Source organism: Adlercreutzia sp. St.1H8, assembly GCF_059728655.1.
Map to the genome: position 1 here is coordinate 1,556,396 of NZ_AP039376.1, position 461,373 is coordinate 2,017,768.

Annotated in this window: 380 protein-coding genes, 15 tRNA genes, 1 other RNA gene, 3 pseudogenes and 1 riboswitch (2 of these 400 only partly in view); of the genes and pseudogenes, 116 read left to right on the forward strand and 283 right to left on the reverse strand. The window is 68.1% G+C overall.

The features are described 5' to 3' along the window. The 3 genes in view from AC6I0Y_RS05970 to AC6I0Y_RS05980 are tightly spaced (at most 14 nt apart) and all read right to left on the reverse strand, a layout consistent with a single transcriptional unit that may run on beyond the window. Positions 1-437, reverse strand: partial view of a DmsC/YnfH family molybdoenzyme membrane anchor subunit gene (locus tag AC6I0Y_RS05970; RefSeq protein WP_160708386.1) — the 5' portion only. The gene continues 433 nt to the left of window position 1, outside the view; the window shows 437 of its 870 coding nt (coding positions 1-437); it begins with the start codon at positions 435-437; the stop codon falls past the left edge of the window. Further along, positions 437-1,057, reverse strand: coding sequence for a DMSO/selenate family reductase complex B subunit (locus AC6I0Y_RS05975; RefSeq protein ID WP_160708384.1), 621 nt, complete (start codon positions 1,055-1,057; stop codon positions 437-439). Before AC6I0Y_RS05975 ends, AC6I0Y_RS05970 begins: the two co-directional genes overlap by 1 nt. Before the next feature lie 14 nt (positions 1,058-1,071). Beyond that, positions 1,072-3,501: a DMSO/selenate family reductase complex A subunit gene (locus AC6I0Y_RS05980; RefSeq protein ID WP_201750927.1), complete on the reverse strand. Its 2,430-nt coding sequence runs from the start codon at positions 3,499-3,501 to the stop codon at positions 1,072-1,074. A 254-nt stretch (positions 3,502-3,755) separates the two neighbouring features. Here AC6I0Y_RS05980 and AC6I0Y_RS05985 point away from each other — a divergent pair, with 254 nt between their 5' ends. The 4 genes from AC6I0Y_RS05985 (at position 3,756) to AC6I0Y_RS06000 (ending at position 8,427) form a co-directional block, all read left to right on the forward strand. Then, positions 3,756-5,144, forward strand: coding sequence for a radical SAM protein (locus AC6I0Y_RS05985; protein ID WP_497730108.1), 1,389 nt, complete (start codon positions 3,756-3,758; stop codon positions 5,142-5,144). Then, a complete protein-coding gene (locus AC6I0Y_RS05990) occupies positions 5,138-6,001 on the forward strand; it encodes a dimethyl sulfoxide reductase anchor subunit family protein (protein ID WP_497730110.1) in 864 nt (287 codons plus the stop codon). The genes AC6I0Y_RS05985 and AC6I0Y_RS05990 overlap by 7 nt, the downstream gene beginning before the upstream one ends. A gap of 1 nt (position 6,002) precedes the next feature. Further along, entirely contained in the window at positions 6,003-7,520 is a 1,518-nt protein-coding gene (locus tag AC6I0Y_RS05995; RefSeq protein ID WP_497730112.1) for a LuxR C-terminal-related transcriptional regulator, read from the forward strand. Between the two features lie 496 nt (positions 7,521-8,016). Beyond that, positions 8,017-8,427, forward strand: coding sequence for a phosphatase PAP2 family protein (locus tag AC6I0Y_RS06000; protein ID WP_236643499.1), 411 nt, complete (start codon positions 8,017-8,019; stop codon positions 8,425-8,427). 90 nt (positions 8,428-8,517) lie between these two features. Here the strand turns inward: AC6I0Y_RS06000 and AC6I0Y_RS06005 are convergent, their stop codons facing one another. The 5 genes from AC6I0Y_RS06005 to rpoD all read right to left on the reverse strand — a co-directional run bounded on the left by AC6I0Y_RS06005 (position 8,518) and on the right by rpoD (position 14,833). Then, positions 8,518-8,967 (reverse strand): GNAT family N-acetyltransferase, encoded by a 450-nt coding sequence (locus AC6I0Y_RS06005; protein ID WP_160710275.1) that lies wholly within the window; start codon positions 8,965-8,967, stop codon positions 8,518-8,520. Positions 8,968-9,029: 62 nt separating this feature from the next. Then, a tRNA-Asn gene (locus AC6I0Y_RS06010) sits at positions 9,030-9,104 on the reverse strand. Positions 9,105-9,251: 147 nt separating this feature from the next. Next, on the reverse strand, positions 9,252-10,568 hold the full coding sequence (locus tag AC6I0Y_RS06015; protein ID WP_497730114.1) for an NCS2 family permease: 1,317 nt from the start codon (positions 10,566-10,568) through the stop codon (positions 9,252-9,254). Positions 10,569-10,677: 109 nt separating this feature from the next. After that, positions 10,678-13,455: a class I SAM-dependent methyltransferase gene (locus AC6I0Y_RS06020; protein WP_497730115.1), complete on the reverse strand. Its 2,778-nt coding sequence runs from the start codon at positions 13,453-13,455 to the stop codon at positions 10,678-10,680. A gap of 256 nt (positions 13,456-13,711) precedes the next feature. Further along, positions 13,712-14,833: an RNA polymerase sigma factor RpoD gene (gene rpoD / locus AC6I0Y_RS06025; protein ID WP_370520322.1), complete on the reverse strand. Its 1,122-nt coding sequence runs from the start codon at positions 14,831-14,833 to the stop codon at positions 13,712-13,714. A gap of 441 nt (positions 14,834-15,274) precedes the next feature. Here rpoD and AC6I0Y_RS06030 point away from each other — a divergent pair, with 441 nt between their 5' ends. Next, positions 15,275-17,182: a leucine-rich repeat domain-containing protein gene (locus AC6I0Y_RS06030; protein WP_497730116.1), complete on the forward strand. Its 1,908-nt coding sequence runs from the start codon at positions 15,275-15,277 to the stop codon at positions 17,180-17,182. A gap of 55 nt (positions 17,183-17,237) precedes the next feature. Here the strand turns inward: AC6I0Y_RS06030 and AC6I0Y_RS06035 are convergent, their stop codons facing one another. The 3 genes from AC6I0Y_RS06035 to priA form a co-directional block, all read right to left on the reverse strand. Beyond that, the gene (locus tag AC6I0Y_RS06035; protein ID WP_497730117.1) at positions 17,238-18,206 is read right to left on the reverse strand and encodes an FHA domain-containing protein; all 969 of its coding nucleotides are present in this window, start codon (positions 18,204-18,206) and stop codon (positions 17,238-17,240) included. 47 nt (positions 18,207-18,253) lie between these two features. After that, complete coding sequence (locus tag AC6I0Y_RS06040; protein WP_497730120.1) at positions 18,254-19,603, reverse strand: protein kinase domain-containing protein; 1,350 nt, start codon at positions 19,601-19,603, stop codon at positions 18,254-18,256. 240 nt (positions 19,604-19,843) lie between these two features. Continuing rightward, positions 19,844-22,699: a replication restart helicase PriA gene (priA, locus tag AC6I0Y_RS06045; RefSeq protein WP_497730121.1), complete on the reverse strand. Its 2,856-nt coding sequence runs from the start codon at positions 22,697-22,699 to the stop codon at positions 19,844-19,846. 821 nt (positions 22,700-23,520) lie between these two features. Here priA and AC6I0Y_RS06050 point away from each other — a divergent pair. Next, positions 23,521-24,480 (forward strand): putative endonuclease domain-containing protein, encoded by a 960-nt coding sequence (locus AC6I0Y_RS06050; RefSeq protein WP_497730123.1) that lies wholly within the window; start codon positions 23,521-23,523, stop codon positions 24,478-24,480. A gap of 1,628 nt (positions 24,481-26,108) precedes the next feature. Here the strand turns inward: AC6I0Y_RS06050 and metK are convergent. Together metK and AC6I0Y_RS06060 are read right to left on the reverse strand one after the other, a co-directional pair. Continuing rightward, complete coding sequence (metK, locus tag AC6I0Y_RS06055; protein WP_497730125.1) at positions 26,109-27,374, reverse strand: methionine adenosyltransferase; 1,266 nt, start codon at positions 27,372-27,374, stop codon at positions 26,109-26,111. Between the two features lie 9 nt (positions 27,375-27,383). Beyond that, a riboswitch (SAM riboswitch) is annotated at positions 27,384-27,473 on the reverse strand. A 379-nt stretch (positions 27,474-27,852) separates the two neighbouring features. Continuing rightward, complete coding sequence (locus AC6I0Y_RS06060) at positions 27,853-29,439, reverse strand: radical SAM/SPASM domain-containing protein (protein ID WP_497730126.1); 1,587 nt, start codon at positions 29,437-29,439, stop codon at positions 27,853-27,855. 350 nt (positions 29,440-29,789) lie between these two features. On the opposite strand from AC6I0Y_RS06060, the gene AC6I0Y_RS06065 reads away from it, so the two are divergent. From AC6I0Y_RS06065 to guaA, 7 genes are all read left to right on the forward strand, one after another. After that, the gene (locus AC6I0Y_RS06065) at positions 29,790-30,386 is read left to right on the forward strand and encodes a TetR/AcrR family transcriptional regulator (RefSeq protein WP_497730128.1); all 597 of its coding nucleotides are present in this window, start codon (positions 29,790-29,792) and stop codon (positions 30,384-30,386) included. A 168-nt stretch (positions 30,387-30,554) separates the two neighbouring features. Beyond that, entirely contained in the window at positions 30,555-31,931 is a 1,377-nt protein-coding gene (locus tag AC6I0Y_RS06070) for an ATP-grasp domain-containing protein (RefSeq protein WP_160710459.1), read from the forward strand. 181 nt (positions 31,932-32,112) lie between these two features. Further along, positions 32,113-32,910: a lipoprotein intramolecular transacylase Lit gene (locus AC6I0Y_RS06075; protein ID WP_497730130.1), complete on the forward strand. Its 798-nt coding sequence runs from the start codon at positions 32,113-32,115 to the stop codon at positions 32,908-32,910. Between the two features lie 13 nt (positions 32,911-32,923). Further along, complete coding sequence (gene gltX, locus AC6I0Y_RS06080; RefSeq protein ID WP_497730131.1) at positions 32,924-34,537, forward strand: glutamate--tRNA ligase; 1,614 nt, start codon at positions 32,924-32,926, stop codon at positions 34,535-34,537. Beyond that, entirely contained in the window at positions 34,538-35,611 is a 1,074-nt protein-coding gene (locus tag AC6I0Y_RS06085) for an ATP-binding protein (protein ID WP_497730133.1), read from the forward strand. A 16-nt stretch (positions 35,612-35,627) separates the two neighbouring features. Continuing rightward, the gene (locus AC6I0Y_RS06090; protein ID WP_497730134.1) at positions 35,628-36,056 is read left to right on the forward strand and encodes a PaaI family thioesterase; all 429 of its coding nucleotides are present in this window, start codon (positions 35,628-35,630) and stop codon (positions 36,054-36,056) included. A 158-nt stretch (positions 36,057-36,214) separates the two neighbouring features. Next, positions 36,215-37,195, forward strand: a complete 981-nt coding sequence (guaA, locus tag AC6I0Y_RS06095) for a glutamine-hydrolyzing GMP synthase (protein ID WP_497730136.1) — start codon at positions 36,215-36,217, stop codon at positions 37,193-37,195. An 899-nt stretch (positions 37,196-38,094) separates the two neighbouring features. Here the strand turns inward: guaA and AC6I0Y_RS06100 are convergent. From AC6I0Y_RS06100 to AC6I0Y_RS06110, 3 genes are all read right to left on the reverse strand, one after another. After that, positions 38,095-38,427, reverse strand: a complete 333-nt coding sequence (locus AC6I0Y_RS06100) for an oxidoreductase (protein WP_497730138.1) — start codon at positions 38,425-38,427, stop codon at positions 38,095-38,097. Positions 38,428-38,579: 152 nt separating this feature from the next. Beyond that, positions 38,580-40,757, reverse strand: coding sequence for a molybdopterin-dependent oxidoreductase (locus AC6I0Y_RS06105; protein ID WP_497730139.1), 2,178 nt, complete (start codon positions 40,755-40,757; stop codon positions 38,580-38,582). A 25-nt stretch (positions 40,758-40,782) separates the two neighbouring features. Further along, positions 40,783-41,082 (reverse strand): hypothetical protein, encoded by a 300-nt coding sequence (locus AC6I0Y_RS06110; protein ID WP_497730141.1) that lies wholly within the window; start codon positions 41,080-41,082, stop codon positions 40,783-40,785. 154 nt (positions 41,083-41,236) lie between these two features. Here AC6I0Y_RS06110 and AC6I0Y_RS06115 point away from each other — a divergent pair, with 154 nt between their 5' ends. Next, entirely contained in the window at positions 41,237-41,812 is a 576-nt protein-coding gene (locus tag AC6I0Y_RS06115; protein ID WP_497730143.1) for a TetR/AcrR family transcriptional regulator, read from the forward strand. A gap of 322 nt (positions 41,813-42,134) precedes the next feature. Here AC6I0Y_RS06115 and AC6I0Y_RS06120 read toward each other — a convergent pair whose 3' ends face one another. From AC6I0Y_RS06120 to AC6I0Y_RS06130, 3 genes are all read right to left on the reverse strand, one after another. Beyond that, positions 42,135-42,593, reverse strand: coding sequence for a SufE family protein (locus AC6I0Y_RS06120; RefSeq protein ID WP_497730145.1), 459 nt, complete (start codon positions 42,591-42,593; stop codon positions 42,135-42,137). 12 nt (positions 42,594-42,605) lie between these two features. Then, positions 42,606-44,168 carry a hypothetical protein gene (locus AC6I0Y_RS06125; protein ID WP_497730148.1) on the reverse strand — a complete coding sequence of 521 codons (1,563 nt, stop codon included), beginning with the start codon at positions 44,166-44,168 and terminating at the stop codon, positions 42,606-42,608. 72 nt (positions 44,169-44,240) lie between these two features. Next, positions 44,241-44,636, reverse strand: coding sequence for a hypothetical protein (locus AC6I0Y_RS06130; RefSeq protein WP_497730150.1), 396 nt, complete (start codon positions 44,634-44,636; stop codon positions 44,241-44,243). Between the two features lie 129 nt (positions 44,637-44,765). Here AC6I0Y_RS06130 and AC6I0Y_RS06135 point away from each other — a divergent pair, with 129 nt between their 5' ends. Then, positions 44,766-46,385, forward strand: a complete 1,620-nt coding sequence (locus AC6I0Y_RS06135; RefSeq protein WP_497730152.1) for a PucR family transcriptional regulator — start codon at positions 44,766-44,768, stop codon at positions 46,383-46,385. Next, a complete protein-coding gene (locus tag AC6I0Y_RS06140) occupies positions 46,375-47,625 on the forward strand; it encodes an aminotransferase class V-fold PLP-dependent enzyme (protein WP_497730154.1) in 1,251 nt (416 codons plus the stop codon). Before AC6I0Y_RS06135 ends, AC6I0Y_RS06140 begins: the two co-directional genes overlap by 11 nt. Positions 47,626-47,693: 68 nt before the next feature. Here the strand turns inward: AC6I0Y_RS06140 and AC6I0Y_RS06145 are convergent, their stop codons facing one another. Next, entirely contained in the window at positions 47,694-48,470 is a 777-nt protein-coding gene (locus AC6I0Y_RS06145; protein ID WP_497730156.1) for a nuclear transport factor 2 family protein, read from the reverse strand. Between the two features lie 172 nt (positions 48,471-48,642). On the opposite strand from AC6I0Y_RS06145, the gene AC6I0Y_RS06150 reads away from it, so the two are divergent. The 8 genes from AC6I0Y_RS06150 to AC6I0Y_RS06185 all read left to right on the forward strand — a co-directional run bounded on the left by AC6I0Y_RS06150 (position 48,643) and on the right by AC6I0Y_RS06185 (position 54,688). Continuing rightward, positions 48,643-48,981, forward strand: coding sequence for a winged helix-turn-helix transcriptional regulator (locus AC6I0Y_RS06150; RefSeq protein ID WP_497730157.1), 339 nt, complete (start codon positions 48,643-48,645; stop codon positions 48,979-48,981). Between the two features lie 36 nt (positions 48,982-49,017). Continuing rightward, complete coding sequence (locus AC6I0Y_RS06155; protein WP_497730158.1) at positions 49,018-49,707, forward strand: 4Fe-4S binding protein; 690 nt, start codon at positions 49,018-49,020, stop codon at positions 49,705-49,707. Positions 49,708-50,368: 661 nt separating this feature from the next. After that, entirely contained in the window at positions 50,369-50,854 is a 486-nt protein-coding gene (locus tag AC6I0Y_RS06160; protein ID WP_497730159.1) for a hypothetical protein, read from the forward strand. Positions 50,855-50,965: 111 nt separating this feature from the next. Then, the gene (locus tag AC6I0Y_RS06165; protein ID WP_497730160.1) at positions 50,966-51,265 is read left to right on the forward strand and encodes a type II toxin-antitoxin system RelE/ParE family toxin; all 300 of its coding nucleotides are present in this window, start codon (positions 50,966-50,968) and stop codon (positions 51,263-51,265) included. A gap of 9 nt (positions 51,266-51,274) precedes the next feature. Further along, the gene (locus tag AC6I0Y_RS06170) at positions 51,275-51,556 is read left to right on the forward strand and encodes an addiction module antidote protein (protein ID WP_497730162.1); all 282 of its coding nucleotides are present in this window, start codon (positions 51,275-51,277) and stop codon (positions 51,554-51,556) included. A gap of 88 nt (positions 51,557-51,644) precedes the next feature. Continuing rightward, positions 51,645-53,126 (forward strand): serine/threonine protein kinase, encoded by a 1,482-nt coding sequence (locus AC6I0Y_RS06175; RefSeq protein ID WP_497730163.1) that lies wholly within the window; start codon positions 51,645-51,647, stop codon positions 53,124-53,126. Positions 53,127-53,237: 111 nt separating this feature from the next. Continuing rightward, positions 53,238-54,326, forward strand: coding sequence for a site-specific integrase (locus AC6I0Y_RS06180; protein ID WP_497730165.1), 1,089 nt, complete (start codon positions 53,238-53,240; stop codon positions 54,324-54,326). A 146-nt stretch (positions 54,327-54,472) separates the two neighbouring features. After that, positions 54,473-54,688 (forward strand): hypothetical protein, encoded by a 216-nt coding sequence (locus tag AC6I0Y_RS06185; protein ID WP_497730167.1) that lies wholly within the window; start codon positions 54,473-54,475, stop codon positions 54,686-54,688. A gap of 1,412 nt (positions 54,689-56,100) precedes the next feature. On the opposite strand, the gene AC6I0Y_RS06190 is transcribed toward AC6I0Y_RS06185, so the two are convergent. From AC6I0Y_RS06190 to AC6I0Y_RS06205, 4 genes are all read right to left on the reverse strand, one after another. After that, positions 56,101-56,520, reverse strand: coding sequence for a YjdF family protein (locus AC6I0Y_RS06190; RefSeq protein WP_497730168.1), 420 nt, complete (start codon positions 56,518-56,520; stop codon positions 56,101-56,103). 179 nt (positions 56,521-56,699) lie between these two features. Then, entirely contained in the window at positions 56,700-57,068 is a 369-nt protein-coding gene (locus AC6I0Y_RS06195) for a site-specific integrase (RefSeq protein WP_497730169.1), read from the reverse strand. 65 nt (positions 57,069-57,133) lie between these two features. Then, positions 57,134-57,304: a GyrI-like domain-containing protein gene (locus AC6I0Y_RS06200; RefSeq protein WP_497730170.1), complete on the reverse strand. Its 171-nt coding sequence runs from the start codon at positions 57,302-57,304 to the stop codon at positions 57,134-57,136. A 461-nt stretch (positions 57,305-57,765) separates the two neighbouring features. Further along, a complete protein-coding gene (locus AC6I0Y_RS06205) occupies positions 57,766-58,443 on the reverse strand; it encodes a hypothetical protein (RefSeq protein WP_497730172.1) in 678 nt (225 codons plus the stop codon). A 115-nt stretch (positions 58,444-58,558) separates the two neighbouring features. On the opposite strand from AC6I0Y_RS06205, the gene AC6I0Y_RS06210 reads away from it, so the two are divergent. Continuing rightward, positions 58,559-59,302, forward strand: coding sequence for a TetR family transcriptional regulator C-terminal domain-containing protein (locus AC6I0Y_RS06210; RefSeq protein ID WP_497730174.1), 744 nt, complete (start codon positions 58,559-58,561; stop codon positions 59,300-59,302). Positions 59,303-59,581: 279 nt separating this feature from the next. Here AC6I0Y_RS06210 and AC6I0Y_RS06215 read toward each other — a convergent pair whose 3' ends face one another. Next, complete coding sequence (locus AC6I0Y_RS06215) at positions 59,582-60,217, reverse strand: GyrI-like domain-containing protein (protein ID WP_497730176.1); 636 nt, start codon at positions 60,215-60,217, stop codon at positions 59,582-59,584. Between the two features lie 69 nt (positions 60,218-60,286). Next, complete coding sequence (locus AC6I0Y_RS06220) at positions 60,287-61,144, reverse strand: AraC family transcriptional regulator (protein WP_497730178.1); 858 nt, start codon at positions 61,142-61,144, stop codon at positions 60,287-60,289. Between the two features lie 398 nt (positions 61,145-61,542). On the opposite strand from AC6I0Y_RS06220, the gene AC6I0Y_RS06225 reads away from it, so the two are divergent. From AC6I0Y_RS06225 to AC6I0Y_RS06235, 3 genes are all read left to right on the forward strand, one after another. Further along, complete coding sequence (locus AC6I0Y_RS06225) at positions 61,543-61,869, forward strand: hypothetical protein (RefSeq protein ID WP_497730180.1); 327 nt, start codon at positions 61,543-61,545, stop codon at positions 61,867-61,869. Continuing rightward, the gene (locus AC6I0Y_RS06230; protein WP_497730182.1) at positions 61,866-62,534 is read left to right on the forward strand and encodes a Fic family protein; all 669 of its coding nucleotides are present in this window, start codon (positions 61,866-61,868) and stop codon (positions 62,532-62,534) included. The genes AC6I0Y_RS06225 and AC6I0Y_RS06230 overlap by 4 nt, the downstream gene beginning before the upstream one ends. Positions 62,535-63,303: 769 nt before the next feature. After that, positions 63,304-63,912: an ANTAR domain-containing response regulator gene (locus tag AC6I0Y_RS06235; RefSeq protein WP_497730184.1), complete on the forward strand. Its 609-nt coding sequence runs from the start codon at positions 63,304-63,306 to the stop codon at positions 63,910-63,912. 63 nt (positions 63,913-63,975) lie between these two features. Here the strand turns inward: AC6I0Y_RS06235 and AC6I0Y_RS06240 are convergent, their stop codons facing one another. From AC6I0Y_RS06240 to eat, 4 genes are all read right to left on the reverse strand, one after another. After that, positions 63,976-64,317, reverse strand: coding sequence for a P-II family nitrogen regulator (locus AC6I0Y_RS06240; RefSeq protein WP_160707941.1), 342 nt, complete (start codon positions 64,315-64,317; stop codon positions 63,976-63,978). Positions 64,318-64,363: 46 nt separating this feature from the next. Further along, positions 64,364-65,362 (reverse strand): phosphotransferase enzyme family protein, encoded by a 999-nt coding sequence (locus tag AC6I0Y_RS06245; protein WP_497730186.1) that lies wholly within the window; start codon positions 65,360-65,362, stop codon positions 64,364-64,366. 104 nt (positions 65,363-65,466) lie between these two features. Then, positions 65,467-67,503, reverse strand: coding sequence for an aminotransferase class III-fold pyridoxal phosphate-dependent enzyme (locus tag AC6I0Y_RS06250; protein WP_497730187.1), 2,037 nt, complete (start codon positions 67,501-67,503; stop codon positions 65,467-65,469). Between the two features lie 3 nt (positions 67,504-67,506). Then, complete coding sequence (gene eat, locus AC6I0Y_RS06255) at positions 67,507-68,868, reverse strand: ethanolamine permease (protein ID WP_497730189.1); 1,362 nt, start codon at positions 68,866-68,868, stop codon at positions 67,507-67,509. A gap of 656 nt (positions 68,869-69,524) precedes the next feature. Here eat and AC6I0Y_RS06260 point away from each other — a divergent pair. The 4 genes from AC6I0Y_RS06260 (at position 69,525) to AC6I0Y_RS06275 (ending at position 74,720) form a co-directional block, all read left to right on the forward strand. Next, a complete protein-coding gene (locus AC6I0Y_RS06260; protein ID WP_497730191.1) occupies positions 69,525-70,220 on the forward strand; it encodes a response regulator transcription factor in 696 nt (231 codons plus the stop codon). Next, complete coding sequence (locus tag AC6I0Y_RS06265; RefSeq protein ID WP_497730193.1) at positions 70,220-71,398, forward strand: sensor histidine kinase; 1,179 nt, start codon at positions 70,220-70,222, stop codon at positions 71,396-71,398. The genes AC6I0Y_RS06260 and AC6I0Y_RS06265 overlap by 1 nt, the downstream gene beginning before the upstream one ends. 84 nt (positions 71,399-71,482) lie before the next feature. Continuing rightward, positions 71,483-72,262, forward strand: a complete 780-nt coding sequence (locus AC6I0Y_RS06270; RefSeq protein WP_497730195.1) for an ABC transporter ATP-binding protein — start codon at positions 71,483-71,485, stop codon at positions 72,260-72,262. Between the two features lie 10 nt (positions 72,263-72,272). Then, positions 72,273-74,720: an ABC transporter permease gene (locus AC6I0Y_RS06275; protein WP_497730196.1), complete on the forward strand. Its 2,448-nt coding sequence runs from the start codon at positions 72,273-72,275 to the stop codon at positions 74,718-74,720. A 75-nt stretch (positions 74,721-74,795) separates the two neighbouring features. Here AC6I0Y_RS06275 and AC6I0Y_RS06280 read toward each other — a convergent pair whose 3' ends face one another. Continuing rightward, positions 74,796-75,842, reverse strand: coding sequence for a DUF8462 domain-containing protein (locus tag AC6I0Y_RS06280; protein ID WP_497730197.1), 1,047 nt, complete (start codon positions 75,840-75,842; stop codon positions 74,796-74,798). A gap of 284 nt (positions 75,843-76,126) precedes the next feature. Between AC6I0Y_RS06280 and AC6I0Y_RS06285 the strand changes: the two genes are divergently transcribed. The 3 genes from AC6I0Y_RS06285 (at position 76,127) to AC6I0Y_RS06295 (ending at position 78,520) form a co-directional block, all read left to right on the forward strand. After that, positions 76,127-76,717: a uracil-DNA glycosylase family protein gene (locus AC6I0Y_RS06285; RefSeq protein WP_497730199.1), complete on the forward strand. Its 591-nt coding sequence runs from the start codon at positions 76,127-76,129 to the stop codon at positions 76,715-76,717. Positions 76,718-76,897: 180 nt separating this feature from the next. Then, positions 76,898-78,067, forward strand: a complete 1,170-nt coding sequence (locus AC6I0Y_RS06290; RefSeq protein ID WP_497730201.1) for an ATP-binding protein — start codon at positions 76,898-76,900, stop codon at positions 78,065-78,067. A 102-nt stretch (positions 78,068-78,169) separates the two neighbouring features. Beyond that, the gene (locus AC6I0Y_RS06295; protein WP_497730203.1) at positions 78,170-78,520 is read left to right on the forward strand and encodes a hypothetical protein; all 351 of its coding nucleotides are present in this window, start codon (positions 78,170-78,172) and stop codon (positions 78,518-78,520) included. 511 nt (positions 78,521-79,031) lie between these two features. On the opposite strand, the gene AC6I0Y_RS06300 is transcribed toward AC6I0Y_RS06295, so the two are convergent. Continuing rightward, positions 79,032-81,230 carry a hypothetical protein gene (locus AC6I0Y_RS06300; protein ID WP_497730205.1) on the reverse strand — a complete coding sequence of 733 codons (2,199 nt, stop codon included), beginning with the start codon at positions 81,228-81,230 and terminating at the stop codon, positions 79,032-79,034. A 567-nt stretch (positions 81,231-81,797) separates the two neighbouring features. Here AC6I0Y_RS06300 and AC6I0Y_RS06305 point away from each other — a divergent pair. Continuing rightward, positions 81,798-82,076 (forward strand): hypothetical protein, encoded by a 279-nt coding sequence (locus AC6I0Y_RS06305; RefSeq protein ID WP_497730207.1) that lies wholly within the window; start codon positions 81,798-81,800, stop codon positions 82,074-82,076. 105 nt (positions 82,077-82,181) lie between these two features. On the opposite strand, the gene AC6I0Y_RS06310 is transcribed toward AC6I0Y_RS06305, so the two are convergent. From AC6I0Y_RS06310 to AC6I0Y_RS06335, 6 genes are all read right to left on the reverse strand, one after another. After that, complete coding sequence (locus tag AC6I0Y_RS06310; protein WP_497730208.1) at positions 82,182-82,547, reverse strand: 3-hydroxyisobutyrate dehydrogenase; 366 nt, start codon at positions 82,545-82,547, stop codon at positions 82,182-82,184. A 96-nt stretch (positions 82,548-82,643) separates the two neighbouring features. After that, complete coding sequence (locus AC6I0Y_RS06315) at positions 82,644-83,441, reverse strand: DUF4118 domain-containing protein (protein ID WP_160707905.1); 798 nt, start codon at positions 83,439-83,441, stop codon at positions 82,644-82,646. Continuing rightward, entirely contained in the window at positions 83,431-84,966 is a 1,536-nt protein-coding gene (locus AC6I0Y_RS06320; protein WP_236643292.1) for a TrkH family potassium uptake protein, read from the reverse strand. Before AC6I0Y_RS06320 ends, AC6I0Y_RS06315 begins: the two co-directional genes overlap by 11 nt. 5 nt (positions 84,967-84,971) lie before the next feature. Then, positions 84,972-85,484 carry an NAD-binding protein gene (locus tag AC6I0Y_RS06325; protein WP_497730210.1) on the reverse strand — a complete coding sequence of 171 codons (513 nt, stop codon included), beginning with the start codon at positions 85,482-85,484 and terminating at the stop codon, positions 84,972-84,974. Next, the gene (locus AC6I0Y_RS06330) at positions 85,481-85,912 is read right to left on the reverse strand and encodes a potassium channel family protein (RefSeq protein ID WP_497730212.1); all 432 of its coding nucleotides are present in this window, start codon (positions 85,910-85,912) and stop codon (positions 85,481-85,483) included. The genes AC6I0Y_RS06325 and AC6I0Y_RS06330 overlap by 4 nt, the downstream gene beginning before the upstream one ends. Before the next feature lie 122 nt (positions 85,913-86,034). Further along, the gene (locus AC6I0Y_RS06335) at positions 86,035-86,970 is read right to left on the reverse strand and encodes a MarR family winged helix-turn-helix transcriptional regulator (protein WP_497730213.1); all 936 of its coding nucleotides are present in this window, start codon (positions 86,968-86,970) and stop codon (positions 86,035-86,037) included. 178 nt (positions 86,971-87,148) lie between these two features. Here AC6I0Y_RS06335 and AC6I0Y_RS06340 point away from each other — a divergent pair, with 178 nt between their 5' ends. From AC6I0Y_RS06340 to bsh, 3 genes are all read left to right on the forward strand, one after another. Further along, complete coding sequence (locus tag AC6I0Y_RS06340) at positions 87,149-89,572, forward strand: molybdopterin-containing oxidoreductase family protein (protein ID WP_497730214.1); 2,424 nt, start codon at positions 87,149-87,151, stop codon at positions 89,570-89,572. Positions 89,573-89,575: 3 nt separating this feature from the next. After that, a complete protein-coding gene (locus tag AC6I0Y_RS06345; RefSeq protein ID WP_242165049.1) occupies positions 89,576-89,992 on the forward strand; it encodes a 4Fe-4S dicluster domain-containing protein in 417 nt (138 codons plus the stop codon). Positions 89,993-90,234: 242 nt separating this feature from the next. Further along, positions 90,235-91,194, forward strand: coding sequence for a choloylglycine hydrolase (gene bsh, locus AC6I0Y_RS06350; protein WP_160707891.1), 960 nt, complete (start codon positions 90,235-90,237; stop codon positions 91,192-91,194). A 46-nt stretch (positions 91,195-91,240) separates the two neighbouring features. Here the strand turns inward: bsh and AC6I0Y_RS06355 are convergent, their stop codons facing one another. Further along, the gene (locus tag AC6I0Y_RS06355; protein ID WP_160707889.1) at positions 91,241-91,606 is read right to left on the reverse strand and encodes a 3-hydroxyisobutyrate dehydrogenase; all 366 of its coding nucleotides are present in this window, start codon (positions 91,604-91,606) and stop codon (positions 91,241-91,243) included. Between the two features lie 262 nt (positions 91,607-91,868). Here AC6I0Y_RS06355 and AC6I0Y_RS06360 point away from each other — a divergent pair, with 262 nt between their 5' ends. After that, positions 91,869-92,219, forward strand: coding sequence for a rhodanese-like domain-containing protein (locus tag AC6I0Y_RS06360; protein ID WP_160707887.1), 351 nt, complete (start codon positions 91,869-91,871; stop codon positions 92,217-92,219). 741 nt (positions 92,220-92,960) lie between these two features. On the opposite strand, the gene AC6I0Y_RS06365 is transcribed toward AC6I0Y_RS06360, so the two are convergent. Continuing rightward, positions 92,961-93,806 carry an ABC transporter ATP-binding protein gene (locus tag AC6I0Y_RS06365; RefSeq protein WP_497730217.1) on the reverse strand — a complete coding sequence of 282 codons (846 nt, stop codon included), beginning with the start codon at positions 93,804-93,806 and terminating at the stop codon, positions 92,961-92,963. Between the two features lie 120 nt (positions 93,807-93,926). Beyond that, on the reverse strand, positions 93,927-94,181 hold the full coding sequence (locus AC6I0Y_RS06370; RefSeq protein ID WP_160707883.1) for an ABC transporter permease subunit: 255 nt from the start codon (positions 94,179-94,181) through the stop codon (positions 93,927-93,929). A 64-nt stretch (positions 94,182-94,245) separates the two neighbouring features. Between AC6I0Y_RS06370 and AC6I0Y_RS06375 the strand changes: the two genes are divergently transcribed. The 7 genes and pseudogenes from AC6I0Y_RS06375 to AC6I0Y_RS06405 all read left to right on the forward strand — a co-directional run bounded on the left by AC6I0Y_RS06375 (position 94,246) and on the right by AC6I0Y_RS06405 (position 100,546). Further along, positions 94,246-94,545: a transposase gene (locus AC6I0Y_RS06375; RefSeq protein WP_160707881.1), complete on the forward strand. Its 300-nt coding sequence runs from the start codon at positions 94,246-94,248 to the stop codon at positions 94,543-94,545. Continuing rightward, positions 94,527-95,084 (forward strand): annotated as a pseudogene (locus AC6I0Y_RS06380) (IS3 family transposase); the annotation flags it as partial. The gene AC6I0Y_RS06375 and the pseudogene AC6I0Y_RS06380, both read left to right, overlap by 19 nt. 109 nt (positions 95,085-95,193) lie before the next feature. Beyond that, positions 95,194-95,961: a 4Fe-4S binding protein gene (locus AC6I0Y_RS06385; protein ID WP_160707879.1), complete on the forward strand. Its 768-nt coding sequence runs from the start codon at positions 95,194-95,196 to the stop codon at positions 95,959-95,961. Positions 95,962-96,222: 261 nt separating this feature from the next. Beyond that, the gene (locus AC6I0Y_RS06390; protein WP_160707877.1) at positions 96,223-96,840 is read left to right on the forward strand and encodes a TetR family transcriptional regulator; all 618 of its coding nucleotides are present in this window, start codon (positions 96,223-96,225) and stop codon (positions 96,838-96,840) included. 185 nt (positions 96,841-97,025) lie between these two features. Beyond that, positions 97,026-99,431, forward strand: coding sequence for a molybdopterin-dependent oxidoreductase (locus tag AC6I0Y_RS06395; protein ID WP_242165063.1), 2,406 nt, complete (start codon positions 97,026-97,028; stop codon positions 99,429-99,431). 14 nt (positions 99,432-99,445) lie between these two features. Next, on the forward strand, positions 99,446-99,781 hold the full coding sequence (locus AC6I0Y_RS06400; protein ID WP_497730222.1) for a 4Fe-4S dicluster domain-containing protein: 336 nt from the start codon (positions 99,446-99,448) through the stop codon (positions 99,779-99,781). 267 nt (positions 99,782-100,048) lie between these two features. After that, entirely contained in the window at positions 100,049-100,546 is a 498-nt protein-coding gene (locus tag AC6I0Y_RS06405) for a hypothetical protein (RefSeq protein WP_160707871.1), read from the forward strand. A 547-nt stretch (positions 100,547-101,093) separates the two neighbouring features. Here AC6I0Y_RS06405 and AC6I0Y_RS06410 read toward each other — a convergent pair. Both AC6I0Y_RS06410 and AC6I0Y_RS06415 read right to left on the reverse strand, forming a co-directional pair. Then, on the reverse strand, positions 101,094-101,657 hold the full coding sequence (locus AC6I0Y_RS06410) for a hypothetical protein (RefSeq protein ID WP_497730223.1): 564 nt from the start codon (positions 101,655-101,657) through the stop codon (positions 101,094-101,096). Between the two features lie 12 nt (positions 101,658-101,669). After that, positions 101,670-101,870 (reverse strand): helix-turn-helix transcriptional regulator, encoded by a 201-nt coding sequence (locus tag AC6I0Y_RS06415; RefSeq protein ID WP_497730225.1) that lies wholly within the window; start codon positions 101,868-101,870, stop codon positions 101,670-101,672. Positions 101,871-103,394: 1,524 nt separating this feature from the next. On the opposite strand from AC6I0Y_RS06415, the pseudogene AC6I0Y_RS06420 reads away from it, so the two are divergent. The 4 genes and pseudogenes from AC6I0Y_RS06420 to AC6I0Y_RS06435 all read left to right on the forward strand — a co-directional run. Beyond that, positions 103,395-103,844 (forward strand): annotated as a pseudogene (locus tag AC6I0Y_RS06420) (5-bromo-4-chloroindolyl phosphate hydrolysis family protein); the annotation flags it as partial. Between the two features lie 172 nt (positions 103,845-104,016). Beyond that, positions 104,017-105,174 carry a toxic anion resistance protein gene (locus AC6I0Y_RS06425; RefSeq protein WP_497730227.1) on the forward strand — a complete coding sequence of 386 codons (1,158 nt, stop codon included), beginning with the start codon at positions 104,017-104,019 and terminating at the stop codon, positions 105,172-105,174. A gap of 145 nt (positions 105,175-105,319) precedes the next feature. Continuing rightward, positions 105,320-105,610 carry a hypothetical protein gene (locus AC6I0Y_RS06430; protein WP_497730229.1) on the forward strand — a complete coding sequence of 97 codons (291 nt, stop codon included), beginning with the start codon at positions 105,320-105,322 and terminating at the stop codon, positions 105,608-105,610. Further along, positions 105,603-106,046, forward strand: coding sequence for a PIN domain-containing protein (locus AC6I0Y_RS06435; protein WP_497730230.1), 444 nt, complete (start codon positions 105,603-105,605; stop codon positions 106,044-106,046). The genes AC6I0Y_RS06430 and AC6I0Y_RS06435 overlap by 8 nt, the downstream gene beginning before the upstream one ends. Before the next feature lie 241 nt (positions 106,047-106,287). Here the strand turns inward: AC6I0Y_RS06435 and AC6I0Y_RS06440 are convergent, their stop codons facing one another. After that, a complete protein-coding gene (locus AC6I0Y_RS06440) occupies positions 106,288-106,815 on the reverse strand; it encodes a hypothetical protein (protein ID WP_160710442.1) in 528 nt (175 codons plus the stop codon). Positions 106,816-107,162: 347 nt separating this feature from the next. On the opposite strand from AC6I0Y_RS06440, the gene AC6I0Y_RS06445 reads away from it, so the two are divergent. After that, a complete protein-coding gene (locus tag AC6I0Y_RS06445; RefSeq protein WP_160710443.1) occupies positions 107,163-107,471 on the forward strand; it encodes a hypothetical protein in 309 nt (102 codons plus the stop codon). Further along, the gene (locus AC6I0Y_RS06450; protein ID WP_160710444.1) at positions 107,468-107,740 is read left to right on the forward strand and encodes a hypothetical protein; all 273 of its coding nucleotides are present in this window, start codon (positions 107,468-107,470) and stop codon (positions 107,738-107,740) included. The genes AC6I0Y_RS06445 and AC6I0Y_RS06450 overlap by 4 nt, the downstream gene beginning before the upstream one ends. 264 nt (positions 107,741-108,004) lie before the next feature. On the opposite strand, the gene AC6I0Y_RS06455 is transcribed toward AC6I0Y_RS06450, so the two are convergent. Continuing rightward, positions 108,005-108,967, reverse strand: a complete 963-nt coding sequence (locus tag AC6I0Y_RS06455; protein WP_160710092.1) for a DUF5692 family protein — start codon at positions 108,965-108,967, stop codon at positions 108,005-108,007. 200 nt (positions 108,968-109,167) lie between these two features. Between AC6I0Y_RS06455 and AC6I0Y_RS06460 the strand changes: the two genes are divergently transcribed. After that, the gene (locus AC6I0Y_RS06460; RefSeq protein WP_160710093.1) at positions 109,168-109,899 is read left to right on the forward strand and encodes a TetR/AcrR family transcriptional regulator; all 732 of its coding nucleotides are present in this window, start codon (positions 109,168-109,170) and stop codon (positions 109,897-109,899) included. Here the strand turns inward: AC6I0Y_RS06460 and AC6I0Y_RS06465 are convergent. From AC6I0Y_RS06465 to AC6I0Y_RS06475, 3 genes are all read right to left on the reverse strand, one after another. Beyond that, positions 109,896-111,848: a fructose-1,6-bisphosphatase gene (locus AC6I0Y_RS06465; RefSeq protein WP_160710094.1), complete on the reverse strand. Its 1,953-nt coding sequence runs from the start codon at positions 111,846-111,848 to the stop codon at positions 109,896-109,898. The two genes, AC6I0Y_RS06460 and AC6I0Y_RS06465, sit on opposite strands and share 4 nt — an antisense overlap. Positions 111,849-111,963: 115 nt before the next feature. After that, complete coding sequence (locus AC6I0Y_RS06470) at positions 111,964-112,260, reverse strand: hypothetical protein (RefSeq protein WP_160710095.1); 297 nt, start codon at positions 112,258-112,260, stop codon at positions 111,964-111,966. A gap of 2 nt (positions 112,261-112,262) precedes the next feature. Next, positions 112,263-112,985: a hypothetical protein gene (locus AC6I0Y_RS06475; protein ID WP_160710096.1), complete on the reverse strand. Its 723-nt coding sequence runs from the start codon at positions 112,983-112,985 to the stop codon at positions 112,263-112,265. A gap of 160 nt (positions 112,986-113,145) precedes the next feature. Between AC6I0Y_RS06475 and AC6I0Y_RS06480 the strand changes: the two genes are divergently transcribed. From AC6I0Y_RS06480 to AC6I0Y_RS06490, 3 genes are all read left to right on the forward strand, one after another. Further along, positions 113,146-113,520, forward strand: coding sequence for a VOC family protein (locus AC6I0Y_RS06480; protein ID WP_497730235.1), 375 nt, complete (start codon positions 113,146-113,148; stop codon positions 113,518-113,520). 16 nt (positions 113,521-113,536) lie between these two features. After that, positions 113,537-113,830: a hypothetical protein gene (locus AC6I0Y_RS06485; RefSeq protein ID WP_497730237.1), complete on the forward strand. Its 294-nt coding sequence runs from the start codon at positions 113,537-113,539 to the stop codon at positions 113,828-113,830. 112 nt (positions 113,831-113,942) lie between these two features. Next, positions 113,943-114,947: a virulence RhuM family protein/type II toxin-antitoxin system death-on-curing family toxin gene (locus tag AC6I0Y_RS06490; RefSeq protein WP_201751032.1), complete on the forward strand. Its 1,005-nt coding sequence runs from the start codon at positions 113,943-113,945 to the stop codon at positions 114,945-114,947. On the opposite strand, the gene AC6I0Y_RS06495 is transcribed toward AC6I0Y_RS06490, so the two are convergent. Continuing rightward, the gene (locus AC6I0Y_RS06495; RefSeq protein ID WP_497730238.1) at positions 114,944-115,582 is read right to left on the reverse strand and encodes a putative ABC transporter permease; all 639 of its coding nucleotides are present in this window, start codon (positions 115,580-115,582) and stop codon (positions 114,944-114,946) included. The two genes, AC6I0Y_RS06490 and AC6I0Y_RS06495, sit on opposite strands and share 4 nt — an antisense overlap. Positions 115,583-115,991: 409 nt before the next feature. On the opposite strand from AC6I0Y_RS06495, the gene AC6I0Y_RS06500 reads away from it, so the two are divergent. Then, positions 115,992-117,134, forward strand: coding sequence for a GNAT family N-acetyltransferase (locus AC6I0Y_RS06500; RefSeq protein WP_497730240.1), 1,143 nt, complete (start codon positions 115,992-115,994; stop codon positions 117,132-117,134). A gap of 493 nt (positions 117,135-117,627) precedes the next feature. On the opposite strand, the gene AC6I0Y_RS06505 is transcribed toward AC6I0Y_RS06500, so the two are convergent. Further along, positions 117,628-119,340 carry an MDR family MFS transporter gene (locus AC6I0Y_RS06505; protein WP_497730242.1) on the reverse strand — a complete coding sequence of 571 codons (1,713 nt, stop codon included), beginning with the start codon at positions 119,338-119,340 and terminating at the stop codon, positions 117,628-117,630. A 293-nt stretch (positions 119,341-119,633) separates the two neighbouring features. Here AC6I0Y_RS06505 and AC6I0Y_RS06510 point away from each other — a divergent pair, with 293 nt between their 5' ends. After that, positions 119,634-120,062, forward strand: a complete 429-nt coding sequence (locus tag AC6I0Y_RS06510) for an MOSC domain-containing protein (RefSeq protein ID WP_497730244.1) — start codon at positions 119,634-119,636, stop codon at positions 120,060-120,062. Between the two features lie 417 nt (positions 120,063-120,479). Here AC6I0Y_RS06510 and AC6I0Y_RS06515 read toward each other — a convergent pair whose 3' ends face one another. Next, positions 120,480-122,666 carry a YhgE/Pip domain-containing protein gene (locus AC6I0Y_RS06515; RefSeq protein WP_497730246.1) on the reverse strand — a complete coding sequence of 729 codons (2,187 nt, stop codon included), beginning with the start codon at positions 122,664-122,666 and terminating at the stop codon, positions 120,480-120,482. Then, positions 122,659-125,349 (reverse strand): YhgE/Pip domain-containing protein, encoded by a 2,691-nt coding sequence (locus AC6I0Y_RS06520; protein ID WP_497730248.1) that lies wholly within the window; start codon positions 125,347-125,349, stop codon positions 122,659-122,661. Before AC6I0Y_RS06520 ends, AC6I0Y_RS06515 begins: the two co-directional genes overlap by 8 nt. An 825-nt stretch (positions 125,350-126,174) precedes the next feature. On the opposite strand from AC6I0Y_RS06520, the gene AC6I0Y_RS06525 reads away from it, so the two are divergent. Further along, complete coding sequence (locus AC6I0Y_RS06525) at positions 126,175-127,260, forward strand: hypothetical protein (protein ID WP_497730249.1); 1,086 nt, start codon at positions 126,175-126,177, stop codon at positions 127,258-127,260. A 158-nt stretch (positions 127,261-127,418) separates the two neighbouring features. Here the strand turns inward: AC6I0Y_RS06525 and AC6I0Y_RS06530 are convergent, their stop codons facing one another. Both AC6I0Y_RS06530 and AC6I0Y_RS06535 read right to left on the reverse strand, forming a co-directional pair. After that, positions 127,419-128,435 (reverse strand): VanZ family protein, encoded by a 1,017-nt coding sequence (locus tag AC6I0Y_RS06530; protein WP_497730251.1) that lies wholly within the window; start codon positions 128,433-128,435, stop codon positions 127,419-127,421. 598 nt (positions 128,436-129,033) lie between these two features. Beyond that, complete coding sequence (locus tag AC6I0Y_RS06535) at positions 129,034-130,449, reverse strand: MFS transporter (protein ID WP_497730253.1); 1,416 nt, start codon at positions 130,447-130,449, stop codon at positions 129,034-129,036. Positions 130,450-130,687: 238 nt separating this feature from the next. Between AC6I0Y_RS06535 and AC6I0Y_RS06540 the strand changes: the two genes are divergently transcribed. Next, positions 130,688-132,040, forward strand: coding sequence for an FtsX-like permease family protein (locus AC6I0Y_RS06540; protein WP_497730255.1), 1,353 nt, complete (start codon positions 130,688-130,690; stop codon positions 132,038-132,040). Between the two features lie 75 nt (positions 132,041-132,115). Here the strand turns inward: AC6I0Y_RS06540 and AC6I0Y_RS06545 are convergent, their stop codons facing one another. Further along, the gene (locus tag AC6I0Y_RS06545) at positions 132,116-133,060 is read right to left on the reverse strand and encodes an EamA family transporter (protein WP_497730256.1); all 945 of its coding nucleotides are present in this window, start codon (positions 133,058-133,060) and stop codon (positions 132,116-132,118) included. Positions 133,061-133,655: 595 nt separating this feature from the next. Further along, positions 133,656-137,795, reverse strand: coding sequence for a transcription-repair coupling factor (gene mfd / locus AC6I0Y_RS06550; protein ID WP_497730258.1), 4,140 nt, complete (start codon positions 137,793-137,795; stop codon positions 133,656-133,658). Between the two features lie 289 nt (positions 137,796-138,084). Between mfd and nth the strand changes: the two genes are divergently transcribed. Continuing rightward, positions 138,085-138,744 carry an endonuclease III gene (gene nth / locus AC6I0Y_RS06555; RefSeq protein WP_497730260.1) on the forward strand — a complete coding sequence of 220 codons (660 nt, stop codon included), beginning with the start codon at positions 138,085-138,087 and terminating at the stop codon, positions 138,742-138,744. Positions 138,745-140,432: 1,688 nt separating this feature from the next. On the opposite strand, the gene AC6I0Y_RS06560 is transcribed toward nth, so the two are convergent. From AC6I0Y_RS06560 to AC6I0Y_RS06590, 7 genes are all read right to left on the reverse strand, one after another. Next, entirely contained in the window at positions 140,433-141,194 is a 762-nt protein-coding gene (locus tag AC6I0Y_RS06560) for a carboxymuconolactone decarboxylase family protein (protein WP_160708601.1), read from the reverse strand. Between the two features lie 592 nt (positions 141,195-141,786). Continuing rightward, complete coding sequence (locus AC6I0Y_RS06565) at positions 141,787-142,311, reverse strand: DUF488 family protein, N3 subclade (protein WP_497730261.1); 525 nt, start codon at positions 142,309-142,311, stop codon at positions 141,787-141,789. Between the two features lie 256 nt (positions 142,312-142,567). Next, complete coding sequence (locus AC6I0Y_RS06570; protein ID WP_497730262.1) at positions 142,568-143,287, reverse strand: hydrogenase maturation protease; 720 nt, start codon at positions 143,285-143,287, stop codon at positions 142,568-142,570. 20 nt (positions 143,288-143,307) lie between these two features. Further along, a complete protein-coding gene (locus tag AC6I0Y_RS06575; RefSeq protein WP_497730265.1) occupies positions 143,308-143,757 on the reverse strand; it encodes a viscotoxin-A3 in 450 nt (149 codons plus the stop codon). Positions 143,758-143,895: 138 nt separating this feature from the next. Continuing rightward, positions 143,896-144,582: a cytochrome b/b6 domain-containing protein gene (locus AC6I0Y_RS06580; RefSeq protein WP_497730267.1), complete on the reverse strand. Its 687-nt coding sequence runs from the start codon at positions 144,580-144,582 to the stop codon at positions 143,896-143,898. A gap of 1 nt (position 144,583) precedes the next feature. After that, complete coding sequence (locus AC6I0Y_RS06585; protein ID WP_497730269.1) at positions 144,584-146,257, reverse strand: nickel-dependent hydrogenase large subunit; 1,674 nt, start codon at positions 146,255-146,257, stop codon at positions 144,584-144,586. After that, complete coding sequence (locus tag AC6I0Y_RS06590; RefSeq protein WP_160708591.1) at positions 146,257-147,549, reverse strand: hydrogenase small subunit; 1,293 nt, start codon at positions 147,547-147,549, stop codon at positions 146,257-146,259. The genes AC6I0Y_RS06585 and AC6I0Y_RS06590 overlap by 1 nt, the downstream gene beginning before the upstream one ends. Before the next feature lie 305 nt (positions 147,550-147,854). Between AC6I0Y_RS06590 and pheA the strand changes: the two genes are divergently transcribed. After that, positions 147,855-148,706, forward strand: a complete 852-nt coding sequence (gene pheA / locus AC6I0Y_RS06595; RefSeq protein WP_497730270.1) for a prephenate dehydratase — start codon at positions 147,855-147,857, stop codon at positions 148,704-148,706. Positions 148,707-148,756: 50 nt separating this feature from the next. On the opposite strand, the gene AC6I0Y_RS06600 is transcribed toward pheA, so the two are convergent. From AC6I0Y_RS06600 to AC6I0Y_RS06630, 7 genes are all read right to left on the reverse strand, one after another. After that, the gene (locus AC6I0Y_RS06600; RefSeq protein ID WP_497730272.1) at positions 148,757-149,338 is read right to left on the reverse strand and encodes a manganese efflux pump MntP; all 582 of its coding nucleotides are present in this window, start codon (positions 149,336-149,338) and stop codon (positions 148,757-148,759) included. Further along, positions 149,338-150,270: an HhH-GPD family protein gene (locus AC6I0Y_RS06605; protein ID WP_497730273.1), complete on the reverse strand. Its 933-nt coding sequence runs from the start codon at positions 150,268-150,270 to the stop codon at positions 149,338-149,340. Before AC6I0Y_RS06605 ends, AC6I0Y_RS06600 begins: the two co-directional genes overlap by 1 nt. A gap of 4 nt (positions 150,271-150,274) precedes the next feature. Continuing rightward, positions 150,275-151,873, reverse strand: a complete 1,599-nt coding sequence (locus tag AC6I0Y_RS06610; protein ID WP_497730275.1) for a ribonucleotide reductase subunit alpha — start codon at positions 151,871-151,873, stop codon at positions 150,275-150,277. A gap of 192 nt (positions 151,874-152,065) precedes the next feature. Continuing rightward, complete coding sequence (locus tag AC6I0Y_RS06615; RefSeq protein WP_160708581.1) at positions 152,066-152,950, reverse strand: HAD family hydrolase; 885 nt, start codon at positions 152,948-152,950, stop codon at positions 152,066-152,068. An 11-nt stretch (positions 152,951-152,961) separates the two neighbouring features. Continuing rightward, positions 152,962-154,761 carry an ABC transporter ATP-binding protein gene (locus AC6I0Y_RS06620; protein WP_497733654.1) on the reverse strand — a complete coding sequence of 600 codons (1,800 nt, stop codon included), beginning with the start codon at positions 154,759-154,761 and terminating at the stop codon, positions 152,962-152,964. 137 nt (positions 154,762-154,898) lie between these two features. After that, complete coding sequence (locus AC6I0Y_RS06625; RefSeq protein ID WP_497730276.1) at positions 154,899-157,091, reverse strand: ABC transporter ATP-binding protein; 2,193 nt, start codon at positions 157,089-157,091, stop codon at positions 154,899-154,901. Continuing rightward, positions 157,079-157,663: a MarR family winged helix-turn-helix transcriptional regulator gene (locus AC6I0Y_RS06630; protein ID WP_497730278.1), complete on the reverse strand. Its 585-nt coding sequence runs from the start codon at positions 157,661-157,663 to the stop codon at positions 157,079-157,081. The genes AC6I0Y_RS06625 and AC6I0Y_RS06630 overlap by 13 nt, the downstream gene beginning before the upstream one ends. 1,445 nt (positions 157,664-159,108) lie before the next feature. On the opposite strand from AC6I0Y_RS06630, the gene AC6I0Y_RS06635 reads away from it, so the two are divergent. The 4 genes and pseudogenes from AC6I0Y_RS06635 to AC6I0Y_RS06650 all read left to right on the forward strand — a co-directional run bounded on the left by AC6I0Y_RS06635 (position 159,109) and on the right by AC6I0Y_RS06650 (position 162,404). Continuing rightward, a tRNA-Asp gene (locus tag AC6I0Y_RS06635) sits at positions 159,109-159,185 on the forward strand. A gap of 279 nt (positions 159,186-159,464) precedes the next feature. Further along, positions 159,465-159,530, forward strand: a pseudogene (locus AC6I0Y_RS06640) (zinc-ribbon domain-containing protein); the annotation flags it as partial. A 63-nt stretch (positions 159,531-159,593) separates the two neighbouring features. Beyond that, positions 159,594-160,580, forward strand: a complete 987-nt coding sequence (locus AC6I0Y_RS06645) for a hypothetical protein (RefSeq protein ID WP_236643343.1) — start codon at positions 159,594-159,596, stop codon at positions 160,578-160,580. Between the two features lie 867 nt (positions 160,581-161,447). Next, a complete protein-coding gene (locus AC6I0Y_RS06650; protein ID WP_497730280.1) occupies positions 161,448-162,404 on the forward strand; it encodes an AbaSI family restriction endonuclease in 957 nt (318 codons plus the stop codon). A gap of 26 nt (positions 162,405-162,430) precedes the next feature. On the opposite strand, the gene AC6I0Y_RS06655 is transcribed toward AC6I0Y_RS06650, so the two are convergent. Next, on the reverse strand, positions 162,431-162,892 hold the full coding sequence (locus tag AC6I0Y_RS06655; protein WP_497730282.1) for a helix-turn-helix transcriptional regulator: 462 nt from the start codon (positions 162,890-162,892) through the stop codon (positions 162,431-162,433). Between the two features lie 264 nt (positions 162,893-163,156). Between AC6I0Y_RS06655 and AC6I0Y_RS06660 the strand changes: the two genes are divergently transcribed. From AC6I0Y_RS06660 to AC6I0Y_RS06695, 8 genes are all read left to right on the forward strand, one after another. Further along, a complete protein-coding gene (locus AC6I0Y_RS06660; protein ID WP_497730284.1) occupies positions 163,157-163,624 on the forward strand; it encodes a hypothetical protein in 468 nt (155 codons plus the stop codon). A gap of 157 nt (positions 163,625-163,781) precedes the next feature. Further along, the gene (locus tag AC6I0Y_RS06665; protein WP_497730286.1) at positions 163,782-165,482 is read left to right on the forward strand and encodes a c-type heme family protein; all 1,701 of its coding nucleotides are present in this window, start codon (positions 163,782-163,784) and stop codon (positions 165,480-165,482) included. A 1-nt stretch (position 165,483) separates the two neighbouring features. After that, positions 165,484-166,191 (forward strand): response regulator transcription factor, encoded by a 708-nt coding sequence (locus tag AC6I0Y_RS06670; RefSeq protein WP_497730288.1) that lies wholly within the window; start codon positions 165,484-165,486, stop codon positions 166,189-166,191. Between the two features lie 233 nt (positions 166,192-166,424). Beyond that, positions 166,425-167,159, forward strand: coding sequence for a ferric reductase-like transmembrane domain-containing protein (locus AC6I0Y_RS06675; protein ID WP_497730290.1), 735 nt, complete (start codon positions 166,425-166,427; stop codon positions 167,157-167,159). Between the two features lie 43 nt (positions 167,160-167,202). Continuing rightward, a complete protein-coding gene (locus AC6I0Y_RS06680) occupies positions 167,203-167,955 on the forward strand; it encodes a DmsC/YnfH family molybdoenzyme membrane anchor subunit (RefSeq protein WP_497730292.1) in 753 nt (250 codons plus the stop codon). 45 nt (positions 167,956-168,000) lie between these two features. Continuing rightward, positions 168,001-168,666, forward strand: coding sequence for a 4Fe-4S dicluster domain-containing protein (locus tag AC6I0Y_RS06685; protein WP_497730294.1), 666 nt, complete (start codon positions 168,001-168,003; stop codon positions 168,664-168,666). A 43-nt stretch (positions 168,667-168,709) separates the two neighbouring features. Continuing rightward, positions 168,710-169,462 carry a molecular chaperone TorD family protein gene (locus AC6I0Y_RS06690; RefSeq protein WP_497730295.1) on the forward strand — a complete coding sequence of 251 codons (753 nt, stop codon included), beginning with the start codon at positions 168,710-168,712 and terminating at the stop codon, positions 169,460-169,462. A gap of 44 nt (positions 169,463-169,506) precedes the next feature. After that, positions 169,507-171,981 carry a molybdopterin-containing oxidoreductase family protein gene (locus AC6I0Y_RS06695; RefSeq protein WP_497730296.1) on the forward strand — a complete coding sequence of 825 codons (2,475 nt, stop codon included), beginning with the start codon at positions 169,507-169,509 and terminating at the stop codon, positions 171,979-171,981. A 300-nt stretch (positions 171,982-172,281) separates the two neighbouring features. Here AC6I0Y_RS06695 and AC6I0Y_RS06700 read toward each other — a convergent pair whose 3' ends face one another. From AC6I0Y_RS06700 to AC6I0Y_RS06780, 17 genes are all read right to left on the reverse strand, one after another. Next, a complete protein-coding gene (locus tag AC6I0Y_RS06700; RefSeq protein ID WP_497730297.1) occupies positions 172,282-172,740 on the reverse strand; it encodes a hypothetical protein in 459 nt (152 codons plus the stop codon). A gap of 1,027 nt (positions 172,741-173,767) precedes the next feature. Continuing rightward, on the reverse strand, positions 173,768-174,415 hold the full coding sequence (locus AC6I0Y_RS06705; protein ID WP_497730298.1) for a TIGR03936 family radical SAM-associated protein: 648 nt from the start codon (positions 174,413-174,415) through the stop codon (positions 173,768-173,770). Then, entirely contained in the window at positions 174,408-176,564 is a 2,157-nt protein-coding gene (locus tag AC6I0Y_RS06710) for a TIGR03960 family B12-binding radical SAM protein (RefSeq protein ID WP_497730299.1), read from the reverse strand. The genes AC6I0Y_RS06705 and AC6I0Y_RS06710 overlap by 8 nt, the downstream gene beginning before the upstream one ends. Before the next feature lie 2 nt (positions 176,565-176,566). Next, positions 176,567-177,619 carry a YcjF family protein gene (locus AC6I0Y_RS06715; protein WP_497730301.1) on the reverse strand — a complete coding sequence of 351 codons (1,053 nt, stop codon included), beginning with the start codon at positions 177,617-177,619 and terminating at the stop codon, positions 176,567-176,569. Next, complete coding sequence (rodA, locus tag AC6I0Y_RS06720; protein WP_497730302.1) at positions 177,603-178,838, reverse strand: rod shape-determining protein RodA; 1,236 nt, start codon at positions 178,836-178,838, stop codon at positions 177,603-177,605. The genes AC6I0Y_RS06715 and rodA overlap by 17 nt, the downstream gene beginning before the upstream one ends. Before the next feature lie 9 nt (positions 178,839-178,847). After that, positions 178,848-181,010 carry a penicillin-binding protein 2 gene (mrdA, locus tag AC6I0Y_RS06725; protein WP_497730304.1) on the reverse strand — a complete coding sequence of 721 codons (2,163 nt, stop codon included), beginning with the start codon at positions 181,008-181,010 and terminating at the stop codon, positions 178,848-178,850. Between the two features lie 12 nt (positions 181,011-181,022). Beyond that, entirely contained in the window at positions 181,023-181,547 is a 525-nt protein-coding gene (mreD, locus tag AC6I0Y_RS06730; RefSeq protein WP_497730305.1) for a rod shape-determining protein MreD, read from the reverse strand. A gap of 4 nt (positions 181,548-181,551) precedes the next feature. Continuing rightward, entirely contained in the window at positions 181,552-182,424 is an 873-nt protein-coding gene (gene mreC / locus AC6I0Y_RS06735; protein ID WP_497730307.1) for a rod shape-determining protein MreC, read from the reverse strand. A 13-nt stretch (positions 182,425-182,437) separates the two neighbouring features. Continuing rightward, positions 182,438-183,493 (reverse strand): rod shape-determining protein, encoded by a 1,056-nt coding sequence (locus tag AC6I0Y_RS06740; protein WP_160709828.1) that lies wholly within the window; start codon positions 183,491-183,493, stop codon positions 182,438-182,440. 188 nt (positions 183,494-183,681) lie between these two features. Beyond that, on the reverse strand, positions 183,682-184,971 hold the full coding sequence (locus AC6I0Y_RS06745; RefSeq protein WP_497730309.1) for a Ni/Fe hydrogenase subunit alpha: 1,290 nt from the start codon (positions 184,969-184,971) through the stop codon (positions 183,682-183,684). A gap of 3 nt (positions 184,972-184,974) precedes the next feature. Continuing rightward, positions 184,975-185,748 (reverse strand): NADH-quinone oxidoreductase subunit B family protein, encoded by a 774-nt coding sequence (locus AC6I0Y_RS06750; RefSeq protein WP_497730311.1) that lies wholly within the window; start codon positions 185,746-185,748, stop codon positions 184,975-184,977. 1 nt (position 185,749) lies between these two features. After that, a complete protein-coding gene (locus AC6I0Y_RS06755; RefSeq protein WP_497730313.1) occupies positions 185,750-186,661 on the reverse strand; it encodes an FAD/NAD(P)-binding protein in 912 nt (303 codons plus the stop codon). Continuing rightward, positions 186,651-187,688, reverse strand: coding sequence for a 4Fe-4S dicluster domain-containing protein (locus AC6I0Y_RS06760; protein ID WP_160709820.1), 1,038 nt, complete (start codon positions 187,686-187,688; stop codon positions 186,651-186,653). The genes AC6I0Y_RS06755 and AC6I0Y_RS06760 overlap by 11 nt, the downstream gene beginning before the upstream one ends. A 378-nt stretch (positions 187,689-188,066) precedes the next feature. Next, positions 188,067-188,471 carry a nucleoside-diphosphate kinase gene (ndk, locus tag AC6I0Y_RS06765; protein WP_497730316.1) on the reverse strand — a complete coding sequence of 135 codons (405 nt, stop codon included), beginning with the start codon at positions 188,469-188,471 and terminating at the stop codon, positions 188,067-188,069. Between the two features lie 92 nt (positions 188,472-188,563). Next, positions 188,564-190,024 carry a tetratricopeptide repeat protein gene (locus AC6I0Y_RS06770; protein ID WP_497730319.1) on the reverse strand — a complete coding sequence of 487 codons (1,461 nt, stop codon included), beginning with the start codon at positions 190,022-190,024 and terminating at the stop codon, positions 188,564-188,566. Positions 190,025-190,078: 54 nt separating this feature from the next. Then, on the reverse strand, positions 190,079-190,600 hold the full coding sequence (locus AC6I0Y_RS06775; RefSeq protein ID WP_160709814.1) for a peptidylprolyl isomerase: 522 nt from the start codon (positions 190,598-190,600) through the stop codon (positions 190,079-190,081). Between the two features lie 463 nt (positions 190,601-191,063). After that, the gene (locus AC6I0Y_RS06780) at positions 191,064-191,546 is read right to left on the reverse strand and encodes a GtrA family protein (RefSeq protein WP_497730321.1); all 483 of its coding nucleotides are present in this window, start codon (positions 191,544-191,546) and stop codon (positions 191,064-191,066) included. 196 nt (positions 191,547-191,742) lie between these two features. Here AC6I0Y_RS06780 and AC6I0Y_RS06785 point away from each other — a divergent pair. Next, a tRNA-Glu gene (locus AC6I0Y_RS06785) sits at positions 191,743-191,817 on the forward strand. Positions 191,818-191,955: 138 nt separating this feature from the next. On the opposite strand, the gene AC6I0Y_RS06790 is transcribed toward AC6I0Y_RS06785, so the two are convergent. Beyond that, positions 191,956-192,031, reverse strand: a tRNA-Arg gene (locus tag AC6I0Y_RS06790). A 65-nt stretch (positions 192,032-192,096) separates the two neighbouring features. On the opposite strand from AC6I0Y_RS06790, the gene rlmD reads away from it, so the two are divergent. Beyond that, positions 192,097-193,416 carry a 23S rRNA (uracil(1939)-C(5))-methyltransferase RlmD gene (rlmD, locus tag AC6I0Y_RS06795; RefSeq protein ID WP_497730324.1) on the forward strand — a complete coding sequence of 440 codons (1,320 nt, stop codon included), beginning with the start codon at positions 192,097-192,099 and terminating at the stop codon, positions 193,414-193,416. Here the strand turns inward: rlmD and AC6I0Y_RS06800 are convergent. Then, positions 193,413-194,405: a glycosyltransferase family 2 protein gene (locus AC6I0Y_RS06800; RefSeq protein WP_497730325.1), complete on the reverse strand. Its 993-nt coding sequence runs from the start codon at positions 194,403-194,405 to the stop codon at positions 193,413-193,415. The genes rlmD and AC6I0Y_RS06800 overlap by 4 nt on opposite strands. A gap of 141 nt (positions 194,406-194,546) precedes the next feature. Between AC6I0Y_RS06800 and AC6I0Y_RS06805 the strand changes: the two genes are divergently transcribed. From AC6I0Y_RS06805 to AC6I0Y_RS06815, 3 genes are all read left to right on the forward strand, one after another. Continuing rightward, a complete protein-coding gene (locus AC6I0Y_RS06805; protein ID WP_497730327.1) occupies positions 194,547-196,022 on the forward strand; it encodes an MGDG synthase family glycosyltransferase in 1,476 nt (491 codons plus the stop codon). Between the two features lie 68 nt (positions 196,023-196,090). Beyond that, a complete protein-coding gene (locus tag AC6I0Y_RS06810) occupies positions 196,091-197,674 on the forward strand; it encodes a DEAD/DEAH box helicase (protein WP_497730330.1) in 1,584 nt (527 codons plus the stop codon). A gap of 112 nt (positions 197,675-197,786) precedes the next feature. Then, the gene (locus AC6I0Y_RS06815; RefSeq protein WP_497730332.1) at positions 197,787-198,194 is read left to right on the forward strand and encodes a NifB/NifX family molybdenum-iron cluster-binding protein; all 408 of its coding nucleotides are present in this window, start codon (positions 197,787-197,789) and stop codon (positions 198,192-198,194) included. Between the two features lie 115 nt (positions 198,195-198,309). Here AC6I0Y_RS06815 and rplT read toward each other — a convergent pair whose 3' ends face one another. The 35 genes from rplT to AC6I0Y_RS06990 form a co-directional block, all read right to left on the reverse strand. After that, positions 198,310-198,666, reverse strand: coding sequence for a 50S ribosomal protein L20 (gene rplT, locus AC6I0Y_RS06820; RefSeq protein WP_497730335.1), 357 nt, complete (start codon positions 198,664-198,666; stop codon positions 198,310-198,312). 39 nt (positions 198,667-198,705) lie between these two features. Continuing rightward, entirely contained in the window at positions 198,706-198,903 is a 198-nt protein-coding gene (gene rpmI, locus AC6I0Y_RS06825) for a 50S ribosomal protein L35 (protein ID WP_160710541.1), read from the reverse strand. 1 nt (position 198,904) lies between these two features. Continuing rightward, a complete protein-coding gene (gene infC / locus AC6I0Y_RS06830) occupies positions 198,905-199,474 on the reverse strand; it encodes a translation initiation factor IF-3 (RefSeq protein WP_160710540.1) in 570 nt (189 codons plus the stop codon). A 981-nt stretch (positions 199,475-200,455) separates the two neighbouring features. After that, positions 200,456-201,061: an ABC transporter ATP-binding protein gene (locus AC6I0Y_RS06835; RefSeq protein ID WP_497730340.1), complete on the reverse strand. Its 606-nt coding sequence runs from the start codon at positions 201,059-201,061 to the stop codon at positions 200,456-200,458. Then, a complete protein-coding gene (locus tag AC6I0Y_RS06840; protein WP_497730343.1) occupies positions 201,055-202,254 on the reverse strand; it encodes an ATP-binding cassette domain-containing protein in 1,200 nt (399 codons plus the stop codon). The genes AC6I0Y_RS06835 and AC6I0Y_RS06840 overlap by 7 nt, the downstream gene beginning before the upstream one ends. A gap of 13 nt (positions 202,255-202,267) precedes the next feature. Then, on the reverse strand, positions 202,268-203,197 hold the full coding sequence (locus AC6I0Y_RS06845; protein ID WP_497730345.1) for an ABC transporter permease: 930 nt from the start codon (positions 203,195-203,197) through the stop codon (positions 202,268-202,270). Further along, the gene (locus AC6I0Y_RS06850; protein WP_497730348.1) at positions 203,190-204,212 is read right to left on the reverse strand and encodes an ABC transporter permease; all 1,023 of its coding nucleotides are present in this window, start codon (positions 204,210-204,212) and stop codon (positions 203,190-203,192) included. The genes AC6I0Y_RS06845 and AC6I0Y_RS06850 overlap by 8 nt, the downstream gene beginning before the upstream one ends. A 4-nt stretch (positions 204,213-204,216) precedes the next feature. Next, on the reverse strand, positions 204,217-205,893 hold the full coding sequence (locus AC6I0Y_RS06855) for an ABC transporter substrate-binding protein (RefSeq protein ID WP_497730350.1): 1,677 nt from the start codon (positions 205,891-205,893) through the stop codon (positions 204,217-204,219). A gap of 1,399 nt (positions 205,894-207,292) precedes the next feature. Next, positions 207,293-207,616: an AzlD domain-containing protein gene (locus tag AC6I0Y_RS06860; RefSeq protein WP_497733656.1), complete on the reverse strand. Its 324-nt coding sequence runs from the start codon at positions 207,614-207,616 to the stop codon at positions 207,293-207,295. Further along, the gene (locus AC6I0Y_RS06865; RefSeq protein WP_497730353.1) at positions 207,613-208,746 is read right to left on the reverse strand and encodes an AzlC family ABC transporter permease; all 1,134 of its coding nucleotides are present in this window, start codon (positions 208,744-208,746) and stop codon (positions 207,613-207,615) included. Before AC6I0Y_RS06865 ends, AC6I0Y_RS06860 begins: the two co-directional genes overlap by 4 nt. A gap of 748 nt (positions 208,747-209,494) precedes the next feature. Then, positions 209,495-210,538, reverse strand: coding sequence for a deoxyguanosinetriphosphate triphosphohydrolase (locus AC6I0Y_RS06870; protein WP_497730355.1), 1,044 nt, complete (start codon positions 210,536-210,538; stop codon positions 209,495-209,497). 27 nt (positions 210,539-210,565) lie between these two features. Beyond that, the gene (gene mtnA / locus AC6I0Y_RS06875; protein WP_497730358.1) at positions 210,566-211,825 is read right to left on the reverse strand and encodes an S-methyl-5-thioribose-1-phosphate isomerase; all 1,260 of its coding nucleotides are present in this window, start codon (positions 211,823-211,825) and stop codon (positions 210,566-210,568) included. Between the two features lie 337 nt (positions 211,826-212,162). Next, entirely contained in the window at positions 212,163-214,880 is a 2,718-nt protein-coding gene (gene ppdK, locus AC6I0Y_RS06880; protein WP_497730361.1) for a pyruvate, phosphate dikinase, read from the reverse strand. 105 nt (positions 214,881-214,985) lie between these two features. Further along, entirely contained in the window at positions 214,986-215,870 is an 885-nt protein-coding gene (locus AC6I0Y_RS06885) for a pyruvate, water dikinase regulatory protein (RefSeq protein WP_160709927.1), read from the reverse strand. 327 nt (positions 215,871-216,197) lie between these two features. After that, a complete protein-coding gene (gene glyS, locus AC6I0Y_RS06890; protein ID WP_497730365.1) occupies positions 216,198-218,282 on the reverse strand; it encodes a glycine--tRNA ligase subunit beta in 2,085 nt (694 codons plus the stop codon). Beyond that, positions 218,275-219,231 carry a glycine--tRNA ligase subunit alpha gene (locus AC6I0Y_RS06895; protein ID WP_160709929.1) on the reverse strand — a complete coding sequence of 319 codons (957 nt, stop codon included), beginning with the start codon at positions 219,229-219,231 and terminating at the stop codon, positions 218,275-218,277. The genes glyS and AC6I0Y_RS06895 overlap by 8 nt, the downstream gene beginning before the upstream one ends. 90 nt (positions 219,232-219,321) lie before the next feature. Next, positions 219,322-219,900, reverse strand: coding sequence for a signal peptidase I (gene lepB, locus AC6I0Y_RS06900; protein WP_497730367.1), 579 nt, complete (start codon positions 219,898-219,900; stop codon positions 219,322-219,324). Positions 219,901-220,034: 134 nt separating this feature from the next. Beyond that, a complete protein-coding gene (gene trmD / locus AC6I0Y_RS06905) occupies positions 220,035-221,006 on the reverse strand; it encodes a tRNA (guanine(37)-N(1))-methyltransferase (RefSeq protein ID WP_497730370.1) in 972 nt (323 codons plus the stop codon). A gap of 9 nt (positions 221,007-221,015) precedes the next feature. Next, positions 221,016-221,540: a ribosome maturation factor RimM gene (locus AC6I0Y_RS06910; protein ID WP_160709931.1), complete on the reverse strand. Its 525-nt coding sequence runs from the start codon at positions 221,538-221,540 to the stop codon at positions 221,016-221,018. Then, entirely contained in the window at positions 221,541-221,795 is a 255-nt protein-coding gene (locus AC6I0Y_RS06915) for a KH domain-containing protein (RefSeq protein WP_160709932.1), read from the reverse strand. It abuts the gene before it with no gap. Positions 221,796-221,801: 6 nt separating this feature from the next. Further along, a complete protein-coding gene (rpsP, locus tag AC6I0Y_RS06920) occupies positions 221,802-222,047 on the reverse strand; it encodes a 30S ribosomal protein S16 (RefSeq protein WP_160709933.1) in 246 nt (81 codons plus the stop codon). 129 nt (positions 222,048-222,176) lie between these two features. Next, positions 222,177-223,025 (reverse strand): hypothetical protein, encoded by an 849-nt coding sequence (locus AC6I0Y_RS06925; RefSeq protein WP_497730376.1) that lies wholly within the window; start codon positions 223,023-223,025, stop codon positions 222,177-222,179. Then, complete coding sequence (locus AC6I0Y_RS06930) at positions 223,019-223,945, reverse strand: ABC transporter ATP-binding protein (RefSeq protein ID WP_497730378.1); 927 nt, start codon at positions 223,943-223,945, stop codon at positions 223,019-223,021. Before AC6I0Y_RS06930 ends, AC6I0Y_RS06925 begins: the two co-directional genes overlap by 7 nt. A gap of 1 nt (position 223,946) precedes the next feature. Beyond that, a complete protein-coding gene (gene ffh, locus AC6I0Y_RS06935; RefSeq protein ID WP_160710577.1) occupies positions 223,947-225,353 on the reverse strand; it encodes a signal recognition particle protein in 1,407 nt (468 codons plus the stop codon). Between the two features lie 145 nt (positions 225,354-225,498). Further along, complete coding sequence (locus tag AC6I0Y_RS06940) at positions 225,499-226,608, reverse strand: ATP-binding protein (RefSeq protein ID WP_497730381.1); 1,110 nt, start codon at positions 226,606-226,608, stop codon at positions 225,499-225,501. Positions 226,609-226,720: 112 nt separating this feature from the next. Next, a complete protein-coding gene (locus tag AC6I0Y_RS06945; protein WP_497730384.1) occupies positions 226,721-227,236 on the reverse strand; it encodes a GNAT family N-acetyltransferase in 516 nt (171 codons plus the stop codon). Position 227,237: 1 nt separating this feature from the next. Continuing rightward, entirely contained in the window at positions 227,238-228,530 is a 1,293-nt protein-coding gene (gene ftsY / locus AC6I0Y_RS06950; RefSeq protein ID WP_497730386.1) for a signal recognition particle-docking protein FtsY, read from the reverse strand. A 33-nt stretch (positions 228,531-228,563) separates the two neighbouring features. Beyond that, entirely contained in the window at positions 228,564-232,136 is a 3,573-nt protein-coding gene (gene smc, locus AC6I0Y_RS06955) for a chromosome segregation protein SMC (protein ID WP_497730389.1), read from the reverse strand. 6 nt (positions 232,137-232,142) lie between these two features. Beyond that, entirely contained in the window at positions 232,143-232,994 is an 852-nt protein-coding gene (gene rnc / locus AC6I0Y_RS06960) for a ribonuclease III (protein ID WP_497730391.1), read from the reverse strand. Continuing rightward, complete coding sequence (gene plsX, locus AC6I0Y_RS06965; protein WP_497730394.1) at positions 232,991-234,010, reverse strand: phosphate acyltransferase PlsX; 1,020 nt, start codon at positions 234,008-234,010, stop codon at positions 232,991-232,993. Before plsX ends, rnc begins: the two co-directional genes overlap by 4 nt. 183 nt (positions 234,011-234,193) lie before the next feature. Continuing rightward, positions 234,194-234,373 (reverse strand): 50S ribosomal protein L32, encoded by a 180-nt coding sequence (gene rpmF / locus AC6I0Y_RS06970; RefSeq protein ID WP_160710465.1) that lies wholly within the window; start codon positions 234,371-234,373, stop codon positions 234,194-234,196. 224 nt (positions 234,374-234,597) lie between these two features. Then, on the reverse strand, positions 234,598-236,805 hold the full coding sequence (locus AC6I0Y_RS06975; protein WP_497730397.1) for an ABC transporter ATP-binding protein: 2,208 nt from the start codon (positions 236,803-236,805) through the stop codon (positions 234,598-234,600). A gap of 272 nt (positions 236,806-237,077) precedes the next feature. Beyond that, on the reverse strand, positions 237,078-238,544 hold the full coding sequence (locus AC6I0Y_RS06980; RefSeq protein WP_497730399.1) for a chloride channel protein: 1,467 nt from the start codon (positions 238,542-238,544) through the stop codon (positions 237,078-237,080). Between the two features lie 346 nt (positions 238,545-238,890). Then, positions 238,891-239,463 carry a YceD family protein gene (locus AC6I0Y_RS06985; RefSeq protein WP_497730401.1) on the reverse strand — a complete coding sequence of 191 codons (573 nt, stop codon included), beginning with the start codon at positions 239,461-239,463 and terminating at the stop codon, positions 238,891-238,893. Positions 239,464-239,561: 98 nt separating this feature from the next. Further along, a complete protein-coding gene (locus AC6I0Y_RS06990; protein WP_160709696.1) occupies positions 239,562-240,032 on the reverse strand; it encodes an ATP synthase subunit B family protein in 471 nt (156 codons plus the stop codon). A gap of 304 nt (positions 240,033-240,336) precedes the next feature. Between AC6I0Y_RS06990 and AC6I0Y_RS06995 the strand changes: the two genes are divergently transcribed. Continuing rightward, positions 240,337-241,011, forward strand: coding sequence for a DUF3800 domain-containing protein (locus AC6I0Y_RS06995; RefSeq protein WP_497730405.1), 675 nt, complete (start codon positions 240,337-240,339; stop codon positions 241,009-241,011). Positions 241,012-241,137: 126 nt separating this feature from the next. On the opposite strand, the gene AC6I0Y_RS07000 is transcribed toward AC6I0Y_RS06995, so the two are convergent. The 24 genes from AC6I0Y_RS07000 to AC6I0Y_RS07115 form a co-directional block, all read right to left on the reverse strand. Beyond that, complete coding sequence (locus AC6I0Y_RS07000; RefSeq protein ID WP_497730408.1) at positions 241,138-242,253, reverse strand: acyltransferase family protein; 1,116 nt, start codon at positions 242,251-242,253, stop codon at positions 241,138-241,140. 58 nt (positions 242,254-242,311) lie between these two features. Next, the gene (locus AC6I0Y_RS07005) at positions 242,312-243,121 is read right to left on the reverse strand and encodes an HD domain-containing protein (RefSeq protein ID WP_497730410.1); all 810 of its coding nucleotides are present in this window, start codon (positions 243,119-243,121) and stop codon (positions 242,312-242,314) included. Then, on the reverse strand, positions 243,108-244,322 hold the full coding sequence (locus AC6I0Y_RS07010) for an ATP-grasp domain-containing protein (protein ID WP_497730413.1): 1,215 nt from the start codon (positions 244,320-244,322) through the stop codon (positions 243,108-243,110). The genes AC6I0Y_RS07005 and AC6I0Y_RS07010 overlap by 14 nt, the downstream gene beginning before the upstream one ends. Further along, positions 244,319-245,368, reverse strand: coding sequence for a UDP-2,4-diacetamido-2,4,6-trideoxy-beta-L-altropyranose hydrolase (gene pseG / locus AC6I0Y_RS07015; protein WP_497730415.1), 1,050 nt, complete (start codon positions 245,366-245,368; stop codon positions 244,319-244,321). The genes AC6I0Y_RS07010 and pseG overlap by 4 nt, the downstream gene beginning before the upstream one ends. Next, positions 245,349-246,344, reverse strand: coding sequence for an NAD-dependent epimerase/dehydratase family protein (locus tag AC6I0Y_RS07020; RefSeq protein WP_497730417.1), 996 nt, complete (start codon positions 246,342-246,344; stop codon positions 245,349-245,351). Before AC6I0Y_RS07020 ends, pseG begins: the two co-directional genes overlap by 20 nt. A 1-nt stretch (position 246,345) precedes the next feature. After that, on the reverse strand, positions 246,346-247,449 hold the full coding sequence (locus tag AC6I0Y_RS07025) for an NAD-dependent epimerase/dehydratase family protein (RefSeq protein WP_497730420.1): 1,104 nt from the start codon (positions 247,447-247,449) through the stop codon (positions 246,346-246,348). Between the two features lie 53 nt (positions 247,450-247,502). Next, entirely contained in the window at positions 247,503-248,540 is a 1,038-nt protein-coding gene (pseI, locus tag AC6I0Y_RS07030; protein WP_497730422.1) for a pseudaminic acid synthase, read from the reverse strand. Then, positions 248,537-249,238, reverse strand: a complete 702-nt coding sequence (gene pseF / locus AC6I0Y_RS07035; protein WP_497730425.1) for a pseudaminic acid cytidylyltransferase — start codon at positions 249,236-249,238, stop codon at positions 248,537-248,539. The genes pseI and pseF overlap by 4 nt, the downstream gene beginning before the upstream one ends. Beyond that, the gene (locus tag AC6I0Y_RS07040) at positions 249,231-249,899 is read right to left on the reverse strand and encodes an LbetaH domain-containing protein (RefSeq protein ID WP_497730428.1); all 669 of its coding nucleotides are present in this window, start codon (positions 249,897-249,899) and stop codon (positions 249,231-249,233) included. The genes pseF and AC6I0Y_RS07040 overlap by 8 nt, the downstream gene beginning before the upstream one ends. After that, positions 249,893-251,104, reverse strand: coding sequence for a UDP-4-amino-4,6-dideoxy-N-acetyl-beta-L-altrosamine transaminase (gene pseC, locus AC6I0Y_RS07045; RefSeq protein ID WP_497730431.1), 1,212 nt, complete (start codon positions 251,102-251,104; stop codon positions 249,893-249,895). Before pseC ends, AC6I0Y_RS07040 begins: the two co-directional genes overlap by 7 nt. 12 nt (positions 251,105-251,116) lie before the next feature. Continuing rightward, a complete protein-coding gene (gene pseB / locus AC6I0Y_RS07050) occupies positions 251,117-252,139 on the reverse strand; it encodes a UDP-N-acetylglucosamine 4,6-dehydratase (inverting) (protein WP_497730434.1) in 1,023 nt (340 codons plus the stop codon). A gap of 56 nt (positions 252,140-252,195) precedes the next feature. Next, positions 252,196-253,665 carry a lipopolysaccharide biosynthesis protein gene (locus AC6I0Y_RS07055; protein WP_497730436.1) on the reverse strand — a complete coding sequence of 490 codons (1,470 nt, stop codon included), beginning with the start codon at positions 253,663-253,665 and terminating at the stop codon, positions 252,196-252,198. Positions 253,666-253,741: 76 nt separating this feature from the next. Continuing rightward, a complete protein-coding gene (locus tag AC6I0Y_RS07060) occupies positions 253,742-255,175 on the reverse strand; it encodes a DUF6418 domain-containing protein (protein ID WP_497730439.1) in 1,434 nt (477 codons plus the stop codon). Further along, on the reverse strand, positions 255,172-256,311 hold the full coding sequence (locus AC6I0Y_RS07065) for a hypothetical protein (RefSeq protein WP_497730441.1): 1,140 nt from the start codon (positions 256,309-256,311) through the stop codon (positions 255,172-255,174). Before AC6I0Y_RS07065 ends, AC6I0Y_RS07060 begins: the two co-directional genes overlap by 4 nt. Continuing rightward, positions 256,308-257,297 carry a glycosyltransferase family 2 protein gene (locus AC6I0Y_RS07070; protein ID WP_497730444.1) on the reverse strand — a complete coding sequence of 330 codons (990 nt, stop codon included), beginning with the start codon at positions 257,295-257,297 and terminating at the stop codon, positions 256,308-256,310. Before AC6I0Y_RS07070 ends, AC6I0Y_RS07065 begins: the two co-directional genes overlap by 4 nt. Then, positions 257,297-258,178, reverse strand: coding sequence for a glycosyltransferase family 2 protein (locus AC6I0Y_RS07075; protein WP_497730447.1), 882 nt, complete (start codon positions 258,176-258,178; stop codon positions 257,297-257,299). Before AC6I0Y_RS07075 ends, AC6I0Y_RS07070 begins: the two co-directional genes overlap by 1 nt. A 6-nt stretch (positions 258,179-258,184) precedes the next feature. Continuing rightward, positions 258,185-259,198 carry a sugar transferase gene (locus AC6I0Y_RS07080; RefSeq protein WP_497730448.1) on the reverse strand — a complete coding sequence of 338 codons (1,014 nt, stop codon included), beginning with the start codon at positions 259,196-259,198 and terminating at the stop codon, positions 258,185-258,187. A gap of 47 nt (positions 259,199-259,245) precedes the next feature. Continuing rightward, entirely contained in the window at positions 259,246-259,758 is a 513-nt protein-coding gene (gene loaP, locus AC6I0Y_RS07085; RefSeq protein WP_497730451.1) for an antiterminator LoaP, read from the reverse strand. A 520-nt stretch (positions 259,759-260,278) separates the two neighbouring features. Continuing rightward, positions 260,279-260,827 carry a hypothetical protein gene (locus AC6I0Y_RS07090; RefSeq protein ID WP_497730454.1) on the reverse strand — a complete coding sequence of 183 codons (549 nt, stop codon included), beginning with the start codon at positions 260,825-260,827 and terminating at the stop codon, positions 260,279-260,281. A 384-nt stretch (positions 260,828-261,211) separates the two neighbouring features. Continuing rightward, positions 261,212-261,691 (reverse strand): pantetheine-phosphate adenylyltransferase, encoded by a 480-nt coding sequence (gene coaD / locus AC6I0Y_RS07095; RefSeq protein WP_160710170.1) that lies wholly within the window; start codon positions 261,689-261,691, stop codon positions 261,212-261,214. A 35-nt stretch (positions 261,692-261,726) separates the two neighbouring features. Continuing rightward, positions 261,727-262,308, reverse strand: coding sequence for a 16S rRNA (guanine(966)-N(2))-methyltransferase RsmD (rsmD, locus tag AC6I0Y_RS07100; protein ID WP_497730457.1), 582 nt, complete (start codon positions 262,306-262,308; stop codon positions 261,727-261,729). 117 nt (positions 262,309-262,425) lie between these two features. Then, entirely contained in the window at positions 262,426-264,645 is a 2,220-nt protein-coding gene (locus AC6I0Y_RS07105) for an ATP-dependent DNA helicase RecG (RefSeq protein WP_497730460.1), read from the reverse strand. 5 nt (positions 264,646-264,650) lie between these two features. Then, positions 264,651-266,282 carry a DAK2 domain-containing protein gene (locus tag AC6I0Y_RS07110; protein ID WP_497730462.1) on the reverse strand — a complete coding sequence of 544 codons (1,632 nt, stop codon included), beginning with the start codon at positions 266,280-266,282 and terminating at the stop codon, positions 264,651-264,653. A gap of 80 nt (positions 266,283-266,362) precedes the next feature. Beyond that, on the reverse strand, positions 266,363-266,710 hold the full coding sequence (locus AC6I0Y_RS07115; RefSeq protein WP_160710174.1) for an Asp23/Gls24 family envelope stress response protein: 348 nt from the start codon (positions 266,708-266,710) through the stop codon (positions 266,363-266,365). A 234-nt stretch (positions 266,711-266,944) separates the two neighbouring features. On the opposite strand from AC6I0Y_RS07115, the gene rpmB reads away from it, so the two are divergent. Then, a complete protein-coding gene (rpmB, locus tag AC6I0Y_RS07120) occupies positions 266,945-267,136 on the forward strand; it encodes a 50S ribosomal protein L28 (protein WP_160710175.1) in 192 nt (63 codons plus the stop codon). Between the two features lie 129 nt (positions 267,137-267,265). On the opposite strand, the gene AC6I0Y_RS07125 is transcribed toward rpmB, so the two are convergent. From AC6I0Y_RS07125 to rpe, 5 genes are all read right to left on the reverse strand, one after another. Further along, a complete protein-coding gene (locus tag AC6I0Y_RS07125) occupies positions 267,266-267,985 on the reverse strand; it encodes a zinc ribbon domain-containing protein (protein WP_497730465.1) in 720 nt (239 codons plus the stop codon). A gap of 147 nt (positions 267,986-268,132) precedes the next feature. Further along, positions 268,133-269,071, reverse strand: coding sequence for a Nif3-like dinuclear metal center hexameric protein (locus tag AC6I0Y_RS07130; RefSeq protein ID WP_497730467.1), 939 nt, complete (start codon positions 269,069-269,071; stop codon positions 268,133-268,135). A gap of 101 nt (positions 269,072-269,172) precedes the next feature. Next, entirely contained in the window at positions 269,173-269,988 is an 816-nt protein-coding gene (locus AC6I0Y_RS07135; protein ID WP_497730470.1) for a histidinol-phosphatase HisJ family protein, read from the reverse strand. Positions 269,989-270,119: 131 nt separating this feature from the next. Further along, on the reverse strand, positions 270,120-271,325 hold the full coding sequence (locus AC6I0Y_RS07140) for a cysteine desulfurase family protein (RefSeq protein WP_497730473.1): 1,206 nt from the start codon (positions 271,323-271,325) through the stop codon (positions 270,120-270,122). 5 nt (positions 271,326-271,330) lie between these two features. Then, positions 271,331-272,035: a ribulose-phosphate 3-epimerase gene (gene rpe / locus AC6I0Y_RS07145; protein ID WP_497730475.1), complete on the reverse strand. Its 705-nt coding sequence runs from the start codon at positions 272,033-272,035 to the stop codon at positions 271,331-271,333. Between the two features lie 225 nt (positions 272,036-272,260). On the opposite strand from rpe, the gene AC6I0Y_RS07150 reads away from it, so the two are divergent. Further along, positions 272,261-272,743, forward strand: coding sequence for a methylated-DNA--[protein]-cysteine S-methyltransferase (locus AC6I0Y_RS07150; protein ID WP_497730477.1), 483 nt, complete (start codon positions 272,261-272,263; stop codon positions 272,741-272,743). Between the two features lie 1,019 nt (positions 272,744-273,762). On the opposite strand, the gene AC6I0Y_RS07155 is transcribed toward AC6I0Y_RS07150, so the two are convergent. The 7 genes from AC6I0Y_RS07155 to AC6I0Y_RS07185 form a co-directional block, all read right to left on the reverse strand. Further along, positions 273,763-274,767, reverse strand: a complete 1,005-nt coding sequence (locus AC6I0Y_RS07155; RefSeq protein WP_497730479.1) for an NAD(P)H-dependent glycerol-3-phosphate dehydrogenase — start codon at positions 274,765-274,767, stop codon at positions 273,763-273,765. A 107-nt stretch (positions 274,768-274,874) separates the two neighbouring features. Then, complete coding sequence (locus tag AC6I0Y_RS07160) at positions 274,875-275,639, reverse strand: glycerol-3-phosphate acyltransferase (protein ID WP_497730482.1); 765 nt, start codon at positions 275,637-275,639, stop codon at positions 274,875-274,877. Between the two features lie 42 nt (positions 275,640-275,681). Then, entirely contained in the window at positions 275,682-276,995 is a 1,314-nt protein-coding gene (gene der / locus AC6I0Y_RS07165; protein WP_497730485.1) for a ribosome biogenesis GTPase Der, read from the reverse strand. 42 nt (positions 276,996-277,037) lie between these two features. Next, positions 277,038-278,795, reverse strand: coding sequence for a DUF512 domain-containing protein (locus AC6I0Y_RS07170; protein WP_497730488.1), 1,758 nt, complete (start codon positions 278,793-278,795; stop codon positions 277,038-277,040). Between the two features lie 370 nt (positions 278,796-279,165). Next, the gene (gene nrfD, locus AC6I0Y_RS07175) at positions 279,166-280,422 is read right to left on the reverse strand and encodes an NrfD/PsrC family molybdoenzyme membrane anchor subunit (protein WP_497730490.1); all 1,257 of its coding nucleotides are present in this window, start codon (positions 280,420-280,422) and stop codon (positions 279,166-279,168) included. 14 nt (positions 280,423-280,436) lie between these two features. Next, complete coding sequence (locus AC6I0Y_RS07180) at positions 280,437-281,063, reverse strand: 4Fe-4S dicluster domain-containing protein (protein WP_497730493.1); 627 nt, start codon at positions 281,061-281,063, stop codon at positions 280,437-280,439. Beyond that, positions 281,063-283,555: a molybdopterin-containing oxidoreductase family protein gene (locus AC6I0Y_RS07185; protein ID WP_497730496.1), complete on the reverse strand. Its 2,493-nt coding sequence runs from the start codon at positions 283,553-283,555 to the stop codon at positions 281,063-281,065. The genes AC6I0Y_RS07180 and AC6I0Y_RS07185 overlap by 1 nt, the downstream gene beginning before the upstream one ends. Before the next feature lie 199 nt (positions 283,556-283,754). Here AC6I0Y_RS07185 and AC6I0Y_RS07190 point away from each other — a divergent pair, with 199 nt between their 5' ends. Beyond that, complete coding sequence (locus AC6I0Y_RS07190) at positions 283,755-284,399, forward strand: TetR/AcrR family transcriptional regulator (RefSeq protein ID WP_497730498.1); 645 nt, start codon at positions 283,755-283,757, stop codon at positions 284,397-284,399. On the opposite strand, the gene AC6I0Y_RS07195 is transcribed toward AC6I0Y_RS07190, so the two are convergent. The 20 genes from AC6I0Y_RS07195 to AC6I0Y_RS07290 form a co-directional block, all read right to left on the reverse strand. Then, positions 284,288-284,941 (reverse strand): GNAT family N-acetyltransferase, encoded by a 654-nt coding sequence (locus tag AC6I0Y_RS07195; RefSeq protein ID WP_497730501.1) that lies wholly within the window; start codon positions 284,939-284,941, stop codon positions 284,288-284,290. The genes AC6I0Y_RS07190 and AC6I0Y_RS07195 overlap by 112 nt on opposite strands. A gap of 138 nt (positions 284,942-285,079) precedes the next feature. Beyond that, positions 285,080-286,096 carry a 4-hydroxy-3-methylbut-2-enyl diphosphate reductase gene (ispH, locus tag AC6I0Y_RS07200; protein WP_497730504.1) on the reverse strand — a complete coding sequence of 339 codons (1,017 nt, stop codon included), beginning with the start codon at positions 286,094-286,096 and terminating at the stop codon, positions 285,080-285,082. A gap of 378 nt (positions 286,097-286,474) precedes the next feature. Next, positions 286,475-287,410, reverse strand: a complete 936-nt coding sequence (locus tag AC6I0Y_RS07205; protein ID WP_497730507.1) for a lysophospholipid acyltransferase family protein — start codon at positions 287,408-287,410, stop codon at positions 286,475-286,477. A gap of 27 nt (positions 287,411-287,437) precedes the next feature. Next, positions 287,438-288,112, reverse strand: coding sequence for a (d)CMP kinase (gene cmk / locus AC6I0Y_RS07210; protein ID WP_497730510.1), 675 nt, complete (start codon positions 288,110-288,112; stop codon positions 287,438-287,440). Beyond that, on the reverse strand, positions 288,113-289,468 hold the full coding sequence (aroA, locus tag AC6I0Y_RS07215; RefSeq protein WP_497730513.1) for a 3-phosphoshikimate 1-carboxyvinyltransferase: 1,356 nt from the start codon (positions 289,466-289,468) through the stop codon (positions 288,113-288,115). It lies immediately after the preceding gene. Continuing rightward, entirely contained in the window at positions 289,458-290,654 is a 1,197-nt protein-coding gene (locus tag AC6I0Y_RS07220; RefSeq protein WP_370520331.1) for a prephenate dehydrogenase/arogenate dehydrogenase family protein, read from the reverse strand. The genes aroA and AC6I0Y_RS07220 overlap by 11 nt, the downstream gene beginning before the upstream one ends. A gap of 147 nt (positions 290,655-290,801) precedes the next feature. Further along, a complete protein-coding gene (locus AC6I0Y_RS07225; protein WP_497730515.1) occupies positions 290,802-292,148 on the reverse strand; it encodes an ABC transporter substrate-binding protein in 1,347 nt (448 codons plus the stop codon). Beyond that, positions 292,145-294,334 (reverse strand): hybrid sensor histidine kinase/response regulator, encoded by a 2,190-nt coding sequence (locus tag AC6I0Y_RS07230; RefSeq protein WP_497730518.1) that lies wholly within the window; start codon positions 294,332-294,334, stop codon positions 292,145-292,147. The genes AC6I0Y_RS07225 and AC6I0Y_RS07230 overlap by 4 nt, the downstream gene beginning before the upstream one ends. A 161-nt stretch (positions 294,335-294,495) precedes the next feature. Next, positions 294,496-295,326 carry a pseudouridine synthase gene (locus AC6I0Y_RS07235; RefSeq protein WP_497730521.1) on the reverse strand — a complete coding sequence of 277 codons (831 nt, stop codon included), beginning with the start codon at positions 295,324-295,326 and terminating at the stop codon, positions 294,496-294,498. Further along, positions 295,316-296,200 (reverse strand): SMC-Scp complex subunit ScpB, encoded by an 885-nt coding sequence (gene scpB / locus AC6I0Y_RS07240; protein WP_497730524.1) that lies wholly within the window; start codon positions 296,198-296,200, stop codon positions 295,316-295,318. Before scpB ends, AC6I0Y_RS07235 begins: the two co-directional genes overlap by 11 nt. A 3-nt stretch (positions 296,201-296,203) precedes the next feature. Continuing rightward, entirely contained in the window at positions 296,204-296,998 is a 795-nt protein-coding gene (locus AC6I0Y_RS07245) for a segregation and condensation protein A (RefSeq protein ID WP_497730527.1), read from the reverse strand. A 9-nt stretch (positions 296,999-297,007) separates the two neighbouring features. After that, the gene (locus AC6I0Y_RS07250; protein ID WP_160710119.1) at positions 297,008-297,691 is read right to left on the reverse strand and encodes a site-2 protease family protein; all 684 of its coding nucleotides are present in this window, start codon (positions 297,689-297,691) and stop codon (positions 297,008-297,010) included. Between the two features lie 349 nt (positions 297,692-298,040). Beyond that, positions 298,041-299,915: a cation:proton antiporter gene (locus AC6I0Y_RS07255; RefSeq protein WP_497730530.1), complete on the reverse strand. Its 1,875-nt coding sequence runs from the start codon at positions 299,913-299,915 to the stop codon at positions 298,041-298,043. A gap of 113 nt (positions 299,916-300,028) precedes the next feature. After that, positions 300,029-302,098: an ABC-F family ATP-binding cassette domain-containing protein gene (locus AC6I0Y_RS07260; protein WP_160710117.1), complete on the reverse strand. Its 2,070-nt coding sequence runs from the start codon at positions 302,096-302,098 to the stop codon at positions 300,029-300,031. Between the two features lie 53 nt (positions 302,099-302,151). Further along, a complete protein-coding gene (locus AC6I0Y_RS07265; protein ID WP_497730532.1) occupies positions 302,152-303,243 on the reverse strand; it encodes a hypothetical protein in 1,092 nt (363 codons plus the stop codon). A 381-nt stretch (positions 303,244-303,624) separates the two neighbouring features. Beyond that, a tRNA-Val gene (locus tag AC6I0Y_RS07270) sits at positions 303,625-303,699 on the reverse strand. 131 nt (positions 303,700-303,830) lie between these two features. Further along, positions 303,831-303,905 (reverse strand) — tRNA-Ile (locus AC6I0Y_RS07275). A 106-nt stretch (positions 303,906-304,011) separates the two neighbouring features. Further along, entirely contained in the window at positions 304,012-305,058 is a 1,047-nt protein-coding gene (trpS, locus tag AC6I0Y_RS07280) for a tryptophan--tRNA ligase (RefSeq protein WP_160710115.1), read from the reverse strand. An 80-nt stretch (positions 305,059-305,138) separates the two neighbouring features. Continuing rightward, positions 305,139-305,214: transfer RNA gene (locus AC6I0Y_RS07285), tRNA-Lys, on the reverse strand. A 75-nt stretch (positions 305,215-305,289) separates the two neighbouring features. Further along, positions 305,290-305,366: transfer RNA gene (locus AC6I0Y_RS07290), tRNA-His, on the reverse strand. Positions 305,367-305,607: 241 nt separating this feature from the next. On the opposite strand from AC6I0Y_RS07290, the gene AC6I0Y_RS07295 reads away from it, so the two are divergent. Then, positions 305,608-307,269, forward strand: coding sequence for an NYN domain-containing protein (locus tag AC6I0Y_RS07295; RefSeq protein ID WP_497730536.1), 1,662 nt, complete (start codon positions 305,608-305,610; stop codon positions 307,267-307,269). Between the two features lie 114 nt (positions 307,270-307,383). Then, positions 307,384-309,429, forward strand: a complete 2,046-nt coding sequence (locus AC6I0Y_RS07300) for a cation:proton antiporter (protein WP_160709622.1) — start codon at positions 307,384-307,386, stop codon at positions 309,427-309,429. A 374-nt stretch (positions 309,430-309,803) separates the two neighbouring features. On the opposite strand, the gene argS is transcribed toward AC6I0Y_RS07300, so the two are convergent. The 5 genes from argS to arcA all read right to left on the reverse strand — a co-directional run bounded on the left by argS (position 309,804) and on the right by arcA (position 316,889). Beyond that, the gene (gene argS, locus AC6I0Y_RS07305) at positions 309,804-311,531 is read right to left on the reverse strand and encodes an arginine--tRNA ligase (RefSeq protein ID WP_497730538.1); all 1,728 of its coding nucleotides are present in this window, start codon (positions 311,529-311,531) and stop codon (positions 309,804-309,806) included. Positions 311,532-311,724: 193 nt separating this feature from the next. Next, entirely contained in the window at positions 311,725-313,326 is a 1,602-nt protein-coding gene (locus AC6I0Y_RS07310) for a YfcC family protein (RefSeq protein WP_497730541.1), read from the reverse strand. 147 nt (positions 313,327-313,473) lie between these two features. Then, positions 313,474-314,430 (reverse strand): carbamate kinase, encoded by a 957-nt coding sequence (arcC, locus tag AC6I0Y_RS07315; RefSeq protein ID WP_160709616.1) that lies wholly within the window; start codon positions 314,428-314,430, stop codon positions 313,474-313,476. Between the two features lie 129 nt (positions 314,431-314,559). After that, positions 314,560-315,555: an ornithine carbamoyltransferase gene (gene argF / locus AC6I0Y_RS07320; protein WP_160709614.1), complete on the reverse strand. Its 996-nt coding sequence runs from the start codon at positions 315,553-315,555 to the stop codon at positions 314,560-314,562. A 113-nt stretch (positions 315,556-315,668) separates the two neighbouring features. Continuing rightward, positions 315,669-316,889, reverse strand: coding sequence for an arginine deiminase (gene arcA, locus AC6I0Y_RS07325; protein WP_160709612.1), 1,221 nt, complete (start codon positions 316,887-316,889; stop codon positions 315,669-315,671). A gap of 414 nt (positions 316,890-317,303) precedes the next feature. Between arcA and AC6I0Y_RS07330 the strand changes: the two genes are divergently transcribed. From AC6I0Y_RS07330 to AC6I0Y_RS07340, 3 genes are all read left to right on the forward strand, one after another. Then, entirely contained in the window at positions 317,304-318,884 is a 1,581-nt protein-coding gene (locus tag AC6I0Y_RS07330) for a PucR family transcriptional regulator (protein WP_497730545.1), read from the forward strand. Positions 318,885-318,981: 97 nt separating this feature from the next. Further along, positions 318,982-319,057, forward strand: a tRNA-Arg gene (locus tag AC6I0Y_RS07335). Positions 319,058-319,205: 148 nt separating this feature from the next. Beyond that, on the forward strand, positions 319,206-319,454 hold the full coding sequence (locus AC6I0Y_RS07340; protein WP_160709608.1) for a glutaredoxin family protein: 249 nt from the start codon (positions 319,206-319,208) through the stop codon (positions 319,452-319,454). 68 nt (positions 319,455-319,522) lie between these two features. On the opposite strand, the gene AC6I0Y_RS07345 is transcribed toward AC6I0Y_RS07340, so the two are convergent. The 3 genes from AC6I0Y_RS07345 to AC6I0Y_RS07355 all read right to left on the reverse strand — a co-directional run bounded on the left by AC6I0Y_RS07345 (position 319,523) and on the right by AC6I0Y_RS07355 (position 320,649). Further along, positions 319,523-319,596: transfer RNA gene (locus tag AC6I0Y_RS07345), tRNA-Gly, on the reverse strand. Positions 319,597-319,947: 351 nt separating this feature from the next. Then, a complete protein-coding gene (locus tag AC6I0Y_RS07350; protein WP_497730548.1) occupies positions 319,948-320,322 on the reverse strand; it encodes a helix-turn-helix domain-containing protein in 375 nt (124 codons plus the stop codon). A 174-nt stretch (positions 320,323-320,496) separates the two neighbouring features. After that, positions 320,497-320,649 (reverse strand): DUF6219 family protein, encoded by a 153-nt coding sequence (locus AC6I0Y_RS07355; RefSeq protein ID WP_497730551.1) that lies wholly within the window; start codon positions 320,647-320,649, stop codon positions 320,497-320,499. Between the two features lie 153 nt (positions 320,650-320,802). Here AC6I0Y_RS07355 and AC6I0Y_RS07360 point away from each other — a divergent pair, with 153 nt between their 5' ends. From AC6I0Y_RS07360 to AC6I0Y_RS07375, 4 genes are all read left to right on the forward strand, one after another. Then, a complete protein-coding gene (locus AC6I0Y_RS07360; protein ID WP_497730554.1) occupies positions 320,803-321,114 on the forward strand; it encodes a DUF6110 family protein in 312 nt (103 codons plus the stop codon). Between the two features lie 25 nt (positions 321,115-321,139). After that, a complete protein-coding gene (locus tag AC6I0Y_RS07365; RefSeq protein WP_497730557.1) occupies positions 321,140-323,266 on the forward strand; it encodes a heavy metal translocating P-type ATPase in 2,127 nt (708 codons plus the stop codon). Between the two features lie 200 nt (positions 323,267-323,466). Then, complete coding sequence (locus AC6I0Y_RS07370) at positions 323,467-324,672, forward strand: aminotransferase-like domain-containing protein (RefSeq protein ID WP_497730559.1); 1,206 nt, start codon at positions 323,467-323,469, stop codon at positions 324,670-324,672. 78 nt (positions 324,673-324,750) lie between these two features. Continuing rightward, a complete protein-coding gene (locus AC6I0Y_RS07375; protein WP_497730561.1) occupies positions 324,751-325,221 on the forward strand; it encodes a YbaK/EbsC family protein in 471 nt (156 codons plus the stop codon). A gap of 40 nt (positions 325,222-325,261) precedes the next feature. On the opposite strand, the gene AC6I0Y_RS07380 is transcribed toward AC6I0Y_RS07375, so the two are convergent. From AC6I0Y_RS07380 to AC6I0Y_RS07390, 3 genes are all read right to left on the reverse strand, one after another. Continuing rightward, positions 325,262-325,789: a GNAT family N-acetyltransferase gene (locus tag AC6I0Y_RS07380; protein ID WP_497730562.1), complete on the reverse strand. Its 528-nt coding sequence runs from the start codon at positions 325,787-325,789 to the stop codon at positions 325,262-325,264. A gap of 44 nt (positions 325,790-325,833) precedes the next feature. Then, positions 325,834-326,199 carry an arsenate reductase family protein gene (locus tag AC6I0Y_RS07385; RefSeq protein WP_160709600.1) on the reverse strand — a complete coding sequence of 122 codons (366 nt, stop codon included), beginning with the start codon at positions 326,197-326,199 and terminating at the stop codon, positions 325,834-325,836. A 221-nt stretch (positions 326,200-326,420) separates the two neighbouring features. Continuing rightward, positions 326,421-328,097: an ATP-binding cassette domain-containing protein gene (locus AC6I0Y_RS07390; protein WP_497730565.1), complete on the reverse strand. Its 1,677-nt coding sequence runs from the start codon at positions 328,095-328,097 to the stop codon at positions 326,421-326,423. Between the two features lie 1,424 nt (positions 328,098-329,521). On the opposite strand from AC6I0Y_RS07390, the gene AC6I0Y_RS07395 reads away from it, so the two are divergent. Then, the gene (locus AC6I0Y_RS07395; protein ID WP_497730567.1) at positions 329,522-330,046 is read left to right on the forward strand and encodes a GNAT family N-acetyltransferase; all 525 of its coding nucleotides are present in this window, start codon (positions 329,522-329,524) and stop codon (positions 330,044-330,046) included. A 771-nt stretch (positions 330,047-330,817) separates the two neighbouring features. Here AC6I0Y_RS07395 and AC6I0Y_RS07400 read toward each other — a convergent pair. After that, entirely contained in the window at positions 330,818-331,372 is a 555-nt protein-coding gene (locus tag AC6I0Y_RS07400; RefSeq protein WP_497730569.1) for a zinc ribbon domain-containing protein, read from the reverse strand. 350 nt (positions 331,373-331,722) lie between these two features. On the opposite strand from AC6I0Y_RS07400, the gene AC6I0Y_RS07405 reads away from it, so the two are divergent. Further along, positions 331,723-332,319: a carbonic anhydrase gene (locus AC6I0Y_RS07405; RefSeq protein WP_497730572.1), complete on the forward strand. Its 597-nt coding sequence runs from the start codon at positions 331,723-331,725 to the stop codon at positions 332,317-332,319. On the opposite strand, the gene AC6I0Y_RS07410 is transcribed toward AC6I0Y_RS07405, so the two are convergent. From AC6I0Y_RS07410 to murI, 4 genes are all read right to left on the reverse strand, one after another. Further along, positions 332,316-333,047 carry an NADPH-dependent FMN reductase gene (locus AC6I0Y_RS07410; RefSeq protein WP_497730574.1) on the reverse strand — a complete coding sequence of 244 codons (732 nt, stop codon included), beginning with the start codon at positions 333,045-333,047 and terminating at the stop codon, positions 332,316-332,318. The two genes, AC6I0Y_RS07405 and AC6I0Y_RS07410, sit on opposite strands and share 4 nt — an antisense overlap. 838 nt (positions 333,048-333,885) lie before the next feature. Next, positions 333,886-333,962 (reverse strand) — tRNA-Pro (locus AC6I0Y_RS07415). A gap of 90 nt (positions 333,963-334,052) precedes the next feature. Further along, on the reverse strand, positions 334,053-334,661 hold the full coding sequence (rdgB, locus tag AC6I0Y_RS07420; protein WP_497730576.1) for an RdgB/HAM1 family non-canonical purine NTP pyrophosphatase: 609 nt from the start codon (positions 334,659-334,661) through the stop codon (positions 334,053-334,055). Between the two features lie 72 nt (positions 334,662-334,733). Then, positions 334,734-335,648 (reverse strand): glutamate racemase, encoded by a 915-nt coding sequence (murI, locus tag AC6I0Y_RS07425; RefSeq protein WP_497730579.1) that lies wholly within the window; start codon positions 335,646-335,648, stop codon positions 334,734-334,736. 186 nt (positions 335,649-335,834) lie between these two features. Between murI and AC6I0Y_RS07430 the strand changes: the two genes are divergently transcribed. Beyond that, positions 335,835-336,482, forward strand: coding sequence for a flavodoxin family protein (locus tag AC6I0Y_RS07430; protein ID WP_497730582.1), 648 nt, complete (start codon positions 335,835-335,837; stop codon positions 336,480-336,482). A gap of 6 nt (positions 336,483-336,488) precedes the next feature. Beyond that, on the forward strand, positions 336,489-336,974 hold the full coding sequence (gene ybaK / locus AC6I0Y_RS07435; RefSeq protein WP_497730585.1) for a Cys-tRNA(Pro) deacylase: 486 nt from the start codon (positions 336,489-336,491) through the stop codon (positions 336,972-336,974). Between the two features lie 307 nt (positions 336,975-337,281). Here ybaK and AC6I0Y_RS07440 read toward each other — a convergent pair whose 3' ends face one another. Next, on the reverse strand, positions 337,282-338,292 hold the full coding sequence (locus AC6I0Y_RS07440; protein WP_497730587.1) for a hypothetical protein: 1,011 nt from the start codon (positions 338,290-338,292) through the stop codon (positions 337,282-337,284). 830 nt (positions 338,293-339,122) lie between these two features. Continuing rightward, the gene (locus AC6I0Y_RS07445) at positions 339,123-340,835 is read right to left on the reverse strand and encodes a L,D-transpeptidase (RefSeq protein ID WP_497730589.1); all 1,713 of its coding nucleotides are present in this window, start codon (positions 340,833-340,835) and stop codon (positions 339,123-339,125) included. A 262-nt stretch (positions 340,836-341,097) separates the two neighbouring features. On the opposite strand from AC6I0Y_RS07445, the gene ssrA reads away from it, so the two are divergent. Further along, positions 341,098-341,476, forward strand: a transfer-messenger RNA (tmRNA) gene (gene ssrA, locus AC6I0Y_RS07450). A 459-nt stretch (positions 341,477-341,935) separates the two neighbouring features. Here the strand turns inward: ssrA and AC6I0Y_RS07455 are convergent. The 5 genes from AC6I0Y_RS07455 to AC6I0Y_RS07475 form a co-directional block, all read right to left on the reverse strand. Beyond that, positions 341,936-342,553, reverse strand: a complete 618-nt coding sequence (locus AC6I0Y_RS07455) for a hypothetical protein (RefSeq protein ID WP_497730591.1) — start codon at positions 342,551-342,553, stop codon at positions 341,936-341,938. A gap of 46 nt (positions 342,554-342,599) precedes the next feature. Continuing rightward, on the reverse strand, positions 342,600-343,064 hold the full coding sequence (gene smpB / locus AC6I0Y_RS07460; RefSeq protein ID WP_160709951.1) for an SsrA-binding protein SmpB: 465 nt from the start codon (positions 343,062-343,064) through the stop codon (positions 342,600-342,602). Between the two features lie 68 nt (positions 343,065-343,132). Beyond that, complete coding sequence (locus AC6I0Y_RS07465; protein ID WP_497730594.1) at positions 343,133-344,365, reverse strand: M20/M25/M40 family metallo-hydrolase; 1,233 nt, start codon at positions 344,363-344,365, stop codon at positions 343,133-343,135. A 97-nt stretch (positions 344,366-344,462) separates the two neighbouring features. After that, positions 344,463-344,744, reverse strand: a complete 282-nt coding sequence (locus tag AC6I0Y_RS07470; RefSeq protein WP_160709953.1) for a hypothetical protein — start codon at positions 344,742-344,744, stop codon at positions 344,463-344,465. Between the two features lie 402 nt (positions 344,745-345,146). After that, positions 345,147-345,809, reverse strand: a complete 663-nt coding sequence (locus tag AC6I0Y_RS07475) for a thermonuclease family protein (protein ID WP_497730597.1) — start codon at positions 345,807-345,809, stop codon at positions 345,147-345,149. A gap of 147 nt (positions 345,810-345,956) precedes the next feature. Here AC6I0Y_RS07475 and pyrE point away from each other — a divergent pair, with 147 nt between their 5' ends. Together pyrE and AC6I0Y_RS07485 are read left to right on the forward strand one after the other, a co-directional pair. Then, a complete protein-coding gene (gene pyrE / locus AC6I0Y_RS07480; RefSeq protein ID WP_497730600.1) occupies positions 345,957-346,640 on the forward strand; it encodes an orotate phosphoribosyltransferase in 684 nt (227 codons plus the stop codon). A 352-nt stretch (positions 346,641-346,992) separates the two neighbouring features. After that, a complete protein-coding gene (locus AC6I0Y_RS07485; RefSeq protein WP_497730603.1) occupies positions 346,993-347,679 on the forward strand; it encodes a pentapeptide repeat-containing protein in 687 nt (228 codons plus the stop codon). A gap of 361 nt (positions 347,680-348,040) precedes the next feature. On the opposite strand, the gene AC6I0Y_RS07490 is transcribed toward AC6I0Y_RS07485, so the two are convergent. Further along, a complete protein-coding gene (locus AC6I0Y_RS07490; protein ID WP_497730606.1) occupies positions 348,041-348,859 on the reverse strand; it encodes a hypothetical protein in 819 nt (272 codons plus the stop codon). A 557-nt stretch (positions 348,860-349,416) separates the two neighbouring features. On the opposite strand from AC6I0Y_RS07490, the gene AC6I0Y_RS07495 reads away from it, so the two are divergent. From AC6I0Y_RS07495 to AC6I0Y_RS07505, 3 genes are all read left to right on the forward strand, one after another. Next, positions 349,417-349,881, forward strand: a complete 465-nt coding sequence (locus AC6I0Y_RS07495; RefSeq protein WP_497730609.1) for a hypothetical protein — start codon at positions 349,417-349,419, stop codon at positions 349,879-349,881. Positions 349,882-349,958: 77 nt separating this feature from the next. Then, on the forward strand, positions 349,959-350,480 hold the full coding sequence (locus tag AC6I0Y_RS07500) for a helix-turn-helix domain-containing protein (RefSeq protein WP_217983490.1): 522 nt from the start codon (positions 349,959-349,961) through the stop codon (positions 350,478-350,480). After that, entirely contained in the window at positions 350,423-351,325 is a 903-nt protein-coding gene (locus tag AC6I0Y_RS07505) for an IS3 family transposase (protein WP_160214616.1), read from the forward strand. Before AC6I0Y_RS07500 ends, AC6I0Y_RS07505 begins: the two co-directional genes overlap by 58 nt. A gap of 464 nt (positions 351,326-351,789) precedes the next feature. Here AC6I0Y_RS07505 and AC6I0Y_RS07510 read toward each other — a convergent pair whose 3' ends face one another. The 3 genes from AC6I0Y_RS07510 to AC6I0Y_RS07520 are packed head-to-tail and all read right to left on the reverse strand — an operon-like array spanning position 351,790 to position 355,135. Further along, positions 351,790-353,016: an ABC transporter permease gene (locus AC6I0Y_RS07510; RefSeq protein ID WP_497730616.1), complete on the reverse strand. Its 1,227-nt coding sequence runs from the start codon at positions 353,014-353,016 to the stop codon at positions 351,790-351,792. Then, complete coding sequence (locus AC6I0Y_RS07515) at positions 353,003-354,190, reverse strand: ABC transporter permease (protein ID WP_497730619.1); 1,188 nt, start codon at positions 354,188-354,190, stop codon at positions 353,003-353,005. Before AC6I0Y_RS07515 ends, AC6I0Y_RS07510 begins: the two co-directional genes overlap by 14 nt. Before the next feature lie 9 nt (positions 354,191-354,199). Further along, the gene (locus AC6I0Y_RS07520; RefSeq protein WP_497730622.1) at positions 354,200-355,135 is read right to left on the reverse strand and encodes an ABC transporter ATP-binding protein; all 936 of its coding nucleotides are present in this window, start codon (positions 355,133-355,135) and stop codon (positions 354,200-354,202) included. A gap of 191 nt (positions 355,136-355,326) precedes the next feature. Here AC6I0Y_RS07520 and AC6I0Y_RS07525 point away from each other — a divergent pair, with 191 nt between their 5' ends. Beyond that, positions 355,327-356,478: a sensor histidine kinase gene (locus AC6I0Y_RS07525; protein ID WP_497730624.1), complete on the forward strand. Its 1,152-nt coding sequence runs from the start codon at positions 355,327-355,329 to the stop codon at positions 356,476-356,478. Further along, positions 356,478-357,269 carry a response regulator gene (locus AC6I0Y_RS07530; protein ID WP_497730627.1) on the forward strand — a complete coding sequence of 264 codons (792 nt, stop codon included), beginning with the start codon at positions 356,478-356,480 and terminating at the stop codon, positions 357,267-357,269. Before AC6I0Y_RS07525 ends, AC6I0Y_RS07530 begins: the two co-directional genes overlap by 1 nt. Positions 357,270-357,755: 486 nt before the next feature. Here AC6I0Y_RS07530 and AC6I0Y_RS07535 read toward each other — a convergent pair whose 3' ends face one another. From AC6I0Y_RS07535 to AC6I0Y_RS07615, 17 genes are all read right to left on the reverse strand, one after another. After that, positions 357,756-357,944 carry a hypothetical protein gene (locus AC6I0Y_RS07535; protein ID WP_497730629.1) on the reverse strand — a complete coding sequence of 63 codons (189 nt, stop codon included), beginning with the start codon at positions 357,942-357,944 and terminating at the stop codon, positions 357,756-357,758. 81 nt (positions 357,945-358,025) lie between these two features. Further along, entirely contained in the window at positions 358,026-359,432 is a 1,407-nt protein-coding gene (locus AC6I0Y_RS07540) for an SLC13 family permease (protein WP_497730632.1), read from the reverse strand. Positions 359,433-359,451: 19 nt separating this feature from the next. Further along, positions 359,452-360,687 (reverse strand): MFS transporter, encoded by a 1,236-nt coding sequence (locus AC6I0Y_RS07545; RefSeq protein WP_497730634.1) that lies wholly within the window; start codon positions 360,685-360,687, stop codon positions 359,452-359,454. A gap of 66 nt (positions 360,688-360,753) precedes the next feature. Beyond that, positions 360,754-361,062 carry a zinc-ribbon domain-containing protein gene (locus tag AC6I0Y_RS07550; RefSeq protein ID WP_497730637.1) on the reverse strand — a complete coding sequence of 103 codons (309 nt, stop codon included), beginning with the start codon at positions 361,060-361,062 and terminating at the stop codon, positions 360,754-360,756. Between the two features lie 198 nt (positions 361,063-361,260). After that, the gene (locus AC6I0Y_RS07555; RefSeq protein WP_497730640.1) at positions 361,261-361,602 is read right to left on the reverse strand and encodes an oxidoreductase; all 342 of its coding nucleotides are present in this window, start codon (positions 361,600-361,602) and stop codon (positions 361,261-361,263) included. Positions 361,603-361,615: 13 nt separating this feature from the next. Next, on the reverse strand, positions 361,616-364,126 hold the full coding sequence (locus AC6I0Y_RS07560; protein ID WP_497730643.1) for a molybdopterin-dependent oxidoreductase: 2,511 nt from the start codon (positions 364,124-364,126) through the stop codon (positions 361,616-361,618). A 465-nt stretch (positions 364,127-364,591) separates the two neighbouring features. Next, positions 364,592-365,050, reverse strand: a complete 459-nt coding sequence (locus tag AC6I0Y_RS07565) for a hypothetical protein (RefSeq protein WP_497730646.1) — start codon at positions 365,048-365,050, stop codon at positions 364,592-364,594. Between the two features lie 169 nt (positions 365,051-365,219). After that, positions 365,220-366,797: an MFS transporter gene (locus AC6I0Y_RS07570; protein WP_497730648.1), complete on the reverse strand. Its 1,578-nt coding sequence runs from the start codon at positions 366,795-366,797 to the stop codon at positions 365,220-365,222. A 13-nt stretch (positions 366,798-366,810) separates the two neighbouring features. Continuing rightward, on the reverse strand, positions 366,811-368,178 hold the full coding sequence (locus AC6I0Y_RS07575; protein ID WP_497730651.1) for an MmgE/PrpD family protein: 1,368 nt from the start codon (positions 368,176-368,178) through the stop codon (positions 366,811-366,813). A 223-nt stretch (positions 368,179-368,401) separates the two neighbouring features. Continuing rightward, positions 368,402-369,583 carry an MFS transporter gene (locus AC6I0Y_RS07580; protein ID WP_497730652.1) on the reverse strand — a complete coding sequence of 394 codons (1,182 nt, stop codon included), beginning with the start codon at positions 369,581-369,583 and terminating at the stop codon, positions 368,402-368,404. Between the two features lie 4 nt (positions 369,584-369,587). After that, positions 369,588-370,943 (reverse strand): MmgE/PrpD family protein, encoded by a 1,356-nt coding sequence (locus AC6I0Y_RS07585; protein WP_497730655.1) that lies wholly within the window; start codon positions 370,941-370,943, stop codon positions 369,588-369,590. A gap of 34 nt (positions 370,944-370,977) precedes the next feature. Continuing rightward, positions 370,978-372,279 (reverse strand): trigger factor, encoded by a 1,302-nt coding sequence (locus AC6I0Y_RS07590; RefSeq protein ID WP_497730657.1) that lies wholly within the window; start codon positions 372,277-372,279, stop codon positions 370,978-370,980. 36 nt (positions 372,280-372,315) lie between these two features. Further along, entirely contained in the window at positions 372,316-372,552 is a 237-nt protein-coding gene (locus tag AC6I0Y_RS07595; protein ID WP_497730659.1) for a hypothetical protein, read from the reverse strand. Positions 372,553-372,630: 78 nt separating this feature from the next. Continuing rightward, positions 372,631-372,870 (reverse strand): hypothetical protein, encoded by a 240-nt coding sequence (locus AC6I0Y_RS07600; protein ID WP_497730661.1) that lies wholly within the window; start codon positions 372,868-372,870, stop codon positions 372,631-372,633. A gap of 75 nt (positions 372,871-372,945) precedes the next feature. Beyond that, on the reverse strand, positions 372,946-373,176 hold the full coding sequence (locus AC6I0Y_RS07605; RefSeq protein WP_497730664.1) for a hypothetical protein: 231 nt from the start codon (positions 373,174-373,176) through the stop codon (positions 372,946-372,948). A gap of 16 nt (positions 373,177-373,192) precedes the next feature. Beyond that, positions 373,193-373,525 (reverse strand): oxidoreductase, encoded by a 333-nt coding sequence (locus tag AC6I0Y_RS07610; RefSeq protein ID WP_497730667.1) that lies wholly within the window; start codon positions 373,523-373,525, stop codon positions 373,193-373,195. Positions 373,526-373,543: 18 nt separating this feature from the next. Next, positions 373,544-375,868 (reverse strand): molybdopterin-dependent oxidoreductase, encoded by a 2,325-nt coding sequence (locus AC6I0Y_RS07615; protein WP_497730669.1) that lies wholly within the window; start codon positions 375,866-375,868, stop codon positions 373,544-373,546. Positions 375,869-376,216: 348 nt separating this feature from the next. On the opposite strand from AC6I0Y_RS07615, the gene AC6I0Y_RS07620 reads away from it, so the two are divergent. Beyond that, on the forward strand, positions 376,217-377,203 hold the full coding sequence (locus AC6I0Y_RS07620; RefSeq protein ID WP_497730672.1) for a LysR family transcriptional regulator: 987 nt from the start codon (positions 376,217-376,219) through the stop codon (positions 377,201-377,203). 314 nt (positions 377,204-377,517) lie between these two features. On the opposite strand, the gene AC6I0Y_RS07625 is transcribed toward AC6I0Y_RS07620, so the two are convergent. Then, positions 377,518-377,715: a hypothetical protein gene (locus AC6I0Y_RS07625; RefSeq protein ID WP_497730675.1), complete on the reverse strand. Its 198-nt coding sequence runs from the start codon at positions 377,713-377,715 to the stop codon at positions 377,518-377,520. A gap of 707 nt (positions 377,716-378,422) precedes the next feature. Between AC6I0Y_RS07625 and AC6I0Y_RS07630 the strand changes: the two genes are divergently transcribed. Both AC6I0Y_RS07630 and AC6I0Y_RS07635 read left to right on the forward strand, forming a co-directional pair. Beyond that, positions 378,423-379,466 (forward strand): AraC family transcriptional regulator, encoded by a 1,044-nt coding sequence (locus AC6I0Y_RS07630; protein ID WP_497730678.1) that lies wholly within the window; start codon positions 378,423-378,425, stop codon positions 379,464-379,466. After that, on the forward strand, positions 379,463-380,500 hold the full coding sequence (locus AC6I0Y_RS07635) for a DMT family transporter (RefSeq protein ID WP_497730680.1): 1,038 nt from the start codon (positions 379,463-379,465) through the stop codon (positions 380,498-380,500). The genes AC6I0Y_RS07630 and AC6I0Y_RS07635 overlap by 4 nt, the downstream gene beginning before the upstream one ends. A 1,220-nt stretch (positions 380,501-381,720) precedes the next feature. Here AC6I0Y_RS07635 and AC6I0Y_RS07640 read toward each other — a convergent pair. From AC6I0Y_RS07640 to AC6I0Y_RS07680, 9 genes are all read right to left on the reverse strand, one after another. Continuing rightward, a complete protein-coding gene (locus AC6I0Y_RS07640) occupies positions 381,721-382,434 on the reverse strand; it encodes an ABC-2 transporter permease (protein WP_497730683.1) in 714 nt (237 codons plus the stop codon). Next, positions 382,431-383,330 (reverse strand): ABC transporter ATP-binding protein, encoded by a 900-nt coding sequence (locus tag AC6I0Y_RS07645; RefSeq protein WP_160710206.1) that lies wholly within the window; start codon positions 383,328-383,330, stop codon positions 382,431-382,433. The genes AC6I0Y_RS07640 and AC6I0Y_RS07645 overlap by 4 nt, the downstream gene beginning before the upstream one ends. 53 nt (positions 383,331-383,383) lie before the next feature. After that, a complete protein-coding gene (locus AC6I0Y_RS07650; RefSeq protein WP_160710205.1) occupies positions 383,384-383,758 on the reverse strand; it encodes a GntR family transcriptional regulator in 375 nt (124 codons plus the stop codon). 583 nt (positions 383,759-384,341) lie between these two features. Further along, entirely contained in the window at positions 384,342-387,368 is a 3,027-nt protein-coding gene (locus tag AC6I0Y_RS07655) for an ABC transporter permease (protein ID WP_497730687.1), read from the reverse strand. An 8-nt stretch (positions 387,369-387,376) separates the two neighbouring features. Then, positions 387,377-388,060, reverse strand: coding sequence for an ABC transporter ATP-binding protein (locus tag AC6I0Y_RS07660; protein WP_497730690.1), 684 nt, complete (start codon positions 388,058-388,060; stop codon positions 387,377-387,379). Positions 388,061-388,261: 201 nt separating this feature from the next. Next, positions 388,262-389,299, reverse strand: a complete 1,038-nt coding sequence (locus tag AC6I0Y_RS07665; RefSeq protein ID WP_497730693.1) for a sensor histidine kinase — start codon at positions 389,297-389,299, stop codon at positions 388,262-388,264. Between the two features lies 1 nt (position 389,300). After that, a complete protein-coding gene (locus tag AC6I0Y_RS07670; RefSeq protein WP_497730695.1) occupies positions 389,301-389,972 on the reverse strand; it encodes a response regulator transcription factor in 672 nt (223 codons plus the stop codon). A gap of 528 nt (positions 389,973-390,500) precedes the next feature. Further along, positions 390,501-394,397 carry a UvrD-helicase domain-containing protein gene (locus AC6I0Y_RS07675; protein WP_497730698.1) on the reverse strand — a complete coding sequence of 1,299 codons (3,897 nt, stop codon included), beginning with the start codon at positions 394,395-394,397 and terminating at the stop codon, positions 390,501-390,503. Beyond that, positions 394,398-397,850 (reverse strand): PD-(D/E)XK nuclease family protein, encoded by a 3,453-nt coding sequence (locus AC6I0Y_RS07680; protein WP_497730700.1) that lies wholly within the window; start codon positions 397,848-397,850, stop codon positions 394,398-394,400. Between the two features lie 953 nt (positions 397,851-398,803). Here AC6I0Y_RS07680 and AC6I0Y_RS07685 point away from each other — a divergent pair. Together AC6I0Y_RS07685 and AC6I0Y_RS07690 are read left to right on the forward strand one after the other, a co-directional pair. Then, positions 398,804-401,509, forward strand: coding sequence for an excinuclease ABC subunit UvrA (locus AC6I0Y_RS07685; protein ID WP_497730703.1), 2,706 nt, complete (start codon positions 398,804-398,806; stop codon positions 401,507-401,509). A gap of 224 nt (positions 401,510-401,733) precedes the next feature. Further along, entirely contained in the window at positions 401,734-405,066 is a 3,333-nt protein-coding gene (locus tag AC6I0Y_RS07690) for an SNF2-related protein (protein WP_497730706.1), read from the forward strand. Positions 405,067-405,480: 414 nt separating this feature from the next. On the opposite strand, the gene AC6I0Y_RS07695 is transcribed toward AC6I0Y_RS07690, so the two are convergent. Together AC6I0Y_RS07695 and AC6I0Y_RS07700 are read right to left on the reverse strand one after the other, a co-directional pair. Next, the gene (locus tag AC6I0Y_RS07695; protein ID WP_160709321.1) at positions 405,481-405,924 is read right to left on the reverse strand and encodes a 2-thiouracil desulfurase family protein; all 444 of its coding nucleotides are present in this window, start codon (positions 405,922-405,924) and stop codon (positions 405,481-405,483) included. Further along, positions 405,921-406,373, reverse strand: coding sequence for a MarR family winged helix-turn-helix transcriptional regulator (locus AC6I0Y_RS07700; protein WP_160709319.1), 453 nt, complete (start codon positions 406,371-406,373; stop codon positions 405,921-405,923). Before AC6I0Y_RS07700 ends, AC6I0Y_RS07695 begins: the two co-directional genes overlap by 4 nt. Positions 406,374-406,652: 279 nt before the next feature. Here AC6I0Y_RS07700 and AC6I0Y_RS07705 point away from each other — a divergent pair, with 279 nt between their 5' ends. Next, positions 406,653-408,041 carry a sodium-dependent transporter gene (locus AC6I0Y_RS07705; RefSeq protein WP_497730710.1) on the forward strand — a complete coding sequence of 463 codons (1,389 nt, stop codon included), beginning with the start codon at positions 406,653-406,655 and terminating at the stop codon, positions 408,039-408,041. Positions 408,042-408,557: 516 nt separating this feature from the next. Here AC6I0Y_RS07705 and AC6I0Y_RS07710 read toward each other — a convergent pair. From AC6I0Y_RS07710 to AC6I0Y_RS07750, 9 genes are all read right to left on the reverse strand, one after another. After that, complete coding sequence (locus AC6I0Y_RS07710; RefSeq protein WP_497730713.1) at positions 408,558-410,795, reverse strand: ribonuclease R family protein; 2,238 nt, start codon at positions 410,793-410,795, stop codon at positions 408,558-408,560. 473 nt (positions 410,796-411,268) lie between these two features. Continuing rightward, a complete protein-coding gene (locus AC6I0Y_RS07715) occupies positions 411,269-412,564 on the reverse strand; it encodes a S41 family peptidase (protein WP_160709313.1) in 1,296 nt (431 codons plus the stop codon). Positions 412,565-412,579: 15 nt separating this feature from the next. Then, the gene (gene ftsX / locus AC6I0Y_RS07720) at positions 412,580-413,491 is read right to left on the reverse strand and encodes a permease-like cell division protein FtsX (RefSeq protein WP_160709311.1); all 912 of its coding nucleotides are present in this window, start codon (positions 413,489-413,491) and stop codon (positions 412,580-412,582) included. Continuing rightward, complete coding sequence (ftsE, locus tag AC6I0Y_RS07725; RefSeq protein WP_370520296.1) at positions 413,484-414,326, reverse strand: cell division ATP-binding protein FtsE; 843 nt, start codon at positions 414,324-414,326, stop codon at positions 413,484-413,486. Before ftsE ends, ftsX begins: the two co-directional genes overlap by 8 nt. A 58-nt stretch (positions 414,327-414,384) precedes the next feature. Beyond that, on the reverse strand, positions 414,385-415,350 hold the full coding sequence (locus AC6I0Y_RS07730; RefSeq protein WP_160709309.1) for a transketolase family protein: 966 nt from the start codon (positions 415,348-415,350) through the stop codon (positions 414,385-414,387). 12 nt (positions 415,351-415,362) lie between these two features. Next, on the reverse strand, positions 415,363-416,190 hold the full coding sequence (locus AC6I0Y_RS07735; RefSeq protein ID WP_370520295.1) for a transketolase: 828 nt from the start codon (positions 416,188-416,190) through the stop codon (positions 415,363-415,365). 109 nt (positions 416,191-416,299) lie between these two features. Further along, on the reverse strand, positions 416,300-417,397 hold the full coding sequence (gene prfB / locus AC6I0Y_RS07740) for a peptide chain release factor 2 (RefSeq protein WP_497730719.1): 1,098 nt from the start codon (positions 417,395-417,397) through the stop codon (positions 416,300-416,302). 40 nt (positions 417,398-417,437) lie between these two features. Further along, on the reverse strand, positions 417,438-420,230 hold the full coding sequence (secA, locus tag AC6I0Y_RS07745) for a preprotein translocase subunit SecA (protein ID WP_497730722.1): 2,793 nt from the start codon (positions 420,228-420,230) through the stop codon (positions 417,438-417,440). A gap of 255 nt (positions 420,231-420,485) precedes the next feature. Further along, positions 420,486-423,056, reverse strand: a complete 2,571-nt coding sequence (locus AC6I0Y_RS07750) for an AfsR/SARP family transcriptional regulator (RefSeq protein ID WP_497730724.1) — start codon at positions 423,054-423,056, stop codon at positions 420,486-420,488. A gap of 257 nt (positions 423,057-423,313) precedes the next feature. Between AC6I0Y_RS07750 and AC6I0Y_RS07755 the strand changes: the two genes are divergently transcribed. Continuing rightward, positions 423,314-424,294: a P1 family peptidase gene (locus AC6I0Y_RS07755; protein ID WP_497730726.1), complete on the forward strand. Its 981-nt coding sequence runs from the start codon at positions 423,314-423,316 to the stop codon at positions 424,292-424,294. Between the two features lie 122 nt (positions 424,295-424,416). Here the strand turns inward: AC6I0Y_RS07755 and rsfS are convergent, their stop codons facing one another. The 22 genes from rsfS to AC6I0Y_RS07865 all read right to left on the reverse strand — a co-directional run bounded on the left by rsfS (position 424,417) and on the right by AC6I0Y_RS07865 (position 445,421). Next, positions 424,417-424,857: a ribosome silencing factor gene (rsfS, locus tag AC6I0Y_RS07760; RefSeq protein ID WP_497730729.1), complete on the reverse strand. Its 441-nt coding sequence runs from the start codon at positions 424,855-424,857 to the stop codon at positions 424,417-424,419. After that, positions 424,844-425,491, reverse strand: coding sequence for a bis(5'-nucleosyl)-tetraphosphatase (symmetrical) YqeK (gene yqeK / locus AC6I0Y_RS07765; protein WP_497730731.1), 648 nt, complete (start codon positions 425,489-425,491; stop codon positions 424,844-424,846). Before yqeK ends, rsfS begins: the two co-directional genes overlap by 14 nt. 35 nt (positions 425,492-425,526) lie before the next feature. Next, entirely contained in the window at positions 425,527-426,318 is a 792-nt protein-coding gene (nadD, locus tag AC6I0Y_RS07770) for a nicotinate-nucleotide adenylyltransferase (protein WP_497730733.1), read from the reverse strand. After that, positions 426,318-427,586 carry a glutamate-5-semialdehyde dehydrogenase gene (locus AC6I0Y_RS07775; protein WP_497730736.1) on the reverse strand — a complete coding sequence of 423 codons (1,269 nt, stop codon included), beginning with the start codon at positions 427,584-427,586 and terminating at the stop codon, positions 426,318-426,320. Before AC6I0Y_RS07775 ends, nadD begins: the two co-directional genes overlap by 1 nt. A 12-nt stretch (positions 427,587-427,598) precedes the next feature. Further along, the gene (gene proB / locus AC6I0Y_RS07780) at positions 427,599-428,732 is read right to left on the reverse strand and encodes a glutamate 5-kinase (RefSeq protein WP_160709265.1); all 1,134 of its coding nucleotides are present in this window, start codon (positions 428,730-428,732) and stop codon (positions 427,599-427,601) included. After that, complete coding sequence (gene obgE / locus AC6I0Y_RS07785; RefSeq protein WP_497730738.1) at positions 428,729-430,120, reverse strand: GTPase ObgE; 1,392 nt, start codon at positions 430,118-430,120, stop codon at positions 428,729-428,731. Before obgE ends, proB begins: the two co-directional genes overlap by 4 nt. 97 nt (positions 430,121-430,217) lie before the next feature. Next, the gene (rpmA, locus tag AC6I0Y_RS07790) at positions 430,218-430,469 is read right to left on the reverse strand and encodes a 50S ribosomal protein L27 (RefSeq protein ID WP_160709269.1); all 252 of its coding nucleotides are present in this window, start codon (positions 430,467-430,469) and stop codon (positions 430,218-430,220) included. A 22-nt stretch (positions 430,470-430,491) separates the two neighbouring features. Further along, positions 430,492-430,812 (reverse strand): 50S ribosomal protein L21, encoded by a 321-nt coding sequence (rplU, locus tag AC6I0Y_RS07795; protein WP_160709271.1) that lies wholly within the window; start codon positions 430,810-430,812, stop codon positions 430,492-430,494. Positions 430,813-430,897: 85 nt separating this feature from the next. Beyond that, complete coding sequence (gene polA / locus AC6I0Y_RS07800; protein ID WP_497730741.1) at positions 430,898-433,525, reverse strand: DNA polymerase I; 2,628 nt, start codon at positions 433,523-433,525, stop codon at positions 430,898-430,900. A 119-nt stretch (positions 433,526-433,644) separates the two neighbouring features. Next, positions 433,645-434,319 (reverse strand): winged helix-turn-helix transcriptional regulator, encoded by a 675-nt coding sequence (locus tag AC6I0Y_RS07805; protein ID WP_160709275.1) that lies wholly within the window; start codon positions 434,317-434,319, stop codon positions 433,645-433,647. A 2-nt stretch (positions 434,320-434,321) separates the two neighbouring features. Continuing rightward, the gene (locus AC6I0Y_RS07810; RefSeq protein ID WP_160709277.1) at positions 434,322-435,665 is read right to left on the reverse strand and encodes a glutamine synthetase family protein; all 1,344 of its coding nucleotides are present in this window, start codon (positions 435,663-435,665) and stop codon (positions 434,322-434,324) included. A 170-nt stretch (positions 435,666-435,835) separates the two neighbouring features. Further along, positions 435,836-436,333 (reverse strand): 50S ribosomal protein L31, encoded by a 498-nt coding sequence (gene rpmE / locus AC6I0Y_RS07815; protein ID WP_160709279.1) that lies wholly within the window; start codon positions 436,331-436,333, stop codon positions 435,836-435,838. A gap of 205 nt (positions 436,334-436,538) precedes the next feature. After that, positions 436,539-436,919, reverse strand: a complete 381-nt coding sequence (locus AC6I0Y_RS07820) for a desulfoferrodoxin family protein (protein WP_160709281.1) — start codon at positions 436,917-436,919, stop codon at positions 436,539-436,541. A 585-nt stretch (positions 436,920-437,504) separates the two neighbouring features. Further along, complete coding sequence (lgt, locus tag AC6I0Y_RS07825; protein WP_160709283.1) at positions 437,505-438,359, reverse strand: prolipoprotein diacylglyceryl transferase; 855 nt, start codon at positions 438,357-438,359, stop codon at positions 437,505-437,507. 2 nt (positions 438,360-438,361) lie between these two features. Further along, positions 438,362-438,580 carry a CpXC domain-containing protein gene (locus tag AC6I0Y_RS07830; RefSeq protein ID WP_160709285.1) on the reverse strand — a complete coding sequence of 73 codons (219 nt, stop codon included), beginning with the start codon at positions 438,578-438,580 and terminating at the stop codon, positions 438,362-438,364. Positions 438,581-438,647: 67 nt separating this feature from the next. Continuing rightward, entirely contained in the window at positions 438,648-438,938 is a 291-nt protein-coding gene (locus AC6I0Y_RS07835; protein ID WP_160709287.1) for a hypothetical protein, read from the reverse strand. A 72-nt stretch (positions 438,939-439,010) separates the two neighbouring features. Next, complete coding sequence (locus AC6I0Y_RS07840) at positions 439,011-439,244, reverse strand: NifU family protein (protein WP_160709289.1); 234 nt, start codon at positions 439,242-439,244, stop codon at positions 439,011-439,013. A 154-nt stretch (positions 439,245-439,398) separates the two neighbouring features. Beyond that, entirely contained in the window at positions 439,399-440,907 is a 1,509-nt protein-coding gene (locus AC6I0Y_RS07845; protein WP_497730748.1) for an LCP family protein, read from the reverse strand. A gap of 12 nt (positions 440,908-440,919) precedes the next feature. Continuing rightward, on the reverse strand, positions 440,920-442,197 hold the full coding sequence (gene murA / locus AC6I0Y_RS07850; protein WP_497730750.1) for a UDP-N-acetylglucosamine 1-carboxyvinyltransferase: 1,278 nt from the start codon (positions 442,195-442,197) through the stop codon (positions 440,920-440,922). A 70-nt stretch (positions 442,198-442,267) separates the two neighbouring features. Continuing rightward, the gene (gene tsf, locus AC6I0Y_RS07855; protein WP_497730753.1) at positions 442,268-443,134 is read right to left on the reverse strand and encodes a translation elongation factor Ts; all 867 of its coding nucleotides are present in this window, start codon (positions 443,132-443,134) and stop codon (positions 442,268-442,270) included. Positions 443,135-443,202: 68 nt separating this feature from the next. Continuing rightward, entirely contained in the window at positions 443,203-444,051 is an 849-nt protein-coding gene (rpsB, locus tag AC6I0Y_RS07860; RefSeq protein ID WP_497730756.1) for a 30S ribosomal protein S2, read from the reverse strand. A gap of 389 nt (positions 444,052-444,440) precedes the next feature. Beyond that, positions 444,441-445,421: an NAD(+)/NADH kinase gene (locus AC6I0Y_RS07865; RefSeq protein WP_160709299.1), complete on the reverse strand. Its 981-nt coding sequence runs from the start codon at positions 445,419-445,421 to the stop codon at positions 444,441-444,443. Between the two features lie 64 nt (positions 445,422-445,485). Between AC6I0Y_RS07865 and murJ the strand changes: the two genes are divergently transcribed. Continuing rightward, positions 445,486-447,567, forward strand: coding sequence for a murein biosynthesis integral membrane protein MurJ (gene murJ, locus AC6I0Y_RS07870; RefSeq protein WP_497730759.1), 2,082 nt, complete (start codon positions 445,486-445,488; stop codon positions 447,565-447,567). Positions 447,568-447,912: 345 nt separating this feature from the next. Here murJ and map read toward each other — a convergent pair whose 3' ends face one another. From map to AC6I0Y_RS07925, 11 genes are all read right to left on the reverse strand, one after another. Then, positions 447,913-448,683 carry a type I methionyl aminopeptidase gene (gene map, locus AC6I0Y_RS07875; RefSeq protein ID WP_497730761.1) on the reverse strand — a complete coding sequence of 257 codons (771 nt, stop codon included), beginning with the start codon at positions 448,681-448,683 and terminating at the stop codon, positions 447,913-447,915. Positions 448,684-449,061: 378 nt separating this feature from the next. After that, a complete protein-coding gene (rplA, locus tag AC6I0Y_RS07880; RefSeq protein WP_160710258.1) occupies positions 449,062-449,772 on the reverse strand; it encodes a 50S ribosomal protein L1 in 711 nt (236 codons plus the stop codon). Between the two features lie 128 nt (positions 449,773-449,900). Continuing rightward, on the reverse strand, positions 449,901-450,401 hold the full coding sequence (rplK, locus tag AC6I0Y_RS07885) for a 50S ribosomal protein L11 (RefSeq protein WP_160710259.1): 501 nt from the start codon (positions 450,399-450,401) through the stop codon (positions 449,901-449,903). Between the two features lie 107 nt (positions 450,402-450,508). Next, complete coding sequence (nusG, locus tag AC6I0Y_RS07890) at positions 450,509-451,039, reverse strand: transcription termination/antitermination protein NusG (protein WP_160710260.1); 531 nt, start codon at positions 451,037-451,039, stop codon at positions 450,509-450,511. Positions 451,040-451,042: 3 nt separating this feature from the next. Beyond that, complete coding sequence (secE, locus tag AC6I0Y_RS07895; protein ID WP_160710261.1) at positions 451,043-451,444, reverse strand: preprotein translocase subunit SecE; 402 nt, start codon at positions 451,442-451,444, stop codon at positions 451,043-451,045. Positions 451,445-451,524: 80 nt separating this feature from the next. Next, positions 451,525-451,601 (reverse strand) — tRNA-Trp (locus AC6I0Y_RS07900). A gap of 24 nt (positions 451,602-451,625) precedes the next feature. Next, complete coding sequence (gene rpmG, locus AC6I0Y_RS07905) at positions 451,626-451,775, reverse strand: 50S ribosomal protein L33 (protein ID WP_160710262.1); 150 nt, start codon at positions 451,773-451,775, stop codon at positions 451,626-451,628. Between the two features lie 109 nt (positions 451,776-451,884). Next, entirely contained in the window at positions 451,885-453,087 is a 1,203-nt protein-coding gene (gene tuf / locus AC6I0Y_RS07910; RefSeq protein ID WP_160710263.1) for an elongation factor Tu, read from the reverse strand. Positions 453,088-453,166: 79 nt separating this feature from the next. Then, positions 453,167-453,243: transfer RNA gene (locus tag AC6I0Y_RS07915), tRNA-Met, on the reverse strand. A gap of 3 nt (positions 453,244-453,246) precedes the next feature. Continuing rightward, positions 453,247-453,322: transfer RNA gene (locus AC6I0Y_RS07920), tRNA-Thr, on the reverse strand. Between the two features lie 4 nt (positions 453,323-453,326). Then, positions 453,327-453,411 (reverse strand) — tRNA-Tyr (locus tag AC6I0Y_RS07925). A 312-nt stretch (positions 453,412-453,723) separates the two neighbouring features. Here AC6I0Y_RS07925 and AC6I0Y_RS07930 point away from each other — a divergent pair. Then, complete coding sequence (locus AC6I0Y_RS07930; RefSeq protein WP_497730769.1) at positions 453,724-454,938, forward strand: coiled-coil domain-containing protein; 1,215 nt, start codon at positions 453,724-453,726, stop codon at positions 454,936-454,938. A gap of 198 nt (positions 454,939-455,136) precedes the next feature. Next, the gene (locus AC6I0Y_RS07935; RefSeq protein ID WP_497730772.1) at positions 455,137-456,255 is read left to right on the forward strand and encodes a coiled-coil domain-containing protein; all 1,119 of its coding nucleotides are present in this window, start codon (positions 455,137-455,139) and stop codon (positions 456,253-456,255) included. 81 nt (positions 456,256-456,336) lie between these two features. Here AC6I0Y_RS07935 and AC6I0Y_RS07940 read toward each other — a convergent pair whose 3' ends face one another. The 4 genes from AC6I0Y_RS07940 to putP all read right to left on the reverse strand — a co-directional run bounded on the left by AC6I0Y_RS07940 (position 456,337) and on the right by putP (position 460,661). Further along, positions 456,337-457,533, reverse strand: coding sequence for an FprA family A-type flavoprotein (locus tag AC6I0Y_RS07940; RefSeq protein WP_497730774.1), 1,197 nt, complete (start codon positions 457,531-457,533; stop codon positions 456,337-456,339). A gap of 150 nt (positions 457,534-457,683) precedes the next feature. Then, entirely contained in the window at positions 457,684-457,986 is a 303-nt protein-coding gene (locus AC6I0Y_RS07945; protein WP_160709482.1) for a hypothetical protein, read from the reverse strand. A 31-nt stretch (positions 457,987-458,017) separates the two neighbouring features. Beyond that, on the reverse strand, positions 458,018-458,833 hold the full coding sequence (locus AC6I0Y_RS07950; RefSeq protein ID WP_160709484.1) for a hypothetical protein: 816 nt from the start codon (positions 458,831-458,833) through the stop codon (positions 458,018-458,020). Between the two features lie 265 nt (positions 458,834-459,098). Beyond that, on the reverse strand, positions 459,099-460,661 hold the full coding sequence (gene putP / locus AC6I0Y_RS07955) for a sodium/proline symporter PutP (protein ID WP_497730779.1): 1,563 nt from the start codon (positions 460,659-460,661) through the stop codon (positions 459,099-459,101). Between the two features lie 148 nt (positions 460,662-460,809). Here putP and AC6I0Y_RS07960 point away from each other — a divergent pair, with 148 nt between their 5' ends. After that, a protein-coding gene (locus tag AC6I0Y_RS07960; protein ID WP_497730781.1) for an aspartate aminotransferase type Ic crosses the window boundary here: on the forward strand, positions 460,810-461,373 show its 5' portion. Its footprint extends 726 nt past the window's final position; 564 of the gene's 1,290 nt are visible here — the first part of the coding sequence; it begins with the start codon at positions 460,810-460,812; its stop codon lies beyond the right edge, outside the window.

Genomic DNA, 461,373 nt, shown 5'->3' on the forward strand with positions numbered 1-461,373 from the left:
GGGATGGTGACGATCATGTAGGCGGTGCCGGTGAACACGGCCGTCAGCACGGCGAGCACCAGGAGCACCGCGCCGCAGGCGCGCTGGGCGCCGGCGCCGGGATGAGCGGCCACGCAGGCCACGCACCACACGACGGCCACGGCGATGGAGGCGCCGGCCACCGCGATCTCGTTGGAGAGCGGCGAGCGGCCCACGCCGGCCATCATGTCCAGCACGTGGGCCGGAGACCCCAGGTGCATGAACGAGGCCGCGAGGCCCACGAGCACGAGCACGCCGGGAACGAGGACCAGCATATCGGCGCGGCGCGCCGCGGCCTCGTCACCCGCCGGCAGGAAGCCGCGGGCACAGGCCATGAGCCCCAGGGCCGCCAGCCCCACGGGGACCAGCAGGGAGAAGACGAGCAGGGGCAGCTCGCCCAAGGCAGCGTCGAAGAACATTACCTGACCTCCTTCGGGTTCATGAGCGCGCCCTCGTAGGTGCCGCCCTTCTTGGTGGCGGGGCTGCCCTTCATGATGGTAGTGGGCTTGGTGTAGGACGGGTCGGGAAGCGGCGCGAGCCACTCGCCCTCGCCGTGCTTCTTGGCCATCTCGTCGGCCGGGCCGAAGTCGAGCGCGTAGAGCGGGCAGGCATCCACGCAGATGGGGTTCTCGCCCTTCGCGACGCGCTCGGTGCAGCCGTCGCACTTGCGCATCTGGCCCAGGTCCGCATCGAAGCTCGGCACGTTGTAGGGGCAGGCCAGCTGGCAGTACTTGCACCCCACGCAACGCTCGTGGTCCACGGAGACGAAGCCCTGCTCGTCGCGGTGCATGGCGCCGGTCGGGCACACCTGCATGCAGGCCGCCTCCTCGCAGTGGTTGCAGTTGACGGAGAGGTAGCTCGTCCACACGTGCGGCGTGACGCAGCCCCGCTCGTCGGTGTCGAAGCCGCCGCCGGCGTACTCGTACACCTTGCGGAACGACACCTTGGTGTCGAGGTTATGGTAGTCCTTGCATGCCAGCTGGCAGGTCTTGCAGCCCGTGCAGCGCGCGGCATCGAAGGAGAAAGCGTAGTCGGTCATTGCTCATTCCTCCCTTAGCTGATCTTCCGGACGCCCGCCACGTTGGAGTGCTGCGGGTTGCCCTTCGCCAGGGGCGAGGGGTGCATGTTGGTCAGGGTGTTGATGCAGCCGCCCTTGTCGATGCGGTCGCCGGACATGTCGGCGTCGCGCCAGGCGCCCTGCGAGATGGCCAGCGAGCCGGGGATGATGCGCGGCGTCACCTTGGCCAGGATGTGCACTTCGCCGTGGTCGTTGAACACGCTCACCATCTCGCCGTTCTCGATGCCCAGCTTCTCCGCGTCGGCGGTGTTGATCCACACCTCCTGCGGGCAGGCCTCCTTGACCAGCTCCACGCCGCCCCACGAGCTGTGGGTGCGCGACTTGTAGTGGAAGCCGATGAGGGTGAAGGGCAGCTCCTCGGTGCAGTCCTCGTAGCTATCGACGCCCGGGGTGTAGATGGGCACGGGGCACAGCACGTCACGCGGGTCGTCGAACTCCCAGGTCTCCACGAGCTTCTGGATCTTCTCGGAGAACACCTCGATCTTGCCCGAGGGGGTCTTGAGGGGGTTGGCCACCGGGTCGGCCACGAAGGTGGCGAGCGCCGGGGTGTAGCCCTTGGGGTTGCGGTAGTGGAACTCGCCGATCTCGTAGCCCTCCTCGTAGCTGGGCATGCGGGGGTCCTTGGCCGCGGCGGTCTCGTAGATCTCGCGCGTCCAGCCCTCCTGGTCCTTGCCGTCGAGGTACTCGTCGCGCACGCCCATGGCCTCGGCGATGTCGGCGCACACGTCGAAGGCGCTGCGACGCTCGAACTTCTCGCCGGTGGTGGCGGGGCTCGCGAAGGTGATGGAGGCCACGTCTCCCGACCAGCCGTCGTTGATGATGCCCTTCTGCTCGGCGCGCATGATGTCGGGCAGCAGGATGTCGGCGTACTTGGCGGCGTCGTTCATGACGGTCTCGAAGACGAGGATGAACTCGCACTTGGACTCGTCGACGAGGATGTCATGGGCCACGTTGGCGTCGCTGTGCTGGTTGGTGAAGCAGTTCCCGCCGTACTCCACGAGGAACTTGATGTCGGTGGAAAGCTTGTCGGCACCCACCACGCCGTCGTGGGTGGCGGTCATCTCATGGCCGTGGTCGATGGCGTCGGCCCAGGTGAAGATGGAGATCTGCGTCTTGCAGGGGTTCGTGCCGCCAATCCAGGGGATGCTGAAGGAGTACGACCCCACGTCAAGGCCGGTGGACGTGCCCGGCTTGCCGATGGCGCCCACCATGACGGGCAGAAGGCTCACGGCCAGCGAGGCGAGCTCGCCGTTGGAGTGACGCTGGATGCCGTAGTACTGGGCGACGAAGGGCGCCTCGGCCTCGGCCAGCTCGTGAGCCAGCTTGACGATGCGCTCCTCGGGGATGAGGGTGATCTCGGCGGCCCAGGCGGGCGTCTTCTCCACCTTGTCGTAGCCCGCTCCCATGACGTAGTCGCGGTAGGACATGTTCTTGCCCTGGTAGGCCTCGGGCAGGGTGTGCTCGTCGAAGCCGACGGTGTAGGTGTCGAGGAACGCCTGGTCGAGCAGGTTCTCCTCGATGAGCACGTGCGCGATGGCCGCCACGAGGGCCGCGTCGGTGCCGGGGCGGATGGGGATCCACTCGTCGCCGGAGTTGGCCAGCGTGTCGTTGTAGCGCGGGTCGATGTGGATGTACTTGGCATCCGGGTTCATGCGGTGCGCCCACTCGAAGCCGTGCTTGGACTCGCCGGTGGAGCCCATCATGGAGTCAGACGGCGACCAGCCCATGCAGATGACGAGGTCGGAGTCTTTGATGGCCGCCGGCGTGGAGGCCGTCTTGGCGCCCCACATGTAGGGAGCGGCCTTGGTGATCTGCGCGGCCGAGTAGGTGCCGTAGTAGCCCAGGTAGCCGCCGGTGCAGGCGAGCAGGCGGCCGATGGGGCGGCCGGTGAGGCTGTAGACGCCCGAGCCGAGCGTCCAGTAGACGGCCTCGGGGCCGTAGTTCTCGTAGGTGCGCTTGAGGTTATCGGCGATGGTCTGAATGGCCTCATCCCAGCTGATGCGCTCGAACTTGCCCTCGCCGCGCTTGCCCACGCGCTTCATGGGGTACTTGAGGCGGTCGGGGTCGTTGATCCAGCGACGCACGGAGCGCCCGCGCAGGCAGGCACGCTGGCGGCTCGTCTCGTCATCGTCCCACGGCTCGGTCTCGGACTGGATCCACTGGATCTCGTCGTCCTTGACGTGCATCCACAGCGGGCAGCGGCTCGCGCAGTTGCAGGAGCAGTGGCTCTGGACCACCTTCTCCTCGGCGCTCTGCTGGTTGGCCTCCGCGGCGAAGGCCGGCTCAGCCTTCTCGAACAGCGCGTCCACGAGGACGCCGCTCGCGGCCATGGTGGCGGTGGCGGCACCGGCTCCCTTGAAGAACGTCCTGCGGGACATCCCTCCGCTCGGCGCGTTTGCTTCCATAAAAGCTCCTTCCCTCTCTACCGGCGCCGACGAACCCTCCCGGCGGCGCCATGTAACGCGTTTGACGATAAAATGTTACCGGCAAAATAACATCACACGTTTTATGTGATGTTGAGAAAACCCAGGTCGCATAGACTTTTGGGTATCGAGTATGTGAGGCGGGCGCGCCAGGGTCGGAGAGGGGCCCATGCGCCCGGGCCGCGTCCGGGCCGTGCCTGGGCGCAGTTCGGATAACGCCTCGGAGGGACATCTGCATGAGACCAGCCACCCACAGCGACGCCGCCGCGCTGGCGGCACCCGCGCACCGCGCCTACGTCGGCCGCCTCGCCGAGGAGCGCGAGCGGCTCGGCGAGGCCATCGCCCGCTTCGGCGTGCCGCTTGACGACGACGCCGGGCGCGCCGCTCGCGTGGCGGCGTTGCGTGAGCGCGTCATCGCACTCGGGGCACATGAGCGCAACGGCGGGTGCGCGCTCACGGCCGGCGCGCTCTCCCCCGCCTGCGCGCGCTGCGCCACCGGGCACCGCAGCATCTCCACGTTCGCCACGCTCGCCTGCCCGCGCGGCTGCTGGTTCTGCTTCAACCCCAACCAGCACGACTGGGACCGCTACCGCGACGGCGCGAAGGACTGGCGCGGGGAGCTTTCGGCCTACGCCGAGGCGGCCGGGGGCATCGACTGCGCGGCGCTCACCGGCGGCGAGCCGCTGCTGCTGGCCGACGAGGCGCTCGCCTTCTGCGCGTGGACGCGCGAGCGCCATCCGCACGCCCATATAAGAATGTACACCTCGGGCCTCGGCGCCACGCCGGGCCTCTGGGCCCAGCTGGCCGCCGCCGGGCTTGACGAGGTGCGCCTGAGCGTGAAGATCGACGAGGGCGAGACGGCCGTCGCCGAGGCGCTCGGGCACGTGGCCGCCGCCGTGGAGGCGGTGCCGGCCGTCATCGTGGAGATGCCTGTGATCCCCGGCACGGGGCCTGCCATGGAGCGGCTGCTGTCCGACCTGGAGCGCCTTGGCGCCTTCGGCGTGAACCTGCTGGAGCTGTGCTTTCCGCTCCACAATGCCGCGGCCTTCCGCGAACGCGGGCTGCGCCTGGCGCGCGACCCCTTCCGCGTGCCCTACGACTACGGCTACGCCGGCGCGCTGCCCGTGGCCGGCAGCGAGGAGCTGGCCCTCGAGCTCATGGCCCGCGCGCTCGAGGGCGGCACGGCGCTCGGGCTGCACTGGTGCTCGCTCGAGAACAAGAACACCGCCCAGATCTGGGCCCAGAACGACGGCGGGGCGCTGGCCGTGCCGCCGTGGCGCTTCTCGAGCCGCACGTTCTTCTACGAGGCGGCGCGCGCCTTCGGCGAGGACGCCGCGCGGCTGGCCGCATGGCTGCGCGAGGACGGCGCCGATGACGAGGCGTGGTCGTGGGACGAGGAGGCCGGCGTGGTGCTGGCCGACCCGGCGGCGGCCGGCGCGGCGCTCATGCGGCGGGGCGGCGCAGGCGCGCTCGGGCGCCTGTTCGTGGCGAGCGCCCTCATCGAGCGCGACGAGGAGAACCGGCGCGTCTTCCGCGAGGTCGGCCTGCATGTGGCCGAGGAGGCCGACCTGACCCGCGCCCCGCTGGCAGGGCCGGCGGCCGAGGAGGGGGCAGACCGATGGTGACCGGCATCGACCAGGGCCTGGCCCAGCTCTCCCTCGTGGCGTTCACCACGCTCATGCCCTCGGGCGCGCTCGCCTTCGTGGCCATCGCGGCGCTGCTGCTCTCACGGCGGCTGGCCCCGGCCGAGGCGGCACGGCTCGCGCGCTTCCTCATCATCCCGCTGGCCGTGGCCATGCTCGGGCTCATCGCGTCCACCAACCACCTGGGCAAGCCGGGCAACACGCTCTACGTGCTCATGGGGGTGGGCCGCTCGCCGCTGTCCAACGAGGTGTTCGCGACCGGGCTCTTCGTCGCGTTCGCGTGGACGGCGTGGCTGCTAAGCTTCAGCGAGCGGCCGTGGGGACGCGTGAGGACGGTGCTCCTGGCCCTCTCGTGCGCATCGGCGCTCGCGGCCATCGCGTTCATCTCGTGCGCCTACTCCATCCGCACGGTGGTGACGTGGGACCTCCCCTTCACCAACGTCAACCTGGTGGCCGTGGCGCCCATGGGCGGCTCGGTGCTGGCCCTGGCCACGCTGCGGGCCGCCGGCGTGCGGCGCGGGCGGCTTGAGCGCGCGCTCCTCGCCCTCGGCGCGGCCGGCGTGCTGCTGGCGCTCGGGTCGCAGGCGGCGCAGTGCGCGACGCTCGGCTCGGTGCGCAGCGGCCTTGTGCGCGCAAGCGATCTGGTGGGCGGCTACCCGGCGGTGATCGCCGCCTCGGCCGTAGGCGCTACGGCGTCGCTCGCGCTCGCCGCGGTCGCGCGCCGCACGCCGGGACGCCGGGGCACCGCGCTCGCCTGGGGCGCCTGCGCGCTCATGGCGGCGGCCGTGGCGGCGGCGCGCTTCATGTTCTACGCGATGCACCTGACGGCGGGGCTCTAGCATGACGCCCCGCAGCCTGCCCGCGCTCTCCTGGCCCCGGCCCAACATCGCCGTCATCGGCTACGCGCTGTACCTGGCCATCAACGCCACGTCGCTGTGGGGCGGGGTGTTTCCCTTCTTCCCCGAGGAGTTCCACTCCCCCGACCTGCTGCTCCAGTTCGCGCTCGCCCAATCGCTCGCGTTCTCGGGCACCATGGCCGCCACGGTGTTCCTCAGCTACCTGCGGCCCGACCTCGTGCGCCGCGCGCTCATCTTCTCGAGCGGCGTGCCCCTGGCCGCGGGCGCCTGCCTGCTGGTGGCGGGGCTCTACCTGCCGGACGCCAAGCCGTGGCTCATCCCGACGGCCGGCGTGCTCGTGGGCATGGGCGGCGCCGGCTTCGCCCTGGCCTGGCAGCGCTACTTCTCCTCGAAGGCGCCTGACCGCGGCAACTTCCTGCTGCTGGCAGGCACCGCCTGCGCGCCGGCGGTCTACCTGACGTTCTACCTCATCCCCATCGCGGTGACGGTGTACCTCATCCCGCTCATCTTCGTGCCGCTGTGCGGGCTGTGCGCCATGCTGGCCACGCGCACCATCGACTTTCGCCAGCCCATCTTCGAGGACGTGCCGCGCGAGCACCCGCGCACCTACCTGCGCGTCATGGGCGACAGCTGGCGTGCGGCCGTGGCGGTGGGCTCGCTCGGATTCGCCTCGGGCATCATCCGCGCCACGGCACTGTCGAGCGTGGCCATGGGCGACGCGGTGAACATCGCGTCGATGGCCGGCGCGCTGGGAGCCTCGGCGGTGCTGCTGCTCGTGTGGCGCCACGGCTCGGTGGAGGTCAACCTCGAGGCTGTCTTTCTGGCGCTGTTCCCCCTGGCCGCGTGCTGCCTGGCGGCCTATCCGTTCTTCGGACCCACGCAGATGATGATCCTGGCCGGCGCCATCTACCTCGTGTTCAGCTTCGCCAACCTGGCCATGATGCTGCACTGCGCCCAGGCCTCGCGCGACCGCGGCGTCAACCCGGTGTTTCTGTTCTCGTTTTTCGGCACCATCGTCTACCTCGTGCAGGACGCGGGCTTCGTGTTCGGTTCCGCCGCCAACGTGACCGGGCAGTTCGGCTACCAGAACTTCTTCATCATCGCCATGGCGGGACTGATCGTGCTGGCGCTCGCGCTCTACCTGCTGCGCGGGGGACTGCCCATCCGCCTGTTCGCCCGCGGCGTAGAGGGGCCGGCCGAGGCCCCGCGGCCTGCGCCGCGCGCTGGCGCCTCGCCGCCGCGCGCCGCCAGCGCCGGCGACGAGATGACCCTGCGCTGCCGCCTGGCGCAAGACCGGTTCCGCCTGACCAGCCGCGAGTGCGAGATCATGGAGGCCATCGTGCGCGGCAACACCGTGGCGCGCACGGCTGAGATCTTCGTGCTGTCCGAGAACACGGTGCGCACCCACACTAAGCACATCTACACCAAGCTCGGCGTCCACCGCAAGCAGGAGATGATCGACGTCCTGAACGGCCTTGAGCTGGAGGGCGCCGGCGAGTAGGGCGCCTTGGCGGGCGCGGAGAACGGCCGACGGGGGGCTGGGGGCTCCCCAGATCGAGCGAGCGCCACGTTTTCCGGCGAGAATGGCACTGATCCGCTGTTTGGTACGGTCAGACGCTGCCAAGGTGCCTCGAACGCTCGGCTGTGGGCCCCTTTCTCCGACATTTGCCCAGGTCGCGGTTGAGCACCTGAGGCGCCTTTGCGCGCCAAGGGCCCGTCCGACCGTACCAAACAGCGGATCAGTGCCAATTTAGGCAAGAAAGCCGGCTGTCGCGCTCGGCGACACGTAATGCCCCCTAGCATCGCGGCCCGCATGTCGTGGCGCCGCGACGTCAGCGCCCGCCCGGTGCGCGGCGGACTTCGCCTCGGCTATACTGAGCGCCATGGAATCGAACGAGGAAAGACGTCAGGGAGGCTACGCCGCGCGTTATGCGCGGTGGACGGCGCCGCTCCGGGCGCGTGCCGGCGCACCGCGGGCGCTTGCGAGCGCGAACCGCATGCTCACGGCGCTCTTCTACGCCGCCTACCCGGTGCTGATCGTCTGGGCGGCGCTCGTCGAACCGGCGCAGGCGGCGGCCTACCTGGTGGCACCGGGCGTCGGGTTCGTCGCGGTCACGCTGTTCCGACACGCCTTCGACGCGCCGCGGCCCTACGAGCGCTGGGACATCGCGCCGCTCGTCGCACGCGACGGCGCCGGACGCTCCTTCCCGAGCCGCCACGTGTTCAGCGCCTTCGCCATCGCCTCGTGCTGGGCCTCATGGTACGCGCCCGCCGGAGCGGCGCTGCTCGCGCTCGCCACGGCGCTCGCCGCCTGCCGCGTGCTCGGCGGCGTCCACTACCCGCGCGACGTCGTGGCCGGCGCGCTCTGTGGCCTGCTCTGCGGCCTCATCGCCGCCCTCGTCGCCTGAGGCCGGGACGCAGCAGCCCGCCAGCACGGACAGGCCACCCGGCAACAGCCCTCTGATCGAGCAGCCGGGGGCAACGCAGACCTCGCCTCCCTAGAGCGCCTTCGCCATCCACTGGTGCTCGACGTGCTCGTCGAGCTCGACGGGGCCGTAGGCGGCGTACCCCGCCTTCGCGTAGAAGGGCTGGGCGCTGCACTGGGCATGCAGGTGCATCTCCGTGGCGCCGGCCTCGCGCGCGATGCGCTCGGACTCCGCCAGCAGAAGCGAGCCCAGCCCGCCCTTGCGCGCCTCGGGCAGCACGGCCAGCCGCCCAAAGACCCAACGCCCCGGCGCATCGTCGAGCGCCGGCTCGAGCGTGGCCGGAAACACCCGCGCGCAGCCGAGCAGCACCCCGTCGCCGTAGAGCGTCACGTGGATCATCTCCGACGCCTCGTCCTCGGGGCCGAACTCGTTTTTGAAGCCCTGCTCCTCCACGAACACGCGCGTCCGCACCGCCGCCGCGTCCTCAAACGCCTCCGCGCCTTGCCCGAACGTGATTTCCATGAGCGCCTCCCTTGGAATCGAAATGCAAAAAGGCCAGCTGAGAAGCTGGCCTTTCGAGTTTCTGGCTCCCCGGGTAGGATTCGAACCTACAACCCTTCGGTTAACAGCCGAATGCTCTGCCGTTGAGCTACCGAGGAATCTCATGCGACCTTCCGGCCCCATGCGCAAGATAGAATTATACCCAAACCCGCCCCGCGCGCAAGACCCAATTTTGCGTCTTGCGCGCGTTTTCGCTCGGCAGGCCGAACGCGCGGCGCCCTCCCCCGACGCCCGCGCGCCGCAGGCTACACGAAGATGAACATCGCCAGGAAGGCGAGGGCCGCCACCCACATGAGGGGCTTCACCTCGGCCACGCGGCCGCGCACCGCCATGAGGATGACGTAGGCGATGAAGCCCAGGCCGATGCCGTTGGTGATGGAGTAGGTGAACGGGATGCCCACGATGACGAGGAACGCCGGAAACGCCAGCTCAGGCTCCTTCCAGGCGATGGATCCCACATCGGTCATCATGAGGAAGCCCACCACCACGAGCGCGCCGCAGGTAGCCGGCCCGGACACCATGCCGAACAGCGGCGCGAGGAAGGCGCACACGAGGAACAGCGCGGCCGTCACCAGGTTAGCCAGGCCCGTGCGGGCGCCCTCGGCCACGCCGGAGGCGGACTCGACGAAGCAGGTGATGGAGCTCGCGCCGAAGAAGCCGCCGGCGATGGCCGCCGCGGAGTCGACGGTCAGGATGGGCTGGATGTCCTTCACGTCTCCGCGCTCGTCAGCGAAGTCGCCCTGCTTGCCGATGGCCACCACCGTGCCCATGGTGTCGAAGAAGTCGCTCATGAGCAGGCTGAACACGAACAGCAGCAGGGCCGGCTGCAGGAACACCTGCACGATGGCCATCTGGCCGTCCACCGTCTGGAACGGCGCCGCGAAGGTGGAGAAGTCGAGCCCGAGGCTCCAGGAGGTGGGCACCGCGGTCACGCCGAGCGGGATGCCCACGATGACGGCCACCACGATGGAGATGAGCAGGCCGCCGCGCACTCCGAGGATCTGGAAGATCACCGCGCACGCAAGCGAGACGAGGGCCACGATGCAGCCCGGCTCGGAAAGCTCGCCCAGGGCCACGAGCGTGGAGTCGTCGGCGATGACGAGCCCGGCGCCCTTGAGACCGATGAACGCGATGAACAGGCCGATGCCGATGCCGATGGCGTGGCGCAGGTCCACGGGGATGGCATCCATGACCGCCTTACGCAGGCCGCCGAGCACGAGCCCGAGGATGACGACGCCCTCGAGGAACACCACGGCCATGGCCACGCGCCAGTCGATGCCGAGTGAGCCGCACAGGCCGTAGGCGACGATGGCGTTGATGCCCATGCCCGAGGCCAGGGCGACGGGCCGGTTGGCGATGAGACCCATGGCGACGGTCATCACCGCCGCGCCGACGCAGGTGGCCGTGAGGCCCGCCTCGAACGGCACGCCGGCGTCCGAGAGGATGGCCGGGTTGACGGCCACGATGTAGGCCATGGCCAGAAACGTCGTAAGACCGCCGAGCACCTCCGTCGATACCGTCGACCCGCGCTCGCGAATCTTGAAGAACTGCTCCATGGACATTCCCCTTCCTTGGTCTGATGGCCGCGAAAAAACACCTGTCCGCCACTGTACCATGCTCCGGGCGCCAGGGAGCGAGAACGTCGGGTTTTCGTTCCCCCTGATGGGCGGGCTACTTCCTTCGCACGAGGTAACAGCGGTGGATCTTGGGGTTGCGCTCGAAGTCGTGCGGGATGGTGCGCTCGGTGATGTCCTCGATCGCCACGCCCAGGCGCGCGAGCTCGTCCACGTCCGGCTTGAAGCCGCGCAGGTTGCACGAGAACACGGCCACGCCGTCTTTGGCCAGAAGGCGGCTCACGCCCACGAGCAGCTCCACGTGATCGCGCTGCACGTCCCAGGTGCGCTTGCCCATGGCCTTGGAGTTGCTGAAGGTGGGCGGGTCCACGAAGACGAGGTCGAAGGAGCGCCGGGCGCGACGGGCGTCGCGGATCCAGTCCATGACGTCGGCGCGCTCCAGGTGGTGGACGGCCGGGTGAGCGTCCCGGGACGCGCCGGCGCCACGAGCGCCTCGGGAGCTGCGGGCTTCGCGCGGGCCGCGGGAGTCGCGGGCGCCCCCCGCCCCGGCGCCGTCGCAGGAAAAGCCGTTGGCCTCCAGGTTGCGGCGGGCCCAGTCGAGGTAGGTCTGGGAGAGGTCCACCGTGGTGGTCTCGACCGCGCCGCCCGCGGCCGCGTGGACCGAGGCCGTGCCCGTGTAGGCGAACAGGTTGAGGAACCGCTTGCCGCGGGCCATCCGGCCCACCATCTTCCGCGTGTCGCGATGGTCGAGGAAGATGCCCGTGTCCAGGTAGCCGGCCAGATCTACCTCGAAGGCGAGCCCGGCCTCGGCAGTGTGGGCCACGTAGCTGCGCCGCCCGGCGTCGCGGTACTGCGAGCCGCCCTTCGAGCGCGTGCGCACCTTGGAGAACACGTGGTCGGGCCGCACGCCCAGGGCCACCGGCACGATGGCCAGCACGTCCTCGAAGCGCCGCCGCGCCGTGGCCGGGTCGACCGAGCGCGGGGCCTGGTACTCGGCCACGTGGACGAATACCTTGCCCTCGGAGTCGCCCGCGCCCTGGTACAGGTCGATGGCGGCAGCGTACTCGGGCAGGTCAGCATCGTAGAGACGGTAGCAGGCCACGCCCTCGCGCCGCGCCCACTTGCGGCGCTCGCGCGCCACCTTGAACAGGCGGGCGGCGAACTGGGCGGCAGCCTCGTCGTGAACCTCCACCGCATGATCGGCACCGCCCTGGGGGTCGGGCACCGTGATGACGGCCCGGGCCGCAGGCGGCTGGTCGAACGCCTCGAGGCAGGCCTCAGCCCGGCCGCGGGAGATCGCGGCCTGGAAGGCAGGCGCGATGCCGAAGCGGCCGGCGACGCCCTCAGGCCCAGCCCAGGCGAAACGCGAGCCCGCGGGCGCCGCAGCGCAGGCGGCCATGAAGGCAGCGGTCTCGGCGATGGCGCGCGCATCCGACGGGTCGCGGTCAAGCGATGCCGCGTGCGCGACGAGCAGCGCCGGGACGGGAGCGGGAACAGCGGCGGCAGCCGGAGCCGGGACGTCCGCGGCCCCCGAGGCCGCGGCTGAGGCGCTCTCGGGACTCTCGGGAGCGACGGCTGCGGAGGGCGGCTCCCCGGTCGCGACGGCAGCCGCACGATCCGGGGCGACTGGGTTCGCGCCGGCTTCGAGCGAGGCGGCCGGCGAGTTCCTTTCGCTTTTCTGGCCATTTTCGCCACGGTTTACGCAAGCTTCGCGCTCCGATACCGCGATTCTGGCCATTTTCGCCACGGTTTCCGCGCTTCGAGCGACTTCGGCAGCGTAAACCGTGGTGTTTTTGGCCATCTTTTCGGAAATCTCCGCCAAAACCCCCGCGAGGCGCGCCTCGATGGCGGACGTGTCCTCGGGAGAGGCCGCCTCCACGCTTGCTACCCGCCGCAGGCCGGCGGCGCGCACATGGCCGCGTGCCCGGGCAACGGCTGGCGACGAGGCCGACACGCCCACGATGCGCACCCGCGCCAAGTCAGGTTCCGCACCCGTAGCCGCGGAGCCCGCCGCGCCCTCGGCCAGGCCTGCAACGCCCGCTGCGGTCGCGGTGTCGCCCGCCAGCGCTGCCAGACCGCGCTCGAAGCGCTCGTCGGCCTCGGCGAGCAGGTCAGCCCAGGCGCCCTCATCGTGGAGCGCCCAGCCGCAGAAGCCCCATCGCTCGCGCACGAGGCCCGGCGCCTGGTCAGCGGCGATGCCGGCCGCCTCGCATATCGTGAGGCCGTCGTCGCAAGCCGCGTCGAAGAGCCCCCAGCCCGCCACCGCGGCGCTCCCCCACCCGGCAGCCGCCAGGAGCGCCGCGGCCAGCGCGCAGGCCGCCGGCGCGTCGTCGCCGTCGCGGGCGTCCAGATAGGCGCGACGGTGGAGCGACTCGCCCGAGAGGTCGAGCGAGAGCGTGGCCCGCCCCTCGCGCACCCGTGCCTCGATGACCGCGTCGGCCCCCTTCGGCGCCACCTCCGGGCGCTCGCCCCGGCGTGCGAGCACGCGGTCGCACATGGCATCCTTCAGCTTGAGCTCGGTGAAGTGACTGTTGCGCAGCTCGGCGTTGGTGCCCCGGGCCCGCACGGCCAGCGACGCGCCCGGCGCGAGCACGTCCTCCCAGGGCACGGCGTAAGCGCCCGCGTAGAGCAGATCGGCGTCGCCGGCGTTCACCCGCGCCACCGTGAGCGTCACGCGGCCGGCCAGACGCGACCACAGGCACACGCGCTCGGCGTCGAGCGGCGCGCCGAAGAAGGTGACGCCGCCCTTGAGCGGCCGCACACGCCGCACGCCCAGGGCGCGCAACTCATCGGCCAGGAGAGCCTCAGCCCCCGGCAGGCATGTCGCGAAGAACTCGAGGGGCTCCTCGGCGCTCGGTCTAGGATTCTGGTTCATGGGAAAGCTCCTGATGGGCAGGGCGGTCAGAGGTCTCGGCAATGGTAGCACAGGCGGCCGGCAAAAGCCGATTCGAGCAGGCTGGCTCGCCTGCGGCGAGGGAGCCTGCTCGGACTCATGGCCGATCCACAACGCCGTTGTTGCGCAACGATCTTGCGCGAGTTGCCGGTAAAGTGGCAGGGAGACGGCGGGGCGAGGCCGCGTGCCGTCTTTTCCCCTCCCAAGAGAAGGGCCGGCGTGATGCCGGCCCTTCGTCTTAGTCTTCCAGGTAATCCTTCAGCTTGCTGGACCGCGACGGGTGCCGCAGCTTCGCGAGGGTCTTGGACTCGATCTGGCGGATGCGCTCGCGGGTGACGCCGAACTCGCGGCCCACCTCCTCGAGCGTGCGCGGGTGGCCGTCCTCCAGGCCGAAGCGCAGGCTGATGACCTTGCGCTCGCGCTCGGCCAGGCCGTCGAGCACCTTCTGGAGCTGTTCCTGGAGCATGGAGAAGCTGGCGGCATCGGGAGGCACCACGGCGGCGTCGTCCTCGATGAAGTCGCCGAGCTGGGAATCCTCCTCCTCGCCGATGGGCGTCTCGAGGCTCACCGGCTCCTGGCTGATCTTCTGGATCTCGCGGACGCGCTCGGCGGGCAGGCCCATCTCCTTGCCGATCTCCTCTGGAGTTGGCTCGCGGCCGAGTTCCTGAAGCAGCTGGCGCTGGATGCGCACGAGCTTGTTGATGGTCTCCACCATGTGCACGGGGATGCGGATGGTGCGGGCCTGGTCGGCGATGGCGCGGGTGATGGCCTGGCGGATCCACCAGGTGGCGTAGGTGGAGAACTTGAAGCCCTTGGTGTAGTCGAACTTCTCCACGGCGCGGATGAGGCCGAGGTTGCCCTCTTGGATGAGGTCGAGGAACAGCATGCCGCGGCCCACGTAGCGCTTGGCGATGGACACCACCAGGCGCAGGTTGGCCTCGATGAGCTGCTGTTTGGCGTCCAGACCCACCTGCTCGATGCGGCCAAGGCGGCGCTTCTCGCGACGGTCGAGCTCGACGCCGTCCTCCTCGGCGCGCTCCAGCTCCTCGGTGGCGGCCACGCCGGCCTCGATCTTCATGGCCAGGTCGATCTCCTCCGCAGCGGTGAGCAGGGGAACCTTGCCGATCTCCTTCAGGTACATGCGCACCGGGTCGCCGGTGAGCATGGTGACGTTGGCCTCGGCGTTGCGCTTGCGGGCCTTGGCCTTGGCAGCGCGGGCGGTGGTGCGGACCTTGGGCAGCGACACGTCCGAGGCGGCCTTGAGCTCGTCCTCGGGGATGCCCTCGAGCAGATCCTCGTCCTCGCCCTCGATGTCCGACTCGATCTTTTCCTCGGTGAGGGCCTCGCCCGAAGCCTCGATGGCGCCGGAGGCGGGCTCGGCGTCCAGGTCGTCGCCGTCGACGTCGTCGGCCTCCTCGACCACGACGACCTCCTCGACGACCGGCGCCTCCTCGGCGGCTTTCTGGGTTTTGGCGGATTTCTTCGTTGCAGCTTTAGCCACGCGGTTTCCTTCCTATAAGGCGTCACAAGGCATAGCTTCGCCATTATGGGCGCAAAGATACAGCGGGTTATTGTACCGCAACCCCCAGGTGCGGGCAAGGGAGGGGGCGGGGGAAGACTTGGCACGCGACCTCGAAGGGCGGGCTTTGGGCTGAATCCATGTCATTCACCGAACCCCCCCCCGTTGGCATTTGTTGCGCAACGGAGGGGCGGGAATCCGGAGTAATCACAAAGCGATCGCCTTCTCGAGGCAAGGCAGGATCCTCGGGAGTGACCATGCAGCATGAGAAAGGAGAAGGATATGTCCAGATCGATAGCGCGCGGGCTCGCCTCGGCGGCGCTCGCCGGCGCCCTGGCGCTCGGGGGCGCCGGCGCCCTCGCGGCGGCCCAGGCCTCGCTCGATGCCGGGGAGGCCCACGCCGCCCAGGCGGGCTCGTGGAGGGAGTCCTCGGGGAGGTGGTGGTACGCCTACGACAGGGGCGGCTACGCCAGGTCGTGCTGGGAGCGCGTCGGGGGCGCGTGGTACCTCTTCGACGACGCGGGCTGGATGCGCACCGGCTGGGCGAGTTCGGCCGGCGCGTGGTACTACCTGCGCGGCTCCGGCGCCATGGCCGAGGGCTGGGCGCTCGTGGACGGGGCGTGGTACTACCTGAGCCCCGGCAGCGGCGCCATGGCCACCGGCTGGGTGCAGCTGGGCGGGACGTGGTACTACCTGCGCGGCTCCGGCGCCATGGCCGAGGGCTGGGTGCTCGACCGGGGCACCTGGTACTACCTGAGCCCGGGAAGCGGTGCCATGGCCACCGGCTGGGCCCTCGTGGACGGGAAGTGGTACTGGATGGACGGCTCGGGCGCCATGGCCACCGGCTGGGTGCAGCTGGGCGGCGCGTGGTACTACCTCACGGGATCCGGCGCCATGGCCGAGGGCTGGGTGCTCGACCGGGGCACCTGGTACTACCTGGAGCCGGGGTCGGGCGCCATGGCGACCGGCTGGAAGATGGTGGACGGCAAGTGGTACCACCTGCAGCCCTCCGGCGCCATGACCGTCAACACCTGGGTGGGCCCCTACTACCTCAAGGCCGACGGCTCCATGGCCGTCAACGAGTGGGTGGGCTGCTTCGTGGGCCCCGACGGCAAGTGGATCCCGGGCTACCAGGGATCCTTCAGGCCCGGGGACGCGAACACGCCCGGCCAGCCGAGCCAGCCGAACCTGCCCGGCGACTCGAACAAGCCGAGCGAGCCCGGGGATTCGAACCAGCCGAACCTGCCCATTGAGCCGAGTGACTACGACAGGATGGACACTTTCAACCATCAGGACATGGGAGACGGCTTCATCTGCTCCGGCATAAGGTATTACAAGAATGACGTGCTCGTTGGTGGCGGCATTACGATCGACGCCTACCAAGGCTCCGGGCGGGAATTGACCATACCCAACACCATCGGGAGCCTTCCCGTTATGTCCGTCTACATGGAGACAAGTAATATCAGCCGGCCAAGCACCTCTCTAACCTCTATAAGCATTGAGTCATCAACTGAGCTTAAGGGTGTTGGCATACACGGTATGCAGGATCTTGAGACACTTGATATAGGAGAATGCCCCTCCCTGGAAGCGCTTTATATATATCAGGATGGGGCAGCATCTACACCGCTCGGTCGACTATCGGCACTCGACCTCTCCGGTTGCCCCAACCTCACAGAATTCTATCTAGGGTCTAACGCAGCGATCAGCTCTCTCGACCTCTCATGCTGCAAAAAGCTTGAGAAAGTAGACTGCAACTACAATAAGCTCGCATCGCTCTCCCTCAACGGGCTCTCATCGCTTAAGACTGTTGACTGCGAAGAAAATTCCCTCTCCTCCCTTGACGTGAGCGGCTGCACCTCGCTCGTCGATTTGAACTGCAGTGGCAATGACCTCGCCACGTTTAGCGCAGACGGTTGCGCCAATCTGCAGAAGCTCGACTGCAGCGCAAATGGGATGACCTCGCTCTCCCTCAAGGGATGCGACAGCCTTCGCTCAATTGACCTCACAGGCAATCAGCTCCAAACCTTCGATCCCTCTGCCCTGCCCGCACTGGAAGTGCTCTGGTGCTATAAGAAGGGCTTCGATGGCCCCTCGAGCATTCCCAACGTTGCCGACATGTCGAAGATCGAAGCTTGGGGAGTTCTTGCAGAAGGCTCAAGCAGCGAATGGATACGAAAAGACCTCGTCTAAGCTAATCATTCCCATCAACAGATAGAAGAAGGCCGGCGCGGGGCGTCGGCCTTCTCTACGCCTCCGGGTATCCCTCCAGCACGAGGAAGGCGGTCTCCTCGCCGAGGATGAGCTGGTCGCCGGGGTGGATCTCGATGGCGGCGGGAGCAGCCTCGGCGTCGCGGGCGGACTGGGGGAGCTCCACCGTCACGCGGCGGCCGTCCTGGCCGCCCACGAGCATGGTGCCGTTGCGCGAGCCAAGGCCCTCGGCCAGCCAGCGCCCGGCCTCGTCGCAGCGGATGCGCAGGTGGCGGGCGGACACCGTGGGGCCCACGTCGTTGAGCGCCCCCTCCTCGGTGGCGAGCGCGCCCACCACCGTCCCCTCCGGCCCCGGCGCCAGCCAGCGGGGCGCGCCGCTCGGCGAGCCGCCGACCAGGCGCAGCAGCCCCAAGACCGGCTTCCGGCCCTCGCCGGCGCCCGTCGCCGGCTCGCCCAGCCCCGGAGCGGGCGTCACCGCTCCCCCACCGTGGGCCGTGCGCATGAAGTCGAGCGCCGCCGCCGACGCCCGCCGCGCGTCCGCCGAGCAGCCAGCGGCCACGAACAGCACCATGGCCGCCTCGGCGTGCTCGTCCGCCGTGAGCCCCGGCGCCTCGGCCACGCGCCCCATCGCGTTGCGGTAGAGCGCCGCGCTCTGATGGCACGCGGCCAGCGAGCGCTCCATGGGGCGCTGGGCGTCTCCGCGCAGCATCGCCAGGATGTCCTCGCCCGTCATCGAGCCGCCCTTCTGGGACTTCAGCCGCGCGACGATGCGCAGGGCGCTCGTGGGAAAGTCGCAGAAGTAGCGGTCCGGGAGCGAACCGGCCGGCGCGTGCACCACCGAGCGCGACACCCAGGTGCGGTCGTCTACGCGGCTCACGGGGCTGCGCCCGTCGCTCAGGGGCTTGCCGGAGAGCACCATGGCGGCGGTGTCCTTGTAGCTGATGCCGCCGCGGGACTTGAGCACGTCGAACAGCGTGAAGCAGGGGGTGGTGTCGGTCGGGGTCATGGGGGCATCTCCTCTTGGGGGCCTAGGGTCGTTCGGGAGCGGCGACGTTACCGGGATGCGGGCGCCTCAGCGGGCCCGAGGAATCCGGGGAGGGCGCACCCCCCCCCCCCGTCGCAGGGTGCGCCGCCGGCGGGGGCGAGATCGGGGGTTCCCCCGCCCAGAGCGCGGCGCACCAAGTCCGCGTAGTCCCGGCACAGTGCCGCCAGTCCATCGCGGACAGTCACGGCTGACGGGCGCGCGGCCTGATCGACGGCGAGGCACGGCAGTATCACGGCCCCCAGCCGGGCATCCGCCGACGCGAGCGCCGCGCGCAGCAGCCCTTCGTCAGACGCAGACGCCGCCGCGGCGGCCACCTCCGGCTCGCGCCGCAGCACCGCGGCCAGATCGGGCGCGGCGTCGTGGGCCGTGCGCAGGGGCGCCGGGGCGTCCTCGGTCTTGCAGCGGTAGGGCGAGCGCACCTCGCCCTCCGCGCCCAGGTCGAAGGGCGGCCTCCCGCACGCGAGCCCGTAGACGACGCTCGCGGCGGCGTACACGTCCACTGCCGGCGACACGCGCGCGTGCGGGGCCTGGGGCACGTCGTCGGTGAGCATCTCCGGCGGCGCGTAGTCGGGCGTGGCCCCGCGCGGCGCGCCGAATCCCTCGGTGAGCGAGGTCTCGCGCCGCTGCGCCAGCGCCGATGATCCGAAGTCGACGATGCGCAGGTCGAAGGCGCCCGCCTCCGCCTGATCGGCCAGGGGCAGCTCCCTCGTGCGCACCATCACGTTGGCCGGCGACAGATCCCGATGGGCGAGGCCGCCCGCCTTCTGATCCATGCGCACAAGCAGCTCGAACAGGTCACGACCCAGCCGCGCCGCCGTCAGGGGCGACAGGCGCCCGTCATCATCCACCGCCAGGGCCCGGGCTGCGTGCTCAAGGGTCTCGCCCTCCACCCACTCCATGATGATGACCGGCTTCCCGTCCACCATCCCCCGGCCATAGAGCTGCGGGAACCCCTCGAGCCCGACGAGCCGGCGCTGGCTCTCGTATTCCTCGTCGAAGGCGCGGCGGACGATCTCCGCCCGACGCGCCGGGTCGCCAGGACCGTCGTCGGGCAGGACGAGGGCCTTCACGGCGAAGGACTCCCCCGTCGCGTTGACGGCGCGGGTCACGCGCCCCAGGCCGCCGCGCCGCGCGCAGGCGTCGTCCAAAAACAGCGCGGAGAGACGGCGCAGGCAGGCATCACGACCAGCCGCGTCCAGGGGATGGGGCAGCTCAAGGTCGGTCACGTACGCGAGGCGCCACGCTCCGCCGCCGGGCACGGATGCCGCCGCGTCGCCGACGAGCCCCTCCTCCGAGGCGCGGCGGCCATCGGCGCAGGCGCCCTCCCTCTCCCGCGCGCGTAGCTCCTCGCCGCTCACGGGCGGCCCTTCGGGCAAGGCCAGGCGCCGCGGGCGGGCGCGCCCGGCGGGGATGCGAGGGCGAGGAGAACCCGGCGGCCGCAGGCTGCGGAGGGCAGGCGGCGCCTGTGACGTGCAACCACGGCACCTCCTCTCGTTTTTCGCGGATAACCTGGGGTTTCTCACCGTTGTGCTTCAACGGTTTCGATTGTAACCCAGGGCGCGCCGAGGGAGTTGCGCAACAAATGGCGGCGCGCGGCGCTACAGCAGGTCCACCGGGTCCACGTCCACGGCCACGTTGACCTGAGGATCGGCCTTGCGAGCGCGGAACAGGCGCGTGAGGACGGCGGAGATGTCGGCGTCAGGCGGGGCCTTCACCACCACATGCCAACGGTAGGCGTTGCGCAGCTTGCCCAGGACGCAGGGGGTGGCGGGCAGCACGAGCCAGCCCTCGCCGCCGTGGTCGCGCACGAGGCGCTCGAGCTGGGCGCGCAGCTCCTCGGCGGCGCGGGCAACGGCCTGCTCGTCGGCGCCCCACACGAGCACGTTGGCCATGCGAACGTAGGGCGGGTAGCCGAGTGCGCGGCGCTTGGGCAGCTCGGCGCGCAGGAACAGCGCGCGGTCGTAGCGGGCGGCGGCGCGGATGGCCACAGCGTCGGCCTCGTAGGTCTGCACGAGCACGCGGCCGGGCAGCTCGGCGCGCCCGGCGCGGCCGGCCACCTGCTCGATGAGGTCGAAGGTGCGCTCGCCGGCCCGGTAGTCGGGCAGGTGGAGCTGTGTGTCGGCGTTGATGACGCCCACGAGGGTCACGTCGTCGAAGTCGAGGCCCTTGGCGATCATCTGCGTGCCCAGGAGCACCGCGGCGTCGGCGGCGGCGAACTGCTCGAGCAGCCGCTGGTGGGCGCCCTTGGCCCGAGTGGTGTCGGCGTCCATGCGGATGACGGGCACCTGCGGCCCCACGCCGAGCAGCCCGTCCAAAAGCGCCCGCAGCTCGGCCTCCACCCGCTGGGTGCCGGCGCCGAACTTCTTGAGGTAGGGGCTGCCGCACTCGGGGCAGGTGGGCGGCGCGGGCACGCGGTAGTCGCAATGGTGGCAGCGCAGCGTGCGGTCGGACTCGTGGTAGGCCAGCGACGTGGAGCACGACGGGCACTCCGGGACGAACCCGCAGTCGCGGCACAGCAGGAACTTCGCGAAGCCGCGCTGGTTGAGGAGCAGGACCGCCTTGCGCCCCTGCGCGAGCTCTTCGCCCAGGGCGCGGGTGAGCCGGCCCGAGAACATGGCCCGCGAGCCCCCCTTGAACTCGGCGGCCATGTCCACCACCTCCACCTGGGGAAGCGGCCGTCCGTTAGCGCGCTCGGGCAGGGCCACCTGCCGCCAGCCCTCGCGGGTGGCGGCGGCGTGGAGCGCCTCCACCGAAGGCGTGGCCGATCCGAGCACGAGCGCCCCGCCGGCCCGGCGCATCATCCATTCGGCCACGTCGCGAGCCTGGTAGCGCGGCGCCGAGTCCTGCTTGTAGGAGCCCTCGTGCTCCTCGTCGATGACGATGAGGCCCACGTTGGCGAGCGGCGTGAACAGGGCGCTGCGGGCGCCCACCACCACGCGCGCCGAACCCGAGCGGATGAAGTCCCACTGGTCGTAGCGCTCGCCCTGACTCATGCGCGAGTGCATGACAGCCACCGCGTCGCCGAAGCGACCCCGGAAGCGGCCCACCGTCTGGGGCGTGAGGGAGATCTCCGGCACGAGGACGATGGCGGTGCGGCCGGCGGCGAGCACGCGCTCGATGGCGCGCAGGTACACCTCGGTCTTGCCCGACCCGGTAACGCCGTCCACGAGGACCACCTGGCCCGACGCCGCCTCGCGCGCCTCGTCGATGGCCTCGAGCGCAGCGGCTTGGCCGGGAGTGAGGGCCGGGCGGTCCGCGGCTTCGCGCGGGTCCTCGCCGCTGGCCGGGGCGGGGACCGCGGACGCGGGGTCGCGCGAGTCGTCGGGCGTGGGGGCCGCAGGGGCGCCCGCGGGGACGAAGGCGATGCTGGGGATGGTCGCGCCGTCGAGCGCGACGTCCTCGGATTCCGATGCAGCGGCCATTCCGGCCGATGGCGCAAGCGCGGCGGGATGGGCCGCCTTCGGTGCGGACGCAGGCGCAGGGTCGGGCGCGAGGCCCCGGGTCGCAGCGCCTGAGCCCGCGGCGCAGGAGGCAGAGGGGCCGGCGGCCGCGGCGCCGAAGCCACGCATGCGCCGACGATGCTCGATGCGCACGACGCCCTTATCCGCCAGGGCCTTGAGCGTGGAGCCGACCGAGCCGAACTCCAAAGCCAGCTCAGCCACGCGCAAATCGCCGCGACGCAGGGCCTCGATGACGCCGATCTGCTTCACCGCGTTCTTACGCGGGGTGAAGTCGGCTGCGGCGGGCAGGAGCGTGGCCCAGCGGTCGTCCACCTCCCCCACCGCCGGCTCCTCCAGCCGCCAGCCGCCATGGGCGCCGCGCACCAGGCGCGGAACGCCGCCGGGGGGCGTGAACAGGCGCACGCAGGCCGACAGCGGCGCGACGTAGCGCTCGGCAAGGTAGCGGGCGCAGGCGGCGCCCTCCTCGTCGAAGTAGGGCTTGGAGAGCACGCGCTCGACGGGCTTGAGGCGCGCGAGGTCCATGCCGGCGACGGCCGCGCGCTCGCGTCGTGCCTCCGCCGCCGAGGCCTCGTACTGCGCCCCGAACCCGAAGTGGGCCTCCCCCGCGTCGACGGCCGCAGCGCGGGAGGCGCCTCGCGCGCCGGGCCCGCCAAGGCCGATCGGGTGCGCGAGCTCCGAGCCAGGGCCGTCCCCGAGGGCCGCGGGACGCCCGGCCGAGGCGTCGCCCGCGCCCCAGAGCGTCCCAGCCCACGGGTCGCCGGCCTCTTCCGGCTCCCCGCTCGCCGGCCCCTCATCCGCAGCCGGCACCTCGTCTTCCACATCATCCAGGCCGACGATGAAACCGACGGCCTTGCGATGGCCGAAGGGCACGAGCACAGCACAGCCCACCTCGACCGGACGCCCCTCAGCCCGCAGCGCATCGGGGACGAGGTAGGTGTAGGGCGCGTCAAGGGCCTGGGTGGGTATGTCGAGTATGACCGAGGCGATTTCCATGCCCGCCAGTATACCGCAGGCGTCCGCCACGCCAGCCCCGACCCGCCGGCGCGCGACAGGCGGTTGGCAGGGACAGATGGCGCCTCACGGCGGCCTTCGCGGCCAGCAAGGCGGAGGGGACGCCAGGGAAACCGGCCACGAGCGCGATGGGCCCCGGCCCCCGAGCCGATCGCGACCAGGCTGGGGCGCCGGATCGGACGGGCGGGTAACAGTGTGGCCGCCGGGTGGGCAGCAAGGCAGCGGTGCCGGAGCGGGCGGGTAGCGGACGCATCGGACAGCAGCGCCACGCCACGGCGGGGCCGAGTCCGAACCGATGCCGCTGTGGCGCGGCCGGCTCGCCCGCCCGACCGGCTAAGCGCCTGCCAGGCTGGGGGCGACGCCAAGCCGAAGGCCCCTTCCCCGGGATGCCGCACAGCCACCCACGCCACCAGACAGGTTTCTGGCCAATTTAGCCACGTTTTCCGCTGTCTCTTTCCTCCTTGACAGCAAGCAGGCTTCTGCGACCTGGGAAAACGCTGAAGCCATCCGCCTTCTCGCCTGTTTTCGCGGATGAAATAGCGTAAACCATGGCGAAATTGGCCAGAAATCCGAGAAGCGCCGCCGAGAACGGCTGCCAACGCCCCCACCCGGCGCCGACAGCCGGCAGCGGCATCGCCGTTCAGGCGGCTGACAGACCATGCGTCTTGCCGACGGCCGCTCGGCGAACGGCATTTCCAGGAGGCAGATCGCCTTCGACGAGGCACCGTTGAGAGAGAAAGCCCCTCGCCTTTGGCGGTGCCAGCTGCTATACTACCCGCCCGAACCAGAGGAGATGTAACGCCATGGTTCTGATTCTCTACGGATCTACCGCCTACGAGCATTGGCTCCAGGCCGCCAGCCGGCCCCTTCCTGCGCCGTGCGTCACGGACCTGCGCCGCGACAGCCGGCCAACGGCCTCGGCGCTCGACCACCTCGCTCGCACGCTGCCGCATCTCGCGCCCCCTTACCATCTTATGGTGGCGGCCAACCTCCATCCGAGTGAGCGACTCATCCCCCATCGCTGCGACCGCCGCCTCCCGCGCGGGGCCCTGCTGCCTGTCGCGCCTGGTATCTACGCCGCCTCGCCCGAGCTCTGCGCTGTCCAGATCGGACGACGCTGCCCCGAGGCGCAGCTCGCGAAGGCCATCATGGCACTCTGCGGGCTCTCCGCCGTCCAGCCGGCCGAGCACGGGCTGGAGCTGCGCCCACCGCTCACCACCTGTGCCTCCGTGCGCTCCTTCGTCACGCGCAACTCGGCGCTGCCCGGGTCACGCGCGACCCGTCGCGCCGTCGACCTGGCTGCCGACCGAGCGCGCTCGCCGGCGGAGGCCGACCTGTTCCTGCAGCTCTCGCTCCCCCACCGCCTCGGCGGGCTGGCGCTCAGTCGCCCGCGCCTCAACCACACGGTCGCGCTCACCGGCCGCGCGCGGCGGCTCGCGGGCCAGGCGACGGTCTGCGCCGACCTCGCCTGGCCCACCGTGAGGCTCGCCGTCGAGTACGACTCCAACTTGACCCATCTCACCATCGCCCAACACGCCCGCGACATCATGCGCCGGGAGGGAATGGGGGCCGACGGCTGGACGGTGGCCGTCGTCACCTCCGGGCACCTCTACGGACGACGCAGCCTGGACGAGCTCGCCTATCGGATAGCCCGCGCACTCGACGAGCGCATTCGCCCGCGCGTGGCAGACTTTCCCGCCCGCAGGCGCTCCCTGCAGGCGCTCCCCCGCGGCTACGGCCTGCCGCCGGAGCTCTTCGCCTGATAGGGCGGCGAAAGAGGAGGACAAGCCTGCGACCCTCACGCCCGGGAGGGAGAGTCATCGGGCCGGTCGCAGCGGTCGCGTGGGCCCCTCGCGCCTGGGTGGGAGGGGCCGGTATCGGGCGCCCAGGCGGCAAGGGGGCCGCAAGCCATCGCCGGGCAGACGCGGGGCCGACGAAGCCGCGGCAACCGCGGGGCCGCGCGGCGTCGGCACGATTCGCGGCCGTCCGGCGGTATCAGAGAAACCCGGCTGTTGGGCGTGGCGCAGATCACGGCTGCCCGTCGGCACGGACGCGGCTTGCCGCCTTCCGCGCGGCCCGCAGCCACCTCCGCTGCCGTACGCCCGACACCAACTCCCGCAACCAAGAGCGAGCAGAGCCGCAGCCACTCCCAACCGCAAGCACCCCGGCGCAGACTGAGATCGCCGGCACCGCCAACAGCAGAAGCGGAGCCGCGGCTGCGGAATAACGGGGCCTTCTCGCAGGCCCCACGACAGCAGGACGCACAACTCGCAGCCGACACCGTCATCGCATCACTCGCACAAAGGTCACGGCGAATCCCTCGATTCTGGCATTGTCGGCACGGCGCAAGCGCTTGAAGCAGCCAGCCACGGCAGCAGGTGGGAGACGCAAGCGCTTTCAGGGTTTCTGGCCACTTTCCCCATGGTTTACGCTAAATAAGGCGCCCCGATGGAGTAGTCTCCTCCGCTCCCCTTTTCCGACCTGGGGATACGCAAACCGAAGCCCAGCAGTCGCGCAGTAATTGGGGAGCAATCAGCGTAAGTCGTGGCAAAATTGGCCAGAAATCCCAAATCGCCCGCGCCTGGCGCCCTGCACCAGCGCGCCAAGGCCCGCGGCCGCGGGGTTGGCGCAGCCTCGCCAGCCCACGGCCGCCGCCGGCGCCCCGCACCAGCGCCCGTGCCCCGCGCCAACACGTCCGCCCGCACCCAACGCCCGCCGATCGCCTCGCCCGGCGCCAACACGCCAAGGCTCCGCAGCCGCGAGGGGGGCGCCGCGGCCTCGCCAGCCCCGCGGCCGCCGCCGGCGCCCCGCACCAGCGCCCGCGCCCGCATCCCCGGCGCCCCCCGCGCCCGCCAGCGCCCCGCGCCCAAGCGCCCTACGCCAGGCCACAGGCGGCGCGCTGCGTCAGCGCCTGGCAACCGCGAGCTACGCCCAACCGGCCGGGGGCGCACGGGGGGCGCCCCCGCCACGCGTCCGAGACGCATGACGCGCAAACAGCGGCCAGGCGACTTTCTGGCCACTTTCACCATGGTTTACGCAAGTCGCGCCCGCATTCGGCGCCCGCCATCACATGACAGATTGCCTATCCCCAGGTCACCGTAGGATAAAGAAGGGACCGCCCCTCTCAGGGGCGGCCCCTCCCGCGTAAACCGCAGCCAAATTGGCCAGAAATCCCAAATCGCCCGCGCCTGCCGCCTCGCACCAGCGCGTCAACGCGCGCCCGCCAGTCGGCACCTCGGCGCCAGCGCGCCACCGCGCCCGCATCCCCGGCGCCCCCCCGCGCCAGCGCCCAGCCGGCCGGCATCCCGCGCCTCACGTCACCGCCCCCGACGCCCCGCTCCAACGCGCGCCCAGCCGGCCCGCGCTCGCCGGAGCCCCGCGCCCAAGCGCCCTACGCCAGGCCGCAGGCGGCGCGCAGCGCGTCCACGCGATCGGTACGCTCCCAGGTGAACTCGGGCAGCTCGCGGCCGAAGTGGCCGTAGGCCGCCGTCTTGCGGTAGATGGGCCGGCGCAGGTCGAGCGCGTCGATGATGGCACCTGGACGCAGGTCGAACACCTCGTCCACGGCACGCTCGATATCGGCCTCGGGCACGTGCGCCGTGCCGAAGGTCTCCACCATCACGCTCACCGGCTTCGCCACGCCGATGGCGTAGGCCACCTGCACCTCGCAGCGATCGGCCAGCCCCGCGGCCACCACGTTCTTCGCCACCCAACGCGCCGCGTAGGCAGCCGAGCGATCCACCTTGGTGCAGTCCTTGCCGCTGAACGCGCCGCCGCCATGGCGGCCCATGCCGCCGTAGGTGTCCACGATGATCTTGCGGCCCGTGAGGCCCGCATCGCCCATGGGGCCGCCGATGACGAAGCGGCCGGTGGGGTTCACGTAGATCTCGCAGTCATCCGCCAGCGCCACGCCCTCAGCCTCGAACACGGGGCGCACCACCGTCTCCACGATGGCGTCGCGCAGGGCGGCCTGGTCAATGTCGTCGGAGTGCTGCGTGGACACGACCACCTTCTCCACCGCGGTGGGGCGGCCGTCCTCGTAGCGCACCGAAACCTGGGTCTTGCCGTCGGGGCGCAGGAAGTCGAGCGTGCCGTTCTTGCGCACCTCGGTGAGGCGCTCGGACAGGCGATGGGCCAGATAGATCGGCATCGGCATGAGCGTGGACGTCTCGTTGCACGCATAGCCGAACATCATCCCCTGGTCACCGGCGCCCACCGACTCGTAGGGGTCGGCCGCGGCCTCGCCGTGCTGGGCCTCCCAGGACTCGTCGACGCCCTGGGCGATGTCGGGCGACTGCTCGTGAATGGAGCTCATCACCGCGCAGGTGTCGGCGTCAAAGCCGAACTTGGCGCGATCGTAGCCGATCTCGCGCACCACCTCACGCACGATGGCGGGCACGTCCACGTAAGCCTGGGTGCGGATCTCACCGGTGACGAACACGGTGCCCGTGGTGGTGAGCGTCTCGCAGGCGCAGCGCACCTGGCTCACGTCGGCGGGCTGCCCGGACGGCGCCACGTAGCCCTCGCGCTCGAGCTCAGCCTCCTTGGCCAGGATGGCGTCGAGGATGGCGTCGGAAATCTGGTCGCACATCTTGTCCGGATGGCCCTCGGTGACGGACTCGGACGTGAACAGGTACGATGAGTGCTTCTCAGCCATGAAGTTCCTCCTTCATCGGTGTCGGCTGGACCACCTTGGCAGCGCCAGGTTGGTGCCGGGATCATAGAGCCAACTCTCTCCCCCGACTCTGGATAACGGATTCGCGCAAACACGCATCGCGCCATGGTAGCGTGAACGCCCGGCCCGCGCAAGGACGCGCGTCCCCCATGCAGCGCCCGCCCTCGGCAGGCGGACGCGAGAAGAGCAGGCAGGAGAAGGCGGCATCCCCGCACCCCGGCCCGCGGTGCGGCCGAGCCCGGCACGCGACCCGTCGACGCCCGACGGGCGCGCCCCGGCGCCCCGCGCGAAGCAGCCGCGTCCCGGCTCCGCCCGCCACCCCATGCGGCCGGCGCGCATCGCCGCCCCGGGCACCCCCGGACCCCGCAGGCCCAGGCACACTCGCGGCGCCCGTCCGCCGGCGCCACCGCCTCGCGCGCGGCGCCTCTCGGCACCCGCGCCCCCTCGGCGCCCGCGCGTCCTAGCTCGCCCGCTGCATCGGCGCGGGCGCTGCGACCGCGGGCGCCTCCAGCGCGGCGTCGGCCTCGGCCAGGGCCGCGCCTCCGTCCAGCGCGTCCGCCAGCTCCTCGCGCAGCTCGGGGTCGAGCGCGTACTCGTCCACCGCCCGCTCGGGGTCGAACGCGCCGCGCATCACGCGGCCCTGGCGCGCCAGGCGGTCGAGGTCGCTGTCGGCCAAGCCGCTGCAGGTGCGGTTGCGCAGCGCGGCGCGCTCGTCATCAGGGTCAGTCCACAGCCGCTCGGCCACGGGCGCCCAGGCGCGCGCCGCGGGACGGCACTTCTCGGCCAGCTCATGGGCGCTCTCCTGGGCCTGCAGGTCGGTGCAGTGGGCGCCGCTTCGCTCCACCATCTCCTCGAGGCAGTCCGGGTTCTCGAGCATGGGGCAGGGGCGCAGCAGGTTGTCGTTGAACGGCTGGCCCTCGTAGTAGGCCATGAAGAGGGGCGAGCGCAGGCAGTCGAGCAGCGACCTCTCGCGGATGTTGGCGTTGGAGTAGTGGATGAACACGCAGGGCTCAACATCGCCCGCGGCGTTGATGTGGAGGTAGCGTCGCCCGCCGGCGATGCAGCCGCCCACGAACTCGCCGTCATGCTGGAAGTCGAGCGTGAGGATGGGCTTGGTCGCGCGCACCTGGCGGTTGAAGCGGTAGAGCCGCTCGCGGTCGACGGGATCGGGCATGAGCGAGGTCGGCGCGTCCACCCCCACGGGCATGTAGGAGAAGATCCACGCGAACAGCGCCCCCTTCTCGATGAGCCAGTCGAAGTACGCCTCGCTGGCCACGGAGGCCGCGTTGTCGTGGGTGTAGCAGATGGACACGCCGAAGGGCAGGCCGTGGCTTCGGAGCAGGTCCATGGCCGCGTCCACCTTCTGGTAGACGCCCTCGCCGCGCCGTCCGTCGGTGGCGGCCTCGTCGCCTTCGGCTGAGATGGCCGGCACGAAGTTCTTCACGCGGATCATGTCCTGGCAGAACTCCTCGTCGATGAGGGTGGAGTTGGTGAAGCAGAGGAAGGCGCAGTCGGGATGGGCCTCGCACAGGCGGATGAGGTCGTGCTTGCGGACGAGCGGCTCGCCGCCGGTGTAGATATAGATGTGGACCCCGAGCTCCTTGCCCTGGCAGATGATGGAGTCGATCTCCTCGTAGGTGAGGTTGAGCTTGTGGCCGTACTCGGCGGCCCAGCAGCCGGTGCAGCGCAGGTTGCAGGCGCTCGTGGGGTCGAGCAGGATGGCCCAGGGGATGTTGCACTGGTACTTCTCGCGCATCTTCTCCTGCACGCCCCAGGCCACGAGGTTGGCGTCCACCAGGAAGGTCTTGAGCAGGTCGTTGCGCACCGCGGGGTTCAGGTTCATCAGGCGCATGATGAGCTGGTACATGTTGTTGTCCGGGTCGGCCACCACGTGGGTGAACGCCTCGCGCTGGGCCGGGAACAGGGATTCGGGGCACAGGGCGTTGATCTTGTCCATCACCTTGCCCATGTTGCGGGCGGGATCCTCGCACAGGTAGTCCACCAGCTTGTTGGCCGCCGTGCGCTTCGCAAAGTCCATCGGTCTCATGTGCGTTCGCCTCCATAGAAAGATAGCTCTCAGCAGTGCCCGTCCCTCACGGGCTCTCGTGATTCTTCCATGACTAAGAAGGTTCGCTTAAGCAGTCCCGCCGTTCGTCACGCGCCTGGCTGTCGGTTGTTACAAAACCGAAAACTCCAGGTCAAAAGCGAAATTTGAGCCGCACGAAGCCAAGGCGTTCCTCAGCCACGAAACAAGCTCATATATCATTTAATTCACGGGTGTTGCTTAAGTTATATTCGGGTAGTATAGGAAGCACCCCAACGGGAAACAATGGGCAGACCGGTCATCTTTGTTGACTACTCCCTCCCCTTCGCGGGAGTGGGGAGAAAGGAGGCGTCATGGCAGCCAGCGACGAGAACGCGCCCAAGCTCGACCGCCGTGTGGTGCGCACCCGGAAGGCCATCCAGGCCGCCTTCCGCAACCTGGTGGTGCGCCAGGGCGCCGACAAGATCACCGTGAGCGCGCTCGCCCGCGAGGCCGACATCGACCGCAAGACGTTCTACCTGCACTACGCCTCCCTCGACGAGCTGGCCGAGGAGCAGGGGCATCTCGTGGTGGATCGCATCACCCAGGTGCTCGTGGTGGGGCGCGAGCCTGACGGCATCACCGTGAACCTGCGCACCGTGGTCACCGAGCTGGCGGCCATGTTCCAGGAGGACCCGGAGTTCTACCGCCGCGTGGCCCGGGAGCTGTCGGTGGACTCCATGGTGGAGGCCCTCTGCGAGCCGGTGCGCCAGGCCATCGTGGAGAGCAACCCGCCCGCAGCCGAGCTGGACCAGCCCGGGCTCGACTACCTCATCCGCTTCTTCCTGGCCGGGACGCTCGCCGTGTTCGTCCACTGGTTCCTCAACGAGCCCGACACGCCCATCGGCGCCGTGGTGGACCACGTGCAGCGCACCACCGGCGACTCCCACCTGTTTCACCTGACGAGCTAGGGCCGCGCCCGCACGCCGGGGGTGCCGCCCGAACGCGCGGCGCCCCTCCCCGGCCGACGGGTCGCGCGCCCGACAACGGCCCGATGGCAGCGGCCGGTGCGGGGCGCCCGGGCACGGCGGGGCGTGCTAAGATGGCCCGGACGAATCCCCCTCCCGGAAAGAGGCCCCATGGACACCAACGCCGACTACACCCGCGCCTACCTCCAGATCATCGACGACCTGGACGGCGACATCCCCAGCCGCCGCGCCTCGCTGGCCTACATGCGCGCCTCCACCGCCATCGTGCACCACCGCGTGGTGGACTGCTCCTTCGTGCCGCGCCTGTTCAACCAGCGGACCTACGAGGTGATGCGCGACACCGCCGAGACGGCCCATCGCATCCTGTGCAAGGTCATCCAGCGCTACCTGGACGACCCGGCCTATCGCCGCTGCTTCGACTTCGACCCGCGCCTGGAGGAGCTCATCCTGCTGCCGCGCGGCTACGACTCGCTGCTGCCCTTCGCCCGCGTGGACACCTTCCTCGACGAGGACGACTATCGCATCCGCTTCTGCGAGTTCAACGGCGACGGCTCGTCGGGCATGAACGAGAACCGCGAGATCACCAACTCCATCGTGGCCTCCGAGGCCTTCCGCGTCTTCTCCGAGGGCCACGCCGTGCGCGGCTGCGACCTGTTCGAGCCGTGGGTGGACGCCTTCCTGGGCATCTACGCCACCTACGAGCACCGGGTGGAGAAGCCGCGCATCGCCATCTGCGACTACCTGGAGAACGGGGTGGTGGACGAGTTCCACCTGTTCGCGGACTTGTTCCGCGGCCGCGGCTACGAGTGCGCGGTGGCCGACGTGCGCGAGCTCTCCTTCGACGGCGAGGCGCTGCGCGACGCGAGCGGGGGGCGCGTGGACGCCATCTGGCGGCGCTGCGTGACCAACGACGTGATCGACCACTGGGACGAGTCTCAGGGGCTCATCGAGGCGGTGCGGGCCGAGAAGGTGGCGCTCATCGGCAGCTTCGCCGGGCACATCGTCCACGACAAGCAGATCTTCGAGGTGCTGTTCAAGCCGGAGACCTGCGACTTCCTCACCGCCGAGGAGATCAGCTTCGTGGAGGAGACGGTGCCCCTGACCGCCTTCCTCGACGACTCTGCCGTCAACCTGGCCCAGATCCGCGCCAACAAGGACGAGTGGATCATCAAGCCCTCTGACCACTACGGCGCCGACGACGTGTACGCCGGCTGCGCCCAGAGCGAGGAGCGGTGGGGCGAGCTCATCGACGCCTTCGCCAACGGCGCGGCGGGGCACCCCTTCATCGTGCAGCGCTACATCCGCCCGTTCAAGACCGAGACGCTGCCGCCCGACACCGGCATCGAGGACCTGCCCGACGGGGCCGTGACCACGGAGCCGGCCTGGTACAACAACCTCAACGGGCTCTACCTCTACGACGGGCGCTTCCAGGGCGTCTTCAGCCGCCTGGGGCCGCTGCCCACCATCTCGAAGGACATGCGCGGCATCACCGCGGCCACCATCTGGGTGGACTGCGATGGCGACTAGCGCCGGACAGGCGGGCGGGCGAGACGGCGCGACGGGCGCGGGAGCGCGCGGCGCGGGGGCCGGACGGGCGGGCGCGGGCGAGGCGCGCGGAGCGGGGGCTGGCGCCGACGCGACAGGCGGGCGCGGCAGCGCGCCCTCGGGCGCAGGGCCCAAGCGGCGCGGACCGGGAATCGGAGACCGCGTGCTGGCCGCGATGGCAGCCGTGGGCCTGGCCGTGGCCCTCGTGGCCGCGGGGTTCGGCGCCTGCGCGGCGCCGGTGACCACGGCGCTGCTGGCCGGGGCGGTCAGCACGGGCGAGGGGTCGCCCTATCCCGCCGACGAACTGGCGCGCCTGGCCCAGGCCACCCGCGCCTACACCGTGGACGGGCGGCCCGACGGAGACGACGCGGCCCGCGCGGCCCTGGCCGCCGAGGTGACCGACGCCGCCCGTCGCGCCGCCGCGGAGGGCGCGCCCACGGCCGGCGAGTGGTCGGCCCGGGCCCGCGAGGCCCTGGACGCCGACGCAGGCGCCATCGAGACGATGGAGGCCCTCGCGCGCCTGAGCGATCGTTATGCGCTCGACGCCGACGCGCTCTCGCACCTCGATGACTGCAACCGCCTCATCGGCGCGGCCGCTCCCCTCGCGCTCGCGGCCACCGCCGCCGGCGCCCTGGCCCTGGCGGCCCTCATGGTCCGCAGCCGGCGCGCGTTAGCCGGATGTGCCCTCATGGCGGCCCCGGCCGTGGTCATCGCCGCCTTCGCCGTGCTGGGGCTGTGGGGCGCGCTCGACTTCAACGGGCTGTTCGCCGCCTTCCACGCCGTGCTCTTCCCTCAGGGGAACTGGACGTTCTCATGGGACTCGCTGCTCATCAGCATGTACCCGCTCGCATTTTGGATGGGGATGGCCGCCACGTGGCTCGCCGTGACAGGCGGTATGTCTATACTGTCCCTCGTGGCCGGCCGCCGCCTCATGCGGCGCGGCCCCGACCGAAGATCGTAGAAGAAGGATGACCATGACTGCTACCACCGACACCCCCGTCCGCGTGCGCTTCGCACCCTCCCCCACCGGCAAGCTCCACGTGGGCGGCGCGCGCACCGCCATCTACAACTGGGCCTTCGCCCGCGCCATGGGCGGCACCTTCGTGCTGCGCATCGAGGACACCGACCCCGAGCGCTCCACGGCGGAGAACACCGGCATCATCCTGCGCGCCATGGAATGGCTGGGCCTTGATTGGGACGAGGGCCCGAGCGTGGGCGGCGCGTGCGGCCCCTACTTCCAGACCGAGCGCACCGACACCTATCAGGCGGCCCTCGACCAGCTCATCGCCGCCGGGGCGGCCTACCCGTGCTTCTGCACGAAGGAGGAGCTCGACGCCAAGCGCAAGAAGGCCGAGGCCGAGGAGGGCGGATACGGCGGCTACGACCGCACCTGCCGGGCGATCGCGCCCGAGGAGGCCGCCGCGCGCATCGCAGCTGGCGAGCCCCACGTCTGGCGCCTGGCGGTGCCGGAGGGACACGGCCCGGTGGAGTTCGAGGACGCCGTGTACGGGCACATGTCGTTCCCGCTTGACGTGATGGACGACATGATCCTCAAGCGCACCGACGGCACCTTCACCTACAACTTCGCCGTGGTGTGCGACGACGTCAACATGGCCATGACCCACGTCATCCGCGGCGACGACCACCTGTCCAACACGCCGCGCCAAGTGCTCGTCTACGAGGCGCTCGGCGCGAAGGTGCCGCTGTTCGCGCACCTGCCCATGATCCTGGGGCCGGACGGCCACAAGCTCTCCAAGCGCCATGGGGCCACGTCGGTGGAGCAGTTCCGCGACGAGGGCTACCTGCCCGACGCGCTCGTGAACTTCCTCGCGCTCATCGGCTGGTCGCTGGACGGCGAGACCACCATCGTGCCGCCTGAGGAGCTCTGCCGCGTGTTCTCGCTCGACCGTATCAGCAAGAAGCACGGCGTGATGGACCCCCAGAAGCTCGACTGGATGAACGGCGTGTACCTGCGCGAGATGGACGAGGATGCCTGGCTGGCCGCGGCTGCCCCGTGGATCGCCCGCGCCGAGGCCCAGGGCGCGTCGGTGGACGACGGCGCGGTGATCGTGCCCACGCCCGCGCCCGGAGAGGAGGCGCCCGTCCGCGACTTCGGCCCAGGCTGCGAGGGCTGGGACGAGGCCGTGGCGGCCGCTTTGGCCGACATCGAGGCCGACCCGAACGCCTACGCGCCGGTGTATCCGCTCGTCATCGAGCGCCTGAATCGCCTGGACGAGATCCCCGCGAAGCTGGAGTTCCTGTTCTGGGGCGCCGGGGTGCGCCTGGACGAGAAGAGCGTGAGGAAGGTGCTGCTCAAGGAGGGCGCTCGGGCCGAGGAGGCCCTGGCCGCCTGCCGCGAGGCGCTCGCCCGCGAGGACGTGCCCTGGGAGGCCACCGCGCTCGAGGAAGCGTGCCGCGCGCTCGCCGAGCCGCTCGACCTCAAGGTGAAGAACCTGCTCCAGCCTTTGCGCGTGGCCGTGTGCGGCAACATGGTGTCACCGCCGCTGTTCGAGTCCATCGAGCTCATGGAGCCCGCCGACGTGCTCGCGCGCATCGACGCCGTGGCCGCCGAGGTGTTCGGGGCCTAGGTGACGCGCGCCCGCGTCATAGCGGCTGACGAGCTGTGCCTGAACCCCCGGGGCGGCGCCTGCGCGCGGTGCGCGGAGGCGTGTCCCGCGGAGGCCATCGCGCTCGACGGGGCCGGGGCGCCGGTGGTGGACGACGACGCCTGCACCGGCTGCGGGGTGTGCGTGGGCGTCTGCGACGCCTTCTCCCCCACTCGCGTGACCCTCGCCGACTTGCACGAGCGCCTGGCGCGCATCGCCCGGGGCGGCGAGGAGTCCATAGTGGCCTGCGAGCTCTTGGCGGCAGACGCGGACGGCGACCCCGCACCCAGCGTGGCCGTGGTGCCCTGCCTGGCTACGCTGCCGGCCGAGTTCTGGGCCCAGGTGCTGGCCGAGGGCGTCGAGACGTGCGTGGCCTGCGACTTCGCCCGCTGCGATGGCTGCGAGCGGGCGGGCGAGGCAGCCGTGGCGCTTTTTGCCGAGGCCATCGAGCAGGCCCAGGAGTGGACGGGGCGCGAGGTGCGCGTGCGCTCGACCGTGCCCGCCGACGCCTCGCTCGTGGAGCGCCTGGTGTCGGCCGAGGAGGCCGACCGCCGCGGATACCTCGCCGGCGCCGTGCGCGGGGTAGCCGACATCGCCTCGGGCGACTACCGGCGCCGGCGTTCAGACGCCCTGCAGGACTTCTACGCCCGTCGCGAGCGCCTGCGGGCGAGCGCGCGCGTGCTGCGGCCGCCCGACGTGCCCCGCCCCAACCGCTTCTGCGCCGGCGGCCTCGAGCAGCGCCTGATGATGCCGCGCCGACAGATGCTGCTGAGCGCCCTGGAGGCCGACCCGTCGGTGGCCAGCCGTGTGGAGGTCACGCTGTCAGCCACCGACCGCGCCCGCTGCGACGACTGCCTGGCCTGCGCTGACGCCTGCCCCACCGGCGCACGGCTGCCTGACGCCGCCGACGGCGTGCTCGCCTACGACCCGCTCTACTGCGTGGGCTGCGGCCTGTGCGCCGCCGCCTGCCCCACCGGCGCGGCGCGCGTGGAGGCGACCGACGGCCGCGTGTTTCTCGGCATCGCCCCTGGCGCGGGAGACGCCGGCCCATCCTAGCGAGAAAGGCACGACCATGCTTCCCGAGAACCCCACCCGAGCCGAGCTCGAGGCCTTCTTCAACGCCGACCGCTTCGCCACCCAGGCGGCGGGCTGCCGCATCGTCGAGGGCCGGCGCGGCCACGGGGTAGCCGAGATGGAGCTTGCCGACATCCATCGCAACGCCCAGGGCAACGTCATGGGCGGCGCCATCTTCACGCTCGCCGACTTCGCGCTGGCCATCGCCTGCAACGTCGGCGAGGTGCCCACGGTGAGCGTGACCAGCTCCATCGAGTTTCTCTCCGCCACCCGTGGCGCCAAGCTCACCGCCACGGCCGACTGCGAGAAGGACGGACGCCACCTGGCCTTCTACGCGGTCAAGGTGACCGACGACACCGGCCGCCTCATCGCGCGCGTCTCCGCCACCGCCTACCGCCACCAGCCCGCGCCGGCCGCAGGCGCCTAGCTGCCGCGGCTCGCAACCTCGTTTCTTTTTGGCGCCCCCCCTGTTCGCCGCACAGCGCCCCTCTCCCGGCCCATTGGGCAGGCCGCATTCCGAGACGATGCCCGTTCGCTTATAATCAGCGGAGCATGAAAGCCGTCCGCTACCCTGAGGAGGTCTTGATGGATCAGAACGTCCGCCCCGATGACATGGAGCGCATCACCACGCCCGAGCTTGCCCAGACGTTCATTGACGAGCAGATTGCCGCCCTGCGCGAGCAGGTCGGCGACAAGAAGGTGCTGCTGGCGCTGTCCGGCGGCGTGGACTCCAGCGTGGTGGCGGCGCTGCTCATCAAGGCCATCGGGAAGAACCTCGTGTGCGTGCACGTGAACCACGGCCTTATGCGCAAGGGCGAGTCGGAGCAGGTCATCGACGTGTTCCAGAATCAGATGGACGCGAATCTGGTGTACGTGGACGCCACCGACCGCTTCCTGGATTTGCTGGCCGACGTGGACGAGCCGGAGACCAAGCGCAAGATCATCGGCGGCGAGTTCATCCGCGTGTTCGAGGAAGAGGCCCGCAAGGTGGGCGACGAGGTTGATTTCCTCGCCCAGGGCACCATCTATCCCGACATCCTGGAATCCCAGGACGGCGTGAAGGCCCACCACAACGTGGGCGGCCTGCCCGACGATTTGCAGTTCGACCTGGTGGAGCCCGTAAAGCTGCTGTTCAAGGACGAGGTGCGCGTGGTCGGCCGCGAGCTGGGGCTGCCCGAGTCCATGGTGGAGCGCCAGCCCTTCCCCGGCCCGGGACTGGGCGTGCGCTGCCTGGGCGCCATCACCCGCGACCGCCTGGAGGCCCTGCGCGAGGCCGATGCCATCGTGCGCGAGGAGATGGAGGCGGCGAACGTGGGTGCCTGGCAGTACTTCGCCGTGGTGCCCGACATGCGCGCCACCGGCGTGCGCGACGGCGTGCGCGCCTACGAGTGGCCCGTCATCATCCGCGCCATCAACACCGTGGATGTGATGACCGCCGAGGTGCCCGAGCTGGACTGGGCGCTGCTCAAGCGCATGACCGACCGCATCACCCACGAGGTTCCCGGCATCTGCCGCGTCTGCTACGACCTGACCCCCAAGCCCGTGGGCACGGTAGAGTGGGAATAGCGGAAAGAGGCATAGCGCTACCTGAACGCCCTGCTCAGAGCGCTGTAGCATCCATACGAATCTCCCGTTTCGCGTCATCAGAGTATCATCGCAAAGGGTGAAAATCCACAACTCGTCTAGACGTATGTTCGACATCAAGTAAACTTACTCAAGCAACTCCTTAACCTTTCAAGTTGTTGTTATACGAGCTTTGATATGCAGTTTAATAGCTAATCGAATAGGTCTCATCTCCTTGCGAATCGATTTTGATGAATAAATTGATATGAACTTTCCGAAAGCTGTTTTTCGAGAGCAGGCAATTGAGCTTCTCCAAGCTTCTACAAGAACGTTGTTTACGCGTAATTCATACCCGAGCTTGTGCTATGTCGATATTTTCAGATAAGATTTATTCCTTTTCATATTTCCAGGGAAGAAATTTTCAGGGCTTTATGGGTAAAAAAGAAACGCTGTTATCAGCGTTTTCATTCTCGCTTCATTCTCCCTGCTAAGACACAGGTTTTTGATCTTGGGAATTTATTCCCTTTGCTGCGGGAATAATTCATGTTCGGCTATTGCTCTGAACTGGTAACAACACCAGTTGGACACAGCGGCATTGCATATAATGAGATGGAAGTATTGGCACATATGAGAGGCCATTTCGGCTATACGCCACGGGAGTGGGAGTGAGTGTACTTCTGTGTACTTCTGTGTACTTCTGTGTACTTCTGTGTACTTCTGTGTACTTCTGCGTACTTCTGTCTATTTTTTTGGACTTCTGAATACTTTCCAGAACTTTTCTTGCACGGAACCTGCAAGCCACCAGCAAAACCTATAACTTTGCATACACGGGAAGCCTACACATAAGCAGTGGTCGGTCTGATGAACATACCAGACCGACCACTGACTCTAATGATCTTGGACTAGAGCGTCATGAAGAGAGTGTGGGGGTTCTCGGCTGCGATCTTAGCAGCCTCCTCTGCGTTCATGATCTGGATGCAGTTGGACTGACAGTGCTGTACACAGCTCGGGAGCTTCCCCTCGGCCTGTCGATCGGCGCACAGGTTACACTGTTTCGTGAGCACGGGGAAGTACGCGAACTCCCATTTGTCCGGCGCGTATTCCCATGGCCCTACCTCGTTGAGCTTGATTCCGTACTGATCGGGCGGAAGCTCGTTTTTCATCTGGCATGCGAGCTCGCATGAATGGCAGCTCGTGCACCATTTGTAATCCAGCAACAGCGCTTGTCTCGCCATGGTTACTCACCGTCCTCGACTGGGTAGATCTTGCAGAGGATGCATTTGTAGTTCGCGCCGACACCGGTATTGCCGCTGCTCCACGAGATGAGGTTGTTGATGTTGAGGTCCATGACATCGTAAAGTTTCTCGGGGTCGCCCTCGGGATGCCATCAGCCGTGGTCCGTGCTGGCCACGCGGGGATCGACGATAGGCGTGACTTCGGCGATGCGTTTGACACGAGCCGTACGCCCCGTGGTGCCGACCGGACCTTCGACCCATACCCATTGGCCGTCCTTCACGCCGAACTTCTCTGCAGCATCGGGGTGAATCTGGATAGTGGGCTCGGGATGGATGTGGCGCAGATGCGGCGCCTGCCTGTTCTCGGAATGGAACGTATTGTGACGACGCGCACCCGTTGTGAGCACGAGCGGATACTCCTCGTAAAGCTCGGGTTGCGAAAGTGGCGTCATCGTCGGCTCGACGTAGCGAGGCAACGGGTCGAATCCCAGGAACTCGCACATCTGGGAGGAGAACTCAAGCTTCATCGTCGGCGTCGGGAAGCCGGGGTCTCCCGTGAGTGTCATGAGCCCCTTCTCGTACTTCTTGTATTGGAAGGGTAGATAGCTCGGAGCGGTCTCGCGGACTTCCTCGAACGACATACCGGACGGCTCCAGGATGGTCGAGAACATTTCCTCCACGCTCTCCCAAGGCCACGCCTCGGGATTGAACCTGCGTCCGAGCTCAAGGTTTATCTCCATGTCGGAGCGCGTCTCGCCCGCAGGGGGCACTGCGGCGTTGATGGTCTCGCCTCTTTGCGTGCCATCGCCGCATCGGATGCCGTTGCGCTCTCCGTAGGTGCACACGGGAAGGAACAGGTCTCCCAGCCGCATCGCCATCGGCGTCATGAATAGATCGACGACCACGTTGAACCCGAGGTTGTCGAACGCCTCGATCGTGCGCTCGTTGTCGACGCTTCCGCAGGTAATGGTGTTCACGGTCTGAAGCCACGAGACCTTCAGCGGGTAGTCCTCCGGCTGCTCGATCATGTGATCGATCATCTTGTTGATGGACGCCACCTGCAACCCAACCTTGTAGAGAACGAGCTCATCGGTACCGATGCGCTTCTCCTCCGCATCGTAGGACAGGAGGTCTCGCCCCCAACCTGTGATGTACTTCAAGAGCTCGGGTCCGACCACCATGGAGCCAGGCTTTTCGATGTTGCCGGTGAGGGCGAATATGGAGAGGATCGCCCTCGAACCATCCGCGCAGTCCTCACGCTGATCGAGCGCGACGCCCCATTGAAGGAGCGCAGGACCGTTCTCGGCGATGAGCCTGGCTGCCGCCACCACCTTGTCGTCGGGAACCCAGGTGACCTCCTCAGCCCTCTCAGGGGTCCACTCGGCGCACATCTCTGCGAACTCGTCGAAGCCGTACACCCGCTGCTCGACGAACTCCTTGTCGTACCACTCGTTTTGGATGAGTGCATTGCAGATGCCAAGGCCGAGCGCGCCATCCGAACCGGGGCGCACTTGGAGCCAAAGGTCAGCCTGGGCGGCGAGCCAGGTGAGGCGTGGGTCGACCACGAGCAGCTTCGATCCGCGCTGGAGCACGTCGGTTACCCAATGACCGTAAGCGCCATCGGAGTTCGCAACGAGCGGGTTGTTGCCCCATATCACGGTGACGCCCGGGCACTGCCACTCCGGGTTCTCGTAGCGGTCTATGAACTGCTGGGAGTAGTCGCCGATCATGAAGGTTCCGGCGAGCATGGTCGATGCCAGGATGCGCGGGCCGAAGCATGCAACGTTGGAAAGGCTGAAGGTGTAGTTGGGGCTGCCGAAGGACCAAGCGAGTCGACTGATGTAGGCAGCAATGTCTCGACCCGTCCCCTGCAGGAACACGACGCTTTCCGCGCCGTACTTCTCCTTGTACTCGTTGAACCTACTCTCGACCATGTCGAGCGCCTCGTCCCACGAGATGGGAACCCATTTGTCCTTGCCACGATCCTCGCGTGCGCGCTTCATGGGTTGCGTGATGCGCGAGGGGTTGTTGAAAATGTCCGTGACGGCGACGCACCTTGGACACAGGCGTCCCTGGTTGTAGGGGTTCTCGGGGTCGCCCTCAACGCGGACGATCTCGCCGTCCTTGGAATAGACGAGAACACCGCAACCAAGGTGGCATCCCGGTGCCGACCATGCGCTGCCGCGCGTCACATCGAGGTCGCCCTCGCGGTAGCGCCAGTCCTTCTCCTTGTGCTCGAACGCCGACAGGTCATTGCCGACGGTCTTCAGATCCCCTGGCTCAACCGCGAGCCTCGGCTGAAGAGTGGGGCTTACTTCGATGCTTTTCATGAAGACTCCTCTCCGAATCCTCGGGCTACCAAAGCTCTGCCGATTTCATCGGAAGAACGCCGAGGCGGCATTTAGCGCAGCCGTCGATCTTGCCGTCGTAGATGCGCCCTTCGGCCACGCCCTCCATGGTTCCGAGAATCGTGGTGATCGTGCAATTGCACGAGTAGTTACCGTCATCGTCAATCTTGCCGTCAGTAACGGGCGCGGTGGAGTTGAGCACCGTGAACTCGCCGTCAAAGGTTCCGTCGCCATTGCGCGTGAGCGACAAAGTGCACGGCTTCTTTCCAATCGGGAGCTTGACGATCGCTTCGTAGGTCTCTTCCATGATTTTCTCCTTCGCCGTATGTTTAAAATGTGAGATTTGTCACCAATATCGTTATCATGGCATCTGAAAAGGGATTTTGTAAGGATTCAAGATACGCATTTAGACACATATGTGACACAAAACGCGAAGTGTCTCATTTTTGGAGGAACGATTCGTGGATATACGGATGACAAGAACCAGAGCGATGCTGCGGGATGCGCTGCAAGAGCTTCTGGACAAGAAGCCCTTCGAGGAGATCTCGGTGAGTGAGATCTGCGAGCTGTCGACGGTGCGCCGAGCCACCTTCTATCGCCATTTCAAGGACAAGAACGCCTTCTTCGAGTGGTATCTCCAGACCATAACCGAGCAGTTCCTCGCAGAGGCCGAGGATGCGAATGGCGTCGAAAGCCTGGAGAGCTATACGCGCTACATGCATCGCAAGCTCATCGAGTTCTCAGTCGAGAACTACGGGTGGCTGAGCCGAAACATAGGAAAAACCGCATTGACGGGATCCTTGGACATGGTGATGAATCAGGCTGCGGCAGGCATAGCGGAGAAGGTGAGCTCGGAGGCCAATCGACAAGGCATCGTCCTATCGGCGACGCCCGAGTTCATAAGCATGTTCTATGCCGGGGGCATGGTGCACACCCTTTGCTGGTGGCTGACAAACGAAATGCCCATATCTGCCGATGCGCTCGAAGAGGGAAGCACCGACTTCTTGCTACGGTTTCTTGGATTCGAGACGAAGTGATCCTCAATGCATTACCCAACATGCTACTCAGCGGCGCGTGGGAAGCCCATCTGAATGAAAAATACCAGTTCAGAGCTACGGTGCCAATTTGGCACCGTAAATTGTGGTACAGCCAAAATTGTTCTGCGGATCAGCGCGAGCGAATGTCAACGGAGGAAGTTCGCGAATGCGGGGAATCGGCAAAACTTACCCGCCGAGCGGCAGTGCGGAAATCACAAGGGCCCGCTCCGTTACGAAGAGCGGGCCCTAACGAGAATGGTTGTGAGCGCAGAGCGCGGCCGCTGCATAGCTGATTGCTGGCACCCAGTACGCTTCCGCCACGTTATTGCGCAGCGGCGAAGGCGCGAATATCCTCAATGATGCGGGAGATTCCGGCGCGGCGGGTAGCATCGAAGGTGTCCATGACGCCGGCTTCTTGCAGGAAGTCAACCGGCGCGGCAGCCACCGCCGCACATGACGCCCCGTTAAAGGCCTCGGTGAGCATCTCCAGGATACCACACACTACCAGCGTGTCGCTGTCGGCCTCCATCCGAAACGCACCGCCCGGTGCGGAAAGCTTCAGCCACGCTTGGCTTTGGCAGCCCTTCACTTTGCGCCCGTCGGTTTTCTCCGCCTCGAGAAGGCGCTCGAGGCGCCGCCCGGCATCAATGAGCAGCTCGTAGGTGAACAGGGGGTCGTCCATTTCCGTGAAGCGCACAACCATGCGCTGCTGCGCCTCGCGGATATCCTTCTCGTCTCGAAGGGTGGAACCACCCGGCTCCACCCCGCAATCTTCGGTCATGTGTGGGCGCCCTTACGCGCAGGTGAGGACTTCGAAGCCGTTCATCTCGCCGAAGCGCACGGCCTCGTCGAATACATCGCCGTACACCAGCGCCTGGTGGTTGCCCGTGGTGATGCTGCCCTTGTTGAACGAGTCAATGTCGTTCACCGCGTAGTACACGCCCTCGGAGCAGTTCTCGTCATAGTAGCCGGCACCGGAAACGATAGTGCCACGAGCCACGAACAGCTTGTTGCAGGTTGGGTCGAAGCGAGCCACGGTAACCACCTGACCGGCGTCTTTCGCGAAGTCGTGGCGAATGGTGGTGCCCCAACGGCCGTCCATGGCGAACGGGCGTAGCGCGTAGTCGTCCATTTCGCCGTCGATGCCGTTCATCTTGCGATTCGGGGTGGAATGGTAGGTGCACACAATGCCGCCCTTGCCCTCGATAACCTTCTTGAACTCGTTGAAGCCCTCCTCGTGCCTGGAAAGCGATTTCGGAGCCGACACGGTGGAATCGGCGTCATACTTGACGATCATGGTGTTGCCCATGTACGGAGCCGTGCGCGACAGGGCACTCAAAAGCTGCATGGAAACGAGCGCGCTCACATCGTACTCGCATGCCGAGCAGATGCCCTCTTCGTTGTTCAGGGAGTGGTTCAGGCACATGGTGAACTGCTCCTCGTTCAAGCGGCGCGTGGCGCACATATCGGGGCACGGTGCCGTGAACGCGTTGCAGCCCAAAGCCGAAAGCAGCTTGCGGGTGAGGTAGTGGGCGCGCATCGACTTGTACACGTTCTCGGTGGGCATATCCACCTCGAGGGCGCCTTCCACCAGCTCATCGGTCATCTTCTGAATTTCCGCGGCCTCTTCGGGCGTGATGTTGCGTTCGCGGCGGCCGGGCAGCGACGGGTTCGAGGTGGGATCGTCCTCGTGCGTCTGATCGACGAACTCGTGCAGGTTCATGTAGGTGAAGCGAATTCCCAGCTTGTCGGTAACGTCGCCATGATCAATAAACGAATCGGGGGCGCTGATGGAAGTGGTGGAGTTGTTGCGCACCAAAGCCAAAATGCGCAGGTTCTCCATGACCTTGCGGGCAAGCAGCGCCTTCACATCGATGCGCGCCTGATCCCAATTAACCCATCCGAGGCCCTCGCAACCGTGAGCGCGCAGCGTGGCCACCGTGGCCGAGCCCGTGGCCGAGCCCGTGAGCGTAACCGCGATAGGCTTGCCGGTCTTAAGGGCAAGCTGCAACGCGAAATCGATGCCGAAGGGATAATAGGTGACGACGTACAAATCGACGTCGTCCGAATCGGCGCACAAGTCATCAATGAGCTCATCGGTGATGGGGAAGGTTTCATCGCGCTTGCTGACGTAGGTATCCATGATGTTCACGTAGGGCAGCTCGCCGAGCTCCTTGTGGAGGGTTTCTTCCCAACCGGCGGCAATCTGCGCGGTACGGGCCTCGTCGAATTCGGTTGTCAGCTCGTCACCATGACCAAATCGGCAGGGGCCTTCGAACACGTACTCGTGAATGAGGCCGAACACTACCGGCTTGATGTTGAGCTTGATGTCCTGTGTCTTGTTCACCTGATCCATGTGTTTGCTCCTTTTCTCCTCTTGCTTGAACGGCAGTCCTTTTCCTGCCGGTTTCCCTTGGTTGTTGTTGCCCTACAGCTGCTCGAACAGGCGCTGGGCCACTTCGGTCAGGCTGCGGGCGGTGCCAATGTAGTCGGGCGCCAGCTGGACACCCAAATCTTTCCGAAGCTTCATAAGCAGCAGAATCTGCTTGGTTTCCGCAGAGGTGGCGCCAGCACAGTTAAGCGAAGTGTCCTGCAGAGCACTCGTGTTCTCGCCCACGGTATCTTGCTGATGCTTCATGCTGAAGGCGGAAAGTTCGCGCAGGTCGTCCGACCAAAAATCGGTGTCGTCAATCATGTAGCGCAGCTTCACATATTGAGTGAGCAGTTCCATGAACGTTTCGAAGCTGCCCGCGCTTTCGCGAAGGGGGGTCACCAATGCCTCGGCACACTGAAGATTGTCTTTAAGACGCTCGGCGTAATCCACGCTGCCCCCCCCCCTCAGCCCGAAGCATGAACAATGGGGCCATTTTACAATTGAAGAGTGAGCCTCGTATCGGGTAAAATTACCAAAAATAGAGGCAATTTTAGGAGAATTTGAAAGAAAGCAGGCAACGTGTTCACCTTTACCATGCTCATTGACGGATTCGACGATTGCGAGGTGTTTTCAGCACCGAAGCAACGGGGAAGGTTCGATGCCGTGATAGTGGGAACCGAACGCGATACGGACCTTGAAGAACAAGAGGCCGCAACGGCGGAGGCCCCCATTGTTCCCGCCTCCGAAGGCTCGCGTGTGCTGTTCGTGGGCACGCCCCATCAGGTGCAGTCTTATCTGGCCACACATCCACATGCAAGCGCTTGCGCGCTTTATGAGCAAGACTCCCCCGCCCGCGTACCCAAAGGATGCGCCTATCGCGTGCGCACGGGCGACACTGCTGCGCTCGTACTTCACATACAGGAACAGGCGGCGCGTTTCCAGCTGTGGCAAAGCCGCATGAAGCTCTCACTGCTGGAAAATGGCGGCTACCAACGCCTCGTCGATTGCAGCGAGCCCATTTTGGGGAACTTCATTTCCATCACCGATTTGAACTTCCGTCTTCTGGCATGCACCCACGGTATCCAGCCCGACGACGACGTATCCAAGCGTCTGGTGAAAAACGGCTATCACGATGCCGAAACTGTAGCTCTGTTCAGCCAGCACCATCTGTTCAAGGTGTGGGAACGCCAGCGCGGCCTGGTAATACACGAGCACCCGCTTACCGCCGACACCGAAAGCGCCTCCTATATCTTCCATATGCAGACCACCTATTTCGTGCACATTATCATGCGCTTCAACCGCCGCACCCGCACTCCGGCCCTTATGGACACCTTTGATATCTTCGTCGAGCACCTGGAAATGCTGGTGAAGCGTGAATGGCGCCAGCGGCGCGGCAGCGAATCGGCCTACGGGCGCACCCTTACCGGGCTGCTTTCGGGGACGCTTACCGATGCTACTGCCACCACCGACGAACTTGAGCTGGCAGGCATTGACCGCACTGGACACTTCACCGTGCTGGTCTTTTCGCCCGGAACCCACGTCGATGAGCCCACTACGAGCGAGCTGCACTACTTGGCGAGCCAGCTGGAGGGCGAGTTCCCCCAGGAGCAAGTGGTGGAATTCGGCAGCCACGTGGTTATCGTGCATGAGGCAGCCACTTCAACCGGCCAGCGCGAAAAGAGCGCGCCGCACCGGGAACTGCTTCCACGCGTAACCGCGTTTCTAAACGTTCACGGCGGCATCTGCGGTTGCTCGAACGAGGTGGATTCGCCCTTCGATGTGAGCTTCGCCTATCAGCAGGCGTGTTTCGCGCTCGCGCGGTTTACTGCGCCGCTTTTGGCCTCGGGCGAGAAACCCTCATCGTTTCTCATGCGCTTTAGTGAGTGCTACTTCGACTTTCTGTTGTTCGGACGCTCGGAGAATCGGCCGCTTGACTGGTTCTGCCGCACCCATGGCCTCGTGGAGCAGATTGCCCACGACGACGAACTCGCCGGCAGCAACAACTTAGACATCATCGTCACCTACCTTTCCCACGAGCGGCGCGCCACCAATGCGGCCAAAGCGCTGCTCATGCACAGAAACTCGCTTCTATACCGCCTTGAGGCGCTGCAGAAGCGCTACGATTTGGACTTCGATTCCTACGCCTTTCGCCAGGCGTTTCTATTGGAATACAACTTGAGGAGGCAGCATGTCGTCTAGGGAGTTCACCAATGAGCTGGGCGCCGTGGACTGGACGCGTGTGCGCGAGCGCTTCCCTATTCTTAATCAGCAGGTGAACAGACGCCCTCTTATTTATCTAGACAACGCGGCCACCACCCAAGTCTCCGAAGACGTGATTGGAGCCATAGCCGATCATTACCGCACCAACAACGCCAATGTGCACCGCGCCACTCACACGCTGAGCGCTCGTTCCACCCGCAGCCTGGAGGCGGCGCGCGAGAATGTGGCCCGGTTTGTGAACGCGCCCTCGTCCGACGAGATTGTGTTCACGGGCGGCACCACCGATGCCATCAACCTGGTGGCCGCTGGCTGGGCGGCTTTGAAAGGCGCCGACTTCTCGGCGGTAACCACGGCGCTGGAGCACCATTCCAACTTCGTGCCCTGGCAGCAGTGGGCAAAGCGCACGGGCGGCTCGTTTGCCGTGGCGCCTCTCACCCCTGCAGGCGACCTTGATGAGGCGGCCCTGCGCTCGCTGCTGGATACGCAGCCCCAAGGTATTTTGGCGTTCGCCCTGGTATCCAACGTGTTGGGAACGGTGACGCCAACCGCACGCCTAATAGAGATGGGCCACGAATACGGCTGGTTCGTGCTGGTTGACGCCGCCCAGGCCATTCGCCACGAAAGAGTGGACGTTCAGGCGCTCGACTGCGATTTCCTGGCGTTTTCGGGTCACAAGATGATGGGACCCACCGGTATCGGCGTGCTGTACGGCAAGCGAGCGCTACTGGACGAGCTGCCGCCCACGGGTTTTGGCGGGGAAATGGTAGAAGAGGTGCGCACCGACTGCTCTACCTTCGAGGCGGCGCCATTGCGCCTAGAACCCGGTACCCCAAATTACGTGGGCGCTATCGGACTTTCGGCGGCCATCGACTTTTTGGAGGCTGTGGGGCGTGACGACATTACGCAGCGTGAGCACGAGCTACTGGAACAGCTGGAAACGGGTCTGGCCGCTCTGCCGCGCGTACATATTGCGGGCGCACCCGCTCAGCGCGCCGGCGTGGTGTCGTTCACGGTGGAGGGTGCCCACCCTTTGGATATGGCCACGCTGCTGGACAAGATGGGCGTGGCCGCGCGATCGGGATCGCAGTGCGCCCAACCGCTTTTGGACGAGGCGCTTTCCCTGGGCAAGGTGTGCCGTTTATCACCTGCATTCTACAACACGTCAGCGGAAGTTGATGCGGCCGTAGCCTGCGTGGAACGGGCAATGAGCATCCTGTAAGCGCACCAGTCCTCGCCCCTCCACTCGACGCTCAGCGCCGTGGCTCTGGGCGTGGCCGCGTAGTACGACTAGAACTTGCCGTTTTCGTTCGCCCAGGTATCGGGATCCGCGATGGTCTCCATGACGTCCCAATGCTCTGCGATCTTGCCATCCTCGACGCGCCAAAGATCGTAGTAGCTGGTGGGCGCACCTCCGAAGGTACCTTCGCTCACGCCGAGCACCATGTTATCGTCGGCAAGCGCCATGTGCGTGGTGTCGTAGATCATCTCGATGCCCTGCTGGCCGAGAGCCTCAAGGGCTGCGCCGAGGCCGGAGAGACCGTCAGCGATGCCGGTGTTATGCTGGATATAGGCATCGCCGTCGAAGTACTCGGGCGTCTTCTTGGGATGCTTGCCCTGCATGACGTCCACTAGGAAGTCCTCGACCACCTTGCGGTTTGCCTCAGTCTTGTCCTTGTCAGAAGCCTCGACGGGTCCGTCGATCTGGGTGTGGCCTGAAGGGTTTGGGGCGGCCACGTCGGCCAGGTTGTCCCAATGCTCGACGATCTTGCCGTCGTCATCGAAGCGGAAGATGTCGAAGGCGACCTGATCGCCCGCGCCTGCGAAGTTGTAGACGGTCTGCAGGAACACCTTGTTCCCATCCTCGAATGCGCGGATGTTATCAACCGTGGTCTTCACGGGAGCGGATGCGAGGTATTCGACGCTTCCGATGAATGCGTCGCGTCCAGTGCCGTAAGCCAGGTTGTGTTGAATGTAGTTCTCGTTGAGGAGGCTCGCGGCCTTCTCGGTGTCGCCGGTGGCAAAGGTCTCGATGAGCTCAAGTGCTTTCTTCTTCTGGTCAGACATGACACCGTCCTTTCTATTGTTCGCGTCATTGCGCTTCTATTTTGTTGACGCTACTACTGTTCCAACATCAGTATGTAAATGTAAGTAGGCACAATTTAGTGCTATAGGTACCTATAGGTAACCATTGGCTTTATGCGGGTATAACGAGAGCCGATTGAAAGGTAACGAAAAGGTGACTAGAGAAATCAACAAGCTTCCGGCCTGTCCCGTGGAGACGACGCTGCTGTTCATCGGGAGCAAGTGGCAGGTGCTCATTCTGCGCGACCTGATCATGAACGGCACGCTGCGCTTCAAGGAGCTGCAGAGATCCATCGGCGGCATATCGCAGAAGGTCCTCACCTCGAACCTTCGCGCCATGGAGGAGGCGGGCGTCGTGCATAGAGAGGTTTATGCCGAGGTGCCACCACGGGTCGAGTACTCGCTGACGCCCCACGGAAAGTCATTGAAGCCCGTGCTCGACGCCATGTGGGCCTGGGGCGAGAGCTACAAGGCATCCGTCGAGGCGAACTAGGACGACCCGGTCATAAATGCTTAGAGAGAGGCTACCATGCTTGGTCCTGAACTGTTTGATACCATGCAAGGATGCGAGGGGCTCGACCTGCAGGCGATCCCGTCCGACGCAGAAGTGGACGCCGCATGGTGTCTGCGCTTCCTGCGCGCCATACGCGACCTATCATTTGCAACAGTTGACGAAGATGGGTTGCCGAGCGTGCGCATCATCGACGTTATGGCCGTCACGCCCAACCGGCTCTACTTCCTGGCTCCTAGGGGAAAGGCGTTTCATGCGGATGTGATGCGCGAGGGGTACGTGGCCATCGTCGGGCAGACTCCGGACTACCGCACATGTCGTTTGCGCGGGACCGTCGTGCGCCCACCTGACGACGAGCAACATGTGCTAGTGGACGCGCTATTCGAGCTGAATCCCGGCATGGAGATAATCTACCCGAGCGACAAGCGATACATCTGCGAAGTGTTCTATATAGCAGACGGTGAGGGAGAGTACTTCGACCTTGGTCAAAAGCCTATCTTCCGCAAGTCGTTCTCCATCGGCAAGGGCGGTCGCAAGCCGAAAACCTACCTGATCACAGATAGGTGCATAGAGTGTGGCGCGTGTCAGAAAGCGTGTCCGGAAGAGTGTATTGAAGTAGGTTCGCCCTATGTGATCGATCAGGCGCACTGTATCCGTTGCGGACTGTGCGTTGAAGCATGCCCGGCAGACGCCATCGTGAGCCAATAGTACGGAAACCCAGCAAACGTGTAGGATTGTCTAGTTCGGTTCAACGAGGGCAATCCTTCCTGTATTCGCTCTGCTGGCTTCTAATGCGTTTACTCCGCATGAGTAGTCGCGGGTGGCTTATATGGTTTGAGCGGGGAATTTGTCAATTTCTGTATTACTCCAAGTCGATCGCATCATGCGGTCTTTTTTGTTTTATGGGCGCCGTGGGTTCCATCTCGTGCTCCATCGTCCAAATCTTGCTTTCTAATATCAGTATCGTTTTGAACTCACTTCAAAGAATGCGAAAAAGACTTAATGTCTGGAATAAATCTTAAAAGTGAATCCTAGTTCTCTGAACTGGGATTTTATTATATCCGGGAATGTTTTGAGTTCAGGATTCCGAGTACATCGTCTCGAACCCTCGAAAATTTACGCGACGGGAATAGTTCAGGAATAAACACAACCCTTGGGAGTAAATCGCTGACCAGCAGAAATGTGAAACCCTGAGTTCAAAGTGAGTTCAAATTGAGTTCATAGAACGTGAGGGCAATTACGGGCAAGCCAGCCGCTGCTAGTCCTGTTGGCCTGAATGAGATAATTGAAGCCTGATGTCCCGAGTGGCTTCTCGCATCAGAAGCAAACGTCGGAGACGCCGAATACAGCTCCCGGAGGATCAAAAGACATGGACCATAGCAACGACCGCTACATCACGAACACATTGAGGCGTCGGGGGCGCGTTTGCAATGTTCTCCTCGGGTTGGCCTTTGCGCTTCAGCTATCGTCCATTTTCACGTCCCCCGCTGAGGTGCCGCTGTGGTGGGGAGCTGACGGTGATGTTGATGTTTACGGGTCTCCATGGCTGACGCTCATCGTATGGGCCGTCCTTGCCGCTGTTGTCGCTTTGTGCAGGCTCGTCGCGGCGAATGTTGACGTGCGGTATTGGAACAAGCCGTCTAAAGTACAACCATCTGAATTGGACGATTGGTATGCCCACAGCATGAGTGTTACGTACAACGTGTGCTTGATGATTTCCGTCATGGCCCTAGGAATGGCTTTGATCTATATGCTTCGCATCTATTGGCTAATGTTTCCCCTCATTGTCATAGCCGCTCTAGTTGTGATCGCTTGCAGCATATATGCAAACTTTAATTGGAGCAAAGACTCCTAGCTATCAGCAGGCCCTACGTGGACAAATTGTCCACGTAGGGCTGACCTGGTGTTTCTTCTGCAAAACTAAATTGATATTGACTAAGCGTATATCATAGTATACAATCTGTGTATGTTAGAGATTCTACAGACAGATGAATTCACCAAATGGATGAAGCGGCTTCGAGACGCCGATGCCAGAGCGCGCATCAACGTGCGAATCCGCAGGATTTCGCTCACGGGGAACTTCGGCGATACGAAGCCCGTCGGTGACGGAGTCTACGAGCTACGCATCGACTACGGACCCGGGTACCGCGTGTACTATTCCCAGCGCGGAAGCGAGGTTGTCCTGCTGCTCATCGGCGGGGACAAGTCCTCGCAGCAGAAGGACATCGACAAGGCCAAAAGACTCAATGCGGAATACGAAGGATAGAGGACGATCATGAAGACGGCTACGAAATGGGATGCCTCCGAATACTTGGAGACCGAAGAGGACATGGCGGCCTACCTGAACGCCGCGCTCGAGGATGGCGACACCTCCGTGGTTGCCGCCGCCCTCGGCGATATCGCACGAGCAAAGGGAATGACCCAACTCTCCAAGGAGACCGGTATCACGCGCGACGGTCTTTACAAGGCATTGTCTCCTACGGGAAACCCGTCATTCGACACCGTACAAAAGGTTGTGAAGGCCTTTGGACTCAAGCTGGATATTGCTACAGCATAACAAGAGATTTAGATATCTTATGTAAGAGGTAATTACAAAAATGGGATCAATTGGCAATCACTCCTTGGAATTAATTTCTAAGATAGTCGTGGGTGACGACAAAGAACTATTCCCGTACATTACTGGTCCTCAAATTGTAGCGTTCTTTAATGACCGCTTCGGATACCAAGACGTCTATCAATACGGAAATGCGCCTACAAGATGGCGTTACGCCGCTGAGAAAATAACAGACATGTTATCGAATGGAAGAATCAATGAATTCTTCTCTGCCATCCTAAGCCCTGAATATATGATGACTTCATGGGAATGCGACGAAATACCGGCTCGTGAAAAAGCTGAGAACGCTAGGCAGACATTTAACCGGATAATTCGCGGAGATGGCTTAGAACTAGTTGGGCTCACTGGCGATATTAGGCTTGTTGAGATTGATTCTGATTTAGTGTTGATTGGCGAAGGTGGTTTTGCTCGGGCTTATAGACAGATATCTACAGGCAGAGTTCTTAAGAAGTTAAAACCCGATATGGCGCTTGACGAGCGGAATAGGCATCGCTTCAAACGCGAATTCGAAATAATGAAAAGGCTTTGCGACGTTCCTGGCGTCTTACGGGTATACGAATACAATGGAGGTTCCTGCTCCTACACAATGGAAGCTGGAGAAAAAACCTTATCTGAGTTCATGTCCACGCCGCTATCTGAGCAAGTCAAACTTACGATTATCAAACAAGTGGTTGCAACTATGTCTGACATCCACAACAGAGGCTATATTCACAGAGACCTAAGCCCAACGAATATCTTTGTATTGCACGGGGCTTTGAAAATCGCTGATTTCGGACTTGGCAAGAATTTGGATACGCTATCTTCGTATCAAACTGCTGACACAAATAATTATGGGCAGCTTTTTTACTGCTCACCTGAACAACTTGTATACCTTCGAGACGGAGACAAGCGCAGTGACGTGTTTGCGCTCGGTCGCCTAATCAATTACATACTTACAGAGCACCCCACGCAATCCACTCATCGCTTGAGATCTATTGTCGAAAAAGCCACCGCGCACGATCCTAACCACCGATATCAAGACGCTACTGAACTCCTAGGCGCTATAAACAAAAAAGTAGCTCTTTTGGACGATGAGAGTCGGGAGAATGCAATACTCGACAAAATTCAGAAGAGAGACCTGGACGCAGAAGTGGTCGATTGGATTCTAGATCAGACAGGCGAACAGCTTTGCAAGATGATTCTATCGACTCCAGGGATCAAAGACGCTGTTATCAAAATTGCCGAAACGAATGAGGTTAATGCCGAGCATATTATTGATTCTATTGGCAAAAATATGGAACAAGTTTGCAAGACATGGGAAGACAATGACCCTTTCTCAGAAATTGCAAAGGCAGTAATTCTTAGCAAAGCGACTTTTGACGTAAAAGAGCGCGCATGCTGCATCCTTGCTTATACCGCGAGATACGTCAATCGATTCTCTGCGCAGCATCTCATTGACGAAGTTCTTGCCTATGGAATAGATCCGATGCTGGAAGATATCCTCAACACCTCACCAATCAAGCCCACACTGTAGCAACAACTTTTCGCAGACAACGATAACGGAACTTAGAAAACTTTATTGATCCTTCTTGATATGGCTCCATCATCCTTTCTTTGTCGTGAGGAATAGAGAAAGGAGATGTTCATGACAGCTTACAAAGACGAGAAGCGCGGGACTTGGTTCGCGAACTTCAGGTACAAGGACTGGAGAGGCGTACCGCAAAGGAAGTCAAAGCGGGGCCTTCGCACGAGACGCGAAGCGGAAGCCTGGGAACACGACTTCAAGAAGCGAGTGTCGAAGGCCGCGTCGATGGAATTCGGATTCGCTTGCGACCTCTATCTCCAAGGCACCGAGCCCAGAGTGCGCGAGACGACACTGGAGCAGAAGCGCTACTACATCGAGAGCGCTCTGAAACCGAATTTCCAGGGCACGCTCGTAGGAGACATCGACGCCAAGGCAGTCATCGATTGGGAGAACCACCTATTGGGGTGCCGCACCTCCAAGGGTAAGCCGTACTCGGCAACGTACCTGAACACGCTTTGCAGCCAGCTGTCCGCGATCATGAACCATCTCGTCCGCTTCTACGGGCTCGAGCGCAATCCCGTCCAGATCGCCGGAAAGGTCGGTTCCAAGGAAAGGCACGAGACGGACGTCTGGACCAAGGAGGAGTACCTGCGATTCTCCGACGCGATCGCCGACAAGCCCTATTCCCATCTGGCCTTTGAGATCCTGTTCTGGTGCGGGCTCCGCGTAGGGGAGATGCTTGCACTCACGCCTGCCGACATCGATTTCGAGGCATCGCAGATCAGGGTGAGCAAGTCGGTCGCGAGGGTTGGAGGCGAGAACATCCTCAATCCCCCGAAGACCCCTCAGTCGTACAGGACGGTCACCATGCCTGCTTTTCTCGCCGAGGAGCTCAACGAGTACCTGATGATGCACGCGACATCGAATCCGAACGCGAGGATATTCCCGAGCATGACCAAGCACCTCCTCCACCACGAAATGACGAGGGGCACTAAGGCGGTAAAGGTGAGGCGCATACGGATCCACGATCTGCGCCACAGCCACGCCTCCATGCTTGTGGCGATGGGCATGTCGGTACCCTCGATCGCCGCGCGCCTCGGACATGCGGGGGAGACGGTGACGCACCGTTATATCCACTTGATGCCTGGCGCTGAGAGGGCGATCGCGGGGAAGCTCGATGAGGCGATGGGCCATGTCCCGCAAGCGTAGGGCGAAGCGCCCGTGCAAGAGGACTCGCTCCGGCATCGTCGCATTCAGGATGGAAGAGGATGCGGCAAGACGGCTCGACGCACTCGTGTCGCTCTCAGGCCTCACCAAGCAGGACTACATAGAGCGCAGGCTTCTCGACGAGAGTCGTGACCGTCATCCCGAGCTCGCGCATCGCGAAATCACTCTCGCAATGGATGCAGGCGATCTACCGCGAGCTCATCCTTGCAAGGCAGGAAAAGCGGATGCTGGGAGAGGATCTCGTATGGATCGCCCGAGCCGTGGCGGAGGAGTACGGCGCGCCCTCGTCCGAGTCTGCCGTCAGAGACGCCAACGAGGCGATGAGGGGTATTCCGAGGCGCTAAGCCTGCACGCGATTTGTGCAGTTTCCTCCACAAGTTCGAGCACCCAGCGCACCCAGTTGATAGGGCTCGCTCGAGCCAACTGCCCCGGCTGTTCCCACGAGCAAGCTCCTCGAAGATATGCGAACATATGGGCCATCAACGGTTGATGCGCAGGTTTCGGAGAGGGCGGGTTCGACATCAAAACGGCATCACGCCCCTGAACTAGTAAAAGGTAGGTCATCAGAGCGAAGTGAAGGCGCAAACTGAACGGGTTCCACGCCGTTAGGAGCCATCCAGAAGGCATGGGATAGTAATGCGAATGCGGAACCATCCCAGTTCAGGGCGCACGTCGGAGCGGCAGTGGTGTCGGTGGCGACGACGTGATGATGCGATGATGCCGAACCCGTCCCAAAGAAAGCGGGAACAAGCGGATAGGAAAGACGGCAATCGAATAGTATCCCCAGTTCAGAACCCTAATCGAGGCAAGGATCTAGATAGTCGCGACTACTCCCACTCTATCGATGCTAGTAGTTTGGTCTCGTTTTGCGGACAAGGCGATATGTTGCAGCACTTAGAAACGCTTCGGGGACAAATATCGAAACTCAAATGCCTGAGTTTCAGTTGAGTTTCGATAATTGTCCCCCGTTTGTCTCCCATTGGCATGTTTTGGGTGGTTTTCGCTAACTGTGTGAAATACAGCAACTTTCTTGAACTGGAACCGTACATATTCGTACGGAGTGGGAGTAAACATTTGTTCTAATATCGAGGTATAAGGGAAGTTTATTCCAGTTCACAGAGGTTGTCAAATTTGATGGGCTCAACCAAAATCTGATAGCCAACAGTGAATCCTCTCACTTTTACAAGACCGTCGAGATTGCTCGTCGGTCTTTTCTTTTCCCAGTTAGAGGCCAAGAAATGCTGTGATTTCATCCAAAGTCCGTGCGCTTCCTTCATTCAGGTTCACGTCCAGTAATCGCTATCAACTGGGTGCGGAGCTTGCAAGCCGCCCGGAACCATTTCACTTTACAACGATGCGCTGCCAAAGATGCGCGTTAGTATCGTTTTGAACTCACCCGCTTTTGAGGGGCACACGATGGAAGAGTTCCCAGTTCAGACAATGGAGTAAAAATTCCGCCGATACTGATTTCGGATGTGGCAGATTTTGGCTTCTGACTAGTCGCTAGCAGTATCGGGGGATGAGATGCCACCTCTGTTACCGGTGAAAATCGGACCTTATAAGTATCTCAATACTATTGTTTCGATTTTTTTCAGGCGATACTACCAGGTGGTTATGTCTGTCTTGCCATATATACTGATCTTGCTTTACGCAGAGACTCGAGACTTCGCCAGCGCTGTACTTAATGAAGCGGGATTCACAGTATCGGTCGACATCCTATATACGGAGTAAATCTCTAGCCAGTCTGAATAATGCACTAATGCCCCCGGCGCTTCTGCTTACGCTTTTCCAGATTGCGCTCGAACTTGGCCTGCTTCTCGTCCTTGCGCTTCTGCTTCCGCGTGTGGGCGGAAGCCTCTTTCATGGCCTCGCGCTGCTCGGAGAGCGCCCTCTGGGCCTTGGTGCCGATTGCCGGTCTCTTGAGCGCCTTTGCCGCATCGCGCATACGCCGTTTGGGGTTCTTCGCGAGCTTTAGGGGGTTTGGTTCCTCGTCGCCAAAGAAAGAGAGCTTCTCCCACTTGCTTACTACAAACCGCAAGACCACCTCGTCGGAGGGCTCAGCACCGAAAACGATGCGCGCGGCTCCCAACCTTCCGTCTTCTACGTGCTCAACTACGCCCACCCAGAACTGACCATCGTGATATAGGGTCAGGGTGGACGACACGCTGATCTGCATGGTGATTCCTCCTTTATGTAGATAGACCATGCAGAGAAGGGACAACCAAGGAGGCAGGTTACTGATGCGGGACTTCCGCATGCCCACGACTACCCGACGGGGACTGTGTTTTTATCTCTGATCTAATTATTATATCTCGGAGCAGATACTCAGGCGAGTTTCTGCTATCGCACAAAAGACTATGCTCTGAATGATGCCTTCCATAGCTCGTACTCCGCCTCGGTCATCTTGCCGGACTCCACATCCTCCAGGGCGCGGCTCCAAGCCTTGAGAGCCTGCGTGAGCTTCTTCGCGCCGTGGATCATCTCGTGATGGAGCAGATGCTTCGTCATGGTTGGGAATATCCTCGCGTCGGGCCTCGCCTTCGCATGCAGCCTCAGGCACTCCTCGATCTCATCGGCGAGGAAGGCCGGCATCGTCACCACGCGGTTGGACTGCGGGGTCTTCGGAGGGTTTATGATATCCATGCCGCCAACGCGCCCGAAGGACTTCGTGATGTGGATCTGGGAAGCCTCGAAGTCGATGTCGGAAGGAGTCAGCGCGAGCATCTCGCCAACGCGAAGACCGCACCAGAGCAGTATCTCGAAGGTGATGTGCGAATACGGCTTGTCGGCTATGGCATCCGAGAAGCGAAGAAGACCGCGTAGGTGGCCGCCTCGATGACGCGCTCTTCCATGCCCTCGGGGCACGGCCGGCCTGTGGCCACGCAGGCCATGTAGCAGTCGAACTCGCCGTCGTCGCAGAACTGGACGCCCAGCAGGCCCGCAGGCTCGCTGCCGTCCATCAGGTCCAGCACCTTGTGGACGTCCGGCCCGACCTTCGCCCAGTACTCGGTGGCCTTCGCCCCGGCGCCTGACGTACTCCGAGAGCGTCACCCCTGCCAGGTAGGGGAACATCCGCCGGCCACTTGATCCTGCGTGAGACCGCAGCGACGGCGCTCGTGCGTGAGACGCTCGGCAAACTGAAGCTGCTCCATGGCATTCCTCTTTTCCTTGATGAAAGTGCGCCGCAACGGCTGGCCCCTTTTGCCAACCGCATCCCATGACACCTTATACTGTGGGAAGCATCCTCGGTTGACGCAAGCGACCAGCTGTTGACTTTCACGGTGTCGAAATCAACGGATGCACGCCGAACGCGCACACGGCAAAGGATGCAGCTCGCGTCACAAAAGACCCTCGGCCAACGCCACATTCGGGCCTTCGGCATTGCGAACCGCCTCATCGAAGCAGAAATCGCCCGACTCAGCTAGTCGTCAAGCAGCGGATTGTGCACCATGCGCAGCCCGCGGTCCAACCCGGCCACGATGCCCAGCACACTCAGCAGCGTATTCAGCCATTCCGGCAACGCGAGCACGGGCGCCGAGAACCCCACGGGAAATCCCAGCCAGGCAGCCCCATTCACCAGACTGTTCAGCAGGTTGGGAATCTGCGTGACTAGAGCCACCGCCAACACCGCCCAGGACACCGCGGCGATGACGCGGCTGACCACGGGATGATCGCGGTCGAAGGCGAGGCGCAGCGCCTCGGCCGTGCCGGGCAGTGGCAGCAGCGCACGGGCACGCCCACTATCCACCAGGTGAGCACGCTTCATGCCGTACAGCGCCATGGCAGCCTCGATGACGGCACCGTCATCCAGCACGAAACGGGCAGGTGACCTCTGCTCCCCCATCAGACAGCCGTCACAATACAACCGCACCTTCTCATCAAAGTCGAAGAAGTCCACTTCCGTCACATAGAGCGAGCCGCCGTAGCCCGCGCCGAACAGGCCGCGCCAGAACACATCGGTCGCCTTCGTGGGACGCAGACGATCAGCCTCCTCTTTCGCGGAGTATGCAGGGCCATCGTCGTTCGAGCGGCGAAAAGAACGCGCGACGGCCCCTTCCTTGCTGTCCTTCTGCCCATAGCTGCGCGCCGATAATTCCACGAGTGCCTCCTGCTCGCAGGTTATAATACGTTTGTATTATATTACATTTGTATTAAGATGAAAGGCCATTTATCGAAGTTGGCGAATTTTCGCCACCGCATCTAAGGACGCCACTATGCCCAAGATCATCGACGAGCGCGCTCGCCGCGAAACCATTGCCGAAGCCGTGTGGGCCATTACCAGCCGCGAGGGCCTCGATGGCGCCACCGTGCGCGCCGTAGCAGCGGAATGCGGGCTGTCCACCGGAGCCATCCAGCACTCCTTTCCTAGCCAGGCCGCCTTGCAGCAATTCGCCATGGAGCTGATCGTAGAGCGCGTTACCGAGCGCCTGACCGAAATGGGAACGGCTGACCCGCGCCCCGTGCCCTGCGCCGAAAACGCCACAGCCAGCAACAACGCCCCCGCGCCCGCCTTCGGCCGCGAGCATCTTGAGGTCACCCCTGCCGCCGAAGCTCACGCCGCACTGAACAAGATCGTCACCACGATGCTATTGCAGCTGTTGCCCCTCGATGAAGAACGGGAAACTGAGGCCCGCGTGTGGGCCGCCTTCTCCACCGCCGCCCTCACGGATCCCGACCTGACTCCCTACGCCCGCAAGATGGATACGCTCCTGGCGACCTTCTGTCGGTGCTGCGTTAATTCGCTCCTCAGCGGCGCATCCGACGACGATCCGGCGGCCAGCGACACCCGCTCCGCGAAATCCACCCCGGCCTCGCGCGCAAGCGATCCCGCCGCCCTCGCTGCTCACCTCCACGCGCTGCTCGACGGCCTCACCCTCCATCTCCTCATGAATCCCGCCGCCGCCCACCGCCACCAGGCCGCCGCCCTCATCCGCTCTTTCGTCACGGCGCTCGCCTAGCTCGCTTCCGCGCGACCGAGCCGCCCTCGACCACCGCTCGCCCTGGGCAGGCACACTAGCTCGGTTCATGTGTATGTTTGTGCTAGTACCGACGATTGGGAGCGAATGAAGCTTCGATACGGGGCGTCGGGCACAGATCGCCCAGCTGTACGATGGAATCGCAACAATGACCCAGCACCGTATCTGCCACCTGCGGCAGCACCAACGTAGCAAGGCCTGCCGACTTGTCTCAGCAGGCCTTCACTTCTGGCCAGATATGCGGCTCCCGGCACGTCTGCCCTACGCGGGCTTCACGGGAATGCGGATGACCGTTTTCAGGCGCTCGGGGGCAACGCGCCGCGGGTCTGAGAGATAGATCTCGTGGTGGAGGCGCTCCTCGCCCTGATCGAATCGCAGGCCCTCCGACTCGGCATAGCTTCTCAGCGCGTCGATCGTCGCGGGCTCGTCGTCGTAGGATCCGCCGTGCATGCACTGCACGCAGAGCCCCTCGTTCACCGTGACCATCTCCACCTTCGAGAAGTCGGCCTTCTTCTTGCGCGTGGCCTCCTGCACCGCCCAGTCGAACACCCCGGGCGTCACGAACTCGGGCAGCCTGATGCAGCTCATCCACTCGAGTTCGGCCTTGCGCTTCGGATCCAGCCGATCGATGGGCTCCGGAAAAGTCCAGAAGCCCTCGAGCGGCGGAACGACGTAGGGCGTATACCCCTCGATGTCGTAGCCCGACTTGGGCGACATCTTGATGGTGAAGGAGATGCCGTAGAGCGTCTGGAGGGCGCGCTGGTATTCGCCGTCTTCCTCGTTCGGATCCCCTTTGCCGCGCACCGCCACATAGTTGATCGGCGGCACCTCTATGAGAGCCGGCTTCTTCGACGGCTGGTAGATGTCCTTGTACTCTCTCTTGTAGTCGAACGGCATGGGGCTCCTCGCTCCTTACGTGATGGTTGCTCTGGTTATCGGCTCGCCGTCGGCGAACGCGGCCGGGCCTTAGGCCTTGACCACGGGAAGCCAGACCTCGCTCCTGCTGTCCGGCGCGGTCATGGCCGGCGTGAAGTACCTCTCGACGTCAGTGCCCGAGGCCCACTGGTACCCAGAGGCCGGCAGCCACTCGGCGAGAATGCGATGCCACAGCTCGTTCATGGCATCGGGCATCGGCCCGACGCACTCGAAGACCGCGTAGGTGGCCGCCTCGACGACGCGCTCCCCCATGCCCTCGGGGCACGGCTGGCCTGTGGCCACGCAGGCCATGTAGCAGTCGAACTCGCCGTCGTCGCAGAACTGGACGCCCAGCAGGCCCGCAGGCTCGCTGCCGTCCATCAGATCCAGCACCTTGTGGACGTCCGGCCCGATCTTCGCCCAATACTCGGTGGCCTTCGCCCCGGCGCCCTCGACGTCCCATGTCCCGTTGTCGGACGGTATCCCGACCACGCGGAAAGACGGCTGCTCGATGATCTTGTAGTCCATTGCCTCTTCTCCCTTCACGGATAGCGTGAACGCGAGGCGTGGGTGGAGCTTGAGCGTGGTGCCGGGCAGGCGCGCCTCACTCGGCGATGCGCCGTGCACGCTCCGAAACGCCCTGCTGAACGACGTCGGAGAGTCGTACCCGTACCTCAGGGCCACGTCTATCACCCTCGCATCGGTTGACGCGAGGTCGTATGCGGCGCTCGTCATCGCCCGGCGCCTGACGTACTCCGAAAGCGTCACACCCGCTAGGTAGGGGAACATCCGCTGGAGCTGGTACTGGGAGCATCCGGCGATGCGGGAGAGCTCCTTCAGGTCAAGCGTCCCGTCCAGGTGCTCCTCGACGTAGCCCATGGCTCGGTTCAAGTTCTCAAGCTGGCTCATCCACGCCTCCTTTCGCATCCAGGTTACCGGGCAGGAGAAGGCGCGTCCTCTCATATCCCGTGCGAGTATTGGCTGGGTGCGACCGTGAATCGCGCCCCAAAGGACCTATCCTTGCGCAATAAGTATACTTAAGGGAATCTAATCCGTTCGGACAGGGGGGAAATGAGCGTAGCCAGAAGCCAACGAGTAAGCCTGATCAGTAGCACGGGGGACAGTTCTGTGTGTTGACTCTTCAACACACAGAACTGTCCCCCGTGCTATTTGTTTTTTCCTGGCATGCGTGGGGAGGGCAAGTGGGTCATGTGCCGCAGCAGGCATCTCAACCCTTGACAAATAATATAGAGGGAAGAAAAATAGAATGCTGGATTTCTAGAAATCTTCCTTTGAAAGAGATTATTATGTCTAACGCCATCAAGCCAGCATCGTTCGAGGACTTCCTTGGAGCGCCCGCTCGCCTCTCGGAACGGAAGGTCTGCCGTACCAGTGACTCCAGCGGGGAGGCGCCGGCACCTGCAGGCAAGCCCTCTTCTGCGCCCAGCGCGAAATATCCCAAAGCCCCCTCCCATAAGGCGAAAGTCGGACTGACCATAGACGAAGACCTTATTGATGCCGTAGACGACTACATCTACCACGCGCGGAAGCAAGGGCGTCGGCTTAAAAAGAACGATGTGTACGAAGCCGCTCTGCGCCAATTCCTTGAGGCAGAAGGGGTCGATGTCCGATGACCGCGAACGGAAGGCTCTCCCTCGAGGACAATATCTTCCTTGCCAAGCGAAACTTGGTGGACAGCATTTGGAAAGAGGCGCGCCTTGAGGGCATCGCCGTCACGTATCCCCAAACCGCTGATGTGCTCGAAGGCCGTGTGGTGGCCGACCTGAGCCTTGAGCAGAACCTCGCCCTCAACAACCTGAAGCAAGCATGGCGCTACGTCCTCGATGAGCCCCACGCCATGGACTTCGATACGCTCCTGCGGCTCAACCTGCTTATTGGCCAAGGCGGAGTGGTTCGCTATGCGGGCGAACTGCGCGATGGACTTGTTCGCATTGGAGGCACCGATTTCGTGCCGGCCGTCCCCGACGAGAATCAAGCCCGCAGCGAATTCGCGCGAATTCGCTGCGTGGAAGAACCCGTCATGCGCGCTTTGCTGGCATTCGCGTGGACGTGTCGCTCGCAGCTGTTCCGCGACGGCAACAAGCGGACGGCGCAGCTTGTCGCCAACGACATCCTCGTCCATTCTGGCGAGGGCATTCTAGCCGTGCCCATTGACGCCCAAAACGAGTTCTTCGGACTACTGGTGGCGTTCTACGAGAGCAATGTCCCCGATGAGCTCATTTCGTTCCTGCGCGAGAGGTGCATCGAAAAGCCCGCGATTGGGAAAGCCAACGCTTAGCGGCGCACCCTCGCGTCATACCGACAGCGGGGACTGCGAGACTCACACAGGGGACAGTTCTATGTGTTCCACATCGGAGCACCCTCCCATTCCTCACATCATCAACAACGCAAGGGCATGCTGGCGTCACGAGCCGAAATCATGCCTGCGTAATCTGAGCTGTAGTTTTTGACTTTTGCAGGTGGCCATCTCGCCTCTTCAGCAAGTTACCCTCTTGGCAGCTCCTGAGTTTGACCTTGGTCTGGCAACTGGAGAGCTCATTCGTTCTGGCGGCGTCATACGCAATCAAGCAGGCGAGATCGTTGCGCGCCTTGAAGAGGCAGGCGTCTCACCTGGCGATGCTGTTAGCGAAGCTGCGAGCAAGGCAGCTGCGGTTGCCCGCGACAACAAGGGCAAGGCAATTACCGTATTTTCAGGCCATTCCCAATGGCGTCCTGGATGAGACTGCTGCCGATGAAGCTATTGCCGTCATCGATGCTGTTAATTCCACTTGCGCGGAAGGAGCAGCGAGATTTCTCTATCGCAAAGCGTCCTCAATTCTCTCTTCTCAGCAATAGAGAATTGAGGACGCCGCTAAAAGAGCGACGGCAACACACAGAACTGTCCCCTATGTTCCCCACGGTCAGATAAGAAGACGGTGTGAAGCAGGGGCTCACCATGTTCTGCTCATATCGTCTTTTCCGCTCGCACCCAGGGAAACGCAACAGAAACAACGACGTCCCACAATAGGCGGCGCAAAGTAAAGCATGGACACGGGACAGGGTAGCTGATGGAATCGGAGCGAAAGAGGGAAGGCATACGCCTGGTTGTCGCTGAGGATCGCCCCTTCATCCGTCCCCTCCTCACGGCGGGGGACCAGCCGGAGGAAGGCTACGTCGTCATAACGACCGCGCGCACGGGAGAAGGCGCGCTTGAGATCGCCCGCGAGCTCGCGCCTGACTGCCCGGTGATCGACGCCTCCCTGCCCGACACGGCCCGGGTGCTTCGCGTAGCAGAGAGGCAGCCGATCTGCGCCCTGGTCGTCGTGCGCTCCCCATCAGCCTCCTCCGCCGCTGGCAAACAGGGCTCGCTTGTGGAGCTCGCCCGCCAAGGAGCGATCGTCTACAGCAGCCCCGCGCCCGCCAGCCAAGACCTCATCTACGCCATCGAGGCTGCCTGCGGCTGCTTCAAACGCGAGCGCGCGCTCCACGAACGCATCCAGCAGCTGGAAGAACGCATGGAGACGCTTCGCCTCACCGACCGAGCGAAGTCGCTTCTCATGCAGCAGGGCCTCACCGAGGAGGAGGCCTTCTCCCTCCTCCAGAAGACTGCGATGAACACGCGCCGACCCCTGCGAGCCGTGGCGGAGGCCATCATCCTGACTCCGCCACGGCCGTAGGGCCGGCCACTGCCCGGCCCCTCTCCGGCCGCCCGTCCCCGCACGACCCTGCCGGGACGGGGTTTACAGAGCCTCGTCGCCCCGCTCGTTCGTGCGGATCCTCACCGCATCCTGAATGTTCTTGACGAACACCTTCCCATCCCCGAAGGTTGCGTTTCCCATATCGGCAACCGCCTCGTCGATGATCGCATCGACGAGCTCGTCGCGCACCACCGTGCGCACCGACACCTTCGGCAGCATATTCACCCCCCGGTCGTCATCGCGGGTGTACACCTGGCGAAACCCCTGCTGGTGCCCGTACCCGAAGCCCTGAGTCACGAAGATTCCACTTTTGGAGTGAGCCAGCAGTATCCGCTTGACTCGCTCCAGCTTATCGCCGTTCACGATGAACTCTATCTCCTTCATGGGCAGATCCTTTCCATTCTCGCGTTTGACCGAACGCCGTCCGACGCTACCCGAAGAGCTTGAGGTAGCGATCCACCAGCTCCATCGTGCCATCCATGTAGCCGTCCATGTAGCCCTGCACGGGCGTGGAGTCCTGATGACTGCCCATCCACGCCAGCATCTGGATGCGGCGTTGCAGGATGAACGTGTCGATCTCGGAGAAATCGGTGTCGGTGAACGGGAGTACCTTGCGATAGCCGTCAAGCCACGCGTTCACGAGATCGGGCACGTCTTCGCGCTCCTCGATGAAAGTGAGTGCCCCAGCCAAGTCGTGCAGATGCCAGCCGAAGCCGAAGTCGTCGAAGTCGATCACCTTGATCTGGTCTCCCTCGACGATGATGTTCGTGTCGCGCAGGTCCGCATGGATCACGCCGTAGTTCTGGTCGTTCTTGCCATACCGCTCAAGCCGTCGCTTGATGATGGCACAGCACTGGGCGATCTTCGCCTCCTGCTCGCTGGTCAGCTCAGGGTAGTCACGCCAGTTACCCCAGAGGCCCTCCTCCCCGATCATGTTCTCGTAATCCCAGTGGGCGCGCTTGATATCCTTCGTGCCGTTCCAGATCTCAGTCTGGCGGTGAAGGTAGGCCGTCGTCTCGCCCAGCGTGCGGAAATGGGCGGGGGCCGCCTCGGGGGAGTTGTCGTTCTCCAGCGTCGCGCCCGACAGGAACTCCGTGGCTATGCAATAGTACACAGCCCCATCGGCCTCAACCATCTGGATATACGACCCGTCGCTCGCTGCAAGGGGATTCGCCACCTTCAGCGGCGTATAGTCGTTGATCTGACGCAGCCAGTCGATCTCGCTCTGGTATTCCTCGAGGGTGTGGTAGCCGGGACGGCCCACGCGCAGCATGCACAGGCTCTCGCCGGTCTGCGGGTCGTAGATCAGGTAGGTCGCGTTTTCCGAGAAGGCCAGCAGCTTCGCCTCGGATCGCTCAAAGGGGTAGCGTTTCGCCGCCGTGCGCGCCACCTCTAGAAATAGTTCGGGATTCTCGAAGTTGTTTGCCATCGAGACCGACTCCTCTCTCTTCCTTATCGTGCTTTCAATGGATTGCCGATGCCACGGCGGGGCTGACCGCCTCCGACAGCCGCGAGCGACGGGCCGAGCGAGGATCAGCCCTCCTCGACGGCCGAGAGCGACGCGTCGAGCGCTTCGATGAAAAACCACAGGTCATCCTCGCCGAATACGAGCGGCGGCCGGATCTTCAGGATGTTGCCGTAGGCGCCGCACAGCGAGATGAGTACACGGTTCTCCCGCAGCACCTCGATGAGCTTCACGGCAGTCTCGCGGTCCGCCTCGGTGGTGCCGGGCCGCACGATGTCCACGCCCAGGAACAGCCCCGCGCCACGCACGTCACCCAGGCAGCGATGGTCGTCCGCCAGCTGCCGCACCGCGGCAAGCAGCCGGTCGCCCATGACGCGAACATGGTCGAGCATGGCAAAGTCCTCGATATAGCGGAGCACCGCCTGGGCTGCCGCCATGGCGACCGGGTTGCCGGCAAAGGTGTTGAAGTAGGGCGCGCTCTTCGCGAACGCATCGAGCACGTCTTCGCGAATGGCCATGGCAGAGCAGGCGATGCCGTTGGCCATGGGCTTTCCCATCGTGACGACATCAGGTGTGATACCGTGCCTACCGAAGCCCCAGAACGCCTCACCGGTCCGGCAGAAGCCCGGCTGCACCTCATCGGCGATGTAGAGGCCGCCCTCCTCGTGGACCAGGTCGACCACCGGCTGTAAGAAGCCCGGCTTGCCGGGAATCACGCCGTCGGAGGAGAAGATGCTGTCAAACAGCACACCCGCGAACTTGATGCCGTGGCGACGCATGTCGGCAATCTGCTCGCGAATGCGAGCACACATCCAATCGCCGATGTCCTCCGTGCCGAGGCGATACGTGTCGGGGGTGGGGATCATACGCATGGTGGGGCTCATCGCGACCTCATTGCCGATGGAAGGCGAGAGCCCGGAGATCAGCGCGGTGTTACCGTGGTACGCCTCAGCCGTCACGATAATGCCCTCGCCGCCCGTGTAGCTTTGGACGCAGCGCACCGCCAGGTCGTTTGCCTCCGAACCCGAGCACATGAACATGATGCGGTCGATCCCATCGGGCAGGGTCTTAAGCAGCCTCTCCGCGTAATCGAGTATGTTCTCGTGCACGTAGCGCGTATGGGTGTTGATGAGCTGCAGCTGATCGGTGACCGCCCTGGTCACGTAGGGGTTGCTGTGCCCCATGGAGGGGATGTTATTGTACATGTCGAGGTACTCGGTGCCATCCGCGTCAAAGAGGCGGCAGCCTTCCCCGCGCACCAGGTGCAAGGGCTTCTGGTAGAACAGTCGGTAACATGACCCCAACGCCTTTCGTCGCTTGACGAGGTCGCGCAGGGTACCGTCGAGCTCATCGACACGCCGCATGTCGAAGCTGTTCGACTCCAAGATGCCCACGTTGCTCTCGGCCGATTCCATGGATCTTCTCCTCACCTTCGTTTCTTTCACAGTGCGCAGCAACCCCTCGTAGGGCAGTTCTGCGAATTCGCGCACGGCACGGTGCGCCGCAAGCCTCAGTTCCTCGAACGTGCCCGCCTCGTCGGTGTCGTAGATGCCCACCGTGGAGTAGCCCGCCTCGTCCATCGCACGGATCGCGTAGACGGAGTCGTCGATGCCCCAGATGGCATCGGGGGAAGCCCCGAGTCGGTCTGCCAGCCGCAGGAAGAAGCGGGGGTCGCGCTTCGACGCCCCCTCGTCCTCAGCCGACACGACGAGATCGAACAGGTCGAGCATTCCCGCCCGCTCCAATCCTGCTTCCAGGAAAACCCGCGGGCTCGATGAGGCCACCGCGAGGAGGAGCCCCCGGCTGCGAAGCGCAAGGGCCAGGTCAGAGGCCCCTGCACGGGCCGCCACACGCTCACGATAGCCGGCCAGGAGAAACGCGAACGCGTCGGCGAACAACTCGTCGCGACTCTTCCCCACCCCATAGCGGTCGTGGAAGAAGGCGACCGTCTGCGAGAGCGTGTTGGCGTTCAGCTGCTCGACCTGCTGTGGGTCGAGGCAGATTCCAGCCTGCCGAGCGAGGCCGGACTCCATGGCATGCCATACGTCCATTGAGCGCAGGAGCGTCCCATCGCAGTCGAACACCACCGCCTTGGTCGCGCCCATGGCCTACTTCAGCTCCGACTCGGCCGCCTGGAGGGCGGCGAACTCCTCCTCGGGGGCGTTGCCCACTAGGTGCTTTCGGGAGTACAGGAAGAAGTACGCCATGAGCACCACCATGACAACCAGGGTGCAGCCCGCTGCGAAGCTGTCCACGACGAAGGTGGAGACGATGGCCACCAGCGAGAGAACGAAGGAAATGCCCGTCAGGACAACGCCGCCCGGAGCGACGAAGCCGCGTTCCATGTTCGGCTCCTTCTTGCGCAGGATGATATGAGAGAGGTTCATCATGGCGTAGGACACGCACGCCGCGAAGACGGCCATGTTCAACAGGATATCGCCATGGCCCACGAACGCCGCGAGGATAAAGCCGATGGAGCCGAGAACCAGAAGCGCGATGTAGGGGGTCTTGCGGGAGCCGGTGATGGAGAGGAACTTGGGCAGGTAGCCGGCCCGGGAGAGGGCGAACGCCTGGCGCGAGCCGCTGAACACGGTGGAAAAGAACGATGCCACCAGCCCCGCGAGGCCAACGTAGTTCACGAACACCGCTAGGGAGCCCTCGCCCACCTCGTTGAGGGCGTCTACGAGTGGCGCCCCAGCCTCTCCGGCGAAGAGCGCCCCGGCGCCCCCGGCGGTAAGGACGACGACGAGCGCACCGGTCAGCATGAGCACGCCGATGGCGCCCAGGATGCCGCGCGGCAGATCCCTCTTCGGGTTGGCCGACTCCTCAGCAGCGAGCGGAACGCCCTCGATGGCCAGGAATAGCCACACGCCAAACGGCAGCGCGGCGAGCACCCCCTCGAAACCGAAGGGAAGCCACACCGAGTTACCAGCGGTGGGGGCGATGTCGAAGAGGTTCGCTGCCTCGAAATGAGGCGCCATGCCCACAAAGAAAGCGACGAGCGCAACCATGGCGATGGCCGTGATGCCGAACACGATCTTCAGCGCCTCGCCAGCGCCAAGAAGGTGGATGCCCACGAACACGATAAAGAAGAAGGCGATGATGGCCTCAGCGGGGACGCCCGGCAGCAGGTTCAGCGCCTGCACGTAGGAGGCGATGAAAGTGGAGATCGCCGCAGGGCAGATGGTGTATTCGATCAGGATAGCGAAGCCCGTCAGCGCGCCGCCGACCCGGCCCATGGCACGACGGGCAAACCCGTAGCCGGCTCCCGCCGTGGGCATGGCCGAGGACATCTCAGCCAAGCCGAGCACCATGAACAGGTACATCGCGCCCATCACGACGAAGGCGATGACCATTCCGAGCCAGCCGCCATGGGCGATGCCGAAGTTCCAACCCGAGAAGTCGCCAGAGACGACGTAGGCAATGCCCAGGCTCATGAGCAAAACCCAGCTCACCGCGCCCTTTTTCAAGGAGCGCCTTTCGAAATATTCCCTCGATTCGGTTTTGACGCCGTTCAACACGGCGACATCAGATGGAGGCGTCATGAGATTCTCACTCTCTTTTCATCTTTCGGCTTGAGATTGCAGACCTACGGCCCCGAGGCCGCTCTGTCTGCGCCCTCCAGGGAAACAGTTCGCCTTTGAATCTGTTTGGAACGCCATCACCTGTCAGCACGGGCCCCATTGCCCCCTCGCAGGTAACGCCGATATGAAAAGGAAGCGCGCCATTGAGCCTCCGTAAGGCCATGATAGTAGCCCGCCGGAAAATGTCAGCACCACCTCGCGGGGTTTTACAAGCTGGCAATACAATAGAAAACGCCAGGAACGATTCCGGCGTTTCAGACGGCTCATCGGCCAGGCAGCGCTGCTACGACAACGGGCTGCGGCTGGTCAGCAACAGCCCTGGCCATCCTGCGCCCGCTCAGAAACACAGGGGATCGCCCCCCGCGTTGGGCCGGCGAAATCCGCTTTGAGCATGTACCGCAATTCCAGTCTGGCTCCTGCGCACCACACAGCGTGAAGAAGGAAATCCGTCGGCCGCGCAGGCGGCGGCCTTATCATGGGCGTAATAGCGTATTATCTTGCGAGCAGGAGACGGGCATGAGCGAAGGCACAGGAGCGGCATCATGAAAAGAGTGCTCATCGTCGAGGACGAGCGCGAGCTGGCGCAGCTCATGGGCCGCGCGTTCGAGGCGGACGGCATCGCGGCCGTTATCGCCGGCAGCGCCGAGGAGGCGTACGACCTTCTGACCAGCGCCGTATTCGACTGCCTGATGGTGGACGTGAACCTTCCGGGCGACGACGGCTACGCCCTCTGCCGCAACCTGCGCGAGCGCAGCGGGGTGCCCGTGGTGTTCGCCTCGGCGCGCATCGAGCCCGACGCGCGCATCCGCGCCCTGGAGGAAGGGGGCGACGCCTACCTCTCCAAACCGTTCAGCCTGCGGGAGATGCTCGCCCAGGCGAAGGCGCTCATGATGCGGCCCGAGCGGAAAACCGGCGCCGACGAGGCCGTGCTCTCCGCCGGCCCGTTTCAGCTTGACGGCAGGGCCAAGACCATCCGGAAGGACGGGCAGCTAATCGCCCTATCGCCCCGGGAATTCCAGCTAGCGTCGGCCCTCATGGGCAACGCCGGCCAGAGCCTCAGCCGCGACGCCCTTCTGGCGAAGGTCTGGGGCGCCTTTGCCGAGGTGGAGCCGCAGACGGTCTCCGTCCATATGAGCTGGCTTCGTGCCAAACTTGAGGACGACCCGGCTCACCCCGCTTACTTCAAGACCGTTCGCGGCGAGGGCTACCGCTTCGATCCTCCCGAGGGCAATCGCTGATGGCGAAGCAGGGAGAACGCCTGACGAAGCGGCTTGCCGCTGCGGCCCTCGCCTCCGCGCTTGCTGTCGTTATTGCAGCTGCCTCAGGCATCGCGGTTGTCGCCAACGGCGGCGAGGATGCGCTGCGAAGCCAAGTGGTCGAGCTCAACGACGCCCGGCAGGAAATCGCGGAAACCGCGCCCGACGGTCGCGACGGCTCCCTGCAGGTGGCCGATCAAGCGCTCGCAGGCGCCCAGGATGCGTTGCGGGATGCCGCCGAATCCCGCCACGACGCGGCGGCCGGCGCCGTGGCGCTCACCGCGCTCGTCTCCGTTGCGGCCCTCGCGTTTTTGGCCATCTACCTGCACCGTGCGGTGGCGCGGCCCTTCACGCGGCTGGAGGGCTTCGCCGAGGAAGTGGCATCCGGCAACCTGGATGCGCCGCTCGCCTATGAAAGGTCCAACCCCTTCGGCAAGTTCACCTGGGCGTTCGATCACCTTCGCAAGGAACTCGACCGCGCCCGGAAGGACGAGGAACGCGCGAGGGAAGACCACAAGGCCGCGCTCGCCTCGCTCTCCCACGACCTGCGCACCCCGCTCGCGTCCCTCAGGGCCTATGCGGAGGCCCTGGACATGGGGCTGGTGAACTCGGAGGAGGAGCGAGCGGAATACGAGCGCGCCATCATCCGAAAATGCGACGAGGCCTCGTCTCTGGTGGAGGACCTGTTCCAGCATGCGCTCTCGGACATGGATCGCATCGCGGTGGCCTGCAAGCCCGTGCAGGCGGCCCCCATCGTGAGGCGCTGCGCCAGCGACTCGTCCGGTCTGGCCCGGATTTCCTGCCTGCGCGTGGACGATGCCCGCGTGGAGGCCGACGAGGCGCGGCTCGCCCAGGCCATCGACAACCTCATCGGCAACGCCATCAAGTACGCGCGCGGTTCGGCCATCGACGTCCAGGCCACGGCCGAGAACGGGCTGTACACGATAGCGGTGCGCGATTGCGGGCCGGGCATGCCGCCTGAGGACCTGCCGTTTGCCATCGAGCGCTTCTATCGGGGCGCGAACGCGTCGGGCAAGCCGGGTTCGGGGCTGGGGCTCTACATCTCGTCCTATCTGGCAGAACGCATGGGCGGTCGCCTGCACCTGGTCAATGCCCACCCGGGGCTCAAGGCCACCATAGAGCTTCCCCTTTTGCCCTGAGCCGCAACCCCTGTGGCCTTAATGATTCCTTAAGGGCCGTCTTTCTATGATGGGGCCGACGGCGCACAAGGGAAAGGACCAACCATGCGCGAAACCATACTCTCGACGCGAAAACTGTCGAAGACCTACGTTGCGGACGGCGTGCAGGCCCACGTTCTGGGAAGCGTCGGCCTTGATCTTTACCAGGGTGATTTCACCTCGATTATGGGCCCTTCGGGCTCGGGAAAATCCACGCTGCTCTACTGCCTCTCGGGCATGGATGCCCCCACTTCAGGCGAGGTCATCTTCGAAGGCGAGGACATCGCCCGCCTTGGGCAGGGCCGGCTCTCCGAGCTGAGGGCGCAGCGTTTCGGGTTCGTCTTTCAGGCGGCAAACCTCGTGAGCAACCTCACCTTGTACGAGAACATCGCCGTGCCCGGTTATCTGAAGCGGGGGCGCAGCGCTTCCGAGACGAAGCGCGCCACCGACGAGCTGATCGCGCGCATGGGGCTGGCGCAAGTTGCCTCGCACCTGCCCAGCCAAGCTTCCGGCGGCCAGAAGCAGCGCTGCGCCGTGGCGCGGGCGGTGGTGAACGAGCCGGCAATCGTGTTCGCCGACGAGCCCACCGGCGCGCTCAACCGTGCGAACAGCCTGGAGGTGCTCGACCTTCTGGGCGAGCTCAACCGCGACGGCATCAGCATCCTCATGGTGACCCACGATGTGCGCAGCGCCGTTCGCGGCAACCGCCTGCTCTACTTCGAGGACGGCGATATTCGCGGCGAGCTGGAGCTGGCCCCCTGGGACCCGGCGCTCTCTGGCGACGAAGCCTACGTTCGCGAGCGCGAGGCCATGGCAAGCGCCTGGCTTGCGTCGCTGTCCTGGTAGGGGGTGCGCCATGGAACCGTTGCGCACGCTTGTGCTCGCAGGGTTGCGGAAGGACAAGGGAACGTTCGTCGGGCTTGCATTGCTTCTGTTTCTTACCTCCCTTGCGCTGACGTTGACCACCAGTCTTTTCGTCGATCTCTCCGCACGCGAGGAGGCCTTGCTCGACCAGATTGCAGCGGGGGATGTTGCCGCCAACGACCCGGTTTCAAATCTCACTGACGAGGACATTGATGAGATAGAAGCGTTGCCCGAAGTGCAGGAGGTGAAGGTGACGGAGGCCTTCACGGCTCCGACGCGCGTCGAAGACGCCCAAGGGAACGAGGTTGTGAAAACTGCTCCGCCATCGGCGAGCGCCTACGAAGCGTGGGGCTCGTCCCTCGATTTCAATGTCTTTGCCGACGACCTCTCATCGTATCGCGATGAGCAAAACGGGCCGGCGGACGGTGAGGCATACGTTCGCGTTGCGGAGCGCACCCTGTACAATGTAGAGATAGGCGACGTCCTCGTGCTTGACATCGGAGGGCGCGAGACCTCCTTGCGCGTTGCGGCGTTTTATGAAGATCCGCAGATGGGGACGCCTTTCATGGATACAAAGCGCTACCTGCTGTCTTCCGCCACCTTCGAGAAGCTGTTGGCGGAAGTTGAGGAGACGGGCACCTCCGGCACCGGTATCTCCAGCGGCGCCGTGACCATGGAGAAGGAGGCGTATCCCATCAGGGAGATCAACGTGATGTTGACGCCCGAGGCACGCTCCCAGGGCATCGACGGACACGATCTGACGCAGCTGATCGATGACGGGACTTCGTGGGGCGAATCCGCCCACACGCTCTTCTCTCGACAGACCCTTGCTGGCTACAGCCTTCTGGTCGTGCAGGTTATCACTGCGGTGCTTGCCGTGTTTTCGCTGATCCTGTTCGTGGTTGCCCTCATCCTGTGCCTGCATACGGCGTCCTCTAGCATACAGAGCGGCTATGCCGATTGGGGTGTTCTGAAGGGAGTGGGGCTTCCGCGCAACGCGCTGCGCAGGGTTCTTGTCATGCAATATGCGCTCGCCGCGCTCGTCGGCCTCGCTCTCGGCTTCATCGCGGGGTGCCTTCTTGAGCCGCTTTTCTGGCCGGCGTTCTTGCTCATCACGGGAATCCTCGTGGTCGAGGCGTCGTTTCCTTGGGCGGGCCTTGCCTGCTGCGCCGCTCTGTTGGCGGCCCTTATGGCATGCATTGCCCTGATGGCCCGCAAGATAGGACGCATCACGCCTTTGGCGGCGCTCCGGCAAGGCGACGGCGACATTCGCTTCTCACCGCGCGGGGCGAGCGCGATATCGGGCAATCACCTGAAGGCGTCACTGGTATGGCGGGCAATTGTGTCCGAAAAGGGGCGCTATGCGGGCATCAGCGTTTGTTCGCTGCTGTTGTGCGCATTCGTCGCGCTGTGCTTCGGAATCGGCGGCGCGGTTGCTGGAGACGACGCGGTGTACAAGGCTTTCGGCGTGTGGAAGAGCGACGGATCGTTTCGCTTCGACGGGCAGGAGGTGAGCCTTGACGAGGTACGCGAAACTATAGAGGGCGTCTCGCCCATAACGCGCGAGTGGGAAGAGGGCGCTGCGGTACTCAATCTGAACGGCGAGGCCTGCACTTTCGTCGGGCTCTCCGATACGGGCGTTATAGAGGAGGCATCCATCGTCTCGGGGCGCGCGCCAAAACATGCCAACGAGGCGCTCATAGGGTTGAACCTCGCTCGCGCCAAGGGGCTTTCGGTGGGCGATGAGCTGCAGGTGTCGAAAAGTGACGGCGAAGAGCGAACCTACATTGTGAGCGGCTTGCTGTCATCAGTGCTCAATGGCGGCAATGGCGTCGTCCTCACCTACGAGGGGTTTCAGGAGTTGGTGGAGTTGGGGTCGGATCCCGCTGACGTTTCGCGCCAGTACCAGTTGGCCGATCCCGACAAGGCCGATGAGGTGGTAGAGGCGCTTGCAAGCCGGTTCGGTGACAGCGTTGACACCGAGCTGACCGGATTGTTCGGGTCGAACACGAACATGCTTTTGCTCTGCAGGGACATGCTGACGGTCATGGGCTATGCCATGTCCGCATTTGCGATGGGCCTTGCCTGCGTTGCCGTGATGCTGATAAGCAGGCGAACGCTCCTCTCCGAGCGCCGCGATATGGGCGTCTATCGCGCCATGGGATTCACGGTGGCCTCATTGCGCGCCTCGTTCGCGCTGCGCTTTCTCGGCGTGTCGGCGGTAGGTGCCCTGGCGGGGTCGGCTCTTACGATGGCAGCTGGGGGCGCTCTGGTCAGCTCGCTGTTCGGCCTGTTCGGCGTCGGCGCGTTCAGCCTCGCGCTGCCTGTTTGGGAGGCGCTCGCCATCAGCGCGGTCTTCGCCCTCGCCTTCGCCCTTTCGGCCTTCGGAATGTCAGGGAGGATCAAGGACGTGAGCGTCCGCGAGCTGGTCGTGGAGTAACGTCCGCCGGCCGTGCGGGCGCGGAGGCTTCCCTGTGGTCACGGCCTCAAAGCTAATGCTCCTCGCCATAGGTCGCTAATCGAGATCGTAATGGGCCAGAACGTATTGGTCGAAGAACGGCAAGAGCAAGCGCACGTAGCCGCGTTCCTCCCCCGAGATGATGCCCTTGCGGATGAGGCGCTGGCGGTAAGGGTTGAACTCGTTGGTGCTCAAGCCCAGCAGTTCGCGTATCTCGCCGATGCGCCCGGACTTCACCTGGGCGATACCGTGAAGGACCTCGCGATCTTTGCGCGAAAGCTCGGACCACACCTTGTCGTAGGCATACTCGTCGAGATACTGACGCGCAAGCTGCTGAGCCACCCGGGCATCATCGGCGTTTTCCCAGGCGAAATAGCCGAGCACCTGAAACGCAAAGGAGTACCCCTTCGTCAGCTTCGCAAGAGCCATTCCCTCCTGTTCGTCCAGCCCAAGAACAGCCTGGTAGTCTTCGGCAATGGTTCCGATATTCAAGGGGCCGAGGTGGATTTTGGACGCACGATAGAGGAAGGTCAGGCTCTTCTCATCCTGAAGGGCGCTCACGTTCTCATACAGCCCCGTCATGAGAAGGTAGACGGGAAGATCCTGGCGGAGGAAAATCTGGAAGGCGGCAGCGAACGCCCTCATCTGAGGAGTGTTGGTAACCTCGTCAACGCTGATCAGCAGGCGCTTGCCCTTCTTTTTCAGGCTGAGCAGCATCTTCTGGAGGGCTGTCTCTATCTCGGTGATGGGGGCGGCACCCTTGACCTCCAGGCCAAACCCGAAGAACGAGAGGTTGATCTCGGCCGACTGAAAAAGGCGCGCAAGCTCGTTTTCGCTGGATAGCTTTGCGGCGAGGCTGGTCAGCAAGTCTCTCTCGGGGTTAAGCTCGACGCTTATCCAATCCTTCTGTGAGGTGATTTTTCGAGCGGTCTCGGTCATGAATACCGTCTTGCCCGACCCGCGGATGCCGGTGACCATGTACACTTGCTGCGTGCTTGGCTCACCGAGGAAGGCGTCGATGACCTGCTGCGACTGAGCTGCTCGCGCGATGAGCTGAGTGGGCTCCTTGCCGAATGTCAGGGTGTAAGGATTTTGCTTTCCCACAGCGCCTCCTCAAGTTTTACTGTTCTCTGAAGTTTTTACTGTCGTTTACTGTTTCTCGTATTCTTTACTGTCGTTTACTGTCTTGTCAAGAAGGAGGCGAGGCGGAGAGCCGGCGACGCATGCCAGACGCAGGCATTCTGGGGATGTCATTGAATCTTAGCCCGGAAGCGCTGTACAGTTACCGGAGGCCCACAGCTTCCACCAAGTTGCCGGGAGCTATCCCCCGATATCCTCTTCGATAGAGGAAAAGCGAGAGAGACGACGCCGAGCAAAGGAGCGACCCCATGAACGTGAAGAGCGAGCTTACGAGGCTGGTCGGCGACGGTGCCGATGTGCGGCTGAACGACGTGGACGTGAGGCCGGATGACGTCAAGGTCATCCTCATCAACGAGGTCGTGCCAGCCGACCCGGCGCAGGACTTCTACGGATCGCCAGATGCCGAGTACCTCAAGACGGCCCTTCCCCTGCTCCGCGAGGCCGGCGCGGACATCGGGAGCATCTACGACGCCCTGGACCGGGGGATCTACGTCACGAACGCCGTGAAGACGCCCAAGGTTGGCTACGCCGTGGAGAAGGGCGCCCTGGAGGACAGCCTGCCCTACCTCGAGGCGGAGCTCGCCCTCTTCCCCAACGTCAAGGTGGTCATGCTCATGGGAGACGTGGCGAAGAAGTCGTTCAACATGATCGTGAAGAAGGCGACCGGGAGAAACGCCGTGCCCGCGGGCTCGACGTACAAGCTGCGCGCGGGCGAGTTCTTCCACGAGGGAGCGAGGGTCATGCCCTCCTACATCATCACCGGCGGCAACCTCGCCATCGAGAAGTCGAAGTCGACGATGATCGTCGAAGACCTGGCCGCCATGCTCGCGCTCATCTAGCGCAGGGGGGAGTAGAGGGCGACCAGCACGACGGGGCACTCGGCGACCACCGGCCCGAGGGGCAATTCCCAGCGGCGCGAACCGCACGATGCGTAAGGACAGCGTTGCCGCCTTATGCACTCAATGGGTGCATATTTCGATATAATATGCACTCAAAGAGTGCATATTGAAAGGAAGCCGATGGATCGCCTCTACGAGACAATGCAACGACTGCTTGCCAACACCGTGAGCCCTTTTCACCGCTACACCTACGACCGCATAAACTGGGACAATCACATGCTCGGCCTTGTGGGGCCTCGCGGCGTCGGAAAGACCACGCTCTTCCTGCAGCATATCAAGGAGTCAGGACAGACCGACAAGGCGCTCTTCGCCTCGGCTGACAACCTGTACTTCGCCGAGCACACGCTGCTCGAAACAGCCGAGGAGTTCTATAAAAACGGGGGCATCTTTCTCTATCTCGACGAAGTGCATAAGTATAACGGATGGTCACGTGAGCTGAAGGCCATCTACGACTCGTTCCCCGACATGCATGTCTACTTTACCGGGTCTTCCATACTCGACATAGAGCGAGGGGAGTCAGATCTCAGCCGTCGGGCGCCGAAGTACACCATGCAGGGACTGTCGTTCCGTGAGTTTTTGGCCATGCGCTACGCCGTTGAACTCCCGCCCCTTTCCCTTGATGACATCCTCGCCCACAAAGCCTCTATTCCCGGAATCGATCACCCGCTTCCCTACTTCAAGGAGTACCTGACCTGCGGCTACTATCCCTTCGGACAAGACCCGGATTTCCCGCTCGAGCTGACACAGGTTGTCAATCGCACCCTCGAAGTGGATATCCCCCAGTACGCGAACATGAATGCGTCCACAGGACGTAGACTGCGCAAGCTCATGGCCCTTGTCAGCACCCTCGCCCCCTTCAAGCCAAGCATGGCAAAGCTCGCGAGCCAGGTTGGGGTCAGTCGCAACAATCTAGAGGATTACCTCCTCTTCATCGAGAAAGCCGGCATGATCGCACAGCTCAGGGAGTCGTCTTCGGGCCTCAACGCGCTTGGCAAGGTAGAGAAGGTCTACCTCGACAACACCAACCTCCTCTACAGCCTCAGCGACGAGGCCCCGAACAAGGGCACGGTACGGGAGACCTTCTTCTTCAACCAGATGCGCGTGAACCACCCCGTAGCCAGCTCGTCCTTCTCAGACTTCTCTATCGGCGCACGCACCTTCGAAGTCGGGGGAAGAAGCAAGGGAAAGACGCAGCTGCAAGGCGCCGCAGAGGGCTATGTCGTCAAGGACGACCTGGAATACGGCCACGGCAACGTCATCCCCCTGTGGGCCTTCGGGTTGAACTACTGATCGCCTGGCGCCCTCGCCGCTAGGCGATCTGCTTGAGGGGCCGCGCGGGGGTGCCGCCGATACTACCGTCCATCCCGTCACGTGCCGCAGCTGAGCGAGCGGGTGTTCGAGGGCATCGCCTGGCCCACCGGCGACTACTACACTGAGCTTGACGAGCGCTCCCTCGACGGCCTGGTGGAGGCCCAGGCCGTCCCCACCAACGAGTTCCGCACGAGCGAGGCGTGCCACGTCAACGACGACGGCACTGTGATGACCCGCGACGACCTGGTCGCCCTGACCGCCGACTACGAGCGCAACCCGCGCGTGGCCGAGCACCAGGAATACAACTGCGGCACCTACCACAAGGCGCACCGCGCCTCGGTGAGTGAGTGCTCCGCTGTCACGACGACGCCCCCCATCCCCGAGGGCTGGCTGTCGGTAAGCCAGGCGAAGAAGCTGGACATGCCGGCATAGGCTTGAGCTGACGCCAACGCAGCAGGGCCGACCGAGGGGCCCTGCTGTATGCTGTGTGCGGGGCGAGAGTGTTGCGAAACGAGAGATCACCCAACAGGCAATAGCAGCTTCCTCTATCTTACCGTCAATACTTGAAAAATGGATTTTCCTATCAAAAGCCACTGGTTTAATTACACGACCCGATAGACGCGAAAACCCGTACTCCATAAACTTTTGGTTATAGAAAGTATTTGTACAGCAACACGCATACAGATCCTTAAAGAGGAATTCCCGTGCTGTGCCCCTGTTGTCAATAGGTCACTTCCTGCTAATTATGCCGAATATTTTTTATACAGCAAGTCTTTGAAAAAGGTCGAAAGTAACCGTGCTGCACGCCTGAAAAAGCTATCTCCAACCTGAAGATGATCCTGATGTGATTTAAGATCATCCAGAAGAACTGCCCAAAAAGTCCATCGCAGAGAAAGTGAGCTCATGCGAAGCAATAACCCCCGAAGACATTCCCAGTAGCACCCTATTGAACCCTTCCCTGCCTACGTATCATTTTCCAACCAACAGCCGCAATACACAAGGAAGACAGAGCCACAGCCAACGCAACGACGGCTTTTTTTACAGAGAAGACATCCCCGGTTTGAGCCAGAATCGTTCCTTTAGTCACAACTTCTTTCTTTCCAGCATCTTCATCAGTCGAAACGATGCCACTTACATCTCCATCCGGTTTTGGGACATCTTGAATGAAGCTCGGGGGCTCACTGCCACCCTCATTGACAACGAAAGTCGCAACGCCATTGCCTCCATCTTCAAGCCAAACGGCAAGAGCATGACCTCCAGCAGACAATGTCTTCAGATACTCACTCTTAAGCGTAAGAGTCGCATCATCGAGTTTTAACGTGTAGCCACTAGCGGGAATAACTTCCCCATCGAGAGTCGCCATAACAAAACTTGCCAAGTCAGCATCGAAACGGAACGAAAGATCAGCCGCTGTCTCCTTATCGAACACAGCACTGTTGCCTTCGAGAATCATATAATAATTATCCTTGGCTACGTCTTTGACCAAAAACGAGATGTCCGGGACGGCCGCCGCGACGACATCGCCCCCGAACAGGCTGGCGTAGCTGGCGGCATGGCCGGGGTCGACGAGGCACGTCGCATGCCCGGCCCCGTCCACGACGCGGTACCCCACGACCCGGTAAACCCCCGGGCCGTCCGTCCCGTCCACCCGGTAGGAGCAGCCGGCATTCTGGAAGAAGAGCCCGTCTGGCTTGAGCAGGATGATGTCGACCCCCTCGACCCCATCGGCGTCGTACGCGTCCGGGGTGACCACGACGACCTCGGCAGCCGTGAACACGGACCCGTTGATGGAGGCGCCCCTGATGGCGGGAACGTCGGGGTCGCCTGAAACGCCAGCGTTCTTGACCTCGAACGAGATGTCCGGGACGGCCGCCGCGACGACATCGCCCCCGAACAGGCTGGCGTAGCTGGCGGCATGGCCGGGGTCGACGAGGCACGTCGCATGCCCGGCCCCGTCCACGACGCGGTACCCCACGACCCGGTAAACCCCCGGGCCGTCCGTCCCGTCCACCCGGTAGGAGCAGCCGGCATTCTGGAAGAAGAGCCCGTCTGGCTTGAGCAGGATGATGTCGACCCCCTCGACCCCATCGGCGTCGTACGCGTCCGGGGTGACCACGACGACCTCGGCAGCCGTGAACACGGACCCGTTGATGGAGGCGCCCCTGATGGCGGGAACGTCGGGGTCGCCTGAAACGCCAGCGTTCTTGACCTCGAACGAGATGTCCGGGACGGCCGCCGCGACGACATCGCCCCCGAACAGGCTGGCGTAGCTGGCGGCATGGCCGGGGTCGACGAGGCACGTCGCATGCCCGGCCCCGTCCACGACGCGGTACCCCACGACCCGGTAAACCCCCGGGCCGTCCGTCCCGTCCACCCGGTAGGAGCAGCCGGCATTCTGGAAGAAGAGCCCGTCTGGCTTGAGCAGGATGATGTCGACCCCCTCGACCCCATCGGCGTCGTACGCGTCCGGGGTGACCACGACGACCTCGGCAGCCGTGAACACGGACCCGTTGATGGAGGCGCCCCTGATGGCGGGAACGTCGGGGTCGCCTGAAACGCCAGCGTTCTTGACCTCGAACGAGATGTCCGGGACGGCCGCCGCGACGACATCGCCCCCGAACAGGCTGGCGTAGCTGGCGGCATGGCCGGGGTCGACGAGGCACGTCGCATGCCCGGCCCCGTCCACGACGCGGTACCCCACGACCCGGTAAACCCCCGGGCCGTCCGTCCCGTCCACCCGGTAGGAGCAGCCGGCATTCTGGAAGAAGAGCCCGTCTGGCTTGAGCAGGATGATGTCGACCCCCTCGACCCCATCGGCGTCGTACGCGTCCGGGGTGACCACGACGACCTCGGCAGCCGTGAACACGGACCCGTTGATGGAGGCGCCCCTGATGGCGGGAACGTCGGGGTCGCCCCCATAGCCAGAAGACTTCCCCTCTCCTTCACTTTGCGATATTGACGTAGAATTTTCTGCGCCAATCGTAGACTCAATCTTGGCATTATCGAGCACGCCATCTATGGGCAACTGCTCCTGCGAGCTGACCCTTATCTCATCCCCCGCCGATATAGCAAAAGCAGCAAAGGGAGCGCAGCTGAGAACAGCTATGAGAAAACACGAGATGAGGGCTAATCGCTTCTTCATATAATCCTCCTTTTCCTTTAACGCACTTTTATCACGGGGAAAACTGATCTGTTGTACAACAATGCCATGCGGCATTTCCCCCAAAAGAGCGCTCGTGAGCAGATGCAGTGGCTTTCCAGCCCAGCAGGCATAACATTTGACATGATGCGACGTTCCGCCAAGCATACCTGCTGGGTATCGCTCAGGATTTGCATACTTTACCCCCCCCCCGGAGAAAATCTGTTGCGCAACATTTCGGGAAGGCGGCGCGGGTCGCAGGGGCGCATTCGCGGGGCCGCGTGCAGAATCGGCGTGCAAGTTGGCCAAAAAAGACGACCTGACGACAGATTCGTCGCTCGAAACGCTCTCTTTGGGGCCCTTTGCGCGCGCCATCTGACCGTCTGGCTTCTGCGACCTGGGCTTTTACTGAGCGTAGGCCTTCGCGTCGCCGAGACTTCGTCGTCAGGTCGTCTTTTTTGGCCAATTTGACCGGGAGCACGCTCTCGCGAGTGCCCCCCTCCGCAATTCCGAGCGTTGCTGCGAACGTGGCATCATCATCACCGAGCAAGCCGCGACCGAGGAGGATCCGTGACCCCCGCTGCGACCGTCTTCTCCCTCGCCGAGCATCCCGAGGCTGCCAGCCAGGCGGCAACGTGGCTCTCCTCGAAATGGGGCATCCCCGCCGAGGCCTACCGCGAGAGCATCGAGGCGGCGCGCCACGGGCTGGATCGCCCCTACCTGATGACCGACCACGACCGCTTCTACGAGCACTGCGGCTGGGAGTACCTGGACGACGTCCGCGACGACGGCGGCGCGCCCCTCCGCCTCTACGGCGCCGGCACGCTGCCGCCCGCAGGCGAACGCTAGGGACATCACCCGCCCCACACGCACTAACCGCCTCGGAGGCGCCCCACACGCACGAGGGCCCCGCGCCGTCACGACGCGGGGCCCTCGTGCTGCGCTGGGCCGCGGCTACAGCTCGACGCGCCCGAACTTGGCGAGCACCTCGGTGGCGGCGGTGCAGGCGTCGCAGTCGCACCACTTGGCGCCCTGCTCCTTGCGCTGCCGCTGCGCCGCCAGGATCTGGGCGGCCGCCTCTTCGCCGAAGACCTCCTTCGCGGGGCCCTCGGCAAAGGCGATGACGCCGTCGATGGTGGTGGGACGCCCCTCTAGGACGTCGAGGAGCTGCTCGGTCGCCTCGTCGGCGACGGCCTCTCCTCCCTCCGCCACGGCCTGCTGCCACGCGAGCGCCGCGTCCTTGGTCACCTGCGTGCTCGCCCCCGACTCCGAAAGGATCGCGACGCGCTCCGCGACGTAGTCCATCGTCTCCTTCTCCATGGATGCCTCCTCAGACGGCTCGTGACTTACGCGAGCATCATAGGGCAACGCCAGCACGCCCGCAATGCACCGCAGCGGCACGGCACCAATAGGACGCTACGCCCCCGCCTCTTCCGGCCCCGCCACGCCGCGGTTGCGCTCTACGGCCAGCTGAGTCTGCGCCAGCACGAAGGAGATGAGCGAGAGGTCTGCCTGGTCCAGGTCGGCCCGGGAGCAGTCGATGGCCACCACGCCCAAGGAGCGCCCCCGCATGCCGAAGGGCAGGAACTTCTCCGTCCCGCCCCGATAGCCCAGCTCGCCGCAGCCCGTGGGGCAGTGCTGCTCGTAGCAGTCGAGGGCGGCCTCACCGCGCTCAGGATCGGGCGCGCCCAGGATTATCTCCACCGGGCGCCCCAGAGACGCCGCGAGGAACTCCTGGGCCGCCTGACACGCCTCCTCGGCGGTGACGCTGTCCACCAGCTCGGCCCCGAGCCGATTGACCCGGCGCAACGCGACGGCAGTCCGCTCGGCAGCGGACACCTGGTGCCTCATGCGATGGGTGACCACGCCCATGATGAGCGCCACCACCAGAAAGATGACGAGCGCCACGACATCGGTGTGGTTGAACACCTTCAGATGGTAGAGCGGCTCGGTGAACAGGTAGTCGTAGGACACCAGGTAGCCCAGCCCCAGCGCTGCGCCCCACACCCCGGAGTCGGATTCCAGGCTGGCGATGAGAATCCCCAGGACAAACACGGGAAACACCGCCAGGGGGCTGACGGCCATGAGGGAGAACCCCCACACCGCCGCCATCCCCGCACCGTAGAGCAGCACGATGATGCTGACGTCACGGACCAGAAGCCGACCCCGGCACCGCCAGCCCCGCCGCATCCGCAGCTGCGCGCTATCGCCCATGGCGAACACCTCCTAGGAGAAACGACAGCAGGGCGCCCGCCCCCATGAACAGGGGAATGATCTCCAAGCGCCCCAGCAGCATGCCCACCGCTCCGATGACGAGCGGCACGGGCCCCGACTCCGGCCCGAGAAACCCCGTCCCCACCCCCGTGTTGCCCAGGCAGGACGCGAAGTCGAACGCCGCCTCCTGCAACGTGGCGCCGCAGAGGATGAACGAGAACGTCCCCGCCATGAACACCAGCAGGTAGAGGGCCACGAAGGCCTGGGCTTCGGACACGTCCTCGGCAGTGAGCGCCGTTCGCTTGCCGAAGCGGTTGATCTTGACGCTGGTGATGTGGCGTCTGCTCCCATAGCGGCTGCGAAGCGTCTGCCCCAGCCCCAAGGCGGCAACGGCGACGCGGTAGATCTTGATGCCGCCCGAGGTGGACCGCGCCTCGGCGCCGCTGAACATCAGGAGCAGGAACAGAAACAGCAGCGCCGGCCCCATGGCGGCGAAGGAGGACACCGTCTGAAACCCCGTGGAGGTAAGCACCGACACCACCTGGAACAGCCCGTCTCGCAGGGCGTCGACCGGCCCGTCGCTGATGCCCCGAGCCCCGAACAGCGCGGCCACCGCCAGGGAGAACACAACGATGACGCCGAAGTACAACGGCGTCTCGATATGGGTGAGAAACGCCTTGACCTTACCCCTGATCAGCAGAAACAGCAGAAGGAAGTTCATGCCGCCAGCTAGCATGAGGACGATGGTGATAAGCTCGATGGCGGGACTCTGCCAGAAGGCGAGGCTCTCAGGATGGGTGGCGAACCCAGCCGTGGATACCGCGCACATGGAGATGTTGACGGCGTCGAAGGGCGCCATGCCCGCGACGACGTAGGCCACGGCGCCCACGGCGATGAGGCCGGTGTAGATGAGCAGGATGAGCCGGGCGGTCTTCGCCGAGCTCGGCAGGAGCCGGTCGGTGTGGCCCTCGGCGTTGTAGACGCCCAGACCGCCCGTCCGCGTGACCACGCAGGTGAGGACGAGCACCAGCCCGACGCCGCCGAGGTAGCAGATGAGGCTGCGGTGAAACAGGAACATGGCTGGGCACGTCGCCACGTCCACCACGCTCAGGCCGGTGGTGGTGAGCCCGCTCGTGGCCTCGAAAAGGGCCTGGACGGGGGTGAGCAGACCAGCCGCCACGAAGGGCGCGGCGTAGGCCACCACCGCGAGCGCCCAGATCAGCAGCGTGCAGACCGCTGCCTGACGCCGGGAGAGAGGAAGGGCGCGCCCCGGCAGGGAGCTGGCGAAGCGCAGGAGGTATCCCAGAGCCATGGCAGCGAGGCTCGGGAAGATGAAGCAGGGCGCCAGAGACGCCTCGTCGGGGTAAAGCCACAGGACGGCCAGAGGCGCGAAGCCGGCCAGGCCGATGAACAGCAAGGCCGTGCCGACGTAGCGAGCCACCGGCGAGAGGGCGCGCGACCCTCCGCCCGAGGGAAGGCCGAGGGGCAGAGACGCGGGATAATCAGCGGGAGTGCGAGCCGCCATGGCCGTCACGCCCGGTCTTTCCCAAGCAGATGCCACGAGCCGAGCAGCGCCCGGCCCTCGCCGAGGTCGGTGCGGGGCCCGCCGTCGCCGGAGATGCCGGGCGTGCCGTCGCCAGCCGCCTCGACCAGCGCGTCGCGGATGCCCTGGGCGAGCGTGGCGGTGCCGCTGATAGCGGCCGTCACGCCCAGCTGGCGGAACACCCGCACGTTCTCCGGATTCGCCACGATGCACAGCTGACGCCGGATTCCCAGGAACCGCCTGGCCACCTGGCAGATGGCCAGGTTGTCGGCGTCGCAGCTGGTAAGGGCCACCACCACGTCGAACCCCGCGACGCCGGCGTCCTCCAAGACCGACCGGCTCGTGCCATCGCCCCAGACCACCTCGTTGTCATGGCGGCTCGACAGGTACTCGCAGAAGCTGCGATCGCTGTTGATGGCCACGATCTCGTCGGTCAGGTCGGCCAGGGCGCCCATGAGGAAGTCGGCGCGGGAGCGCCCGCCGACAATGACGGCCCTCATCGCTCCTCCTCCGCCCGCGGCAGGCCGGTGATCCGGAAGAACTCCTCCTCGCAGAGGCGATGGGGGCAGATGGGGTCGATGCCCATCTGCTCGAGGATCTCCGCCAGGGAGCTGTCGTCCACGACGGGCAGCACCTGGCGCACCCCGAGCACCTCGCTGGCCAGCTCGGCCACGAGCAGGTTGACGGTATCGCGGTCCGTGGCCGCCACGAGGTGCGTGGCGCGCTCGGCGCCGCACTCTCGCAAGAGGAGCGCGCTGCCCCCGTCGCCGGTGACGGTCTCGCCGTCGAAGTCGTCGCCCAGCCGGTCGAAGGCGTCCTCGCGCATGTCCACCACGGTGACGTCGCAGCCGGCGGCGGACAGCGACCGGGCCACCGCCGCCCCGAAGGGGCTGCACCCCACTACTATGATTCGAGCTTTCCTAGCCATGACCTGCGTCTCCTTCAGCACAATCGCACTGAGGACAGACTAGTGGTTCGAGCGCGCGAGCCCGGCAACGGATACGCGACTGTTTCCTAGCGCGCCGGCCCCGCGCGGGACGGCCAGGGCGGCTAGGCGAAGACGGAGGCTCCGCGCTCGCGGGCCACCACCTCGCGGGCGGCCTGCAGGTGCAGCTGCACGGCGGCCTCGTCGCTGCGGCAGGTCTCCAAAAGCGCGTCATAGACGATGGGGGCCAGCTCCTCCACCAGCTCATAGCCCTGGTCAGTGAGGGCCAAAGCCTTGGTGCGGCGGTTTTCGGCGTTGCGCTCCTTCGAGACGAGGCCCCGCTCCTCGAGGGCCTTGAGGGGCGCGGTCACGTCGCTGCTCCTCAGGAACAGGTAGGACGCCACCTGGGACGCGGTGGCGCCGGGCCCGAGGATGCGCAGGGCGGCCAGCACGCGGAACTGCGAGGTCTTCAGGCCGTAACCGGCGAGCTTGGCCGCGGTGAGGGTACGCGAGATCATCACCGCGTCGAAGAAGGCGGTGTCCAACCGGAAGCTCCCGTTCTCGATGCGCGAGGCGTGGTGGAGCGCCGCCGCGTTCGCGGAGCTGTCGAGGGCCACCTTGAGCTGCTCGGGGGTGAGGTTGCGCCAGTAGCTGCGCAGAAACGCGGCCACGGGGCCGTCGGCCCGGCCTATCTCGTCTGCGCCGGCCGGGGTGAGCGCCAACGACACCACGCGCATGTCATCCGGATCCTCGACGCGCGCCACCAGGCGCTCCTCCACCAGCCGGGGCACCGCAGCCGATATGGTGCTCGCGCAGACGCGGAGGTTCTCGGCCAGGTCGGTGGTGCGCAGCACGCGGCCCTTCGCCCCCAGGAGGCGCAGCAGCATGCGGTACTGCAGCGTCGTGAGCGCGCACTGGTCGGCGAGCACCTGGCTGATGGAGCGGAACAGCAGGTTCATCACCGTCAGGTAGTCCGACTCCCCCTCCAGCGCGGCGAAGTGCCCCGGATCCGACCGATCCTCCAGCCGACGCCGGTGCGCATCTGGCCTCCTGGCTCCCATCGCTTCCCCCTCGCGATCCGTTCTCACCCAGTTATTTCAATCACAATATTATCAATTAGTCACATTGTCAACGAAGGATGCTTTACGGGGAAGGGGGCGCGACTATGCTAAAAGACGGTGCCCTCGGCGCCTGACGAGCCCGAGGACGCGGCAGCCTACCTATCGAGAGGAGTTGCACATGTCAGAGGAGTCGTTCGTCTACACGGCCTGCCCCGGATGGGGCGACCACGACTACTGCGCGCTCAAGACCATCGTGAAGGACGGGAAGATCGAGCGCATGGAGCGCATCGTCTACTCGGCCCCCGAGGAGCCCGACGGCCACATCTGCCAGAAGGGGTGCCTGGCCGGGCGCCAGCCCTACGACCCCAAGCGCCTGAAGGCCCCGCTCAAGCGCGTGGGCGAGCGCGGCAGCGGCACCTTCGAGGAGATTAGCTGGGACCAGGCCCTCGACGAGATCGGCGAGAAGCTCTGCTCGATCCGCGACCGCTACGGCGCCGACTCGGTGGTGCTGTGGAACCTGGGCGCCGGCGTCCCCGCGCAGTACAGCTTCGAGAACCTCATGCCCTTCCGCTTCGCCAACACCTTCGGCGTCACGGTGCCCCTGGGCTCCATCGGCCTCGACAACGGCCCCTTCTACGCCGAGTTCTACAACGCCGGCAGCGAGTTCCCCCGCACCGTCATCGACCCGCGCATCATGGTGGGGACCGACCTCATCTACGTGTGGGGCTGCAACCCCATCGAGAACCAGATGCGCTGCGCCCAGAACCTCGTGCGCGCCCGCGAGGCCGGCGCCCGCATCGTCGACCTGGGCCTCATCTTCGACGGCACCGCCGGGTTCGCCGACGAGTTCGTGGCCATGAAGCCCGCCTCCGACGGCTACCTGGCCATGGCCATGGTGAACTACCTCCTCGAAAACGACCTGCAGGACGACGCCTACCTGCTGGCCCGCACCATCGCCGCCTACCTGGTGGACGACGAGACCGGGCAGCTGGCCCGCAGCGAGGACGGCGGGTTCTTCTACGTGTGGGACGCGGCCGCGGGCGCCCCGGCCCCGGTGGCGGCCAAGCGCGGCGCCTACCCCGAGGGCGCCGACATCCCCCTGCTCGGCACCTACGAGTTCGCCGGCCACCGCTACTCCACCGCGCTCCAGAAGCTCAAGGACGGTGCCGCCGCCTACACCTTCGAGCTGGCCGCCGAGAAGTGCGGCATCAGCGCCGAGGACGCCGAGCGCCTCGCCCGCGACTGGGCGGAGGCCGACAGCGCCTTCATCCTCTCCGGCTACGGCCTGCGCTACCGTAACTCCAACGAGACCTACCGTCAGTTCCTGCTGCTGGGCGCCCTCACCGGTCGCCTCGGCAAGCCGGGCTCCGGCGTGTTCGAGGCGCTCCAGCTCCAGAGCTGGCCGCTCGTGTTCAACGACCTGCCCATCAGCTGCCCTGACGGCGTGGCCGGCGTGAAGTCGGTGCCCGTGCGCATGGCCGAGTGGTTCGCCCGGGCGGAGGCCGACGACAGCCCCTACAAGGCGCTCATCGTCTGCTCCGGCAACCCGGTGCACCAGCAGCCCGACCGCCAGCGCTGGCTCGACGTGGTCCGCGACATGGAGCTGGTGGTGGACTACGACGTGTGGCTCACCGACACCGGCGAGATCGCCGACTACGTGCTGCCCGACCTCATGTCCTTCGAGCGCGAGGATCTCATCACCGGCGCCTGCTACAACCACATCATCCTCCAGGAGCCGGCCATCGAGCCGCAGGTGGACGGCCATGAGCCGGTGTGGGTGTTCAGCGAGCTGGCCAAGCGGGTGGGCCTGGGCGACTACTTCACCCTGAGCATCCCCGAGTACATCGACATCCGCCTGCAAACCCAGTACCCGCTTGTGGCGGGCATCCAGCCTCCCGTGACCTATGAGCGCCTGAAGCAGGAGAAGATGATCCGCGCCGCCGCGCCGCCCGAGCCCAAGTACACCCCCTACCTCAACCCTGAGGAGGTCATGGACAACGAGACCGGCCGCATGGAGGTCATCTACGCCGAGAAGCTGGCCGACCTGGGCATGGCGGTGACCCGGGTGCTCGAGCCCAACAAGATCGGCAAGTCGGCCACCTACCCCTACCAGCTGTTCACGGGCCGTCAGCGCTTCTTCATGCAGTCCAGCTTCACCGACGACCCCATCACGGTGAAGCTCTCCGGCGGCACGCCCGCCACCCGCCTGAACCCGGCCCAGGCCGCACGCCTGGGGCTCGCCGACGGCGACACCGTGGAGGTCTTCAACGACCGCGGCCACGTCATCACGCGCCTGGTGCTCGACGAGAGCGTCCCCGACGGCACCGTGCACGTGTGGTTCGGCTGGCGCCGCCGTCAGTTCGAGGAGGGCACCTACGCCGAGATCACCCACCAGTGCGCCGGCCAGGACTCCCAGGGCCCGCTCGAGGACAAGTGGTTCGCCGACTGGCTGGCCGCCGGCCACCATCCCAACCCCTACGTGGAGTCGATGAGCTCGCTTACGGGCTCGACCGACTGCTACTGGGACTCGTGGTGCGACATCCGCAAGTTCGAGGGCGAGCTCACCCCCAACCCGCAACAGACCATCGTGAAGGAGGCTTAAGCCATGGCGTACAAGATGCTGGTCGACATCGACCGCTGCGTGGGATGCTGGACCTGCGCGATGGGCTGCAAGGTGGGCAACCACCTGGACGACGACGTGTACCGCGTGGAGGTGGAGACCCACGGCTCGGGCCAGGGCATCGACCGCCCCGCCGGCGTGTACCCCGACCTGCACATGTGGTGGCAGCCGGTCTACCTGCCCAGCTGCACCTTCTGCGCGCCGCGCGTGGCCGAGGGCCTGCCCCCGTTCTGCGCCATGGACTGCCCCACCCAGGCGCTCGCCTTCGGCGACGCCGATGATGGGCAGTCCGCCTACGCCCAGGCCCGGGCGCGCGTGGAGGCGCGGGGCGCCCGCATCTGGGAGCTCGACTCCGCCGGCGCCGAGACCCGCGCCAGCGTGGAGTACGCGACGGCCCGCTAGGCCACGCGGCGCCCATCACCTGATCGGGGGAGCGGCCGGGGCATCTCGCCTCCGGCCGCTCCCCTTCTTCTTTCCCGGCGCTAACCGGCAGGCCCAGGCGGCCCTACGCCTTGGCAACGAATCAGCCGGGGCGCGGGGCAGGGCCATGCTGGGACGTAGCTGCAACCCCGCCGCCTCGCGCGCCCGCTCCCGCCCTCGTTCGGGCCCGGGCCGAGAGGGGCCTGACCGAGAGAGGGGCCACCATGTGCACCGGCATCCGCTTCACCGACCCTGAGGGCAACCTGTACTTCGGACGCAACCTCGACTGGACCGTCGGCTACGGTCAGGAGGTGCTCGTCACCCAGCGCGGCTTCACCCACCCCGACTTCATGGAGGGCAAGGTGCCCACCCGCTACGCCGTCATCGGCATGGCCATCGCCCCCGAGGGCTGCCCGCTGTACCTGGACGTCATGAACGAGGAGGGCCTGGCCGTGGCCGGGCTCAACTTCCCCGGCTACGCCCAGTACGCCGACACACCGGAGGACGGCAAGGTCAACATGCCCGCCTACGCGTTCCCCTTCTACCTGGCCAGCCAGTGCAAGACCGTGGACGAGGCCGAGGAGGCGCTCAAGGACATCGTCATCCTCAACCAGGCCCCCAGCGACCAGTACGAGGTGGCCCTGCTCCACTGGCTCATCGGCGACAAGGAGCGCGCCATCGTGGTGGAGTACCAGGCCGACGGCATGCACGTCTACCACGACGACCTGGACGTGTTGGCCAACCAGCCCACCTTCGCCTACCACCGCGAGAACGTTCGCAGCTACCTGGCCTGCACGCCGGAGTTCCCCGCCGACGCCCACTGGCGCGAGGCGACGCTTTCCCCCTACGGGTCGGGCGCCGGCATGCGCGGCATCCCCGGCGACTACTACTCGCCGTCCCGCTTCGTCCGCGCGGCCTACCTCAACGCCAACTACCCGGCCCAGGAGGGCGAGGAGGCCAACGTCAGCCGCCTGTTCCACACCCTCGGCGGCGTGGCCATGGCCCTCGGCGCGGCCAAGGTGTCCGACGGCGACTACGAGTACACCCTCTACACCAGCTGCTACTCCGGCCGCACCCGCACCTACTACTACAACACCTACGAGGACCCGGCCATCCGCGCCTACCCCCTCGACTCCGTCCCGCTGGACGGCGGCGCGGTGGTAAAGGTGCCTGCTACCCTGTAGCGCCCCCCGCGTCCCAACGACGCGGGGCCCTCGTGCTGCGCTATGGCTACAACTCGACGCGGCCGAACCTGGCGAGGATCTCGGTGGCGGCGGTGCAGGCGTCGCAGTCGCACCACTTGGCGCCCTCGGCCTTGCGCTGCTGCTGCGTCGCGAGCATCTGGGCGGCCGCCTCCTCGCCAAACAGGGCCTTCGCCGGCCCCTCGGCGAAGGCGATGACGCCGTCGATGGTGGTGGGACGCCCCTCCAGGACGTCGAGGAGCCGCTCGGTGGCCGCGTCGGCGGCGGCCTCTCCCCCGGCCTCGACGGCGTCCCTCCACGCCAGCGCGGCGTCCTTGGTCACCTGCGTGCTCGCGCCCGACGTCGAGAGAACCTCGACGCGCTCGGCGATGTAGTCGATCAGATCCTTATCCATGGCATGCCTCCTCGAACGAACTCATGGGGTACGATGAGATCATAGGGCAACGTCGCGTCGCCCGCAATTCCGCGCAGCAGGCGAGCGCCAGCCCGCGCCCGGGCGCCCGACGGCCGCGGCAGGCAAACCGGCGGCCCACGCGCCCGGGCGCCCGACGACCACGGTTTTCCGGACGGTGCCAAGTTGATGGCACTTGGGCGAACAGGCTCGCGGGACTGGTAGCATGGCGCCGTCGCGCAGCCCCGATGAAGGGAGTCCCCCTATGTCCTACGAGATCGTCGACGCCGCATATGTCCTCGACAACCTGGGCGTCCTGCCCATCGTCGATGTCCGTCCCGGCTTCATGTACGCCGAGAGCCGCATCCCCGGCGCGCAGTCCATCGAGCTGATGGCAGCCAAGGAGGCGCCTGGCGACACGGCGGAATGCTTCGTCGGCAGGTTCGCCGAGGCGGGGCTCGGCCCCGACGACGAGTTCGTCGTCTACTGCCACAACGGCGGCCTGGCCCGCGAGGCATGCGACCTGCTCGAATCACGTGGCTACACGAGGCAGAAGTGCTATGAGGGAAGCTGGGTCGACTGGATAGCGGACGGCACGCGCCCGATCGAGTCCTAGGCAGCCGACGCGGGCGCGCCTACCGCATGCGAGCGCGACGCATGGCACGCCCTGCGCCGTGCGTCCCAGCCTTGCGCCTGCACGCCCGCACGCGTATCGTCGCGTCGCGCAGACCCAGCTCTGCGCGACGTGCCTGCGTGACGCGCCTGTGTGACGCACGCCCACGCGACGCGCCTGCGCCGTGAACCCCAACCCACGCACGTCGCGCCCAGCGCCACATGCCTGCATGCCCGCACGACGCGCCCGCACGCGCTCGCACTCCCACCCGCACGCCACCCCGCCCTGCGCGACCCACCAGGCAGCTTCCTGGCCCCGAAAGTCGATACTCGCGCAGAAACGACGGCCAAAATGGCCAGAACGGACGGCTTGACGACGCAAAAGGAGCGTTTCGCGTGTATTCGCGCGGCCTTGCCGTGGGTTGGATTTTCGCGACCTGGGGTTTTGCTGCGCGGGACTTGCGGGGACGGTGGTGCGGCGTCGTCAAGCCGTCCGTTCTGGCCATTTTGGCCGCGGATTTTGCGCGGCGGCCATCGCGGGGCCGGCATGACGTCCAATGCGGCGCCCGGCACGTCACGCCGGCCCGCTCTCGCAAGGCGGCCGCGCGCCTCGGGCGCCGGCGTGGGTGCGGCGCCCCCGTGGCCGCGAGAATCAAGCCGAGGAGGATCCGCAGGTGGAGTACTCCCTCACCGAGATAGGCGAGAGCCCGCGCCCGGCGATGGACGCCCTGCGGGCCCGGGCGCGCTAGGCCAGCGCGTGCACGAAGGGCACGCGGCCCGGGACGCGCACCAGGACGGCGGGACCGTCCGCCACGTCGGGCGCCGGCACGCGGAGCCTCCCGCACGCGAAGACCCCGTCCGCGACGTCGCCCTGGATGGCGGACGAGTCGTTGAAGCAGGTCCTGACCGCCTCGTGCGCCGGGCTCAGCAGCATCTCCCGCGGCGTGCCCGCCTGGATCAGGCGCCCGCCGCTCATGAACAGCACGAGGTCGCTCATCACCAACGCCTCGTCCGGGTCGTGCGTCACCATGACCGACGTGATGCCGAAGCGCTCGTGCAGCGCCGCCACGAGCCGGCGCATGTCGTCGCGCAGCTGCTCATCCAGGCCGCTGAACGGCTCGTCCAGCAGCAGCGCCTCGGGCCTCGCCGCCAGCGCGCGGGCCAGGGCCACGCGCTGCTGCTGGCCGCCCGAGAGCTCGAACGTGCGCCGCCGCGCGAATCCCTCCAGGCGCACGGCCTCGAGCATCTCGTCCGCGACCCTCTGCCGCTCCGCCTTCGGGACGCCGCGCATCCTCAGCGGGAACGCCACGTTGTCGGCGACGCTCATGTGGGGAAACAGGCGGATGTCCTGGAACACCATGGCCACGTCGCGCCGGTGCGTGGGCACGTCGTCCACGCACACGCCGTCGAAGGTCACGCGCCCCGCGTCCTGCGGCAGGATGCCCGTCACGACCTTGAGCGTGGTCGACTTGCCCGCGCCCGACTCGCCGAGGATCGACACGAACTGGCCGTCCTCCACCGTGAAGCTCACGTCGGAGAGGATCTCCTTCCCGCCGAGCGACAGGCCTATGTTCTCGAGCGCTAACCGCATGAGCCGCCCCCTCGTGCCTCGAAATCCCGCTGCGGCGCCCACGCGCCCGGCCGCATCCGCGTCCGCATGCCCGCGTCGGGCCGCGCGCCTGCGCGCCCCGACGCGACGCCGTTGCCCGCCCTACTCATACAAGCCGCCCCCCTCGCGCACGCCGAAGCGCTTGAGCATCACCTCGAACAGCAGGAACACCGCGAACGTGACCGCCAGGAACACGAGGCTGTACGCGCAGGCGATGGTGCGGTCGCCGCCCGTGAGGTACGGGAACAGCGTGAGCACGAAGGTCTGCACCTTTCCGCCGCCCACGAGCAGCGTGAGGAAGTACTGCGAGAACGACATGATGTAGCACATGGACAGCGACGACATGATGCCGGGCATGAGCTGGGGAATTGGAGTGGGTAAGATAATCTGGACACCAAGTTAAGGGCGGAAGGTGTTCGATATGACCCAAAGAAGAAAGCGATACGACAGGCAGTTCAAGATCTCGGCAGCGAAGGTGGTTCTTTCGGGCGAGATGACAGTGAGGGGCCTCTCGGAAGAGCTCGGCATAAAGGACTCGACGCTCAGACGGCGGGCTTGCGAGTACGATGAGATGGGCGAAGCGGCATTCCCCGGAAATGGATCTCCGAAGATCAACAAGGACTACGAGATCGTCAAGCTCGGGAAGAAGATCGAAGAGCCCGAGCGCGAGAACGAGATGCTAAAAAATTTCCGGGCCTTCTTGAGCCAAGACCATGCGTGAGGCTCGAGTTCCTCAAGACGCATAGGGGCGAGTTCGGCCCCATCAGGAAGGCGTGCGAGCTGATGAGAGTCTCTAAATCCGGCTATTGCGAATACGTCCACAGACGCAAGTCCAACGCGCAAATCGAGCGCGAGGCGCTAGAGGGATTCGTGGAGGATGTCTTCGAGCGCCATCATGCAAGATACGGCTACCGGCGCATCAACCGAGAGCTTCGCAGAACCGGCATCTTCGTGAGCGAGAAGCGCGTGCTGCGCATCATGCGGAGGCTGGGACTTGTCGCCAAGGGCGCGGCCAGAAAGCACAGTATCCAGAAGAGGGTCGAGCCGGGAGATCCCCGCCTGAACCTGGTCGAGCGCGTCTTCGCCGCCAATGAGCGCAACAGGCTCTGGGTAGGCGACATCACCTACGTACCGACAAGTGAGGGATGGCTCTACCTCGCGGCCGTCATCGACGCCTTCTCTCGCAAGGTCGTGGGCTGGTCGATGTCGGATCGGATCACCAAGAAGGTGGCGATCGATGCGATAGAGCAGGCAGTCGGCAGAGAGCGCCCAGGCGCTGGCAGACATGACGCTGGCGGACGTCATAGCGGACATGAGGAAGAGGGCGCAGGAAGACGGCGTCCTCTGAGGCGCTGGGGAAGGAGAACACATGGATGTGACGCTCATCGAATTCAGCCCCACCGGAGGTACCGGGAAGGCAGCCCGGGCCCTGGCCGAGGGCCTGGGGCCCGTGACCGCTCGCATAGACCTGGCCGACCGCTCGACGGACTTCGCCTCCGCCGCCGTCGATCCCGGCACCGTCGCGGTGGTGGCCGTGCCGTCTTTCGGCGGCCGCGTGCCGGCGCTGGCAGCCGAGCGGCTCGCCGCCATCGATGGCGCCGGCGCGGCGGGCATCGCGGTGGCGGTTTACGGGGGTCGGGCCTACGAGGACACGCTTGTGGAGCTTGTCGACCTCTGCCAAGCCGCCGGCCTGCGACCCGTCGCCACGCTGGCGGCGCTGGCCCAACACTCCATCCTGCCCCAGTACGCCGCCGGGCGCCCCGACGCCGACGACCTCGCATGCCTGGCCGACGCAGCGCGCGCCATCGCCGCCAAACTGGCCGACGGCGACGACGCGGTGCCCTCCGTGCCGGGTAGCCGCCCCTACAAGAAGGCGGGCGCTGCGTCCCTCGTTCCCAAGGCGGGGAGTGCCTGCGACGGATGCGGGCTCTGCGCCGCGCGCTGCCCAGCGGGCGCCATCGACGCGAAGAGCTGCCGCACCGCCGACAAGGCCCTCTGCATCGGCTGCATGCGCTGCGTGCGCGACTGCCCCCGCCAGGCCCGCTCGGTGAGCGGTCTCATGACACGCCTGGCCGCCCTGGCCATCAAGGGCGAGTGCGCCAAGCCCAAGGCCGTCGAGCTGTTCCTTGAGCCCTAGGGGCGGCCGTCGGAAGACTGATTGAGACCCCGCAACCATCCGCGCCTACCCCCTCGACTCCGTCCCGCTGGACGGCGGCGCGGTGGTGAAGGTGCCCGCCACCCTGTAGCACTCGCACGGAGCCCATGGAGCAGGGGCAGGGCGAGGTTCCTCCCCCTGCGGCAACTGCCCCGCAGACCCTGTGCGCATTCGCCGAAGAGACTGCTAGAATTCGCATGGGGGAGGGTGTTTCCGACGCACGGCGGCAGCAAGGGGGCCAACATGGGATCGTTGGAGAACAAGATCGCCATCATCAGGGCCATGGATGAGCTCATGGCGGAGCACTCGCTCGAGGAGATACGCACCGTCGACATCTGCGCCCACGCCGGCGTGTCCCGCCAGACCTTCTACCGCAACTTCAGCGACAAGTACCAAGCTGCCATCTGGTTCATGGAGGAGGGCGCCTGGCACTCGGTGCGCCAGATAGGCGTGACCTGCGGATGGAAGACAGGCCATCGCCGCCTGTTCTCCTTCGTGGCGAGCAACCGCCGCTTCATCAAGCGCTTCTTCCAGATGAACGGATCGAGCGCCCTCGGCAAGACCCTCATGGAGAAGACCGTCGAGCAGAACTTCGTGGAGCACTATTGCGAGCAGTACGCCGCAGCCACCGGCCGCGAGCCTGACGGACGCGTGGAGTTTCAGATCAAGGCCTTCGCCAAGATGAGCATCGAGTGCATAAAGGAATGGCAGTCCGATCCGCACCCCGACCAGTCGGAGGAGTACATCGACGCCTTCCTCTCCGCCGTGCCGAGAGACCTCTTCGAGGCCCTCGACATCGAAGACAAGCCCTCGGACGCCTCCATCGCCTTCCCCCTCTCCACCCTCGTCGCGGGCTACTAGTCCTGCCCCCATGGAACAGAACCCGCGCTCTGCTCCAAACATGGAGCAGAGCGCGGGTTCTGCAGTCTTTCTGTCCCCCCACCTGCCCTGAATAATGGGTTCCAAGAGATCCGCCGGGTTCGCCCCAGCGTACGCCGGGCCCTGCGGATCGGCAGGAGAGGCATCATCTGAGACAGGAGGAGACCATGGAATTCAATGATGCTGCCGTGGAGATGCGCGACGACGTGGGAAAGCCCTGGCGCTACGAGGAGGACGGCTGCACGGTGACCCGCACCTGCGTATGGTCGGCCCCAGGCTGCCACCCGGTGGGCTGCGGCCTGAAGGTCTACGTCAAGGACGGCGAGGTCGTCAAGGTGGAGGGCGATGAGAACCACCCGGTGACCAAGGGCCGCCTGTGCGTGCGCTGCCTGGCCATGAAGGACTTCCTGTACCATCCTGACCGCATTATCTATCCCATGAAGCGCGACCGCGCCGACCGCGGCAAGGACAAGTGGGAGCGCTGCAGCTGGGATGAGGCCATCGCCATCATTAAGAAGAACTACGACGAGGTGAAGGAGAACTACGGCGTCGAGTCCATGGTCGCCTTCATGGGCACGGGCCGCCAGGGCAACATCGGCGCGACGGGAGCCCACCGCGTGCTCGGCTCGCCCAACGGCTGCTATCCGCTGAGCGGCTTCTCGTGCTACGGCCCGCGCGTCTCCATCACCATGGACGTCGTGGGCTCCTCCTACCCCGAGATCGACTACGCAGGCGGCCTGCCGGGCGGCTATGACGATCCGGCCTACCAAATCCCCGAGATCATCATCCAGTGGGGCAAGGAGCCCATCTACTCCAGCCCCGACGGCCTCTTCGGCCACTCCATCATCGACCTGATGAAGCGCGGGGCCAAGCTCATCAACATCAACCCCCGCATCACCTGGACCGGCTCGCGCGCCATTCTGAACGTGCAGCTGCGCCCCGGCACCGACGCGGCGCTGGCCATGGCCATGCTCAACGTCATCATCAGCGAGAACCTCTACGACCAGGACTTCGTGGAGCGCTGGTGCTACGGGTTCGAGCAGCTGGCCGAGCGCGTGGCCGAGATGCCGCCCGAGAAGGCGGCTGAGATCTGCTGCGTGCCGGCCGAGCAGATCTACCGCGCGGCCCGGCTCTACGCCAACGCCAAGCCGGCCTCCATCGCCTGGGGCGTCTCCATCGACCAGAGCCCCAACGGGGCCCAGGCGGGCCAGGCCATCCTTGCGCTCATGTCCATCACCGGCAACATGGACGTGCCGGGCGGCCAGGTGCTCGTCGACATGACCGCCGGCGACGGCGGCATGCAGGAGGACATCGACTCGGTCGGCTGGCCCGAGATGAAGCAGGAGCTCAAGGACGCCATCATCGGCCGCGAGGAGTTCCCCTTCTACACCGGCGGCCTCAAGATGTCGCAGGCCGACCGCCAGCTCGACGCGCTCGAGACGGGCAAGCCCTACGCCATCCACTTCTGCTGGCTGGGCGAGACCAACCTCATCGCCCCCACCTGCTCGGCCCAGCCCAAGCGTTGGTACGACGCCCTGCGCAAGGTCGACTTCAACTTCGCCACCGACACGTGGATGACCCCCACCATCCAGGGCTGCTGCGACGTGGTGCTGCCGCTTGCCTCCTCCCTTGAGATGGAGACCATCGTCCCCACCCACTACGGCGGCTCGCCCAACTACGTGGGCGCGCTCAACAAGTGCGTGAAGTGCGGCGAGGCCGTGCCTGAGTGGGAGCTCTACCGCATCCTCGGCCTGGCCCTCAACCCCGAGGCCTGGGAGAACCGCGAGAAGGACTTCAAGGAGTTCTACGACATCGCCATGATGCGCGCCTACGACTTCGACTACGACGAGGTCCAGAAGAAGGTGGTCATCCAGCGCGACGTCTCCTATCGCAAGTACGAGACCGGCAAGCTGCGGCCGGACGGTGCCAAGGGATTCAACACCTCCACGGGCCGCATCCAGCTCTACAGCCCCATGTTCGAGGCGGTCGGCGAGGATCCCCTGCCCTACTACTTCGAGGCTCCCACCACGCCCGTCTCCACTCCCGACCTGGCGAAGGACTATCCGCTGACCATGATGACCGGCGCACGCGAGATAGGCTACTTCCACTCCGAGGGCCGTCAGATCGAGAAGCTGCGCGACCTGTGCCCCGACCCGCTCGTGGAGCTGAACCCCGTCGACGCCGACGAGCACGGCATCAAGGAAGGCGACTGGGTGCGCATCGAGAATCCCTGGGGCGTGTGCTTCCTCAGGGCGAAGATCACCCCCATCATCAAGGAGGGCTACATCCAGGCCCAGCACGGCTGGTGGTTCCCCGAGGAAGACGCGGAGGCCCCGCACCTCTACGGCGTGTGGAAGTCCAACATCAACACGCTGATCCCCCACTCCCGCATGGGCAAGCTGGGATTCGGCGCGCCGTTCAGAACCACCCTCGTCAAGATCTCCAAGGCGAGCGAGGAAGACCTCGTCGAGGCCGACCGCTATGGCCTGGAGGGCGCCGACGGCAAGCCCCTCGACCACACCGACAACTTCTTCCGCATCGACGACCCGTCGCTCGATCCGGCGGCCTGCTAGAAAGGATGGGAACCATGAGCCAGTACGGACTCCTCATCGACTACGAGTACTGCACCAACTGCCATTCCTGCGAGGTGGCCTGCGAGGAAGCCCACGACTTCCCGCCCAAGGCGCGCGGCATCCGGGTCTTCGAGGACGGCCCGTTCGAGTACGGCGACGGCCAGTGGAACTGGAACTACATCCCCACGCCCTCTAACCGCTGCGACCTGTGCGCCCAGCGGGTCACCAACCACCAGCAGCCGGCCTGCGTGCACCATTGCCTGGCACAGGTCATGAAGTTCGGCCGCATCGACGATCTGGTGGAGGACTTCAAGGCCAAGCCGCGCCAGGTCCTCTGGATGCCCAACTAGCAGACGGGAAAGGGAGGCGAGAATGTGCGGCTATGCCTGCATAGGATGCGGGAGGTGCGGCAAGAAGCCCGACCGAATTCTGCCTCCCTTCCGCTGCCCAGCCTGCGGCGGCCCGGTCGAGGCCGGTGCCGACGCCTGCCCGGCCTGCGGCCTCTCCCTCGTGCCCGGCGAACCGCTGGGAGTCAGGCGAGGGACGCTCAGGGACGGGCAAGCCGAGGCGGGGGGCGACGCGGTTGCCTCGTCCCCCGCGTGACAAAGGAGGGAACCATGTTCAAAGGACCCCAAGGGTTCGGAAGGATGATGAACATCCTGATGTGCGCGATCATGTGCGCCGTGCTCAGCATCGCCATCCCCCTCATCATCGAGGGAGCCACCGGCGCCCAGGGACTGCTCAACCCCATAGGCTTCGTCCAGAGCTTCGTGCTGAGCTTCTGCATAGCCTATCCCTTCGGCGATCTCGTGCCCGCCGTCGCCTGGGGCGGCACCCTGGCGGCGCGGATGGGCGCGAGCGGCCCGGTCGCCTACCTTATCCAGTGCGTCGTGACGGCCGTGCTGCTCATTACCTGCATCGCCTTCACGGTGTCGTTCGTCAACAACATCGCAACGCCCGGCGGCATGGGTGCCGTCACGGGATTCTTCGCCATGATCTGGCCCGGCGCGCTCGGCTTCGGCTTCCTGGCCATCTTGCTCACGCTCGGCCCCTGCATGAAGGTCGCCGCCAAGGCAACGGGCTTCGACCCCGCCGCTGCGGCCGCAGCCGCCTAGGGATAGACGCGCGGCCCGGCCCAAGGAGGGCGATCCGGCCGCGAAGATCCGAGAGAAGGGATGCACCCCATGTGCTTCAGACCTGCCGCCGTATCGGCGGATCGACCCTGCCCGTCCTGCGGCGCCACCTGCGCGCCAGGGCTTTCCGCCTGCCCGTCCTGCGGCGCCGAGCTGCCGGCTGGCGCCGCGCCGGGGATGCCCGCGGCGCCCGGCGCGCCCGGAGTATCCGCGGCGCCGGGCGTTCCAAGCGCGCCCGCGGCCCCAAAGGCCCCCGGCGAGCGCTAAGACCGCAGCCTACGCGACGACGCCCTCCCCGCCGATCGGCGGGGAGGGCGTCGTCGCGTAGGGGAGGGCACCGAATAAGCATCGACGCTCTCTTCTCCGGTTTATTGCCGGTAGCGGCAATAAACCGGAGGTCTCCTACGCCGTTCCCGTAGTTTCTTGCCGATGGGGCGCCTTTCCGTTTCCGAGATTGTCGAAGCCTGGGGCCTGTCCGAGCAGAGCGTTCGGAGCTACCCCGCCAGGTGCCGTCAGGCGGGCGACGGGGCTAGTCGTCGAGCGCGTCTTCGAGGCGGCGGCGGTTCTTGATGGCGTCGCGGAACAGGGCGGCCGTGAAGACCAGGGACAGCACGAAGGCCAGCCCGAAGTAGACCACGCCGATGGCGACGTCCCCGCCCCAGGCCACCGAGGCCAGGCCCACGATCTGCACCTCGGCCAGCACGCGCATCACCACGCTGAGCACGGCCACCACCGCCCCGCACGCCAGGGACGTGGGCAGCACCAGGTCCCACGGGACGCTGTCCACCTGGGCGAAGCGGGCGTGCTCGCTCACGATGCCGCGGCGCGCCTGGAGCGCGAGCGGGACGAAGCAGGCAACCAGCAGCACCCCCACCAGCAGGGCGTTGGGGGAAACCACCTCCGCGCCGGCCGCCGTGAGCAGCGGCACCTCCGTCACGCAGGACACCTGCTCGAGCATCACCTCGTAGTAGATGCACAGGACCACGCCCGCCAGCAGCAGGTAGTAGCCGATCCTCAGGTAGCGGGCCGACTCGGCCTCCAGGCGCTCGTCCTTGGGGCCCAGGTACTCGTTCCAGCGCTTCATCAGGCTCATCGCAGATCCTCCCTAATCCCAGAACAGGTCGTCGAGCGTCACGCCGAGGGCGCGGCAGATGGCACGGCACAGCTTGAGGCTGGGGTTGTAGCGCCCCGCTTCGATGAGCCCGATGGTCTGGCGCGTAGCCCCCACCTGCTCGGCGAGCTCGGCCTGGGACAGCCCGCGCTCCATCCGCACCGCCTTCATCCGCATGTTCTTCCCGTCCGCCAACCGATCCTCCTGGTGTGCAATATATATCTGACAATTGCAAAGTATATATTGCATTGCGACGCTGTCAAGAGGAGGGAAAGGGGACGTTGGCGCGATGGGCGCGGTTCTCGGAGGCAAATTGGACAAAATCGTCGGTTTGACGACGAGGCGGAGGCGCGCCCGCTCGCCACTCTCGGCAAAACCCCAGGTCGCGTTCCACGCTCCCGCGCCAGAGGGCGCCCAGGGTCGCCGAAACCGGGGCAAAACCGGCTCCGATCGTCGTCAAACCGTGGATTTTGGCCAATTTAGACGCGGAAACTGCGCGGCAGCGCCGTGGACGAGCAGGCCGCGGCGACGCGGGCCAAGGCTCGCCGGGCAAGCTGGCGCCGCGAGCAATGCGGCAGGCGCCCGGGTCGCAGGCGGGCGTCAGACGGCCGCGCTGGGCCGGCCGACCGGGCGGGCGCCAGGCGGCATCGGCCGCCGCGCGGTGCCCCTCGCGGGTCGCCGCGCGGCGCAACTGTGGGATTTGGGCGAGGGGCCCGAGGCGAGCAACACGGAGTGGTAGAATTTTCGCGATTATGGTGCGCGGGGCGCGAGGACGCCGCGCGACAAGCTCGAGAGGAGCCCATGGGTTCGCAGAATCCCCACAGCAACGGGCGACCGCACGAGGCGGCCCGCCCGCAGACGCCCTACGACGCCTGCTACGGCACGCCCGGCGCGCGACCGCAGACGCCCGGGGCCGACCGGCGCGCCGCCGCGCGCCCGCAGCAGCCCGGCCCCGCCGCCGGCCCGAGCGCCCCGGGGCCCTCCTCCACGCCGCCCGGCATGTCGGAGGAGGACTTCGAGCAGCTCTGCCGCCAGATCAGCGAGACCGTCGACCAGGTGTCGCAGGCCGTGGGGCGCGGCCTGGGCCAGGCGGGCAGCGCCCTCGGCGGCGTCATCAGCCGCGCAGCGGAGCGTCAGCGCCAAGCCGCCGCCGCGCGCGAGGCCGCCGCTCCCCCGCCGGGCGCGCAGGGTACCGCCCGCGCGTCCGTCCCCGGTGCCGCCCCCGCGCAGGGCAGCCCCGCCGCCTCCGCTTCCGCCCCCTGGGCCGCCGCCTCCACGGCGCTCAGCGCCCGGGCGGCCGAACGTCAGCAGCTCGCGCAGCTCAAGGCGCGCTTCAAGTCCCCCGTCGGCCTCACGGCCGCGGGCGCGGCGCTCACGTTCCTCGGTGCCTATGGCGTCGTCAGCCTCGGCTTGGGAGACGTCTTCTTCACGCTCGGGTCGATCGCCGCCGGCGAAACCGGCTGGCTTCCCGCCTCGCTCGCCATGGGCGCGGGGGCGGCGCTGTGCGTCTGGCCGCTCGCGGCCGGCATCCGGCGCCTCGGCACGGCGCGGCTCGCCCAGGCGTTCCGCCGGGCCTTCAGCCAGCGCGAGGTGTGCACCTTCAAGGAGCTGGCCGTCCAAGCCCAGGTCAGCGAGAAGCGCGCCCTCGCCGCGAGCCGCCGGATGCTGCGCCACGGGCTGCTGCCCCAGGGCCACATCGACGACGAGGGCACCTGCCTCATGGTCACCGACGACGTCTACCGCCAGTACCGCGCCGCCCAGGCCGCCTACCAGGAGCGCTGCCTCGCCCAGAGCGCCGCCGAGGACGAGGCGCGCCGGCAACGGGCCCAGCGCGAGGCCGACGACGCGCTGCCCGCCGACGCGCGGGCGGTCATCGACGAGGGCACCCGCTCCCTCACGCGCATCGCCGAGCTCAACGACGCCATCGCCGACGCCGCCGTGAGCGCCAAGATCGCCGCCATCGAGGACGTGGTGGCGCGCATCCTCGACCGCGTGCGCGACGAGCCGGAGTGCGCGAGCGCGCTCGACCGGCTGGCCGGCTACTACCTGCCCACCACCATCCGGCTGCTCGAGGCCTACGACGACCTGGAGGAGCAGCCGGTCCAAGGCGAGCACATCTCCCGGTCGCGCCATCAGATCGAGCGTACCCTCGACACGCTGCGCGGCGCCTACGAGAAGCTCCTCGACGAGACGTTCCGCTCCGTGGCCATGGACGTGTCCGCCGACATATCCGTCCTCCACGCGGTGCTCGCGCAGGAGGGCCTGAGAGAGCCCCTTCGACCAGACACCCGGCGCCCCGCGCCCCGCCCAGGACGCCTAGGCGCCCGAGAAAGGAACCGCCATGACCGACGAGATGGCCAAGATCAGCTCGCTGCCCGTCCCCGAGCTCACCCTCGACCCCCTGGCCGCCGAGGCCCCGGCCGCCCCCATCCTCCAGGCCGAGCCCGCCCAGTCCCCGGCCGCGGCCCCCTCCCTCGAGGACATGCTGAGCGAGGAGGAGCGCGCCCAGGTGGACGCCTTCGCGGGCCAGATCGACCTGGCCGACTCCCAGCTGGTGCTCACCTACGGCGCCGGCGCCCAGAAGAAGATGGCCGACTTCTCCGAGACGGCCCTCGACCGCGTGCGTACCCAGGACCTCGGCGAGGCCGGCGACCTCATCGCCAGCGTGGTGACGGAGCTCAAGAGCTTCGACGCCGACGAGGAGAAGGGCCTCTTCGGGTTCTTCAAGCGCCAGGCCGACAAGGTGACCGCCCTCAAGGCGCGCTACGACAAGGCCCAAGCCAACGTCGACAAGATCGTGCGGGCGCTCGAGGGCCACCAGGTGACCCTCATGAAGGACGCCGCCATGCTCGACCAGCTCTACGAGCTCAACCTGGCCTACTTCAAGGAGCTCACCATGTACCTCCTGGCCGGACGCAAGCGCCTGGCCCAGGTACGCGACGGCGAGTTGCGCGAGCTGGCCGAGCAGGCCCGCGCCACCGGCCGCACCGAGGACGCCGAGGCCGCCCAGCGCCTGGAGGCCGCCTGCAACCGCTTCGAGAAGAAGCTCTCCGACCTCGACCTCACCCGCACCATCGCCCTGCAGATGGCCCCGCAGATCCGCCTCGTGCAGAACAACGAGGCCCTCATGATAGAGAAGATCCAGACCACGCTCGTCAACACCATCCCCCTGTGGAAGAGCCAGATGGTGCTCGCCCTGGGCCTGGCCAACAACGAGGCGGCCCTGCGCGCCCAGGCAGCCGTTACCGACATGACCAACGAGCTTCTGCGCAAGAACGCCGAGAAGCTGCGCCAGTCCACGGTGGAGGTCGCGCGCGAGAGCGAGCGCGGCATCGTGGAGGTGGAGACGCTGCGCATCGCCAACGACAACCTCATCCAGACCTTCGACGAGGTCATGCGCATCCAGGAGGAGGGCCGCGCCAAGCGTGCCGAGGCCGAGGTGGAGATGCGCAAGATGGAGGCCGAGCTCAAGGAGAAGCTCCTCTCGTTCCGCGGCTAGGCCCCCGCTGCAACAAGCGGCGCCCTGGGACCGTGCCCCGGGCGCCCCGCCTCGCTTCCTCTTTTTCTTATGATGTCATAAGAACACTTGTTTGTAAACAAGTTTGCTGATATAATCGTAAACATGTTTACAGGAGGTGACGGTGATGACAACGCGAACCTTTTCGAGTCGGGCGGACGAACGGCAGCTCTCCTTCGCCGAGGCCCTCTCGCGCCGTGAGTACGGGATGTCCTACGGGCAGTACTGCGGAACCGTGCTCCTCAGCTCCATTGAGGCAACCGGGACGCTCCCCCATGTCGCAAAAGCACCAGAAGACGAGAGGAAGCAGGCAGCGGCCTCCCTCATAAAGGGGTTCTCCGCCCGAGCGCGTAACCCTGAGGTGGCACGCCTCTCCGACGAGGACATCCGCGAGCTCATAGCGAGCCGCTATGACTAGGCGCCTGCTCATCGACACCAACATCCTCCTTGACGCGGCGATGGGCGAGCGCCCTGGTTGGGAGGCGGCGACGCTCCTTATCGACGAACTGGCCTTTGAGGACGTCATCGGCTACGTCTCGGCCCTCTCGCTCAAAGACGTCTACTACGTCCTCACGAAGTACGCCGACGAGCACGCGGCGCGCTCCTTCGTCCTCGCCGCCATGGACTTGCTCACCGTCGCAAGCGTGGACGGTGCACTCTGTCGGCTCGCCGCGCTCTCAGACGAGCCGGACTTCGAAGACGGCATCATCCGAGCCTGCGCCGAGAGCCTGCCGGTCGACTTCATCATATCGCGGGACGAGAAGGCGTTCGCGCACTCCCCCATCCGACGACTTTCCGCCCAGGAGTACGTCGACCTGTTCTGCGTGACGGAGGAAGTGGACTTCCCCGACTGACACGGCAGGTAACGGCCAGCCCATACAGACGGCGCCCTGGAACCGTGCCTTAGGCGCCCGGGCCCCCGAGGGGCCAGGCTTTCGACGCGGGGCTGATATGCGAGGCTCTCGCCTCCAAGCCAACGGCACAACCCCACGGCACCACGGACAACGAACTACCGGTCAACGCCAACGAAGAAACGCCAACGGCTGAGTGGTTTCCCGAAGGGAGGATGCCCCGTGCCCGGAACGCAGCGCGCCGTCAGGCGCGACCTTCCGCCACGTCCAGGTCGACGGAGAAGACCTGGGTCTGGTTGGCCAGGTCTATCTCCAGCTGAAGAGCGGCTATCTGGTCCGAGAGCGCCTCGTAGTCGGCCTGGGCCTCGGCCACGTCGTAGTTGGCGTAGCGATACTCGACCGGCGCCCCGGCGGCGCCGTAGTAGCCCTCGCGCAGCCGCTCGCGGGGCTGGCGGGCGCGCAGCTCGGCCACGCGGTCGCGCTTGGCCGAGAGCTGGGCCAAGGCGATGAGCGCCTCGTCGATGGTCAGCCCGCTCTCCGGCAGCACGGTGCGCTGGTTGAAGCCGTGCAGGGCGTGGCGCACGGCCAGCACCGCGCGGTCGATCGCGTCGATGCGCTCGCGCGTCGCGCGGTAGTCGTAGGCCGGCGGCTCGTCGGCCTCGCCCTCGGCGCGCACGTAGGTGCAGGTATCGGCCTCGGTGCCCAGGAGGTGCTCCTTGTCGTCCTGCAGGCGGCGCAGGTACTTGCTGGCGCTGGCGGAGGTGAAGTCCACGGCATGCTCCCTATCGTTCACGGCAGCCGGTGCGCATCGGCGCGCGACGCGGCGCCTCCTCGTCGGTTGAACGCATTCTAGGCAGGACGTCTGGCGTACGCTTTGGCGGGGCCGCGGCTGTTGCGCGGGCATTACCGACCTGGCACGAAACGACAGCCTACGCAGCGACGGACGCTAGCGAGGGCATGGCGAGGCCACCCGGTAGCGGGACGCCGGCGGCGGGCACGCGCCGAGAGTCCTGCCCCCCAGGCCGGAAGACGGATCGTCAACGACCGCCCCGTTCCCGATCGCGTAGCCGCCTGCCTTCGCTAGGATGACAGGCGACACGAGACGGAAGGAGGGCCGCGGTGAGCGTCACGTTCGGCAAGCGAGGCTGCGAGGCCCTGCTCCGCAAGCACCCCGGGCTCAAGGCACGCGTGGCCGCCGCCGTCGAATCCCAGATCGCCCACGGGCTGTTCAAGTCGAAGTTCGCCACCACCGAACGCTGGGAGGGCCAGCCCATCTGGGAGTGCCGCGTCAACGAGGCCTCCGCCGGCTCGGTGCGCGCGGCCTTCAGCGTCCGCGACGGGACAGCCGCGGTGATCTACCTCTCCCCCACCCTCCAGAAGCGCGCCTTCACCGCCGAGCTCAACCGGTTCCTCAGGAGGCGTCCATGAGGCTCATGCCCGTCAAGCAGGCCCAGGCTCGGTTCATGGGCGCCCTCGGCGATGCGAGCCTGAGCTCAATCGCGCTGCTCACGTTCAAGAAGGATCGATCGGTCGCCCTGGAGCGCGACGCTGCCGGCGCCTGGGAGCTCGTCGAGGACGGCTTCGAGCGCGCCCGCATTCCGCTGCCGGCCGGCGGCGCGGGAAAGCGCCTGGTCAAAGATGCCTTCAAGCGCGAGTTCCCCCGCAGCAACAAGCTCTACGTCGACGAGCGCCGCTGAGGGCCCGCCGGCTGGGCCACGCTGCGCCGGGACGCTCCGGGCCGACGACGCCCCGACCGCCAACGACGCGCCCGACCGCCGCCGACGACGCGCCTCGCCCTCGCCGCGACGCCTCCGACCGCCGACGACGCGCCTCGCCGCGCCGCGCCGCGCTCCCAAGGCCGCCCAGGGCCCGCGGCCGTCCCCAGCCTCCACGCGAAGGGGGCGCGCCGTCATCGGACGCGCCCCCTTCGCCAGCCACGGTGACGACCTGACGCCGCCGCGCTACTCGTTCTCCTTCAGCACGCGCTCGTAGGGCTTCGTGCCCGCATAGATCTCGTCCTTAAGCGGGTTCAGGTGCAGCTTGCGGATGCGCGCGAGCTGGTAGATGGCCAGCGCCGCGTTGGCCGCCAGCGCCAGGGCGCTCACCACGAAGAACGCCGTGGGGTTGTGGGTGGTCGGGATGGGCGCCAGCACGTCGGCGAACTGGGGCACCGTCATCACGAACATGATCCACAGCGCGAGGGTCTGCGCCCGGTGCTGCAGCCAGGCGCCCCGCTTGATGAGGAACGTGGGGATGGTGCAGGCCAGAAGCAGGGCCAGCCCGCAGTAGGCGGAGTGGTCCGAGATGCAGTTGTAGGTGTAGGCGAAGTTCCACAGGTCATAGGCGATGACCCAGGCCCAGATCATGTCGGGCCAGATCATGTCGCGCGCCGGATCCTTGGAGATGATGATGCCGAACCACCCGCAGATGGTGAGGATGTTGAGGATGCCGGCGATGCCGTTCATGATGTTCCACGGCCCCGATATGGTCCAGAGGTTCTCGACCACGCCGCCCTCCCACAGCGCGAAGCTGAACACCTGGAAGTCGCGCGCCACGGCCTCGGCGATGTTGATGGCCAGAATGAGCGGCGGGAAGCACAGCGCCCACTTCTTCTCGTAGAGGTGGTGCACTGTGCCGTCCGCGCCCGTCCACTTGACGAAGCGCAGGGCGATGAACCCGAGGCACCCGGCCAGGGCCGAGTAGGTCTTCACCCAGTTGAACCACGTGCCCGTGCCGTACTCGTTGCCCGGCGCCGCCGTGGTGGGCCACACGAACACGGTGAGCGCGAGTGGCACCGCCGCGAACAGAACGATTCCGCACCACAGCTTCACGCGCCCCAGCTCGTTGAACGCCATGAGCGCAAACAGGACGAACAGCCAGATTGCCCAGTAGATAGGGTCGGCTGCCTCGTAGAGAATGCCCATCTTCCCGCCTCCTTGTCATCGTTTTGCCTGATGAGGACAGACTACGGCGCGTCTTGCGCGCAGTCTTTCACAGATGCGGGCCAATTGTGAAGGCATGCTCGCCCAAAGCAAGCGAGAAAGCTGCCTGAGCAGGCCGATGAACAGCCATCCGGCGGCGTATAATGGCGCGATCAGCCCGTCATCTCCGAGAAGGGAGCCCCATGCCCCCGCTCTCCCTCTACTCCGGCCGCGACCCGCGCGAGGCGGCGGCCGCCGAGCGCCCCTCCCGCCGCACGCTCGCCGAGAGCCGCAGGCTCACCGGCACGCCCGGCGTCATCCTGGCAGCCGCGCGCAAGCTCTTCGAGCGCGACGGCGTGCGCGCCACCACGGTGACGGCCGTCGCACGCGAGGCCAACGTCACGCGCGAGCTGGTGTACTACCACTTCGGGAACAAGAACGGGCTCATCGAGGCGCTCATCGACGACTACGTAGAAGACCTCGTGGAGAGCGTCATCGTCTGGAACGAGTCGCGCACCTTCGGTGACACGGCCGGCTCGCTGCGCGCCTGCGTGCGCACGTTCCGCTACGCGCTCTACGACGCCGAGGGGCGCCCGCGCCCCATGATCGCCGTGCTCGAGGAGCTCGGCATCCGCGACGCCTTCGACGTGCGCGCCACCAAGGAGACGGCGGCCTGCCTGAACGACCACGTCGCCAAGGAGTACGCAGCCTGGCACCACCTGGAGATCGAGCTCGTCTACGAGATGTTCTGCCTGGTGGTGTTCGGCCTGGTGGGACTCGTGAAGGTGAATCCGCGCATCAGCGACGAGGATCTCATGAAGGTGGTCGAGCAGACGCTCCGGCTGGACATGACGCCGCTCGACGCGCCCTCCCCCGCCGTGCCGGCCGCGGCGCCGGCCGCAGACGGCGGCACGGCACCGCGGCGCGCAGGCTAAGCGCGCTCAGGGATGAGGCCCTGGCGGTAGGCCGCGAGCAGCTGCTCGAGGTCGGCCACGCGCTGCTTGAGCCCGGCGCCCGTGTCGGTGTCGGCCACCAGCGTGCGCCGCTCCACCCGCTCCACCACGCGCCGCGACGAGTGAATGTCGAGCCCCCGCTCCACGGCCGCCTCCGCCGACTCGAGCGGCTCGTGGGCCGCCAGCACGAAGCCGTAGGAGTTGGAGATGAGCGTGTAGCCGGCGATGCCGGTGGTGGGCTGGTAGGCCCGCGAGAACCCGCCGTCGATGGTGAGCACGCGCCCGCCGCACTTCACCGGATCCTCGCCGTCCTTGGCCTTCACCGGTACGTGCCCGCAGATGATGCGCGAGGCGTCCGGGTCCATCCCGAAGTCCTCGAAGATGACCGCCATGGCCTCAGGATCGTCAAGCAGCGCGTAGAAGGGGTTCTTGACCTCCTTGCGCGCCTCCTTCTCGGCGATGAGGTAGAGCTCGAAGGTGGCCATCTTGCTCTTGGCGAACAGGGGCGAGCAGGGGCTGAGCCACAGCCACCACAGAAGGTCGCGGCAGCGGCGGCGCTCCTCGGCATCGGTGCTGAAGAACGCCGCGCGCACCGATCGCTCGAGCACGTCGTAGAGCTCGCGGCCCCGGTAGCGCACGCCGAACACGTCCGCCTCCTTGAGCGAGCCGTCAGCGTTGAGCGGCACGCAGGCGTGGAAGAGCAGGTTGGAGTTGCACACCTTATAGAGGCTGCCGGCCTCCAGGAACAGGCGCATATGGCGCTGGAGCTTCTCGCTGCCGACGAAGGCCTGTTCCAGCCGCTGCATGACGGCCTCCTCCTCCGGCGTGAGGCGATAGGGGTCGGCCGGGTCCACCGTGGGGAACACGCGGTCGGTGAGCGCGTAGGTCACGCCGTCCACCTCGACGGTGCCGCGCTCGTGGTCGATGCGGTGCAGCAGCTTGCGGTCGTCCAGGCCGAAGCCGGGGTTCTCGTCGATGAGCTGGCCCTCCACCTTGAACTGGATGATGGCCATCGCCTTCTGGATCTTCACGTTGAGCTCGCGCTGCTGCTCGGTGAGGCCCGGATCGCCCTTGAGCCCGAAGGCCACGCAGGGGTCGTCGCGGTAGGCGTCCATGGCGAAGGAGGCGAGCGGCAGAATGTTGATGCCGTAGGCGTCCTCGAGGATGGAGAGGTTGCCGTAGCGCGCGCAGTTGCGCACCACGTGCGCGATGCAGCCGCGCTGGCCGAGCGAGGCGCCCATCCACACGATGTCGTGGTTTCCCCACTGGATGTCGAGGCAGTGGTAGCCGGCGAGCGTGTCCATGATGGCGTCGGGCGCCGGCCCGCGGTCGTACACGTCGCCGACGATGTGGAGGTGATCGACGGCAAGGCGCTGGACGAGCAGGCAGAGCGCCTCGACGAAGGCCTGGCCGCGGCCGGTGCGGATGACGGCGTCGATGATGGCGCGGTGGTAGGCCGCGCGGTCGACGGCGTGGTTGTTCTCGGTCATCAGCTCCTCGAGGACGTAGGCGAACTCGGCGGGCAGCGCCTTGCGCACCTTCGAGCGCGTGTACTTGCCCGACGCCTGCTTGCAGAGCGCCACGAGTCGCTCGGCCGCCGTGGACACCCAGGCGTCCTCGTCCGGCGCGGCAGGCAGGTCGAGCCGCATCTTCTCGCGCGGGTAATAGACGAGCGTGGCCAGGTCGCGCTTCTCCTGCGCGGTGAGCACGTCGCCGAAGGCGTCGTCGATCTTGAGGCGCACCGAGCCCGAGCCGTTGCGCAGCAGGTGGGAGAACGCCTCGTGCTCGCCGTGGATGTCCGAGGCGAAGATCTCGGTGCCCTTCGGCAGGCTGAGCACGGCGCTCAAGTTGATGATCTCGGCCGATGCGTCGGCGATGGTGGGAAACGACTGGGACAGCAGTCGCAGGTAGCGCAGGTCACGCTCGTCCATGGGAGCCTCCTCGGACACGGCGGGAACGGTCGTCGCCCTCATTGTAGCGCCGGCTCGCCGCCCGCCCGCAAAGCACCCCGGCAGGCGACCGCCCCCCATCGGGAGGCGGAGCGGGTTAGAAATCGACGACGAACTGCAGCCTCCTGCGCATTTCCACCTCAACCTGCTCTTCCATCGAGACTGCGGCCAACAGTTGACACCGGGACAAAGTGGCGTCTATCTTTGAGGCGAGCTTTCCCGACATGAACGACGAGACCGAGCTGTCGACGTTCAGACTGTAGTGCGCGGTTCTTCCGAGGCCTTCTTCGCAACGCGTCTTGATGAGGAACTCTATCTCCTTGTCCTCCGCAAACCAGCGCAGCGGAGGAACACAGGCAGCCGGCACATCCTCAAAGGTCTGGTGAAACTCCAAGGTCAGCTCCTGGCTTTGCTCCAACTCCCTCGCCAGCTCTCCGCAGCTCTCCGCCGATAAGCCCTCCCTAGCTCCTTTCTTCTCCTTTTCCCCTTCTTCTTCGTCGCCTCAGCGCGCGCCGTCAGGCCGCGTGCCTTACGTTCTACCGTTTTGCTATAACTCTCCAAACGGCATTCCCTGGCACCGAGCGCGTGGGCGATGCTCCTCAGCTCCGTCACTTGGTCTTGATGGAGAATCTCAAAGAACTTCGCCAAATTGAGGTAGCGCCCATCGTCGAACGGATCGACGAAGTATGCCGAGTCGCACACCGGCCTTGGGAAGAAAGTCAGCCCGCTCATCTCGATCGCGGACTCGTAGAGGTGCAAGACCTCAAGATCGTCATCGTCACTGAACCAGCCGATGGCCCCCTCACAGACCTCCACGCCCTTTCGCGTGTCCTCATCGACGACGATGATCATCTTGGGGAGGTCGTAGTCGGGCGCAAGGTAGTCTGCGGGGAAAACGGGGCGATAATGCTCTAGCATCAATCGACGAGACTTCTCCCGGACGGCTTCCGTCGCGTTCTGGGCGCCTTCAGCAGCCGCCTCCGCTAGCGCCGCAGCTGCCTCCGCCGCGCGATCCCTCCCCTCAGCAACCGCCTCCCCTGCGGTTCCCATCGCCATCCTCGCCTTCTTGGCAAGGACATCCGTGGCACGGCCCACGTGCCTTCGTGCATCTTCGAGCATCCCATCACCTTTCCCCAGCGGCAAGTTCGCTTTCATTCTAGAGGATTACCGGCACCGGCCGCCTTCCGGAAGCGCGAAACAGGCAGCGAATGCTTCCCCGCCCCGCCTCCCCCTATGCTATAGAATGAGCCCGACAACACCTTCCCGGAAAGGGGATCCCATGAACGCCGCGTTTCTGCACCGCTGCACCCACGTGCTCGACAAGGAGAAGACCATCCGGTTCTACGAGGAGGCGCTCGGCTTTCGCGTCGTGCGCGAGATGGGGCCTGACGACGGCTCGTGGACGAACACGTTCATGGAGGCGCCGGGCTGCCCCTTCCAGCTGGAGCTGACCTGGAATCGCGGGCGCGTCGAGCCCTACGCCAACGGCGGCCCCGACCAGCACATCGCGTTCGCCGTCGACGACTTTGACGCCGCGCACGCGCTCCACGAGAAGATGGGCTGCATCATCCGCGAGAACCCCGCCATGGGGCTCTACTTCATCGCCGACCCCGAGGGACAGTGGATCGAGATCCTGCCCCGCGAAGAGCGCTAGCGCAAGGCAGGCGAGCATGACCAGCAGAAAGGGAACGGCGAAGGCGCGGCAGCGGGCGGCGTTCGAGGCCGGCGCGGGCGACTTGGGAGACCTGTTCGCCCGCGAGGAGCGCCGCCGTGTGGAGGCGTCCGCCGCCCGCGAGGCGGCCCTGCGCCTGCGCGCCTGCGAGTCGAAGAACCGCTATGCCAGCCTCGCCGACGCCGAGGAGGCCATCGCCTCCTGCGCCGCCTACGGCACCCGCGGCCTCCACGCCTACCGCTGCCCCCACTGCAACGGCTGGCACCTCACCTCCAAGCCCGCCCGCCCCTAGCGCGTCAGCTGGCGGTCTCGGATTCGCTGCAAATGAATCCCAAACTAGAGAACATTTGTTCTTTTATGTGTTACAATCCAGTTCACCAAGCATGAAGAACGGGAGCTGTGAAATGACGCATGAGAACGCATCCTCGCAAATAGTGCTTTTCGAGTCATCGGATGGTGAGATATCGCTTGACGTTACCATTGACCTGGCGAAAAACGAAATCTGGCTTAATCGTGCGCAGATGGCCGCATTGTTCGATCGCGACGTCAAAACCATAGGCAAGCACATCGCGAACGCCTTGAGGGAAGAGTTGTGCGACACCTCGATTCCAACTGTCGCAAAATTTGCGACAGTTGGAATCGAGGGAGAAAGAACCGTCGAGCGCCAGGTAGAGCACTACAGCCTTGATGTCATCATATCTGTCGGGTATCGCGTGAAGTCGCAGCGCGGCGTCGAGTTCCGCCGTTGGGCCACCGATGTGCTGCGTCGCTACATCATCGAGGGTCGCGTCGAGAACGAGCGACGCCTCGCCCAGCTCTCCCAGGTCATATCTGTCATCGAGCGCATCCCCCGCGAACTTGAGTCTGAGCAGATTCTCAGAATCGTCCGAAGCTATGCGCCGGCGCTTTCGCTGCTCGATGACTACGACCACCAACGCATCTCCCGACCAACTGGAACGCACGGCACCTACGTCCTCGGGTACGACGAGTGTCGAAACATCATTGATAGCATGGGGTTTTCCGAAGCCAGCACCGTCTTCGGCATCGAGAAGGACGACTCCTTCAAAAGCAGCATAGCAGCCATCTACCAGTCCTTCGACGGCCGAGAACTCTACCCGTCAGTTCAGGAGAAGGCGGCAAACCTGCTCTACTTCATCGTTAAGAACCACTCGTTCCATGACGGGAACAAGAGAATAGCGGCGAGCGTGTTCCTCTACTTCCTCGACAAGAATCATCTGCTCTACGCGCAAGGCAGGAAGCAGCTCAGTGACGAGGCCCTCGTCGCCATGACCATCATGATCGCAGAGTCGCGACCAGAGGAGAAGGAGGCCATGGTATCCCTTGCCATGAACTTCCTCTCGCCTGTGGGCGCCGGGGCAGACCCAGGAGGCTCGGCTTTTGCTTGCTAGCTCAGCCAAAGCTGGAGGTAGGAAGCGGTGCAACAGGCGGCGAAAGCGGCGATGACGAGGGCGAACAGGGCGTTGGCGACGGGCGAGCGCAGACGCGCGAACCCTTCGCAGACGAGCGGGAACACCACCCAGACGTAGATGATGGCCACGAGCCCGATGAGCACGTCGTTGACGAGCCAAGCCTGGCCGAGCACGTTGAAGGGCAGCTGCGAGTTGTCCCAGTAGGGATAGGTTCCCGACGCATCCGGCTGGTTGACGAGCAGGCCGATGCCCAGCTCAAGCACAAGGCTCAGCGCTACGGCGAAGGCGAACGACTCGAGCAGGGCGCCGACCAGCGTGCGCCGGCGCATGACGAAGCGCTCCTTGAGCGGCTCGATGACGAGCGTCATCACCACCGCACCCACGCCATAGATCCAGTAAGGGTGGTACCACGGATCGGTCCAGACGGGATAGCCCTCGGAGACGATGCCGAAGCAGCGGTCCATGAACAGGCAGTAGGGAATCTCCAGCCAGTGGCCGACGATGGTGCCGGCGCAGAAGCACACGATGAGCGCGCGCCAGAACGGCCAGGTATGCGGCGCGAAGTAGCCCACCTCGTCTGACTTGGTGATTCTCTGGTGGCATCGTCTGGCCATGGGCTCGTCTCCTCGTCAGCCCGCGCGACGCGGCCCCGCAGCCGCCCCTGGCGGGCAACCCCACCATACCGCGCGCAGCAAGCGGGGCGAGGCTGCCGCGCGACGCCATTGACGACCCGCTGCCGCATCGTTACCGGAACGCCGCGGAGGGCGGGCGGCGGGACGGGGAAAGCGGGCGGCAGGAAGCAGGAGGCTGTCCGGCGGGACGGGGTGGCGGAGGACGACGGAGGCGGGACAGGAGACAGGGGGCCGGCGGGCGAGGCGGAGCAGGAGACAGGGGCGGGACAGGAGGCGGGAGGCTAGCGGGTGTCATCCGGCGCAACCGGCGCGCCTGAAGACCGGGGAGCATTGCCAGACAGGGTGTCGTGTCCTATGCTGGGCAGATTGGCAGACAGCGGAAGGGGGGCCTGTGGAGATTACGCTGGCCGAGAAGCGAGACGACAGCCTCATACGCGAGCTGACCGCGCTCTGGCGCGCCTCGGTAGAGGCCATCCACGACTTCCTCGGCCCCGCCGACGTGGAACGCATCGCCGAGTATGTGCCCAACGCCCTGCGCGAGGTTCCGCTCCTGGCTGTGGCCCGCGACGCAGGCGGTGGCGCGCTTGGCTTCGCAGGGGCGGATGGCCGCAGGCTCGAGATGCTCTTCGTCGCCCCCGAGGCGCGTGGACGCGGCGTCGGCACGGCGCTGCTCGCGCACGCCGTGCTCACGTGGGGCACGCGCCTCGTGGACGTAAACGAGCAGAACCCCGCCGCCCGCGGCTTCTACGAGCACCGGGGCTTCCGCGTCATCGGCCGCTCCGAGCTCGACGCTCAGGGCGACCCCTATCCCCTGCTTCACCTGGAGCTGGCCGACGATACGACGGGCGCCGACGGCGGCAGCCCCCAGGCCGCCGGCGCGCAGCCCGCGACCCAGGCGAAGGAGAGCGCAGGCGGAAAGGGGGCCGACGCCGCGGCGAACACGGGCGCGGGCGCGAAAGAAGGCGCCCCATGGCCGTGCGCCCTCGAGACCGAGCGGCTCATCCTGCGCCCCTGGCGCGATGAAGATGCGGCAGACCTCTTCCGCGTAGCGCGCGACTCCCGTGTGGGACCCATCGCCGGATGGCCGCCCCATGCGCGCGTCGAGGAAAGCCTCGAGGTCATCCGCACCGTATTCTCCGCGCCCGAGACCTTCGCCGTCACCCTGCGCGAGGACGGTCATGCCATCGGGTGCGTCGGCCTGCTGTTCGGCGACGCCGGCACCGAGCCCCTGTCCGCCGACGAGGCCGAGGTGGGCTACTGGATCGGCGTGCCCTGGCAGGGGCGCGGCCTCATCCCCGAGGCGGTGCGAGCCGTCGAGCGCCGCGCGTTCGAGAGCCTGGGAGTCAGCGCGCTCTGGTGCAGCTACGACACGGGCAACCAGCCATCACGCCGCGTCGCGGAGAAGTGCGGCTTCGTGCCGCACCACGTGACCGAGGGGATCCCCAACGATCTCATGGGCGGCGTGCGCGACGTCTGCTTCACGCGCCTCGACCGCGAGGACTGGCACGCCACACAGGCAGCAGAGAAATCCTAGCGAACGGGCCGTCAGACAGGCGGCACGCCCGCACACCGCCGTGGCCGCCGAGGCTCGCGGGCCATGCGCGGGCGACCGCACGACGCCAGAGCCGCCGAAGCTCGCGCCAGCACCCGGGCGGCTGAAGGCCTGGAGGGCATCGACGCCCAGGAGCGCGAACCACGCGCGGCTCCTCGCAGAATGTTTCACGTGAAACATTCGTTTGTCCCACCCCGCGCGCCACCGGCGCCGAACGTGACAAGGCGTCTTCCCCGCCCAACGCGCGCAGGGTGTTTCACGTGAAACATTCGTTCCCTTCAAAAATACCCGAACCGATGTTTCACGTGAAACATTCTCTCGCCGCCACGGCGTCCGCCGCCATGCCGTCCGCCGCCGCGGCGCCCTCGCGCGGCCGAGACGCCAGCGGCCTCCGCTTCTCCGGTGCCCTCGCGCAATCCGCACCCGCCCTTGGCGCTCCCTCACGCGACCGCGGTCGCCGCTTCGCCATCAGGCGCTAGCGCCCCTGGCCGCTGTGGTCGATCGTCTTGGCGAGGGGGTGCTGCTTGAGGAAGAGCATCAGCACAAGGCCCGCCAGCATGAGGGGGACGAACCAGAGGAACAGCGGCACGAGGGCCTCGGAGTAGCCCTGCGCGACGGCGGCCTGGGCTGCGGCGGGCAGATGGTCGACGGCGCTCGGCGTGAGCGAGGCCAGCGAGAGGTTGTCCGCCTGCGGCAACTTCCCCGCCAGATCGGCCGTCAGGCGTGCGGTGAACAGCGCTCCGACGAGCGACGTTCCCACCGACGAGCCGATCTGACGGAAGAAGTTCTCAGCCGCCGTGGCCGTGCCCACCATGGCGTGGGGAAACTCGTTCTGCACCACGAGCACGAGAATCTGCAGCCCCAGGCCGATGCCCGTCCCCAGCACGAGCAGGTAGGCCACCGCCACTCCTATCGGCTGCCCCACCTGCAAGGTAGACAGCAGCCCGAACCCGAGCGCGCTCACCGCGCACATGGCGATGGGCATCCACTTGTAGCGGCCCGTCCGCGAGGCCAGCCAGCCGGTGACCGTGGTGGCCACGACGATCCCCGCGCTCATGGCCGTGCACACGAGGCCGGCCGCCTCGGGTGAGAGGTTCGCCACGATCTGGAAGTACGTCGGCAGGTAGTTGACCGACCCGATGAAGCCGATGTTGAGCAGCAGCCCCGTCACCGAGCACAGCACGAAGTTGCGGTTGGAGAACACCGCCAGGGGAAGCAGCGGCTCGCGCGCCCGACGCTCAGCCGCCACGAACGCGCCTGCGCCCGCGGCCGCCAGGGCCAGCAGCCCCGCGATCTGCCAGCTCACCCAGGGGAAGCGGACGCCGCCCCAGGCCAAACCCAGCACGAGCGAGGTCACGGCCACGGTGAGCGCCGCCATACCGGCAGCGTCAAGCGGGCCTGCCTCGCGGCGCGGCTCGCGCGGCAGGCACCGCGCCAGCACCACGATGGCGAGCAGGGCCAACGGCACCGTGAACCAGAAGATCCATCGCCATCCCGTCACCTGCACGAACCAGCCGCCCAGAAGCGGTCCGAGCACGTTCGACACGGCGAAGACCGAGCCCATCACGCCCATGTAGGTGCCCAGCTTGCGCGGCGGCACCACATCGGCGATAGCCGCCTGAGACAAGATGATGAGGCCGCCCCCGCCGAGCCCCGAGACGCATCGTCCGGCGATGAGCAGCGTCATGTCGGCGGCCACGCCGCAGAGGCACTTACCCGCCGCGTACAACCCGAGCGCCCCCATGAGCAGGCGCTTGCGACCGTGCAGGTCGCCGAGCTTGCCGTAGATGGGCATGGTGATGGTAGACGTGAGAATGTAGGCGGTGGAGACCCACTGCATCATCTCGACGCCGCCAAGGTCGCCCACGATGGTGGGCAGCGCCGTCGCCGCGATGGTCTCGGAGAGCGAGCTGATGAACATGGCGAGCATAAGCCCGAAGAACACGAGCGCCAGCCGCCCACCCGCTACCGGCGCCGCGCCCGCAGAGGCGGCCACGCCTGCGGGAGCCCCCGCACCTGGGGCCGCCGAGCTCGCAGGGGCCGTTGCGCCTGGGGCCGACGCGCGAGTGGGGGCCGCGCCCGGGGCCTCCGCGCCCGCAGAGGCCGCCGCGACCTCGGGGGCCGCCGCGCTCGCCCCGCCGAGGCGCACCGCGTCGTGCGCGCCGTCCGCCTGCCGTGCCTTCGCCATAGCATCCGCCTTCCCGTCGCACCACGTCATCCCCTTGATTCTAGCGACGCGGGCCGCCGGCCCTGGCTGCGGAGCCCCGGCGCATACCAACCCGTTGCGCCCCCGTCATCAGCGAATGCCTCCGCGTCCCCGTAATTATCCTCTTATGAATATTATTCTCATTGTGATACAATCACCTCACGCCTGGATCCACCCTCGTCACCCGTCGTGCAGCGGGCCGGGGGACTCATATCGGTTGCACCGGGTACGTCGAGGTGGCGCGCGACGTATCGCCTCATGCGAAGGAGTGCGCCATGGGCACCATCAGGGCCGTCTGCACGAGCGAGACCAAGGGAATCCAGAAGAGCGAGCGAGAGCGCGTCGAGCTGCGCCCGGACTGGGGCATCGGCGACGACGCCCATGCGGGCGCGTGGCACCGCCAGGTGAGCCTGCTCGCCTACGAGAAAGTCGCCGACTTTAAGGCGCGCGGCGCCGACGTCGACAACGGCGCGTTCGGCGAGAACCTCGTCGTGGAGGGCATCGACCTGCGCAATCTCCCCCTCGGCACGCGCCTGCGCTCCGGCGAGGTGGAGCTCGAGCTCACCCAGATTGGCAAGGAGTGCCACGCACGCTGCGCCATCTACCACCAGATGGGCGACTGCATCATGCCGCGCGAGGGCGTCTTCTGCCGCGTCATCACCGGCGGCACCCTCGCCCCGGGCGATCCGCTCGACGTCATCTAGCGCGCCCGCCACGCCGCCGCGGCGGCGCGGCGGGCGCATCACCTGCCGCGCTGTCGTCCGCGCCGCGCATCCACCACGGCCAACAGCCCCCTCCGGGTGGGAAAACGCCCGGATTATGACAAGCATTGACGGGTTTGCAACGTCCACAGGCGCATTTCCGCCCAAATCGAGAGGTCTTCCGCCTCGCCGGAAAGAAGCGACCTGGGAAAACGCCAACACCCGCCACGCTCCCGTGAAAGCAGAGGTTGCAAACTCCTCATCGCTTGCCACAAAACGGGCGTTTTCCTGCCCAGTCCGGCGAACGCCCCCTGCTCCTCCCGTCCGACCCGGCGACAGGGGGGGGGCGTGCCCGCACCCGCCCCCTCCTGCATCCCGCCTGGCACGCCCTCGTGCGACGCGAGCGCGGGCGTGCCCGACCTAGCCCACCAGCTTCGAGGACTCCACCTGCTCGACGTACCATGCCATGAACCGCGCAAGCGGCCGGCGCAGTACAAGCCCGATGAGCGCAGCCGGCACCACGAACAGCATGAGCTGCCCCATCTGCACCCAGTAGTCGGCGCCGTAGGTGCCCATCATGGCCGCGCGCATGGCGTTCACCACGTGGGTGGCCGGCAGCCAGGGGCTGAGCGCCTGCACGAACCCGGGCAGCAGCTGCAGCGGGAACGAGCCGCCGCAGCCAGTCACCTGCACGATGAGCAGCAGCACCGCCATCGCCTTGCCCAGGTTGGCGAAGGCGGCCACCAGCGCGTAGATGAGGAAGGTGAACACAAGCCCCGCCGTCCAGAAGCACAGCATCAGCAGCCAGGGGTGGGCTGCCTGCACCTGCAGGAAGAAGAGGTTGCCCAGCCCCATGAGGGTGGTCTGCGCGAGCGACAGCAGCGCCATCACGCCGAAACGGCCGAGGAACAGCTGGCGGGGCTTGGGGTCGCGCAGGTCGGCCTGGTCGCGCGCCGACACCGTGGGCTTGACCACCACCAGGATGAGCAACGAGCCGATGAACAGGGCGAGCGTCGTGTAGAGCGGCGCCATGGCCGACCCGAAGTTCTCGGCCGGGAACACCGCCACGCGCTCCACCGCCACGGGGGCCGCCAGGGCGGAGGAGAGCGCCTGGGCGTCGGCGTTGAGCACGTCGCGCAGGGCCTGGGGGTCACCCGCGGCGAGGGCAGCGTCCACGGCATCGGCCATCTCGCGCAGCTGGGAGGCGGCGCCCGCCAGCCCGGCAGCGGCCTCGTCGATCTTGGCCGAGGCGGCGTCGAGCGACTCCCCCGCCGACCCGGCTGAGGCGGCAAGCTCGCCTCCGGCGGCGTCGAGCTTGCCGAGGGCCGTCTCCAGCCCGTCGGCCAGGGTGGCCGAGTCCGCGGCCAGCTGGTCGAGCTCGGGCCCCAGGTGCTCGTCGAAGTCGGCCTTCAGCGCGTCGATGCGATCACGGGCCTCGGCAGCCTGCTGGCGCGCAGCCTCGCGGTCGGCCTGGGCCGCGGCGTCGCCCGCCTCCAGCTTGTCGGCGGCCGCGCGCAGATTGCCCTGCATCGACACGACCAGCTCGGCCACGGCGTCCATCCCCTGCGCCGCGTGCTCCAGGGCCGCCTGCTCGGCCTCGGGGGCGCCGGCGGCCAGCTCGCGCAGGTGCACGGCCAGGTCGCGGTAGGCGCCCACCTGGGCGTCGAGGGCCTGAGCCCGCTCGCGCAGGTGCGCGGCGCTCGTGGCCGTGGATCCCGACATCGCGTCGAACACCCCGTCCACCGACCCCGCGGCCGCGTCGAAGGCCGCGGAGCTGGCCGCCAGCGCGTCGGAGAGCCCCGTGCCCGACGAACGCAGCGCGTTGGCGGCTGTGCGCGCCGCGGCGATGCCCTGGCCCGCGGCGTCCGACGCCCCGTCGATGCCCGCGCGCGCCGAGGCCGCCAGCGCAGCCGACCCGTCCACCAAGTCGCGAGCCGTCTGGGCCAGCGACGAGTAGAGCCCCAGCACCGACGAGGCCCGCTCGGCCGAGTCGGCCAGGCCCCGCGCGTGGTCGGCCAGATCCGCCACGCGCCCGTCGAGGTCCCCCTCGTCGGCCAGGCGCGAGAACGACTCCGCCACGCCGAGGGCCACCTCCGAGAGCGTCTCGGCGAACACCTCGTTCACCTGGTAGGACACTGTGTCGGCCCCGCGGTCGGTGATCTTGGGCGCGATGGCGCTCTTCTTCTCGTTGGCGTAGTAGATGATCTTGGCGTGCTCGGAGTCCTCGGCGTAGAAGGTCAGCATGTCGCGGCTGAACTCCGGCGGGATCACCACTGCCGCGTAGTAGCGGCCCGAGCGCGCGCCGTCCACGGCATCGTCCTCAGTAGTGATGACCCAGTCTATCTGGTCGTTCGCCCGCAGCGCGCTCACCACCTGCTCGCCCACGTTCACCCGCAGGGGCACCAGATCGCTCTGGTAGCCCTCATCGGCGTTGGCCACGGCCACGGTGAGGTTGCCCGTGTTGTCGAAGACGTTCCAGCAGGCGATGACGTTGTACCAGGCGAAGATGGAGGGCATCACCACCAGGCCTGCGGCGATGATGACGGACACCACGTTGGCGAACAGCCGGCGGCAGTCGTCGCGGAAGATGCGCGCGATGTTATTCACGGCGATCCTCCTCTCGGCGCGCTGCGTCCTCGCGCGGGGCCGCCCCCTCGCCACGCAGCATGGCCGCGCCCCAGCGGGCCGGGGCGTCGGGGACCGCAGGCGCGGCGGCGGGCACGGGCGCAGGCGGGACGGCTTCCCCGCCCGTCACCGAGCCGCGCTCGGCGCAGAGCCCCAGCAGCTGGTCGTCGGAGAGCGCGCCCAGGCGCAGCTGGCGCTCGAAGCTGCACCGCAGGCTCTCCACCACCACCAAAAACACGAAGAGCACGGCGATGAACCCAAGCCAGAACGTGAGCACCCACACCTTCTCCGCCGGGGTGAGCGCCAGCACCACGGCCAACGCCGCCGGCACCGCCACGCCCACCACCACCGCACCGCGGATGAGCCGCGGGTACCAGCGGCGGAATCGCTCGTAGCGATCCTCCAGCTGCGCGCGGTACACGTCGCGGTCAGCCAGGACGCGCACCACCTGTGAGAACCGGTAGGGGCGCCGCGGCACCTCCACCCGCTCGCCGTTGAACAGCCCGCCGGCGCGCACCTGGTCGGCCACCATGAGGTTCACGTTGGCCATGAGCGGGCGCACCAGCAGCCCGAACGCCATGAACGCGACGAAGAACAGGGCCAGCATGGCCAGGTCGCCGGCGTACTGGGTGCCGTAGAAGCCGAAGATGGCCTCGCGCATGGCGCCGATGCCGTAGGTGAAGGGGAAGAACGGGTAGATGGCCTGGAAGAACCCCGAGGTCATCTCGATGGGATAGAGCCCCGTGGCGCCGGGGATCTGGGCGAACACGAGCACGACGCAGATGCCCTTGCCGATGTGCTGGAGCGTCACCGATAGCGCGTAGATGATGCTCAGGTACGAAAGCGACGTGACCGCCGCGGCGAAGAACAGAGCCGGCGCATTGACCGCCTGCACCCCGATGGCGAGCACCCCCGCGCAGCAGATGAGCGCCTGGAGCACCGCCATGGAGGCCAGCAGCAAAAAGCGCCCGAGGTAGCGCTGGGCCAGGGTGAGGCCGGGGATGCCCTCGGCGTCTACCTCCTGCTTCATGATGACCAGCAGCATGAAGGCGCCGATCCAGAAGGTGAGGTTCATGAACAGCGGCGCCATGGCCGAGCCGTAGGCGTTGAGCGGGTAGAGCTGCTCGGTGACCAGGTCCGTGGGCGACCCCATGAAGTCGGCGATCTTGGAGGCGTCGAGCCCTTCGATACCGAACAAGCGCATGATCAGGTCGGACTGCCCGACAGCCATCACGTCGGTGCGTACGAGGGTCATCTCCTCCTGGAGGCCGGCTAGGAGGCCGTCGGTCTGGGACACCGCGTCGGCGGCCGCGTCCAAGGTGGACACGGGCTGGGCCAGCGAGCCCTTGGCCTGGTCGATGACGAGCTGCTGGCCCGACACGGCGCTCGAGAGCGCCGCGGAGGCCTCGGAGAGCGACGAGAGCGCCCCCTGCACCGCCGGCAGCGTGGTGCCGAAGAGCGCGTCGGAGTAGCCGCCGGCCTGAGTAGTGGCCGCGTCAACGGCCTGGCCGAGGGCGGCCGAGGCCGAGGCGGCCGCGGAGGACACGGAGCCGGCCTCGGCGTTGAGGTCGCCCAGCGCCCCGAGGGCCTGGCGCGCGTCGGCGTTGCGGCGGTCGAGCTCGTCCACCGCAGCCACGAGCGGCGCGCGACGCGGATCGTCCTCGGGCAGCGCCTCGGCGGCGGCGCGCAGCTGGGCGGCCAGGGCCTCGGCGCGCTCGACGGCGGCGCTGCCTTGGCCGATGGTGGCGCCGATGCCCTCCTGGGCGCCGGCCACGGCCTCGTTCAGGTTCCTCACGGCCCCGTCAGCGCGGGCCGCGGCCTGGGAGATGCCGGTGAGCCCCTGGCCCACGGCCGGCATGGCCGCCGACGCGAAGGCGCCCAGCCCCTCCTGGGTACGCGCCGTCAGATCCCCCACGGCGGCGAGTGATCGCGCGGCGGCGTCCACGGACGTCCGCGCCTGGTCGAGCTCGGCGCGGGCGGCATCGGCGCGCTCCCGGGCCTGGGAGGTGGCCTCGGACACCCGGCCGAGGGCCTCGCGCGCACCGGCCACGGCGGCCTCGGCTTCGGCGAGCTTGCCCGCCGCGCTGTCGCGGGAGGCGCCCACCGCCTCCTGGGAGCGGTCGTAGGCCTCGTCCACGGAGTCGGCCACCACGTCGCTCACCGTGGAGACGAAGGTGGAGTTGATGGTCTCGTCTAAGGTGGTGGCGCCCGCATCGGTGATCTTAGGGGCCACCGGCCCCGCCTTCTCGTTGACATAGTAGGAGATGGCGGGCTGGGTGAAGTCGCCGGTGGTCAGCGTGAGCAGGTCGGCGGTGAAGTCGGGGGGAATGACGAAGGCGGCGTAGGCCTGGCCGGAGTCCAGCTGGGCCATGGCGTCGTCATAATCGGTGAAGTCCCATTTGAGCTGGTCGTTCTCGTGCAGCTTCTCCACGATCATGTCCCCGACGTGCAGCTCGCCGGTCAGCTCGGACGAGCCCCCCTCATCCTGGTTGACCACGCACACGCGCAGGTTGCCCGTGTTGTCGTAGGGATTCCAGAAGCCGATGACGTTGTACCAGGTGTAGACGGAGGGAAGCACGAGCAGCGCCACGACCACCACCAGGGCAGGAGGCGTCTTGAGGAGGCGCAGGAGGTCGCGCTTGAGCACGCGCCCGATATTGCCCATGGATGCCCACCCCTCTCCTCGATGCCGACGTTCGAAGGGGTCATAATACCCCACTTGTGGTATAAAACGCAACCGTCCCTTCGTATGGGAACCGCAGCGAAAGGACTGCCCGGCGCACGGCCCAACGGCAGGCGTCGCGCAGCCCGCGCGAGCGGAGGGCGCGCCGCTCAACGCTCGCGCGGGGCGGACGAGTGTTTCACGTGAAACACTCGCGCCCGACGACCCGACGGCCCGGCGAACCCGCGAGCGCAAGTCCTCGACCCGGCAAGTCCCCCAACCCGGCCATCCGAGGGCCTGACGGACGCAGAGCAGACGACCCGGGCGCCCGGACGAGCCGGTGGGCACGAGCCCCGCGAGCCGAACAGGCTGCCGTCCTGCGCGAGCGGAAGGCGCGCCGCCCAACGCTCGCGCGGGGCGGACGAGTGTTTCACGTGAAACACTCGCGCCCGACGACCCGACGGCCCGGCGAACCCGCGAGCCAGCGCACCGGAAGCGCGGCCCCGAGCCGGCGAGCCCCGCGAGCCGACAGCCCGGCGAGCCTCGCGGCTCGGGCCAAACGCGAGCCCCGCGAGCGGCGCGTCGGCGGGCGCGGGCTCTGCGGCCCGGGCGAACCGCCGGATGCCCGTCAGTCGGCCCGAACCGGCGGGCGGGACCCTGCGGGCGCGAGCCGGGCGTGCGCTTACCTTCCCCCTCAATTATCGCGCGCAATCGGGAGCGGGCAAGTCACGGTTACATGACCGATGGGGCCGGTGAGCGATCCGCAGCGCTACGCTTCTCCGCGGGGGTGCGGACGCGTCCCCTCCGCCGTCTGAAAGGAAGCGCCCCATGGCCAAGCCCGCATCGTCCCTCCCGCGCCCCGCCCGCGCGCTGCTCATCGCGCTCGGTGTCATCGTCGCCCTCGGCGTCGTGACCGTGATCGGCGTCAACGGCTACGTGCGCGTCGCCTTCGCCCCCTTCTACGAGCGCGCCGAGCGCGCCTTTCCCATCCCCGGCGCGGGCGTAGGCTTCGTCTGCCAGGACCTCGACTGCCTCGACGACGGCCAGACCTGGCTCTTCAGCGGCTACCAGGCCGACGGCTCGCCCTCGCCGCTCTACCGTCGCGCGGCCGACGGCAGCGTCACGCGCGTGTTCCTGCGCCTTCCCGACGGCAGCCTCTACGACGGCCACGGCTCGGCGGTGACGAGCGCAGAGGGGCGCGTCTACGTGGCCTGCGAGGGCGGCTATCTCGTCACCGACGAGGCCTCCGTCGCCGACGCGCCCGATGATCAGGCAGTGCCCGTGCTCGGGCGCGTGGAGCTGGGGTTCTCCCCCTCGTTCATGAACGTGGAGGGCGAGATCATGTATGCCGGCGCGTTCTACCACCCCGGCGACTACGAGACGCCGGCCAGCTGGCGCATGACCACGCCCGACGGCACCGAGAACCCCTCGCTCATGTTCGCGTTCCCCGCCGACCCGGCCGCGCAGTGGGGCTTCGCCGCCGAGCCGGCGGCGGCCTACTCCATCCCGGGGATGATCCAGGGGGTGTGCGCCACGCCTGACGGCGGCATCGTGCTCTCGCAGTCGTTCGGCCTGGCCACGTCGCACCTGCTTGTCTACGACGCCGCCTCGCTCGAGCCCGACGGCACGCTTTCCGCCACGGCGCTGGCGGACGGGAGGGAATCCGACGGCGCCGCGGACGGAGGCGCCGCAAGCGGAAGCGCCGGCGCTGCGGGCGCGCCCGACCCCCTCGCAGACGTGCCGCTCTACTGCCTGGACGGGCGCTCGCTCGTCGAGGACGTGGCTGCGCCGCCCATGACCGAGGGCATCGAGTCCCACGGCGGCCTCGTCTACGTGAGCGAGGAATCCGCCAGCGACAAGTACCACTTCGGCAAGCTCTACGGCGCCGGTCAGATCTACGCGCTGGCCCTGTAGCGGGTCGCGCCGAGAGACCGCCTGAGGCCGCGCCACGGCGCCTCGCCCCGAGGCCGCCTGCCGCCGCGCCCGAAACCGCAGAGGGAGCCCTCCGCGACGCGAGCCGCCGGCCCGCCCGAGGCCGGCCGGGCGCTCCCCGCGACACGGTCCAGCGGCCCTTAGGGCAGCAGGTCGTAGGGCATCTGGCGCACGAGGGCGTAGAACAGCGCCGCCAGGGGCACGCCGGCGAACGGCCACGCCAGCACCGCGCCCAGCACCACCAGGCGCCCGACGTAGAACAGCGCCCGGCGCCACCCTCGGCGCGGGCGCGTCTCGCAGGTCATCCGCACGAACCCGCCGCCGAGGGTGCGCCCGGCGCGCAGGGCCGGTACCACGCCCTCCACCACCACGAGCACGACCGCGCCCAGAAGGAGCATCCAGCGATGGTCGCCGAGCGGGCCGGGAAGCTCGCCCAAGCTGACGCCGGCGGCCGAGGCGGCCACCTGCACGCCGGACACCAGCACCAGCCACGCCACGCCCATCAACAGGGAGTCGAGCCACAAGGCCACCGCCCGCCGCACGAAGCCCGGCTCATCAGTCACCGGCACAGGCCCCGCCTCGTCAGCCGGCGGCAGCACCCGCGCCGCCACGACGGCGAGCAGCCAGCCGACGAGGGCGCCGGCCGTGTTGTAGATGAGATCGTCCACGTCGAAGGTGCGGTAGGCATAGGCGTAGATGCCGAACACGCCGGTGAGCTGGGCCGTCTCCACCAGGAGCGACACGGCCAGCCCCGCCAGCGCGGTGCGCGCCAGGCCCCAGCGAAACAGGCGCCCCGCGATGAACCCGAGGGGTACGAAGAAGACGACGTTGGCGAGAATCTGGGGCAGGGCCGCCACCCCCTCCCGCCGTAGGTCGCCCACGAAGGCGAGCGGGTTGAGCTGCGGCGGGATGCCGTAGGTGATGCCAGGGCCGGAGTCGCCCGAGGGCAGCGGGTAGAGCGTCAGGCACACGAGCCCCAGCCCGTAGAGGACGGTCAGGTAGGCGCCGACGGCCGTTCCCAGCCGCAGCCGCCCGTCCCGATGGTAGAGGTAGGCCAGGATGGGCAGCGTGAGCGCCAGCGACATGAAGGGCCACAGGCCCAAAGCCACGGCGAAGTTCTCGCTGTAGCTTCCCAAGAAGCGCTTGACCATGCCCATGAGGCCCTCCTCGCCCTCGCCGACGCGACCAGGCGCGAACGCCCGGCCGCGAGCCAGCATAGCAGCCCCCGCGAGACGCGGGAGAAAGATGACGAAGACGTAAGGGATGAGGAAGGCCCGGGCCCAGGACGCGGCGGGAACGCGCTGCCGGGCGATTTGGCAGCGGGAGGCGATCCGCGCGCAGGGCGTCCCGTCGCGCGGATCGGCGGCGAAGCGCGGCGGCGGACTGGGGCAGGAGCGAGGAGCAGCGATGCCTGGCGTCGAGCCCGAGGGAGGGCCCGGCGCCCGGGACGCGGCGACGCGAGCCTCGGAAGCCGGAGATCGCCCTCACGCGGCCTGGCGACGGGGAGCGCGAAGCGGGCTGGCGCAGGAGGCGACGGCCGACGCCCCCGGGGGCAGGGCGCACGCTCGCGTGAGTGAGCGGCGAGAAGCGCGCGGCGGGCTGGCACGGAGCGCAGGGTCGACGGCCGACGCGTGCCCCGGAGGCGCCGGGCACGCGCTCACGCGGCTCGGCGACGGGAAGCGCACGGCGGGCCGACGCATGCCCCCAGGCGCGCGGGGCCTAGCGCGCGGCAGCAGCCGACGCCGGGCGCGGGGCCTAGCGCGCGACCCGCGCCGCCCGCTCGCGGCGCATCCGCCTTGCGTAGCGCACGGCCACCGCCAGGCCGGCCAGGGCCACGACGCAGGCGAGCGCCTCGGCCGCCGCGAACCCGGCAGACGCCGCGTCGACGGCCAGCGCGCCCGCACCCGCTGTCGCCAGCGCCGCCACGCGCGCCTCCACCGCCGCCATCACGCCGATGTAGGTGGCCGGCCCCACGCAGGCCGCCAGCTGCACGGAGGTGGACATGAGCGCCACGCCATGGGGGTTCTGGTCGTCGGGCAGCGTCCTCAGCCCCGCCGTCTGCGCGGGCGAGAGCAGCAGGCCCGACCCGGCGTAGCCGGCGAACACGCCGGCCATCACCGCGGCAAGCGATCCCACCAGGGCCCCGGCCGCCGCCGCGGCCAGCCCCGCAGCCGCAATCGCGAACCCGACGGGCAAAAGCGGCCACTCGCCGCGGCGGTCCATCACGCGGCCGCCCCACACCGTAGCCCCCGCGTTGCAGAGCACCGGCCCGAGCAGAAGGCCTCCCGCCGCCGCGGCCGACATGCCCCCGGCGCCCTCCAGGTACAGCGGCACCATCACGCTCAGCGAGAACGACGTCATCATCGCCACCACCACGAGCACGGCCGCCGGGCGAAACGCCGGGCTGCGCAGCGGCTCCAGGCTCACGAGCGGATGCGCGCAGCGCCGCGAGCGCCGCACGAAGGCCGCCACGGCCAGCGCCGCCGCCACGAGCGCCGCCCCGCCGCGCGCCGGTGCGAGCGCCACCTCGGACAGCCCGAAGGAGAGCGCCACCAGGCCCGCCGCGGCCAGCGCCGCCGACGGCGCGTCGAGCCGCACCTCAGGCGACGACTCCCCGCCGCGCACCACCGTCCAGCCAGCTGCAGCCAGAAGCGCGGCGCCCGCGAGCGGCACGAGAAAGACGCTGCGCCACCCCAGCCCGCTCACCATAAACCCCGTCACCACCGGCGCGAGCGCCGGCCCGAGCGTGATCATCGAGCTGCCGAGGGCCAGGTAGGTGCCCATCGACGCCCGCGGCAGGCGCGAGACGATCACGTTCATCACGAGGGGGATGAAGATGCCGGTGCCCACAGCCTGCACGAGCCGCGCGGCCACGAGCGCCGCGAACCCCGGCGCCACCAGGCCGCCGAGCGACCCGGCGAAGCTTAAGCCCGCCGCAGCCAGGAACAGCCGTCGCACGGCGAAGCGCCGGTAGAGGAACGCCATGCAGGTCACCACCACGGTGACCGCGATCATGTAGCCGGTGACCAGCCACTGGGCCGTCACCGACCCGACGCCGTACTCCCCCATGATGGGGACGAGCGCCATGTTCACCAGGTTCTCGTTGAATCCAGCCAGAAACCCGCTGCCGTAGAGCACCGCCAGCAGCGGCGCGAGGGAGCTGCCCGCCATGAGCCGCCATCCTTTCCGTATCGCCTTCGAGGGGGACGCGACGGCCCAGCACGAGGCGGGGCGGCCGCGGGCAGCGTAGATATTACTGGGCGCGAGTGCCGGTAACCGCGTTCTGCATCGCGCAGTCTAGCACAACGCCGCTCCCCTTACGAAAGTGTCACCGCCATGCAAGCAACTTCGATGGCCCGGCGGCAGGCAGGCGCCTACCATGGGGGCAGACCAAAGGGAAGGACCTCCGATGCACCTCAAGCTCGCGCTGCGCAACGTGCGCCGCTCCGTCGCCGACTACTCCGTCTACTTCGCCACGCTCACCTTCGCGGCATGCCTCCTCTACGCCTTCACGTCGTCGACCGACTACCTGCTCGCCCTCGACCTCACGCCCGACCAACGCGCCATCTACGAAAAAGCCGGCGGCGCGATGCAGGCGTTCTCGACGTTCACCGTGCTCGTGTTCGCCTTCCTCATCACCTACGCCAATCGCTTCATCCTGCGGCGCCGCTCGCACGAGTTCGGAACCTACGCGCTGCTCGGGATGGGCGGCGGGGAGATGGCGGTCATCCTGGCGCTCGAGGGAACCCTGGTGGGCGCGGGGGCCCTCGCCGCGGGCCTCGCGCTGGGCTGCGCGGCCTCTCCCCTCTTCGGCGCCGCGGCGGCCTTCGTGTTCGGCGTGCCGTGGAAGCCGGTGCTGACCTGGTCGCCGGACGCGGCGCTCTGGACGGCGGGTTCCTTCGCCGCCGTCATGGCGCTGGCCACGCTGCTCGGCATGAGGACGATGCGCCAGAAGTCCCTCGGCGAGCTCATGGGCGCCGCCCGGCGCCCCGACCAACCGCGCGGGCTCGGCCGCCTGACCGGCCGCGCGCAGCTCATCGTGGGGATCGCGCTGCTCGCGTTCGTCTGGGGCACCTGCCTGCTGCAGCCGGCCCTCTTCGTCGGGCTCATGCTCCCCTATGGCGTGGTCGCGGTGCTCGGCACGGGCCTGATCTTCCGCTACACGGCCACGCGCCTACCCGACTTCCTGCGCCGACGCTGCCCCAACTGGTACTGGACGAGCCTGCACAGCTTCACGCTGCGCCAGGTGGAGGCCCGGGTGTGCGCGAGCTCCAACGCCATGGCCTGCGTATGCGCGCTCGTCGCCGTGGCCGTGTGCATGATCACGACGGGGCTCGCCTTCAGCGTCGGCCTGCGCGAGAGCCCGCTCGGCAGCGGCGAGACGCTCGCCCCCGTCGCCTACGCGGGCATCTTCTACGGCGCGACGTTCCTCGTGACCGCCGCGGCCGTGCTCGCGCTCCAGCAGCTCTCCGAGGCGGCCGACAGCCTTTCGCGCTACCGGCTCCTCGACGACCTGGGCGCCCCGCGCGCGATGCGCGTCACCGCCGTGCGCGCCCAGGTGGGCGTCTACTTCGTCGCGCCGATCGCCTTCGCGCTCGTCCACGACGCCTTCGGGATGCTGCTCGTGCTGTTCCTCTCCCTCGCGCTCGGCGCCACCCAGCTCACCGCCATCATCGGCGGCACCGTTGGCGGCACCCTGGCGCTCATGGGGGCCTACTACCTCATCACCGCGCGCCAGTGCGTGCGCATGCTGGGGCGCTAGACGCGCCACGAGGCCTCGGGCGGGCGGGCCGGCGCGGCGGCCAGGGCAGCGCCCCAACCGCAAAGCGCGGCGGCCTCAGGGCCTCGACCCCGAGGCTCCCCCCGGAGCCGGAGCCCTGCTCACCAGCACGATCATCGCCACCATGAGCGCCAGACCCGCCCCGTCGGCGGCGCTCACGACGGTGCCGAGCCAGAGCGCCGCCAACGCCGTGGCGCTCGCCGGCTCCACGGCGCCGAGCAGGCCGCCCGCCACCGGCCCCACCGTCGCCACGCCCGTCAGATAGAGCCCGAAGGCGACGAAGGTGCCCAGCACGCCCACCCCCGCCACGAGCACCAAAGCACCCGTCGCGTCGAGCGCAGGCAGCGACGGCGGCGCGCCCCACAGGCCCCCCAGCGCCCATACGACCAGGCTCACGGCGGCGCTCGCCATCATGCCGCACCCCACGACGGGCAGGCTCCCGAACCGCGCGTAAAGCCGCTTCGGATACATGATATAGAAGGTCACTGATAACGCGTTCACCAAGCCCCAGGCCAGGCCGTCCGGAGGCAGCTGCAGCGCGCCTGGGTTGCCCTGGGTGGCGATGAGCCACGTAGCCGCCAGCGCGCACGCGAGCCCCGCGGCATCGCCCAGGCGCGGCAGTGCCCGGCGGCGCGCGCAGGCGAGGAGCATGATGAGGACGACGGCCAGGCTCTGGAGCACCGTCGCCGTGCCGGCGTTGGTGGCCCCCACCGACGCGGCAAACGTGAACTGGCTGAGGAAGAGCGCCACGCCGAAGAGGGCCGTGCCGCGCCGGGCCGCGCCGTCGCGCAGGATGGCCGCCACGGCCGCGCGATAGCGCGCGGCCAGCAGCACGACGAACAGCGCCGCGGCCGTCAGGGCGCGCGCGGCGGTGACGAAGGTCGGCGTGACGCCGTAGCCGTCCAGGAGGAACTGGGCACACGCGCCCGAGACGCCCCAGAGCGACGCCCCCGCCAGCGCGCACACGAGCCCGCGCGCCCGTTCGGCCTTCCGCTCAGCCACGTCTCCCCCCTTTCCCCGCCGCACCCGGCGGCTCGTCTCTCGGGCACCCGCCAGGACCCCCGACAAGGCGCTCGCCCTCACTCCCGCAGGCGCGCGACCTCGCTCGCCTGGATCCCACGCGCATCGTTGGCGCCGGCGTCGCGAAGCTGCGCCCGCAACGATGCCCGATTATCCCACGACGCCCTCCGCCAGAGACGGAAAACGCCAGCCGAAGACTCCGAGGGGGCAAGGCCGAGAGGCGAAGGCGCGCAGGCAGCGGGATGCGAAAAGACGGAAAGCGCCAGAGGGCCTTGGCAGGCGATCGCGACTTTGCAGTGCGTCTCCCGTCGCCTCCGCACGCGCCCAAGGGCCCGGCAACCGCGCGCCGCCGCGGCAAGAGCCCGGTCACGCCCGAATGCAAGCCCGCGGCAAGGAGAATGCGCCGAGCATCCGACCGACTCGGCGTCGACTAGCGCGTCGGCCGCCTGCGAACAAGGGCGAAGGCCCGCAGAGACACGCGGAAGAAGGGGCTGCGCAAGGCCAAAGCCAGCCAGGGGACGAGTCCGCGAATGCAGCGGGCCTACTCGGCCTCACCGCGTTCTCGGGCGCGGCGGGCCTACTCAGCCCCACCGCGTTCTCGGGCGCGACGGGCGCGACGCTCGGCCAGGCGCTCGCGGGCCGCCTCGCCGCGGGCCTCGGTGATGGCGCGCCGCCCGGCACGCCCGCCGGCTACCCTTCCGCCGCTCCGCGTTCCGCTCGCCGCAGCCGCATCGCCCGCGCTGGTCGCGCCGCTCGACGCGGATGTTTCACGTGAAACATCTGTTCCGCCCTTGCGCGCCGCGCTTCCCACGCCCGCGCTCCCCAATCCGTCACGAGGAATGGCCGACGCGCGCGATGTGCGCACCACGCTGCTCGTCCCCGTCGTCCGCCCTCGCGCGTAGCTCGCCCGGCCGGCCTCCCCCGCCTTCGCGCCAGACGCGCCCGCGCCAGCGCCCCGCGCCCCTGCGCCCGACTTCCGCCCTCCGCTTTCCCGTGTTTCACGTGAAACACTTGTTCCCTTATCGCACGACATTGCGACACCGGCGCCGACCCCTGCGCCCGCGTCAGTCCCGGCGCCCGCCGCCTCCCCGGCTTCCCCCACCAGCTCGGCCAGGTAGCGCGCCACGGGAGCCAGCAGGTTATCGCGCTCGTCGAGCTTGAAGTGGCGCACGGGCAGCGTGAGCTTGCGGCGATCGGCCACATAGCGGCCGCCGGCACGGTGCAGCGGCGTGAGCGCCTCGCGCGGCAGCGCGATGGGCTCCACCACCAGCTTACCGCCCGTCACCGACACCACGCGAATGCCGTGCTCGGCCGCGAAGGCCCGGATGCGCGCCTTCGCCATGAGGTTGCGCGCGGCAGCCGGCATATCGGGCCGCTTCGCCTCCAAGTCGGCCTCGAGGGCGTCCACGGCCCCCACGGTCCCCGCCGAGGCGATGCGGCGGTACCACAGAACGCGCTCGTCGGCATCGGGGAGGTACTCCTCGGGCAGGTAGGTGTGCCCCGGCACGTTCACCGTGATGTCCGACAGCGCCGGCGGCAGCCCGTCCACCGCGCCGTCGCCCTCGCGCGTGGCGGCCACGGCCTGGGCGAGCATCTGCGCGAACAGGTCGAAGCCCACTGCCGACATGTTGCCGGACTGTTCGGCGCCAAGCAGGCTGCCCGCGCCGCGTATCTCCAGGTCGCGCATGGCGATGCGCATGCCGCTGCCGAGGTCTTGGTGCTCGTCGATGGCCGTCAGGCGCGCCATGGCCTCCTCGGTGAGCGGCACGTTCTCGGGGAACATGAAGTAGGCGTACGCCTGGGCCGACGAGCGTCCCACGCGGCCCTTGAGCTGGTACATCTGCGCCAGCCCCAGGCGCTGTGCGTCCTCGATGATGAGCGTGTTGGTGTGCGGGTTGTCGATGCCGCTCTCGATGATGGTGGTGGCCACCAGCACGTCGAGCTCACCGGCGGCGAACTCCTCCATCACGCGCTCGAGCTCCTCCTTCGACATCTGCCCGTGAGCCACGCCCACCCGCGCCTCGCCGGCGGCAGCATGCACGCGCGCCACCGCGTCGTCGATGGAGCGCACGCGGTTGGACACGTAGTACACCTGCCCGTCACGCGCCAGCTCAAAGCGGATGGCGGCGCTCACCACGTCGGGATCCCACTCGCCCACGTGCACCTTCACAGGCCGCCGCTCGTCAGGCGGCGTGAGGATGAGGCTCATGTCGCGCACCCCCGACAGCGACATCTGCATGGTGCGCGGGATGGGCGTGGCCGACAGCGTCAGCACGTCGATGGACTCGCGCAGGTTCTTCAGCTGCTCCTTGTGCCCCACGCCGAAGCGCTGCTCCTCGTCGATGATGACCAGCCCCAGGTCATGGGGGTTCACGTCACGCGAGAGCAGGCGGTGCGTGCCCACGAGCACCTGCACCGTCCCCTCCGCGAAGCCCTTGAGGGCCGCGGCCTGCTGCTCGGGCGTGCGGAAGCGCGAGAGCACCTCCACGTCCACGCCGAAGGGCTCGAAGCGCTCGCGGAAGTTGACGTAGTGCTGCTGCGCGAGGATGGTGGTGGGGCACAGCACCATCACCTGCTTGCCGTCTTGGGTAGCCTTGAACGCCGCGCGCAGGGCCACCTCGGTCTTGCCGAAGCCCACATCGCCGCAGATGAGGCGGTCCATCGGCTTGGACGAGGCCATGTCGGCCTTCACGTCGGCGATGGCCGAGAGCTGGTCGGGCGTCTCGGTGTAGGGGAACGCCTCCTCCATCTCGCGCTGGGCCGGCGTGTCGGCGCCGAAGCGGTAGCCCTGGGTGGCGGCGCGGCGCGCGTAGACATCCACCAGATCGAAGGCGAGCTTCTTCGTCGCCTTGCGCGCCTTGGCGAGCGCACGCGACCAGTCGGAGGTGTTGAGCCTGGTCAGCCGCGGACTCGCCCCCTCAGGCCCCACATAGCGCGTCACGCGGTCGAGCTGCTCCACCGGCACGAACAGCTTATCGCCCTCGGCGTACTCGAGCAGCAGGTAGTCACGCTCGGTGCCATCCACCTCTCGACGCACGAGATCCTTGAACAGCGCGACGCCATGGGCGGCATGCACCACGTAGTCGCCCGGCTTGTAAGGGAAGGTGATCTCGGTGATGTCCACGGCACGCCGCTCCCGGGCGGCCGTCTGGGCGCCCTGGGTGTCGGAAAGCGCGATGAGGGCCAGGCGCGCCCTGGGAATGATCATCCCCAGGGGAACGTCCACGTCCACGATGTTGACCACCCCGCGCCGCAGCCGTCGGCGCGCGACGGCCCCGCCGTGTGCGTCGGCCTCCCCCGCTCCGAGCCCCTCGTCGCCCACGCGCCGCTCGGGCGCGTCAAGCACCCGACGCGCCGGCGCGCCGGTTCTGCCCACGGCCTCGGCCTCCTCCGCGCCCGGGACGCCCGCCGCGACGTCCCCGTCGGGCCCCGCCTCGCCAAGGGCCAGGTCAAGCCGCTCCTGGATGGGCAGGCCGCGATCGACGAGCGCGAGCTTCATGTCCTCACGCGCGCGGTAGTTCGGCACGCTGAACACCACCGTGTAGTCGGCCTGGACGAGGCTCGTGAGCCTGCCGAACAGCTTGTCCGGCGCGCCCGCCACGTCCGCGCGCTTCACAGGCAGCTCATCGTCGATGGCGCCGCCCACGCGCATGATGGACACGTAGGTGGCGCGCAGCTCGTCGCCGAAGTCGAGGGCCGTCGGCTCGGCGTAGAGCCCCGCCAGCGCGATGCCCGTCCCCTTCGCCCGCGCCGCCAGCTCCTCGTAGGCATGGGCCGCATCGTCGAAGAGCGAGCGCGGCTCCACGAGCACGGTGAGCGTGCCGGGGGCCGCGTAGTCGCCGAGCGTGACGGTGCGCTTGGTCAGGTAGGGCAGCACCGCGTCAACGTCGTCGAAGCGCAGGCCGCCCTCGAGGTTCTCCAGGATGGCGCGCAGGGCCGGGTTGGTGAGCGCCGGAGTCTCGAGGGCGCGGCGCGCCCGGCGCAGCACAGCCTCGGTGACGGGAAGCTCCGACACCGGGTAGATTGCCACCTCGCCGAGGGCCTGGATGGTCTGCCCCGTGGAAGGCACGATGCGCCGGATCTCGTCCACCTCGTCGCCGAAGAAGTCGAGCCGCACCGGATAGACCAGGTTGCCCGGAAACACGTCGATGGTGCCGCCGCGCACGGCGAAGGTGCCCGGCCCGTCCAGCTCTCCGGTGTTGGCGTAGCCACGGGCCTCGAGTGCGCGGGCCACGTCCCCCATCTCCTCCACGCCCGGGTTGCCAGCCTCCGCCAGCTCCTCCCCCGCGCGGAAGACGAGCGGATCGGCGATGTGCTCGGCAGCCGGCAGCAGACAGCGCGAAAGCGCCCGGGCGCTTGCCACCACCACGCAGGGCCGCCCCGCCTGCAGGGCATGGGCCGCCTCCATGCGGCGGGCCACCTGGCGCGGGTCGGCCGGCTTGGGCGCGAAGGGGTGGTCGGTGCGCTCGGGAAAGCGCAGCACGCGCTCGTCCCCCACGTAGGCGGCCACGTTGCGCGCGAAGGCGACGGCCGCGTCCTCGCCGGCCACCACGACGAGCGTCGGCTGAGGACGATGGGCGAAGCGCGCGGCCACGAGGAAGGGACGCGCCGAGGCAGCCACCCCCAGCGTCGCGTCCTCGCCCGCGTCGAGCTTGCCCCAGAACGCGTCCAGGCAGCCGGACCTCTCCAGCGCGAACGTGAGCGAGTCGATGAGCATGGCGCCCTCCTTAGAGCCCGCAGCCCCTCGGCGGGCTCGGCACGCGCGGGGGCGCCCCGCAACGAGCCGAGCTGCCGAGCCAGACGCCCGGGCAACGCGAAAAGCCGCGGGATCACCGCGGCGCAGATGCCGAAAGCGCGGCTCAGCGAATCGGAGAGCCCCTTCCACGCCGCAGCCGGCGGCGGGGCAGGCTCACGATCGCGCAGCCGCATCGCCAAGTCTACTATAATCAGGAGCGGCCGCGCCCCGTGCGTCGGCCGCCCGTTGACCACCGGATGGGAGGTGCCCCATGGCCCGCGAGTCCCTCGCCTCTAAGCGCGAGCGCGCCGCGCTCATCGAGGAGCGCATGTTCGACCACTACGGCCTCGGCGAGGCGTCGCTTGACTACCGCACGCCCTTCGAGCTGACCGTCGCCGTGGTGCTCTCGGCCCAATGCACCGACGCGGCCGTGAACAAGGCCACCCCGGCGCTGTTCGCCGCCTATCCCACGCCGGCAGCCCTGGCCCAGGCCGACCCGGCCGACGTAGCCGAGCTCATCCGCTCGCTCGGGTTCTTCCGCAGCAAGGCCAAGAACCTCGTGGCGCTCGCGCAAACGGTGATGGCCGACTTCGGCGGCGAGGTTCCCGCCGACGTGGACCTGCTCCAGAAGCTGCCGGGCGTCGGCCGCAAGACGGCCAACTGCGTCATGTGCGAGGCCTTCAAGGACCCGCAGGGCATCGCCGTGGACACCCACGTCTTCCGCATCGCCCACCGCCTGAAGCTAGCCGGCCCCTCGGCCGACACGCCGCAGAAGGTGGAGGACGTCCTGCTCAAGGTGTATCCGCACAACCAGTGGGGCTACATCAACCACCAGTGGGTGCACTTCGGCCGGGAGTTCTGCCGCGCCCGCAACCCCCGCTGCGCCGACTGCATCGTCGGCGACCTCTGCCCCACCCGCGGCCGCTGGTAGCGGCCTCGGCTGCCGGCGGCACGGGCGCTCGCGAACGGCTCTACCCGGGTGGAAAGCGGATCGTCCGCGCGCGCCTCGACTGCCGGCAGCATGGGCGCTCGTGAACGGCGCCCGCCGCAGAGAGCGGCTGCCGAACGCAGGTGACCGCACCCTGCGCGCTGCCCGGCAAAGGTCGTGCGGCCTGACGGCACGCGGGGCACGGCCGCCCCCGCGCGGGCGCCGCCGCCTCAGAGCGCGCCGACCATACCCTTCGCAGTCACCGGCGCTTCACACGCAGCCCGCCCTCGGCCGCGTGCCCGCAAGTCGCCGCCAAGGCTAGAGGACGGCCCTCACCTGGCCCTACCGCCACCCCGCCGCGACGCGTCCGACTGCGTCATCGACCTACCGCAGACCGCCGGCAGAGGTCGCCCGCGCCCAGCCGCGAGCCCCTGGCAGAACCGACTGCGCCCAGCCGCGAGCCCCTGGCAGAACCGACTGCGCCCGAGCGCCCCGGCCTCCCAGGCCCTTCCTCAACCGAGAACCCCCGCCCCACCGGCTGCCGGCGCCTCCGCAGGCCGTCGCCGGGAGACGCGGCTGCCCAGGGGGCCGCCAAAAAGGTTCCTGGCCAATTTCCCTACGGTTTACGCAACCTGAAGGCCATCCGGCGTCCCCGCCCCAGCGTTTCCCCAGGTCGCAAACGGCCGCTTGCGCCGCCGTGCCCCCAGAACAGCGTAAACCGTAGGGAAATTGGCCAGGAACCCGCCTCCGCCCGTCCCGCGCCGCCTGCTTGCCGCGCATTCGAGGCGCCGGTCCCTACCAACCAGCGCAAACAGGCCTCCACCTCCGTCCCGCACCTGCCAAACTGCCCGCGCGCCCGAAAGCCGCCAGCAAAAGTCTCCCGCATCTAACACGAACCGCTCGCAGGGCCGACCACCTCCACCCGTCCCGACGCGCCTCGCCCACCCACCCCCAAGTCGCCCCCCGCGCCGCAGCCGACACGTCAGCCGATAAGCCACGCGCTTGACACAGCCGCAGTCGCCGGGGCTCCTCCGCGGTTTCTGGCCAATTTCCCTACGGTTTACGCAACCTGAAGGCCATCCGGCGTCCCCGCGCCAGCGTTTCCCCAGGTCGCAAACGGCCGCTTGCGCCACCGTACCCCCAGAACAGCGTAAACCGTGCCTAAATTGGCCAGGAACCCGCCTCCGCCCGCAACGATGGCGCAGCCATCCCGAAGCCCCCCCCCGGAGAGCCACCCCAACACCCCTCCGGAGAAGGGACGGGGCGCCTGTCCTCTGCTAGCGTCCCAGGGCCCTCTGTCCTCCGCCCTCCGCCCTCCACCCTCCGGAGCCCCTCCGCCCTCGCCATCCGTCGATCCGCCAGCGCCCCTGCGCCGGAAGCCCCCCGAAACGAACGGCGATCAGATATTTTTGGCCAATTTAGGCGCGGTTTACGCAGGTTCGACGCAGTCTGGCGGTTGCGGTCTGGCATTTGCCCAGGTCACAAAGGATGGCAGGGAGACACACGTCTTCACGGGTGCGTAAACCGTGCCTAAATTGCCAAAAACCCATCGCCTCCACCCGCATACCCGAGCCGTCGACACCCGCCAACCCGGTCGCCCGCGACCTCCAGACGCAAGCGGGGCGCCCCGCAGGACGCCCCGTCGACGCTCGCTCGGCGCCCCGCCTCCCGCAGGGCCCATGCGCTATGCGCTACCGCTCGTCAGCCGCCTTCTCGATGCAGCCGATGGCGTTGAGCACGCGCGGGTAACCGATGTAGGGGATGAGCTGCGACACCACGTCGATCAGCATCTCCTTGTCGTTGCCCACGTTCATGTTGCCGGCCGCGTGCGCCGTGGCCTGGGCCTCGCAGCCGCCAAGCGCCACCAGGTAGCAGAACGTCACGAGCTCGCGCTCGCGCAGCTCCAGGCCGCCGCGGGTGTAGTAGTCGCCGAAGCAGTTGGCGGCGAGCCAGCGGCGGATGTGCGCCGTGTCCTCGGGCCCCTGCTCCCAGGCGTCGCGCAGGCCCTCGCCGAAGATCTCCACCTGCAAGTCGTTGCCGCGGCGCAGGTGCTCATCACGGGTGGCCGTCTTCTGGTCGGGCAGCGGCAGCTTCACCGAGCGACCGCGCAGCACCTCGTTGGTGATGATGATGTAGGGCAGCACACGCGAGAGGCCCAGGTAGGCCACGCCCTGGTAAACGACTTCCTTGATAGCGGTCGGATCAACCCCCACCTCAAGGGCGGCAGGCAGCATGGTGCGGTAGGCGTCAGCCCCCTGCGACCCCATGAGCGCGGCGAGGATGGCCAGGAAGCGCGTGCGGTCGTCCAGTCGGCTGTCGCGCACGACGTCGCCAAAGGCGAAGTTCTCGAAGATCTGGACGAACTCGGGATCGGTGTAGCCGAGCGCCGAGTCATAGTGGCCGAACAGCCTGGTACGGTAGTCGTCGGCATCGCGGATGATGTCGCTGCTCATGGTAGGTACCTCCTCTGGGCCCCGCAGTCCCCGTCGGTCACGGTTCGCGGCCCCTCAATCTGAACTGGCGCCTAGCATACTCCGCCCGCGGCATCCCAAGGACGCCGACTGCCGATTCGTTACAGATTTTTTCCTCCCCCACCGCGCAAATCCCCCTTCTTGTCGCAATGTCGCACGATAAGGGAACAAATGTTTCACGTGAAACATCAAGGGACGCAGGCGAAGGAGAAGAGCTTCGCGAAAGCCGGTGGAACACCGCGGATGCTCCCCGCAGCCCCGCCACCCCAGCCACCGCCCAGGCGGCCCCTCTCCCGCAACCGCCCACGCCGTCGCTCAGCTGCTTGGACAACGCCAGGGCACCCCGCTATCGCACCGGCGACATCTCGCCAGCGGCCGCACAGCACCTCGCCGCTGCCCCGGCCTCGCAGCGCCTCGTCCCCGCGGACGCACGGCACTTCGCCAGCGACGCCCCCGCAGCGCCATCCGCGTCACGATACCTCGTCAGCAGCGGCCCCGACGCCGCACGCATCGGGCGTCGCGCCGATGCTCGACCTCGCGGCGTCCGCCTCGCACGCGCTGGTCTTAGCCGCACCTAGGCGGACTTGCGATGGTGACGCGCAGCCTCCTTGGCGGCGGCCCGCTCGGCCTCGGCGGCCTCGTCGCGCGCCGTCACCTGCTCAAGCGACGTGTCGGGCGCGCCGGCCTCGGCATCCTCGATCATCTGCTGGAGGATCTCCACATGCGAGCGGCGCTTCTGGGTGGCCGTGCCCACGATGGCGACGGAGCGGTACGCCCCGTACTTCTCGAAGAACTGCGCCACAGCATCCCGCTGCACCATCTCGCGATGATAGGTGGCGAAGAAGTCCTCCCAGCTCATCGACCCGCGCAGATAGCGCTCGAGCACGGTGGTGGCCGGCGAGAACAGAACATCGTGGGCGTAGTCGGCGTGCTGGATCTTCTCCACGAAGAAGGCGAGGTCATCGCGCTTGGTGAAGCCGGCCAGCTGGTTGGTGTTCTTCAGGCGCACGTCGAGCACCAGATCGGCATCCCACTCGGCCAGCTTGGCGAAGAACGACTGGGCAGTGGTCTCATAGGCGCTAAGGGTGTGAATCTGCATGGACGCGACCTCCTTGGCTGTGCGATTTCACGATCACCAGGGAGGATAGCGCCCACGCCGCGTCCTGCCAGGCCATACGCGCAAGGGTCCACCATGTGGCAAGGCAACTGTTTCCCAGGGGAAACCTCACGCGGCTGCCAAGACGCGCTCTGAGGTACGGCCGCGCGGCCGCCGAGTCCCGGGAGGGGTCACGCAGACGTCAGGGCGACCCTCGACAGCGCATTCGAACGGCTGTCGGACCGGCTGCTCGTACGTGCTAGGGCCTCTTGCACAGGGAGAAGCCCCGGCGGGCGAGCTCGGCCACCACCGTCTCCACGAGAAGCGGCAAGGCGGCGTGCACTGCGGGCGTGAGCCCCACCACATATTCCTCGGGCGCCATGTTGTCCACCTGCATGCCGAGGCAGTAGCCCTCGGCCTCGTAGCCGAGCAGCGACGCGGCGTCAAACAGGTCGACGAGCCGCAGGTCGTGCAGCGACGCCATGGCCCCGCAGTGGCGCGCCATGGCATCCGGCGGGAAGCGGTACACGGTGCCGGGCGCGTCCCCCGTGCCATCCACCGCGTCCACCGTCAGGATGACGTCGCAGGACTCCACGTAGGGCAGCATGTCCATCGACATGCAGCCCACGTCGAACAGGCGCACCTCGGGCGGCACCTCGTAGCCCTCGACAATGGCATCGTAGGCCGCCGGGCCTACGCCCTCGTCGAGCATGAGCCGATTGCCCACGAAGAACACCGCTGCCGTTCTCGCCGCGCCGCCGCCCACGGCCTCAGCACCCAGACCCACGCTAGTCGCGCCCAGGCCGGCGGCCCCGGCGTCCGTGCCGCCGCCTGCGCAGCCCGCGCCGCCGTTCTCGTCGCCTACGGCCTCCGCGCCGGCACCCTCACAACCGCCGGGCTCCACGCCCGCGCAACCCGCGCCCGCGCCAGCGGCCTCCGCGCCCCCGCCGGTCGCACCCGCGATCCCGGTATCCGCCACGCGCTCCTCCTCCACGGCGCTCACATCCCCGCCGTCGGGCGAATGGCCAGGTTGTACCAGGTGGCCAGCGCCAGCATAAGCACGCCGCCCAAGGCGCACCCCACCGCCCAGCGCCGCTCGCGGCGCAGGTAGTCGGCGCGGCTCACGCCCATCCCCTCGGCGCGGTGCGCCGCGAGCGGCTGGGCCACGATGGAAAAGCCCACGGTCACCGCCGTCAGCGTGACCAGCACGATGAGGGCCACCGTCACCGACAGCGCCGAGGGCGCAGACCACGCGGCATAGAAGCAGTTGTCGGCGAACAGCCACACCGGATAGAACAGGACGGTCGGCATCATGCCGTGGCCAGCGCCCCACACGGGAGGCAGCAGCAGGGCCCCCAGGTTCACCCGGGGCAGCCCGCGCAGAAACTCCTGCTCCTGGGCGATCTGCTCGTCGGTCAGCTCCGCGGCTGACGAGGCGTCGCGTGCCATGGCGTCGCCCTCCTTCCTCGATTCGCTCGTTTTCGCCAGCATAAGACAAGAACGACGCCCCGAAGGGCGCCGTTCTCTCAGAACATCCTCAAAACACGTCGAGTGGACTCGGCCGCAGCGGCCGCGCCGCCACGAAGCCTAGTGGGTCTCCAGGTCCTCGCCGACGATGTCGTGCACCTCAGGCGCGTAGATCAAGCCGCCATGCTCCTTGTGGATGAACATGAGCTTGGTGGGCGCGAAGCCCTCCACGTTGGCCAGGTAGATGTGGATGAACATGAAGATGATGAACACGTACATCCCGAAGTAGTGGATGATGCGCATGGACATGAGCCCGCCCACGAGGTTCGTGGTGGCCGCCATGGGAGCAGCGGTCATGGTGGGGGCCCACAGGCACAGGCCGGTCCAGAACATCGCCACGATCAGGAAGGGGATCAGAAGGTAGCTGATCTTCTGCGGCACGCCCAGCTTCGCTCCGAGCGGGTGGGTCTTGCGCAGGAACAGGTAGTACTTGATCCACTCAAGGGCCTGGTGACGGTTGTCCTTCTGGGGCAGCCAGGTCTTGTAGTCCGGCACCTGCTCGCGCGTGCCGCCGGTGGGCGAGGTCTTCACGAAGAAGGCCGCGATCACGCGGAAGACGCAGTTCAGGAACAGGACGAAGCCGAAGAACACGTGCACGCCGCGGGCAATGCCCATGAACATCGGCCAGAACGGGAAGTGAATGCAGAAGCCCGTGACGATCAGCAGGATCATGGCGATCAGGTTGATCCAGTGGGTCACCACGAAGATCATCGGGTGGGCCTCACGGTAGTGTGCGAGATGTGCCATCCTACTTCACCCCCCAGGGGCTCGTGACGGTCTCGAAGTGCTTGCCGGTAGCCGGCTCGCTCACGTGGACCGCGCAGGCGGTGCAGGGATCGAAGGAGTGCACCGTGCGCAGGGCGTTGATGGGCATCTCGATGTCCTCCACCGGCACGCCGATGAGCGCCTGCTCGAGCGGGCCGTGGTCGCCGGCGCCGTTGATGGGAGCCAGGTTCCACGTGGACGGGATGATGATCTGGTAGCCCTCGATCTTGCCGTCCTTGACCTTCTCGGAGTGGTAGAGGGCGCCACGCGGGGCCTCCCAGAAGCCGGTGCCCTCGCCGGTGATGGTCTTGGGCGCGCGGAAGTACTCGGAGTCGCCGGAGGCGAGGGCCTCCATGAGCTCGGCGACCCACTCCTTCATGAGGCCGGCCACGTAGAGCGTCTCCACCTGGCGGATGGCCGTACGGCCGAGGGTGGACTGGAAGGCGGTCAGGTCGCCGGGCTTGGCGCCCAGGGCCACGAGCAGCTTGTCCACGTTCTCCACGATGAAGGGCACCTTGCGCTGGTAGGCGGCGAAGATGCGGGCCATGGAGCCGGCCTCCATCGGCTTGCCGTCGTAGGTGGGGCACTTCACCCAGGTGTAGCGGTCGTTCACGTCATACTCGGTGAAGTCCGGCTCAGTGACGAAGTAGGGGGACTCGTAGGTCTCGGAGCCCTTGTACCAGGAGCGGCCCATGTACTCGTCGATGAGGCTCTCCTGCACGTCGGACACCTTGAACTGCTCGTCCAGGACGGCCATGGGCAGGTAGCGGTTCTTCATCTGGTCGATGTAGTTGTCGCCGTACGGCCAGCCCGGACCCTCGAAGACGCCCCAGGCGATGTAGCGGCCGCAGCCCTTGCCGAACTCGAGCACGTTTGGGTAGTAGGTGGCGAGCACCATGGTGTCGGGCAGCATGGTCTCGGCGACCCAGTTGTAGATCTCGTCGACCATGGCCTTGAGGTCGTCGAGCTTCTGCTCGGTGGGCACCCACATGGTGCCGCCCGGCACGCTCGTCATGACGTGCGGCATCTTGCCGCCGAGCAGCGCGGACACCTCGGAGGCGCGGGCCTGCATCTTGAGGGCCTCCAGGTAGTGGGCCGTGCAGATGAGGTCAGCCTCGGGGGTCATCTTGTACGCGGTGCCCTCGTCGGCCTCGAACCAGTTGCCGGAGAAGATGGACAGCTGGCCGTTCTTGGCGAAGGCCGCCAGCTTCTGGTGCAGGGCGCCCAGGTCGGAGTGCATGGACGTGCCCGCGGCCTGCGCCAGGTCGATGGCGTCGGCCACGTTGGCGGTGAGCGCGTTCAGCGGGTTCACGTAGTCCAGCGCCGCCAGGTTGTACATCCACAGGATGTTGGAGTGCAGGAACTGCGCGCCCTCCAGCAGGTTGCGGATGATGCGCGCGTTGTTGGAGATGGTGATGCCGTAGGCCTTCTCGCCGGCGATGGACGAGGCGTGGGCGTGGGACACGGGGCACACGCCGCAGATGCGCTCGACGATCTGGGCGGCGTCCTCGGGCGTGCGGCCCTGGACGACCAGCTCCATGCCGCGGAAGCAGCCGCCGGAAACCCAGGCGTCGGACACCTTGCCGTTCTCGACTTCCATCTCGACGCGCAGGTGGCCCTCGATACGGGTAATCGGGTCAATGACAGAGCGGGTCATTAGGCCTGGCCTCCCTTCTCGCTATCGTCCTCCGGAACCGCGTGGCCGCAGTTCTTCTCGGCGAGCTTGGCCTTCTCCTCGCGGGTCAGGTCATAGGTGCCGATGGAGTTCTCGGGATGCTTCTCGTCCCACTTGCGGATCTTCTCGAAGTCGGCGCCGCCGTCCATGCGGCCGGACACCTTCATGCCGAAGCCGTGAACCACGAGGGCGGCCGCCACCAGGCCCGTGAGGGCGAGCGCGACGGTGCCGGGCTGGAAGGTCCAGTCGCCGATGCGCAGGTCGCGATGGCGCTTGTAGAACGGGGTGTTCACCTCGACCCAGTTCTGGCCGGGGTTGTTCGGGTTGGCCTCGCAGCAGCCGATGCAGGGAGCGCCGGACTGGACGCACCAGCTGCGGCGGTTGTTCCACAGGGTGACGCCGCAGTTGGACTTCGTCTGCGGGCCACGGCAGCCGAGCGGGTAGAGGCAGTAGCCCTTGGCCTCTTCCTCGGAGCCGAACTCGTAGACGAACTCGCCGTTCTCGAAGTGGCCGCGACGCTCGCAGTTATCGTGGATGGTCTGGCCGAAGATGTCATTGGGCATGGCCATGTCGTTGAGGCGCGCCAGCAGCAGGCTGGGATCCTTCATGACCACGACATCCACGAGCACCGACATGAGCCACTCGGGGTTGGCCGGGCAGCCGGGGACGTTGACGACGGTCGCCTCGACGCCCGCCTTCTTCAGGTACTCCTGGACGCCCATGGCGTTGGAGGGGTTGGGATGGGCCGCGCACCAGCCGCCGTTGACCGCGCAGGAGCCCAGCGCGACCACCGCGTTGGCGCTCTTAGCGGCATCGACCAGGGCCGTGGTGCCCACCTCGCCGGCGACGCGCAGGGCGTTGCCGCCCCAAGCCTCCAGAACCGCACCCTCATACACAAGAATGTAGTTCCCCGCCTCGATGGTCTGGGCCTTGGCCTCCTCCACCGAATGGCCAGCCGCGGCGGACAGCGTCTCCGAGTAGTTCAGGGAGATCAGATCCAGCACGACCGTGGCAACGTCAGGGGTCTCGACCTGGGCGAACGACTCCGTGCAACCGGTGCAGGAAGCGCCCTCGATCCAGATGACCGGATAGAGATCACCCTTCGTTGCGCCGATGACAGACTCCTCGAGCGCCTGGGCGACGCGGGGCGCGGCGAGCTCGGTGAGCCCGGCTGCGACGGCGACGGCGCCGGCGAGCTTCATGAAGTCGCGGCGGGTCACCCCGCGGGAAGCCAGAATGCTGTCGAATTCTGTAATCGTGGCCTGATTTTCCATGTGTACACCTCCTCAGGTGTCCTCGTCTTCTGATATGCGTGGCTCATTCTGCCCGAACGTGATGATTTTGTGACTGTAAAATTGCGGAAATGTGTTGGTCGTTCCGTCAATGGGGGCAAAATGTTACGACTCACCTCGGGCGTAACATGATGGCGAGGCGCCCGCCGCTCTCCGCGTGCTTCCCGGGCGCCGAGCCCGCAGACGCCGCGCCTCCGCTATCATAGGCCTGCGCCGACGCCCGGCGCCAAGGTCGCGAGCCGAGCCCGCGCCGTCGAACGACACCTATATATGAAGGAGTCCCTCCCATGGCCAACGCCGACCGCTCCATCGCCTTCCTCGGCCCCGTCGGAACCTACACCCACGAGGCCGTGCTCCACTTCGCCGAGAAGCTGGGCCTCGACGACCCCGAGCTCGTGGAGTGCGTCTCCTTCGACGAGGTGTTCGACTGCGTCGACCGCGGACGCTGCGCGTTTGGCGTGGTGGGCAAGGAGAACTCGCTCGAGGGGCCAGTCACGGCCACCCTCGACAACTTCGCCTTCCGCTCGGGCGCCGTCATCTTAGGCGAAAAGGTGGTCGACATCCACCACTGCCTCGTGCTGCACCCCGACGCCTCGCTCGAAGACGTGCGAACCGTAGCCTCGCATCCCCAGGGACTCGCCCAGTGCCGCCGCTTCCTGAACGAGCGCATGCCCGGGCGCGCCACCCTCACGGCCACCTCCACCGCCGAGAGCGCGCGCATGGCCGCGGCCGACCCTACGGTGGCCGGCATCGCCAACGCGTTTGCGGCCGAGGTGCACGGCGCGCAGGTGGCCGTGCGCGACATCGAGGACCACTTCGGCAACCAGACGGTGTTCGCCCTCATCGGGCGCCCCGGCGCCGCCCCGGCGCTTACCGGCGAGCGCATGAAGACCTCGCTCGCCCTGTTCATGCGCGAGGATCGCGCCGGCACCCTGCACATGATCCTCTCGGAGTTCGCCTTCGCGGGCATCAACCTCACCATGGTGCAGTCGCGCCCCACCAAGCAGCAGCTCGGCGACTACATGTTCTTCATCGAGTTCGCCGGCGCCGCCAACAGCCTGGAGGCCCAGACCGCCCTCAACTGCCTGCGTATGAAGCTGCGCGAGGTGAAGGTGCTCGGCAGCTACCCGGTGTTCTAGGGGACAGGGCCGACCGGCGCCCACGCGAAAACGGCCGGGCCCGCCCTCCCCTACCCGAGAAGCCCGAGGTGCTCGACGAGGATCTTGGCGCCTATGAGGATGAGGACCACGCCGCCGGCCAGGGCGGCGGGCTTCTCGAAGCGGGCGCCGAACTGGTTGCCCAGGGCCACGCCGACGAAGGACAGCGCGAAGGTGGTAACGCCGATGACCGCCATGGCCCACCAGATGCTCACCCCCAGGAAGGCCAGCGTGATGCCCACGGCCAGCGCGTCGATGCTCGTGGCCACGGCGAGCAGCACGAGCTCGCGCACATCGAGCGGCGCGCCCTCGGCCGGGCAGCTCGCCGCCGGGTCCTCGTCGTCATGAACCGCATCCCAGATCATCTTCGCGCCGATGAGGCCGAGCAGCCCGAAGGCCACCCAGTGGTCGATGGGCGTGATGAGGGCCGCGAACTGCGTTCCCAACAGCCAGCCGATAAGCGGCATGCCCGCCTGGAACGTGCCGAAGAGCAGGGCGATGACCAGGGCGTGGCGCCAGTTCACCCGGCGCATGCACAGCCCCTTGCAGACCGACACGGCAAAGGCGTCCGCCGACAGCCCCACCGCCACGATGAGCAGTTCGACGAAGCCCATCAGGCCCTCAGCCTCCCGCCCTCGCTGGCGAAGAACCCCTCGGCAGCCAAGTCGGCCACGATGGAGTCGAACAGCGCCGGGTCCACCGCCCCACGCCCCGCCGCCCGCTCGGCGGCGTCGAGCTCGGCCAGCACCGTGGTCGCGGCCACCCCCTCCTCGGCGGCCAGCACGCGGCGCACCACCCAGGCGCGCTTCTGACGGCGCGACCCCTCGAAGGCCGACTGCCGCGCATGGTGCGCGCTGCGGCGCGAGGGGTTGGCGTGCGCCCCCTTGAGGTAGGCGCCGTAGTCGAGCAGCGCGTAGTACCAGCCGCGCGGGTCGGCCGCGTCGCACGTGGCCTCGACGAGGGGGCGCAGCTCCCGGTCGGTCACGCCCTCACGCCCCGGGAACAGCTCGTGAAGGAACACGGAGCGCACGTTGGTCTCCAGGTAGGTGGCGGGCCGCTGGTAGGCGAAGGCCACCACGCCGGCAGCCGTGGCCGGGCCGATGCCCGGCAGCTCCTGGAGCTCCTCGGCCGTCTCGGGCAGGCGCCCGGCGCGGGTGGCCGCGCATGCATCGGCCGCGCGCTTGAGCGCGAGCGCCCGCCGGTTGTAGCCGAGCCCCTGCCACAGCTCCAGCACATCAGCTGTGGCGCCGGCCGCGAGCGCGTCCACCGTGGGGAACGCGGCGAGGAAGCGCGTCCAGAAGCGCTCCACGCGGGCCACCTGGGTCTGCTGGAGCATGATCTCGGACACGAGCACGGCGTAGGGGTCGTCGATGCCGCGCCATGGCAGGTCGCGGTAGCGCGCGCGGCCCTCCTCCCACACCCGGGATGCGAACTCCGCAGGCGACGGCGCGCCCTCGGGCCACGCCAGCTCGCCCGCGCCCGCGCCCGGCACACGGCGGCCGCCCCCGCGGACGGCCGCCTTCCCCTCCCCTCTGCGTCGCGCCATGGCCCTAGCGCTCCTCCTGGAGGTTCTCCACGAACTCCTCCAGCTCCGCCATGTCGCGGCGGAAGTCGCTCACCACGGCCTCCTCCAGCTCGCGGTACTCGCGCGAGTCCAGCGGCTGGTAGGCCGCCAGCTTGTCGAAGAGGTTATCGCGGGTGACCGGCTGATAGCGGCGCATCATGAGGCCCGTCTTGTAGGCCTCCTCCACCGCCTCGCGCGCGGCCATGTAGATGTCGTAGCGCGGCATGTTGGCCGACAGGCGCACGAGGTCGGAGCGGTTGACGCCGCGCAGCGAGGGATGCTCGCGCGCGATGTCCATCCAGATGTCCACGCGCTCCTCAGGCGTGGGGTAGTCGATGTCGATGATGACGGCGCCCTCCAGAAGCTCCTGGAAGTACTCGTCGATGTCGGCCGCCGACGACGCGGACGCGAGCACCCGCACATCCGGGTTCTCCACCGCCGAGCGGATGAGCGTGAGCGCCTCGCGGGCGCCGCGCGAGAGCTGCATCATGAGGAAGCTGTCCGCCTCCTCGCCGTAGTCGCCGAGCGGCGCGCCCCACAGGTCGATGTCCTCGAGCACGAGCACGCCGCCGCCCTCGAAGGCGTTGCGCAGCGTGGCCAGGCGCGGGGCGTCCTCGGCCTGGGCCATCACGCAGAGCACGGGCATGCCCTGGAGGTTCTCCTCCATGTGCATGCGGATGCACGGCAGCCCCAGCTCGCCCAAGGTGGCCGCGATGAAGCGGTTGGCGTCCTCGCGGGCGGGCGAGCGGAAGAGCATCGCGTCAGCCGCCGGCATGCCGTCGAGGCCGTGGCGCCGGTTGAGCAGCTCCACCAGCTCCTGGAAGTCGGCGTCGTCCTGGAGCCCCACGCCGAAGTCGCGCATGAGGCGGATGGTCGAGCCGTAGCCTGCCAGGTTCGCATAGGTCAGCGGCTCGGCCGCCGGCTCCACCGCCACGCCCGCCTCCCCCGCCGCGCGGGCGAGCAGGGCGAGCGCCCCCTCGGCCGTCTGCGGGTCGGCGGGCCTCGCGGCGTCCTCGGCCCGCGGCGTCTCGCCTGCGGCCTCCGCGGGCGCCGACGCGTCGCCGTCCGCCTCCTTGCGGCGGTCCTCCGCCAGCGCGCGGGCCACCGCCCCAAGCGTGCGACCCGCCCCCTTGAGCGGCGCGTCCACGATATGCTCCACCTTCACGATGCGCGCGTCGAGGCCCATCACGTCCTGGGCGATCATCTGCGTCATGTCCTCCAGGTCATCGCGTGAGAGCCCGAACTCCTCCAGCCGGTCGAGGGCAAGCCCTTGCAGCTGGTCGGCGCAGGCAGCCGTCTCGTCGGCGGTGAGGTAGGGCTCCATCTTCTCGAAGATGTACTCGGCCAGCGAGCGCTCCTTGTGCTGGCAGGCCAGGGCCCACGCCTGCTTGAGGCCCGCGAGCGCGTCCTCGCAGGGCGCCCCCGCCGCCGTGGCCGCCTCCTCGAAAGCCGCCAGGTACAGGTGCATTCCCAAGACGGCGTCGCCCGCGGCGCAGGCCGCGACCGCCCTTCTCAGGTAATCGGCCACCTCGCTGCGGCAGCCGTCGTCTTGGCTCGGCGTGTTAGCATCCGGGCTCTTCTCCATGATGCCACCTCCTGATGTGACTCCCTCGGGCCGCAGTCCCTCGGGCCCGATTGCTGTTTCTCACGCTGCATTGTATAGGACGGGGCGCGAAGGGGCCCGCATGACGGGCCGAAACACCAAATCCGTAGAGGAAGGCGCCGCGCGGGCGCCCTGCGGCGCACAGGGCGCGCCCGCCGTCGCGGGACACGGCGCCTACTCCGCCTCCCAGTCGAGGACCTCCCAGCCGCGTCGGCGCGCCGTGCGCGCGAGCGGGCGGTCGGGCGTCACGGCGCGGGGCGTGCGCGCGGCCTCGAGCAGCGGGCGGTCCGAGTGGTGGTCGCCATAGGCCCAGCCCAGCTCCCAGCCGTCCTCGCCGAACTCGGCGTCGCAGAGCCGGCGCAGGGCCACGAGCTTCTCGGCGCCCTCCACGGGCAGGCCCTCTACCTCGTCGGTGTAGTCGCCCGCCTCGTCCACGCGCATGCGGGTGGACACCTGGTAGTGGACGTACCGATCGCGCATGGCCTCGAGGATGAGGGGCTCGAAGCTCGCCGACACCCACACCACCACATGCCCCGCCTCGGCGTGCTCGCGCAGCGCGCGGGCGGCCTCGGGGCGGAAGCGCCCCTCTACCACCTCGTGGTAGAAGCGCGCGAGGAAGGCGTCCACCTTCGCCTTGGGCTCGCCGCGGAAGGCGGAGAACACCAGGCTGCGCACCCAGCTCTCGTTCTGGGGCAGGCGCACCTTGTAGGCGCCGGCCCACAGAAGGATGCGGAACACCACCGACTTGCGCAGCATGCCGCGCAAGGTGAGGTAGCGCACGAGCATGACCGGCGAGTTGCCCTGGATGGTGGTGCCGTCGAAGTCGAAGGCCGCCACCTGCACGCGCCCGTTGGCGGCGGGCACCACGGGCAGGTCGGCCGCGCGGGAGGGCGGCCCGTCGTGGCGCGCGGCGTCCTCGCCGGCCTCGCCGCGGGTGAAGGCCAGGGCGGCGGCCACGGTGTCGGTGTCCTCGCGCCCGGCGCGCAGGGGCACGGCAGCGCCCGCCGCGAGGGAGGAGCCGGCGCGGGGCGCACGGTCGTGTTCGTCAAGCTGGGGCATGGTCGGGCCGCTTAATCCTCAGGTTCGTCAATACAGTCCACAAACTGGGAATTATACAGCTCCGCGTAGAAACCTCCAAGCGCCAGCAGCTCGTCATGGGTGCCCTGCTCCACGATGTCGCCGTGATCCATCACCAGGATGAGGTCGGCCGAGCGGATGGTGGAGAGCCGGTGCGCGATGACGAACGAGGTCCGGCCGGCCATGAGGTTGTCCATGGCCCGCTGTATGCGCTCCTCGGTGCGCGTGTCCACCGAGCTCGTCGCCTCGTCGAGGATGAGCATGCGGTGGTCGGCCAGGAGCGCGCGGGCGATGGTGATGAGCTGGCGCTGGCCCTGGCTCACGTTGGAGGCGTCCTCGTTGATGACGAAGTCGTAGCCGCCGGGCAAGGTGGCGATGAAGTGGTGCACACACGCCCCGCGGGCCGCGGCCTCCACCTCGGCGTCGGTGGCGTCGAGCCGGCCGTAGCGGATGTTCTCGCGGATGGTGCCGCTGAACAGCCACGTGTCCTGGAGCACCATGCCGAACAGGCTGCGCGCCTCGTCGCGCTCGTAGTCGCGGATGTCGCGCCCGCCGAGGCGGATGGCGCCGCCCTGCACGTCGTAGAAGCGCATGAGCAGCTTGACCATGGTGGTCTTGCCGGCGCCCGTCGGCCCCACGATGGCCACGGTCTGGCCTGGCTCCACCCGCGCGGAGAAGTCGCGGATGACCGGCTGGTCGGGATCGTAGCCGAAGCGCACGTGGTCGAAGTCTACCGACCCGTCGGCGTCGGCGGCCCGGGCGCTCCCCTCCTCGCGCGGCTCCTCCGGCTCGGCGAGAAACGCGAAGATGCGCTCGGCCGCGGCGGCCATCTGCTGAAGGACGTTGGAGACCTGCGCGAGCTGGGTGATGGGCTGGGTGAAGTTCTTCACGTACTGGATGAACGCCTGGATGTCGCCGACGGTGATGATGCCCGCCGCGGCGAAGAACGCGCCCGATATGGCCACGGCCACGTACCCGAGGTTCCCCACGAAGCTCATGACGGGCATCATGAGCCCCGAGAGGAACTGCGACTTCCAGCCTGACTCGTAGAGGCGGCGGTTGGTGGCGTCGAAGGCTGCCGTCGCCGCCCCCTCCTGCCCGAACGCGCGCACTACCGCGTGTCCCGAGAACGTCTCCTCCACCTGGCCGTTAATGGCGCCGAGCGCCGCCTGCTGGGCGTAGAAGTACTTCTGCGAGCGCTTCACCACCACCATCACGAGCAGCACCGACACCGGCACCATCACGAGCGCGATGAGGGTCATCACGGGGTTGATGGACAGCATCATCACCAGCACGCCCACCACGGTGACGGTGGACGTGATGGCCTGGGTGACGCCCTGGTTGAGGCTCTGGCCGAGGGTGTCCACGTCGTTGGTGATGCGCGAGAGCACGTCTCCGGTGGAGGTGCGGTCGAAATAGCCGAAGGGCATGCGGTCGATCTTGCGGGCGATGGCGCCGCGCAGCTCATAGCAGGTCTGCTGGGAGACGTAGCTCATCACCCAACCCTGGATAAACGAGCAGGCCGCCGAGAGCAGGTAGAGGCCGAGCGTGGCCGCGAGGATGCGCCCCACCAGGCCGTAGTCGATGCCGCCCGTGCCCGCCACCTTGGCGACGATGCCCTCGAAGAGCGCCGTCGTGGCCTCGGAGAGCACCTTGGGCCCCACGATGCTGAACACCGTGGATCCGATGGCGAACACGAGGATGACCGCCAGGTGCGCCTTGAAGCGCCCCATGAACGAGAGCATCTGGCGCATGGTGCCCTTGAAGTCGCGGGGCTTCTCGCCCGGCATCATGCGGCCGCCCGGGCCATGGCCGTGGCCAGGGCCGTGGGGGCGGGCGCCGGGGCCGTGGGGCGCACGCGCGCCTGGCGTGGGGGCCGCGGCCTCGGCGGCGCGCTCGGCGAGCTTGGCAGGGTCGGCGCGTCTCAGGCTCATGCGGCATCACCCCCTTCCAGCTCCTCGGCCGAGAGCTGGGAATAGGCGATCTCTCGGTACTCCTCGCAGCTCGTCATGAGCTCGTCATGCGTTCCCTGGCCGACCACGCGCCCCTCGTCAAGCACGACGATGCAGTCCGCATGGCGAATGCTCGAGATGCGCTGGGCCACGATGACCTGGGTGACGTCTCCCAGGTCATGGGCCATGGCCTGGCGCAGGGCCGCGTCGGTCTGGTAGTCGAGCGCCGAGAACGAGTCGTCGAACAGGTAGGCCCGCGCATCGGCGGCGAGCGCCCGGGCGATGGCCAGGCGCTGGCGCTGCCCGCCCGAGACGTTGGAGCCGCCCTGGGCCACTGCCGCGTCCACGCCGTCCTCGCGCTCGTTCACGAACCCGAGGGCCTGGGCGCAGGCGAGCGCGCGCTCCACCCGCTCCTCGCCCATGGCCGCATCGGCGTAGGCGACGTTCGTCTCGATGGTGCCGCTGAACAGGAACGCCTTCTGGGGCACGTAGCCCAGCTGGGTCCGCAGCGCGGCCTGCGGCAGGTCGCGCACGTCCACGCCGTCCACGGTGACCGTGCCGGCCGTCGCATCGTAGAAGCGCTCGATGAGCTTGACGATGGTAGACTTGCCCGACCCGGTCGAGCCGATGATGGCGAGGGTCTGGCCCGGACGCGCCGTGAAGCTCACGGACTCGAGCACGCACTCGTCGGAGTCGGCGTAGGCGAAGGACACGTCGTGGAACGCGATCTCGGCGCCGCGCGGGCCGCCAGACGCCACCCGCGCCGCCGCCGTGGCCTCCAAGCGCGCCACGGCCTGCTCGCCGCGGGCCGGCTCCGGGTCGCGCACGGCCGGCTCGGCGGCGAGCACCTCGTTCACGCGCTCGGCCGCCACGTCGGCGCGCGGCAGCATGATCGACACCATCCCCAGCATGAGGAAGCTCATGATGATGACCATGGCGTAGGTGATGAAGGCGATGAGGTCGCCGGTCTGGATGACGCCGGTGTCCACGTAGCGGCCGCCCACCCACACGATGGCCACCGACGTGGCGTTCATGATGAGCATCATGGCCGGCATCATGAAGGTCATGACGCGGTTGGTGAACAGCTGGGTGCGCATGAGGCGGGTCGAGGCCTCGTCGAAGCGCTCCTCCTCGTAGGGCTGGCGGTCGAAGGCCCGGATGACCGGCATGCCGGTGAGCATCTCGCGCGCCACCAGGTTCACCCGGTCGATGAGCCGCTGCATCGCCTTGAACTTGGGCATGGCCACCTTGAACACCACGCCGATGACGGCGAAGACGCACAGGATGGCCACCACGATGATCCAGCCCATCGACGCGTTGGTGGTCATCACCATGACGATGCCGCCCACCGCCAGCACCGGCGCGGAGAGCACCATGCGCAGGAGCATGACCGACACGTTCTGGATGAGCTGCACGTCATTGGTGCCGCGGGTGATGAGCGAGGCGGCCGAGAACTTCCCGATGTCGCCCTCGGAGAACGATACCACGCGCGTGAACAGGCGGGAGCGCAGTTCATAGCCGATGCGCGCGCCCGTGCGCGCCGCCACCAGCCCCACGCAGACGGAGAGCGCCATGCTCGCCGCCGCCAGGCCGAGCATGAGTCCGCCGGTGCGCAGGAGGAAGCTCATCTGCAGATCGGCGAGGTCGTAGCCCGCGTCCTCATACTCGGCGCGGGCGGCGGCGAGCGCCTGCTGGTCGAGGAGCCCAGACGCCTCCCCCATCTGCGCACGGGCCGCATCCGCCAGCTCGAGGACGCGCTGCTTGTCCACGACGCCGGCGCGATAAGCCTCCATGAGCTGGTCGAGCGAGCCGGCAGGCAGCGCGTCGCCCGCGTGGGCCGCCACGAGCGGCAGCGCGAGGGTGCGCTCAAGGTCGGCGCGATGGGCGCGGCCCTCGCCGTTGAGGACCCAGGTGCCCGCGTCGGTGCGGTCGTAGGAGGCGCGCAAGAGCGCCTCGTCGTCAGCGGGGCTCAAGGCGCAGGCCAGCTCGAAGGTGCGCTCGGTCATCTCGTCGACGGCGACCGACTCCACGCCCGACTGCTGGATGCCCACGTCCACGATCTGGGAGGTGAGGTTGGGCAGCGCCAAGTCGGCGAAGGCCTGGGCGATGAGGAGCACGAGCACGACGACCACGGCCGCCTTGTGCGCGCGGAAGTAGCCTAGCAGGTGCATCCCGCCTCCTCCCCGCCCGCGACGCGGGGCCCGGGCGCCTCGACGCCGACGTGCGGCTCCGGGTCGTCGGCGAGGGCGACGCACGGGCAGCGGAGCGGGGAGCCAGGGGCGCGATCGACCGCGCCCTCGGCCAGGCGAAACTCGACCACCTTCGCCACGCCGTCCATCATCTGGGAGAAGAGCTCAGGGCCCACGTAGTCCACGAGCTCGCGCATCCGGGCGGTGAAGGCGCTGTCGAGCTTGCGGGCGAGCGCGATGCCTTCCGGGGTGAGGCGCAGCGACACCGCGCGGAAATCACCTGAGCCGCGCCCACGCGTGACGAGTCCCCGTTCCTCGAGCACCCTGGCCACCTGGGAGAGCGCCGAGGGCGACACGGCCAGGTGGTGCGCCAAGCTGCCCGGGCGCGCCCCCGCGCCGTCGGCGGCAGACTCCATCACGTAGAGCAGGTGCAGGGCGCGGGCCTGGTTGGGCGTGAGGCCCTCGCAGTCGGGCATCCAAGGCGGGCCCGCCCGATGCAGCTTGCGCATGAGGTCGAGGAACTCAACCTTCATCGTCTCGATGGTTCTCTCCATGGGCGACGCTCCGTCCTCGCAGGCAGCCGTCGTCTTCGGCCGCTAAATAGTTTAGTCACTAAACTAACCGAAGACGCCCCGCAGGGCAACGCCCTCCCCCGCCCGTCACCGAAACGGCACCCGCCGGACGGGGCGGCGGGGACAGGGCGGGCGCTGCGGGAGGGGCGAGACGCCAGGTGAGCGGCGGAAGCGGGGGGAGGTTCCGGAGGCGCCCGGATCACCGCGGAGCAAGCGGAGGACAGCGGGCAGGAGTCGGGCGGGCCCCACGACATGGCGAAGGCAGGCGGCGGGGGCTCCAGAAGCAGAGGGGGACGCCCGCCATCCGACGCGACAGCGCCCAGCGAGCGCCCCAAGACCCATCCGATGAGGAACTTGGCGTCCCATCGCAAGTTTCTGGCCATTTTCGCTACGTTTTACGCTGCCGAACGACCTCGCGGCAATGGGCTAATTCCACTGACCTGGGAAAACGCTGAGAAGGCCTTGGCGTTTGGCGCCAATCGGGACTCCCGCTTGCGTAAACCATAGGGAAAATGGCCAGAAACAGCCGCAGCCGCCTTCAAACGCGCCTCCAACTCGCCACCCGCATGCCGCATCCCCTCGCGCCCGCCCCCCTCCGCAAGCCCACCGGGCGGGGCGGCAGAGGCGGGCGCTGCGGGGGTGGGGGCGAACCGCCAGGTGAGCGGCGGAAGCGGGCGGCGGGGCGAGACGCCAGGCAGACGGCGGAAGCGGGGCGAGCGCTGCGGGGGGGGGTGCCTGGTTCGCCACGGGACGGAGGGGCGTCAGGGCGCCCTACTGCGGAAGGAGAGGTGACGGGGCGAGGCGCCCTGCTGCGGAGCGGGCGGGACCGATCCACAGCGAGAACCGGCAGCAGGGGCGCCGAGCCGTCAGGCAGGCGATAGGAGCAGGTGTCTGCAATAGCGAAACGGCCCGCCGTGAGGCAACAGGGCCGGAGCGACCGAGCACCGCCCCCCCGTATCCCGCGCTCCGGAGCACGCGAGCCCTGCGGTGCAGCCGCAAAAGGAGCGAGCACTCCGGCAGGCCGAAACGCCCGCCATCCAACGCGATGAAACATCCGCCCCCCCCCCGGCGGCCGCCAAGACCCCGCCCGGCGAGAAACCGACACCCCCTCGCAAGTTTCTGGCCAATTTCACTACGTTTTACGCTGTTGATCAGTCAGGTGATGTTGGGGCAATTACACTGACCTGGAGAAACATCAGTGACAGGGTGTCGCTTGGCACCGACCAGGGTCGCTATTTGCGTAAACCATAGGAAAAATGGCCAGAAACGGCCACGGCCGCCTTCGAACACGCCTTCAGCCCTCTGCCCAACCGCTCCCGCATTGGCGCCTCCGCCTCCCCCCCCCATCGTCGGTGTCGAAAAAATTTCCAAAATAGTTCTTGCATCCGTTTGGGGAGCTGCGTATACTATACGAGCTGCGAAAGCACGGGGTGTTAGCTCAGTTGGTTAGAGCGCCGGCCTGTCACGTCGGAGGTCGCGAGTTCAAGTCTCGTACATCCCGCCATCTAACACCAAATCAGGAGCCATTTTTGGCTCCTGATTTTTTTATTATCTGGTTCCGAAAAATACAAAATAGGTCTGTTTTTAGGTCTATTTGGGCTGACTCCACAAGGCTAGATCAGTAAATCGGCCCATTCGTTCTAATTTATGAGCGAAATCCGTTAGAACTCTGATGGGTCTTGCCAGAGGTTGTCTTAACGGAAATACGGAGCATTGAGTGCCGTACATAGTATATTGATCTAACTCAGCACGTATAATGTGTTTGTTTGAGAAAGGTCGCAGTATGTCAAGATGTCCCGAATGCCATTCGAAGATTTCCGATGGCGCTCTCGTTTGCCCTCATTGTGGCTTCCGCGCTTCGAGTGAGCTGGTTCCAATCAAACATCTTGCGTCTACAAAAGAGCCTATCATCTTGGCAGTTCCGGAAGCGGACGTCATGCAGAATGGTCTAATGCTGTTCTCTGAAGACACTAACAGAAAACTCGTAGACTTTATTTCCAATGCTGATAACGCCTCGCGTCTATTCCCTTCGATTTATGAGGCGATAAAAAACATGATGGCTCGAGGGGAGGTGAAATACACTGCCGACTTCACCAAAGCCGCTAAAGAGCTCATGAAGAAAGGCGAACTCGTACTGAAACCTGACAAACAGGGACGCATTATGCCACAATTGCGCGATCCAGATACAAATCGGGTTTATGAAATGGTTCGTCTGAAGATTGAAGATGTCCCAGTTGATGTTGCTCCATCTTTGATTAGCCTACAAATGCAGCTAACTATGGCGCAGGTCCTCAGCGAAATAAAAGAGGTTGCGGCGAATGTGGAAGCGCTGCGATTGGAGAACCACGCGGATCGCATCGCTGAGGCAGAGAGCGTTTGGCTCAAGCTGCAGCAAACAGTTCGGTTAGAAGATTCTCGTCTTAGAGAAATGCAATTGCTCAACATAGCGAGCTCGGCAACAGAGGCACGTTGTCGCCTACAAGCAAATCTGGCTCTTCGCATATCGCAGCTTAAAGAAGGATCCACCAAAACAAAGGCCAATAATGCGAACACTGCCCTAGCTGAGCTCACCAGTATCGCTCTGATGGCAAGAAGCGAATATGCGGCATACACGCTGCTGGACGAGCCGGGAGCTGCACAGGAATGCCTGAGGCAGTTATCCTCGTTTATGAACGAAAATAAACTGAGCAGTCGTGATCTATTGCTCGAAATCAACTCCCAATCAGGCGTGAAGCGCCCAGATATAGTTGATGGCTTCCATCAGATTGCAACAGATATGACAAGCGCCTTCAAGCAGCTCGATACTTCCAGTTCACGCCTGCTAAATGAAGGCGATTCCTCTCTGCCGGATGACATAGACGAAACGGATGACGTAAATGGATCAACAACCGAAAACTAAACACTGCCTAGTTTGCAAATGTGAACTACCATCGAGTTATAAGCTCCCAGTTTGCCAGCATCATCGTGATGTAGCCAAAGATGGTGCGAAGTATGCTGGTGGGGTCGCCGTAGGGGTAGGTGGCTTTGTTGTGGTAGGCATTAAAACAAAGAGCTTTTCCAAAGCTGCTGGCTTTCTTATGGAAAGGCTTCAGCGCTAGTGCTGCATTGTGTTATCGAGCAGCTCATTGTATTTTTATTTGAAAATGAGCCTGCTTTTGGTCTGCGTTTTGAAGTCAATCGAAAAATAGGTCTGAAAATAGGGCTGGCTCCACAAGGCTTAAACCGCTTAAACGTCTAAATCGGCTTATTCGTTATGGGTAGATTGGGTGCGCGAGCAAGTTTTGATCATTCAAATATTTCTATAGGCGAATCCCAAAGTTTCAAGTTGTCTCTTGTGTGTTCGTAAAACACCAGTTCAGAGATCATATTTATTACTTGAATCGAAATCAACGATAATATCTTTGGAAGTATTTGACTCATGGTTTTAACGGTGAGGATAAAAATTCGATAGTATCAGAAGTCCGTTCTGTCACGTCGGAGGTCGCGAGTTCAAGTCTCGTACATCCCGCCATAAAAATCCATTCGCCGCCCTGAGGGGGGGGGGCGTTTTTCTTTTCTCCAGCCTCGCGGGCCCGCCTATCTCCGACCGTTATCGCGCGTTCGAAAAGCCCCAGAGCCCTATCGGGATCCGCCCCCACAATATGAACTGCTCTCTTTGTTCTCTTAAAATAAGCGTCAATCCATGCGTCAGCATAGATCAACGAGGCGTCATTGGGAAATGGCGCAAACGGTACTCAGCCGGCAATGGCCTTGGGGGGACTCTGCGATGGACAAGCTGACTTACCTTGCGAAAACGCTTTCGCGAACCAACCGTAAAGACTATGAGAACTTCGTCATCAACGCTATCTGGAACCGGCTTGGTCGCGATGACATCCAGCCAGTCTCGCAGCAATATGTGAGAAACCATGCTGATGCGCGACGATTCATCGACCTCTACTTCCCGCAGCTCAACATCGGCATCGAATGCGATGAGGGGCATCATCAGAGGCAGGCGAAGGCAGACGGAGAACGCGAAGCCGAACTCATCGACGTCCTCTCGGCCATCGAGGCCGGAGACTACACTCCGTATCATGTACGCGTTTGCCGAGAGAGCGGCGGCCCGGACTACGACCTCGCACTGCAGGATATCGAGAGAGCCGTTGCGGCGCTCAAGGACAAGGCTTCCAAGCTCGAGAGCCGTGGGCAGCTGAAGGCGTGGAATCCCGAGCTGACGCCAAAAGAGCTCCTTCGAGGCAAGAAGGAGATAGCCGTGGCGGACGGCATCTCATTCCGCACCATCACAGACGCAAGTAATCTCCTGTTTGACACTGACTACTCGTTCCAGCAGCGCGCTTTCTTCGTTCCACGCGGTGCTTTCTCCAAGCAGTATTCGGGAAAGCTCATGGCATGGTTCCCTAAGATCTCCGTTGACGGGTCCAGCACCCGCGGCTGGATGAACCAGCTCAAGGAAGACGGCAGCGAACTGTACGAGCGAAACATCGACGGACGCGATCTACCCGAGAGCGAGCCCGTGAGGCGAGTCGTCATTCCCTTCGTGCGCGATCCGGTTCTGAGGGCATCCGGCTACCGCTTCATCGGAGTGTTCGAGATGAGCGGGAAAGACTCGTTCATAAAACGGGGAGAAGAGATGTATCGGGTATGGCACAGGGTAAGTGACACTTTTCGCATCTTGGGCGACACACCCATGGAGCTACGCGAGCTCAAGGACGAGACGCCGCGCTAGGATGCCGGCAATCCACCCCTCCCTCGTCAGTACTCGTAGTCGTAGGCCGACACGCTCGTGACCCTGCCTCCTTGGGACTCGCCGGCTATCTCGAAGGCGTTCATCAGCATGAGGGCGCTGTTCGGCTTGCCGAGGAAGCCGGCGAGCGTTGAGTGCTCGATGCCGGAAAGGACGGCGTCGGACAGCGGGCCCTCGTCCAGGGCGTAGCCGTTCGTCACTGACTGGTCGTGGGAGTCGAGCCAGATCTGAGCCTGGCCCTTGCGGCCGTTGATCTCGTAGTCGAGGTAGATGGCATGCTGATCCTGGGGAGCCAAATAGTCAGTGGCGAAACGAAACCCGCTCCACGCCACCAGCAGGTCCGCATCGGGAACCGACGCGCCCTTCTCCCACTTCGACACCGTCTGGCGTACCACGCGAAGCCGCTCCCCCAGCTCCTGCTGGGACAGCCCCGCCTCCGTCCGCGCCTTTCTGACGGCCTCCCCCATCATGGCAGCTCACCCGCCTTCCCGCCCTCGCCTCGCCTCGATCGTCTCCCCTACCCTATGACCTCCGCGGCCGAAGGGCAAGCAACGGAAGTTAACAGAGGATCGCGACCATGCTAAAGGGAGGGAGCACGCAGCCGTGCGAGGTAATGCGGCACGACGAAGGCGGCTCCGCGACCGCGGGCCCGCTGTTACCGTCTCGCTCCTTCCCTCTCCCGGCGCGGAGTGCTAGGGTACGGGAGGAAAGCGAGCACGAGCCAAGGAGCGATCATGCCGAAAGTGGGACCTAAGGGACTTCTGGGAATAGCGGCGGCGGTGTGGATGGCCGCCGGCACGAGCATCACGACGCTGGGGATCCAGGCGCTCATCCAGGAGGGCCGAACCGCCCCGTGGTGGATGGTCGCGCTGCTCGCAGCCGGCGCGCTCGCCGTGTTCACGCTGTTCCACTCCCGGGTGTTTCAGCCCCTCGTCGCTAAGCACGTCGCGCGTATCCGCGCCTACGCCGAACCTCAGGGCATCCACCGCTTCTTCGATGCGAAGGGCTACCTCATCATGGCCGTCATGATGGGCGGCGGCATCGCGCTGCGCAGCTTCGGGCTCGTGCCGCCGTGGTTCATCGCCTTCTTCTACACGGGGCTCGGCGTGGCTCTCGCCTTCGCGGGCATCACCTTCCTCGCCCACTGCCTCCACGGCGACGCCCGCCCCCTGAGCCCCCATCGCTCCCACTTCAGCGCCTAGGGTATCCGCACGACGACCAGCCCCATCAGGGAGTTAATGGTTTGTTAATCCAAAAGTTAGCGAAACCTTAGCCAGCACGCAGCGGCGTCTCCCCTTCGTACGCTAGACTGGTGCCTTAACTTGTATCTGGTCGAGCCCACGGGGGAGGAGGTCGGCGGTGAGGGGCAAGCTGGGGCTTCGCGCCATCTACTTCCTCGCGCTCTCCGTCGTGTCGCTTGCGGCCATGGCGGTCTTCGTCGTATTCGACGTGGAGACCCAGCGCCGCGACACCGAGGCCTCCATGGTCGAGGAGGCGCGCACCTTCGCGCGGGAGATGGACGCCGTGTGGAAGTTCATGGAGACCTCCCAGGACACCATCAACTACACCTCCGACGGCACCTACGAGTTCAAGGGCCTTCACTGCGCCATCGTCGGCAAGAGCATCGGGGCCATCTTCTCGGCAAACAACGACTACTCAATCCGCTACACCAACCTCAACCCGCGGCGCGTCCACGATCGCCCCGACGAGTTCGAGACCGCGGCGCTCAACGCCTTCCACGAGGACCGCTCCGTCACCGAGTACTACGACACGGTAGTCGAAGACGACGTCCCGCAGTTCCGTTACGTTCGCGCGCTCGAGGTGGACGAGAGCTGCCTGGAATGCCACGGCGAGCCCGTGGGCGAGATCGACATCACCGGCCACGACAAAGAGGGCTGGACGATCGGCTCGGTCGGCGGCGCCATCTCCATCAGCATCCCGGCGGAGCGCGCGAGCTCCTCGCTGCTCAACAACGTGCTGCGCGACGTGGCCTTCTTCGCCTTCCTCATCCTGGCCATCGGCGCGGTGGTCTACGTGGTGACGGCGCGTTTCGTGCTGCGGCCGGTGGGCCTCATCAAGATGGCCTCGAGCGTGGAAGCCGGCGGATACCCGCGCCAGGTGGCCAGCTCATCGCGCGCGCGGGAGATGGCCCAGCTCATCAGCCAGTTCAACGCCATGGCGCGCGAGCTGTCCGCCCTGTACGCCGGTCTGGAGGAGAAGGTGGCCGACCGCACGCGCGACCTCCAGCAGGTGAACCTCGCCCTCGAGCGCCAGCGCGACCAGCTGGAGGCGCTCGGCCAGCGCCTCGCCGAGGAGTCGCAGTTCAAGACTGACATGCTCTCCATGGTGAGCCACGAGCTGCGCACCCCGCTCACCGCCATCCTGGCCACCACGCACCTCTCGCTCGGCTCCTGCGGCGAGGGGTCGGAGAGCTGGCACGCATGGGATGAGGTGCGCAAGAGCAGCCTGGTGCTGCTCGACATGGTGAACAACCTGCTCGACATCGCGCGGCTTGACGCCGGGCGCGAGTCGCTGGCCTGCGAGCCCATCGACCTGGGCGACCTGGTGGCAGCCGCGCAGGAGGACGCCTGGCCGCTGGCAGAGAACGCCCACCTCGTGTTCAGCGCCCAGGTGGCCGCCGACGTGCCGCTCGTCTACGGCGACTACGACAAGACGCACCGTGCGCTGGAGAACCTGGTCACCAACGCCATCAAGTTCACCCCCGACGGCGGCAGCGTGCGCATGAGCGCCTCGGTCGAGGCCGAGACGGGGGACGTGCTCGTCCAGGTGGAGGACACGGGCATCGGCGTCGCACCGGAGGATCAGGACCGCATCTTCGACCGCTTCGTCCAAGTGGACTGCGCCTCCACGCGACGGTTCAAGGGCAGCGGGCTCGGACTCGCGCTCGTGAGAGAGTACGCCCTGCTCCAGGGCTTTACGGTGGAGGTCTCAAGCCACCCGGGCGTCGGCAGCACGTTCACGCTGCGCGTGCCGGCGTGCCTGGCGGTGGCGCTTGACGAGGAAGACGGGGAAAGCCGTCCCGGCCAGGAGGTGGGATAACGTGTTCAAGGTCATGCTCATCGACGACGAGGGGAGCATCCACGGCGCCATCCGCAAGGCGCTTGAGCATGAGGGCTACGCCTACTGCGGCGCGCGTGATGCCGAGGAGGGACTCGCCCTGCTCGAGACGGCGAAGCCCGATCTGCTGCTGCTCGACATCATGCTGCCAGGGATGAACGGGTTCGACCTGTGCGGGCGCATCCGCGCCCGCGAGCGCGAGATGCCCATCATCTTCCTGTCGGCGAAGAGCGACATCGTAGACAAGTCCATCGGGTTTCGCGCTGGTGGCGACGACTACGTGACCAAGCCCTTCGACATCGCCGAGCTGCTCCTGCGCATCGAGGCCCACCTGCGCCGGCGCCGCGACGCCATCGAGTTCTCGCGCTGCACCGTGCGCGAGGGCACGACCTCCATCGGCGATTTGGAGATCCGCTTCGACGCCTACCAGGTGCTCGTCAAGGGCAAGCCCGCCAACCTCACGGCCAAGGAGTTCGAGATCGTCGCCTTTCTGGCCACCTATCCGGGCAAGGTGTTCACCCGCGGGCAGATCCAGGAGTACATCTGGGGCGACGGCGAGGCTGATGCCAAGTCGAACTCCATCACCGTCTTCGTGCGCAAGATACGCGAGAAGATCGAGGAGAACCCGAGCGAGCCGAAGTACCTGCTCACCGTTCCACGCGTGGGCTACAAGATGACCGACGCGCTGTAGAGGGCCGCCACGGCAAACGCCGGATGCGGGCCCGCCGGGCAAGCGCGGCCGACCTCACCGGCCTGACCTGGGCGTTAACCGCGCCTTAAGCAAATGATTAGCAAAGCCTTATCGTCCGTGCATGGCTATTACCGTTACCGGCCCGTAACCTCTTCTCCAGGGGAAACGAAGAGAGAGGAGGGCCTCATGACCCAAGGGAAGCCTGCTATCTTCGAGGAGGGAGGTCGCGACCCATGCCGTTCATCCTGACGCTCGTCCTGGCCTTCGCCGCCTGCGTCGCCCTCCGCGAGCCGATCAGGCGCTGGCCCATCGCCTTCTACGCGCTGGCCGTCGCCGCCGTCGTGACGCAGCTCGCCTCCGCGTCGCTCGGGCTGCCCAAGCCGATCGACCTCGCCCTGCTCGTGCTCGTCAAACGCTGCTACGTGGCCATGGCGCTGTTCACCGTCGTCATGTTCATCGGCGCGCTGCCGCCGGGCTCGCGACTCAGCCGCTGGCTGCGCCCCATCCGCGCCGAAGTGTCCATCGTGGCCTGCCTCCTGTGCGTCGGTCACGTCATCGGCTACGCCGCCTCCTACGTCCCCCGCGCCATCGCCGGCGCCCTGGCGAGCCCGACCGTGGCTGCGGGACTCCTGGCCGCCCTCGTGCTGACAGCGCTGCTCGCCGTCCTGGGCGTCACCTCGGCCCAGCGCGTCAAGCGGGCCATGGGGCCAACGCGCTGGAAGCGCGTGCAGAGGCTGGCCTACGCGTTCTTCGTGCTGGCCTGCGTCCACGCGCTGCTCATGCTCCTGCCCTCGGCGCTGAGCGGAGGCATCGCGGCCGGAGAGGGGGCGCTGGCCTACGCCGCCGTGCTCCTCGCCTACCTCGCCGCACGGGGAGCGCGAGCGCTGGCCGACCGGCGAGCGGACGACGCCGCAAGGGCAGGGGGCGACAAGCCCGCGTCAGACGACTCCGAGCTGCGGGCTGCCTGAGCGCCCGCCGGTGAAACCCTCACAATCCGAAGGATGGTGCTTCATGATTTCCGAATTCCCGCTCTTTATCTTCACGACGCTCGGCGGCCTCTCCGCCGGCCTCGTCATGGCCATGGCGGCCTTCCCGCCGGCCGAGAAGCCGACCCGACCCTGGCTCGCGCCGCTCACGGCCCTCGTGCTGCTGGGTGTGGGCATGCTCGGCGTGCTCTTCCACCTGAAGAAGCCGGCGCTGTTCCTGCTGGCGCTGCGCAACCCCGCGGCCGGCATCGCCCAGGAGGCCTACTGCGGCATCGTGCTGGGCGTGCTGCTGCTCGCGCTGCTCGTCATGAGCTGGCGCAAGGGCGAGGCACCGCGGGCCCTCACCTGGATCGCGGCTGGGGTCAGCCTGATCATGGCGTTCGTCATGGGCTTCGCCTACGTAACCAACGTCGGCACCGCCGCCTGGGCCAACTGGACCACCGTGCCGCTGTTCGTGGCAGGCGACATCGCCATGGGCCTGGCGCTCTGGGCCGTCCTGTCCAAGGGCGCGCTTGAGAAGCGCCCCTTTGCGCTGACCGCCGCCGTCGTGCTGGCCGTGAGCGCCGCGACCATGCTGCTCACGGGCCTGCACTTCGGCTCCGTCGGCCAGGGCGCCGCGCTGCTCTACGCCGGCCTCGCGGTGACCCTCGCCGGTGCCGCCGTGGCGGTCGTCGCCGCCAAGAAGCCGGCCGCCTGGCAGGCGGGCGCCCTCATCGCCTGCGCGCTCATCGGCACCTGCCTCGCCCGCTGGGCCTTCTACGCTGCCAGCATTATCTAGGCGCATCAGCGGAAAGCCCTCAATACGAAGGAGGAACGATTTACCATGACCCGCTACGGAATGGCCATCGATCTGAAGCGCTGCGTTGGCTGCCAAGCCTGCGCGACTGCCTGCAAGATTGCCAACAACCTGCCCAAAGACATCGTCTACAACGTGGTGTACACCAAAACCGACCGTGACTGGGATGCCGACTTTGGCACCGCCGTGGTACGCGGCGCCGTTGCCAACGACAACGCCGGCGGCACCTTCCCCCACTGCGTGCTCGAGTTCCTACCGGTGCAATGCCAGCATTGCGAGAATCCGAGCTGCCTGCGCGTGTGCCCCACCGGCGCCACGCAGAAGCGCGAGGACGGCATCGTCTGGGTGGACAATGAACTGTGCATCGGCTGCGCCGCCTGCATCATGGCCTGCCCCTACGATGGCGTGCGTTCCATGAACGAGAACGAGCCGGAATACTACCTCGACGTGACGGTTGGCGAATACGACGCCCCCGTCCACGAGGCCGGCACTGTCGAGAAATGCACGTTCTGCAAGAACCTCGTCGACCGGGGAGAGGTTCCCGCCTGCATGCAGCTGTGCATGGGCCGCGCTCGCTTCTGGGGAGACCTGGACGACCCCGAATCCGCCGTCTCCAAGGCCATCGAAGGGCGCGACTACCATAAGCTGCGCGAGAGCGCCGGCACCGACCCCAACGTGTACTACCTGCTGTAAGACGACGCCCTACCAGGTGATCGCACGAGCACGAGGAGGACTCATGACCGAGGAACGGGAGCTTCGCCGCATCATAGGGCTCGCAGACGCCTGCGAGCTGCTCTGCGCGGCCACGGCCTTCCCCGATGAGGCGCTCGCAGCGGCCCTCTGCGACGGCTCGCTCACGGCAGACGCCCGCGCCTGCCTGGCTGACGCCCAGATCGACGATGCCGCGGGCGAGGCGGCGTGCGCCGACTGGGAGGCCCTCACCGGCCGCGACGCCGCGACGCTTGCCGCCAGCCTGCGACGCACCCACTCCCTGCTGCACGTACGCCAAGCCGACGGGGTGGCAGTGTTTCCCTACGAGTCGGCCTTCCGCTTCGTCGCCAGCGGGCACGAGGGAGAGCCCGGCCTGTTCCGATCCCCCGTGACCATCGCCGTGGAAGCGCAGATGCGCGAGGCCGGCGTCATGCCGGCGGATGCGCGCACCGAGCCCTGCGATAGCATCTGGAACGAGGCGGCGTTCCTCTCCTTCCTGCTGGGAAGCGAGGCGGCTGCCTTGATGGAGGACGACCTCGATGCCGCGGGGGCCTGGAGACACCGCGCGCAGCTCTTTATCGAGGAGCACCTGATGAGGTGGCTTCCCGATTTTCTCTGTGTCACAGCGCAGAAAGCCCGCGCCTTGGCAGACGACGGCCTGGCAGACGAAGACGCCGTCCGCTTTCGCACGGGCCTGAGCGCCTGGGGCGCCCAGGTGGCCCGGCTGCTGGACGACCACAGGATGCTCACCGCGCCGTCGACGCAAACCTCCCGCTGACGTAAACCCGTGACCTCGACGAGAATCGAGGAAAGGAGACTTTCATGACCGAGCAAGCAACTCCGCATCGCTTCACCCGAAGGAGCTTCATCAAGGGCGCGGCCGCCCTCGGCGCTGCGGGCGCCCTGGCCGGGTGCACCCCCCAGGCGTCGAATCTCGCCAAGACCGGCGACGCCGCGCCCGAGACCACCATCTACTCCGGTGCCTGCCGCTCCCAGTGCATCCAGGGCTGCTACCTGGACGTGCACGTTCGCGACGGGCAGATCGTGCGCACGACCGCCGGATCCATCCCGGACGAGCCCTTCTACGAGCATATCTGCCCTAAGGGCCTCTCGCACCCCGCGCGCGTCTACAGCTCCCAGCGGCTCCAGTATCCCATGCGCCGCGTCGGCGAGCGCGGCGAGGGCAAGTTCGAGCGCATCAGCTGGGACGAGGCCATCAAGGAGATCACCGACAAGTGGAAGGGCTACACCGAGGAGTTCGGACCTGAGTCCATCGCCTTCTTCCTCGGCAGCGGCAATACGGCCGTCCTTGGCGGCGGCACTGCCGACGGGTCGGTCATGCAGCACCTCCAGACGGTCATGGGCGCCTGCAGCGTCCTGCCCGACCGCGACATCGCCTTCCAATCGGCCATGGTGAAGATGTTCGGCCCCGGCGCCGCCTTCACCTCCCCCGCCGAGTGGAACAAGGCGAAGAACATCGTCATCTGGGGCTGCAACCCGACCGTTTCCTGCAAGCGCATGATGCACCTGTACCTGGACGCAAAGGATGCGGGCGCAAAGCTCACCACCATCGACATCCAGTACAACACCAACGTGGCGAAGTCCGACTGGTTCGTCCCCGTACACCCCGCCACCGACGGCGCGCTCGTCTTCGGCGCCCTGAGCGAGATCCTCGCCCAAGGCTGGCAGGACACCGAGTTCCTCCGCGCGCACACCGAGGCGCCCTTCCTGGTAAAGGACGACAACAAGTTCCTGCGCATGAGCGACCTGGGAGTCGCTCCCACCACGGGCACGAACGCTTACGGCAAGGAGATTGTTATCGACCCCGAGGTAGTGTGGGACGAGGCCACGCAATCGCCGCGCTCGCATCAGGAGGCCGAGAAGCCTGCACTCGAGAACATCCCCGAGGAGATCGAGGGGTTCAAGGTGCGCCCGGTGTGGGGCATGATGGTGGAGGCCATCTCCGAATGGACGCCTGAGCGCGCCTCCGAGATCTGCGGCACGCCGGTTGAGGACATCAAGGCGCTCGCACGGCTCTATGGGCAGGAGGGCCCCGTCTGCACCGGCATGAACCAGGGTCTCAACCACTACTTCAACGCCATCTACACCTATGACCTGATCTTCGCCCTAATGCTCATCACCGGCAATATGGGCAGGACCGGCTCGGGCCTCATCTCCGGCGGCGGCAGCTTCGGCGTCAGCAACTCGGCCGGCTGCATCAACCAGCCCAGCACGAAGGGCGAGAAGCCCCAGGGGCCGGGCCGCAACATCAACTGGACGGCGCTCTACGGCATCATCCACGACCAGGAGCTGCTCGGCAAGCCGTTCCCGCTCAAGAGCCTCTACTGCTCCTGCACCAACATCGTGTCTAACCAGACCGAGCAAAACGAGACCATCAAGTCCCTTAAGGAGATCGAATTCCTGGTCGTAGAGGAAATGACCATGAGCGACACTTCCCTCTACGCCGACATTTTGCTGCCTGCGTGCCATTGGTTCGAGTGCGAGGATCTGCGCGTACGCTCCTACAATATGCCCTACCTGGTCTACAACGACAAGGCGATCGACCCCCTCTACGAGAGCAAGCCTGACTTCGATATCTACAAGATGATCGGCACGGCCATGGGGTATGGGGACTTCTTCGACTTCACCGAGAAGGACTACCTCTCCCTGTGGCTCGACAGCCCTGCGGCGAAGAAGGAGGGTGTCACCTATGATTCCCTCCGCGAGACGAAAATCGCCCGCAACAACCAGCTCAAGAGCAATCCATTCGAAGGAGGCCGGTTCTTCCACCAGAGCGGGCGCGCCAAGTTCTGGACAGAGACGGTGGTTCCCGAGTACAACCTCGGCCAGACCGTCGACGAAAGCAAGGAGCACCTGCTGCTGTACTGGGAGCCGGCACGCGAAGCCAACTTGGCCGCCCCCCTTCGAGAGCAGTACCCCTTCTCGGTACTTGGCGAGCACATGCGCACGCGCAACCACACCCAGTGGTTCGACGTGGACTACATGAAGGAGTACGAGAAGCAGCCGGTGGCCCGCTTCAACCCCGACGATGCCAAGGAGCTGGGAATCGCCGAGGGCGACACCGTTCGCCTGTACAACGATCGCGGGTCGGTAACCCTGCTGGCCACCATCAACGCCGGGCAGCAGCCCAAGACCATCAACTGCCCGCGCAGCTTCCTCACCCGGGAGCATATCGATGGCGACTTCGCGACCATCTCGTTCAACGACTATAACCAGGTGACGCGCAATCAGTGCTACTTCGACCAGGCCGTAGCCGTAGAAAAGGTCGAGGCCTAGAGCCCCCTAGCGCACCCGTCTCTCCCTCCGGGACGGGTGCGCCTTCGGAGACGCCGAATGCGATTCACAGGCGCAAAGTGGCCAAAAACGACGACCTGACGACAAAGCGCGGGTGCTCTTCGCTCCTTGCTTCCGCAAAACTCCAGGTCGCGCGTTTTCGCTCTCGCGGATTTCGCGACTCTCCCTTCCAATACCGGGAAATACTGTCGTCAGGTCGTCTTTTTTGGCCACATTGCGCGTGATTTCGCGCTGCCGCCCTGTGGTTCCACAGCGTCTGCCGGAGCTCAGCCCACCCATCCGCTAACCGAAGCGGATGAGGCGCGCTATATCGCTCATATCGCGTTCGTAGCCCAGAACCCGCGCGCGCAGCCGACCCTGTCGCTCCTGGTAGTCAGAACAGCGCACCCTCGAGCGCACCCTCAGCACCCTTCTGAGCACCCTAGCCAGGCACTGGAAGCTCGCGGGATGATAGAGCTGATCGCGGGTGACGCTCACCACCGTAACCCCCATGGCCTGCAAGGCCGCGCGACGACGCGCGTCGGCGGCGATGCGCTCGGCGCCCGTATGAGAGAGCTCTCCGTCGTACTCGACGGCGACGCATCGGTCAGGCCAATACAGGTCGCAGCGGTAGTGCCCCTTTTCCGCCACCCCGCGCCAGCGCCGGCCAGGATCGAGCCGATAGTTATGCACGGGCCGGGGAATGCCCAGGCCGCCGCGGCTTATGGGGAGCCCGACGATGAGCGCAAGCGCCGTCTCCATGGGAGACTCCGACCCCTCCCCGACAAAGGGCAGCACCCTGCGCAGGCGCTTTGCCCCCAAGACACCCGCGTTTCTCTCGACGCAGCGTTCGAGCGCGCGAACGCTGGTGAGAGGCGGCCGAGCCGCAAAGCCCCCTGGACAGCCCCGATCGATGCGATAGCCGCCGCAAAGCTCGTGGCAGAGCAGGAGCAGATCCAGCTCGTCAACCCATCGCGCCATCTCGAGCAGAAACAACTCGGGGCCGAGCGCGAGCGCATCCGCACCCACCGAGACCAGCTGTGCAATCGGCAGCGGTGCCGACCAGCGATGAAACGCGACGCGCGGGGTAGAGCGAGGTCGCACGCCCTCGAGGTCGAGAACGCGGAGCGTGTCGTCAGCAGGAAGGCCCAGAACGTCGGCGCGGTCGCACACCCTTTGCGCCGTGAGCAGATCGCCATCAGGGCGAAGAAGGGCCCGCGCCGAGGCCCGCGGGACATCGAATCGACCCGAGCGAAGGATAAACGTAGCCGTATGTTTACAGAAGACGATTTTCACGGAGGGATTATAGCGACAGCTGGCGTCAAGGGAAGTCCGCTGGCGGAAGTTGCCCGAAAAAACTCAGGGCACCCCACCGCGCAGAGCCTGAACGCAAAGTGGCCAAAAATGACGACCTGACGACGTAATTCCCCGATCTCGGGTGGCAAGACGAGGAAAGTCATCAGGGTGGAATTTCCTGACCTGGGGTTTTACGGAAGCGAGAAGCACCGATCGCCTATCAGCTGTCGTCAGGTCGTCATTTTTGGCCACTTTGCGCGTAATCTCATGCAGGCGGCGGTAGTCCGGTAGCGGCGAGTGGGGCGCCGCCGCCCCCCTGGCGAGCGCGGCGGCCCCGCCGGCTGACGTACGCGGCACCGGCTCCGACCGCTGCCGTCCCCGCCCGCCGCCGCGGCGCCCGCCGGCCAGACACCGTCTCCGCTCACCTCCCGCCCCCCCCCACAAACACGAGGAGCCCCTCCGAGAGGGGCTCCTCGCATCGAGACGCTCGTCGCTAGAGCGTCGCCACGCCGTCGGACTGGGCGGTGCGGGTGAGGGCCGTCAGGTGCGGGCGGGCGTCCTCGGGGACAAGCGCGAGGCACGCGGCCACCAGCTTGTCGGGGCGCAGCGATCCGGTGGGCTTGGCCTCCAGGGCGAACTCCACCGTGCGGCCGCCGTCGGCCAGGCGCATCTCCCCTACCAGGTAGTCGGCCACCGAAAGCTGCTTCTCCTTCTTCTTGCGCACCACGGTGACCGCCTCGGGCACGGGCCACTCCCCCACCGGCGAGCTGAGATCGGCGCGGTAGGCGCTCAGCGGGAACGCCACCGACGCAGCCGGCGCGGCGTGCTCCACGTAGACGCACTCAAGCACCATGAGGTCGTCGGGGCTCGCGGCCCGCAGGGCCTCGAGGCACTTCGCCGGCGCCACATAGCGCGTGAGGAACAGGTCGTAGAACTCGCGCTCGCCGCCGACGCCCACGGGCAGCGCCGCGCCGAAGGCGATGCGCATATGCGGGGAGAAGCCCTGGCTCACGGCGTAGGGCAGCCCCGCGCGGCGCACGGCGCGCTCGAGCGCGCGGGCCACCTCGAGATGCGACAGCAGCGCCAGACGCCCGGCCTTGCGAAACACCACCCTCAGGCGGAACAGGCTCGGATCAGCCACGGACCTCACCCCCTTCCGGCGCCCCGGCACGGGGCGCGTCGCAGGCCTCCGGCGCCGGCGCCACCGCGGCGCCCGCAGCCGCAGCGCCCGCAGTCGGCGCCTCCGCAGCCGCCCCGACCTTCGCAGCGCCCGCAGCACTCGCCCCGGCGCCTACACCCGCACCCGGCGCCAGCGCCACCGCAGCGCCCGCAGCACTCGTCCCGGCGCCCGCGACGCCCGCAGCAGACGCCTCCACGCTCGCCCCGCCCCCCGCGCGCTCGGCGGCCGTCTGCGCCACCCGGGGCGTGGCCAGCTCGTTGTCCACCCCCAACGTCGGGCACGCGCCGCAGCCCGTGCAGGGCCCGAAGGTGCAGTCGGGCGTCGTCTCGCCCGCCTCCGCGCGCCTCCGCTCGCGTGCCAGGAAGCGCGTCGACACGCCGGCCGAGATGTGCGCCCACGGCATGACGTAGCCGGGCTCACGCTGGGCCTGGGCCACGTCCTCGGGCACGATCCCCACCTCATCGGCCGCCGCCCGCCAGGCGGCCTCGTCGAAGTGCTCCGTCCAGGCGTCGAAGCGGGCGCCGCGGCGCCAGGCCGCCTCCACCCAGTCCGCCGCCTCGCGGCCGCCGCGGCTCATGACCGCCTCCACGAAGCTCGTCTTGGGGTCGTGGTAGTGCACGTCCACGGCCTTGTACTTCACCGAGCGCTTGAGCAGTCCCACGCGACGCAGCACCTCATCGGGGCTGATCTGCCCGTCCCACTGGAACGGCGTCTGGGCCTTGGGCACGAACACCGCCACCGACACGCTCATGCGCACGCTGCCGCGCTGCTCGGGCGGCACGGCGGCCTTCGCGCGGTCGTAGGCGCGCTGCGCGAGGCTCGCGATGCCCTTGATGTCGTCATCGGTCTCGGTAGGCAGGCCGATCATGAAGTAGAGCTTGCAGCGGCGCCAGCCGGCGGCGAAGGCCGCGTCGATGGCGCCGAACAGGTCATCCTCGGTCACGTTCTTGTTGATGACGTCGCGCAGCCGCTGGGTGCCGGCCTCGGGCGCGAAGGTGAGCCCGCCCTTCTTCTGGCCGGCCACGAGTCCCGCCATCTCCACGCCGAAGGAGTCCAGGCGCTGGGAGGGCACCGAGACGCGGATGCCGCGTCCGTCGCAGGCGGCGTTCACCCGCCGCAGGATCTCGGCGATCTGCGAGTGGTCGGTCGAGGAAAGCGAGGTCAGGCTCACCTCGTCGTAGCCCGTCTCGGCCAGGCCGCGCTCCACGGCGGCCACGATGTTGTCGGCCGAGCGCTCGCGCACAGGCCGGTACATCATGCCGGCCTGACAGAAGCGGCAGCCGCGGGCGCAGCCGCGCAGCACCTCCACGTTCAGCCGGTCATGCACCACCTCGGTGTAGGGCACCACCGTGGGCTCCCAGGCATCGCTTTCCGCGAAGCCCTCGAACACGCGCTTCTCCACCAGCGCAGGCACCTCGGGCTCAAGCGGCTCGGCCCAGCTGCCGGCCTCCTGCGCCTCGGCCTCGGAGCGCCAGCGGTAGAGCGAGGGCACGTAGGTGCCGGGGATGGCGGCCAGCGCGCGCAGGATGGCGGCACGCGAGGCGCCGGCGGCACGCAGCTCGCGAATGCGCGCAAGCGCCTCAGGCGTGGCCTCCTCGCCCTCGCCGATGGTGATGGCGTCGAAGAACGGCGCGTACGGCTCGGGGTTGAAGGCACACGGCCCGCCGCCGAGCACGATCGGATCGTCCTCGGCGCGGTCGGCCGCGCGCAGCGGGATGCCGGCCAGGTCGAGCACCTCGAGCACGTTGGTGGCCGCCAGCTCGTGGGGCAGCGTGATGCCCACCACGTCGAACTCGGCCACGGGCGCACAGCCCTCGAGGGAGAACAGCGGCAGCCCCTCGGCGCGCATGAGGTCGATGAGGTCGGCGGCGGGCAGGAAGGCGCGCTCGGCGGCAAGCCCGTCAGCCGCGTTCACCGCGTTCACGAGGATGCGCACGGCCTGGTTGGCCTGGCCCAGCTCATAGGTGTCGGGGTAGACCATGCAGAAGGACAGCGCCGCCTCCTCCTTGCGCGCGGCGCCCCACTCATGATCGAGGTAGCGCGCGGGGCGCTCGACGCGGGAGAGCAGCGGCGCGAGCCGTGGCCACAAATCGGTCGTGGGCACGCCCATGCCTAGCCCCTTCCGCGCGCGGCGCGCACGAGGCGCACGGCCCCGCGCTTAGCCGAGTCGATCACCTTCGCGCCCGCCGGCGTGGAAGCCGCCTTGGCCGCCGCGCCCATGGCCTCGTCTCGGGCCTTCTGCACCACGTTGGCCATGCCCACGATGTCGCCGCCGGCCTCGAAGTACTCGATGGCGGCACGGCCCATGGCCTGGGTTCCGGCGAAGCCCACAGCTGCCTTCACCGCCCAGCCAAGCCCGGGGATGAGGCCCGCGAACTGGCGCGCGACGTTGCGGAAGAGAAACGCGCCGCCCACCACGGCGGCCAGCTCCTTCACGCGCTCGACGCCCAGCGGCTGGCCGTAGGCCGCCGCTATCTGGAGGAGCATCTTGGCCTGGTTGAGGGTCATCACCGGCAGGTCGGCGCCGGGGATGAACACCACCGCGCCGATGCCGGCGTTCTGCAGGGCCGTGGCGTTCACCGCGTCCGTCGACAGCGGCCGGCGCACGAAGGGAAACGCCAGCGCGAAGGCCAGCTTCTTCTCGGAGCAGGCCGCGATGATCCAGCGGCCCATGCGCACGTCGAGCGAGGCACGCGCGGCGTCATCGAGAGCGAGGGGCTCGCGCGCGGCATCGGCCAGCTCGGGCGCGAGCGTGCCGTCGGCCGCCGGCGCCGGCGTGTCGGGCGCGGCCACGTCCCCGGCGGGGATGGGCGCGCCGGCAGCCTCGGCGCGGGCGCGCACGGCGTGCGGGCTCACGGTGGCCACCATCGCCGGCGTGCCGGCCGCGCGCACTGCGGCGGCCTGGGCGCCTACCACCGGGTCGTCCCCCGCCACGATGACGGCCATGTCATCGCGGCCAGAAGGCTCCACGACCCCGCGGTCCAGGTACTCGATGGTCACCCGCGTGCGCGCGCCGGCGCTCGCGAAGAGCGCGCGCACGTGCCCGGCCAGATCCCCCGGGGCGGTCTCGTCCACGTAGACGCTCACCGACAGCGGCGTGGCGGCCGCGGCGCCGGTGTCAGTCGCCGCCTTCAAGACGGCTGAGATGTCAATGGGTAGCTGCATAGGCGCCCTTCCTTCCTAACGCGTTGTGATGGGTGCAGACGGAGGCGATGAGCCCGAGCATGGCGAAGTTGACCACCATGAACGACGACCCGTAGCTCACGAACGGCAGCGGGATGCCCGTGATGGGCATGAGCCCGCAGGTCATCCCGATGTTCTCGAGGATCTGGAACAGCCACATACCCACCACGGCGCACACGATGAGCATGCCGAACAAGTCGTCGGCCGCGCGCGCGATGCGCAGCGCCACCACGATGAGCGCGACGTAGAGGGCCAGAAGCGCCATGACCCCCACGAATCCCAGCTCCTCGGCCAGGACGCAGAAGATGAAGTCGGTGGGAGCCTCGGGCAGGTAGCCGTAGGCGGCCTGGGTGCCGTTCAGGAGCCCCTTGCCGAACAGGCCGCCCGAGCCGATGGCGATCATGGCCTGGGCCAGGTTGTAGCCATCCCCCGATGTGTCGCCGCCCGGGTCGAGGAACACGAGCAGACGGCTGCGCTGGTAGTTCTTGAGCAGGCGGTACTCGTAGACGCCCGGCGACTTCTCGTACTTGAGGAACTCGTCGACGACGAACACCGCCGCGATGGCCAGGATGCCGGCTATGAGCGTGATGATGAGGTAGCGTGGCTTCGCGCCGCCCATGACGAGCGTCACGGCCGAGATGAACAGGTACACGAGCCCCGTGCCCAGGTCTGGCTGGGTCATGATGCAGAGGAACGGGATGAGCAGCAGCCCGAGCACCTTGCAGTACTCGCGCGCATCGTCGAGCATGCCGCCGTAGCGGGCCACGAGGCTCGCGGCGAACAGCACCACGGTCACCTTGGCGAACTCACCGGGCTGCACCTGCATGCCTATCTTGATCCATGACTGGGCGCCCTTGGCCTCCACGCCGATCACCGGCAGGTGCGGCGAGAGGATGAGCACCACGTTGATGACGAGGAACACCATGGTCATGTTCGCCAGGCGCCGGTAGTCGAAGCGCCACAGCACCGCCATGGCCACGAGTCCCGCCCCCACGCCGGCCAGCTGCCGCGTGAAGCTGAAGTCGGCGTTGGTGGACGTGGCCGACCAGCACACCACGAGCCCATAGCCCACGAGCAGCACCGCCACCACGATAAACGGGATGAGGGGGCCCTCCACCCCCGGGCCCAGGCGCGAAGGACGCGAGGCGCGGGGCGCGACCGGGGCGCTGCGCACGGAGTTGATCTGGGGAAGCTCTGCCACGGCGCCCTCCTAGTCCGTTCGTCCGGCGCTCGTGCCGTGGTACTCGACCGACTTGCCCGTCGACCCCGCCACGCGCTGGGGAGCCTCGAGCTCGGCGCCGGCGTCGGCCGCCATGGCCGCGCCGAGGAGCTTGGCCGCCACGGGCGCCGCCACCTCCGAGCCGCCGCCGCCCTGGTCGATGATGACCGTCACCACGTACTTCGGATCGTCATAGGGGGCGTAGGCCACGAACCACGCGTGGTCGGCCGCGCCGCTGTTCTCGCCGGTTCCTGACTTGCCGGCCGCCTGGACGCCCGCCTCGGCGAACATCGCGGCCACCTTGTTGTTCTCGGCGATGACGCCACGCAGGGCGTCGCGCACGTAGGCCAGGTGCGACGCGTTGGCGTCCACCTCGCTCACCACCTCGGGCTCGTAGGTGACCACCACCTCGTCGGCGGCGTTGCGCACCTCCTTGAGCAGGTGCGGGCGCATGATGCGGCCCGTCGCCACGCCGCCGTAGGCGACGGCTATCTCAAGCGGCGTCACGAGCACGTAGCCCTGGCCGATGATCATGTTGGTGTAGTCGCCGCCGCGCCACGGCGCCTCGGAGGGAACGTTGCGCCAACGCTCAGCCTTCCACGCCGGGGTGGGGATGGTGCCGGCGGCCTCGTTGGCCAAGTCGATGCCGGTGGCCTTGTCCAGGTTGAAGCGCGCCAGGTAGTCCTGGAGCGCCGTCTCGGACACCTGGCCGGTGCCGGCCGGCCCGTGGTCGAAGAACGCCTTGGCTATCTCGTAGAACACCACGTCGCACGAGTTCACGATGCCGCCGCGCAGGTCGAGCCCGCCGTGGCCCGAATGGTTCCAGCACATCTGCACGTCGCCCGATCCGAAGCCGTCCCACTTGCCCTCGCACACCCAGCCCGACGTGGGCGAGGCGAAGCCGTACTCGAGGCCCGCGAGCGACGTGAACGCCTTGTAGGTGGACGCCGCCGGGTACTGGCCGCTGATGACGCGGTTGTTGAGCGGGGCATGGGACTCCTCGCTCGTGTAGAGGTCCCAGATCTCCTGGGGGATGCCGCCGGTGAAGTTGGCCGGATCGAAGGTGGGGTAGCTCGAGAGCGCCAGGACGGCGCCGTCGCGCACGTCCATCACCACGGCCGCCGCGGCCACGCCGCGCCCGCGCCCGATGACGCCGTCGGGCGCCACGAGGTCGGCGAGCGTCTTGTCGGCGACGTACTGGACGCGGGCGTCGATGGTCAGGCGCACGTCAGAGCCCTTGACGGCCTGCGTCTCGCTCACCACCTCGAGCGCGTTGCCGGCGGCGTCGGCCAGCACGCGGCGCTGCCCGTGGTCGCCGGAGATGACGCCGTCATAGTAGGCCTCCACGCCGCTCTTCCCCACCGTGTCGGTGGCCTTGATCTCACGGCCCTCCACCTTCGCCTTGAGCTCCTCCTCGGATGGCGGGCCGGTGTAGCCCAGCACATGGGCCGCGAGCGCGCCGTAGGGGTACTCGCGCACCGTGCGCGTCTCCACCGACACGCCGGGGAAGGCGTCGGAGTGCTCGGCGATGAAGGCCACGTCGCGCAGGCGCACGTCATCGGCCACCACGCGCTGGCTCTGCGCGCCGCCCGAGGAGTCCTGGATGCGCTGGCGCACCACGTTGGCCGGCACGCCGAGCACCGCCGAGAGGCGGCGCACCACGTCGCGGTCGTCCGCCACGTCGGCGTCGGCGAGCACCGTCTGGCTCGCGCGGTTCTTCACGAGCGGCGTGCCCTGGACGTCGCAGATCAGGCCGCGGGGCGCGGGGGTGGACACGGTGGAGTAGAGGTTCTTCTCCGCGTCACGCGAGTAGTCCGACGACGAGAGCACCTGGAGGCTCCAGAGCTTGGCCGAGAGCGACCCGAACACGGCCGCAGCCAGCACGCCAAGGGCCACGAAGCGCCCGCGCAGGGCCTCGGAGGGCTTCTTCACCGCCGTCTGGCCGCGGGTGACGCGCACCTCGCCGTTCTTGGCGGAGAGGGCCTCTGAGGAGCTGTCGAACGGCGAGCTGCCCACGCCCACGGTGTCGAGCTGCTGGAAGTCCTTGCGCGGGGCGGCCTTGGCGCCGCGCCGGTTGCGCACGATGATGACCGCCGCGATGACGGCCACCGCTATGAGGCCCGCGGCGATGGCCGCGATGATGGCTGCGATCAAGACCGCACCTCCTTAGCGCAGTTGAGACGACCCCGGGTGCTGCAGAGGCTGCCCGACCAGGAATCGCGCGGCGAGCGGGTAGACGACGAGCCCCACGACCGCGTCGTAGAGCGCGCAGGGCAGCGCGCGGTAGACGAGCGCGTCTACGAGCGAGCCGCCCGTGCCGAGGGCCAGCGTCAGCGCGCCGTAGAGCACCTGGGTCAGGAGCAGCGACGCGACGAGGATGGCCAGGGGCATGAACAGCGTGTCATTGTTGAGCGCCCCCATAGTCCGGGAAGCGACAACTGTTACCAAGACGAGCAGAAAGGCCAGGGAGCCCACCGCGCCGCCGCCCACCAGATCGTAGGCCATGCCCATCACGAAGGGCAGCACCGGGCCGGCGGACTGGGGCCGGGCCACGGCCGCCGCCAGGCAGTACACGGCGATGAAGTTGGGCTGGGCAGGGCCGATGGCCAGCACCGGCGCCAGCATCACCTGGAGCGCCAGGGCGATGAGGGCGCCAACAACGAGGGCGATGCGCTCGCGTCCGTCGGTCATGGGATCACGCACCCCCTTCCGCGTCGCCCGCCGCGGCCGGGGAGTCGGCCTTGAACACGACCATGACCTCCTCGAGCGCGCGAATGGACTCGCCCGGAGCCACGACGATGCGGCGGGTGGCGTCGCCGGCCGCGCCGTCCACGCGGGCGACCGTGCCGATGAGCAGGCCGCGGACGTAGCTGCCGCCCAGGCCGCTCGTGAGCACCACATCCCCCACGGACACCGTCACGTCGGCGCCGATGTTCTCCAGGTAGAGCAGGCCGTCGAGCGAGCCGCGGACGATGCCCTCGGCACGGCTCGACTGGATGAGGGCCGCCGCCCCCGAGGCCGGATCGGACAGCAGGCGCACCGTGGACGAGCCCGGCGACACGGCCACGACCTGGCCCGCCACGCCCGAGGGGCCCATGACGGTCATGCCCGTCTCCACGCCTTCGTCGGCGCCGGCGTCGATGGTGATGGTCTGGTTCCAGGCGTCGGTCGAGCGCCCGATCACGCGCGCGCCCACGCCCTCCAGGTCGTAGGCGTCCTTCAGATTGAGCAGCGCCTGGAGCCGCTGAGCCTCAAGGCGGTACTCCTCGCCCTGGGCCACGGCGCGGCGCAGCTGGTCGTTCTGCTCGCGCAGCGCGGTGAGGGTGGACTCGTCGGCGCCGGCGTCCTCCGCCGCGTCGGCGGCCCCGTCGAGGGCGGCATCGGCCGCGGCGCCCGCGGAGCGCGCCGGCGCCACCGCGCCGGCGACGACGGCCTGGACGCGATGGAGCGGCCCGTCGGCGCCCTCGCGGGCATAGACGGTCATGCTCGCGAGCGAGATGACGAGGAGAACGGCGAAGAGCACCCGCCGAAGGAGCGCCGAGCCTTGGTTTTGGAAGTTGAGGGCCATCGAGTGGGGCGGCCTACTTGGAGCGCATGAGCGTCTGGCGCAGGGCGGTGGGCGTCTCGAGCACCTTCAGGCAGCCGGACACCACGTTGGTGAGCGCCGTCTCCGACACCCATACGGGGATCTCCAGCTCGTTGGTGAGGTAGCGGTCGAGCCCGTGGAGCAGGCCGCCGCCGCCCGTCAGCAGGATGCCGTTCTGGATGATGTCCGACGCGAGGTCGGGGTTGGTCTTCTTGAACGTCTCCTTGATGTGGAGGACCATCTCCTCGATGGGGGCCTGGAGCGCCGCGCGGACGTCCTCGGACTGGATGGTGACCTCCTTGGGCTGCTCGGTGATCATGTCCTGGCCCGAGATGATCATGTCGCGCTCGCGCCCGTCCTCGAAGGGCAGGATGGAGCCGATCTTGATCTTGATGACCTCGGCCGTGCGCTCGCCGATCTTGATGCCCAGAAGGTCGCGCAGGTGCACCGCGATGGCCTCGTCCAGCCGGTTGCCTGCCAGGCGCAGGCTGGAGGAGGTGACGATGCCGCCGAGCGAGATGACGGCCACCTCGGTGGTGCCGCCGCCGATGTCCACCACCATGGATCCGGTGGGCTCGGTCACGGGCAGGTCGGCGCCCATGGCCGCGGCCATGGGCTCCTCGATGAGGTAGGCCTGGCGCGCGCCGGCCTGGATGGCGGCCTCGAACACGGCGCGCTTCTCCACCGAGGTGGCGCCGCAGGGAATGCAGATGACGATGCGGGGCTTGGGCTGCCAGGGGTACTTGCGCTCAGAGGCCTTGTTGATGAAGGCCGACAGCATCGCCTCGGTCACGTCGTAGTCGGCGATGACGCCGTCTTTGAGCGGATGCTCCGCCGAGAAGGCCTCCGGCGTGTGGTTGATCATGTTCTTCGCCTCGTGGCCGACGGCCAGGACGCGATGGGTGGACTTCTCTATGGCGACGACCGAGGGCTCGTTGATGACGATGCCCTCGCCCGTGATGGCGACCAGCGTGTTTGCCGTTCCCAAGTCGATGGCCATGTCGGCGGACATCTGGCCGGTCAACCCCGAGAACATGTCTAGAAAGGACATACTTAGCTTTCCCCTTGGGTCAGGTTTCGGGCGTGCGAATTCATAATCGGTTCAGTTAGATTCGGATTCTACCATAGGGGCCCCGTACCCCCGCCGAAATCCACACGGCGCACACCGCCCCACCAGGCCACAGGCGCCCCGCGCGCCCATCGGCCGCAGGCGCCGGGGCGCCGCGCGGGCGCCTGCGGCTAGTGGACGCTGCAGGACAGGCAGGGGTCGTAGGCGCGGACGAGCTTCTCCACCTCCAGGCGGATGGCGGCCTCCGAGCGGCCCTCCCCCACCAGCTTCTCGGCCAGAAGGCGCATGTCGGCCTCGAGGTTGGCCACGTTCTGGGCCGTGGGCGTGAGGATGTTGGCGCGGACGACGCGGCCCTCCCCGTCGATGGCCAGGCGGTGGAACAGCGCGCCGCGCGGCGCCTCGGTGAACCCGACGCCCTCACCCGCGCGCACCTCGAAGGCCGCCGGCTCGCTCGACCCCTCGAAGTCATCGTCGGCCAGGCGGCGGCAGAGCGCCGCGCACCGGTCGAGCACGTCCACCAGCTCCACGGCCTGGGCCAGGTTGTTCATGAGCGGGTTGAGCTCGGGCGGGCGCAGCCCCGCCTTCGCGGCGGCGTAGCGGGCCCGCTGGCTGAGCGCGTCCCACGAGGCGTTCACGCGGGCGAGGGCCGCGGTCATATACGGGCTGCCCGTGCGGCGGGCACGCGCGAGGAAGGCGGCCGAGTGTCCCACCGGGTACTCTTCCACCTCCTCTTCCACCTGGGCGCAGTTGAAGTCGTAGCCGGCGCGCACGAAGCGGGCCGTGTCCGAGTCGCACACCGGGTAGCGACCCGGCGCCACCATGGCGAGCATGTCGCCCGCCGTCTCGATGGCAGGCACCTCGAACCCGTCGAAGAGATCCACCGCCTCCACGGCGAAGTCGGCCATCGCGTCCATCTTGTCCGCCAGCGCGCGGTACTCCGCCGGCGCGATCTCGCTGGTGAAGCCGCCCACCACCGCGGTGATGGGGTGCACCGAGCGCCCGCCCACGGCGGTGCAGAGCTCGTTGCCGAGCGCCTTCATCCCAAGCGCCTTGTCGAAGAGCACCGGGTTCTCGTCGGCCAGGGGGAACACGCTGCGATGCCCGAGGAAGTCGGGCGCGCTGAACACGAACAGGTGCGTGGCGTGGTTCTGGAGGAACGAGCCGTACACGAGCAGCTCGCGCAGGGCGGCCGTGCGGTCGGTCACGCGCACGTCGAGGGCCGCCTCGATGGCGCGCAGGTCGGTCACCACGTGCGATGACGAGCAGATGCCGCAGATACGGGAGGCCACGTAGGGCACCTCGTCGAAGGGGCGCCCCACCACCATCGACTCGAACAGGCGGGCGGGCTCCACCACCTCCATCTGACAGGTAAGCACCTGGCCGTCCTCGATGACCAGGCGCACGTTGCCGTGGCCCTCGATGCGGGCGATGTGGTCGATGCTGATAGCGGTGCGTGCCATGGCCTATCCCTTCGGTGCGAGGCTCGGGTCGACGGTGTTGAACAGCTCGAGCGCCTTGTCGAGGCGCGCCGGGTCCACGCCGCTGCGCGAGGCGACGGCACGCGCCGAGGCTACGTTGGCATCGGGCGAGAGGCCCGCGCAGCCGTTGCAGGGACGTCCCAGGTCGGGGCAGCGCGCGCCGCAGCCGGCGCGGGTCACCAGCCCCAGGCAGAGCGTCTCCCGGCCGTAGAAGCAGCCGCGCTCGTTGCGCTTGCACTCGCCGCAGAGCGTGGAGGTGGGCACGGACTTGTTGGAGCCGCGCAGCACGCGCTGGAGCGTGTCGGCGAAGTCGAGCGGGTCAATGGGGCAGCAGCGCACCTCGTAGTCCACGGCGATGACGCTTCCCACCGGCGCCGGCGCGCGCAGCGCCCCGCAGGCCTCGGGCGCCGCCTCGCCGTAGACGGCCGCGGCGCGCTCCTCGAAGCCCGGCGCGGCCATGGCGGGGATGCCGCCGGTCACGGCGCAGGCGCCGATGGCGATGACCCACCGGGCCTTCGCCCGCACCGCGCGCAGCGTCTCGGCGGCCTCCTCGGTGGTCGCGGCGCCCTCCACCACGGCCACGTCGAACTCCTCCGGCATCGGGTCGGAGGACGTGAGCTGCCAGTAGCGCAGGTCGACCTGCCCGAGGATGTCGAGCAGATGCCGCTCGACGTTCGTTATCTGGAGCTGGCAGCCGAAGCAGCTGGCCAGCCCTATCACCACCACGCGGGCGGGCTTGTTCTCCGTCATCGCGTCCATGCTACATCGACCCCTGGATGTTCTTCGCTTCCCAATAGTTGAACACGGGCCCGTCGATGCAGCAGTACTGGTGCCCGATCTGGCAGTGGCCGCACTTGCCCATGCCGCACTTCATGTGCCGCTCGAAGCTCATGTAGATGTGGTCGTAGCTGATGCCCTTCTTGCGCATCTCCTCCACGACGAACCTATACATCACCGGCGGCCCGCACACGGCGCCGAAGGTGCGGCCCGGATCGACCTTTAGATGCTCGAAGGGCTTGGTGACCAGGCCCACCTCGCCGTCCCACGTGTCATCGGGGTTGTCGACGGTCAGGTACAGGTCGAAGTCCTTGCGGTGGCGCCACATCTCGAACTGGCTGCGGAACATCACCTCGGCCGGGCTCTTGGACCCGTAGATGATGGTGACCTTGCCGAAGTCGGAGCGCTCGTCGTGGATGTTGTTGATGAGCGAGCGCAGAGGCGCGATGCCCAGGCCGCCCGCCACGAGCAGGATGTCGTGGCCGCGCATCTCGTCGAAGGGGAACGGGCGGCCGTAGGGGCCGCGGATGCCCACGATGTCGCCGCACTGCATCTGGTGGAGGCGCTCGGTGAAGGTGCCGGCGCGGCGCACGCACAGCTCGATGAAGCCGCTCTTCGACGGCGAGCTGGAGATGGAGATGGGCGCCTCGCCCACGCCGAAGAGCGACAGCTCCACGAACTGGCCCGGCTCGTGCCGGAAGGCCTCGCGGATGCGCTCGTCGATGAAGCGGAACTCGAAGAGCTTCTCGGTGGCCGTGAGGTCGGTGATGGAGGTGATGCGCGCCGGCCACGGACGGTAGGGGTTCGCCCGGACGAGCTCGGCGCCGGTGAGAGGCGCGCCCTCGTCACGCAGCGGCGCCACGGACACCCCGGCGACGGACTGGCTAATCGGCATTCTCGGCCCCCTTTCGCTCGAAGAACCTCAGCACCTCGATGGGCGAGATGTCCGCCTTGCAGGCATAGACACAGCGGCCGCAGCCCACGCAGAGGTTGCGGTCGTGCGTGGCGAGGAAGCCGTTGAGCTTGTGGTACATGCGGTGCCGCACGCGGTTGCGCCCGTCGGCGCGGAAGTTGTGGCCGCCCGCCACCACCGCGAACTGCGGCGAGGTGCAGGCATCCCACGTGCGCTCGCGCCGGCCGTGGACGCCGTCGGGATCCAGGGTGTCGCGAATGTCGAAGCAGTAGCAGGTGGGGCACACGCTCGAGCAAGCCGTGCACGACAGGCACCGGCCGCCGAGCTCCTCCCAGAACGGGTCGGAGTGGAAGGCGTCCATGAGCATGGGCACCTCCTGGATGTCCGGGATCTCCGGGTTGAACGACGCCTGGCGCCGGCGCGTGGCGCGGCGGAAGGCGATGCGGTCCTCGTCGGTGGCCTCGCGGGGGTTGCACGCGCCCTCGAGCACGTTGGCCGCCTCGACGCTGCCGATGCTCACCAGGTAGCGGCCGCCGATGTCCTGGAGGAACAGGTCGTAGCCGGTGCGCGCCTCGTCGGCGTCCATGAGGTGGCAGAAGCAGCCCTCAGACGGCGTGCAGCTGATGCCCACCACCATGGTGGCGTCGCGGCGCGCCTCGTAGTAGGGGTCGGGGTAGCGCGCGTCCCGAAAGACCCGGTCCAGGCTGTTGAGCGCGTTGATGTCGCAGGCGTGGACGCCGAAGATCACCCGCGGGGTGACCGCCTCCACGTAGTCGGTGACCTCGTTGGCCTCCGCGTCGAACCGAAACAGGGTCTCGCGCGGCGGCAGGACGTACTTCTTGGGCGAGGTGATGGTGGTGGGATAGTCCAGCACGATCTCGTCAAAGGAGCCCACGGCCTCGAAGGCGAAGCTGCGGCCGCTCCTGACCGGGGCGATCACCTCGTAGCGCTCCATGAACGCGGCCACGAGCGCTGGAAGCTCCGCGGCGTCGATCACTCGGTAGAGCATGCGTGCTCCTCAGTCTCTCGTCAGCGGGATAAGGCGATGGCCCCATCCTACTCCCCCGCCGGCCCCACGCGCCCCGCGCCCCGGCGAGAGGGCGTTTTCTCCAGACCGGCCGCCCTTTCAAAAAGCGCCCTGGGATGCAGATTCGTTCGGTTTTGCACTCCCCGACAAGGGAAATCGGGCGCGCTTCTTCCGAAGCCGGGGCAAAACCCCAGGTCGCCATCGGCCAGAAGGCGTCAGCGGGATCCGATCCCCCGTCTTTCGAGTGCAAAACCGAACGAATCTGCATTCCAGAGGCTCCCGTGCGCAGGAAACGCCCCCCCCCAAAAAAAAGAAGAAGGCCCCTGAAGGGGCCTTCCGCGTGCGTGGAGCTGCCTCGCCCTAGGCGAAGAAGATGCCGATCTCGCGCTCGGCGGACTCCGGGGAGTCGGAGCCGTGGATGACGTTCTCATCCATGATGAGGCCGAAGTCGCCGCGGATGGTGCCCGGGGCTGCCTCAGCCGGGTTGGTGGCGCCCATGAGCGAGCGGCACTTGGCCACAGCACCCTCGCCGGAGATGACCATCTTCACCACCGGGCCGGAAGTGATGTAGGAGATGAGGCCCTCGTAGAAGGGCTTGCCCTCGTGCTCCTTATAGTTGGCAGCAGCCTGCTCGGGAGTGACCATGCCAAGCTCCATGCGCTCGACGACAAGGCCGGCGCGCTCGAAGCGGTTGATGATCTCGCCGATGTGGCCGTTGCGCACGCCGTCGGGCTTGATCATGGAGTAGGTCTTCTGAATAGCCATGGGTTCTGGGTTCCTTTCCGTTCTCTTCTCTATTCGCAGCCGGGGCCGCCCCGGTCGGGCGGCCCCGTCGATGCGCGGTTCTGGGAGGCGCGCTAGTTCTGGCTCGGGAAGTACAGCTCGATGTTCGAGATCTTCCAGCCGATGAGGTCGCGCACCATGGAGATGCGGTACTGCACCTCGCCGCCCTCGGGCGTATGGGCCGTGACGTAGACGGTCGAGTCGCTCATGGACTTGTTCATGCCGTCGATGACGGGGCTGGCGTCCTGGGTGACCGGCTCGATCATCGTGTCGATGGACGAGGCGCTCGTGGCCTTGGAGAACACCTCGGCCTTGGCTGCCTCGGGGTTGGCGAACAGCTCGCGCACCACCGTCTCCTGGCTCGGGAAGCCGAAGCCCTGCGTGTAGGCGAACACGCCGCCGGCGCAGGCGAACAGGATCACGATGATGAAGGCCACGAGGATCTTAAGGCCGACGTTGCGGCGCTTGCGATCCTGCTTGGCCAGGCCGCGCGACCACTGCTCCAGCTCCTCGTCGCTGGCGTTGAAGAAGTGGTCCTCGCCCTGCTCGTAGACGCCCACGTAGCCGGGATAGGCCCCGTCGTCGTAGGACGCGCCCTCGTCGTAGTAGAAAGCGTCCTGGACGTCGTAGCCCTCGTCGTAGCCGTCGTCGTAGTAGGCCGCGTCCTCCTCGTAGACGGCCATGGAGGTGCCGTCAGCCGCCACGTCAAGGCCCGACATATCGGCCACGGGCAGCACCTGGGTGAGCGCCGAGGTCTGCGAGGGCGACGCCACGGGCGGCGCGGGAACGGCGGCCAGCCCCTGGCCGACGGTGGTGACGCCCTGGGCCACGGCGCCCACGGCGCGCTGATAGTCCACGCTCGCCGAGTCGGACAGGAAGTAGGTCTTGTCGGCGATGGCCTGCTCGAAGGCGTTGACCGCCTTCTCCATCTCCCCGCAGGAGACGTAGGCCTGGCCCAGGCTCGCGTAGAGCTTGTTGCGCGTGGCCGGCGTCATGTCGAAGGGAAGCGCGCTCTCATAGGAGGCCACCGCATCGGCCGGACGGTCGAGCGCCATGAAGCACACGCCCAGGTTGAGCAGGGCCTTCGTGGGATCCGGATTCTCCTCGTCCAGCGCCGCCTCGCGGAACGCCACGCCCGCCTCGGCCGACTTGCCGAGCTTCATGAGCGCGTTACCCATGCCCATGTAGGCCTTGTAGACCGCAGGGTAGCTGTCGTCGGAGACGGCCTGCTCGAAGCAGCGCACGGCGTTGTCGTAGTCGCGCAGGGACGCGTAGGCCATGCCGAGGTTGCACTCGACCGTGCCCGCGGCGCTGTAGGCCGGGTCGGCCGTGGCCTGGGTGTAGGCATGGATGGCCTCGGTCGGGTTCTTCAGCTTGACCAGGCAGTTGCCGATCTGGTGGTACAGAAGGCCCATCTCGCCGGGGGCGAGGGGGCACGTGGCGTCCTGGAGGCACTGGGTGAAGCCCATGAGGGCGCCCTGGTAGTCCTTCTGCTGGTACTGGCGGTTCGCTTGGTCAAACAGCTGGTTGTTCATGGAGTTCCTTAAGTGTCGGTCCTCGGCTCCGGGCAGGAAGGCAGCCGGGTAGTGCTACTGGGCGACGTTCTCGATGACGACCGACTCGATGAGGTCGCCGGCGCGCAGGGAGTCGATGACGTCCTTGCCCTCGATGGTGTCGCCGAACACGGTGTAGCCCGAGTCGAGCATGGGCTGGGCGCCCAGGCAGAAGTAGAACTGGGAGCCGGCGGAGTTCGGGTTGGACGAGCGCGCCATGGCCAGGGTGCCGTCGTTGTGCTCGTTGTGCGGGTTGGTGGTGAACTCCTCCTTGATGGAGTAGCCCGGGCCGCCGGTGCCGAAGGGGCCCTGGCCCTTGGCGACCTGCTCGGGGGTGGCGTCACGCGTGGTGGGGCAGCCGCCCTGGATGACGAAGCCAGGCACGTAGCGGTGGAACTTCAGGCCGTCGTAGAAGCCCTTCTGGGCGAGCTCGACGAAGTTGCCCACGTGGATGGGGGCGTCGGCGCCCGCCAGCTGCACGCGGATGGTGCCCTTGGAGGTGGTGATGACGGCGATCTCGTCGCCCGTGGGCTGGTATTCGGGAGTGTACATTGCCATTGCGGTGGCATCCTTTCTCTCTCGGCGGCGGCCCCGCGTCCTCGCGAGGGCGCCGTGCCAGCGAATGTTCGCATATGGGAGAGGATTTTATCAGCACCGTCAGGCCAAATGCCAAAATACCGTTAATCTTCACGCCCCCTGGCCGATCGGCGGGCGGGAAGCGGAGGGCCAAAGGCGGCGACGCCTCTTGGCGCGCAGCGCGCGTTCACGGCGGAGGGCCGGCCGGGCTTCACGGAAGGCCCAGGCCCTCGGAGGGGCCGGCGCGCCGGTGGCGGGAGACGCGGCGGGATGGCAGGGTGTCGGCAAACCGGGGCCATCCGCGAAAGGGCCGCGCCTCCCGTCGTCTATGCTAGCGAATCGGCGACGGGCATTGTAGTCGTGACTTTGTGGGCCCGATTTGGCACAATACCTGTTCAGACGCTAGTTTTGTAACCGCGTGATTACGTTTTCGCAGCCCAGGGGGCTAGCGCCCCGGACGGCCGTCGCGGACACCCGCGTCTGCGGCCCCGCGCGCCTCGCAGACGACGTGCTCGAGGGACTCCTCGGCCTGCTCCGCCTCGTCGCCGGCATCGAGGAACTTCTTGCGGGTGACGAAGTTCCACACCATCACGATGACGGTGGCGCCGATCTTGGTGACGCGGTAGTCGATGGCCAGAAGACCCGTGCCCAGGTACATGCAGGCGTCGTTGATGATAAGGCCTGCGACCGAGAGGACGACGAAGATGGCGAACTCGCGCCGCCGCGACATCCCCTTGCGGTGGGTGAAGACATAGCGCATGGACGCGAAGTAGTTGAACGTCACGGAGACGATAAACGAGATGGTGGCACTGGCCAGGTAGTCCACGCCGAACGCCTCGGTCAGGAGCACCATCAGCCCGTAGTCGATGACGAAGGCGATAACTCCCACGACGCCGAACTTCATGATCTGCTCGATGAGCTTACGCACGGCCCTTCCTCCCACGTCGCGCCTCCTCGTCAGGGGGACGGGCTCGCGCCCGTCCGACCCCAGCGGCCCATTGTGGGCGAGGAGGGCCGCGAGCGCAAGGGCCTGCGGGGCGAGGGGCTGAAAATGTGCAGGAAATCCTTGCATGCCGACCAGTCGTCTGGCATACTATATGGGCTGTTTTGGCAGCGTGCCACCCGTCCCCATAGTCTAACGGTTAGGACGCGGCCCTTTCAAGGCTGAGACACGGGTTCGATTCCCGTTGGGGGCACCACGATTGACCGGGCCTTTCTTCGGAAAGGCCCTTTTCGTAGGCACCGCCGCTCGCGCCAGCAGCTGGCACGCGGGCAAAAAAAGAACCCCTAAGCGGGGTTCGGAGACGCGGCGCAGAGCGACGCGCGAAAGGCTTGGATGGTGCCCTCGACAGGATTCGAACCTGCGACTTTCTGCTCCGGAGGCAGACGCTCTATCCCCTGAGCTACGAGGGCGCGGCGCCTATTATACGACAACCTCCGCCGGGCGGCCGGAGGATTTTGACCGCGAAGGGACGGCCATGGACCAGACCCAGATCATCACCGTGGAACGCATGGGCTACGGCCCCGAGGCCGTGGGCCGGCTGGCCGACGGCAAGACCGTCTTCGTGACGCACGCCGCCCCCGGCGACGTGGTGGAGGTGGCGCTCGTCGAGGAGAAGCCGAGCTTCGCCCGCGCCCGCCTCGTGCGCGTGGCCGAGCCCGGCCCCGCACGCGCCGCCGCCCCGGCCTGCGCCGCCGCATGCGGCGGGTGCCCCTGGGCCGTGCTCGCCTACGACGCGCAGCTCGACGCCAAGCGCGCCAACGTGGTGAGCGCGCTCATCCGCGTCGGCCGCATGGAGGCGGCCCGCGCCGAGGAGCTCGTGGCGCCCTGCGTCCCGAGCAAGCGCCAGTGGGGGTACCGCAACAAGGTGGAGCTAGCGGCCACTGCCGATGCCGCCGGGCGCTTCTCGCTCGGCTTCTTCCGCGAGGGCACCCATGACGTGGACGTGGTGGACGCCTGCCCCGTGGCCGCCAAGGTCATCGAGCGCGCGCCCAAGGCCCTGCGCGGGGCGCTGCGCTACCTGTCGGGCTCGCAGGACCTCGGCATCTACCGGGTGGGCGTGCGCGGCAGCCTGCGCACCAAGGACGTGGAGGTGGCCCTCTGGACGCCGCCGGGGCCCTTCCCCCGCGCCGCCGTGGCCAAGACGCTCGGATCGGCCATCCGCGCCACGAGCGTCGTGCGCGTGCTCGCCGAGCCGGGCCGGGCGCGCAAGGTGAAGAAGGTGGAGACGCTCGCGGGCAAGGGCTGCTGGGAGGAGCGCTTTGCCGAGGCGCGCTTCCTCACGAGCGCGCCGTCGTTCTTCCAGGTGAACACGGCCCAGGCCGAGAAGCTCGTGGCGCTCGTGCTCGACGGGCTCGAGGTGGCCGAGGGCGACTTCGTGGCCGACCTCTACGCCGGCGGCGGCACGTTCTCGGTGCCGCTCGCGCAGGCCGGCGCGGATGTGGTAGCGGTGGAGGCGGCCGGGTCGTCCGTGCGCGACCTGCGACGAAACGCCCAGATGAACGCCGTGGAGATCGAGGTCATCGGCGGCGATGCGGCGCGCGAACTGCCGGCCCTCGGCGAGCTGGACGCGCTCGTGGTCGACCCGCCGCGGGCGGGACTGGCCAAGGGCGTCGTGGACGACATCGTCGCAGCCGCGCCGCGGCGCGTGGCCTACGTGAGCTGCGACCCGCAGACCTGGGCGCGCGACGTAGCGCTGTTCGAAGAGCGCGGCTACCGGCTCGTCCGCGCCACCCCGGTCGACCTGTTCCCGCAGACCTACCACGTGGAGACGGCGAGCATCCTCGAACGCGCCTAGCGGGTACGGCGATACGCCTCGTAGACCTCTATCTCCCACTGCTTGCGGTGGCTCTTGGCGACGGTGTCGAGGATGATGCCGGCGGTGATGGAGAGCGCGCCGCACAGCACGAGCGCCACGGCGAGCACCGCCGAGGGGATCTTCGAGACGTAGTCCGTCGCCAGGTACTCGGCGATGACCGGCACGCCCGTCACGAGCCCCAGCAGCAGAAAGACCAGCGCCACCCAGCCGAAGAAGGCGAAGGGGCGGTAGTCCTTGAACAGCGACGTGATGGCGCGCAGCACCCGCGCCCCGTCGCCGAAGGTGGACAGCTTCGAGTAGCTGCCCTCGGGCCGGTCGCGGTAGGCGATGGGCACGTCCACGATGCGCCAGCGCTTGTCCACCGCGTGGATGGATATCTCCGTCTCTATCTGGAAGCCCTCCGAGAGCACCGGCATCGTCTTCACGAACACGCGGTTGAACGCGCGGTAGCCGGTCATCACGTCCTCGAAGGCATAGCCGTAGATGGCCTTGATGAGGAAGCGCACGAGATCGTTGCCGAAGCCGTGGAAGGCGCGGTCGTTCTCCTCGCCGTAGCTGCCGTTGGAGAGGCGGTCTCCCACCGTCATGTCGGCCTCGTCGGCAGCCAGGGGCGCCAGGAGGTCGGGCGCAGCCTCGGCCGGGTAGGTGTCGTCTCCATCCACCATGAGGTAGTAGTCGGCCTCGATGTCGCGGAACATCTGGCGCACCACGTTGCCCTTGCCCTGACGGCTCTCGAAGCGCACCACGGCGCCGTGGGCTGCTGCGAGGGCGGCGGTGCCGTCGCTCGAGTTGTTGTCGTAGACGTAGACGGTCGCCTCCGGCAGCACGCGGCGGAAGTCGTCGACCACCTTGGCGATGGTGACCGCCTCGTTGTAGCAGGGGACGAGCACAGCCACCCCCTCCCCTCGGCGGGCCTTGTCGATCCGGGTCTGCTGGGCCTCGGTGCGGTAGGTATGCGGCTCGGACACGGTTGCTGCCTCTCGACGGGTTCTCGCGGTACCCCGCCCATGATAGCCGAAGAGCCACCGTGCCTCCACCGAACGTCGCTTTCTTGGTGACGATGGGCCGCGCCCGGCCGCTGCGCGATGGCCATGCGCTATGATGGCCCCATGGAAACGCAGGAAACCCCCTCACAGCACCCGACCGGCCCGGCCGCGGAGGCCACCACGGCAGCAGGCGCGGCATCCCCCGGCACCGCAGGCGCGTCCTCGGACGCCGCGGACGACCCCGTGCAGGTCGCAGGCTCCCCCGCCGGGGCTCTCGTCCCCGCGGCGGGCGTCGCGCTGGCCGCTGACGACGACGCGACGCTCGCCGTCGATGCGTCGGCCGCCCGGCCGCTCGTGCTGGTGATGCACGCCTCAGTGGGATCGGGGCACCGCAGCGCCGCCGAGGCCGTGGCCCAGGCCTTCGAGCTGCTCCGCGACGACCCGGTCGCGGCCGAGCGCTTCGGCGGGGCCTTCCCGGAGGACCTGGAGGTGCGCGTCCTCGACATCCTCGACTACGGGCGCGTAGCCATCGACGGCAACGCCACCGCCTCGATGTTCACCGGCTTCACGCGGCCCATCTACGACCTCACCTGGCGCTACACCCTGACCGGGCGGCTCCTCTGGGGCGGCGGCACCATCTGGGTGCACGCCATGTTCCCCCGCTTCACCGAGTACGTGCGCGCCGAGCGGCCCGCCGCCGTGGTGGCCACCCACATCACCGCCGCCAACGTGGCCGTGGGCGCCCGCATGCTCACGGGCCAGGACTTCCCCATCGTGTGCGTGCCCACCGACTACGAGGTGGAGGGCATGTGGCCCCATCGCAAGGCCGACCTGTTCTGCGTGGCCAACGAGTACATGGCCGAGACGCTGCGCCCGCGCGGCGTGCCCGAGGAGCGCATCCGCATCACGGGCATCCCCACGCGTCCGGCGTTCGGCGAGGAGTACGACCGCGCCGCCGTCCGCGCCGAGCTCGGCCTTCCCGCCGGCAAGCGCCTCGTGCTGGCGCTCGCCGGGGCGCACCTTCCCCGGCCCTACGTGCACTTCCGCGAGGCGCTCGACAAGCTGCTCCCCTACCTGCACTCCTTCGACGACCTGCACCTGGTCGTCATCGCCGGAAAGGACCCCGCCTACGCCGAGCACCTGCGCCGCCAGTGCGAGGACTACGGGCTGTCCAACGTCACGGTGTTCGAGTACGTGGACGGCATCGCGTCGCTCATGGCCGCAAGCGACCTCATCATCTGCAAGTCCGGCGGCCTCACGGTGACCGAGTGCCTCTGCGCGCGCGTTCCCATGGTGCTCATGGGGCGGGCCTACGGGCAGGAGAACGCCAACGTCCGCATGCTCACGGCCTCGGGCGCGGCCCTGCACGTGACCACCGCCCGCGAGCTTTTGGACACCCTGCGTCACATCGACGCGCATCCCGCCAGCACCGACGCCATGCTCATCAACGCGTCGTTTCTGCGCAAGCCGAACGCAGCGGTGGACATCGCCCAGGCCACCTGGGAGCTGGCGGAAAGCGACGAGGCGCCCGATGCGCGCACGCGGCGCAAGCGCTTCATCGACTTCTACTGGGGGCGCAAGCCGGCCCACATCCGCTAGACCGTCCGGGGCCGCGCCCCGCCAAGCTGAAGGGGCCATAAGGCGCCCCGTGAAAGGAACCACCTCCCATGACCTCATTCGCCGAAACCGGCCTGTCCGCCGCCGCCCTCGCGGCCGTCGAGCGCCTGGGCTACGAGAGCCCGACCCCCGTCCAGGAGCGCGCCATCCCCCTCGTGCTTAAGGGACGCGACCTCATCGCCGCCGCCAAGACGGGCACCGGCAAGACGGCCGCCTTCTCGCTGCCGGCCCTTGACCGGACGGGCCGCGCGACGCGGGCCAAGCACCCCGTCGTGCTCGTGGTCACCCCCACGCGCGAGCTGGCCAACCAGATCACCGAGGTGTGCGAGGCCATCGCCTCCGGCGACGGGCGCCGCGTCACCTGCGTGGTGGGTGGCGTGGCCCAAGGCCCCCAGGAGCAGCGCCTGGCGAAGGGCACCGACGTGCTCATCGCCACGCCCGGCCGCCTGCTCGACCTCATGGGGCAGAAGGCGGTCTTTCTCGATGACGTGGAGGTGCTCGTGCTCGACGAGGCCGACCGCATGCTCGACATGGGCTTTCTTCCCAGCGTGCGCCGCATCGTGGCCGCCACGCCCGAGGATCGCCAGACGCTGCTGTTCTCGGCCACCATCGACGAGTCGGTGCGCCGCCAGGTAGACGAGCTTCTGCACGACCCGGCCGTGGTGCAGGTCGCCCACAAGGGCGAGACGGCCGACACCGTCGACCAGTACCTCTGCCGCGTGCCCAAGGCGCTGCGCATGGACCTGCTGCGCGCGATCCTCGACGACTACGGCTCCGAGCGCGTCATCGTGTTCGTCCGCACGCGGCGCCGCGCCGACTCGGCCTGCCGCAAGCTCAAGAAGTGGGGGTTCGCCGCCGAGCCGCTCCACTCCGACCGCTCGCAGAACCAGCGCGACCGCGCGCTGCGCAACTTCGCCCAGGGCAAGACCGACATCCTCGTGGCCACCGACGTGCTGGCCCGCGGCATCGACGTCGACCAAGTGGCCTACGTGGTCAACTTCGACCTGCCCGCCGTGCCCGAGGACTACGTGCACCGCATCGGGCGCACCGGCCGTGCCGGCGCCGAGGGCTTCGCCGTGTCCTTCGCCATCCCCGAGACCGAAGAGGAGCTCGCGGCCATCGAGAAGCTCATCAAGCGCCCCATCCCCGCCCTCGAGGTAGCGAGCTTTGACGTGGAGCAGGCCGCGGCCGAGTCGGCCGCACGCGCCACCCAGGCCTCGGCGCGCAAGGATCCGGAGCTCGCGCAAGCCGCCAAGGAGATGCGCGCCCGCGAGCGCAAGAAGGCCAAGGCCAAGGAGAAGGCGGCCGGGGAGGCCGCCGAGGCGCGCGAGGCCAAGGGCGGAAGGCCCAAGGCCAAGGCGGCGAAGGCCGGTGCGAGCGGGGCGGGCGGCGGCAAGAGGGCTGCAGGCGGACCGGGCGGACGCGCGAAGGGCGCGGGCGCAGGCGCAGGCCGCGGAGCCGCCGCGAGCGCGCAGGGAGCGGGGCGCAGCGGACGCGGCGGCCAGGCGAGCGCTGCCGCGGGGCGCAAGCGCTCCGGCACGGGCGGCAAGGCGGATCTTCGCCCCGGCCGTGCCCACCGCGCCGCCGTGGCCGAGCAGCGCCGCTCGCGCGGCGAGCGGTCGGGCCGGCGCTAGCGGCCCCCGTTCGCCGTCGGCGAAACCCGCTTCCCAGCGCGCCGTCCTCCCCGCCTGCCGCTCACGGTATCGTTAGCGTTCCAGGGAGAGGAAGAAGAGAGGAAGGTGGGCCATGAAGGTTGCCGTAGCATGCGAGGGCATGGGAGTGTCGCACCATGCCGCCCAGTGCGCCAGCTTCATGTGCTACACCGTCGAAAAGGGCATCATCACCGATTGCCGCAACCTCCCGAACATGGGCGTCACCAGCCACGACGCCGCGCAGCTGGTGAAGGACCTCGGGTTTGACGCCCTCATCGCCGGCGGCATCGACATGGATATGGCCAACGAGCTGTGCTACGCCGGCATCGAGGTGGTGGCCGGCGTGGAGGGCACCGCGCGCGAGGTGGCCGAGGCCTACCTCAACCACACGCTCATGGGCGCCGCCGAGCTGTGCCATGCCAGCCAGGAGGACTTCGCCGACGAGCGCGACATCGACGCCGCCTTCGATCGCATCTACCGCGACCTGGAGTCAGCCGTCTAGCATCCCCCCGATTGAGGAGCCGGCGCTGACGCGTCGGCTTTTTTGCGCCGTGAAACGAAGAAGCGCCCGCGTCGGATGACGCGGGCGCTTCCCTTCTCCAGCACAGGGCCGATGGCTAGGCGACGGCCTTCTTGGCGACCTCGGCCAGGGCGGCGAACGCCGTAGGATCGTTCACGGCCATGTCGGCGAGCACCTTGCGGTCGAGCGTCACGCCGGCCTTCTTGAGGCCGTTCATGAACACCGAGTAGGACAGGCCGTTGATGCGGGCCGCGGCGTTGATGCGGGTGATCCACAGGCGGCGGATCTCGCGCTTCTTGTTGCGGCGGTCACGGTACATGTACTGCAGCGAGTGCTGCACCTGCTCCTTCGCCGCGCGGTAGGAACGGGACTTCGCGCCGTAGTAGCCCTTCGCACGGGCGAGGACGGTACGACGCTTCTTGCGGGCATGGATGGAACGCTTTACACGAGGCATATCTGAATCACTCCTTGGTTGACGGTAAGATGAGCGGGACTAGCGAAGGCCGAGGTTGCGCTTGACGACCTTGGCATCGGCCTCGGCGATCTCCGTCTCGTGACGGAAGTTGCGCTCGCGCTTGGGGCTCTTCTTCGTCATGATGTGGCTCTTGAACGCCTTGGCGCGCATGATCTTGCCGGAACCGGTGACGCGGAAGCGCTTGGCGGTGCCGCGGTGGGTCTTCATCTTAGGCATCTTACTCGTCCTTTCCTTCTTCTTTCTTAGAGTCCTTCTTCTTCACCGCCGCCGGGAGCGGGGCGATGAGCATGTGCATGTTACGGCCTTCCATCTTGGGCTGGTTCTCGATGACCGCCACGTCCTTGAGGTCGTCGGCAAGCCGCTCGAGAATGGACAGGCCCTGCTCCGGGTGGGCCATCTCGCGGCCGCGGAACATGATGGTGATCTTGACCTTGTTGCCCGCCTCGAGGAACCGGAGCACGTGCTTCTTCTTGGTCGTGTAGTCGCCCACGTCGATCTTCGGGCGGAACTTCATCTCCTTGACCTCGATCTTGCTCTGGTTCTTGCGCGCCTGCTTGGCCTTGATGGCCTGGTCGTACTTGAACTTGCCATAGTCCATGATGCGGCAGACGGGCGGGTCGGCGTTCGGCGCGATCTCGACGAGGTCGTAGCCGGCCTCCTCGGCGATGCGCTTGGCCTGCGCGGTGGGGAAGATTCCCTGCTGGTTGCCGTCGAAGTCGATCAGACGGCACTCGCGCGTGGTGATCTCGTCATTGAGCCGGGGCTCTTGAGCAGCTATCGCGCTCACCTCCTCGTTTCGCGCCTTCCGGGCGCATTGAAAAACCCGCAGCGCATGAGGCGCGGCGGGCTCGTTCCAGGTTCCAAGCCGCCGAGGCGGCCTGCCTATGCAAACGACCCATCAGCAGCCAAGGCGCCGAATCAGGTGGAGGGTTTCCCCTCTCTTGTTAAACAGCCTTTGCAGTATAGGGCATCGCGCGTGGAGATGCAAGGGGGAAGCTGGGAATGCAAGGTGGCTATGTCTTCTTAAATCTGCCGGGTTGATTCGTGAGTTGATCCATACGCCCCTCCTTTTTCTCAAGACTCAGCTGGACGCGTGCGGCTGAGTTCGGCAACAACCTTCTCAGGAGCGGCGCCGCGCGACCTCGGGAGGCGCATCGGAGACTCCCCTCCTCGGCGAGCACCCGGCGCTTCCCCAGGTCGCGCCCGCCCTCCGTTGCGCAGCGCCCGCCCCGGGGAGAGAAGCGCCCGCGCCCGACCATGCGGAGCCGCGCCTTCTCGCCGTCTCCGAGCCGAACTTCGGCCGGGGCCCGGGACCGGGGGGCAGGAGGAACCGGGATCCCCCCCCCCGGAGGGGCGAGGCGGCGCCCGGCCCGCCGCGGGCGCTCCCACGGACACAGGGGACAGGGCAGCGGGCGCTGGCGGGGACGCTAGAACAAGGCGGCAGGCGGAGGCGGACGAAATCGATTCCTGCCCGTGCGTGAACCGCGACGCGGGAACCGCCGACCCAGGCGACGTGCCAACTCCGTGTGTAAAGTGGCCAAAAAAGGCGACCTGACGACGGAAAAGATGCCCGCGAACTCCAGTTTGTCCGCAAAACCCCTGATGACGCCTGCGCCTTGAGCGCGCCGAAGACCACCCGCGCCTCCTAGAGGGCGTGATTTTCGCCATTTTCGTCGTCAGGTCGTCTTTTTTGGCCACTTTCCGATGAGAATGCGGCAGGAGACGCCCGACGGACGCGGGAGAGACGAGGCAAGGCGCAAGGCAGACGTCACTTCTCCGCCAGGGTCACCACGCGGGTGGCGAGGCGGGCGGTGAGGGCCGGCGAGTGGGAGATAAGGACGAGCCCCAGGTCGCGCTGGGCGGCCTCGTCCAGCAGGACGCGCCAGATCTGGGCCTGGGTGAGGGCGTCGAGCATGGTGGACACCTCGTCGGCGATGAGGTAGCGCGGGCGGGCCGCGAGGGCCCGGGCGATGCAGAAGCGCTGCAGCTCGCCGCCGGAGAGCTCGTGGGGGAAGCGGCTGAGCCACGCGTCGCGGATGCCGAGGGCCTCCCGCAGGCGCCCGAGCTCCTCAGGCGCGCCGCCGGACTCGGCCAGGGACGCCCCCAGGCGCATGCGGGGATCCACGACGTGCTCGGGATGCTGGCCCACCAGCTGCACCGGGCAGGGGCCGCGCCGGGGCAGGGGCGCGCCGTCCACGGTGACGCTGCCGGCCCAGGGCCGCTCGTAGCCGGCCAGGACGCGGCAGAGCGTGGTCTTGCCGAAGCCCGACGGCGCGGAGAGGGCCACGCGCTCGCCGGGGGCCACCGCGAGAGAGAAGTCCTCGTAGAGCGGCCGCCGCCCGTAGCCGAAGGTGATGTCGCGGGCCTCTAGCATGGATCCTCCTCGTCAGCGGCGATGTCGGCGCGGGTGAGCGCCTCCCCCTCGCCGGCGGCCGGCGCCCGGTCGGGGGCGGGGGCCGGGGCGGCGCCCGGCTTTGGCCCGGTGGCGCCCGGCGCGGCGGCCTTCGCCGTCGCGGCTCCGCCGGAGGCGCCCTCCTCCGAGGGCGCGACGGCGAACCCGTGCTCGGGCAGCGCGTGCCAGAGGGCGCGGCTGAAGGGGTGGGCCAGCAGCTCCGGCGCGGCGAAGCTGGCCACGGCCGTCTCCTCCACCACGGTGCCGTCCTTGAACACCGCCACGCGGTCGGCCACCGACAGCGCCAGCTCGATGTCGTGGGTGATGAGCATCACCCCGCCGCCCCCGTCGGCGAAGGCGCGCAGGTCGTCCAAGGCGCGCACGGCCAGGGGCAAGTCGAGGCCCGGCGTGGGCTCGTCGGCCACGATGAGCCGGGGCTCGTCCATGAGGGCGCAGCACAGAAGCACGCGGCGGGCCATGCCGCCGGAGAGCTCGTGGGGGTAGAGCCGCGCCACCGCCTCGTCCAGCCCGTAGCGGGCGAACAGCGCGCGGCGGCGCTCGGCGCGGCGGGCGGCGTCGGCGCGGCGGGCGGCCCCGCGGCCCCGCGGCACGCCCTCCACCTGGCGCCCGACGGGCATGAGCGGGTCGAGGCTCGCCACCGACTGGGGCACGAGGGCCACGCCGGCCCCCCGCAGGGCCGCCAGGGACGCGCTGTCCTGGGGCTCGCCGTCGAACCAGATGCGCCCGCGCACGGAGGCGTTGGGCTCGAACAGGCCCAGCACCGCGTCGGCCAGCAGGGTCTTGCCCGACCCCGACGCGCCCACCACGGCCACGATCTCGCCCTCGTGGACGGAGACGGACAGGTCGTGGATGACCTCCACGTCGCGCTGGGGCGCGCGGAAGAACGGGGCCGCCTCGTCGTCGTACATCCGGAAGGACACCGAGAGCCCCTCCACCTGCAGCAGGTGATGGCCGTGGCCGTGGCGCGAGCCGGCGGCGTGGGAGTGGTGGTGATGCATCGGCGAGGCGCCGTGGTCGAGGGCCTCGTGGGGCGCCTCCGCGGCGGCGGGGCCGGCCGAGGGCGCCGCCTCCACGACCTCCGCGGGAGATGCCAGGCCGCAAGGCGCCTGCTCCGCGACAGAGGCGCCAGGGGCGCGCCCCAGCTCCTTCTCCACAGCCCTCACCTTCCTACTCCTGGGCGCCATGGGGATCCACCAGCTTTCTCAACGAGCTTCCCACCAGGTCGAACAGCATCACGACGCCCACGAGCGCCAGGCCCGGGAACACCGCGAGCCACCACATGCCCGCCGAGAGGTAGCCCATGGCCTCGGAGAGGATGATGCCGATGGCGGGCAGGTCGGGGGGCAGGCCGAAGCCCAGGAAGGTGATGGCGGCCTCGTGAAGGATGGCGTGGGGGAACAGCAGCACGAGCCCCACGATGAACTGCGGCAGCACGTAGGGAACCAGGTGGCGCCAGGCGATGGCCGGCGGCGAGGCGCCCAGGCGGCGGGCGGCGGCCACGTAGCCGGACTGGCGGCACTGGAGGATCTCGGCGCGCAGGATGCGCGTGAGGCTGGGCCAGTGGGTGAGCGCCACGCCCACAGCGACGCCCCAGAACCCCTTGCCCAGGGCGAAGGAGATGAGGATGAGGAGCACGATGTGGGGAATGCCCATCAGGAGGTCGATGAGCCAGCTCACCACGGCATCGGCCCAGCGCGGGCCGAGGGCCGCGGCGGTGGCGAGCGCCAGGGCGATGAGGGCCGAGGCTACGGCGGCGGACAGCCCCACCATGACGGAGACGGCCAGGCCCGAGACGGTGCGCAGGAGCATGTCGCGGCCGAGCCAGTCGGTGCCGAAGGGGTGGGCCCCCGAGGGGGCGAGGGCCTTGCTCGCGAAGTCGACGCGCGACGCCTCGGGGGCCAGGGCCAGGCCCGCGGCCACCACGGCGATGAGCGCGGCGGTGCCCAGGACGGCCAGGGCCAGGGCGGCGCGGCGGTTGGGCAGCCGGCGCTCGCGCGGAGCGGAGAGCAGGGGGACGGCGTCGGCGCAGGGGGCGTCGGCCACACAGGGGGCGGGGGCGGTGCGGACGGCGTCGGCGGCGCCTTGCAGGTCAGCCACGGGCGATCCCCTCCCCTCTTGGCGGGCGAGCGGAGGCGGTGGCGCGGGAGACGCGCAGGCGCGGGTCCACCAGGCCGTAGACGAGGTTGGCCATCAGGTTGCCGGCGAACACGAGGGCCGCGGACACAAGGGCGATGCCGGCCAGGAGCTCCACGTCGCCGCCGAGGCCCGCCGTGACGGCCGCCTGGCCCAGCCCCGGGTAGGAGAAGACCTCCTCCACCAGCACCGAGCCGCCGAAGATCTCGGCCACCTGGGCGAACTGGAGGGTCACGGCGGGAAGCGCCAGGTTGCGCAGCCCGTGGCGCGTCATGGCGCGCGCCGGCGAGAACCCGCGCGCCCGGGCGAAGCGGAACCACTCGCTTCCCATCACGTCGAGGGCCTTGGCCCGCGTGTGCAGCGCGATGTTGGCCACCCCCGTGAGCGAGAGCGTGAGCGCCGGCAACGCCACGTGGCGCAGGGCATCGAGGAGCGTGACGTCGGCCGCCGCCTTCCCCACCGGCACCGAGAACCCGAGCGGGAGCCAGCCTAGGCCCACGGCGAACACCGTCAGCAGGAGCAGCCCCACCCAGAACGTCGGGGACGACGCCAGGACGAAGCAGTAGGCGCGCACCGCCCGGTCGAGCCGACGGCCGCGCCGCAGGGCGGCGGCCACCCCCAGGGCGAAGCCGAGCACGCCGCTCACCACCCAGGCGATGCCCATGAGCGCCAGGGAGTTGCCCGCGCGCTCGGCGATGACCTGGGCCACCGGCTGGTTGTACCGCAGCGACGTGCCCAGGTCGCCCTGGGCGAGGGCGCCGGCCCAGGCGGCGTAGCGCTCGGACCACGGCGTGTGGGCGCCCCAGCGCTCGGCCAGGGCGGCGCGCTTCTCGTCGCTCATGCCCAGCAGGGCCGCCTGGCCCAGGTTGGCCTGGAGCGGGTCGATGGGCGACAGGTCCACCAGCACGAAGACGGCCAGGCTCACCGCTAGCATGAGCAGGACGAAGCGGCCTATGGTTCCCAGGACGAAGCGCGCCACGGCCCTACGCCCAGCTCCAGCGGTCGATGTTGTTCACGAGCGACCAGCCATGGCCGTGGGGATGCGGCTTCTGGGCCGCCACGACCAGGCCCTCCCGCTCGAAGTAGAGGTGGTCGACGTTGGCCAGCCACACCCACGTGGCCGCCCCCTCGGGGGCCACGCCCGTGCCCGTGGCCGGATCCCACTGGGCGCGCTGGTAGTAGGGATACGACGCCTCCACGGTGGGCTGGGCCTGGGCCGCGGTGAGAGCGGCGTCCACGTCGGCGTTCTCGTAGAGCGGGTAGTTGCCCCAGCCGCCCGAGTAGGTGAGCTCGTAGAGCTCCACCGGGGAATTGGAGCCCCATCCCCACAGCACCGGGTCGGCGTACTGGCGCAGGTAGATGTCATCCCAGCTGGCGCCCCGCGGGTTCACGGCGATGCCGAGGGCGGCACACTGCTCGGCGAAGTCGTAGGCGAGGGCCTGACGCGTGGAGTCGCCGGCGGAGTAATACAGGTCGAAGGCGCAGCGCACGCCGTCGCGGACGCGCGTGCCGTCGGCCCCGGGGGCCCAGCCGGCCTCGTCCAGCAGCGCGCAGGCGGCGTCGACGTCGGTCTCCACGCGCATGGCGTCGCTCGACCACGGCATACCGTCGCCCACGCTGTAGGCGGGCGAACCGTAGCCGGCCAGCACGTTGTCGATCATGAGATCGCGGTCGATGCCGTAGTTGAGCGCGCGGCGCACGGCCACGTCGCACGTGACGGCGTTGCCAGCAGAGTAGGCCATGTCCCCCTCCAGCACCACCGGGTCGTGGTCAGGACCCACCGTGGGCAGAGAGATGCCGCGGGAGTCCACCGTCGCGCAGACGAGCAGGTCGTAGCCGGCAGGCGCGGCGCCGGCGAGGGAGGCCGAGGTGTAGGCCACGTCCGCGACCCCCGACTGGGCGGCCGCGAGCGAGGCGTCCTCCTCCATGAACAGGACGATGACGCGGTCCATGAGCGGCTTCTCGCCGTAGTAGTCGGGGTTGGCCCGCAGGATGACCTGCTGGCCGCGATCCCACTGCTCCAGCACGTAACGCCCGCTGCCGATGGGGTGGGTGCCGTAGTCGGGCCCGTAGGCGTGCTCGGGCACGATGCCCACCACCGCCAGGGTGTAGAGCAGGGCGTTGTTGGGCCGCGCCATGCGCAGCTCCACGGTGACGTCGTCGAGGGCCACGGCCTCGCGCACCATGGACAGGTCGGCCTCGGCCGCCTCGCCGTTCACTATGCCGTTGACGGTGAAGGCGACGTCGGCGGCGGTCAGGGGCTCGCCGTCGGTGAAGCGCACGTCGTCGCGGATGGTGAACGTCCAGGTCATGCCATCGTCCGAGCAGTCGTAGGCCGTGGCCAGGTCGTTGACGAACTCAAGGTTGTCGTCGGTGGTGATGAGGGTGGACTGGATGAGCGGCTCGTGGACGTGCTCGCCGGCTCCCCAGCCCACCAGCGGATCGAAGCCCCCCGCCGGCTCAGACCCCGGCGTCATGGTGATGACCACCTGGCCCGGCGTCGCGCTGGAGCCCGACCCCTCCCCCGATCCCGAGGTTGCAGGAGCCGGGTCGTCCTGCCGCGCGCAGCCGCCCATGAGCGCGCCAGCTGACAGGGCGCCGGCTGTGCAGGCCGCTGCCCGCATGAAACTGCGTCGAGTAATAGGGGTAGTGGAAGCCACGGGCGTCTCCTCTCGCTCGCCGACAGCCGGACGCTGCCGCGATGGTCGCTTCACGGTGTTACGAATCTCCAATTCGTAACACATGATAGCAGTCGAGCGCCCCGTCGGTGTTACGATTTGAAAATGCGTAACCTCGCTAGGCGAACGGCACCCCACCCTCCCCCAACGGCCGCCCCGCACCCCACCGGCCGAAAGACGCCCATCACAAGAAGGACGCGCGAAGCGGCAGGGGAAGCGCCCGCGCGCGAGGAGGCAGAGGGACATCTACCCGCGAGAAGGAGAGGGACGCCTACCGCGAGGAAGCGGAGGGGACGCCGCACGTGAGAGGACACGCGCGAGGAGGCCGGCGAACAGGCGAGCTGCGCGCCCGTCCAAGGCGCTCCGCCTGGCGGCCGACTCCGCTGCCCGCCCGCAAGGGCATTCCCGCAAACCAGCAGCATCCCTCGCTTCTCCGGCAGATAAAGGCGACGAAATGTTTCACGTGAAACATTCGTACGTAGTAAAGCGTGGCTTTTCGAGCCAAGTCGCCCCGTATCCAACTGCCTTCCCGCCCCCTCAGCGCCTCTTCGCTCCTCGGGCGATTCTGCCTCTTACGCAGCGCAGGGTGGTACTTGCCGGCCGCGGTGACGCAGACGGCGACCTCCATCTATCTCGCTTCTCACGCAGCGCAAGTACGCCTGTCGTGCAAAATGTTTCACGTGAAACATTCGTACGCTTTCAACGGCAACGCGATGCCGAGCAGCCATAAGCGGGCGACGGATGCGGCGCCTCCTTCGCCCGCGCCATCCCCCTGCCCTCGATCCCCGCTAGCCCAAAGCCCCTCCCCCCTCGCAGTCCGAGCGCCCGCGCCTATCCGTCGTCACGACCCCGCCCAAGGACTCAGCCACCCTCGCAGCTCAGCCATCAGCATGCCCACCTCCCCTTCGATCCGAGCGCCCACCCGTCCATCCATCCTCGCAGCCCGCCTACCCGCACCCCACCAACCATCATGCCCAGCCATCCGTCCCCCATCGGTCTCACGCCCAGCCATCTGTCCCCCATCGGCCCTCGCAACCTGAGCACCCACGCACACGTCAACCCTCGCGACCCGAGCGCCCACGCGCGCGCCAACCCTCGCTGCCTGAATGCTCGCATGCCATTTGCCCTCGAAACCCCGAGGATTGGACAAAAGTTCTCCATATATAACTATTTGCTCGTTTTTGTTTCACGTGAAACACTCGAAGAAGACAGCAGGACCCTCGCCCGCTGCCCCATGGAAGTCATCCCCGAGAAGCCGTCCCTGGGGAGCCACCTCCGAGAAGCCACCTTCGAGAAGTCGACTCTGAGAAGCCGCGCCCCTTATCAGAGACGCGCGGGCGGCAAGCCACATCGTCGGCTTTCCCGCGCGATGACGCGAGCGTCAGATGAGCGTGAGCAGGGCGTAGGAGACGACGCCGGCTACCGCGCTCCACAGCAGCGAGCGCGTCTTGCAGGCGACCACCACCACGCACAGGGCGGCGATGAGCGGAACGGCCGCGGGCCACAGCCCTCCGGCGAACATGCCCGGCGTCAGCAGGTCGTTGGCCACCAGGGCGGCGAAGGCGGCGGGCGGAATGAAGCCGAGCGCGCGGCTGAGCATCGGAGGCAGCTCGCGGCCCTTCAGCAAAAAGAGCGGCAGCACGCGGCACGCGAGCATCGTCAGCGCGCACACTACGAGCACGACCCAGAACTCCTCCCAGCTCATCGCCACGCGCCTCCTTCCGCGTCCTCTGCGGCGAGCTTCTCGCCCGCGGCGCCGTTGGCCGCCGCCTCACGCACGCTCGCCGCGTCACCGTCCGCAGCGCCTCGGGCGTTCGGTGCGACCGCCGCCCTCGGCAGGCGGCTCGCATCCGCACCGCACGCCCCGGGCTTCGCCCGCTCGCCCTCCAGCGCCGTATCCGCATCTCGCATACCAGCCGCCGCGCACCGACCAGCAGCATCCGCGTGCACGTCCGCCGCGCCCGCGCGAGCACTCGCCTCGCACCAGGCATCCGTCCGGCGCCCCGCGTCCTCCTCCGCCTGCTCTCCGGCAGTTGCGCCCCGGGCTTCGCGCGCGTCTCGCGGCGTTCTCCCCACGTGCTCGCCCTTCGCGCTCCCCGCACCATCCCCACCGCTCAGGGCGGCGTCCATCTGGGCGGACTTCGCGACGATGCGCCGGTCGCGCAGGCTCGCGTAGGCCATGGCGCCCGCGACGCCCAGGAGCGCGCCCACCAGGATGGCGGGCCCGGTGAGGCCCACGGCCTTGCACAGGTACACACCTGCCATTGCCAGCACAATGGCCACGATGTTGGCCGAGGTCATCCGCTGGGTCACGAGCAGGCAGATGAAGATGGCGGTCATGGCGAAGGCCGCGATGTTGAGCGGGATGCCGATAGCACCGCCCACGAGCACGCCCGCCACGTTCGACAGCGCCCACGAGCTCTGCGAGAACAGGTTCACCATGAGCGCGCGATCCACCGACCAGCCGCCTTCGGCGAACTTGGCCGTGGACACGCCGTAGGACTCGTCGGTCACCGTGGCGGCGAAGAGAAACGCCAGGCGCTTGGAGACCCCCTGGCACTCCGGCGCGAAGGAGGCCGCGTAGAGCATCTGGCGCGTGTTGACGAGCGAGACGCTCGCGATGATGGAGGCAAGCGGCGAGGCAGCCAGGTACATGTTGGGGATCATGAACTGCCCGGCGCCGGAGTAGAACAGCGCCGAGAGCAGGAACACCTGCAGCGCGTTCAGGCCGATGGAGTCGCACAGGATGCCGCAGGGTATGCCGATGGCGACGTACCCCAGCATGATGGGCACGGCCGCCTGGAAGGCATCGCGTATGTGGTCTCGGCAAATCACAGCCTGCCCATTATAGCCATTCGCTCCTTCCCCCGCGAGGTGCTCTCGACGACGTGCGGCCGGGAAGAGAGACGCCTCGGGGACGCGACGCCTGCCGCAGCGCGCCGTCGCGCAGCCGCGCGCCGCAAAATGGCCAAAAATGACGACCTGACGACAAGCAACCGGCGGAAACGCGATCCTGCCGCGCGCCCTGGCGAACGTCGCAGAGCGCGACCTGGGGTTTTACGCGCCATCCGCACGGCTTAGGCCCCGACGGGGGCACAGCCACGTCGTCAAGTCGTCATTTTTGGCCCCGTTAGCGTCGGAGAACGTACTTGCCGGCCGGTCCGAACGCACCCGCCGGCCGCGCCGGCTGCGCCCGCCGCCCGGTCGCGCCCGCCGGTCAGCTGCACCAGTCGCGCCCGCCGGCCGCCGCCCGCCCTGGCCGCCCACTGCGCCCGCATGCGAGGGCGAGGGCGCGCCCACCGACCAACCGCCCCAGGCGCCCGGCCACATCGCGCAGCCGACCCGTCCGCCGCACCCGCAGGCCACCTCGGCCATCCGCCCGCCGGTCGCGCCGGCCTCCCTGGCTGTCCGACCGCGCCCGCCGCCCGGTCGCGACCATCGGCCGGCCGCATCGGCCGCATGCCCCCGCAGGCCACCTCGGCCATCCGCCCGCCGGTCGCGCTGGCCGGTCAGCCGCACCGGTCGCGCCCGCGAACCAACCGCCCTTCGCCCTAGCCGTCCCGCCGGCCGGCCGCTCGCTCCCCTAGTAGTGAATCGAGTTGGGGACGAAGATGTCCTGGAAGGTGGCCTTAGCGTAGCGGTCGGTCATGCCGGCGATGAAGTCGGTGGCGGCACGCACGTCATCGCCCCCGGAGATGGCGCGGTACTCGGCAGGCACCTCGGCGGGATGCTCCATGAAGTAGCGGAACAGCGCCTCGACGAGCCGCGTCGCCTTATCCACCTCCACCATCACCACATCGGCCTGGTACACGTGCGCGAACAGAAACGCGCGCAGCTCCATCATGGCAGCCCACACCGCATCGCTCATGCGGATGTCGTCGCCGGCCGCCGAGGTGCGCACGAGGTCGAGCACGAGGGTCTCGATGCGCGACGAGTGGTCAGGGCCGAGCACCTCGTGGGTGCTGGCAGGCAGGTCGGCCTCGCGCAAAAGCCCGGCGCGGATGGCGTCGTCGATGTCGTGGTTCACGTACGCGATGCGATCGGCCACGGCCACGATACGGCCCTCGAGGGTCTCAGCGCGCGTGGGCCCGGTATGGCAGACGATGCCGTCGCGCACCTCGGCCGTGAGGTTGAGCCCCTTCCCGCCGTTCTCGATCACCTCCACCACGCGCAGGCTCTGCTCGTTGTGGCGGTAGAGCGCCTCGGCGCGCGCGTCAGCAGGCGGCAGGCCGCGCCAGGCGGCGATGCAGCGCGCCAGCGCATCCTCGCCGGTATGCCCGAAGGGGGTGTGCCCCAGGTCGTGCCCGAGCGAGATGGCCTCGGTCAGGTCCTCGTTGAGCCCGAGGGCCCGCGCGATGGTGCGCGCGATCTGCGCCACCTCGAGCGTATGGGTGAGGCGCGTGCGGTAGTGGTCGCCCTCGGCAGCCAGAAAGACCTGGGTCTTATGCGACAGGCGGCGGAACGACTTGGCGTGGAGGATCTTGTCGCGGTCACGCTGGAAGTCGGTGCGCAGCAGGTCAGGCTCGCCGGAGCGCTCGCGTCCCTCGCTGTCGGCGGCGAGCGCCGCGTCAGCCGCGAGCACCTCGCGCTCGCGCAGCTCCTGGTCCTCGCGATGGATGATGTGCATGGCAGCCTCCTTCGGAATCGGACAGGATCACGCGCAGGCGCGCGCCACCTCGGACGGGGCGAACACGCCCGCCTCGGTGATGACGGCGGCGATGAGCTCGGCCGGCGTCACGTCGAAGGCGGGGTTCCACACGTCCACCCCCGCAAGGGGCGTGGGCAGCACCTCGGACGGGTCGCGCTCCTCGATGGGGATGGCGGCGCCGTCAGGCACCGAAGCGTCGACGGTGGCCAGCGGCGCGGCCACGTAGAAGGGCACGCCGAAGCGCGCCGCCGCCACCGCCACGCCGAGCGTGCCGATCTTGTTGGCCACATCCCCGTTGGCGGCGATGCGGTCGGCGCCCACCACCACGGCGTCCACCCGGCCCGACGCGAGAAGCGAGGCGGCCATGTCGTCGCAGATGAGCGTGACCGGGACGCCGGCGCGCGCGAGCTCCCAGGCCGTGAGGCGCGCGCCCTGGCCGACGGGCCGGGTCTCGTCGGCAAAGACGCGTGCGATCTTGCCCTGCTCGGCGGCAGCGTAGACCACGCCGAGAGCGGTACCGTAGAAGGCGGTGGCGAGGCTGCCGGCGTTGCAGTGCGTGAGGATCGTCGCGCCGTCGGGAAGGAGCGCCGCGCCATGCGCGCCCATCGTGCGGTTGGCGGCCTCGTCCTCGGCGATCATCCGGCGCGTGAGGCTCGCCAGGGCCTCAGCCACCGCGCGCGGCGCCGCCCCCTCCCCTGTCAGGCGCCGCGCCTCGGCCAGCGCGCGCTCGACGGCCCAGGACAGGTTGACCGCCGTGGGCCGCGCGCCCGCGATGAGCCGCCCGGCGAACTCGAGCGAGGTGAGGAACAGCTCCGGGTCGGCCGCGTCGGGGTCGAGGACGAAGGTGCGGTGGGCGTCGAGGGCCCGGGCGGGCTCATCGTCCCCCGCAGGCGCAGACGCGCAGCCTGCGAGCGCGGAGGAGCGCTGGCAGCTGAGGCAGTCGAGCGCGGGAGCATCCTCCCCCGTCACGCCGACAGCGGAGCCCATGGCCAGATCAGGTCGGAGCGCGCCGGCGCATCCGCCGCAGGCAGCCACGAACTCCCAGGCGCGCAGGGCCACGGCCGCCGCGCCGGCGATGCCGATGGCCGGCGCGCCGCGCACCACGAGCCCCTTGATCGCATCGATGACGGTGCGCCAGTCCGAGGTGCGCAGGTAGGCCTCCTCAGCCGGCAGGCGCGTCTGGTCAAGCAGCGCCAGCCGGGGGATCCCGCCTGCCTCCTCGAGTGCCACCGTCCGCGGCAAGCGCGAGACGTCCACCATCGCCATAGGGCCTCCTTCCGCCAGGTTTCCGCCCATTCTAGCGCAACCGCGGTAGCGCGCCGGACGCCAGGCCGGGATCCCGAAAAACGCACGCCGCCTCCAGGGCGACCCGCCCCTCCCGAGGCCGCCGCCGGCATCCGAGCCCAAAACGGGGACGCCAGCCGACCGACCGAGAGCCCCGCCGCCAGCCAGCCCACCCCCCGCCCGCTTCTCCCCAGCAAGCTCGCAGCCCGATAAGACGCGGCGTGAAAAAGCGCCGTCGCAGCCCCCCCGTCGGCGAAAAAGGGGCGCAAACGCAAAAAAGGCCCCGCGGCAACCCGCGGGGCCCTTGGCCTTCCCGTCCTTAGCGCTGGCGCAGGGCGGCCTGGCCGGCAGCCAGGCGCGCCACCGGCACGCGGTAGGGGGAGCAGCTCACGTAGTCGAGCCCGATGGCGTTGAACGTCTGGATCGAGTCCGGGTCGCCGCCGTGCTCGCCGCAGACGCCGCAGACGATGTCGGCGTTGCCCTCATGGCCGAGCTCGACGCCCATCTTCACGAGCTTCGCCACGCCGGGATCGATGGTGGCGAAGGGGTTGAAGGGCAGCAGGCGCTCGGTCAGGTACTGCGGCACGAACTCGGCCTCCACGTCATCGCGGCTGAAGCCGAAGGTGGTCTGGGTCAGGTCGTTGGTGCCGAAGGAGAAGAAGTCGGCGTGCTGGGCGATCTCATCGGCGGTGACGGCCGCGCGCGGCAGCTCGATCATCGTGCCCACGGGAATCTCCAGCTCCACGCCCTCCTCGGCGGCCACCTCGGCGATGGCAGCCTCGGCCTGGGCGCGCAGCTTCGCCAGCTCGGGCGCCACGGACACGAGCGGGATCATGATCTCCGGCTTCGGGTCGAGGCCCTCCTTCTTCAGGCGGGCGGTGGCGGTGGCGATGGCGCGCACCTGCATGGTGGGCAGGATGGGGTAGACGATGCCCAGGCGGCAGCCGCGCATGCCGAGCATCGGGTTCTGCTCGGCGAAGGAGTCGATCTTCTCCATGAGGTCGCGCTTCTCGGCGATGGCCTCGGCAGGCGCGCCAGCCGCCTCCATGCGGGCGATCTCCACGTCGAGCGCGCGCGGGCTCTCGAGGAACTCGTGCAGCGGCGGGTCGAGCAGGCGCACGATGACCGGGTAGCCGTCCATGGCCTTGAACATGCCGTAGAAGTCGCCGGTCTGGGCGGCGAACAGGTCGGCGACGGCCTTCTCGCGGATGAGTTCGTCGTCATGCAGGATGAAGGACTGGATGATCTGCTTGCGGTCGCCCAGGAACATGTGCTCGGTGCGGCACAGGCCGATGCCGGCGGCGCCGAAGTTGCGGGAGAGCTCCGCGTCCTCGGGGTTGTCGGCGTTGGCGCGCACGCCCAGGGTGCGGAACTCGTCGGCCCACTCGAGGATGGTGTCCAAGTCCCCGGTGAGCTCGGGCATCACCAGATCCACGGCGCCGAGCACGACGACGCCCGTGGTGCCGTCGATGGACACCATGTCGCCCTCGCGGATGACCAGGTCGGTGCCGTTGACGGTGGCCTGCTTCTTCTCGGCGTCGATCTTGAGTGCCTCCACGCCGCAGACGCAGGGAGCGCCCATGCCGCGGGCGATAACGGCCGCATGGGAGGTCTTGCCGCCATGGGAGGTGAGGATGCCCTCGGCGGCGATCATGCCGGCCAGGTCATCGGGGTTGGTCTCCCAGCGCACGAGCACGCACTTGCGACCGGCCTCGGCCAGCGCCACGGCGTCGGCCGCGGAGAACACGGCCTCGCCGACGGCAGCGCCCGGGGAGGCGTTGAGGCCGCGGGCGATGACGTCGTAGGTGGCGTCCTTGTCGAACTGCGGGTGGAGCAGCTGGTCGAGCTGGTCGGGCTCGACGCGCATGACGGCCTCCTCCTTGGTGATGAGGCCCTCCTTCTCCATCTCGATGGCGATGTGGAGCGCGGCGGCGGCGGTGCGCTTGCCCACGCGGGTCTGGAGCATCCAGAGCTTGCCCTGCTCGATGGTGAACTCGATGTCGCACATGTCGCGGAAGTGGTTCTCCAGCGTGACGAAGATCTCCTCGAGCTCGGCGCCGGCCTCCTCCAGGCCCGCGACCTCCTTGAGCTCGGCGATGGGGCTCGTGTTGCGGATGCCGGCCACGACGTCCTCGCCCTGGGCGTTCACCAGGTAGTCGCCGTAGAACTCCTTGTCGCCGTTGGCGGGGTTGCGCGTGAAGGCCACGCCGGTGGCCGACGTGTTGCCCTTGTTGCCGAACACCATGGACTGCACGTTGACGGCGGTGCCCAGGTCATCGGCGATCTTGTTCTTCTTGCGGTAGAGGACCGCACGCGGGTTGTTCCAGGAGCCGAACACAGCCTCGATGGCCAGCTGCAGCTGCACCATGGGATCCTGCGGGAACTGCACGACGCCGTCCACCACGAGGGACGGGTAGTCGGCCGCGGGCACGTTCTCGGAGAAGATGCGCTTGAACTCGCCCACGAGCTCCTGCAGGTCGTCAGCGGTCAGGTCGGTGTCCGACGCCACGCCGCGCTCGTTCTTCATGGCGGTGATGGCGTTCTCGAACAAATCGCCGTCCAGGCCCATCACCACGTTGGAGAACATCTGGATAAAGCGGCGGTAGGAGTCCCAGGCAAAGCGGGGGTTCTCGGTCTGGGCGATGAGGCCGTTGATGGACTGGTCGTTCAGGCCCAGGTTGAGCACGGTGTCCATCATGCCGGGCATCGACATGGGGGCGCCGGAGCGGACGGAGACGAGCAGCGGATCGGCAGCATCGCCGATCTTCTTGCCCATGCGCTCCTCAAGGTCGGCGCGGTACTCGGCGATGGTGTCGAGCGCGCCCTCGGGCCAGGTGTTGTCCGCGTTGGCGTACTCCATGCACGTCTGGCAGGTGATAGTGAATCCCGGAGGCACCGGCAGGCCGATGTTGGCCATCTCGGCGAGGTTCGCACCCTTGCCGCCGAGGATCATCTTCATGTCGGTGTTGCCCTCGGTCACGTTGTTGCCCTGGGCGTCCTTGCCGAATGCATAGACGCGCTTCACTTCTTCGGTCACCTTTTCTCTCCTTCACGCTGGCACGGAAGCCGTGCGGTTACCTGAATCGCCCGGAACCAGGGAAAACGCCGGGCAGATGCGGAAGCGCACCCGCGCGAGCGGATGCTACTCAATAATATCAGTGGCGGAGGGGTGAGAGCGCTCGTAGTAGCGCAAAATCTCCTGAGCGGTCTCTTCTACGGCGCGTTTTTCCGTGTGGATGACGATGCAGCCGAGCTTGCGCATGAGGGCGCGGGCCTTCTCGAGGTCCTCGTAGATGTACTCGGGGTCGGCGTAGCTGGCCGCCACGAGCGCCGCGTTGCCGAGCCGGCGCTGGCGGATGTCGGTGAGCACGTCGGCGGTGGTCATGAGGCCGAACAGGCGCGTGCGATCCACCTCGTAGATCTGAGACGGCGGCTCGGTGGAGGGGTCGAGCGGGACGTTGGCCACCTTGTAGCCCTGCTGCGAGAGGTAGATGGACAGCGGCGTCTTGGACGAGCGCGACACGCCCAGAAGCACCATGTCGGCCAGGGCGAGGTCTTGGGGGTTGCGCCCGTCGTCGTGGGCGATGGTGAACTCGATGGCCTCGATGCGGCGGAAGTAGACCTCGTTGGCCTCGCGCAGCGAGCCGGGGCGGCTCGTGGGGCGCAGGCCGGAGAGCTCGGAGATGGCCTCGATGGCGCCGGTCATGATGTCGACGCCGAGGATGTTGTCATGCTCGGCGATGTAGGCGGCCGTCTGCTCGGACATGGCGCGATCGACCAGGGTGAAGAAGACGAGCAGGCGGTCGTCGCCGAGCGTGTGGACGTGGTAGGCCGCGTGCTCGTCGAGGAAGGAGCGGACCTGCTCGAAGCTCTGCACCTTGGGCAGCACCTCGATCTTGGGGTCGTTCACGCCGAACTGGGCCGCCGCCGCCCGCGCTACCGCCTGGGCGGTGACGCCGACGGAGTCGGAGATGACGTGGATGGTGGGAACGCGCGCGGCGCGCTCCTGCGGCGAGTGGCTGTCCATGGGGCCTCCTTCGGGTCGGGTGCGGGCCTGGGCCGCGGCCGGACGGGCTGACAGGCCGGCAGGCTGGCTTACGGGCCGGCCGGCGGCTGCGGCGCGCGCGGAATCCGCCGGCCCATTCCGCGGTTTCTGGCCAAAAAGACCGCGGTTTACGCAGCCGAGAACGCGGATGGGACGGTTTCTGGTCATTTTCCCCCTGTTTTACGCGCCCGCAGCACTTCAAGCTGCGTAAACCGGAGGTTTTTTGGCCAGAAAACCGCAAACGGGGCCGGCAGGCGGAGGAGCGCCCCGCCTGCCGGCCCCGACTCAGGTCGAGCGATGCGGGCAGGCCTACTTCTTGGACATGAGTCCGAAGTCGGCCAAGCTGGCGAAGACGCCGACGAAGCGGTTGAGCAGGCGCAGGCGGTTGGCGCGCAGGGCCAGGTCCTCGTCCATGATCATCGTGGCCTCGAAGAAGGCGTCGATGGGAGCGCGCAAGGCCGCCAGCTGGGCGAGCGCCGCGGCGTAGTCGTCGGCAGCCAGGGCCGCGGCCACCGAGGCCTCCGCGGCGTCCACCGCCTCGGCGAGCGCCGCCTCCTCGGCCGTGAACAGGGACGGGTCGCAGGCGGTGCCGGCCTCGGGGTCGCGCAGGTTGTTGGCGCGGGCGAAGGCGACGGCCAGGTCCTCGAAGGTGTCGGCCTCGGCGGCACGCGCGCTCTCCAGCGCGCGCACCCGGGCGGCCAGCACCATCGGCTCGGCCACGCCGGTGGCGAGCACGGCGTCGATGGCGTCAGCTGCGGCGCCCTCCTCGCGCAGCAGCACCTTCTCGCGCGTGGTGAAGAACTCGATCACCTGGGCGCGCACGGCCGCGACGTCGAAGTCCAGCCCCGCCTCCGCGTACACGGCCAGGGCGTCGTCGACGGCGCGGGAGAGCGAGACGGGAAGTCCCGTCTCGAGGATGGCGATGATGCCGAGCGCGGCGCGGCGCAGGGCGAAGGGGTCGGACGAGCCGGTGGGCGCCTGGCCCACGGCGAACAGGCCGCAGATGGTGTCGAGCTTGTCGGCGAGCGCCACGAGGCGGCCCACCTCGTCGGAGGGCACCGCATCGCCGGCGAAGCGCGGGCGGTAGTGCTCGGCGATGGCCCGGGCCACGCGGGGAGACTCCCCCGCCGCCGCGGCGTAGTACGAGCCCATGACGCCCTGGACGGACGTGAACTCGATGACGGCGTTGGTCACCAGGTCGGCCTTGGCCAGCAGCGCGGCGCGGGCCACGTCGGCCGCCACGTCGTCTGCGACCTGCGCCTGCTCCGCGAGCAACGCGGCCAGGCGCGCCACCCGGTCGGTCTTGGCGCGCATGGTGCCGAGCGTCTCCTGGAACACCACCTCGTCCAGGCGCTCGACGTAGGCCTCGAGCGGGCGCTTGAGGTCCTCGTCGTAGAAGAACTTCGCGTCGTAGAGGCGGGCGGCCACCACGCGCTCGTTGCCGTCGACGATGACGGCCTCCTGGGCCGGGTCGCCGTTGGAGACGATGATGAACTTGTTGGTGAGCTTGCCGTCGCCGTCGTAGAGCGGGAAGTAGCGCTGGTGCATGAGCATGGCGTCGACGATGATCTCCTCGGGCACGCGCAGGAACTCCTCGTCGAAGGAGCCCACCATCACCGTGGGAAACTCGGAGAGGTTGATGACCTCGGTGAGCGTCTTGGCCGGCAGCTCGGCGCGGTAGCCCGTGGCGGCCTCGGCTGCGGCCACGCCCGCGCGAATGCGCTCCTCGCGCGCCTCCTGGCTCGGCACCACGCAGGCGGCCTCCACCACGGATACGAGCTCGTCGGCGGTGGGCACCTCGTGGGGGCCGGGGGCCAGGAAGCGGTGGCCCCAGGTGAGGTTGCCCGCGGTGAGGCCCGCGAACTCAACCGGCACCACCTCGTCGCCGAGCAGGGCCACGATCCAGCGCACGGGGCGGGTGAACACCTCGCGCGTAGTGCCCCAGCGGCACGACTTGGGCCAGCTGATGCCCTCGATCACGCCGCGCAGCACGCCGGGCAGCAGCTCGGCGGTGCGCTGGGCGTCCACGTGGCGCGACGCGAATACGTACTCCACGCCGTCCACCTCGCGCCGCTCGAGCGCGTCTACGCCCAGGCCCTTGCCGCGGGCAAACCCGATGGCAGCCTTGGTGGGGTTGCCGTCGGCGTCGAAGGCGATCTTGGCGGACGGGCCGCGGAACACCTCGTCGAGGGCCTCGGTCTGGTCGGCCACGGCGTCCACCACCGCGATGAGGCGGCGCGGGCTCGAGTACACGACGACATCGCCGTGGGGCACGCGCACGGCGTCGAGCGCCTCGGCCATGAGGCCGGGCAGCTGCGCGGTGGCGTTCTTCAGGTCGAACGCCGGAATTTCCTCGGTGCCTATCTCGAAGGCGAGCGTGCGGGTGCTAGCCACGGTCGGCCCCCTTCCCCTCGGCGCCCTCGGGCGCGTCGAGCCTCATCCCCACCACGTGCTCCATGTAGGAGGCGCAGCAGGCCTTGGCGAGCGTGCGGACGCGCAGGATGTAGGCCATGCGCTCGGTGGCGCTGATGACGCCGCGCGCGTCGAGCAGGTTGAAGGCGTGGCAGCACTTGAGCACCGAGTCGTAGGCCGGCAGCGGCAGGCCCGCCTCGAGCGTGCGCAGGCACTCCGCCTCGCGGTCGGTGAACTCCTGGAAGAGGAAATCAGTGTCGGCCACCTCGAAGTTGAACTTCGAGTACTCGCGCTCGTTCTCCAGGTAGACGTCGCCGTAGGTGAAGGTGACGCCGTCGGCGCCGCGCGACCACACGATGTCGTAGACCGAGTCGACACCCTGGACGAACATGGTCAGGCGCTCCAGGCCGTAGGCTATCTCCACGGGCACCGGGTCGCACTCGAAGCCGCCCACCTGCTGGAAGTAGGTGAACTGGGTGACCTCCATGCCGTCGATCCAGACCTCCCAGCCCAGGCCCCAGGCGCCGAGCGTGGGGCTCTCCCAGTCGTCCTCGACGAAGCGCACGTCGTGGGCGGCCACGTCGATGCCGATGGCCTCGAGGCTGCCCAGGTACAGGTCCTGGATGTTGGCCGGCGAGGGCTTGATGAGCACCTGGAACTGGTAGTAGAACTGCAGGCGGTTGGGGTTCTCGCCGTAGCGCCCGTCGGTGGGGCGGCGGCAACCCTGGACGTAGGCGGTGCGCCAGGTGTCCGGCCCGAGCGCGCGCAGCGTGGTGGCCGGGGCGTTGGTGCCCGCGCCCACCTCGTTGTCGTAGGGCTGGAGGATGACGCAGCCCTGGTCGGCCCAGTAGCGCTGCAGGTTCATGATGACGTCTTGGAACGTGGGCGGCTGCTCGGCCGGCGCGTCGCTCCGTGGCATTTCGGTTGGCATGGCTCTCCTTCGTCGTTTCCCCTTGGCCCGGTGCTGCCGGGCGCTGCGCTTGACCGCCTTGCCCTCCCGGGCGGCCGCGGGCGCCCGCGCCTAGGCGGGCGTGAGCAGGCCGATGTTGCTGATCGGCCAGTAGATGAGCACGGCGCGGCCCGTGACGGTGTCCTCGTCGATAGGGCCGAAGTAGCGCGAGTCCTGGGAGTTGGTGCGGTTGTCGCCCATCACCCAGAGCTTGCCCTCGGGCACCTTGAACGGGTAGCTGATGGCGGTGCCGTAGACCGGCGTGAGCGGGTAGGACGGCTTGCCGTCGGTGTAGGGCTCGTAGAGCGGCACGCCGTCGACGACCACCTGGCCGTCCACCAGATCGACTGTCTGGCCGCCGGTGGCGATGATGCGCTTGATGAGGATGCGGGAGGGAATCTCCGGATCCTGGAAGGTGACGATGTCGCCGGGCTCGGGCTCGTTGAAGTAGTAGGTGACCTTCTCCGAGAACACCATGTCGCCGGTCATGATGGTCTCCTCCATCGAGCCGGAGGGGATCTCGTAGGCCTGGAACACGAAGGTGCGCAGCCCCCAGGAGAGGGCCACGACCAGCGCGATCATGGTGAGGATGCGGGCGAGGGTGCGCAGGAAGGAGGGACCGCGTGTTTCGGCGTGCTGACCTGAGTACATGGGTGTGAGCCGCTTCCCTTCCTTCGCGTCGTCTCCGATGGGCCGGCCGACTCGGGGTCGGGCGGCGAGCCGTGTGCCGGCAGACGGGCACAGCAAGCCCCTATGATACCGCTTGGCGCCGCCCGGCCTGCGGGCTAGCCCAAGTTCTCCAGAAATTTCCGATCATCGGGCGTGAGGGGCACGCCCTCCAGCAGATCGGGGCGCAGGGCGGCCGTGCGGGCGAGCGACTGCTCGCGGCGCCAGCGGGCCACCGCGCCGTGGTCGCCCGAGAGCAGCACGGCGGGCACCTCCGCGCCGCGAAAGACGGCGGGGCGCGTGTACTGGGGGTACTCGAGCAGGCCGCTTGCGAAGGACTCGTCGGCCGCGCCGTCGGCCGCGCCCAGCACGCCGGGCAGCTTGCGCACCACCGCATCGATGACCACCATCGAGGCCAGCTCGCCGGAGGTGAGCACGTAGTCGCCGAGCGAGATGACCACGTCGGCCAGCGCGTAGGCGCGCTCGTCGATGCCCTCGTAGTGGCCGCAGACGAACAGCAGGCGCTCCTCGGCCGCGAGCTCCGAGGCCAGCGCGTCGTCGAAGCGGCGACCCTGCGGTGCGAGGAATACGACCGTCGGGCGCGGGCCGTCCGCATGGCGCGGCGCGGGCCCGGTGGGCGCGCACGCAGGCGTGCGGGAGCCTGCGCTCTCGTCCGCCCGGGGGGCAGGGGGCACGTCCAGTCGCTCAGACAGTCCTCGCTCGGTGGAACAGCCCACTGGGCTGTTCCATTCGCGTGTGGCGCCCTGAGCGCAGCGAGGAAGTACCCTTGGGGTGAACTCGCTTGGCGGACGCGCCCCCCGCCCCCCGGGCTCCTCAGCCGAAGCTGGATCTTCAACCCCCATGCCGGCGATGGCCTCGACGGCCTCGAAGAGCGGCTCGCACTTCATCACGAGGCCGGCGCCGCCGCCATAGGGGTCGTCGTCGGTGGTGCGATGGCGGTCGTAGGTCCAGTCACGCAGGTCGTAGGCGGTGAAGTCCAGGATGCCCTTGTCCTGGGCGCGGCGCATCATGGAGGCGCCCATGACCGAGTCGTACATGCCGGGGAACGTGGAGAGGGTCTCGATGATCATGGCGCCCTCCTACAGGTCGAGCAGCCCGGCGGGGAGCACGACGTCGATGCGGCGGGCATCCTCGTCCACGCCCGCGATGAGCTCGTCCACGAGCGGGATGAGCGCCTCGGTGCCATCGGGGCGCGCCACCACGAGCAGTGACTGGAGCGGCATCTCCTCGATGCGCGCCACCGCGCCCACGCGCCCGGCGGCAGCGTCCACCACCTGCCAGCCCTCCCACGAGGCCCACTCCCCTGCCGGCTCCAGGTCGGCCGGATCGAAGGCGTCGCGAGGCGCCAGCACATGGCAGCCCACGAGGGCCTGGGCGGTCGCGGCGTCAGCCACCTCGTCGAAGAACACGAGGGCCTCGTCGTCGGCGCGCATCTGCACCGACGCCACCGTCACCTCACGCGGAGCGTCAAGGCGCGGCGGCACGAGGGCCACGCGCAGGCCCTCAGACAGCAAAAAAGGAAGGCCCGCGGCGCTGCGCGCGACGAGCCCTCCGTTCAGGTTCTTGGTGGTCGCCAGGTAGGCGACGTCTGCCCAGGCGCGCATCTAGTCGATGAGCTCCACCTCGACGGGCGTGCCCGTACGGGAAGCGGCGGCGCGGGCAAGCGTGCGGATGGCCTTGATGACGCGGCCCTGGCGGCCGATGACCTTGCCGGCATCGGCCTCGTTGACGCGGATCTCGACCATCACGGCCTCGTCCTCCGTCTCGTACGAGGTGATCTCCAGATCATCCTCGAACTCGACGAGCGGGGCCACGACGGACTCGACCAGGCCGGCGAGGTCTTCCGTAAGCTCGGACATGGCTGCTTACGCCTCTTCCTTGGCCGTCTTCAGCAGGCGGGCGACGGTGTCAGTGGGCTGGGCGCCGTTGGCGATCCACTTATCCACCTTCTCCATGTCGAACTTCACCAGGTGCGGATGGGAGCAGGGGTTGTAGCGGCCGACCTCCTCGATGAAGCGACCGTCGCGCGGGGCGCGGGAGTCGGCGACGACGATGCGGTAGTACGGGCGCTTTTTGGCGCCATGGCGAGCGAGGCGAATCTTAACAGCCATGAAGTTGAACTCCTTCTAATTTCCTTCAACGATGTGATGCGTACGCCGCCCCAGGCGGCGCAGCGAAAACAGCAATTGCTTATGATACGGCTAGCGGGGCGTTTTTGCAAGCGTCACCGGCGGATGGCCCTAGGGCAGGTTCACCTTGCGCTTGAGCACCCACAGGCAGATGAGCCAGAGCGCGCCGCAGGCCACCACCTGCAAGAGGGTGCCGAGCGCCGAGGTCAGCGCGTAGTAGGCGGTGACGCTGCCGACGCCTCCCGTCGCGAACACCCCGAGCACGCTCACCGCGCCGGCGAGAAAGCCATAGCCCCAGGAGAGCGCCACGTAGAGCCCGATGCCCGCGGCCACCTTGTGACGCTGGGCGAGCGCAGCGCCAAGCGCGAAGGCCGCATAGGCCATGAGCAGGCAAAACGCCATCTGCACGACGGTTTGGACGAAGGTGAGGGCAACCTCGAGAACGGTGGGGCCCGCGTAGGACCCGAACAGGCCGTAGCCGGTGGAGGCGCGCATGATCCAGTACGGGATGACGTCCTCGATGTCCGTCGAGCCGGCGAAGCCCTCGGCCGCGGCGATGATGAGCGCGATGGCCGTGAACACCACCACCAGGTCGACGAGCATCCAGATGAGCCCCGCGAGCACCTTCGACCCCAGCTGGGCAGCGGGCGAGGCCGGCAGCGTGAACGTGAGGTAGCCCTCGTCGGTGAAGAGGTTCTTGTAGAACCGCCAGAGGATCACCACGAAGGTGGCCGCCGCCACGCAGGCGAGCGCGAGGACGCCCATCACCAGCACGAGCGCCGCGAGCGCCATGATGGGGTTCGCGTAGTCCGACGCCACCAGGGAGGGCAGCTCGTTCACCGCATAGCCGGTGAGCGCCGCCCCGCAGGCGACGAAGGTCACGGCCACCGCGGCCAGGTGAACGGGGATGAGGACGCGGCTGAGCGCCTTGAGGTCGTACTTGAGCAGCTTCCCTAGCATCGAAACGCCCTCCTGAAGTAGTCGTCGAGGCTCTCATAGCCCTGCTCGCGCACGAAGGCGACGGGCGCGTGGACCACCATGGTGCCGTACTGGAGGAAGATGAAGTCGTCGAGCACCGGCTCCACGTCGGCGATGAGGTGCGTCGATATGAGGATGGTGGAGTCGCGGTGGTACTGCGAGATGATGGTGTCGAGGATGTAGTCGCGCGTGGCCGGGTCGACGCCGCCGATGGGCTCGTCGAGCAGGTAGAGCGCCGCGTGGCGCGCCATGACGAGCACGAGCTGCACCTTCTCCTTGGTGCCCTTCGAGAGCGCGGCCATGGCCGCGTCGGCCGGCACGCCGAGCCGCGCGAGCATGTCCTGGGCGAGCGCGCGGTCGAAGTCGGCGTAGAAGTCCGCGAAGAAGCCCAGGCAGTCGCGCACCTTCATCGACGGGGCGAAGTAGGGCCGCTCGGGCAGGTAGGACAGCAGCGCCTTGGTGCGCGTGCCCGGCTCCATCCCCAGCACGCGCACGGAGCCTCCCGTGGGCGTGAGCAGGCCGGCGGCCAGCTTGATGAGGGTGGTCTTGCCCGATCCGTTGGGGCCGAGCAGGCCCACCACGCGCCCGGCGGGGACCGAGAACGTCACGTCCGCAAGGGCGGTATGGGAGCCATAGCCCTTGGTCAGGTGCTCGCAGGCGAGCACCGGCGCGAAGCCGGGCGCCGGGTAGGGCGCGGCCGGCGGCGGCGTGGTGACGCGCGGCGGCTGCCAGGCCGCGGCGGGCACGCCCCAGGCGGGCGGGGCCGGCTGGGGCGCAGGCGCCGCATACGCGGGCTGAGCGACACCGGGAACGGGTGCCGGGGCCGCGGGCTGGGCGGCCGGCTGCGCGGGATCCGGCGTCCCGGCTGCGGGATCAGGCGGGTTGCTCGCTAGCTGGTCCATGCTACTCCCCCATCATGTCCTGGATCTTCTTGAGGTCGGCCAGGGACATGCCGCCCATGCCGGGCAATCCGCGCCGGCGGCGCCCCTTGCCCTTCTTCCCCTTCTTCCCTGCCTGCTGCTCTACGCTGGCCGTCATCTTCTTCATCATCTTCTTCGTCTCGTTGAACTTCTTGATGAGCTGGTTGACGTCGGTCACGGTGACGCCGGCGCCGGCGGCGATGCGGGCGCGCCGGCTGCCGTTGAGCACCTCGGGGCGGGCGCGCTCCTCCTTGGTCATGGAGTTGATGATGACCTCCATGGCGTCGAGCGCCCCCTCGTCCACCTGGCCCGATCCGAGCGCCTTGTCGCCGCCGGGCAGCGCGCTCACGAGCTTGGAGATGCCGCCCATCTTGCGGATCTGGCGGTTCATGGTGACGAAGTCGTCGAACGTGAGGCTGCCCTTGGCCAGGCGCTCGGCCTCGACGGCCTCCGCCTCCTCCTGCTGGACGCGCACGGCGCTCTCGATGAGCGACACGACATCGCCCATCCCGAGAATGCGCTTGGCCATGCGGTCGGGGTGGAACTCCTCGAGCGAGTCGGGCTTCTCGCCCGACGAGACGAACTTGATGGGCTTGCCGGTAACCTCGCGGATGGACAGCGCGCCGCCGCCGCGGGCGTCGCCGTCCATCTTCGACATGATGACGCCGTCGAAGTCCACCTGCTCGGCGAAGGCCTCCACCACGTTCACCACGTCCTGGCCGGTCATGGCGTCCACCACCATGAGGATCTGATCGGGCTTGACCGCGTCGCGGATGGCGCGGGCCTCGGCCATCATGTCGTCGTCGACGTGCAGGCGGCCCGCCGTGTCGATGATGACCACGTCGCGCAGGCTGTCGATGGCATCCTGGACGCCCTCGCGCGCGATGGCCACTGGGTCGCGGCCGTCGCCGCGGTAGACGCGCGCGCCTATCTCGTCGCCGAGCGTCTGGAGCTGGTCGGCCGCGGCGGGGCGGTACACGTCGCCGGCCACGAGCAGCGGGGAGTGGCCCTCCTGCTTGAGGCGGTAGGCGAGCTTGGCGGCCGCGGTGGTCTTGCCCGAGCCCTGCAGGCCCACGAGCATGATGACGTTGGGGATGCGGCTGCCGAGCACGAGCTTGGAGTCGGTACGGCCGAGGAGCCCGGTGAGCTCGTCGAGCACGATCTTGACGACGTTCTGGGCCGGGGTGAGCGAGTCGAGCACGTCGGCGGTGAGGCAGCGCTCCTTCGTGCGCTTGACGAAGGCCTTGACCACCTTGAAGTTGACGTCGGCCTCCAAGAGCGCCAGGCGGATCTCGCGCATGGCGTCGTTGATGTCGTCCTCGGTCAGGCGGCCCTTGGACCTGAGGCCGGAGAAGATGCCCTGGAGGCGTTCGGAGAGGTTTTCGAGCATGGGGCTCCCGTCGTCGATCGCGTCGCGTACCTGGCGCGCGGCGACGGCCCCCTCAGGCCCGCCCGCGCGCACCGCCTGATTATACCAGCGCGCCGGCGGCGGGAGCCGAACTCGACGGGACCTGCGCACCCCGCGGCGGCGGAGCTCAGCCGCGCCGGCGAATCAGATAGTCGCGGAAGCGGGGGATCGCGATGGAGACCATTCCGTGCCCCCGATCCTCAAGGACGCCCTGCGCCAGCAGGCGCCGCTTGTACTGGGACACGTAGTTCGCCTTCTTCCCCAGGCGAGCGCCGATGTCGCGCGTGCTACTCTCTACGCCCTCATCCTCGAGCATCGCGTAGAGGAACCGCAGGTCACCGCGGGACAGCTCGCGGTAGGTAGTCTCGAGGATCTTCCGCTCTATGTCGCGCTCCGCGTACTCGGTGCCGCGGACCACGTCCTGTGCGCTGATCTCGCGCCGGGTCGGGGACTCATCCCACATGCGGTACCCGACCAGCTGCATCATGTAGGGGAATCCCTCGATGGCACGCACTGCGCAGTCGAGCGCGGACGACTCGATGGAGCGGCCGCCCGCCTCGACGGTCTTGCGCAAGGCGTCGCGCACCGCGCCGTCGTCGACGCGACCGAGCTGATGGTAGCTGGCCCGGCGCAGGAACGACACCGAGTCATCCCGCAGAAGGGCCGACACCTTGGAGGGAAGGCCCGCCATGAGAAGGGCGACCTTGCGCCCCTCGCGCACGAAGTGCTGGTAGACCGAGGCGAGCTGGATCATGTCCTCGAGGTCAACGCGCACCTCATCCACCACGATGAGCAGGCCGACGTCATGCTCGGCCATCATGTCGAGAATCCCGCCCATACGCGTGCGCCAGTTCCCCGGCGGCGCCTCGTGGCTCTCCCACTCGACGCCGAGGAGCTGCCCGACGTTGAAGCCGCGCAGGCGCATGCGGTCGGGAGTCTCCACGAACTCACCGGCCGCCACGAGGGCGCGCTCCTCGATGTCCTCAAGCATGCCCGGCACGGCCGATACGCTGGCAGTCACCCATCCGCGTGAGAGCGCCTCATCGGCAAGGTAGGTGAGCAGGGCCGTCTTTCCCGAGCCCCGGGCTCCCACCAGAAGCGAGACGAGGTTGGGATCGCCCATCCCCCGCTCGAAGGCGCGCACCACCTCTCCGATGATCTCGGAGCGGCCCGCCATGACAGGCGGTATCTGCCCAAAGGTGGGAGTGAAGGGATTGACCGAGAAGTCCGCCGCCATGGTGCCCCCTTTTGCTTCTTTTGCGTTCCTTTGCTTCTTTTGCTCAGTTTTGCATTTTTTGCTCGGCGGCGCAACGGAAGGCCTCTCGCCCCTCCGAGAGGATGACGGGGGGCTAGGGGGCGGGGTGGTAGTAGACGTGGATGTCCTCGTAGGCGCCGTCGAGGTTGCGAAAGCCCTCGGGAACGGTGCCGATGCGCGTGAAGCCGAGGGACTCGTAGAGGGCGATGGCGCCCGCGTTGCTGGCCACCACGGCGTTGAACTGCAGGCCGCGAAAGCCGCAGGGGGCCAGCGCCGCGAGCGAGTCGGACACGAGGGCGCGTCCGACGCCCCGGCCGCGGGCATGGGAGGCCACGGCGTAGCTCGCGTTGGCAACGTGCCCGCAGCGGCCCACGTTGTTGGGGTGCAGGATGGAAAGGCCTGCCACCGCGCCGTCGTCGCCAACCGCCACGGCGCTGCGCGTCTGGGCGGAGAAGAAGGCGGCGGCCTCGTCCGGGCCGGAGAGCGGCTCGATCTGCGGGAAGGCGCGGCCGTCGCGGACGACCTCGTTCCAGATGGCGGTCATGGCCTCGAGGTCGGCCGGCTCCCAGGTGCGCACCCGCACGCCCGGCCGGCCCTCTTCCGCCGCCATGCTAGAACCACCGCTTCCAGAAGCCCTGCTTCTCCTGGGGCTCGGGCTCGGGCTCGCCGGCGGCCAGGGCCAGCTCGGCCAGCTCCTCGTCGGTGAGGGGCGCCTCGTCGGCGTCGGCGTCGGCCGCATCAGCGTCGCCGGCACCCGGCGCGTCGGCCGCATCTGGCGTGCCGTCGGCGGCCGGGGCCGCCTCGGCGTCGGACGCCTCGCCAGCCGCGGGCTCCCCCGCAGCCTCGGCCCCGTCGTCTTCGGGCGCGGCGGCGTCAGCCGGCTCCGAAACCGCCGGCGCCCCCTCGATCACGTCGCGGCGCCGCTCCCCCGCCGTGACGGCCGCCTCCTTGGCGTTCTCGCCGCGCAGGGAGTCCTCGTCCTCGTCGAAGCGCTCGTCGAAGGCGCCCACCAGGGCGGCGGCGAACTCGTGGGCGTCGAAGTCGCGCAGATCGTCGATGCCCTCCCCCACGCCGATCTTGATGATGGGCAGCTCCAGCTCGTGGCTCACGGCCAGGGCGATGCCGCCCTTGGCGGTGCCGTCGAGCTTGGTGACGATGAGCGCGTCCACATCGAGCGCGCGGTTGAACTCGCGAGCCTGCTGCAAGCCGTTCTGCCCGGTGGTCGCGTCGATGACGAGCACGGTGTAGACGGGCAGCTTCGCGCGCTTGCGCACCACGCTCACCACCTTCTCCAGCTCGCGCATGAGGTCGGCGGAGGTGTGCAGGCGCCCGGCGGTGTCCACGAGCACGAGATCGGCCCCGACCGCCTCGGCGCGCTCGATGGTGTCGTAGCACACGCTCGCCGGGTCGGCCCCGCGCTCGCGGGTGACCATCTCCACCCCGGCCCGGCGCGCCCACACCTCGAGCTGCTCGATGGCAGCGGCGCGGAAGGTGTCGGCCGACCCTAAGATGACCGCGCGCCCGGCGTCGGTCTGCTCCTTGGCGATCTTGCCCACCGTGGTGGTCTTGCCCGTGCCGTTGATGCCCACGAACAGCACGAGGGCCGGCTCGCCGCCCAGGATGTCCGCGCCGCCCTCGGTGAAGGAGGCGGCTATCTCGTCGTTGAGCAGGTCGAGCACGGCGTAGGCATCCGGCAGCGCCTTGCGCGTGGCGGCATCGCGCAGCCGCTCGACGATCGAGTCAGCCGCGCTGCCGCCCACGTCCGCCAGGATGAGCGTCTCCTCCAGCCCCTCCCAGAATTCCTCGTCGAGGTCGGGCCCGCGATCGAGCAGGACGTTCATCGACTCCTTGAAGCGGTCGCGGGAGCGGGTGAGCCCCTCGCTGATGCGGTCTAAGAATCCCATGGCTCTCTCCTTCGCTTCGGTCGGGCGGCGGCGCTACTCCGCGTACTGGAGGGCGCGGTCGAGCTTCTGGCTGATGACCTTGGTCACGCCGTCAGCCTGCATGGACACGCCGAACAGCACGTCAGCCGTCTCCATGGTGCGTCGCTGGTGGGTGATCATGATGAGCTGGGTCGAGTCGCGCAGCTGCTCGATGTAGGCCACGAGCCGACGCAGGTTGGTGTCGTCAAGGGCGGCCTCCACCTCGTCGAGGATGTAGAACGGCGTGGAGCGCGTGCGGTACACGGCGAACAGGAGCGCGAGCGCGGTGAGGGACTTCTCGCCGCCGGACATGAGCATCATCTTGGTGATGCGCTTGCCGCGGGGCTGGGCCGTCACCTCCACGCCGGTGTTCTCCAAGTCGTCCGGATCCACGAGCGACAGGCTGGCCGATCCGCCGGGGAACAGCACGGCGAAGATCTCCTGGAAGTTGGCGTTGACCTCCTCGTAGGTGCGCACGAAGTCGTCCTTCATGCGCGCGTCGATGACGCGGTTGATCTTGGCGAGCGACTTGCGCGCCGAGTCGAGGTCGGACAGCTGGCCGGCCAGGTAGTCGAAGCGCGCCTTGAGCTCGTCGTACTCCTCGGCCGCGTCCGGGTTGATGGTGCCGAGGTTGGCGATGCGCCGCTGGAGGCGAAACGCGGTCTCCTCCGCGAGCGGGCGGTCCTCGAGCGGGGGCAGGACGAGCGCCGTCTCGAGCGGCGTCTTGCAGTCAGCCACGATGACGTTCACCGCCGCCTCCACCTTGAGCTCGAGGCGGCCCTTCTCCACGCGCGCGGCGGAGAGCTGCTCGTTGACGACGTCGAAGGCGTCATGGGCGCGACGGGCCGCGGCTCGGGCCTCGGTGATGGAGGCGTGCAGGCCGGTGGAGGAGTCCTGGGCGGCGCTCGCGCGCTCCTCCAGGTCGCGCGTCCAGCGGCGGGCCGACAGCGTCAGCTCCTCGAACACGGCGAGCAGGGGCTCCAGGCGGCGGGCCGACGCGGTCTTGACGGCCAGAAGCTCGCGGGCCTCGGCCACCGTCTCGCGCAGGGCCTCCAGGTCGCCCAGGCGGGCGTCGCGCACGCGGGCGGCGTAGGTGTCGCGCTCGGCGAGCTTGGCGGCCTCGAGCTTGGCCTCGGCCAGCTCCTCGGACACGCGGTGCGCCTCGGAGCGCAGGGGAGCCAGCTCCGCCTGGATCTCCTCCTGCTTGGCCTTGGCATCGGCCAGGCCCTGCTGGCACTCGGCGATCTGGCGCTCGTAGGTCTCCACGTCGGGACGGGCGCTCGAGATGATGGCCTCGGCCTCCTCGCGCTGGCGCGTCACCGACTCGAGCTCGCGACGGACGGCGGCCAGCTTCTCCTCGGCCCGGTCGGCCTGGGACCGCGACGCCTCGGCGCCGCCGCGCAGGGCGGCGAGCCGCTGGCTCAGGTCCAGGCTCGCGGCCTGGGCCTTGCGCAGGGACTCCTCCGCCTCGCTGGCCTCGCGCTGGGCCGTGGCCGTGGCCTCCTGGGCATCGGCGAGCGCGCCGCGCAGGTCCTCCACGCGGCGGACGCGGGCGAGCACGCCCTCGGCGCCCTCGTCCACGGCGGTGCCCACGCTCACCTTGCCGCTCGGCCATACCACCGACCCGTCGGCGGCGGCGAAGCGCAGCCCCAGCCCGTCGGCGCCGTGGGCCTCCAGGGCGTCGTCGAGCGTGGCGCACAGCACCACGTCTCCCAGCACGGCGCGCACCGCGCGGGCCGCCGAGGGCGGAAAGGCGAGACGCTCGATGAGCGGGGTGCCCGGAGCGTCGGCCGGGTAGGCGGCGGCGCGGGCCTCGGGCAGGCTGTCGGGCGAGGCGTCCTCGCGCAGGAGCAGCGACACCTCGCCCTCCAGCTCGGCGGCGGCGAGCACCGAGGCCACCGAGGCGGCGCACACCGCGTCGTCGACGAGCAGCGTGGCCACGTCCGGACCGAGCAGCGCCTCCACGAGGGCCTCGCAGCCCTCGGAGGCGCGCACCACGTGGGCAAGCGGCTCAAGCGCGCCGGCCAGCTCGTCCTCGTGCTCCATGAGCCAGGCCCGCGCCGGGCCCGACGCGGCCACCGAGGCGCGCTCGACCTCCTCGAGGGCCTGGATCTGCGCCGCCAGGGCGCGCTCGGCGTCGCGCGCCTCGTCGAGGGCGGTGCGGGTGGCCTCGCGGGCCTGGGTGCACGTGCCCACCAGCTTGCGGGCGGCCGACTCCTGCTCGTCGAGCGTCGCGAGCGCCTCGGCGGCGGCAGCGGCCTCGGCGGCGAGCGACTCGGCGTCGGCCTGGGCGCGGGCGAGCGAGAGCTCGAGCTCGGCGCTGTGGCCCTCGATCACCTTCACGTGGGCGAGCCCGTTGGTGAGCGCCTCCTGGGTCTCGGCGTGGCGGCGGCGCGCCACGTCCATCTTGGCCTCCAGCTCGCGCGCGTCCTTGCCCAAGGCCGACGACTCGCGCTCAAGGCTGCCGCGGCGCACGCCGAGGTCGCGGTAGGACTGGTCGAGAGCGGCCACGCGCTCGTCGGCGGCGGCGCGGCTCGCGGCCACCTCCGCCAGCGTCGAGGCGGCCCCGCGCAGCTCGGCCTCGGCCGCGGCGCGGCGGGCCTGGGCCGCCTCGATCTCCAGCTCGATCTCGCCGGCGCGGGCCGTGGCGGCGCGGCGGCGCTCGTGCATGACGAGCGCGGCGGAGTCGAACCGCTCAACGGCCGCGGCGGCGGCGCGGTACTGGCGCGAGAGCTCGCCGGCGTCCACCGAGTCGAGCCGGATGCGCTCCTGAAGCTCCTCGACGGCGGCCTCGGCGGCCTCGATGGCCGCGCGCTTGGCCTCCATGTCGGCGGCAAGCGCGGCCTCCTTCTCCTGCGAGCCGTCCCAGGCGCGCTGGAGCGTGCGCAGGTCGTCCACGGCCAAACGCAGGCTCACGTCGGCCAGCTCGCCGGCCAGCTCCTGGTAGGTGCGGGCCTTCTTCGCCTTGCGCGAGAGCGGCCCGAGCTGGCGCTCCACCTCGGCCACCACGTCACGGGCGCGGGCCAGGTGCTGGTCCATCGAGGCCAGCTTCCGCTCGCTCTTCGCCTTGCGCTGCTTGTGCTTGAGCACGCCGGCGGCCTCCTCGATGAGGGCGCGGCGGTCTTCCGGCTTGCTCTGGAGGATGGAGTCGAGCGAGCCCTGGGAGATGATGGAGTGGGTGCCGGTGCCCAGGCCCGAGTCGTGAAGGATCTCCAGCACGTCCATGCGGCGGGCCACCGTGCCGTTGATGAGGTACTCGCTCTCGCCGTTGCGGTACATGCGGCGGGTGATGGCCACCTCGTCGTAGTCGATGGGCAGCGTGCCGTCGGAGTTGTCGAGCACGAGGTCTACCTCGGCAAGGCCGGTGGGCTTGCGCGCCGACGAGCCGGCGAAGATGACGTCTTCCATGGCCTGGCCGCGCAGGTGCTTGGCGTTGCGCTCGCCGAGCACCCAGAGCACCGCGTCGGAGATGTTCGACTTGCCTGAGCCGTTGGGGCCCACCACGGCGGTGATGCCGGGCTCGAGGGCCATGACGGACCGGTCGGCGAAGGACTTGAATCCCTTGAGGACGAGTGACTTCAGATACATGGGCGCCTAATCCTGCTTCTTCTTGGCGGCTTCCCGCTCGCTCTTCTTCCGCGCGCGCTCCTCGGCCTTGGCGGCCTTGGCCGCGGCCTTCTCGGCGGCCTTCTCCTCGGCCTTGGCAGCCTTCTCCGCCGCCTTCTCCTCGCCGCCGCCCAGCCCGAAGAACTCGGAGAGGCGCGCGAGCGTGGTCTTGGCGGCCTGGCTCTCGGCCTCCTTCTTCGTGCGGCCGACGCCGCGGGCGAGCCCCTGGTCGCCGGCGTAGACCTGGGCGACGAAGGTGCGGTCGTGCGGCGGGCCCTGGGTCTCCACCAGCTTGTAGGTGGGGGTGATGCCGTCTTCCTGGAGCTTCTCCTGCAGGGCGCTCTTGGGGTTCTCGGGCTCGCTGGCCATGTCGAGCGACATGCGCGGCACGAGGGTGCGCTCCACGAAGTCCACGGCGGCGGGCAGCCCCCCGTCGAGGAAGAGCGCGGCCACCACGGCCTCGTAGACGTTCTCGAGCGCCGAGTGGAGCCCGCGCTTGCCCGTGCCCGTCTCCGACGAGCCGAAGACGATGACGTCAGCGAAGCCCAGGCCCGCGGCCACGTCGGCCAGCGACGCGCCGGAGACGAGCGCCACCTTGATGCGGGTGAGGCCGCCCTCGTCCAGCTCGTGGAAGCGGTGGAAGGCGGTGGAGGCCACGATGGCGCCTAAGATGGAGTCGCCGAGGAACTCGAGGCGCTCGTAGGAGAACTTCACCGACTTGCCCTCGGTGGCCGAGGGGTGGGTGATGGCCGAGAGCAGCACGCCCTCGTCCTGGAAGGCGTAGCCGAGAATCTCCTGGGCGCGGTCGAGCTTGGAGCGCTGCTCCTCGCTGAGCGTCATGCGCGCTCACCGCCCTCGATCACCTTCGCGGCGATGACCTCGGAGACGTGGGAACGCACGGTGCGGGCCGCGGCGAGCACGCCGCTCTTGATGGCGAGCGGGCTCGACGAGCCGTGGCCCACCACGCAGGCGCCCTTGACGCCCAGAAGCGGCGCGCCGCCGTGGGTGTCGGGGCTCAGCTTGCCCTTGAGCTCGGCCAGGTCGCCCTTGACGAGCAGCGCGCCGAGCTTGCCCTTGGCCGAGGCCATGAGGGCGTCCTTCATATAGCGGAACAGCACCGACGAGGTGCCCTCGATGGCCTTGAGGCAGACGTTGCCGGTGAAGCCGTCGGTGACCACCACGTCGAAGGTGCCGGCCAGGATGTCGCGCCCCTCGGCGTTGCCGGCGAATTCCGGCACCTCCGCGCGCAGAAGCGCGTGGGCCTCCTGGGCGGCGGCAGACCCCTTCGTGTCCTCCTCGCCGATGTTGAGCAGGCCCACGCGCGGAGCCGCCACGCCCATGATCTCGCGGGCGTAGACGGCGCCCATCTGGGCGAACTGCACCAGGTACTCGGCCTTGCAGTCGGCGTTGGCGCCCACGTCCAGAAGCAGCGTCGGCGTGCCGTAGGCCGGCAGCACCTGGCCGAGGGCAGGGCGCTTGACGCCCTTCACGCGCCCCATGACGAGCGTGGCGGCGGCCAGGCAGGCGCCGGTGGAGCCGGCGGAGAAGAAGCCGTCGGCTGCGCCCTCCTTGACGAGGCGGCAACCCACCACGAGGGAGGAGTCCTTCTTGCGGCGCACGGCGTTGGCCGGGTGCTCGTCCATGGCGATGAACTCGGTGGTCGCCCGGGCCTCGGCGCGCTCGTGGGAGGCGGCGAAGGGCTCGACCACCTCGGCCGGGCCGCACAGGATGACGGACAGGTCGGGGTCGGCGGCGAGGGCCTGGGCGACGCCGTCCAGGACCACCCCGGGGGCGTCATCGCCGCCCAGGGCGTCCACGGTGATGGTGACTTTCTCTGCCACGCTCTGCTCCTTCATGTCGGATGCTCGCGGGATGCGGCCCGGCCGCCCACGGGGCGACCCGCGGCCTTGGGGGAAGACGGCGGCCTACAGCCAAAAAGCCCCCTGGCGCGCCTGGCGTCGTGCCAGGCGTGCTAGGAGGCTTGCGGGGACCTCATGCAGATGCGGAAGCCATCCGCACGGCGTCGCCAAGCGGACGCGCTACTCGGTCTCGATGACCTCGCGGTTCTTGTAGAAGCCGCAGGTCGGGCACACGCGATGCGGGAGCTTGACCTCGCCGCACTGCGGGCACACGGAGCGAGCGGGAGCCGCGATCTTGTCGTTGCTGCTGCGGCGGGCGTGGGTGCGGGCGCGGCCGGTCTTGCGCTTGGGTACTGCCATGGTCGATTCTCCTTCATTACATCCCGGGAGGCGGGGCCCGCCGGGCTTTACTTCGCTAAACGCACGAAATGGTATTCTACCAAAGGGAAGAACCCCCTGCAAGGGTGTGGTGGCGGGTTTTTTCGCGGCGGGCGTCGCAGGCGGGGCCGGGTGCGGCGGGCGCTTGGCGCCGCAGGCAGGGGCGGGTGCGGCCCGGTCGCGCGCATCGCGGTGCGTCGCCCCCCCTACTCCCCGAACTGGAGGCGGTAGTAGCGCGCATAGGTGCCGCCGCGGGCGAGCAGCTCGTCGTGGGTTCCCTGCTCCACCACGCGCCCGTCCTCCACCACGGCGATGAGCGAGGCGGATCGGATGGTCGACAGGCGATGGGCGATCATGAGCGTGGTGCGCCCGCGGGAGAGCTCCTCGAGCGAGGCCTGGATGGCGCGCTCGCTCTCGTTGTCGAGCGCGCTCGTGGCCTCGTCGAGGATGAGGATGCGCGGATCGCGCAAAAACACGCGCGCGATGGCGATGCGCTGCTTCTGGCCGCCGGACAGGCGCGCGCCGCGCTCCCCCACCAGCGTGTCGTAGCCGTCGGGCAGGCTCATGACGAAGTCGTGCACGTTGGCCTTGCGCGCCGCGGCCTCGATGGCGGCATCGTCGGCGCCGGGGCGGCCGTAGGCGATGTTCTCGCGCACGGTGCCGCCGAACAGGTAGACGTCCTGCTGCACGATGCCGATGGCCGCGCGCAGCGACTCGAGCGTCACGTCGCGCACGTCAATGCCATCGATCTCCACGGCGCCCGCGTCCACGTCGTAGAAGCGCGGCAGGAGCGAGCAGGTGGTGGTCTTGCCGCCGCCGGAGGGCCCCACGAGCGCCACGGTGGACCCGGCCGGCACCTCCAGGTCGAGCCCGTCGAGCACCGGCCGGCCGCCGTCGTAGGAGAAGCGCACGCCGCGGTAGCTCACGCGCCCGCGCGGGGCGCCAGACCCGGCGCCCGCGCCGCCTGCCCGCGAGACGCCCCGCGCGCCCGGGACCGGCCTCGCGGCTTCCGCGGCTCGCGCAGGCCCCGCATCCGACACGGCTTCCGCGGCTCGCGCCCCCTCTCCGCCTGGGGCCTGCGCGACGCGCGCCTCGGCCTGCTCGAGCGTCACCGCACCTGGGCGGTCAGCCACGTCGGGACGCTCGGCGAGCACCTCGATGAAGCGGCGGAAGCCCGCGTAGCCCTTCTGGAGCGTCTCGGTGAAGTTGATGAGCTGCTCGACCGGCGCGATGAAGATGCCGATGTAGAGGGCGTAGATGGCCAGGTCGCCCACGGAAAGCGTGCCCTGGGCCACGAAGTAGCCGCCGCCCACCACCGTCACGCCGTAGAGCACGCCCAGGAACAGCGAGCTCATGGCATGAAACGCGCCGAGGAACCGGTAGGAGCGCTTCTTCGTGTCGAGGAACGCCTCGTTGGCGCCGCGGAACTTCGCGCGCTCGGCCGCCTCGCCGCCGAAGGACTTCACCACGCGGATGCCGCCGAGGGAGTCCTGCACCGCCGCGTTGATGCCGGCCATGCGCTCGCGGTTCTCGCGGAACACCGCGCGGCGGCGGTAGTTGAGCGCGAACGAGAGCGCAGCCATCACCGCCGTGGCGCCGAGCATGATGGCCGTGAGCGGCACATTGATCATGAACAGCAGCGAGAACGAGCCGACGATCTTGAGCGTGCAGATGAGCAGGTTCTCAGGCCCGTGGTGGGCGAGCTCCGATATGTCGAACAGGTCGGTGGTGACCTTGGACATCATGGCGCCGGTGTTATGGCGGTCGTAGTAGCTGAACGAGAGGCGCTGGTACTGCTCGAACAGGTCGCGGCGCATATCGGCCTCCATGCGGGCGCCCATGATGTGGCCCCAGCAGGTGATGAACCACTGGCAGGCGGTACGCGCCAGGTAGAGCACGGCGAACAGCCCGGCAATGCCGGCGAGCGAGCCCAAGATGACGTCGGCGGGCTCGAGGAAGAACTCCTTGGTAAAGAAGCCGAGCAGCTGGGGGAAGGCCAAATCGATGCAGGCGAGCGCCACTGCGCAGAGGAGGTCGGCGGCCAGCAGGCCGCGGTAGGGGCGGTAGTAGCCGACGAAGCGGCGGATGACGCGGCCGGCGGTCACCTCGGCGTGCTCTTCGCGCGCGGCGCGCTCGGCGGGGCCGGCGGCGGGCGCGGGCGCGGTGAGCGGGCCGCGGTGGGCGTCGCGGGCGTCGGCGCGGGCCGAGCCGGGGGTCTCCACGTCGCGCGGGGCGCAGGACGCGGTGGCTGCGGGCGGGGCGTCGGCGGGACGGGAGGCCGGCGCGGAGCCGAGGGTGAGGGCGGCAGGGCCTGCGGGGCCGGGGGCCACGGAGGCGGGAGGCGTCGAGTTGGCGGGCGCCGTGGCTGCGAGGCCCGCAGCGGGACGCGAGGGCGTTTCGTTCTTGGTATCCATAGGCGCATGATACCGCGCGACCGGCGCCGAGAGCCCAAACCGTTCGGCAACGGCGCGCTCACTGCCACTTTTTCCGGTCGAGATGGCACAAATCGGCAGTTTGGTACGGTGCGAAAGAGCGCAAGCGTGACACGCGAGAAAATCAGGCGAACACGACCTGGGGTTATGCGCAGGCACCTATGCCGCAGGACGCCGAAAGCGACCTCCGGCAGCCGTCGGAGCGTACCGAACTGACAATCAGTGCCAGTTTCGCGCGAAAAAGCGGCAGCGAGCTACGCCGACGAGTCGTGGCGCCGCTCAAGCTCCGCCTCTATCTCACCGAGCAGGCGGTGAGCCCGCTCCACGTCCTGGGCGAGCGTGTCGGCCACCGCGCGCCGGTCGCCCGAGGCGGGCGCAGCGGACGCCTCCCCCGTCTGGCGAGCGCGCGTCTCGGTGATGGCACGGTCTGCGGCGTCCACGGCGGCGCCCGCCACCGCGGCCCGCTCGGGGTCGCGGGCGCGCAGGGCCGCCATCCGCCCCAGCCGGTAGACGGCCGACGTAGCTCCGCGCCCGTACATCCCCACGTCGCGCCCGAACGGGAACGACACGGCCACGGCCACGATGAACAGCGGGGCGCCCGCCCAGCCGAAGATCTCGCATCCCAGAAGGATGGCCGCCAGCGGGCAGCGGCTCATGGCCGCAAAGAAGGCCACCAGCCCCACGGCTGCCGACCAGCCCGCATCGCCCCCGGTCATGACGGTGCACGACGCACCGAGAAGCGCGCCGATGGTGAACGTGGGCATGATCTCGCCGCCCTTGAACCACAGCCCCAAGGCGAGCGCGGTCACGAGTGCCTTGAGCGCGAAGTCCCACGTGCCCGCCTCTCCCGCCAGCGCCTCAGCCAGAAGCAGACCGCCGGTGCCGGCGAGGGACTGCCACCCGAAGGCCAGGGTGAGCCCGGCGATGAGCAGGCCGCCCGCCGCCACCCAGAGATAGTAGTCGCGCGAGCGGCGGGCCGTGACGCGCTGAAGGGCGTCGATGGCCTTGACGAACAGCGTGCCTCCGATGGCGCAGGCCACGCCGATCACCACGCAGCCACCCACCACCGGCCAGCTGAGGGCCGGCAGGGCCACCTTGGGGATGACGTCTCCGATGCCCACGGCGCTTGCCAGCCCGAAGGCCACGAAGCACGCGAGCAGGATGGAGAGCAGGTGCTTGGTCACCGAGCGTTTGAAGCGCGAGAGCTCGAGCACGAACATGCACGAGCCGAGCGGCGCGAAAAACAGGGCGGCGAAGGCGGCGGCCATGCCCGTGGCGGCCGCATAGCCGGTCATGGGCTGCCCGGCATCGGCGCGATGGACGGGGCGCAGCTTGAAGGGGCGGGCCACCAGGTCGCCCAGCGACGCGCCCATGTGGAGCGCGCCGGCCTCCTTGCCCACCGACGCGCCGCCGAGGATGGACAGGCACGTGCCGATGAGGATGCCGGGCGCCAGCCAAGGAGAGACCTCGCGATCGTCGCGGATGAGGCCGACCACCTTGTGGGTAGTCATGTCGAGCGGCAGCCGCCATGCGTGGTAGAGCAGAAGCGAGAGCACGCCCAGGACCGGCAGGGCGAAGACGAGCTGCCAGCAGGCCCGGTAGGCCTCCCAGGCCAGCCCCACGCACACGCAGAGCACCACCGAGGCCGCCGCTCCCGCCACGCCGGCGACGACGGCGAACAGCGCATGGCGCGCCACCTGGCCACCGTCGATCACGTGCATGCGCCCCCCCTTCCGCTCAGGTCCGTCAACCCAACCATAGGGCGGCCCCGAAAGATGGAAGGCCCCGGGCGGCGAAGCGTTTCCCCCTCGCCGCCCGGGGTTTCCCGAGGCGTTACGTTCGCCATGGCGCGGCGAGGTGGGTGAAACCCCGAAAAGCAGCCGACCTCCTGCAATTTCGCACGGTTTTGCACCCCCCGCTGCCTCAGGAGGCCGCCCGCGCGGCGCTTCGCCGTCTTTTTGAGCCCCAAGGGGGCCTCTGGGGCCAGGCAAGGGGCGCGAGAGAGTGCAAAACCGCTTCGATTTGCGGCAGAGGGGCCGATTTTCGAGGTCGGGCCGCAGGCGGGTGCTACTCAGCCGTCCCCTCGGGCGCCTCCGCGCCCAGGTCGAGTCCCTTGAGCACGGCAAAGGGGTTGGCGGCGTCGACGTCATCGGCCGCAGCGGGCTCGCAGCCGCAGGGACCCTCGTTGAGGTTGGCGCCGCAGGCGGTGCACAGACCCTGGCAGTCGTCGCGGCACAGGGGCACGAGCGGCACCTCCAGCAGCACGGCAGCGGTGATGAGCGGAGCCAGGTCGATCTTGTTGTCAGCCGGCAGCACATCGAACTCGTCCTCGTCCATGTCCTCCGGCGCCTCGGCGTCCTCGCCGCCGATGAGGAAGTAGCCCTCGATGTCGCCGGTGACGGGCAGGGTCACGTCTTCCAGGCAGCGGGCGCAGGAGGTGACGGCCTCGCCCTCGGCGGTGCCGGTGACCAGCAGCGCGTCGCCGGTGTTCGTGATGTCCGCCGACCAGGCCAGCGGCGCGGTGAAGGTGTACAGGTCGGGCCCGGCCTTGAGCACGCCCAGGTCGGCCTCGCCCTCGAAGTGCGCCATCTCGGCCGGCGAGAACAGCTCGTTGGGGATGGCAATCTTGATCGGTTCCATCGCTTCCCTCCTTGGGAGCTCGGGTGTGGGTAAAAAAGCAGCCGGCCGCGGGTGGGCGGCCGGCGATGGTGCGTGGCTGTGCGTGGGCGCTGCGGCTGCTAGCGGACGCTGATGGAGTTGGCGTTCAGGCGGTCGCGGCAGCGGCGCGCGTTGTTGAGCAGCGTGTCGAGGCTCTGCTCCACGTGGCCGAAGACCTCGTCGGCGTAGTCCTCGGCGCCGGCGCGGGTCTGGCGCTCGAGCTCGCGGGCGTCAGCCAGGATGGTGTCGGCCTGCTGCTGGGAGATGCGCACGATCTCCTGCTCGGAGGCGATGGTCATGGCCTGGGAGCGGGCGTCCTCGATCATGCGGTTGGCCTCGGCCTCGGCGTCGTCGAGCAGGCTCTGGCGCTCGCGGACGATCTGTCGGGCCTGGGAGAACTCGCTCGGGAACGTGTCGCGGATCTCGTCCATGATCTCGAAGGCGGCAGCGATGTCCACCTGACGCAGGTTGTTCTTGCCGAACACCGGCTTAGAGTCCTCCAGGAGGATGGACAGCTCCTCCAAAAGCCCCAAAACTCCAGTCTCGTCCATGGTCATCCTTCCAGCCGTCACGTGCCCCAGGGGCACCGGGTCTATCGCATGCCTGCGCAGCTGCGTTCGCACAGTAGTCGTACTATTCTAGCACGCGCGAACCAACCCCCAAAACCACACACAAACCGAACACGTTTTGGAGGGGGAGGCGATACCTAGACTCGCTTGGCCCAGCGCCTTGCGCTACGTCACGCGCCATTGCTCTCCCCTGCAAAACATGCTATAAATGACTCGGTGGCACCGAGAGGCGCTACCTCCAAGAGCCGGGGGCAGTCCCCCGGCATTTTTTCTATAAGGAGGCCGCATGGGGGAGCTTTCGATCTTCGTCGACGAGTCAGGTGAGGTCGGTCCGAGATCGAAGCACTACCTCATTACGCTTCTCTTCCACAGCCAGGACAAGAGTCTCGCAACGCATTTCGCAAAATACGAGCGCATCCTGGGCGACTGCCAGATGCCCGACATACCCTTCCACCTGTCCCCGCTTCTGAACGGCCACGACGATTATGAGGGTCTGTCCCCAAGCGACCGGAAGCGCTACCTCTCCAAATTCCTCGTCTTCTCCCAAGCCCTCCCCTTCGCCTATCACACCTTCGCTTATCGGAAATCCGATTTCTCAAGCAGCGGCAAGATGATCCAGAGGATGCGGAGGGACATGACTTCCTTCCTCTTCGACCACCTTGAGTTCCTTCAGTCCTTCGATTCGGTAAAGATCTACTACGACGACGGCCAGCAGGCGGTGACGAACACGCTCCACGACGCGATTCAGTACGTCGTCGCCAAGGACGCCGCCTTGTTTAAGAGCGCCGAACCGCGCGTGTACCGACTGTCGCAGGTGGCCGACTTCGTCTGCGGAATAGAGCTGACCGCCATCAAGTACGGCACAAGGGAGCAAACCGCCACGGACGAGCGCTTCTTCGGCGGATCGAATGCCTTCAAGAAGAACTACCTCCGGAAGCTGAGAAAGAAGAGGATTGGGTAAAGGAGCGGCGGTGCTCTTTGCCACCTCGCAAAGGACTAACCGCCCTGATGCATCGTTGGGAAGCTATGTGGGTTTGCTGTGGGTAATTGCCTCGGGACTTTTGCGAGGCGTAGGAAACACCGCATGCTATAAGGAGGCCTTGAAAGCCGTCCTCTTCCCCACTTTTGTCTTAAGATAGGCGCCGATCGCGTAGTGAGCATACCCCACGGCGGTGCACGTCGCCACAGAGAAGACGATAGAGCCGCCAAGGCCCATCGCGTCGAACCAGCCCACGTGAGCGTTCATGAAGTAGAAGAAGAGCATCTGGAAGATGTATATGTGCAGCGCTGCCTTGCTTATCGACTCGAAGAACAGGCTGACGCGCGACGGGAGACGATTCCCTCCAAAACCGAGAAGGCTAGGTGGTCCCCAGCGATAGCACATGGACATGACGAGCATCATGATCCCCGTCGCGTAGACAAACGACAGCATAGAGGAGTTCCTCCAGCCCTCCCCGCTTGGCAACCAGACACCCCAGATGTTGCCGGAAGTCAAATAACATGCACCAATAACAAAGAGAACCAATCCGACAAGGGAGAACCCCAGCGTGCCCATCCTGCCCTTGCGGTACCAATCGCTGATGACGATGCCAGCGAGGAGGTAGAACCCGTACCGAATCAGTACCAGACGATACACTTGAGGCGATATCAGTTCGAGAAACGCGGCGATCTCCCACGCGACAACAGCCAAAGCGCCAGCCACCAAAGTCGCCCTAGGCCACCTTTTGCGCCACGCGCAGAGGAAGGGCAGCGCGAGGTACATCTGGAAGAGCATTGGGACGTAGTATCCTCCTGGGCCGTTTCCGCCACAGAGATAGTCCACCAAGATCGCCGGCAAAAGCATCAACCGACTACAAGGAATATCGATTCCTATTAACTGGCTTGCCGATGCATAGATATTGGATTGCGCGAAAACAAGGAAAAGAAGAGCGGCGAACACTATCGAGTAGGGCACGATAACGCGCTTGATCCTGGGAACGAGCCTGTCCTTCCGCAGCTCATCACGCGGACGCTCCGACCCATGGCGATAGAAGGCGAGGTTGAACAGGAAGGCGCTTATGAGCCAGAAGAAGGGAACCGCTTGGTCAATCCAGAACGCGAATTGCAGATCAGCACGCATAGCCCCCGTGATGAGCGGAACGTGGGTGACGATGATGAAGGTCTTCATGAGTACCTTCACGTAGTCGAAAAGGACTATGCGCATATGTCCTTCTCGCACAGCGCGCTTGGCAGAACATCCAGGAAGGATCCCGAAGCCAATGTCACGCCACCGTCCTCGCTATCTCATTCCACTTGATCTGAGTGTCTGGGCGGAGGAAGCACGGGCTAAGACCGAAGGGCCGAGCAACCAGCTCCTCCAAGTAACCACACCTACTCAGCACTTTGACAGCAGGATCACTTGTTAGCTCGAAGGTAAGGCAGACGACGCCTACCAAGCCATCAAGCTCCTCCTCGCGATCAGCAGGTCCGAGGCAGCGACGCTCGCGAAAGCCCGCCATCGCCGCATCGGAGATCCCGCCACAAACGAACTCCTCCGATGTCAGCCCTAGCACCGCTTCGCACTCGCTCCGAGAGAACACCCGTATTATGTCGATCTTATCGGCATCGCGCAGTATCTCGCAGAGCAACCGCGTGCGGGGATCGAGACCACCCGGCAATCGCAGGTCGCTGTGCAGGCCAACGGCGCGCCTGACGATCGACGCCCACCTGGGATCATCCGTGAACTCCGACAGCATGCCCCTCCGGCTTCGCAGATCAGCGCCCGGCAGCTCGTCCCCTTCGAGAACGGCCAGACCTAGCTTCGCATGGCTAATCGATTCAGAGTCCCGGAACGTTCCCCATATCCGCAACTGCTCGAAGCGGCCAATGTCGTGCAGGAGCCCGCATAACCACGCCAGGTCAACGTCATCGGAACCTAAGCCAATACCCCGCGCCACCTCCGCGCACAGATTGGCGACATTCAACGTGTGCTCGTATTTGAGGGCGATCTGAGGGTTTTGAAAATCAAAGCCCCTGACATACCTTTCGAATACGCCGACAGCGGCAGAGCGGTCAAATCTAGGAAAGGACAACTTCGATCTCCCCCAACGCCCAATCGGCAAGGGATACAGCCGCCTCAGCATCCGGGCCGGAGCATATAATATGCCCAACTCTGTCGTTGCTAGAATGAGGCATTTCAATGCGATCTCCGGGAGAGAGGTAGAGACTAACCTCCTCGACGCCCTCCGCGTCCCTCACCTCATCAGGAACAAAGACAGATTCGATCACCCCGGATCGCGACGCTGTAATGAACCTCACGGCGCTCCCCCGACATTTCTTGGGGGAAAAGTCATAGGGCTGACCGAGAGCCACGGCGATAGATCCCTCGACCACATCGACGCCCGTCGATAGCGGCACGAGGTGCGACGTGATGAAGTCACCTCCGAGCCGCGCAGCGGTCTCGATGACCTTCGGGCCATCATCCGTCATCATCACCTCCGTATGGGAGGGGCCGGTCACTATGCCTATAGCCTCCAAGGTTCTAAGCGCGATGCCGCGAATTGCCTCCTGGGCGTCATAGTCAAGACGCGAGGGCTCTGAGTGACCGAGCTCGACGAAATATGGAGGCGCCGTCGTCGTCTTGTCCGTAATGGAGAGTATCGTCGTTTCCCCCTCTACGGTCATGGCTTCGACGCTGACCTCGGGCCCGGAGAGCCGCTCCTCAACCATGACGGTGCCTTTCCTCGAGAAGTCGCGAAAGAAGGCGAACAGCTCTTCGATAGGTCTACCCCGGTCGGCAGGCTCGATCAGCCTCACGCCGCGGCTCGCCGCGGAATCAGCAGGCTTCGCTATACATTCGTAATCGAAATGATCAAGCGCAGCCCTGAACTCCTCAACCGTGTCGCAGGCGAAGAACACTGGCACAGGAACGTCATGCTCGGCAAGTCGCGCCCTCATCGCATCTTTCTGGGTAGCGCAAACGGCATCCACGGGAGAGATTCCCGCGGGAAGCCCCAATCTCTCGGAGACAAGGGCCGCCACCCTCACCGGAGCATCGCTCGTCGAGGTGATGACAAAGTCAGCGTCCTCGCCTCTCGCAAGCTCCTCAATAGCGTCAACATCGAGGGTGCTCGTAAGCGAAGCCGCATCGGCAACCGCAAAGCCGACCGCTGTCGGATCATAATCGGCGCAGACCACGCGAAAACCAAGTCTCTGGGCAGCCTCTATCGCCGGAACCTGGAGCCTACTCCCCCCAAGCATGACGACCGTCTTTCGCTCATCAAGCTGCATCATAGCGCTATGATCTCCTTCGCAATCCTATCCGCACCGCGGCCGTCGATGAGGCGATGCGCGCATAAGGCAATGGTATGCGCGCGGCCCGGATCGGAAACGAGCCCCTCGAGCAGATGAAGTACCCTATCTGCGCTCTCGCTAACCGCATCGCCCACATACCCTGCATAAGCGATCGCGTCAAGCCTTGCCAGCGATTCGGCGCTAGGAACCTGCTCCTCCACCATTGCAAACGTAACCGCCGGCAGACCAACAGCCGCCATCTCGTAAACCGTTGTCCCGTTTGCCGAAACGGCAACGTCGGCTGACATCATAAGCTTCGCCATGTCCGAAACGCTGCGATGTAGCTCGACGCGAGGATGCGCTGACGCGATGCCCTCGATCTCCGAGGCATCTGCGAACATCCCGCCAACAACAACCGCAAACGAAACATCGTCGAGCAATTCTGATTTCAGGGCTGCGTTCAAAAAAATCGGCACGAACCTCATCGGGTCGGTGTTTCCCGTAGTCACCAAGACCCTGCTGATCTTGCCCATTCGAGCCTTATAGGAATCAGCAAACTGCGCCCGAAGGGGCGCGAAGGACGGGCCGAGCAGAAGCCGCGTTCCACGACCGCCGTAAATCGTCTCATAGCCTTGCATATCGACATCGGTCGAGTAGTTGGCCAGAAGGGCGAGATCCCCCAAGTCACCAGCCTTGCTCCCCAAATAGCACACCCGACAACATCGGGAGAGGCGATTCACGTAGGAACCTGTAACCGAGTAGGTGTCCACTAACACCACCGGCTTCTCCGGCGCCCGGAGGCATCGATCCTCGAGGATCTCAATCCCCTCTTCAATTTTTCGCCAATCAACTCCTAGGACGAGCGCCTCGTAGCCCCTCTCGCGTATGACGTCGACAGGCCCGCCATCCGACAGGACAAACTCAACGTCAGCCCCTCGGCTCCTCAGGGCATCGGCAACCGAGAGGCAACGCATGACGTGGCCCGACGCAATCGCGGCATTAGCGTCTGTCCTTATTAACACTTTCTTAGGAGAAGAGCTGCTCATATTCTCCCCTCATGAGCTCGTCGCGATAATCCCTCATCATCCTATAGGGGTCTCCATATTGGGGCTCAAAGCCGAGCTCCTTCTTTATTCTCTCGTTTGACATTCGAGGAAATCCACCGTTGTTGGAAACGCCAGGATCAGAAACCACTTGGGAAACCCCAGCTTCACCCGCGAAAGCCTCCGCAGTGGCTCTCGCGAGATCCCAAATCGAGAAATTCTCATCGTAGGATACGTTATAGAGACCGCTTCCAGTCGAGGAGTCAAGAGCATCGGCGATGGCTATGGCCATGTCCTTCACGTAGAGAACATCCTTTGGGGTCGAAGGGTCGCCAAACACCCTGATCGTCTCTCCAGCCGCAGCCTTATCCATGAATACTTGAAGGCCCGACTTCTGGACGACACCATCCTTGGCGAAAGAGCCATGGGGGCCAACGCCATAGATGGAGGGTATCCTCAACCAGATGTTCTTCATTCCGTAACGCTCATTGTAATATCTAAGCATCTCCGCTTTCTCAGTATTGCTCACCACATAGGCGGCATGATCATCAAGATAGGAGAACCGAAGGGGAGAATCCTCGTCGATCACTTCGTTGGGATCGTATAGCCTGCAATCAAAACGAGATATTATGTCCACAAGTCTCGGCACACCGTTCGCGCGGCACCATTCAAGTACATTCAACGTTCCTACTACATTTGTCTCGATGTACTCGACGATATCCTCATCCGCCGGATCCTTCTCGACATTGGCAGGCATCCGTGCCGCCAACGAAACGGCCCCATCGAAGCTGCCGTGAAGGCCCTCAAGGGATGTCGGATCGCGCAGATCAACCCTCACGTAATCTACTCCTCGCCGTGCGTAATGCTCGGCAAATCGGGTGTTCCTGCCTGTCGCCACCACCTCAGCGCCCCTAGCAAGAAGTTCGTCGATAGCATAGGCCCCAAGGAAACTTGAACCACCAACAACTAGATATCGCATGCTAAGCCGCCTTTCTCGAAGCAGTTCTGATCGGTTTGGCGGCGCAAGCAATTAGGATTTCTCTATTGAGCCCCCCCCCCCGATAACCACAGGTGGTGTCCTGGAAAAGCTCCGGCATCACTCCGCGCTCCTCCTCAAATTTCCAATCCGCCATCAGGTCGCGGAAATCGGCAAACGCCGGCGAATAACCGAAATCGTGCTGGGCCCGACCGATTTCAAACCGATAAGGTGTGATTCCGTTCGGCCTATCGGGATCTACACTCACTACGGACTTCCCCATCGGCCCGGCAAACACATCAGCTATGGCCTCAGCCTGCTCAAGCAGCGATACCGCGCGACCAGACCCAATGTTGTAGAGCCCGGACGTCCTCTCGCCACCAGCCGCCCTGACGAACGCCTGGGCAACATCCTTGACGTAGACGATATCCCTCACCGCAGTTTCAGCATCGCCAAAGACGGTTATGGGCTCGCCGGCCTTCGCCTTGTCGACAAACAGTCCGATACCCGATTTCCTCACCACTCCATTCACACGCAGGGAGTCGTGGGGGCCACACCCATAGACGGGAGGAAGCCTGAACACTGCGTTTTTCATCCCATACTGATTGTTGTAGTATGACAACAGATCGCACGCCGCGTTCTTCGATATCACATAGGCGGCATGGTCGCCGCTCAGCTTAAAGTCCCTTGGCCATGTCTCCAAGACGGTTTCTTGGGCGCTCCATCTGTTTTGAACGTCGGCGTAAGATGTGGTGGACACAATCCTGCCAACGTCATTTCTTCTGCACCACTCAAGCAAGGCGGTCATTCCCAGTGTATTTGTTCGTATGTAGTCGCCCGCATCATCCTCCGACTTCAGGTTAAACGTGGAATTTGCGGGGAGACGGCCTGCCAAGTGAATGACTGCATCGATATCAGTCGGCAGCGATTCAAGCCCCTTTGGGTCGTCAAAATCCAAAGGGAGGTACTCAACGCCCACGGTGGCATAATGCTTCTCAAAATGCGGATTACGACCAGTACCAACGACTTCATGCCCGGCATCTAGGAGTGCCTCAGCCGTATAGGCCCCAATGAAGCTCGACGCGCCAATTAACAGATACTTATTCACGCCCCATTCCTCTCTTGATAGTTATGCCAGATCCACCCTGCCTGCCTGATCCCTCAGTCATCCAGGTCAGAAGGCACTATGGGCGACCCGAAAGCAATGTCACGCCGCGCCACTTGCCCGAGAAGATCTTCCAGGCGCTTCGGCGCAATGCCGTATGCCGGCCTAATGCTGCGAACGTTTTCCGTCGTAAACGTCTCCCCTTTGGCAATAGGTCTCACAGCATAGAGAGAGCGACGGCCGACAAGTCCGCGCTCCTCCTTCTCGGAACGTTTGTAAGTGACAGAACCGATGGCGGCTCTGGCGATCTGCACGTCACGAACCATGGAGGCGAACTCCTCCGGCTCCATGGAAAACTCCGAGTCCACGGTCTTGTCCTCACGTGTAAGACAGAAGTGCTTCTCGATAACGCCGGCACCGAGCGTAGCGGCGGCAATGTCAACAGCCCAGCCCATGGAGTGGTCGGAGAGACCCACATGGCACCCGAAACGCTCCCTCATATCGACCATGGTCATGATATTCATGTCCGCATAAACCGCTGGATACTCGCTTGTGCACTTGAGCAGCACGATCTGGTCATTACCGACCGACCGACAGGCGTCGACTGCCTCGCCGATCTCCTCCTCACTGCCCATTCCGCACGAGATCACCATCGGCTTACCCTTGGATGCGGTATAGCGTATGAGCGGGATATCCACCAGCTCCGGAGAGGCAATCTTATACATCTCAACGCCAATAGACTCCAAGAAGTCCACTGACGTAGGATCGAACACCGAGGAGAGGAAATCCATTCCTAGTCGCTCACATTCCCGTTTGATCTCCTCCTGCCACTCCCAGGGAGTGTGCGCCTCCTCGTAAAGATCGTAGAGAGTGCGCCCTTCCCAAAGCCCGCCCGCCTGAGTCTGGAAGTCGGGCGAGTCGCAGTCGATGGTGATGGTGTCGGCGGTGTAGGTCTGGAGCTTCAGGCAGTCTGCGCCGGCCGTGGCAGCCGAGCGCACGATCTCCATCGCGCTCTCAACGTTGCCCCCGTGGTTGCCAGACATCTCCGCGATAAAGTAGACGTCCCCCTTCTCTAAAGCATCGAAAAGCCTCATAGAGCACCCCTTCCGATCATTGCTTGATATTTTTGCTCGGCTGTCTCCCAATCCTCCAACGTGTCAATGTCCTGAACGAATTGAGGGGGGATCCAGAGAGCCTTCGTCTCGCTGGTCATGAAGCTTCCTGCCTCTCGAAACGCATCTGTTGTGGCGAAATAAAATCGCCCGCAGTCGTGAGCCATCTTGGGAAGATCCTGGCTTCGCATGGAGGCGAACTCGGGAAAGGCATAGGAAAGAGAGCCATCTGCATGCACCTTGAAGCCCCTTAACGGGGGAAAGTCATAGGAAGTCACAGGCACAACCGACTCCGCGCCATTCTCTATCATGTCAGCCGCTTCGCGTAACTCCGAAACACTGGCAAAGGGGGCTGTTGGATAGAGGCAGCACACCACGTCGAACTCCTTGCCAGCATGCTTGTAGTCGCTTAGCACTTCCCTGATCACATCGGAGGTAGCTGCGTAGTCATCGCTGGCACGCTCGCTTCTCATGAATGGAACCGATGCGCCGAACTCCCGCGCCACAGCCGCGATGGCCTCATCGTCGGTGGAGACCATAACCTCGTCAAAGAGCCCGCTCTCACACGCCGCCTCTATCGAGTAGGCAATAATGGGCCTTCCGCAGAACTCCTTGATGTTCTTGTGCGGTATGCGCTTCGAACCGCCACGCGCCGTGATGATGCAGATGGCGCTAGTCATAGACAAACACCGATTCGGCGTACTCGCGAACATACTCCAATTTGTTCTCCTTTATCACCAAATTGGGGCTCTGGCCGAAAACGATAGACCCACTCGGTATGGTCTCGTCTTTGACGAAGGCGTTAGCCGAAATGATGACGTTATCACCGATCTCGCTTTTTCCGATCACCTTCGAGTCGCTCAACATGAAGACAGACTCCCCGAATACGGGGTAGGCCCCATGGTTGTTCCCGACCGTGCACCCCTGCCCGAAACTGAAGTAATTGCCGTAGCACGCGCGACCCATCACCGCGCCGAGCGGATGATCGAAGGTGAAGACATCGGGCATATCAACCTGGTAGAACAGGTCAGCCCCCGAAAGCGCCTTGCAAAGGGCGTAGACCTTGTCGCAAACAGGGCCGCATCCTGCAAGATATGCCTCGCGGGAAAGCGAATAGAGGAAGAAGGCCCACTGACATCCATGCAGCGGATCGAACCTCACCCGCCCTGCATCACGATAGTATTTGTTTCTCACCCGAGAAAAGGATCTCTCGCAGCGACCAAGCGCTTCTGGCAACAGCGTCTCTAGGACTGACCTCTCGCTGTCATCGAGAGGAAACAAGCTGCTCGTCTGGCGGAACAGCATATCTCGGATCTTATCTTCAGGTATGGAGGTCAGCATTCTCGACCCCGCCCTCTCTCCCGGCACCACTCAACAACCTTCGTCACAGCATCAACCACGTGCTGGACGTCCTCGTCAGTGAGACCGCAGTGCAGCGGCAACGTGACGGCGTGGTCGTAGTAGTCCTCCGCGTTCGGGCACTCGCCTCGCCCGTGGCCTAAATCCTGGTAGTACGGCAGCAAGTAGACGGGCAGATAGTGTACGTTCACGCCGATGTTCTCCGCTTTGAGAGCATCGAAGATGAACTGGCGGGACACGCCAAGCGCCTCGGTGTCGAACTTCAGGCAGTAGAGGTGGCGCGTCGTCTTCTCGGGGGTCGCGTCAATTTGGAATGACACCTCGGGAACCTCGGAGAATCGTTCGTTATAGAACGAGACTATCTCTCGACGGCGTGCTGAGAACTCGGGCAGGCGCCTGAGCTGGCTCAAGCCAAGCGACGCCTCGATGTCGCTGATGCGGTAGTTGTAGCCCAAAACCAGCTGCTCGTAGTACCAGCCGCCCTGACCCCTGTCGCGCAGCAAGTCGCAATCGCGGGTGATGCCGTGCTTAGCGTAGAGCCCCACCATCCGGGCCAGCTCCGGGTCGCTCGTGACGACCGCGCCGCCCTCCCCCGTCGTGACCGTCTTTACGGGATGGAAGCTCAGCGTCGTGATGTCGGCGAGGGATCCCACCGGGATGCCTCCGCGCGAGGATCCGAGCGAGTGGGCCGCGTCCTCTATGAAGACGAGGCCGAACTCATCGCAGATGGCCCGGATCTCGTCGGCGTCCACGGGTACGCCGCCGAAATCGACTGCGACCACGGCCCGTGTCCTGCCGGTAATCTTCTCGCGGATGGACGTCGGGGAGATGTTCCAGGTATCGGGATCGACGTCAGCGAACACCGGAGTCGCCCCGCAATAGCGCACGCAGTTGGCTGACGCCGCGAAGGTGATGGGAGACACGATAACCTCGTCCCCCGGCTTGATCCCCGCTGCGAGGCAGGCGACATGGAGCGCCGCCGTGCCGTTCGCCACAGCAGTCACGAACTCCGCACCCGTCACACCCTTAAGAGCCTCCTCAAACGCCTCGGTCGCCGGCCCGCAGGTAAGGTAGTCGCTCCTCAGGCAGTCGACCACCGCCCGGATGTCCTCCTCCGAGATGTCCTGATGCCCGTAGCCCAGATACCGCTCGCTTGCGGGGAGGCCGCCGTTGATGGCAAGTTCCATGGTCAGTCCGCCCTAGTACTTGATGGTCATGTCGGACAGGAGCTCGCGCAACTGCTCGACCGAGAGCCAGTCGGTGTTGGTGGCCGAGTCGTAGACGAAGCCCTGCTCGACCTTCTTCCCGCCCGCCAGGTCGATCTCGGACAGGTCGCACCACTCCATATGCGGGTAGATGATGTAGTTCTTCTCGTACTCGTAGGTGGTCATGCTGTCGGCGGCGGGAACCATGCACTCCGAGAGCTTCTCGCCCTCGCGAATGCCGACTTCCACCTGCTTGGCGTTGGGCGCCATCGCCGTGGCGAGGTCAGTGACCATGAACGAAGGGATCTTCGAGATGAACGTCTCTCCGCCCTCGGCCTCAGCGAGCGCCTTGACCACCAGCTGGATGCCCTCGTCGAGCGAGATCCAGAAGCGCGACATGCGGAAGTCCGTGATAGGGAGTTCCGTCGCGCCGCCCTTGATGAGGTTGTCGAAGAACGGGATGATCGAGCCCCGCGACCCGGCGACGTTACCGTAGCGCACGACGGAAAACGTGGTGCCGGACTGCCCCCGGTAGGCGTTGGCCGCGATGAAAAGCTTGTCGGAGACGAGCTTGGTGCCGCCGTAGAGGTTCACGGGGTTGACAGCCTTGTCGGTGGAGAGCGCGACGACCTTCTGGACGCCGGAGTCGAGCGAGGCGTTGACCAGGTTCATGGCGCCGTCGATGTTGGTCTTGACTGCCTCCATCGGGTTGTACTCGCAGGCGGGTACCTGCTTGAGGGCGGCCGCGTGGATCACGTAGTCGACGCCGACGAGGGCGCGGCGCAGCCGGGCTTCGTCACGCATATCGCCGATGAAGTAGCGCAGCCTGGAGTCATAGTCCTTGCCGGCAGCCTTGCCGAGCTCGACGAACTTGTTGCGCATGACGAACTGCTTGTACTCGTCACGCGAGTAGATGATGATCTTCTTAGGGTCGTAGCGCTCGAGCACGTATTGCGTGAACGCGTTGCCGAACGACCCGGTGCCGCCCGTTACGAGAATTGTCTTACCGTCTAGCATTGTTCTATTCCTTTCCGTAGCGCGGGGCTTGCCGATCGCCTAATGCGACAGCGCTCTCATTGGGAGCCGCTGCTCCCTTTGCCCTCCTTGAGCCCGGTCAGCACCCCCTGAACCTCCTCAAGCCCCGGCACCTTGAGAATCCACGAGCCTGCAAGGTAGAGGACAAAAAAGACAGGAACCTGGAGAGCCAGGCAAGGAAGGTGCGAGAAGCCCAGGAAGGGCACGAGGAGGGACGCGAGGGCCGCGACAGCCGACATGCCGATAGCGGGAAGACCAGCGGCCAGCTGGTTCCTCGCGCCATAACCGAGTACGCGACCCGCCGGATAGAGATCCACAAAGAGAATGGACGCGGCACCCACGACGGCTGCAGCTACGGCAACACAGTAAATGTCGCGACTGACCGCCGCCGTACCACCGATGAGGAGAACCCCCATGGCAACCTTGATCGTCTGGAGTCTGAGATAGAGGCCGCTATCCCCCAAGGCCATATAGGCCCTGAGGTTCACGAGCTGGAGTATCAGCAGACAGTTGGGAACGCAGGCCAATTGAAATACGGGAACACACGGCAACCACTTGTCACCAAGAAGAAGAGCAACGAAAGGCTCGGCTATCACCGCAAAAAAGAAGGAGAGCGGAGCCACCGCGAAGGTCCCAACCTTAACCGCCTTCTCTAGCGCTTCTCTCAAAGAATCCCTGTTGTGCTTAAGCGTCGAAAAAACTGGAAACAGCACGTTCTGCAATGCGTTGCTTGCCATTGAAATGGCTGCATTAGGCCACTTTCTCCCCTGACTGTAGTATCCGAGCGAGGCAGGCGAACACGTCTTGCCAACTATGAGTTCAGATACACCGACATACAAGACGTTCAGGATTCCCGTAACGCAGATCTTCCAGCCGTAGGAGAAGAGAAACCTGGCCTCCGCCCCATCGAAGACAAACGAGGGTCTCCATGGCACGACGAAGAGAAAGGAAACGAATGTGACAACGGAGAGCGAGAGAGATTGCAGCACAAGGGCCCATATCCCCCAGCCAGCCGTTGCCGCCAGAATGCCAAGGAGGCCGGAAGCAACGACGGCAGCGATGTTCACCTTGCATAGCTCCTTGAAGCAGAAGCCTCTTTGCAGGTAGGCGCGTTGTATGGAGTTGGCGGCATTGGTGAACACCGCCAACGTAAGGACGCGAAGGTACGCGGACAACTCAGGCATATCATAGAGGCGAGCGATAGGCGGCGCAGCCATAAAGAGAATCGCGTAGAGAGCTACAGAAAGCCCCAAGCTGAGCCAGAAGGCAGTCGAGAAGGACGTGCTCGAAGCGTCGGATTTCTGTATGAGGGCCATCCCCAAACCGCTCTGAGCTATCGAGTTCGCCACCTCGACCACCACAAGGAGGATGGCCAAGATGCCGAACATCTCGGGCGCCAAGAGACGCGCAAGGACAATCTGGACGAGAAGCGCCACGACTTTCGAGCCGCCCTGCTCGAGGAAAGACCATATAAAGGAATTAAGGGTTTTTCCTAAACCGCGACTCATTCGCCTTCTGCGGAAAAACAGAAGCCAGCGCAGGCTGCGCATTTGCAAGCAGAGTTTCTATTCACCGTACGCCTGCTCAGCCTACCCGCCTCAAAACAACGCCTCTTGCAAGGGCCTCGGTCCTTTTGCAAGAATTCTTGCTCATAAGCCAGCTGATGGAGAAAAGCGAAATGACGGCAAAAGCTGTAGTGGTGAGTAGGCTGTTAAGCGTAGCCATAGCAAAGACGGCCATTAAGGTCAAGTAAAGCCAATTCCACAGGACGGCACGAATCCCCTGCCAATGCAGAAAACATCTGATGCCGGTATTCACCAGCAAAGCCATCACGACCCCCTTGAGAAAGGAGAAAGCCACGACCCCGATCGGGCCTAAGCAATACAGCGCTGTGGCAAAACCAGCCTCAGAATACCTAACCCCCGAAGATATGACCGCATCAACGCGAGAGGTAGGAGCCGTGAAGTACATTATGTTGTATATCCCGTAGTCTGAGCCCACATTCCCAGACACAACAGTGCTTCCCGAGATAGCACCGGATAGCTCATTTTGCAGCTGCTCAGGATATACAGCCCCATCGAGCAAGTCATATGTCTTCCACCAAAGCTGCCCTTGCTGGGCAGAGCGCTGTGTCAGGAAATCCATCGCGCTCACTGTCGAGGTAAACGAATAGGCGAAGGCCGCAAAAGCAACGAGGATTAGTACAGATCCTAGCGCCAGGAAAACAACCTTCTGCAGTTTGCGACGGCCCATGAGAAAGAGCTTGTCCAGATGAACGAGGAACAACAGGCATACGATATTAAAATAGCCGCCGAATTTCGTTCCTGTCAAAAAAAGAGTGAGGAAATACACAGCAAGAAAAACCACTCCAAAGCAGCGATATTTCTCACTTCGAGTCAAAATAACTGGACACACGGAAAGGAAACTCAGCCATCCAGGAATCCTCCCAAAAATACCCGTTAAATAGCTGCTCGCGTAAGAGAACCTATCTACGCCCATCAAAATCGCAGGAGACGATGCAACCCTGAAAAGCAGCACAAGGGACAAGACGAAAAAGGCAATCGATAGAGCAAAGACTATTTCCTTCAGGACAGCCTGCCTCCGACCCCTCTCCTCTACCAAAACAGGGAGGTCGATTTCAACCCCGCATTTCGTGTCAAACGCCAAAATTGAACAAAACATAATCCATTGGGCGAGCACAAGAAGAGGCAGAGCTCCCACATAACCTGATTCACAGCTCAGCTCATTCAGGTAAAAATGGCCGAATTCGCACATAAGGCAGCCTAAGGTGCAAGCCACTGCGGAAAAAATAAGCTGTAAGTATTTGAAAACGAGAATCGGCCGAGATGCTACCGCGAAGAAAGCCCACAGAAGAAAGGAGGTTATAGAAACTAGACTACTCGCATGATTATCTGAAGTGAGGAAACAGGCCAACAGAATACCGCCCTCCAGAAGAGTAAGCGGCAGAGGAAGACCTCTTTCGCGAAGGCCTGCTTTATCGTCTTCAAGTGAGGTCATCGCAGCATGTCCTCTAAAAGACGCCTCTCTACCTGCTTGCTAAGGACAGTTGCCCTATGATCGGAGAAGCGCCACACAGCCTCGTCGCCAGCCCCTCTCCTAATAAGGTCGAAGGAGGCTCGCATCTCCTCGCTGGATAATCTTATGCCAAGCCCCCAGTACTTCTGGACTACATGCTTCTGCGCATCCGTTATTTTTCCTTCTCTCATCCGAAAGACGGAGACAACCTCCTCAATCTCTTCCTCCCTGCACAACGACCTGGCAGAGGGAGACACCAGTCGCTCATCCTCTTTTTCCGAAAAAGAATAAGTTGCTGCCTGGCTTAGTATTACGTGAGGGACACCCAATGCAACAGAATAGCCGACATGTGTCCCCACCCCATTGGACGCTGTAAGATCCGACTGCTCGATAATGGAGCGAAGGCGTGGCAAAAAAAGAGGATCCATGTTATGCCCGGCACAAACAACTCTGTAACCATTCTGCTCGTACTTTCTCCCCAATCCCCTTAAAACATCCAGAAAGAAGAGGCAGACGCGAACTTCTTCTATTTCATGCTGCAACGCCAAAAGAGAGATATCCCTATCGAGACCCTCGAATTCGTACTCCGCCGTCGCCTCTTGAACAGAATGTTGGGGGAAAACAGTCAGAACGCTCTTGTGCTCCCCGTTCTCGTCCGTACTTTCAGGTGAACTCATGAGCGGCTCTGCATACTGAATATATGGCCCGACTGTCAATACCGGCTTATCACATGTTTCTCGTATATGTTGCCGGCGAGCTTCGCCAAAAGTGACAACTCCCGGTAATCCGCTTTCTGCCGTCTCTCGGTTAAATACGGTGCCTCCAAAATAAACACCATGCTCTATGCACGCGAAAATCTGCTTCTCATATCCAGAATACTTCTTCAGCAGATTGGCATGACCGTAGCAATCATTTCCTGTATAGAGCTCACGACGCTCATAGATATCCGGATAGGAGACTCTCGCGTCTATCGTTTTTAGACCCAGATCAGAGACACATTTCTTTTGACGCACAGAGACAACACGATTGTGAACCCCATTTCTCAGCGAGGAATAAGTCTTTGGGCCAAGCCGTCTCCTAAGAAAACTCTTTATGCTCTCCTTTGTCGCAGACTTCATCGAGAGCGCATCCCTCTGTCACCGGACAAAGCAACCATGATTTGCCCCGCTTTTCTTAAGCCTCTCTTCCAGCAGCCGCTTCGAAAAAGGGCGATCAATCGAGCGCAAGAACCTCCCGTCATGGATGATGCATACAATTCCAAATTGGAGGCCTCTTCTTCCGGAATTGCCGAATCATAGATGTTCAAGAACAAGCGGCATTGTCTGACGCTGCGAGAAATGCTATCAACCATGCCCGTGAAGTTGCCAAAGTAATTTCCGACGGAAAAGCCACTTGCTCCCACTTCGTTGCCACCATGCTGACGATAAAGAGCGAGCGGTTCCGAAACGTAATCGACCCTGCCAAAGGCAGCCACCAAGATCATTAGCCACCAATCATGCATTATGATTTCGTCCCTCTCTTCGAGAGAACCTTTGAAAGACTGTTTGGCCAATTCAAGCAAAGACCGATTAAAGAGCATCGTGCAGCCAGGTGCGACAGCTTGAGCCACAACGTATTCGAGTTTTGTCCTCGCCGGATCAATGCCTTCATAGCGAAAAAAGGAATCCGAGATCACGTTAAGAGACGAGTCGACAACTTTCATATCAGAAAAAACCATAAGAGGCCGTTCTTTGCCGTATAGCTGTTCAAGCTCTAACAACTTGCCACGCAAAACGGACACTTTACTATCCAGCCAGACATCATCTTGATCGCAAAACATGACGTAGTCGGCATCAGTTTCGGAAAGGAGCGAGATAAAGTTATCTCTCGCCCCCCCTTTCTTGCCGCAAGCAATGAGATGAATTCTCTCATCTCTCAATGCCAAACTTCTTACCATCTCGCACGTAGAGTCTGAGGAGCAGTCATCTGATACGAAGAGTCTCCAATCTCCGTCCCTCTGAGCAATAACCGACTCGATTTGCTCAGTAATATATTTCTCCCCATTGAACGTGGCCATCAATATGTCAATTTCTGGCTGAAACGCCCCCTTCTTCTCTGGAGCCATTACGATGTCACCCTTATTCGTTTAAAACCCTCCCGCCGCCCCACGCGGTTCCCGATCAGACGAGCAGCACAGTCCGCGACGAAAGACAAGGCCTCACAGAGGCGGTGCTCAGCTATCAACTGCGAAAGAACGCTTCTCGCGAGAACTACACCCTCTCCTACCTCAGACTCACAGCATATAAGACTCCTGTTTTCCTCAAGCACCCTGCCAAGTAACCTGTTCCGAAGGTATTGCTCCCTCAGCGAGAGATTATGCGAATGGAAAACTTGCGCCTCAGCCGCATAGGCGACTTTCTTTCCTGCATTTATGAACTTCGCCGCCATGAACATATCCTCGTTGGTCTCGCAAGGACGCAGGAATCCCCCCTGCGCAAAATAGTCGGAACGACGATAAGCAGAGCAGACATCAGAGGCGTAATAGGCCTTAACTCCCATCTCAGCGATACTGCTCTTGCTCTTCACGACCGATCGCGCTGGATAGTTGAATTCCCTCACAAGCTGTTCGAAGCGACGCGCGTCCGCCTTGGGTAGCTGACGGCCAGTAACCATAGCCACGAACGGATCCTCTTCTAAGGGTCTAATAAGCGACTCAATGTAATCGTAATTTGCGGGAAGAGCATCCTGGGTTAGGAAGAGAACGTAATCCCCAGTCGTCTCAAGGACGCCCCTATGGCGCGTAGCGCCATGATCGAACTCCCTTCGATCTATGGGCAACATAGTGATCCCAGGGAAGGATGACACGATCTCCACCGTATCATCCTCGGAGTCAGAGTCGATTATGAGCACCTCGTTTGGCTTAATCGTCTGAGCCAGAAGCCGTTCGAGGAGAGATCCTATCTCTCCAGCCGCATTCAAAGTGGGTATTACGACACTCACGCGCATGGCTGCTCACCTCCCCTGAGCAGCTAGCACGACGCCCACAGTCTGAATAACGAGCTTTACATCCGTCCAGACGCCACAGCCCTTGATGTACATGAGGTCGAGGTCCACCCACTCGTCGAAGGTGAGGTCGTCGCGGTTCATGCGGGTCTGCCAGTAGCAGGTGAGGCCCTGCTTCACGAGCAGCCGCTGGCGCTGGCGCGGGGTGTAGGCGGCCACCTCCGAGGGGATGGCCGGGCGCGGGCCCACCACCGACAGGTCGCCCTTGAGGACGTTCGCGAACTGGGGCAGCTCGTCGAGGGAGAGCTTGCGTATCACGCGGCCCACGCGCGTCACCCGCGGGTCCTCGCGCATCTTGAAGACCGGCCCCGTCTTCTCGTTCATGGCGCGCAGCGACTCCAGGCGCTCCTCGGCGTCGGGGCGCATGGAGCGGAACTTGTACATGGTGAACTCGCGGCCGTGCCGCCCCACCCGCCTCTGGCGGAAGAGCACCGGGCCGGAGGGGTCGTCGAGCTTGACGGCGACGGCGATGAGCAGGTAGAGCCAGCTGAACGCGACCAGCACCAGCGCGCTGAAGGCCGCGTCGAAGGCGCGCTTGGCCGCCCGGTAGGCCAACCGGCCATGCGCCAGCCGCTCGGCGGCGTCGGCCACCGCCGGGTCGGGGGCGTCGGGGGCCTCGTAGCCGGCGAGCTCGCGCACCGCGTAGCGGCGGGCGCGCGGCGGCACGGAGGGCGCGGCCCCGGCGGCGCGGGCGCGCAGGCGCGGGTTGTTGGCCCCGCCGGCGGCCTCGGCGCGCTCCTCCTCCACGAACTCGGTCAGGTCGTCGAAGGTGAGCAGCATCGCGCCGGACTGCGAGGGGCTCGACTGCATGCGCCGGCGGGGGCGGGCGGGGGCGGGGGCAGACGCCTCCGAGGAGTCCGCAGCCCGGCGGCCGCCGGCGCGCGACTCGTCCGCCAGCCGCTGCACGCGCCTGCGGCCCGACGGCTCGTCGTCCTCGCGGTAGTCTATCTCGTTGTCAGCCAATGCTTCTATCGTTTGCTTTCTTGGGTGGTGCTTACGTTCTCGGGGAATCAGCGTTGCTTGCGGAGGATCTCCAGCCCGACGGGGACCTCGACGGTGCGACCGAGGATCTGGAGCTCGAGCACGGCGCGGCGCTTGCGACGGTTAATGCGCTTGACCTGGGCCTCGCGGCCCACGAGCGGGCCGTCCACGATGCGCACCACGCCGCCTTCCACCACGGCGTGCGACATATCCACCACGCGGTGGCCGCGTCGGGTAAAGGCGTTGATCCAGCTGATCTCCTCATCGTCGAGCGGCAGGAACTCACCGTCCACGTCGAGGAGCCGCGCGAAGTCGGGCAGCCGATCGAGCGCCGCCCTCAGCCGGCGGGGCTGGGCGGTGTCCACGATCAGGTACCCCGGGAACAGGGGCTCCTCCGCCGCCTGCCACTCGTCGCCCACGCGGTGGGCGACGCTGCGGCGCGGCACGAAGCACTCGTCCAGCAGGCTCGGATCGACCCGCTCCTCGATGAGACGGCAGGCCGCGGCCTCGCGCCCGGTGCTCACGTGCACCACGTACCACATGGCTGACCCCTTCCCGGCCACCGGGATCCGGCGGGCGAAGGGAGCGCCGCATCGGGGCGCGGCGGCGCCCGCGGCCCCCGCAGGGCCGCCCCGCCGCAACGCCCCCGCAACTCGCCAGGCGCGCCTGCACCCGGCGAGCCCGGGCATGGCTTCGCCGCCGGCCCCCTCGGGCCGTCTTCCGCAGCCGCGTGCGCGCAGTCGGCCGACGCCCACGGGCGACCAGGCCGATCCCGCGCATGGCTTCGCCCCCGGCGCCTCGCGGCGACCTAAGGGCCGCACCGCGCACTACCCGGCTGGGCAGCGGCACGGCTTCGCCATCCAGAGCCCGAAAGCCCTGGTCGCGGCTTCGCTTATTCCCCTCCCGCGCTTATACGAGACGCCGAACGCGGCCTCGCCTTACACGACGGGATATGCTGTGCAGTTTCCTGCGAAGAACTCGAGCGGGTGAGCGGCGGATCGGAACCGACGCGCCGTTCGCTCGGGCTCTCCGCAACAAGCTGCGGAGGACTCCTACGGTCGGTCAGCTCTTGGAGACCACCTCCAGGCCCACCTTGAGCCCGCGGGCATCCGCCGGCAGCGCGAGCGTTCCGGCCGCCGCGCCGGGAGCGCGCCCGAGCAGCACCTCGTCGGCCCGCGACGGATCGAGCCAGGCCGCACGGCGATGACGGTCCACATGGCAGACGAGCCCCTCCAGCCCCGCGAGCGGGCCTGACGCCACCGCAAGCCGCCCGCCCTCGATGGCGCCGCGCGACACGCGCACCACGCCCTCTGCGCCGCCGAGGGCGTGCACGAGTGCTGCCTCAGCGTCGGTGAGGACTGCCAAGACGCCATCCGCGGACAGCATCAGATCGGGCTGGGTAGAGCGACGCAGGACATGCGCCACCGCCTCCGGATCGTCGGAGGCGAGGAAGAGGTAGCCGGGAAGCAGCAGGTCAGTGGCAATTCCCCATTCCCCCGCCGTCTTGCGCGGCATCTGGCGACGCAGGGGGAAGCACGCCCGCACGACATCGCCGCCCAGGGCCATGACGCGGCGGGCCGCCGCGTCCTCGCGGGACGGAACGACCTGCACGACATAACGCGCCAGGGGCGTGTCGGCTGCGGTATTCGGTTGGGTGCTGGGAAGGTCGAGGAACGCGGGCGCGACGATGCGCGGGTGGCTGGCGCCGAGGCGCGCCGCGCGGGCGGCTACGCGGCGGCTGCGCGGGCTACCATGAAGTGGCTGCCCCCCCCCCGCGAGTTTCCGTGCGGTATGTCAGCGTCGACTGGCTCACGGCCGTTCGTCCTCGTTTCCTTCGATGAATCACGTCCTCACCTGCGGTAAGGGAACGTTGTAGTTCAATTGAACATAGTAGCACAGCGCCGCCGGGGCGCCAGGGGGCGTTCACCACTGACTGATTATCGGTACAACTCTCCATAACTTACCGCGAGGTTTTTCGGTAAGCGGAGGATCGGGCTAATCCCCGAACTTCTCCTCGAGCGCCTGACGCACGCAGTCGGGGACGAACTGCGTGAGATCGCCGTGGAAGCTGGCTATCTCGCGTACCACCGATGACGACAGGTACATGTACTCCGGCGGCGACATGATGAAGATGGTCTCCAGGTCGCTGTCGAGCTGGTAGTTGAGCGCCGTCTGCTGGAACTCGTACTCAAAGTCGGTGATGGCGCGCAGGCCCTTCACCACCACGCGCGCATCCAGCTGGCGCGCGAAGTCGATGAGCAGGCAGTCGAAGGGCTCCACCCGCACGTTAGGCAGATGCGCCGTGGCCTCACGCGCAAGCGCCACGCGCTCCTCGAGCGTGAACAGCGGCCGTTTCTTGGCAGAAGCCGCCACCGCCACCACCACCTCGTCCATGATCTGGGCGGCACGGGTGATGACGTCGAGGTGGCCGGCGGTGATAGGGTCGAAGGTGCCGGGGGTCAGGGCGCGTCTCATGGGATTCCTCTCAAACGGATCAGGGCGCATCAGCGCTAGTCGGGCTGGCGGCGCAGCAGGTCGATAACGGTATCGCCCCAGGCACGGCGCGTGGCAACAGCGAAGGGTGCCGCCTCCGTCAGCTCGTCGACGGCAGCGCTCGCCGCAGCGTCATGCTCATAGGAGACGATGACGTCGGACGCGAGCAGCCCCGCGGCATCGAGACGCGCCACGAAGGCCAGCACCTCGGCGGCCTCCACGGCATAGGGCGGATCAAGAAACACCAGATCATAGGGCGTCCCCACAGACGGCACCACCGCCTTCAGCACGTCGGCGCGGCGCACGCGGGCGCGGTCGGGGCCATAGCCGAGCAGCCGCGCGTTGGCCTCGACCACCTTGGCCGCCGCCCCGTCGCGCTCCACCAGGCAGGCGCGGTCGGCCCCGCGCGAGAGCGCCTCCAAGGCCAGCGCGCCCGAGCCGGCGAAGGCATCGAGCACCACGGCGCCCTCGAAGCCGCCCCGCGCGCTCGCGAGCATGGACATGAGCGACTCGCGCACGCGGTCGGTGGTGGGGCGCGTGCCGTCCCCCTTAGGCGCCTTCAGCACGCGCCCCCTATGCTCACCTGCGATGATCCGCATGGTCTTCCTTCCTTGTCCGGTCGCGGGGCCTGGAGCACGGCTGCGCTCGAAGGCTGCGCGGCCATGCACCAGACCCGCCCCCCCCTGCTAGCGCGCGTGCGCCCTTCCCTCCTCCGCCTACCCGCCCGATGGCACGTCGGACCGCGCGGCCAGCAGGCGCACCTCGCGGGCGAGCGCCCGGTGCTCGGGAGCCTCGAGGGCCGGGTCCTCCTCGAGCAGCGCCGCCGCGTCACCGTGGGCCGCCTCGATGATGCGTCCGTCACGCACCACGTTCACGAGCTTGAGTCCCGAGGCGCCGTGCTGGCGGTTGCCGAGGATGTCGCCCTCACGGCGCAGCGACAGGTCGAACGACGCCAGCTCGAAGCCGTCGTCGGTGGTCTCCATGGCCGCCAGGCGCTGGAGCGCCGCCTCCTGCTTGGACGCGGACACCAGAAACACCTCGGCCGGCTTCTCGCCGCGACCCACGCGCCCGCGCAGCTGGTGGAGCTGCGAGAGGCCGAAGCGGTCGGCGTCCTCGATGATCATCACCGTGGCATTGGGCACGTCCACGCCCACCTCGATGACGGTTGTAGCCACGAGCACCCCTATCTCGCCTGCGCGGAACCGCTCCATGACCTGCTTCTTCTCCGCTGCGGCCATGCCGCCGTGAAGGAGCGCCACCTCGGTGTCGACGAAGGTGGACGACTGGAGCATGGCCGCCTCGCGGGTGGCCGCGGCTACGTCGTCGCCGGCCAGGTCGGCCTCGGACTCGATGCTCACCACCGGGTGCGCCGCCACGTCCTCCTCGTCGCGATCGGCCGCGGCCTTGGCGTCGCGCTCGGCGGTGTCCTTGCCGATGAGAGGGCACACCACATAGACCTGCTCGCCTCGGGAAAGCGCCTCCCGTGCCGCATCGTAGGCGCGCCCGCGGTCCTGCTTGGTCACCACGTGGGTGGTTCGCGCGGCCCCGGCATGGGGCTTCTCGCGGAGGTAGGACAGTGTGAGGCTGCCGAAGAGCGCAAGCGCCAGCGTGCGCGGGATGGGCGTGGCCGTCAGGTACACGGCGTCGGGCGCCTCGCCCTTGGCCAGCAGGCGCGCCCGCTGATCCACGCCGAAGCGCTGCTGCTCGTCGATGACCACGAGCGTGAGACTGCGCGGGGCCACGTCGTCCTCCAGCAGGGCGTGGGTGCCGATGAGCACGTCCACCGTGCCGGCAGCCACGCGCTCGAGAACAGCCGCCCGCTCGGCGGCGGGCGTGGAGCCGGTGAGCACCTCGTAGGTGACGCCCGCGGCCTCCAGAAGCGGGCCCAGGCTGCGCCCGTGCTGGGTGGCCAGCACCTCGGTGGGCGCCATGAGCAGGGCCTGCCCGCCCGTGTCGGCCGCGGCGGCCAGGGCGAAGGCGGCCACGGCGGTCTTGCCGGTGCCCACGTCGCCCAAGATCATGTGGTTGGCGGTGCGCGGCGCCCCCATGACGGCCATGAGGTCGCGGCGCGCCTGCTCCTGCTCGCCGGTGAGGGCGAAGGGCAGCGCTGCAGCAAGCGCCGCCTGGTGCGCGCCGTCGGTCACGTGGGCCACCGGCTTGCGCCCGGCGCTGCGGCGCGCCCCCTCCTGCATGAGGAACAGCTCGAGCACGAGCAGCTCCTCGTAGGCCAGGCGCCGACGCGCCTCGGCCACCTCCGCCATGGCCTGGGGGAAGTGGATGCACGCGAGCGCCGACCCGCGGCTCATCAGACGGTACTTCTCGCGCAGGGCCAGGGGCAGCGGATCGTAGAGCCCCCGCACCGCGGCAAGCGCGTTCTCCGCCAGCCGCCGCATCCACGCCGGCGAGAGCTTCTCGGTGGCCGGGTGCACGGGGATGATCATGGCCGCCACCTGGCCCTCCCCCACCTTCTCCAGGTAGGGGTTGGTCATGCGCTTGAAGCCGTAGTCGAACTCCACCTTGCCGGCCACGGCCACCGCGTCGCCCGCCTTCACCTGATCCATGAGCCACGGCTGGCGGAAGCACGTCACCATGAGGGTGCCCGTGCCGTCCACGAGCGCCAGCTCCACGAGAGGCAGGTTGGGCCGCGGGCGCTTGAGCTTGATCTCGTGGACGGTGCCGCGAATGGTGCACGACTCGCCGATGCGCGCGTCGGCTACCGTGCGCACGGCCGACAGGTCCACGTAGCGCCGCGGGAAGTGGGTCACCAGGTCGCGGACGGTGCGGATGCCCAGCTTCTCGAGGGCCTTGGCGCGAGCGGGGCTCACCAGGCGCACCCGGCCGACGGGCTCGTCGAGGGCAAGCGTGGCCGCCAGACGATCAGGCGCCCCCGCAGGGGCGCCCTCGTGCGTGCTTCGGCTGTGGGAGGCGGCGGCCAAGCGGGCTACTCGACCGAGAGGATGATCGGATAGAGGGGCTGCTCGCCGCGATGGGCGTCCACCTCCAGGTCCTCGTAGGCCTCCTCGATGGCCTCGATGAGCGCCTCGAAGTCGTCCTGGGACAGATCCTCGCCGGCCAGGAGCGTGCAGGTGTCGGCGTCCTCAGCCTCCATGACGGCCAAGAGATCCATCACCACGCCGGGAACCGACGAGCCCACCGCGTCGATGGAGCCGTCGCAGATGCCGATGACGTCGCCCTCGGCGATAGGGTTGCCCGCGGCGTCATGGGAGTCCTTGATGGCGGTGGTCACCTCGCCGGTGCGCACGTCGCCGTAGGCGGCCGTCATCTCCTCGACGTTGGTCTCGAGCGAGGCGTCCTGATCGACGGCGAACAAGGCCGCGAAGGCTTGCGGCACGCTCTTGGTGGGCACCACGGCGCAGGGGCGCTCGCACAGCTCGGCGGCGCTCTGGGCGGCCATGATGATGTTGGAGTTGTTCGGCAGCAGGATGACGGCATCGGCGTTCACCTGGTCAGCCGCGTCCAGCAGGTCCTTGGTGGAGGGGTTCATGGTCTGGCCGCCGGAGACGACCACGTCCACGCCCAGGCTGCGCAGGATCTCGGCGTTGCCCTCGCCCGCGGCCACGGCCACGAACCCGAGCGGCTTGACCTCGGCCTGCTGCTCGGCGGCGAGCTTCTCGGTGCGCTCCTCGCTCTGGAGCTGCATGTTGTGGATGAACACCTCGGAGATCTGGCCGCGCTCGAGGAAGTAGGCGAGCACCTTGTCCGGCGTGTTGGAGTGGACGTGCACCTTGAACTTGGGCACCGAGCCGACGCACAGCTCGCAGTCGCCCATGGTGGCCAGAAACTCGAGCGCCTCCTCGGTGTCGAGCGTGTCAGAATCCACCAGGAACTCGTTGCAGTAGCGGAAGGCCGAGCCCTCCCAGTCGTTGATCTGCTCGATCTCCACCTTGGGGGCGGTGCCGCGGGCGAAGGCCAGCTCGTCGCCGAGGGTGCCCTCCTTGCCGGTGAGCGCGCTCGCGAAGGCGTCGAAGAAGATGGCCAGGCCGAAGCCGCCCGCGTCCACCACGCCGTTCTCCTTGAGCACGGGCAGCAAGTCGGGGGTGCGCTGGACGGAGGCATAGGCCTCGCTCACGACGGCCTCGAGCGCCTCGGGGGTGGGAAGCCCCAGCTTGGAGGCGTTCACTGCCGCCTGGGCGCTGTCGCGCAGGACGGTGAGGATGGTGCCCTCGACCGGCTTGCGCACGGCCTGGAAGGCCACCTCGACGGCCTTCTCGAAGGCGGTGGCCAGCGACGCGGAGGTAAGTCCCTCCCAGCCGACCGTGCCCTCGCAGAGGCCGCGGAGGATCTGCGAGGTGATGACGCCGGAATTGCCGCGGGCACCCATGAGCGCGCCGGTGGTGATGGCCTTGCGGATCTCGGCGCCGTCGGCCCCGATGGGCAGGCGCGCGAGGTTCCCCACGACGCTCTCGATGGTCAACGACATGTTGGTGCCGGTGTCGCCGTCGGGGACGGGGAACACGTTGAGACGGTTGATCTCCTCCTTGCGGGCCGAGAGCGCCTTGCTGGCGGCCGCGATGGCGTTCTGGATGTCGTTAGAGGTAAAGGCGGTTGGCATGGCGGGTGTTTCTCCTTAGGGGGACTGCATTCGAGGGCCTTGGCGCGCGGCCTGCCCCTCGCTGGGCAACGGACGCGACGCTAGCGACGGACCTTGACGTCCTGCACGTGAACCTCGACGCCGGCCAGGGGAACCCGAGCATACTCAGAAAGCACGAAGCTCACCTGGTCGATGAGGTTGCGCGACACGGTGGAGATGTTGGTGCCGTACTCGATGACGACGTAGAGCTCGACGTGGATGCCCTCCTCCGTGGCGTCCACCACCACCCCGCGGCGCAGGCGCGACGTAGGCAGGATCTTGGCGATGCCGTCAGCCGCGTTGGGCGCGGTCATGCCGACGACGCCGTAGCACTCCATGGCCGCGTTGCCGACCATGTCCGCCAGCACGTCGTTGGCGACGTGGAGCTCACCGGGGATAGTTGTGTCCATGATGCTCCTTTCAGGCTCAGCCGGCCGGGGCGGCCTGCTTGCGGGCGGCGCGCGGGGCCGCCTCGAACTCATCTGAGCAGTATAGCGCATGGACCGCGGGCCAAGGCACCGGCCCCTTGAGCGGCTCGGTCATATTCCATAATTTTTTCTTGTGGGGCAGTTGTTCCTTGTGCTATAGTTTGAGGGCTGTATTTTCCCCTGTGGGTTAACCAAGTAACAATGGAGTTGATAGACATGTCCAAGGTTTGTGAAGTTTGCGGTAAGCACCCCGTCGCCGGTCGTAGCATCAGCCACTCGCACCGCGTGTCCAATCGCGTCTTCCGCCCCAACGTGCAGAAGATCACCATCAAGGACAAGAGCGGGCACGTGCGCAAGGCCAACGTGTGCACCTCCTGCATGAAGGCCGGCAAGGTCGAGCGCGCCTAGCGCTCCCTGCCGCCTGCGGCCCATCCTCCGGGACGTGCCGCGCAAGACGAGCCCGCATCTGCGGGCTTTTTTGCGTTAGGGGACAAAAAGCGGGCGGAGGCTGGGAGCCCCGCCCGCCGTATGGTGGCGCTAGGCGATGATGAGGAGGCGCTTGCAGGACGGGCAGGTGCCGAGCGGGGCCTGGGCCTTCAGGTCGATGAGGCGGCCGCCGTCGATGGAGGCGCGGCAGGCGCCGCAGCGGCTGCCGTCGAGGCGTCCCACGGCCACGCCGCCGGAGCGCGCCGCCGCCTTCTCGTAGAGCGCGAGCACCTCAGGGTCGAGCCCGCCGGCCGTCGCGGAGCGCTGGGCCTGGAGCTGGGAGATACCGTTCTTGAGGGCGCCGCCCTCCCGCTGGAAGGACTCGACGGCGGCCTGCTCCTGCTCGGCGAGGTCGGCGACCATGCGCTCGATCTGGCCCTCAAGGCCCTCCACCTTCGCCAGCTCCGCCGCGGCCGCGTCGTGGTCGTCCGCCAGGGACGCGCGGCGCTTGGCGATGCCGGCCAGCTCCTTGGTGCGCGCCTCGGCGTTGCGGAAGTCACCGTGGGCTGCCTCGATGGCGGCCTGGACGCCGGCTTCCTTCTTGGCGAGCGACGCGTCCTCGTCGGTGATGCGCGTGAGCTTGCGCACCGCCTCCTTGCGCAGGGCCGCCACCTGGGAGCGCTTGGCCTCCACCGTCTCGCGCTTCTGGCGCACCGACAGGATGGTCGCTCGCTGGGGCAGCTCCTCGAGCTGCTTGGTCTGGCGCATGACCTCCAGGTCGATCTGCTGAAGCTGGAGCAGAGCGGCCAGATCGTCGCGTGAAGCCTGCATGGATGCCTTCCCTTCTCTCAGGGGCGCTGCGAAACGTTAATAGGACAATGATAATGCTCGCCCCCTCCCCCGCGCGGGGAGAGGGGGCGAGTTTTTTCGGCAATCCATGTTTTCGCCAGGCGAGCCCGCAGGGGCGACGGGCGGATGCTAGATGCGGATGGCCTCGGGATAGGCCCAGTTGGCGGACTGGTCGATGGCGACGATGCGGTCGTCGGGCACGCCGACGCGCAGCAGGGCCTCGGCGAGGACGGCCACAAGCGGCAGCTCGCTCACATCATGCCCGAGCTCGATCACGGAAAGGCCGGCGGCCGAGAGCTCGAGCGCGTCGTGGTACTTGACCTCACCGCAGACGAGCACGTCGGCGCCAAGCCCCAGGCACGCGCGACCGAGCGACCCGGCCGAGCCCGTGGCCGTGACCGCCGTGCGCACCGGCGCGTCGAAGTCGCCCCAGACGCGCGGCTGGCGGCCGAACACCGACGTGCAGCGCGCCGCCAGGCGGCCGAGCGTCTCGGGTGCGTCGTTCGCGCGCACCTCGCACACCTGGCCGTAGCCCTTCTTGCGCGAGGACGCGAGCGGCTCGGCGAAGGTGCCCTTGAAGGCCAGGCCGAGCATGCCGGGCAGCACGCGAGCGGCACGCAGGCTCACGTCGAGGGCGGTGTGGAAGTCCATGAGCGCCACCTGGCCCTGGATGGCGGCCCACACGCCTGCGCCGGGGCAGAGCGCCGCCGACGGCTCCGGCGCGAAGGCGTCGGGGGCGGCGAGGAAGGCCGGGTGGTGCGTGACGAGCACGTTCGCGCCGTTCTGCGCGGCCTCGCGGATGGCGGCCACCGTGGGATCGAGCGCCACGGCCACCTTCCGCACGGGAAGCGCCCGCTCGCCTACGAGCACGCCGGTGCGGTCCCATGACTCGGCATCTTCGGCGGGGAACTCCTTGAGCAGCGCCGCCTCGAGCGCGCCGACGGTCATCGAGAAGCCCTTGCGGGCCAGCTCGCCGCTCGGACGCTCGGCCAGCGCCTGGGCCTCGGCTCCGCCCCCGGCCTGCCGGGCGGCCTTCGGATCCTTATCCCTGCGGTTGAAAAGCGCCATGGTGATCAGCCCCTTCGTCTCGGATGTTGGCGGGCCCGCAAGACGCGGGGCGCGCGGCGGGCCCGCGCACGCACGTCTTAAGGATACGCCGGTCGGTCGCGTCAGGCGAGGGGTATCTCGCGGCGGTCGCCCGACCTGCTGGGAACCGTTACGCACCGGTAACCGGCCTGGGCCATGAGGGCGTAGCCGCGCTCGATGTCGCGCGCCACGTTGGCCGGGTCGTGGGCGTCGGAGCCCACGGTGCAGGGCACGCCGGCGCGGCAGAAGGCGGCCAGCAGCGCCGGGGCGGGAAACATCTCGGCGCACGCGTAGTACGACCCCGACGTGTTCACCTCCACCATCCGCCCGCCCGCCGCGGCGGCCTCGGCCATGGCCTCGTAGAGCGGCGCAAGGTCGAAGGAGGGGTAGAAGCCGAACTTCTTGGCCAGGTCGGGGTGGCTCATCACGTGGAAGGGCTGCGCCGGGTCGGCCGCGGCCTGGCACCACACCTCGGCGTAGCGCCGCCAGATGCGGTCAGGCGCGCCCGGCTCGTCCCAGGCGCCGCGCTGGGCCGGGTCGTCGAAGGGCCAGGCGTCCACGAAGTGCACCGAGCCCAGGATGAGCTCGAAGGGCGCCAGGTCGGCCGCGGAGAGCGCGCGATCCTCGTCGGCCGCCAGGTAGTCCAGCTCGCAGCCGCAGATGATCTCCATGTCGGGATGGTCGCGCCGCGCCTGCTCGACGGCGGCCAGGTAGGCGGGCAGGTCGGCCGCCGGCACGGAGAGGTAGCCGTCGGGATCGAACGCATCTGAGAGCGGGAAGTGCTCGGTGAAGGCGAGGGTGGTCAGGCCGGCGGCCGCGGCGGCATCGGCGTAGGCGGTCACCTCGCCGGCGCCGTGGCCGCAGTAGCGCGAGTGGCAGTGGGTGTTGATGAGCTCCAAGGGGGTTCCTTTCGGGGACAGGGCGGGCGCGAGCGAGTCGCGGGACGGACGCAGCGGCGGGCGGGCGCGGGGCCGGCGAGCGCGAGGCGAGGTCCGCAGGACGCCGGCGGCGCCCGCCCGCTGAGGCGCCGCTACCAGTCGAGCGCCTTCTCCATGGCGGCCAGCAGGCCCTCCACGTCGGCTTCCGTGGTGTAGCGGCCCATCGACACGCGCAAGGCGCCCTGGGCCTTGTCGGCAGGCACGCCCATGGCGCGCAGCACGTGGCTGGGCTCAAGCGAGTGCGACGAGCAGGCCGAGCCGCCCGACACGCCGAAGCCGAGCAGGTCAAGGCGCAGGATGAGCGTCTGGCTCTCGTAGCCGTTCACGAGCACGTGCGCGATGTTGGGCAGGAAGTCGCGGCTTCCCGGCTCCACGTCCACCGTGGCCTCGACGGGCCCGAACGCGGCAAGGCCCGCGTAGAGCCGGTCACGCAGGGCGCCGAGGCGCACGACCTCGTCCTCGACTGCCGCCTGGGCGGCCTGGGCGGCCGCCGCGAAGCCCACGGCGCCAGCCACGTTCTGCGTGCCGCTGCGCAGGCCCGCCTCCTGGCCGCCGCCGAGGAGGAGCGGCTCGAAGGGGGTGCGGGCGCGCAGATAGAGGGCGCCGACGCCCTTGGGGCCGCCGATCTTGTGGGCGGAGAACGAGGCGGCGTCCACGTCGAGCTCGGCCAGGTCGAGCGGCATCTTCCCGAGCGCCTGGACGGCGTCGGTATGGAAGAGCGCCCCGGCCTCGTGGGCACAGGCGGCCAGCTGGCAGATGGGCTGGATGCTGCCCACCTCGGAGTTGGCGGCCTGGACGGAGACGAGCACGGTGTGGGGCGTGAGGGCCTGCTCGAGCGCGCGCACCTCGATGAAGCCCGCAGCGTCCGGGCGCAGGCGCGTCACCGAGAACCCGAGGGCCTCCAGGCGCTTGGCCGGGGCGAGCACGGCGTCGTGCTCGATGGCCGAGACGATGACATGGGGCGTGACGTCGCCCTTCCCGGCACGCCGATAGAGCTCGCGCGCCGCGAGCGCCATGCCGAGCAGCGCCGCGTTGTCGGCCTCGGTGGCGCCCGCGGTGAGGATGACCTCGGACGGGCGGCGCGCGCCGAGGGCGCCGGCGAGCGCCTTACGCGCCTCCTCGAGTGCGGCGAAGGCGGCACGCCCGGGGCCGTGCAGCGAGTTGGCGTTAGCGCCGAGCGGCAGGTTCGCAAGGCCCGGCACCTGGTAAGGCGCCAGGGCGGCGGCCGCCTCCTCGCAGAGCGGCGCGGTGGCGGCGTAGTCGAGGTAGGCGTAGGAGCTCATCGCGTCCGCAGTCATTCCGCTCACTCCCCCGCCGCCGCGAGCGCGTCTCGGCGGGCGGCGTCGGCAGCCTCGGCCACGGCACGTAGGGCCGCGCTCGGATCCTCGGCGGCGAACACCGCGTTGCCGCAGACGAGCACGTCGGCGCCGGCAGCAGCCACGAGCGACGCCGTCTCCACGCCGATACCGCCGTCCACCTGGATGAGCGGCGCGCACCCGAGCGCGCGGGCGGCGGCGACCACCTGGGCCACCTTCCCCTCGCTGCCGCGGATATAGCTCTGGCCCGAGAAGCCGGGCTCCACGCTCATGATGAGCACCATGTCCAGGTCGGCGAGAACCGGCAGCAGCACCTCGACGGGCGTGCCCGGCTTGACGGACGCGGCGGCCCGGCAGCCGGACTGGCGGATGAGCGCGACGGCGCGGACGAGCTCGTCCACCCCGAGCGCCTCGGCATGCACGGTGATGGAATCGGCCCCGGCATCCACGAACCAGGGGATCTGCTCGAGCGGGTTGGCGATCATGAGGTGCACGTCCATCGGCAGGTCGGTGGCCTTCGACAGCTGCTTGAGCAGCGGCACGCCCATGGTGAGGTTGGGCACGAAGTGGCCGTCCATGACGTCCACGTGCACCATGCCGGCGCCGGCCCGCTCGATGACGGCGATGTCCGCGCGCAGGTCCATGAAGTTGGCCGACAGAATGGACGGCGCTATCTTGACGGGTTGGAACATGGGGGCTCCTCGGGGTCTGGCGGCGCGGCCGGGCCGGCTGCGCCTGGGTCAGCACGCCCCATTCTAGCGCAACGCCGCCGGAGCCGGAGGCCCCGTTGCCGCCCCGATGCGCGGAAGGCCGCGGCGGCTGCGCGTCGCGCGGGCCGAGCCGGCTGCAGGAGAGCCCGCGCGGCCCGCGCGACGTGGCGCTATAATGGCGTCACGCGCCGACCAGGAAGGAGCCCTGTGGCCGCCTCCGCGCAGACCCACTACCTCTACCGCACCCCCTACGGGCCCATCGCCATCGGCGCCACGCGGCGTGCCGTCACCGCCGTCGCGCTTGGCGAGGTCGCGCTTCCCGGCGAGAGCCGCCCCACCGACCTCACCAACCGCTGTGCCACCGAGCTCATGGAGTACCTGGCCGGCAAGCGCCGTGCCTTCTCCGTGCCCGTCGCCCCCGAGGGCACCGACTTCCAGAAGCGCGTGTGGAAGGCGCTCCGGGCCATCCCCTACGGCCAGACCCGCACCACCGCCGACATTGCCGCCGCCATCGGCGCGCCCGGCTCCTACCGCATGGTAGGCGCCGCCGTGCGCGCGAACCCCGCCGCCGTGGTGATCCCCTGCCATCGCGTAGTGGGCGCCAACGGGCGCACCCCCGGCGCCGGCCGCGACGCCCGCCTGCGCGAGGCCTGCCTCAAGCTCGAGCGCCGCGCGCTCGCCGCCGAGTAGCCGCGCACGGCGGCAGAAGGCCGTCCCGCCGTGCGGCCGGCGTGCGTCCGGGCAGGCGGCAGGTCGTGTGCGGCAGGTCGCGGGCGCCCCCCGTCGCACGCCCCCAGCAGCGATCCGCGCGAACCGGCCGCGCGGCCGCAATCGCCTCGCGCCGCACGACCCGGCCGCCTGCTCCGCCAGCTGCCATTCCCGCTCATGCCGCCGCAATCGCCTCGGGTCACACGATCCAACCCGCCCGCCAGCCGCACCGCCGCCCCCAACCGCCCGCCGCGCGTTCGCCGCCCCCCCAGGCGCACCGCCGCGCGCTCGTCGCCACCCCACCAGGCACACCGCCGCGCGCACCCAACCTCGCCCCTTCTGTCCACCCGCCAGCTAGCGGGCAGCAAAACGCGCTTTTTCTGGCAAGCGATGACGGGTTTGCAACGTCTTTTCCGCCATCAAGAGCTCCTGAGCCAGGGTGGAGGAATCGCGACCTGGGGTTTTCCAGGGGCGCGCCGGCACAGACCGCGGCCTTCGCGGCGCCCACGGGGCGCAAAAGGTTGCAAACCCGTCATCACTTGCCAGAAAACCGGCCCGATCCTGCCCAGGAACCCTGCGGACTACGATCTTCATGGCAGTCCGCCAGCCCGACCCGAAAAAAGAGCCACCCCGGATGGGGGGTCCGGGGTGGCTTCCAATACGCACGGAGGAGAAGGGGGAACGTGCGCATGCATGAGGTTCGCTGCGAGATTGAGAGAGAGGAGGGTTCACGCAGGAGACGAGGCAGCGATCCTCTTGGGTTGTCAACGTCAGCGAGGAGCTTGCGGGGCCTTCGCGGCCCCCTCCTTCCTGGCTGACGCCAGCATAGAGCGTGAAGAACGCCCTCGCACGGGGCGCAGGGCGTTCTTCACGTTCGCGTATGGCTTTCGTTGCTGGCGCGAAACCTGGCGCGAGCACCGCAGGCGGAGCCCCAGCGGCCGAGCGCACCTCCGGGGCCAAGCCCCCGCCCCCCCGGGGGGGCGAGCCGCCGGCACCGCGGGTTAAAGGCCGTAGAACTCCGTGGTCAGCGGCCGGTCGAAGAGCAGCTGGGCGGCCTTGCGGGCATCAGCCCCCTCCCACACCACCGCGCGGACGGTGTCGGTGATGGGCAGGTCCACGCCATGCTCGCGCGCGAGCACGGCAAGCGTCTTGCAGGCCGCCGCGCCCTCCACCACCATGTGGTTGTCCGCCTCGAACTCGGCGAGCGTGCGGCCGCGAGCCACGTACTCCTCGCCGAAGCGGCGGTTGCGCGAGTGGCGCGACATGCAGGTGACCACCATGTCGCCCGCGCCGGCGAGTCCCATGCAGGTGAGCGCCTCTCCCCCGCAGGCCACCACCATGCGGCTCATCTCCGCCAGGCCGCGCGTGATGAGCAGCGCCGCCGTGTTGTCGCCGTAGCCCAGCCCGTAGCTGATGCCCACGGCGATGGCGATGACGTTCTTGAACGCCGCGCAGAGCTCCACGCCCACCGGGTCGGCCGACGTGTAGGCGCGAAAGGTGTCGTTGGCCAGAAGGTCGCGGAAGAACAGCGCCGTCTCCTCTGACGAACACGCCACCACCGAGGCCGAAGGCTGGCCCTTGATGACCTCCTCGGCGTGGTTGGGGCCCGAGAGCACGGCGATGCGGTCGCGGTTGCCGAGCTCTTGCTCCATGACGTCCACCGGCAGAAGCCCCGTCTCGGGCTCGGCGCCCTTCGAGCAGATGAGGACGGGCATCTCGGCGTCGATGACATCGGCGAGCGCCTGGGCCACGCCGCGCAGGAGCGAGGAGGGGGTGACCACGAGCACGCCGCGGGCGCGCAGGAGCGTGTCGCGGTAGGAGGTGGTGGCCACGACGGCCGGCGAGAGCTCGGCGTCTGTGAGGTAGCGGGGGTTGCGGTGGTCGGCGTTGATGGCCTTGACCACCTCGGGCTTGCGCGCCCACAACCCCACGTTGTTACCGTTGCCGGCCAGCACCTGCGCGAGCGCCGTGCCCCACGACCCGGCCCCGATGACGGCTATCTTCATGACGCATGCCTCCTCGCTTGCCTGTCTCGCGGAAAGGGCGCCGGCCGCCTGAGCGGCTCTCGCCCGGGCGGGCGCCCCCCGCTTCGCCTTCCTCCGATGCGGCGGCGCTACCCTTGCGCGCTCTCGCCTTCCCTCGCCGCCTTCTTCTTGTCGCCGATGCGGCGCTCGGTGCCGTGGCGCAGGCGGTCGATGTTGCCGCGGTGCGCCCACACCACCACGAGCGCCACCGCCGTGATGACGCCCCAGCACAGCCAATCGCCCCAGTAATAGTAGAGGGCAAGCAGCGGGCACGCCAGCGCCGCGGCCACCGAGCCCGCCGAGACGTAGCGCGTCGTTAGCACGATCACGGCGAAGAGGGCGATCTCCAGCAGCGCCCCCACCGGGCCGAACACGAAGAACAGCGCGCCCACGGCCACGGCGATGCCCTTGCCGCCGTGCCAGCCGAGCCATGGGCTGAAGATGTGCCCGAGCGTGCAGCCGGCAAAGGCGACGGCCAGCGACGCGCACCGGGCGACGTGCGCCGCCGAGCCCAGGGCGTCCGCCTTGTCGAAGCCCGTCGCGCACAGGAGCGGCACGATCAGCGGATCGCCCGCATCGATGCCGGTCAGGCCGCGCGAGCCCAGCAGAAAGCAGGCGCACACGGTAGCCAGAAGCCCCGAGACGAGGCCCTTCCCGAAGTCGAGCACGAACACCGCGGCTCCCCCGGCCTTGCCGAGCGAGCGCATGGCGTTGGTGGTGCCGATGTTGCCCGAGCCCTCCTCGCGGAGGTCTTTGTGGTACACGAGCCGCGAGATGACCACGCCCCAAGGCACCGAGCCCAAAAGGAACGTGACGACGAACAGGATCAGAAGCAGTGCGAGAGCGGAGAGCATGGGGCGCGGGCCTTCCCTTTCTTGCCAGCCGTGCGGGCGCGGCTAGTCCTTCTTCTTGAACTTGAGGCGGATGGGCGTGCCCGTCAGGTCGAACGCCTCGCGCAGGCGGTTCTCCAGGTAGCGTTCGTAGTTGTCGTCCACGATGTCCGGGCGGTTGCAGAAGAACGTGAACTGCGGCGGGCACGTGGACGTCTGCGTGACGTACTTCATGCGCAGGATGGCCTTGCCCTTCGAGATGGTGTGGCCGGATTCGCGGATGCCGGAGAGGAAGCTGTTGAGCTGGGCGGTGGGGATGGTCTTCGCGTAGTTGGCGTAGGCCTCGTCGATGAGCGACCAGATGCGGTCCACCTTCTTGCCGGTGAGCGCGCAGATGGCCACCACCGGCGCGTAGCCCACGAAGGTCATGCGATCCTCGATGCGCTCGCGGATGTCAGCCTTGGCCTCCGGGCCCTCCACGAGGTCCCACTTGTTGAGGACGATGACCATGGCGCAGCCGCGCTCGGCGGCGTAGCCCGCCACGCGCTGGTCCTCGTTGGTGAGCCCGATGGAGGCGTCAACCACCAAAAGCGCCACGTCAGCGCGGTCGATGGCGCGCATGGCGCGGACGAAGCCGTAGTACTCCACGTCCTGGTCGATCTGGCTCTTGCGGCGCAAGCCCGCCGTGTCGACGATGCGGTAGAGCTCGCCATCGTGCTCCACCATCGTGTCGATGGCGTCGCGGGTGGTGCCCGCCACATCCGACACGATGGAGCGCTCGTTGTTCGTGAGCTTGTTGGTGAGCGAGGACTTGCCCGCGTTGGGGCGCCCGATGAGGGCCACGTTGATCGCCGGCACCTCCTCGTGCGGCTCGAGGTCGAGCTTGCGCAGCTCGGCCACCACCTCGTCGAGGATGTCGCCCGTGCCGTGGCCGTGCATGGCGCTCACCGGCCACGGGTCGCCGAGCCCGAGCTGGTAGAACTCCCACAGCCCGTCCTCGCGCGCAGGGTTGTCCATCTTGTTCACCGCGAGGAAGATGGGTTTGGAGGAGCGCCGCAGGATGCGCGCCACCTCCTCATCGTCGGCGTTGATGCCGGTGCGCCCGTCCACGAGAAAGATGATGACGTCAGCCTCGCGCGTGGCCTCGAAGGCCTGGGCCGTGATGGAGCCTTGGAAGGCGTCGTCGCCGCCCATCTCGATGCCGCCGGTGTCGATGAGGGTGAAGTCCACTCCGTTCCAGTCGGCGGTGTGGTAGGAGCGGTCGCGGGTGACGCCGCGCATCTCATGGACGATGGCCTCGTCCACCTGGGCGATGCGGTTCACGAGCGTGGACTTGCCCACGTTGGGGCGGCCCACGACGGCGACGATAGGCAGTGCCATGGCATGTTCCTCACGTTCAGAGCGCTCGCAGGCGGCGAGCCGTCAGACGGCAGGCTCAGCGAGGAGCGCGATGATCTCGGCCAGGTATTCCTGGGGGTTACAGGATACCACGGCGATGGGCGCGCCCGCGGCCTTCTCCACAGACGGCACGGTCATGTCATCGAGGGTGACGCCGGCGTCGTTGAGGATGACGCGCGGGATGACGTAGAGCGGGGCCGGGGCGGCCGAGCCCGCGGGGGCGGGGGCGGCCGCCGGGGCCGGAGCGCCACCGAGGCGGGCAGCCTCCTCGGCGCGGACGGCAGCGGCGATGTCGCGGCCGGCGAGGAGACCCGTGACGTTGACGTTGCCGCCGTAGTGGCGGTTGGCCACCGTAAGGGGCACGAGGCGGGAGGCCAAGGAGCCGGCCGCCAGCAGCTCGTCGAGCCAGGGCTGCATGGCCTCCCCCACCACGTAGCGCACCGGGCGCCCAGCCGCGTCGATGGCGCGGGCCGCGGCGTCCGCCAAGCCGCGTGCCTCGGCCGCCGCCAGGTCGTCAAGGAACGAGCGGATGATGCCGATGCCGTCCTCGAACAGGTCGAAGTCGCCGTAGAAGGCAGCGGGCGGCACGTGCGCGGGCGTGGCGGCCAGGAACGCGTTGCGGTAGAACTCGTCGGCGGCGAAGACCCACGGCTCGCCGCGCTCGGCCAACGCGCGGCGCTGGAGAGGCTCGATGGTCTCGAGCACGGCGCGGGCGGCGTCCGGCGCGTCGAAGCTGCGCTCGAGGCGCTCCTGATGGCGCGTGTAGCCGAGCGGCACGATGCCCACGGTGAGGATGCCCGGTCGCGCGTAGGCCCACTCGAGGGTCTCGCGCAGGGCGTCGCCGTCGTTGACGCCGGGCATGAGCACGATCTGGCAGTGCGCCTCGATGCCGGCGGCGAGCAGCCGGTCGAGCGCGTCTATCCCGTGTTGGGCGTGACGGCCGATCATGCGGCGGCGCAGGTCGGGGTCGGACGCATGGAGGCTCACGCGCAGCGGGCTCATGCGCTGCTCGACGATGCGCGCCTCATCGGCGGCCGTGAGGTTGGTGAGCGTGACGAAGGTGCCGGCCAGAAAGCTCAGGCGGAAGTCGTCGTCGCGCAGGCTGAGCGAGGCGCGGCTGCCCTCGGGCAGCTGGCGCATGAAGCAGAAGACGCACGCGTTGCGGCAGAGCTTGACGCGGTCGAACACCACGCCCCGGAACGTGACGCCCCAATCCTGGCCGCACTCGCGCTCGAGCTCGACCTCGCCCGTCTCGCCGTCGAGGTCGACGTAGCCCACGGTGATGACGTCGTCTGAGGCGAGCCAGCGCCAGTCGATGACGTCGCGCAGCGGCTGGCCGTCGACGGAGGTGAGGTAGCAACCGGGCTCCAGGCCCACCTCCCAGGCCGGCGAGCCGTCCTCGACCGCCACGACGAGCGCCGCTGGGCCGGGGAGCGCGGCAGCGGCTCGGTCGGCGGGCGTGGACGCTGCGGGAACCGGGCAAGCCGTCGGGGCGTCCGGTACAGCGGGCGCGACGGCCGCGTCAGCAGGGGTGACGGCTGTCGCGCCGGGGCACGCGGGCGTGGACGCGGGAGCGCGGCCAGCGGTGCCGGCGGAAGCGGCAGCCGCGGGCGCGCAGGTGCTGGGGCGGGCGTCCGGGTCAGCGGACGCGGCGTCGGCGGGAGACGCGGGGGCGACGCCATCGACGCAGGCGGCCAAGGACGCGCCGCCGGATACGACGGCACGAGCCGCGCTGTCCGCACGCGCCTGGCGCTCGATGTCGTCTGTGGGGTAGGTAGCCATGGATGGGATTATAGCGCGGCGACGCGAAAGCCAGCTTTCGCAAAAAAAAATGGCACCAATCGGCAGTTTGGTACGGTTCCCGCAACCAACTTGGGGGCAACCAGGCACGCTCACCCTAAAGCGGCTGTACGCGACCTGGGGTTTTGGCATGGCGAGACCAAGTGATGCCCCGCAGCGCGGACCCGCGACCGTACCAAACTGCCGATTAGTGCCACCGCAGGCTCAAAAAGTGGCAGTAGGGCTGATGCCGGGGTAGAGCGGGCGACGAAAACGGGCCGCAGCGCCGGAAAGGGCGGTCGACTCGCACCCGGCAGTGCCCGACGCCACCGCGGCCCGCCCCCTCCCCGGAAGAAGAGGGGGCCAAGGGCCGCTAGTCCTGCGGGCGCAGGGGCAGGAACTTGACGCCCAGCAGGAAGATCAGCGCGGCGAGGGCGACGACGCCGGCGCACACGCCCCACTCGATGGGGGCCGGCCAGTAGACCATGCCCTGGTAGGCGCCGGCCATGCCGGACTCCCAGCTGGTGGCGGTCATGGGGGTCATGGCCGCGGCATAGTCCAGGTTGGGGACCTGGAAGCCGCCCACGAGCAGCTGCACGCGCTTGCAGAGGATGGCCAGGATGGCGGCGACGCCGGCCGCAGCCAGCAGGGGCGCCGTGCGCAGGGAGGGGACGAAACAGATGACCGCGGCGGCGACGCAGAGCACCACCTCGCCCCAGAAGAAGGGCGCGAGCGGGCCGGACACGAGCATGTCCACCACGGCCAGGCCCTCGCCCCCGGGGAAGCCCTCGGTCAGGAGGTCGCAGCCGAAGAAGTAGAGGTCCACGACGAGGAAGGCGCCCAGCAGCTTGGCGAGGCGCACGAGGTTCTCGCGGGAGAACTCAAGGTAGCCGGCCTTGGAGAGGGCCATGCACACCACCATGACGAGGGCGGTGCCGCACACGAGGGCCGAGCTCACGAACCAGGGCGCGAGGAGCGCCGTGTGCCACATGCCGTGGGCCTGCTGCAGGCCGAAGATCCAGGCGGTCACCGAGTGCACGAGCACGGCGCACACGAGGGCCACCACGCTGATGACGCGCAGGGCCGCGGGGGACAGACGCCCCTCCTCGGCGCGCACCTGGGCCCACAGGTACGCGCACGACAGCACGAGGTAGGCGCCGAGCACGAGGATGTCCCACATGAGGGGGCTCCCCAGGTTGGAGTACGCGAACAGCTCCCACACGCGCAGGGGCTGGCCGAGGTCGACCACCACGAAGCCGATGGCGGCCACGGTGGCGGCGATCGAGCTCATGACGGCCACCTTGGAAATGCCGCCGAAGCCCCTGATGCCGAAGGCCTTGGGCACCGAGCTGATGATGAGGCCGCCGGCCGAGAGGCCCACGAAGAACATGAACATCGTGATGTAGAGGCCCCAGGAGTCCAGGTTGCGCATGGCGGTCTGCACCATGCCGCCGGAGAGCTGCACGCCCCAGAGCACGATGCCGGCGATCACGAGCACGGCAGACACGCCGATGCCCACGTTAAGGCCCTTCCCGCCCCAGGAGGCCGTCCGGGCCCCCGCGGCCTCGCGTGCCTTCGGCGCCGCGGTGAGGTCGTCGTCGAGAACGGCGACGTTACTCGTATCAGTCATAGTCGTCATCCTTTCTAGACCAGGTAGTACACGGACGGCTTGGTTCCCATGTCGGGCAGGAGCTGCTTATGCGAGCGCGACTTGAGCAGGCTCGCCACGTCGCTTTCCGGATCATCCAGATCACCCCACCATCTCGCCTGGTTACGGCAGACGTCGGCGCACATCGGTCGCTCGTTCTTGGCAATACGATGCCAGCACATGGTGCACTTCTCCACGACGTGCTTCTGGTGCTTGGGCACGTCCTCATCACCAGTCGCGAAGTCGAGGAAGTACTTCGGCTCCTCCCAGTTGAACGACCGCACTCCGGTGTAGGGGCAGGCCGACATGCACATGCGGCAGCCGATGCACTTGTCGTAGTCCTGGCGCACGATCCCCGTCTCCGGATCCTTGTAGGTGGCGCCCACGGGGCACACCTTCACGCAGGCAGGGTTCTCGCAGTGCTGGCAGGCCAGCGTGAGGAAGCTCATGGACAGCCCGTCCGGATACTCCCCCGACGGGGTGTACTCCACCTCGCCGCCGTCTGTCAGCGCCCGGCTCCAAAACGTTCCCTCGGGCAGGTTGTTCTCCACCTTGCATGCCATGGTGCAGTAGTTGCACCCGACGCAGCGTCTCGTATCGATGACGAATCCATAGCGGCTCATTACGCCTCATCTCCGTTCCACTTCTCCACCTCGCACAGGATCTCGTAGAAGGCGCTGTTGCCTGTCACGGGATCCATGTCAACGCGCGTCAGATCCTGATGGTGTCCCCGCACGTAGTCGTAGGACTGCCAGCCGTGAGGCAGGATCACCGTATCGGGGCGCAGGCCCCGCGATACCACCGCCCGCAGTACACATTCACCGCGGTCGTTGAAGGCGCGGACGTAATCGCCCTGGGAGATGCCGCGCTGGATCGCAGCGGACTCGCTGATGATGAGCTCAGGCTCGGGACGTAGCTGATCGAGCCACTCGCAAGACGTGATCATCGAATGGGCGAAGTAGTTGTGGTGGTTGCTGATAGCGAAAAGCGGGTACTTCTGGAACAGGGGGTTGTCGACGCTGCACTCGATGCTCGGCTCCCAATAGGGCCGGCGCTCGATGTCCTGGTCGAGCTCCACGCCGTTTTTCTCCTTGGACGGCATGTGCTCCACGTAGAACTTCAGCCTGCTCGAGGCATAGGACGACCCCATCATCTGGTTGACCGCGCCCTCGGAGAACTTGCGGATGAAGCCGTCACGCCGGTAGTCATCGTAGGTAAATCCGTTCTTTCGGTTCGCAGGCGTATCGAGCGCGCGGCGAATGTACTCCTCGTCAGAGTAGGGGTACAGGTCGTCGTAGCCTAGTCCGGCGGCGAGAAGACGGTAGATGTCCATCATGGTCTTGCATTCGCCAGCCGGCTCGACCGCTTTGTCGAGCAGGGCATAGCCGCCGTCGGCATCAAGTGTCTCCCATGAGAGAGCCACGGGAAGCACGAGATCGGCATGGAGAGCCGTGTCGGACAGATAGGGGTCGGCCACCACCAGGAAGTCAAGCTTGTGCATAGCCCGAATGAGCTCTTGTCGGCCGCTCTCGCTGGCAAGGGGGTTCGCGCTCACCACCATAACCCACTTGAGAGGGATATCCTTACCGCCCAAACCGCCCGTGTCCATAATCTCGGGAAGGTACTGCGAGGTGAAGTAGGCGCCGGGCGTCTTTCCCCCCTCTACCTTCATGAGCTCGGTAAGGTCGGAGCCGCCCTGCAGAACGCCCGTCTCGTTGAGCGGGTTAATGTTGTTGAAGGCGCCCGGCGTATCGGCGTTGCCCGTGAGGGCAGCCAGCAGATTCAGGTTTTTGTAGTTGTGGCGTGAGTTGTAATGGTGTCCCACTCCCTGATAGGAACAGATGCCCGCGGGCCTGTTAGTCGCATACGTCTCGGCAACCTCGACGATTTTTTTCTTGGGAAGGTCGCATACCTCAACGGCCTTGTCGACCGTATACTCCCGGATGCCATCAAGAACCAGGTCAAGCGTCGTCTTGACAGGGATGCCGTTCACCTCGAAGCTGCCGTGGATAGCTGGCGAGGCCACTGTCCCTGACGCACCGTAGGTTCCAGCCTCCTCATCCCAGACGACCTCGGGGTCGACGACGGTCGGCTTGCCCGTCGTCTTGCTGATCGGCCCCTCCGTGGGGGCAACCCCCACATCAGACATACGCAGGTAGGATCCGTCCTCCTTCACGAGGAAAGGCGCCACCGTCTTGGCACGCAGGTATTCCTCGTCCTCCAGATGGTTGTCCACGATGTAGTTCGCCATGGCCAGCATCAGAAAGCCGTCCGTGGCAGGCCTGATGGGGAGCCAGAGGTCAGAGCCGGCGGAAGTGGCGTTGAAGTGAGGGTTGATGCTGATGAGCTTCGCACCCGCGGCCTTTGCCTCCATCGCGTACTGCCAGCTGTCGCGACTCGTCTCGGTCAGGTTGTAGGCCCAAAAGATTATGGTCTTCGACTTGAGCATGTCGACCGGAGAGGCGCTCGGCAGCGAGAGATTCACATTCATCCACATCTGGCACAGGTCTGCAGCCGGGCAGATGACCGTACAGCCCGTCTTGCTCACGAAACGCCCCATCCCCAGCTTAGGCGCAGTAGGCGACGCCGAGGGAAAGTACCAACCGACGCCGCCGAGAATGCCCCCACCGCCATAGCTCTGCCAAATGCCGGCGGCTGTCGGGCCGTGGGCGGCGGTTGCCCTTTCGAACTCATCAGCCGCAAGCGCGATGGCCTCGTCCCAGCTGATTCGCTCGAACTCCCCCGATCCGCGCTCCCCCACTCGCTTCAGCGGATAGAGCACGCGACGGGTCGAGTACATTCGCTGCGGGTTCACCTGACCCTTCACGCACCCTGTCTTGTAGTAGGGGTGATCGAAGTCGACCTCGGCAGGCCTCACCTGCACCACCTTGCCCTCGCGAACGGTGGCCCGCAAGCGACACGAGTTCGAGCCGCAGTTACCCCGGCACTTGTTCCAGAACACCTGCTCCTCCACGGGCGTCACGCCATCCTCAGCAGCCAGAGCCGTAAGGGCCGGCACCATGGCCGCAGCCGCAACAGCTCCTGCAGCCGCTCCCGTCGTCTTGAGGAACGACCGTCGCGACAACGCGCCTCGGCTATCCATCGTATCAGCCATCTCTCCTCCTCTTCTCTCGAACACGGGCCACCCCTCGGCCCTTATCCAAGGATGGAGGAGGGCAGACCCTCCGAATAGTTCAGAAAAGAACCCTGCTGCGCAACGCTTCACACTCCTGGCAAATCATGAAATCACCTCCTAGGGACGCGCCTTCTCCCAGTAGGCGATAATAAGAAGAGCGAGGGAAGGGAGGGATGTTATGGGAGGGACGAGCAGCCGCCAGCGGATGGTCGAGGCCATCAGAAAGCTCGCCGCGCTCAAGCCGCTCTCGGCCGTTACGGTCAAGGAGATCGCGGCCGAGAGCGGCGTGTCGGAGCGGACGTTCTACAATCACTTCAGAGACAAGTTCGACCTCATCAGCACCGAGATGGCCGAGGAGGGAGACCGGGTCTTCCAACGAGAGTTAGAGAGCGGGACGTTCTACGGCTATCTGCACGGGATAGCCTTGGCCTACAAGCAGCTCTCTCCCGAGTACATGGCCAACGTCAGTCGGGCGAGCACCAACAACAGCTTCCTGCAACGTGATCTCGACAACCAGGAAGGTGCGGCGCATAGGCACTTGAGGGACATGGCCGGTCAGCGGGAGGACTTCGCCGACCTACGGTTCCAACTGGTCTTCTGGCACACAGCGATGCTGCGAGACCATCGGCGCTGGTACACCGGCGAGCTTGATATGAGTCTCGAGGATATGATCCGGCTCGAAGTCGCGTGCCTGCCCGAGGCGCTCAGGCCCTACTTCGACTTTCCAGCGCTGCGCGGAGGGAGGCTGGCCGGCGACGGCCGGCCCTCTCCCTGCAGCTCCCACTCGTACAGCACGAAGTTGGGCTCGGCGGGGTTGTCGTAGTTGGCGCCATAGGCCAGGCGGTGGGCGCCGCAGCAGGCGAGGCCCAGGCGCTCGTAGGCACGCTGGGCGCCCACGTTGCCCACCAGGGTGTCCAGGCGGATGACGCGGCAGCCGCGAGAGCGCGCCAGATCGGCCGCGACCTCCATGAGCGCGCGCATCAGCCCGCGGCCGCGCAGGTCGGGGCGCACGGCCAGCAGGTGGACGACGGCCACCTCATCGGCAGTCGCCTCGACGCCCCAGGGCACCGCCTCGTAGCCAGGCGCGCACTCCCCGTTCAGGATGAGCGCCCCGGCCAAACGCCTGCCAGGCCCGCCCTCGCGGGCCACGACGAGGCCGCCCTCGACCAGCGCGTCGGCGAGCATGGCGCGCGACGGATGGACGCCGATGACCCAGAGCGGGTCGTTGTCGGTGCCGGCCGCGGCCTCCTGCACCGCGGCGTAGAGCGCCAGCAGCTCGTCGATGAGCGCGCCCGCGTCCGCGGTGTCGAGCGTCGCCGCAGTCGCGACCTCCACGTTGAGGTCGATAGCCGGCCGGTCAGTCATGGGATCCTCCTCGTGTCTCGCCAGAGCCTGCCTCCCAGTGTAGCGGAAGACCGCCACGCGCAAACGGCCCGCCAATAGGCGGGAGCAGGCGGAACGCTACCGGAGCCTCGCTGCCGGCCAGGGCGCGGGGCGACCGGCCTAGAACGCGGCCAGACGGGCCTCGACGGCGGCTATCTGGTCTTCGGGGGTGGAGGCGCCGGCGGTGACGCCGACGCGGGCGCAGCCGGCGAACCAGGCGGGGTCGAGCTCGTCGGCCGACTCCACGTGATGGGTGCGCGGGCAGGCCTGGGCGCAGATCTCGGCCAGGCGCGTGGTGTTGGACGAGTTGCGCCCGCCGATGACCACCATGGCATCCACCTGCCCCGCCAGCTCGGCAGCCGCCTGCTGGCGCTGCCCCGTGGCCGAGCAGATGGTGTTCTTGACGAGCGGGTCGAGTCCGCGCTCGCGCAGGGCCGCCACCACCGCGTCGAGGTTCTCGCGGCGCTGGGTGGTCTGCGCCACCACGCCGATGGGGTCGTAGAGCCCCGCGGGGATGTCGTCAGGGCCGGCCACCACGTCCACCTTGCCGCCGGCCTCGCGCGCCCAGGCGGTGAGGCCCTCCACCTCGGGGTGGCGCGCCTCCCCCAGCACCACCACGCGGCAGCCCTCGCGGGCGAGCTCGGCGGCGGCGCGCTGGGCACGCGACACGTGCGGGCAGGTGGCGTCCACCAAGGCGAAGCCGGCCGCCTCCACGTCGTCGAGCACGTCCGGGGTCACCCCGTGGCTGCGGATGACCACCGAAGCGCGGGCGGGCGCGGCGCCCGGGGCGTCAGGGGCGCCGGCGTCGGCCCACAGCGCCTCGAGGACGCCGGCCGCCATCGCGCCGGTCGTGAGCCCCGCGGGCTCGACGCCGGAGCCGGCGGCCGCACCGCGCACGGGCGTTGCCGCGGCCGCGGGCGCGCCTGCGGCCGCCGCAGCCTCGCGGGCGGTCACCTCCGCCACCGTGTCCACGGCCTCGGCGCCGCGGGCGGCCAGATCGGCCACCACCTGCGGGTTGTGAATGAGCGGGCCGAGCGTGTAGGCGCGGCGGCCGGCCGCCAGCACCTCGTCGGCCATGTCGAGGGCGCGCTGCACCCCGTAGCAGGCGCCGGCCTTGCTCGCACGAACGACTTCCATGGCTCCTCCCCTTCCCGTGGGCAGCTTTCAGCGGCTTTTGCTGCGAGAAAAGCCGGGTTTGCATGATTCTGACGCACCCGGAAGAGCCGAGGGAAGGCTCTGCGGGCGTTTCTCCTGAAAAATACCGCGGTGAACTTGAGGGAGCGCACCCAAGGCGAGCGATCGGGCATGCAAAGCCGACTTTTCTCGCAGAAAAAGCCCGGTTTTCGCGCCCGCCTCGCGCCCGGCCCCGGGGCCCAGCAACGCCACGCCCTCGCAAGCCAAACGCCCCCCCGCGCGCCCGCGCCCAGGGCCACGGCAGCCGCGGCGCCAGCGGCCCGCGGACGCCTCCCGCACCCTCGTCGGATGCGGAGCCCCGCCGCGTCGCCTCGGCGGCGGCTACTCCCCCGTCCGCGTCGCCTCGGCGGCGGCCCGCTCGGCGGCGCCTGCGGCCCCCGCGCCCACGGCCCCATCGCGCTCGGCGACACGCGCCGCCTGCTCGGCGCGGGCGGCGCGGATGCCGGCCACCACGTCGGCGGTCGTGTGGTGCGGCACGGGATGCTCGGCGAACACGGCCGCGTAGTCCTTGGCGCGAGGGAACAGCTCGTCCATCCGCACCTCGGCGGCGGGGATGCGCAGCGACAGCGCGAACACCTCGCGCATGGCGTACCAGGTGCAGCCCTCCAGACGCTCGTCCTTGGGCAGGAAGTCGAAGTCGCCGAGCAGGATGGGGCTGCCGTACTCGATGGTCACCTTGGGAAACCGGAAGAAGCGCCCCTTCTGCTTGATCTTCTCGACGTCGCGCACGGTCATGGGCAGGATGGGCGCGTGGCCCATGCGGGCGACGAAGGCGGCGCCGGCGTGCAGCTCGGGCTCGGTGCCGCTCTTGCCGCGGCGCGTGCCCTCGGGCATGATGCCCACCACCTCGTCGCGCTTGAGCATGGCCGCGGCGCGCTTGATGGCCGTGCGGTCAGCCGAGTCGCGCTTGACGGGGAAGGCGCCCACCCGCGTGAGGATCTGCCCTACCAGGCCGCGGGCGTTGCCGAACAGCGAGTCGCGTCCCATGAAGCGGATCCACTGCGAGGGACGCGCCGACAGGTACATGAACACCACGTCGAGAAACGACGTGTGGTTGCCGATGACCACCACGCCCGTCTCGCCGGCGAAGCCGCGCAGGGCCTCGCGGTTGTCCACCCGGTAGCGGAAGCACACCTTGAACACGGCGCCGAGAAACGCCCAGAGGATGTTGCCCAGCCAGTGGGGCACCTGCTTTTTCTCGGACGTGCCCCCGAGGGGCATGTCCCACATCTGCTCGGATGACAGGAACAGGCTCATGGCGCCCTCCTCCTCGTCGGGCCGGCGCTAGGCGCGCGCGGCGTCGGCCATCGCGCAGATCTCGTCGATGACCTCCTCGATGTAGCGGCCGGTGGAGTCGAGGTGCACGGCGTCGTCGGCGGCGCGCAGGGGCGACGTGGCGCGGCTCGAGTCCAGCTCGTCGCGGCGACGCAGGTCGGCGAGCACCTCGTCGTAGTCGATGGAGCCGATGCCGCGGTCGACGTTCTGGCGCACGCGGCGATGGGCGCGCTCCTCGTCCGACGCGGTGAGGAACACCTTCACCGGCGCCTCGGGGAACACGACGGTGCCGATGTCGCGGCCCTCCACCACGTAGTCGCCGGCCCGGCCGATGCGGCGCTGCTGCTCCACGAGCGCCTCGCGCACCGAGGGCGCGGCCGACACGGGGCTCACGGCACGGTCGATCTCGGCCGTGCGGATGGCGTCGGTCACCTCGGCGTCGCCGACGAACACGCGCTTGGGCACCGGGTCGCCCGCCTCGTGGCCGAAGGCGATGACGCAGGTGCGCGCCACCTCCCCGAGCGTCGCGTCGTCGTCGAGCGCCACGCCGTCAGCCAGCGCCTGCCAGGCGATGGCGCGGTACATCGCGCCCGTGTCCAGGCACGAGAACCCCAGCTTCTTCGCCACCGCCTTGGCCACGGTGGACTTGCCGGCCCCGGAGGGCCCGTCAATCGCGATGATCATCTACTTCGCCAGCCTTTCCATGTCGGTGAGGAAGTTCGGGTAGCTCACGGCCACGCAGCCGAAGTCGCGCACGGTCACGGGCACGCGGCCGGTGAGGCCCACCAGCGCCCAGGTCATGGCCAGGCGGTGGTCGCCGAGCGAGTCGAAGACGAGCCCCTCGGGCACGACGAGGGAGGGGTTGCCCTCGATGCAGAGGTCGTCGCCGGCCGTCCACGCGTCCACGCCGAGGAGCGCCAGGCCGTCGATGATGGCGGCCAGGCGGTCGGTCTCCTTCACGCGCAGCTCGGAGACGTCCTTGAACACCGTGACGCCGCGGGCTCGGGCCGCCACGAGCGAGAGCACCGGGACCTCGTCCACGAGCGAGGCGATATGCTGGGCCGGCACCTCGCAGCCGCGCAGCACGTCGGTGTAGGCCACCGAGATGGCGCCGCGGGGCTCCTTGCCCTCCTGGCCCTCATGGCGCACCGCCACGTCGGCCCCCATGCGCTCGAGCGTGCGCACGAAGCCGATACGCGCCGGCGAGAGGCTCACGTTCTCGACGGTGAGGCGGCTGCCCGGACGCAGGAGCGCGGCGCACACGGGGAAGGCGGCCGAGGACGGGTCGCCGGGAACCACCACGTCGGCGGCGGTCAGGGCTGCCGGGCCGGTCACGCTGGCCAGGCGCGCAGCGGCGGTGGTAGGCACGCCGAACTCCGGGAGCATGAGCTCGGTGTGGTTGCGCGACGGTGCCGGCTCGCGCAGGGTGGTGGTGCCCTCGGCAAACACGCCAGCCAGGAGCACCGCCGTCTTGAGCTGGGCCGATGCCATGGGCGCGTCGTAGTCGATGGCGCGCAGGCGGGCGTTGCCCGTCTCCGTGAGGGGCAGCGTCTCGCGCCCGGCGGGCTCGAAGCGCGCGCCCATCTTCATGAGCGGCGCGGTGATGCGGCGCATGGGGCGACGCTGGAGCGACTCGTCGCCGGTGAGCTCGACGGTGACCGGCCACGGCGCGAGCACGCCCATGAGCAGGCGCGCGGTGGTGCCGGAGTTGCCGCAGTCGATGGGCCCGTCGGGCTGAGCGGGGCCTGCCGCCCCCCAGCCGGTGACGGTGCCCGCCAGGCTGCCGTCGGGCTGAACGTCGAGCTGCGCGTCGGCGCCGAGGGCGCGCACGGCACCGATGGAGGAGCGCACGTCCTGGGAGTCGAGCACGCCCGAGAGGCGCGAGGTACCCTCGGCCATGGCGGCGAAGAGCACGGCGCGGTGCGAGATGGACTTGTCACCCGGCACCCGCGCCTCGCCGTGGAGCGGGGCGGGCAGGGGCTCGATGAGGGTCTGGGGGCCGAAGGCGGGGACCTCGGCAGCGGGGGCGCTAGTCGACATGGGCGTACTCCTTCACCATGATGGGGCTGAACGACACGGAGAACCCGGCTTTGATGAGCTGGAGCGAGAGCGCGCCCACGTCCCCCTCGTCGGTGAGGATGAGGGAGAGCACGGCGTTGCCCTCGGACACGTGGTCGATCTCGATGGACTGGATGTTGCAGCCGACGGAGCTCGCGATGGTGGTGACCTCAGCCACCACGCCGGCGCGGTTGACCATGGGCACGCGCACCTCGAGCAGGTTGTCGGTGGAGGGCACCCAGGCCGCCGGCAGCGCGCGGCGCGCATCGGCCGCCTGGGCGAGCAGGTCGGTGAAGGCGGCGCGGTCGCCCGCCTCGAGCGCGCTGACGAACGAGCCGATGATGCCCTGCATCTCGACGAGCCCGTCGCGCAGGGCCGCTGCGTTGTCGAAGGCGATGCCGCACCAGAGCTTGGGCGAGCCGGCGGCCACGCGGGTGGTGTCCTTGAAGCCGCCCGCGGCCAGGCGCATGAGCGACTGGGTGTCGTCGGCATGGCGGCTGGCCAGCTCCACCAGCGACGAGGCCACCATATGCGGCACGTGGCTCACGATGGCCACGGCGCGGTCGTGCTCCTCACGGCGCAGCGACACCACGCGGGCCTCCATGCCGGTGATGAGCTCGTGGAGGCGCTGGAAGTGCTCGGGCACCGTGTCGGCGTCCGGGCAGAGGATCCAGTTCGTTCCCTTGAACAGGTCGGCGCGGGCACCGTCGATGCCGTTCTGCTCAGATCCGGTCATGGGGTGGCCGGGCACGTAGTTGCGTGGCACGGGCAGGAGCTCCGCCGCGGCGTCGAGCACGTGGGCCTTGGTGGAGATGGTGTCGGTGACGATGCCCTGATAGCCCCAGTCGGCAAGCAGGCGGAAGTAGTCGTCCACGCAGGCCACCGGCGTGGCGATCACCACGAGCTCGCAGCGCTCGCGCACGAAGGCGGCCAGCGCCGGGTCGTCGGGAGCCACGGCGCGCGCGGCCCAGCCGCGCTGCTCGGCCAGCTCGCGGGCGCGCGCGTCCACATCGACGCCCATGACGAAGGCGTCCGGGAAGGCCTCGGTGATGGCGGCGGAAAGCGAGGCGCCGATGAGCCCCAGGCCCACGACGGCGATGGCGTCGAAGGCGGGTCGGCGGGCAGTGTCGGTGTCGGCGGCCTCAGGGGTCGCGGGTGCGTCGGTCACGGTGTCTCTCATCCTCGGTCAGGGTCAGGCGCGCAAGGCGGCGAGATGCCCCGCCGCGACGCCCTATTGTAGTGCTTGGCGCCGCCAAGACCAGGGCAGATGGCGGGAATCCGGCAACTTTCCGCGCGCCGGGCGCGGGCGGCGCCCCTACTCGTGGAGCACGCTCGCGGCCCACCCCTCGTCGACGGCGCGGTTGCAGCGCTCGTCGATGGCGCGCGCCGTCTCCTCGGGCGTGGCATCACCGCGCAGCAGGTCGCCCATGCACTCGTGGAACACCTCGCGCACGGCCAAGGTATCGGGGTTGGACCCGGTGAAGTCCACCTCGTTGGCGGCGTTGGCCTGGAACAGGGCGAAGGAGGGGGTGTCCGCGCCATAGCGTTCGGCCACCGCGCGCGAGGCGGGCAGCGTTCCGGCGGCGTAGTCGAGCCAGCCCGAGTCGCCGTAGACGTAGGCGAGGAAGTCCTTGGCCACCTGGACCTTCTGCGCATCGCCGTTGTCGAACACCTCGAAGCCCGACACGAACGAGGTGGCGCAGCCCTCAGGGCCGGGGCCGGGGAAGTTCACGAGCCCGATGCTGTCCCCGTAGCGGCCGATGGACACGTTGTTCACCATGTAGAGGGCCAGCTGGCCGTTGCGGAACAGGCTCGAGCAGTCCTCGATCTCCAGGTTCTCAGCATGGGGCGGGTACCAGCCGCGCGCCACGCCGCCCTGGATCCAGCGCAGGCCGGCCACGCCCTCGGGCTCGGAGAGCGCGAAGTGGCCGTCCTCGTCGAAGAACCGTGCGCCGCAGCAGCGCAGGAGCGTCATGGTGTGGGTGTCGCCCTGGGAGCTGTGCGCGTACATCATGAGCGGGTAGGCGCCCTCGGGCAGGCGCGCGGCTAAGGTGTCGAGCACCTGCTCCCACTCCGCGAGCGTCCACGACTGGATGGCGTCGTCGTCGATGAAGGACTCGAGGCCCGCCTGGCGGAAGAGCTCCTTGTTATAGGCCAGCACGTTCTGGCGCGCCAGGTAGGGCAGCAGGTAGACGCGCCCGCCCACCGTGCCCCGATCCCACAGGTAGTCGTAGATGTCCGCGCGCCGCTCGTCGGTCACGACGTCGTCGAGCGGCACCACGCGCCCGGTGTGGACGTAGGTGGACATGTTGAAGAAGTCCCCGTAGAGGATGTCGGCCTCGTGGTCGGTGCCGAGGGCTCCGATGATGGCCTCGTCGTAGAGGCCCTGCTCGAACACCTCCACCGTGATCTCGACCGGCGGCCCGTCGTAAGAGGCGGAGAAGTCCGCGGCCATGGCGGAGATGACCTGGTCGATCTGGGTGATGGAGGAATCGAAGGTCACGCTGTGGCTCGTGCGCGGCACCTTGATGGTGAGCCGTACGGGCTCCTCGGCGGGCGCGGCGCAGCCGGCGAGGGCAAGCGACGCCGCGAGGACGAGGGCCGCCAGCGCGGCGAGGATGCGCGCAGGGCGCGCACGGCGAAGGACGGCGCGGGCGCTCATCGGGCACCGTCCCGGATGGCGCCGAGCTTGGCGAGCATGGCGCGCACGTCAAGCGGCTTGGCGAGGAAGTCGTCCATGCCGGCCTCGAGGGCGCGGGCCCGGTCCTCGGCGAAGGTGGACGCGGTGCAGGCGTAGATGCGCACGGCCGCGGCGTCGGATCTCTCGAGGGCGCGGATGGCGCGCGCCGCCTCGTAGCCGTCCATGACCGGCATCTGGGCGTCCATGAGGACGGCCGCGAAGTGGCCCTCGGGCGAGGCGGCGAAGGCGTCGAGGGCCTGCCGGCCGTCGCCGGCCACCGTCACGGCGTAGCCCTCCTCGCCGAGAATGCTCTCGATGATGTCGGCGTTGAGCTCGTTGTCCTCGGCCACGAGCACGTGCATCGGCGCCCCGGCAGCTGCCAGGGCCGCGGCGTCCGCCGGATCGACGCCCGGGGCGGTAGGGGCGCCCGCGCCCTCCGAGCCCGCCGCCTCGCCCTGGCCCGCGCCCGCCGGCCGCTCCCCCGCCGCGGCGCCCTCCGCCACGGGCAGCGTGACCGACAGGGTGAAGCACGAGCCCTCATCCAGGACGCTGTCCACCAGAAGCGTGCCTCCCATCTGGTCCACGAGCATGCGGCTGATGGACATTCCCAGGCCCGTGCCCTTCTGGCTCTCGCTGTTGCGGTTGCGCTCCTGGGTGAACACGTCGAAGATCTGCCGCTGGAACTCAGGCGTCATGCCGCAGCCGGTGTCGGCGATGGAGACGATCGTGGCTGCCTGGCCGCCCGGCACCGCGACCTGGCTGGCCGTGAGCGTGACGCGGCCGCCCTCGGGCGTGAACTTCGCCGCGTTCGACAGGATGTTCATGAGCACCTGGCCCAGGCGCACCTCATCGCCGACGAGGCGCGGCCAGGGCAGGTCGTCGGCGTCGAGCGTGAAGGCGATGCGCTTGTCGGCCAGGGGCTCGCGCTGCATCTCGCAGACGCTGTCGATGAGGGCGCCCAGGTCGAAGGGCCGCTCGTCAAGGACGACCTTGCCCGCCTGGAGCTTGGACACATCGAGGATGTCGTTGACGAGCGCGAGCAGGTAGCGGGCGGCGTTGCCGAGCCGGCTGACGTAGCCCGCCATGGCCTCGCGGTCGTCCAGGTGGCGCTCCATCAGGTGGTTCAGGCCGATGATGCCGTTGAGCGGCGTGCGGATCTCATGGCTCATGTTGGAGAGGAACTCAGCGCGCGCCGCCGACTCGGCGCGGGCCGAGACCGTCCGCTTCATGAAGCGGTAGACGATCGCCATCATCACCATGAGCAGCACCACCACGGCCACGAGCATGCAGGAGGTCATGACGATGAAGGGGGCGAAGCGCTCCTCGAACACGTGCGAGGGCACGGCCATGATGAATGACCAGGTGGTGCCCTCCACCGGCGCGAAGCTGAGCACGAGCCGCTCGCCCTCGGCGTTGGTGCAGTCGATGGTGAAGCTCTCGCCCTCCGCGATGTTGCGGCGCACGTCCTCGATGGTCACGCCCCCGTCGATGGAGCCGGCCTGGAGCATGTCGTAGAAGTTGTCGCGCCCGGCCAGGTCGGTAGCTGGCGAGGTGTTGACGATATAGAAGCCCTGGGAGTTCACGACGCTCGAGACGCCCTGATCATCGAAGCTCTCGATGAGCAGCTGGCCGCGGATGGCGCTCACGTCGCTGCGGCCCAGGATGGCGACGAAGCGGTGACCGCCGATGACCAGGCCGTCGAGCTCCACGCCGAAGACGAGGGACTCCTTGGTGGTCTCCAGCCGCCCGTTGGCGTCGTCGTAGAGCATGACGAAGTGGCCGCTGCCATCCGCGAACATCTCGTCGTAGGAGTGCTGATCGGGGCCGAGGCGCAGGTACGAGCTGCTGTAGAGGGTTCCGTCGGCGTCGAGCAGGTAGAGCGCGTCGAACATGCCGGAGGAGACGGCCTCCAGGTTCAGGCGCTGCTGGGCCTCGTGCAAATCGGCCACGTCGTAGAGCTCCATGCGGCTGGCCACCGAGGCGAGGCGCCCGTAGGAGTCCTCGAGCGAGCCCTCGATGGTCTCCACGTCATGACGGGATATCTCGTCCACCGTGGTCATGAGGTTGCTCGACACCGCCGATGAGAGCTGCCCCAGGTAGACGCAGACGGCCACGACCACCAGCGCGATGGTCGCGACGAACACCATGATGTACCTGCGTCGGCTCAAGGGCCCTCCCCCAGGATCGGCCGCGTCCAAGTCTTCGCAGCCTAGTTTAGTACCAGCGAGGCGAAACGCGGTCGGCGGGCCGCATTTTTCTCGCGCGGGGAGCCGGCGGGGGCGGGAGCGCGGAGGGTGGCGCCAGGGGCACCCCGCTGCCGGCGCGGCGCTCAGCCGACGGCGGCGCGGAGGGCGGCCAGCTCGGATTCGGTGAGGGCACGCGCCTGGCCGCGGGGAAGCCCGCCCAGGTCAAGCGGGCCGAGCGCGGCGCGGTGCAGGGCGATCACCGGATGGTCGACGGCCTGGAGCATGCGGCGCACCTGGCGCTTGCGGCCCTCGTGGATGCGCAGCTCCACGTAGGCGCCCGCCCCCTCGAGCGCCGCGCGGCTGCGCCGCCCCCCGTGGCGCTGGCGCTGCCCGCTCGACCCCGGCCCGTCGCCGATGAGCCGGGCGGCGCGGGCGGCCTCGTCGCCGGCGAGCAGGCGTACGCCCGCCGGGCGCGTCACCCCCTCCTCCAGGCGGATGCCGGAGCGCAGACGCGCGAGGTCGCCCTCCGCCGGCACCCCCTCCACGAGCGCGAGATAGGTCTTCTCCACCTCGCGACGCGGGTGGAGAAGACCGTGGCCCAGCTCGCCGTCGGTGGTAAACAGCAGGAGCCCCGTCGTGTCCGCGTCGAGCCTCCCCACGGGGAAGAGCCCCGGATGGGCCTCCAGAAGCGGCGCCATGAGCTCAGCCACGGTGGGGCGGCCCTGGGGATCGCTCATGGTGGTCACGTAGCCGGCAGGCTTGTGCAGCATGAGGGTGGTGCCCTCGGCGGGCAGCGCCACCACGGCGCCGTCGACGGCCACCTCATCGGCGGCCGGGTCCACCTTCACGCCCATCTCGGTCACGACCTCGCCGTTGACGGCCACGCGCCCGGCGCCGATGAGCTCCTCGGCATGGCGGCGCGAGGCCACGCCGGCGCGGGCCAGGTACTTCTGCAGGCGGACGCTACTCGTCATCGGTCTCGAAGGTGAGGGAGTCGAAGTCGATCTTGTCGACGACGCCCAGGGTGGAGGCGATGGCCTCGGCAAACATGGCCTCGGTCGAGCGGGCCGCGCCCTCCGGCGCCCCCGCGGGCCGAGCCGGAGCCCAGGCGCCCGGCGCGGCCGACGAACCGGCCTGCGCCTCGGCCAGGACGGCGGCCGCCCCGTCGACGCCGCGCGCCTCCTCGTCGTCGAAGAGCAGCGCCTCGCCGTCCTCGGCGGCCAGGTCGGCTGCCATGAGGCGCGCCTGCTCCTCGGACACGCCCGCCTCCGAGCGGGTCGCGGAGAGGCGCTCGGTGATGAGCCGGCGCGTCTCCTCGTCGGGCGCGAACTCCGCCAGATCGGGCAGGTCGGCCGTCGTGCGCAGGCCGAACTTCTCCAGGAAGGCGCGCGTGGTGGCGTAGAGCGTGGGACTGCCCGGCGTGTCGGCCGTGCCGGCTTCGCGCACGAGCCCCTTCTCCACGAGCGAGTTGATGGTGCCATCGGAGTTGACCCCGCGCACCGACGCCACCCCGGCGCGGGTGACCGGCTGGGTGTAGGCGATGATGGCGAGCGTCTCCATGGCCGCGCCCGAGAGCTTGCGCGTGTCCCACGACAGCACGTACTTCTCGATGAGCTCGTGGTAGACCGGGTGGGTGAACAGCCGCCACCCGCCGGCCACCTCGCGCAGCTGGATGCCCCGCTCGGAGCCGGCCAGCTCGTCGCGCAGCTCGGCGCAGGCGCGCTCCACCAGCGCCGGGTCGCACTCAAGCATGTCAGCCAGGGTAAGGGTGCCCACCGGCTCGTCGGTCACGAAGAGCATAGCCTCCACGGCCCCCTTGACCTGGGATTCCTGAAGTCCTTGGAACATGGTCTAGCCTTCCTCTCCCACGCTGGTCAGCCCGTCGGGGCCCTCCAGGTTGAGCTCGCCGGAGCCCTCGATGTAGTCGATGGTGATGTCGCCGAAGGCCACGGCCTGGTCGAGGCGCACCACCGAGCGCTTGTACAGCTCGAGGATGGCCAAAAACGTGACCACCACCACAGCCGGAGCCGTGGACTCGTTCACCAGATCGGAGAACATGAGGTGCCCGCGGTTCACGATGCGCTGGTGGATGGCGCGCACGTGCACCTCCACGGGGATGGGCTTGGCGGCGATGTGCTCCGACTCGAGCAGGAACACCTCGCGCCGCGCCATGGCAGCCGCCGCCAGAAGCGCGAGCGAGTCCACGGTCACGTCGCGCAGGAAGTCCGGCATGAGCGCCAGAAACGGCGTATCCGGCCCGAAGGGGCGCGTGTGCATACGGCCCTCGGAGAGAAACCGCGCGTAGAGCTCGGCCGAGGCGTTCTTGAACTTCTTGTACTCGAGCAGCCGCGCCACCAGGATGTCGCGCGCCTCGGAGGGCGCAAGCTCTGCCAGCTCCTCGTCCACCTCGTCGCGCGGGCGCGGGATGAGACTCTGGGCCTTGATCTCCAGCAGCGTCGAGGCCACGAGCAGAAAGTCGCTCGCCACGTCCAAATCGAGGTTGTCCATGTGGGACACCTCTTCGAGGTACTGGTCGGCGATCTGGGTGATGGAGATGGCCCCGATGTCCACCTTCTGGCGGCTGACCAGGTAGAGCAGCAGATCGAAGGGGCCCTCGAAGCTCTCGATGCGAACCTTGTACGACACGCGCCCCTCCTAGTAGATGCGGAAGGGGAACAGCAGGTTGCCGAGGTTGCCCGCCGTGGCCCCCAGGTACCACGAGAACGGGTTGACGTGGATGAGGTAGGGCAGCAGCACCACGCAGATCATGAACACCGGGAAGGCGTAGCGCTGGATCTCGTAGTACTTCGGCAGGTACTTGGCGGGAATGAGCAGCGCGAAGATGGACGAGCCGTCAAGCGGCGGGATGGGCAGCAGGTTGAAGAACATGAGGAACAGGTTGACGAGCGCGAACTGCGGCAGGAACCAGATATAGAAGTAGGAGAACAGGTCGTTGTCGAGCAGGCCGCCGCGCGCCGGGTCGAAGAGCGCCCACGCCACGAGCGCGGCCACGCAGGCCATGGCCAGGTTGGCCGCTGGCCCCGCCAGGCCCACGATGACATCGCCCTTGCGCGGGTCCTTGAAGTAGCGCGGGTTGTAGGGCACGGGCTTCGCATAGCCGAACACCGGCATGTTCATGAGCATGAGCATGAGGGGCAGAAGCACCGTGCCAAACGGGTCGATGTGCTTGAGCGGGTTGAGCGAGAGGCGCCCCGACCGCTTGGCCGTAGGGTCGCCGAGCTTCCACGCCGCGAACCCGTGGGCAACCTCGTGCAGCACGAGAGCCGGCACGAAGCTCAGCACCGAGCAGAGGATGTATATGAGTTCATTGCTAGCCATGGCTCGGTATTCTAGCGTACCGAGCCGCAGGCGGCGCCTTCGGTTCCGCCGCCGAGCGGCGCTCACCTTCGAAAAACGCGCCGTCTCCGCAAATTCGCACGGTTTTGCACTCTCCATACCGCTCGCGCGCCGCGTGGGCGGGGCGCGCAGTCGCAAAAACCCAGGAAAGCGAGGCCCGCACCGGTCGTAGAACGGTTTCACGGGCCACCGGAGAGTGCATAACCGCGCGAATTTGCAATCGGCGGCCGCAAAACCGAGGGCGAACAGGAGGGAGGCCCCTCCCCCGCCCCGAAGCGAGCTGCCGCGGTGCGCGCGGGCAAGTCGGCGGAACCCGGGCGCAAGCCCTCCCCTACTCCAGGGTGAGCTGCTGGATGTAGATGTCGTTTCTCAGCTCGCGGGCGTGATCGGGAGCGATGGCGCCGGCCAGGCGCAGCTCCTTGAGGTACTCGAGCTCGCGCGCGAGGGCCTGGGCCTGGACGTCCTCCACCGCGTCGTAGACGGCGCGCAGGGCGCGGAAGCGGGCCGTGAGCCCCGAGCGGGGGTCAGCTGCGCCGTCGGGGCCGTCCTCCTCCAGCGAGTCGAGCTCGCCCACCTCGCGGGCGATGTCGTCGATGCGCCCGTAGAGCGCCTCCACCGCGGCCGCCGCCGCGCGCGCTCGGGCCGCAGCCTCGGCGCTGGCGTGGGGCGCCAGCTCCTCGAGCACCTCGGCGTAGCGCTGCATCACGATGACCGTCGCCGGCTCGTCCACCTCCTCAGCGACGGCCGACGGGGCGCTCCCCTCATCCGGCACGCTCCCGGCAGCCGAGGTCCCCGGCACCGCGGCCGGCGCGCCCGTCGGGGCCTCCGCCGGTTCGTCCGCGCGCACGGCGCCCGTGAGGTGGGCGTCGGCCTGAATGGACTCGATCACGCGGATGACCAGGCTTATCTCCGCATCGGCGCGCTCGGCGGCGCGACGGGCCGACGCCTTGCGCGGCACGAGCAGCGGCACGGCGAAGTTCGCCAGCAGAAGCGAGCCTAGGATGATGCCGGCGGCCATGGTCACGAGCGTCGTGCGCTCGGGGAACGTCGCGCCCGAGCTCAGGTACGTGGGGATGGACAGCATGAGCGAGAGCGTGATGCCGCCCTTCGGCCCGGCGAAGGCCATGGCGAGCGCGCCGCGCAGCCCCTCGGGCGCCAGGCACGAGCGCGCCGGCTCGCCCGCGCGGCGGGCGGCCACGGCATCCATGGCGAGCACCCAGAGGAAGCGCACGCCCTCGAGCACCGCCGTCAGAAGCACCACCGCGCCCACCACGGCCACCGGGTCGCCGAGCCCGCCGTCGGCCGCCGGCTGCAGGCCGCGGGGCAGCTGCATCCCCAAGATGACGAAGATGATGCCGTTGAGCACGAACTCGATGGTCTTCCAGACGCTCCTCGACTGGAGCTTCTGGCGCGCCGTGGCGGTGGTGTGGCGCTGCGGCAGAAGCGACATGACCAGGCCCGCGGCCACCACGGCGATGACGCCGCCGATGTGCAGGCTCTTGGCCGCGAGGTAGATGACGAAGGGCAGCAGAAGCTCGAGGGTCACGTGCAACGTGGGGTTGTCGAGCCCCCGGCGGCGGATGAGCTCCATGAGCGCCCAGGCCAGGCCTCCCATGACAGCGCCGCCAGCCAGGCCGCCGAACAGGTCGAGGGCGAACTCCTCCCCCGCGTGCACGAGCGAGAACGCTCCGGAGCCCACTACGGCGATGGCGCACTGGAAGGCCACCGTGCCCGTCACGTCGTTGAAGAACGCCTCGCCCTCGAGCAGCGTCGCATGGCGCCGGCCGAAGCGGAAGTCCTTGGAGAGCGCCGTCACGGCCACGGCATCGGTAGACCCCATGGCGGCGCCGAGCGCGAGGGCGGCGGCCAGCGGCACGGCGGGCATGAGCGCGTGGAGCGCGCCGCCCACCGCGAGCATGATGGCGAAGACGAGCCCCACGGCCAAAGACGCGATGCCCCAGCGGTTGCGCCAGAGCGCGCCGGAGTCGGCGTGGCGCGACTCGTTGAAGTGCAGCGGCGCGATGAACAGGATGAGCAGCAGCTCGGTGTCGAGCCCCTGCTCGAAGGGCGACGACACCGTGAACGCGATAAGCGCGCCCAGGGCAATCTGGACGAGGGGCAACGACAGGCGCGGCAGAAACCGCTCGAGGATGCTCGAGGCGATGACCGCGGCCAAGAGGAACAAGATGAGCTCAAGCGCTTCCATGACCGGCTTTCCACGAGAGGGACGATTGGGCGGTATGGTACGACGGCGCCACCCGGCGCTGCCCCGCGCACCGGATCGGCGGGCCGGCGCGGCCGGCAGCCGGGAAGCGGAGGCTAGCCCTGCGCCTGCTGGCGGGCCATCTCGGCCTCGAGCTCCTCGTTGAGCGCGAGCCACTCCTCCTCGGCCGCGGCCAGGCGCTTCTTGAGCTGGGCGTGCTCGGCCACCGCGTCGGAGGACGCGTCCTCGTTGATGTAGAAGTCCGGATCGGCCATGAGGGCCAGCAGCTCCTCCATCCGCGCGTTGTCACGCTCCATCTGCTCGTCGAGCTGGGCGATGCGCTTGCGGTGGTTCTTGAGCGCCGCGTAGGCGCGGTTGCGCGCCTCGGCCTCGCGCCGCTTCTGCTCCTTGGTCTTGGGGGCGCTCGCCTTGGGCGCCGTGAGCGGGGCCGGATCGGCCGGCGCGCTTGCGCGGTCGCGGCGGCGGTTGACGGTGACCGTGGTCTTGGAGCCCTTCGCGCCCGCCTTCCCCGCGCCCTCGTCGAACACGTCGTCCACGAGCGATCGGCTCGCGGGGTCGGGGTTGTCGAGCTGCCCCGACTTATAGAGGTAGTAGTCGTAGTCGCCGTCGTAGCAGGTGATCTTGCCCGGCGTCACCTCCACGATGCGGTTGGCCACCGAGCGGATGAGGTGGCGGTCGTGGGTGATGAACAGGATGGTGCCCTCGAAGTGGCGCAGGGCCTGCTCGAGGATGTCGGCGCTCGCGATGTCGAGGTGGTTGGTGGGCTCGTCCAGGCAGAGCAGCGGCTTGGGGGCCACGAGCATCTTGGCGAGCGCCAGGCGGCTCTTCTCGCCGCCGGAGAGCACGCCCACGCGCTTGTCCACCGCGTCCCCGCTGAAGAGGAACGCGCCCAGGAGCGTGCGCACCTGGGAGATGGACCAGCCGGGCGCCACGCGGTCGAGCTCCTCGAACACGGTGTTGCCGGCATGGAGCTCCTCCAGCTGGTGCTGGGCGTAGTAGGTCAGGCTCACGTTGACGCCGTAGTCGATGGTGCCCGCGTCCGGCGCCATCACGCCGGCGATCATCTTGAGCAGCGTGGACTTGCCCGCGCCGTTGGGGCCCACGAGCGCCACCTTGTCGCCGCGGTACATCGTGAAGTCCTGGCCGTCGTAGACCGTCTTGTCGCCGAAGCGCTTCACCAGGCCCCGGGCGCGCACCACCTCGTCGCCGGTGCGGGGCGGCTGCTGGAAGTTGAAGCGCACGGTCTTTTTCTCCTCGGGGATGACCGGCAGCGTCTCCTTGATCTTCTCGATGCGCCGCTCGCGCTCCTGGGCCTGCTTGGCCTTGGTGGCCTTGTAGCGAAACCGGTCGACGAAGGCCTGGAGATGGGCGATCTCCTCGAGCTGCTTGGCGCGCTCGGCCTTGAGGCGCTCGAGGCGTTCCTCGCGTTCCACCAGGTATTTCGAGTAGTTGCCCTTGTACAGGTTGACCTGGCCGTTGTCGATCTCGGCCACCCGGTCCACCATGGCGTCCATGAACGCGCGGTCGTGGCTGACCACGATGACCGTGCCCTCGTAGCCGCGCAGGAAGCCCTCGAGCCACTTGACCGACTCCAGGTCGAGGTGGTTGGTGGGCTCGTCGAGGAGCAGCACCTCGGGATTGCGGATGAGCAGCTTCGCGAGCGCGATGCGCATCTGCCAGCCGCCGGAGAAGCCGTCGGTGGACGTGGCCATGTCCGCCTCGGTGAAGCCGAGGCCGAACAGCACACTGCGCACCTTCGCCTCGATGGAGTAGCCGCCGAGCATCTCGTAGGCGTCGCGCGCGCGGCCCACGGCCGCCAGCTGCGCCTCGGTGGGGTCGGCGCCGAGCTCGGCCTCGAGCCGGTGGAGCCGCTGCTCGGCCTCGAGCACCTCCACCTGGGAGGAGAGCACCTCCTCGAACACGGGCAGCCCGCCCATCTCGATGGCCTCCTGCTCCAGGTAGCCCACGCGCGCGCCCTTGGCGAACAGGATGCGCCCCTCGTCCGGGTCATCCTCGCCGGAGATGATGTTGAGCAGCGTCGTCTTGCCCGCGCCGTTGGGGCCGACGAGCGCCAGGCGGTCATACTCTTCCAGGCGGAAGGTGACGTCATGGAACAGCTGGCGGCCGCCGTAGGCCTTTGAGAGGTGCTCTGTCTGGAGGATCATGGTATCGCCTTGTATCTCGGAAGGCGCCACCGGAATCCACGAGACGCCTTTGACTATGCAACCCTCGTATTATACGGCACCGTCCCTCGATGCGGGGCGAGGTACCGGTCGGGATTCACCAGGAAGCCGAGCTTCCCCACGTGGTTCATCGCCCACAGCACGCCGACGGGCAGCACGTAGACGACAGCGAGGCCCCCAAAGACGTGCGCCGGCACGAACAGCGCGGCCCCGGGGCCGGCTGCGGTCACCCCCGCAAGCGCCAGGACGTGAAACAAGCCCCGCATGAACACCGGGTGCAGAAGCCAGATGGCCTTGGTGTAGCCGCCGACGAGGCGGTAGAAGCCCACTTGGTCGCCGTCCGCGAAGCGGCCTCCGAACAGCACCGCGAGCCATCCGAGCCCCGCCGCGGTGAGCACGGCCTCGCGCACGGAGGCGGGCGCGCCGCACGCGAGAAGGCCAACGCCCAGGATCAGCCACCCCATCGTGCAGGCCGCAGGACTCAGGGAGAACAGCCGGCGCGTGCGGGCCTCGGGCTGCCAGGCCAGGGCCATGCCGGCGACAAACCAGACCCACGATCCGCAGAATCCCTGCGCCACGTAGGGCCAGGCAGCGTACGAGACCGCAGGCAGCGCAGGCCCCGCGACGGCAAGCGCCTTGAGCGCGATCGCGGCGGCCAGGACGCCCGCCGCCTGCCGGCCCGACGCAAGCGTGGGGGTGAGCGCGTACATCGCCAGCACCACGAGGAAGAACCCCACGGGGATGACCGGGTCGACGAGCGTCGCGCGCAGGAAGCTTGCAGGCGCGAGGGTCGGCTCGGCGCCCATCCAGCCGTTGGCCAGCAGGGTGAGCAGCGTCACGAAGACGAGGGGCACCATCGTGTAGACCGCCTGGTATCCCATGGCGCGAAGCCACTGGCGGCCGCTGTGCACATGCCACTGCCGCTGATAGCGATAGCCGAAGCCGAAGTAGAACACCGGAAGCTGGAGCGGGAAGAAGCAGGCCTCGGCCCACCGCCAGACGGGGCCGCCGGGAAGGCAGCCGAGCCCGACCAGGGCCCCGCCGAGGCCGCCCAGCGCGATGAGCAGCGAGGCGGTGGACTCCAGGTTCAGGATCCACGTATCCGATATGCCGCGACGCTCTTCCATAGGCCCCAGTATAGGAGGCAGCCGCAGCAGGGCGACCGTGGCGGCAAGCCGTAAGCGAGCAGACACGCAGGCGCAGGGGCGGCGACACCGTACGCCGCCCCCTACCTCCCCCGCCCTCCTCCTCGCCTCCCTGCCCGATTCTGCACACTTTTTTCGACTTTGCGACAACAGCGCCTCTGCCGACGGGGATGCGGCGGGCGTTTGCCCAGGTCGGCTCTGCCGGGTGTCCGGAAACCTCCCCCACCGGGGTCTCCAGGCGCCTCGGAGGGCTCGGTTCTGTCGCAAAGTCGTCGAAACTGTGCAGAATCGGGCGGGAGGGGGCGAACCAGTCGCCGCACGCAAGACGCAAAAAGGCCCCTCCGAAGAGGGGCCTGCTGTATATGGTGGTCGCTACAGGATTTGAACCTGTGACCCCCGCCGTGTGAAGGCGATGCTCTCCCGCTGAGCCAAGCGACCGGGTTGCGTATCAGGCAGCTGCCCGATGACGTTCGACTATTCTAGCCGTACCGCGCTAGGCGCGCAAGGGGTGAATTTGTGGAGAAACGAAAGGGGCGGCATCTCAGTCAGATGCCGCCCCCGAAGGCGTCTGGTAGGGCCGCCCGGACTCGAACCGAGAACCAAGGGATTATGAGTCCCCTGCTCCACCATTGAGCTACAGCCCCGTAAGCGCCGCGGCGCATGCCGCGCAGAAACGCGAGGGATATTCTAGCGCATAACGCGGCCCGCGACCCCTAGAACCTCGCGGGCCGCGCAACCGGCAGCCAGCGCCTAGTACACCATGCCCATGGCCGCGCGCACCTCATCGAGGGTGGCGTCGGCAATCTCGTTGGCGCGGCGGTTGCCGTCGCGCAGGACTTCCTCCAGGTAGGCCGGATCGGCCTCGAGCTCGGCGCGGCGGGCGCGGATGGGCGCCAGGTAGTCGTTGACGGCCTCGGTCACATAGGCCTTGAGGGCGCCGGAGCCCGCCTCGCCTATCTCGGCGGCTATCTCCTCCTCGCCACGACCGGTGCACAGCGCCGCCGTGGTGAGGAGCGCCGACACGCCGGGGCGCGCCTCCTTGTCGAAGGTGATGAGGCGCTCGGAGTCGGTCTTGGACTTCTTGATGAGCTTGGCCGTCTCCTCGGCGGTGGCCGACAGCGCGATGGCGTTGCCGTAGCTCTTCGACATCTTGCGGCCGTCGAGGCCGGGGATCTCCACCGCCTCAGTCAGAAGCCCGTGGGGCTCGGGGAACACGCGCCCGTAGCGCTCGTTGAAGCGGCGGGCGATCTGGCGGGTCTGCTCGATATGGGGCAGCTGGTCTTTGCCCACCGGCACGATGTTGCCCTTGCAGAACAGGATGTCGCAGGCCTGGTGCACCGGGTAGGTCAGCAGCAGCCCCGTGAGCGCGTGGCCCGAGGCCTCCTGCTCGGACTTGACCGTGGGGTTGCGCAGCAGCTCCGCCTCGGTGACGAGCGAGAGGAACGGGAGCATGAGCTGGTTGAGGGCCGGCACGGCCGAGTGGGTGAAGATGATGGTCTTTTCCGGGTCGATGCCGCAGGCCAGGTAGTCGATGACCATGTTGCGCACGTTGTCGGCGATATGCTCGGTGGTATCGCGGTCGGTGATCACCTGGTAGTCGGCGATGATGATGCGCGAGGTGACGCCCATGTCCTGCAGGCGGACGCGCTCGCGGATGGTGCCGAAGTAGTGCCCGAGGTGGAGGCGGCCGGTGGGACGGTCGCCCGTGAGCATGACGTACTTCTCGGGGTGAACCGGAAGATCCGCCTTGATCTCGTCGCTCACGCGCTTGCTCGCCTGGAAGGTATCGCTGCTCATCGGGTCCCTCTCCTCACTCGCCCTACTCGGGGCGCCTGCATGAAAAAAGCCCGCCGCAGCGCGACGGGCCTATCATTTCGTGGTGCTCCGTGAAGGACTCGAACCTTCGACCTTGGGATTAAGAGTCCCCTGCTCTACCAACTAAGCTAACGGAGCACGTGTCTGCGCAAAGCGCCTTGCTATTGTAGGCGAAGCATCCCATGGACGCAAGCCTGAATTTCAAAGCGCGCATGGGGTGGATGATGGGACTCGAACCCACGATCTCCAGAGCCACAATCTGGCGCCTTAGCCAACTAGGCCACACCCACCATTTTGCGCAAGGTGGAAGTATAGAGTTTCGTCGCCTGTTGCGCAAGGGGCGGGCGCCAATTTATACGATTATCATCCGAATTAGCGATTGACCTGGCAGAAGTCCCGCTCAAGGGGTATCATCGACCGTTGGCATAAGCCGATACGAGGGCGCGCGGCGCCGCCGCCCCCTCGCCCGCACCGCCGCGCCGACGCCTCGCGTCTGCCCCGCGGCGAGACACCAAAGGAGACCGCCCGCCCATGGAACCCAAGTCTTCCTCGGACAAGCGCTTCGCGCTGCTCATCGACGCCGACAACGTGTCGGCCAAGTACATCAAGCCCATCTTGAACGAGCTGTCCAAGTACGGCACCGTCACCATCAAGCGCATCTACGGCGACTGGACGCTCACCCTCCACGCCAAGTGGAAGGACGCGCTGCTGGAGAACTCGCTCACGCCCATCCAGCAGTTCGGCTACACCTACGGCAAGAACGCCACCGACTCGGCCATGATCATCGACGCCATGGACATCCTCTACGGCGACAACGTGGACGGCTTCTGCCTCGTGTCGAGCGACAGCGACTTCACGCGCCTGGCCAGCCGCCTGCGCGAGAGCGGCCGCACGGTCATCGGCATGGGCGAGAAGAAGACGCCCACCCCCTTCCGCCGCGCGTGCGACATCTTCACCACGCTCGAGCTGCTGCTCGACGGCCGCAAGGGCGAGCGCGGCAACGGCAACGGCGCCCCGGCCATCAGCAAGGCCGAGGTGGAGCAGGCTGTGGTGGACATCATCACCGACAACCAGAACAACGGCAAGTCCACGGGCCTGGGCGAGGTGGGCAGCCGCCTGCAGAAGCGCTACCCCGACTTCGACGTGCGCAACTACGGAACGAACCTGCTCTCCAAGCTGCTCGACGAGTTCACGCGCGTGACCATCACCAAGGACCGTTCCTCGGTGACGGTGGAGCTCACCGACGCCCACCACGAGGCGGAGCCCGAGCCCGAGGTCGCGGCAGAGGCGATCGTCGAGGAGGCTCCCGCCGAGGACGCGCCGGACGCGGGGTCGCGCCGCTCGCGGCGCGGGCGCGGGGGCCGGCGCATCGCCGCCCGGACCCATGCCGAGGACGAGGCATCCGAGGAGGCCGTCGCCGAAGAGGCTGTCGAGGAAGCTGCAGAGGCCGCGTCCGCGGAGGAGCCGGCAACCGCAGAGGAGGCCGAGGCGCCGCGCAAGCCCACGCGCCGCGGGCGTCGCGGCGGTCGCCGTCGTAGCGGCGAGGGCGAGGCGGCCCCCGCAGCCGCAGAGGAGCCGGCCGCGAAAGCCGCTGAGGCCGAGGAGACGGAGACGCCCGCGTCCGCGGAGGAGCCGGCAGCCGCCGAGGAGGCCGAGGCCCCCAAGCGCAAGGCCGCGCGCCGGGGCCGTCCGCGCAAGGCCGCCGTGGAGGCTGCGCCGGCAGAGGCGCCGGCCGCCGAGACCGAGGCCGGCCCGGCGGAGGCGCCCGCGCCTGCGGAGCCGACGGCCGAGAAGCCGGCCCGCAAGACGCGCTCGCGCAAGGCCCCGGCCAAGAAGGACGCCGACGCGTCCGCGGTCGAGGAGGCGGCCAAGCCGGCCCGCGCCACCCGCTCGCGCAAGGCGGCAGAGCCCGCCGAGGCGCCCGCCAAGCCCGCGGCCCGTCGTGGCCGCCCGCGCAAGACGCCCGTCCCCGTCTCCGACGCCGCCACGCCCGAGGCCTACATCGCCGAGCTCGTGGAGAAGGCCGGCGGCGCGGGCATCGGCGTCACTCAGCTCGGCGGCGAGGTACGCGCCCGCTTCAAGGACTTCAAGGTACGCGACCTGGGCTTCCCCCAGATGCGCGCCTACCTGGAGGGCCAACCCGGCTTTATCGTGGCGAAAGAGGGCGGCGCCTTCGTCGTGCGCGCCCGCTAGCCCGCACGCCCCGCTTGTCGTGAAGAACCCGCGTCCTGGATCAGAGGACGCGGGTTCTTCCTTTACAATAGGGTTATCAATGCGCTCATCGGGGTAACGAAAGGGGGATGGTACGTGGAGACGCTCACCCTGTGCCTCCTCTTGCTCGCCGCCGTCCTCGTCTCTTCCGTCATCGATCAGATCGTCCCCAAGGTATCGCTTCCGCTCATCCAGATCGCGCTCGGCTTGGGCATCGCCCTGCTCGCCTCCACCAACATCACCATCGGACTCGACCCCGAGCTGTTCCTCGTGCTCTTCATCGCGCCCCTTCTCTACGACGAGGCGAAGAACGCCGACAAGGCGGCGCTCTGGATCCACATCAAGCCGGTGCTCTCCCTGGCCATCGGCCTGGTGGTGGCCACCACCCTCATCATCGGCTTCACGCTCAACCTCATCATCCCCTCCATCCCGCTGTTCGCCGCCTTCGCGCTCGGCGCGGCCCTCGGGCCCACTGACGCGGTGGCCGTGACGTCGCTCTCCAAGGAAATCGCCATCCCCGCGCGCCAGAAGTCGGTGCTCAAAGGCGAGCTGCTCCTCAACGACGCCTCGGGCATCGTGTCGTTTCAGTTCGCTATCGCCGCAGGCGTGACCGGCTCGTTCTCGCTCCTCAACGCCACCGAGGTGTTCCTCCTGGAGTTCTTCGGCGGCCTGGCGGCGGGCGTGGCGCTCGGCGTGGTGGGCAATCTCATCGTGCGCAAGGCCCGCTCCATCGGCGTGGAGAACACCACCTTCCACGTGCTGTTCGAGGTGTTCACGCCGTTCCTCGTGTACCTCATCTCCCAGGCCATCCACGTGAGCGGCATCATCGCCGTGGTGGTGGCGGGGCTCGTGAACGTCATCTCGCCGCGGATGATGGGGCCGTCGGTGTCGCGCATGAACATCGTCTCGTCGAGCGTGTGGCGGGTGCTCTCCTTCGCGCTCAACGGCATCGTCTTCGTGCTGTTGGGCACCCAGCTGCCCAACGCCATGCGCCGCACCTGGGACGACGTGTCCATCTCCAACGGGCGGCTCATCACCTACGTGATCGGGCTCACCCTTCTCCTCCTGGCCATCCGCTTCGCCTGGGTGCTGGCCATGGACTGGATGCACGCCCGCCGCGGGGAGCGCCGCCGCTTCACCGCCCATGACGCCAAGATGGCGCTCGTCACCACGCTCTGCGGCGCCAAGGGCACCATCACGCTCTCCATCATGCTCACCATCCCTATGTACCTGTCCTACGCCACCGTCGACCACCCGGCCATCCGGTTCCCCCAGCGCGACCTGCTCATCTTCCTGGCCTGCGGCGTCATCGTGTGCACCTTGCTGCTGGCCACCTTCGTGGTGCCGCTGCTGGCGCCCAAGCCGGCTCGCAAGGAGTCCGAGCAGGAGATCCACGACCGCGACACCGCCTGCTACATCGACATCCTGCGCACGGTGATCGAGGAGCTCACGACGCGCCAGACGCCGGAGAACCGCGGGGCCACGCGGGCGGTCATCCGGTCCTACAACGACCGCATCGAGCTCATCAAGGAGAACAACGACATCGAGAGCGAGTCGGACATCGAGCTGCGGCTCCAGGCGCTCAAGTGGGAGCGGGAGCGCGCCCTGGAGATCATCGAGGAGGACGCGGTATCGCCGATGGCGGGCTACCAGTACCTGCGCCGCCTCGACCGCACCGAGCGGCTCCTGCGCCACAGCAGCGAGAGCACCTCGTTCCAGACCTACGTCCTGCGCCTGCGCGCCCTGCTGCGCCGCGGACTGCACGCCCTCATCCGCGAGCTTCCGAGCATCGCCACCCCCACCCGCGCTGACGAACTGCGCCAGCTGCAGCTCGCGTGCACGAACTACGTCATCGCGCTGCTGGAGATCACCATCTCCGACAGCGCCGTGCCCACCGAGGATGCCACGGCGCTTTTGCTCGAGTACCAGAACGCCCGCATGGTGCTCCAGGAGCAGCGCCCCACCATCACCACCGCCTTCAAGGTGGTCGACCGCGCCGAGGACGTGCGCCGGCTGGCCCTCTGCTTGGAGCTCGAGCAGATCCAGACCAGCTATGAGGAAGGCCGCCTCTCCCGCGAGGGCGCCAAGCGCATGCGCGAGAACGTGAACCTCATGCAGCTCGACCTGGAGGACAACGTCTGATACGAGAAGGCGGCGTCGCCATCATCGAGCAAGCGTGCCGCCCATGGTAGAATCCCCCGCAAGGTGCTCCGTCACATCCGGGCAGCCTCGAGAGAGGAGTGCCTATGGACGCACAGACTGTTGTCGCGGTATGCGAGATCATGTTGGTGTTTATCGGGATCATCGGGCTCGTCCTGGTGCGAAGAGAGTGACGGACGGCATTGGAATGCAAGAAGGCCGGGTAGCCCTTCACCGCAACCCGGCCTAATCTAGACAACCGATGCTGCCCGGTCAGGCGGGGCACCGATTGGCTTCATCATAGCACAGGGGGCGCCATGGGCGCCACCCTGCCTCGCGCGGGGGGGGGTCGCCGGAAGGCGCCCCCCCCGCGCACGCTACATCTTGGTGGGAGCGCTCACGCCCAGCAGGTTGAGGGTCAGCGCCAGCACGATGCGGGTGGCGTCGCACAGCGCCAGGCGGGCCGTCTGCACGGCCTCGTCCTCGGTGAGCACGTGGCAGTTGGTGTAGAACTGGTGGAACAGCGCCGCCAGGTCCTGCGCGTAGTGGGTCAGGCGGAAGGGCGCGCGGTCACGGGCGGCCAGGGCGATGAGGTTGCCGAAATCGGCCATCTTGCGCATGAGCGCGAGCTCGGACTCGTGGGTGAGCGGCGAGAGGTCGCAGCCCTCGGGGATGATGCGGGCGGCCAGCTCGTCCATGGTGATGTCCCCCGCCTCGGCGGCCGCGGCATCGGCCGGGTCGGCGGCCTTGCGCAGGATGGAGCAGATGCGCGCATGGGCGTACTGCACGTAGTACACGGGGTTGGACGAGTCCTTCTTCTTGGCGGCCTCGATGTCGAAGTCGATGGGCTGATCCGACGAGCGCGACAGCATGAGGTAGCGCGTGGCGTCCACGCCCACCTCGTCGATGAGCTCCTCCAGGGTCACCATCTCGCCGGTGCGCTTGGACATGCGGACGGCCTCGCCGTCGCGGTAGAGGTTCACCAGCTGCCCGAGCACGATCTCTAGGGCCCCGGGCCATCCCCAGGCCTCCAGCATGCACTCGCAGCGCTTCACGTAGCCGTGATGGTCGGCGCCCCAGATGTTGATGAGGTGGTCGAAGCCGCGCATCTTCTTGTCGTAGTGGTAGGCCACGTCGCTCATGAAGTAGGTCATCTCGCCGTTGGCCTTGATCATGACGCGGTCCTTCTCGTCGCCGAGGGCCGACGAACGGAACCAGATGGCGCCGTCCTCCTCCTTGACGTAGCCCTTGTCCCTCATGGCCTTGAGGGAGCGGGACACCGGGCTCTCGCCAGTCTCGTCCTCCACGTAGAGGCTGCGCTCGCTGAACCAGCGGTCGAAGGTAGTGCCCATGCGGCTCATGACGCGGTGCTGCAGGTCAAGCATCTCCTGGTAGGCGATCTCGCGGAACGCGTTCATGCGCTCCTCGTCGGTGAGCTCCTCGTACTTGCGGCCCTCGCGGTCGATGATGCCCTGGGCGATGTCGGCCACGTAGGAGCCGCCGTAGCACTGCTCGGGCATCTCCACGTCATGGCCGAGCAGCTGCAGGTAGCGCACGGCCACGGAGTTGCCGAACACGTCCATCTGGGTGCCGTGGTCGTTGATGTAGAACTCCTCGTAGACGTCGTAGCCGGCGTGCTCCATCACGCGCGCCATGGCGTCGCCGAGGGCAGCCCAGCGGCCGTGGCCCACGTGGAAGGGGCCGGTGGGGTTGGCCGAGACGTACTCGAGGTTGATCTTGCGCTCCCCCTCCGGCACGGTGCCGCGGCCGAAGTCCTCAGCCTCGGCGCGCACCTCGCGCACCACGCCCTGGAGCACCGCGTCTGACAGGCGGATGTTGATGAAGCCGGGGCCGGCGATCTCCACGCTGGCGATGACGTCGTTGGCAGGAAGATGGTCGACGATGACCTGCGCCACCTCGCGCGGGTTCTTCTTGGCGAGCTTGGCCGAGCGCATGGCCACGGTGGAGGCCCAGTCGCCGTTGGCCTCGTCACGCGGGCGCTCCAGCGCGGCGGCGGGCGCCTCGTCCATCACAAGCGAGCCGTCCTCGCGCGCCGCGGCGATGGCCGCGTCGATGATGCTCTCGAGCTGTTCGCGAATCTCCATGTTGTCCAGTCTCTCCTTACGTCAGCTGGGGCATGCCCGCGTCCTCGGCTGAGGCGGGGCGGAACAGATGGGCCGATTCTACCACCAAACGGCAGAACCGGCAGGTGAGGCACGAAAAAGGCGCACCCGGAACCCGGGTGCGCCTCTTCGCCTGCCCAATGGCCTTGCTCAGGGGCCGGAAAGCTCGTGCTTCCTAGGACAGGATCATCATGGCCGCGGTCAGGATGACCAGGCAGACCACGCCCAGCACGACGAACAGCTTGGCGCCGAACTTCAGCCAGGTGGTGTACTCGATCTTGGCCAGGGCCAGGCCGCCCATGATGGCACCGGAGGTGGGGGTGAACAGGTTCACCAGGCCGTTGCCGGCGGAGTAGATCATGATCATGGTCTCAACCGAGAAGTTCAGCTGGTTGGCCAAGCCGCCCATGATGGGCATGGACACGGTGGCCATGCCGGACGAGGACGGGATCAGGAAGGACAGCACGATGTAGAGCAGGAAGGACAGCGGCGCGAAGATGATGGCCGACATGCCCGAGAGCGCGTTGGCCGCGTTGTCGAGGATCCAGAGGTCGAGGCCGGTCTCGCCCATGAGCACCGTGATGGAGCGGGCGAGCGCGATGATGAGCACGACCGACATCATGTCGGCGGCGCCGTTGATGAAGGCCTTGACGAAGCGCGCCTCGGAGAGACCGCCGATGAGGCCGATGACGAGGGCCATCAGCAGGAACCAGGTGGAGGCCTCGTCGAAGTACCACTGGCCCAGCGGCAGGCCGGTCAGGAACGAGGACCAGCCGTCGGTTACCTGCTCCTCGGCCACGGCCACGCCGCCGGCGTCGGAGTCGAGGGCGAGCTCGGACTCGGTGGCCTCGTCGTAGACCGCGGTGATGTCCTCGGCGGTGACGGGGGCCACGACCTCCTCGTAGGTGGCACCGGCGTTGAAGACGTCAACGCCCAGGTCCTCCCACGGGATGAAGGACACGATCATGATGACGAAGGTGAGGGCGAACACGACGAGCGACCACTTCTGGCGGCCGGTCATGGCGGGCAGCGCGGCGGTGTCGTCGCTCTTGCCCTCCTCGGCGGACTCGTTCATGCCCCACTCCTGCATCATGTCCTGCTGCTCCTGCAGCGACAGGATGGTGGAGCCCTTGTCGGCCTTGACCTTCTTGGCGTACTTCATGACGAAGACGATGGAGATGGCCAGGGTGACGAGCCACAGGACGACGCCCAGGCCCATAATGATGCCCTGGTTGATGACGATGCCCGTGCCGGACAGGGAGTCGACGGCCACGCCCACGGCGAACGGGTTGACCGTAGAGCCCAGAACGCCGCAGCCGGCGCCCAGCAGCACCACGGCGGCGCCGGTGAGGCTGTCGAAGCCCGCAGCCACCATGGTGGCGGCCAGCAGCAGGTAGAACGGAACCGTCTCCTCGCACATGCCGTAGGTGGTGCCGCCGATGGAGAAGATGAACATCAGGATGGGAATGAGGACGAGCTCATTGCCATGGAGCTTCTTCACGAGGGCGGCGATGCCGGCATCGAGGGCGCCCGTCTCGGTGACGATCCCCAGAAAGCCGCCGAGGATGAGCACGAACAGGCAGACGGGGAGCGCGTCGGTGAAGCCCTTCACCGGCGCGGTGGTGATGTTGGCGAGCGTCGCCCCGGTCACGCCTTCGGTGCCGGTGGCGGCCATGATCATGGTGATGATGGCCAAGATCACGAGAATGATGAGGAGAATGGAGAACGACGATATACTCCGCCGCTTGCGATCCTTCTTCTTCGCATCAGCTGTCATAGGTTACCCCTCCTTTTAGTGCACGTCGATGTACAGGTCTTATGCCCGCGCCCGCCTCGGCGACGCCCGGTGAGCAGGACGAACGTCGCCGACGCGGGAGCGGATGCCCCGGCACGGGGCCGGGGTACTGCTCATGGTGCAAACGGCTTAGGAAGCCGTGATGACGGTGCCCGTCTCGCCCTTGAGGCCGGCGGCGGCGCACTCGAGCGAGGTGATGAGCGCCTTGCCCTGGGGGTAGGCCTCCAGGTACTCGATGCAGGCCTGGACCTTGGGCAGCATCGAGCCGGGCGCGAACTGGCCCTCCTCGATGTACTTGTTGGCCTCGGCGATGGTCATGGTGTCGATGGAGCGCTGGTCGGGCGTGTTGAAGTTGATGGCCACCTTCTCGACCGCGGTCAGGATGACCAGCATGTCGGCCTTGAAGTCAGCGGCCAGCTTGGCGCTCGAGCGATCCTTGTCGATGACCGCCGGGACGCCCTCGTAGGAGTCGTTGCGCTCGATGACCGGCACGCCGCCGCCACCGGCCGCGATGACGACGTAGCCGTCGTCCATGAGGTCTTTGATGGCGTCGAACTCGACGATGCGCTGGGGCTTGGGGCTGGCGACCACCATGCGCCAGCCGCGGCCGGCGTCCTCTTTGTAGGTGCAGCCGGTCTCAGCCGCGCGCTTGCTCGCCTCCTCCTCGGTGAGGAAGGGGCCGACGGGCTTCGTCGGGTCGGCGAAGGCCGGGTCGTCGGGGTAGACGACGGTCTGGGTGATGACCGACGCCGTGGAGCGCATGATGGAGCGGCGCTTCAGCTCGTTCAGGATGGCCTGGGAGAGCTGGTAGCCGATGTAGCCCTGCGACATGGCGCCGCACTCGGGGAAGGGCATCTCCGGGGTCTTGCCGTCGTTGGCATGCGCGAAGTCGAACGCGTTGTTGATCATGCCCACCTGAGGGCCGTTGCCGTGGGAGACCACGACGTTGATGCCCTCGGCGATCATGTCAACGATATGGACGGCCGTCCCCTCGACCAGCTTCAGCTGCTCTTGGGGCGTGTTGCCCAGGGCGTTGCCGCCGAGGGCGATGACCACGCTCTTGCCGTCGCCTTTCTGATAGGCCATGGATGATCACCACTCTTACGAATCGGGGGTGGAAAAGGGTGCGACGACCCAGGGGGAGGCGCTTGGCCTCCCCCTTCGCGGGCTCCTGGGACGGGGCCCGCGCGGGTCGGTGCGGTTGTGCGGGTAGTGCTACCTCAGGGTCGCGTACATGACCGCCTTGATGGTGTGCATGCGGTTCTCGGCCTCGTCGAAGACCTTGGACTGTGCGGACTCGAACACCTCGTCGGTAACCTCCATCTCCTTGAGGCCGAACTTCTCATGGACGTCCTCGCCGATGGTGGTCTGGGTGTCGTGGAAGGACGGCAGGCAGTGCATGAAGATGGCGTCCTTGTGCGCGAGGCCCATGAGCTCGCTGTTCACCTGGAAGGGGCTCAGCAGCTTGATGCGCTCGGCCCACAGCTCAGCCGGCTCGCCCATGGACACCCAGATGTCGGTGTAGAGGACGTCGGCGTCGGTCGCAGCCTCCTTGGCATCATCGGTGAAGGTGATGGTGCCGCCGGTCTCGGCCGCGATCTTCTTGCAGGTCTCGATGAGCTCGGGCTCGGGCATGAGCTCCTTGGGGCCGCAGCCGACGAAGTGCATGCCCATCTTGGCGCCGAGCACCATGAGCGAGTTGCCCATGTTGTTGCGCAGGTCGCCGAAGAAGACGAACTTGAGGCCCTTGACGCCCATCGGGAAGTTCTCCTCGATGGTCAGCAGGTCGGCGATCATCTGCGTGGGATGGAACTTGTCGGTGAGGCCGTTCCACACCGGCACGCCGGAGACGGCCGCCAGCTCCTCGACGAGGTCCTGGGAGAAGCCGCGGTACTCGATGCCGTCATAGAAGCGGCCGAGGACGCGGCCAGTGTCCTCGATGGACTCCTTCTTGCCCATCTGGGAGCTGCCGGGATCGAGGTAGGTGACGCCCATGCCCAGGTCGTAGCCGGCGACCTCGAAGGAGCAGCGGGTACGGGTAGAGGTCTTCTCGAAGAGCAGCACGATGTTCTTGCCCTCGAGGTAGCGGTGCGGCACGCCGTTGCGCTTCAGGTTCTTGAACGTCTTCGCCACGTCAACGAGGTACTGGATCTCGTCGGGGGTAAAGTCGAGGATCTTGGTGAAGCTGCGGCCGGAAAGGTTGACAGGCATGATGCGCGTCCTTTCGTAGGAGGGAACAGTGCGTGGCGCGCGAAGGCGCCGGGGAAACCAGAGCCGGGACCGGCGACCGGACAGCCGGCCGACGATCCCGGGAAAATCAAGCGTTACTCAGCGTCGCGCCAGAGGGGCATCGACATGCAGCGCGGGCCGCCACGGCCGCGGGACAGCTCGGCGGAGGGCATCTGCAGGACGTTGATGCCGGCTTCCTCGAGCACCGCGTTGGTGACGTCGTTGCGCTCGTAGACGACCACGGTGCCAGGGCGGATGCACAGGGTGTTGGAGCCGTCGTTCCACTGCTCGCGCTCGGCCGCGATGCGGTCGCCGCCGCCGCAGGGGATGAGGGTCACGGGACGGCCGACGTACTCGGTGAGGATCTCCTCGAGCGTCTCGTTGCGCTCGCGGACCTTGATGCCGCCCTTGCCGTCAGACTTGATCTCGAACACCGTCAGCGGGCCCATGATGCCGGGATGGATGGTGAACTTGTCGTAGTCGATCTGCGTGAACACCGTGTCGAGGTGCATGAAGGCGCGGGAGTTGGGGATGTTGAAGGCCAGAATCGTCTCGATGGGGGAATCGGACTCGAAGATGTTCTTCGCGATCTGGTCGATGGCATCCGGCTCGGTGCGCTGGGAGATGCCGATGGCGAGCACCTTGTCGTTGATGTTGAGGATGTCGCCGCCCTCGATGTGGAAGGTGTTGTAGCGGCTGTAGTACTCCGGCACGTTCTGGTAGTCCGGATGGTACTTGAAGATGTACTCGCCGTAGATGGTCTCGCGGTTGCGGGTCTCGGAGTACATGCGGTTGATGGACACGCCGTTACCGATCATCGCGAACGGGTCGCGGGTGAAGTACAGGTTGGGCATCGGGGCGCACACCAGCTTGGAGGCGTCGCTCACGAGGTCGACCAGGGAGTTGCTCTTATCGGTATGCAGCTCCTGGAGGTTGATGCCCGCCATCGTCTTGAGCACCAGGTCCTTGTTGTTCGGATAGCGATCGTTCAGGTAGTCGTAGATGATCTTCTGATAGCGATCGGTGCGGATGCCCGCCTCAAAGATCCACTGCTTGAGGAACTTCTCGCGCAGCTCGGGGTACATGTCGAGGACCTCAGCCATCAGATCCTCCAGGTACACGACCTCGACGCCCTCGTTGCGAAGGATCTCGGCGAAGGCATCATGCTCCTCCTGGGCGACCTTCAGGAACGGAATGTCGTCGAAGAGCAGCTCTTCCAGCGTGTTCGGAGTGAGGTTGAGCAGTTCATCACCCGGTCTGTGCAGCAGAACTTTCTTCAGGGGCATGATTTCGCTTGGAACGTTCACACCAGCCATAGAGAGCCCTCCTATCCATTGTCTCGATGATTTCCAGTTACCACTGCCTCGGCGCCGCGCCCCGGCGTCCCGTGACGTGCGTCTCAGCACCTCAAACGATACACGGGAGGGGTTCGGGGGCAATCACCGCGTGGGTTGCCTTGACAACTTGGAACCCCCGTGACACCGCCGCGTTACCGGCCGGCGATCAGGGAGCTCCTCCGTTTCGGGCAACGCCTGGCAGTGCTTGCCTCGGATGCGGCCCCTTGGCCTTATGTCGCCCATTCTAGAGAGCGAAAACCCCTATTGATATGTGCATAGTTAACAATGCTTTAGAAATTATTTGGCTATAATAGCCATATCAATTCCGCGTTCTCCCACCAGGACAAACCTTCGGCAACGGCTGGGAAACAGTGAGGGAAGGAGGCTTCTCAGATGCAATTCCCCCTTGATATGCTTACCGGATACTTCATCGAGCAGGGCATCGCCGTGGTCAAGGAGCCGCAGCATCCCAAGGCCCTGTTCTCGTGGGTGTCCGCCTTCCTCGACCAGGAGGCGCCCGCCGCCGCCGAGGGCGAGGAGGACACCATGCGCTTTTTGGGCCCGCGCGCCCTTGAGGAACTGCGCGGCGCCGGCACGCCGGGAAGGCGCGTGGTGGTTCTCGGCCCGCGCGACGCCGTGCCCGAGATTCCCGCGCTCGGCAACGACGACATCTACATCCGCAGCGCGCTCTCGCCCCAGCTGCTGGCCGACCGCGTCCAGCGCCACCTCATGCGCGTCGTCCAGTGGAACGACCAGATGGGCGTCATGCTGGAGGAGGGCTGCATCACCCAAGACCTCCTGAAGGCCTCCGAGCCGGTGCTCGGGTGCTTCGTGGCGCTGTCAGACTCCACGTTCTCCTACATCGCGCATACCCCAAACATCGCCCCCCTCGACGAGCGCACCGCCTACCTGGTGAAGAACGGCTGCTACAGCCCCGACACCATCCGCATCGCGCGCGAGCACGGCTTCATGCGCGTCTGGGAGCACCAGGAGTGGACGGCCGTCCACAACGTGCCCACGGCGCTGTTCTCCTACCCCACCCTCGACCGCGTGATACACCAGCGCGGCAGCTACGCGGCGCATCTCGTCATGGTGTCGCCGACCGAGATATCCACCTCGCAGGTGTTTCTGTTCAACCTCCTGGCCCGCAAGGTGGAGGCGTGCCTCGAGCGGCACTGGCGGCTGGAGAACCCGCTCGAGCAGAGCTACTCGTACTTCCTGCGCGAGCTGCTCACCGGCAACGTCTACGACGAGCCGCAGCTGGCCGAGCACGCCAAGCTCCACGGGCTGCCGCTCACGGGGCTGTTCGAGCTGTGCGTGTCTGACAACACCTGGCGCGCCGGCTCCCCCAGCTACTTCGCCAAGAAGATCCTCGAGGGCGAACCCTCCTGCAAGGTGGCCATCAACGGCCAGAGCGTGGCCGTGCTGCTGTGCGCGCCCGACACGCGGCGCGGGCGCATCGCCGCCATGGAGGAGGAGGTGTTCGACCTGGCCCATCGCATGCGCGTGGAGGTGGGCGTGTCCGACCGCTTCGAGCGGCTGGAGGACGCGGCGCTGGCCCTGGAGAAGGCGTGCATCGCCCTGCGCTACGGACGACGCAAGTCACGCCGTCACCTGGCCTTCGACGCGCCGGGGGCGGGCACCGAGGAGGTGTTCCGCTTCCGACGCTACTTCCCCTACTTCGCCACCGACCCCTTCGCGCGGTCGGAGAAGTTCGTGACCCGGCTGCTCGCCTCGCCCAACCCGCTCACCGACCTGCGCGCGGCCGACCGCGAGCGCGGCACGAGCGACGCGGAGATCCTGCGGGTGTACCTGCATGCGGAGGGGCGCATCAACGTGGTGTGCGACCAGATGCACATGCACCGCAACACGGTGACCTACCGGCTGGACAAGATCCGGCGCATCGTCCGGGGCGACCTGGACGATGCCGACCTGCGCCTGTACCTGCGGATGCTCTACCTGCTGAGCGACTAGCGCTGGGCCGGGCGGCAGCGCAGCCGCGGGGAGGCGAGGACGCCGGGCGGCGGTTTCCCGCAAGGCGGGCGCGCGGCTGCGCTATAATGGGCGGCACGCGCCCATGGCTCAACGGATAGAGCAACGGACTTCTAATCCGTAGGTTGCAGGTTCGAATCCTGCTGGGCGCGCCATCGTCTGCGCAGGCCGGGAATCCCCGGCCTTTCTCGCATCTTCAGGTTCCTTAAGGACCGGAAACCGTTGCGAAACAAGATGAGCGGGGCGCTCGTCTTTTCACGCGCAGAGCCCTAGACTGGGCGGAGGATCGCAAAGGAGAAGCCTATGAACTACCTTGAGGACCACACCCTGTACTACAAGAAGTCGTGCCCCTTCTGCGTGAAGGTGCTGCGCTTCATGGAGGCCAACGACATCACGATGGACAAGCGCGACACCCTCCAGCCGGGCAACGAGCAGGATCTCATCCGCGTCGGCGGCAAGAAGCAGGTGCCCTGCCTCGTCGTCGCCGGCAAGCCCCTCTACGAGTCCGACGACATCGTCGCCTACCTCCGCGAGAAGGTGGCCGCCGCCTAGGGCGGCTCGCATTTCCACCCTGCAAGCAGAGGGGCCCCGCCTGATGGCGGGGCCCCTTCTTCGTCTTATGGAGCGGGCGACGGGAGTCGAACCCGCCTCAGCAGCTTGGAAGGCTGCGGTTCTACCGATGAACTACGCCCGCAGAGCGGAGGAGATTATACCCTAAGACTGTCAATCCGCCAAACGAGGATGACGGCGACGGGCGCCACCGACGCCGTCCCCGGGTCGCGCAGAGATTGCGATCGAATTGGCCAGAATCGGCGGTTTGACGACGACGGCGCGGGCGGGCGCGGCGCGTCGTCGCGCAAAACCCCAGGTCACGTTTCGACGCACGCGCCATCGAGGGCGCTCGTGCCCAGGAAGTTGGGCAAAATCGGCCCTCGCCTGTCGTCAAACCGCCGATTCTGGCCAATTGGGCCGGCGGGTCTGCGCGCCCGCGCCCTAGACGCGGGGCCCGCCTGCGCGCCCGCGCCCTGCCTCCGCCATCCCGCGATCAGCTTGCGAAGACGACCGCGTAGCAGACGATGCCGGCGAAGAACGCCAGCACCGCCGCGCCGATGGCCAGCAGCACGCGCACGTACCTTCCCATGGTGGCCTTGGCTCCTTCCACGTCCGCGTAGAGGGACGACAGCTGCTTCTCTGAGTCGTTGAGGGCGCGCACGTCGCCTACGTCCAGCCCGCGCACCAGCTCGTCGAGGCTCACCTCGAAGTAGTCGGCCAGCAGCACCAGCCGCTGGAAGTCGGGGTAGGACTGGCCCGACTCCCACTTCGACACCGTCTGTCGTGACACTCCCAGCTCGAAGCCGAGCTCCTCCTGGGACAGACCCCGCCTCTTGCGCAGGGCGGTTATCCGCTCATCGAACCTCATGGCACGTCCTTTCTTCCGGCAACAGGGCATGAGCACTCCCCCATTCAAGCGCCGAGGGGCGCCCCGCTCCACCAACCAGGGTTGGCAATCTGTCAACCGGCGCGGGCAGAGCGCCACGATCCCGCCTTCCGCCTAAGGCTTGAAAGGCCGCTGCGCTCCATCGCCTCCCGGGCGCTAGGCGCGCTTGTAGCCGGTGTAGAGAGCGAGGGCCATGCAGGCCACGCTGGCCCATGCGAAGTACTTGTGCCACTTCATGGTGATCTCCTTTGACGTCGGGGCGCCGCAGCCCGCGAGCATCCGCGACCTGCGGCAGGGTGGTCTTGCCACGCAAATAGTACCCTAAGTTAACTTGTCAACATAAGTTAAATTAAGTTAACATGATGGCAACGGCACGGGCGGCGCGCTCTCCATTTCGCACGCCTCCTTTGCCAGATTGTCCGAAGTCCGATATGTCCGTCCCCACCCCTAAGGAGGTCCCCCATGCATCCTGGCCTGCTCGTTCTCGGCGGTTTCCTGCTCGGCACCGCCGGCGTCAAGGCGGCCACGAGCCGTCCCGTCCGCAAGGCCTGCGTGCGCACCACGGTGCGCGCCCTGCAGTGCAAGGACTACGTCTCCCACGTCGTCGACGAGGCCAAGGCCCAGTGCGACGACATCCTGGCCGAGGCCGAGGTCATCAAGGCCGAGGAAGAGGCCGAGCGCGAGGAGGAGATCGTCGTCGACGAGGTGGTGGCCGTCGACGGCGACACGCTCGTGGTGGAGGACTCCGTCACGGAAGAGCCGGCCCAGGCCTAGGCCCGAGGCCCAGAGGACGCCCGCCATGCGCTGCATCATCAAGCACTCGCTGCCCGGCCGGCTGCGCTTCCAGCTGCCCAGCCCCCTGGGCGAGCGCGACGCCGTGGCCCTCGAGGAGATGTTCCTCGAGCTGCCCATGATGTCGCGCGCCACCGCCTACCCGCGCGCCGCGAGCCTCGCGGTGGAGTTCGACCCCACCGACTTCGCCCGGCAGGCGGTGGTGCGGCGCATGGCGCGCCTCAAGGCGGAGGACCTGGCCGCCTGGCAGCCCGCCGACCCCTTAGCCCTCGCTCCGCGGGCCCGCCACCTCTACGCCGAGCTAGCCAACGCCACGGCCTGGTTCGTCATCCGCCTCCTCATGCCCAACCCGCTGAAGACCCTCTGGTGGCTGTGGCGGGCCATCCCCTTCTGGCGGTGCGCGGCGGCCTCGCTGCGCCAGGGGCGGCTGGACGTGCCCGTGCTGGACGGGGCGGCCATCGCGCTCGGCTTCACCCAGGGCGCCAACAACGCTGGCGAGACCATGTACCTGCTCCACGTGGGCGAGATCCTGGAGGACTTCACCCAGAAGCGCACCGAGTCGAGCCTGGCCCAGTCGCTGCTCGACATCCCCACCACCGCCCGGGTGTGCCGCGACGGCGAGGAGGCGGAGGTCGACCTGTCCGAGCTGCGCCTCGGCGACCAGGTGGTCGTGCGTCTCGGCTGCGGCATCCCCGTGGACGGGACGGTCTGCGCCGGGGAGGCCCTGGTGAACCAGTCCTCGCTCACCGGCGAGCCGCTGCCCGTGCTGCGCCAGGCCGGCGACTCGGTGTACGCCGGCACCGCCGTGGAGGAGGGCGAGATCTGCGTGCGCGTCACCGGCGACCCCGCCGAGAGCAAGATCCAGTCCATCCTGTCCATGATGCGCGACACCGAGGCCGCCAAGTCGGCGGAGCAGCGGCGCGTCGAGCACATCGCCGACAAGCTGGTTCCGTGGAACTTCGCCCTGGCCGGCGTGGTGGCCCTCACGACGCGCTCCCTCACCAAGACCGCCGCCTGCCTCATGGTCGACTACTCCTGCGCGCTGAAGACCTCCGGCGCCATCGCCGTCATGGCCGCCCAGCGCGAGGGCGCCCGCCACGGCTTCATGGTGAAGGGCTCGCGCTACTTCCAGGCCATCGAGGAGGCCGACACCATCGTCTTCGATAAGACGGGGACCCTCACCGACGCCGCGCCCAGGGTGCGCCACGTGGAGCCCTACAACGGCTACACCCGCGACGAGGCCCTGCGCCTGGCCGCCTGCCTGGAGGAGCACTTCCCGCATCCCGTGGCCCGCGCCGTGGTGAACGCCGCGCTGGAGGAGGGCCTGGAGCACCGCGAGCTGCACTCGGCGGTGGAGTACGTGGTGGCCCACGGCATCGTCAGCTCGCTCGCGGGCAAGCGCGTGGTCATCGGCAGCCAGCACTTCGTCTTGGAGGACGAGGGCGTGGCGGTGAGCCCCGACCAGCTGGAGCACATCCACAGCCTGGCCCTGGGCACCTCTCCCCTCTTCCTGGCCGTCGACCACGAGCTGCGCGGCGTGCTCTACGTCGACGACCCCCTCAAGCCCGACGTCCCCCAGGTGATCGAGGCGCTTCACGCCGAGGGCTTCAAGCGCATCATCATGCTCACGGGCGACGCCGACCGCACGGCCTGCCGCGTGGCGGCCGAGGCCGGCATCGACGAGTACCGCGCCGACCTGCTGCCCGAGGACAAGTACGCCCTCGTCCGGCAGCTGCAGGCCGAGGGCTGCAACGTGTGCATGGTGGGCGACGGCGTGAACGACTCTCCGGCGTTGGCCGCCGCGGACGTCTCCATCGCCATGAGCGCCGGGTCGGCCGTGGCCCGCGAGGCCGCCGACATCGCCCTGACCAGCAACGACTTGGAGGGCATCGTGCGCCTGCGCCGCCTCTCCCGCGTGCTGAGCCGGCGGATGCGACAGGGGTACCGCTTCACCATCGGGCTCAACAGCGTGCTGCTCGCCCTCGGCATCGCCGGCATGCTCACGCCCCAGCAGTCCGCCTTCTTCCACAACGGCGGCACCATCGGCCTCTCCGCCGCCAACGCCCGCTCCTACCTGCCCGGCGCGCCCCTCCTGCCCGTAGGCGAGGGCGCGCCACGGGCCCGCGCCCGCTGAGGGAGGGGCGACAGGCGCGCAGGGCCCGGGACGCGGGGCGCAGGGCGAGCGCGGCCCGGGCGGCGGGGAGGCCGCGCTTCGCCGCCCGGGCCGCGCTCCCGCCCCCGGCGGGCGGCCGTCCGCTCGCCCGTCTCCTCGCACCGGCCCCTCCGTTCGGCGCGACAATGGTCGGGACGTTACCCGACCATGGAGGCTTTCCCATGACCAGCACCGACTTCCCCATCGACGAGCTCCTCTCCGACGGCATCACCAACACCCCGCCGTCGTTCGTCCGTAGCATCCTCAAGGCGGCCTCCGACCCCGCCGTCACCTCCTTCGCCGGCGGGCTGCCCAACCCCATCTCCTTCCCCCAGGAGCAGCTGCTCGCGTCCATGGAGCGCGTGGTGGCCGAGCGCGGCCCCGAGGCCTTCCAGTACTCCGCCACCGCCGGCATCCCCGAGCTGCGCGGCTGGATCGCCGAGCGCTACAACACGCGCTTCGGCACCGACTACACCGCTGACGACGTGCTCATCACCACCGGCTCGCAGCAGGTGCTCGACCTTTTGGGCAAGGTGCTGCTGGACAAGGGCGACGGCGTCATCGTGGAGAAGCCCACCTACCTGGCCGCCATCCAGGCCTTCGCCCTGAACCAGCCCGTCTTCCACGAGGTGGAGCTGACCGAGGAGGGCCTGAACATCGACGAGCTCAACGCGGCCCTGGACGCGGGCGCGAAGATGATCTACCTCATCCCCAACTTCCAGAACCCCACGGGCCTCACCTACAGCGCCGAGGGACGCCGCCAGGTGCGCGAGGCGCTGGCCGGGCGCAACATCGTCGTCGTGGAGGACGATCCCTACGGCGAGCTGCGCTTCGAGGGCGAGTCGCTGCCTTACATCGGCGGCACGGCCCTGCCCCACGGCGTGGTGATGGGATCGTTCTCCAAGACGGTCACCCCGGGCTTCCGCATGGGGTACCTGCTGACGAAGGACCACGAGCTCCTGCGCAACCTCTCCATCGCCAAGGAGGCCGCCGATCTGCACACCAACGTGTTCTCCCAGTACGTGGTGATGGACTACCTGGCCCACAACGACCTGGACGAGCACCTGACCAAGATCCGCGAGCTGTACCGCAAGCAGGCCCAGGCCATGACCGACGCCATGGCCGAGTTCTTCCCCGCGGACGTGACCTTCACCAAGCCCGAGGGCGGCATGTTCCTGTGGGCCACCCTGCCCGAGGGCGTGAGCACCATGGACCTGTTCCCGAAGGCCCTCGAGCGGGGCGTGGCCTTCGTGCCGGGCGACCCGTTCTACGCCGAGCCGGGGAAGCGCTCCACCATGCGCCTGAACTTCACCAACGCCGACGAGGACACCATCCGCGACGGCATCCGCCGCCTGGCCGAGGTCATCGCCGCAGCCTTGGACGCCTAGCCTCGGCCGCCACCGTCCGACCCGCCCGCCGCGCGGCCCCGCCAAGGCCGGCCGCCTCGTTCCACCAAAGGAGAAGCCATGTCCCTCACACGCGCGAAGACGCACCTGGCAGCCTACGGCCGCGAAGGTGATGTGATGGAGTTCGCACAGTCGAGCGCCACTGTGGAGCTGGCTGCGCAGGCCGTGGGCTGCGAGCCGGCGCGCATCGCCAAGACGCTCTCCTTCGAGGCGGGCGAGCGGGTGATCCTCGTGGTGTGCGCGGGCGACGCGCGCATCGCCAACCCCAAGTTCAAGGCGGCCTTCGGACGCAAGCCGCGAATGCTTCCCGCCGATGAGGCGGAAGGGCGCATCGGCCATGCCGTGGGCGGCGTGTGCCCCTTCGGCGTGAACGAGGGCTGCGACGTCTTCCTCGACGAGTCGCTGCGCCGCTTCGATACGGTCTACCCCGCCTGCGGCACCGCCAGCAGCGCCATCGCCGTCACCCCCGACGACCTGGCCGCCCTCACGCCCGGTAGCACCTGGGTCGACGTCTGCAAGCTGCCCGAGTAGCGGCCCGGCTGCGCCACGCCCTCCGCCAGAGGATCGCGCGTCAGTCCAAGACCAGTTCGTAGAGGAGAAAGCGGCGCGGAACGCCGATGTCAGGATAGGTGATGTCCGCATTCCCGCGATGCTCGAACCCGTAGGAACGGTACAGGCGCTGCGGAACCTCGTTGCCCTCGATGCAGTCGAGGCGCAGGGCCCGCATCCCCCGGCTGCGCGCCTCGGCGATGGCGTGCTCCACGAGCCGCCGCGAGTAGCCGCGACCGCCGTACTCGGGCAGCACCCGCAGGGCATGGAGGATGCCCACCTCATCCGCCGGGGCATCCACCTGCCAGGCCATGGCGTCGTAGGCCTCGTCGCAGTCGTGATCCATGAGGTAGGCCGCGACAATGCGCCCGTCCTCCACGCCGACGAACTGCTGGCGCTCGCGCACCGCCTCTTCCACCATGGACTGCGGCGGGAAATCGCCCCGGTTGCCCTCGGGCAGAAAGTCCATCTGCCCGAGCACCTCGCACATGCGATCATAGAGCGCCATCAGCTCCGGCACGTCCGCCAGCTCTGCCGCGCGAATCTCCATGGGATCCTCCTTATCTCGCCACGCGATGCCTCGTCCCGCCGCGCCTAGAGGCCGAGGGCCTCGGCCCAGGCGGCCTCCTTGAAGCCGGGGATAGCGGTGGCCTCGGTCACGAGGAGGGGGCGCTTCACGAGCATGCCGTCGGTGGCGAGCAGATCGTACTGAGCCTGGTCGTCCAGGTCGGGCAGCCTCTTCGCCAGCTCCATCTCACGGTAGAGCATGCCGCTCGTGTTGAAGAAGCGCCGCAGCGGCAGCCCGCTCAGCTCGTGCCAGCGACGCAGCTCGTCGGCGGAGGGGTTGTCCTCCACGATGGAGCGCGCCTCGTAGGCTACGCCGCGCTCGTCGAGCCACGCGCGCGCCTTTTGGCACGTCGAGCACTTCGGGTACTCCAGGAACAGGACGCTTGCGGCCATGGTGCCTCCTCGGGAATCGTCAGCCGGCTGTCGCGCATCGCGCGCGGGGATCATTATAGGGAAGACGGGATGGCGACGCGAAAGACGATAGGCTGGCGGAGCGGAAGGGCCTGGCAGGCGCGGGGCCGGATCAGGCGGCCGACGAGAGCGGAAGCGCCTGGCAGGCGCAGGCGGGGTTGCCGCAGCAGGCAGCGCGGGCCGCCTTGCGGCCGCCGGCGGGGTCAGGGGCGGACTTCCAGGCGGAAGCGGCGAAGGGGCTCGGCGGGCGCGGCAGCCCCGCGGGCGACACCCGCGTCGCCTCCTGCGCCCGCGCCGCTGGCCCCGCCGGCGCCGCCCGCGCCACCTCCCGGATCCACGTCGAAAGCTTCCGCGCCCGCCCCGCCTTCCGCACGGGCGCCCTCCGCGCCTCCCCTGCCTGCATCCGCCTCCCCCGCCGCCACAGGGCCCAGGTGCCAGCGGATGTCGGTGGCGCGGTCGAGGAGGCGCTCGTCGTGGCTCACCAGCACGAGCGCACCGGGGAAGGCCGCCAGCACGCGCTCGAGCGCCTCCACCGAGCCCAAGTCGAGATGATTGGTGGGCTCGTCCATGACGATGAGGGCCGGGCGACGCGTGATGCCCTCGGCCAGCAGGAGCTTGCGCAGCTCGCCGGGGCTCACCGCGTCGCCGTCGAGCAGGCGGTCGGGATCGGAGTTCAGCTGCGCGACGATGGACAGGATGCGCCCCCGCTCGGCACGCGGGGCCGCGCGCAGGGTCGCGAGCGTCTGCGCGCGCAGCTCGGCATCGACCTCCTGGGGCACCACGAGCGTGGGCAGGTCGTCCGCGAGCGCGGCCACGAGGCGTCCGATGAGCGTGGACTTGCCGCTGCCGTTGACGCCGGATACGCCCACATGATCGGCGTTGCCGAGCGCGAGGTCAGGCACCTCCAGGCGATGCGCGCCGCGGGCGAGCACGCCCGCCGTCATCCGCAGGAGCACCTTGCGCGGGCTCGGCGCGGCGTCCAGCCACACGTCACCGTCGTAGCTCTTGGCCACCCGCGTCTCGGCCAGGGCCTCCTGCGCACGTTCGAGGCGTGCATCCATGCGTGCGGAGAGCTTGCCGGCCACGCCGTCCTTGCCGGTGTAGATGGCCAGCTTGATGCGACCCTTCCCATCGTGGTCCTTGGGGTCGAGACCGCGCGCGCTGCGCTTGGCGGCCGCCTTGCCGGCCTCGTTGCGCCGGCGCGCCGCCTCCTGCTGGACGCGCGCCACCTCGCGCTTGGCGTTGCGCCGCTGCCGCTCGGCGCTGCGCCGCTCAAGGTCGGCCTGCGCCGCTGCCTCCGCGTAGGTGCCGGGGCGCAGGGTCACGCGGCCATCCGAGAAGAACAGACAGCGCTCGACCAGGTCGTCCAGCAGCGCGCGGTCATGCGAGATGAGCAGCCCCACGCCGCGAAAGCCCGCGAGCGCCTGGGCGATGGCGCGACGGGTAGGCGCGTCGACGTGGTTGGTGGGCTCATCGAGCACGAGCAGGTCCGGCTCCTCCCAAAGCGCCACGGCCACCTGGAGCCGCTTCTGCTGGCCGCACGAGAGCGCGGCGAAACGCCAGGGCCAGTCGTCCTCGATGCCCAGGTCGGCGCGCAGCCGCACGGCGCGCTTGTCCCAGGCGCAGGCGAAGTCCTCCAGGCGCACGGGCGACGCGGACGCATCCTGCTCGCAGTAGGCCGCCACCACGCCGCCGGGCGTGACCGAGCCGGCATCGGGCATGAGCTGGCCAGCTGCGATGCGTGCGAGCGTGGACTTCCCGCAGCCGTTGCTGCCGACGACGCCCGTCCATCCCGGGGGAAAGACGGCGCTCGCGTCCGTCAGGATGGCGGCAGACGCGCCTGGGTATGAGAAATGGATAGCGCTCAGGGTAACCTGCATGGGAGACCTCGCTTCTTGATGATGACGCGACGCGGAGGCGCCCGCATGGGCGTCCGGTCGCAAGACGGAACCGATCATCAAGCTACAGGCGCAAGGTCGCAGTCCTCCCAAGGTCGGGGCCCGGCACTCTCGCATCGCTACTGCCGCCGGGCGCATGAGCAGCGTTCATGGTACCACACGCCCCGAAGTTGGCAAGCTGCCGACACAGAGGACGACGCAGAGGACGGCACACCGGCGGGCAGGGCGGGCGGGCGGCCGGCGGGCAGGGCGGCGGGCGGGGCGGCGGGGCGGCGGGCCGGCCGGTGTAGGCGGACGTCACACGGGGCGTGCGAGCCGCCGGGCCGTCACGCGAGCGTGCGGGACGTGCGGGCCGTCAGGCGAGTCGGCGTGCGCGGGCGTGCGGGCCGGCGGGCGAGCCGTCGGGCCGGCGGGCCGGCCGGCTGGCCGTCGCGCGGGCGTGCGCGGGCGGGCGGACCGGCGGGCGAGCCGTCGGACGGGCCGGCGTGCGCAGGCGTGCGAGCCGTCGGGCGAGCCGGCGGATGAACAGCGCCCGCCCCCCCCCTGTGCGCCCCGTAAACGCCTCTTCCCGCCAGCGCTCGAGTCGCGACTGCCGCGAGCGATGCCCTGACTCGTCGCCTGGCCCCTTCGAAGAAGTTTCGGGCCAAAATCAGCATGGTTTGCGCCATTGGAGGATGTTTCGCTACCCTCTCAGCTGATTATCTTCAATTGAGAATCATCCTGACGAGGGGGTATTGCAGTGTCGATTCGACGAGAGCGACCAAACCCGACGAAGCCCGCGTAAACCGCGGTGTTTTTGGCCAGAAACTCCCGTCTTCGCTGCCAAGGCACCGACCACCGTCGTGCGCCACACAAGTCACCGAGACGCCGGGGCGATGACCGCGGCGACTCAACTCGCGCAGACGCAGCCGGCTGACATTCGCTTGGGCCGTCACCGACCACGGCACGGATCACCCGGACGCTCTGTCGCGCTCCGCGCTGATGAGGCCCTTCCCCCGCGACGACGCTCCGTCCGGCAAACCCCTGGCCCCAGGGCCGCCGCCGTTCGCACCCGATCCGCCGCCTCGCCCTCCCCGGGAAGTTTCTGGCCAAAAACGCCACGCTTTCCGCTGCTGGAAGGCGCCGCGCGACGCTCCCGTCTGACTATCCCCGGGCGAGAATCATCCTGACGAGGGCCTATCGCGGCGCGGATCCGGCATGCGCCACCAGCGTCGGCAGAGTCTGCGTAAACCGCGATGTTTTTGGCCAGGAACTCCCGCCTTCACCGTCCAGCCCGCCGCCACCGGCGCCCGACGGCCCGCGCTCACCGGCGGCGCCCCGTCCTCGGCCGTGCGCCGCGCGCCGTTGCCACCCGCGGTGACGTCCGCTATGATGCGCGGACGACACCGCCGAGAAAGGGAGCCGCCGTGGAGATCGTCATCGCGCATCCGGAGCAGCTGGACGCCATCGTCGCTCTCACCGAGCGCGCGCAAGCCGCCATGGCCGCGCTCAAGCTCGACCAGTGGCAGAACGGCTATCCCAACCGCGCTGTATGGGAAGCCGACATCGCCGCGGGCGGCGCCTACGCGGCCCTCGACGAGGGACGTGTGGCGGGCATGATGCGCTACTGCACGGGTCCCGACCCCTCATACGCGACCATCGACGGCGCCTGGCTCACGGACGGCCCCTACGCCGCCATCCACCGCCTGGCCGTCGACCCTGACCTGCGCGGACGCGGCCTGGCCGGAACGCTGCTCGCCTTCGCCTGCGAGAAGGCCGCCGCCGAGGGCCTGGCCTCGGTGCGCATCGACACCCACGCCGACAACGTCCCCATGCAGCGCGCTCTGGCCAAGGCCGGATTCGCCCGCTGCGGCACCGTCACCCTCGCCGAGGGGCTGGAGGCCGGCGCCTCGCGCCTCGCCTACGAGCGCGCCCTCTCCCCCACCGCCTAGCCACCGCACCGACGGCCGGCAAGCAGCGCGCAACGCGTAGCATCTGAGGCATCCGCAGCTCCAGGGCTATCGAGCGCGAATCGAGGCTCCACCTAAATGCATCCCTCGGCACCGACGAGCAGCCGGCCTGAGGAGAGCATCACTCGCAAAGTGGCCAAAAAAGACGAGTTGACGACAAGGGGCAAGCGCTCTTCGACACCCTTCGCAGCAAAACCCCAGGTCGTAAAAGTTACCTATAGGATACTCTTCCTTGGGAAGCGCAGAAGAGATGCGAAATGCCACTTCCACCGTCGTCAACTCGTCTTTTTTGGCCACTTTAGCCGCAAGAACCGCACATCCGCCGATCGCGTGCCCTCCGAAGAGCGAAGGGCGTCCGCCACGACACCCTCCTCCGCAATTCACGGCCTACCGCGGCCAGGCGGCTGCGTGCATACGACCCTATGGTACTATGACAAACGTTCCCTGCGAGCCTGAAGGAGGTGAGGCGATATGTCCAAGAAGCGGAAGCGCCGCAGCGCACCCAGCGGCACGGTGGTCTGGCGCCAGACGGCCGAGGAGGCCACGCTGGCGGGCAAGCCGCGCTACAACGGCTACGCCTGCGGCCACGGCCCGCACGGCGACACGCGCTACAACCGCGCCCGGGCCAAGCAGGCCTGGCGCCGGCAGATCGGGCAGGAAGGAGCCTCTCGGGGCTCCTTTCTTTTTCAGAGCGCGGAACCGCCGGGGCGCCCCGCTGCGATGCCCCGGCTCCAACCCCGTCCCTTCCCCGCCCTATTCCGCGCGCCAGCGCTTGAGCTGGGGGAGCACCACGCCCATGAGGGAGACGGCGTCGTCGGGGGACACGTCGTTGGCCTGGGCCATCATCGGTGCGCAGAACTCGATCATCTCCTCCATTGTGCAGTCGGCGGCATAGCTGCCGTCCTCCTTCACGCACCAGGCGCACCACTCGTCGGAAGGCGTGCCGTCGGCAGCGCGGGCGCGATCCTCGTCGCGGGTGAGGTACATGCCGCAGCTCTGGCAGAAGGCGCCCTCGGGCGGCATCTCCATGAGCAGGGTCACGGGCACGTCGAGCACGGCGGCGATGAGCTTGATCATGTCGATGCCGGGACGCGTCTCGCCGCGCTCCCAGCGCGAGACGGCCTGGCGCGTCACGTAGAGGCGGTCGGCCAGCTGCTGCTGGGTGAGGCCGCGCTCCTCGCGCAGGCGGGGAAGCAGCGCGCTCACCGGCATGCCGAAGGCGGACTGGCGCAGCGGGGGCGCAGCCGGCGCAGCAGGGGCGGGGCTGACGGGGGATGCGCCGGAGATGGCGGCGGAATCGACGGGCATGGCGGGGCTCCTTTCAGTCGGTTGGCCCATCTAATCACGTCCACAGCGTCCCGTAAAGCAACAGCCTGTTGCCTGCCGGCGCGCGAACACGCCGCGCGCAGCGATAGCCCGCCGGACAAAGGCGGCAATGGCACAGCACGGCCCCGCCCCGTCCCTTTTCCCGCGCCTCCGCCCAGCATCGCATCGCCAGGCGGCTTTCGTCTTTACCGCCTTCCCCGCTCGGCAGCAGCGCCATCCTCGCCCGCCCGCCTGACCGGAAACCGGCGATATCGGCGAGACGCGGGGGACGAAGCCGGGCACCTGCGGCGGGCGCAGTAGAATAAGGCGCGGGCAAGGCAAGGAGGCACCTGATGACCTGCGGATACACGGCAGACGACTTCGACGGCGACGCGCACGTCCCGCCTGATGAGGCGCTCGCACGCCTCGCAGAGGGCAACCGCATCTACGTGGAGGCGCTCGACCATCACCGCGACCTGTCGCCCGAGCGCGTGCGCGACCTCTTCGAAAACGGCCAGCGCCCCTTCGCCACCATTGTGACCTGCGCGGACTCCCGCGTCGTCCCCGAGCACATCTTCATGACCGGGCTCGGCGAGGTCTTCGTGATCCGCGTGGCGGGCAACGTCGTGGGGCCGACGGAGGCAGCAAGCGTCCTCTACGCCTGCGAGCACCTGCACACGCGGCTCCTGCTCGTGCTCGGGCACACCCACTGCGGCGCCATCAAGGCGGCACTCGACGGCGAGGCCGGGTCGCTCGCGCCCATCACCGAGCGCATCACCGCGGCCCTCGGCAGCGAGCGCGACCCCTACCGGGCAAGCGTCCTCAACACCGAGGCGGCCATCGACGAGCTGCGCGCGCTGCCCGAGCTGGCCGCTCTCGAACACGCGGGCCGCCTCATGGTGCGCGGCGCCATCTACCACACCCACTGTGGCGTCGTCGACTTCCTCTAGAGAAGGGGCTGTGCGAGCCTCCCCGCGAGCTTCCCCATCAGAAGGTCGGCCTGGAGGGCCAGGGCGGCGTCCTCGCCGGGCGTCATGCGGAGCACGTCGGTGGTGTAGTCCTGACGGGTAAGCGCCACCTGGGCGTGGACGGTCTGCACGAGATCCACCTGCATGAACGCGAGCGTCTCCGCGAGATCGGCCGCACAATAGCGCGCCCGCGCGCCACCGCCGGCGCAGCTGAGGGCCACCGGCTTGCCCTTGGCCACGGTGTCAGACCCGCCGGGCTCAAGCGGGCGCGACAGCCAGTCGAGCAGGTTCTTCAGCACGCCGGGGACGCCGTGGTTGTACTCGGGCGAGAACACCCACACCGCATCGGCCGCCGCCACCTCGGCGCGAACGCGGCGCACCTCGGCGGGCGGGGGGAACTCCGCGTCCTGGTTCATGAACGGCAGATTCGCGTAGTCGAGCCAGCGCGTCTGCGCACGCCCGGCCAGGTGGGTGGCCGCGCGCTGGCCCGCCTGGCGGTTGAGCGAGCGCTCCCGCAGCGACCCGCAGATGAGCAGCACCGTCGGCAGGCTGGACGGCGCGCCGATGGCAGCTGCGGCCCCGAGGGCGCCCGCGGCCGCCCGCACGCCGGACATCTCGGCTGCGGCCCCGGCGTCCTCGACGCCCGCCGGGGCCGCAGCCGCGTCGGCGCCGGGCGCCATGCCCGCAGATCCGCTCCTCGTGTTCTCCATGATCGCTCCCTTCTTCGCAGTTGGGAGCGGATGATACGCAACCGAGACGGCTGGAGACGTGACGCGGAGTCATCGGGCGATGATCCGTTACGCGCCCGCAGGAACCGCGACATGCCGCCGAGCCACCTCACGGGAGAATCGCGCCTGCGGGGCGGGGAGGGCGGAGGTGGCGGGGTCGGCGGGGGCCGGGAGGCAGCACCCGGCAGCGGGCGAGCGCGACGCTCAGCAGGGCCAGGGGGCCGGCGGGGGCGGCGGGGTTCGGCGGGGACAGCGGAGACGGAGGGGCACGGGCGAGCGCGACGCTCGGCAGAACGGCGGGACCGGCGGCGGGCGCGACGCTTGGCGGAGGGCGGAGGGACAGCACCTGGCAGAGGGCGGAGGCGGCGTCCGACGGGGCGACGGGAGCCCACGACGCTCGACGGGCGCGACGCCCGGCGAGAAAAACTGCACAATTTCGACGACTTTGCGACAACCGGACCCGGAGATCGCAGCACGCATCGCGCGTTTTCCCAGGTAAGCGATGACCGCGTTGTCGTCATACCCCCATCGCGAGGCCGAAGTAGCTCCCCTTCGCCTGATTTTTTGTCACAAAGTCGTCGAAATTGCACGCAAAACGACGGCGGGGCCCGACGCGCCGCGAACCCCCCCCCGTCTCGCAACACGCACCCGCAGCGTCGACAGGGCCCGCCGGCGCCCGAGCCGTCGAGCGCCCCCCACAACCTAGCCCGGCCGACGGGAGCAGCCAGCCCCTCCCCGACGGCCTCCCTCCGCGAGGCCGGGGGCCTTGCCGTCTCCGGCGCAAAAAAGAGCCGGCGCGTGCCGGCTCCCGTGAAGTCGCTGGTCGGGATGACAGGATTCGAACCTGCGACATCCTGCTCCCAAAGCAGGCGCGCTACCAGGCTGCGCCACATCCCGACGAGACGCGCTCGATTATAGCAGAAGCCGCGCGGCGCGCGCCGGCGCAGACGTGCGGATCGGCCACCCCCTGCCCCAACGCCGTCTCCCCTACCCCAGCAGCGCTCTCAGCTCGCGCAGGGCGTTGCCGCGGTGGGAGATGGCGTTCTTCTCGTCCTGGGTCACCTCGGCCAGGGTGCGGCCGTCGGAAAACCGCTCGGGCAGGAACAGCGGGTCGTAGCCGAAGCCCCCCTCGCCGTGCTCCTCGTGCCCGATGCGGCCCTCGATGGTGCCGCGCGCCACGAACTCGGCGCCGTCCTCGTCCACGAACACGAGCGTGCACACGAAGCGCGCCGTCCGCTCGGCGTCGGGCGTGCCGGCCAGCTCGCACAGGAGCTTCGCGTTGTTGGCCGCGTCGTCGCCGTCAGCCCCGGCGTAGCGCGACGAGTACACCCCCGGCGCGCCGTCTAGGGCGTCCACTTCGAGCCCCGAGTCATCGGCGAGCGCTGCCACGGGGCGTCCGAGCACCTCCTCGGCTGCGGCGCGGGCGGCGAGCGCCTTGATGCGCGCGTTGCCCTCGAAGGTGTCGGCGTCCTCCTCCGGGTCGGACTCGAGTCCCGCCTCGCGCAGGGTCTTGAACTCCCAGCCCGCGAAGTCGAGCGCCGTGGTGATCTCGGCGACCTTATGGGCGTTGTTGGTGGCGATGACGACGGTCTTCACGCGCGTCCCCTTCCTCTTCTCGGCTGCGCTCCGGCGGGCAGCCTTGGCGCCGGCGTTCGGCCGGCACCTTCCCTAGTCCAGCGGCGGCAGGTCCAGATGCGCGGCCCGCGCCAGATCCATGTTGAGCACCCGGCTCCCGAACTGGGCGAACTCCGCCACGTCGGCGCCGGTGGTGTAGAACTCGTAGGCGGCCACGTTGCCGGGCCGCGCCAGGCCGTGGCGACGACGCAGGATCTCGGCTACGTCGCGCGTCGTCTCCTCGGCCGACGAGATGAGCGTCACCTCGCGGCCCACCACACCGCCGATGAGCGCCTTGAGCAGCGGGTAGTGCGTGCAGCCGAGCACGAGCGTGTCGATGGCGGAGCGCCGCAGCGGCTCCAGGTACTCACGCGCGATAGCCTCGAACTCCGGGCGGATGTAGACCTTCGAGGCCTCGGACAGGTAGCTCTCGAAGGGCCCCTCTGCCATGCGGATACCCAGCTCGGCGATCTCGACGAAGCGCGGCGCCGCCGTGGAGAATACGGTGATGCCCGCGTCGATATGCCGGATGGCGTCGGCGTAGGCGCACGACTCCACCGTGGCGCGGGTGGCCACCACGCCCACACGGCGGTTGCGCGTGGTCATGGCCGCGGCGCGGGCGCCCGGCTCCACCACGCCGATGACGGGCGCGGAGAACTCGCGCTGCGCCTGCTCGAGGCCGGCGGCGGTAGCGGTGTTGCAGGCGATGACGATGAGCTTGCAGCCGCGATCGACGAGCACGCGGCAGATCTGCCGCACGAAGCCGCGCACCTCCGCCAGGTCGCGCGGGCCGTAGGGACAGCGCGCCGAATCGCCCACGTAGATGATGTCCTCCTCGGGCAGCGCAGCCATGATCTCGCGCATGACGGTGAGCCCGCCGTAGCCGGAGTCGAAGACGCCGATGGGCGCGTTGTCGTAGGAGCCAGGCCGGTCGTCCCGGCCGGCGAGGAGGGGGGCGAAGGTGTCCATGGAACGGAAGTATACCCCACCGCCGGCAGGCACGCCGCGCAGGCGCCAGGCGGCCGCGAAGAACCCACGGCGGCGGGCTGCGGGCTACGGCCGGCCCGACCCTTTCCCTGGAGCCGACTCCATGGTTTACAATCGTCGGCGAAAAGAGTCGCAGGGCGCCGCGCGCCCGGAAAGGAGACACCCGCCATGAAGGCACTGCTCATCAACGGAAGCCCGCGCTGGAAGGGCAACACGAACCGCGCGCTCGAGGAGGTGGCCGGCGCGCTCGAGGCCGAGGGCCTGGAGTGCGAGATCGCCTGGATCGGCAACAAGCCCATCCGCGGGTGCATCGCCTGCGGCATCTGCTCGCGCAACGGCGACGGCCGCTGCGTCTTTAACGAGGATCCCTGCAACGAGCTCATCGCCAAGGCCGCCGAGGCCGACGCCATCGTCATCGGCTCACCGGTCTACTACGCCGGCGCCAACGGCAGCCTCATCGGCCTGCTCGACCGCATGTTCTACGCCGGGGGCCCGCTCATGCGCTTCAAGCCGGCCGCGGGCGTGGCCGTGGCGCGCCGCGCGGGCACCACGCTCACCGTCGACCAGATCAACAAGTACTTCCAGATCAACTGCATGCCCGTGGCGTCGTCCACCTACTGGGCGCTCGCCCACGGCCGCGCCGAGGGCGAGGTCGCAGGCGACGGCGAGGGCCTGCACACCCTGCGCATGCTCGCCCGCAACCTGGCGTGGCTGGCCAAGAGCCTGGAGGCGGGCCGCGCTGCCGGCATCAATCCGCCGGCCGTGGAGCCCAAGGTCATGACCAACTTCGTCCGCGACGACATCCTGGAGGCGTAGGCGCCCATGGCCAGGCACGCGAAGGAGGCCAAGACCAACGCCCTGCGCGAGCTCGACGCGGCAGGCATCCCGCACGAGTTCCGCCTGTTCGACTGCGAGGGCGCGCCCTCGGGCGTGGAGGTGGCCGCGATGCTCGGCCTCGACCCCGACCGCGTGTTCAAGACGCTCGTCACCGTGGGAAAGTCCGGCGAGCACTACGTGTTCATGATCCCCGTGGCCGCCGAGCTCGACCTCAAGAAGGCGGCCGCGGCGGTCGGCGAGAAGGCGGTGGCCATGGTCAAGTCGAGGGAGCTGCTGCCGCTCACCGGCTACGTGCACGGCGGCTGCTCCCCCATCGGCCAGAAGAAGCTGCTCGCCACGCGCGTGGACGAGACGGCGCAGCTCTTCGACGACATCACGTTCTCGGGCGGCCGCATCGGCTGCCAGATCACCATGGCCCCCGACGACCTGGGCCGGCTCGTCCCCTTCGCCTACGCCGACCTCACGGCCTAGCGCGAGCGGAGGCAGCCGCCCTCGCTCGCTCTGCGGGCGCAAACTGGCCAAAAAACCCGACTTGACGACAAAAGGAGGCCGAAAAGGCGACCACGCGCATCCCTCTCACGCACAACGCGCGCATCGCCCATCCGCGACCTGGGGGTTTGCGGCGCACGAGAAGAGCAGCCCGGCGCCGCGTGTCGTCAAGTCGTCGATTTTGGCCAGCTTGCGCTCGCGAATCGCACCCCCTCCCCGGCGCGCCGAACGCGGGAGGCAGGCGTCGCGAGCGCTTGCGCAGCAGCGCTGCCGGAAGAGCAGCGACCGATCAGGCGTAGCCCTCAACGCTTATGAAGACGTACCAGGGCACTCGAGATCCCTTGTGACCCGCGGGATACTGCGTCCCCGCCTCATGTTCGTAGAGCTGCATCATCTCCATCCTGCACTGAACGCCATCCACCTGAAACACGTAGTCGTAGGTCACCACATGAGAAGAGGACTCGCTGCAGTTCTGCAATTGGCGCCTCGGCGCGTTGCCCCGCCCGGACGAATTAAGTCGCTCTATACTCGCGCATTCCACAAGAGGTTCGCCACGAGAGCCGCCTGAAGCCTGCATGGCATAGCCGCTCTGCCTTTGCGCCCCCTCCAGCACGACCTCCTTGCGAGTGGATTTGACCCCGTCCCCCGCTTGGTGGAGCTCGTCATAGGGCCTCCCCGTGGCCTCCGAGAGTATCCAGCAAGCATCATTGTTGAAGACGTCCCAGTAGATGAACACCGAGCTCGGGTTGTCATTCACGATATCGGGGTATATCGGCTCCGACACCCACGTAGTCTCATCGAGCATCTCCCCCGGCCTCGTAATCCGCTCGAACATTCTCTCCTCGGGGCTCGGAGCCAGCTCGGCGGCAAGCATCAGCACGCCGAGTGCTAGCGTCAAGCTCGTAAGAACGCTCATGACAATATGAGAGACACCCTTTTTGCCGCGCGTGAGGCTCCGGTTCCACAGACACCCGAAAAGGGGGCCGCCAAGGAAGCAGTTGAGGAAGCTCACCTTCGCAGACGAGGTCAGCTTTGGCTGAGAGCCGAAATAGGACGGATATACGCGCAGGGCATACAGCAACGTGCCCATCGCCAAGGCGATGGCGAGCACCCAGTCGACGATGCCAAGCCACGGCGCAAAGTCGCCCAGATACGGAAGGGCGTTAAAGGCGCAGATGGCCAACGCTCCGGCTATCGATAACCCGATATTCGTGCGCCACCAGCCAATGCGAGCGCCCTCGCTCGAGCCCTCCGCCGCAGAGCACGTCCCCTCCCCGCAAGGCTGCTGAACGGCGTCCACGTCTACCTGCGCATGATCGGCATCGGAAGACGGGGGCGCGGGTGACGCGGGCGCTTGGCCTTGCAGCCCAAGGCTCCGCAAGTCTTGATGCGAGTACGACAGGCCGCATCGCGAGCACGTGCCCCCTTTCGTTCCGCCATCAAAGACGATGTCTCCCCCGCATATCTGGCAGCAGAGCTTTCCCATGAGCACCCCCGGCACCACGTTTCACGAGCAATCGAACAGTGCTTGCACTCTACCAGCGCAGTGCGCCGCCCATTGGGCAATGGGCATCGGGGGGGCTTCGGCGACGGCGATCGCCTAACGCGACGCTGCAATCGCATCAGAGGCATCCGCGGAAGAGACGCCTTGGCGGCGCCTGCGTTTCCCTGGATTGGGCAGTCTAAAGCAGGGACGCGGCCATCGCCGACCTCGCGAACGCCGGTGGCGATGGTCGGCGGGATGTGCTAAGATGGGCCCAATCGGTGCCCCGCTCATCCCGGGCAGCATCGGGTTATCAGTTAGGCCGGGTACCTCTTAAAGCAGCCCGGCCTTTCTTTTTCTCCAACGCCGTCCGTCATTCTCTTCGCACCAGGACGAGCCCGATGATCCCGATAATCACCAACAAGATCTCGCATACCGCGATGACTGTCTGCGTGTCCATAGGCAGCTCCTCTCTCGAGGCTGCCCGGACATGACGGAGCACCTCCCGGGATTCTAGCACGCAGGCCGAGCGCGCCTCGCCAACGCCGAGCGCCGCCCCGCCGTCCTCGGGTCGGCAGCAGGCGGCGCCCCGTCGGCTCCTGGGCGCGAAGAGAGGCGGCCCCGAACCCGGGGCCGCCTCTCTTTGCTTAGCCGTGAACGATAACCGGGTCGCCCACGCGCAGCAGGTCGTGGAGCTCCTTAGCCTTGGCGGGCGGCAGGTTCACGCAGCCGTGGCTGCCAGCGTAGGTATAGCGGTTGCCGCCGAAGGACGACTGCCAGTTGGCATCGTGGAAGCCGATGGAGTTGCCCTTGAAGGGCATCCAGAAGTCGACGGGCGTGCGGTAGTCCTCGGTGCCATCGGGCTTGAGGCCGATGAGCTCGGAGGCGCCGGCGTTCGACTTGATGTAGTAGACGCCGGCCGGCGTGGCGTTGCCCAGGTTCGGGTTGCCGGTGACGATGTCGCTCTCCCAGATGACCGAGCCATCGTCGCCATAGAGCCATGCGTGCTGCAAGGCGAGGTCCACCTCGGCGTAGCGGGCGCCCCAGTCGGGCGCGCCGGCGCCGTTCCAGGCGGCCGCCTTGCTCTTGAGCGGCATCTCCACCGCGGAGGTCTGCCCGGCGGCCACGTTGTCACGCACCGTTGACACCAGGCCGTCGGCGTCCACGCGCCAGCCGTAGTCGCCGCCGGACACGCTGAGGGCCTTGCCGTCGGCGGCACGCGTCCACGAACGCGTCGTGCCGATGGTCGAGTTGTTGGCGGCCACGTCCTTCGCCCAGGCCACGAGCGCCTCGTCGCTCAGGCTGACGGACAGGTCCGGCGCCACGGTCACCCACGAGGCCACGAGCTCGGGCGTCACCTGGGCGCCCACGATGCCGTTCATGGTGAGGTCGAAGTCGGCCGCGATGAGCGCGTTGGCCTGGTCGCGCGCCACGTCCAGGCGCTCGTCGCCCTCGATGATGTCCGGCACGGCCAGCACGTCGGTGGACACGGCGATGTGCGGCTTGAGGACGGCGGCCTGGGCCGACACCTCGTCGACGAGCTTGTCCACGTCGATGGCGGTGCCGTAGGACTCAGGCACCACGACGAAGGCGCCCTTGCGCTCGTCGTAGGCCACCGTGGCGCTCACGGGCGGCTCGGCCGTGGCGTTCACCTCGGCCGCCGCGGCCGCCAGCGCGTCGGCCAGCTCGGTGGTCTGGTAGGAGGCCACGAGGCTCGCCGTCTCGTCATGGTCGCGGAACACCTCCACCGGCCAGCGCCACGGGTCCACGCGGGAGTGCATCTCCTGGGCGATGGTCTTGCCGTCGAGCGACATGCCCGCGGCCTGGGAGGTGAGCTCAAGGTCGATACCCTGCCCCTTGACGGTGAACTCGTAGCCGCCCACCTTGTCCTCGAGGATGGCATGGACCTCATCAGAGGTCTTGAGCGAGATGTCGGTACCGGCGATGACGGTGTTGGGGAAGAACAGGTTGGCGAAGACGGCCACACCGACGAGGTACACGGCCGCCACGGCTCCCACGATGGCGCCGAGCGTGATGCCCGCCACCTTGAGGGCGCTCCGGCGCTTGTCGGCCTCCTTCATGCTGACGGGCCGACCGGCGCCCGCCGGGGGCTGGGGCGCGCCCTTGGGGGACTTCGCAGAGGCAGCGGGAGTTTTCTTCGCGGCACCCGCCGGCTTGCCGGCCCTGGAAGCCGCGCCGGCCTTGGCGGCGCTCGCGGGGGCCTTCTTCGCCGTCTCCTGCGCAGGCTTCGCGGACGCGGCCTTCGCGGTCTTCGCCTTGGCCTGCTTGGCCGGAGCCGAGGAGACCGCCTTCGCGGACTCGGCCTTCTTCTTTCCGTGCATTCCCTTGGTTTTCGCCATGGTCTCTCTCAGTAACTCGATAGGTGCGGTAAGCCGCCCGCGGGCAGCAGTGACCATTGTAATCAAATTGTTCCGTTTGTCCCGGCCACTTTGGCATATGGATGAGCGCCCCCAGCTGCGGCGACGCATTCCCCACGATCAATCCACGTTATCCTTGACACAAGCGCGCGCAGGGATAGAATAGACCAACCCTGCGGGTTATCTCCTGCGGCAGGATGCGGCATGCCCCGGGCATCGGCCGTGCCTCGCCGCTTTTACCTTCGGGGGCGACTGGTTTCGACATGGTAGGCTTGAGATGAGGAGCAGGTCGTGGTCTCCTCGCCACGCTAAACAGGGGTACCGTCAAGTTAATTGGCAAAACTTCTTCTAAGTCCGGCTACTACATGCCGGCCGCCATGGCTGCCTAACAGCAGTTATCGCGATCGCCGACCTTGGGGTTTCCCCGACCCTTGGAAGGCGTCATCTCAGGGGAATGCGCCTTGGCACGTAGTCGGTATGGCCAGGGCAAAGACTGAACCGGCTAGCGGCGCGAACGTCGGTCTGCGAACCGAGGCGCCGCGAACCCTGATCGCAGACTAAGCCTGTAGAGCCTCGTGGATTGTCTAGTATGGACCGGAGTTCGATCCTCCGCGCCTCCACCAGTTATGAGAAGCGGCCCCGTGCGATGACGCGCGGGGCCGCTCTGCGTCCGGGCACGTGCTGCGCCGGGGCTTGAGGGCCAGGCTCTCGCGCCGGAGCTTGCGGGCCAGGCTCTCGCGCCGGAGACGTTGCGCCGCCCCGCCCGATCGAGGCCGCGGGGCGGCGGGGGCGCCCGCTTCCGGATTTCTGGCCAATTTCGCTACGGTTTACGCGGAAATGGCGGGGACTCCTCGGAGGGGCGACGAGGAGCTTCACATCGTCCCAGGTCAGGAGCGAGACGAGCGACCCCCTGGGCCGGTGGTGGCCGAAAGCCAGCGTAAACCGCGGCGTTTTTGGCCAGAAATCCGGAAGCAGGCGCCAAAACCCGGGGGAAGGCGCCGACCCCCTCCCCCAGAAAGGCGAAGGCGGCCCCGCGCATCACGCGCAGGACCGCCTTCGCCCGGCTTCGCGGGAGACGCCCCTTATTTCTTCTTGAGGAACCCGAGGCCCTCGGTGATGTCGTCGAAGGCGCCCTTGAGCTCGGAGACGACGGCGGCGCCGTCCTTGTAGATGGCGTTCATGTCCGCGGTGGCCGAGGCCACGCCCTCGCGGGTGATGCCGAGGTCGAACTCCTCCTCGTCGGAGGCGCGGATGACGGTCACGCCGTCCGCCTCGTCCTCCGCCTCGTCCTCGACGAAGTAGTACTCCTGCTCGTTGCCGTCCTCGTCGAGCAGGATAAAGCCTATCTCGTTATCGTCCTCGTCGACGAGGTAGGCGTAGATGTCGCCATCCTCGACCTCCATCTCGATGACCTCGGCCTCCAGGTCATTGCCGTCCTCGACCTCGAAGCCCTCCTCGCCAAGCGCGTCGTCATCGCCCTCGGCCTCGGCCACCTCGTCATCTGACCAGCCGTCGTAGTCGGCCTCGTCATCCGTCTCGAAGCTCGCGTAGGCGTGCTCCAGGTCGCTCTCCTCGGCGTCCTCGCCCAGGATCTCGTCGAGGTCGTCCTCCACGTCTTGGATCTCCGTCTTCTCGTCTATCTGCTCGGCGTCGGTCTCGCCCGACTCCTCCATGATCTCAAGCTCCTCGTCCAAGCCCATCGCCGGCTCCTTTCATCGTCGTCGAACGCGCGCACCTGCCGGCGCGTCAGCGGGAGCGCTCCTTCATCGCGCGTTCGATGTCGCGCTTGGAGTCGCGTTCCTTCATGCTCTCACGTTTATCATAGAGTTTCTTGCCCCGGGCAAGCGCCACCTCAACCTTAACCAAACCGTTGTCCTTGAAGTAGAGCTTGAGCGGGACGATGGCCAGGCCCTTCTCGCGCACCTTCTCCTCAAGGTAGCGGATCTGGCGCTTGTGCATGAGCAGGCGGCGCTTGCGGTCGGGATCCGGGTTGGCGAGGTTGCCCTGGGCGAACGGCGGGATGTGGACATTGTTGAGCCACAGCTCGCCGCCGCGGACCAGCACGAAGCAGTCGGTGAGCTGGCAGTGGTTGTCACGCAGCGAGCGCACCTCGGTGCCCGTGAGCTCGATGCCGGCCTCCCAGGTCTCTAAGATCTCGTAGTCGTGGAACGCCCGGCGGTTCTTGGCGATGGTCTTCTCTTCCTTCTTCATGGCTCCTCCAGAGCGAATTCTTCTGGGTGGATTCTCAGGGCCGCCCCAGGGGCGAGCGCGAACAGGCGCTACTCCGTGGAGGCGGTGTTGGGATCGTAGACGGCGGGCTCGGGGGACTCGGGCCGGCCGGCGCCCTGCTCGACCTCGGCGGTCACGGCGTCGGCGGCACGTGGGGCGTCGGCGTCCAGGTCGGCGAGGGTGACGGGGATGCCAGGGCGCACCGGGTCGGCCATGCCGGGGACGAAGCACGCCTCGGCGTCGAGGTCGAGCGCGAAGCGGGTGAGCAGACGAACCGTGGCCTCCAGGTCGGCGAGCGCCACCACCTCGGTGGGCGTGTGCATGTAGCGCAGCGGCACCGAGACGAGGCCCGTGGGGATGCCGCCGCGGGTCACCTGGATGGCGCGGGCGTCGGTGCCGGTGACGGAGGGCTCGGCCTCCAGCTGGTACGGGATGCCCTCGGCCTCGGCCGCAGCCACCAGACGGTCGAACACCACCGGGTTGATGTTGGGCCCACGGGCGATGACCGGCCCCTCGCCGCAGGTGATCTTGCCGTACTTGGCCTTGTCGATGCCGGGATAGTCGGTGGCATGCGTCACGTCGAAGACCACGGCCACGTCGGGCCGCACCGCGTGGGCCGAGGTCATGGCACCGCGGGTGCCGATCTCCTCCTGCACGGTGGCGGCGGCGATGAACGCGCCCGGCGCGCGGCCGGCCTCGGCCAGACGCTCCATCACGCGGCAGGCCACCCACACGCCGCACTTGTCGTCGAAGGCGCGCGAGACGGCCATGCCCTCGCCGAAGGTCTCGAAGCCCACGCCGAAGGTGATGACGTCGCCCACGCGCACGACATCACGCACGGCCTCGCCCGGCATCCCCAGGTCGATGACGAGCTTGTCGAGCGGCGTGACGCTCTTGCGCTCGTCGGCCTCGATGAGGTGGATGGGCTTGCGGCCCACCACGCCGCGCAGGGGCTCGGCGGCCCCGGAGGCGTGCACGTCCACGCGCATGCCCGGCAGGATGGCTGCGTCCACGCCGCCCACGGCCGCCACCGAGAGGAAGCCCTCGTCAGAGACGTAGGTGACCATGAGGCCGATCTCATCCATATGGGCTGCCAGCATGAGGGAGGGCCCCGCGTCGCGTCCGTCGAGGCGCGCGTGCACCGAGCCCATCACGTCGGTGGCGATCTCGTCGGCCACGGGCGCCAGGCGCTGGCGGACGAGGGTGGCCACAGGCACCTCGCTGCCGGTGGGAGACGGAGTCTCGAGCAGGTCCTTGAGGAAGAGCAGCTCTTCGTTTTCCATGGGAGTCCTTTCGGGGTCGGGCGGACGCGGGTCACCGGGCACAAGGCGGACGCCGGGCGAAGGCGCCGACGCCGCGTCGGGCCGGGGGCGGCCGCGCCTACCAGTATTCCTTCTTGTACTTGCGCTTGCGCTCGGGCTTAGGCGCGCGGAAGTCGAGCTCCAGCTGGCCGTCGGTCTTCTCCGCCCGAGCGGTCTTGCGCTCCACCTTGTCGATGGACCAGCTCACCGCGTCCTTGCCGAATAGCTCCAGCATGCGCACGCGGGCGTCGTGGAGGTTGGCCTTGGTGCCCGCGCGGGCGTCGCTCTCGAACTCGAAGAGGCCGCGGGCGCGATCGGCTGAGGCGTTGGGCGAGCGGTAGTGGGCGAGGTAGGTCTGCATGGGGGTGAGGGTCCATCCTGACGGGGGCGTTTCTTCTCCGGGGATTCTACCACGGGCTGCCGGCGCGAGGCGGGGCACGGGGCCGGCTCCGCAGGGCGCCCATCGTCGGCGGGCCGGCGCGGGGGGCCGGGGCGCGGGCGGGGCGCGGGCGGGGCGGGAGGCGGGGCGCGCAGGCAGGGGCGGGCGCTGGCGGGAGGCGCACGCGGGGGCGAGAGGGAGCAGACCGACGGGATGCGGGGTGCGGGCGGGATGCGTGCGGGGTGCGGGCGGGATGCGGGGCGCAGGCACAGCGCGGGAAGGACGGGGTGCGGGATGCGGGCGCTGGCGGGATGCGGGGTGCTGCGGCGCGCGCGGCCCGAGGCGGCCGAGGCGCCAACCTCCCCGTCGCGAGGGCCGGCGGGGCTAGCCCCAGCTGCCGGAGACGCCACGGCCGGCCCCGGAGGCCTCGCGGCCAAGCGTCTCCAGGGCTGAGGCGTGGGCGACGTCATCGCCATAGCGGCGCGCCTGGGCGTAGCCCTCGCGCACGAGGACGCCGTTGAGCATCTTCTCGCCTATCTCGCCCGCGTCGTCCGGGCTGGCCGGCTCCTCCAGCCATACGTAGCGCAGCAGGCGGCCGTATTGGTCGACATTGCTCTCGTCGCGCTCGAGCCACACCGCGTCACCGCGTTTGACCAGGCTCTTCGTGAAGGCCGCGGCATCCTCGCCCTCGGGCGTGTTGCGCTCAGGCTCGGGCGCCACGCTCTCCGGGCAGTCGATGCCGATGAGGCGCACGCGCTCCTCGCGGCCGTCGATGGACACGACGAGCGTGTCGCCGTCCACCACCCGCACGACCGTCGCCCGCTCAAGGGCCGCCCCGCCCGGGTCGCCCGGCGCCCCGGACGCCGCCGGCGCGCGATCCGATCCCGCCCCGAGGCCGTCCGGCCCCAGGCCCGCCGTCCCGCCGCCGACGGCCAACACGAGCGCGAGCGCCGCCACCACCGCGACGACCGGATGGCGCAGCACGAGCCCGTCAAGCGCCCGCCTCATCACGCGCCCGCCTTCGCCGTCCCTCTTCGCATCGCCCATCTTCCGCGTCCTTTCGCCTAGCCGCCATCGGCTGTTCTCGGATCCATCTTATCCGAGCGGCCGCGAGCGCCTGCGGTCATCGGGTATCATGTTGGCCGTATGTAGACAGACGGCCGCCACGCGCGGCCCGAGGACGGGGAGGCGCCCATGGAGGCCTACAAGCAGGAGTTCATCGAGTTCATGGTGGCAAGCGACGTGCTGAAGTTCGGCGACTTCACCCTGAAGAGCGGTCGGAAGTCCCCCTTCTTCATGAACGCGGGCGCCTACGTCACCGGCGAGCAGCTCCACCGCCTGGGCCTGTACTACGCGCAGGCCATCAACGCGAGCTTCGGGCTCGACTTCGACGTGGTGTTCGGGCCGGCTTACAAGGGCATCCCGCTTGCGGTGGTCACCACCATGGCGCTCAGCGAGCTCTACGGCAAGGAGGCGCGCTACTGCTCCAACCGCAAGGAGGCCAAGGACCACGGCGCAGACGCGGGCAGCCTGCTCGGGTCAGAGCTGCGCGACGGCGACCGCGTCGTGATGGTGGAGGACGTGACCACGTCGGGCAAGTCCATCGACGAGACCTACCCGATCCTGAAGGCGGCAGCCGACGTGGACGTGCGCGGACTCGTCGTATCGCTCAACCGCATGGAGCGCGGGCGTGGCGGCGTAGTGACCGCGCAGCGCGAGATCGAGGAGCGCTACGGCTTCCCCGTGGCGTCCATCGTGTCGATGGCCGAGGTGCGCGAGTACCTGGCCGGGCGCGAGGTGGGCGGGCGCGTGGTCATCGACGATGACGTCGCCGCCGCGCTTGACGCCTACTACGCCGAGTGGGGCGCCGAGGCATAGGGAGCCGAGCCAGCTCGCCGAGGCTGCCCGGCCACGGGCGCCCGCGACGGCGCCCGTGGCCTCGTCGTGGGCGCCGCGTGCTCGGCGTAGGAGCGCCCGCGGCGGGCCAGGTGCCGCATGCCCCCTTGCGCCGCAGGCGGCCCCACGGCGCAGACGGCGGATGGCGGCCAGTCGATCGGGCGCGACCCGACGATGGCCGCCCAGAGCCGCGCGGGAGACCCCGCCGCGCCGGCCTGGGCGCCGGCCGCCTGCATCGAGGGGCCGCCTGCGGTGCCCGCCATCCCCGCCTCCCGCCCCGCCCCTCTCCTGCCCCACCCGCCTGCCGACCAGCCCCCCCCTGTCAGGATGCCTCATGACCCGTCTCACGCACGATCCCTTCGCCACGCCGCCCCTGCGCCCCGCCGCGCCCGCGCCGCTGCGCGATCCGGCGCCCCTCGATCCGATGCGCGCCCTCACCTGGGAGCCGGGCGACGAGCCCTGGGAGAACGTCGAGGTCGCGGGGCTCGACGTGAGCGGGCGCCCCTTGGTCGAGCTGGAGGTATCCGGCGCGCGCCTGGCCGACTGCCGCCTAGCCGGCTGCGACCTGACAGGCGCCTCCTTCGCCGATGTGTCCTTCGAGCGCTGCGACCTGTCAAACGCCACGCTCGACCGCGCCAGCTTCGCGCGCTGCTCCTTGCGCGACTGCAAGCTCACCGGCGCCTCGCTCATGGAGGCGAGCCTGGAGAACGTGGCCATGACCGACTGCGCCTGCGGGCTCTGCGGCCTCAACCAGGTGCGGCTGTGGGCCTTCAGCGCGCAGACCTGCGACTTCTCCGGCGCTGACCTGTCCGAGGCCACGCTGCGCCACGTCACCCTTGACGACGTCCGGTTTATCGGCACAAGCTTCTTCCGCACCGCGCTCGCCGGCATCGACCTGACGAGCTGCACGCTCGAGGGCATCGTGCTCTCCGACGCGATGGACGAGGTGGCCGGCGCCAAGCTCGACCTCTACCAGGCCGCTGCCCTCGCCCGCCGCCTCGGCGTCATCATCCAGGAGTAGCGCGGCCGGCGCGCCTGAGCTCTCATGCGGCACGTCCGCTGCTCCCATCCGCGCTCGCGCCTGGCGCGCCGGCGCGCTGTCCCGACGCATCCCCGTCCTCGCACAAGACGCCCCGACTCGCTTGCCCCTGCGACGCTCCCCCCCCCGCGTCCACCCTCTGTGCTAAATGCACGCGCAATCGCGTTTTCTGGCCATTTGCTTCGAAATTCCGAGGAAAACCCCTCCTCTTTTCCTCTACGACTTTTCGTGACCTGGGAAAACGCCCGAAACCCCCTCGTGTACAACTCCCTCTGCCTCGGAATTTCGAAGCAAATGGCCAGAAACACGGAACAATCTTGCAAACTCTGGCCCAAGGGCTTGGCTAGTAGAGCGTCCTTTGTCGTAGAAGTCGGCGACGTGCCTCGAATCCCTCGCATCGGATGCGAATGCGATACCCGAGCCGCTTCGCGAGCATCAGCGCAAACGAATGGAAGGCGCGCTCATCGTAAAGCTGCGCCCGGGTAAGCGTGATAGCCGTTATGCCCAGGGCGAGAAGGTCTGCCCTACGGCGAGCATCGCGGGCTATGCGCTCAGCGCCGGTGTGGCATAGGTCGCTGTCATACTCCACAGCCACACGCCGGTCAGGCCAGCAGAGGTCGCAGAAGAAGTGCGACTGGGCGACAAGGGCCCGGCGGCTGCCCCGCGGATCGACGCGGTAGTTGAGGACAGGAGCGGGAAAGCCGTACCCGCCATAGCGGTGAGGCATCCCAAGCAACATGGCAACCGCCGTCTCGGCCGGCGAGCGCGACCCGTTCCCCACGAGGGACAGCGCGTCCCGCATGCGCTTGACCCCGTGGGCGCCCTGGGATGCCTCGGCATGGCGGCGCAGCTTGCCTACGCTCGTCTGCGGGAGCGTCTCGAAGGCGGCCGAGCCGTCCGTCGCGAAGGAGTACGATCCGCAAAGCTCGTAACCGAGCATCACGAGCTGGGCCACGTCCAGCTCGCACGCCAGCTGGCGCATGCAGCATTCCGGCGAGACGACGAAGACGCCCCTCCCCACGCGGCGCAGAGATCCAGCGGGCAGCTCACGGCAGCCCGCATGGAAGATCACGTCGTCCGTCGAGGCTCGCTTGACCTCAGAGGGAACTAGGAAATGATAGGGAGGCGTCAGGTAGCGAGCCTGGGTAATGGAATCTCGCACGGCAAAAGCGAAACTCCCGTTTACATTCTCACTCGCCCATGCGCTGCGCAGGCTTCCTCGGAAGGGCTCTGCGGGACATCCCATCCGGTGGAGCTCAAGCGCAGATCGATGGCTGAGAATGAGGCTCATGGAGAGAGTTTACCATGCGCCCCGCAGCAGCCCATACACATACAAACGCGATTTCTGGTCATTTGCTTCGAAATTCCGAGGCAGACGAAGCCATCACCTTGAACCGTCGACGCGTTTGTCCAGGTCGCGACTTTTGCATGATTCTCCAAAGGCCGGGAACGCGCGTTTTGAAGGGGGCTTCGCTCGGAATTTCGAAGCAAGTGTCCAAAAACGCGCCGACAAGCTGCGCCGCAGTTGTTTTCCCGCGCATGACGGAGACGCCACAGGCTGCCGACGGATGAGGGAGACGCAGGCGGCAGGACGAGACAGGGGCCTATGATCGCGAGCGATCCGAGGATGCGGCGGCCTGCCCGGGCGCGCGACCCCTCGGAGCGCAACGGCAAGCCGTGCCCGACGCATCGCGCGACACGCAAGCGGAAGGAACCGACATGGAAAAAGCAAGCAAGCTCGCCTCCGGGCTCTGCGCTACGGGGCTCGTCGCCCTGCTGAGTGGCGCCGGCGCCCTCATGCAGGCCCAGCCCGCCCTCGCCGAGTCGCAGGCGCCCCAGACCACGGGGGCGCCCCAAGTGAGCGTCGTGCAGATCGTCGACGAGGAGACGCTGGCCGATGGCCTGCTGGCCCCGCTGGGCCAGGCTGCCCTCACCCTGCACGCCACCCCACCCGACCAGGCCGGCCAGAGCGCCCAGAACCTGGCAGCAGCCGCCACGCCGACGGCCGCCGAGGGCGCCGAGGACGCCACGCGGGTGAACCCCGACACCGAAAGCGCCGACTCGAACGCGCCCATTGAGCGCAACGCCGCCGGGTCGCAGGACGTGACGGCGCAGGATCAGGCGGCGGCGTCGACCCCCACGGCCGCCGAGGGTGTCGAAGAGCCCGTGGAGGCTGCGAAGTAGGAACACGTGAAACGGGAAAGGCCCCGAGCTGTGTACTGCCTCCCATTTCTTGGACACGAGAAATGGGAGGCTTCTTTATGCCATCAGACCTTAGGATCAGATACGACGTCGATGTCCGCAGGGCCGCAGCGGAGCTCTTCGAGGAGGGCTATGGGTATCACGCGGCCGCGACCGTCCTAGCGCTTCCTCCTTCCGTTGTGAAACAATGGTGCTACAAGTTCGGCGCTGTTGGATTGGACGGATTGCTGCAGATGGGCGGACGACAGGTCAGATACACCTACGAGCAGAAGCTGGCCGCCGCGAAAGCGGTGGTCGAGGACGGCGAGAAGGTCCCCGATGCCATGGCGTCTTTCGGCATAGCCTCGAGGTCGGCGCTCCTCAAGTGGTGCAAAGCGTATCGGGAGGGCGGCGCTGAAGCCCTGCGCCCCAAGCCGAAGGGCCGACCCAAAGGGAGCGGGGCCGCGAAGGAAGGGATGACTCGCGAGCAAGAGCTCGAAGTCCGCGTCCGAAAGCTCGAGGCGGAGAACGCCTACCTAAAAAAATTGGCGGCCCTGAGGGCGGAGAAGAGCCTTCGAACCGGGAGAAGGCAGCGGCCGTAGCCGCGCTCTCAGGGCATTACCCGCTCGCTGATCTGCTGGAAGCGGCGGAGATGGCGCGATCGAGCTACTACTACGCGCTGTCGCATCCGAAGGCGCCGACCCGACCGGAGCTATGGGACGCCATAAGCGAGATATTCTCACGGACTCCCAACGGCTGCGGACATCGGCAGATCGCCATGTGCCTGCGCGCCGAGCGCGGCGCGCGCATCGCGGACAAGACGGTGTTGAAGGTCATGCACGAGATGGGGATCAGCTGCGGCATCCGCCGCGAAACCGACTATCACAAGTACAATTCGTACAAAGGCCTCGTCGGCGAGACCTTCGAGAACGTGCTGGGGCGCGACTTCGGAGCGGAGGGCCCTTGGCAGAAGATGGGCACCGACGTCACGGAGTTCAAGCAGGCGTGGGGCAAGGCCTATCTCGCGCCGATATACGACTTCGGGAGCAAAGAGATAATAGCGTGGTCGGTGTCGAAGAGCGCGAGCATGGCCCAGCAGCACGATATCCTCGATCAGCTTTTCTCCAGGATGCCGAAGGGCGCGACACCGATCCTGCATTCGGACATGGGCTGGCAATACCAGCAGAGGGCCTGGGCCGAGCGACTGAGAGAGCATGGCATCGTGCAGAGCATGTCGAGAAAGGGCAACTGCATCGACAACGGGGCTACCGAGCAGATCTTCGGTCATATCAAAGATGAGTTCTTCAAGGGTCGGAAATGGGCTACCTTCGAAGAGTTCAAGAAAGATCTGGACGCTTACATCGTTCATTGGAATACGAGGAGACGACAGGTTAAACTGAAAGGACTGACTCCGGAGGAATTCCGAAATCAGTCCTTAGCAGCTTAGTCCTTACTAATTCGTCCAAGTTTTGGGACGCAGTTCACTGCACGGCGGCTCGGGGCCTTTCCATGGGAAGCTGGGCGACGTGCTTCTGAAGGGGGCGGGACGCTCCTGGGTCGCATGGGAGACCGGCCCCCTCGAAGGCCCGGCGGCCGTTGCGCGCAGCGCCTGCCCATGCTGGGCCCTAGCGCGCGGCGGCCGCCTCCCCTGGGACGGCGCCTCGCTCGCCCCGACATCCACCGCCCCCGAGGCGGTGAGCCCAGGTCGCACGATAACGCCAGGCGGCTAGCTGGGAGTCGCGCCAGCGTCGCCCCCCCCCGATGCACGACGCGCGCCCAACCACCAGGGGCCGCCCCCTGACGCGCAGCGCCCGCCCATGCTGGGCCGCCCCCCTGGCGCGCGCCCAACCGCCAGGCGCCGCCCCACCCGGCGCCCGCCGCAACTGGGGCGCCGCCCCGCCCAGCGCCCCTCTACGTCGTCGGGAGGGCCGCGGCGGCGTTGCCTCCGGCGGCGGCGCTCTGGACGCGCAGGCGGCCGGCGGCCAGGGCGGCGACGAAGACGACCGCCGCGAACAAGGCCACCAGGCCGATGTCGCCCAGCACGGCACCCAGCGCCTCGGCGGTGGGATCGGTCAGGTAGGCGCAGCGGTCGAGGGCGTCGGTGTACCAGTAGACGGGCGTGAAGCGCGCGAGCGTCGCCACCACCTCGGGCATGAGGCTCAGAGGCACCCACGCCCCGCCCAGAAACGCGAGCACCATGCCGAGGATGTTGCCCACCGCATTGACCACCATCTCGTTCGCGCCTAGCTGGCCCATCAGGAACCCGAGCGACAGCGGCACGAGGGCCAGCGCCACCACATCCAGGACCATCAGGCCCAACGTCTCGGGCGGCAGCGCCGCCACGCTCCCGCCGAAGGCCGCCCAGCCAAGCCCCAGCATGAGCGCCACCACGCCCAGGGCCACCACCAGCGCAGCGCCGGCCTCGTGCAGGCCGAGCGTCAGGCTCGACACGGGCGAGACGATGCTGCGCCGGCGCAGGTCGGTGCGGTTGAAGGCGCCCATGAGCACGCCCACCGACACCACGACCGCGGCCGTGAGCGTGTAGGAGCACCACTTCAGGTAGAAGACGAGGCTGCTGCCCACGGCCGTGCCGCCGGGCGGCGTCACCGTCTCCACCTCGGCGCGCTCCTCCCCCGCCTGCGCCGCGCGATGCGCCAGCTCGACGGCCGGCGCATCGGGCTGCAGCACGGCGGCGGCGCGCACGAGCCCCAGGTACTGGTCGACCTCAGAGCTGGCCAGCGTGCCGGCCAGCGAGTCGAAGCTGTAGGCCACCTCGAGCACGGGCGCATTGCCGCCTGCGCGCGCGGCGTCGAGGAACGCCTCGGTGTAGCCCGCGGGCACCACGACCACGCAGGCCGCCTCGCCGCGGGCCACCGCGTCCTGCAGCGCGAACGGCTCGTCATCCACCGCCACCAGGTCGCACCCCTCGGCCAGGAAGGCCCGCAGCCCCTCGGCCAGCTCGCCGCCCCCGCGGTCGACGACTGCCACCGCCGGGCGCGCCGGCTCATAGGCAGGATCATCCCCCGTCGTCAGCGCGCCGGCCAGGAACACCCCCATGAGGGAAAGAACTACGGCGTAGACGACCAGGTAGGCCGGATGGGCGGCCACCACCCGCAGGGCGTACTTAAATGCTCGCATAGCGCTGCCTCCTCACAAACGCGAGCGACGCGACGATCAGCACCGCGGCCATGGCCAGCAAGGTAGCCGCCTTGACCAGGTAGGGACCGAGCGCGTCGTAGTAGTACAGGCTGTAGAACAGGTCGGTCACCACGGCGGCCGGGTTGACGGCGGCCAGCAGCGGCGCCTCCCGGGCGATGAGGTCGGCCAGCTCCATGCACGGCTCGCCATAGAGGCCGGCGAACAGCGAGAGCAGGCACACGAGCGCCGTCATGATGCCGCTCTTGGCGGAGAAGGCGATCTTGGGCAGCGCGCCGACGAAGGTTCCGAGCGCCGTGGCCAGCAGCGCCGCTAAGGCCAGGCCGACCACGCAGAGCCCCTCGCGCCCGGCGAAGTCAACCCCCGCCACCAGCCGCACGTAGGCGAACGCCGCGAGCAGGCACGCGAAGGCGACCGTCCAGCTGGCGGCCAGCGTGGCCACGAGCATACGCACCCGCGGCATCGCCCCCAGGGCGCGGCGGGCGCCGAGCGGCGAGAGGTTGGGCTGGGCGCGACTGATGGCCGTCATGCCGATGGTGCCGCCGAACAGCGCCGCCATGCCGAACAGCGCGTAGTAGAACCGCACGGACTCCTTGGGCGCCGAGCGCGTGAGCGACACTGCCTCGATAGCGCCCGTCGGCGTAAAGGCGTCGGCTAGGCGCGCCGGGTCGGCCAGGGCGGCCGGGTCGGTGCGGGCCACGTCGCGCACGAGGGCCTGATCGCGCGCGTAGGTGCTCACGACGCTCTGGAGGATGGTCTGGTTCACCTTGACGGCGCTGAGCGAGTCATCGGTAGGCGCCACGGCCAGGCGCGGCTCGCCGTCGGCGCCCACGGACAGCACGCCGTCCACCTCGCCGCCGAAGAGCGCCGAGCGGGCAGCCTCGGCATCGGGATAGGAGGTCACGGCCAGCAGCGGCCCCTCCCCCGCCGCGCCCGGCTCGGCCAGCTCATCCACTACCGCGGCCAGAGCCGAGCCCTCCCACGCCTCGTCGGCCACCACGCCGGTGGGCACCGCGTCGAAGCTCTGCAGGTCGTCTAGGTTGGCGAACATGAACAGGAACATGGTGGAGAGCAGGATCGGGAACGCGAGGCTCCACACGAACAGGCCGCGGTCGCGCACGAGGGTCTTGAGGGTCATCACGAAGACGTCGGTCATGGCGGCCCCCTAGTCCCTCAGGTCGGTGCCGGTGATCTCGAGGAACACGTCGTTCAGGGTCGGCGGCTCCGCGTAGATGCGTCCCGTGGGCACCGCGTGGCGCTCGAGCACCGCTAACACGTCGGCCACGTTGCGCGACCCCTGCTCGCAGAGCACGACCAGGCGCCCGTCGATCACCGTGGCGCGCCGCACATGCGCGAGCGCCCGCAGGGCGGCGAGCGCCGGCTCGGGGGGATCGACCACCTCCACCTCGATGCGCTCGCCCGTGCTCACCATGGCCTTGAGCTCGGCGTTGGTGCCCTCAGCCACGCCACGCCCCTTGTCCATGATCATGAGGCGGGTGCAGACCTCCTCGACCTCCTCCATGTAGTGGCTCGTGTAGACCACCGTGGCGCCGGCCTCGTTCATGGCCTTGATGCCCTCGAGGATGGCGTTGCGGCTCTGCGGGTCCACGGCCACGGTAGGCTCGTCGAAGAACACGAGGTCGGGCTTGTGGGCGATGCCGCAGGCGATGTTGAGACGGCGCAGCAGGCCGCCGGAGAGCTTGCGCGGGCGGAACCGCACGTAGTCCTCGAGCCCCACGAAGGCTATGGCCTCCCCCACCAGCTGGCGGCGGCGCGCGCGGTCGGCCACGTAGAGCGAGCAGAAGTAGTCGACGTTCTCGCGCACGGTGAGCTCCTCGAACACGGCCACGTTCTGCGGCACCACGCCGATGCGCCGCTTCAGGTCATAGCGAGTGGGGGCCATGTCCTCCCCGAACAGGCGGATGGCGCCCTTGTCGAAGGTGAGCAGCTGCAGGATGCAGTTGATGGCCGTGGTCTTGCCCGACCCGTTGGGGCCGAGCAGGCCGAAGACCTCGCCGGGCCGGATGTGCAGGTTGAAATGGTCGAGCGCGATGAGATCCCCGTAGCGCTTAACGAGGTTGTCGACGGATACGATGTCCACAGAAGGCGTCCTTCCCCCAGATTGTCCTCAGGATCGATCATCCCAGAAGCACCCGACGCGCGGAAGTGACGGCTGTCACGAGATGGCGCCCGACGCGCTTTCGCAAGCGCGACGGGTGACATTTGTCACGAGGAGCGCCAAGGGCGCGGCGGCGCGGGGCGACGGCAGGGAGCGAGCCCTATAATGGCCCCATGGAACGCGTGGTCGACGAGACAATCATCCTGCTTCTGTGCCTGGCCGCGATGGCAGGCGCCTCCCTCGTCGCCGGCGAGGGCGCAGGGGCGCAAGACGTGGCCGGCCTGCTGCTGGCCGCGTGCCTGGCGGGCGCGGACGCGGCGCTGCCGGAAGACGGCCGGCACGGCGCGGCGGCGCGGCGGGCCCGGGCGATCGCCGCGGCGGCGCTCCTGGCCGCGGCGATGTCCTGGGCGCCCCTCGTGCCCTTCGTGCCCCTGGTCGCCTACCTGGGCCTGGCCTGGGAATCCGCGCCGCTACGCGCGCTCTGGCTCCTGCCGCCGCTCGCGTGGGCGACGCGCGACCCGGCGATGGCCGCCGCGGCGGCGGCAATCGGCGCCGTGGCCTGCCTCATGGCATGGCGCACCCGGCGCCTCGTGGCCGGCCAGCGCGCGACGCTCGCCCTGCGCGACCGGGTGCAGGAGCGCTCCCTCGCGCTGGCCCAGCGCAACCGCGACCTCATGGAGCGGCAGGACCTGGAGGTCCGCTGCGCCGTGCTCGACGAGCGCGGGCGCATCGCACGGGAGATCCACGACAACGTGGGGCATCTGCTGACGCGCTCGCTTCTCCAGGTGAAGGCCCTGCGCGTGACCTGCGAAGACGTTGATGCCGCCGCAGGGCTCGACGCGGTGGCCGCCACCCTCGACGAGGCGCTCGGCACCGTGCGCGCAAGCGTCCACGACCTGCACGACGACGCCTTCGACGCGCGCACCTCCCTCGAGCGCGTGGTGGATGGCTGGGAAGCCGGCGACGCGACGCTCGCCTACGAGGCGGGCCCGCTGCCGCAGCCTGTCGCCTACGCGCTCGTGGCCGTGACGCGCGAGGCGCTCTCGAACGCCGCCCGTCACGGCGACGCGCGCTCGGTGACCGTGGAGCTGGTCGAGTACCCCGGCTTCTGGCGACTGACCATCGCCGATGACGGCGCCGGAGCGAGGGGCGCTCGTGCCGGCGAGCCCGGGGGCGCCGGCGCGAGCGCCGGGGAGGGCCTCGGCCTACGCTCCATGCGCGAACGCGTCGAGGCGCTCGGCGGCACGTTCGGCGCCGGGCCGACGGCGCGCGGCGGCTTCGCCGTGCGCGCATCCATCCCCCGACCTGACGAGGAGGCAGCCTGATGAGCGAGCCCATCCGCGTGGTGATAGCCGACGACGACCCCTTCGTGGGCGCGTCGCTCAAGACCATCCTGGAGGCGCGGGGCTGCGTGGAGGTGGCAGCCGTCGGCGCGAGCGGCGAGGAGGCCGTAGCGCTCTACGACAGGCTGCGCCCCGATGTGCTGCTGCTGGACATCCGCATGCCGGGGATGGGCGGCCTCGGCGCCGCCGAGCGTGTGCTGGCAGCGCATCCCGACGCGCGCGTGGTGTTCCTCACCACGTTCTCAGACGACGACTACATCGTGCGCGCGCTGCGCCTGGGCGCCCGCGGCTACCTGGTCAAGCAGGATGTGGGCACCATCCCCGACGCGCTGCGCGCCGTAGTGGCCGGTCAGTCGGTGTTCGGCCCCGAGGTCTGCGAGCGGCTCGATTTGCTGGTAGGCAGAAGCTCGGAAGGCCTCCGGGACGCGCCGGGCGAGGATGCCGGGCGCGCCGGCGGCAGGAGCCCGGAAAGCGCCCGACTCGCACCGGGTGAGCGCGCCGGGCGCGCCGGCGGCGAACGCGGGGAGACGCGCCGGTGCGGCGCCCCGGCGCCCCGTGACGAGGGCGCTGCGCCGGCCTCCCTCGACGCGCTCACCGAGCGCGAGCGCGCCATCGCCGCGCTCGTCGCCGAGGGGCTGGACAACCGCGAGGTGGCGGGGACGCTCTACCTGTCCGAGGGCACCGTGCGCAACCACATCTCCGCCATGCTCCAGAAGCTCGGCCTGCGCAACCGCACCCAGCTCGCCCTAGCCTGGTGGCGCGCCCGCGGCTGAGTCGAGAGACCGAAAACCGCTCCCCCCCCTGCACAGGCTGAAACACGGCAATGACCTGGGAGAATAACCTATTTCACCAGGTCGGGGCCTCGCGCTAGTCGGTGCAGAGGGGGCGCCTTCTCGATCGACCCGCCAGGATCGGGCCGCCTGGCGCGTACGGCGGGACGCGTTTTTCGGCCATCTGCTTCGAAATTCCGAGCTTCCCCGCTCCCCCAAACCGCCTTACCAGCGTCCCAGGGCGCGTTTGCCCAGGTCGCGCCGATGCGGATCAGCGCACTGGCGCGCCAGCGGGGCGGATTGCCTCGGAATTTCGAAGCAGATGGCCATTTTCCGCCAGATCCGCTGCAAGAGGCCGCCCCTCCCCTGCGCCCGGCGCCCGCATCCAACGCGCCCGCCGCCTGCGCCCCGCGCACCGCACCCGGCGCCCCGCACCCGGCGCCCGGCACCCGCATGCGCGCCGCACCAAGCCGCAGGCTGCACGCGCGCCTACCCCTCGGCGGCGCGGGCCGCGCGCCAGGCGGCCCAGGCCTCATCGCGCGCCTCCTCGGGGATCGCCTCGTGGCACAGCGGGCACCTCTCCAGGTCGATGAGGGTCGGGCGGCCGCACGCGGGGCAGGTCACCATCTTGGGGCGACAGTTGTCGCACGTGGGCAGGCAGATGTAGCAGTCAGGCACGGAGGCCCTCCCTTCCGTTGACGGGGCGGATAGCGGCACCCGCGTGCGAACGGCGCGCGAATGCCCTCGGCGCGACGACTCCTACAGCACCTCGGCCAGCGACACGAGCGGCGGCAGGATGGCCGTGAACACGAGCAGCAGCGCGATGGTCAGCAGCACGCCGAACTTGAGCACGTCGCAGATGCTGTAGTGCCCGCGCTGGTAGGTGATGAGGTAGAGCGCGTCGATGGCGGGGATGAGGAACGTGATCTGCGCCCAGATGGACATGGTCATGATCACGCACAGAGGATCGATGCCCGTGTTGACGGCGAGCGTCACCATGGCCGGCGTCAGCATGACCACGATGGGCGGGCCGGAGGGCACGAAGGCGCGCAGAAGCGCGATGACGGCGCCCATCATGAACAGCACGCCGAACGGGTGCCAGCTGGCTGTGCCGCCGAGCAGCGTGTTGGCCACCCAGTCGATGGCGCCCGTGGACAGCAGCGCCGAGGCGAGCGCCATGAGGCAGCCGAGCATGATGACGAGGTCCCACGGCACCTCATGAGCGTACTCGTCCCACGTGAGCAGGTCCATGGCCGGCACGAACATGATGATCATGCCAAGCATGGCCACCATGGTGGAGTCGATCCCGGGCAGGTAGCTCGTGAGGATCCAGAAGACGAACATGAGGGTCACGAGGGCGATGATCTTCCACTCCTTGACCGACAGGCGCCCGAGGTTGCCGCAGGCGGCGCGCAGGGCGTCCATCTCCTCGCAGGTGAGCGGCTGCGGGCGGAACGTCACGCACAGCGCCACCCAGCCGGCGAGCACCGATGTGACGGCGATGGGCACGCCCACCACCATCCACTGGAAGAAGGAGATCTCCATGCCGTTGGTCTGGTAGAGCAGCTCGAGCATGGTGAAGTTGGATGATGAGCCGATGGGCGTGGCGATGCCGCCGGCGAGCGCGCCGATGGGCACGCCGATCATGACGCACTTCATGAAGCGCTTATCGAAGGAAAGCCCCAGATCGGGGTTCTCGAACACCGCGAGCACCACCGCGGCGAACAGGGCGCAGGCGGCCAGATCGCTCATGACGGTGGAGATGATGGCCGCCGCCAGCATGTAGGCGAGCACGATGAGGCGGCTCGACCCCTTGAGCCAGCGCAGGAGCAGCCCCATGAGGCGCTGAGGCAGGTCGGAGTTGCGCACCATGGCCGCGATGGCGAAGGCGGCCAGCAGGAAGAAGAACACCGAGCTGATGAAGTCCTTGAACGTGGCGGTGAGGGAGCTGGTGACCCCGAGCACCGGCAGCAGGATCATGACGAGCAGGCCGGCGATGGGCTTGGGAACCACGTTGCCCATCCACAGCGTGATGTTGAACAGGGTGAGCCCGAGCGCGAGCATGCCAGGACGCTCGAGGCCGTCGGGAACGGGAGCGAACGCGAATGCGGCGAGCACGGCCGCGGCGATGAGGGCGAATCCGACCCTCTTTGCTAAGCAGTTCATGTGATATCCCCCTTGCTGCTTAACCCTTAGGCTTTGACGGATGGTAGGCGGCCAGCGTCCCCAGCGCCAGCAGCACGAGCACGCTTCCGGCGAGGAACATCGCCATGACGCCCGCGAGCTGGAGCACGACGCCCAAGGCCATGGGGCCGAAGCCCATGCCGACGTCCGTCCCGATGTAGAAGGTGTTCGAGGCGCGTCCCAGCTCGCAGGCGGGGACGCCGCGCACGGCCTCGGCCTGGATGGCCGAGTAGGCCGAGGCCTGGCCCACCCCCATGCACGCCGCGGCGACGAGCACAGCGGGCAGCGACGCCATGAGCGCCAGCAGCACCGTGCCGACGAGCTCCACCGCAAGCGCCGGGGCCGCCACGCGGCGCATCCCCCAGCGATCGGTCAGGCGGCCGGCGGTGGGCTTCGACACGAGGGCCGCCGCCGCGTACACGGCGAAGTAGGCCGACACCCCCGCGATGCCGCGCATCTCGCCGGCGGTGAGCAGGAGCGTCACGGCCACGCCGTGGGGCACGATGGAGAGCCCCGCCATGAGGGCGATGGGAACGTTGGGCAGGTAGATGATGGACCGCAGGCGCGCGCGAACGCCCCGGCCGCTCGTCGGCGCCGGCGAGCCGGAGGCCCGGGGCCCGCGCGCCGGCGCAGCGCCCTCCCCCGCCCGAGAGACGCCCGGCGTCCCCCGGCCCACGCGGGGCTCGCGCACCGCGAGGCACAGGAGGAAGCCCGCCGAGAACAGCACGCCGGCCGCCGCGAAGCTGGCCGCGTAGCCGGCCGCGCCGATGACGAGCGCGCCGGCCGCGGGGCCGAGCGCGCAGGAGACCGTCTGGGCGATGCCCGTCCAGCCCACGGCCTGGCCGAGGCGGGCGGGCGGCACCGCGAGCGACACGAGCGCGATGACGGCTGCCGAGCGGAACGCGAAGGCCACGCCCGCGAGCACGCGGAACAGCCCGATGAGCACGACCGACGTCGCCAGCGCGCAGCCGAAGGCGCTCACGCAGAAGAGCGCGGCGGCGATGAGCAGAAACGACCGCTTGGCCAGGCGGTCGGCGAGCCAGCCCGTCAGCGGGCGGGCCACGAGCGCCATGGACGCCGAGAGCCCGGCCAGAAGGCCGCCCACGGCGATGGAGGCGCCCAGGGCCACCGCATAGCCCGACACGATGGGGTTGGTCATGTAAGCCCCGAACTGGAACAGGGCCTCGATGAGCACCAGCTGGACGAACCGTATGTTCCAGAGCCTCTCGGCCTTCATGGGAGCACTCCCGTCATGACCGCGGACGCCCGCCAGGCGCCCGCCTCTCGTGCGGATCGCCTAGCGCTACTCGGCCCGCGGGGCCGCGGGCGCAGCCGGGGCGCCGGGCGCCTGGGGCGCGCCGGGGGTGGCAGGCGCGGGCGCGCCGGGCGCGGCCGGGGCGGCCACGTTGCCCTCGACGCCGGCGATGTCGGAGCCGCACTCGGAGCACACGGTGGCGCCGGCGATGTTCATCTCGCCGCAATGCGGGCACTTCACGCGGTCCTCGGGCAGCTCGGCGCCGCACTTGACGCACTTCTCGGCAACGGCCGGGTTGATCATTCCGCACTCGGGGCACGTCTTGGGCGTGGAGGCGGCAGCAGGTCTAAAGCACATGGGAACCTTCTTTCCTAGGCGGAAGGCCGCCGACGATCCGCACCCGAGGGCGGGGACGGGGCGTCGGCGGCCCGTTGAGGGTGATGGCATCCGCGGGGGCGGACGGGGCCGCGCCGGGCGGCCCATCGGCCGACGCGGATGCCAGAGCCGCCGGGCCGGCGAGGCGGGCGCGCCCTCCCCGCCGGCCCGTCAGGTCTCCTACGGGATGAGCAGGGAGGTGCGGCGGTCGCGCTCGGCCATCTTGGCGGCGAGCTCCTCGACGGTGCCGTACTCGATGGCGCTAGCCAGGCAGTGCAGCACGCAGGTGGGCTGCTCGCCGGCGGCCACGCGGTCGGCGCACAGGTCGCAGTAGGTGGTGATGACGGGGTAGTAGGTGTGCTCCCACTTGCCCTCCTCCATCAGCTCCCACGGGCCGTTGACCAGCATCTTTATGCCAAACTGGCCGATGGGGTAGTCGTGCTCGTTCTTGCACGCGATCTCGCAGCTATGGCAGCCGGTGCACCAGTAGTTGTCGATCAGCAGACCGTATTTCTGAGTCATTGACGTCTCCTCCTTACTCGACCACGAGATCCTTGAGGAAAGGATCGTTCTTGATGGAACCGGGGTAGTTCTGCTGGCTCTTGATGTTCTGCGGCGCAACCTCCTTCAGAGGCGGCTTATCAGCCTTGACGATGCGGCAGCACAGGGCCTTCATCGGCGCGCCGAAGCCGTAGTGGCCGATGACGTTGTTGGGAACCAGCGTGTTGATGTTGGAGGCCCACACGCCGCCGATGCTCGGCTCGTTCATGTCCTCCTCGGGGTACCACCAGCCGTGGTCGGCCATGACCACGTTGGGCTTGACGATGGGAGTGACCTTCGCCTTCTCGTAGCAGTGGCCCCACGGGTTCTCGATGCGCACCCAGTCGCCGTCGATGACGCCGATCTGCTCGGCCAGCTCCGGGTTCATCTGCACGTAGGGGTATTCCTTGATCTCGCGCAGCATCTTGGACTGACGGTGCTCAGAGTGGAACGAGGCCCAGTTGCGCGCGCCGGTGGTGAGGATGACGGGGTAGTCCTTCTTCCAGTCCGGGTGCTCGGCGGTGTACTCGCGCATAAAGCGGCTCGCCTCGGAGTCATGCAGCGGGTCGTCCGCCGTCGTGTCCTCCCAGTAGGGGCTGAACACGGGCTCCTCGTAGTAGGGCAGCGGGTCGCCGTCGCAGGCGGCGAACATGAGGCTCATGAGCTCCACCTTACCGGTGGTGGTGTTGAAGCCGGGCTGCCCGTCGTTGCGCAGCATGCCGCGCTCGTACTTGAGGTACTCGGTCTTGCGGGACACCTGGACGTGCTCCTTGAGGTACTCCCAGTCATGGCCGAAGCCCACCACCTTGGTGAGGTCCTGGGTGATGTAGTTCTCGATGGAGGACACCTTGGACTCGCCGTCGATGTAGAAGTTGTCGCGGAAGGCGGGGCGCTGGGCCAGGTCGTGAATGATCTGGAACTCGCTCTTGGCCTCGCCGAGGGGCTCGACCACCTTCACCATGCCCTTCACCGGGCCGGGATGCTCGCCCATGAGCTGGGTGATGTAGCCGTCATGCTCGAGCCACGTGGCCAGGGGCAGGAACAGGTCGCAGCACGAGGCGATGGTGGGGTTCATGAAGATGTCCTGGGCCACCACGAAGTCCATGCGCTTGAGGGCGGCATGCCAGCGCTGCGGCGCGGCGGTGTTGGTAGGAGACACCGGGTTGGTGTGCAGGATCCAGCAGAAGCGGATCGGGTAGGGCTCGTCGTTCTCCAGGGTGTCGATGATGACGTCCGGGACGGCCTTGCCGAGCAGCAGCTGGTAGATCTTGTAGCGCGACAGGCCGATGGTGGAGTCGCGCTGCTCCTGGGTCACCGGGTTGGGAGGAATGACCTCCTTCTTCTGGTTGGCCGAGGACTCCTCGCCGTTGCCGTCGTACTTGTTGCCGCCGAAGTCGAGCGTGATGTTCCAGCCGATGTTGGTGCCGCCGGGGATGTCGAGGTTGCCGGTGATGGCGGCCAGGGCGTAGAGGCAGTGCACCGACTGCACGCCGTTGGGGTTCTGGTCGTTGGCCAGGCCCATGTTGAGGCCCCAGGGCTTCTCGGACAGGCAGTGGGCGACGTCGCGGATCATCTGCTCGGGCACCTCGGTGACCTTGGCGGCCCATTCCACGGAGTACTCGTTGACGCGCTCCTTGAACTCGTCGAAGCCGTAGCACCACTTCTCGACGAAGTCATGGTCGTAGAGGTCCTCGTTGATAATGACGTTGAGCAGGCCGAAGGCGAGCGCGGTGTCGGTGTTGGGACGCAGCTGCATATGGTAGAGCGCGCGGGTGGACAGCCAGTTGACGCGCGGGTCCACGTTGATGAGCTTGGTGCCGCGCTTGAGCAGCTCGATGATGGAGTGGCCCCAGGTGCCGTCGGGGTTGGAGCGCAGGGAGTCGCGACCCCAGTTGAGCAGGTACTTGGGCTGCACGAACTCGGGGTCGTCGTAGCGGCCGGGCAGGCCATTGGCGAAGTCGTACTCGATGTAGCCGGCGCCGCCGATCATGGAGCACACGGTGTCGCGCGGGGCCATGCACGAGAAGCCGGTCTGGGTGTAGCACTGGTTGGTGGTGACGCAGATGCGCGCGGAGGTGTTGGTCATGTAGCGGCCGGCCTCGCGCCCGGTGCCGGTGAGCACGGTCAGGCTATTGGGGCCGTGCTTCTCCTTGCACTTGGCGATCTCCTCCTCGATCTTGTCGTAGGCCCAGTCCCAGGTGACGGTCTTCCAGGCGTCGGCCTTGCCGCGGTCGGCGGGGTCACGGTACATGGGATGCACGATGCGGTCGGGGTGGTACTGAAGGTCGAGCACGCGCAGGCAGCGCACGCACAGGCGGCCCTGGGTGATCACGTCATCGGGGTCGCCCTCGATCTTGGTGATCTTGCCGTCCTTGACGAAGGCGCGGATACCGCAGCCCACGCCGTGGCATCCCGGAGGGGACCAGGGGGACGTGCGGTAGACCTCGGTGCCGTCGTCGAGGAACGTCACGCGCGGACGCGCGTCCTCCTTGATGAATGTAGCCATGAAGTAACCTCCTCTTTCTCTTCTCTTAACGCGTTGTACGTGGATTTCGCGATGCCCTTGCGACCGACCGGCCCGGGCTGGCGCCCGTCTCGGCTGACGCGCGGACTCACGCAAAATCACCCCCTCTCTCGCGCTTTTAGAAAACACCCCTGACAAGGCCGCGAAGGGCCTTGGGAATCATCGGTGGGAAGGTTCGGCGATGATGGCGATTCGGGAGGGCGTGACGTCCTCCCCTGCCGTGGGGAGGACTATAGCGCGGGCTCCCGGAATAGCTGAAATAGCGAAACAGCACGGCGTCAAACCGGAGTTTTCCCAGGTCAGAATCGTGGTGCTGATGGCAGCTATGCCAGAGGGGAATAGCTGCCATCAGCACGCCGGCGCGCGGTCGCGCCCACGCCAGGCACCGGGGCGCATCCGCCCCGCGCCGCGACCGGGCAGAGGCCCTCCCCCGCCGCAGGCGCGCCGCTAGGAGAGCGGCGGCAGGTGCATGGCCCACCAGAGAAGCGCCATCCCCAGCACGACCACCGCGATGCCCACCATCCGCAGGAAGGTGAGCCGCTGCTCGCCGGCGGTGACGAACACGGTGGGCTTGACGGGGTTGACGAACACCTCGTAGGTCTTGCCGCCCACGAAGGGCACGGCCAGGGCGCCGGGCCGCAGGTAGAGGTGGAAGAACACGTTGGCGCTCTTGCCGCGGTAGCGCCGGCCCTCGAAGGCGTAGGTGAACTCGGGCACCGCCAGCACGAACAGGCCGCTCGGGCGGTTGACCTCCGAGCGGTCACCGGCGGGCTTGGCCACGTACTCGGCCGGCACGGGCACCCGGCAGCGATCAGTCGACAGCGAGATGAGCACGTCCACCACGAGCGCGGCGCATCCGGCGAACAGGACGGCGACCGCCAGGGCGAAGAACAGGGCGTTGAGCATCAGAGGTCCTTCCTTGCAGGCGTGGGCGCGGGTCTTCGCACGGCGCGGGCGGCGGTCAGCGCGCCCGCGCCGTGCGGCCGGGGCCGGGGAAGGCGGGCAGCCCCCCCCCCGCGGCGGCCCGGCGCGCAGGAGGCGCCGGGCCGCCGTCAGGCCCCGAGGAGCGAAGACGCTAGTCCTCGGTCTCCTGGGCAGCCGCGTCGAGCGCGACCTCGTTCTTGAGCGAGGCAGCGATCTTGGCCTCGTCCTCCTTGTGGCGCTTGTCGAGGTCGGCGTTGATGACCGCCATCTGCTTGGCGTCCAGGCGATGCATGAAGAAGAACAGGACGAAGCAGACGATGAGCACGATGGCCGGAACCATGAAGGTGAGGAAGGCGATGCCGGTGACCATCTCGGGCGGGGCCACGGTGATCTCCTTGCTGTAGCCGATGGCGCCCAGGCCGAAGCCCACGAGCGCGCCCTGGAGGATCTTGCCGATGTTGGGGCACCACTGGATCGTGCCCATGATGAAGGCCTTGGAGGTCTTGCCCTTCTTCCACTCCTGGTAGGCGATGGCGTTGGACATGCAGGAGAACTCGACGGACATCATCATGTTGGTGCCGAAGAAGCTCGCGCACACGCAGATGATGAACGGCCAGTAGCTGGAGGCCACGAAGAAGCCCGCGAGCATGGCCGCGGCGGCGATGCCGGTGCCCAGGAGGTAGGTCCAGCGGTTGCCGATGGTCTTGGCGCAGGCCTCGCCGGCGAACGTGGCGATGAGGCCGCAGATGTTGGCGGCGGTCAGCATGCCGGCGTAGAGGGTGTTGTCGTTGTAGACGACGGTGCAGAAGTAGATGGCCATGCCGTTGAGCACCATGGTGCACACCGCGCGGGCCACCTCGCCGAGCCACAGGCCCAGCGCCGGGACGTTGGTGAAGAAGAACTTGAGGGACTCGACGATGGAGACCTTCTCGGTGGTGCCGGTCTCGATCTCCTTGAACTTCTCGCCGCGCTTCTTGGCCGCGGCCTTGGCCTGGCAGTACTCCTCGGTCGGGTCCTTGCCCTTGAACAGCATGAACAGGCCGACGAAGGCGCCCACGAAGATGATGCCCCAGATGAAGGCCGTGATGGTGTAGCCGATGGGCACGTCGGGGCGGGTGCCCGCGGCGAAGTCGCCGCCGGCGAAGAAGATGATCATGGGCAGGGACACCGCAGCGAACAGCACCTTGATGGCCATGTTGCCCTGGGCCTTGCGGGTGGACATGAGGGAGCGGTCAGCCTCGGTGCGGGACACGGCGCTGATGATGGACGTGCCCGAGATCATGAACAGGTTGATGAAGAACTGGCCGAGGATGTAGCAGCCGCCGATGAGGGCGATCTGCGCCCCGGAGCCGGTGGTGATGCCGGGCATCCACGTCCAGTCCGTCCAGGCGCCCAGGATGAAGACGAACGCCAGCGGCGGCGCGATGAGCAGGTAGGAGCGGTACTGGCCCCAGCGGAACCACACCTTCTCCACCACCATGGCGGCGATGAACACGAACACCCACGCGGCCATGGACGAGAGGGAGGTGATGGAGCCCATCACCGCCGGGTCGAGGCCCACGGCGTTGGTCAGGAAGAAGTTCCAGTAGGAGGTGAGCATCTGGTTGAAGCCCGAGAACATCATGAAGCCCAGGCCGTAGAGCAGGCCGGTGGTCTGGGACACGTTGTTCTTCAGCTTCGCCACAGCTCCGCCCGATGACTCGGGGGCGGAAATCTTGTTTTCAGCCATTGTTTCCCCTTAGTTAGTTGAGATAGGACAGGATCTCCCGGACGTCAGCCACGTCCTCCAGGTGCAAGAGCGCCTCCGCCAGGCCGTCGATGTCGGCCACGGGGTGGCGCGCCAGGGCGGCGTTGCCCTTGAACTTGGTGATGAGCTGGTCGAGGGAGAGCGGGGCGCACACGGCCCCGCGAACGAAGTCGGCCCGGTTCTCGATCACCGTGCCGTCGAGCAGGGTGACGACCGCCGTCGCCGCGTTGGCGTTGTGCGATTCGTCAACCTCGAACTCGAGCCGGTCGGTGAGGGCGAGCGTCTCGGGGTCATCCAGGTTCTGGGACTCGAAGTCGGCCAGAACCAGGTTGCGCTTGCGCAGCATGGTGGCCACGACGAACGGGATGGAGACCTTCGAGGTGATGCTCGTCTTGGGACGGGCCTTCTCCTCCTTGGGGTAGAACAGGTCGAAGGACTCCTTGGGCCCGCGCAGCACGATGGATGCGACGTCAGCCTCTGTGAGCCCCGGGTTGGCCTCGAGCACCTGTAAGACCGCCTCGGCATAGGCCTGGGTGCCCTGGCAGGAGGGCCACATCTTGTAGGTGACGAGGGTGGCGCCGGTGTAGACGCGGCCGAGGTCCCTCGTCAGCGGGTCCATGTCCACGTTGCCGCGATAGATGATGCGCATCAGGTCCTCGATGGGCGTCTTGCAGCCCTCGAAGCCGCGGGAGGCGAGCAGCGCGCAGCGGACGCCCTCCTGGTTGCCGAAGGCGTCGCGGATGGAGCGGAACTCGCAGTTGAACAGGGTATCGCGGATGCCGGAGACCCGGTTGACCGCCAGGCCCAGCGCGTCGATCATCTGATCGGCGTCAAGGCGCAGGAGCACCGCGGCGGCGGCCGTGGCCTCGAACACCCCGATGGTGGTGATCGGGAAGAAGTCGTAGTCCCACAGGATATTGCCCTTGACGCAGTCGGCCAGGCGGATGCCGAGGTCGTTGGCGAGCGCCATGGCCACGATGAGGTCCTTGCCCGAGACGCCTCCCAAGAAGTCGGCCAAGGTGATGGCCGCCGGGAAGCAGCTGCCCGAGGGATGGACCAGCGGGCGGTCGGTGCCGGCGGAGTCGTCGAAGTCGACGGCATGGGTCAGCGACCCGTTCATGAACGCCGCCTCCAGAAGCGAGGCCCTCTCGCCGTAGCCGATGAGCGTGCAGCGATGGCCCTCGTCGACGTCCATGACCAGGTCGTGCACCACATCGCTCGTGGGAGCGAGGGTCGTTGCCGGAAACATGATGCCCAGGGTGTCGAGGATGCTCTTCTTGGCGGCTTCGACCGCCTCGGGGGGCAGGTCCTCGTAGGTGGTGCTGGCCAGGTGCTCGGCCACCACGCGCGTGTAGTCAGTCATATGAATCACCCCCTCTCGACCCGACAGAGCGCACCCACGGCGCCGCGGCCCGCTTCCCCTCTGAGCCGCGCCGGTGGATACTGCGATTCTTGCGGATTCGCCCCGCATACCAAAAATTCGTTTTTCGGGTCTGATCGGCGCCTTTTCCCTAAATTCGAATGAGGTCCGTGCGAGGGGGCAATAGGCGCCATGCCATCCGGGAATAGCGCGGGCGACCTGGGCCTCAGGCACGGGAGCGGCGTCCGGACGCCAGGAAGAGGAGCGCCGCGAGCACGACGGCCGCGCCGCCGAAGGCGTAGAGCGCGCCCGCGCCGAGCGAGCCCAGCAGGGCGCCGCCGGCGATGGGCGACAGGCACATGTTGACGTCGGGCCCGATGTAGAAGGTGTTGGCCGCACGCCCCATGGCCTCAGGCGCCACGTCGCGCACCGACTCGGCCTGGAGCACCGGGTAGAGCGACCCCTGGCCGACGCCGAGGAGGAGGCCGCCGACGGCGATCATGGCGGTGCTGGCCATGAGGCCGAGGACTACCACGGCCGCCAGCTCCACGGCGAGCAGCGGCAGCACGATGCGGCGGGCCTCCACCCGGTCGGCAAGGCGCCCCATGAGCGGCCGGCCGACCAGGGCCGCCAAGGCGTAGGCGGTGAAGAACAGGGTGGCGCCCCCGATGCCGCGCTGGTCGGCCGCCAGGATGATGAGCGCCACGGACATGCCCTGGGGCACGCCGGAGAGCCCCGCCATGGCGGTGTAGGCGAGGTTGGGCCGGTAGATGAGGCGCCGCCAGCTGAGCGCCTCCCGCAGCGATCCGCGGGCGGGGCGGGCGCGGGGCGGCTCGTCGCCCGGCCCCGCGGGCCGGCGAAACGCCAGGGCCAGCCCGAGCGCCGCCAGCAGCAGGCCGGCGGCGATGAGGAAGCTGCCCTGGTAGCCCACGGCCACGCCCACCTGCTGGGAGATGAGGGGCCCCACGGCGGTGGACGCCACCGACGAGAGCCCCATCCACCCCATGCCGCCATGGAGGCGCGACGCGGGCACCACCCGCGCCACGAGCGCCACCACGCACACCGAGCGCAGGGCGAAGGAGACGCCCTGAAGCACCCGGCACGCGCCGATGAGCTCGAGGGACGTGAACAGCGCGCAGCCCAGCGTGGCCGCCAGGAACAGCAGCGCCGACGCCACGAGCAGCGCCTTCTTGCTCACGTTGTCGGCGATGAGGCCGGTGAAGGGGCGCGCGGCCATGGAGGCGCCGGGGTTGAGGCCGGCCATGAGGCCGGCCGCGGCGTAGGTGGCGCCGAGCGTGACCGCGTACACCGAGATGACGGTGTTGGTCATGTAGGCGCCGAACTGGTAGATGACGTCGAAGGCGAGCAGGTTGACGAACCCGGCCGTCCAGAGCCTCTCGGACGCCATGGCCCTAGGCGGTGAGCAGGCCCGTGAGGCGGGTGACGCTCTCCTCGCGCTCCAGGGCCATGACCGTCTCGATGACGCGGTCGGCCTGGGCGGGCGTGAGGGCGCGGGACGTGAGGTCGCGGAACTTGGCCACCAGCTCCGCCTCGGAAAGCGGGTTCTGCTTGGTGCCCTTGGCGAAGAACACCGTCTCCTCCCGCACCATGCCGTCGGCCAGGCGCACGGTCACCCGCGCCGGGCCGTCGCCGTCGTCGAGCACCGCGCGCTCGTCGTCGGACTCGTAGGCGATCTTGTCGATGAGGGTGGATATGGCGGGGTCGGCGATGTTCTCCATCGTGTAGTCGTAGTAGCCGTTTCCGCCCTTCACCAGGCGCATCGCGCAGGCGAAGCGGCCGCAGAACTGGGACTGGATCACGTCTTCGGGATGAACGATCTGCCCCACGTTGCCCGTCTCGCGGGGCAGCTGGAGGATGGTGATGGACTCGATGGCGTCCACGTCCACGCCCTGGGCGCGGATGGCCTCGGCCGCGTCGATGACCGTGTGCTGGGCGGCGCAGCAGCAGTAGGGCTTCACGCCCACGTCCAGGGTGAGGAACCGCTCGGCGAAGGGCAGCGTGAGCCAGGCCATGTCCGGCTCCTCCGCGCAGATGCCCTTGACGAAGCTCTTCTTGCCCTCGAGGGCCTGGGTCGATCCGGTGATGCCCGCCTGGGCCAGCAGGGCCGAGCGCACGCCGGCGTAGGCGCCCAGCGCGCCGAGGGTGCGCTTGACGGTGCCGCCGGAGCAGGTGTACTCGGTGTTGCCCGAGGCCTGGGTGGTGGCGATGGCCAGCGCGTCGCGCATGACGGCCTCGTCGAAGCTCAGCAGCTGCCCCGCCGCCGCGGCCGCGCCGAAGGCGCCGGACACCGAGGACGAGTGGAAGAAGCGGTGGCGCATGGAGTCGGCGGCATGGGCGAAGCGCAGGAAGGTCTCGTAGCCGGCCACCAGGGCGCAGAGCACCTCCCGGCCGCTGCTGGCCTCCTGCTCGCCCACGGCCAGGATGGCGGGGATCACGCACACCGCCGGGTGGCTCGTGGTCTGCATCTCCACGTCGTCCATCTCGAAGCCGTGGCCGAACACGCCGTTGCAGAAGGCCGCGTCCTCGGCGTTGGCCTTGAGGCCGTAGAAGGCCACGGTGCTGCGGCCGGCGCCCTGCTTGGCCGCCGTGTAGCGCATCGCCGCCTTGCCCCACGGCAGCGTGGCGAAGGCCAGCTGGCAGCCCAGCTGGTCGAGCAGGAGCAGCTTGGCCTTCGCCACCACCTCCGCCGGCAGATCGTCATAGGTCAGCCTCGCCGCCTGCTCGGCCAGAAACGTCGTCTCGTTCATACCCGCAAACCCCTTCCCTCCGTCGTCGTGCTCCTTATCGTCCAGCCTCCTCCACGACCGCCGTCTCCAGCAACCAGGCGAGGGCCTTCTCCCTGCGGATGCGCTCGATCAGGGGCGCGAGCATGCCGCGCTCGGCCAGCTCCTCGTCGGTGAGGGCCGCGGCCGCGGGCGGCAGCGCCTGCTTGGCGCGGGCGATGTCATTAGGTGTGACCCCCATGTCACGCGCCCGGGCGAGCGCGTCGAGCGCCAGGTTCTGGCGCAGCAGCTCGGAGGCCTGCATGAACGTGTTCATGTTGAACGCGTCGGGCGTCATGTCGTGCTCTTCCAGGTATTCGTCGAGAGTCTTGTCCTCAGCCTCCAGCTTGCGCTGGATGGAGGCCACGAGCGAGTCCTTGGCGTCCTGGTACATCTCGTCGGGGATGGCGCCCTCGAGGCGCCGCTCGAGGGCCGCGCGCACCTGGTAGACGAGGTCTTGCTGCTCCACGCGGGCGGCCTGGGACTCCAGGTCCGCGCGGACGTAGGCGCGAAAGCCCGCCACGTCGCCGAACTGGGGCAGGTTCTCGGCCACCCACCCGTCGTCGATGACCGGCTCGCGGCGGGCCTGCACCTCCCACAGGCGCAGGTCGGCCTTGTACTCCTCAGGGCCGTCCAGCCCCTCGAGCGTGAAGGCGACCTTGCGCAGATCGCCCGGCTCCATGCCCACCACGGCGTCGAGGAGGGCGTCGGGCAGAAGCCCCCGGGCCACCTCCACGGGCCGGCGGATGCCGGAGAGGTCGCGGGCGGGCTTGCCGTCGCGCAGCATGTCCACGTCCATGAGGGCGAAGTCTCCCTCGCGCAGGTCCTGGTGGTCGGCGGGCACGAGGGCGGCGAACTGCCGGGCCGTGTAGGCCAGCTGCTCGCCGATGTCGGCCTCCTCCACCGTCACCGGCGACAGGCTCACGCGGACGGGCTCGCTGCTCGAAAGCGTCACCTCCGGGCGGGGGATCAGGTTGACGGTGAAGGCGTAGTCCTCCCCCGCCACCGGGTCCTCCTCGGCGTGCACTCCCGGCGCGAGCACCGTGTCCACGTCAACCTGGCGCACGGCCGCCGTGGTGAGGCGGTTGAGCACGAAGTCCCGCAGGGCCTCCGCCGCCACCTCGTCGCCCACGAGGGCCGCCAGGCGCTCGCGCACCTCGTCCTCGTCAGCGGCGTCGATGCCCCTCACCTGGGCCATGAGCCGGTAGAACTCGGAGATGGCGGCGGACACGTCGGCGCCGGCGGCCACCACGTCCACCTCGACGCGCTGGCCGTTGTCCTTGGACTCGGCCTCAAGCCGGACGAACTCGATCGCATCCATCGCCATCTCCTCTCTCAGCGCAACCTCAGGGGAAGCCTAGTTCTGACCCGGGGCCTTGGGGGCTCCGGGAGCCGCGGGAGCGCCCGGGGCCTTGGGGGCGCCGGGGGCCGCCGGGGCGCCGGGACGCCCGGGGGCACCGGGGGCCGCGGGAGCGCCGGCGGAAGCCAGGGGCGCGCCGCACTCCTTGCACGCGGTCTCGAAGTAGCCGTTCTCAGCTCCGCACTGGGGGCACGTCTTGGTAGCTGCCTGGGAGTCTGCGGGTCTAAAGCACATGGTTGTCTTCCTCCTTCACGCCGGCGCCCGCTCAGGCGCCGGCTCGTTGCGCGCCGCCGGCACGGGGCCGGCGGGGCCTTACTTGACTTTCTCTCCGCCCTTCTGGGCCTTGTAGTAGCGGCCCAGGGGCACGATCTCGCCCTTCTCGCCGTCGGCCTCGGTGCCGTCCAGGCGGTAGTAGACGATCTCGGGCATCATCTCGACCTCGTTGAGCCACTCGTAGCGGTAGTACAGCGCGCCGTCCAGCACGTAGGCCTCGACGGTCGACTCGGCGGCCAGCATGGTGGCGTACTTCTCGAGAATCTCATCGCGTTCCATGGAAAACCCCTCCTCGGGCTCGTATCCTGCACGGGACGGCCGGGCGCCCGGCCGTCCCGCTCCTCGAAAGCGCTGCTACTTGAGCTTGGTGCCCTTCTGGGCCTCGTGGAACTCAACGGAGGACACCGCCACGGGCTCGGCTCCCACCTCGGCCACCTTGTTGAAGGTGATCTGGCCGGGCTCGGTCACCGGCTCGGCGGCGTCATAGCGGTAGTACAGCGCGCCGTCCGGGCCGATGTAGGCCTCGACGCAGTACCAGTCGGCGATAAGGTCGCCGTAGGACTCGGTCACTTGATCCAGGGTCATTCTCCCAGCTCCTTTCCTACTGCTCGCACGGGGTGAACAGCACCATGTGCGACGACGTCATCTGACGGGCCAGATCCTCCACCGGACCGTAGTACATGCACAGGCCCTGGCAGTGGTGCACGCAGGTGGGCAGGCGCCCCTCCCCCACGCGCTCGGCGCACAGGTCGCAGCGGTCGGTAGGCGTGGGGATGTAGTTGTACTCCCACGAGCCGTCCGGCAGCTGGTCGGGGCCCTGCTGGGTCAGCTTGATGCCCCACTCGCCCTCCGCGAAGCCGTGCTCCACCTTGCACGCCATCTCGCAGGAGTGGCAGCCGGTGCAGAAGTTGTAGTCGATGAGCAGTCCGTTCATGCCTTCTGCCTCCCTTCTCTATTTCTCGACGATCTCGAACTGGTTGCGGCCCACGTTCTCGGGCATGTCGCCCTTGGGCTCGGTGCCGTCGGTCACCTTGTAGACCTTGCACATCTGCGTCTTGTAGGACGACCCGTAGCCGGCGGTGGCCATGTCGTTCTGGACGGTGAGGCAGTTGATGTTGGAGTCGAAGGCGCCGAACAGGCCGTCGGCCAGCTTGCCGGAGCGCTCCGGGAACCACCAGCCGTGCTCGGCCATGATGGTGCCCTTGAGCTGGCCGGGGGTCACCACGGCCTTCTGCTTGATCTTGCCGAACTGGTTCTCCAGGTACACCCAGTCGCCGTCCTTGATGCCGAGCTCGGCGGCGTCAACGTCGTTGATCTCGCACAGCGGCCAGGGGTGGAACTCGCGCATGGACTTGAGCTGACGGTGCTCGCTGTGGAAGAACTCCCAGCTGCGGCGGCCGGTGGTCAGCACGAACGGGAACTCCTTGGCCTCCTCGGGCTGCGAGATGGGGCTGCACGTGGGCTCCTTGAAGTGCGGCAGCGGGTCGATGCCGGCGGAGTCGTACATGGTGCAGTACAGCTCGATGCGACCCGTGGTGGTGTTGAAGCCGGGCTGGTGGTCGAAGCGCATGTCGCCCGTCTCGTACTTGCGGTACTTGAACTTGGGGTACACGAGCGTCTTCTCCTGCAGCTCCTCCCAGGTGATGTCGAAGGGCATCGAGGAGAGGTTCTTCATCACGTACTCGTTCATCTCGGGCACGGAGTCCCAGAAGAACATGTCGGGGTTGAGGATCTGCCCCAGCTCGAGCATGATCTGCTCGTCGCCGCGGGCGTCGCCGGCCTGGAGGATCTTGTTGATGGCGCGCAGAGGGGTGAACCAGGCGCGGATGCCCCAGCGCTCGCAGCCCATGGCGATGGGCAGCACGATGTCGGCGCAGCCGGCGGCCGTGGGGGTCATGAACAGGTCGCACACCACCACGAAGGGCACCTTCTGCCAGGCCTCGTAGACGCGCTTGGACTCGCCGGCCATGTTGATGAAGCTGTTGGTGGAGCAGAGGAAGCCCATCTTGATGGGATAGGGCTCGCCGGTCTCCATGGCCAGCAGGATGTCGTCGCCCATGGAGTGGGGGCCGAAGCCCACGGTGCGCAGGGCGTACTTGCCGTCGCCCAGGCGCCCCTCGCGGACCTGCTTGCCCATGCCCTTGCAGATGTTCTCGCGGATGTCAGACTGCACGTGGCCGTACTTGACGTTCACGAAGCCGCCGGGCACGTCGATGGAGCCGGTGAGCACCTCGACGGCGGCCACGGCCAGCGACGCGCCCACGGCCCACTTGGTCTGGTCGAGCGGCAGGCCCCACTGCAGGGCCACGGTGCCGGCGGCGCCCAGGTAGCGGGCGGCCTCGACGATCTTGGCGGCCGGGACCCAGGAGATCTTCTCGACGACCTCGGGGGTGTAGAGCGCGGCGCGCTCGGCAAGCGCCTCCATGCCGTAGACCCACTTGTCGCAGAAGTCCTTGTCGTAGAGCTCCTCCTGGATCATGATGTTGCAGATGCCGAGCGCCACGGCGGCGTCGGTGCCGGGACGCAGCTGCAGGAAGATGTCGGCGTGGGCGGCCATCCAGGTGACGCGGGTGTCCACGACGAAGAGCTTGGAGCCGTGCTGCATGCAGTCGACGATCCAGTGGCCGAAGAAGCCGTCGGCGTTGGAGACGACCGGGTTGCAGGCCCAGTTGAGAATGACGTCGGGACGGCGGTACTCCGGGTCGTCGAAGCGCTCGGCGGAGAGCTGCGCGCAGTCAGCGATGAAGTCGGAGCCGAAGATGGCGTTCATGGCCTGGAGGCGCGGCGTGTAGCAGCAGTCGCCCGAGAGCATGCCCGCGGTGTCGTTAGGCGTCTTGAAGCCGGCGAAGGCCAGCGAGGAGGTCTGCCAGGTGGCGTTGCGGCCGGTGCCGATGCCGGTGACGATGGACTTAGGACCGTACTCCTCGGTCACCTCGCGGGCCTTCTCCGCGATGATGGCGTAGGCCTCGTCCATGGTGATCTCTTCCCAGCGGTTCTCGCCGCGCTCGCCCACGCGGCGCAGCGGGTGCAGGATGCGGTCGGGGTGGTTGACGGCCTCCACCATGGCCAGGCAGCGCATGCACAGGCGGCCGTCGTTGACGGGGCTGCGCGGGTCGCCCTCGATCTTCACCAGCTTGTTGTCCTTGGTGTAGAACAAGACGTTGCAGCCTTGGTGGCAGCCGGGGCCCGACCACTGGCAGCTGCGGGTGACGGTGACGTCGCCCTCCTGCCACTGCCACTCCTCGCGATAGAGATCAGGGTTCATTCCTTGTCTCATCCAAACGCTCCTCTCTCCTTAAGCTCCTAAGGCCGCATCACCCGTGCGCTCGGCGGCGGGGCGACCCGGCGATCGGCCGGGAGGGCGGCGGCGCAAAGGGCGCGCCTCGCACCTCTCCCAGCCCTCTTCCTCGGCACTATAGGAAACGGGCGGGGCATGAACCAAAGTCAGATCACACGGCCGTGATCAGCCCAAACGGCATAGCCTTCACGGTGTTTCGGCATAGTTGGAAGCCGTGTCCATTCCGAGTCGGCATAGGTGCCATTCGGATGTTCGGCGCCTCGGGACGCCAGGTATTCCCGATGCTAGAATGGAATGACGCACCGGCCGGAGAGAGGGGATCGCTGGATGAAGATAGAGTCGCTGTACGAGTACATCGTCCTGACGCACTACCTGAACTTCACCACCGCGGCCGCCAACCTCCACACCTCCCAGCCCAACCTGAGCAAGCACATCCTCGAGCTTGAGCAGGAGCTGGGAGTTGACCTGCTCAAGCGCGGCAAGCGCCTGGAGCTGACGCCGGCCGGCACGGCCTTCCTGGAGGACGCCATCCAGGTCCACCACGCCTACAAGGACGCCCTGCGCCGAGCCCGGGAGATCGCCTCCCACGACATCGTCGAGCTGGTGGTGCAGGAGCCCTACGTCATGGACGCCATGAGCGAGATCCTCTTCAAGTCGGTCATGCGCTTCAAGCGCGAGAACCCCTACGTCCTCACGAAGTACTACCAGGAGAAGGGCAAGAAGTCAGTGGAGCTGCTCGAGCAGGGCAAGATCGACATCGCACTCACCGTGGACTGCAACAGCATCGAGTGGATCGAGCAGGTGAGCGAGAAGAAGGACCTCATCTTCTTCCCCGTCATCCAGGAGCGCCTGCACGTGTGGATGGGGGACCACCACCCCCTGACGCGCAAGGAGTCCATCATGCTGGACGACCTGCTCCACGTGCCCATCAACATGACGGCCACCCGCAGCTTCGACCCCATGCGCTACGCGGTGCTCGACCTGTTCCTCAAGACGCTCGGCACCAAGCCCACGCTGCAGACCTACTCAAGCGACTCGCTCAACGAGTTCTTCATGAACACCCAGGACCGCAACGCCGTGTTCCTCGTGTCGGAGGCCGTGGCCAACTCGCAGCTGCTGCAGATGCACCGCGACATGACGAGCCGCCCCATCGACGACGAGCGCGCCTGCATCACGTCGTACCTGCTGTTCCGCAGCGACTACGAGAAGCTGGCCATCGACCGGTTCCTCGAGACGGTGGAGAAGGTGGTGGCCGGCAACGTGGAGCGCTCCGCCACGGCCCGCTACCTGAGCGACATCGCCGTGGGGCTGTAGCGCCGGGGCGCGGGGCGCGAGCGTGGGGCGCGCGCGGACGCGTGGGGCGCGCAGGAGCGTGGGAGCGTGAGGCGCGCGGACGCGCACGGCGGGGCGCGTTTTTTGGCCATTTTCTTCGAAATTCCGAGCTTCCCGACTCCCCCAGGCCGCCTTGCCAGCGCCTCAGGGCGCGTTTGCCCAGGTCGCGCCGATGCGGATCAGCGCGCTGGCGCGCCAGCGGGGCGGATTGCCTCGGAATTTCGAAGCAGATGGCCATTTTCCGCCAGATCCGCTGCAAGAGGCCGGCGCGCAGCTCCGCCTGGGAGGAGGATCCGCTAGGGACGGACCGCCGAGGAGGAGGGCTTTGGCGTCGTGGCGAGCGCCGATGCGCCGGGCGGCAGGGGAAGCGTCCAGCCGCAGGCGGCACAGCGCGGGTGCTCGGGGGTGAGCTCCGTCTTGCAGCGCGGGCAGCGCACCGTGGCCGGCGGCAGGGACGAGCCGCACTTTCCGCAGTTCACGCAGGGATAGCACATGACAGCCCCTTCCTCTCGCCTCGCCCGACGCCCCCCCATGGTAGGCCGCCGGCCCTAGATGGGCCAAATCACAATCCGCACGCACCCCCATGCCCAGAGGGAATAGCCGCGATGCGCAGGCGACGCAGGGCGCAGTGCGGGAGGACAGGGCGCGTGGACGACGCGTGGCGCGGAATAGGGCGACGCAGGGCGCGGCGGGCGGCGAGCGGAGCACGGGGGTCACGGCGCGCGGAATCGAGCCGTTCCCCCTCACGGCTCCGACTGGGGCATGCATCATCTTTCCCCAGGTCAACGCTGTACGAGAGCCGATGCAAAGCAGGCTTGCCTCCGGTCGGCGGGCGCCGGCCGCCCGCGCGCCCGGCTCACCCCGCCCCGCCGGCCTAGACGTAGGCCTCGTCACCGCCGAGAAACGCGGTGACCAGCATGAGGAACAAGGCGGCGCTATCGGTAAGCGACCGGGTGATGGCGTTCATCTTGTCCATGGCATCCTCCTTTTCCGCGAGCCGCCCAGGCGGCCCTCTTTTCATGCTCCCCACTCTACGCCGCGCCCCTTGCACCCCCGTTGCGCGCGCCTTTCACTTCCGTCACCTTCGCGATGACGCGCCGTCCCCCACGCCGGCCGAGGCGCCGCGCGCAATATCATTCAAGACGCCGCCGGGCGAAGGCGTAGCATAAGACGCTCGAACCAGCGGAGGAGGGATAGCGCCATGACCAGAGAGACCGAGCCCGGATGCGCCGGGGGCGCGTCGGGGACGAACGGGCGCGCGGCGCGCTGCGGCGCGCTCGACGGAGAGCTGCGGCGCTACCAGGCCTTCTCGCGGCCCTTCTCCCCGCACGTCCACGACGCCTACGTCATCGGCGCCGTGCGGGCGGGGCGGCGGGCGCTCACCTGCAACGGAGAGGACCTCGCGCTGCGCGCCGGGGACCTGCTCGTCCTCAACCCCGGCGATGTCCACGGCTGCGCCCAGGAGGGCGCCGAGCCGCTCGCCTACGACAGCATGGCCCTAGGCCGCGGCCTGGTCGAGGAGCTCACGGGCGCGCGCGACGTGCGGCTGCGCGGCCCGGTGCTGCGCGACGAGGGGCTGGGGCGGCTCGCCGACGAGGCGCTCGACGCGCTGGAGACGGGTGACGAGGCCCTGGCGGAGGAGACGCTCTGCCTGCTGCTCGGCGCGCTGCGCGAGGAGGCGGACGACCTCGGCGCACCACGGAGCGCCGAGGGGCGGCCGGCCGGCGGCGACCCCCAGGACCAGCCGCGTGCCGCCGCCTCGGCGGGCTCGTCGCCAGAGCCGTCCCCCCACGCGCCCGCCGGCTGCCCCGACGGCCTCGACAGGGCGGCTGCCTACCTGCGCCGCCATCTGGGGGACGCCGTGCGGCTGGAGGACCTGGCCGCCCGCGCCGGGATGTCGCGCTACCAGCTCGTGCGCGCGTGGCGCCGCCGTTTCGGGCTGACCCCCATGCAGGCCCTCGCCTCGCAGCGCGTCGAGCACGCCCGCGCGCTGCTCGCCGCCGGCGCCACGCCAGCCGAGGCCGCCCAGGCCTGCGGCTTCAGCGACCAGGCGCACCTCACCCGCGCCTTCCGCGACCGCCTGGGCCTCACGCCGGCCGCCTACCGCCGCGCCGTCCGGGAGGAGGGGGCGGCGGGTTCCTCGGCGCCCGAGGGGCCGGCGGGGAACGAGGCTGCGGCGGGCGCGTCCCTCGGCAGCGAACCGGCGCGCCGCCAGCCGCGCACGCCGCGGGAGGACGCCCGATGAAGGCGCACCTGCTGGCGCTCGCCACCATCTTCGTCTGGGGGACTACCTTCGTCTCGACCAAGGTGCTCCTGGCCGACCTGGCGCCCCAGTGGATCCTGCTCATCCGCTTCGCCCTGGGCCTGGTCGCCCTCTGCGCGCTGCGGCCCCGCGTGCTGCACGTGGCCAGCCGCCGGGACGAGGGGCTGTTCGCCTTGGCCGGCCTCACCGGCGTGGCCGCCTACTACCTGCTGGAGAACATGGCGCTCACCTTCGCCAGCGCCACCGCCGTGGGCGTCATCGTGACCACATCTCCGCTGATCACCGCGCTCATCGCAGCCGCTCGCGGACAGCGCGAGACGCTTTCGCCGCGCTTCCTGGCAGGGTTCGCCCTGGCCATGGCGGGCGTCCTGCTCGTGAGCCTGGCGGGTTCGGCGAGCGAGGGCGCGGTGGCCGGGGCCGAGGCCGGTGCGGGGGCGGCAGACGCCGGGCCCGTCACCTCCTTCGCCGATGCGCCCGGCGCGCTCTGGACGCGCGGCACCACGGCACCGGGCGCCGCGGCGGCAGCGCTCGACGCAGGGGCGCTCGTCGGCTGCGCGCTGGCGCTGGCGGCGGCCGCGGTGTGGGCGGCGTACTCCCTGCTCGTGGCGCGCCTGGCCGCCGGCGGCTACGAGACCATCGCCGCCACCAAGCGCACCTTCGCCTGGGGCCTGCTGCTCATGACGCCGGCGGTGCTCCTAGGCGGCGACGCGCCCCAGCCCGCGTCGCTCGTGGAGCCCGTGAACGCGGCGAACCTGCTCTTCCTGGGTCTCATCGCCTCCGCTGCCTGCTTCGTCACCTGGGGATACGCCGTCAAGCACCTGGGCGCGGTGGTCACGAGCACCTACATCTACCTGGTGCCGGCCGTTACCGCCGCCTGCGCCGCCGTCGTTCTCGGCGAGCCCCTCTCGCCGGCCGTGCTGGCCGGAATGGCGCTCACCGTCGCCGGGCTGCTGCTCTCCCGCGACCGCCGAAGCCGACCGCCGCACGGAAAATGCCGAGAAAGTGGCCAAAAATGACGACCTGACGACAGAATCGGCTTCTAATAAGGTCCCTTCCTCATAGTTGCGGGCTCCTGCTGCCGAGAGAGCCTTTCGTGACCAGGGCTTTCTTCAAGCGCTTCGCTCCCCTCGTTCCCACCGTCGTCGTCAGGTCGTCATTTTTGGCCACTTTGGCTCCCGGTTTCGCACGCCTGCGACGCGAGGCCGTCGCGGCGGCCCTTCGGCCGACCGCCACGCCCCGCGGATGAGCAGCCCGCGCAACCGGCAGATCGGCGACGACTCCGCGGGATGCGTCGGCGCTCGGCCCGTGGGCAGGGGCGGCGCGGCCGCAAGGCACGCGCAGGCGACGGCGAGCGCGGCATCAGCCTGCAGCGCGGCCGAGCACCGAGGTCGCAGAGGGGAAGACGCCGAACGCGGGGCCGGCCAGAGATGACGCGCCCGTGATCATCAGGTCGAGCGCGTTGATGCGCACGAGGCGCCGCTCGGGCACCCGCTGCGGCACGAGACGCCGAGAGAGCCGGAGCGGGGAAGGCCTGCGCAGACGAGCGCGGCCAGAAGCGCGATGAGGCCGGCGAGCATCTGGCGCCCTGCCGCGACCTCGGGGTTGTCGCCCGCGTTCCCGGGATCCCGCCGCATCCGACGCACGTCCTTCGAAGCACGCGACTACGGCGCGGGATTCTCGTTCCTCGCGCGCCTATCCGAGCCGACGGACACGCCGCGACTCCACGTGAAGGCTGGCGACGCCCACCTTCGCTGGCCGCGGGGCCCTTCAGCCCTCCCCGCCCTCGCAGAGGCGCTCAGCAGGGAAACCCCGAAGAGGAGGAAAGCGGCCTGCTTGACGCCCGCGGCGCCGAGCACGCGCCCCTACACCGGCACAGCTTTTCCGAGGCCTTCTACTTGAAAGCCGAGGCGCTCGTCCGCGCCCGCGCTTGAAGCGGCCGACCGCGAGGGCGCGTTGTTTCACGTGAAACATCCGTTACCGCGAAAGACGGCGCGCCAGGACGGCCGGCGCCGCGGATGCCATGCGCCGGCCGGCCATCGTGCGCGTCACGCGCCAAAACACGCAGCCAGCGGGGGCTGCGCCCTCCTGAACCGCGCCCGGGCGCCGCGCCCGCTACGGCCTTCGCCGCTCGCCGCGCCCGCCGTTCGGGCCCCGCGTCCACCGCCTGGCGCGCGGCGGCCCCCGACGTCCGCCGCGCCCCGCGCGCCAGGCAGGGGCCCTCGTCGCGTTCGGCGCGCTACAGCTCGCGGCGCTCGTAGAGCCGCGCGGCCACGCAGGCGCTCGCTCCGCAGAGCACGAGCGACGCTGCCACGGAAAGCCCGCAGGTCACGGCCAGGTTCGACCCCTGGGCGAGCCAGGCCTCCAGGCCCTCCAGCGCCCCCGCGCCCAGGCCTCCGTCCCCCACCAGGTAGATGGCGAAGGCCATGATCAGCACCACGGCCACCGGGACCAGGCGCGTCCCCTTCGTCACGCCGTAGCGCAGGACCAGCGGCAGCGCCAACGAGCAGGCCACCAGCATGATCACCACGGGCATGACCGCAGCGCCGAAGATGACCGGGACGAAGTCCCCCTGGGGCAGCAGCCCCTCCGGCACGACGACGCCCAGCGAACCGGCCAGCGCCCCGGCTGCCAGGGCCAAGAGCACGCCGAACGCGAAGCTCACCGCAAGCGACGCGGCGATCACCACGAGCAGGCTCGCATAGCGCCCGAACACCACCTGGCGCCGCGTCATCGGCAGCGTCAGGCGGAACAGCTCCCAGTTATGGGTCTCGTCGTAGGCGCTCACCGTGAAGAAGTACATGAACGGCACCATGACGGCCACCGCGGCGGCTCCGGCCACGATGCTCTGGGTGGCGAAGGAGATGAACACGTACACCAGCAGGCAGATGCCCGCCATCTGCGCAAGCGCGCTGCGCATGGTGACCAAATCGGAGATTACGAGGGTCTTCATCGGGCCTCTCCCTTCAGCATGAGCGTCATATAGTCTTCGATGGAGGCCTTGTCCACCGGCACCTGGGGGAAGGCGCGGGCGAAGGCGAAGCGGTCGGGAACGAGCACGTCCACGCCGTAGTCGTGGCGCAGGACGCGCGCCGCGCCCGGCGCGAGCGCCCCGGAGCCCAGCACCTCCTCCAGCTCGCCCGCGCGGCAGCGGGCCACGCCGGCCTCGTCGCAGATGACGTCCTTGGGCAGCGAGAACACGGGATGGCCCGCGTCGATGCACACCACCTCGTCGGCGATCTTCTCCAGGTCGGAGGTGATATGGGTGGACATGAGGATGCCGCGGTCGCCCGAGGCCATGAAGCCGCGCAGAATGTCGAGCACCTCGTCACGGGCCAGGGGATCGAGGCCCGCCGTGGCCTCGTCGAGCACGAGCAGCTCCGGGTCATGGGCCAGGGCGAAGGCCAGGGTGAGCTTCATGCCCATGCCGCGGGAGAGCTCCTTCACCGTCTTCTTGGGCGCCAGGCCGAAGGCCTCGCACAGCTCCTCGAAGCGACGGCGGCTCCACGTGGGGTAGGCCGCCCGCCCGATAGCCCCCACGTCCGCCACGCGGCAGGTGGCAGGAAAGGCGCAGGTGTCGAAGACCACGCCGATGCGCGCCTTCACGGCGTCGAGCACCTGGGCGCGGGCGCGGGCCCCGGGGCCCGCCACCGGCTCGCCCAGAAGCTCGATGACGCCGCCATCGGGGACGATGAGCCCCAGGATGGCCTTGAGCGTGGTGGTCTTACCGGCTCCGTTGGAGCCCACGAAGCCCACCACGGATCCCGGCTCCACGGCCAGGCTCACGTCCTGGAGCGCGAAGTCGCCGTAGCGCTTCTCCAGGTCGTCCACTCTTATCAGATAGTCCATGCGTGTCTCGCTTTCTTGCCTTATCCTGCGGCGGCGTGCGGGGCCGGGCCCGCTCAGCCTTCCTCTGCCATGAGGTCGAGCATGGCGTGCAGCTCCTCCGGCGCGATGCCGGCCGATGCGGCCTCGGCCACGGCCTGGGACAGGAGCGACTCCACGCGGCGCAGGCGCTCCTCGCGCAGCAGCTCCAGATTGCCGCCGGCCACGAACGAGCCCTTGCCCTGCACGGTGTCGATGAAGCCCGCCTCCTCCAGCTCGGCGTAGGCGCGCTTCGTCGTGATGACGCTGATGCGCAGGTCGTTGGCCAGGGCGCGGATGGAGGGCAGGGACTCGCCCTCCCCCAGCTCGCCCGCGAGGATGGCGCCCTTGATCTGGGACGCTATCTGCGCGTAGATGGGCTCGCCGCTGGCGTTCGATACGATGATGTCCAAGGTGCCTCCTCCCGGTCGGCGCCGACGCGGCGCGCGCCCGTTCGGTCGGATCCCCCGCGCTCGGCGTCCCGGACGACGGAGAATCGTGAATAGTGTATATACCCTATATACACATCATATATACACCTATGCACAGTGTCAAGAAAAAAGTCGGGTGTTTCACGTGAAACACCCGCCAGGAAGAAACCCGGAGATCCGAGAGGGGCCCGCCGCCAAGAGGAAGGGGCGCGCAAGGCGCCAGCAAAGGACGCGGGACGCGGGCGGCCGGGGGGGCGCCGGGCGCGGGCCGCCGGGCGCAGTCGCCGACCGGGGGGCCACCGGACGCGGGCCGCCGGGCGCAGTCGCCAAGCGCGGGCGGGCCGGGGGGAGCCAGGCGCGGGCGGCCAGTCGCGGGGCGTCGGCCGGGGGGGGACGCCGGCCGGGGGCCACCAGGCGCGGGCGGCCAGGCGCCCCGCAAGACGCCCGCCCTCCCCCAGCGCCGACGCAACCCAGAATCCCACGCGCAAGAGAGGGCCGACGCTTCCCGCGAAACGTCGGCCCCGTCAGCTTCCACGTCCCCGCCTATCGCCGCGCGTCCCTGTCCTTATGCGTTGTCCATGCGCAGGGCCTCCACCACGCTGTCAGCCTTGCAGCGGCGCATGCCGTAGGCCACGGAGACGCCGATGGCAACGGCGGTCATGGCGAAGGCGAGCGCCACGTAGCCCCAGGGCAACACGAAGGCCAGGCCGCTGATCGACAGGGATACCGCCCGGTACAGCAGGAAGGACACGCCCACCGAGACCAGGATCCCCGGCACGAGGCCGCGCAGGCACCAGGCGACGCACTCGTCCATGATCATGGCGCGGAACTGGCGGTTGGACAGTCCCGTCGAGCGCATCACGGCGAACTCGCGGCGGCGCAGGATGAGCCCGTTGGTCACCGTGTTGAACACGTTGGCCAGCGCGATGAGCGCAAGTATCACCGAGAACAGCAGGCAGAACACGTTGACCACGAGCGCGAGCATCTGGTTGCTGGTGGCGGAGCTGGCGTAGTCGCTCATGCCCAGCCAAGAGGTCTCGTAGGGCGTCTCGTCGTGGAAGAAGGCGCCGGCGCGATCCACGAGCTCCTGGGCCACCACGGGCGACTGGCCCTCAGGCGCGTTGAAGTAGGCAGAGAAGGTGGGGGCGAAGATGCCGTATCCGCGGCTCTGCGCGAGTGACATCGGCACGATGAGCTGCAGCTGCTCGCCCGTTCTCCCCGCCACCGGCGGCGCCTCGTCGATGAGGGCGGCCACCTCGAGCGGCTCGAGCGCCATCTCCACCTGACTCGAGGCGAGCTCCTCCTCGCTCACGTCCTCGCGGCCGTCGTCGCGCAGGAAGAAGGGATCGAGCCTCACGAGGTTCTCGTCTCCCCCGCGTCCAGACCCGACGGGCGCGATGGAGAAGCCGTCCACGGGCACGCCGCGCAAGGCACCGCCCGCCAGCACCTCGACGGTGCCGGTGGAGCGGAGCACGTCCATCAGCTGGTAGACCGTGCCGTCGTTGCCATAGCCCTTCGCCACGCCGATGGCGCGCGGATGGTCCGCGTCGTGGTAGTCCGCCGCGTCGAGCCCGTGCTCGGCGGCGAGGCGGTCGAAGGACGCGTCGTCGAGGTAGGTGATGAGCGCGTTGGCCGCATAGCGTCCGTCGGCCAGCTGGCCGCCGACGCCCCCGTTGGCGGGAACGCGATACGCCTTGCCGGCCATGGCATCGGGGAGGATGATCGACGCGTAGCCGCCAAGCCGCCAGCCCACCGGCTCGGCGTCCGGCGTGGCGCAGAGCACCTCCCATGCCCGGCTGAACACGGCAGCCTGGTCGATGAACCGCTCGTCGGAGAGGCGCACGGCCTCCGCTGCGGTCATCGGCTCGGCAAAAGCCGCAGCCGCAGCGCCCTCCTCCCCGGCGCCTGCGGAGCCCGCGTCCCCGGCGCCCTCTCCGCCGTCCTCGCCGTCGAACACCCGCAGCGACGTCATCACGGCTATGTCCGCAGGGGCCTCGCCCCCGCCGGCCACGTCGGCGAGCGTGCCCAGGAACGCGGAGAGCGACCCGGCCGTCATCAGCAGCACGATGGCCAGCGCGAGCGAGACCGACGCCGCGCGCCCGCGGCTCGCGCCGCGCTTGCCGTTGAGGCGCGCCAGCTGGCCGCCCATCCCGAACACGCGCCCGGCCAGGCCACGGCCCGCCCACAGGCGGCTCGGCACCACGGCGCGCGCCGCCCGCGCCGCGCCGCGCTTGGACGCGCGATCGACCTGCGCGCCCCGCAGCGCGTCCACCACGTTCACGCGACTCGCGCGGACAGCAGGCACCGCCGCCGATACCAGCACCGTGACCAGGGTGAACAGGGCGGATGCCACGAGCGCCCAAGGCGCCACCTTCACCGGGAAGCCCACCTCAGCCGCGCCGAACACCTGCGCGATCATCGGCCCGATCAGCGCGAACGTCACCATGCAGCCGGTAATGCCCACAACGAGCCCGAGCGGAATGCCGGCCAAGGCCACGCCCCCCGCCTCCAGAAGCACCGCGCGGCGCAGCTGGCGCTTCGACGCGCCGATGGACGCCAGCAGCCCGAACTGCCGCATGCGCTCGGCCACCGAGATGGCGAAGGCGTTGTAGATGAGCGACACGCACGCCACGGCGATGACCACGGCCAGCACGGCTGCGATGGCGAAGAACGTCTCCCAGACGGCGCCATCCGAGCGCACGCCCATGTAGCGCAGCATCGCCAGGTGCAGCGACACATCTGCCTCGGGAAACACCGCCTTCGCGCGCTCCTCCACCTCCTTGGTGCTGTCTACGTCGGGAAGGGTGACGTACGCGCTCGCCACACCGTCGCCCGCAAGGCCGCCGACGAAGCCCGTCATGCCCGCGCCATTGGAGCTGACGTAGGTAGAGCGGTCGTAGAAGCCCGTCACCGTGAAGGTGCGCTCCTCGACATTCACGAGCTCCTCTTCGAACGAGCCGTCTCCCATGTCGCCCAAGTAGCCGTGGGACGAGTCAAGCTTCGTGCCGTCCACGATCACCGTCTCGTCCACGCTCGAGAAGTCGGAGGAGGACACGGATACCGAGAAGCTCTCGATGGAAGCCGCGTCCCTCCCCGGCTTGACCCGCGCGATGCGCTCGCCCACGGGCAGCGTGATGGTATCGCCCACCTCCAGGCCGCCGGTGTCGTGCCACGTCCCGGACAGCAGGATCTCGTCGGGCGCCTCGGGCAGGCGCCCCTCGCTCGGCCGCACGGCGCAGAGCTTCCCGACATCGCCGGCGAACCCCTTCAGCACGAGGTAGCTGCCGTGGATGTCGCGCTGCTTCTCCGTCAGCTGGCCGAAGCCGAGATCCTGGAGCACCGCGGCCTCCGCGAGCTCGCCCGACGCCAGGCCCTCCGCCAGCTCGGCCTCAAGCTGCGCCGGATCATCGGAGCTGGCCTCCGCCATCCAGGTGCCCGAGAGGTGACCCTCGGCCTCGTAGAGCATCGACTGGAGCGAGGTGTAGGTGGTGAGCACCGCAGTCAGGAGCGCCGCCGCCAAGGCGACGCCCGCCACGGTCACGAGCGTGCGCACGCGATTGGCGCGCAGGGACCGCAAGGTGAAGCGGGTCATGGCGCCGCTCATCGCCGGATCCTCTCGTCACGCACGATGCGCCCGTCCTCGATGGCGATGATGCGGTCGGCGGCAAGGGCGATCTCCTCGTCATGGGTGATGACGACGAGCGTCTGGCCCAGCCCGCGGTTGGACTCGCGCAGAAGCGCCATGATATCGCGGGAGTTGCGCGTGTCGAGGTTGCCCGTGGGCTCATCGGCCAGCACCACGGCCGGCGCGTTCATGAGCGCGCGCCCGATGGCCACACGTTGCTGCTGGCCGCCGGAGAGCTGGCTGGGCAGGTGCCCCTCGCGTCCGCGCAGCCCCAGCTTGTCGAGCAGCCCGTAGAGCCGCCCCTCGTTCACCGGCCGCCCGTCGAGGGCCACCGGCAGCGTCATGTTCTCTACCACGTTGAGCACCGGAACGAGGTTGTAGAACTGGTAGACGAGCCCCACCTCGCGCCGGCGGAACACCGCCAGCTCCTCGTCAGAGCGCGCGTACACGTCGACGCCGTTCAGCAGCACCTGGCCCGACGTGGGACGGTCCACGCCGCCCATGAGGTGCAGAAGCGTCGACTTGCCCGATCCCGACGATCCCACGATGGCGACGAACTCGCCCTCCGCGACGGAGAACGTCACGTCGTCGAGGGCCCGCGTGGCCGCCGTCCCCTCCCCGTAGACCTTCGTCAGGTGGCTGACGGTCAGGATGTCCATGGCATCCGCCTTTCCTTCTTGGCTTGCAGTCTGGGAACGAGTATGGCCGAGCGGCCTTTCCCGCCCGTGACCAGCGCATTACGGAATCGTAATGCAAGCCGCGAGGCGGTGCCCCCCCCCGCGCCCGGCGCGGCCGGCGCAGCCGCGCCCCAGCCCTCGGGGTGCAGGGGCGTGCGAGCGGGACGACTGGGAAACCGCGCGCTACACCACGAGCTTCGGGAAGCTGACGGTGAAGCGCGCGCCGCCCTGCTCGCCGTTGGCGGCGCGCAGGGTGCCGCCCTGGGCCGACACGAGCGCCTGGGCGAGCGCGAGCCCGATGCCGAAGCCGCCGGGCGCGCGCAGAGCGGCCTCCTCGGCTGTCTCGCCAGCGCCCTGGCCGCGGCCGCGGTAGAAGCGCTCGAACAGGTGCGGCAGATCCTCCGGCGCGATGCCCGGGCCCGTGTCGCTCACCACGATGGACGTGGCCAGCGCGTCCTCACGCACGCGCACGCTCACCGTACCGCCCGCCGGCGTGTGCTCCATGCAGTTCTTCACGATGTTCTCGATCGCCTCGGCCGTCCAACGGGCGTCCCCCTCGAAGACCGCGCTCTCGTCCACGTCCATCACCAGGGCCACGTCGTGAAGGTCGGCGGTCATGGCCAGGGGCTCCACGGCCCGCCGCGCCACGGAGGCGACGGTCACCGTCCGCATGTTCAGCGGCATGGCCCCGGCATCCACCTTCGCTATCTTGAGCAGCGTGGTCACGAGCCACGCCACCCGGTCGAGCAGGGCCTCCAGCTCGCAGACGGCCCGCTTGCGACGCACCGGGTCGTCTGCGGCCTCGATGCCGGGCAGCATGAGCCCCACGGCCGTGAGCGGGGTGCGTATCTGGTGCGACACGTCCGCGAGCGCATCGGCGAGCGCCGACTTCTCGTGCGCGAGCTGCTCGCCGGCGCGCGCCAGGCGCGCCACCATCTTCCCCAGCTCATTGGTGAGGATGGCCACGTCCCCCTCGCGGCAGGAGCTGAAGCCGACGCTGCGGCCGCCGTGGAGCACCTCGTCGATCTCCGCCGTGAGCCGGCGGATCTGACGGTGACGCGCCCAGGACACCCCCAGGAAGAACGCGAGCGCCACCGCTCCGGCCGCCGCGCACCACGCGCCCGCGCCTGCGCCGGACGCATGGTGCGCCCCGGCCGCCATGAGCGCCATCAACGCGACGAGGGCCGCTCCCTGGCGAAACAGGGTGGTCGTCGATCCCACGCTACTCCCCCACCTTGTAGCCCAGCCCGCGCACCGTCACCACGATGGACGGCTCGGCCGGATCGTCCTCGACCTTCTCGCGCAAGCGGCGGATGTAGACGTTGATGGAGTTGTCGGACACGTACTCGCCGGCGCTGTCCCAGATGGCGTCGCGCAGGTTCTCACGCGTGATGAGCCGTCCCTTGTTCTGGAGCAGGTAGAGCAGCAGCTTGTACTCGAGCGCCGAGAGGAACACCTCGCGCCCGCCCTTCGTCACCGTAGCCGACGCCGCGTCCAGGCGCACGTCGCCAGCGGCAAGCACGCTGCTCGCCTCGCCGGAGGTGCGCAGCGCCACGCGGATGCGCGAGAGCAGCTCCCGGGCGCGGAAGGGCTTGGCGATATAGTCGACGGCACCCATGTCGAGCCCCGCCACGGTGGAGAACTCGTCGTCGGAGGCGGTCAGGAAGATGACCGGCATGGAGGGATGCGCCTCCCGCGCGGCGGCGCACACGGCGAACCCGTTGCCCTGGGCCAGCGTCACGTCCAGGAGCGCCAGGTCGAACGTGGTCTCGGCCAGCGCCGCCACCGCCTCGTCCTGGCGGCCGACCGCGCGCACGCGGTAACCCTCGCCCTCCAGCAGGCCGGCGAGCGCCGAGACGATCATCGGGTCGTCCTCCACCAGCAGCACGTCCATGGGAACCCCCCCTCACACGCAGGGCGCCCGCAGGCGCCCGAATAACCTGCGAGGATTATACCGCGCCTGCCGAACCAAGCCGCGCCGCCCGAGCGCGCATTACGAATGCGTAAGGCACGCTCGGGCGGGATGACAGAGGGTCACACCTAATGTCACCTCCGTCACCGGGTGACAAAGGGTCACACCTAATGTCATCCCCGTCACCGACCGACGCCCCCTGCCCCCCCGAAGAAGAGCGCGCAAATGCGAGGCACCGAAACGAGGGCATAGCCGGTGCGGCGGAGACGGCGCGAGAAGGCGAGACGAGGGGGGGGGCGGAGGCGAACGGGATGTTAGTGACATTAGGTGTGACCCAATGTCACTCCAATGTCACTCGACCCAATGTCACTCAAGCGAGGTAGAAGCCGACCTGGGGGAATGCCGCCAGCTCCCCTCGTCCAGGTACGGGCTATCGGGAACAAAAACCGAGCAAGTGACAGAGGGTCACACCTAATGTCATCGACCCAAGTAGAGTGACATGACCCTCTGTCACCCCGCGAGCCGGAGGAGGGCCTCCTCGAGGGCGGGGAGGTCGGCGACGGCATAGCGGTAGGACAGCTGCTGGGGCTCGACGGGGTCAGACGGATTGGCCTGTTCAACGCGGACGAAGACGAGCTCGACCGCCTCGTAGCCGACGGCGAGCGCCGCATAGGCATAGCACGCAGCCTGAAGCGCGTGCTTGGCACGCAGGTCAGCCGGCGCCTCATCGGGAGATCCGCCCGTCTTGTAGTCGACGATGAGCGCCTCGCCAGCCGGCGCGGCCCAGGGCCCGTCGGTGGCGACCAGATCCATCGCGCCCCAGAGCGCAGCGTCGCCAAGAGGCACGGAGAAGGGCAGCTCCGGCGCCATGTGCGCTCGGGCGCGGACGCGCTCGCGCAGGCTGCTCGCCAACCAGCGGTCGAGAGCCGCGGCCAAACGCGCCTCGTCGCCCACGCCGTAGGCGCGGGCCTGGGCGGCCACGGCCGCACGGGCCGCGTCGGCGCCGCGCAGGGCGTCCAGCTGAGCCAGCCGGTGGAAGGCGCTGCCGAGCGCCGTGGCCTTGTCCGCGTCGGCGCCCGGGCGCGCGGACTCCCCAATCGCGAGGACTCCAACCGTGTCGCCGCCCTCAGGCGCGCAAGCGCCCGGCGCCGGCGTCTCGCCGCCTACACCAAGCATCCGAGCAGCGCCGGCCACCTCCCCAGCCAGCCCGGCGCCGACACGCGCGGCACCCGGCGCCTCAGCGAGCGTGCTGTAGGAGGCCAGGCCGCCGTCGGTGCGCTCGCCGGCATGGCGCGGCAGGCACCGGCAGCCCGCCAACGCCGGATACGCTATCGCGACGGCCCCCTCGGCAGCCGCCCCCGCGCCAACCCAGCCCGCCGCGCATGCCAGGCCCCCAGCCGCTGCGCCGGCGCCGCCCGCGCGCGCATCCGGCGCATCACACGCCAGCAGGCCCGCGCCCGTCGCACGGCTCGCCGCACCCACGGAGGCGACCTCCGCCCCACCGTCCCCCGCATCCACAACGGCACCTATCGCGGGGGCCGCATCCACCAGGCCCGCCCCCGCGCCCGCCGGCCCCTCGCAACCCGCCGCATCGCCCGCGCCCTCGGCGCCTGCCGCACTCGCCGCGCCCGCCACATCCTCGGCGCCTGCCGCGCCCCCCGCGCCCGCCGCCTCCGCGGCCACGAGCGCATCGGCGTCCACGTACGCATAGGCCAGAGGCTCGCTGCCGCCGTAGGCGACCGCGCCGGCCTCGGTCGGGAACGGGCCGTCGCCGAAGAGGGCCGCGCGCAGGTCCTCCTGCACCGGCTCGAGCGCGTCGCCTTCCTTGCCGTGGCGCACGCGGCACGACACGAGCAGCGCCTCGCTCGCGCGCGTGGCCGCCACGTAGAAGAGACGGCGGCGCTCGAGCACGGCCTCCTCCTCAGCCGCCGCGGCCAGCGCCGCACGGTAGAACGCGGGGGAGGGCGCACCGGCCACCGGCTCCCAGGCCCCGGGCCGCGCAGCGGGGAACAGCGCCGCGCGCTCCTCGTCGAACAGGCCCTCGTAGGTCTGGGCCGCGGCCGCCTTCTTGCGCGGCGCGGCGCCCTCGGCCGGCTCGAGCGAGGCGGCCACGCGCCCGCCGGCCACGAGCATCCGCAGCCTCCCCTCCCGCTCGCCGGCGTCGTAGCAATCCGTCACCGCCACGAGCGGGAACTCGAGGCCCTTCGAGCTGTGGGCCGTCATGATGCGCACCGACCCGGCGGCGTCGCCCACGAGCGCGCCCATCTTCTCCTTCCCGGCCAGGCGCGCGTTGAACGCGCGGGCCACGCGGGCCATGCCCAGGCCGCCGCGCTCCTCGATCCCCTCGACGATGGCCGCGGCCTTGAGCAGGTTGGCCGCGCACGCCTCGCCGTCGGCCCCCTCGCCCGCCAGGCGGCTGAGCAGCCCGGAGTCGGCCAGCACCTGACGCAGCACGCGCGAGGGACGGCGCCGGCCCACGTCGCGCCAGGCGGCCTGCATCACCGCGCAGGCGAAGGCGAGCCGCGGCGAGGCGGCCTCGGGCGTGCGGGGAAACGCCTTGCGGCCGATGGAGCAGCGCCGGGGCAGGGCCGCGGGGTCATCCTGCTCCTCGGAGAACAGGGTGCCCAGCTCCATGAGGTCGTCGGCTGACAGGCGGAACAGCTCGCCGGAGAGCACGGCGAAGAGCGCCTCGGTGTCCTCCGGCTGGGCGAGCGCGCGCAGAAGGCACGCCACAAGCGCCGCCTCGGCCGTGCCGTAGAAGCCCGACCCGCCCATCATCACGCAGGAGAGCCCCTCGGCCCGCAGCGCGTCGGCGTAGACGGACGCGTGGCGCGTCGTCCCCATGAGCAGCACCATGTCGCTCGGGCGATGCCCTGCGTCGCGCAGGCTGGCGAACCAGCGCGCAATGCCGGCGGCCTCCACGGCCCGGGCGCCGTCGGCGTTGGCGCCCACGTGCCCGCGGGAGGACTGCGTGTAGCCCACGACCTGCAGGGCCAGGCGCGGACCGGCGCCGCGGAAGTGCCGCCCGCGCGCGACCACCGCCGCCTCGTCGCGCCCGGCCTCGAGATCGAGGAAGTCCTCCACGAAGAAGCCGGGACGCCCGCAGACGCACCGCACGAAGGCGAGCACATCGGCATGGCTGCGGAAGTTCCGGTCGAGCGAGAGGCACAGCGCCCCCACCTCCGACGAGGCCATGGCCTGCTTGTGCTCCAGGTAAACGCCCACATCAGCGCCTTGGAAGCGGTAGATCGACTGCTGCGAGTCGCCCACGGTGCACAAATTGGCGTCACCGGGGCGGCAGAGGCGCTCGATGAGGTCGATCTGGAGCTGGTTGGTGTCCTGGAACTCATCCACCATCACCAGCTGAAAGCGCTCGCGCAGCTCCGCGGCGATGGCAGGGTGGTCGCGCAGGGCCGCAAGCGCGCGCCGCAGCAAGTCGGCCATGTCGATGGCGCCCGCCCGGGCCTTGGCGGCCGCGTACTCGGCGTCCACCTGACGCGCGAGGTCCATGAGCTGGGCCGCCAGGCACCCGCCGAGCCCCAGGCTCGCCTCGAGCGCCGCCTTGTCGGCCACCTGGTGCAGGCGCTTCACGTCCTCGGCCGTCTTTCCGCGCGCGGCCGGCCGCTCGAGCCCGGCGAGCACCGCGATGAGACCGCGCCACCCCTCCGCGTCATCCGCGCCGGGGTCGGCCAGGTAGGCGGCGAGCGCCTCGCGGGCCGGCTCCACCGCCGCGGCTGCCTTCTCCGTGAGCGGCAGCGCCGCCACCTCCTCGTAGGCGCCGGCCAGCTCGCGGGCCACGGCCCCGGGCGTGCGCGCGCCCACAGGCCCCCACGTGAAGGCGTCGAGCCCCTCGGTGAGCGACTCCGCGCGCTCGAGCACCGCCGCGACGAGCGACTCCATCGTAACGGCCCGCTCACCGGCGGCCGGCGGGAAGGCGCGGCGCAGGTCAGCCCACGCATCAGCGCCCGCAGCCTCGGCGCGCTCGAGCACCGCGGCATAGGCGCGGCGGCGCATCTCGTCGGCCTCGCCCTCTTCTAGCTGGCGAAACGCCGGGTCCATCCCCAGCTCGAGGGCGTGGGCGCGCAGGATGCGCCCGGCCATGCCGTGAATGGTGGATATCCACGCGCCGTCCACCTTGAGCGCGTCGTCGAGCATGCCCTCCGCGCGCAGCACGGCGCGCACGCGGCTCTTGATCTCGGCGGCGGCCTTATCGGTGAAGGTGATGGCGAGCACGCGCTCGATGCCGTCCACCGCCGGCCCGCTCTCGGGCGAGAGCGCGTAGGCGATGCGCTGCTGCAGCGTGAAGGTCTTGCCCGACCCGGCGCCCGCGCACAGCAGGAGCGGGCCGTCCACGCGCTCGATGGAGGCGCGCTGGGCGGGCGTCAGGCTCATCGCGTCCAGATCCATCTAGAGCCTCCTCTCGCAGATGACGGCCGGACACCACCGGCACGCGTCCTTATCCGACGGGTTGGGGCGCACGTCCCCCGCGGCAAGCGCCGCGAGCCGCCGCGCCACCTCCTCCTCGGCCCGCGCGAGCAGCTCGGGAAACGAGCCCACCGCGCCGTAGGGCACGCGCGAGCGCGCGGGATCGAGCCCCGGCATCGCCGCCGCGTCGAGCGAGCGCGCGTCGAAGGCGCCGGCCACCGCCTGGCGCAGCGGGTTCACGTAGAGCGTCGCCACCACGCGCACGCCGAGCAGGCGCTCGACCACGCGTGCGTAGATGAGCGCCTGCATCTTGCGCGGCAGCGCGAAGGGCGCGCCCGACTCCTCCTCGCGCCCGTGCAGGTGGTAGGCCGGCCCGAGCGAGGTCTTGTAGTCGATGACCACGGCGCGACCCTCCCCGTCCACGTCGATGCGGTCCACCGTCCCCACGATCCAGTGCCCCGCGTAGGGCACGCCGCCGTCCTGGCCGTAGCTCCACTCCAGGTACGTCGGGACGAAGCCGGGAAGGAACGACGCCTCGGCCGCCACGTAGCGCGCAAGCTGCGGGCGCAGCGCCTCGCGCAGGTCGCGCTCGCGACGATCGGCCGGCACGTAGCGATGCCCCGGCCGATGCGTTGCCTGGGCCGCGCAGGCGGCATCGAACACCTCGTCGATCAGGGCGAGGGCGCGCTCGCGGCCCTCAGCCGTCACGCGCTCCATCCCCTCCTCGTGAAGCCGCAGGTAGAAGCTTTGGAGCACCTCATGGACGAAGGTGCCGCGCTCGAGCGAGCCAAACCCCTCGTCCGGCGCGTCCAGCGAGAGCCGGCGCTGCACGAACCAGCGGTAGGGGCAGTCGAGGTAGCTCTCGATGGCCGAGGGCGACAGGTCAAGGCCCTCGCGCGTGACGCTCTCGACGCCACGCGGCAGGGTGATGAAGGGCGCCATGGCCTCGCCGATGGCGCCGGTGCGCGGAAGGGGCGCCACGAGCCCCGCCGGCTGCTCGTCAGTGCCGCAGGCGCCGTAGACGAAGCGGTTCTCGGCCAACGTGCTCACCTGCGGCACGAGCGCCTCGGGGATGGCCAGGTCGCGATTCATGCCGACATCGGAGCGCACGTCGGCGCGGTAGCAGTCGACCGCCTCCTCGAAGAGCGTGGCCGGGTAGCGCGGCTCGGCGCCCACGCCGTTGAGCGCCCGCTCGAGCACCACGACCGCACGTGCCGCCTCGAGCGCGTCGCGGAAGCGGCGGCGCTGGGACGCGAGCGCATCGACCGGCGCCGCCGCGCCCAGCTTGGCCAGCAGCGTGGCCCGCGCGTCCTCCGCCGCCCGCACCGGCCGCTCGGCCGAGTTAAGCCCGCAGACGATGAGCCCGTACGCCGCGCCGGCGCCGAGGCGGCCCGCCCGCTCAAGCGTGGTGAACAGCACGACGGGAAGAGCGCCCGAAGGCCGGGCGGCGCCGGGCGGCGCCTCCGCGACAGCCGGATTCTCCTCGCCGACGACGCCCGCAAGGCGCGCCTCGGCTTCCGCGGCATTGGCTGTGGAGGGCGCGCCCTCTTCCCCGGCAGCGACCGCGGGGCACGCGCCCCGCTCGCTCGTCCCCGCGGCAACGGTCGAAAGCCTCCGCGCGAGGTCGGCCCCGCCTTCGCCGGACGTCGGCTGCTCGCCGGCGTCAGCCTCGCTCCCAACCGGATCGACGCGCAGCGAGACCGCGACGGCACGCGACCCCAGAAGCGCCATGAGCCGGCTGAACGAGAGCCCCGCCTCCTCGGCCGCGGGCGCCGCTGCCGCGACGGGCGCGAGGGCCGCGGCCGCAAGGGCGCGCTCGCCGTCGCTCCGGGCGCGCGCGGCGAGTGCCGCCGCCAACACGCCGACGCCCCGGGACAGGCGTCCGGCGCCCAGGTCCTCCACCGCCTCAGCCAGGACGTCGGCGTCCAGCTCGCCCAGGCCCACGCGCACGTCCGTGGCGCTCGTCAGGCGATCGCGCCGCCATGCACGGTCCGCGCGGAAGGCCGCGCCAGCCCACACGCCCGATGCCGCGCCAAGGGCCGCGTCGGCCGCGGCGTCGGCCGCGGGACGCCCCTCATCGGCCGCCAGCACGTCGGCCAGGGCCAGCAGCAGCCGCCCTGCGTCCGTGCGCGCGAGCGGCACAGACGCCTCGAGCGCCGCCGCCACCCCGCAGGCCGCCAGCTCATCGGCGTAGTCCGCGAAGAGCGCCTCGGGGTCGAGCGCCGCCACCGCGACGAGCGCGTCCGGCACCGCGGCCTCCCTCTGCCCGGCGCGCACGCCCGCGCCGGGCTGCGCGCCGTCAGCGGCCGCCCCCTGGGCCGCGCAGCACGGCGACTCCCCCTCGTCGCGCGCGACGCGCGGGTCGCTCGGCAGCGCGTCAACCGCGACGCATGGCTCCGCCGCGGCGGCCTCGCGCGCCAGCGCGAGCGCCGCGTCGGCGATGAGGCGCCCCTCGGCCGTGGCCCCGGTGGCAAACGCGCAGCGCACGGCCCCCGTCGGCGCCACGGGATGGGCCGGGTCGGGCCGGTAGAGCGCGTCGAGCAGGGCCGTCAGCTCCGGCGCGCGCGGCGCGCGGCGCGCAGACGCGCGCGCGTTCGCGACGACCCGCGCGCCCACGGCTCGCAGCAGCATCACCTGGGGGCGCGTCAGGTCGCCCTCCTCGAACCCCAGCGCCACCACGCGCTCCGCGAGCGCGCCCGAGCCGGCGACGCGCGGCGATGCCATGGCCGGGCGCCCGGCCGATGAGGCGGAGTCCGGCCGGCCCGCACCGTCCGAGACCGACCCGCAGCCGCCCTCCCGCGCATTCGCCGGCACGGCCGGCACGCCGCCCGCCGCAGATGCCGACGAGGCCCCCTCGCCCTCCGCCGCCGAGTCGCCGCACGCGGCGGCCAGCAGCACGCAGGCCTCGGACGGCTCCGCCAGGCCGCGCTCGACGAGCATGGCGGCGTAGCGCCCTGCCGCATCGAGCACCCGCAGCTCATCAGGCGCCAGATCGCCCCCGCGCCGCGCCTCGTCGACGAGCGCCGGCAGGTCTTCCGCCACGAGCGCGGCCAGCAGCGCCACGCGCCCCGGCGTCGCCTCGAGGCCGAGCGCCTCGTCCAGGGCCGCCGTCGCCAGGGCCAGGCGCTCGCCCGCGCCCACGAGCCGACGCCCGTCGCCGAGAAGCTCCCAGCGATCCGCCAGCCACCAGTCCCCCGGCAGCGCCTCCACGCCGAGCGCGCCGCCCGACGCGGCCAGCGACCGCCGCACCGACGCGGCCAGCTCCGCCGAGGCCGTCACCACGCAGGCGCGCCGTCCCGCTGCCGCAGCCTCGCGCACGAGCGCCAGCGCCGCGTCCAGGGCCGCGTCCGCGTTGTCCGCCACGAGCTCCGCATCCGCTCGCACGCCGTCCCGCTCCGCCGCGCTGCGGCCATCTTGTCGAGTATCCGCCACCATCGCCTCTTCCGCTGCCTCGTTTTCCGTCCTCGTCATTGTATCCAAACCCCGTCCCTCCTCCCGCGCGACAGCCGCCGCGAGCGGGGCCGTCTGCATGATCGCTCGGCGGTGCGGGGTTCCTCGCGCGACAACCGCCGCGAGCGGCCGCCGCACAGCCCCGCCTCGCGAAGACCGCCAGCCTACCACGCGCCCCGCCCAGCGAAGACCGCCTGAGCCACGCGGCCGAGCGGCCCTCCTCGTTCGGCCTCGCGCCGTTTCGCATCCAATCTCGCGAGCTATCTGAGGCTCGTCAGCCCCGAGAACTGAAATCCGAGGCGCCACCATGCGAGAACCCCGGCGTTTCCCCAGGTCGCGCATATCGAAGCCCGCAAGGAGGCCGACAGCCCGCGTCAGGCCCTCGGACAACTCGCGAGATTGGATGCGAAGGCACCGCAGACGCACCCCGCACGCACCGCCGACGCGGCGGCCGGACGCACCCCGCCACGAACGCCCGTCACCCCCTCTCGCCCTGGCCCGCCGGCCCCGTTCCGGCCCGCCACGCGCGCTTCGCCGAGAGCCGCCCACGCGCCCAAACGCCCGCCGCTTGCCCGCTGCCCCATCGAGGCGCCTTGGCGTTTTCGGCGGGCTCCGCAAATTCTGACGGTTTTGCACCCGTCCCTCCGCCGTCCAAGGCCCCGCGCACGCCGCCCTCCGTCGTTTGCCCTGGTCGGCATCGGGCCTCCCACGCCCGAGCGCCCCTCCCGCGTCTCCCGAGAGTGCAAAACCGTCAAAATCTGCAGCCGGGGCCGAAAAACCGGAGGATCGCCGCTCCAACCCCGCCCCTCACGACCGCCGCGGGCAACGAATCGCCGCCCAACACGCGTCTCGCCGCTGCACCCTGCAGGCGCGGCGCGGTAGAATGGTCTGTCGCCTCGCGCCATCCCGGCGCCGGGCGCCCCACGATTGGAGACCCCATGTCCGACCCGACCTCCCCCACGCCCCCCGCCCCCGACGCCATCCAGGTCCGCGGCGCGCACGTGCACAACCTGCGCGACCTCGACGTCGACGTTCCCCTGCGCCAGCTCGTCGGCATCGCCGGCGTCTCCGGCTCCGGCAAGAGCTCGCTCGCCCTCGGCGTCCTCTACGCGGAGGGCTCCCGCCGCTACCTGGAGGCCCTCTCCGCCTACACGCGCCGCCGCATCGCGCAGCCCGGCCGCGCCGGGGCCTGCGAGGTGCGCCACGTGCCGGCCGCCCTCGCCCTGCGCCAGCGACCCGGCGTCCCCGGGGTGCACTCCACGTTCGGCACGTCCACCGAGCTTCTCAACCACCTGCGCCTCCTGTTCTCGCGCGTCGGCGCCCACCGCTGCCCGAACGGACACCTCAACCCGCCCTCGCTCAACGTGGCCGCCGAGCGCCCCCTCACGTGCGCCACCTGCGGCGTCGAGTTCTACGGCCCCTCCGCTGAGGACCTCGCCTTCAACGGCGCCGGAGCCTGCCCCACCTGCGGCGGCACCGGCGTGGTGCGGACCATCGACGAGTCCACCCTCGTCCCCGATCCCTCCCTCACCCTCGACGAGGGGGCCGTGGCCCCCTGGCGCCAGCTCATGTGGTCGCTCATGAGCCAGGTGGCCGGCGAGATGGGCGTGCGCACCGACGTCCCCTACCGCGACCTCACCGACGAGGAGAAGGAGATCGTCCTGCACGGCCCGATGGAGAAGCGCCACATCCTCTACGTCCCCAAGGGCAAGGACCGCGCCACCGAGCTCGACTTCACCTACTACAGCGCGGTGAACACGGTAAGAAACGCGCTTTCGAAGGCCAAGGACGAGAAGGGGATGGCCCGCGTGGCGAAGTTCCTCACCGAGGACACGTGCCCCGAATGCGGCGGCACCCGGCTCTCGGCGCGGGCGCGGGGCAGCCTCATCGACGGGCAAAGCCTCGCCGAGGCGACGGCCCTCACGCTCGACGGCCTGCGCGCCTGGCTGCCCACGGTGGGCCCCGGGCTTCCGGCGGAGCTGCGCCCGATGGCCGAGGCCATCATCGCGGAGACGGCCGAGCCCCTCGAGCGCCTCGGCCAGCTGGGGCTCGGCTATCTCTCCCTCGACCGCGCGAGCGCGACGCTCTCCAACGGCGAGCGTCAGCGCGTGGCCCTCACGCGCGCCGTGCGCAGCCGCACCACCGGCGTGCTCTACGTGCTCGACGAGCCCTCCATCGGGCTGCACCCGGCCAACGTGGAGGGCCTGCTCGGCGTGATGGACGACCTCATCGCCGACGGCAACTCGGTGGTGATGGTCGATCACGACACCGCCGTGCTGCGCCACGCCGACCACCTCATCGAGATAGGCCCCGGCTCGGGCGCCGACGGCGGGCGCGTCATCGCAAGCGGAACGGTGGCCCAGGTGGAAACCGACCCCGCCAGCCGCATCGGCCCGTTCCTCGCCGGCACGGCGAAGGTGCGCGTGCGCACGCCCGTCGCGCCGGAGCACGTCTTCGACGAGGGCGCCATCGGCCTGGAGACCAGCGCCCTCCACACCGTGAGGCCCCTCGAGGCGCGCATCCCGAGAAAGCGCCTGACCGCGGTCACCGGCGTGTCGGGGTCGGGCAAGACCACGCTCGTGCTCGAGAGCCTGGTGGCGGGCCTTCAGGCACGCATCGCCGGACGGACGCTGCCCGCGCACATCGTGGACGTGGACGCGCCTGGCATCACGCGCGCGAACCTCGTGGACGCAACGCCCATCGGCGTGAACGTGCGCTCCACCGTGGCCACCTACTCCGGCGTGCTCGACGACCTGCGGCGCGCCTTCGCCCAGCTGCCCGAGGCGCGCGAGCGCGGCCTCAAGGCGGGCGACTTCTCCTACAACACGGGAAGCCTGCGCTGCCCCACCTGCGACGGCACCGGCCAGATCTCGCTCGACGTGCAGTTCCTCCCCGATGTGGACATCCCCTGCCCCGACTGCCGCGGCGCGCGCTACGGCGCGGACGCCTACGCCCTCCAGATGACGGTGGGCGGCAGCGCCGCGCCCGACTCCCCCGGCAGCCGCGCGCCGTGGGGCGCCGAGGCCACCCGGGACGCCGCCGAACCGCAGCGCGCCCGCGACGACGATTCCGCGGCCGGCGCTGCCAGCCACGCTGACGACCTCGCCTCCGTGCGCACCCTCGCGCTGCCCGAGCTGCTCGCGCTCACGGTGGACCAGGCCCTCGAGGCGCTTAGCGGGCTCAAGAAGGCCCACGCCAAGCTCCAGACCCTCCACGACCTGGGGCTGGGCTACCTCACCCTCGGCGAGGCGACGCCCGCGCTCTCGGGCGGCGAGGCCCAGCGCCTCAAGCTGGCGAGCGAGATGCGACGCAGCCAGGCCGACGCGCTCTTCGTGTTCGACGAGCCCACCATCGGCCTGCACCCGCTCGACGTAGCCACCCTCGTCGCCGTGCTCCAGCGCCTCGTCGAGCACGGTGCCACCGTGGTGGTGATCGAGCACGACCTGGACATGATCGCCAACGCCGACTACGTCATCGACCTGGGGCCAGGCGGCGGCGCCGACGGCGGCCGCATCGTGGCCGCAGGCACCCCGGCCCAGGTGGCGGCCGATCCCGCCAGCGTCACCGGCCGCTACCTGCGCGCGGCGCTGGCGGGCCAGCAGGTGGAAGATGGCGACGCCGAGCACCAGGAGCATCGAGGCTGAGCGCCCGCAGCGCCGAGCCCGAGCAGGCTCCCCGCGCCCGGGGCCGGAGCGAAGGGAGCGCCCCCCCGCAGCGAGGAATCACGTGGTGCCCCACCACATGATTCCGCAGCAAGGAGGCGACCGAAGCCCCGCCCCGGGCGCGGGGAGCCGGACGACCGGAGCCCGAGGCCCCGGGCCGCGAAGGCCAGAACAGGCCAGGACAGACCGAGAGGAGCCGAGAAGGCATGATCACCGAGGACGAGATAGCGCGGCACTGCTCGGCGCGCACGCTTCAGCGGGCGCGGGCCATCGCCGCGCGCGACCAGGACATCCTCACGCGCCAGTGCCGCTACGCGGGCGGCGAGGTGACGCTGTCGGCCTTCGTGGCCTCGAGCGCCGGCTGGTCTGACCGCTACCGCACCTCGGCGACGCTCGACGAGGCTGCCGGCGCGGTGATCGACTACTCCTGCACCTGCCCCGCCTTCCGCGGCGCGGACGGCATGTGCAAGCACGCCGCCGCGCTCGCGCTCGCCTACCTCGCGCGCCCCGACGGCTTCCTCGGCTGGCGCCCCGATGCCGCGCCCCAGACGAGCCCCGCCCTCGCCGCCTACCTCGACCGCGCCCGCCGCGCTTCCCACGAGGCGCTGCGCGACGCCGTGGACGTAGAGCTCATCTTGGGCTACGCCTACGAGAGCTGGACGGCGCGCTTCCGCGTCGTGGGCCCGCGCGGCGGCTACGCGCTGCGCTCGCTGGCGGAGTTCGCGACGGCGCTGCGCACGGGCGAGACGGTGGCCTACGGGCAGAAGCTCGCCTTCGCCCACGCGCCGGAGGCCTTCACCGCCCACGGCCGGGCGCTCGCCGGCTTCATCGCGCGGGCGGTGGCAGCGCGTAACCGCCTGGTCGCCCGGCGCGCCGGGCGCGAGGGCGGCACCGACCGCGAGCTCTTCCTCACCGAGGCCGAGGTGGTGGAGCTCATCGACCTGGAGGGCGGGCGCACCTTCACGCTCGAGGGCGGCGACGGCGTGCTCCGGCGCACCAACCAGGTGAGCGCCATCGACGAGGATCCCGCCCTCACGCTGCGCCTCTGCGCGCTCGATCCGGGCGGCTACACCATCATGCGCGACGAGCCGCTCGTGTTCGCGGCCGCCGGCGAGCGCCTCTACGTCGTCCAGGACGACCTGCTCTACCGCTGCACGCCTGCCTTCGCACGGTGCGCCGACTTCCTGCGCGCCGTCTACCAGTCCAGCGACGAGCGCCTCTTCGTGGCCACGGCCGACCTGCCGCTGTTCTGCGCGGAGGTGCTGCCGCTGCTCGAGGAGCACCTGGACGTGCGTGCCCCGGCCGACATCGACCGCTACCGCCCCGTGCCCTGCACGCTCGAGTTCCGCCTCGACCGCGAGGGCCGCGCGGTCACCGTGCTCGCCCACGCCGTCTACGGCGAGGCGCGCCTGCCCCTGGCCGTGCCGCCCCACGCGCTCGCCACCGAGGTGGAGGCCGCCCACGGCGCGCCCGTCACCGTCGGCATCGCGGCCCCCGGCGCGCCCACCAGCCCGAATGCTCACGCCGGCGCCTGGCCCGGCCCGACCCCGCTGCGCGACGAGGCCGCCGAGCGGCGCGCGTGCGACGTGCTCTCCGCCTACTTCCGCCCCGACGCCACCCTCCCCCTCGCCGACGGCGACGGCGTGGAGCGCCTGCTCTTCGGCGGGCTTTCGCGCCTCCAGACCCTCGGCGAGGTGTTCACCACGCCCGCCTTCGACCGCCTCATCGCCGATGGGAAGCCGCGGGTAGACGTGGGGCTCTCGCTTCACGGCAGCCTCATAGACCTGGACGTGTCCTCTGCCGACCTGCCGCCCGAGGAGCTCGCGGCGCTCTTCGAGAGCTACCGCCAGCGCCGGCGCTACCACCGCCTGCGCGACGGCGCGTTCCTGAGCCTTGAGGGCTACGACCTCTCCGAGCTCGAGCGGCTCGCCGACGACCTGGGGCTCTCTGCGGCCGACCTGGCCTCCGGACACGTGGAGCTGCCCGCCTGGCGCGCCTTCTACCTGGACGAGACCCTGTCCGACGCGCGGCGCGACGAGGGCTTCCACCGCTACGTCGAGCGCCTGCGCGCGGTCGACGTGACCGCCTACGCACCGCCCGCCGACCTGCGGGCCACCCTGCGCCCCTACCAGCGCGAAGGCTTCGGGTGGCTCTCGGCCCTGGCCGACCTGGGGCTTGGCGGCATCCTCGCCGACGAGATGGGCCTCGGCAAGTCGGTGCAGCTCATCGCCCTGCTCCTCGCGCGGGCCGAGGAGCTGCGCGCCGGGGGCGGCACGCTCATCGTGTGCCCGGCCTCGCTCGTCTACCACTGGACGGCCGAGCTGCGCCGCTTCGCCCCCTCCCTCACGGCCGCAGCCGTCGCCGGCCCCAAGCGCGATCGCGACCGCGTGCGCGCCCACGGCGCCGACGTGCTGGTGACCTCGTACGACCTCCTGCGCCGCGATGCCGAGGCCTGGGAGGAGCGCGACCTGGGCTGCGTGGTGCTCGACGAGGCCCAGTACATCAAGAATCAGGCCACCCTCACCGCCCGCGCCGCCAAGCGCCTGACCGCGCCGCTGCGCCTGGCGCTCACCGGCACGCCGGTGGAGAACCGCCTCTCGGAGCTCTGGAGCATCTTCGACTTCCTCATGCCGGGGCTGCTCGGGTCCTACGCGAGCTTCTCCCAGCGCTTCGAGGCCCCCATCCTCGGCCGCGAGGAGGAGCCCGACGAGGCCGAGGCCGCCGACGCCGCAGCCCGCCTGGCCGCACTCGTGGGGCCCTTCGTGCTGCGCCGCCTCAAGGCCGACGTGCTGCCCGACCTCCCTCCCAAGCTCGAGAGCGTGGTGGCCGTCCCGCTCCGCGGCGAGCAGGCCAAGCTCTACGCCGCCCACGAGCAGCGCCTGCGCGCCGACATCGCCGCGCCCAAGCCCAAGGATGGCCGCCGCTTCGACGAGCGCAAGGTGGAGGTGCTCGCCGAACTCACGCGGCTGCGGCAGCTCTGCTGCGATCCGGCGCTCGTCTACGAGAACTTCCGCGGGCGCGCCGCCAAGATGGACGCCCTCATGGACCTCGTGGGCGAGGCGCGCGACGGCGGGCAAAAGGCGCTCGTGTTCTCCCAGTTCACCACGTATCTGGCGCGTATCGCCGAGCGGCTCGACCGCGAGGGCGTGCCCTACTACGTCATCACGGGCGCCACGCCCAAGCGGCAGCGCGTCGAGCTGGTGGACGCCTTCAACGCCGACGACACGCCCGTGTTCCTCGTGTCGCTGCGCGCCGGCGGCACGGGGCTCAACCTGACGGGCGCCTCGGTGGTCATCCACGCCGATCCGTGGTGGAACGCCGCCGCCGAGGCCCAGGCCACCGACCGCGCCCACCGCATCGGCCAGACCGAGGCCGTGAGCGTCTACCGCGTCATCGCCGAGGGAACCATCGAGGAGCGCATCCTGCGCCTCCAGGAGCGCAAGGCCGACCTGGCCGCCGCGGTCATCGGCGCGAGCGACGGCGTGTCGCTGGCCACGCTCACCCAAGACGACCTGATCGACCTGCTCACCGGCGACTAGCGCGCCGGCCGCCCGCCCCGCCTGACGGCGCCCGGCGCCGGGATCCATCAACGCACGAGGCGAGCCGCGCCCCAGAGCCCGTCAGCGCGCCGCGCTCCCGCCAGAACCCACGCGAGCCGCGCGCCAAGGCTCATGTGGCGCCCCACGCACCGTGCTACTGCCACGTTTTCGCGCGAAAATGGCACTGATTGGCAGTTTGGTACGGTTCGCAGCAGCACCCGCAGACCCTGAGTCGACGTTTGCCCAGGTTGGCCCTAGCCGTATGGCGCCAGAGATCGCGTAAACGGGGGCTCATGGCCCCTCAGACCGTACCAAACTGCCAATCAGTGCCGCCTGAGGCCCAAAATGTGGCAGTCGCCCCGCCGAGGTGCCGCCAAGCCCCAGCCCGCGACCACGCACGACCCCGAGCGGCGGTCACCATCCCAGGGACGCGAAGTCGGCGTCCTCGTCGACCACGGGCAGCCCCGCCTCACGGAAGAGGGCAGCCGCCACGCCCCAGCCGGGAACGAGCGCGCCCGCGAACGTGCCGTCGTAGACGGCCCCCGACCCGCACGAGGGAGACCGCGCCTTGAGCACCGCGCCCGCGCAGCCGGCGGCCAGCGCCTCCTCCAGGCTGCGGCGGGCGCCGGCGCAGAAGGCCGCCGTCACGTCGGATCCCGCCGCGTCGGCCACGCGCACCGGATCACGCTCGACGATCTCCGCGGGCGGACGCGGCACGGGCAGGCCGCCGGCCCGTTCCGGGCACACCGGCACGAGCTCGTGGCGCGCGGCCAGCGCGGCCACGCGCGCGCAGGGCTTCGCCGCGCCGTCGTAGCGGCACGCATCACCCAGAAGGCACGCGCTCACAGCCAGGATCACGCGCGCTCCTCGAAGAACGCGCGCACCTTCATGAGGGAGTCCGCCAGCACGCGCTCCTCCTCGTCAGAGAGGGTGCCCAGGGCCTCGTCGACCATCTGACGGTGGAACAGGCGGTGCGCGCGGTACACCTGGCGCCCCTTGCGCGAGAGCGACACGAGCACGCGGCGGCGATCCGCCGTGTCGCGCTCGCGGATGAGGTAGCCCTTGTCAACCAGGCGGTTCACGCAGATGGTGAGGGTGGCCAGCGTCACCCCCAGACGCGACGCCACCACGTTCATGGGATTGGCCTCACGATAGCCCACGGCATCGATGGTGTGGATCTCGGTGATGGTGAGGCCCTCGGTGAAGCGATTGTCGAGCGACTTCTCCTCGATGCGCAGGATCGAGTTGAACACCGAGGTCAGAAGATCGTCGATCTCCTCACGGCGTTCCTTGGCGCCATCGGCCATGAAGCGCTCCTTCCGTCTTCCAGGGCGTGCCCGACGCGTCCCCGCCAGGGCGGCCGGCTTCTCAATGAGCATCAGGGTAAGGGTATGCTAACGCGTATCATGGTAGCGCATTTCCGCAGGGGCGCGGGGAAGAGCCTGATAACGATCCAGTTGCGCGACGCCGGGGGAAAGGCGGCCTGCATCAGGTACAATGTCCCAGCTCGTCGGGCACGCCCGGCGGCAATCGCACCCACCATCCGCCGCAGCCGCCCCGGACGACGCGGCCCGAAAGGACACCCCATGCAGCGAGAGCAGTTCGGATCCCGCCTCGGCTTCATCCTCATCAGCGCCGGCTGCGCCATCGGCCTGGGCAACGTCTGGCGCTTCCCCTACATCTGCGGCGAGTACGGCGGCGCGGCCTTCGTGCTCATGTACCTGGTGTTTCTCGTTATCCTCGGCCTGCCCATCATGGCCATGGAGTTCGCGGTGGGACGCGGCTCGCAGAAGTCCATCGCGCGCTCGTTCGACGTGCTCGAGCCGAAGGGGTCGGGCTGGCACCGCTTCAAGTGGGTGGGCATCGCCGGCAACTACCTGCTCATGATGTTTTACACCACCGTGGCCGGCTGGATGCTCGCCTACGTGCCCAAGATGGCCTCCGGCACCTTCTCCGAGGCCAGCACCGCCCAGACCGCAGCGGCCTTCGACAGCATGCTCGCCAACCCGGCCGAGCTCGTGACCTGGATGGTGGTGGCCGTGGCCATCGCCATCGGCGTGTGCTCGCTCGGCCTGCAGAAGGGCGTCGAGCGCATCACCAAGGTGATGATGGTGTGCCTGCTCGCCATCATCGGCGTGCTCATCGTGCGCGCGGTCACCCTGCCTGGCGCCGGCGAGGGCGTGCTGTTCTACCTGGCGCCCGACTTCTCCAAGATCTTCTCCGACGTGAAGACGTTCTGCGACGCGGCCTACGCCGCCATGGGCCAGGCGTTCTTCACGCTGTCCATCGGCATGGGCTCGATGGCCATCTTCGGCAGCTACATCGGCAAGGACCGATCGCTCATGGGCGAGGCGGCCACCATCGGCGCCCTCGACACGGGCGTGGCGCTGGCCACCGGCCTCATCATCTTCCCCGCCTGCTTCGCCTTCGGCGTGGCGCCCGACTCCGGCCCCGGGCTCGTGTTCATCACGCTGCCGTCCGTGTTCGAGCAGATGTGGCTCGGAAATGTGTGGGGCACGCTGTTCTTCATCTTCATGAGCTTTGCGGCGCTCTCCACCGTCATCGCGGTGTTCGAGTGCATCCTCTCGTTCGCCATGGACCAGTGGGGCTGGTCGCGCAAGAAGGCGGTTATCTTCAACCTCATCGCCATCCCGCTGCTGTCGCTGCCCTGCGCACTCGGCTTCAACGTGCTCTCGGGCCTCGAGCTGCCGGGCGTCGGCAACATCCAGTCCATCGAGGACTTCCTCGTGTCCAACAACATCCTGCCGCTCGGCTCGCTCGTGTTCGTGGCGTTCTGCGTGAGCAAGCGCGGCTGGGGCTGGGATAACTTCCTCGCCGAGGCCAACAGCGGCGAGGGCCTGCGCTTCCCCACGTGGATCCGCCCCTGGATGCGCTTCGGCGTGCCCACGCTCGTCATCGTGATTCTCGCGCTCGGGTGGCTGCCCATCATCCAGACCTGGATCGGGTTGGCCTAGCGCCGTCCGCGCGGACGCTCGGCGCTCGGCGCTCGGTACGCGGAGCGAACGGGACGAACGGGGCGAATTGACGCGGAACGCCGCCGAAACTGCACGGTTTTTTCGACTTTGTGACGCCCGACGTACCGCAACGGGCGCTCTGGCAGACGTTTCCCCAGGTCGCGCTTGGCGATCGGAGAAAACGCGCCCTCCCAAGGCCCGAGAACGCCCCCACTCTGTCGCAAAGTCGTCAAAACCGTGCAGTTTCGGCGCCTCCGCCGCAAGAGGATGCCCTCGACCGGTCCTCCGCCCACGCTGGCGCGCCCAGCCCGCCGCGCCCCCCGGCCAGGCAGCCCGCCGCGCCAGCGCCGCAGGCCAGGCGGCCCGATCTCCCGCCACGCGATCCCTCGTGCCAGCGCCGCAGGCCAGGCAGCCCGCCCCCCGCCACGCGAGCCCTCGTACCAGCGCCCGCCCCCCGGCCCGCCAGCCCGATCTCCCTCGCGCCAGCCCCAGCCCGTCCGTCGCCCGCCCAAACGCCTACCAGCGCAGATCGCGCCCCTCGGCGGGCTTGAGCTCGATCTTGCGCGTAGCTGCCTCGGCGCGCACGAGCGTGACGGGAAGGCGCTGGCCCAGGCGGAGGACGCGTCCGCTCTCCTCGCCGGTGAGCGTATAGCGCTGCGCGTCGAAGGCGAAGTACTCGCGCCCGAGGGCGCGCAGGGGAATGAACCCCTCGGCGGTGCACTCAAGCCGCGCGTAGAGCCCGTAGCTCGCCACGCCCGACACGATGGAGGGAAAGCTCTCCCCCACGTGCCCGGCCAGGTACTCCGTCATCTTGAGCTCCTGCGACTCACGGGCCGCCTCATCGGCCACGCGCTCCATGTCCGAGGAGTGCTCGGCTATCCAGGGCAGCGCGGCCACCTCCTGGTCGAACTTCTGCGGCCGCTTGGTGAGCGCCGCGCGCAGCATCCGATGCACCACGAGATCAGGATAGCGGCGGATAGGGCTCGTGAAGTGCGCGTACGCGGCCAGCCCCAACCCGTAGTGGCCGTCGTTGGCCGGCCGGTAGAGCGCGCGGCGCATCGAGCGCAGAAGCAGCATGGACACCAGCTCGCCCTCGGGCCGTCCCTCGCTTGCCGCCAGCACGTCCTGGAGCACCTGCGGATCACCCGTCACGAGGCGCGCCGCCATCTCCTCCCCAAACCAGGGGAACTCCTGGAGCACGGGCACAAGGCCGCCGAGCGCATCGGGCGCAGGCCGCTCGTGCACGCGGTAGAGGCAGGGGAACCCGCGCGTCTCCAAGAACGTGGCCACCGCCTCGTTGGCCAGGATCATCGCCTGCTCCACGAGCTCGGTGGCAGCCGTCTTGGCACGCAGGCGGATGCCGATAGGCGCGCCATCCGCGTCCAGCTGGACCTTGGCCTCGACGGTGTCGAAGTCAAGCGCGCCGGCCCGCGTGCGAATGCCCTGCCGCAGGCGCGCGAGCCGCGCTGCCGCGACGACGCGGGATGCGATGGGATCGGCGGCATCGGCAGCCGGCAGGCCCTCGCCAGAGCGAGGCCGGCCGTCAGGCACGGCGTCCGCAGACGCCGCGGCGCAGGCCGCACCTGCCGCCTCGGCATCCGACGCAGGCGACGACGCGGCTCCCGACGCCGCCGCGGCAGACGCCTCCTGCCGCCAGGCTCCCCCCTCGCCAGGCGCCTCGCCCGCCGCCTCGATCATCTCTTGCGCCTCGTCGTAGGTGAGACGCGCGTCCGAGCGGATGAGCGCCGGATACGCCTCGAACCGCACCAGGTCGCCCGCGTCATCCAGGTACAGGTCCACCGTCATCGAGCGCCGCGCCTCGCCGGGCTTGAGCGAGCACAGCTCGTTGGAGAGCTCCTCGGGCAGCATGGGGATCACGCGGTCCACCAGGTACACGCTCGTCGCACGCCGGCGCGCGTCAAGGTCGAGCGACGAGTTCCACTCCACGTAGTGCGACACGTCGGCGATGTGCACCCCCAGCCGCCAGAGCCCGCAAGCCTCCCCCGCCGCGCCGGCGTCTGGCTTCCCCCCAGGCCTCGGGCGAGACGTCCCGTCCGCCGGCACCCAGTCGAGCGACAGCGCGTCATCGAAGTCGCGCGCATCGGCCGGGTCGATGGTGAAGGTCACGCGGTCGCGCAGGTCGCGGTAGCCCGCGGCCAGGGCGCCTTCCTCGTCGAGGACGGCGGTGCGGGCCTCGGCCAGCGCCGCCTCGGAGAACTCCGTCTCCAGCTTGTGGCGTGCCACGATGACGTCCACACCCAGGGCTGCCGCCTCAGCCGTGCCGATGACCTCCTCCACCACGCCCGTGGCGGCGGTGTGGCGCGTGGGGAACTGCGTCACGCGCACGCGCACGAGGGCGCCGTCGGGCACCTCGGGGTGGTCGGCGCGCAGGGTGAAGATGTCGTAGGAGATGCGCGTGTCCTCGGGCACCACCACGCCGAAGGGCTCGGCCACCTCGTAGCGGCCGATCACCATGTCGTGGGCGCGGTCGAGCACGCGCACCACGCGTGCCGCCGGCTTGTCCTGGTCGCGACGTCCCCCGCCTCGGCCGGACGCCCCGCCCCGCTCGCCGCGGCGGCTGATGGGCGCCAGCTCCACCAGGTCGCCGTCGAAGGCCCCGCCCATGGCGGAGGCGGGCACGAAGAACTCCCCCTCGGCGGTGGAGACGAACCCGAAGCCGCCGGCCCGGGCCACGAGCACCCCACGCGGGTTCGACCGCGGGGCGCGGCGCACATGCTTGCGATGTCGGGCCATGGAGGGGCTCCTTTCACGGAGGCGGACGATGGGGCGGCGCTGGACGGCGGGCGGCAGCCAGCAGGCGGATGGGCAACGGATACGACAGCGACAGGCAACGCGCGGGACGGCCGCACCCCGCGGCGGACTCCGCTGGCACAAAGGCAGTCGCGCCTGCGACACCCCTCGCGCAGCAGGCCCGCATCCGCGACGGCCCCGCGCGTCAGGCGCTGCAAACGGGGCAGAATCGACGTCTTGACGACACTTGGCGGCGCCCAGCGCGCCCAATCGCAGCCCGGCGAAAAAACGCGATCTGGGGTTTTACGACGCCGAGCACGCAAAGGCCGCACGAGAGCCCGAAAAAACGTCGTCAAGCCGTCGATTCTGCCCAGTTCGAACCGACGCGTCAATTCGAGCAGACGCCTCCGTTCGGACCGACGCGCCAACTCAGGCCGACGCCCACCGGAGGCGGCCAGGCCGTCGCCTCGGGGCGCCTATCCCCGCGCCACGAGCGAGTGCGCGGTATCGATGGCCACCAGGCGCTGGGTGTCGGCATCCTCCGTGGCGTCTACCATGATGTTGGGCACCACGCCCGCGCCGTTGATCTCGTGCCCGAGGGGCGAGAGGTAGTAGGCCGCCGTGTAGCGCACCGCACCGCCGAAGGTCAGCTCGCGCACCACCTGCACCGACCCCTTCCCGAGCGTAGTCTGCCCCACCACCTCGGCACGCTGGTTGTCCTGAAGGGCCGCGGCGAGCACCTCGGAGGCGGCGGACGTGTAGCCGTTCACGAGCACCACGAGCGGGGCGTCAGTCACCGTCACGCCGCTCGCCGTCTTGGAGGACACGCCGTCCACCGTGCGGATCTCCACGATCACGCCGCTCTTGATGAACAGGCTCGCGATGTCCACGGCCTGGGTGAGGTAGCCGCCGGGGTTGTCGCGGATATCGAGCACGAACGCAGTGGCGCCCTGGTTGGTCAGGTCGGCCACGGCGCTCTTCACCAGGTCTGACGAGTTCTGCGTGATCTGGCGCAGGCGGATGTAGCCCACCTCGTTCACCAGCTCGGTGGTGACGTTGACCTCCTCGTAGCGGCGGCACAGAAGCGTGGTAGTGAACTCAGAGCCGGTCTCGGCATCGAGGCTGATGGGCCGCATCCAGGTGACGATGACGTTCGCGCCCTCGTCCCGCGCGAGCGAGTTGACCACCTCGGTCAGCGACCAGACGCGGCTCGAGTCGCCGTCGATGGCCTCCACGAAGTCACCCTGGCGCACGCCCTTGGCCTCAGCCTCGGAGCCCTCGAACACGTCGGCGACGTAGGCACGGCCGTTGTACTCGGAAAACAGCACGCCGATGCCCGCATAGGTGCGGCCCGTCGTCTCCTTGATGTAGCCGTTGTAGCGGTCCGGGTTGAAGTAGGCGGCATAGGGGTCGCCGGTCGCCTTGAGCAGGTCGTCGAGCATGGAGTAGGTGGCCTTCTCCAAATCCACCGCGTCCAGGCTGCTGCCAGACAGCAGGTCCTCCACCTCCTCCACCCGGGCGGAGATGGAGTCATAGGTGGACTTGACGTTCTTAGATGACGAGGTGGCCGCCGCCTCATCAGGCGATACGGGGAACCCGAGGGATTGCACGAAGGCCGTCTGGCTGCGCACCGCGAATCCCGCCGCGAAGGCCACGACCACCACGAGGAAGAACGCAAGGAGGCGCATGGTCCTGCGACCACGCGCCCGCTCCTGCTTCGTCAGGGCCGCGGCCTTGCGCTCGCGGCCCTTGTGCTTGCCGTCCTTGGCCATAGGTGCCCTCCGGAGCTACACCTTCAGGTAGCGGCGCATGGCGAACGCCGATCCAATGAGGCCGATGACCAGGCCCGCCGCCACGAGCGACAGGTAGATCATCGCGTAGGTGCCGCCGTCCACCTCAAGCGAGAGGAACGGCAGCGCCGCCTGGACGCGCGGGATGGCGGCCGAGCGCAGCGCCTGGAGCACCCCCACGGCCAGCAGCGATCCGATGAGCGCGTGCAGCGCGCCCTCCATGAGGAAGGGGCCGCGGATGAAGCCGTTGGACGCGCCCACCAGGCGCATGATGGCAATCTCCTTGCGACGCGCCAGGATGGCCAGGCGGATGGTGTTGTTGATGAACACGAGCGCGATGAAGATGAGCAGCGCGATGAGCGCGATGCCGATGTAGCGCACGTAGTTGGTCACCGCGAACAGGCGCTCGACGGACTGCTGGCCGTACTTCACGGCCTCTGCCGGGTCATCGGGGTTGTCGGTGATCGTGGGGTAGATGGAGGTGGCGAGCACCTGACCGGCCACCGATTCCACCAGCTGCGGGTCCGACAGCTCGATGTCGATGGAGGCCGGCAGCGGGTTCTGCCCGTCAAGCTGGTCGATGATGTCAGGGTTGTTCGAGGTGTTGCGGAAGTTCTCGAGCGCCTGGTCTTTGGTGGTGAAGTCGACCGAGGCCACGCCCTCCATGCCGCGGATCTCCCCCATGAGCGCGTCGATCTGCGCCTGGTCGGCGTCATCGGCCACGTACGCGGTGATGGACACCTCGTTCTCGATGGAGGACACCAGGTGGTTGATGACGGTGCCGCCCACCAAGAACACGCCGATGATCAGCAGCGAGAGGAAGATGGTGACGATGGAGCCCAACGTGGTGGACAGGTTGCGGGTGAAGCCCTGGATGGACTCCTTGAGGAAGTAGAAGAAGCTAGACATCGAAGCCGTACACCCCCCGGTCCTGGTCGCGGGTCAGGTGCCCGCGGTCGAGCGCGATGACGCGCCGGCGCATGTTGTCCACCATCTCGCGGTCGTGGGTGGCGATGAGCACCGTGGTACCGGTGCGGTTGATGCGCTCGAGCAGGTCCATGATGCCGCGGGACGTCTGCGGGTCAAGGTTGCCCGTGGGCTCGTCGCAGATGAGCAGCGGCGGGCGGTTCACGATGGCGCGCGCGATGGACACGCGCTGCTGCTGGCCGCCGGAGAGCTGGTCGGGATAGCTGTTGAGCTTCTCCGACAGGCCCACCAGGCGCAGCACCTCGGGCACCTGGGTCTTGATGACATGACGGCTCTTCCCGATAACTTCCAGGGCGAAGGCCACGTTCTCGAACACCGTCTTGTTCGGCAGGAGCTTGAAGTCCTGGAACACGCAGCCGATGTTGCGGCGCAGGTAGGGCACGCGCCAGTTGCGCATGGTGGTGAGGTCCTCGTCCGCCACGTAGATCTTGCCCTCGGAGGGCTTGATCTCACGGGTGAGCAGGCGGATGAAGGTGGACTTGCCGCTTCCGGAATGGCCCACGAGGAAGAGGAACTCGCCCGCGTAGATCTGCAGCGACACGTCGTTGAGCGCGGGCTTGTTGGGCTGGGCCGGGTAGACCTTGGTCACATGGTCGAAGGTGATGACCGGCGTGCCCAGGGGCGCGGAGGTCTCGTCAACCTCGAGCACGGGCAGCGATTGCGACAGCTGCGACGCCATCTGGGCGCGGCGGGAGTGAGCCCCCGAGCCGGCATGGCGAGCACGCGGCGAGCGCCCTTGGCTCGTATCATTGGTCACAGTTTGCTCCGTTCAAATTGTCGTTCATTACTGAGACCGTCCAATTCTAGCAGACGGCTTAAACGGCCAAGACCCTCTTCACAGCTTCAACAACGGCGGCGGAGTCAAGCTCGAAGTAGCGCAGCAGCTCCTCGAACTCGCCCGACTTGCCGAAGCGGTCGCGCACGCCCACGAAGGCCACGGGGGCCGGGTGCCGCGCAACCAGAAGCTCGGCCACCGCCGACCCCAGCCCGCCGATGACGCTGTGCTCCTCGGCCACCACCACGCGCCCCGTCTTGGCCACCGAGGCCAGGATGGTGTCGGCGTCGAGCGGCTTCACGCAGAAGGCGTCGATCACCTCGGCCGAGATGCCCGCGCCCGCGAGCTCCTCGGCTGCGAGCAGGGCCTCGCGTATCTCCACGCCGTTGGCGACGATGGTGACGTCGGTGCCCTCGCGCAGGACGTAGGCGCGGCCCATCTCCAGCTCCACGTCGTCCGCGTAGACGCAGGGCACCGACGCGCGGCCCATGCGCACGTAGACCGGGCCGGGCGTGGCCGCCGCCAGGCGGATGGCCGCGCGGGCCGCCGCGTAGTCGGCCGGCACGAGCACGCGCATGCCGGGAAGCCCCCGCATGAGCGACACGTCCTCGAGCATCTGGTGCGAGCCGCCGTCGGGCCCCACCGACACGCCGGCGTGGGTGGGGGCGATCTTCACGTCGAGCCCCGAGTAGCACACCGTGTTGCGGATCTGGTCGTAGGCGCGGCCCGTGCCGAACACGGCGAAGGAGCCGGTGAAGGCCACGTGCCCGGTGAGCGCGAGGCCCGCGGCCACGTCGATCATGTTCTGCTCGGCGATGCCGCAGTTGAACAGACGCTCGGCGAAGCCAGCGTCGGCGAGCTTCTTGGTGGTGGTGGAGCCGGTGAGGTCGGCGTCGACGGCCACCACGGGCAGGCCCTCGGCGGCGAGCTCGGCCAGGGTGACGCCGAGCGCCGCGCGGGTGGCCTTCTTCTGGGCCGCCTGCTCAGGAGTTGCGAGCTTTACCATGTCGTGGCCTCCTTACTCGCCGGCCGCTTGCAGCTCGGCAAGCGCGATCGTGAGCTCTTCTGCGTTGGGCGCCTTGCCGTGCCAGCCGGCCTGGCCCTCCATGAAGGAGACGCCCTTGCCCTTGACGGTGCGGGCGATGACGGCGTGGGGGCGGCTCCCGCCGGCGCGCTTGGCGCCGCCGAGCACCTCGACGAGGGCGCCCAGGTCGTGCCCGTCAACGCAGGTGACGTCCCAGCCGAAGGCGGCGAACTTCGCGCCCAAATCGCCCGGGTCGCACACGTCAGCGGTGGCGCCGTCTATCTGCAGGCCGTTGAGGTCGACGATGGCCACGAGGTTGCCCAGGCCGCGGTGGGCGGCGAACATGGCCGCCTCCCAGACCTGGCCCTCCTCGCACTCGCCGTCGCCGAGCAGCGTGAACACAGTGCCCGCCCGACCGTCGAGGGCAAGCCCCGCGGCGGTGCCGGCGGCGATGGAGAGGCCCTGGCCGAGCGAGCCGGTGGACACCTCCACCCCCGGGCAGAGGCGGCAGTCGGGATGGCCCTGGAGGCGCGTGCCCAGCTTGCGCAGGGTCTTGAGCTCCTCGCGCGGCAGGTAGCCGGCGTGGGCCAGCGTGGCGTAGAGCGCAGGCGCCGCATGGCCCTTGGCCAGGATGAACCAGTCACGGCCCTCCTTCTTCGGGTCGGCGGGATCATGCTCCATCACGCCGCCCAGGTACAGGGCGGTCAGGATGTCGGCGCAGGAGAGCGACCCTCCGGGGTGCCCGCTGCCCGCCTCCGCGATCATCGACACGATGTCGGCGCGGAGGGAGCGGGCCTCCGCCTCCAATGGGCTTGCGTCCACGGCAGTTCCTTTCCTCGAAAAACGCAACGGACTCATTCTAGCAAAACCGCGGGTCAGGGCCGCGATGATAGGCGGTATGCGACCGGCGCGCGGCCGCCGCGGGCGCGCGCTACTGCGAGGCGTGCCACTTGTGGTAGCCGATGACGAAATCCTCCAGGTCGCCGCCGAGCACCGCGTCGACGTTGCCCGTCTCCACGCCGCTGCGCAGGTCCTTCACCATCTGGTAGGGGTAGAGCACGTAGTTGCGGATCTGCGACCCGAAGGAGTTGTCCATGCGCTCGCCGCGCAACGCGTCCAGCTCGGCGGCGCGCTTGCGCTCCTCCAGCTCGTAGAGGCGGGCGCGCAGCACGCGGAAGGCGGCCTCCTTGTTCTGGAGCTGGGACTTCTCGTTCTGGCAGGTGACGACGATGCCGGTGGGCTGGTGCGTCAGGCGCACGGCGGAGTCGGTGGTGTTGACGCACTGGCCGCCCGGGCCGCTCGAGCGGTACACGTCCACGCGCACGTCGGCGGGGTTGAGGTTCACCTCGATGTCATCGGGCATCACCGGCAGCACCTCAACGCTCGCGAAGGTGGTCTGGCGGCGCTTCTTGTCGTCGGTGGGCGAGATGCGCACGAGGCGGTGGACGCCGGCCTCCGAGCGCAGCATGCCGTAGGCGTTGCGGCCCTCCACCTGCACCACGGCGCGGTCGAGCCCGATGCCCTCGCCGGGCACCACGTCCAGGTCGGTCACGCGCCAGCCCTTGGCGTCGGCGTAGCGGGTGTACATGCGGTAGAGCATCTCGGTCCAGTCCTGGGCCTCCAGGCCGCCCTGGCCGGGGTTCACCGTGAGGATGGCGTCGCCCCCGTCGAAGCGCCCGGAGAACCACGAGGCCACCTCCAGCCCGTCGAGCATGGCGGCCAGGCGCCCCAGGCACTCCTCGCTCTCCTCGGCGAAGGCGGCGTCCTCCCCCGCCAGCTCGAAGGCGGCGCGGGCGTCCTCGAGCAGGGCGGCGGCCTCGTCGTACTCGGCGATGGTGTCGCGCAGGTTGGAAGCCTCCTTCGACACCTGCTGGGCGCGGGAGGCGTCGTCCCAGAAGCCGGGGGAGGCTATCTGGGCGTCGAGCCGGGCCAGGTCGGCGGCCTTGTCATCGATGTGCAGGAAGCCGCGCGCGTCCGCGATGCGGGCGGCGACGGCCTCCAGTTCCTTGGCGATTTCCTTCAGTTCCATCGTCTCTGCTCTTCTTCGGGGCGAATCGGATGGCGCGGGCCTACTGGTCCTTGCCGTGGCACTTCTTGTACTTGAGGCCGCTGCCGCAGGGGCAGGGGTCGTTGCGCCCCACGTTGGCGAAGGGATCGTCCCGGTCCTTCTCGTAGGTGGCCGGCTTGGCTGGGGCGGGCCGGGGCGGCGCGCCGGCGCCCGGGGCGGCGGCGCGGCGGGCCGAGGCGGTACCAGAGCCGGAGAGCGCCTCCTCGGGGCTTGAGTAGCTCATCGAGCGCTCGAGCGGGTCGCTCTGCTCGGGCAGCGGGGCGGCCGCGTCGGGCCTCACCGCCACCTGGAGGCGCAGGAGCGTGCGCAGGTAGTCGTCGTACATGGACGCGGTCAGGCGCTCGAAGGCTCCGTAGGCCTCGTTCTTGTACTCCACGAGCGGGTCGCGCTGACCGAAGGCGCGCAGGCCGATGCCCGTCTTGAGGTAGTCCATCTCCTGGAGGTGCTGCATCCACTTGGTGTCGATGATGCGCAGCATGACCTGGGCGGACAGGCTCTCCATCATGGCGTGCCCCAAGGTGGAGGCCTTCTCGTCGTAGATGCCCTCGAGGTAGGCCGCCAGGGCCTCGTCCACCTCCTGGGGATCGTCGTCATGGTCGAGCGCGGCCAGGGAGAAGCCGCTCGTGCCGGTCATGTTGGCCGCCCACATGTCGACGCCCTTGGCATCCCAGTCGTCGCTCGGCAGGTTGGCGGGGCACATCTCCCCCACCACCTCGTCCACCGCGTCGGCGATGATGCCCGGGGTGCGGCCGGCCATGTCCTTGCCGTCGAGGATGGCGTTGCGCTCCTCGTAGATGGCCTTGCGCTGCAGGTTCATCACGTCGTCGTATTCCAGCACGTTCTTGCGGGCGGCGAAGTGCATCGACTCCACCTGGCGCTGGGCGCTCTCGATGGACTTGGACACCATGCCCGCCTGGATGGGCATGTCGTCGGGCATGTCCGTCTTCTTCATCATGTTGGAGATGGAGTCCATGCGGCTGCCGCCGAACAGGCGCATGAGGTCGTCCTCGAGCGAGAGGTAGAACTGCGTGGTGCCCGGGTCGCCCTGACGGCCGGAGCGGCCGCGCAGCTGGTTGTCGATGCGGCGCGACTCGTGGCGCTCGGTGCCGATGACGCAGAGCCCCCCGGCCTCGAGCACCGCCTGCTGCTCGGCGGCGCAGGTGGCGCGGGCCTCCTCGAGCGCCGCCGCGCGCTGGGCGTCGGTGGGGCGGTCGGGATGCGGGTTGCCGGCCTCGTCGAGCTCGGGCGCGTCGGGGTCGAGCCCGCGGGCGCGCAGCAGGTCCTCGGCCAGCACGTCAGGATCGCCGCCGAGGCGGATGTCGGTGCCGCGGCCGGCCATGTTGGTGGCGATGGTCACGGCGCCGGCGCGCCCGGCCTGGGCCACGATGTGCGCCTCGCGCTCATGGTTCTTGGCGTTGAGCGTCTCGTGCTTGATGCCGCGCTTGTCGAGCAGGCGCGAGAGGCGCTCGGAGTTCTCGATGGACACGGTGCCGATGAGGCAGGGCTGGCCGGCCTCGTGGCGGGCGGCCACGTCGTCGGCCACGGCGTTGAACTTGGCGTCCACCGTGCGGTAGACCAGGTCGTTCTCGTCCTTGCGGATGACCGGCTTGTTCGGCGGGATGGCCATGACGGGCAGGTTGTAGATCTGGCGGAACTCGGCGTCCTCGGTCATGGCCGTGCCGGTCATGCCGGCCAGCTTGTCGTAGAGGCGGAAGTAGTTCTGCAGGGTGATGGTGGCCAGCGTCTGGTTCTCCTCGCGCACGAGCACGCGCTCCTTGGCCTCCACGGCCTGGTGCAGGCCCTCGGACCAGCGGCGGCCCTCCATGATGCGGCCGGTGAACTCGTCGACGATCTTGACCTCGCCGTCCACCACCACGTAGTCGATGTCGCGGTGGAAGAGGAACTGGGCCTTGAGCGCCTGCTGGAGGTGGTTGGCCAGCTGGCCGGAGGGATCGGCGTAGATGTCGTCGATGCCGAGCATCATCTCGATGCGCTCCAGGCCGCTCTCGGTGGCGTTGATGGTCTTCTTCGCCTCGTCCATGTCGAAGTCGACGCCCTCCTTCAGGCCGGGCATCACGCGGGCGAACTTGTTGTACGTCTCGGCCGCCTGGGTGCCCGCGCCCGAGATGATGAGCGGCGTGCGGGCCTCGTCGATGAGGATGGAGTCCACCTCGTCGACGATGGCGAAGGCATGCCCGCGCTGCACGCGCGAGCCGGCGCGCGTGACCATGTTGTCGCGCAGGTAGTCGAAGCCGAACTCGGAGTTGGTGCCGTAGGTGACGTCGGCCTGGTAGGCGGGGATCTTGTCCGCCGGGCGCATGCCGTTCTGGATGAGCCCGGTGCGCATGCCGAGGAAGCGGTAGATCCGGCCCATCCACTCGCAGTCGCGTCGAGCCAGGTAGTCGTTGACGGTGACGATGTGCACGTTGTCGCCGGGGATGGCGTTGAGGTAGCCGGCCAGGGTGGAGACGAGCGTCTTGCCCTCGCCGGTCTTCATCTCCGCGATCTGCCCCTCGTGCAGGGCCATGCCGCCGATGAGCTGCACGTCGAAGTGGCGCAGCCCGATGGTGCGCACGCTCGCCTCGCGCACGGCGGCGAAGGCCTCGGGCAGCAGGTCGTCAAGGCTCTCGCCGGCGGCAAAGCGCGCGCGGAACTGCTCGGTCAGGCCCGCCAGCTCCTCGTCGGAGAGGGCCTGCATGGACGGCTCGAGGCCGTTGATCTTCTGCACCATGGCCTCGTAGCGCTTGAGCTGCTTGCCCTCGCCGAGGGTGAGCAGCTTGGAAAGAAATCCCATGGAAGGTCTCGTCTTTCTCTCGATGATGTCGGCCGAGTGCGGCGGCGCGAACACGCCATCGCACAAGTACAAGCACTTTAGCATAGGCAGTGCCCCCGAAGTGCGAATTACACAGTGCCAACAGGGAAGACGCCGGGAAGGGCCCGGCCGTGGCACGGGGCGCGGCGAGGTCAAGCCAAAGGAGGAGCGAGACCTCGGCTCGCGACGACGACGCGTCGAGCGGAGCCCCGCGCCACGGCCGCCCTGCGCTCGGCCTCACACCTCCACCTCCTCCTCGATGACGGCGCGGTAGAGCTCGACGATGCGCGGGGACGGGTCGATGCCCAGCTCCTCGGCCAAATAGGCCCGGCAGGCGAAGTACGTCTCCAAGGCCGCGGCGCGCTGGCCTGCGGCTATCTGCGCCTGCATCTGGGCCGCATAGGCGTCCTCGCGGCTCGAGTCACGGCGCAGGGCCTCGCGGGCGAACCAAAGCGCGCCGCGCACCTCCCCCGCCTCGACCAGGCGCTCGGACGCCGCTACCAGGGCATCGGCCAGCTCGGTGCGGTAGCGCAGGCGCAGCGAGTCCACGAGGGCGGAATCGTGCTCGCAGGGCAGCAGGTCGTCGGCGTAGTCGCCGCACACCTGGGAGTAGAGCTCCTCCCAGGTGTCCAGCTGGGCGCGGTTGAACAGCAGCTTGCGGCAGAGGGCCTCGAAGCGCCCGACATCGCTCTCCACCAGGCGCCCGTCGAGCCGACAGCCGTAGTCGTCGGCCAGAAGGTAGGGGCAGCTGCCGTCCACCGCCAGCGCGCGGGCGAGCGCCGACCAGGTGGAGCTGAGGTTCTTGCGCGCCGTCTTGGGGTCGCTGTCGGGCCAGAGCGCCTCGGCCAAGCGGTCGCGCGGCAGCTCCCCGCCGCGGCGCAGGACGAGGACGGCCAGCAGCGTCTTGGCCTTGCGCCGCGCGATGACGCTGCTCGTCACGGGGACGTCGCCTATGCGCACGGACAGCCCGCCGAACAGATCGACGTGCAAGACAGGCGGCATGGCCTGGGGCGATGGCGCGGTGGCAGGGCGCGTGCGGCGATCCTCGCGGAAGGGGTCGGGGTGCGCGCGGCGCCAGGCCGCCGAGCGCCGGTCGCCCGTGGCGCGGGCGTGGAGGTGGGCGGCCCGCTCCTCCCGCTCGCGCACCTCGGCGGCGCGCAGGGCGCCCACGAGCTCGACCGAGGGAGCGAGCCTCCCCAGGACGGAGAGCCTCGTCGTCAGCGGCTCGAGCCCGGCCCCGGCGGCGAGCGCCGCCCACCCCAGGGGGTCGCCGGCCGCAGCCCGGGCCTCCAGCCGCGCGCTCACCCATCCCGCCAGGCCGACGAGGGCCTCGTCGGCCGGCGCCGCCTCGTCGCTGGCGGCCGAGGCCACCCACCCGGCAGCCAGGAGCAGGGCCTCCTCGTCGGCCGAGGCCGGCCCCTCTCCCGCCGCCACCCAGGCCCGCGCCCCGGCCGCCGCGCCCTCGGCCAGGGCGCGGGCCACCGCCCCCAGGATGGCGGCGGGCGACCCCGCGACCACGTCCGGACGCCTCAGCAGCTCGCCGGCAGCCTCCCGGGCGCGGTCGCGCTCCTCCGGCGCGCCGCAGCGCATGAGCAGCGTCGCGCCGTGCAGGCGCTCGGCCGACCCCGTCGCCGCGGCGCCGAGGGCCCGACGCCCGAGGGTGGCCGCCGTCTCATCGTCACCGAGCGCCGCGGCGGCCCACCCGGCCGCGACGTTCAGGGCGGTGCGCGACGGCTGGGCGCGGTGCCACACGGTGTCGTAGAGCGCCATCACCGCGCGCCCGTGGCCAGCGCAGGTGACGCTCCACCCCCGCGTCGCCAGCCACGTCCCGCAGGCCGCGCGCGAGGCGAAGGCCCCCATCGCCTCGACGGCGCGCCGGCACGCGCCGCGGGCGACGAGCACGTCTGCCAGGCGGCCGGCCAGGGCGTCGCGCTCGCCGGGCACCGAGACCGCGGCCAGGGCGCCGAGCGCGGGCGACACCGCGTGCGCGAGCACCTCCACGTCCAGGACGGCCGCGCGGTACTGGCGCTCGGCCACGTCCACCCCGGCGAAGGGATAGCCCGCCTCCAGGGAGGCCGCCAGCTCCTCGCAGCGCCGCTCGGGGACGAAGTCGGTCAGGTCGTCCAGGCTCCCCGCGCCGAGCAGGCACGTGACGAGCAGCGCCAGCAGCAGGTCGGCCGGCAGCTCCTCGCGCCGGATGCCGCGGGCGAGCAGCTGCGGGCCGCCCTCGCCCCAACGCAGGCACGCTACGCGCTCGGCGGGGTTGCGCAGCGCCGGCGGGAGGGCCTGCGCCCCCTCCCCCGCCAGGCGCAGGACGCTCTCCTCCTCGGTGAGCAGCAGGTCGGCGCCGGTCAGCAGCAGGCGGTCGTGCTGGAAGGGGCCGTAGGCATCTCCCGAGGGCGTGCAGGTCACGAGCACCTCCACGTCCTCGGCCAGCAGGCGGTCGGCGAGCGCGGCGAAGCGCTCGGCGCGCGCGGGGTCGAGCAGCGGCACGTCGTCGAACACCGCTAGGCGCGCCACGGGGCCTATGAGCGCCAGGCTCTCGGCGATGATCCCGGCGTCCAGGTCGCGCAGGAAACAGGGCGAGCGCGCGTTGATCCAGAAGACACGCTTGAAGCCGAAGACCGTCTCGGCGTACTCGGCCGCCACGGCCGTCTTGCCGAACCCGTCGGGCGCCACGAGGAAGCGCGCCACCGAGCGGGAGCGCAGAAGGCGCGCGATGAGGTCGGGGCGCGGGACATGGCGCACGGGCAGCAGGCCGTCCGGACGCTGGCCGCTGCACAGCGCCGCCTTGAGGAAGGAGGACATAGCGTCTCCTCTCAGGGGATGGGCCTCGGTTTGCGACACGGCCATGGTAGGCCCGGCACGGGGACGGGGCAACCGTGCCCTTGGACGGTATAGCCGCAGGTCGTTGGCGCCTTTTGTCCCCTTTTGCCCCCAAAGGCGGCACCTGAGGTGCAATGAGGGGGCGCCGCGGGGGCAGCGACCGCGGGCGGCCAGGGGCGGGATGAGAGCTCCCCCGATGGTAGAATGGGGCGATCACCCCGCCCGACGAAAGGACCCCCATGCTGCGACCCGCCACCCTCGCCGACCTGCCCGCCTTCCGCGTGGGCCACGCCCAGGACGACCGGGCAGCCACCGGCTGCACCGCCATCGTGGCCCCTGCGGGCGCCTCCTGCGGGGTAGCCGTGCGCGGGGGCGGCCCCGCCACGCGCGAGACCGACCTCCTCAAGCCGGAGAACCTGATCGAGGCCGTCCACGCCGTGGTGCTCTCCGGCGGCTCGGCCTTCGGGCTCGAGGCCTCCTGCGGCGTCATGGACGCCCTGGCCGAGCGCGGCATCGGCTTCGCCCTCGGGACGGCCTGCGTGCCCATCGTCACGGGCGCCTGCCTGTTCGACCTGCTCATCGGCGAGCCCGTCCACCCAGACAAGGCCATGGGCCGCGCTGCGGCCGAGGCGGCGCTCTCCGAGGGCTACGACGGCGCGGCGGTGGCCCAGGGCAACGTCGGCGCGGGCACGGGCGCGACGGTGGGCAAGCTCGGGGCGCCCGAGGCCGCCATGAAGTCGGGCCTCGGCATCGCCGCGCTCGCCGCCGGCGAGGTGGTGGCAGCGGCCATCGTGGCGGTGAACGCGCTCGGGCACGTGCGCGGCGCCGACGGGAGCTGGATCGCCGGCACGCGCGGCGCCGACGGGCGCGTCATGGATCCGCTGGAGGCCTTCGCCCAGGCTGCGGCGGCCCAGGCGGCGGCCGCGGGCGCTCCGGTCACCAACACCACCATCGGCGCGGTGCTCACCAATGCGGCGCTCACCAAGGCCCAGGCCACGAAGGTGGCCTCCGTCGTCCACGACGCCTACGCCCGCGCCATCAAGCCCGTCCACACCATGAACGACGGCGACGCCGTGTTCGCCTTCGCCTCCGGCGAGGTCCACTCGCCCGTGGACGTGGTAGCCGCCCTCGCCACCGAGGCCATGGAGCAGGCCATCCGCAACGCGGTCACGGCCGCCGAGGGCGCCTACGGCCTCCCTGCCGCCCGCGACCTGGCCTAGGGCCCTTGCCCTCGCGCGCTCCGCTCCGCAGATCACGCGGGTACGGCCATCCCCACCCCAAAACGCCGGCGGGGCCGGAGGCATCGCGCCCCCGGCCCCGCCGGATCACCCCTGGCTCCGAGCTACTCCGTCGGCCCCTTGCCGAGCAGCTTGGCTATGCGGTCTGAGTACTGGAGGTCGGCAAGCCCCGCCTCGGCAGCCAGGTCGAGGACGGGCGCGTCGTTCCAGAGCGTCTCGAGGCGGTAGTACTCGCGCGTCTCGGGCTGGAAGACGTGGATGACCACCGCGCCGTAGTCGAGCAGCGACCACGAGCCGTCCGCCGAGCCCTCGCGGTGCAGCGGCTTCACGCCGCCGCGCTCGCGCAGCTGATCCTCGATCTCGTCGATGATGGCGTCCACCTGACGGTTGTTGGCCGCGGTGACGATGACGAAGTAGTCGGTGACGCCGATGAGCTCGCGTACCTCCTGCACCATGATGTCGGTGGCCTTCTTCTCGTCGGCCGCCTGGGCGGCGATGATGGCGCACTCGCGCGGAGCAGCCTGCTCCCTCTTAGCTTCGCTCACGGTCTTGTCCCTTCTTCGGCGCCCGGCGGGCGACGTACGTGTTCCAGATGCGTATGGTATCAGGATGCATCATGCGGCGGCGCTCGAGCAGCAGATACACCCAGTATTCATAGGTGAGGAAGAACAGCTCCTCCAGGTCGACCGCGCCCTCGGCGGCGCGCAGCTCGTCGATGCGCCCGAACTGGCGGCCCGGTTCCAGCGCGTCGGCCACGTAGAGCACCATGTCGAGCGGGCCCATGTCCTCGGCCGCCACGGTATGGCGCTCGATGGCGCGCAGCACCTCGGCGGGAATCTCCGGGAACCGGCGCCCCAGGTCCGCCGCGGCCGTGGGGGCGTGGAGCACCTGGGGCATGTTCTCCACGACCCAAGGCCCGATGGCCTCCTCGAGCCCCAAGTCGCGCACGCGCTGGCGGATGCCGGCATCGTCAAGGCCCTTGTCCCAGTCGTGGAGCAGCCCGGCCGCGTAGGCCTTCCGCTCGTCCACGCCGTAGGTTCGCGCGAGCCGCCGCGCCGTGGCGGCCACTCCGCGAATGTGCTCAAGCCGCCGCGGGCTCACGCGCCCGGCCAGCTCGGCCTCGCGCGCGGCCAGGAACGCATCGGTCAGGCCGGCGGCGCCGTCGTCCCTCTCATCCATGGCATCGTCCTTTCTCGTGATGCGCCCGAACCGCCCTACTGCGGGCAGGCGGTGGCGAAGGGCGCTGCGCCGGGCCCGCGGTAGAGGCCGTGGCGGTAGATGTAGTCGCAGACGGGCAGCGTGGTGAGGTAGCGCAGTGAAAACCCATCGTGTACGCGCTCGCGCAGCGCGCTCGACGAGATAGCGAGCGCCGTCACCTCCAGGTAGCTCACGTCATAGTCGCCGAGGCTCGCCAGCTCGGCCTTGAAGGCGTCGGTCACCACGTAGCCGGGGCGCGTCACGGCGATGAACCGCGTGAGCGACGCGACCGCCGCGCTCTCGCGCCAGCGCGCGATGGAGAGGATGGAGTCGGCGCCGGTGATGAAGAACAGCTCCACGTTGGCCGGGAAGTGGGCGCGCAGGGCCCGCACCGTGTCCACCGCGTAGGTGACGCCCGGCCGGTCGATCTCGAGCGAGCTCACGTCGAAGTGGCGGTTGGGCAGCACCGCCAGGCGGCACATGGCCAGGCGGTCGGGGGCGGGGGTGACCGCCCGGTCGCGCTTGAAGGCGGGAACGCCCGTGGGGATGAACACCACCGCGTCCAGCCCGAAGGCCTCGCGCGCCTGCTCGGCGCAGGCAAGGTGCCCGATGTGGATGGGGTCGAAGGTGCCCCCCATGATGCCGAGGCGCGCCGGCGCCCCATCGGCGCCCAGGTCGTCGAAGCGAGCGCTCACCACGGGCGGCACGCCGTCGCTGGCCGCCTCCGGCGCCCAGCCGGCCAGGCCGTCCGGCGGCGCGGCGGGCCCGTCCGCCTCCACCAGGCCGTGTATCTCGTCGAAGACGCGCACTACGCGCGAACCTGGCCGTCGCCGCGCACCACGTACTTGGAGCTGGTCAGCGCCTCCAAGGCGAAGGGCCCGCGGACGTGGAGCTTCTGGGTCGAGATGCCGATCTCGGCCCCCAGGCCGAACTGGCCGCCATCGGTGAAGGCGGTCGAGGCGTTGGCGTAGACCGCCGCCGCGTCCACCCGGTTGACGAACGCCTCCACGGCATCGGCATCCTGGGCCACGATGGCCTCGGAGTGGCGCGTGCCGTAGCGATTCACGTGCTCGATGGCCTCGTCCACACCGGCGACGCAGCGCACGGCCAGGTGCGGCCCCAGATACTCGGTGGCCCAGTCCTCCTCGGTGGCGGGCAGCACCTCCAGCCCCAGGTCGGCCGCGGCACGCTGGGCGCGCTCGTCGGCGTGCACGGTCACGCCGCGCTCGCCGAGGGCCGCGAGCGTCTCGGGCAGGAAGGCATCGGCCGCCGCCTCGTCCACGAGCAGCGTCTCGGCGGCGTTGCACACCCCGTAGCGCCGGCACTTGGCGTTGAGCAGGATGTCGCGCGCCTTGCCCAGGTCGGCCGAGGCGTGGACGTAGACGTGGCAGTTGCCCGTCCCCGTCTCGATGACCGGCACCTTCGAGCACTCCACGCAGTGGCGGATGAGCCCGGCGCCGCCGCGCGGGATGAGCACGTCCACCAGGCCGTGAAGCTGCATGAGCGCATCGGTGGCGGCGCGGTCGGTGGTGGTGATGACGGTGATGCAGCCCTCGGGCATGCCGGCGGCCACGGCGGCCGCGTGCAGCACCTCGGCGATGGCCGCGTTGCTGCGGGCCGCGAGGCTGCCGCCGCGCAGGATGCAGGCGTTGCCCGACTTGAGGCAGATGCCCGCCGCATCCGCGGTGACGTTGGGGCGCGCCTCGTAGACGACGGCCACCACGCCGAGCGGCACCGACACGCGCGAGAGCTCGAGGCCGTTGTAGAGCGTGCGCTCCTCGAGCGCGCGGCCGAGCGGGTCAGGCAGCGCCCTCAGGTCCTCGAGGGCGGCCGCCATGGCCTCCACGCGCCCCTCGTCGAGCATGAGGCGATCGAGGAGCGCCGCGCTCGTGCCCGCCTCGCGGGCGGCGGCCATGTCGGCTGCGTTGGCCTCCACGATGGCACTGGCGTGGGCGCGCAGGGCCCCTGCCATGGCATCGAGCGCGGCGTCGCGCTCCTCGCCCGTCGTCTGCGCCAGCCCGACGCTGGCCTTCCGCGCGCGCTCGGCCAGGGCGCGCACCTCGTTCTCCAGGGACATGCGAACTCCTCCTTACTCGAACAGCACCAGGTCATCGCGGTGGATGACCGGCTTCTCGTCCAGCACGGCCAGGATGGCGTTGGCCGCCAGCTCCTCGCGGGTCCTTCCCGCCGCGAGCGCGAGCAGGTCGCTCGCGGCGGCGGCGCGGCCGCGGGCGAACACGTGCCCCTCGCCGTCGGCCACGTCCACGATGTCGTCGCAGGCGAAGGAGCCCTCCACGGCCCGCACGCCCACGGCGAGAAGCGACTTGCCGCCGCGCACAAGCGCCTCGCGAGCGCCCGCGTCCACCGTGATGGTGCCGCGGGCGGCGTCGCCCAGCGCTATCCAGAGCTTCTTCGGCGTGATGGCGTGCGGGCGGGCCGGCGCGGTGAACAGCGTTCCCACCGCGCGCCCGGCCGCGGCGTCGGCCACGCAGCCGGGGCGGCGCCCCTGGCAGATGACCATCGGAATGCCCGCCGCCATGAGCACGCGGGCCGCCTTGATCTTGGTGATCATCCCGCCCGAGCCCACGGCCGTCCCCGCCTCGCCGGCCACGGCCATCACGTCCTTGCCGATGCGCTCCACCCGCTCGATGAGGCGGGCGTCGGGGTTGCGGCGGGGGTTGTCGTCGTAGAGCCCGTCGATGTCCGACAGGATCACCATGAGGTCGGCGTCGATGAGGCAGGCCACGAGCGCGGCCAGCGTGTCGTTGTCGCCGAAGCGGATCTGCTCGACCGACACCGTGTCGTTCTCGTTCACCACGGGCACCACGCCCAGCTCAAGCAGGCGCGTGAGCGTGTCGCGCGCGTGGAGGTAGGCGGTGCGGTCAGCCGTGTCGCGACGGGTGAGCAGCACCACCGAGGTGAGCATCCCCCGCTTCGCGAAGGCGCTCGCGTAGGCCGCCGAGAGCGCGCCCTGCCCCACCGAGGCCGCGGCCTGAAGGCTCGGCATGTCGGTCGGGCGCTCCGCGATGCCGAGCGCCTCCAGCCCGCAGGCGATGGCCGCGCTCGTCACGATGACCGGCTGCCAGCCCTCGGCGCGCACGGCGGCCATCTGCTCGGCCAGGCCGTCAAGGTAGGCGTAGTCGGGCCGGCCGTCGGGCGTGGTGAGCGTGGAGGAGCCGATCTTGACCACGAGGCGGCGCGACGCCGCGTCCGCCCCCGTCACAGGTCCAGCTCCTGATAGACGTCCACGTGCCCCTCGGGCGACTCGTAGTCGAAGGAGTAGCCGAGAATGCGGATCTCGTCCCCGTCGAGCGCGCCGGCCTTGCGCAGCGCGTCATCGACGCCGAGGCGCTTCATGCGGTGCTGGAGGAAGACGACAGCCTCTTCGTTCTCCCAGTCGGTCTGCACCACCATGCGCTCCACCTGGCCGCCGGTGACGCGGAAGGCGTCGCCCTCGCGCGTGACCGTGAAGCGCTTGTCGCGCGCCTCGCGGCGATGCTCCCACACGTGCTCGTACTGCACGTCGGCGGCCGCCGCGTCGCGGGCAGCCTCACGCAGCTCGTGCACCTTGGTGGCGATGGCCGCCTTGAGCGAGTCCACGCCGGCGCCGGTGAGCGCCGAGATGCGGTAGAGCTTGGGGTCGATGGGGCTCGGCGCGAACTCGTTGCCGCCGGCCGCGGCCACTGAGTCGGCGCGCACGCGCGCGGCCAGGCGCTCGCACGCCTCCTCGGTGCCGGGCACGTCGATCTTGTTGGCCACCACGATACGCGGCCGCTCGGCCAGCTCAGACGCGTAGAGCGCCAGCTCGCGGTTGATGATGTCGTAGTCCTCCAGCGGATCGCGCCCCTCGTAGTCGCCCGTCAGGTCCACGATATGCACGATGAGCGCCGTGCGCTCGATGTGGCGCAGGAACTCATGCCCCAGGCCGCGCCCCTCGTGCGCGCCCTCGATGAGCCCGGGGATATCGGCCACGACGAAGGACAGATCGCCCGAGGTGGCCACGCCCAAGTTGGGCACGAGCGTGGTGAAGGGGTAGTCGGCGATCTTGGGGCGCGCCGCGCTCATCTTGGCGATGAGCGAGCTCTTCCCGGCGCTCGGCATGCCCACGAGCGCCGCGTCGGCCATGAGCTTCATCTCCAGCTCGATCCAGCCCTCCTGAGCCGGCTCGCCCAGCTCGGCGAAGGCGGGAGCCCGGCGGGTGGACGTGACGAAGTGGATGTTGCCGCGACCGCCCATGCCGCCGCGGGCCACGGTGACGGCCTCGCCGTCATGGGTGAGGTCGGCGATGAGCTCGCCGGTCTCCCTGGCCTCCTCGAAGTACTCGCGCACCACGGTGCCCACCGGCACCTTGAGCACGAGGTCCTCACCCTGGGCGCCGTGCATGCGGCTGCCGCGGCCATGGGTGCCGCGCTCGGCCTTGAAGTGGTGCTTGAAGCGGTACTCGATGAGCGAGGACACGCTCGCGTCCGCCTGGACCACCACGTTGCCGCCGTGGCCGCCGTCACCGCCGTCCGGCCCGCCCTTGGGGACGTGGGCCTCGCGACGGAACGACATGCAGCCGGCGCCGCCGTTGCCACCGCGCACGTGGATGCGCACTTTGTCGATGAACATGGGGACCTCCTCGGCCCTACGTAACGAAAAGTGCCCCCTGGCAAGCAGAGGGCACCGATATAACAGAGATGATACGCAGTCGTTAAGCTGTGTGCGTTTATGCCTGCGGACGAACGTGAACCTTGCGCTTGACGCCCTTGGTGAACTCCAGGGTGCCGTCGCACAGGGCGAACAGGGTGTCGTCGCTGCCACGGCCGACGTTCTCGCCGGGGTGGAAGTGGGTGCCGTGCTGGCGGACGATGACGTTGCCCGTCTTCACGAACTCGCCGCCGAACTTCTTGACGCCCAGGCGCTGAGCGCGGGAGTCGCGGCCGTTACGGGTAGAGCCCAAGCCCTTCTTGTGTGCCATGATTCAAACCTCCCTTGCGCTGCTACTCGGCCTTAGCGGAGCCGACAGACTCGATCTTCACGCGGGTGAGCTGCTGGCGATGGCCGCGCAGCTTCTTGTAGTTCTTACGCTTCTTGAACTTGAAGACCAGCTGCTTCTCGCCCTTGAACTGCTCGAGCACGGTGGCGACGACCTTGGTGGCCGCGGCCTTGGCCGGATCGGCCTCGACCTTGTCGCCGTCGACGACGCAGATGGCCTCCAGCTCGACCTTGTCGCCAGGCTCGACGTCCAGCTTCTCGATGTTCAACTTGTCTCCGGGAGCGACCTTGTACTGCTTGCCGCCCGTCTTAACGATTGCGTACATAGTATATATCTCCTTGAATGTGACTAAACGCAAGGCAATATCCTACCAGCGGGGCGCGTGACCGTCAACAGCAAATTGCGCATTTTTAGTGCGCCTCGGCCCAAGTGGCGCCCCAGGACACGTCCACGTCAAGCGGCACCGCCAACGCCACCACGTTCTCCATGACCTCCCTCACCATGGCGGCCAGCCGCTCCACCTCGTCCGCCGGCACCGAGAAGTCCAGCTCGTCGTGGACCTGGATCATGAGCTTGGCGGCGAAGCCCTCCTCGCGCAGGCGGCGCTCCACCTCGTTCATCGCCATCTTGATGATGTCGGCGGCGCTGCCCTGCATGGGGTGGTTCATGGCCGTGCGCTCGCCGAAGCCGCGCTGCTGGGCGTTGCGCGCCTTGAGCTCGGGGATGTGCCGCTTGCGGCCGAACATCGTCTCGGCGAACCCGTCCTCGGCCGCCTTCGCCACCGTGGCGTCCAGGTAGGCGCGCACGCCGGGGTAGGCCTCGAAGTAGCGGTCGATCATCGCCTTGGCCTCGCCGAAGGGGATGTCCAGGCTCTGCGAGAGCCCGTAGGCCTGCTGGCCGTAGACGATGCCGAAGTTCACGGCCTTCGCGCGGCTGCGCAGCTCGGGCGTCACCTCCTCGACGGGCAGCCCGAAGACGCGCGCGGCGGTGGAGGCGTGGAAGTCGGCGCCGGAGTTGAACGCGGCCACCAGGTGCTCATCGCCTGAGAGGTGCGCGAGCAGCCGCAGCTCGATCTGCGAGTAGTCGGCCGAGAGGAACAGCTCGCCTGGCGCGAGCGGCACGAAGCAGGCGCGGATCTGGCGGCCGGCCTCGGTGCGCACGGGAATGTTCTGGAGGTTGGGGTCGGAGGAGGAGAGGCGGCCGGTGGTGGTGACCGTCTCGTTGAACTGCGTGTGCACGCGCCCATCGCCGGCGCGCATGCGCGGCAGGGCGTCGATGTAGGTGGACTTGAGCTTGGCCTGCTCGCGGTAGCGCAGGATGAGCCCCGGCAGCTCGCTCTCCTTGGCCAGCTCCTTCAGGACGCTCGCGTCGGTGGAGTAGCCGCGCTGGTTCTTCTTGAGCGGCGTGAGCCCGAGCACCTCGAACAGGATGTGGGCCAGCTGCTTGGGCGAGTCGATGTTGAAGGGCTCGCCGGCCACGTCGATGATCTGCTGGGACAGCTCGTCAAGCTCGGCCTGGGCGCTGCGGCCCAGCTCAGCCAGGCGCTCGGCGTCGAGCGCCGCGCCCGTGCGCTCCATGGCGGCGAGCACCGCCACGAGGGGCAGGTCGATGTCGCGGTAGGCCGCGAGCGACCCCTCCTGCTCCAGGGCGCGGGTAAGGGGCTCCACTAAGTGGCGCGCGGCGGCTGCGGCCACGGCGGCGCGCGCCTCGTCTCCGGCGACCTCCGGCAGCGCGCCGCCACCGTGGGCCTCCATGAGGGCCTCGAGGGTGTAGGCGGACACCGACGAGTTGAGCACGTAGCCAGCCAGTCCCAGGTCGAAGGCGTCCATGGCAGCCAGGTCCGCCTCGTCGACGAGCGCGGGCAGCGACGTATCGGCCGGATAGACGCGGCGGACGGCCGCCTTGGCGTCGAGCGCGGCGAACGTGCCCTCGCGCAGGACGCGCGCGAACAGCGCGAGGGCCTCGTCGCCGGCGAGCACCGCCGTGCCCCGCGAGGTGGCGAAGGCTCCCGTCACCGCGTTGTCGAAGAGCGAGATCTGCTCGGGTTCCATGAGGGCCACGCCGATCACCTCGCCAGCGGAGAGCGCGCCCTCGACGAGCGCCGGGGCCTCCGCGCCGGTGACGAGGGGCTCCCATGCGAGCTTCGCCTCCGCGCGCGTGGCCTCGGCCCCCACGAGCTTGAGCACGCGGACGAGGTGGCTCGTCAGCTGGTAGCGCCCGAAGGCCTCCTCCACCGCCTCGGCCGAGAACGCCGGGAACGCGGCCTCGGTCAAATCGAGGGGGAAGTCGAGGTCGCGCACGATGGTGGCGATGTCGCGGCTGAGGAAGGCGGCCTCCTCGTTGTCGCGCAGATTCTCGAGCTGCTTGCCCTTGAGCTCGGCGAGGTTGTCGTAGATGCCCTGCATGGTGCCGAAGCGCTGGAGCAGCTTGGCCGCCGTCTTCGCGCCGATGCCCGGCACCCCGGGGATGTTGTCGGAGGAGTCGCCCATGAGCCCGAGGAAGTCGGGAAACTGCTCGGGCGTGACGCCGTAGCGCTCCTCCACCTGCTCAGGCCCGTAGATGGCGATGTCGGTGACGCCCCGCTTCGTGGTGACGATGCGCGTGGCGGCGCTCGCCAGCTGGTAGGCGTCCTTGTCGCCGGTGACGAGCAGGGTCTCGTAGCCCAGCTCCTCGTCGCGCGCGGCGATGGTGCCCAAGATGTCGTCGCCCTCCCAGCCCTTCACCTTCACGACGGGCACGTTCATGGCGCCGAGCAGCTCCTCCATGATGGGGAACTGCACGCGCAGCTCATCGTCCATCGGCGGGCGCTGGGCCTTGTACTGCTCGAGCGCCTCGATGCGGAAGGCCGGCTTGCCCGCGTCGAAGGCGCACACGAGCGCGTCGGGCTTGGCCATGTCGATGAACTTGAGCAGCATGGCGAGGAAGCCGAAGACGGCGTTGGTGGGCGTGCCGTCGGGCGCGTTCATCGTGGGGGGCACGGCATGGTAGGCGCGGTGCATGAGCGAGTTTCCGTCGATGACGGCGATCTTCTTCGTCATGGGGATCCTTACGTAGCGCGGGCATTCGGGCATCCAGTATAGCGCCCCGCCCGCCGCGCCCGCCCCTCACACGGCAACGCCCGCGGGAAAACCTTCCCGCGGGCATCCGGCAGCCGGCCCTAGGCGCTCCAGAGATAACCGACGCCGCGCACCGTCTCCAGGCGCTGGGCCAGGTCGGGGCCGAGCTTGGCGCGCACGCGGCGGACGTGGACATCCACCGTGCGGCTGCCGCCGTAGTAGTCGAAGCCCCACACACGCCGCAGCAGCGCGTCGCGCGAGTAGGTGCGGCCCGGATGCGTCACGAGGAAGGCGAGCAGAGCGTACTCGAGGTAGGTGAGGTCGAGCGGCTCGCCGTCCACCTTCACCTGGTAGGTGGCCAGGTTCACGGTCATGGAGTCCACGACGATGAAGTCCCCCGCGCCGCCCTCGTTGCCGGGCCACAGCAGCTGGCGGATGCGCGCGGCGCACTCGTCGGACGAGGCGCCGTGCACCACGAAGTCCGCCTTCACCTGCACCGGCAGGCGGAACTCGCCGAGCTGGTCCTCCCCCACTATCACGAGCATCGCGGTCGACCCGTCCTCGGCCAGCGCCGACTCCACCGACGCCACGTTCGTCAGCGCGTCGCCGCGCGCCTCGTAGATGACCAGGTCGTGGTTGGGATGCTGGGAGAGCAGCTTCTTGAGCTGCACCGACGAGCCCGCCGCGACCTCCACGTCGAACCCTGAGAGCACCCGCTGGAACTTATGCGCGTTGTCGAGGCTGTCCGCCACGAAGATGACCGTCTTGCGCTGCATGGCTAGAGCACCGCCAGGCCGCGCTCGAGCTCCCAGGGGGTCACCGCGCGCTGGTACTCGTTCCACTCGCGCCGCTTGGCGGCCACGAGGTAGCCGTGGATGTGCTCGCCGAGCGTCTCGCGCATGAGCTCGCTCTCGGCGAGCAGCTCCACCGCCTCGCCGAGCGTCTGCGGCAGCAGGGCCACCCCGCGCTCGCGCAGCTGCTGGGCGCTCATCTGCGAGAAGTCGGCGTCGTCTACGGGCGGCGGCAGCTCGAGGCCCTCCTCGATGCCCTTGAGGCCCGCGGCCAGCATGACGGCGAAGGCCAGGTAGGGGTTGGCCGCCGGGTCGGGGCTACGCAGCTCGATGCGGCACCCGGCCTCGCTGTGCGGCCGGTAGCCCGGCACGCGCACCATCGTCCCGCGGTTGCGACGCGACCAGCCCAGGCACGCCGGCCCCCCGCTGCCGGGAACGAGGCGCTTGTAGGAGTTCACGTACTGGTTGGTGACGGCGCAGAACTCCGGCGCGTAGCGCAGGATGCCGGCCAGGTAGCGCTTGGCCACCTCCGAGAGGTTGCATCCGAGCGGGTCGTCTGCGTCGAAGAAGACGTTGACCCCGTCCAAGTCGGAGAGACTCTGGTGCACGTGCATGGACGAGCCCGGCGCGTCGCCGAGCGGCTTGGGCATGAACGACGCATAGACCCCGTGCTTCATGGCGATCTCCTTGACCACCAGCTTGTAGGTCATCACCGCGTCGGCCATGGAGAGCGCATCGGCGTAGCGCAGGTCTATCTCGTGCTGCGAGGGGCCCACCTCGTGGTGCGAGTACTCCACGGGAATGCCCATCTTCTCCAGCGTGAGCACCGTGTCGCGTCGCAGGTCTGAGGCGTAGTCGAGCGAGGTCAGGTCAAAGAACCCGCCGCGGTCGAGCAGCTCGGTGGAATCGGGGTTGCGGAAGTAGTAGAACTCCAGCTCGGGCCCTACGTTGAAGACGTAGCCCATATCGGCGGCCTTGCGCACCATGCGGTCGAGCACCTGGCGCGGGTCGCCCTCGAACGGCGCGCCGTCGGGCGTGCGGATGGAGCAGAACATGCGCGCAACGCCATTGGCGGCCGGGCGCCAAGGCAGAACTTGGAAGGTGTCGGCGTCGGGGAAGGCGAGCATGTCGGACTCGAGGCCCGAGGAGAAGCCCTCCACGCAGCTGCCGTCGAATCCCATCCCCACCGAGAACGCGTTCTCCAGCTCGCCCGGGATGACGGCGAAGGACTTCATGGTGCCCAGCACGTCGGTGAACCAGAAGCGCACGAAGTGCACATCGCGGCTCTTGATGGTCTTGAGCACGAAGTCTTGCTCGGGATTCGTCACCATGGCAGTCCCCTTCCTCGGTACAAGCCCTGATTATAGCGGCCGAGGTTACCGGGAGGTTTCAGAGGCGGCGAAAACCCCGGGATGGCCTCAGAACGCGGGAGGGCCCGCCTTACGGCGGGCCCTCCCCTCCGGACGCCTCCAAGGCGCCCGCATGCTGCGGAGCTTGGAGCCTACTCGGCGGCGCCGTCCACGGCGGCCTCGGCGGCAGCGGCCTCCTCGACCACGTCGCCGGCGGTGGCGGCAGCGGCGGCCTCGGCCTCGGCAACCGTCTCCTCAGCACCGCGCTCAGCCTCGACGGCGCTCTCCTCCACCGCGGCGGCCTTGGCAGCCTCAGCGGCGAAGGCGGCGGCGCGCTCGGCCTTGGCAGCGGCCTTAGCCTCGCGCTCGGCCTTCTTGGCGGCCTCGCGCTCGGCGGCCTTAGCGGCGCGCTCGGCCTTCTTGGCGGCCTCGCGCTCGGCGACGACGTCCTTGGCGGAGCCAAAGCGGTCGGCGAAGCGCTGCACGCGGCCGCCGGTGTCGATCAGCTTCTGGGTGCCGGTGTAGAACGGATGGCACGCGTTGCAGATGTCGATCTTCAGCTCAGGCTTGGTGGAGTGGGTGGTGAAGGTGTTGCCGCAGCTGCACTTCACGACGCACTCGACGTACTCCGGATGGATTCCCTGCTTCATGGTGGGTTCTCTCCTCATCTCCTTGGTTTCCGACCAAGGAATCGATGCCTTGGTTTCCGACCAAGGCGAGACACAAGCCTTCATATAATAGCACCGCCCTCGCGCAATGCAAGGGCGGTGCGGTAAGAATTCACGGACGAACCGGCGAGGGCCGCAAGGCGCCCGACGCCCCGCGACCCGATGCGGGCGGTTCTCCGCCGACGGGCTAGAGCTCCGTCACCCACAGGCCGTGGAGGTTGCAGTACTCGTAGACCCGGAGGGGCTGCACGCCCTCGGCGACGAAGAAGTCGGTCGCGGGCGGGGTCTCCGGGACAAGGGGGTGCACCTCGTAGCCCTTGTCGGTGACCAGGCAGATGAACTGGATCCAGTGCTCGGGGAGCATCGGGTGGTCGACGCTGCCGACGTTCACGTGGAGGTGGCCCTCCTCGCGGGTGACGGCCGGCACGTGCTTCTCGGTGGCGGCGTCGGTGCTGTCGGCGACCAGCTCGACCATCTTCTCGCCGCAGCAGAACAGCGGCACGTTGTGGTCGACGACCTTCACGGCGATGTTGCCGCAGTGCTCGCACTTGTAGAACTTGATGTCCATGGCAGACCTCTTTTCTCAGCTAGCCGGGGTGTCCCGGGTTGACGCGACCCGCCGGCGTCTACGCGGCGGGAAGGGCTCGCGGCCCTCAGCCGAGTATTGTACGGCGCAGCGGCCCTGCTCGTGAACCCACCTGCCGACCGATTACACGCCGTAACCTCAAGAGGCGCGGGTCGCAGGGCGGGGCGGCGGGCGCCTGGCGCGGCGCGGCGCGGGGGCAGAGGGCATCGGAGCCTTGGACGGCGGGCGCTGCTGCCACTTTTTCGGCGAAAAATGGCACTAATCCGGAGTTTGGTACGGTCGCGTGCCCTATGGGGAGGATCTGAGGCCGCACCCGCGAGGCGCCACCTGGGCAAACGTCGGCGGCGCGAGCGCCAGGCGCCCTCCGGGGGCCTCGGCACCGTACCAAACCGGGGATTAGTGCCATTCCGGCGGGATTTAGTGGCGGCAACCACAGCACGCCCCGCCGGCGGTACCACGCGAGAGCGCGAAACACCGGGGCAGGTGCGGCAAAGCGACGCGGCGCTCCGGCGGGGACGCAGGAGGGGGCGCCAGGGCGAGAGCGGCTGCGCCGGGTCGCGGCCGGGCCTAGCGGGCCGTCGGATCGTCCGCGTCCGCCGGCTGGGCGCCCGCCGCCCCGCGCTGCGGCAGCCGGCGCGAGAGCGCGTAGACCAGCACGCCCGCGCCCACGAGCACCAGCGGCACCGAGAGCACCTGGCCCATGGTGAGCCAGCCGCCCCAGAGGTAGCCCAGCTGCGCGTCGGGCTCGCGCACGAACTCGACGAGGAAGCGGAACGTGCCGTACATGAGCAGGAAGACGCCGAGGAACGTGCCGCGAGGACGCGGCGGCAGCCGGCGCGACAGCGCGTAGAGCACGCAGAAGATGACGACGCCCTCGAGCAGCGCCTCGTAGAGCTGCGAGGGATGGCGCGGCATGAGGCCGGCCGCCCCGCCGAAGACGACCCCCCAGGGCGCGTCGGTGGGCGCCCCCCACAGCTCGCCGTTGACGAAGTTGGCACAGCGCCCGAAGAACAGCCCCATCGGGGCGGCGATGCAACCCAGATCGGCCAGGGTGAGGTATGGGATGCGCGTGAGCCGCGCCGCGGGAATGCCCGACGCGAGCGCACCCACGAGCCCGCCGTGGAAGCTCATGCCGCCTTTGTTGAAGGCGACGATCTCCAGCGGATGAGCCAGGTAGTAGCCGTCGCCGTAGAACAGGACGTAGCCGAGCCGCCCGCCCACGATGACGCCCACGATGACGCAGATCATAATGGTGAGCAGCGAGTCGACATCCACCGAGACGCGCCAGCGCCGGGCCACGCGCCAGACGATGAGGGCCGCGCAGACGAAGCCGAGCACGTACGCGATGCCGTACCAGCGGATGACGAGAGGCCCGATGGAGAGCGCCACGGGATCGATGCTGTGATAGAGGGCGTCGAGCACGGCTACCCCTGCCCCATGCCGGCGCCCACCTCGATGGCCGCGAAGCGCACTTCCTCGCGCAGGGCCTCGGGAATGGGCTGGAGAGACGACACCTTGGCGCCGCAGCGCGGGCAGGTGAGGGAGAACAGCGCCGCATCGGGGCGCAGAACCATCATGGAGTCATAGGAGGCCACGTCAAGACCGGCCTCCCCACATGCGGGGCAGGTTATCGCCTGGCTCATGCCGCCTCCTCTCCTCTCGGTCGCCGCCTTCCTGCGGCCATTGTAGCAGAAGGCCGCGGCGGCGCGCCTACAGCAGGAAGCGGTTGGGGTTGCCCGGGCGCTCCACGTCGCCCACGCGCTCGGAGAGCGCCGGCCCGTGGGTGAGGAAGTGCTCGCAGATGCGGCAGACCTCCTTCACGGCGGCGGCGTAGTCATGCTCGGGGTTGAGGATGAGGTCGAGGTCGTCGGTGACCACGTGGGTCTTGCGGACGCAGGCGGCGAAGTTGCACTCGGACGGGCACGGCTCCCCCGGCATGTTGTGGGGGCAGCGGCCCTGCATCTCCTCGTCGCAGCCGCGACGCTCCCAGCACTTCTCCATGTTCCCCTCCTCGCAAACGAGCGGGGGCGGGCCCGTGAGCCCGCCCCCGCCTACCTCATGCCTCAGCGCGGCCTACAGGTCGGCCGGCACCACGCTGGTCACGCCGGGAACGCGGTCCTTCAGGATGCGCTCGACGCCGTTGGCCAGGGTCATCTGGGACATCGGGCAGCCCTTGCAGGCGCCCTGCAGCTCCACGGTCACCACGCCGTCCTCGGACACGTCCACCAGCTGCACATCACCGCCATCAGCCTGGAGGCTGGGGCGGATGAGCTCGAGCACGGCGGCCACATCGGACTTCTCTACCATGATCACGTCCTTTCAGAGGGATTCGTCAGTTCCAGGGAATGATAGCACAGCGTGCCCCGCCCTGCGCCGCCGGCGATGCGATCCCGCGCCGCCGTCACCAAGACGCTATCGCGCTCCGCCCGCCTCGTCGCTGCGGAGGGACGGTCGGGGCGGGTCACACCACCGGCACCCAGTCCTGGCCCACCATCACCAAGACGTTGTCGGAGAACGTGTAGAAATCCCCGCCGTTCACCACGCGCCCGGCGCCGGCGTCGGCCACGATGGCCTTCGCGGCGGCCTCGTAGGCGGGATCCTTGTAGACGACGAGCGTCTCGGTGTAGACGCCGCCGTCATCGGCGTTGCCCACCTTGGTCACCTGGTAGCCGTCGGCGCTGAGCAGCTCGCCCATCTTCGCCGCCGCGCCGGCCACGCCGCCGCCGTTGCGGATCTCCACGGTAACGGCCGTGCGGTCGAGGGCGGCCACGTCGGCGTTGGGGGCCTGCGGCGAGGCGCCGGCGCGCACCGCGTCCATCATCGCCTGCCACTCCGCGTCGTTCACGACATAGCGCGCCCGTCCGTCCTCGTCCACCACGCGCCCCGGCACAAGGCCGGCGTACACGGTGGCGGTGTCGAGCGGGCGCAGGGTATCTCCCAGCGCCATGATTTGCGACGAGTTCCAGTCGGTCTCCACCCACTCGGCCATGTCGGCCAGGCGCGCGGCGAACCCGATGCCCTCCGAGGACAGCGCCGCGTTGGCCAGGCTCACCGAGAACGCCACCTGGTTGGCCGCCTGGCGCTCCACGCCGGTGGCGTAGTTGGAGGCGCGCAGGAAGGCAAGCGACTCCTGGGCGTCCAGGGTGCGCGTGCCCGCCTCGATGAGCAGCGTGGACGCCCGCGGGTCGTCCACCTCCTCCGCCACGTCCACCTCCACGCCGCCGACGACGTCCACCAGATGCGCGATGCCCATGGCGTTCGTGCGGCCGAAGTGCGCGATGTCCACATCAGCCAGGGCCGCCACGGCGCGCACGAGCTCGGCGTCGCCGCCGACGGCGGGCGCCTCGTAGAGCGGGTGCGCCTCGTTGTCCGACAGGCGCACCTCGATGGTGCCGGGAATGCTCAGGAACGTGAGCACGCGGTTGGCCGGATCCAGGCGCATGAGCAGGTACGCCTCGGTCTGCGGGCCGCCCGCCGCCGTGGCCGTGCCCAGCTCGGCGGCGGCCAGCAGGTAGGACGGCTCGCCGTCGGCGGCCGCCACGAGCGCCTCGGAGGCGTTGGAGTGGTCGAGCGAGAGCCGCGAGTCCGACGACGCGAAGTAGGTGAACACGCCCGCGCCCACGGCCACTGCGGCCACGAGAACCACCGTGGCCACGGCGAAGGCGATGCGCCGCACGCGCTTCTTGTGCTGCATCTCCTGCACGTAGCCGCGCCGGCCCGTGCGCCGCGAGTAGGCCTCGTCGCTCTCGCGCGTGCTCGTGGCGGGCGCCACCTGGTCGACGTAGCCGCGCACGGCGCGCTGGCGCTTGCGCGCGTTGGAGAACTCGACGGCCTCGGCGTTGGGGCGCCGCCCGCCGGCGCGGGCCGGGCGGCCGTCGCGCGCCACGTGCGTGCCGATGGTGGACGAGCGCATGGAGCGCGACATCCGCTTGGAGTGAGAGGGCGAGAACCCCTTCCGCTTCCGCAGCATCAGCCGGGCCGCCTACTCGGCGCCCACGGTCACGCGGCGCACGTCGGCGCCGAGCGACGCCAGCTTGCCCACGTAGTCCTCGTAGCCGCGGTCGATGTGCTCGATATGATGGACCGCCGTCTCGCCCTCGGCCACGATGCCGGCGAGCACGAGCGCGCCGCCGGCCCGCAGGTCGGTGGATGACACGGGCGCGCCCTGGAGCCGATCGACGCCGCGCACGATGGCGTGGTGATCCTCCATCTGGATGTCGGCGCCCATGCGCATGAGCTCGGCGGCGAACATGAAGCGGTTCTCGAAGACGTTCTCGGTGATGACCGAGATGCCGGCGGCCCGCGAGGCCAGCAGCATGAACTGGGCCTGCAGGTCCGTGGGGAAGCCGGGGTGCGGCAGGGTCTGGATGTCGGTGGAGGCAAGCGGGTTCACGCGGCTCACGCGTACCCAGTCCTCGCCGGCGTCCACCTCGCAGCCCATGGCGCGCAGCTTCATGATGGCCATGCGCAGGAAGGACGGGTCGATGCCGTGGACGGTCACCGGCCCGCCGGTGAGCGCCCCGCCGGCCAAGAACGTGCCGGCCTCGATGCGATCGCCCACGGTGGTGTGCTCGCAGGGGCGCAGCGACTCGAGCGGCACGCCCTCCACCTCGATGATGGAGGTGCCCGCCCCGCTCACCTTCGCGCCCATGGAGCAGAGCATCGCGGCGAGGTCCTCAATTTCCGGCTCGCGCGCGGCGTTCTCGATGACGGTGGCCCCCTCGGCCACCACGGCGGCCATCAGCAGGTTCTCGGTGGCGCCGACGCTGGGGAACTCGAGGGTCACCGCCGCGCCGTGCAGGCCGTGGGGCGTACGCGCCTCGAGCACGCCATGGGCCACGTCGAACTCCACGCCGAGCGCCTCCAGCCCCACCAGGTGCATGTCGATCTTGCGGGCGCCGATCTGGCAGCCACCGGGCATGGCCACGTGGGCCTCGCCGAAGCGGCCGATGAGCGGGCCGAGCACCGAGATGCTCGCGCGCATCTTCGACACGAGCTCGTAGGGGGTCTCGCAGCTGTCCACCGACGCCGTGTCGATGGTCAGCTCATGGCCCTGGCGGCGCACCGTGGCGCCCAGCCGCTCCAGCACCTCCGCCATGATCTCGATATCCGAGATGAGCGGCACGTTGCGGATGACCGAGGCCCCGCGTCCCAGAAGCGACGCGGCCATCAGCTTGAGGGCGGAGTTCTTCGCGCCCGAGACGGTTACGTCACCGGTGAGGACGCCGGTGCCGCGGACGATGATGATTTCTTCAGCCATGCCAGGTCCTTTATAGGAGAAGGCCCCCGTGAGCCGGGGGCCTGACTGCCAGTCGGGTGAGGCGAAAGGACTACTCGCCCTCGCCCAGGGCGAAGCGCACGAAACCGGTGACGGTGATCGTGCCACCCAGCTCCTTGCCGCACTGCTCGACGTACTGGGCCACGGTGAGATCCGGGTTCTTCACGAAGGCCTGCTCGGTGAGGCAGTTCTCCTTGTAGAACTTCTCCATGCGGCCCTCGGCCATCTTCTCCTGGATGTTCTCGGGCTTGCCGGACTCGGCGGCCTGGGCCTTGTAGATCTCCTTCTCATGGGCCACCACGTCGGCGGGCACGTCAGCGCGGGTGGCGGAGACGGGATTGACGGCGGCCACCTGCATGGCCACGTCGCGGCCGCACTTCTGGAAGCCCTCGGCGGTGGCGTCGACGCCCTCCAGGGCGAAGGTCACCAGCACGCCGATCTTGCCGCCGCCGTGGATGTAGGCGGACACGCCATCGGCCTCGACCACGGAGAAGCGGGCCAGGCTCGTGTTCTCGCCCATCACGTGGATGCAGTCGGTGAGGATGGCGGACACGGCCTCGCCGTCCACCTCGGCGGCCTGCAGGGCGTCCAGGTCGGCCGGCTTGGCGTCGAGGGCAGCGCGGGTGATCTTCTCGGCGTAGGCCTTGAACTTGTCGTTGATGGCCACGAAGTCGGTCTCGCAGTTGAGCTCGATCATGGCGCCGGAGGTGCAGTCGGCGGAGAGCACGGTCATGACGGTGCCCTCGTTGGTGGCGCGCCCGGCCTTTTTGGCGACGGCGGCCAGGCCGCGAGTGCGCAGCACGTCGACGGCCTTCTCCAGGTCGCCCTCGACCTCGGCGAGCGCCTTCTTGCACTCCATCATGCCGGCGCCGGTCATCTCGCGCAGCTCCTTGACCATGGAAGCGGTGATGTTAGCCACAGGGGGCTCCTTTCTGCGTAAGGATTACGGGCGGGGCGTCGCGGTGGGGCGCCCCGGAAACAGGCGGGTTACTCGGCGAAGGTCTCGGAGGCCTCGACGTCCTTCGGGCCCTCCTCGACGGCGGCCACTGCGGCCTCGGTCGCCGCGTCGGCGGCAGCGTCGGCAGCGGTCTCGACCGGGGCGGTCTCCACCTCGGCGATGACGGCGCCGTCGGCCATCTCGGCCACGGTCACCTCGGCGCCGGAGCCGGCGATGACGGCGTCGGCGATGAAGTCGGCCAGCAGGCGGACCGAGCGGATGGCGTCGTCGTTGGCCGGGATGCCGTAATCGACGTCATCAGGGTCGCAGTTGGTATCGAGGGTGCCCACCACCGGCACGTTCAGGCGCTGGGCCTCGTGGATGGCAATCTCCTCGCGGTTGGTGTCAATGATGAAGATGGCGTCGGGAACGCGCTTCATGTTGCGGATGCCGTTGAGGTTGGCCTGGAGCTTGGAGAGCTCCTTGCGCAGCAGGATCTGCTCCTTCTTCGGCAGCAGCGCCATGCGGCCGTCAGCCTCCATGGCCTCCAGCTCCTCCATGCGGTTCACGCGGGTGCGGATGGTCACGAAGTTGGTGAGCATGCCGCCCAGCCAGCGGTTGTTCACGTAGGGCATGCCGCAGCGGTTGGCGGCGTCGGCCACGGCCTCCTGGGCCTGCTTCTTGGTGCCGACGAACAGGATGGTGCCGCCCTTGCGAGCCAGGTCGGACACGAAGCTGTAGGCCTTGTCCAGGCCGATGAGCGTCTGCTTGAGGTCGATGATGTAGATGTCGCCGCGGCTGCCGAAGATGTAGGGCTTCATCTTCGGGTTCCAGCGACGGGTCTGGTGACCGAAGTGGCTGCCCGCGTCGAGCAGCGTGGTAATGCTGACTTTCGCCATGTCTTTCTCCATTCGTTAGTCCTCTGCCCGCGGTCATCCCCGAGAACCGCAGCCTTTTCCGGTGGCCACTGGCGGTTCGGGTCACGCGAGCATGCGTGATAGGTGCGCTGTGAGAACACAGCCTGCCTAAAATAGCAGGAGAGGCCCGCAAATGCAAGGAAGAAGCGGCTGCGCGCGACCAAAGCGCACAATCCCGTCACGGCGGCGCAGGCGTCGGGCGCTTTTTTGGTCATTTTCTTCGAAATTCCGACCCCCAGACGGCCCCGTGCAGCCTTCTTCGCCGCAAAAGGCCAGGTCGCGGTTACGCTCGGCGAGCCTCCCCAGCCCAGAAGAGCCCGATTTCGCCCCTCCGCCTCGGAATTTCGAAGAAAATGGCCATTTTTCGCCTGCTAGCGGAAGAACACCGACGAGGCACGGTCGTAGAACGTCCCCCCGCCGCAGCGCAGGAGCGTGACGGGATGGTCCGAGCGACGCACGTAGACGCGGCGGACGGGGCGCTCGAAGAGCAGCAGCTCGCCGTCGGCGAACAGGGTGGCCTCGCGGAAGGCGTCACGGTCGTCGAGGGCCACCTCCACCACGTCGCTCTCGCCGGTGACGATGGCGCGCGTGTGCAGGGTGTGGGGCGCGAGCGGCACCGCCACGAGCCCCTGGAAGCCCGGCGCCACGAGCGGTCCGCCTGCCGAGAGCGCGTAGGCCGTCGAGCCGGTGGCCGAGGCCACCACCACGCCGTCCCCCCGCATCTGCGCCACCGATGACCCGGAGATGCCGAGCGAGAACTCGATGATGCGGCCCATGGCGCCGCGGGTGACCGCCAGCTCGTTGAGCGCGTAGAAGGCGCGCACGCCACAGAGTCCCAGGCGGTTCACGCCGAAGCCGCCGTGCGGGTCATCCAGGCTCGCACGCGCCGCCTCGGCCCGACAGGCGTCGTCGCAGGAGGACGAGACGTCGGGCAGCTCACCGGCCTCCACCGGATCCGGCTCGCCGTCGCAGACCACGTCCACGCGCAGGGCGGCCCGGCGCTCGACGGCGGCCTCGCCGGCGAGCGCGGCCGCCACGAGCGGCACCACGCCCGCGTCGCTGCCGTTGGCCAGAAAGCCCAGCCGGCCGAAGTTGATGCCGAGCACAGGCACGTCCGCCCCCTCCAGCAGGTGAGCTGTCTGCAGGATGGTGCCGTCGCCGCCCAAGACCACCGCCAGGTCCACCGCGTCGGGCAGCTGCGCGCGCACGGAGGCGCGCAGAACGTCATTGCCCAGCTGCGCCGAGTCTACCAGCAGGTAGCCGGCGCCCTGGCTGCCCAGGTAGGCCCCGAGCAGCAGCGAGGCGTCCGTGGCCTGGGGATTGGAGTTATTACGCACGATGAGGATGAACATACGGGCCGTCTTTCCGCTTTTGCTATGATGGGGCATTATATCCGATGCGCGCGAAGGCCCTGCAATGTCCGAGACGCCCCTGCGAGGCAAACATACCCGCCCCCGCCGTGCTGACGGCGCGGGCGACCCCCCGCAGACCGGGCGCCACGGCCGGCCCGCACCTGCCAGCCCCGCCCGCGCCCAGGGCGCCGGAGGCGACCGCCCCGCGTCCGCCGCGCCGCGCCACAACCCGCGCCTCAACGCCCAGCGTGCTGCCGGCGCCGGGCGCCACCGCGGGGCCGAGCGGCCGCCCCGCCCCGGCGCCCCCGACCCGGGCCTCACCGGGGCCATCCCCATCATAGGCCGCCACACGGGCCTCGACCGCACCGACCCCGACGGCACGCTCCAGCAGCAGGCCTTCGCCCTGGAGGAGGTGGAGCTGCTCGACTTTCTGGCCGAGCGCGAGGCGCGCCACGCCCGCCGCCCCTCCCCCGCCCCCCTGCCCCGTCCCGGCGCAGCCGACCGCGACGACCTGACCGACCCGGCCGAGGACGCCGAGATGGGCGCCCCCGTCCGCGACGTGGGGGGGTCGGCCGCGCTCATCAGCATCTGCGTCATCGCCTCGCGCATCACCGGCTTCGCCCGTACCTGGGCCATGGCCTTCGCCCTGGGAGCCACCTTCGTCTCCAGCTCCTACCAGGTGGCAAACAACCTGCCCAACATGCTCTACGAGCTGGTCATGGGCGGCATGCTGGTCACGGCGTTTCTGCCGGTGTACCTGAGCGTGAAGAAGAAGCTCGGCCAGGAGCGCGGCAACGACTACGCCTCCAACCTGCTCACCATCGTCATCGCGTTGCTCAGCATCGTCACGGCGCTCTGCATGCTGTTCCCCGCGCAGGTCATCTTCACCCAGTCGTTCTACTCCGACCAGCAGGAGATGGCGCTCGCGGTGTTCTTCTTCCAGTTCTTCGCCATCCAGATCGTGTTCTACGGTTGCTCGTCCATCGTATCGGGCCTGCTCAACGCCAACCGCGAGTACTTCTGGTCGTCTATCGCGCCGGTGTTCAACAACGTCATCGTCATCGCGTCGTTCCTCATCTACGCCGCCATCGCCCAGCACGACCAGCTGCTGGCCTTCTACGCCATCGCCATCGGCAACCCGCTCGGCGTGTTCGTGCAGATGGCCGTCCAGGTGCCCGCGCTGCGCAAGAACGGCATACGCATCCGGCCGCGCATCAACCTGCGCGATCCGGCCCTGCGCGAGACGCTCGCCCTCGGCGCGCCGGCCGTCTTCGTCACCGTGTGCTCGTTCGCCACCGTGTCGGCCCAGAACGCGGCGTCCTACTGCTTCGCCGACAACGGCCCCTCGGTCATCGCGTACGCGCGGCTGTGGTTCACGTTCCCCTACTCGTTCCTCGCCGTGCCGGTGACCACCGCCATGTTCACGGAGCTGTCGGACATGCAGGCAGACGGAAACGTGCGGGGCGTGGTGCGGGGCATCATCGACGGCACGGGGCAGATCATCTTCCTCATGGTGCCCATGGCGCTCTACCTGGTCGTCTTCGCCACGCCGCTGGTCACGCTCTACCATATCGGCGCGTTTACCGAGGAGAGCATCGGCCAGATCGCGCGCTACCTGGCCGTCATGGCCGTGGCGCTGCCGTTCTACGGCGTAAACGCCTACCTCAACAAGATATTCAGCAGCATCCGCCGCATGGGGGTGTTCTCGGTGGTGAACTTCGTGGCCGTGGCGGCGCAGATCGCCGTCACCGTGGGCGCGGCCTGGGGGGCGCAGCACGGCTACCCCGTCACGCTCGAGGCCATCGCCGCCTCCACCGTGGTGTCCTACGTGGTGGGCGATTTGATCGCCTTCGCCTACCTGCGGCGTCACTACGGGCCCATGGGCCTCGGGTTCCTCGCAGCGGTCACGCTGCGCAGCGTCGGGCTGGGCCTTCTGGGCGCGCTGGCCGGCGGCGTGGTGCTCGCGGGACTCCAGGCGCTCCTCGGGCCGCTCACCGGGTCGGTGCCCCAGGCCCTTTCCTACCTGGCTGCAGGCGGCGTGGTGGCGCTCGCCGTCACCTTCGCGCCGGCGGTGCGCCTCGGGCTGCCTGAGGCCGCCTTCGTCACCTCCATCGCCGCGAAGGTGGGCGGCCGCCTGGGCCGCTAGCGCCGGATCGCACCGCGACGTGGCCGTGGGTCCAGCAGCCCCCCCCCGCGACGCGAAGGAGTCGCGGGGCCCACAGCCCTCCCGCGCCGAATCGGCCGTCGGAGCTGCGGGGGGGGCCGATCCACGCGTGCGATGCGCCCGGGGCAGTCCGCCCTCCCGCCCGCGCGACGCGCCAAACCATCGAGTCGCGCTCCCGTGCAATCGCGGGCACGGCAGCCCCCCACCCCCTCCTGTGACGCACCGAATCAGCCGTCTGATCCGCCTCGAGGCCGCCAGCGCTGCGACCGGGTCCGCCCCGTCCCAGCGGCCACCGGATTCGCCGCCAGGACAGCGCCAGGACAGACGTCACACCGGACGGCGGCGGCCCTCCTCCGCGGTCAGGATGACCGGGCCCTCCTCGGTGACGGCCACCGTCTTCTCGAAGTGGGCCGAGGGGCGCCCGTCGCGGGTGCACACGAGCCATCCGTCGGGCATCTGGCGCGTCTTGTGGGTTCCCGCGTTGATCATGGGCTCGATGGCCAGCACCATCCCCGGCTCAAGGCGGATGCCGCTGTGCTTGCGCCCGTAGTTGGGCACGTTGGGGTCCTCGTGCATGTCACGCCCGATGCCGTGGCCCACGTACTCGCGCACCACGCCGAACCCGGCCGCCTCGGCCACCGACTGCACCGCATGGCCGATATCGCCCAGCCGATTGCCCGGACGGGCCGCGTCAAGCCCCGCCCACAGGCACTTCTCCGTCACCTCGAGCAGGCGCTTCTTCTCAGCCGACACCGTGCCTACCGCGTACGTCCAGGCGTTATCCCCCACCCAGCCGTCCACGATGGCGCCCGTGTCGATGGAGATGATGTCACCCTCCTTGAGCACCACCTTCGCGGAGGGGATGCCGTGGACGATCTGGTCGTTCACCGACGCGCAGATGGATCCGGGGAAGCCCCCGTAGCCCTTGAAGGCGGGGATGCCGCCCTCGAGGCGGATGAGCGTCTCGGCAAACTCATCGAGCTCGGCAGTGGTCACGCCCGGCTTCACGAGCGCCCCCACCTCGCGCAGCACCTTGGCCGACACGCGGCCCGCCTCACGCATGGCCTCTATCTCGGCCGGCGACTTGCGTATGATCATGGGTTCCCTCCCTGGGATTCTGCGCCGGACGGCTTTCAGGCCGTTTTCTGACGAGAAAATCCGGCTTTGCATGCTCAACCTCATTCTAAGCCTTTCCCCAGAGGGATTTTCGGCGAGAATGGGGGGCGTCATTCCTTGAAAACAGCCCGAAAAGCATCACGCCCGGGCACTTGCGCCATGCAGAGCCGCACTTTCTCGCTCCGAAACACCCGTATTTCGCGCCCGAGGCCCGTCTTGCCGCTTGCGGCTCGCAGCGACCCGGCACCACCGCTTCCCGCAGCGCCCACGAGCAGCCCCGCCGCCCGCAAGCGACCCCGAAAACGCAAAGGGGCCCCGCACACGGTGCGGGGCCCCTTCGGTGAATGAGAGTAGTATCCGCTACTCGGCAGCCTCAGCGTAGGCGCGGGTCACGGAGGAGTCCACCGGCACGCCCGGGGTCATGGTGCCCGCGACGGTGATGGACTTCACGTAGCGGCCCTTGGCGGCGGCCGGCTTCATGCGCAGGATCTCGTCGTAGACGGCGCCGTAGTTCTCGGCCAGCTGCTCAGCGGTGAAGGACGCCTTGCCGAGGACGACGTGCGCGATGCCGTAGCGGTCGGCGCGGTACTCCACGCGCCCGCCCTTGAGCTCGTTGATGGCCTTGGCCACGTCGTTGGTCACCGTGCCGAGCTTGGGGTTCGGCATGAGACCGCGGGGGCCGAGGATCTTGCCCAGGCGGCCGACCTTGCCCATCTGGTCGGGGGTAGCCACGGCGGCGTCGAAGTTGAACTCGCCGGCCTGGATCTGAGCCATGAGCTCGTCGGTGCCCACGATGTCGGCACCGGCCTCCTCGGCAGCACGGGCAGCCTCACCCTCGGCGAAGACGGCCACGCGCACGGTCTTGCCGGAACCGTTGGGCAGGCTCACGGTGCCGCGCAGCTGCTGGTCAGCCTGGCGGGTGTCGATGCCCAGGCGGAAGTCGCCGGTCACGGTCTCGTCGAAGTTGGCCGTAGCGATCTCCTTCAGGAGCTTCATGGCCTCGAGCGGCGCGACGGGCGCCTCGGGAATCTGCGCCTCGGCGGCGAGGTACTTCTTGGACTTCTTAGTCATGTCGTTTCCTTTCGTGGTGATGGCGAGCGCTTCTGAACTCTTCCACTGGTAAACTCGCAAACCGCGAGGTTTCGCACGGCGTCGGGGCCCGAACAGGGAGCCCGGCCGGACGCCGCGCAGAACCGCAGCTATTCGTCGATGGTCTTACCCTGAAGCATCGCGGCCACCTTGCGGCTGGGCACGTACTTCTTCTTCATCTCGCGGCCCTCGATGCGCACGCCCATGGAGCGGGCGGTGCCGGCCACGATCTCCATGGCAGCCTCGATGTCGTTGGCGTTGAGGTCGGGCATCTTGATCTCGGCGATCTCGCGGAGCTGATCCTCGGTCAGCGTGCCGACCACCTGGAGCTGCGGGATGCCGGCGCCGGACTGGATGCCCAGCTTCTCCTTGATGAGGACGGCCGCCGGCGGGGTCTTGCACACGAAGGTGAAGGACTTGTCCTCGTAGACGGTGATCTCAACGGGAATGATGGTGCCGGACTGATCCTGCGTCTGGGCGTTGAACGCCTGGCAGAACTGCATGATGTTGACGCCCTGGGCGCCAAGGGCCGGGCCGACGGGAGGCGCCGGGTTGGCCGCACCAGCAGGAATCTGCAGCTTGATGAAGCCGGTGACTTTCTTTTCAGCCATCTGTGACTACCTTTCAGATGTAAGCGGATACTCTCTCTATCACAAAAGCCCGATCGGCGAGAAGCCCCGGTCCACGCGGGCGCCCATCGTGCTTAATGTGTGCACAGTTAGATCTTGGCCACCTGGTCGAACGAAAGCTCGACGGGGGTTTCGCGGCCGAAGATGGAGACCATGACCTTCACCTTGCCAGCTTCCGGCGACACCTCGGAGACGACGCCGTCGAACTCGGCCAGCGGGCCCGAGACCACCTTGACGGACTGGCCCACTTCCAGGCTCGTCGACGTCTTCTTCGGCGCCTCGCGGCTGGTGCGCTTCATGATCTTGTTGTACTCGTCGCGGGTCAGCGCCTGGGGGTTGCCCTGGCTGCCCACGAAACCGGTGACGCCCGGCGTGTTGCGAACGGCGGCCCAGCTGCGATCGTCGAGCTCCATGCGCACGAGCACGTAGCCCGGGAACACCTTCTTCTCGCTCTCGACGCGACGGCCGCCATCTTTGATCTCCGTCACCATCTCGGTCGGAATCTCGATGCCGAAGACGTTGTTCTCGAGCCCCATCGTCTCGATGCGGGTCTCAAGGTTCTTCTTCACCTTGTTCTCGTAGCCGGAATAGGTGTGGAGGACGTACCATTTCTTAGTCATGGCCTAGGCTCCGATTCCCGAGATCAACACCAGCAGCGGCGTGATGATGACGTTGTCGAGCAGCGCGACGAACACGCCGAAGAAGATGAGGGCGACCACCACGACACCCGTCCAACGCAGAACGTCGGTGCGGGTGGGCCAGGTGACGCGCTTCATCTCGGACTTCACGTCGCGAAGGAACTGGAAGCGCTTCTTCTTGGGCTTCTCGTCGGCCTTCTTCGCAGCCTTCTTGGGCTCGGCAGCCTCAGCAGGCTTTTCCTCGGCCTTCTTGAAGAGGCCCTTCTTGGGCTTCTCCTCAGGCTCCGGCGCGACCTCCTCGACAAGCACCTCGGTATCGCGGTCAGCCTTGCGCTGCTGACGGGCAGCAGACGCCTTCGCTCGTTGTGTCTTGGATTTCTTAGCCATGGAGTTCCTTTATCGGAAAATCGTAAAACGTCTAAACGCCAAACAAGCAGCCTCGCTCGGGCTGCTCGCAGTTAACAAGCTGGCAGGCCAGGAGGGACTCGAACCCCCAACATGCGGTTTTGGAGACCGCCGCTCTACCAATTGGAGCTACTGGCCTATGCCTGTTTCTTCGCCTGAACCTCTATCGAGTCTCGCGGTGCAGGGTGTGATGGCCGCACCACTTGCAGTACTTCTTGAACTCGATACGGTCAGGGTTATTCTGCTTGTTCTTCTTGGTCGTGTAATTGCGGCGCTTGCAATCAGTGCACGCCAGAGTGACCAGAGTACGCATGAATTCTCCTTTTACCGTTATTCTCGAGCAGGCTTTTCAACATACACATGAACCGTAAGGGAAGGGAGCCCGCCCGAAGACGGGCTCCCTCTCAATCATGCAAGCGAAGTTACTTGATGATCTTGGTAACGCGGCCGGAGCCAACGGTACGGCCACCCTCGCGGATAGCGAACTTGAGGCCGTCCTCCATGGCGATCGGGTGAATGAGCTCGCCCTTGATCGTCACGTTGTCGCCAGGCATGACCATCTCGGTGCCCTCGGGCAGGTGAGCCACGCCGGTCACGTCGGTGGTGCGGAAGTAGAACTGCGGACGATAGCCATCGAAGAACGGGGTGTGACGGCCGCCCTCCTCCTTGGTCAGGATGTAGACCTGGCCCTCGAACTCAGTGTGCGGGGTCACGCTGCCGGGCTTGCAGAGAACCTGGCCGCGCACGATCTCCTCGCGCTTGATGCCGCGGAGCAGGCAGCCGATGTTGTCGCCAGCCTGAGCCTCGTCGAGCAGCTTGCGGAACATCTCGATGCCGGTGCAGACGGTGTTCTGGGTCTCCTTGATGCCGATGATCTCCAGCGGGTCATTGACATGCAGGACGCCGCGCTCCACACGACCGGTGGCAACGGTGCCGCGGCCGGTGATGGTCATGGTGTCCTCGACGGCCATCAGGAACGGCTTGTCGACGTCGCGCTCCGGGGTGGGGATGTAGGAATCCACAGCATCCATGAGCTCCCAGACCTTCTCCTGCCACTCCTTGTCGCCCTCGAGGGCCTTCAGAGCGGAGCCGCGGATGATCGGGGTGTCGTCGCCGGGGAACTCGTAGCTGTCGAGCAGCTCGCGAACCTCCATCTCAACGAGCTCGATGAGCTCCTCGTCGTCCACCATGTCGCACTTGTTCAGGAAGACGACGATGTAGGGCACGCCGACCTGACGGGCGAGCAGGATGTGCTCGCGAGTCTGGGCCATGGGGCCGTCGGTGGCGGCGATGACCAGGATAGCGCCGTCCATCTGGGCAGCACCGGTGATCATGTTCTTGACGTAGTCGGCATGGCCGGGGCAGTCAACGTGAGCGTAGTGGCGGGTGTCCGTCTCGTACTCGATGTGCGCGATGGAGATGGTGATGCCGCGCTCGCGCTCCTCAGGGGCCTTGTCGATCATGTCGAAGGCGGTGAAGTCAGCGGCAGCGGTGCCGTGAGAGCCGTCGTTCTCAGACAGGGTCTTGGAGATGGCGGCGGTCAGCGTCGTCTTGCCATGGTCAACGTGGCCGATGGTGCCGATGTTAACATGCGGCTTGGAACGCTCGAACTTCTCCTTAGCCATGTTTCATCCTCCTTGAAAAGAGATTATGCAAAAACAAACAAAATAAACGCGCCCGACGAGCGGACGCGATAAATCCAAATGGTAGCGGTGACTGGATTTGAACCAGTGACGCCACGGGTATGAACCGTGTGCTCTGACCAACTGAGCTACACCGCCAAGTGGAGCCTGCGACCGGACTTGAACCGGTGACCTCTTCGTTACCAACGAAGTGCTCTACCGACTGAGCTACACAGGCGAAATGGTGGGCGCGCTAGGATTCGAACCTAGGTAGGCAGAGCCAACGGGTTTACAGCCCGTCCCCTTTAACCACTCGGGCACACGCCCATTTCGGCGCTGAATTCATGTGTACTTTTCAAGCTGCCACCCGCTTGCAAGGCTAGGCCTAACCAGCGAGCGAATGAATAATACGCTACCGTCTCCGACGTGTCAACTACTTACACGGCCCCGGGCGTGTCTCCACGATTCCTCCCAAAGTGGCCGCTTCCGCCAGCCTCCTCGGCAACCTTATATATATGTAGGGGTTGCGCGAGAAGCGCGCGCTTGGGGAGCGCGGGACAGGCGGCATGGTACTATGAACGGCGGTGCCCCCGAAGGCGCCGTCTTCTCGAACCCGCTGCTCGATCAAGGAGGAACCCGATGAGCGAGCATCCTGATATCCTCACCCGCCGCGCCTTCCTGGGAGGCGCCCTGGCTAGCGCAGCTCTCGTCGCCGCCTCCCCCGCCGCGGCGCTCGCGGCCCCCAGCGCCGCGGAGAAGCAGGCCGAGGCCCAGGCAGCGCTCACCCAGCTGAACGCGATGTCCGAGCGCCTCTACCAGGCAGAGGCCTCCTATTCTGCCGCGCTGGCCTCCCAGCAAGAGGCCCAGGCCAAGATGGACGAGGCCCAGGCGCGCATCGACGAGGCCAACGGCCAGATCGACGACCTCCAGGGCAAGCTGGGCTCCCGCGCCCGCTCCATGTACCGCACCGGGTCGGCCACCTTCCTCGACCTGCTCCTGGGCGCCACCACGTTCCAGGCCTTCACGTCCAACTGGGACCTGCTCAACGACATGAACCAGGACGACGCCGACATGGTCCAGCAGACCAAGGACCTCAAGGCCGAGGTGGAGCAGCAGAAGGCCGAGTACGCCGAGCAGGAGCGCGTCGCGGCCGAGAAGGCGCAGGAGATGGAGGCGGTGGTAGCCGAATCCGAGCGCCTAGTGGCCCAGACGCAGTCCGTCTACGACAACCTCTCCGCCGAGGCCGCGCAGCTGCTGGCCCAGGAGGAGGCCGCCCGCGAGGAGCAGCAGCGCCGCGAGGCCGAGGCCGAGCTGGCGCGCCAGCAGGCCGCCGACCCCACGGGCACGGGCGGCGCCCCTGCCGCGGGCACCTCCGGCGGCAGTTCGACGAGCGGCGGCTCGTCGAGCACCTCCTCGGGCAACGGATCGACTGGCGGCGGCTCGTCGAACACGTCGTCAGGCGGCAACTCGACCGGCAGCGGCTCATCGGGCGGATCAAGCAACAACAACTCGCGCCCCCAGACGGTCACCGGCAACGTCGTGGTCGACCGGGCCTACTCCCAGCTGGGCAAGCCCTACCGCTACGGCGCCGTGGGCCCGGACTCCTTCGACTGCTCGGGCCTCGTGGGCTATGCGCTGACCGGCAGCTTCAGCCGTTTCTGCTCCACCGGCACCATCATCGGCTGGCCGCGTGTGACCAACCCGCAGCCCGGCGACATCTGCGTAGTGCACAACAGCCGCCGCCAGCACACCGGCGTCTACATCGGCGGCGGCCAGATGATCCACGCCCCCTATACCGGCGAAGTGGTGAAGGTGGCCGCGGTCACGAGCGACATGGTCTACGTGCGCTACTAGCCGCACTGCGGGCCCGGCGCCTGCGACCCCATCGGGGCCCCACGGGGCCCCGTCTCATTCCTCCCCATAACCACGCGGCTTTTATCTGGGGTTATGGAGCATGGGTTACGCCCGCTCGCTAACGGGACGCGCATGGTAAGATAGGTGGCAGTTTGCACTTAAACACACCCCGTGCTCAATCTAGGAGGAACCCAACTGATGAGCGAGCATACCAGCGCACTGAGCAGACGAGCCTTCATCGGCGCCGCCCTCGCAGGCACCGCCGCCCTCACCCTCTCCCCCACCATCGCCCTCGCCAAGCCTACCGCCGCCGAGAAGCAGGCCGAGGCGGAGAACGCGCTCAACCAGCTCAACGCGATGCAAGAGAAGCTCGACGTGGCTTCAGCCAACTACTTCACCGCCCTTGACGAGCAGCAGCAGGCCCAGGCCAAGATGGACGAGGCCCAGGCGCGCATCGACGAGGCCAACGGCCAGATCGACGACCTCCAGGGCAAGCTGGGCTCCCGCGCCCGCTCCATGTACCGCACCGGGTCGGCCACCTTCCTCGACCTGCTCCTGGGCGCCACCACGTTCCAGGCCTTCACGTCCAACTGGGACCTGCTCAACGACATGAACCAGGACGACGCCGACATGGTCCAGCAGACCAAGGACCTCAAGGCCGAGGTGGAGCAGCAGAAGGCCGAGTACGCCGAGCAGGAGCGCGTCGCGGCCGAGAAGGCGCAGGAGGCCGCCGAGGTCAAGGCCCAGGCCGAGGCCCTCGTCGACCAGATGCAGAACACCTACGACAGCCTCTCCGCCGAGGCCGCGCAGCTGCTGGCCGAGGAAGAGGCCGCCCGCGAGGCGGCGGCTGCCGCGGCTGCCCGCGAGGCCGAGGAGCGCGCCCGCCGCGAAGCCGAGGCGGCGGCTGCCGCCGCCAGCCGTCCGAGCAGCTCAGGCGGCTCCGGCGGCTCGAACGGCAGTTCGGGTGGCAGCAACGTCAACAACAGCAAGCCGCAGACGGTCACCGGCAACGTCGTGGTCGACCGGGCCTACTCCCAGCTGGGCAAGCCCTATGCCTGGGGCGCCGTCGGCCCCAACTCCTTCGACTGCTCCGGCCTGGTGAGCTACGCCCTCACCGGCAGCTATACGCGCCTCGGCACCACCTACACGTTCATGGGCTGGACCCGCGTCACCAACCCGCAGCCCGGCGACGTGTGCACCAACGACCATCACTGCGGCATCTACATCGGCGGCGGCCAGATGATCCACGCGCCGCGCACGGGTGATGTGGTGAAGGTCTCCGGCGTCCACTCCGGCATGATCTACGTGCGCTACTAGGACGCGCCGTCCAGAACCACGAAGGGGAGCCTGCGGGCTCCCCTTCTTTTTCACGGACAAAATCGGCAACGGCGCGAGGAGCTAGGCTTCCTCCCCCGCCGCCTCACCGCGCACCAGGCCGCAGACGGCGGAGCGCAGGGCAGCCAGGCCCTCGGCATCCTCGCGCCACTGGCGGGCGAGGGTGGGGAGCGGCATCTCGAAGCCGGCGGCCTCGAGCGCGGCGGCCACGTCATTGGGGCCGGCGGACGCCCAGCCGTAGGATCCGAAGGCGATGCCGACGCGGTTCTTGGGCGCGAGCCCCCGCAGGTAGCACAAGAAGCCCGCCACCGTGGGCATCATGGTCATGTTGAGCGTGGGCGACCCTACGGCCACGTACCGGGCCGGCAGTACCTCGCTCATGATGTCGGAGATGTGGTTGGCCTTCAGGTCGCACAGCTCCACCGGCACGCCGCAGTCCACGAAGGCCTCGGCCACCTGAACGGCCATGGCCTCGGTGGTGTGCCACATGGAGTCGTAGACCACCACGGCACGCTCCTGGGGCTCGCCGCTGCTCCACTCCCGGTAGGCCGTAAGGATCTCGGAGATGTGGCTGCGCCAGATGACGCCGTGGGCCGGTGCGATGAGATTCAGCTCGAGCCCCTCCACCGCCGCGAGGGCCTTGGTCACCTGCTTGCCGTAGGGCATCACGATGTTGGCGTAGTACTTCCGCGCCTGAACCATTACCTCGGGCAGGCCCACCTCGTCCGCGAAGCGCTGGGACGAGGCCAGGTGCTGGCCGAAGGCGTCGTTGGAGAACAGGATGCGGTCGAAGTCGGAGTAGGTGACCATGTTGTCGGGCCAATGGACCATGGGGGTCTGCACGAAGGAGAGCGTGCGCTTGCCTAGGCACAGGGTATCGCCCGTCTTGACGGTCAGAAAGTCGAAGCCATCGCCGTAGTGGGCCGCGAGCACGGCCTTGCCCTGGGGCGCGCCGCAGACGAGCTGGGCATGGGGCGCGGCGGCCATCACGACAGGCACGCCGCCGGAGTGGTCGGGCTCGCCGTGATTGGCGATGACGTAGTCGATGGAAGCCGGATCCACCACGTCGGCGATGCGCTCGAGCAGCTCGTCGACGAACGCCCCCTTGCACGTGTCGATGAGGGCGATCTTCTCGTCGACGATGAGGTAGGCGTTGTAGGAGGTGCCGCGCTCGGTGGTGTAGCCGTGGAAGTTGCGCTCGTTCCAGTCGACCGCCCCCACCCAGTACACGTCCGGCGCGACCTCGATGGCCTTAAGCATGATGCTCCTCCTATCGTCGGTATTCTCGTTCCCGCGCATTCTACTACAGCAGGACCCCGCCATGCCCCGTGCCCGCCAGCGCAAAAGAAAAGGCGCCCGCGGATGCGAGCGCCTTCAAGGTGGCTGGCATTACCCCCCCCGCAGAGGAAATCAGATGCTAGCACCGTCTTTCGCTTCCGAAACGCCTTGGCCTCCATGCAGCTCCTCCGCCTCGAGCCCCCTAGCCTGCGTGCGCATTCGCTCCTGCTTCTTCTTGTCGGGAAGAAGGCAGGTCAAAAGGATGCAGAGAAGCGGCGACACAACGACACCCAGGAGCATGAAGATGTAGTAGCTGTATCCTTTCCCGCTCGCTTTCCGAGCAAACACAACGGGAACGACGATGCGCCACACGATGAGCAGAGCGATGAGCACCCAGGTCGCCCATGTACCATCTCCAGGAAGAAGTATCTTCATACCGCGCTCCTTTGCTTAGCCGTCCTGCCAGCTACTCCCGAGGCCCCATGTCAGGATCCTCTTCATCGAACCCTATGAGCGTCACTCGGCCATTCGCGTCCGCTCGCCCGTAGCAGATATGCTTTCCGTCTTGAAAAACCGAGAGCCAGCTCGTGTCCCTTATCATCTCACCATCGAGGAACCGCCCTTCGAGATCATGGTCGGTTCCCTTAATGTAGAAGCAGTAATCATAGGCTCCGATCTTATGTAGGCCATGAAGCATCGTCCCATAATCGATGGAGTTAAAGGACGACCCCACTGCCTCATCGGCAAGATAGTAGGTACGGTTTCCATCCGCAAGCCAGCCAGTCTGCATTCGGCCAGAGCCACCACCGGCAAAGTAGTACCAATCAGTCATGTTCGCCGCATGCTTGATGAACTGCCACCCAGTACGCATGGTGCCATATTGAGGGTCGCCAAAGCCTATGCCCTGCCCATAAGTATCCGCCAGGTAAAACCAACCGCCGCCCCAAACCAGCCAGCCAGTCTGCATTCGACCGTCGATAAAATAGTAATAATCCCAAACTCCGCTGTGATAGATCTGCTTCCATCCAGATGCAGGAACACCATTGTAGTGATAGTACCAATAGTTTCCGTTTTGCGACCATCCATCAAGAACCGCAGCCGGCGCAGCAGCATTATCGCCAGGATCCTTTTCTTGCGCCGCAAAGGCCACGGAAGAACCCAAATCCCCCTCACAGAGAGGTGCCAAAAAACAGAGGCTGACCGCTATCGCCAAAGCACAGATTGCGAATACCCCCGTTTTTCGCAAAGAGCAAAGAGAGTGAGCAAACGAGAACATAGCCATTCCAGCACCTCTTTTCGTTCGTCGCAAGCATCCCATGCTTGAACCGTTCAGTGCTTAGAAAGCTTTCTAATACATAAAGTATAGCATTGTCGTATCAAAAACTCAATATTTTCCGCTTTACCACTTGACATACAAGGGATGATTGGTTAGTAACTCGCCATCATAGAATGATAAAAAAGAAAAAGCGCCCGCGGATGCGGGCGCTTCGGGGGTGCGGGCGGGCGGCCGCGGATGCGGGCGCCTGGGATGCGGGCGAGCCCTCGGGCTACACGTCCAGGTCCATATACGTGTCGAAGTCGTCGGTGACTTCCTTGCTGGGCTCCTTGGTGGCCAGGGACACCACGATGATCACCGCGAGCGCCAGGACGAATCCGGGCAGCAGCTCGTAGACGGCGAACCAGCCGCCGAGAGGCGCGATGAGGTTCTTCCACGCCACCACGGTGAGCGCGCCGGTGAGCATGCCGGCCACCGCGCCCGGCAGCGTGGTGCGCCGCCAGTACAGCGAGCAGAGCATGAGCGGGCCGAAGGACGCGCCAAAGCCCGCCCAGGCGTAGGACACGATGTCGAAGATGGACGAGTTCTGATCCATGGCCAGGCAGATGCCGAGCAGCAGGATGGCCGTCAGCGTGATGCGCGCCACGATCATGACCTGGTTGTCGGTGGCGTCGCGCTTGATGAGGCCCTTGAAGATGTTGGTGGCCACCGCCGAACCGGAGATGAGCAGGTAGCTCGACGAGGAGCTCATGGCCGCGGCGAAGATGCCGGACACCACCAGACCGCAGAAGAAGCTCGGCAGCAGCATCTTCGACAGCACGACGAACACGCTCTCAGCCGCCGACTGGGTGAGGAACTCGGTGGGGATGACCGCGCGGCCGATGAGCCCGATGCACACCGCCGAGGACAGCGAGACCACGAGCCAGATCATGGCGATCATGCGCGACTTCTTGATCTCATCAGAATGGCGGATGGACATGAAGCGGATGAGCACCTGGGGCATGCCGAAGTAGCCGAGGCCCCAGGCGAGCCCGCTCACGATGGTGATGACGCCGTAGGTGCCCGCCGGGCCGAACATCGGCTCGTCGCCGCGGACGATCTGGTTGCCTGCCTCGTCAAGCAGGGGCGTGGCGATCTCGGTGCCTGAGAGGAACCCGGGGATGTTCTGGAGGAAGGCGACGGTGTTGTCCACGCCGCCGGCCGCCGTGACCGAGCCGACGAAGATGGTGGCGAGCGCCAGGAACATGAGCGTACCCTGCACGAGGTCGGTGGTGCACACCGACAGGTAGCCGCCCATGAAGGTGTAGAGGAACACGATGATGGCGCCGATGACCATCATCACGCCGTAGTCCCAGCCGAACAGCGTGGCGAACAGCTTGCCCACGGTGACGAAGCACGACGCCGTGTAGATGGTGAAGAACAGCAGAATGATGACGGCGGCGATGGTCATGAGGATATGCTTCTTGTCATGGAAGCGGTTGGAGAAGAAGTCGGGCACCGTGATGGCGTTGCCGGCCTTCTCGGAGTACTTGCGCAGGCGCTTGGCCACGAACTTCCAGTTGAGGTACGTGCCGATGGCCAGGCCGATGGCCGTCCACATGGCATCCGACGCGCCGGTGAAGTAGGCCACGCCGGGCAGGCCCATGAGCAGCCAGCCGGACATATCCGAGGCCTCGGCCGAAAGCGCCGTGAGCCACGGGCCCAGGCCGCGCCCGCCAAGGAAGTACTCCTCGCTCGACGAGTTCGAGCGCTTGGCGTACACGAAGCCGATGACCACCACGACCACGAAGTACAGCAGCATGGCTATGACGACCTGCATATCGCTTTCTATCATGTCTTACTCCCCTATCGGCCCGCTTTCGTCGCACAAACGCGGGCTCTTCCCTTTCGTTCAATAACGTCGGGATTATACTTTATTGCGCTAGAGCGTACGGAGGACTGCGGGGGACGGCCCCGCGTTTTACGGTGAAAGGAACGACGCCATGACCCGCTATGCCGACCTAACCGCCGAGGAGCAGCGCGCCGAGCTGGCGCGGCTGCGCGAGGAGCACGCCGCCTTCAAGGCCCGAGGCCTCGCCCTCAACATGGCCCGCGGCAAGCCCTCCGCGGCGCAGCTCGACCTGTCGATGCCCCTGCTCGACGCGGTCGGATCAGGTGCGGACCTCATGAGCGAGGACGGCATCGACTGCCGCAACTACGGCGTGATGGACGGCATCCCCGAGTCCAAGCGCCTCATGGCGGCGCTGCTCGACGACGACCCGGAGAACGTGATGGTGCTCGGCAGCTCGAGCCTGACCGCCCTGTACGACGCGGTGGCCCGCTGCCTGGACTTCGGCACCGGCGGCGAGGCGCCGTGGAGCACGCTGCCGGCGGTCAAGTGGCTCTGCCCCGTGCCCGGCTACGACCGCCACTTCGCCATCTGCGAGGCCTTCGGCATCGAGATGATCCCCGTGCCCACCGACGAGCACGGGCCCGCTATGGACCTGGTGGAGCGGCTCGTGGCCGAGGACGCCGCGATCAAGGGCATCTGGTGCGTGCCGAAGTAC

Excerpts from the sequence above, each read along its gene's own strand:
- AC6I0Y_RS05975 (WP_160708384.1), bottom strand. The coding sequence starts at position 1,057 with ATGACCGACTACGCTTTCTCCTTCGATGCCGCGCGCTGCACGGGCTGC.
- AC6I0Y_RS05980 (WP_201750927.1), bottom strand. The coding sequence starts at position 3,501 with ATGGAAGCAAACGCGCCGAGCGGAGGGATGTCCCGCAGGACGTTCTTC.
- AC6I0Y_RS05985 (WP_497730108.1), top strand. The coding sequence starts at position 3,756 with ATGAGACCAGCCACCCACAGCGACGCCGCCGCGCTGGCGGCACCCGCG.
- AC6I0Y_RS05990 (WP_497730110.1), top strand. The coding sequence starts at position 5,138 with ATGGTGACCGGCATCGACCAGGGCCTGGCCCAGCTCTCCCTCGTGGCG.
- AC6I0Y_RS05995 (WP_497730112.1), top strand. The coding sequence starts at position 6,003 with ATGACGCCCCGCAGCCTGCCCGCGCTCTCCTGGCCCCGGCCCAACATC.
- AC6I0Y_RS06000 (WP_236643499.1), top strand. The coding sequence starts at position 8,017 with ATGCTCACGGCGCTCTTCTACGCCGCCTACCCGGTGCTGATCGTCTGG.
- AC6I0Y_RS06005 (WP_160710275.1), bottom strand. The coding sequence starts at position 8,967 with ATGGAAATCACGTTCGGGCAAGGCGCGGAGGCGTTTGAGGACGCGGCG.
- AC6I0Y_RS06015 (WP_497730114.1), bottom strand. The coding sequence starts at position 10,568 with ATGTCCATGGAGCAGTTCTTCAAGATTCGCGAGCGCGGGTCGACGGTA.
- AC6I0Y_RS06020 (WP_497730115.1), bottom strand. The coding sequence starts at position 13,455 with ATGAACCAGAATCCTAGACCGAGCGCCGAGGAGCCCCTCGAGTTCTTC.
- AC6I0Y_RS06030 (WP_497730116.1), top strand. The coding sequence starts at position 15,275 with ATGTCCAGATCGATAGCGCGCGGGCTCGCCTCGGCGGCGCTCGCCGGC.
- AC6I0Y_RS06035 (WP_497730117.1), bottom strand. The coding sequence starts at position 18,206 with ATGACCCCGACCGACACCACCCCCTGCTTCACGCTGTTCGACGTGCTC.
- priA (WP_497730121.1), bottom strand. The coding sequence starts at position 22,699 with ATGGAAATCGCCTCGGTCATACTCGACATACCCACCCAGGCCCTTGAC.
- AC6I0Y_RS06050 (WP_497730123.1), top strand. The coding sequence starts at position 23,521 with ATGGTTCTGATTCTCTACGGATCTACCGCCTACGAGCATTGGCTCCAG.
- metK (WP_497730125.1), bottom strand. The coding sequence starts at position 27,374 with ATGGCTGAGAAGCACTCATCGTACCTGTTCACGTCCGAGTCCGTCACC.
- AC6I0Y_RS06060 (WP_497730126.1), bottom strand. The coding sequence starts at position 29,439 with ATGAGACCGATGGACTTTGCGAAGCGCACGGCGGCCAACAAGCTGGTG.
- AC6I0Y_RS06065 (WP_497730128.1), top strand. The coding sequence starts at position 29,790 with ATGGCAGCCAGCGACGAGAACGCGCCCAAGCTCGACCGCCGTGTGGTG.
- AC6I0Y_RS06070 (WP_160710459.1), top strand. The coding sequence starts at position 30,555 with ATGGACACCAACGCCGACTACACCCGCGCCTACCTCCAGATCATCGAC.
- gltX (WP_497730131.1), top strand. The coding sequence starts at position 32,924 with ATGACTGCTACCACCGACACCCCCGTCCGCGTGCGCTTCGCACCCTCC.
- AC6I0Y_RS06090 (WP_497730134.1), top strand. The coding sequence starts at position 35,628 with ATGCTTCCCGAGAACCCCACCCGAGCCGAGCTCGAGGCCTTCTTCAAC.
- guaA (WP_497730136.1), top strand. The coding sequence starts at position 36,215 with ATGGATCAGAACGTCCGCCCCGATGACATGGAGCGCATCACCACGCCC.
- AC6I0Y_RS06100 (WP_497730138.1), bottom strand. The coding sequence starts at position 38,427 with ATGGCGAGACAAGCGCTGTTGCTGGATTACAAATGGTGCACGAGCTGC.
- AC6I0Y_RS06105 (WP_497730139.1), bottom strand. The coding sequence starts at position 40,757 with ATGAAAAGCATCGAAGTAAGCCCCACTCTTCAGCCGAGGCTCGCGGTT.
- AC6I0Y_RS06110 (WP_497730141.1), bottom strand. The coding sequence starts at position 41,082 with ATGGAAGAGACCTACGAAGCGATCGTCAAGCTCCCGATTGGAAAGAAG.
- AC6I0Y_RS06120 (WP_497730145.1), bottom strand. The coding sequence starts at position 42,593 with ATGACCGAAGATTGCGGGGTGGAGCCGGGTGGTTCCACCCTTCGAGAC.
- AC6I0Y_RS06125 (WP_497730148.1), bottom strand. The coding sequence starts at position 44,168 with ATGGATCAGGTGAACAAGACACAGGACATCAAGCTCAACATCAAGCCG.
- AC6I0Y_RS06140 (WP_497730154.1), top strand. The coding sequence starts at position 46,375 with ATGTCGTCTAGGGAGTTCACCAATGAGCTGGGCGCCGTGGACTGGACG.
- AC6I0Y_RS06145 (WP_497730156.1), bottom strand. The coding sequence starts at position 48,470 with ATGTCTGACCAGAAGAAGAAAGCACTTGAGCTCATCGAGACCTTTGCC.
- AC6I0Y_RS06155 (WP_497730158.1), top strand. The coding sequence starts at position 49,018 with ATGCTTGGTCCTGAACTGTTTGATACCATGCAAGGATGCGAGGGGCTC.
- AC6I0Y_RS06160 (WP_497730159.1), top strand. The coding sequence starts at position 50,369 with ATGGACCATAGCAACGACCGCTACATCACGAACACATTGAGGCGTCGG.
- AC6I0Y_RS06165 (WP_497730160.1), top strand. The coding sequence starts at position 50,966 with ATGTTAGAGATTCTACAGACAGATGAATTCACCAAATGGATGAAGCGG.
- AC6I0Y_RS06170 (WP_497730162.1), top strand. The coding sequence starts at position 51,275 with ATGAAGACGGCTACGAAATGGGATGCCTCCGAATACTTGGAGACCGAA.
- AC6I0Y_RS06180 (WP_497730165.1), top strand. The coding sequence starts at position 53,238 with ATGACAGCTTACAAAGACGAGAAGCGCGGGACTTGGTTCGCGAACTTC.
- AC6I0Y_RS06190 (WP_497730168.1), bottom strand. The coding sequence starts at position 56,520 with ATGCAGATCAGCGTGTCGTCCACCCTGACCCTATATCACGATGGTCAG.
- AC6I0Y_RS06195 (WP_497730169.1), bottom strand. The coding sequence starts at position 57,068 with ATGCTCGCGCTGACTCCTTCCGACATCGACTTCGAGGCTTCCCAGATC.
- AC6I0Y_RS06200 (WP_497730170.1), bottom strand. The coding sequence starts at position 57,304 with ATGGACGGCAGCGAGCCTGCGGGCCTGCTGGGCGTCCAGTTCTGCGAC.
- AC6I0Y_RS06210 (WP_497730174.1), top strand. The coding sequence starts at position 58,559 with ATGCCCAAGATCATCGACGAGCGCGCTCGCCGCGAAACCATTGCCGAA.
- AC6I0Y_RS06215 (WP_497730176.1), bottom strand. The coding sequence starts at position 60,217 with ATGCCGTTCGACTACAAGAGAGAGTACAAGGACATCTACCAGCCGTCG.
- AC6I0Y_RS06220 (WP_497730178.1), bottom strand. The coding sequence starts at position 61,144 with ATGAGCCAGCTTGAGAACTTGAACCGAGCCATGGGCTACGTCGAGGAG.
- AC6I0Y_RS06225 (WP_497730180.1), top strand. The coding sequence starts at position 61,543 with ATGTCTAACGCCATCAAGCCAGCATCGTTCGAGGACTTCCTTGGAGCG.
- AC6I0Y_RS06230 (WP_497730182.1), top strand. The coding sequence starts at position 61,866 with ATGACCGCGAACGGAAGGCTCTCCCTCGAGGACAATATCTTCCTTGCC.
- AC6I0Y_RS06235 (WP_497730184.1), top strand. The coding sequence starts at position 63,304 with ATGGAATCGGAGCGAAAGAGGGAAGGCATACGCCTGGTTGTCGCTGAG.
- AC6I0Y_RS06240 (WP_160707941.1), bottom strand. The coding sequence starts at position 64,317 with ATGAAGGAGATAGAGTTCATCGTGAACGGCGATAAGCTGGAGCGAGTC.
- AC6I0Y_RS06245 (WP_497730186.1), bottom strand. The coding sequence starts at position 65,362 with ATGGCAAACAACTTCGAGAATCCCGAACTATTTCTAGAGGTGGCGCGC.
- AC6I0Y_RS06250 (WP_497730187.1), bottom strand. The coding sequence starts at position 67,503 with ATGGGCGCGACCAAGGCGGTGGTGTTCGACTGCGATGGGACGCTCCTG.
- AC6I0Y_RS06260 (WP_497730191.1), top strand. The coding sequence starts at position 69,525 with ATGAAAAGAGTGCTCATCGTCGAGGACGAGCGCGAGCTGGCGCAGCTC.
- AC6I0Y_RS06265 (WP_497730193.1), top strand. The coding sequence starts at position 70,220 with ATGGCGAAGCAGGGAGAACGCCTGACGAAGCGGCTTGCCGCTGCGGCC.
- AC6I0Y_RS06270 (WP_497730195.1), top strand. The coding sequence starts at position 71,483 with ATGCGCGAAACCATACTCTCGACGCGAAAACTGTCGAAGACCTACGTT.
- AC6I0Y_RS06275 (WP_497730196.1), top strand. The coding sequence starts at position 72,273 with ATGGAACCGTTGCGCACGCTTGTGCTCGCAGGGTTGCGGAAGGACAAG.
- AC6I0Y_RS06285 (WP_497730199.1), top strand. The coding sequence starts at position 76,127 with ATGAACGTGAAGAGCGAGCTTACGAGGCTGGTCGGCGACGGTGCCGAT.
- AC6I0Y_RS06290 (WP_497730201.1), top strand. The coding sequence starts at position 76,898 with ATGGATCGCCTCTACGAGACAATGCAACGACTGCTTGCCAACACCGTG.
- AC6I0Y_RS06300 (WP_497730205.1), bottom strand. The coding sequence starts at position 81,230 with ATGAAGAAGCGATTAGCCCTCATCTCGTGTTTTCTCATAGCTGTTCTC.
- AC6I0Y_RS06310 (WP_497730208.1), bottom strand. The coding sequence starts at position 82,547 with ATGGAGAAGGAGACGATGGACTACGTCGCGGAGCGCGTCGCGATCCTT.
- AC6I0Y_RS06315 (WP_160707905.1), bottom strand. The coding sequence starts at position 83,441 with ATGGGCGATAGCGCGCAGCTGCGGATGCGGCGGGGCTGGCGGTGCCGG.
- AC6I0Y_RS06320 (WP_236643292.1), bottom strand. The coding sequence starts at position 84,966 with ATGGCGGCTCGCACTCCCGCTGATTATCCCGCGTCTCTGCCCCTCGGC.
- AC6I0Y_RS06325 (WP_497730210.1), bottom strand. The coding sequence starts at position 85,484 with ATGAGGGCCGTCATTGTCGGCGGGCGCTCCCGCGCCGACTTCCTCATG.
- AC6I0Y_RS06330 (WP_497730212.1), bottom strand. The coding sequence starts at position 85,912 with ATGGCTAGGAAAGCTCGAATCATAGTAGTGGGGTGCAGCCCCTTCGGG.
- AC6I0Y_RS06335 (WP_497730213.1), bottom strand. The coding sequence starts at position 86,970 with ATGGGAGCCAGGAGGCCAGATGCGCACCGGCGTCGGCTGGAGGATCGG.
- AC6I0Y_RS06340 (WP_497730214.1), top strand. The coding sequence starts at position 87,149 with ATGTCAGAGGAGTCGTTCGTCTACACGGCCTGCCCCGGATGGGGCGAC.
- AC6I0Y_RS06345 (WP_242165049.1), top strand. The coding sequence starts at position 89,576 with ATGGCGTACAAGATGCTGGTCGACATCGACCGCTGCGTGGGATGCTGG.
- bsh (WP_160707891.1), top strand. The coding sequence starts at position 90,235 with ATGTGCACCGGCATCCGCTTCACCGACCCTGAGGGCAACCTGTACTTC.
- AC6I0Y_RS06355 (WP_160707889.1), bottom strand. The coding sequence starts at position 91,606 with ATGGATAAGGATCTGATCGACTACATCGCCGAGCGCGTCGAGGTTCTC.
- AC6I0Y_RS06360 (WP_160707887.1), top strand. The coding sequence starts at position 91,869 with ATGTCCTACGAGATCGTCGACGCCGCATATGTCCTCGACAACCTGGGC.
- AC6I0Y_RS06365 (WP_497730217.1), bottom strand. The coding sequence starts at position 93,806 with ATGCGGTTAGCGCTCGAGAACATAGGCCTGTCGCTCGGCGGGAAGGAG.
- AC6I0Y_RS06370 (WP_160707883.1), bottom strand. The coding sequence starts at position 94,181 with ATGCCCGGCATCATGTCGTCGCTGTCCATGTGCTACATCATGTCGTTC.
- AC6I0Y_RS06375 (WP_160707881.1), top strand. The coding sequence starts at position 94,246 with ATGACCCAAAGAAGAAAGCGATACGACAGGCAGTTCAAGATCTCGGCA.
- AC6I0Y_RS06385 (WP_160707879.1), top strand. The coding sequence starts at position 95,194 with ATGGATGTGACGCTCATCGAATTCAGCCCCACCGGAGGTACCGGGAAG.
- AC6I0Y_RS06390 (WP_160707877.1), top strand. The coding sequence starts at position 96,223 with ATGGGATCGTTGGAGAACAAGATCGCCATCATCAGGGCCATGGATGAG.
- AC6I0Y_RS06395 (WP_242165063.1), top strand. The coding sequence starts at position 97,026 with ATGGAATTCAATGATGCTGCCGTGGAGATGCGCGACGACGTGGGAAAG.
- AC6I0Y_RS06400 (WP_497730222.1), top strand. The coding sequence starts at position 99,446 with ATGAGCCAGTACGGACTCCTCATCGACTACGAGTACTGCACCAACTGC.
- AC6I0Y_RS06405 (WP_160707871.1), top strand. The coding sequence starts at position 100,049 with ATGTTCAAAGGACCCCAAGGGTTCGGAAGGATGATGAACATCCTGATG.
- AC6I0Y_RS06410 (WP_497730223.1), bottom strand. The coding sequence starts at position 101,657 with ATGAGCCTGATGAAGCGCTGGAACGAGTACCTGGGCCCCAAGGACGAG.
- AC6I0Y_RS06425 (WP_497730227.1), top strand. The coding sequence starts at position 104,017 with ATGACCGACGAGATGGCCAAGATCAGCTCGCTGCCCGTCCCCGAGCTC.
- AC6I0Y_RS06430 (WP_497730229.1), top strand. The coding sequence starts at position 105,320 with ATGACAACGCGAACCTTTTCGAGTCGGGCGGACGAACGGCAGCTCTCC.
- AC6I0Y_RS06435 (WP_497730230.1), top strand. The coding sequence starts at position 105,603 with ATGACTAGGCGCCTGCTCATCGACACCAACATCCTCCTTGACGCGGCG.
- AC6I0Y_RS06450 (WP_160710444.1), top strand. The coding sequence starts at position 107,468 with ATGAGGCTCATGCCCGTCAAGCAGGCCCAGGCTCGGTTCATGGGCGCC.
- AC6I0Y_RS06455 (WP_160710092.1), bottom strand. The coding sequence starts at position 108,967 with ATGGGCATTCTCTACGAGGCAGCCGACCCTATCTACTGGGCAATCTGG.
- AC6I0Y_RS06460 (WP_160710093.1), top strand. The coding sequence starts at position 109,168 with ATGCCCCCGCTCTCCCTCTACTCCGGCCGCGACCCGCGCGAGGCGGCG.
- AC6I0Y_RS06465 (WP_160710094.1), bottom strand. The coding sequence starts at position 111,848 with ATGGACGAGCGTGACCTGCGCTACCTGCGACTGCTGTCCCAGTCGTTT.
- AC6I0Y_RS06475 (WP_160710096.1), bottom strand. The coding sequence starts at position 112,985 with ATGCTCGAAGATGCACGAAGGCACGTGGGCCGTGCCACGGATGTCCTT.
- AC6I0Y_RS06480 (WP_497730235.1), top strand. The coding sequence starts at position 113,146 with ATGAACGCCGCGTTTCTGCACCGCTGCACCCACGTGCTCGACAAGGAG.
- AC6I0Y_RS06485 (WP_497730237.1), top strand. The coding sequence starts at position 113,537 with ATGACCAGCAGAAAGGGAACGGCGAAGGCGCGGCAGCGGGCGGCGTTC.
- AC6I0Y_RS06490 (WP_201751032.1), top strand. The coding sequence starts at position 113,943 with ATGACGCATGAGAACGCATCCTCGCAAATAGTGCTTTTCGAGTCATCG.
- AC6I0Y_RS06495 (WP_497730238.1), bottom strand. The coding sequence starts at position 115,582 with ATGGCCAGACGATGCCACCAGAGAATCACCAAGTCAGACGAGGTGGGC.
- AC6I0Y_RS06505 (WP_497730242.1), bottom strand. The coding sequence starts at position 119,340 with ATGGCGAAGGCACGGCAGGCGGACGGCGCGCACGACGCGGTGCGCCTC.
- AC6I0Y_RS06510 (WP_497730244.1), top strand. The coding sequence starts at position 119,634 with ATGGGCACCATCAGGGCCGTCTGCACGAGCGAGACCAAGGGAATCCAG.
- AC6I0Y_RS06520 (WP_497730248.1), bottom strand. The coding sequence starts at position 125,349 with ATGGGCAATATCGGGCGCGTGCTCAAGCGCGACCTCCTGCGCCTCCTC.
- AC6I0Y_RS06525 (WP_497730249.1), top strand. The coding sequence starts at position 126,175 with ATGGCCAAGCCCGCATCGTCCCTCCCGCGCCCCGCCCGCGCGCTGCTC.
- AC6I0Y_RS06530 (WP_497730251.1), bottom strand. The coding sequence starts at position 128,435 with ATGGGCATGGTCAAGCGCTTCTTGGGAAGCTACAGCGAGAACTTCGCC.
- AC6I0Y_RS06535 (WP_497730253.1), bottom strand. The coding sequence starts at position 130,449 with ATGGCGGGCAGCTCCCTCGCGCCGCTGCTGGCGGTGCTCTACGGCAGC.
- AC6I0Y_RS06540 (WP_497730255.1), top strand. The coding sequence starts at position 130,688 with ATGCACCTCAAGCTCGCGCTGCGCAACGTGCGCCGCTCCGTCGCCGAC.
- mfd (WP_497730258.1), bottom strand. The coding sequence starts at position 137,795 with ATGCTCATCGACTCGCTCACGTTCGCGCTGGAGAGGTCCGGCTGCCTG.
- nth (WP_497730260.1), top strand. The coding sequence starts at position 138,085 with ATGGCCCGCGAGTCCCTCGCCTCTAAGCGCGAGCGCGCCGCGCTCATC.
- AC6I0Y_RS06560 (WP_160708601.1), bottom strand. The coding sequence starts at position 141,194 with ATGAGCAGCGACATCATCCGCGATGCCGACGACTACCGTACCAGGCTG.
- AC6I0Y_RS06565 (WP_497730261.1), bottom strand. The coding sequence starts at position 142,311 with ATGCAGATTCACACCCTTAGCGCCTATGAGACCACTGCCCAGTCGTTC.
- AC6I0Y_RS06575 (WP_497730265.1), bottom strand. The coding sequence starts at position 143,757 with ATGGCACGCGACGCCTCGTCAGCCGCGGAGCTGACCGACGAGCAGATC.
- AC6I0Y_RS06580 (WP_497730267.1), bottom strand. The coding sequence starts at position 144,582 with ATGGCACATCTCGCACACTACCGTGAGGCCCACCCGATGATCTTCGTG.
- AC6I0Y_RS06585 (WP_497730269.1), bottom strand. The coding sequence starts at position 146,257 with ATGACCCGCTCTGTCATTGACCCGATTACCCGTATCGAGGGCCACCTG.
- AC6I0Y_RS06590 (WP_160708591.1), bottom strand. The coding sequence starts at position 147,549 with ATGGAAAATCAGGCCACGATTACAGAATTCGACAGCATTCTGGCTTCC.
- pheA (WP_497730270.1), top strand. The coding sequence starts at position 147,855 with ATGGCCAACGCCGACCGCTCCATCGCCTTCCTCGGCCCCGTCGGAACC.
- AC6I0Y_RS06600 (WP_497730272.1), bottom strand. The coding sequence starts at position 149,338 with ATGGGCTTCGTCGAACTGCTCATCGTGGCGGTGGGGCTGTCGGCGGAC.
- AC6I0Y_RS06605 (WP_497730273.1), bottom strand. The coding sequence starts at position 150,270 with ATGGCGCGACGCAGAGGGGAGGGGAAGGCGGCCGTCCGCGGGGGCGGC.
- AC6I0Y_RS06610 (WP_497730275.1), bottom strand. The coding sequence starts at position 151,873 with ATGGAGAAGAGCCCGGATGCTAACACGCCGAGCCAAGACGACGGCTGC.
- AC6I0Y_RS06615 (WP_160708581.1), bottom strand. The coding sequence starts at position 152,950 with ATGCCCCAGCTTGACGAACACGACCGTGCGCCCCGCGCCGGCTCCTCC.
- AC6I0Y_RS06620 (WP_497733654.1), bottom strand. The coding sequence starts at position 154,761 with ATGATGCCGGGCGAGAAGCCCCGCGACTTCAAGGGCACCATGCGCCAG.
- AC6I0Y_RS06625 (WP_497730276.1), bottom strand. The coding sequence starts at position 157,091 with ATGCACCTGCTAGGCTACTTCCGCGCGCACAAGGCGGCCGTGGTCGTC.
- AC6I0Y_RS06630 (WP_497730278.1), bottom strand. The coding sequence starts at position 157,663 with ATGGAGAGAACCATCGAGACGATGAAGGTTGAGTTCCTCGACCTCATG.
- AC6I0Y_RS06650 (WP_497730280.1), top strand. The coding sequence starts at position 161,448 with ATGGACAAGCTGACTTACCTTGCGAAAACGCTTTCGCGAACCAACCGT.
- AC6I0Y_RS06655 (WP_497730282.1), bottom strand. The coding sequence starts at position 162,892 with ATGATGGGGGAGGCCGTCAGAAAGGCGCGGACGGAGGCGGGGCTGTCC.
- AC6I0Y_RS06660 (WP_497730284.1), top strand. The coding sequence starts at position 163,157 with ATGCCGAAAGTGGGACCTAAGGGACTTCTGGGAATAGCGGCGGCGGTG.
- AC6I0Y_RS06675 (WP_497730290.1), top strand. The coding sequence starts at position 166,425 with ATGCCGTTCATCCTGACGCTCGTCCTGGCCTTCGCCGCCTGCGTCGCC.
- AC6I0Y_RS06680 (WP_497730292.1), top strand. The coding sequence starts at position 167,203 with ATGATTTCCGAATTCCCGCTCTTTATCTTCACGACGCTCGGCGGCCTC.
- AC6I0Y_RS06685 (WP_497730294.1), top strand. The coding sequence starts at position 168,001 with ATGACCCGCTACGGAATGGCCATCGATCTGAAGCGCTGCGTTGGCTGC.
- AC6I0Y_RS06690 (WP_497730295.1), top strand. The coding sequence starts at position 168,710 with ATGACCGAGGAACGGGAGCTTCGCCGCATCATAGGGCTCGCAGACGCC.
- AC6I0Y_RS06695 (WP_497730296.1), top strand. The coding sequence starts at position 169,507 with ATGACCGAGCAAGCAACTCCGCATCGCTTCACCCGAAGGAGCTTCATC.
- AC6I0Y_RS06700 (WP_497730297.1), bottom strand. The coding sequence starts at position 172,740 with ATGGAGACGGCGCTTGCGCTCATCGTCGGGCTCCCCATAAGCCGCGGC.
- AC6I0Y_RS06710 (WP_497730299.1), bottom strand. The coding sequence starts at position 176,564 with ATGGGCGTGCCCACGACCGATTTGTGGCCACGGCTCGCGCCGCTGCTC.
- AC6I0Y_RS06715 (WP_497730301.1), bottom strand. The coding sequence starts at position 177,619 with ATGCAGCTACCCATTGACATCTCAGCCGTCTTGAAGGCGGCGACTGAC.
- mreD (WP_497730305.1), bottom strand. The coding sequence starts at position 181,547 with ATGACCGACGGACGCGAGCGCATCGCCCTCGTTGTTGGCGCCCTCATC.
- mreC (WP_497730307.1), bottom strand. The coding sequence starts at position 182,424 with ATGGCCCTCAACTTCCAAAACCAAGGCTCGGCGCTCCTTCGGCGGGTG.
- AC6I0Y_RS06740 (WP_160709828.1), bottom strand. The coding sequence starts at position 183,493 with ATGTCCTTTCTAGACATGTTCTCGGGGTTGACCGGCCAGATGTCCGCC.
- AC6I0Y_RS06745 (WP_497730309.1), bottom strand. The coding sequence starts at position 184,971 with ATGGCACGCACCGCTATCAGCATCGACCACATCGCCCGCATCGAGGGC.
- AC6I0Y_RS06750 (WP_497730311.1), bottom strand. The coding sequence starts at position 185,748 with ATGGACGCGATGACGGAGAACAAGCCCGCCCGCGTGGTGGTGATAGGG.
- AC6I0Y_RS06755 (WP_497730313.1), bottom strand. The coding sequence starts at position 186,661 with ATGCCGATTAGCCAGTCCGTCGCCGGGGTGTCCGTGGCGCCGCTGCGT.
- AC6I0Y_RS06760 (WP_160709820.1), bottom strand. The coding sequence starts at position 187,688 with ATGCTCTACCGAGTGATCGACGCCGCGGAGCTTCCAGCGCTCGTGGCC.
- ndk (WP_497730316.1), bottom strand. The coding sequence starts at position 188,471 with ATGGCTATTCAGAAGACCTACTCCATGATCAAGCCCGACGGCGTGCGC.
- AC6I0Y_RS06770 (WP_497730319.1), bottom strand. The coding sequence starts at position 190,024 with ATGAACAACCAGCTGTTTGACCAAGCGAACCGCCAGTACCAGCAGAAG.
- AC6I0Y_RS06775 (WP_160709814.1), bottom strand. The coding sequence starts at position 190,600 with ATGGCAATGTACACTCCCGAATACCAGCCCACGGGCGACGAGATCGCC.
- rlmD (WP_497730324.1), top strand. The coding sequence starts at position 192,097 with ATGGACCAGACCCAGATCATCACCGTGGAACGCATGGGCTACGGCCCC.
- AC6I0Y_RS06805 (WP_497730327.1), top strand. The coding sequence starts at position 194,547 with ATGGAAACGCAGGAAACCCCCTCACAGCACCCGACCGGCCCGGCCGCG.
- AC6I0Y_RS06810 (WP_497730330.1), top strand. The coding sequence starts at position 196,091 with ATGACCTCATTCGCCGAAACCGGCCTGTCCGCCGCCGCCCTCGCGGCC.
- AC6I0Y_RS06815 (WP_497730332.1), top strand. The coding sequence starts at position 197,787 with ATGAAGGTTGCCGTAGCATGCGAGGGCATGGGAGTGTCGCACCATGCC.
- rplT (WP_497730335.1), bottom strand. The coding sequence starts at position 198,666 with ATGCCTCGTGTAAAGCGTTCCATCCATGCCCGCAAGAAGCGTCGTACC.
- rpmI (WP_160710541.1), bottom strand. The coding sequence starts at position 198,903 with ATGCCTAAGATGAAGACCCACCGCGGCACCGCCAAGCGCTTCCGCGTC.
- AC6I0Y_RS06835 (WP_497730340.1), bottom strand. The coding sequence starts at position 201,061 with ATGCTAGAGGCCCGCGACATCACCTTCGGCTACGGGCGGCGGCCGCTC.
- AC6I0Y_RS06860 (WP_497733656.1), bottom strand. The coding sequence starts at position 207,616 with ATGAGCTGGGAGGAGTTCTGGGTCGTGCTCGTAGTGTGCGCGCTGACG.
- AC6I0Y_RS06870 (WP_497730355.1), bottom strand. The coding sequence starts at position 210,538 with ATGCACATCATCCATCGCGAGGACCAGGAGCTGCGCGAGCGCGAGGTG.
- mtnA (WP_497730358.1), bottom strand. The coding sequence starts at position 211,825 with ATGGCGATGGTGGACGTCTCGCGCTTGCCGCGGACGGTGGCACTCGAG.
- AC6I0Y_RS06885 (WP_160709927.1), bottom strand. The coding sequence starts at position 215,870 with ATGGACAGCCACTCGCCGCAGGAGCGCGCCGCGCGCGTTCCCACCATC.
- AC6I0Y_RS06895 (WP_160709929.1), bottom strand. The coding sequence starts at position 219,231 with ATGCCAACCGAAATGCCACGGAGCGACGCGCCGGCCGAGCAGCCGCCC.
- lepB (WP_497730367.1), bottom strand. The coding sequence starts at position 219,900 with ATGTACTCAGGTCAGCACGCCGAAACACGCGGTCCCTCCTTCCTGCGC.
- trmD (WP_497730370.1), bottom strand. The coding sequence starts at position 221,006 with ATGATCATCGAGACCCTCTCCACGTTCCCCGGCATGTACGACTCGGTC.
- AC6I0Y_RS06910 (WP_160709931.1), bottom strand. The coding sequence starts at position 221,540 with ATGCGCGCCTGGGCAGACGTCGCCTACCTGGCGACCACCAAGAACCTG.
- AC6I0Y_RS06915 (WP_160709932.1), bottom strand. The coding sequence starts at position 221,795 with ATGTCCGAGCTTACGGAAGACCTCGCCGGCCTGGTCGAGTCCGTCGTG.
- rpsP (WP_160709933.1), bottom strand. The coding sequence starts at position 222,047 with ATGGCTGTTAAGATTCGCCTCGCTCGCCATGGCGCCAAAAAGCGCCCG.
- AC6I0Y_RS06925 (WP_497730376.1), bottom strand. The coding sequence starts at position 223,025 with ATGCTAGGGAAGCTGCTCAAGTACGACCTCAAGGCGCTCAGCCGCGTC.
- AC6I0Y_RS06930 (WP_497730378.1), bottom strand. The coding sequence starts at position 223,945 with ATGGACCAGCTAGCGAGCAACCCGCCTGATCCCGCAGCCGGGACGCCG.
- ffh (WP_160710577.1), bottom strand. The coding sequence starts at position 225,353 with ATGCTCGAAAACCTCTCCGAACGCCTCCAGGGCATCTTCTCCGGCCTC.
- AC6I0Y_RS06940 (WP_497730381.1), bottom strand. The coding sequence starts at position 226,608 with ATGGCGGCGGACTTCTCGGTCAATCCCTTCACTCCCACCTTTGGGCAG.
- AC6I0Y_RS06945 (WP_497730384.1), bottom strand. The coding sequence starts at position 227,236 with ATGGCGGCGGAAGAGGGCCGGCCGGGCGTGCGGGTGCGCACCTGGGAG.
- ftsY (WP_497730386.1), bottom strand. The coding sequence starts at position 228,530 with ATGGGATTCTTAGACCGCATCAGCGAGGGGCTCACCCGCTCCCGCGAC.
- smc (WP_497730389.1), bottom strand. The coding sequence starts at position 232,136 with ATGTATCTGAAGTCACTCGTCCTCAAGGGATTCAAGTCCTTCGCCGAC.
- rnc (WP_497730391.1), bottom strand. The coding sequence starts at position 232,994 with ATGACGCTCAGCGAGGAGCAGCGCTCCAAGCTCGACCGCGCCCAGGAG.
- plsX (WP_497730394.1), bottom strand. The coding sequence starts at position 234,010 with ATGAAGGAGCAGAGCGTGGCAGAGAAAGTCACCATCACCGTGGACGCC.
- rpmF (WP_160710465.1), bottom strand. The coding sequence starts at position 234,373 with ATGGCAGTACCCAAGCGCAAGACCGGCCGCGCCCGCACCCACGCCCGC.
- AC6I0Y_RS06975 (WP_497730397.1), bottom strand. The coding sequence starts at position 236,805 with ATGGATACCAAGAACGAAACGCCCTCGCGTCCCGCTGCGGGCCTCGCA.
- AC6I0Y_RS06980 (WP_497730399.1), bottom strand. The coding sequence starts at position 238,544 with ATGCACGTGATCGACGGTGGCCAGGTGGCGCGCCATGCGCTGTTCGCC.
- AC6I0Y_RS06985 (WP_497730401.1), bottom strand. The coding sequence starts at position 239,463 with ATGGAACCGATCAAGATTGCCATCCCCAACGAGCTGTTCTCGCCGGCC.
- AC6I0Y_RS06990 (WP_160709696.1), bottom strand. The coding sequence starts at position 240,032 with ATGGACGAGACTGGAGTTTTGGGGCTTTTGGAGGAGCTGTCCATCCTC.
- AC6I0Y_RS06995 (WP_497730405.1), top strand. The coding sequence starts at position 240,337 with ATGGGGGAGCTTTCGATCTTCGTCGACGAGTCAGGTGAGGTCGGTCCG.
- AC6I0Y_RS07000 (WP_497730408.1), bottom strand. The coding sequence starts at position 242,253 with ATGCGCATAGTCCTTTTCGACTACGTGAAGGTACTCATGAAGACCTTC.
- AC6I0Y_RS07010 (WP_497730413.1), bottom strand. The coding sequence starts at position 244,322 with ATGATGCAGCTTGATGAGCGAAAGACGGTCGTCATGCTTGGGGGGAGT.
- pseG (WP_497730415.1), bottom strand. The coding sequence starts at position 245,368 with ATGAGCAGCTCTTCTCCTAAGAAAGTGTTAATAAGGACAGACGCTAAT.
- AC6I0Y_RS07020 (WP_497730417.1), bottom strand. The coding sequence starts at position 246,344 with ATGCGATATCTAGTTGTTGGTGGTTCAAGTTTCCTTGGGGCCTATGCT.
- pseI (WP_497730422.1), bottom strand. The coding sequence starts at position 248,540 with ATGAGGCTTTTCGATGCTTTAGAGAAGGGGGACGTCTACTTTATCGCG.
- pseF (WP_497730425.1), bottom strand. The coding sequence starts at position 249,238 with ATGACTAGCGCCATCTGCATCATCACGGCGCGTGGCGGTTCGAAGCGC.
- AC6I0Y_RS07040 (WP_497730428.1), bottom strand. The coding sequence starts at position 249,899 with ATGCTGACCTCCATACCTGAAGATAAGATCCGAGATATGCTGTTCCGC.
- pseC (WP_497730431.1), bottom strand. The coding sequence starts at position 251,104 with ATGGAACTTGCCATCAACGGCGGCCTCCCCGCAAGCGAGCGGTATCTG.
- pseB (WP_497730434.1), bottom strand. The coding sequence starts at position 252,139 with ATGCTAGACGGTAAGACAATTCTCGTAACGGGCGGCACCGGGTCGTTC.
- AC6I0Y_RS07055 (WP_497730436.1), bottom strand. The coding sequence starts at position 253,665 with ATGAGTCGCGGTTTAGGAAAAACCCTTAATTCCTTTATATGGTCTTTC.
- AC6I0Y_RS07060 (WP_497730439.1), bottom strand. The coding sequence starts at position 255,175 with ATGACCTCACTTGAAGACGATAAAGCAGGCCTTCGCGAAAGAGGTCTT.
- AC6I0Y_RS07065 (WP_497730441.1), bottom strand. The coding sequence starts at position 256,311 with ATGAAGTCTGCGACAAAGGAGAGCATAAAGAGTTTTCTTAGGAGACGG.
- AC6I0Y_RS07070 (WP_497730444.1), bottom strand. The coding sequence starts at position 257,297 with ATGGCTCCAGAGAAGAAGGGGGCGTTTCAGCCAGAAATTGACATATTG.
- AC6I0Y_RS07075 (WP_497730447.1), bottom strand. The coding sequence starts at position 258,178 with ATGCGCGTGAGTGTCGTAATACCCACTTTGAATGCGGCTGGAGAGATA.
- loaP (WP_497730451.1), bottom strand. The coding sequence starts at position 259,758 with ATGTGGTACGTGGTGCACGTGAGCACCGGGCGCGAGGCCGCGGCCTGC.
- coaD (WP_160710170.1), bottom strand. The coding sequence starts at position 261,691 with ATGAGACGCGCCCTGACCCCCGGCACCTTCGACCCTATCACCGCCGGC.
- rsmD (WP_497730457.1), bottom strand. The coding sequence starts at position 262,308 with ATGCGGATCATCGCAGGTGAGCATAGGGGGCGCGTGCTGAAGGCGCCT.
- AC6I0Y_RS07110 (WP_497730462.1), bottom strand. The coding sequence starts at position 266,282 with ATGCCAACCGCCTTTACCTCTAACGACATCCAGAACGCCATCGCGGCC.
- AC6I0Y_RS07115 (WP_160710174.1), bottom strand. The coding sequence starts at position 266,710 with ATGGACACAACTATCCCCGGTGAGCTCCACGTCGCCAACGACGTGCTG.
- rpmB (WP_160710175.1), top strand. The coding sequence starts at position 266,945 with ATGTCCAAGGTTTGTGAAGTTTGCGGTAAGCACCCCGTCGCCGGTCGT.
- AC6I0Y_RS07125 (WP_497730465.1), bottom strand. The coding sequence starts at position 267,985 with ATGCAGGCTTCACGCGACGATCTGGCCGCTCTGCTCCAGCTTCAGCAG.
- AC6I0Y_RS07130 (WP_497730467.1), bottom strand. The coding sequence starts at position 269,071 with ATGGCGCTTTTCAACCGCAGGGATAAGGATCCGAAGGCCGCCCGGCAG.
- AC6I0Y_RS07140 (WP_497730473.1), bottom strand. The coding sequence starts at position 271,325 with ATGACTGCGGACGCGATGAGCTCCTACGCCTACCTCGACTACGCCGCC.
- rpe (WP_497730475.1), bottom strand. The coding sequence starts at position 272,035 with ATGTTCCAACCCGTCAAGATAGCGCCGTCCATTCTGTCGGCCAACTTC.
- AC6I0Y_RS07155 (WP_497730479.1), bottom strand. The coding sequence starts at position 274,767 with ATGAAGATAGCCGTCATCGGGGCCGGGTCGTGGGGCACGGCGCTCGCG.
- AC6I0Y_RS07160 (WP_497730482.1), bottom strand. The coding sequence starts at position 275,639 with ATGCTCTCCGCTCTCGCACTGCTTCTGATCCTGTTCGTCGTCACGTTC.
- der (WP_497730485.1), bottom strand. The coding sequence starts at position 276,995 with ATGGCACTGCCTATCGTCGCCGTCGTGGGCCGCCCCAACGTGGGCAAG.
- AC6I0Y_RS07170 (WP_497730488.1), bottom strand. The coding sequence starts at position 278,795 with ATGGCTACCTACCCCACAGACGACATCGAGCGCCAGGCGCGTGCGGAC.
- nrfD (WP_497730490.1), bottom strand. The coding sequence starts at position 280,422 with ATGACTGATACGAGTAACGTCGCCGTTCTCGACGACGACCTCACCGCG.
- AC6I0Y_RS07180 (WP_497730493.1), bottom strand. The coding sequence starts at position 281,063 with ATGAGCCGCTATGGATTCGTCATCGATACGAGACGCTGCGTCGGGTGC.
- AC6I0Y_RS07185 (WP_497730496.1), bottom strand. The coding sequence starts at position 283,555 with ATGGCTGATACGATGGATAGCCGAGGCGCGTTGTCGCGACGGTCGTTC.
- AC6I0Y_RS07190 (WP_497730498.1), top strand. The coding sequence starts at position 283,755 with ATGGGAGGGACGAGCAGCCGCCAGCGGATGGTCGAGGCCATCAGAAAG.
- AC6I0Y_RS07195 (WP_497730501.1), bottom strand. The coding sequence starts at position 284,941 with ATGACTGACCGGCCGGCTATCGACCTCAACGTGGAGGTCGCGACTGCG.
- ispH (WP_497730504.1), bottom strand. The coding sequence starts at position 286,096 with ATGGAAGTCGTTCGTGCGAGCAAGGCCGGCGCCTGCTACGGGGTGCAG.
- AC6I0Y_RS07205 (WP_497730507.1), bottom strand. The coding sequence starts at position 287,410 with ATGAGCCTGTTCCTGTCATCCGAGCAGATGTGGGACATGCCCCTCGGG.
- cmk (WP_497730510.1), bottom strand. The coding sequence starts at position 288,112 with ATGATCATCGCGATTGACGGGCCCTCCGGGGCCGGCAAGTCCACCGTG.
- aroA (WP_497730513.1), bottom strand. The coding sequence starts at position 289,468 with ATGTCGACTAGCGCCCCCGCTGCCGAGGTCCCCGCCTTCGGCCCCCAG.
- AC6I0Y_RS07225 (WP_497730515.1), bottom strand. The coding sequence starts at position 292,148 with ATGAGCGCCCGCGCCGTCCTTCGCCGTGCGCGCCCTGCGCGCATCCTC.
- AC6I0Y_RS07235 (WP_497730521.1), bottom strand. The coding sequence starts at position 295,326 with ATGACGAGTAGCGTCCGCCTGCAGAAGTACCTGGCCCGCGCCGGCGTG.
- scpB (WP_497730524.1), bottom strand. The coding sequence starts at position 296,200 with ATGTTCCAAGGACTTCAGGAATCCCAGGTCAAGGGGGCCGTGGAGGCT.
- AC6I0Y_RS07250 (WP_160710119.1), bottom strand. The coding sequence starts at position 297,691 with ATGGCTAGCAATGAACTCATATACATCCTCTGCTCGGTGCTGAGCTTC.
- AC6I0Y_RS07255 (WP_497730530.1), bottom strand. The coding sequence starts at position 299,915 with ATGGAAGCGCTTGAGCTCATCTTGTTCCTCTTGGCCGCGGTCATCGCC.
- AC6I0Y_RS07260 (WP_160710117.1), bottom strand. The coding sequence starts at position 302,098 with ATGATCCTCCAGACAGAGCACCTCTCAAAGGCCTACGGCGGCCGCCAG.
- AC6I0Y_RS07265 (WP_497730532.1), bottom strand. The coding sequence starts at position 303,243 with ATGGAAGAGCGTCGCGGCATATCGGATACGTGGATCCTGAACCTGGAG.
- trpS (WP_160710115.1), bottom strand. The coding sequence starts at position 305,058 with ATGAGCAGCGATACCTTCCAGGCGAGCAAGCGCGTGAGCGACGAGATC.
- AC6I0Y_RS07295 (WP_497730536.1), top strand. The coding sequence starts at position 305,608 with ATGGAACCCAAGTCTTCCTCGGACAAGCGCTTCGCGCTGCTCATCGAC.
- argS (WP_497730538.1), bottom strand. The coding sequence starts at position 311,531 with ATGGAGATTCGCGAACAGCTCGAGAGCATCATCGACGCGGCCATCGCC.
- AC6I0Y_RS07310 (WP_497730541.1), bottom strand. The coding sequence starts at position 313,326 with ATGACAGCTGATGCGAAGAAGAAGGATCGCAAGCGGCGGAGTATATCG.
- arcC (WP_160709616.1), bottom strand. The coding sequence starts at position 314,430 with ATGGCCTATCAGAAAGGCGACGGCAAGAGCGTGGTCATCGCCCTCGGC.
- argF (WP_160709614.1), bottom strand. The coding sequence starts at position 315,555 with ATGCCTGTCAACCTTTCCGGCCGCAGCTTCACCAAGATCCTCGACTTT.
- arcA (WP_160709612.1), bottom strand. The coding sequence starts at position 316,889 with ATGGCTGGTGTGAACGTTCCAAGCGAAATCATGCCCCTGAAGAAAGTT.
- AC6I0Y_RS07330 (WP_497730545.1), top strand. The coding sequence starts at position 317,304 with ATGCAATTCCCCCTTGATATGCTTACCGGATACTTCATCGAGCAGGGC.
- AC6I0Y_RS07340 (WP_160709608.1), top strand. The coding sequence starts at position 319,206 with ATGAACTACCTTGAGGACCACACCCTGTACTACAAGAAGTCGTGCCCC.
- AC6I0Y_RS07350 (WP_497730548.1), bottom strand. The coding sequence starts at position 320,322 with ATGAGGTTCGATGAGCGGATAACCGCCCTGCGCAAGAGGCGGGGTCTG.
- AC6I0Y_RS07360 (WP_497730554.1), top strand. The coding sequence starts at position 320,803 with ATGCATCCTGGCCTGCTCGTTCTCGGCGGTTTCCTGCTCGGCACCGCC.
- AC6I0Y_RS07365 (WP_497730557.1), top strand. The coding sequence starts at position 321,140 with ATGCGCTGCATCATCAAGCACTCGCTGCCCGGCCGGCTGCGCTTCCAG.
- AC6I0Y_RS07370 (WP_497730559.1), top strand. The coding sequence starts at position 323,467 with ATGACCAGCACCGACTTCCCCATCGACGAGCTCCTCTCCGACGGCATC.
- AC6I0Y_RS07375 (WP_497730561.1), top strand. The coding sequence starts at position 324,751 with ATGTCCCTCACACGCGCGAAGACGCACCTGGCAGCCTACGGCCGCGAA.
- AC6I0Y_RS07380 (WP_497730562.1), bottom strand. The coding sequence starts at position 325,789 with ATGGAGATTCGCGCGGCAGAGCTGGCGGACGTGCCGGAGCTGATGGCG.
- AC6I0Y_RS07385 (WP_160709600.1), bottom strand. The coding sequence starts at position 326,199 with ATGGCCGCAAGCGTCCTGTTCCTGGAGTACCCGAAGTGCTCGACGTGC.
- AC6I0Y_RS07390 (WP_497730565.1), bottom strand. The coding sequence starts at position 328,097 with ATGCAGGTTACCCTGAGCGCTATCCATTTCTCATACCCAGGCGCGTCT.
- AC6I0Y_RS07400 (WP_497730569.1), bottom strand. The coding sequence starts at position 331,372 with ATGCCCGTCGATTCCGCCGCCATCTCCGGCGCATCCCCCGTCAGCCCC.
- AC6I0Y_RS07405 (WP_497730572.1), top strand. The coding sequence starts at position 331,723 with ATGACCTGCGGATACACGGCAGACGACTTCGACGGCGACGCGCACGTC.
- AC6I0Y_RS07410 (WP_497730574.1), bottom strand. The coding sequence starts at position 333,047 with ATGGAGAACACGAGGAGCGGATCTGCGGGCATGGCGCCCGGCGCCGAC.
- murI (WP_497730579.1), bottom strand. The coding sequence starts at position 335,648 with ATGGACACCTTCGCCCCCCTCCTCGCCGGCCGGGACGACCGGCCTGGC.
- AC6I0Y_RS07430 (WP_497730582.1), top strand. The coding sequence starts at position 335,835 with ATGAAGGCACTGCTCATCAACGGAAGCCCGCGCTGGAAGGGCAACACG.
- ybaK (WP_497730585.1), top strand. The coding sequence starts at position 336,489 with ATGGCCAGGCACGCGAAGGAGGCCAAGACCAACGCCCTGCGCGAGCTC.
- AC6I0Y_RS07445 (WP_497730589.1), bottom strand. The coding sequence starts at position 340,835 with ATGGCGAAAACCAAGGGAATGCACGGAAAGAAGAAGGCCGAGTCCGCG.
- AC6I0Y_RS07455 (WP_497730591.1), bottom strand. The coding sequence starts at position 342,553 with ATGGGCTTGGACGAGGAGCTTGAGATCATGGAGGAGTCGGGCGAGACC.
- smpB (WP_160709951.1), bottom strand. The coding sequence starts at position 343,064 with ATGAAGAAGGAAGAGAAGACCATCGCCAAGAACCGCCGGGCGTTCCAC.
- AC6I0Y_RS07465 (WP_497730594.1), bottom strand. The coding sequence starts at position 344,365 with ATGGAAAACGAAGAGCTGCTCTTCCTCAAGGACCTGCTCGAGACTCCG.
- AC6I0Y_RS07470 (WP_160709953.1), bottom strand. The coding sequence starts at position 344,744 with ATGCAGACCTACCTCGCCCACTACCGCTCGCCCAACGCCTCAGCCGAT.
- AC6I0Y_RS07475 (WP_497730597.1), bottom strand. The coding sequence starts at position 345,809 with ATGGGCGATGCGAAGAGGGACGGCGAAGGCGGGCGCGTGATGAGGCGG.
- pyrE (WP_497730600.1), top strand. The coding sequence starts at position 345,957 with ATGGAGGCCTACAAGCAGGAGTTCATCGAGTTCATGGTGGCAAGCGAC.
- AC6I0Y_RS07485 (WP_497730603.1), top strand. The coding sequence starts at position 346,993 with ATGACCCGTCTCACGCACGATCCCTTCGCCACGCCGCCCCTGCGCCCC.
- AC6I0Y_RS07495 (WP_497730609.1), top strand. The coding sequence starts at position 349,417 with ATGGAAAAAGCAAGCAAGCTCGCCTCCGGGCTCTGCGCTACGGGGCTC.
- AC6I0Y_RS07500 (WP_217983490.1), top strand. The coding sequence starts at position 349,959 with ATGCCATCAGACCTTAGGATCAGATACGACGTCGATGTCCGCAGGGCC.
- AC6I0Y_RS07510 (WP_497730616.1), bottom strand. The coding sequence starts at position 353,016 with ATGCGAGCATTTAAGTACGCCCTGCGGGTGGTGGCCGCCCATCCGGCC.
- AC6I0Y_RS07515 (WP_497730619.1), bottom strand. The coding sequence starts at position 354,190 with ATGACCGACGTCTTCGTGATGACCCTCAAGACCCTCGTGCGCGACCGC.
- AC6I0Y_RS07525 (WP_497730624.1), top strand. The coding sequence starts at position 355,327 with ATGGAACGCGTGGTCGACGAGACAATCATCCTGCTTCTGTGCCTGGCC.
- AC6I0Y_RS07530 (WP_497730627.1), top strand. The coding sequence starts at position 356,478 with ATGAGCGAGCCCATCCGCGTGGTGATAGCCGACGACGACCCCTTCGTG.
- AC6I0Y_RS07540 (WP_497730632.1), bottom strand. The coding sequence starts at position 359,432 with ATGAACTGCTTAGCAAAGAGGGTCGGATTCGCCCTCATCGCCGCGGCC.
- AC6I0Y_RS07545 (WP_497730634.1), bottom strand. The coding sequence starts at position 360,687 with ATGAAGGCCGAGAGGCTCTGGAACATACGGTTCGTCCAGCTGGTGCTC.
- AC6I0Y_RS07550 (WP_497730637.1), bottom strand. The coding sequence starts at position 361,062 with ATGTGCTTTAGACCTGCTGCCGCCTCCACGCCCAAGACGTGCCCCGAG.
- AC6I0Y_RS07555 (WP_497730640.1), bottom strand. The coding sequence starts at position 361,602 with ATGACTCAGAAATACGGTCTGCTGATCGACAACTACTGGTGCACCGGC.
- AC6I0Y_RS07560 (WP_497730643.1), bottom strand. The coding sequence starts at position 364,126 with ATGGCTACATTCATCAAGGAGGACGCGCGTCCGCGCGTGACGTTCCTC.
- AC6I0Y_RS07565 (WP_497730646.1), bottom strand. The coding sequence starts at position 365,050 with ATGCTCAACGCCCTGTTCTTCGCCCTGGCGGTCGCCGTCCTGTTCGCC.
- AC6I0Y_RS07570 (WP_497730648.1), bottom strand. The coding sequence starts at position 366,797 with ATGGCTGAAAACAAGATTTCCGCCCCCGAGTCATCGGGCGGAGCTGTG.
- AC6I0Y_RS07575 (WP_497730651.1), bottom strand. The coding sequence starts at position 368,178 with ATGACTGACTACACGCGCGTGGTGGCCGAGCACCTGGCCAGCACCACC.
- AC6I0Y_RS07580 (WP_497730652.1), bottom strand. The coding sequence starts at position 369,583 with ATGGCGTCCGAGAGGCTCTGGACGGCCGGGTTCGTCAACCTGCTCGCC.
- AC6I0Y_RS07585 (WP_497730655.1), bottom strand. The coding sequence starts at position 370,943 with ATGAACGAGACGACGTTTCTGGCCGAGCAGGCGGCGAGGCTGACCTAT.
- AC6I0Y_RS07590 (WP_497730657.1), bottom strand. The coding sequence starts at position 372,279 with ATGGATGCGATCGAGTTCGTCCGGCTTGAGGCCGAGTCCAAGGACAAC.
- AC6I0Y_RS07595 (WP_497730659.1), bottom strand. The coding sequence starts at position 372,552 with ATGTGCTTTAGACCCGCAGACTCCCAGGCAGCTACCAAGACGTGCCCC.
- AC6I0Y_RS07600 (WP_497730661.1), bottom strand. The coding sequence starts at position 372,870 with ATGGAACGCGATGAGATTCTCGAGAAGTACGCCACCATGCTGGCCGCC.
- AC6I0Y_RS07605 (WP_497730664.1), bottom strand. The coding sequence starts at position 373,176 with ATGACCCTGGATCAAGTGACCGAGTCCTACGGCGACCTTATCGCCGAC.
- AC6I0Y_RS07610 (WP_497730667.1), bottom strand. The coding sequence starts at position 373,525 with ATGAACGGACTGCTCATCGACTACAACTTCTGCACCGGCTGCCACTCC.
- AC6I0Y_RS07615 (WP_497730669.1), bottom strand. The coding sequence starts at position 375,868 with ATGAGACAAGGAATGAACCCTGATCTCTATCGCGAGGAGTGGCAGTGG.
- AC6I0Y_RS07620 (WP_497730672.1), top strand. The coding sequence starts at position 376,217 with ATGAAGATAGAGTCGCTGTACGAGTACATCGTCCTGACGCACTACCTG.
- AC6I0Y_RS07625 (WP_497730675.1), bottom strand. The coding sequence starts at position 377,715 with ATGTGCTATCCCTGCGTGAACTGCGGAAAGTGCGGCTCGTCCCTGCCG.
- AC6I0Y_RS07630 (WP_497730678.1), top strand. The coding sequence starts at position 378,423 with ATGACCAGAGAGACCGAGCCCGGATGCGCCGGGGGCGCGTCGGGGACG.
- AC6I0Y_RS07635 (WP_497730680.1), top strand. The coding sequence starts at position 379,463 with ATGAAGGCGCACCTGCTGGCGCTCGCCACCATCTTCGTCTGGGGGACT.
- AC6I0Y_RS07640 (WP_497730683.1), bottom strand. The coding sequence starts at position 382,434 with ATGAAGACCCTCGTAATCTCCGATTTGGTCACCATGCGCAGCGCGCTT.
- AC6I0Y_RS07645 (WP_160710206.1), bottom strand. The coding sequence starts at position 383,330 with ATGGACTATCTGATAAGAGTGGACGACCTGGAGAAGCGCTACGGCGAC.
- AC6I0Y_RS07655 (WP_497730687.1), bottom strand. The coding sequence starts at position 387,368 with ATGACCCGCTTCACCTTGCGGTCCCTGCGCGCCAATCGCGTGCGCACG.
- AC6I0Y_RS07660 (WP_497730690.1), bottom strand. The coding sequence starts at position 388,060 with ATGGACATCCTGACCGTCAGCCACCTGACGAAGGTCTACGGGGAGGGG.
- AC6I0Y_RS07670 (WP_497730695.1), bottom strand. The coding sequence starts at position 389,972 with ATGGACGTGCTGCTGGTGGAGGACGACCCGATGATCGTCTCGGCGCTC.
- AC6I0Y_RS07675 (WP_497730698.1), bottom strand. The coding sequence starts at position 394,397 with ATGGATCTGGACGCGATGAGCCTGACGCCCGCCCAGCGCGCCTCCATC.
- AC6I0Y_RS07680 (WP_497730700.1), bottom strand. The coding sequence starts at position 397,850 with ATGGTGGCGGATACTCGACAAGATGGCCGCAGCGCGGCGGAGCGGGAC.
- AC6I0Y_RS07685 (WP_497730703.1), top strand. The coding sequence starts at position 398,804 with ATGTCCGACCCGACCTCCCCCACGCCCCCCGCCCCCGACGCCATCCAG.
- AC6I0Y_RS07690 (WP_497730706.1), top strand. The coding sequence starts at position 401,734 with ATGATCACCGAGGACGAGATAGCGCGGCACTGCTCGGCGCGCACGCTT.
- AC6I0Y_RS07700 (WP_160709319.1), bottom strand. The coding sequence starts at position 406,373 with ATGGCCGATGGCGCCAAGGAACGCCGTGAGGAGATCGACGATCTTCTG.
- AC6I0Y_RS07705 (WP_497730710.1), top strand. The coding sequence starts at position 406,653 with ATGCAGCGAGAGCAGTTCGGATCCCGCCTCGGCTTCATCCTCATCAGC.
- AC6I0Y_RS07710 (WP_497730713.1), bottom strand. The coding sequence starts at position 410,795 with ATGGCCCGACATCGCAAGCATGTGCGCCGCGCCCCGCGGTCGAACCCG.
- AC6I0Y_RS07715 (WP_160709313.1), bottom strand. The coding sequence starts at position 412,564 with ATGGCCAAGGACGGCAAGCACAAGGGCCGCGAGCGCAAGGCCGCGGCC.
- ftsX (WP_160709311.1), bottom strand. The coding sequence starts at position 413,491 with ATGTCTAGCTTCTTCTACTTCCTCAAGGAGTCCATCCAGGGCTTCACC.
- AC6I0Y_RS07730 (WP_160709309.1), bottom strand. The coding sequence starts at position 415,350 with ATGGTAAAGCTCGCAACTCCTGAGCAGGCGGCCCAGAAGAAGGCCACC.
- prfB (WP_497730719.1), bottom strand. The coding sequence starts at position 417,397 with ATGGAACTGAAGGAAATCGCCAAGGAACTGGAGGCCGTCGCCGCCCGC.
- secA (WP_497730722.1), bottom strand. The coding sequence starts at position 420,230 with ATGGGATTTCTTTCCAAGCTGCTCACCCTCGGCGAGGGCAAGCAGCTC.
- AC6I0Y_RS07750 (WP_497730724.1), bottom strand. The coding sequence starts at position 423,056 with ATGTCCTCCTTCCTCAAGGCGGCGCTGTGCAGCGGCCAGCGTCCGGAC.
- AC6I0Y_RS07755 (WP_497730726.1), top strand. The coding sequence starts at position 423,314 with ATGCTGCGACCCGCCACCCTCGCCGACCTGCCCGCCTTCCGCGTGGGC.
- yqeK (WP_497730731.1), bottom strand. The coding sequence starts at position 425,491 with ATGGATGAGAGGGACGACGGCGCCGCCGGCCTGACCGATGCGTTCCTG.
- AC6I0Y_RS07775 (WP_497730736.1), bottom strand. The coding sequence starts at position 427,586 with ATGTCCCTGGAGAACGAGGTGCGCGCCCTGGCCGAGCGCGCGCGGAAG.
- obgE (WP_497730738.1), bottom strand. The coding sequence starts at position 430,120 with ATGTTCATCGACAAAGTGCGCATCCACGTGCGCGGTGGCAACGGCGGC.
- rpmA (WP_160709269.1), bottom strand. The coding sequence starts at position 430,469 with ATGGCACACAAGAAGGGCTTGGGCTCTACCCGTAACGGCCGCGACTCC.
- rplU (WP_160709271.1), bottom strand. The coding sequence starts at position 430,812 with ATGTACGCAATCGTTAAGACGGGCGGCAAGCAGTACAAGGTCGCTCCC.
- polA (WP_497730741.1), bottom strand. The coding sequence starts at position 433,525 with ATGACGAAGAAGATCGCCGTCATCGACGGAAACTCGCTCATGCACCGC.
- AC6I0Y_RS07805 (WP_160709275.1), bottom strand. The coding sequence starts at position 434,319 with ATGCAGCGCAAGACGGTCATCTTCGTGGCGGACAGCCTCGACAACGCG.
- AC6I0Y_RS07810 (WP_160709277.1), bottom strand. The coding sequence starts at position 435,665 with ATGGTGACGAATCCCGAGCAAGACTTCGTGCTCAAGACCATCAAGAGC.
- rpmE (WP_160709279.1), bottom strand. The coding sequence starts at position 436,333 with ATGAAGCAGGGAATCCATCCGGAGTACGTCGAGTGCGTCGTGAAGTGC.
- AC6I0Y_RS07820 (WP_160709281.1), bottom strand. The coding sequence starts at position 436,919 with ATGGACATCAAGTTCTACAAGTGCGAGCACTGCGGCAACATCGCCGTG.
- AC6I0Y_RS07830 (WP_160709285.1), bottom strand. The coding sequence starts at position 438,580 with ATGAGCCAGGCGATAACCTGCCCCGCATGTGGGGAGGCCGGTCTTGAC.
- AC6I0Y_RS07835 (WP_160709287.1), bottom strand. The coding sequence starts at position 438,938 with ATGGAGAAGTGCTGGGAGCGTCGCGGCTGCGACGAGGAGATGCAGGGC.
- AC6I0Y_RS07840 (WP_160709289.1), bottom strand. The coding sequence starts at position 439,244 with ATGGTAGAGAAGTCCGATGTGGCCGCCGTGCTCGAGCTCATCCGCCCC.
- AC6I0Y_RS07845 (WP_497730748.1), bottom strand. The coding sequence starts at position 440,907 with ATGCTGCGGAAGCGGAAGGGGTTCTCGCCCTCTCACTCCAAGCGGATG.
- murA (WP_497730750.1), bottom strand. The coding sequence starts at position 442,197 with ATGGCTGAAGAAATCATCATCGTCCGCGGCACCGGCGTCCTCACCGGT.
- rpsB (WP_497730756.1), bottom strand. The coding sequence starts at position 444,051 with ATGGCGAAAGTCAGCATTACCACGCTGCTCGACGCGGGCAGCCACTTC.
- AC6I0Y_RS07865 (WP_160709299.1), bottom strand. The coding sequence starts at position 445,421 with ATGTTCATCCTCATCGTGCGTAATAACTCCAATCCCCAGGCCACGGAC.
- murJ (WP_497730759.1), top strand. The coding sequence starts at position 445,486 with ATGTCCGAGACGCCCCTGCGAGGCAAACATACCCGCCCCCGCCGTGCT.
- map (WP_497730761.1), bottom strand. The coding sequence starts at position 448,683 with ATGATCATACGCAAGTCGCCGGCCGAGATAGAGGCCATGCGTGAGGCG.
- rplA (WP_160710258.1), bottom strand. The coding sequence starts at position 449,772 with ATGACTAAGAAGTCCAAGAAGTACCTCGCCGCCGAGGCGCAGATTCCC.
- rplK (WP_160710259.1), bottom strand. The coding sequence starts at position 450,401 with ATGGCTGAAAAGAAAGTCACCGGCTTCATCAAGCTGCAGATTCCTGCT.
- nusG (WP_160710260.1), bottom strand. The coding sequence starts at position 451,039 with ATGACTAAGAAATGGTACGTCCTCCACACCTATTCCGGCTACGAGAAC.
- secE (WP_160710261.1), bottom strand. The coding sequence starts at position 451,444 with ATGGCTAAGAAATCCAAGACACAACGAGCGAAGGCGTCTGCTGCCCGT.
- rpmG (WP_160710262.1), bottom strand. The coding sequence starts at position 451,775 with ATGCGTACTCTGGTCACTCTGGCGTGCACTGATTGCAAGCGCCGCAAT.
- tuf (WP_160710263.1), bottom strand. The coding sequence starts at position 453,087 with ATGGCTAAGGAGAAGTTCGAGCGTTCCAAGCCGCATGTTAACATCGGC.
- AC6I0Y_RS07930 (WP_497730769.1), top strand. The coding sequence starts at position 453,724 with ATGAGCGAGCATCCTGATATCCTCACCCGCCGCGCCTTCCTGGGAGGC.
- AC6I0Y_RS07935 (WP_497730772.1), top strand. The coding sequence starts at position 455,137 with ATGAGCGAGCATACCAGCGCACTGAGCAGACGAGCCTTCATCGGCGCC.
- AC6I0Y_RS07940 (WP_497730774.1), bottom strand. The coding sequence starts at position 457,533 with ATGCTTAAGGCCATCGAGGTCGCGCCGGACGTGTACTGGGTGGGGGCG.
- AC6I0Y_RS07945 (WP_160709482.1), bottom strand. The coding sequence starts at position 457,986 with ATGAAGATACTTCTTCCTGGAGATGGTACATGGGCGACCTGGGTGCTC.
- AC6I0Y_RS07950 (WP_160709484.1), bottom strand. The coding sequence starts at position 458,833 with ATGGCTATGTTCTCGTTTGCTCACTCTCTTTGCTCTTTGCGAAAAACG.
- putP (WP_497730779.1), bottom strand. The coding sequence starts at position 460,661 with ATGATAGAAAGCGATATGCAGGTCGTCATAGCCATGCTGCTGTACTTC.